Raw genomic sequence first — 461,373 nt, forward strand, 5'->3', positions numbered from 1 at the left:
ACATCATGCTGGCCGCTCCGTTCAGCGCCGGCGTCGGGATTTATGTTTTCTATGCCCTGCAGCCCTACCTGCTGGAGCTCTTCGGCGACCCGCACGCCTACTCGGTCGCCGGACTCGCCGCGGGCATTGTGGCCGGGGCGCAGGTGGTGGGCGGCTGGCTGGCACCGATGGTCCGCCGTCTGGTCCGCAAACGCACCACCGTGCTTGTGGTGAGCAGCATCATGGGCGCCTTGATCCTGGTGGCGCTCGGCATCACGCGCGTGTTCTGGGTGGCCCTGCTGCTGCTGGTGCTCTGGGCGCTCGTCTCCGCGGCGGGCACCCCGGTACGGCAGGCCTATTTGAACGACATGATCGACTCAAAACAGCGGGCAACGCTGCTCAGCTTCGATTCGCTGATGGGATCCAGCGGTGGAATCGTGGTGCAGCCGCTCATGGGCCGGGCAGCGGACGTGTACGGCTATCCCACCTCGCTTGCCATCAGCGGTGTGATCGAACTGTTCGCCGTGCCGTTCCTGCTGGCCAGCCGGCGGCGGCGCTCGCCGGCCGACACAGCAACTACCGAAGCCGGTACACCGGCCTGAAGCCATGGCACTGGCCCATGGCACTGGCACAAAAAACTGAGCCTTGAGAGTCCCTACCCGGCGGAGTATCGTGGCGCAAACCCACCTTGCGCAACACCCTGACCCGGGAGAGATCATGCCTAGTGTGCGACGTCGATTGGCGGCTGTGACGGCTGTCCTGGCCTTGAGCGTAACGGGTGGGGCGGTGACTAGTCCCGCGTTTGCAGACCCCCGTGCGACGGACAAGACCCCGACAGCCACCGGGTACGGCGGGGCGGTGAGCACCGTTGACCCGGACGCGTCCGCTGCCGCAATCGAGATCCTCCGGAACGGCGGCAATGCGGCGGATGCGGCGGTCGCCGCGGCCGCGACCCTGGGTGTGACTGAGCCCTACAGTGCGGGCATCGGAGGCGGCGGATACTTCGTGTTCTACGACGCGAAAACCGGCAAAGTAGGAACCATCGACGGCCGCGAAACGGCTCCGGCAACGATGCCGACGGACGCGTTCATCAACCCGGCGTCCAGCCTGGCCTATACATTTCCCGAGCTCGTCTCCAGCGGCGTCTCCGTCGGCACGCCGGGCACGCCAGCCACGTGGGAACGGGCCTTGGAACGGTGGGGAACGCTGGACCTTGCCGAGGCCCTCAAGCCCGCCATCAAGGTGGCCAACCGCGGCTTCGTAGTTGACGAAACCTTCCGCCAGCAGACACTCGACAATAAGGTCCGGTTCTCGGCCTTCCCCGCCACGGCGAGTCTGTTCCTTCCCGGCGGTGACGCTCCCGTCGTCGGCAGTATTCTCCACAACCAGGACCTCGCCAAGACGTACCGGCTCCTCGCGAAGGAGGGAACGGCTGCCTTCTACGGCGGAAAGCTCGCGGCCGAGATCGCGGCCACCGTGCAAGACCCGCCGAAGGACCCCGCCTGGGTGCCTCCTGTGACGGACCCGCCCACCAGCATCCCGGCACTTCCCGGCTATCTGACGACGGCGGATCTCGCCGCATACCGGACTCTGGACCGGGAGCCCACGCATGTTGAGTACCGCGGCTACGACGTTTACGGCATGGCGCCGTCCAGCAGCGGTGGCACCACAGTCGGCGAAGCCCTGAATATCCTGGCGCCTTTCAACCTCCGTGAGATGACCACGCCGGACGCGTTGCATCACTACCTTGAGGCGAGCGCACTCGCTTTCGCGGACCGTGCCAAGTACCTGGGCGACCCGGCGTTCGTCGACGTCCCTACCGAGGCCCTCACCGACCCGCTGTTTGGGAAGGAACGGGCGTGCGCCGTTGACCCCGCGACGGCGGCAACAAAGCCGGTACCGGCCGGGAACGCGTCAGACTACAGCGGCGTGTGCACGCTGGCACCTGCCGCAGCGGCGGACGAAAAAGACACCGAAAACATCTCCACGACCAACCTGACTGTGGCTGACAAGTGGGGGAACGTGGTGGAGTACACGCTCACCATCGAGCAGACCGGCGGTTCCGGCATTGTGGTTCCCGGCCGCGGGTTCCTGCTCAACAACGAGCTCACCGACTTCTCTACCGTTTATGTCCCCACCGACCCGAACCGGCTCGAACCCGGCAAGCGCCCACGGTCCTCGATGTCGCCCACCATCATCCTCAAGGACGAAAAGCCGTTCCTGGCGCTCGGTTCGCCCGGCGGTTCGACCATCATCACCACGGTGCTGCAAACCATCCTGAACAGGGTGGACCTGGATATGAGTATTTTGGATTCGCTGGCGGCCCCGCGTGCGTCCCAGCGCAACACCCCCAATGTCACCGCCGAACCGGACTTCATCACGCAGTACGGAGACGCCTTGGCAGCATACGGTCATAAGCTGGTCCCCGCAGGTGACGCCTTGACCTCAGCGGCCGAGATTGGTGCGGCGACCGCCATCGAGTTCGGGCCCGGCAAGAGCGTGACCGCCGTTGCCGAGCCCGTGCGGCGCGGTGGCGGCTCGGCGATGGTGGTCAAACCCGCGCGGTGACCAGCTTGCCACCGCCAGCTTCGAGGGGGCAGTGACCCGGGTTACTGCCCCATGCCGGGCTGGACGGGGACAAACTCGATGGTGGTTTGGACCTTTTTCTGCGGACCACGGGAAAAACCCTTGGCATCAAGCTGGTTTTGGGCGCGGTACAAGGCCAGGGCGTCGTCGTAGAGCTCGTTGAGGCGGCGGCCGGAGACGTCCTCCTGGGAGCCGTCACTGAATGTGACAGTCACGGTGGCACTGGCGGGAAAGTGCCGCTTCATACGGATGTAGCCTTCGGAGTCCTGCTGGAGATTGATCAAGGGAAATCCTGCTTTCAAGGTCGACGACCTCCAGTCTGACCTATCCAGGCGCACCTGCGCTGACGCCCGTGCGGGATTGCGGCGACAATGGACGGGTGACATTGCCAACCAACTCCACCGCCGTCCCTGCGGAGACCTCTGACGCCAGGACCTCTGCCGCGGGGACCTTTGACCTGGCGGCCATCGGTACCGGCCTGGCCTTTGCTGAATCGCTCGGGGAGTTGTCCTCCGTGCTGCGCGCCGGCGGTGCGGCGGGCACGGCCGTGGTGCAGGCCCCGCCAGGCACCGGTAAGACAACGCTGGTCCCGCCTCTTCTGGCCAACCTTGCCGCGCCCGCAGGAAAGCCCCGGCGCGTGGTAGTCACCCAGCCCCGGCGGGTGGCCGCCCGCGCAGCTGCCCGCCGCCTGGCCGCCTTGGACGGCAGCCGGATCGGAGACCGAGTGGGGTACACCGTCCGCGGTGAACGCCAGGCCGGGCCCGCCACCCTGGTGGAATTTGTCACGCCGGGGATCCTGCTGCGGCGCCTGCTCGATGATCCCGGTCTGGAGAGCATCGGCGCGGTCATCCTGGACGAGGTCCATGAACGCGGCCTCGAAACCGACCTGCTGCTGGGCATGCTCACTGAAGTGCGGCAGCTGCGCGGCGACCTCACACTGGTGGCCATGTCCGCCACACTGGACGCGCCCCGCTTCGCAGCCCTGATAGGGGGCGCAGCCTCGAATGCGGGGACAGGAGACGCCGGGACCGCGGACGACGGCGGCGGGCCGGCTCCCGTGGTCGACTGCCCCTCAGCCATGTACCCCCTCGAGGTGGAGTGGGTGCCCGCCGCCGTGCCGCGGCTTGACGACCGTGGGGTCACGCGCGGGTTCCTGGACCACATTGCCGATACGGCCGCGCAGGCCCACACTGCCGCGGTGTTGCAGGACGCGGGCACCGATGCGCTGGTGTTTGTCCCGGGCGCCTGGGAGGTGTCCTATGTGGCGGCCCGCCTCCGCGGCCGGTCTTCCCCCGGAACAGAGGTGCTGGAACTCCATGGCCAGGTCAGCCCAGCCGAGCAGGACCAGGCAGTGTCGGGGCGCCGGCCGGCCGGTCCTGCACGGATCATCGTGTCCACGGACCTGGCAGAGTCCTCCCTGACCGTCCCCGGGGTGCGTCTGGTGATCGACTCCGGGCTGACCCGCGAACCCCGCCGCGACGCAAACCGCGGCATGTCCGGGCTGGTGACTGTTTCCTGCTCCCGGGCCTCAGCGGAGCAACGGGCCGGACGCGCCGCGCGGCAGGGTCCGGGCCGGGTGGTGCGGTGTTACGACCAGAGGGCTTATGGTGCCGCGCCGGCGCATGTGACGCCCGAGATCGCCGTCGCGGATCTGACCGGTGCCGCGCTGGTTCTGGCCTGCTGGGGATCACCGGGCGCAGCCGGGCTGGCGCTTCCGGATGCACCTCCCGCCGCTGCCATGGGCGAGGCTGGAGAGGTGCTGCGCGAACTCGGAGCCGTGGCCCGCGACGGGCATGCCACACAGCTGGGGCGGACGCTGGCCAGGGTCCCCGCCGATCCCCGGCTGGCCCGGGCACTGCTCGACGGCTCAGCGGCCGTAGGCCAGCGCGCCGCAGCGGAAGCAGTGGCACTGGTGGCGGGGGACCAGCGGGCCCCGGGGGCCGATCTCACCCGGCTGCTGACAGTACTTCGCGCCGGGAAGGATCCCGCCGCGAGGCGCTGGGCGGAGGACGCCCGCCGGCTGGAGGCCATTGCGCGGAAGGAGGCCGCCGCCGTCGGCCCGTCCGCCGTCGCCTCCCTGGTGAGTACCGCGCCGGTGACTGCGACGGAAGCGGTGGGCGTCGTCGTCGCCCTGGCGTTCCCGGACCGCGTGGCCCGGCGCGTCCCGGGCCATGGCCCGGCGCGGTACCTGCTGTCGTCCGGCACGCGCGCGGGGTTGCCGGCAGGCAGTCCGCTGACCGGGCAGGAGTGGCTGGCCGTGGCGGAAGTTTCCCGTGCCGCCGGCCGGGACGCCGCCGGCACCGGCGCGGTGATCCGGTCCGCCGCGCCGCTGAGCGCCGATATCGCCGAGGCGGCCGCCGGGCAGCTCCTGACCGACACGGTGGAAGCGCAGTTCAGCCAGGGCCGCGTGAAGGCAAGGCGGGAACGCCGGTTGGGTGCCATCAGCCTGTCCTCCACCCCCGTCCGCCCGTCCGCCGAGGACGGCCGTGCCGCCGTGGCCCGCGCTCTCGCCAGGGAGGGACTGGCAACCATCGGATGGTCGACGGCGGCTGACGCCTTACGCCGCCGCCTCGCCATGCTGCGCCGCGAACTGGGTGAGCCGTGGCCCGATGTTTCCGAACCGGCCCTACTGGCACGGCTGGTCTCCTGGCTGGGACCGGAGCTCGCGGCACTGGCAGGTGGCGCCGCCACCAGCAGCATCGACCTCACAGACCCCTTGCGGCGGCTGCTGCCCTGGCCCGAGGCGGTCCGCCTGGCGGAGCTGGCACCTGAGTCGCTGAAAGTGCCGAGCGGATCGATGGTGCGGATCGACTACCCCGACGTTTCGGACAACGCGGCGTCAGGCAGTGCCGTGCCGGACATAGCAGGACCCGGGCAGGCAGGCGCGGACGACGCCGGCCGGCCGGTTGTCGCGGTCAAGCTGCAGGAGTGCTTCGGCTTGGCCGAGACACCGCGGCTGGTGGACGGCAGGGTACCGGTCCTCTTCCACCTGCTGTCACCCGCGCGGCGGCCGCTGGCTGTGACGGATGACCTGGCGTCGTTCTGGTCCGGGCCCTACGCGCAGGTGCGGTCCGAGATGCGCGGCCGCTATCCCAGGCACCCCTGGCCCGAGGATCCCTGGACGGCACAGCCGACTGCCCGGACCAAAGCCCGTATGTGACGCCGGCCCGGCCAGCGCCTTCCTTTCGCTGGTTGCACAGGTGAGATGTCCGATATGTAGCCGAAACGTTGCGTCGACGCGCTGAGACATGGCGCAGTTAGGCTCGTTCCTACTTGGACAACGTGGTCCGGACCACCATACGAAAGGACACAATAATGTTGCTTTTGAGTAGCCTGAACTTCCTCCTTGACGCCGGCCGCGGAGAGGGCCGCCATCCGCACAATGGCGGAATCGGCAAGACCGATTTCCCCACCGGCCGGCTGACGTCCACCGCCTGGGAGGGCTGGTGGCACGAGGACGCGGTGTAGCCTACACAGCTGACCCCGATCGCCTTACTGTTCGGGGATCCAGTACGGCGCCGGGACACCTGCTCCGGTGAGGTTATCGCAGCGGAGCAGCTGAGTGCTGATTCGGGTGAGTAGGCAGTTTTCAAAGCTGGGACGCTCATCAGCGGATGCGGAATCCGTCCCGGCGCTTGCGCCCGCATTGGGCCCGAGCGCAAGCAGGGCCAGGGTGAGCAGAATACCTGCCCGTTGGGAAGGCCTGGTGGGCTTGTACATGGCAAATCCTTTCAAAGAATCCTTGGTCGGACACCTTCACCTTCCGTCCCCCATGCCGGGCGGCACATCAGGCATGACCCCTTAAAAGCACGCGGAGTACCCTCAGATCTGTACGCCCCTGCCGCTGGGGTGCAAGCTGGGATGGTGGTGACACCGTGGGATGCCGGCGGCCCGGAGTTGGTAGGACGGGAAGCGGACTTGGCGCAACTGACCGAAGTCATCGGCGGTGTCTGCGCCGGGACAGCGATGACGTTCATCGTTGCCGGGGACGCCGGAGTCGGGAAGACCGCGCTCGTCAGCCGGGCGTGCGCGTCCGCTCCGCCGGAAGCGCTCATGCTGATCGGCGGCGCTCTACCGCTGGCGTCCGTGGACGTCCCGTTCCTTGCCTTAAGATCAGCATTCCGTGCGGCCCCGGCCAGCGGAGGCCAGGCACTGCGGCCGCCTGACTTGTCCGGCGATGCGCGTCCGGATTTGCTGGTCCAGATCGATGAGTGGCTCACGGCGCAAAGCCGTTTGCGGCCGGTGTTCCTGGTACTCGACGATCTCCACTGGGCGGACCAGAGCACCCTCGATGTGCTGATGTACGTTCTGGCGGGCCCGGGCGACAGGCCGCTGGGTGTGATCGGGACTGTGCGGAGCAACGAAGTCCGCGCGGGAGGGGCACTTCACCAGTGGCTCACCGACATCCGGCGGCTGCCCCGGGTCCGCGTGCACCCATTGGGACCACTGGACCGGCCTGACACGGAGGCGCAGCTGAGCGGGCTCCTGGGCGTTCCAGCGCATCAGTCCCTTGTGAATGAAGTTTTCACCCGCTCGGCCGGAAACCCATATCTGAACCTGCTGCTCGTCACGGGGCTAAAGGCCGAGGCCCGGCATTTACCCCCCGGCTTCCCGCCCGATCTGAAGTCGGCGGTCCTGCGCTCATGGCGTGGGCTGTCGGCCGGAGCCCGCGAGTTGACGCAGATCATGGCGCTTGGCGGCCGGGCGGCCGGCGCGATGGAACTGAGCGCGGTGGCTGGCTCCGCCGTCGAGCCCGATCGCGTGCGGCTGCTGCTGCGCTTGGCAATGGAGTCGGGCCTGGTGGACCTTGCTCCGGACGGGACCTACTGGTTCCACCATCCGATCATCGCCGAAGTGCTGGAACAGGGGCTGGATGCAGGTGAGCGACGGCGGTGGCATTCGGCGTTCGCGGCCTTTTACGAGCGGCAGTTCGATGACGGTGCACCGCCCGACGTCGGCGTAGCCGTATCCCTCGCCGATCACTATTATGCGGCGGGTAGAACTGCTGATGCCTACCGGTGGTCGCTTAGGGCGGCAGATCTGGCATCCGCTAACGGTGCTCTCAGTGATGCCCTGCGGCTCCTGCGGCGTGCCGTGCAACTGAGGGACACCTTGCCTAGCGAATTGGAACGGCCGCGTGAGCTTTGGAACAGGCTCCGTGCCGCAGCCCGGGAAGCCGGGGCATTACTCACGGAGCTTGAGGCCATCGAGGCGTTGTTGGCGTACGTTGACGCCTTGGCCGAGCCGCTGGAAGTGTCCCACCTGATGGTGCGCCGTATGCATCTCCAGTTCTCCACGGGGCAAACCTTCCTTCCGATGGCCGACATCCGGGAAGCAGTCCGGCTGTCCGCCACGGCACCGGACAGCTGGGAGCACGCCTTCGCGTTAGCGGAACTGGTCCACGCGAGTATGTGGCATGATGAGCCTGGCCAGGAGGCCTCGTCACGGCAGGCGCTCGCCCTTGCCCGTGAGACAGGCAATCACCTGGCACTTTCATACGCGCTGACCGCGGCGGCCATCGTGGCGAACCTGGCCAGCCGGTCCGCCGAATCACGCAACCTGGCGGCCGAAGGAGCCCTGGAAGCGGTCCAGGCCCATGATTTCTGGGCGTACGTGCATGCCACATACTGGACGGCCAACGCCCAGGGCCCTTGGACCAGCGAGGAGTACGCGGTCCTCCTGCGTCGGGCTCGGCAGGAAATGATGGAACAGGGGGCACCCCATACGTACATCGCCAAGATCGCGGCCGACGAGGCGGCCAGCTACCTGGCTGTCGGCGAATGGCGGGAGTGCCGGGCGGCCCTGCGGATCGCACTGAGCTTTGATCCCGGCCCGATGGGCGAAGTGAGCGTGCGGCTCACCGCTGCGCGGCTGGCACAGCTCCAAGGTAGGAACGACGACGCCGGCATCCACCTCGACCGGGCGGACGAGCTGAACCACTTAAACCAGGAAAACTCCGCACGCCTCAATCTGGACTTTGACGCCGTCCGTGCCGAAGTACTTGTGGCCGCGGGTCGGCCGAAACTAGCCTTCGCAGCGGCCATGGCAGGCGCCACCGCCCCGGGGCCGCCACCCACCATGTGCGAGTGGCTGCTGCCGTTGGCTGCCCGTGCGCTCGCCGACCAGGCGCAGCTGGCCAGAGACCTGGGCGGCCCCACTGTGGAACTGCTGGTTGCTGCCAAGGAACTCGAGGAACGCTTTCCCGGCGTCCTTCACGAGCCTCCGGGCCAATCGGCGTTCTACTTCCGGCAAGTGGCGGCTTTCGAACTCCTTTACAGCACCGAACTGGGCAGGGTCCGGAACGAGCCAGGCAGCGCGGCGGCATGGGCACGAACAACGGATGCCTTTCGTGCGGCGCACCTGCCGTGGGAAGAGGCCTACGCCTGCAGGCGGGCCGTGGAAGCGCTGCTCCTCCAAAAGCACCATCGGAACCCCCAAGCCGGTGGACTCCTCCGCCGGGGGCTGACTCTGGCGGCGGACCTTGAGTCGGTCCCCATCAGGGTGGCCCTGGAGCGCCTTGCCGCCCAGGCGAGGATTTCGGTGGCGCCGGTGACGCCGTGGCCGCAGCCCCACGAAGCCAGATTGCCGGGACTGACGCCCAGGGAGCAGGAAATCCTGGAACATGTGATGGCCGGCAGGACCTACAGCGAAATTGCACGGGGGTTGATGATAAGCGAGAAAACCGTCAGCTCGCACATCTCGAACCTTCTCCGGAAGACGGGCGCAGCCAACCGGGTGGACCTTGCGCGGCTGGCATCGGGGGCGAAATCAGTCAGCCATGGACGCATCACCCGCGGCTCCGCATGAACTCGGCAACCGTCGGCGCCAGCGACGCTCCGATCTCTACAGCATCGCGCTTCTTTCCTGCGACGGCGAAGGAGTGGTCACCGCCGTCGATCCAGACAAGGACAGCGGATGGGCCGATCCGGGAGACCACACCCTCAAGCAGATCCGGCGTCGCGAAGGTGTCGCGGGTGCCCTGCAGGAACAACATGGGGAGGGTTAGCCCGTAGAGGTGCTCGTCGCGGAGCTTTTCCGGCTTGCCGGGCGGATGGAGGGGATAGCCAAGATAGACGAGTCCGGCAGTATCCATTCCCTCGGCAACGGCCATGGACGCCATCCGGCCGCCGAACGATTTACCGGCGGCCCACACCGGTCCGGTATCACCGTGCTCGGTTCCTCGCCGCGTTGCTTCATGCATGGCGGCGCGCCAGGCGGCGATGGCTGCGGGCGGCCGGTCCGGGAATTTCCGGCCGGCCTCGCGGTAGGGGAAGTTGAAGCGCAAGGTGGCGACGCCGCCGTCGTTTAATGCCCGGGTGAACCCGCTCAGGAAAGGGTGCTCCATGCCCGCCCCGGCCCCGTGCGCCACCACCAGAGTCCCCACGGGGCTGTCCGGGCGGGCGTACACGCCGGAGACCTCAAGATCGCCGACGGGGAAGGTGACAGGGAATTCAGCTACGGCCATAGGTCCATGATGCCGGATCACCGGCAGCCCTGGGCGCCGACGTGCTGACGCCATGCGCGGCTCAGGGTAGGTTGTCCCCATGGCGAGCGAACAGACCACCCTCACTGTCCCGGGACCGCACGGCGAGCGCGAAATGCGCGTTTCCAGCCCCAGCAGGGTGCTCTGGCCGGAACTCGGCCTGACCAAGCTGGACCTCGCACGCTACATGGTGGATGTGGGGGAGGCGTTCATTGCCGCGAACGGTGACCGGCCGGTGGCACTGCAGAGGTTCTCCGAAAACGTCGAGGGGGACCAGTTCTTTTCCAAAAACCCGCCCAAGGGAACACCTGACTTCATCCGCTCAGTGAATGTGACGTTTCCGAGCGCACGCTCGCACCCCATGCTGGCCCTGGACGAACCCGCCGCGGCTGTATGGGCGGTGCAGATGAATACGGTGGTGTTCCACCCATGGCCCTCGCATACCGAAAACACCGACAATCCTGACCAGCTGCGCATCGATCTTGACCCCCAGCCGGGCACGGACTTCGGCGACGCCGTCCCGGCCGCCCTGGCGCTGAAGGAGGTGCTGGCGGAGGCCGGGTTGGAAACGTTCATCAAGACATCGGGGAACCGCGGCCTGCACGTCTACGCACCCATCGAGCCCACCCACGAATTCCTGGACGTCCGCCACGCCGTGATCGCCGCGGCCCGCGAGCTGGAGCGGCGGATGCCGGACAAGGTGACCACGGCCTGGTGGAAGGAGGAACGGGGCGTGAAGGTGTTCCTGGACTTCAACCAGGCGAACCGGGACCGAACCATCGCCGGCGCGTACAGCCCCCGCGCGCTGGCCCATGCGCCGGTCTCCTGCCCAATCAGCTGGGACGAACTGGGCAACGCGGATCCCAAGAACTACACCATCCTGACGGTCCCGGAACGGGTGAGGACCGTGGGAGATCCCTGGGCAGACATGAAGGCGCATCCGGGCACCATGGACGTGCTGTTGGAGTGGTGGGAACGGGACCTGAAAGCCGGCCTCGGCGAACTGCCCTTCCCGCCCGACTACCCGAAGATGCCCGGTGAGCCCCCGCGGGTGCAGCCGAGCCGGGCCCGCAAGGTGGGCTGAGACCGTTGGAGCCGGCCCCGTATGCGGGGAAGGGTTTACTCGAACCGGGACGGGTCCCCGGTGCCCCGGCGCACCACCTCGGCCACGCCGCTGGAATAGTCGATCACGGTGGTGGGCTCGGCCCCGCAGTCGCCGGAATCGATGACAGCGTCCACCTCGTGTTCGAGCCGTTCCTTGATTTCCCAGCCCTGGGTCAGCGGGTCTTCCTCATCCGGGAGCAGCAGGGTGCTGGAGAGCAGCGGCTCACCAAGCTCAGCCAGCAGTGCCTGGACCACCCGGTTGTCCGGGATCCGAACGCCTACTGTCTTTTTCTTGGGGTGCAGCAGCCGGCGCGGAACTTCCTTGGTGGCAGGCAGGATAAACGTGTAGCTGCCGGGAGTGACGGCCTTGATGGCGCGGAAAACGTCGTTGCCGATGTTTACGAACTGGCCCAGCTGGGCGAAGTCCTTGCACACCAGCGTGAAGTGGTGCTTGTCATCGAGTTTGCGGATATTCCGGATCCGGTCCAGCGCGTCCTTGTTGCCCAGTTGGGCCCCGAGGGCGTAGCAGGAGTCTGTGGGGTAGGCGATCAGCCCGCCGTCGAGCACGATTTTCACGGCCTGGGTGATGGCGCGGGGCTGGGGATCCTGGGGGTGAACGTCAAAGTATCTTGCCATGCTCCTGAGCCTACGACAATTGCCGTCCCGGCCAGAAGACCGGCACGGCTCCGTGCGTACGACGCCGGTGCCGTATAGGTTCAGGGCGTAAAGGTTCAGTCAGGGCGCTAAGTACTGGGCGGGCGAAGGAAAGGTGGCGGCATGCCGGTGTGGCTTCAGGCGTTATTGTGGGGAACCGTGGCCGGTGCTGCGCTGGTGTTGGGGGCGGCCGCGTCGTGGAAATGGTCTATTCCGTCCAAACTTGTCTCCACGATCATGTCCTTCGGGGCGGGCGTGCTGATTTCGGCCCTGGCGTTCGAGCTCGTCGCTGAGGCGGTTGAGGGAGGAGGCCTGTGGCCCACGGTGACCGGATTCCTGTCCGGTTCCGTGGCTTACGTAGGGGCGAACATGCTCCTGGCCCGGGCCGGCGCGAAACACCGCAAACGCTCAGGCGGCCAGCAACCGTCGGAGCAGGAGAGCCCCGGCAGCGGCACGGCCATCGCCTTCGGCGCCCTGCTCGACGGGGTCCCGGAGTCCATAGTGCTCGGTGTCGGACTCATCACCGCAGGATCGGTCAGTCCGGCCATGCTTGCGGCTGTGTTCATCTCCAACGTTCCCGAGGGTCTGTCCGGTACTGCGGGGATGAAAAAGGCAGGCCGCAGTACCGGATACATTTTTGGGGTGTGGGGAGGCATTGCTGTGTTGTCCGGGCTCGCCTCGCTGATCGGGTTCGTGGCGCTGGAGAACGCGCCGGACGCCGTCGTCGCCTTCATTACCGCGATCGCGGCAGGCGGGATCCTGGCGATGCTCGCCGACACCATGATCCCCGAGGCGTTCGAGGAGCATCACAACCTCACGGGACTGACCGCTTCCGTCGGGTTCCTGACGGCCTTCACAGTCCACCAGCTCGGGGGGTGACCTACCGCCGTCGGACGGTCATCCCAAGCACCCACGGCCGCTTGGTGACATCCGGTTCGGCTTCGCGCAGGATCTCGCGCGTCACTGGAGCGATCTCGCCTTCGCCCAGCACCAGGAAGCGCAGGAGGTTCACGGCAGGATTTCCTTCGGTCCAGCGGAAGTAGACGTGCGGCATCAGCCCGGTCACATCACGGATATGAAGGAGCACCGAAGCGTTGGTGTTGGGGACGCCCGGTCCGTGCACCTCCAGGACGGCAAACCCGTGCCGCACTACGCCCCGGACCTCCAGGGCCGTCTCGAAGTCGGACGAATCATCCACAATGACTTCCAGGAACAGTGTCCGGTAGTCGGCGGGGAAGTGGCTTGCTTCGGTGGCGGACGCCAGTTTCTGCCGGTAGGCGTCCGCTGACTGGCGCAGGGGTTCATGGGCGATGATCCCGATGGGCCCGGCCAGGTTCTCCGCCATGAACTCCAGGGCCTGGGTGTCCAGACGGACGTGCGTGGCGTGCAGTTCGAACGAGCGCAGCACCCTGGAGAGCAGGGAGATGCTGATGATTCCCAAAATGAAGAAACCGGCAATCCGGATTCCTTCGGGACGTTCAAAGATATTGGTGACCGTGGTGTAGAGAAAAAGCACTGTGATGATGCCAAAGCCGACCGTGCGCTTACGCTGCTGCAGCCGGCGGCACCGTGGAAGCCCGGGTGGTCCGTGGTGCGGGGGACGTAGATGTCCAGGTGGTTCCCCGCGTCCCCTCCCAACAGAACGCACCGTGCCCGCGGCCTGACCTTGGCCGGACGAGAGTTGGTATTGGCTTTGCGCTCGCAGCAGCCCTGCCGGTACTGCTGCAGCTGCTGCTCGCAACCTTCGACCACAGCGTTGCCACCGCCGTCTTGACCCAGCTTGCGGGCGCCGTTGCAGTGGCGCTGATGGGCGGGTTGTGGCCGGGCGGTCGTCGGCGCGCTGTGGAGCAGCGTGCTGGTGAACTACTTTTCCACGCCGCCCTTGGGGGACCTAGCAATCAGTGATCCGCAGGATTTCCTCTCCCTGGGCGTTTTCGTGGGGGTTTCAGTGGCTGTCGCCGGCGTCGTGGACCGGTCTGCCCGCCGGTCCAAGGAGGCTGCCCGCGCCCAGGCGGAGGCGGCTACGCTGGGCGACCTGGCGCTGGGCGCCTCCCGCTCGGAGGACACCCTGGACGGGATCCTGGCGGAGGCCCTGGACGTTTTTGGGGCCGCCGGTGCCGGCGTGTTCAGCTGCCGGGACGGCGCGGTGGAAGGTTCCGGCCCGGCGGTGGAAACCTCCGGAGTCCGCGGCGGGGACGGCCGGGTCTGGCGACTGGTGGCAGGGACGGGGGAAACCACCGGGTGGGAGCGTGGCGTCACCGGCCTGCCGGGCAGCACTGCAGAACCGGTCGACGACGACACCCTGCTGGTGCTGTTCGGCCGGAAGGTGCCGGCGGCGGAAAGCAGGCTCCTGGGCGCGCTTGCGGTCCACCTGAAAGCCCAGCTGGAACGCCGCCAGCTGGCCGTCAGCCGGCGCGAGGTGCTGCGGCTGGCCGAAGGGAACACCATGCGTACGGCAATCCTGCGTGCGGTGTCCCATGACCTGCGGACCCCGCTGGCCGGGATCAAACTCGCCGCCGGCGGCCTGCTGCAGCGGACCGTCACCTACACCCCGGCGGAGGAAAGGGAGCTGCTGGAAACCATTGACGAATGCACGGACCGGCTGGACCAGCTGGTGGGAAACCTCCTGGACATGTCAAGGATCACCGCCGATTCCGTCCGGCCACTGCTCGGACCCGCACGGTGGAGCGAGGTTGTTGCCCCGGCACTGCGCGGGCTCCCGGACGGTACGGTCCGGGTGGAGTTGCCGGCCAACATGCCCACAGTCGAGGCCGATCCGGTGCTGCTGGAGCGCAGTATCGCGAATATTGTGGAAAACGCCGTCAAATAAGCGCCGGGTTCGGGGATCACCATCACCGGCGCTTCCGAGCGCATGGGCGCCGCCACCCTGGACGGCTATCCGTCCGGCTAACTGCGGATCATCGATCACGGCGCAGGTGTGCCCGCCGGGAAGGTGCTGGAGATGTTCCGGCCGTTCCAGCGGCTCCACGACCGGCCCCAGACTACCGGGGTGGGACTGGGCCTGTCCGTAGCTGACGGTTTCGTCAAAGCCATGGGCGGCACGCTGACCGCACAGGAGACGCCCGGCGGCGGACTCACCATGGTGATCGGGCTGGCCCTGTCGACCGGCTCACCGGGCGCGCGCCATGCGGCGGGGCGGCCGCGTGGCGCGGAGGCCACATGAACACGGAACACAGGGGGTCTCCCGGCACGCAGGGCGGCCGCCGCACTGGTGTCCTCGTGGTCGACGACGATCCGCACCTGCTGAAAGCGCTCCGGATCACGCTCCAGGCCCACGGCTACGCCGTGGACACAGCGTCCGACGGCGGCACCGCCTTGCGTGCCGCATCCCACCGTCCGCCTGACGTGCTGATCCTGGACCTGGGACTGCCGGACCTGGATGGAGCGGAAGTCCTGCGGGAACTCCGCCGGTGGAGCACCCTGCCGGTGCTGGTGCTGTCCGCACGCCACGGCTCGTCGGACAAGGTCGACGCCCTGGACGCCGGTGCGGACGATTACATCACGAAGCCGTTCGGACTGGAGGAGCTGTTGGCCCGCCTGCGTGCGCTCCTCCGCCGCGTTCCGGAACGTGCATCGGTGCCCACGGTGGCCGCATCCTCCTTCACCGTGGACTTGGCCCGGCGGCAGGTCACGAGGGAGGGGAACGTTGTCCGGCTGACGCCGACCGAATGGAACATCCTGGAACTCCTGGTCCGGAACCCTTCGCGGTTGGTGACCCAGCAGCAGCTCCTTCTGGACGTCTGGGGACCGGCTTACGAAACGGAAGCCAACTACCTGCGCGTGTATATGGCGCAGTTGCGGCGGAAGCTGGAGGTCGACCCCGCGAAGCCCCGCCACCTGCTGACCGAACCCGGCGTGGGGTACCGGTTTTTGCCCTGAACCCGACAGGAAATCGGGGTCCCATAAGCCTATGAACGCGGATGTAAGTGCGGCAGGATGTTGACTGTTTCCGAATCCGTTTCACGTCCGCACCACAAGGAGAATCGGCCATGCCAATGACGCTCAACCCCTACCTTGGCTTCCGCGAGAACGCCCGGGAGGCGATGACCTTCTATCAGTCCGTGTTCGGCGGCGACCTGGCCCTCAGCACTTTCGGGGAGTTCCACGCCAGCGAAGATCCGGCGGAAGCCGACAAGATCATGCACGGCATGCTGACGGCCAGCAACGGCCTGGTTCTAATGGGGGCTGACACGCCCAATGGCATGGACCTCCCGACCGGCAGCTCCATTTCGGTTTCCCTCAGCGGCGACGACGAAGCTGAACTGCGCGGCTACTGGGACAAGCTGTCCGCCGACGGCGGCACTGTCACCGTTCCGCTCGAACCGGCGCCCTGGGGTGACATCTTCGGCATGTGCACCGACCGGTTCGGAACTGCCTGGTTGGTCAATGTCAACAACCCGCAGGCGGCTCCCGCGTCATAGGTGCTGCTGCCAGCCAAACCTACAAGAACGGAACAGCGGCGGGTTAGCCCGCCGCTGTTCCGTTTTCCTGACTGTTGGTGCTGCTTCTGCTACACGAAGGTCAGGTTCAGATCCACTGGGGGGCCGCTGGCACGTTTTCCAGCGGGACGCCATTCTGGGTGGCGGTGACGGCGTGGGTGCCGCGTCCGGTGGCCCATCCGACGACGGCGGGCAGGGTTCCGGTGATTACTGTCGGGTTCTCCGCGGCGGTGTCACCGTAGGTGAGGTCCGTGCCGGTGACGGTGATGAGCAGGCCGGTGTCGGTGCCGCGGGTTTTCCAGGCGCTGGTGATATCTTGCAGGAGTCGTTCGAGGACTGGGGCCGGTATGTCACTAAAGGTGGCGCCGTTGTTCAGGTCCACGGCGTGGGTCCAGACTTCGCGGGTCCGCATCCACACGGTTTCACTGGCGGGGACGGTCCGTCCTTGGGCGGTTTTCACCCGCTCGTGCCAGGCCTGTTCGGGGAGGTCGCGCCATTCGACGTTCAGGTGAACTGCGGAGTGGTCAAAGAGGTTCCGCAGCGCGATGGGGGACAGGGTAGCGCCGAAGTTGATTTCGTGGTCCCGGGCCTCGGGGGAGGCGTACATGGGTGTTTCGATCCCTGTTGCGGCCCATTCGATGAGTCGGGCGATGGCGCGGGCGTTGTAACCGATGTGTGCCACCAGGTGTCGGCGGGTCCAGCCGTGAAGGAGGGTGGCGCCGTCGAGTTCGGTATCGGTGAGCTCGTTGAGTTTGCGGGCGAAGAACGCGGTGCCCCGGCGCGCCTGCAGCAAGGACTGCAGGAGCGCCGGGTCGGTGGTTTGGTCGGTGCGGGCACCCATCAGGCTTCCTTGATGACGCGGTTCTTCAGCTGGCCCAGGCCTTCGATGGTGGTGACCAGGAGCTGGCCTTCCTGCAGGTAGCATTTGGGGTCCTGGGCGTGGCCCACACCTCCCGGGGTGCCGGTGGCGATCACGTCGCCCGGGTTCAGCGTGATGATGGTGGAGATGTAGGAGACCAGGAATTCGGGGGTGAACACCACGTCGCCGGTGGGGGTGCTCTGCTGGATCTCGCCGTCCACGGCGCTGGTCATGAGCGGTCCGGCGCTGAACTCGTCCGTGGTGACCAGGGCGGGGCCGAACGGGGTGGATTTTTCCCAGGTTTTGCCTTGGAGCCACTGGATGGTGCGGAACTGGTAGTCGCGCATGGACACGTCGTTCAGGACGGCGTAGCCGGCGATGTGGTCCTTGGCGTCGGCTTCGCTGATGCGGCGGCCGGTCTTGCCGATGATCACGGCGAGTTCGGCTTCCCAGTCCACGGTGTCGGATTCCTGCGGTAACGCGAGGTCGTCGTTGGGTCCGATGAGGGATTCGGCGTACTTGGCGAACAGGGTGGGGTACTCCGGGACGTCCCTCCCCATTTCCTTGATGTGGTTGCGGTAGTTATGGCCCACGCAGATGATCTTGCCCGGGACGGGAACGACCGGGGCGAGGTCGGCGCCCTCCAGCGGGTGGGTTGCGCCGTTGGCTGCCTTGGCGATCGTCTCCCAGGCGGGGTCCTTCAGGAGGGCCCCGACGTCAGCGAACCCGGGAATCTCGGTGAGGGTGTCGCCGTCCTGGCGGACCGCCGTCGTGCCTTCAGAAGTGCGGAGGGTGAGGAGTCTCATGCGTTCTTGCGTCCTTCGGTGTAGGTGCGGGTAAAGTTCAGGCGCTCAAAAATGGGGGCGTCGCTGAAGCGGAACAGATCAAACCCGGCGTCGTCGGCCTGCAGGGACCATTCCTGCCAGGAGGGGACCACGAACAGGTCGCCCTTGGCCAGGGGCCTGGTTTCGCCTTTCAGGGTCACGGTCCCGGAGCCTTCGAAGACCTGCCAGACACTGGAGCCGACTTCACGCAAGGGCTCCGTGGTGGCGCCGGGGCGGAGGCGGTGGAATTCGGCGCGGATGGTGGGCATGACGTCCCCGCCGGTGGTCGGGTTCGTATACCGGACCGCGGCGTGGCCCTGGGAGACAGTGGCGGGGTGGCCTTCGTCCTCCAGGAGCAGCTGCTCGGTCAGGGCGGCGTCGGTGTGTTCCCACCGGTACGCCGCGATGGGGGAATTGACCGTGTCCTGGAGCCCGGAGAGGGGGCGAAGGCCCGGGTGGGCCCAGAGCCGCTCGGACCGGGAAATATCCGGGGTCGCTTCGTCGGTGACGCGTTCGGTGCCGAACTCGAAGAACCCGGCGTCGGCGTAGTGCACAAACGGGATGTCAAGCCCGTCGATCCAGGCCATCGGCTGATCGGTGTCGTTGTGGTGGCCGTGGAAGTTCCAGCCCGGGGTCAGCAGGAAATCCCCGCGGCGCATCGCCACCGGATCCCCGTTCACCACGGTCCAGACGCCTTCGCCCTCGACAACGAACCGGAACGCGTTCTGGGAGTGCCGGTGTTCGGGGGCCGTCTCGTGCGCGCCCAGGTACTGGATCGCGGCCCACAGCGTCGGGGTGGCGTACGGGGTGCCGGCCAGGCCAGGGTTCGCCAACGCGATCGCACGGCGTTCCCCACCACGGCCCACAGGGACCAGCTCCCCGGCACGCGCAGCCAGCGGATACAAATCATCCCATCGCCACACATGCGGCACCGCCTTAGGAGAAGGAACCATCGGCATCAGGTCACCGATCTCCGTCCACAACGGAACCAGGTTCTCCGTCTCGAAGTCCGCATACAGCTGCTCCAACTGCGCCGCCTCTTCAGGTGTCGGCTCCGGCAACGCATGGCTGGCTGCAACAGACTCATGGGTGATGTTCTCTGCGCTGACGGACACGATGGGCTCCTCGATGAGTAACGGATAAGGCTTGGGCGTGGTTCAACACTAGGGAGGGCGCCCTGTGACGCCCAGCATATTCTGACAGGCAGAATTATCATGGCGGGCGGTGTCAGCTCGACGGACCCGACTCGGCTGGATTGGCCGCAATATCGATTTCCAGCTGGCGGCGCGTTTCCATCATTACCTGGACCAGTCCGGCGTCGAAGAGTTTCCGGAACCTTCCCACCGGGGTGGCAACGCTGAGCGCCCCCACCACCGCGCCCCGCCCATTGTGGATGGCCATCCCGAAGGCGCTGATTCCTTCTTCGGTGCCCTCGAAATTTGCCGCAAAGCCGTTGCTGCGGACTGCTTCCAGCTCGCGGAGGAACCCCGGATACTCGACGTCCGGGATGCTGTCTCCGCCGATCTCGGCATTGGGGCTCCGGAACAGCTGCTCGATCATGGCGGATTCCAGCTCGGCCAACATCGCCTTGCCGCCCGAAGCCTTGTTAGCGGGCATGACCGTACCTTGGCGGTCTCCTACCCGCAGGGCGTTGGTCCCTTCCACAGTGTCCAGGAAACGGACCTTTGTGCCCACGCGAATCATCAGATTTACCGTCTCGCTGGTGCGGAAGCACAGCAGTTCCATATGCGGCCTCGAAATTTCCCGCAGCTGCCGCGTCCAGCTCACGCCGGCCGGACCTTCCCCCATGGCCGGTCCCGGAACATAGCGGCGCGTCTCATCCTGGACCGCAAAACCGCGGTAAACCAGCATCGCAAGCAGTCGGTGCGCGGTGGAGGGGGCCACTTCAAGTTCCTGCGCCGCATCCTTGAGCCGCAGGCTTCCGACATCCCGCAACAGCTGAAGAAGCTGTAGCGCGTTGTCCACGGCTTCGATGGGATAGGTGGGCACCCGGCGGACGGGAAGATTCTGCATAACAGAATTCTATTGGTGTTCATTCGGGGTGACCAGCACAGTAGTGGCATGAATCACACACTTTCCCCTGCAGCGCAGCCGGGCCCCGCCGCCGGACCGGAGCGGTCAGGACTCTCCGGATTTCCCAGGCGTTCGGTCCTTGCCGTCCTGGTCTGCTGGCTGTTGGTCGTCTTTGACGGCTATGACCTGATTGTCTACGGTACTGTCCAGGCATCCCTGATCAACGACACGGGCTGGGGCCTGACCAAGGCCACGGCGGGCACCGTCGGCTCCATGGCCTTCATCGGCATGATGATCGGCGCGATTTTCGCCGGCCGCATGTCCGATGCGTGGGGCCGCCGCCGAACCATCATTGGCTGCGCGGTCGTCTTTTCGGTGTTCACCATCCTGTGCGCCTTCGCCCCGAACGCCCCGGTGTTCGGGGGATTGAGGCTGCTTGCCGGCATTGGACTGGGCGGCCTGGTGCCTTCCGCGAATGCCTTGGTAGCTGAGCTGGTGCCTACCAAGTGGCGGTCAACCATTGCCACCCTGATGATGTCCGGGGTGCCGATCGGTGGCTCCATTGCGGCGCTGGTCGGCATCCCGCTCATTCCGGCCTTCGGCTGGCCCATGATGTTCCTGATAGCCGTGCTGGCGTTGGTGGTGGTGATTCCGCTGGGTATCCGCTACCTGCCGGAGACGCTGCCCTCTGGTGCGGCCGGGACGGCGGAGAAGGAACCGGGCGGCTTCGGCTCCCTGCTCCGGGCACCGTTCTTCGGTATGAGCGTGCTGTACGCCATCGCCACCCTCGTGACCCTCTTCGCTTGGTATGGCTTGGGTACCTGGCTGCCCAACCTGATGCAGCTGGCTGGCTACAACCTCGGCTCTGCACTCACGTTTGCCCTCGCCCTGAACATGGGAGCCGTAGCGGGGTCGGTCATCACCGCGTGGGCGGGAACCCGGTTCGGCCCGATCCCCACGGCGATCGCCGCTGCGGCTGTGGCTGCCGCAGCACTGCTGGTGCTGGTGACCGGCCCAGCGGTCACCGTCGTTTACATCATGTTGGTCCTGGCCGGTGTGGGGACCCACGGCACCCAGTGCCTCATCATTGCCGCCGTCGCCAGCCACTATCCGGCGCATCTGCGCGGGACGGCATTGGGCTGGGTCCTCGGCGTTGGCCGGATCGGTGCCGTAGCGGCCCCGCAGGTCGGCGGGCTGCTGCTGGCCGCCGGACTCGGCGTCAACTCCAACTTCCTGGCCTTCGCCGGCGCCGCCGCGGTCGCTGCCGTGCTCCTCGGAGCCATCGCCGTCAAGATCAAATCTTCTACCTCTACCCCCATCCCAGAAGGAGCCAGCAATGTCTGACCTGAAAACGTCCACTGAAGTCCTCGTTATTGGTGGCGGAATGGCAGGCCTCGCCGGCGCCCTGGCGCTGCGTGAGAACGGCGCGGACGTCACCCTGGTGGAACGGGCTCCGGAATTCGGCGAAGTGGGCGCAGGCCTGCAGATGGCCCCAAACGCTTCCCGCGTCCTCCAGCGCTGGGGCCTCCTGGAAAAGGCCCTGGAAATCGGTGTCCAACCCAAGCACCTGGTCTTCCGCGACGCCATCACCGGCGAGGAACTCACGCGCCAGACGCTCGGCGGGGAATTCGCGGAGCGCTACGGCGCACCGTACGTCGTCATCCACCGCAGCGACCTGCACCGCGTTCTGCTCGAGGGCTGTGAGGCCGCTGGCGTCAAGCTCGTCAACGATGTCATGGTTGAAAGCGTTGAAACCGTCAACGGCCGGGGCGTGGCCCACACTGCCACGGGCGTCGAGTATCATGCCGATGTCATCATCGGTGCCGACGGACTGAAGTCCAATCTCCGTCCGCTCGTGGCCAACGACGAGCCGGTTTCCTCAGCCTATGTCGCGTACCGGGGCACCGTGCCGATTACCGAAAGCACGCCCAAGGCCGACCTTGAAGACGTCATTGTGTACCTCGGACCGGACTGCCACCTTGTGCAGTACCCACTGCGCAAGGGTGAGCTGTTGAACACCGTAGCCGTCTTCAAATCGCCCTCCTTCGAACGCGGCGAAGAACAGTACGGCGGCGTCGATGAGCTCGAGGACGCCTACAGGAACTGCGTCCCGGCCGTTCAGGAAGCGCTGAAGAACCTGGCAACGGGAATCCGCTGGCCCATGTATGACCGCGACCCTGTCGAGAACTGGGTTGCCGGTCGTATGGTGCTGATGGGCGACGCCGCACACCCCATGCTTCAGTACCTGGCCCAGGGCGCCTGCCAGGCCCTTGAAGATGCGGCCGTGCTGCAGGACGTCAGCAACGGCACCGTCTTCACGGCAGAAGGCATCAACCCCGAAGCCTGGGACGATGCGATCAAGGAATTCACCAGCGTCCGCGCAGGCCGTACCGCCCGCGTCCAGCGCACCGCCCGCGTCTGGGGTGAATCCTGGCACGTCTCAGGACTGGCGCGCACGCTCCGGAACCTTTTGTTCAAAAGCCGAAAGGACGGGGACTTCCAGTACAACGACTGGCTTTACGGCCAGGATCAGCCCGGAACTCCGGAACTCCGGGCAGCAGCCCAGCCGGAAGCGCTCTCTGTCTGAGTCCCTGACTGGCTGAGCCGGCTACACGGTCAGAAGGCCTTGAGAAGGGGCTGCACGCAATGCAACCATTGATGCGTGCAGCCCTTCATTTGCATACCGACCAGTCCCGGTCTGCCGACGTAACGGAGAGCGCTATGCGGAACGTCACCCTGTATCTGGACGTCGACGGCGTGGTGTGCCCGTTCGGAGCAACGGGTCGGACGCCGTGGGGTTCCGGCTGGCGCCTCGCGAACGCCGCGGTGCTCGAAGTGGCTTATGCTGGCCAGCTCGTTGACGGGCTGAACCAACTTTCCCGTGCGCCGGGAGTCCGCTTTGTGTGGCTCACCAGCTGGGAGGACATGGCCGCGGAGTACCTGTGCCCGGCTATCGGCCTGGCCGGCGGCCGCTGGCCCTGCCTGACGGCGGAGGGCGGCGGAACGGGGGAGGGCTGGTGGAAGCTCGCCGCACTCCAGGAGGACCTGGCGGCCAACACCCCTGACGGCGTCGTGTGGATTGACGACCAGCTCCGGTATGAACAGGAAGCACTTGCCTGGGCCGGGTTCCTGGGCGAGCGCATCCTCACGGTGTCGCCCGATCCCCGGCGGGGAATTTCTCCCGCCGAACTGGCCGCCGTCAGGGCGTTTGCCACCAGGCAGCTGTTTTGACCTGATGCCATGGACGCGTACGATCGATAAGGTTTCAAGCCGGTTCTGTTAACACCGCAGGTCATTCCACGTGAACTGCAGGTGAATTATGCTGCAGGGCAGGCGGGGGTAAAGGAACTGCTGAACGTCGTCTCTGCAGATTGGGCAACAGGTGGACATCACCTTTATGGTGGCGCTGGTCATCGGACTGGCACTATTTTTCGACTTCACTAACGGCTTCCATGACACCGCAAATGCGATGGCTACACCCATCGCCACCGGTGCCATCAAACCAAAGACCGCTGTGACGCTCGCCGCAATCCTGAACCTGGTCGGTGCCTTCCTCTCAACGGAAGTGGCCAAAACAGTCTCCGGCGGCATCATCCGGGAAGGCTCCGATGGTGTCCAGATCACTCCGGACATCATCTTCGCCGGGCTGATGGGCGCCATCCTCTGGAACATGATCACCTGGCTCAAAGGGCTGCCGTCCAGTTCATCCCATGCCCTCTTCGGCGGGCTGATCGGCGCAGCAATCGCCGGCATCGGTTTCAATTCCGTGAACCTGGAAACCCTGCTCCAGAAGGTCATCCTGCCCGCCATCTTCGCCCCGCTTATTGCCGGCCTTGTGGCGTACCTCTGCACCCGGCTCGCCTATGCGCTGACATCCCGGCACGATCCTGACACAGGCAGCAAGCTGACGCAGAAACGCGGCGGGTTCCGCACCGGCCAGATTTTCACATCCAGCCTTGTGGCACTGGCGCACGGAACGAACGACGCCCAGAAGACCATGGGCATCATCACCCTGGTGCTGATTTCCGCCGGCACCCAGGCCCCGGGCTCGGGCCCGCAATTCTGGGTCATCACGGCGTGCGCGGTGGCCATCGCCGTCGGTACATACGCCGGTGGCTGGCGCATCATCCGGACCATGGGCTCCGGGCTCACCGAGGTCAAGCCCGCCCAGGGCTTCGCGGCCGAGACCAGCACCGCCTCGGCCATCCTTGCGTCCTCCCACCTGGGTTTCGCCCTCTCCACGACGCAGGTGGCGTCCGGCTCGGTGATCGGGTCCGGCATGGGCCGTAAGGGCACCACTGTGCGCTGGAACATGGTGGGCAAGATCGCACTGGGCTGGCTGTTCACGCTTCCCGCGGCCGGCATTGTGGGCGCGTTGACCGCGCTGCTCGTGAAGACGGGTGTGGTGGGTGTGGTGATTGCCGCCGTGGCCGGCACCGCCGCGGTGCTGCTTATGTTCTTCTATTCCCGCAAGTCGTCGGTGGGCCACCACAATGCCGTTGAAGTCGAAGAAGCGGGCCAGACCGTCCGCTTCACCAAGAAGAAAGCCCTCGCCCGGGCCCGCGCCGAGGCGAACCAGCAGAAGGATGCCGCCAAGGCGGACCAGCAGAAGGACGCTCAGCTATGAAGTGGTTGGAACTCTTGACTGTGGCCGGCACCACCCTGGTGTCCGCGGTAACGGTGGTGGTCCTGTATTCGCTGGGCGTGCGGCTGACGGCCATCGCCGGCGACGCCGAGCAGGCCTCACCCCGCGCCAAACGCTACTTCGCCTACACCTGCTTTGGCCTCTGCGGCATAGCCGTGCTGTTCGGGCTGTACCTGATCATTCCCTACTTCAGCAAGTAGCCCTTCAGCCCGTCAACACCGCAGCGCTACTCTGGTTCCATGTCCAGGATCCAGTATTTTGTCGCGGCCTCCATCGACGGCTTCATTGCCACCACCAAGGATGACCTCGCCTGGCTCCTTGAGTTCGACGGCTTCGAAGGCGGCCAGGAAAGCTACGAAACCTTCATGGCCGGCGTCGGCTGCATCGTGATGGGCGGCGAGACGTACGCCTGGCTGATGGAGCACGAACCCGGCAACTGGCCGTACCCTTCCACACCCTGTTACGTGTTTACCCGGCACGAGCACGTTGCCCCGGCCGGCACAGACATCACCTTCGTCCGCGGACCCGTCGAGGAGTTCATCCAGGACTTCAAGTACCACGCCGGCGGCATGAACGTCTGGGTGGTCGGCGGCGGCAACCTTGCTGCACAATTCGCCGACGCCGGCCAGCTGGACGAACTCATCCTGTCGGTCATCCCCGTGGTGCTGGGCGAGGGCAAGCGGCTGCTCCCGCTGGCAGGCCCGACGACGCCACTTGAGCTAACGGCGTCCCGCACCTTGGGCCGGGGGATCGTGGAGTTACGCTACACCCTCACGGCCCCGGAACCGGCCCGTTAGCCAACTCCGCCTGAGGCTGTCAGGCCTCCCCCTGGTCGTTGTCCCGCAGCATGTTGGTGATGCGGGCGGTGGAGAGGCGGCGGCCTTTTTCGTCGGTCATGACGATTTCGTGCGTTGTCAGGGTCCGGCCCAGGTGGATCGCGGTGCAGGTCCCTGTCACGGTGCCCGCGGCGATCGCACGGTGGTGCGTGGCGCTCACTTCGATGCCCAGGGCGTGGCGGCCGGCGCCGGCGTGCATCCCGGCAGCGAAGGACCCCAGGGTCTCGGCCAGCACCACATGGGCGCCGCCGTGCAGGATGCCCGCCACCTGGGTGTTTCCTTCCACCGGCATGCTGGCCACCGTCCGTTCCGGGCTCATCTCCAGGAAGTGGATCCCCATCTTCACGACGAGGGCACCGATGCCCATGTGGCCGAGCCAGTCGTGGAGGTGCGCCGGTATGCCTGCTGTGACCAATTCCTCAGTGAAGGGCCCGGGCGTGAAATTGTCCATCATGGGAACTAGGCTGGCACCTGTGAGTGAAACTACCAAACCGGCCCCCTTCCCGACCGAAACTACTGCGCTTGACGCTGCTGATGCCGTACAGGACATCAGCGTCCTGCCGGTCGGAGGCCAGGTTTCCGCTACGGAGGCACCCGTGGTTCCCGTCACCGGCCAGCCGCGGCTTCTGGTGCTGGACGGCCACTCGATGGCGTTCCGCGCCTTCTTCGCCCTGCCGGCGGACAAATTCTCCACCGCCAACGGACAGCACACCAACGCCATCCACGGCTTCACCTCCATGCTCATCAACCTGATCAAGGAACAGAAGCCCACGCACATTTGCGTCGCCTTCGACGTCTCGGATGACACCACGCACCGCAAGGCGGAGTACAGCGAGTACAAGGGTGGCCGCAACGAAACGCCCCGTGAGATGAGCGGCCAGATCGACCTTATCGACAAGGTTATGGAAGCCTGGGGCATCAAGACCATCAAACTGCCCGGCTATGAGGCGGATGACATCCTGGCCACCCTCGCGGCCATGGGGGAAAAGGCAGGCTTTGAAGTCCTGCTCGTCTCGGGCGACCGCGACGCCTTCCAGCTGATCACGGACAACGTTTTTGTGCTCTACCCGAGGAAGGGCGTCAGCGACATCCCCCGGATGGACGCGGCCGCCATCCAGGAGAAGTATTTTGTGACGCCCGCCCAGTATTCGGACCTTGCCGCGTTGGTGGGGGAGACCGCGGACAACCTCCCGGGTGTTCCGGGCGTCGGCCCCAAGACTGCGGCAAAGTGGATCAACCTTTACGGCGGTCTCGAGGGCGTCCTCGAGCACCTGGACGCCATCGGTGGAAAAGTAGGGGACTCCCTGCGCGCCAACGTCGAGGACGTCAGGCGTAACCGGCGGTTGAACAGGCTCCACACCGACCTCGATCTCCCGCTCACGCTGGACGACCTCGCCGAACCGCGCCCGGACGAGGCCGCCCTGGAGACGCTGTTCGACGAGCTCGAATTCAAGACCATCCGTACCCGCCTCTTTGCCCTGTACGGCAGCGAGCAAGTGGAATCCGCGGAGCGCGAAAGCATCGCCACTCCGGACTTCGTGACTCCGGCCGGGGCAGCCGAGCTGGGCGCTTTCCTGGCGGCTGGCGCTGGCAAGTCATCGGCAGTCGCCGTCGACCTGGTGCCAGGGAGAATCGGTGAGGACGCCTCCGCACTGGCCATCGTCCGTGACGACGCCGCCGTCTACATCGACCTCGCCAGCCAGGACGCCGCCGCCGAAAATGTCCTCGCGGACTGGCTGCGCGATGAAAACTCCCCGAAGGTCATGCACGGCTACAAGGCCGCGCTGAAGGCCCTGTCCACCCGTGGCCTGGGCCTGGAGGGAGTGGTGGATGACACCTCAATCTCCGGCTACCTCATCCAGCCGGACCGCCGCACCTATGAACTCGCGGAGCTGGCCCAGCACCACCTCAACGTCAGTGTGCCGTCGGAGACCTCAAAGGCGGGCCAGCTGGAGCTGGCGTTCGACGGCGACGACGCCGCCGCTGCCGGTGCCCTGGTCCAGGTGGCGGCCGTGGTCCAGGCCCTGAGCCGACACTTCGAATCAGAACTCACCGAACGCAAGGCCGGGGACCTGCTGACCACCCTCGAGCTGCCCGTCAGCCGCGTGCTGGCCGACATGGAAACCGCAGGCATCGCCATCGACCTGCCGCGCATGGACGAGCAGATCGCCGATCTGGCCAAGGTGATCGACAACGCGCAGGAACTTGCCTTCGCCGCGATCGGCCACGAGGTTAATCTCGGATCGCCGAAGCAGCTGCAGACCGTACTCTTTGATGAACTCGAGCTGCCGAAAACCAAGAAGATCAAGTCCGGCTACACCACCGATGCCGCGTCGTTGAAGAACCTCCTTGAAAAGACCGGGCATGAATTCCTGGTCCAGCTGATGGCGCACCGGGAGTCCTCGAAGCTGCGCCAGATGCTGGAGTCACTCAAGAAGTCCGTGACCGAAGACGGCCGGATCCACACCACCTATGCGCAGAATGTGGCAGCGACGGGCCGCATCTCCTCGAACAACCCGAACCTGCAGAACATCCCCATCCGCAGCGAGGAAGGCCGGCGTGTCCGTGGCATCTTTGTCGTCAGTGACGGCTACGAATGCCTGCTGTCCGCGGACTACTCGCAGATCGAAATGCGGATCATGGCGCACCTTTCGGGAGATGCAGGCCTGATCCAGGCGTACCAGGACGGCGAAGACCTCCACCGGTTTGTGGGCTCGAACATCTTCCACGTGCCGACGGAGGAAGTCACCAGCGCCATGCGTTCCAAGGTCAAGGCCATGTCGTACGGACTCGCCTATGGCCTGACCTCGTTCGGCCTGTCCAAGCAGTTGGAAATTTCCGTGGACGAGGCCCGCACCCTGATGAAGGACTACTTCGACCGGTTCGGCGCCGTCCGCGACTACCTTCGCGGCGTGGTGGACCAGGCCCGGGTGGACGGATACACGGCCACCATCGAGGGTCGTCGCCGTTACCTGCCGGACCTCACCAGCACGGACCGGCAGCTGCGCGAAAACGCGGAGCGCATCGCCCTGAACTCACCCATCCAGGGATCGGCCGCGGACATCATCAAGCGCGCCATGCTGGGCGTGCACGCTGAACTGGCGGCCCAGGGACTGAAGTCGCGCATGCTGCTGCAGGTCCACGACGAACTGGTGCTGGAAGTCGCCGCCGGTGAGCGGGAAGCGGTGGAGAAGCTCGTCACAGAGCAGATGGGCTCTGCCGCGGACCTCACCGTCCCGCTGGATGTCCAGATCGGCGTGGGCCCCAGCTGGTACGACGCCGGCCACTAGGAACGGGCTGCTGGGACGGGACGGCTGGAAACGAACTGGGCGGGGCACGATGGACAAGTACGACGTCAAGAAACAGTTCAAGGATCTGTACGCGCCCCGGGCCCGGGACTTCGAAGTGGTCACCGTCCCGCCAATGAACTACCTGGGGTGGCTTGTGAAAAAGTGAAATATCCGACGCTAAGGTTTTTTCGGGCGGCGTAGTGGCCTGTATTTGCCGGTTTTGATGTGGTTCGCGCGGGGCCAGGTGTAGTCGCCGGTGAGGTTGATGTGTTCCCAGCCCAGGGGTGAGTGGAACCGCAGGAGGTCGGGATCGACGTGGCCGCCGTTGCTGGTCAGGGTGGTGATGGTGCGGTTGAGGTAGACGGTGTTCCAGAGGACGATGGCTGCGGTGAGAAGGTTCAGCCCGCTGGCGCGGTAGCGCTGCTGTTCGAAGGAGCGGTCGCGGATTTCGCCGAGCCGGTTGAAGAACACGGCGCGGGCGAGGGTGTTTCGGGCTTCGCCCTTGTTCAGGCCGGCGGTGACTTTGCGGCGCAGGCCGGGGTCCTGGAGCCAGTCGAGCAGGAAGAGGGTCCGCTCCATTCTGCCAAGTTCCCGTAGTGCGAGGGCGAGCCCGTTTTGGCGGGGGTAGGCGCCGAGTTTGCGCATCATCAGGGACGCGGTCACGGTGCCGGTTTTGATGGACGCCGCGAGGCGGAGGATTTCATCCCAATGCAGAGCAATTGTTCTTGTGTTGATGGTCCCGCCGATCAGCGGCGCCAGGGCCGGGAGTCCTGGATCGTTGGTGGGGGTGTAGAGGCGGGTGTCGCCGATGTTGCGTTGTGTCTGCAGCCCCACCAGCAGGGGCCGGCAAGCGCCAGTCATTCCAGAAGCACCCTGATGGGACCCGGACGGGACGGCGCATCAGACCTGGTCGTCACGGCGTCTGCTGTGCAAGCCCCGCCGGTAGCCTGCTGTTATCAGGAGGATAGTCCACCTGCGGTGACCGCTTTCGGCCGTTCGTTGTCCTCGCCTGAGGCCCTGGCCCTGACCGCTGGCGTGGAGACTTTCTGCGGCGCCGCGGTCCCGCTGCCTGGGGTGCGCTGACAAAGCAATCTTGTATCAGTGGCTGACGATGGTCAGCCACCAATTGTGATGAGGAGAAATTTGATGACCCACCATGTGAAGTCCATGCTCGAGGCCTACCCGAAGGATCTGCCAGGAGTGGACCTGGAGAAGCTTGCCGAGCGCATCGGGGCGTGCTTTGAATGCGCCCAGACCTGTACGGCGTGCGCGGATGCCTGTCTCGGCGAGGACATGGCCGCTGAACTGACCAAGTGCATCCGGACCAACCTGAACTGCGCTGACATTTGCGCCGCGACCGGCAAGATCCTGTCCCGGCGCACCGGGTATGACCCGGACATCACCCGGACTGTCCTGGCAGCCTGCGCGGCCGCGTGCAAGGCCTGCGCCGGCGAATGCGAACAGCACGCCGGCATGCATGAGCATTGCAGGATCTGCGCAGAGGCGTGCCGCTGCTGCTAGGCGGCCTGCACGGAACTCCTGTCAGCGTTGGGCTGATATGTAGGCCCCGTTGTCAAGAGGCAGAGGTGAGCGGCTCCTGGCTTTTTGGTTCCAGGGGCCGCTCATTATGTGCCGGCCGGTTGTGGTTTCGGTGTTGGCGAGTCTTTTTCTCGACTGCAGTGTCAGGCTGATATTCGCGGGTTGGTTACCGCATGACGATGTGTTCGGCTGGAGCGTATCGGTGGTCTAGTTTCGAGCGTCGACAGTTGAGGCCCGTCTGCTCATAGCCCAGTCTCGGGTTAGCTCCGCGTGCTGCCGAATCGCGTTGACTCATCCACCCCTGGCCCAGCGGGTCGCCGTTAAAGGCTCAGCAAATCACCCGGCAGGATCCCAGCCGGGGACACTAAAGACATCGTGAACGCCCACCGGGGTTAAGGGAATGCAGCAGCTGCTGAACACCCTTTAAACTCCGCATTGCGGGCTGCTGACCGCACTACAAGGCCGGTCAGCAGCCCGCGGCATGCCATCGGTGACACTCTACCTAGCCTTGGTGACGGCGGACGGCGCCTGAGGGGGTCGGTTACCGTGGTACTGCGCAACGACTCCGGAAAGGAATCTCTCATGGGTAAGAGCTCCACGCCACAGAAGCTGTCTCTGACCGGATCCGTGGCCCTTGGGACGGGAGTGATGCTCGGGGCGGGGATTTTCGCTCTCGTGGGGCAGGTCGCCGAGCTGGCCGGTGGCTGGGTGCCGTGGGCGTTCTTCGCCGGTGCCGTGGTCGTGGCTTTCAGCTCTTATTCGTACATCCGGTATTCTGCAGCGGACCCGTCCTCGGGCGGGATTGCGATGCTGCTTAAGGCCGCCTACGGGCCAGGAGTGGTCGCTGGGTCCTTTTCGCTGTTCATGTATGTGTCCATGATCCTGGCTGAGTCCTTGCTGGGCCGCACCTTCGCCACCTATCTGCTGCGGCCCTTTGGTTTGCAGGGCTCGGTCCTGTGGGTTCCGGTCCTGGCGGTGGCCGCGATCGCGGTCGCTGCCCTGGTGAATCTGGTGGGCAACCGGTGGGTTGAGGGATCGGCCACGGTAACGGCGGCGATCAAGATTATTGGTATCGCCGTGCTGGCCATCGCGGGTATCCTCGCGGCCGGCGTGTCGTCCCTGGGCCGGTTGTTTACCGTGGCGGACCGCACGCCGCCGGATCAGGGGTGGCTGGGCTTCCTGGCCGGGGTCACGCTGTGCATCCTGGCGTACAAGGGCTTTACCACGATCACCAACCAGGGCGCTGACCTGCGCAACCCTGAGCGCAACATCGGCCGGTCCATCATGATTGCCATCGGCCTGTGTACCGCGCTCTACCTGCTGATCACCGTAGCGGTCACCGGCAGCCTCTCGGTCGAGCAGATCCTCGGGGCCCGGGACTATGCCCTGGCCGAGGCCGCCGTGCCGACCTTCGGCTCCTGGGGCGTGACGCTGACTGTGGCGATCGCTGTGGTCGCCACGCTCTCCGGACTGGTGGCCAGTCTGTTCTCGGTCTCGAAGCTCTATGACATGCTTCGAGACATGGGGCAGGTCCCCGGGCTGCCCGGGCAGGAGGGTCACCAGTCGCTGTACATCACCGCGGGACTGGCCATGGTGATGGCCGCGTTCTTCGACCTGTCCCAGATTGCCTCTCTCGGAGCGATCCTGTACCTCGCTATGGACATCGCCATCCACGTTGGTGTAATCCGCCACCTCAGAAGGGACATCGAGGCCAAGGTCTGGATCCCGTGGACGGCCATCGTGCTCGACACCGCCGTGCTCGTGCCGTTCGTGCTCATCAAGGCCCAGTCGGATCCGGTCACCATAGTCATCACCGTTGTCGTGGCCGCAGTGATCACTCTTGCCCAGTGGCTTGTGGTGCGCCACCGGCGTCGGGACGGCGCACCCTCACAGCAGACCTCCACCCAGGACCACCCTCACTGACGTGTACGCTCACACGGATGGCAGGGGCAAACTCGCGGACAGCGTCGTTTCACAGGATGGTACTGGTTCCTCTTCCTGTTGGCTCGACCGGGAACGGGGCCTGTCTACCGTGCGGGTCCGGGTGTGACTGGTCCGTTTCTGTGGCTCAAGGGTCTCAGTCATTGTTTGGTGGGCACGTGTCGATCGTCGAATTGGCGGGCAATCAGGACATCGGTGCTGGAGTGGGCAAGGATCGACAGGACGATGACCAGGGCGATCAGGTGGAAGACCTGGTCGGCCAGGCCAATACCGGATTCAAGGACAATGAGGCCGTAGACGACGGAAGCGAAACCTTTGGGCCCGAACCACATGGCCGCTAGTTGCTCTCGCCTGCCCAGCTTGGAGCCGAGGAATGAGACAAACAGAGCTGCGGGGCGGGCAGCGACAATGGCCAGGACCGCGAAGATCCATCCGGCCAGCGGGATCTCCCCGAACAGGAACGCCGGTGTGATCAGGGCGCCGAAGACCATGATCGCGGCGAGCTTGATCAATTCCGTGATCAGTTCTCCGAACTGTTCAAATTCGTGCCGGAGCCCCCTGCCCGCGGTAGCGACAGTGACACCGGCGGTGAAAGCGGCGAGGAAGAGGTTCGCGTGGGTGGCATAGCAGATGGCCAGCACCAGCAGGCCGATGGAAACCGCGAGCAGCGGCTGAAGTGACCTGGTGGCCTGCAGGAAGGGAAGCCGCTCCAGCAGCAGGACACCATACGGAACCAGGATTCCGACAACGATGCCCAGGCCGAGTTCCTCCGCCAGTTGCCACCCGTGAGCGTCCGTGCCCCCGGTCAATGCCAGAAGCACCAGGACGATGGGAAGTGCAATGCCGTCATTGAGGCCTGATTCGACGTTCAGCAGGTGACGGAGCCGGGCCGGGACTTCCTCGCGTCCCACGATCGCAGCCGCAAAAACGGGATCGGTAGGGGCGAGGACGGCACCTAAGAGGAATGATTCCAGCCAGGGCAGCCCGGCCACGAAATGGGCCAGGAGGGCCGTAAGCACCAGAGTAATGGGCAGGCCAAGCAGCAGCGCTCTGCCGGGCAGCCGCCACGCACGCCGAAGGTCGGAGACCCCCGCCCTCATGCCGTCGGTGAAAAGGACCGAAAACAGTGCGAGCTCTGCCAGGCCACCCACGATAGGGTCGCCGGGTCCAATGTGAAGAACGCCCAGCACGCCGCCGCCCAGGACAAAGCCACCGAGCAGGAAAAGGACAGCCGTGGACAGCACCGTCCGGTGCGCGCGCTCGGAGACCAGCACAGCGATCATCAGGAGCACGGCAAAGACCAGGACAAGCGATGCCGACATCATCACCTCCTACGAGCCGCCCTCGGGTGGCGGCCGAACACTCACCGGCAGCGGCCAGTGCGCTGAACGTTCCGATTCTCAGACCGGCTTCCGGCCAGCCTAACGGGAAGACTGGGCGAACGGTCATGGCGTCTTCTGGCCGTGGCGCCGTTCAAAAGACCAGCAGGCTCTTTTCCAAGCCCGGTCGGGGCGTCAGAGGTCACGCAGCCGGCAGCGTCCGACTGCAGTTTTGTTTCCCGGGCCGGACAGGCACGGGGCCGGTGGGCGGACTTCCTGCGCCATGCCAGCCGGGCGGGGTCGTGTTCGCTGAGATCACTGGGTTGTGCGGAAAGGGCGCCTCAAGCGCCGCTAACGACCGTCGCGGGTGATGATTCCTGTAGGCAGGTCGCTTCAAATTAGGGGTGTGCACGCCGGGAAGAACCTCTCGGAGATGACGTCATCGCTTCGGCAACAATCGACAGACTCATCCACCACGCCAGACGTCATCGCTCTCAAAGGCGCCAGCTGCCGCGGACGCCACCACACCAAACGCACGCCTACCCCACAACCCACCCACTGGCAGCCTCCGGACCTGGCGCGGGTGACCCTCACCGCGACCCTGCAGCCTGGGCAGCGGCCGAGGCTCGTCACGTTCGTCGCTTAGGGCTGGTCGGAGGTCCGCTCGCAACCGGCAGTCGCTGAACATATCACCGTCGCCCTCACGGCAGCGGGGCAGAGCGGGTGGGAGGGGCTGGCGATTCCGGCCAAGGGCTTGACCGCCCCAGCTATTATGGGCACGCGTTCTGGGACACAGAGGCCTACACGTGCTGCAGGCGCTCACCTACACCGCACCCCAGGCTGCGCGCGACGCACTGGCGTGGCGGCACTCGATCCTGCCCCAGGCGCGTGAGCGGGCGGCCCAGCTCGGGCTGGCCGAGGCGTTGTTTCCCTGGCGTACGATTGCCGGGCGTGAATGTTCTGGCTATTGGCCGGCCGGACGGGCTTCCTCCCATCGACGACCCAGCCGATGATGCCCGCGACCATGGAGCCTATCGTTCGAGGAGCCTCGGACAAGGCGTCCGGCTACCGGTCTATTCGTACACCGGAAGACCGCCCCGTGTTCTTTCCTTAGGAGGTCTTGGGCCGGACGACCAGGACAGGACATGGCGCGTGGTCGATGACCTGGGTGCTGACCGAGCCCAGGTGCAACCCGGGAAATCCCCCATGCCCTCGGGAGCCAACGACCACAAGATCCGCGTCCTGGGCCGCGTCGAGTATTGCCGATGCCGGTGAATCACTGTTAACGACCTGCCCGGTGGCGGTCACCCCCTCATCTGCAGCAGACTTCAGCGCCTCAGCCTGAAGCGTCCCTGCGATCTGCTCCGGGGACTCTTCATCGGCGATTCCACCCGCCGCCGTTTCCAGCACAGCCGGATACCAGGCCATCGGCGCCCTGTTCCATGCCGTGATCAGGCGGAGCTGACCGTCGCGCTGCCGGGCCTCGTCCACCGCCCAGCTCAGCGCTGTCTGAGAATGTTCGGAACCGTCAAACCCCACCACAATCGTGAACGCGCTGTCACTGCTCATTTGTCTTCCTTTCCCTAGCCACAAAGTGCATCCTAGCCCCAACGTGCCCGCACCGTTCAGAATCGGAAGTGCGACGGTCGGCGCAGGCACTACAGCCGCTCGACACTGCCGGAGAGATTGGGTGCATGATATGAATTCCGGACCTCCGATGCCGAAGGCGGCGTTCCATCCCAGGACCGCCGCTCACCGGGACAAGGGACGGGGTAAGCTCCGCCTGCGTGATGCGGTGGCGATGGCAGTCGGAGGTGTCAATTTTCACTCGGCGTTGACACTCGGCCCTGAAAAGCTGCCCGGCCGGCAGCGCCACGGGGTTCAGCGATGCCGCTGCTCTCCTCCCGAGTCCTGCGCCGTCTCAGGCCGTTCACGGTCACCCATTGGGGCAGTTTGGTCATCGCGGTTCTTTGTTGGTGACTCCTTCCGGAGGGCTTTCCAGCGTGGAGGCGTCGGTGTTCGCTCCGCAGACGATCACCGCTATGCGTTCGCCGTCGCGGGGGACGTAGGCTCCGGAGGTGACCGCAGCGGATGCCGCCGCTGCACCGTACTCGGCGGGGATCCGATAGTCGCTCCACAACTGGGAGCGGGCGGAGACGATGGCTGTGTCGTCCACTAGTACCGAGACCGGCGGAACGCGGGACGCCATATCAAATGCGATCTGGCCTACCCGTCTGGCACCCAGGGAGTCCGCTGCGATTCCGGAAACGGGCACGTCGACCGGGTGTCCTGCGCCCGGGTGTAGCCTGAGGTCTGGAACACGGTTCTTGCCTGGATCTGGGGAACAGCTCATCAGCCGGGTCGAAGCTCTCCTAGAGAAGGAGCCCGTCAGTGTCGACCATCTCCCATGCCCATCGGCCCGGTAACTCCCCACGGCCCTCCGGACGACAGCTTTGGTGCAGCGGGTGCCGAACCGACCTGCGCCTGGTCATCGATTCCATCGAGCCGGGTCCCGCTCTTGATGAAGGATTCGTTTAGGTTGCCTACACCTGCCTGGACTGCGAGTTCTTCTACGCCCACCCCGCCACGGTTGCCCAGGTCTGTGGTCAACCCATGCACACGGCTGGCTCCGAAACACGCAGCGTCTATGCCCCGGTGACCACGGAACAGTCCGGCGAGCCCGTCCTGGACGTCTATCTCCGCACCCGGGTTCTGAAATGTGCGTGTAAATTCCAGATGGAAATACCGGACTGAACCTCCACCCCCGTCCACACAACAACCACCGATGGAAGGTGCCGCCCATTAATCAACGGTGCCGTCGGTGGCAGCAGGTCAGCCGTAGACCGCCTGAGCAGTCAGGGCACATTCCGGTGTCCGGGATTGACGCTGTGCGGCGGCGGTCCGGTATGAGACGATTCCCGAATGAACCAGAACAGCTCCGGTAAAGCAGGGCGCCACCCGGTCCGGGGTTACGCCGACAGCACCGGACATCGTCACCATCACGAAGTCCTGACCAGAGAGCAACTGCAGGCGCTCGGGCAACGGCGGAAGGACGCCGAACAAAAACTCGAACGCCACCAGCTGGAGGCACGGAGTAAGGAAAGTCTTCACGAAACAGCCCCGAACCCTGAAGGCCCGGCGGACAGCCGCAGCTGACCGTGGAAGGGTTAGCCCGGGATCACTTCTCGTGGGCAGGTTCAACGGCGTAGCATGAGCCGTGGGGCCGCGAACTGTTCAGCGGTGAACCGCCGCGGGGTTGTTGACCGGAACAGTGGCCCGGTAAGGCCTTGGAGGCGCCCATGCACGTCATTATCAATTCAGACCACAACGTTTCTCTTTCCGAGACGTCCAGTAGCGAGATGTCCTCGACGGTGGAAGCCTCGCTCGGACGATTCGATTCGTACTTGACGCGGGTGGAAGTTCACTTGAGCGATGAGAGCACCGGCGATGACATCCGCTGTCTGCTCGAGGCCCGGCCGGAGGGCCTGAATCCGGAAGTCGTGACCAACAATGCGTCCTCGGTGGACGATGCGTTGAACGGGGCGCTCCGAAAGATGGTGAGCGTGCTCGACACCACCTTTGGGCGGCGTGACCACCGCAAAGGCGGCACTCCGATGGGCGGGGTCGAACCCGGCTAAGCCGGCGAACCATGGGCACCAGTAATCACGACGACGCGCCTTTGCACCGACCTGGACGCAATCAGCGGCGAATCCAAAGATGGATATCCAGGCTGGCCCGGGTGACGCAGGACCGCGGCGCGCAGGAGCGGAAACGGATCGGACGGTGGGAGAACGAGGGCGGATCCCTGACCACACCGGAGACAAAGGATCAGCAGAAAAGCACCGGCGAGGAAGGTGGAGATCCGGCTTCGGGCGCCGGGAGAGGTTCAGGTTGATCATGATCCGGTCGATCATGGCGCAGTCTGCCACGCAGAAAGGCGTCTGATAAACCGGGTACTGCCGGGCCGCTCGATGGCTACGCAGCACTTCTTGAACATCGGCTTCTTCGGCCAGCAGTCCAACGCCGTTGCCCGGTCCGGCCAGGACATGGCGGCGGGTGACGGAACGCATCGGTCCCGCCGATCTCCCGAAGAAGGATGTCCGCCACGGCAGCGTTAGTCCGATCTACGTGGGGGACTCACCACCATGGACGAGAATTCTTCTACCGCTCCGTCACGGTTCACAGTCTTTGGTCGCGGCAGTTACACCGAAGCGCTGCGGATCGGTGCGATTCTCCGCAAGGAAACACTGCTCTCATCGCACTCATCTGGGCCAACTCCCCGGCGTCCGAGAGCTACTTTGCGGTACGGATTTTAGGTGCGGTTATGCGCCCTGGCACCTTGAACTCAGCCTTGGTGCCTGGGTTGCGGACGGACTGTTGGCGGTCTTTTTCTTCCTGGTGGGTCTTGAGCTCAAGAGGGAGTGTGTGGCCGGGGACCTTCGGCAGCTGGACAAGGCGAGTGTTCCAGTCACAGCCGCGGCAGGCGGAGTGATGGTTCCGGCCCTCATCTACGCTGCGGTCAACTTCGCCAGCCCCGAGACTTTGCGGGCTCCTCGGCCCTGCTGCGGGGAACCGCCAACGAACCTGACCTGACGATGAAGGTCACGGTCAACGATCGGGCCGACGTCCGGGAGCTGCTGCGCCGGCTGGAGACCTCCACGCTACCGGACCTGGCCACCGCCCTCGAAGCGCCCTTGACACGGAGCCGGGTGCAGATCGATGTCACCGGACGATCCCAAAGCACCGGGACCGTGGTCCGCTCCACCGGCACCGTCCTGCAGTAAGCAGCGTCATGGTTGCACTCCCTCGACGGCGGGGACGCCGGCAAGGCACGCCGTGTACGGCTCTGGACGTGCGGGTAGGGGCTGCCGTTGAACATGGCGGCGAAGTCCGGCGACTTTCTCGGTGACGGTGGCCTGGTCACCGTTGACGGTGACCAGGCAACACCAACCCTGCCAACCAGTCCCAGACCAGCCACACCAAGACTCACAGCCGGATATTACGACGAATTCACAAGCTGCCCCCTTGGCGATCGGGTGCTCATTCTCGTGCGTGCCGGTCAACTCCGGCGCGGCCAGCGTAGGTAGACACCACTCTCGCGGTCCCCTTCACCGGTGCCTCATAGATGTGGATGGCGGAGTCCGGTGCTTCCATCGCGTGCACGACGGTTCTCACCGGGCAGGGCTGGCGCGCGGTCAGGGCGCGATGGTGGATCTCGGTCAGGTAGATGTCGGTGGTATTCGCGGAGGGCAGGACGGCTTTGCCGGATATGACGGGCGGCGATCAGGAAGAGCACCGGGAGGAAGGCATTGCCCCCGAAGATGTCGCTGTCATGGCGAGGTTGTCATCGGCCTGCTTGATGGACACGCTCCGGTCTTTCCGGCGCTCATCTTCGCTCCGCCGGCGCTTCCGCTTGCCCTTCCGCCGCCTTCAGGCTTCGCAGGCTATGGGCCGGACCATGGGCGGTATTTGCCTGCGGGTATCAGAGGTTTGGGCTGTTTTCGACAGCGTCTGCGAGGTCCTTGAGCCGGCTCCGTTCGGCCGGGAGGTATGTGCTGGCGTCGATGGCTCCGCGCAGCCGTTCCAGCTGTTCACGGATCTGGTGCCTGTACAGGCCGTTTTTGTCGCACCATGACACCTCCTGTAGAAGGAACAGGAGCCTTCCGACGACGGCAGGGTCACGGATTCCGTAAAGCCTCACCTGTCCCACCGCGAGCTCCAGCAGATCCCCGAACCCCGGCTGGGCGAGGATGACCCTGACGGTTCCGTCGTCATCGGCGAGCAGGTCAGGGCCCGGGTTACGGTCGGCCAGCCGGCACAGCAGCCCGGAGAGATGGCCGAGCACGTGCATCGCCGTCGTCGGATCGTTGATGCCAGGCGAGAGGGCGCGGGCTGCGACGTCGGCGAGCTGGCGGAAGCCGTAGCCGACGTCCTGGACATTGGTGCGTTCAGAGTTCGTCTCAATCGCGGCGTTGATCTTCTCCCGGAGCTGATCCGAGACCTCGGGAGGCAAGGCCGGTTTGGGTGCCAACGGCCAGGCAGTGGCAAACGGGGTTCCCTCGATCAGGGAGCTGCCAGGCTCGCGGTCGACCCGGATCACGGCGTCCGCCTCGACCGCGGCCTGTAGCAGGGCTTTTTTGTTTGCGGCGGTGAGGAAGCCGGAGTGAGAGCAAAGGATGCGGACACCCCCGCTTTCTGCCGTTGGTTCAGGCGGAGGTGCCGGCCGGCCGGCGGGAAAGACACGGTCCATGCTGTCCCGGGTTTCGCCGGTGACGCGTCGCATCATGGTTTCGACGCGGATCTCGCGCGTCAGATGGGCCAGGAACAGCACCAGTGACATGATGCTGGCGATAGCGAGGGCGTAGGCGACGGTGACGGAGAGTTCAGGTACGAAGGACGGGCCCTGGCTGGATTCAGTCCGGACACTTCTCAGGACCGCCAGAGCGAACGCGAAGGTCGCCAGGAACAACGCCAACGTCGCGTGGACGAACCCGTCACTGGTGAAGGTCCGCAACAGGCGCGGAGAGAACTGGCCGCTGGCCAGCTGAAGGGTCACAACGGTGAGGGAGAAGGTCAGCGACGTCACTGTGATCAAGGACCCCGCGATAGTCTGCAGCACCGCCCTGGCTGCCTCCGGACCACCGGCAAAAAGCAGGACAGCGACCCCTTCAGGCAGCTGGTCGTCCACGGCGGCGTCCAGTGCAGGAAGGGCTCCGCCCAGAATCACAGCCACGACCACAGCCGCAGCAGGCAAGGGCCACAACTGCGTCCGCAGCATGTCCCATACCCGAGCCATTCTGCCGTTAGTCATAACCACCAGTTCCCCTCCTAGCGTTTGGCGGCACGCCTGGTGCTTCTGCCGGGAACGCCGGTCGCGGCCTTCTTTCTAACACATTCCTCAGCCTGCTGGCCATACATGCGAGGAGAGTTCCTCCGCCGCAGCCGCCAGGACCGGCCGGTTCGGACTCGGCATAGGTCCGCCAGCGGCCCGGCCGAGTTTCGATGACCGGGTACCCCGCCGGCCGGGCGCCGGTCAGCCGGGAAAGGCCCAACAGCCTGTTGTGCCCGTCACACTTCCTGCCTAGGCTGGCAGTGGTGGGCCTTTGGTTCCTGCGCGCGGTTCCCACGCCGTTAATAAAAGATGAAGACCCCTGCCAGCCGAACGCCGTCGAGCGCGGATCGGGCCCATCCTGGGTCAGTAAACCAAATCGAGCATTGGAGTACACCGGTGAGTGCAGATGAAGCCCGAGAATTGCTAAAGCTCAGTGATACTGAGCAGACCGTGGCACTGGGTGAGGTGGATATCCGCGGCTATCAGGTCAAATCACGTGACGGCGAAGATATCGGCAAGATCCAGGACCTTCTCATCGACCCGGTGGATAACAGGGTCCGGTTCCTGATTGTCGCCTCCGGAGGGTTCCTCGGGATCGGAAAGGAACAATCGTTCATTCCGGTGGACGCCGTCACCGGAATCAACGAAGACCAAGTCAACATTGACCAGACCCGCGAGCACATCGCCGGAGCACCCCAGTACGACCCCGAACTCAGCAGCACCCAGGCCTACCAGGAAGCGGTCTACGGCCACTACAACTACATGCCCTATTGGACTTCAGGGTACGTCCTGACCGGATATCCATTTCCCCGCTAGCACCGGCCGGTTCCAGCAATCCCGGACGAGACCGCGCCGCACATGACTCCTCCCCACGTGCAGCACGAAGCCCCAGGCAAGGACCTGGCGGCCGACCGGGCTCCGGTCCGCGCCGGTTCCTGAAAGACCTAAACGTCACCTGGTTCCAATGAGGCCTCGAACCGGACCCTGTCATATTGAGGCACCCAACCGCCCTTCCCCAACCATTGACCATGAGGCAACAGGGCAGGGGCTTTGACTTTCTCATGGGTGGGTGGTGGGTGGGTGGGCGGTGGATGGATGGCTGTCAGTCTGACTCTCCTGGCTCTGACCGGGTCCAGGACTCGTTATGATCAGTCCGGCCCCGCCTCTCGAGGCAGATCTGCAGGAAGGCTTGGTGTTTTGCTGGGTGGACCTCCAGCGCCGGGCCGGGGAACTGTTTGCGGGGGGGTGGCGCCCAGGTCGGATGGCCCTCGGCGGGGAGTGTGGCTGCCGCCGCGATAGGTGCCACGTCCAGGGAACAATGAATGACCTCGGCCGCGTGAGTATGCCATGCTTCCGTCATGCCTTACTACGTTGAGTACACCATCAAGCAGACTGCCGGCATCCGCTCCGCGGTGGATGGAGCCTCACTGGGGGAAGCCTTGGTTAGTGCCGGCGCTGCGCTGGCCGAGGCAGGGGCCAGATCGGCGGTGATCCGCTTCAGCGCAGTGGCCAGCTCTGAGTTCGGCAGCGGCAGCGTGCTCGCCCGGTATTCGCAAACCGCCGGCTGGAGCGACGGAGGGTAAAACTCCTGAGAGTCGATCCGGAGCGGATGAACGTTGGGAAGTGCGGTGGTCATCGTGTGAGCCGGTTGACGGCTCTCTGATCATTGGGTGTTGTTTCAGGTTTCCTGCCAGGGGTGCGGCAGTCGCGTATCTGTCGGTGGTCAAGTCCTTGGTACCGTAATCACATGCGACACCAAGGGACTCGCATCGGCTGTTCAGGACTGTTCACCTGGGCCAACCCGGCCCCGGCCCCGCCCCCTGGCCACCATCGCGGTCCACCCGGGACGTTCCCAGGTAGAGCCGGGCACCGAACAAATGCGAGGTGCAGCACATCGGCTACTGAGTCGGCCAGCGCTTGTCATTCGGTGGTTTGCCCGGGCCTTGAGGATGGCCCCGGGGCCCCGGATGGGTGGCGAAGTAACTTGTAGTGCCAGCAATCATCAGGAGAAAACCGATGATCCCAACGATTGCAAGCTGCGCGGCGATTCCAACGACTACCAGTGCGAAGCCGCCGATCAGAGCTAGAACGCCCAAGACCCTGCGTGCTGAGCGCCGGTGGGATGACCACCTCGATTCCAGAACGTGGGCCAGATCCGGGGCGTCGTGGAGCAGTCCTTGTTCGAGTTCCTCAAGGCGTCTGCGCTCAAAATCCGATAATGCCATTGCCGTTCCTCCTGCCCGCCGTGGTCGGCGCGTACAGCTGGATAGCCTGGCGGCCGGCAGGCCCGTTCTTTTCATTATCGGCCCGTTCACCGACCCCAGCCATATGGTCAGGGTCCCGATGCCTGAGTTTCACGGCGCCTGGCCTGGATCCCCGCAGAGACCAACGCACCCGGCCAAGGCCTTGGGCGGGACCAGGCCATGGCGCCTTGACATGCCCACCGGAGGGACCCGGAACCTGCGGCCCAAGATGCCTAGTCCGGTTGGGGTGCGGCTCGACTGCCAGCAGGGGGTGAAGCTGCAGAAATCCAGGAATCTCACGATCACTTCAAAAAGCGAAAGGTCGAGCTCGGAACTTGCGGACGGGCCTACGGGAGACCGTGCATTCCCGAGCACGCCTGCATACGGTGCCCAATGCTCCGCCCCGGTCCTTTATAACGCCCCGTCTGGAGGAATTGATCGAGGCGCTCATGCCGTCACCAGCAGGGAAACACCAGTGATTTCCGCGTTATCACCACCCTCGTGGCCCCGGACGCAGCACCGGTACAGGACCCGGCAGGTCTCTACGGCGGCGCCGGGAAATCGAGTCCTGTTTCAACGAACTCAAAACCCATCCGCGCGGCCCCGGAAACGTTCTGCGCTCCAAAACGCCGACGGAGTCCTCCAGGAAATTTACGGCTACCTCGGCGTGCACAACGCCCTGCGGTCCCTCATCGGCGAAGTCGCACTGCTTTTCGAGGAAGATCCCTAACGGTTTTCCTTCATTCGCATTTTCCGGGCCGCCCAGGGCGAACCCTCGCTGACCGCCCGGCTCCCCGGAACGCCTCAGCGCAGCCCTCGCCAACTTCAGCGGCGAGATCCTCAATAACTTTCTGCCGCCGCGCTGACAACGCACCGAACCCCGTGTAGTCAAGCGCAAGATCTCTGGCCGGCCACTCGAGGCTGCACCGTCTTTGAGTTCGGCACACACGTCCCCCGGGGTCAGTTTCCCTGAAGTTCAGTCAGCAGGAGGGATTCCATCTCGCAGTTGTTGGCGTTGACCCGGGTCCTCGGAGGACGTGCCGCATGGAAGCGAGGGCCGAACCCTGCGTCGTCCACGACCATACGAGGGCCGCCCCGCCGCAGCGGTGCCAGCACCGAGAGGAGGGGGACCGTACTGGCGCGCTTTCAGCCGTTCCCTCAGCTCCGGGACGATCCGGTTAAGCGGCAGGCCGAAAGGTTGACGAGGCCCTGATTATGCCCCGCCCTTCGCGCGTTGTCCTCAGCGCGTGGCCGTGGGTGACGGCGAGGACGTCTCGTTGTTTTCCGACTCGGTGGCCGTGGGTGATGCTGAATCCTCCGGTGAGGCGCTGCTGGTTGACGTCGGCCTGGAGGTTCCGCTTCCAGTGTGGGCCTTTTGGAGCACCTTATTGATCAGGTCTTCGAGTTCCTTTTGGTCCTGGTCCCCCAGGTTGGTCCCACCCTTGGTGGCGACGACCAGCAACCTTCCCTGGGCAGCCGAGACCTGCATCAGCTTCCCCTGGTTTCCCCCGCTGCGGGTGCTGACCGTCGCGAAGGTCATCTGGGCATCCGTGTTGGCCTGCAGTTCCTTGGACGAGACCTGGTAGGACTGGCCGAGGGCCGCCACGGAGAACTGAGCGCATTGGTCCATCTTGCCGCTGATCTGTTGCAGTACGTTCACGGCATCCGGGTCCTGGCTGCCTGACTGGGCGGACAGCGTACGCGGCTGGTCACCCCCGGAAATTGCGACGGCCACCGTACCGTTCTCCACGGTGTCCAGCAGCCCCGCCGTGGCAATGTCCTTGCAGTCCTTGGGGTCCACAGTGGCGGTGCTCATGAGCAGGTTGGCGATGTTCCCGCCCTGGTTCACCTGTTCTTTGGAGTAAAGCTTCAGTTCGTTGCCGTCGGCATCGGTCATGCCGGAGATCAGGGTCCGGAGTTCATCCTCGCTGTAGACCTTGGCTTGTGCCGATTGGGTGGCCGTAGCTGTTGCCGTCGTGGCGGATGGGTCGGAGGTCCCCCCGCCGCCGGTACATCCGGCCAAGGCAATCATCGCTGCCGTCACCAATCCAAGCGCAGGAACTTTTCTCATCACGTACAACCCCTTCGGAATAGGAACCATACCCAGTGTTCCTAGCGTAGAAGTTTTAATAGGGAGCGGGAATACCGTGCCCCGACCCATTTGGGCACGGCGGGGTCCCCTGCCGCGACATCTTCCTGCCGCCCGGTCGCTTTCGTTCCCGAAAACGAAGGATATCGAGAACGGCCTTACTTGAGAACTGCGGCCTCCGCAGCTCATAGACACCACGGCGGCCGTGGGGGTGAATGGTCGCGGCCCGGTGGCGAGGACTTCAACCGCCTGCCCCAAGAGCCCTCGCAAAACCCTTGCCACCTCGGCCTCCACGCCCGTGGGATCATGTTATGCCGGGGACGATCCCAACACCTCGGGGGAGGGACCAGCCGGATGCCGTCCCTTTCCCGATGTTTCGTGAAGCACACCTCCGCGCAAGGCGTACCGCCCCGGACGGTGTGAACATGCACCCGGAGGTCTTCCCGGAGATCCATGCCTGTGGGAGGATCTTCGGTGCGCGATGACGACGATCCACGATTTGGGGCGTGGTTCGCCAGCAGCCCGTGCGGTGTTGCTCAGCGACGAGCAGTGCTGCGTATCTGCCCCGCCGGATTCTGGACGCGGCCCAGTCCCTGCGCGAAGCCGGCCAAAGCCGCCCCTGATCCCTGTTCCGTCCTCCAATGGCCAGGGAGTCCTGGCGGATGTGCCATCGGCTCAGGCCCGGGCTCATTCAGTCGGGAATCTGGTCCCCGGAGGTCTTGGCCAGGTCGGCGGAAGCGGCGGCGATGGTGCTGGTGATGAGGCCTATTTGGACGTTGATGGTGATGGGCCCAGGGGTACCGGAGGGGCCCGTGGTGAGATGGTGGCGGATGAATCCGGCGACGCTGCGGGCCAGCTCCGGTGCTGGGCGGGAATCGTCAACGCCGATGCGGACCTGCACTCTGGTGGCGCCGCTCCGGGTGCTGAGCGGAGTGGTTGGGTCCGGCAGGCCATCCGTGCCCGCCAGTATGCCGGGGTTGCGGGGCCATTGCGGGTCCGGTGTGAAGAGGGTAGTGACGCCGGGGATGTCCAGGATCAGGCGCTTCAGGTGTTCGGGGGTGTTCATGGGTTTGCTTCTTCCGGGTGGCCTGGAAGCGTGCGCAGGTCCGTGATGGTGATGTTGATGGTGTGCAGGTTCAGTTCGGTGTGGGTGGCAAGGGCGGTGCCGATTTCATTGCGGAGCCGCTCTGCCATGGCGGGTAGCCGGTAGCCGTAGAAGGCGGAGACCCGGACGTCCAGGTCCACGGGCGCGCCGGCTACGGTGATGTCCCCGCGTAGGCGGCATCTACCGATGGTTGCCCCGCGGATGGTGTCTCCGACGTTGCGGATGAGGGCTATGACCGATCCTTCGGTCTGGGAGAGTTCGTCGCTGTGGTCTTCCGCCCTGATCGGTATGGCCCGCCCGGCCCGGGTCTCAAGGCCCAGGTTGGCCAGGATCTCCCGCAGCCAGGTCTGTTCCGGCGCCGCAGCCATGCTGAGGTCGTGGGCCAGGAGTTCGCCGGTGAGGCTGTTGAGCTGACGCAGGGCGGCCAGTCCGGCCTGGCATTGGGGGCAGGAGGAGATGTGCGCTGCGTCGGGGGAGGTACCGGTGTCGAGGTAGCTGGCGAGCGTTTCGATGCTGCGTCCGCAGCCGGTACCGCCGGTGGGGGCACTCATTTCCAGTCCTCCATGGTCTTTAGCAACGCGGCTCTGGCCCGGGCAAGTCTGCCCCGGACGCTGGTGGGGGTGATGTTCAATGCGTGGGCTATCTCCTCATAGGACATTCCGCCGATCTCTTTCATGGCCCAGCACCGGCGCTGCTCTTCGGGCAAAACAGCCAGGGCCAGGGAGATCGCGGCGACTTCGGAGTTCAGCTCGGCTGCCCCTTCCGGACCGGGTGCCGGATCGGGGGTGTCGATCAGGGCCGTGCCGGGTGGGTGGTATTTGCGGCGCCGGAGAGTATCGATGCCGCGGGTTCCGGTGATGCGCAGGAGCCAGGCCCGCACGGCGGCTTTGTCGTGGAGGGTGTCGAGGTGTTTCCATGCCTGGAGTAAGGCTTCCTGGACGACGTCGTCGGCGTCGGCCAGGGAGCCGGTGAGCCTGCGGGCGTAGGCACGCATCGCCGGGGCATGCCGGGCTGCCAGCACTTCAAAGGCCACCACGTCCCCGTCGCCGGCACGTTCAGCCAGCAATTCATCCGGGACGTGGCACAGCCGGCTCTTTCCACCAACAGGATCACTCATGGGAACACGCTACCGTCACCGAAACCGCGGGACCAGACATGCCAGGTCCTTTCGTGGGCCCTCCTGGTCTTGGCGGGACGGGTCCACAAGTGCTCACCGCATGTTCCGGTGCTCAGCGGCGTGGATTATGATCCTTCCTGGCTAAACCCGGGCCGCCTTCCGGGCTCACCTAGCCTTTACTGTCTCCGCTACCTCGCAGCCTTCACGGACCCACTGCCCCTATCGAACCAACCAAAACCCAACCATGCCTGAATGCGAACGGCCTCCCGATATGCCGCGCGGACTGACCTCCAGCGCCTTGCCAACCGGCATCCCTGTCCGGATGCACGGGATGGATCGAGGGCGTGCTGCCAGGGGCGGCTTCATTGCTGTGCTCGTGAGGAAGGGTGCTCTACCGCTGGCCACCCCCCTCCCTCCGCCCTAGGATCGAATGATCACCAATCATCAGCGAGGGCCCGCAAACAGGTACCGGGCGGATCGCCTCACCCAGTATTCGCCACTGGTCCTTCCTGTTATCGAAAGCGAGAGAAGGTGAACGCCCGTGCAAATTCAGGTCAGCACAAACAGTAGCGTCGAGGGCAGCGAACAATTAACCAGCGAGATCGAATCCACTGTCAGTAGCAGGCTGTCGCGATTCGCCGATCAGATCACCCGGGTTGAGGTACATCTGGTCGATGAAAACGCGGACAAATCCGGTGGTGGGGACAAACGCTGCACTATCGAGGCGCGGGTAGCCGGACAACAACCGGTGGCTGTCTCACACAACGCAGGCTCATTGGAGGAAGCCTTCGCGGGAGCAGCAAACAAACTCTCCAGCCTGCTCAACAGCAAGATGGGCAAACTCGATAGACGCAAAGGAAACCAGCCGATGGGAGGGCCTGGAGCCTCCTAACACTCAAGTCCTCGAATCTGCTCACCAATGAAGTGGTACCAAGCACGCTCTGTGAAAGGACCTAAATTGTTCGCCCAAACCGATCTGACTCGACTGATAGCAAGCAAATCATCTACTGCGGTCTCGATTTTCATGCCGACCCATCCCACCGGAAAAGAGGTCCGGCAGGACCCTATCCGCCTGAAGAACCTGCTCGCCGACGCCCAGTCAAGACTCACTATGGCCGGCCTGTCCGAAGCAGACGCCGTTACCATCCTGGAGCCCGCCACAGCCCTCTCGGAAGACCGCGATTTTTGGCAGCACCAGAGCACTGGACTGGCTCTATTCATCGACGAAAATCAAACGCGTGAATACAGGGTTCCGCTTAATTTCGAAGAACTCGTAGTTGTAGGCAAAAAATTCCACATCAGGCCTCTGCTGCCCATACTGGCGGCAGACGGCCATTTCTCCGTCCTGACCGTGACGGGTGATAAAGCCACCCTCTTCAGCGCGTCCCGCTACCAACTCGTTGAGGACAGAACCGTCGCCCTTCCGGAGAGAACGTCGGTGGAAAACGATTATGAAAACCCGGTGCAGGCCAGCCCTCCTGCGCGTCCCAATGTAGGGACAGCCAATATCCCGAACGCACAGGTATACGGGGACAGCCCACCTGATTTCAGGAAAACGCGCCTCCAGGAATTCGTAGCGGAGGTGGCCAAGGCTACTGAAAATATTCTTTCCGCGAGCCCCCAACCCCTGGTACTCGTCGCGGACGCTGAAATTGGTGGGCATTTCCAGCAATCGAGTGACCTTGGCCAGTTCCTGGCAGGAGTCGTGGAGGTCAACGCGAACGCCCTCGATACTTCAGGGCTTCACAGTCTCGCTTACGCAAAGGTGCAAGGGCGGTTGGATAGCGGGCGGGTGGAGGCTCTAAACAACGCAGCTGAACTTCTGGGCCGGGGCGAGCCCACAGCGACAAGCGACATCGCGGACATCGTGCGGGCGTCACACCAGGGACGGATCAGCACTTTACTCCTTCACGACGGCGAGCCGATCTGGGGACATTACGACCGCGAGGCTGACAAACTTGAGGCAGGACCCGACTTCGAATCCTCGGGAGAAGATCTTTTAGGCGTCGCTGCAATCGAGACACTGCAACACGGAGGGGACGTCCACGTAGTGTCATCGGAGGAACTCCCCACCGAAACCGAGGCAGTAGCTCTCCTGCGTTACTGAACCACAAAGCGCATCTCCACCATCCCGCGGAGCGGTTGTCAGGGAGGCCCCGCATCACTGACGCGCGTACTGCGGGGCTTTTCGCCGTCTTCACTTGCGCTGACAGCAGACAGCGGTCACGAAGATTAGTGGCTCTTCCCGTGCAGGGTCCATTGGGACGGAGCCGGGCGGTGCTCCTGGTTCAGGAACATCTCACCGGAACCGCCCCCAGATGCTTCTGTCTCTTAAACTTAGGATTGACTGGGTGCGGCATGTTGGTTTGACCGCTGGAATTCAAGGGTACGGTCAGTCGGCTTCTCCGTCTCCGGTCATTTTAAAGTTGGCGTTTACACACCAACCGCCACTGACACGGGGCTCTTGGGTGTTCTCCTTCAGCTCAGCGGCGTGTGGTGGGCCGGCGGCCCTTCACGGCACGGTAGACCAGGACCAGGACGCCTGCACCGATCACGGCCAGCAGCCAGGTCTGCGGTTCGAAGAATGTGCCCAGTCCGACTCCGAGCAAGGCCGGGTCCAGCCGGCCGCCCAGGAGCGCCCCGAGGACGCCCAGGGCGAGGCTGGTTGGCCAGCCTCCGCTGACCAGCCCGGGCATCAGGACCTTGATTAAGGGCTCCGCTGACCAGCCCGAGGATGATGAACGCGAGGATGCCCATGGCGCGTCTCCTTCCAGCGATACCGTGACCGGCGTGCGCGCCGGCTATTTCTTGCTGAAGCCTTCCTTGAGTTTCTGTGCGGCGTGCTTGATGTTCTCCCCGATGTCACCGGCCACGTCCTTGGCCTTCTCGGCGGCGTCTTTCAGGGATGTTTTCGCTTGGTCTTTCTGGCCCTCCTTCTCCAGGTCCTGGTCCCCAGTCAGTTTCCCTGCCGCGTCCCTGGCGGGCCCGTCCTTATCTTCGAATTCGTTCGGTGCCTTGTCGTTCATGCCCATGGCCGTGTGTCCTTTTCCTATTTAGTGCCTTTTCTTGTGCTGTCCCGTGTCGGTGCGCGGGTGCGCGGGTGCGCGGGTGCGGGGGTCCTGCGGCCGGTCAGTGGACCAGTTCGGGGCCGGCGAAGCGGGACCGCGGGCCGGACCCGATGTGGACCAGGACCGGGACCTGCTCGCCCAGGATGGTATCGAGTCCGGCGATGACCACCTCCATGGCGCTTTCGATGTCGGCGGGCGAGGCGCCGCGCCTGGCCTGCACGTTGATTTTCAGCGCATCGGCGCCTTTGAGTCTCCAGGCCGTGACTGTGGTGGAGAGAATCTGGTCGTTGCCTGCGGTGGCATCGGTGATGGCCTCGGCCGCGTAGGAGACGTCCACGGCCGTGGCGCCGCGGCCGGCGTCCTCGTGGTTTCCGATCCTGCGGATGTGCCCTCCGCCCTGGGAGCGGATCCAGAACACGAGCAGCACAAGGGCGAGCACCACGGCCAGCAGGGATGCCGCGGTCCACCAGCTGGTGTCCGTGCCGGGAATTGGTGCCGCGCGCAGCTGCTGCCGGGTCCAGGCCAAAGTGTGCTGCCCGATACGGGTCCATTGCCGTGCCAGCTCCGGCGCGGCCCCGGCCCAGCCGGTGAGGACGCCAGCCGCGAGCACGACGATCCCGAGGATGGCGAGCAGGAACCGGTTCAGCCCGCGGTTGGTGCTGTTCATACTCCCACCGCTCCTTGTTCGCTGACCCGCACGGCGAGCCGGGGACCGGGGTGCAGGCCGTAGCGGGCTGCTTCGGCCTCCACGAATTTTTCGATACCATCCCTGTCCAGGGCTATCCCGGAGGTGGGGCGGATCAGGATGGTGATCGTTCGGGCACTGATCGTGGTGGTGACCTGTTCGGGAACGAGGCGTCCGCGCTGACGTGCGACCTTCGACAGTGCCGCGGCGATCACCGCGTCATCGACGATGACAGTGGCCCGGTCGCGGGCCAGCTGATGGCGTGCCCTGCGCCCCGGAAGGACCCCTGCCAGGATCAACACCAGACCCGCCAGGGCCATCAGCAGGCCGGAAGTGACGAGTACCGCGGGCGCGGTGGTGGCGGCCAGTCCCGCGGCCCATTCGGCCATCTGCCACGGCGCGGCCAGCAGCGGGCGTTGCCCAAACGCGGACAGCACGGTCTCCGTGCCGACCCAGACCAGCACGATGATCAGGGTGACGGCAACGATCACGGATGCCACGGCCCGGGCTGAATGCAGTTCCCGGCGCCCGATCCGCCGGGCTTGCCGCCCTGTACTCACTGGACCCTGGCCTTCGGTGGCCGGTGGATGCCATGGACGGTGATATCCACGCGGTCCACGTCAGCGCCGGCCACCTGGCCGATGCGGTCGATGATCACCGACCGGGCCCGCGCGGCGCGCGCATAGACAGTCTCGTCTGTAGGGGACGGACCCCGGTGTGCTGCCTGCAACAGGGAGGGGACAACAACGGCTACTGCGGCGCTGATGCCCAGGCGGCCCTTCGCATCCTGGATGTCCACCGTGACCCTGTCCGGCGGGATGTCGAAGGCGTCGGCGGCGATCACCTCGATCACCTTTGTCAGGGCATGGGCAGTGACCTTGGTGTGCCCTGCCCGGGAACCCACAACATTAAAGACATGCCGCGGTGCCCGGGCCGATGCCGGGTCCGCGCTCATGAGGAGGAACTCTTGCCAAGCAGGGCGTTCATCACGCCGCCCAGATCCAGCCGGCCCTCAGCAGCCCGGCCCAGCACGGCGCCAATGGCCATGAGGAGGGCAACGAAGAGGAAACCCCAGAACCCGAAGGCCAGCCCGGAAATCGCCAACGTCGCTCCGAGGGCCATGCCGCTGACCGTTGCGGTCATGAGACCCGGACCTCCTTCGGCGTCTCTGTGGTGCTCTCATCACTGTCGTTCTGCTCACTGTGGATGTGGATGTCGGTGATGGTGACGTTGACTTCGGTGACTTCCATGCCCGCAAGATCCTCGACAGCCTGGTACACCGCATCACGGGCAGCCTCCGCGACGTCCTGGAGCGGATGCGGGTACTCCGCGACGAGGACCAGATCGACCGCCACCTGCGTCTGGCCCACCTCCACGGACACGCCCTGGGTCACGTCGGCCATGCCGACCGCTTCCCGGATGGACCCCAGCGCCCGGGCGGCGCCGCCGCCCAAGGCATAGACGCCGGGGATATCGGCGATTGCGAGGCCCGCCAATTTGGCGATCACACTGTCAACAATGGTGGTGGTGCCACGCCCGCGGTCCGGCCCCGTCGGGGTCGCGCCCGCGTCGCCGCGCCGTGAGGCATCAGGGCCCAGTTCTGGCTCCGGAGAAGGGGTCGGGGACGAGGTTCCCTGCGGTTGAGTTGTCACAACAAATCACTCCTAAGATCCGCCGGCCATCGGTAGTGATGCCCGTACCCTTAAGACGCTCCCGCCTCCGCAAACCTCACGGCACATTTGGCGTGATGTGGATCACACTGACGTCGCTGGGGATGATGCCGCGGACCGCCGTTGGCAGTGCGGTTCGCTGACTGACTGGAACCTTGGATATAAGGCCCCTGTTAGATCGTTCTATACACCAGATGCAGCTCCGGTCGGTTCGGGAAAACGGTTTTAACTACGGCAGATCAGAACCCCACCGGTCCAGTGAGGTCTGAATGAATTCCATCTGCCCCAATATCCGTGAAATCTTCCCGATCGCCGTGTCCCAGAAGTTCATACCCTCCCTCTTCGGTGGTGTGGGTGAGTGAGTCGCGCACTTCCCGGGACGGCCGTAGATGGCGCCGCCCATCATCCAGCGGCTGAACCAGCGGGCGGAGATCAAACCCGGCCAACACAGGCCACTACGCCGCCCGGCCAAACCTTAGCGTCGGATATTTCACTTTTTCACAAGCCACCCCTACCTGATGCTGGACGGGCAGGGAAATTCGGGGACGGCTCCCGCCTACGCCGCCGCCCTGGAAGCGCTGTACTCGGTGTCCTACGCTGTGAAGTTTGCCAGCAAGCACTCAGGTCGGGACTACGCCGTCGGACCGTTGGAGGGTCTCTGGACTGCGGATGATCCTGACGCCTTCACCCGTGGCGAAATGGAAGACTGGAAGTGGACCATGATGATTCCGCAGCCGGGCTGGATCCGCGCCGGCGAGGTGCAGGACGGTATCGCGAAGGCGGCGACGAGGCACGTTCCGGGGCTGGACCTGCTCCGCCTTGAGATCCTCGACGATGGCCTCTCGACGTCCGTAGGGTCGCACCGGAAAAGCTCAAAACCATCCTGCGCCAACCCGTGCGACGGCTCTGAGCGATTTCGTGCCGGCACCCGCGAGTTGCTGCTGGCCAGGCGCGGGATTCATTGGCTAGGCTCGGCGGTGTGGCTGAACTGAGTGATGACTATGAAATCCGGCGCTTCATGGCGGTAGCCAAGGGTGAGGCGGGGTATCCCGACGCCGAATCATGGGTGAAGGCGGTGGCCTTTGGCTTCCACGACCCCACACGGACGCCGGAACATGTTGCGAAGTCCTTGGAGACCTACACAGTTGACCAACGGATCTTCACTGGCGCCTACCAGACGAGGCAAGTCGCGCCGGGGTCGCTCCCCGCGGAGGTGCCGGTGGCAACCTTCGGCACCCTGCGCAAAACACTTAACATCGGCTTCGGCCGACTGCTGAAAACCCAGCTTGTCACCGCGGTGACGGTCCGGACCTCGCATCGGCGGCGCGGCCTGCTGCGCCGGATGATGTCCGAGGACCTGGCCATGGCCAAGGACGATGGCGTGGCGATGGCAGCCCTGACTGCGTCAGAGGGATCCATCTACGGACGCTTCGGCTATGGGGTGGCCAGCTTCGAACGGACCGTCAAAGTGGATACCACTGCCCGGTTTCGCCTCAATCACCAGGCCGTCGGCGCCGTGGACATCGCGGACCCGCGTGTGCTGCTCGACCTGGCCCCGGAAGTGTTCGAGCGCGTGCACCGCCTGACTCCGGGATCGATCGGCCGCCAGGAGTGGTACCGCCAGCTCGCCTCGGGATCCCTGGGCCGGGACGGCAAGGAGGATCCCGCCGTCAAGGTGGCGCTGCACTACGGACCCGGCAACACCGTGGACGGCTACGTCTCCTACAAATTCCTGGGCTGGGATACCGAGCCCTACACCGTCGAAGTGGTGGACCTCGTGGCCGCCACCAACCACGCGTACCTGGAGCTCTGGCAGTTCCTGGCCGCCATCGACCTCGTGGAACGCGTGACGTGGGCCGAGGCGCCGGTCGACGATCCACTGGCCTGGGCGCTGGCCGATCCGCGGTGCATCGAATCCGCGGACGGCAGGGACATGCTCTGGCTCCGCATCCTGGACATCCAAAAGGCACTGGAAGCCCGGCGCTATCCGGTGGACGGGCGGCTGGTCCTGGCCGTGCATGATCCGCTTGGCCTGACGACTGGGACTTACGCCCTGGAGGTCAGAGCCGGCGAGGCCGCGGTCGTACGCCTCGACGCGGAGGAACCGGCTGACCTGACCCTGGACGTCTCAGCCCTGTCATCAATTTATCTCGGTGCGGTCTGCCCGGTTACGCTGGCGGCAGCTGGGCGGATCCGCGAACACAAGCAGGGCGCGGCGCTCCAGGTTCGTGGCATGTTTGCGGTTGAGCGTGCCACGCACTGCCTGACCCACTTCTAGGGGCTCCTGCCTCATCCGAAGGACACATCCATGGGGGATACTGGCGTGCCGGGGCTGACCAGCCGCCGGGCAATGGTCTTTGGCCTGGCATCGGGCGTGCTCGCCGCGGTGTCGGCGTGTGCTGCACAGACCGCACCCGGGACCGGATGGCCGGCCGTACCGGTTGAACAACAGGACCTGGCCGGGGCAGTGTCCCCGGGGCAGGCTGCGCCGGCAGAGGATATGCCAGCAGGGGATGAGCCGGGCCCAGCCCAGCCCCTCCCGGCGACGCCGGCAGTAGTGCAGCCGCCGTCGAAAGCCCAGCTCGTGGCGGAATTTGCCGGCAGGCGGCCCACCGAGTGGGGCCTGGCGGTGACGGGAGTGGTCACCAGGTCGCCGGCCCGCCAGGCCGTCATCACCCTGGATGCCTGCGGCGGCCCCGGCGGATCCGGCGTTGACCAAGCTTTACTAGCCGTGTTGCGGCGGCTGGGTATTCCGGCCACCCTTTTTGTGAACGCGCGCTGGATCCAGGCGAACCGCACCCTCGCCGCCGAGCTGGGGCAAGATCCGCTCTTTGCACTGGCCAACCATGGCTGGCTTCACCGGCCGCTGTCGGTCTCCGGCAAATCCGCCTACGGCATCGCCGGCACCGCGGGCGTCGCCGACGCTTATGACGAGCTCACGAGGTGCCAGGATGTGCTCCTGGAAGCGGCAGGGCGGCCGTCACGCTTTTTCCGGGCAGGCACGGCCTACTACGACGACGTGGCGGCCGCGATGACCCGTCGCCTGGGCATGCTGCCAGTGAACTTCAGCATCAACGCCGACGCCGGTGCCACGCTCGCGCCGGAAGCGGTCGCGTCCGCGTTGTCTGCCGCAGGACCGGGAGACATTGTCATTGCGCACTTCAACAAGCCAGGCAGCGGCACAGCGACCGGGTTCCGGCAGGCGCTGCCGCGGCTGCAGGGCGGCGGCACCACGTTTGCCCGGCTGGCAGATGTGCTGCCTGCGCTTTGACCCCTGTTGGCCGCAGCGACTAGAATAAGTGGGCGCGTGCTACGTGCAAGTTTCTAAAATCCACAAACCAGGAAGACCCGGAAAATCCTTGTGATCGCCCGAAGACCTGCGCCTGCGTTCCATAACGCGGGCGCGGCGGTTTTCCTGACCGACTAACTATCCACAACGGAGCCCCTACTACATGACCATCACCTCCACCGAGAAGCCCGGTACCCCCGTAGTCGCCATTAACGACATCGGTACCGCTGAGGACTTCCTCGCAGCAGTCGACGCCACCATCAAGTACTTCAACGACGGAGACCTCGTCGAAGGTACCGTCGTAAAGGTCGACCGCGATGAAGTTCTGCTCGACATCGGTTACAAGACCGAAGGTGTCATCCCCTCCCGCGAGCTGTCCATCAAGCACGACGTTGATCCCGGAGACGTTGTCTCCGTTGGCGATCTCGTCGAAGCCCTGGTGCTCACCAAGGAAGACAAAGAAGGCCGCCTGATCCTCTCCAAGAAGCGTGCTCAGTACGAGCGCGCCTGGGGCGACATCGAGAAGGTCAAGGAAGAAGACGGTGTCGTCACCGGTACCGTCATCGAGGTTGTCAAGGGTGGTCTTATCCTCGACATCGGTCTGCGCGGCTTCCTGCCCGCATCCCTCGTCGAGATGCGCCGTGTGCGCGACCTCGCTCCGTACATCGGTCAGAAGATCGAAGCCAAAATCATCGAGCTGGACAAGAACCGCAACAACGTTGTGCTGTCCCGCCGTGCATGGCTCGAGCAGACCCAGTCCGAGGTTCGCTCCACGTTCCTCAACAAGCTGGAAAAGGGCCAGGTCCGTCCCGGTGTTGTTTCCTCCATCGTCAACTTCGGTGCCTTCGTGGACCTGGGCGGCGTAGACGGCCTCGTTCACGTTTCCGAGCTGTCCTGGAAGCACATCGACCACCCGTCCGAGGTTGTCGAAGTTGGCCAGGAAGTCACCGTCGAGGTTCTCGAAGTCGACCTGGACCGTGAGCGCGTTTCACTGTCGCTCAAGGCTACGCAGGAAGATCCGTGGCAGACCTTCGCCCGCACCCACGCCCTCGGGCAGGTTGTACCGGGTAAGGTCACCAAACTCGTTCCGTTCGGTGCGTTCGTTCGCGTCGAAGACGGCATCGAAGGCCTCGTGCACATCTCCGAACTGGCAGTCCGCCACGTGGAGCTGGCTGAGCAGGTTGTCTCCGTTGGTGACGAGCTGTTCGTCAAGGTTATCGACATCGACCTCGAGCGCCGCCGTATCTCCCTCTCCCTCAAGCAGGCCAACGAGGGCGTTGACGCCGAGTCCACCGAATTCGATCCGGCTCTCTACGGCATGTCCGCTGAGTACGACGAAGAAGGCAACTACAAGTACCCGGAGGGCTTCGACCCGGAGTCCAACGAGTGGCTTGAAGGCTACGAGAACCAGCGCGCCGTCTGGGAGCAGCAGTACGCTGACGCCCAGACCCGCTGGGAAGCACACAAGAAGCAGGTCGCCCAGCACGCTGCCGACGACGCTGCAGCTGCAACGTCCGGTGACAGCGATTCAGGCACCACCAGCTACTCCTCCGAGCCTGCTGCAGAGTCCAACACCGGGGCCGGTACCCTGGCTTCGGACGAGGCTCTTGCAGCTCTGCGCGAGAAGCTGACCGGCAACTAATTGCCACCTGCCCGGGCTTCCCGGGCAGGAACAACGGGCCCCTGCTTTCGCAGGGGCCCGTTGTGCTTAACCGGCCAACGGCCGGCGCCTGATCTTCCCCTACGAGCCGTTCGGTGCGCCTACCGCCAGTTGGTAGAAAGTACGACGACGGCACTCACCGTGCCATCGTCGTCGTGCGTCAGTGCCGCGCCGGCCGCGGTAAGGAGCCGCTGGGCGCCTATGTTGCCTGCCGTGGTGTGGGCCACCACCTGGTGCAGTCCGGTGCGTCGGGCTTCCGCCAATACCAGCCTCAGCGCGGCTCCACCAATACCGCGGCCACGGTAATTGCGGCCCAGCCAGATGCCTGTCTCAGCAGTTCCGGGTTGCGCCGTTCCGTCGTCAATCCCTTTGAGCCTGACCGAACCGGCCGGGCTGCCGTCGCAGAGCACCGCCCAGCTCTTTTCCGAGACCGGTCCGTCCAGGCCCGCGGCCGCAGACCGGTGGTAGGCGCCGAACCAGTCGATGCGTTCCGCGTTCCAGCCCGTCCCGTTGCCAAGTGGCGGCGTGACGTCATCCGCGGACGCGTCCCGCTGCGCCAGTTCCAGCAGCCGCTCCTGCATGGGTTCGTCGACGTCTGCCAGCCGGACCTCAGGGGAGCGGGACATCGATCCACTCCGTTCCGGCCGGTGTGAGCCCGGTTCTCCCGGCGGTAAGCGACAGCACGCGTTCGGTGGCCGCAGTGATTTGGTCAGCTTCGTCGGGCACCGCCAGGCGCAGGATCGTCTCCTGCGCTCCGTAGCTGGTTTCCGCCATCACAAACCCGGCCGCCCGAAGATCGTTCTCCAGCCGTCCAGCAGCGGCATGCGGCACCGCCGCCGAGCAGATCCTCAGCCGGCTCCGCCGGACCAGGGGTGCGCGTTCCAGGGCGGCGGACACCGATTCCGAATAGGCGCGGACCAGTCCGCCGGCGCCCAGCAGGATGCCGCCGAAATAGCGTACGACGACGGCACTCACGTCGCTGAGGTCCGTCACCCCCGGTGCTGTTTCTCTTTTGACGATGGCCTCCAGCATCGGGATGCCTGCGGTACCGGAGGGCTCGCCGTCGTCACTGGAACGCTGGATGTCCCGGTCCGGTCCCAGGACGAACGCGGAGCAGTGGTGGCGGGCGTCGTGGAACTCGCGGCGCAGGCCAGCCACCAGGTCCCGCGCAGTGTCCTCATTGTCGGCGCGGCCCAGCACGGTAATGAACCTGGAGCGCTTGATCTCGATCTCGTGCCGGAAGCCGCGACCCAAGGCGAGCGTGGTGTAGGCGGTGGTCCGGCTGTCTTGCTCTTGCACCGCCCAAGTCTAGTGCGGGCAGCGAATTCAGGGAGGCGGTGGGGATTAGGGTGGTGGGATGCTCAAGATTGGTTTGACGGGCGGCATCGCCTCAGGGAAGTCAGTGGTCGCCTCACGCCTCGCCGAGCTCGGTGCCGTGCTGGTGGACGCGGATGCGCTGGCCCGGAACGTGGTTGAGCCGGGAATGCCGGGGCTGGCCCGTGTGGTGGAAGCCTTTGGACCGGAAATGCTCGACGCCGGGGGCCGGCTGGATCGGGACAGGCTCGGTTCCGTGGTGTTCGGCAACCCCTCGCAGCTGGCCGTGCTGAACGCCATCGTCCACCCGCTGGTCCGGGCCGCGGCGGCGGGCATCACCGCCACAGCCCCGGCCGGCGCCATTGTGGTCCAGGACATTCCACTGCTGGTGGAGACGGGCCAGGGCAGCGGCTTCCATCTGGTCCTTGTGGTGGACGCACCCGATGATGTCAGGATCGGACGGATGATCGAACACCGAGGCATGACGGCCGAGGACGCACGGTCGCGGATGGCGGCCCAGGCCTCGCGTGAGGCACGGCTAGCTGTTGCTGACGTGGTCCTTGACAACTCCGGATCGCTGGCTGACGTGACCGCAGAGGTGGACCGGCTGTGGACAGAGCGGCTGGTCCCGTTTGCGGATAATATCCACCGCGGGGCCAGGGCGGCCAGGACCGGAACCGCAGTATTGTCTGCTCCGCAGGAGGATTGGCCGGCCCAAGCTGCACGGCTGGGATCCCGGGTCACCTCCGCGGCACCGGATGACATTCTGGCGGTGGACCATATTGGCTCCACGGCCGTGCCGGGCCTGGCAGCCAAGGACGTGATCGACCTCCAGGTCACGGTGCCGGATCTCAACGCCGCGGACCGGATCGCGCCGCTGCTGGCCGCCGCGGGGTTCCCAGCCGTGCCGGGGGCCGGATTCGACACACCAAAACCGGCCGATCCGGAGCCGGAGCGCTGGCAGAAACGTTTTCATGCGAGCGCGGACCCCGGCCGGGCCGTGAACCTGCACGTCCGGGCAGCCGGCTCGCCCGGGTGGCGGTACGCGCTGCTCTTCCGCGACTGGCTCAGGAGCGATCCGGAGGCCGTCAGCCTTTACGGGGACCACAAGCGCGCCTTGGCCGAACTGTTTGCGGATACCAACGGGACGCGGGCTTACGCGGAGGCGAAGGAACCGTGGTTCACGGACGAAGCGTGGCCGCGCATGGCGGGCTGGGCTGCACGCACAGGCTGGGCGCCGCCGTCGTACTTCCCCTGAACTCCTTGCCCCTGAGGCGGTTTGTTCGCCGGCAACTGATCCGGACTTTCGCTGTCGGTCCCCGGTTGTAGATTAGATGCATGAGCCTTGCCCAGGAGATCAACCGCGTTGTCGCGCCGTTTGAAGTCATCAGCGAGTTCCAGCCGGCAGGTGATCAGCCTGCTGCGATCACCGAACTGACGGAGCGGATCAGGAACGGCGAAAAGGACGTAGTCCTGCTGGGAGCCACCGGTACCGGTAAGAGCGCCACCACGGCCTGGCTGATCGAACAGGTCCAGCGGCCCACCTTGGTCATGGTGCAGAACAAGACCCTGGCCGCCCAGCTCGCCAACGAATTCCGGGAACTGCTGCCCAACAACGCGGTGGAGTACTTTGTTTCCTACTACGACTACTACCAGCCCGAGGCGTACGTAGCGCAGACGGACACCTTTATTGAGAAGGACTCCTCGGTCAACGAAGAAGTGGAACGGCTCCGCCACTCCGCGACCAACGCCCTGCTAACCCGCCGCGACGTCATTGTGGTCGCCACGGTGTCCTGCATCTACGGCCTGGGCACGCCGGAAGAGTACATTGCCGGCATGGTCACGCTCCGCAAGGGGGCACAGATGAACCGCGACGACCTGCTCCGGAAATTCGTCTCCATGCAGTACGCGCGCAACGACATGGACTTCCACCGCGGCACCTTCCGGGTCCGGGGCGACACCGTGGAAATCATCCCGATGTACGAGGAACTGGCCATCCGGATCGAATTCTTCGGGGACGAGATTGAGAACATCCACACCCTCCATCCGCTGACCGGCGAACTGATCCGGGACGAAGAGGAAATGTACGTCTTCCCGGCCTCGCACTACGTGGCCGGGCCCGAGCGGATGGGCCGGGCCATCAAGCGGATCGAGGACGAGCTCGCCGAACGCCTTGCCGTCCTGGAAGGCCAGAACAAGCTGGTGGAAGCCCAACGGCTCCGCATGCGCACCACCTACGACCTCGAAATGATGCAGCAGATGGGCTTCTGCAACGGCATCGAAAACTACTCATCACACATTGACGGACGCGCCCGCGGGACTGCTCCGCACTGCCTCATCGACTACTTCCCGGACGACTTCCTGCTGGTGATCGACGAATCCCACGTCACCGTACCGCAGATCGGCGCCATGTACGAGGGCGATATGTCCCGCAAACGGAACCTCGTGGACTTCGGTTTCCGCTTGCCGTCAGCCATGGACAACCGCCCGCTCAAGTGGGACGAATTCCTGCAGCGCGTGGGCCAGACCGTCTATCTGTCGGCCACCCCCGGCAAGTACGAACTGGGCAAGGCCGACGGCTTTGTGCAGCAGATCATCCGGCCCACCGGACTGATCGACCCCGAGGTGGTGGTCAAGCCCACCAAGGGCCAGATCGATGACCTCCTCGGCGAGATCAAGACCCGCACAGCAAAGAACGAACGCGTCCTGGTCACCACGCTCACCAAACGGATGGCGGAGGACCTCACCGACTACCTGCTGGGCCACGGCATCAAGGTCGAATACCTCCACTCGGACGTAGACACCTTGCGACGGGTTGAGCTGCTCCGGGAACTCCGGATGGGTGTCTTCGACGTCCTGGTGGGAATTAACCTGCTCCGCGAAGGCCTGGACCTGCCCGAGGTATCCCTCGTGAGCATCCTGGACGCGGACAAGGAAGGCTTCCTGCGCTCGGCAACTTCGCTGATCCAGACCATCGGCCGCGCCGCCCGCAACGTCTCCGGCGAGGTCCACATGTACGCGGACCGCATCACCGACTCCATGGCCAAGGCTATCGATGAAACCAACCGGCGCCGCGCCATCCAGGTGGCCTACAACACCGAACGGGGCATCGATCCGCAGCCGCTGCGGAAGAAGATTGCCGACATCACCGACCAGCTGGCCAAGGAAGACGCCGACACCCAGGAACTGCTCAACAACAACCGGCTGGCTAAGGGCGCCAAACGTGGCAAGTCCGCAGCAAAGGGCGCGGCACAGGTCCGCAAAGACGGCCTCGCCGCGGCACCGGCCGAAGACCTTGTGGGCCTCATCGAACAGCTGACCGAACAGATGCACGGCGCTGCCGCCGAGCTCCAGTTCGAGTTGGCCGCGCGGATCCGGGACGAGGTCAGTGACCTCAAGAAAGAGCTCCGCCAGATGCAGGCGGCCGGCCACGCCTAGGACACACCCGGGCGACGGCGGCACACAGCGTTCGGGGCATGGTCCAGCAGGCGGGAACGCCTGCTGTAGAGTTAACGTCACGTAGGGGAGTATCCCGAGCGCTACGATCGTCAACACGTTAGGCACAGTTGCCTGGCCGGGCGTAGCGGGCCGCCATTTCAGCACAAAGTGCACAAGCTGGCCGGAGAGACTTACTCCAATTCTCTGTACCCTGCGAAAGGCTACCCGTGCCCGAACTACCCTTATGGTTTGAGGTCGGCTCACTTGTCGTCCTCGGCCTGATCCTCCTCATTGACCTTCTGCTGGTCGTCCGGCGTCCCCATGAACCTTCCATGAAGGAAGCCGGCCTGTGGGTTGCGTTCTACGTCTCCCTTGCCCTACTGTTCGCCGGGGCCATGTTCTTCTTTACCGGTGCCGAATTCGGCGGCCAGTTCGTGGCCGGCTGGGTCACCGAATACAGCCTCAGCATCGACAACCTGTTTGTCTTCATCATCATCATGGCCCGCTTCTCCGTGCCTCGTAAGTACCAGCAGGAAGTCCTGATGGTGGGCATCATCATCGCCCTGATCCTGCGCGGTATCTTCATCCTCCTCGGCGCCATCGTGATTGAGCAGTTCAGCTGGGTCTTCTACATCTTCGGCGCGTTCCTGCTCTGGACCGCCTGGAAGCAGGCCCAGGATGAAGGCGAAGACGAAGAGGACAAAGAAAATCCGCTCATCGCCCGGATCCGCAAGGTCATCCCCATGTCGGAGAAGTTCGACGGCGGCAAGCTGCGCACCACGGTGGACGGCAAGAAGGTCTTCACGCCCATGCTGGTGGTGTTCGTAACTATTGGCCTGACCGACCTCCTCTTCGCGGTGGACTCGATTCCCGCGATCTTCGGCCTGACGCAGAGCCCGTTCATCGTCTTCACCGCCAACCTGTTCGCGCTGATGGGTTTGCGCCAGCTGTACTTCCTGCTGGGTGGGCTGATGAACCGTCTGATCTACCTGAAGCACGCGCTGTCCTTCATCCTGGCGTTCATTGGCGTGAAGCTGGTGCTCCACGCCATGCACGTGAACGAACTGCCGTTCATCAACGGCGGGCACCACATCGAATGGGCCCCGGAGATTCCGACCTTCGTTTCCCTGGCCGTCATTGTGGGCACCATCATCGTTGCCGTGATTGCCAGCCTTGCGAGCTCCAAGGCAAAGACCTCCCACTTGGACCCCCGCCTCGAGGAAGACGCCAAGAAGAGCCTCAGCGAAAAAGAGTAGGCTGTCCGCCCCTTTGGTCAACGCAATACCGCATTCCCACTGATCCCGGACGCACCGCGGCCGGGATCAGTGGCTTAACCTGCCCCCCTGTAGGACCTGGCCGCCGAGGACTATGCTCGGAGCATGGCCCGCATTCTGATGACGGAAAACGGAGTGCGCCAGGTGCAACGGCGCACCGTGGTGCTGCTGAGCGCGGCCCAGGTTTTCGGCGGCATCGGCACCGGAGCCACGGTTTCCATCGGTTCCATCCTGGCCGTGGAACTTTCAGGTTCCAGCGTGTGGGCAGGTGCCGTGGCAACGGTTATGACCTTGGGAGCCGCGCTGACTGCCCTGCCCCTGGCTTCGCTGGCGGACCGGCGGGGCCGCCGGGCCGGGCAGGTCACGGGGCTATCCGCTGCTCTGGCCGGCACTGTGCTGATAGTGCTCTCCATCGTGTCCGGCTTGTTCGTCCTGCTGGTGCTGGGGGCCGTGGGCATCGGGGTGGGCACCGCGGCGAGCCTGCAGGCACGCTTCGCCGCCGTCGACCTTGCGGATGCTGAACACCGCGGCAGGGCGCTGTCAGCTGTTGTGTGGGCTGTGACGGTGGGCGCCGTTGCCGGCCCCAACCTCATCCAGCCCGGCACCGTTGTGGGTCTGGCCCTCGGACTGCCGCCCGTCGCCGGACCGTTCGTGATCTCCGCAGCCGGACTCCTGCTGGCGATCGTGCTGCTCTTCGCCGGACTCAGGCCCGACCCGCTTCTGCTCGCCCGCGAAATCGCTGCCCAGGAGACAGCCGACCACACAGCTGGCGGGAAGACCCCGGGCAAGCCACCAACTCCGGCCAACCAGCGAGGCGCCACCGCGCGCACCGCAGGCGGGGGATCGCTCGTCCGCGGGCTACGTGCCATCCGGCAGTCCAGGGCTTCCTGGCTGGCGCTTGCCGCCGTCGTCGGAGCCCACGCCGTGATGGTGGGCGTAATGTCCATGACCCCGCTGCATTTGCAGGAACTTGTGGCCGGGCCGGGTTCCTCCCATGCCGGCCACGCTTCGTCCGGCGATGTCCTGGTAATCATCGGCTTCACCATCTCGCTGCATATCGCCGGCATGTTCGCGTTGTCGCCGGTCATGGGTTGGCTGACGGACAAGGCAGGCAGGACAGAGACCATCATAATCGGCTTCACCACGCTCATCGCGGCCGTCGCCGTCGCCGGATTCGGCCAGACATCAACCGTGGCGGTGGCCGTGGGACTTGTCCTGCTGGGCATGGGCTGGTCTGCAGCCACCATATCCGGCTCCACGCTGCTGGCCGAGAGCGTCCCCCAGGAGTCCCGTGTGGTGGTCCAAGGTGTATCGGACATGCTGATGGGCGCCGCCGGCGCCGTGGGCGGGGCTACCTCCGGCCTGATCCTTAGTTGGGCCGGCTACCTGGGACTGAACATGGCGGGCGGCCTGGTGGGGGCTGCAGTCCTGACCGCCGCCGTCGTTGTCCTTGTGGCGCGTCGCCGCAGCCCCACCGCCGGCACTACCACTGGTTCAGCGGCCGGCTCTGCTGCCCGCTGAGCCGGCCGCAGAGCGCACCATACCCAGCAGGCGACCGAAAATGGCCTCGCCGTCGTCGGCTATGCCGTCATGGTGGAAGTCGGCTGTCTCCCACACCTGGAGTCCGCGCACGGCAGCCGCCGTTTCCAGAGACAGATCGCGGTCCACGTAGATGTCGTCCCGGTAAACCGCGGCGGCTGCCGGCACGCCGTTCGCGGCCAGCTGTGTGTGGTCATACAACGGCTTCCAGTCCGTCTTGGCAGCCAGCAGCTGGGCCACCTGCCGCAGCGGCACCAAGGCGGCATCCTGTTCGAAATACCACGGGTACACCATTTCACCGGTCAGCAGCAACGGCTCCGCATCCGGGCGGAATGCAGGATTTTCCTGCAGCACCCGCCAGGCAGCCCAGTCGGTCGCCTGCCCCTGACCGTAGATGGACTCATGCAGCAGGGCATAGAGCGGGTTGGCCAGGCGGGACACGATGCCCTGGACCTGCTCGAGGAAGGCATCGGAGAGTCTGTTCCCGTGCGGCGTCCCGGTGAATGCGTCCTCCAGCAGGTAGTGCAGGCCGTCTACCCGCGTGTTTCCACCCAGGAAGGAGCCCACCATCTGGAACCGTTCCGGCGTGAGCCGGTGGCCGTCGGGAAGGAACTCCTCGGTCTGCGAAAGATGCGCTGCGATTGCATTCACAGTCCGGCGGTCCTCCGGATACCAGCTGAAGTATTCAGTGTTGCGTGCCGCAACCCGCGCGAACGTGGCGCGGTAGACGTTGTCGGCGTGCCCGGTGAGCGGCGCCAGCCCGCCAGTGATGAGGGCTTCCTTTAGCCCGTCCGGTGCAAAGGACAGGTACGTCAGCGCGCAGAATCCGCCGTAGCTTTGGCCGTAGATGCTCCAGGGGCCGGAGCCCAGCGCCGTCCGGATGAGCTCCGCGTCGGCCACGATGGAATCCGCGCGGAAATGCTCAAGGTACGCAGCCTGTGCCTCGGCCGCTCCACGCTCGGGCAGCGTGTTCCGGTCGAGGGGAGTCGAAAGCCCGGTGCCGCGCTGGTCCAGCATCAGGATTCGGAAGTCCCGGGCTGCCGCCTTGCTCCAGCCGCTCAGCGAAGCCAGCCGGTTGCCGCGGCCGCCCGGGCCGCCCTGGAGGAACAGCAGCCAGGGAAGCGCTTCGGCTTCAGCCTGGGTGTGGGCCGACGAGACGTACTCACGGGCGAAAACGGTGATTGTCTCTCCGGCGCCGTCGCCGCTCTCCGGCGCGAAGTGGTCCAGGGGAACGGTGAAGTAGTGCTCGGCCGTGCGCATGCCCCGGAATTCGTGCCGGGCCTTCACAAAATGCGGGACGGGGGTCCGCGTCTGAGGGGTTCGGACGGAAGCGTCGCGCTCAGCCACGGACGGACGCTGCCGTCCTGGTGCCAAAGCTCTCCAGAGCGTCGCCCGTCAGCCGGAACGTGGACCAGCCATCCAGGGGACGGGCGCCGAGGCTGCGGTAAAAGTTGATGGACGGCTCGTTCCAGTCCAGGACGCTCCACTCCACCCGGGCGTAACCGTTCTCGACGGCGGTGGCAGCCAGATGCTTCAGCAGCGCCTTGCCGTGCCCCTCGCCGCGTGCGTCCGGGCTGACGTAGAGGTCTTCCAGGTAGATCCCATGGACGCCTTCCCACGTGGAGTAGTTCAGGAACCAGAGGGCGAACCCCTGGACCTCGCCCGCGCTGTTCTCGGCCATCGTGGCAAACACGCGCGGGTTCCCGCCGAACAGGACCTCGGCCAGCATTTCTGGGGTGTTGCGGACCGCGTCCGGTTCCTTCTCGTAGATGGCCAGTTCGTGGATCATCTGCAGGATGGCGGGGACGTCTTGCCGGGTGGCGGGGCGGATTACACTCATGGCCCGAGTTTACTAGGGGGCCGTGATCCCTACTGCCAGCGAAGCTGGGATGTCCCGTAGCGGACTGGTCCCTTGCCGTATTCAAGAGGAGCACCGTCCGCCATGATGGGTGGTCCAACGTACCGGAGGCGGCCGTAGGGGCTCTCCATCACGCGGAAGTCCGGTTCCGGCAGGGAAGCACTGTGGCCGGCCAATGCGGGGAGCCGGAACAATTCTTCGGCACTGCCGGCCAGGGAAAGCCGGGCCGCGCCGCCACGTCCGCTTCGGAGCCGTTCGGCCAGCAAGGCAAGTGCTGCCGCCGCCAGGCCATATCCGGTGGCATGGTCCAGTGCCTGCACTGGCAGCGCCCCAGGCTTCCACCCGTCATCAGTCGTCCGGCCATACCGTTCGGCTATGCCGCACGCGGCCTGTACGAGGCTGTCGAAACCGCGCCGTCCCTTCCAGGGCCCGCCGCTTCCCCACGCACTGAGGGTGACTGTCACCAGGTCGGGCCGTGCCTGCAGCAGCGCTTCGGGCGCCAGCCCGAAGCGGTCCAGCCCGCCGTCGCGGTAACCCGTGACCACCACGTCGGCAGACTCAATGAGACCCCGGACTGCTTCCATCACCTCTGGCTCCCGGAAGTCCGCCTCCGCACTGCGCTTGTCAAAGCCGGAGTCAACGAATACGTCGCTCAACTCCGGAAGCTGGGGCGGGTCGATGCGCAGTACTTCCGCACCAAGGGCGCCCAGGAGGCGCGTGGCCGTGGGACCGGCAATGACGCGCGTCAGGTCCAGCACCTTGAGCCCGGTCAGGGGGTGGCGCGGAACTGCTCCTGGAACCCACCGGGGGAGCTGCCGACTTTCATTGGCGTCCGTCGGTGGACGGGAGATGCGGATCCACGGCCCGGCGCCAGGCGTCTCATACATTGGGGTCGCGGCCCACTCGTCCCGCGTGCGCACGGCAGCAGCGACGCCCTTGTTGGCCGTGATGGCGTCCTCGGCTGCCAGGGACGTCATGCTTAGCAGGGCCTGTTCCACATCCTGTGCCGTGCTGACGGAGAGTGCCGCCATCAGCCGGGCTGCGTGGTGGGGATAATTGGCGTGCAGACGGATCCAGCCGTCCGACGTGCGCCGGAAGCCGGACGTCGGAGCGAATCCTTCGGGTTTCGCGCCTGCGATCCGCAGGTGTCCGAGCGAATCGAAGGACGCTGCCGTGGCTCCGGATGCCAGCGAGTACCTGTCCGGCACACCAACTAGTGCGTTCAGCGACGTCGCTGCTGCCTGGACCGCCCCCAAGGCCAGCCCCTCGACGTCCAGCGGGCCGTTCCACCACTGCCGTGGACCGTTGGCTGGCGCGACTGGCTGGGCCTCGAGGGCCAACAAAACCCGAAGGCTGCCCGTCAGGTCGGGGACCGAGTCCACTGGGTCACAGCCTAGAGCCGGTTGACGTTGGTGACCCGGACCACTGCCGTCCCGGATTCGTCGGAAGCTGCCAGGTCCACTTCTGCGGAGATGCCCCAGTCATGGTTGCGGGCCGGATCGTCGAAAATCTGCCGGACCTTCCACAGCCCGGGCTCTTCGGTGATCATGAGCAGCCCGGGGCCGCGGGCATCCGGGCCGGTGCCGATGTCGTTGTGTTCATCGAAGTAGTCGTCCAGGACGTCTTCCCAGCGGTCGGCACCCCAGCCTGCGCCGCCGTCGAGCTCGCCCAGGGCTGCTGCGTTCTCGTCCGCGAACAGTTCCACACGGCGGAACATCTCGTTGCGGACCATCACACGGAAGGCGCGGACGTTGGACGTAAGCGACGGCGGTGGGGGAGGGGGAGCGTCGTGCGGGGTGGGCATCGCGCCGGACGCCAGCTCCTCCCATTCGTCCAGGAGGCTGGAGTCCACCTGCCGCACCAGTTCGCCAAGCCATGCGATGAGGTCCTCAAGGTCCTCCCGGAGCATGTCCTGCGGCACGGTCTGGCGCAGCGCCTTGAAGCAGTCGGCGAGGTAGCGCAGCACAATGCCCTCGGAGCGGGCCAGCCCGTAGAACTGGACGAACTCGCCGAAGTTCATGGCGCGCTCGTACATGTCGCGGACCACGGACTTGGGCGCCAGTTCAAAGTCGCCCACCCACGGCGCGGCCTTGCGGTAGACCTCGAAGGCTTCGCCCAGAAGTTCCGCGAGTGGCTGCGGATAGGTGACGTCCTCCAGCATGGCCATGCGCTGGTCATACTCGATACCATCAGCCTTCATCGAGGCAATCGCTTCCCCGCGGGCCTTTTTCTGCTGCGCGGAGAGGATCTGGCGGGGTTTTTCGAGGGTCGCCTCGATCACCGACACCACGTCCAGGGCGTACGACGGCGAATCCGGGTCAAGGAGCTCCAGCGCCGCCAGTGCAAACGGCGACAGCGGCTGGTTCAGGGCAAAATTGGCCTGCAGATGGACGGTGAGCCGGACGGTCCTGCCGTCGTGGCCCTGCTCTTCTGCCGGGATGCGCTCCACCACCTCGGCGGCAAGGAGCTCCCGGTAGATTCCCAAGGCTTTTTTCATCAGCCGCAGCTGCGAGGACCGGGACTCGTGGTTTTCGGTCAGCAGCCTGCGAGCCGCCGTGAACGGATCGCCGGGCCGTTCCATCAGGTTCATCAACATCGAATGCGTCACACTGAAACTTGAGGACAGAGGATCGGGCACGGATTCCACAAGGCGCTTGAAAGTGGGCTCGCCCCAGGAAACGAAGCCCTCCGGCGGCTTCTTCTTGACAACCTGGCGGAGCTTCTTTTGGTCATCACCAAATTTGGCGGTGGCCTTGGCCATGGCCTTCACGTTTTCGATCACGTGTTCCGGAGCCTGGACCACCACTGTCCCTGCGGTGTCATATCCCGCGCGGCCGGCCCGCCCGGCAATCTGGTGGAACTCCCGGGAGTTAAGCGGACGGGTGCGTACGCCGTCGTACTTGCTCAGTGCGGTGAGCAAAACGGTGCGGATGGGCACATTGATGCCCACGCCCAGCGTGTCCGTACCGCAGATCACCTTAAGCAGGCCCGCCTGGGCAAGCTGTTCCACGAGCCGCCTGTACTTCGGCAGCATGCCGGCGTGATGGACGCCGATACCGTGCCGGACCAGCCGGTTGAGCGTCTTACCGAAGCCTGCGGCGAAACGGAAATTCGCGATCAGATCGGCGATCTTGTCCTTCTCTTCGCGGGTGCAGACGTTGATGCTCATCAGCGTCTGGGCTCGGTCAATGGCCTCGATCTGGCTGAAGTGCACCACATAGACGGGGACCTGGCGCGTGGAGAGGAGTTCCTCGAGCGTTTCGTGGACCGGCGTCTGGTGATAGTAGTAGTGCAGCGGAATGGGACGCTCGGCTGAACTCACGGTGGTGGTGGGCCGTCCCGTGAGCTCGGTGATGCCGGCCTCGAACCGGCTGACGTCACCCAGGGTGGCGGACATCAGGAGGAACTGGGCCTGGGGCAGCTCCATCAGCGGGACCTGCCAGGCCCAACCACGCTGGGGGTCGGAGTAGAAATGGAATTCGTCCATGATGACCGCGCCGAGTTCGGCGGCGGTTCCTTCGCGGAGGGCGATGTTCGCAAGGATTTCTGCCGTGCAGCAGATGATCGGCGCGTTTTGGTTCACGCCTGAGTCACCGGTGATCATGCCAACGTTTTCTGCGCCGAAGATGTCGCACAGGGCAAAGAACTTCTCGGAAACCAGCGCCTTGATGGGCGCGGTGTAGTAACTGCGCTGGCCTCTTGCCATGGCCTGGAAGTGCGCCGCGATGGCCACCAGCGACTTGCCGGAACCGGTGGGCGTGGCGAGGATGACGTTGGCACCGGTGGCCAGCTCCATGATGGCCTCGTCCTGGGCAGTGTACAGCTCCAGGCCCCGGCTTTCGGTCCACTCCAGGAATTGGGTGTACAGGGCGTCCGGGTCGATGCCTGCACCGGAGGGGTTTGGGGCGGGCAGGACAGGCAGCTGGTCAACGAGTTTCATTGATTTCCAGCTTAGTGCCCAGCCGGTGCCTGATATCCGGGCGGGCCCGGGTTAGGCTCGCGGTACTGCCAGACAGCACTAGGCGATGGAGGTAACTGTGAAGTGGGACCCCGTAAAGTACGTCCAGTTCGGCGACTACCGCGACCGGCCCTTTTTCGACCTGACGGGGCGGATCCAGACGGACTGTCCACGGCACGTTGTGGATCTGGGCTGTGGTCCAGGGAACCTCACGGCCACCCTCGCCCGGAGATGGCCGGAAGCGAAAGTGGTGGGGCTCGATTCGTCCGGGGAGATGTTGGACAAGGCGGCCGCGCAGGCAGCCCGCCATGCGGGCCTCAGCTTCAGGCTGGCGGATATCGCGGCCTGGACGCCCCCGGCTGACACCGACGTGGTGGTCACCAACGCCGCCCTTCAGTGGGTGCCGGGCCATCAGGAAATGTTGGCGGGCTGGCTGGCGGCGCTCAAGCCCGGTGCCTGGTTCGCCATGCAGGTGCCGGGAAATTTTAACGCCCCGTCCCATGCCCTGATGCGGGACCTCGCGGGTTCCGCCCTCTGGTCTTCCCGGCTCGACGGGTTAATTCGCGGGGGGGGAATCCGTGGGGGAGCCCACAGACTACCTGCGCATCATGCTGGACGCGGGCTGCACGGCTGATGCCTGGGAAACCACGTACCAGCAGGTCCTAACGGGGACAGACCCGGTGCTGAACTGGGTACGAGGCACGGCGTTGCGCCCGGTCGTGGCGGTCCTTTCAGCCGAGGACGGCCTCGTCTTTGAAGCCGAGTATGCGGCAGCCCTGCGGGATGCGTACCCGGGAACGGTCCATGGCACGGTGTTTCCCTTCCGGAGGATCTTTGCCGTAGCGCAAAAGCAGCCCAGCACATAAACTCCATTCGTTTGATGTTCTCGACATGGTCGGTATTGCCCCATGACTAAGAAGAGAATGTGATGCTGGTTACAATGACGACAGCGGCTCCTGGGGATGGCAAAACGGCCGGACCCTCATCAGCCTCCCAAATCCCGTCCTGGAGGTGCGATGCTTTTCGGCTTAATGGCCCGGCTTCTGGCTGGCCATAAGGGTGTCGTGGCCGCAATCGTTGCTCTCCAGCTCGTCCAGACCGCAGGCAACCTGCTCCTGCCCACCGTTAACGCTGCCATCATCGACGACGGCATCGTGGCCGGGAATACTCCGGAAATCTTCCGGCTGGGCACTGTTATGGCTCTGATCGCTGCGGTGCAGGCGGCGGCGGCCATCGCCGCTGGCTACTTCGGGGCAGTGGTGGCCATGAAGGTCGGGCACCAGTTGCGCAGCGAGGTCTTCACCAGGATCCAGTCGCTTTCTTCCCAGGAAGTTGCAGCCTTCGGCACACAAAGCCTCGTCACCAGGGCCACTAACGACACCCAGCAGATCCAGTCGTTCGCCGTCCTGGTTTTCACCATGCTGGTGGCGGCGCCGGTCATGGCGGCCGGGGGCGTCCTGCTGGCATGGCAGCAGGACATAGTTCTTTCAAGCGTCGTAATCGTCATCATGCCCATCCTGCTGCTGATCATGTATCTCATCGTCCGGCGCCTGGTGCCCCTTTACCGGCAGGGCCAGGAGCTCCTGGACCGGACGGGTGAACTCCTTCGTGAGCAGATCATCGGCGCAAATGTGATCCGTTCCTTCGTCCGGCAGGGACACGAAACACGCCGGTTTGCGAAGACCAACACCAGCCTCACCGGCAATAACCTTCAGTCGTCGCTGCTCGTGGCCGGCATGCTGCCGCTGATCATGATTGTGGTCAACCTGTCATCGGTGGCCGTGGTGTGGTTCGGTGGCCATCGGGTTTATGACGGCGGGATGAACATCGGCGCCCTCACGGCTTTCATCGCCTACATCCTGCAGATCCTGCTGGCGATCATGATGGCCATGTACGTGTTTATGACGGCTCCGCGGGCCGCCGCCTGCGCAGAACGGTTGGGTGCCGTGCTCAACACAAAACCGTCAGTCCAGGACCAGCAGACGTCCCGTGGTACCGGCCATGGGAGCCCCTTGGATGGCGGCAACGTCACCTTCAGGAACGTGAGTTTCTCCTACCCCGGCGCCGAAAATCCAGTACTTGAAGACATCAGCTTCACAGCCCGGCCAGGAACCACCGTTGCCATCGTCGGCTCCACGGGCAGCGGAAAATCGACACTCTTGAGCCTGGTGCCCCGCTTCCTGGACTCCACGGCCGGAACCATCAGCATCGGCGGCCGGAACATCTGTTCCATGCCCTTGGACGTCCTCCGCCGGACCATGGCGGTTGTGCCGCAGAGGTCGCATCTTTTCTCCGGAACCATCGCCGACAACCTCCGCGTCGCAGCTCCGAAGGCATCCGACGGCCAGCTATGGGAAGCCTTGGAGACAGCCCAGGCGGCCGGCTTCGTCCGTGCGCTGCCGCGGGGTATGGACACAGAGGTCGGGCAGGGGGGAACTACCCTCTCCGGCGGCCAGCGGCAGCGCCTCTGCATTGCGCGTGCCCTCCTGCGGAGAGTTCCCGTCTATCTGTTTGACGACAGCTTTTCCGCGCTGGACTTTGCCACCGAGGCCCGGGTGCGGGATGCCCTGGAGTTGGCACTTGACGGCGCAGTGGTCATTGTCGTGGCGGAGCGGATCTCCACCGTTGCCGGCGCCGGCCAGATCCTGGTACTCGACGACGGCCGGTTGGTCGCAGAGGGGACGCACCTGCAGTTGCTGGAGACATCTGCCACCTACAGGGAAATCGCCGAGTCTCAACTGGCACTGGATGACGCGCCATGACGGCTTTGCCCGGCTCCGGGGCGGCGCCCGACGGCTTCTGGCCCACAGCACGACGTGTCCTTGCCTTGCTGCGCCCGTCGCGGGGCCGGATGCTGGGCGCCGTTGCGGCCACCTGCGCTTTTGTTGTCCTCAACGTCGCGGCGCCAAACTACCTCGGTGATGCCACCGATGTGGTGGTGGATGGGGTCTACAGTGGAGTGCTCGACGGGCAGCGGCTGGGAATTCTGCTGGCCGCCGTTGCCGCGATGTACGTCGGCGCTTCCCTGTTCAACTGGATCCAGGGAGCGTTGACAGCCAGCGCGGTACACGGCCTGATGTATGGCCTCCGGGCATCCGTCCAGGCCAAGCTGCACCGGCTTCCTTCCACCTACTTTCAGACGCAGTCCAGGGGAGACGTCCTGAGCCGCGTCACCAACGACATCGACAATATTTCGCAAGCGCTCAGCCAGGTCCTCACGCAGCTGATTATGTCCTTCCTGATGCTGTGCGGTGCCCTGGCCATGATGCTGTGGATCTCTCCGCTCCTGGCACTGATCGCTCTTGTATCAGTGCCGCTGTCCACCCTTATCACCGTTATGGTGGCCCGGAAATCCCAAGCACATTTTGCCCGCCAGTGGACCGAAACGGGTGAATTGAACGCGCACGTGGAGGAGTTTGTCACCGGGCACGAGGTCATCAAGGCTTTCGGGTACCAGGACCAGGCGGCTGCAGCCTTTAAGGCAAGCAACGACCGCCTTGCCCGGGTATCGGCACGTGCCCAATATTCATCGGGCATGGTACAGCCGTTGATGGTCCTTATTGCCAATGTGAATTACATCGCCGTGGCGGTGGTGGGGGCGCTCCAGGTCACCATGGGGGCCATGACCATCGGCGGGATCCAGGCGTTCATCCAGTTCAGTCGGCTTTTTACCCAACCTGTGGGCCAGATCGGCGGCATGCTCAACGTCATCCAGTCCTGTGTGGCATCGGCGCGCCGCGTGTTCGACCTGCTCGATGCTGAGGAGATACCTGCCGAGCGTGAAGGCGATGGCCGCAAAGCCGGTCCGGGCGGTCGGATTGTGTTCAGCGATGTCACCTTCGGCTATGTCCGGACTGACCCGGTGGTCCGTGGACTCTCGTTCACGGTGGAACCGGGGCGGACTGTGGCAATTGTCGGCCATACGGGCGCCGGTAAGACCACCATTGTTAATCTCCTCACGCGGTTCTATGAGGTCGACGCCGGCAGGATCACCATCGGCGGTACCAACATCGCTGATATCCAGAGGGACGTCCTGCGTGAAGGTTTTGGGGTGGTGCTCCAGGATGCGTGGCTGTTTTCCGGCACCATCAGGGAGAACATCGAATACGGCCGGCCTGGGGCCACAGATGCGGAGGTCACCGCGGCAGCAGAGGCGAGCCATGTGGACCACCTCATCAGGTCGCTGCCCGCCGGATACGACACGGTGCTGGGCAACGGCGGAGAGCCGCTCAGCCAGGGGCAGCGCCAGCTGATCTCCATCGCCCGGGCGCAGTTGGCGGACCGCGCTGTCCTGGTCCTGGACGAGGCAACCAGTTCGGTGGATTCCCGGACGGAGGCCCTGATCCGCCAGGCAACTCAGAGGCTGCGCCGGGGAAGAACAAGCTTTGTCATTGCCCACCGTTTGTCCACTGTCCGGGACGCTGATCTAATTCTGGTCATGGAACACGGACGCATTGCAGAGCAGGGAACCCATCGAAGCCTCCTGGCAGCCAACGGCCGCTATGCGCGGCTCTACAACGCGCAGTTCGCCGGACGTGCGGGCCGCGCCGGCACGTTGGAGGCCGGACGATGACCTCAGGCGGTCCGTTCCCCGGCACCTGGACGCCCAATCAGTCGAGCACGGTGCCACTGTTTGAACAGCTGCGCCTGCATGTAATCCGCCTGGCGGACAGTGGCGCCCTTCCGCCGGGAACCAAGCTGCCGGCAGTGCGTACGCTGGCGGGGCTGCTCGACGTCGCGCCCCACACCGTTGCACGGGCGTACAAGGAGCTGGAGGCAGCAGGTGTGGTGGCCACGAAGGGCAGGAACGGCACCCTGGTGTGCGCGCGTGATGAGCGGGAGGATGCGCTGTCCCTTGCCGCCAACTCCTATGCATCGGTGGCAAAGGCCCAAGGCGCCACCTTTGCCGAAGCAGTCAAGCTACTGGCAGCAGCCTACGACGCCGGCTAGCCGGACCCGCATGGATATTCGAAGAAGTTTTCGATTAGCATTAGTGGGTGCCTAAAGCCGTAGCTGAAGAAACAGCAGTCGAATCCGTCCCCGTCGCCGTTACCCAGGCCCCAGCCACGCCTGCCCGGCCAGACCTCTCCCGCCTTGTGGTCAAGGGCGCGCGGGAGCATAACCTGCGCAATGTGGACCTGGATCTGCCCCGTGATGCGATGATCGTTTTCACCGGGCTATCCGGCTCTGGGAAGTCATCGCTGGCATTCGACACCATCTTCGCCGAGGGCCAGCGGCGCTACGTTGAATCACTGTCGGCCTATGCCCGTCAGTTCCTCGGCCAGGTGGACAAGCCGGACGTCGATTTCATCGAAGGCCTCTCGCCTGCGGTATCGATTGACCAGAAGTCCACCAGTAAGAACCCCCGCTCCACGGTTGGCACCATAACCGAAATTTATGACTACATGCGTTTGCTGTGGGCACGCGTGGGTCGGCCGCATTGCCCCGTATGTGGCGAGGTTGTGGCCCGGCAGACGCCGCAGCAGATCGTGGACCAGCTGCTTGAGCTTGAGGAAGGCACACGCTTCCAGGTCCTGGCGCCGGTGGTACGTGGGCGCAAGGGCGAGTTCGTGGACCTCTTCAAGGAGCTGACAGCCAAGGGCTATTCGCGTGCCCGGGTGGACGGCGAGCTGATCCAGCTGAGCGAGCCCCCCAAACTCGGCAAGCAGTTCAAGCACACCATTGAAGTGGTGGTGGACCGCCTGGTGGTCAAGGAAGGCATCAGCCAGCGCCTTACGGATTCCGTTGAAACGGCGCTTGGCCTGGCCGAAGGCCGGGTACTGGCCGAGTTCGTCGATCTGGACGCAGACGCGCCGGGACGGCTGCGGGCATTTTCCGAGAACCTCGCCTGCCCCAACGAACACCCCCTGGCCATCGATGAAATCGAGCCGCGCTCCTTCTCGTTCAACAATCCCTTCGGCGCCTGTTCCGCGTGCAGCGGCATCGGTACACGGCTCGAGGTTGACGAAGAACTGATTATTCCGAACCCGGAGCTGTCGTTGTCCGAGGGCGCCATCGCGCCGTGGTCACTGGGCACCGCAACCACTGAGTATTGGAACCGCCTGCTCGAAGGGCTGGCCAATGAGCTCGGATTCTCCATGGACACACCCTGGGAGAAGCTGGGCAACGACGTCCGCCAGACTGTCCTGCATGGCAAGGACCACAAGGTGGTTGTCCAATACAAGAACCGCTTCGGACGGGAACGTAAATACAGCACCGGCTTCGAGGGTGCCATCCAGTACGTCCACCGCAAGCACGGCGAGACGGACTCCGAGTGGGCCCGCGACCGCTATGAAGAATACATGCGGCAGATCGCGTGCCCTGCGTGCAATGGCGCCCGGCTCAACCCCGCCTCGTTGTCCGTCCTGATCAACGGCAAGTCCATCGCAGAAGTAGCGGCCATGCCCATGCGGGTGTGCGCGGACTTCCTGAACAACCTGGTCCTGACCGGCCGCGAGGCCCAGATCGCCCACCAGGTGCTCAAGGAAATCCAGGCCCGGCTGACCTTCCTGCTCGACGTCGGGCTGGAATACCTGAACCTTGAGCGCCCCTCCGCCACCTTGTCCGGCGGCGAAGCGCAGCGGATCCGCCTCGCCACCCAGATCGGTTCCGGCCTGGTGGGCGTCCTTTACGTCCTGGACGAGCCCTCCATCGGCCTCCACCAGCGCGACAACCGCCGGCTCATCGACACCCTGACACGGCTCCGGGACATGGGAAACACCCTCATCGTTGTGGAACACGACGAGGACACCATCCAGGTGGCGGACTGGATCGTTGACATTGGCCCGGGCGCAGGCGAGCACGGCGGTCAGGTCGTCCACTCCGGTTCGTACCAGGACCTCCTGGCCAACACCAACTCACTGACCGGCGACTACTTGTCCGGCCGCAAGCAGATCGACATCCCCAAGAAGCGGCGCAAATATGACAAGAAGCGTGAGCTGAAGGTCGTCGGGGCCCGTGAAAACAACCTGATCAACGTTGATGCGGCCTTCCCCCTGGGACTGTTCACCGCCGTGACCGGCGTCAGCGGCTCCGGCAAGTCAACGCTGGTCAACGAGATCCTCTACAAAGTGCTGGCCAACAAGCTCAACGGCGCCAAGCAGGTAGCCGGACGCCACAAGAGCATCATGGGCCTGGAGCACCTGGACAAGGTGGTGCACGTGGACCAGAGCCCCATCGGGCGAACCCCCCGGTCCAACCCCGCCACGTACACCGGCGTCTTTGACAACATCCGAAAGCTCTTCGCCGAAACCACCGAGGCCAAAGTCCGCGGCTACCTGCCAGGCCGGTTCTCCTTCAACGTCAAAGGCGGGCGCTGCGAAGCTTGCGCCGGTGACGGCACACTGAAGATCGAAATGAACTTCCTGCCGGACGTCTACGTTCCCTGCGAGGTATGCCACGGCGCACGGTACAACCGCGAGACCCTTGAAGTGCACTACAAGGGCAAAACCATCGCGGATGTGCTCAACATGCCCATCGAAGAAGGTGCGGAGTTCTTCGCAGCCTTCTCGCCAATCGCCCGGCACCTGAACACGCTCGTGGACGTGGGCCTCGGCTACGTCCGGCTGGGACAGCCGGCAACCACCCTCTCCGGCGGCGAAGCCCAGCGCGTCAAGCTTGCCGCGGAACTGCAGAAGCGCTCCAACGGACGCAGCGTTTATGTCCTCGACGAGCCCACCACGGGCCTGCACTTCGAGGACATCCGCAAGCTCCTGATGGTCCTTCAGGGACTGGTGGACAAGGGCAACACCGTGATCACCATCGAACACAACCTGGATGTCATCAAGAGCGCCGACTGGATCGTGGATCTTGGACCGGACGGCGGTTCGGGCGGCGGGCAGATCGTGGCCACCGGCACTCCCGAGCAGGTGGCGAAATCCACCAAGAGCCACACGGCATCCTTCCTCGCGGAAATACTGAGCTAGGCAGTTGGCTTCCAAACTCGTATGCCGTGTCGGGCATGCGAGTTTCGGGCATGCTCGGTGTCGTGAGAAACTAAGCCGGTGACTCAAACAACAGTGCCCGTGATCTTTGACCTGGACGGCACTCTTGTCGATCCGGCCGGCGGTATATCCGACGGAATTGCAGCCGCCCTGGCCGCCGCAGGTCTGCCGGTTCCCGGCCAGGACGTCCTGCACTCGATGATCGGCCCGAAACTAAGCGACGCACTCCAGAGTGTCTGCAAGGTTCCGGCCGAGATGCTGGACGAGGTCATCCGGACGTACCGGCAGTACTACCTGGCCACGGGGATAGCCCAGAGCCGGCTGTACCCCGGGATCAAGGAAGTGCTGGAGACTTTTGCTGCGGAAGGCAGGCCGGTGGCCGTCGCCACGCAGAAGCCCGAAGGGCTGGCGCAGATCGTGCTGGGCCACCACGGTATCGCCGGGATGTTCCAGTCCATCAGGGGTTCGGCAGACAACGAATTGTCAACGGACGGCCCGGTGGGCAAGGCAGAGATCATCGCCGCGGCACTGACCGACCTGTCCACCCAGCATGCCGTTATGGTGGGTGACCGCGCCCAGGATGTGGCGGGAGCCATCGCCAACGGGCTTGACTGCATCGGCGTGGGCTGGGGATTCGCCCCCGACGGCGAACTCGAGGAAGCCGGGGCCGTCACCGTGGTGGACACCGCCGCGGGCATGGTCGCCGCCATCGCGCGCCTCGAAGCCATCCACACCGCCGCGATGAGTGAGGTGCGCAACGATGGCGCTGTTTGAGGCGGTCCGCTGGACATTTCGCGGGCTCGTAGCGGGCACCTGCCGGCCCACCGTCCTCGGCCTTGAAAATGTCCCAAAAGAGGGGCCCTTCATTGTGGCGCCGAACCATCTCTCCTTCTTTGACAGCGTCATTGTCCAGGCGCTGATGCCGCGGCCGGTGGCCTTCTTCGCCAAAGCCGAGTACTTCACCACGGGTGGCGTGAAGGGAAAGGTCATGAAATCCTTCTTCGAGTCCGTGGGCTCCATCCCCGTGGAGCGCGGCGAGCAGGCAGCAAGCGTCCAGGCGCTCAAAACCCTCTTGGACATCCTGGAGTCCGGCAAGGGCATCGGCATTTACCCTGAAGGCACACGGTCGCGGGACGGTATTCTCTACCGCGGCCGCACCGGTGTGGGTTGGCTTGCACTGGCAACCGGAGTTCCTGTGATCCCGGTCGGCCTGATCGGGACGGAAAACCTGCAGCCGGCCGGTGAGAAGGGCTTCAGGCCGCATCACTTCACCATGAAGGTGGGGGAGCCTCTGTATTTCGACAAGACCGGCCCGGATCATTCGCTGCCGGCGCGCCGCCAGGTGACGGACCGCATCATGGATGCAATCGCCGAACTCAGTGGCCAGGAACGCTCCACCAGCTACAACCAAAGTAAGAGCACGGATTAGTAGAATGAAGTAGTGGCAGATCCAGCAACGTACCGGCCCCAGACGGGTGAAATTCCCACGAACCCCGGGGTGTACCGGTTCCGCGATCCACACGGCCGGGTCATCTACGTCGGCAAGGCTAAAAGCCTTCGCTCGCGCCTGAACTCCTACTTCGCGAACCCGGCGGGCCTGCTGCCCAAAACCCACGCAATGGTCCACACGGCCAGCAGCGTCGAGTGGACGGTGGTGGGCAGCGAACTGGAGTCGTTGCAGCTCGAATACACCTGGATCAAGGAATTCAAGCCCCGGTTCAACGTGGTCTTCCGCGACGACAAAACCTATCCGTACCTGGCCCTTACCATGAGCGAGAAGCTCCCCAGGGTCCAGGTCATGCGGGGGGACCGCCGCAAAGGCACCCGGTACTTCGGTCCCTACACGGCCGGCGCCATCAGGGAAACCATGGACACCTTGCTGCGGGTCTTTCCCGTCCGCAGCTGCAGCGCCGGCGTTCTCAAACGGGCCCAGGCGAGCGGCCGGCCCTGCCTGCTGGGCTATATCGATAAATGCTCCGCCCCCTGTGTTGGCCGGGTCACCCCGGAAGAACACCGGGTCCTGGCGGAGGACTTCTGCGCGTTTATGGGCGGTGAGGCCAAACGCTTCATCACCAAGCTCGAAAAGCAGATGTCCGAGGCTGTCAGCACTCTCGACTACGAGCGTGCCGCGAGGCTCCGTGACGACATCACCGCGTTGCGGAAGGTCTTTGAGCGTAATGCGGTAGTGCTCGCCGACGATACCGACGCCGATGTCTTCGCGCTGCACGAGGACGAACTGGAAGCCGCCGTCCAGGTGTTCCACGTCCGGGGCGGCCGGATCCGTGGCCAGCGCGGCTGGGTGGTGGAAAAAGTGGAGGATGCCACCACCCCGGATCTGGTGGAACACCTGTTGCAGCAGGTTTACGGCGACGACGGCGACAGCCATGGGCGGCTGCCCCGCGAAGTCCTGGTGCCCGTAGAGCCCAGCAACGCGGCGGAACTGACGGAATGGCTCGGCGGCCTGCGGGGAGCCAAGGTGGATATCAGGGTGCCGCAGCGCGGCGACAAGGCTGCGCTGATGTCCACCGTCCGTGAAAACGCCGAACACGCGCTCAAAGTGCATAAGACCCGCCGCGCCGGGGACCTCACCGTGCGCTCCCAGGCACTCCAGGAGCTGCAGGAAGCCCTGGACCTGCCCGTGGCGCTCCTGCGGATCGAATGCTACGACGTCTCCCACGTCCAGGGCACCAACGTCGTGGCCTCCATGGTGGTGGTCGAGGACGGGCTGCCCAAGAAGTCCGATTACCGGAAATTCTCCGTCACCGGGGCCGCCGCTGCGGACGACACCGCCGCCATGCATGATGTCCTGACGCGGCGCTTCCGGTATTACCTGCAGGATAGGTCGGCGCAGGTCGAGGCGTCCGCCCTGCCGGGGCATCAAGCCGCCGTGGAAGCGGCTGCCGATGCCGCCATCCTGGACACCACTACTGCAGCGCCGCGGGCGAAGTTTGCCTACCCGCCCAACCTGGTGGTGGTCGATGGCGGCCAGCCCCAGGTCAACGCAGCCGCCCGGGCGCTGGCGGACCTTGGCATCGAGGATGTGTACGTGGTGGGCCTGGCCAAACGGCTTGAGGAAGTCTGGCTGCCGGACAGCGACTTCCCTGTGATCCTGCCCAGGACATCGCAGGGACTTTATCTGCTGCAGCGGATCCGTGACGAAGCCCACCGCTTCGCCATCACCTTCCACCGGCAGAAGCGCGGTAAGGCCATGACTGTCTCGGCGCTGGACGGCGTGCCAGGCCTGGGTGAGTCCAAACGCAAGGCGCTGCTCACCCACTTCGGGTCCGTCAAGGGTGTCAGAGCCGCCACCGCAGCCGAGCTCACGTCGGCGAAGGGCATTGGGCCGGCCCTTGCCAACGCCATCGTGGCCCACTTCAGCGGCGAAGATGCGGCCGGCGATGCAGTTCCGGCCGTGAATATGGCCACCGGCGAAATCATTGAAACCTAGGTAGGGTAAGGAACGCAGGTTTCCGCCATTGCGGTTGCCTGCCTTCATCTGGACAGAAACGGGGCGGAACGAATGGCAGACTCTACAGCGGAATCCGGGACAGGGCAGGACGGCATGACGCCGGTCAAGCCCGTCGAAGCGGAACTGCTGGTGGTCACCGGTATGTCAGGGGCGGGACGCAGCACCGCCGCGGACGCACTTGAGGACCATGGCTGGTATGTCGTGGAAAACCTGCCGCCGCAGATGCTCGGCACCCTGGCCGAGATTGTGTCCCACGCGCCGCAGTCCATTCCGCGGCTGGCCGTGGTGATGGATGTCCGCAGCAAAGGCCTCTTTGTCGACGTCCGTGCGGCCCTGGGGGCCCTCGCCGCCAGTGGTGTCAAGTTCCGGGTCCTTTTCCTCGACGCCAAGGACGACGTCCTGGTCCGCCGGTTCGAGCAGGGCCGCAGGCCCCATCCGCTCCAGGAAGGCGGCCGCATCCTCGACGGCATTGCCGCCGAACGGGAGGTGCTCAAGGAACTGCGCGACAGCTCCGACGTCGTACTGGATACCTCCACCTACAACGTCCACGCCCTGGCTACCGCCATCACGGAACTCTTCAGCGATTCCGGCCCGGTGGCACTGCGGCTCAACGTCATGAGCTTTGGCTTCAAGTACGGCCTGCCGGTGGATTCCAACTACGTTGCGGACGTCCGGTTCATCCCGAATCCGCACTGGGTTCCGCAGCTTCGCCCGCATACGGGCCTGGACAAGGACGTCAGTGATTATGTCCTCGAGGCGGAAGGCGTGAAAAACTTCGTAGACCGCTATGTCCTGGCCCTCGAGCCTGTCCTGGACGGCTACCGGCGCGAAAACAAGCACTACGCCACCATTGCCGTCGGCTGTACCGGCGGCAAGCACCGGTCGGTGGCGGTCGCCGTCGAACTTTCCAAGAAACTGGCACAGTATCCCCGCGTGACCGTGACCACCACTCATCGGGATCTGGGCCGCGAATAATGGGGATGTTCACCGGGCCCCTCCCGTTGGTACCGATTTCCAGCGGAACGGCAGCCGGCCAGCAGGACAAGGGCCCCAATGTTGTCGCGCTCGGCGGCGGGCATGGCCTGTCCGCTTCGCTCTCGGCGCTGCGGCTGCTCACCTCCGAGCTGACCGCCATTGTCACTGTGGCGGACGACGGCGGGTCTTCCGGGCGTCTGCGCGACGAGTACGGCGTCCTCCCGCCCGGAGACCTGCGGATGGCACTCTCCGCCTTGTGCGATGACACGGACTGGGGCCGCACGTGGCGTGACGTGATGCAGCACCGTTTCCGGCCCGGCCAAGGCCGCGGCGGATCGCTGGACGAGCACGCAATGGGCAACCTGCTCATCGTCACCCTCTGGGAGCTTCTGGGCGACACCGTGGCCGGACTGAAGTGGGCCGGCGCCTTGCTCGGCGCCCGGGGGCAGGTGCTTCCGATGTCCACCGTGCCGCTGACCATCGAAGGCGACATCCGCGTCACCGCACCTGACGGCACGTCAGCGCTCCAGACGATCCGCGGGCAGGCGCGCTGCGCCGTTGCCGGTTCGCTGGAACAGGTCCGGCTCCTGCCCGAACAGGCGCAGGCCTGCGTTGAAGCCCTGACAGCCATCGAGCTCGCCGATTGGGTCATCCTCGGGCCGGGGTCCTGGTATACGTCCGTGCTGCCGCACCTGTTGCTCCCCGAAATGCGGGCGGCACTGAGTGCCACGGCGGCAAAACGCTGCCTCACCATGAACCTGGCAACGGACACCAAAGAGACCACGGGCATGTCTGCGGCGGACCACCTGTACGCCCTCCACCGGTATGCGCCGGACTTCAGCGTCGACGTCGTCCTGGCGGATCCCGCGTCGGTGCAGGACCGGCAGGAGTTCGAGAAAGCCGCCGGGATGATCGGCGCCGAGGTTGTCTTGGGTAAAGTGGGGGCGTCGGGCCGCCGACCCGTCCATGACCCCCTGCGTCTGGCAGCGGCGTACCACGACATTTTTGGGAACAGTTAGGAAGGTGCCATGGCACTGACATCATCGGTCAAAGAAGAACTGTCCCGCCTGGACATCAAGAAATCTTCAGTCCGCAAGGCGGAGGTTTCGGCCATGCTGCGCTTTGCCGGCGGCCTGCACATCATCTCGGGCCGGATCGTGATCGAGGCCGAGGTTGACCTCGCGTCAACGGCGCGCAGGCTCCGGGCAGCCATCGCGGAGGTTTACGGGCACCAGAGCGAGATCATTGTTGTTTCCGGCGGGGGACTGCGCCGCGGCAGCCGGTACGTGGTGCGGGTAGTCCGCGACGGCGAGTCCCTGGCCCGCCAGACAGGTCTCCTGGACGGCCGTGGCCGGCCGGTGCGGGGGCTTCCCTCGGCTGTGGTCAACGGCTCGGCCGCTGACGCAGAGGCCGTCTGGCGTGGTGCTTTCCTGGCCCATGGTTCGCTCACCGAACCGGGCCGTTCGTCATCGTTGGAAGTCACGTGCCCGGGGCCCGAGTCCGCGCTTGCCCTCGTTGGCGCAGCCCGCCGTCTCGGCATCCAGGCGAAAGCCCGCGAGGTCAGGGGAGTGGACCGGGTAGTGATCCGCGACGGCGACACCATCGCCGCCCTGCTCATCCGGATGGGCGCCCACGACGCCCTGATGGTCTGGGAAGAACGCCGGATGCGCAAGGAAGTCAGGGCTACGGCCAACCGGCTCGCCAACTTCGACGACGCCAACCTTCGGCGCTCCGCGCAAGCGGCCGTGGCCGCCGGCGCCCGGGTTGACCGGGCACTTGAAATCCTGGGCGACGACGTACCGGACCACCTCAAATACGCCGGCGAACTCCGCGTGGCCCATAAACAGGCAAGCCTGGACGAGCTCGGGCGCCTGGCCGATCCGGTGATGACCAAGGACGCCATCGCCGGCCGCATCCGCCGGCTTCTGGCCATGGCGGACAAGCGGGCCATCGATCTGGGGATCCCCGGCACTGATGCCAATGTGACGCCTGAGATGCTGGATGAGTAGCGGCGCCCCTAGAATCAGAGCGTTCACCCTGATCTTCCGGATGCCAGTCATCCGGATGCACAATCCGAGAGTTACAACCCGGACAGACCGTCCACGACATTGGAGGATTTTGTGACCGAGTACGTACTGCCAGAACTCAGCTACGACTACGCAGCGCTTGAGCCGCACATTTCGGCGCGCATCATGGAGCTGCACCACAGCAAGCACCACGCCGCGTACGTTGCGGGTGCCAACAATGCCCTTGCCCAGCTGGCAGAGGCACGCGCCAAGGGCGACTTCGCCAACATCAACCGCCTGTCCAAGGACCTCGCGTTCCACACCGGCGGCCACATCAACCACTCGGTGTTCTGGAACAACCTGTCCCCGGACGGTGGCGACAAGCCCGAGGGCGAACTGGCAGCTGCCATCGATGACGCCTTCGGTTCCTTTGACGCCTTCCGTGCCCAGTTCTCCGCCGCGGCCCTAGGCCTGCAGGGATCGGGCTGGGGCTTCCTGGCCTACGAGCCGATCGGTGGCAACCTGGTCATCGAGCAGCTCTACGACCAGCAGGGCAACGTAGCACTCGGCACCACGCCGCTGCTGATGCTGGACATGTGGGAGCACGCCTTCTACCTGGACTACGTAAACGTCAAGGCTGACTACGTCAAGGCATTCTGGAACATCGTCAACTGGGCAGATGTCGCCAAGCGCTTCGATGCTGCACGCACCAACGCTACGGGCCTCATTACCCTGCCGTAGTGACCTGCAGTACATGTACGTGTAACAAACTTCACATTTCGGCGTGATTTCGGCCGGAATGCGGTTGGTCCGCCCCCGCACTTGCGGGGGCGGACCAACTTAAACGTAAGATGGATCACGGAAGGCGGTCTGCCTTCAGCAACGTGGCTGGTCGCCCTCCGATCTGTTAATCATCTCTGCCCAATGGCGTGCGGGATCTGTTAGTTGGCTTCAACGCCCGCTCAACTAATTTGTGCTTATTTAGGCACCAAGGAGACTGAACAAGTGACGACCCGTATTGGTATCAACGGCTTCGGCCGCATCGGCCGCAACTACTTCCGCGCAGCCCTCGCTCAGGGCGCGGACCTGGAGATCGTTGCCGTCAACGATCTCACCAGCCCTGAGGCGCTGGCCCACCTGCTCAAGTACGACTCCGTCGGCGGCCGTCTGAAGGAAACCGTTGAAGTCAAGGATGGCAACATTGTTGTCGACGGCAACGTCATCAAGGTTCTCGCCGAACGCGATCCCGCCAACCTGCCCTGGGGCGAGCTGGGCGTGGACATCGTCATCGAGTCCACCGGCTTCTTCACCAAGGCCGCTGCCGCGCAGAAGCACATCGATGCAGGCGCCAAGAAGGTCCTGATCTCCGCACCGGCCTCCGATGAGGACATCACTATCGTGATGGGTGTCAATGACGGCCTGTACGACAACGCGGCGCACAACATCATTTCCAACGCGTCCTGCACCACCAACTGCCTGGGCCCGCTGGCCAAGGTCCTCAACGACACTTTCGGCATCGAGCGTGGCCTGATGACCACCATCCACGCCTACACGGCTGACCAGAACCTGCAGGACGGCCCGCACAATGACCTCCGCCGTGCGCGCGCAGCCGCCATCAACATGGTCCCCACCTCCACGGGTGCGGCCAAGGCGATCGGACTGGTCCTGCCTGAGCTCAAGGGCAAGCTGGACGGCTACGCCATCCGAGTGCCTGTCCCCACCGGCTCGGCCACTGACCTCACGGTCACCGTCTCCCGCGAGACCACTGTCGAGGAAGTCAATGCAGCGCTGAAGAAGGCTTCGGAGTCCGAAGAGTTCCAGGGCATCCTCACCTACACCGACGCTCCGATCGTTTCCTCGGACATCGTCGGGGACCCGTCGTCGTCAATCTTCGACTCGGGCCTGACCAAGGTCATCGGCAACCAGGTCAAGGTTGTTTCCTGGTATGACAACGAATGGGGCTACTCCAACCGCCTCGTGGACCTCACGGAGCTCGTCGCAGCCAAGCTGGGCTAGGGTTAGACACATGACATTCCACACCCTCAACGAACTGATCGCTGAAGGTGTCCGCGGGCGGTACATTCTTGTCAGAAGTGACCTGAATGTGCCGCTCGACGGCTCTACAGTGACTGACGACGGCCGCATTAAGGCCTCTCTGCCAGTACTGGGAAAGCTCACGGACGCCGGTGCCCGCGTGCTGGTAACAGCCCACCTCGGACGCCCCAAGGGCGCTCCGGAGGAAAAGTACTCCCTCCAGCCTGCCGTAGCGCGGCTCGCCGAACTCGCCGCCTTCAAGGTCTCGCTCGCGCAGGACACGGTGGGCAGCTCAGCGAAGGAACTCGCTGCCTCGCTTCAGGACGGCGAAGTCCTCGTCCTGGAGAACGTGCGTTTCGACGCCCGGGAGACCAGCAAGGACGACGCCGAACGCGGCGCCTTCGCGGACGAACTGGTAGCCCTGACAGGGCCCAACGGTGCATACGTTGACGACGCCTTTGGTGCCGTACACCGTAAGCACGCCAGTGTGTTCGACGTCGCCACCCGGCTCCCGTCCTACCAGGGCGATCTCGTACACACCGAGGTGGAGGTTCTGCGGAAGCTGACGGCTGACACGCAGCGGCCCTACGTGGTGGTACTCGGCGGCTCCAAGGTCTCCGATAAGCTGGCGGTCATCGACAACCTCATCGGCAAAGCCGACACCATCCTGGTGGGCGGCGGCATGCTCTTCACGTTCCTGGCGGCAGAAGGCCACAGCGTGGCCGGCAGCCTCCTGGAAGAAGACCAGATCCCGGTTGTCCAGGACTACCTGAAACGGGCAGCCGGAGCCGGCACTGAATTCATCGTGCCCACCGACGTCATCGTGGCCAGTAAGTTCGCGGCCGACGCAGACTACGAGACCGTCCCCGCGGACGGCATCGAAGGCAGCAGCTTCGGCTCACAGGGCATCGGCCTTGACATCGGTCCGGACTCTGCCGCCGCCTTTGCGGACCGGATCAAGGACGCCAAAACGGTGTTCTGGAACGGGCCCATGGGCGTTTTCGAGTTCGAAGCATTCTCCGGCGGAACCCGCGCCGTAGCCAAGGCCCTCACTGAGGCCGACGCGTTCACCGTGGTGGGCGGCGGGGACTCCGCTGCCGCCGTGCGGACGCTCGGCTTCGCTGACGACCAGTTCGGCCACATTTCCACCGGCGGCGGCGCCAGCCTGGAATATCTCGAAGGCAAGGAACTCCCGGGACTCAGCGTCCTGGACCGTTAGGAACCTGGACTGCCAAGTCCTCCGGCCGGCAGGATGCCCGCGGGCACCCTGCCGGCCGCACATATATCAAGAACTTTTGGAGAACACGTGACTACGTCAACGAACGGCGCTTTTGACCGCACGCCTATCATTGCGGGCAACTGGAAGATGAACATGGACCATGTCCAGGGCATCACCCTCCTGCAGAAGCTGGCCTGGACCCTGTCTGACGCCAAGCACGACTACAGCCGGGTTGAGGTGGCTGTCTTCCCGCCATTCACCGACCTCCGCGGTGTGCAGACACTCGTCCAGGGTGATGAACTGGACATTTCTTACGGCGGCCAGGACCTCTCCCAGTTCGATTCGGGCGCTTACACCGGCGACACCTCCGGCCAGTTCCTGAACAAGCTGGGCTGCCGCTACGTCCTGGTGGGGCACAGCGAACGCCGCACCATCCACCAGGAATCAGACGACGTCCTCAACGCCAAGGTCAAGGCAGCGTTCAAGCACAGTGTCACCCCGGTCCTTTGCGTTGGCGAAGGTCTGGAAATCCGCCAGGCCGGCACCCATGTCGAGCACACCCTGACACAGCTCCGGGCGAACGTCGCCGGTCTGGCCGCCGAGCAGGCGGCAGAGCTTGTGGTGGCCTACGAGCCCGTCTGGGCCATCGGCACCGGTGAAGTGGCCGGGCCGGAGGACGCTCAGGAGATGTGCGCTGCCATCCGCGCGGAACTGGCCAACCTCTTCGGTGACGATGTTGCAGCAAAGATCCGGCTGCTCTACGGCGGCTCGGTCAAGGCAAACAATGTCGCCGCGATCCTGAAGGAGCGCGACGTCGACGGTGTCTTGGTCGGCGGGGCCAGCCTCGATCCCGCGGAGTTTGCTAATATTGTTAGGTTCGAGAGTCACCTGGTGACGGACTAGTCCGTCACGCAGTTCCAGGCTCCCGCAATTCCAATCTTCTGAAAGGCCGTCGTGGACGTTCTTCATGTCATTCTGCAGATTCTCCTGGGCATCACCAGCCTTCTGCTGACCCTGCTAATCCTCCTTCACAAGGGACGGGGCGGCGGGCTGTCGGACATGTTCGGCGGTGGTATGAGTTCCGGCCTCAGCTCCTCCGGCGTTGCCGAACGGAACCTGAACAGGTTCACCGTGATCCTGGGCGTCACCTGGGGCGTCGTGATCATTGCCCTCGGCCTGATTATGCGCTTCAGCGGCGCAGGAGACTCATAGACTCTGCAACTGATTGTCGCCCGGCACTGCCGCGATGAGGATCTCCGAACTAAACTGTGGCTGTTGGCTCCCAACAGCCACAGTTTCGTTTAATTTCGTTTAAACAGCGTCGTTTAAGCAGCCAGGAGTCCAGATGGTACATAGTGCGTCAGCGTTCCGTGGCACCCGGGTGGGTGTGACAGAAGGAGCCGGTCCCAAGAACCAGTCAGAAGCTGCCTCAGGCGAAAGAGTGCCCCGTATCCGGGTTTCTTTTTGGTGCGCCAAGGGGCATGAGACCCAGCTTGTCTTCCTGCGGCTGCCGGACGAGCAAATTCCCTCCGTCTGGGACTGCCGGCGCTGCGGGGCTCAGGCATCACGGGACGGCAAGGACGCCGACCTGCCCGACCCGCTGGACGAAGGCTTCAAGACCCATCTTGAATACGTTAAAGAACGGCGCTCCGACCAGGACGCCGAAGCAGTCCTGGCCGGAGCCCTGGAAAAACTACGCGCCGGTGGCGTCCTTGCGGACGAGTTGCTGCGGGACACGTGACGCCGCGTTTTCATCGATAAGCCACAGGGTCCGGGAGGTTCCCCGCGGGCCTGCCGCCGGAACCTGCACCGGGTTGGCGCCGGCCAGGGCCAGGCCCACCGCACCGGCCTTGTCCTCACCGGCCACCACCATCCAGACCTCGGCCGCAGTGTTGATGGCCGGAAGCGTAAGTGAGATGCGCTGCAGTGGCGGCTTCGGCGAATTCCGGACGCCAACGACTGTCAGCTCCTTCTCCCGGATTCCGCCCTGCTCGGGGAAGAGAGAGGCCACGTGGGCGTCGGGACCAACGCCCAGCAGCACCACATCCAGCCGCGGCAGTACTCCCGGCTGGTCCGGACGGTCGTCGGACATGTCCGCCGCGTGTTCGGCCTGGGCTGCTTCCCGGAGCCTGCGAGCATAGCCTTCGGCGGCTTCCTCGGGCGTGTCGAAGTCATCCGAGGAGCCCGGCTGGTGGATCCTTGCCGGATCAACCGGAATGCTCGACAGGAGTGCATCAAACGCCTGACTGGTGTTCCGGTCGGGATCGTCGGTACCGACAAACCGCTCGTCACCCCACCAAAAATTCACCCTGGACCAGTCGACGGCGGGCGCCGCCGGAGAATCCGCAACCGCCTTCAGCGTTCCGATGCCTACTGTGCCACCGGTCAGCACCACCGTGGCCTCACCGTGCTTGTCCTGCACATCCACTAGCTTGGTGATCAGGCGGGCCGCGATGGCGGCCATCAGGACGGACGAATCGGGATGGATGCTAACTCTTGGCTCAACGCTCACTGGGTCGGACGCTCCTTAGATTGGTACGTGGCAGTCCAATAGTAATCACTTCGCCGAATACTTCGTCGGGGTCGAGGCGGCGGAGTTCTTCGGCGAGGCAGTCTTTGAGGCTGCGGCGTGGCAGGGAGATGCGTTGCGCGGGCTGGCCGGGCTGGGTGAGTTCCGCGACGGAGAGTCCGGGGCGGAAGAGCTGCACGTCGCCGGTGGGGCGGGTGAGGCGGACGCGGCGGATGCCGGTCCCGGCGGGGTCCGCCACGATCGTCACGGGCGCGTCCAGGGCCAGGGTGAGCCAGGCCGCGAGCAGGATCGTGGACGGGGAGTCGGAAGCGCCTTCGACGGCGACGGCGGTGACGGGTGAGGAGTCCACCTGGTCCAGGACCGCCGCGAGCTGGATCCGCCAGTTCGTCAGCCGGGTCCAGGCGAGATCGGTGTCCCCGGCCTTATAGGTGGCCCGGATGTTTTCCAGCGCCAGTTGAGGGTCTGTTTCGTTCGCGGAGTCCGTGATCCGGCGGTGCGCGATCCGGCCCACGGAGGTTTCGCAGGCGTTCGCCGGTGCCCCGTGCGGCCACCAGGCCACGATCGGGGCGTCCGGCAGCAGCAGGGCCGCGACGAGGGATTCACTTTCATGCGCGAGTTCGCCGTAGCCGCGGAGCACGATAACCTCCGAGGCGCCGGCGTCACCACCGACCCGGATCTGCGCGTCGAGCCGGTTGGGAGCCTCAGAGCCGGCGTCAGCGAGGACGATGATCCGGCAGGGGTGTTCACGGCTGGCCTCGTTCGCGGCCTCGATCGCTTCTTCCTCGAGCCCGGACCGGGTCACGACCACCAGGGTCAGGACCCGGCCCAGGGCGATCACACCGCCCTGCTCGCGCAGGGAGGTGATCTTCTTGGAAATCTTCGAGGTGGTGGTGTCCGGCAAATCTACAATCATGGCCTTCTCCAGGTTCGTCCGTCGCGGGCAAGGAGCTCGTCCGCCGAGGCAGGGCCCCAGGACCCCGGGGCGTAGGGTTCGGGCTGTTCAGTGAGCCCGGCCCAGTAATCTTCAAAAGGATCCAGGATCTTCCAGGACAGCTCCACCTCCGCGTGCCGCGGGAACAACGGCGGCTCGCCCAGGAGCACATCGAGGATCAGCCGTTCGTAGGCTTCGGGGCTGGACTCGGTAAAGGAATGCCCGTAGCCGAAGTCCATGGTCACGTCCCGGACTTCCATCTGCGTGCCCGGGACCTTGGACCCGAACCGGATCGTCGCACCCTCATCGGGCTGGACCCGGATCACCACGGCGTTCTGGCCGAAGTCATCCTCACCATGGTCACGGAAGAGCAGGTTCGGGGCGCGTTTGAACACCACCGCGATCTCGGTCACCCGCCTCCCCAAACGCTTACCAGCACGCAAATAGAACGGCACACCGGCCCAGCGGCGGGTATGGATATCCACCCGGATCGCCGCGAACGTCTCCGTCTTCGAATCCGCCGGGATACCCTCCTCCTCCAGATAACCCTGGACCTGTTCCCCGCCCTGCCAGCCGCCGGCGAACTGCCCGCGCGCCGAATGCGTCGACAAATCCTCCGGGAGTTTCACCGCGGCAAGGACCTTTTCCTTCTCCGCCCGCAAATCATCGGCGTTAAAGGAAATCGGCTCCTCCATCGCCGTCAACGCCAACAACTGCAGCAGATGGTTCTGAATCACGTCCCGGGCCGCACCCACACCGTCGTAATACCCGGCCCGGCCGCCCGTGCCGATATCCTCAGCCATCGTGATCTGGACATGGTCCACATAATTCGCGTTCCACAACGGCTCAAACAACTGGTTCGCGAACCGCAACGCCAGAATATTCTGAACCGTTTCCTTACCCAGGTAATGATCGATCCGGAACACCGCATCCGGCGGGAACACCGACTCCACAATCTCATTGAGCGCCCGGGCCGAGTCCAGATCATGCCCGAACGGCTTCTCGATCACCACCCGCCGCCACTTATCCCCCTCAGCCTGCGCGAGCCCATGCTTGGAAAGCTGCCGGCAGACCTGCTCAAACGCCTTCGGCGGAATCGAAAGGTAAAACGCGTGATTACCCCGCGTCCCGCGGACCTCATCAAGGGCCGCGACAGTCTCCCCCAACCGCTCAAACGAATCATCGTCGTCGAACTCACCCCGGACAAAACGGATACCCTCAGCAAGCTGGTTCCACACCGCCTCATCAAAAGGCGTCCGCGAATACGCCTGCACCGACGCCTTCACCTCCGCAGCGAACTCCGCATCCGACCACGGACGCCGGCCGAACCCCACCAACGCGAAACTCGGCGGCAACAACCCCCGGTTCGCCAGGTCATACACAGCCGGCATGAGCTTCTTACGCGCAAGATCACCCGTCACCCCGAAGAGCACCAACGAGGACGGACCGGCAATCCGATTCAGGCGACGATCACGCGGATCCCGCAACGGGTTACGGCCAGTTCGTCCGGAACGCGTCGCGGAATTCCTGCCGTTTTCAGTTTCTGGCATGTTTGCTGTTGAGCCTTAGTTTTCGGTGACGGAAGCTGATCGGGTGGCAACTGCTGCGATGATCTCCTGCAGCTGTGCAACTCCGGCGGCGCGGTCGGTCAGGTGCAGTCGCAGGACGGGGCGGCCATGGCCGGCCAGGACCTGGGCATCGCCCGCGGCCTGGGCGGAAATCAGTTCTCCGAACGTGAACGGACGGTCCGGGATGGCCAGGTCCTCGGTGGGAGCGGCCGTGACCTGGAGAAAGACTCCGATGGCGGGTCCGCCCTTGTGGAACTGCCCGGTGGAGTGCAGGAACCGTGGGCCCCAGCCGAATGTGACGGGACGTCCGCTGACGCCGGCAAGCGGGTCGCGGATGTCTTCCAGCTCCGCGAAAGCCAGCCGGTTAAAGTAGGCCTGGACGCTGAGGTAGCTGTCCTCGTCGAGGGTTCCCAGCAGGGCGTTGACGGCGTCCTGGGCAGTCGCTGCGTCGCCCAGCCAGTCTCCGCCGCGGACTTCAATGACGCCGTCCACGAAGGTGGCAGGAGTCGGTTCGGGCTGGGCGTCCAGCAGGCCGCGGGCGGCAACCTTGGCCGCCTCCACGTCCGGCTGGTCATACGGGTTAATGCCGAGCAGGCGTCCGGCCACCGCAGTGGCGAACTCCCACACCATCATCTGGGTGGCCAGGCCGCCCGCGATGGCTACTTCGTTGTTACCGAGTTCGACGTCGGCATCCGCGGCTACCAGCCGCACCACCAGCACGTCCGCGGCACCGGAGGTGACCTCCGGCGACGTGGGTCCGGCCACCACCGGCAGGACGCCGGTGCCGAGCTTGCCGGTGGATTCGGCGATGAGCTGTTCGGCCCAGTCAGCGAAGCCCACAATGCCGGAGCCGTCCTCGGCGATGACAATCTTGTTGCGCAGCGGATTGGTTCCGCCCAGGGCCGCTCCGAGGGCCAGCCCGATGTTCTCGGCGGCGTCCTCGTTCAGGATCTCAGCGGCTTCCTCAGCCTCATCCAGGAAAGCCTGGATATCCACACCGGCCAGGCCCGAGGGGACCAGCCCGAATGCGGTGAGGGCGGAGTAGCGGCCCCCCACGTTCGGATCGGCGTTGAAGACGGCACGGTAGCCAGCCTCACGCGAGGCCTTATCCAGGGGGGAACCGGGATCGGTGACGATGATGATCCGGCTCTTCGCATCGATGCCGGCTTCGGTGAAGGCGTGCTCGAAGATCCGGCGCTGGGAATCGGTCTCCAGGGTTGAACCGGACTTAGACGAAACCACAATCGCGGTTTCGGCCAGCCGGTCCGCGAGGGCAGCCCGGACCTGGTCGGGGTCGGTGCTGTCCAGCACTGTCAGCTCGACGCCAGCGGTGCCGGCGATGACCTCGGGAGCCAGCGAAGATCCGCCCATGCCGCAAAGCACGATGCGGGTCACACCGTCAGCCTTGAGGGCACCACGGAGTTCGAGGATGCTGGGCACGAGGGCCTGTGAGACGGTGGCCGCCTCAACCCAACCAAGGCGGACAGCGGACTCGGCTTCGGCGTCGGGACCCCACAGGGTATGGTCCTTGGCGAAGATCCGGGTGGCAATGCGGTCCGCGACGAGGGCGGGCAGGTGCTGCTCGAGTGCCTGCTGCGCGGCACCAGTGGCGTCGTAGCTGAGAGTGCTCATAGTGGGTTAGGATGCCTTCCGTGCAGCGGCAAGGGCACCTTCGACGTCGCCCAGGAGTTCCTTCCAACTGGCCACGAACTTGTCGAGGCCTTCGGATTCGAGAAGCGCAACGACCTCGTTGTAGGAGATGCCCAGTGCGTCCAGTGCGTCCAGTGTGGCATTGGCCTCGGTGTACGTGCCGGAGACTGTGTCCCCGGTGACCACGCCGTGGTCGAACGTGGCGTCCAGGGTCTTCTCCGGCATCGTGTTCACAACGCCGGGGGCAGCCAGCTCGGTGACGTACAGGGTGTCGGGGTAGGCCGGGTCCTTGACGCCGGTGGAGGCCCACAGCGGACGCTGGGGGAGCGCGCCGGCTTCGGCCAGCAGTGCCCAGCGCTCGGTGGCGAAGAGCTGCTCGTAGACCTGGTAGGCCAGGCGGGCGTTGGCTACGCCGGCCTTGCCCTTGAGGGCCTTGGCTTCGTCGGTGCCGATGGCGTCAAGGCGCTTGTCGATTTCGGAGTCAACGCGGGAGACGAAGAACGAGGCCACGGAGTGGATCGTGGACAGGTCGTGGCCGTTGTCCTTGGCCTGCTCCAGGCCGGACTGAAAAGCATTGATGACGGCCCGGTAGCGCTCCAGGGAGAAGATCAGGGTCACGTTGACGCTGATGCCCTCGCCCAGCGTCGCAGTGATCGCTTCGAGGCCTTCAAGGGTTGCCGGGATCTTGATGTGGACGTTGTTCTTGTTGACCTTCTTGTAAAGGTGCTTTGCTTCGGCAATGGTGCCGGCCGTGTCCCAGGCCAGGCGCGGGTCAACTTCGATGGAAACGCGGCCGTCAACACCCTTGGTAGCTGCTGCCACCGGTGCGAAGAGGTCGCAGGCGTCAGCGACGTCGGTGGTGGTGATTTCGAAGATGGTCTCTTCGACGCTGGCGCCGGCTGCTGCCTGGGCCGCGATGGTGGCGTCGTAGTCGTGGCCGGCGGTGATGGCGGCGTGGAAGATGGACGGGTTGGTGGTCACACCAACGACGTTCTTCTCTTCAATCAGCTTCTGCAGCGTGCCTGTTTCAAGGCGGCTGCGGGAAAGGTCGTCGAGCCAGATGGATACTCCGGCGTCGGAGAGCTGCTGTGTAGGGGTAGTCATTTTTTGTATCTCCTGGAATCGGGTTCAGGCCTGCAGGCCAGCGAGGGAGTCCTTGGCGGCGGCGGCGACAGCCTCCGCGGTGATGCCGAACTCCTGGAAAAGGCGTTTGTAGTCAGCTGAAGCGCCGTAGTGCTCGAGCGAGATGGAACGGCCGGCATCGCCAACGAATTCCCTCCAGCCCAGGGCCAGGCCGGCCTCGACGGAAACGCGGGCCTTGACGGCAGCGGGGAGCACGGACTCGCGGTAGGCCGCATCCTGCTTGTTGAACCACTCAACACAGGGCATGGAGATGACGCGGGCAGCGATCCCTTCGGCCTGGAGGGCCTCGCGGGCCTGGACGGCCAGCTGGACCTCGGAGCCGGTGCCGATCAGCAGCACGTCAGCGGGCACGGTGGCGCCGTCCTTGGAAGCTTCTGCCAGGACGTAGCCGCCCTTGGCGACGCCGTCAACGGAACCGAACGTGTCGCCGTCGGCCACGCCTTCACCACGGGCGTAGGTGGGGATGTTCTGGCGGGTCAGGACAATGCCGGCCGGGTTCTCGTGGTTCTCCAGCATGGTCCTCCACGCCATGCCCACCTCGTTTGCGTCGCCGGGGCGGACTACGTCCAGGCCCACAATGGCGCGCAGTGTGGCGAGCTGCTCCACCGGCTGGTGGGTGGGGCCGTCTTCGCCCAGGCCGATGGAGTCGTGCGTCCAGACATACAGTGACGGAACGCCCATCAGGGCGCCGAGCCGGATGGCCGGGCGCTGGTAGTCACTGAAGATCAGGAAGGTGCCGGAAAACGCGCGGGTCCGGCCGTGCAGCGAGATACCGTTCACGATCGACGCCGCGGCGTGCTCGCGGATACCGAAGTGCAGGACCCGGCCGTAGGGGTTGCCGGACCAGGTATCGGTCTGCTTGGAAGCGGGCACAAACGAGGGCGAGCCTTCGATGGTGGTGTTGTTGGACTCGGCGAGGTCAGCCGAACCGCCCCAGAGTTCCGGCATGACCGGTCCGAGTGCGTTCAGCACCTTGCCGGAAGCCGCGCGGGTGGAGACGTCCTTGCCGGCCGGGAAGACCGGAAGAGCGGCGTCCAGGCCGTCGGGCAGCTCGCGGGCCTCGATGCGCTGCAGGAGTGCTGCGCCTTCGGGGTTGGCGGCCTGCCAGGCGTTGAAGGACTCTTCCCATTCCTTCTTGGCGGCGGCACCGCGGTCCACTACCGAGCGGGCATGCGCCAGGACTTCCTGGTCAACGTCGAAGGACTTGGCGGGATCGAAGCCCAGCACCTCCTTGAGGCCTGCGACTTCCTCGGCGCCCAGGGCTGAACCGTGGATCTTGCCGGTGTTCTGCTTCTTGGGTGCCGGGTAGCCGATGATGGTGCGCAGCGAAATAATGGACGGCTTGGACGTCTCGGCCTTCGCAGCCAGCAGTGCAGAGTACAGCTCCTGCACGTCCTCCTTGTATTCGCCGGTCTTGGTCCAGTCGACGCGCTGGGTGTGCCAGCCGTAGGCTTCGTAGCGCTTAAGGACATCCTCGGTAAAGGAGATGTCAGTGTCGTCCTCGATGGAGATGTGGTTCTCGTCGTAGACAACTACAAGGTTGCCCAGTTCCTGATGCCCGGCCAGCGAGGAAGCCTCGGAGGTCACGCCTTCCTGCAGGTCGCCGTCGGAGGCGATGACCCAGATGGTGTGGTCGAACGGGGACGTGCCCTCGGCGGCGTCAGCGTCGAACAGGCCGCGCATCCGGCGCTGTGAGTAGGCGAAGCCCACCGAGGACGCAAGGCCCTGGCCCAGCGGGCCGGTGGTGATTTCGACACCGGCAGTGTGCTTGTACTCCGGGTGGCCCGGAGTCAGGGAATCCCAGGTGCGCAGCGCCTCAAGGTCCTTCAGTTCCAGGCCGTAGCCGGACAGGAACAGCTGGATGTAAAGGGTGAGCGACGTGTGGCCGGGTGAGAGGATGAAACGGTCGCGTCCCAGCCAGTCCGGGTTGCGGGGGTCGTGGCGCATGAGCTTCTGGAAGAGAAGGTATGCGGCGGGCGCCAGGCTCATGGCCGTGCCCGGGTGGCCGTTGCCGACCTTCTCCACGGCATCCGCAGCCAGAACGCGGATGGTGTCCACCGCGCGCTGGTCCAAGCTGGTCCATGACAGTTCTTGCTCTTCCAAATGTGGCACGAAAACCGGGCCCCTCTCTGTGCTGATGGTGGGCGGTACACGGGATCCGTTCCGGGGCACGCTACGGTGCCCGCTGCGGTGTGTACCAGCCGTTCACCATCGAAACGTTGATCTATCATTCAGCAGGGCTATGGGAACGCGTTTTCCAACGCTTTTCTGCCGCGTGCTGATCTGGTGACAGCTTAGCTCCATTCCACTCTCCGGTCAGCGCAAATCTCACCTTTTGGACGCAATTTCCCCTTATGTGAATCGTCATTTCGTGAGGTTGAGTTAATCTGCTCGAATCACCCTGCGCGCAATCATCAGGGCCTAATCACGGGGCATCTGTTGCAAATACGCGCGGTATGATATTTGGAGGCCGACGCCGGTAGCCGAGCCGTTCGAAGGGCGGCGGCAGACTCCGAGCGTTGCCGGGCCCTTCTTCTGATGACCATTGGCGGGCTGCCGGCGAACGGCCTTAAGACACAGCTGCACCGACAGACAGAACTGCCAACCAGAACGGGTGACTGCCACCGTGAGCACAACTGATACGCCGCTTAATGCTTCCCGCACCAGAGGGGGAGCCGGGTTCGCCCGTAAGGCCAAGGCGTATTTCGCCCTCACCAAGCCGCGTGTCATTGAGTTGCTGCTGGTCAGCACCCTGCCCACCATGATCTACGCCGAGCGCGGCTTCCCGCCGATCGGGCTGATCCTGGCCACCCTGGTAGGCGGCGCCTTTGCTGCCGGCAGCGCCGGTGCCTTCAACTGCTACCTGGACCGCGACATCGACAAGCTGATGCACCGGACCGAGAACCGTCCCCTCGTCACCGGCGAGGTGACGCCCCGCGAGGCGCTGGTGTTCTCCTGGCTGCTCGGCGCGGCCGCCATTGTTATTCTCTGGTTCGGGGCCAACCCGCTGGCGGCGTGGCTCGGGCTGGGCGCGATCTTCTTCTACGTGGTCATCTACACCATCATCCTCAAGCGCCGCACGGCACAGAACATTGTGTGGGGTGGCGCCGCGGGCTGCTTCCCGGTGCTGATTGCCTGGGCCGCCGTGACCAACACCGTCGAGTGGCCGGCCGTCATCCTGTTTATGGTCATCTTCCTCTGGACGCCGCCGCACTACTGGCCGCTTTCCATGCGTTACGGCGAGGACTACCGCAACGCCAACGTGCCTATGCTTGGGGCCATCGCCGGCGCCAAGGTGGTTTCCGTCCAGGTAGTCCTCTATGCCTGGGCCATGGTGGCCTGCTCGCTGCTGTTGGTCCCCGCCGGTGGCGCGGGCTGGGTCTATACGGCCACCGCAGTCCTGGCAGGTGCCTGGTTCCTGAACGAGTCGCACTCCCTGTACAACCGGGCGCAGCGCGAGGACATCTCGGACAAGCGGGCCATGAAGGTCTTCCACGGCTCCATCAGCTACCTGACACTGCTGTTCATCGCCCTGGCCGTGGATCCGTTCGTCGGATCAGCGATTATCGGCTAACAGCCCCACCGGACGCTCTCTCACCTAATGTGGATTTTTTACCGACCCTCTATCAGGTAATGCCGCTTTCTAAGCGACCCTCTCTCACCACCGTGAAGGAGGGTCGCTTCTTTGTCTCCAGTTGGTCCGGGAAGATACGAAATGCCGCAAGCAGTGAGAGAGGGCCTGCCCACTCCGCGCATTAAGTGAGAGAGGGTCCTTGAACGCGGAATGCCACGGTTCCGTCGGTCACCGTGGCATTCCGTTGGGGTAAATAGTGGCGGCTACGAGAGCGGGCTTGAGCGGGCGAGGTCGGCGGTGTTTGTTGCCGCGCTCATCAGCAGTGCCGCGCCAAGCATGTGGGCGCCCACCAGCAACGCGGGGATGCCGTTGTAGTACTGGGTGAAACCGATGACTGCCTGCAGCATGGTTACAGCCAGGAGCAGCAGGACGGACGTGCGGAACGGTCCTTGGATCCGGCGGACGATCACCAGCACCACTGCGAACAGTGTTCCGGCCGTGATCACGTACGCCGGAACGGCATGGATGTGGGAGAACAGGTCCCAGTCAAGGCCGTTGCGGGGCGCGTCGGCGTCACCGGCGTGGGGGCCGGAGCCGGTCACCACAACGCCGAGCATTACGGCAAGAGCGGAGAAAAGCGCGACGGCGGCCGCCACCGGACGCAGGACGCCCGGCAATGTTGGGAGCTGGATGGCCGCGTGGCGGCCCGTCCTTCCGAACGCCCGGTTGACGAGCAGTGTGGCGATCACCACGAGGGCCATGGACACAAGGAAGTGCAGGCCCACCACCCACGGATTGAGGTTGGTCAGCACGGTGATGCCCCCGATCACCGCCTGTGCCGGAATGCTGGCCAGCAGGCCAAGCGCCAGCAGGAAGAGGTCCCGGCGCTCCTTGCGAAGGTTCCACAAGTACACAAGCATGGCCACCGCAACCGCTGCCAGCGCAAACGTCAGGAGCCGGTTGCCGAACTCAATGAAGCCGTGAATCCCCATTTCGGCAGTGTTCACCAAAGAGGTGTCCGTGCAGCGTGGCCACGTGGGGCAGCCGAGGCCGGACGCGGTCAGCCGCACCGCGCCGCCGGTCACCACCAGCAGCGTCTGGCCAACCAGGGACGCCACCGCGAGGCGGCGGACGCTGGCGTCCACGGTACGGGGAAGTCTCGCGATGAGGCGGCCGGCAATCGGGGGGAGGCGTGAAGCCGTGCTCACGGATATCTCAATTCCACTTGAACCAACGGATGGCTGCTGCCCCGGCAAGAACTGTCCAGAGCAGCAGGATAAGCGCGGCGCCGCTGTTCAGCGAGCCGTGCAGGAAAGCTTCGCGCATGGCCTCGCCGAGTGCGCCGGAGGGCAGATAGTGGACCACTTGCTGCGCCAGCGCGGGCAGCCGTTCCGCGGGAATAACGATCCCGCCGAGGGCGCCCAGCAGGATCCACAGCAGGTTGGTGATGGCAAGGGTGGCCTCGGGCCGCACGGTGCCGGCCACCAGGAGTCCCAACGCGGTGAACGCCACGGCGCCCAGGACCAGCATCGACAGGCCAGGGAGCCAGCCGGAGGCGGGCGGCTGCCAGCCCAGAGGGAGCGCCACCAGCGTCACAACTGCAACTTGGAGGCAGAGAACCGCCAGGACCGCCAGCACCTTACCCGCGATGAGGCCTTCGCGGCCCAGGGGTGTGGTGGACAGGAACCGGAGAACTCCGTACCGCCGATCGAAGCCGGTGGCGATGCCCTGCCCGGTAAATGCCGTGGACATCGCGCACAAAGCCAGGATGCCGGGGACCGCCACATTGATGCGGCTGGCTCCGAAGCCGTCAAGGAATGGGGTGACAGTGAGCCCCACCAGCACAAGCAGCGGCAGGACCACGGCGAGGATCAGCTGCTCGCCGTTCCTGAGCATGGTCAGGGATTCATACCTGCCCTGCAGCAGGACGCGGCGCAGCAGCGTGGCCGGCGCTCCCTGGGCGGCGGTGGCTGCGGGAGCCGTCATCGGAGGTCCTTTCCCGAGATGTCGAGGAAGACATCTTCCAGGCTTCGAGCCGCCAGGCTCATTGAACCGGGCATAACATTGTGGGCAGCCCACCAGGCGGTCAGCGACGCGAGATCGTGGGGTGTCAGTGCACCCATGGCAACGTAGCTTCCGGCCCGCGTTTCAGAGACGGCGATGGCTTCGGGCAGCACGCCGGTGAAATCCAGCCCGGGGCGGGCCTCGAACACCAGGGTGCGGACATGGTCCGTGCCGGCCTCCACAGCCGGATCCCGCTGCAGCAGCTGGGGAACTGTTCCTTCGGCGACGTTCCTGCCGGCGTCAATGATGTACACGTAGTCGGCCAACCGTTGGGCGTCGTCCATCAGGTGCGTTGTGAGGATGATGCCCATCCCGGTTGCCCGCAGTTCCGAGATCAGCTCGAACACCAGCTGCCGGGACTGGGGATCCAGGCCGGCGCTGGGCTCGTCCAGGAATAGGACTTCCGGATTTCCGATCAGGGCTGCGGCGAGTGCCAGCCGTTGTTTCTGCCCACCGGAGAGCCGGCGGACGGTGGTCCTGGCGAAGGAGTCAATACCAAGCCGTTCCACCAGTTCGTCAACGGAGCGGGGCCTCGCGTACATTCCGGCGATGTGCCGCAGGAGCGGGATGGGACGGGCCGACGGCGGGAGGCCGCCGTCCTGAAGCATCACGCCTACGCGGGACCGCAGGTCAGCGCCCGCTCGGCCCGGATCCTGGCCGAGCAGCGAGATGCTGCCGCCGCTGCGCTTCTGCAGGCCTTGGGCGCATTCGATGGTGGTGGTTTTTCCAGCTCCATTGGCGCCCAGGAGGGCCGTGACCTGGCCGCGTTCGGCCATAAAAGATACGCCGTTGACTACGCGGAGCATTTTTCCGTCCAGACTGGCCAGCGGACCAACATCCTTAATTAACCCGCTGATGGACAGAACCGGGGATTCGGGGGATCGCACCCCAGCATTCTACGCGATGTAGTACTGGCGGGGCCGCATGGCCCCAGCCGCAGGTCAGCCTGACCTTACTAGTACGGGGGAGTAAATTACGACATGATTGTGTTGTGTATTCCATGACCAATGCTGCTGCTGTGCCGTTTGCCGGGCACAGAGCGCCGCGTACCGCCGCTGATCGCGGCCACGTGGCCGCTGTGCCGGTAGCTGACTCCGACGAGCGTACCCGGGACCGGGTTCTTGGTGCCGTGCTTGAGCATGGCCCCATCAGCGCGGCGGAACTTGGTGACATGCTCGGTTTCACGCCAGCCGCGGTCCGGAGGCATCTTGATCATCTGGCCCGCAGCGGGGTTATTGAGGTCAAGCGTGCAGCCAAGGCCGGTGCAGGCGCGGGGCGACCCGCCCGCCGCTATGTCCTGAGCTCGCAGGGGCAGTCCACGCTTGGCAACGATTACCTCGACATCGCCGCCCTCGCGCTCAAGCAGCTCCAAGCAGTGGCGGGCGAACAGGCAGTCCGCGCGTTCGCCGTCGAACGTTTTGCCGACATGGAACGCCGTTACGCACCCGAGATCGAACTGGCCGGACCGGACATTACCGCCAGGGCACAAGCATTGTCCACGGCGCTGAGCCGGGATGGTTTCGTGGCGTCGGCCGCCTCGATCGAAGCCAGGGCCCCGCTGCCGGCAGCACTGTCCAGCGTCCAGCTGTGCCAGGGGCATTGCCCCATCCAGCAGCTCGCCGCCCAGTTCCCCGTCTTCTGCGATGTGGAGACCGAAGTGTTCTCCCGTCTCGTCGGCGTTGACGTGCGCCGCCTGTCCACGCTGGCGCGCGGCGGACACGTCTGCACTACCCACATACCCACAGGCCGGCTGGCTTCCGGGGGACCACACGTCCCGCAGGCAGCCCCCGCCAGCCTGGATGAAGTAACCAACCATCAGCAAGAAAGGCCGTGATGACGGACCAACTATCAGAGAAAGCGGTAGCCGAAGACACTGTGATCTCGGAGATTCTGGAAAAGAATCCCGAGCTCCACGGCATCGGCACGTACGAGTACGGCTGGTCTGACAAGAACGATGTCGGTGCCAACGCCCGCCGCGGTATCAATGAAGACGTCGTCCGCGACATCTCGGCCAAGAAGAGCGAGCCGAAATGGATGCTCGATCTTCGCCTCAAGGGCCTGAAGTACTTCGACCGCAAGCCCATGCCCACCTGGGGTGCAGACCTCTCGGGCATCGACTTCGACAACATCAAGTACTTTGTGCGTTCCACCGAGAAGCAGGCCACCAGCTGGGAGGACCTGCCCGAGGACATTAAGAACACGTACGACAAGCTCGGCATCCCCGAGGCCGAAAAGCAGCGCCTGGTTTCCGGCGTCGCCGCCCAGTACGAGTCCGAGGTTGTCTACCACCAACTGCGTGAAGACCTCGAAAAGCAGGGCGTCATCTTCCTGGACACCGACACCGCGCTGCGCGAACACCCGGAGATTTTCCAGGAGTACTTCGGCACCATCATTCCCGTGGGCGACAACAAGTTCGCGTCACTGAACACGGCCGTCTGGTCCGGTGGTTCCTTTGTGTACGTCCCCAAGGGCGTCCACGTGGACATTCCGCTGCAGGCATACTTCCGTATCAACACGGAAAACATGGGCCAGTTCGAGCGCACCCTGATCATCGCCGACGAGGACTCCTACGTCCACTACATCGAAGGCTGCACCGCGCCGATCTACACCTCGGACTCGCTGCACTCCGCCGTGGTGGAAATCATCGTGAAGAAGGGCGCCCGCGTCCGTTACACCACCATCCAGAACTGGTCCACCAACGTGTACAACCTGGTGACCAAGCGTGCCATCTGCGAAGAGGGCGCCACCATGGAATGGGTTGACGGCAACATCGGCTCCAAGGTCACCATGAAATACCCGGCCGTTTACCTCGTAGGCGAGCACGCCAAGGGCGAGACCCTGTCCATCGCCTTCGCCGGCGCCGGACAGCACCAGGACACCGGCTCGAAGATGGTGCACATTGCGCCGAACACCAAGAGCTCCATCATTTCCAAGTCCGTGGCCCGCGGCGGCGGGCGTGCTGCCTACCGTGGCCTGGTCCAGGTCCGTGAAGGTGCCAAGCACTCGGCGAACACCGTCCGTTGCGACGCGCTGCTGGTGGATACCATCAGCCGTTCGGACACCTACCCGTACATCGACATCCGCGAGGATGACGTGGTGATGGGCCATGAAGCAACTGTTTCCCGGGTCAGCGAAGAGCAGCTCTTCTACCTGATGTCCCGCGGCATGCGCGAAGACGAGGCCATGGCGATGATCGTCCGTGGCTTCATCGAGCCCATCGCCCGCGAACTCCCGATGGAGTACGCACTTGAGCTGAACCGCCTGATTGAACTGCAGATGGAAGGGTCCGTCGGATAACGATGACTGAAATCACTACTGAAAAGGCGCGCATCGGCGCGCCCTCGGCCCAGCCGTTTATTAACGGTTTCACGGAAGAAGGCGAAAGCCTGTCTCCGATCAACTCGAACGCCTCCAAGGCCCCGCTGGCCGGGGAAGCCGTCAAGCGCCACTCGCACGGCGGCGGCGTCGGCATTCCGGACAGCTCACGCGCTGGCCGGCTGACCTCGTACAACCTGGCGGACTTCAAGCCGCTCACCGGGCTTGAGGAAGACTGGCGCTTCACCCCGCTCAAGCGCCTGCGCGGCCTGCACAGTGAGGTCCTGGCGGGAGCGGCCCCGACCGTAACGGTCAGCGGCCCGGAGCAGATCACGGTTGAGACCGTGGCACGTGGCGACAAGCGCATCGGTTCCGCCGGCATCCCGGAGGACCGCGTGTCCGCGAACGCCTGGGAAAACTTCAGCGAAGCCACCGTCCTGACCATCCCGGCCGAGTTTGAAGCCGACACCGAGGTCACTGTCGCGATCGAGGGTACGTCGACGGCGGCAGCCGCCCAGCACCTGGTGATAGTAGCGGGGAAGTTCTCCAAGGCCATTGTGGTCCTGAACCACCAGGGTTCGGCCGTTGTGTCCGAAAACATCGAAATCGTTGTTGAAGACGGCGCCAACCTCACTGTTGTCTCGCTCCAGGAATGGAACGACGACGCCGTTCACGCCTCCTCCCAGCAGGCAAAGATCGGCCGCGACGCCAAGTTCAAGCACGTCGTGGTCAGCCTTGGCGGGGACCTGGTCCGCGTCACGCCCTCGGCCCGTTTCACCGCCCCCGGCGGCGAAGCGGAAATGTTCGGCCTGTACTTTGCCGACGCCGGCCAGCACCTGGAGCAGCGGCTCTTTGTTGACCACGCGGTGGCGAACTGCACCTCCAATGTGCTCTACAAGGGCGCGTTGCAGGGCCGCAACGCCCACGCTGTGTGGGTAGGTGACGTCCTGATCCGCAAGGAAGCCGAAGGCACGGACAGCTACGAGGCCAACCGCAACCTGCTGCTCACCGACGGCGCCCGCGCCGACTCCGTGCCGAACCTTGAGATCGAAACCGGCCTGATCAAGGGAGCCGGCCACGCCAGCGCCACCGGCCGGCTGGACGACGAGCACCTGTTCTACCTCATGGCCCGCGGCATCCCCGAGGATGTTGCCCGCCGCCTGGTGGTCCGTGGCTTCCTGCACGAGATCATCCAGCAGATCAAGGTACCGGCCCTCGAAGAGCGGCTTACCGAGGCTGTTGAGCGCGAACTCGCCGTGACGAACAACTAGACGGCGCGGAAAACAGATGACTGACCAGCCAAAGGGCGAATTTGTCTGCAAGACGGATGAAATCCAGCTCAAGCAGGCTCTTCGGATCCTGATCGATGACTACCCCGTAGCCATCGTGAAGGACTCCATGGGAGACATCCACGCCATCGGGGACACCTGCTCGCACGCGGACATCTCACTGTCCGAGGGCGAAGTGGAAGGGTGCATGATCGAATGCTGGGGCCACGGCTCCCAGTTCGACCTGCGCAGCGGTGAGCCGCTCCAACTGCCCGCCTACGATCCCGTCCCGGTGTTCGCCGTCGAGGTCGTCGGCGACGAGGTCTACGTGGACTTTACGAACGTGCTCAACGGAGCGGAAGCCCCGAACTTCAGCTAGCAGCATCAGCCGCCCGCGGCAATACCAAGCAACAGAACCAAACTTCCAGATACAGACCGCACCACCGCCGGAGGGCGCGGTGCAGAGGAGAACAAGACCTATGTCTACTCTTGAGATCAAGGACCTGCACGTCAGCATTGACACGGAGCAGGGCACCAAGGAGATCCTGAAGGGCGTCAGCCTGACCATCAAGACCGGTCAGACCCACGCCATCATGGGCCCCAACGGTTCAGGCAAGTCCACCCTGGCCTCCACCATCGCCGGGCACCCGCGCTACAAGGTCACCAACGGAACCATCACGCTCGACGGCGAAGACGTCCTCGCCATGAGCGTTGACCAGCGTGCCCGCGCCGGCATCTTCCTGGCCATGCAGTACCCCGTGGAGGTCCCCGGTGTGAGCATGACCAACTTCCTGCGCACCGCTAAGACCGCCATCGACGGAGAAGCACCCAAGCTGCGCACCTGGACCAAGGACGTCAAGGCGGCCATGGCGCAACTGCGCATCGACGCTGACTTCGCCGAGCGCAACGTCAACGAGGGCTTCTCCGGCGGCGAGAAGAAGCGCGTGGAGATCCTCCAGCTGGAACTCTTCAAGCCGAAGTTCGCCATCCTGGACGAGACCGACTCGGGCCTGGACGTTGACGCCCTGAAGGTGGTGTCCGAAGGCGTCAACCGTGCGCACGAGGCGGGCAACATGGGCACGCTGCTCATCACGCACTACACCCGCATCCTGCGTTACATCAAGCCTGACTTTGTCCACGTATTCGTGGACGGCCAGGTTGTCGAAGAGGGCGGCCCGGAGCTGGCAGACCGTCTGGAAGACGAAGGCTACGACCGTTACGCCACGGGCGCCGGCGCAGCCACCATCGCTGCTGCTCAGGCCTAGATAGGACTTGCCATGACCGAAATCAATGTGGCCCGCACGGGCCTCGAGGATGTCGAAGAGGCACTCAAGGACGTCATCGACCCTGAACTCGGTGTGAACATCGTGGACCTCGGGCTGCTGTACGGCCTGAAGTACTCCGACGAGGACGGCGCGCTGCTGATCGACATGACGCTCACCACGGCAGCTTGCCCGCTCACCGATGTCATCGAGGAGCAGGTAGGCAAGTCCCTGGACGGCGTGGTGGACGATTGGCGCCTGAACTGGGTGTGGATGCCGCCGTGGGGTCCGGAGCGGATCACCGATGACGGCAAGGACCAGATGCGGGCCCTCGGCTTCAACATCTGATCCGTCCCCACCGCCTCCCTTGTCTCGCTTCGCTCGGACAGGGAACCCTCGGCGGCGGAGGGCCCCTGAAAAGTACGACGACGGCCGGTCACCTTCCCTTCGAAGGTGACCGGCCGTCGTCGTCCCCCACCCACCGGCCCCCTTTACAGACTGGCCGCCGAGAACGTGTCGCACTGGTTGATGTCGCCGGTGGTGTACCCGGTGTAGAACCATTTCTGCCGCTGTTCGCTGGAGCCGTGCGTCCAAGCCTCGGGCGAGACCCGACCGGTGGCGGCTTCCTGAATCCGGTCATCGCCCACTGCCGAAGCAGCGGACAGGGCGTCGTTCAAATCCTGCTGGGTGACCGGTTCGAGAAACGGCAGCCCGTCGGGTCCAGGCTGCGTAGCGGCGTGCTTCACCCAGAGCCCGGCATAGCAGTCGGCCTGGAGCTCCGTTCTGACAGCACCGGACGCCGGCCCCTGCGGATCCTGCTGGGCACGGTCGAGGTACCCCAGTACGTTCTGGATATGGTGGCCGAATTCGTGAGCCACCACATACTCCTGCGCCAAAGGACCTCCCGAGGATCCGAAGCGGCTCACCAACTCCTTGAAGAACCCGGGATCGAAGTACGCAGTTGTGTCGGCCGGGCAGTAGAACGGACCCACCGCGCTGGAAGCGGTCCCGCAACCGGTGCTGACACCTGCATCGAAGATCACCGTCTCAGGCTGCGGATACTGGACGTTGTAGTCCCGGAGATAGGCCGGCCAGAACGCGTTCAGGCTGTTGACCGTGCCGGTGATTCGGCAGTCCAGACGGGCGTCAGCGTCGGCCCCCGTGGCGCAGGCCGGTGCCGTCCCTTGATTTTGGTCAGCCGTGCCAGTGCCGCCGGTCAGGCCTTCCAACATGGCTGGATTGACGCCAAGGAGGACTGCAATGAGCAGGATGATCCCGACCCCGATCCCGCCGCCGACTTTGGCACCGCGGCCCATGCCGCGCCGGTCCTGGACCTGGGAGGGGTCCAGCTGCACGTTGTCATTGAAGCTCATGAAGTCACAATAGCCTTTACCGGCAGCCCCGAAGCCGAGTCGGCCCGGTAAAGTTGGTTCGATGCCTTTTCTCGATAAAATCCAGCGCTGGGCCGAAGAACGCCCCCATGACACCGCCGTTGTGGTGGCCGGCCAGCGCCTGCGCTGGGCTGAGCTGCGGGACGCCGCCGCAGCCGCTCTTCCAGGGACAGCAGCCGTCACAGTCCTGGCGGAGGCCAACTCCGTGGACTTCGCAGTGAAGTTCACCGCAGCCGTTGCCGGCGAGCGCCAATGCGCCGTCCTGGACCCGACATGGCCAGCACAGCTGCAGCAGGAAATCCGCCTGCGGCTGGACGGCTCAGCCCGACCCGGCGACGTGGCATTGGACGACGCCCTGGCCGACGGGCCGCCGGACTCGACCTTCCTGATCGGACTCACCTCCGGCACCACCTCCGTGCCCAAGGCGTTCACCCGGTCGCGGCAGTCCTGGCGGCAGTCCTTCGACGCATCCATCGAGTTCTTCGGCCTTACCCAGGACGACGTCACGCTCGCGCCCGGACCCCTGGCCGCCAGCCTTAACCTCTACGCCCTCGCCGAGTGCCTCTACGCAGGCTCGGAATTCCAGACGATGGAGAGTTTCGACGTCGGTGATGTCCACTCCGCCATCACGCACGACGGCGTGACCCGGCTGATTCTCGTGCCCACCATGCTGCGGCTGCTGAGTGAGCGCGGCCTGACCGGCTGCGTTGATGCCGCCGGCATCCGGACCATCATCTGTGCTGGCTCAAAGCTGGACGCTCGCACCCTTGAAGCGGCAAGGCGCTGGGCGCCGAACGCCACCATCTATGAGTACTACGGCGCCTCGGAACTGAGCTTTGTCTCCGGTGTGGGACTGGCGGCCGGTAAACAACTGGACGCCGGGGGAACAGGTATAGGGTTCCCGTTCCCGGGCGTGGACGTCAGGATCCTGGACGATGACGGTTCCGAACTTCAGGACGGCGCGGCTGGCAATATCTGTGTGCGAAGCGGCATGGTCAGCAACGGCTACCTGTGGGGTGACGACGGCCGGGCGCTGCGCTCCTTCGACGGCTGGTTCACGGTGGGGGACCAGGGCTACCTCGCTGGCGGCGAGCTGCACATCCTGGGCCGGCGCGCCGACATGATCCTGACATCGGGAAAGAACGTGTATCCGCACGAAGTGGAACTTGCCCTGGCGGCCGTGCCGGGCGTGGCTGCTGCGGTGGCCGCCGGAATACCCGATGACCTCCGCGGCCAACGGGTGGTTGCAGGCGTCATTCCGTCCCACGGAGGAATCACGGCCATGCAGCTCAAGGCAGGACTCGAAAACATCCTGCCGCGGGACAAACGGCCCCACCAGTACTTCGCACTGTCCGAACTTCCCACCACGGACCGAGGCAAGATCAGTCGAAATATCCTGCTGGAATGGATCGGTTCCCACGACCCGAGGGCGCGGCATCTTGACCGCTGACCTGCAGCCCCATGGCTTGCCGGCTGGTGACTTTGTGCCCGCGGACCGGCAGCCCGTGATCATCGCGGCGCGGCGTACAGCGATCCGGCGCGCCAACGGTGCGCTGAAGGAATTGCGTGCCCACCAGCTTCTGGCGCCGGTCCTGGTCAACCTCCTGGCCGATACCCAGGTGCCGGCCGAAGCGGTCACGGATGTGGTGATCGGCAACGCCGTGGGCGGCGGCGGCAACGTGGCCCGGCTGGCCCTTCTTCAGGCGGGGCTGCCGGTGAGCGTGCCGGGGCTGACCGTTGACCGCCAGTGCGGGTCAGGCCTGGATGCGATTGTCCTGGCCGCCCGGCTGGTTGCCGCCGGCGGCAATCCGGTGTATCTCGCCGGGGGAGTGGAGAGTATCAGCACGGCTCCGCTGCGGGCCCACCGGAATGATGGCGGGGAGCCTGACTTTTACGCCCGCGCCCAGTTTGTGCCGCACAGCTTCGGCGACCCGGATATGGGGGTCGCTGCCGAGAACGTTGCTGCCCGGTTCGCGGTCAGCCGGGAGCGGCAGGATGCCTCGGCGCTGCGCAGCCATCAGCGGGCGCTGGCGGCCGCTGGAGCAGGATATTTCGCCGCCGAAATCACCACGCTGGAAACGCAGGCCGGACCCATCTGTGCCGACGACGGCCCCCGGGCCGGCCTGACTGCCGCCGTGCTGAAGCGCTTTCCGCCCGCTTTTGTGCCAGGAGGGACTGTCACCGCCGGGAACTCATGCTTCAACGCGGACGCCGCGTCCGCCGTCGTGGTTACTTCATTGCAGCGGGCCCGGGAACTCGGTGCCGTTGACGGGCTCCTGGTGCTGGGCTCGGACACTGCCGGAGTGGACCCCGACGTGCTGGGGATCGGCGCAGCGGTTGCCGCGGAGCGGCTCCTGAAGGCGAGGGGACTGTCCGCGGACGGTGTTGACCTGGTGGAGTTCAACGAAGCCTTCGCGTCCCAGACCCTGGCGTGCCTGGACCAGTTGGGCATCGATCCGGAGCGGGCCAACCTTGACGGCGGGGCGCTGGCATTGGGCCACGCCTATGGTGCGTCCGGGGCGGTACTGGTGGCCCGGCTTCTCGCCCAGGCCCGGCGCATCGGGAACCATGGCTCCCTGGCCCTGGCTCTGATCAGTATTGCCGGCGGCATGGGAACGGCGGCGCTGCTGCGCTACGAGTTGCTGGCCGGCGGGCGACAGGACCCCTGAGCCGAACAAAGCACATCCAACGGCCCCTCAGTCTTCCGCGTCGCCCAGCCCGCGTGCAGCCAGTGCTTCGCCAGTCTGGCGGGCGAAGGCCACGGTGGTTATGAAAACGGGCAGCACGAGGGCGCGCGGGTTACGCTCAAGCCCGCGGGCCCGGGCCGAATCCCTGACGTCTGCGAAGGCGCCGGCGATATACGGGATGCTGCGGAGCATGATGGCGATAGTCAGCGCAAAACGCTCGGGGTCGGCGCCGAAGCGGCGGAACGGTGTGGCCAGCGATACAACGCCGTCCAGGATCCGCTGCATAGGCGTAGTGGCTGTCAGCAGGGTCGCCGCCACCACGCAGACCAGGATGTTAAGGACAATCCGCGCGGCCGTGGGTCCACCCAGCTGCCACCACTGGAACAGGCCGATGACCACCAGCACAAGGCCAACGGGACGGACAGCACCGACCAGTCGGCGGGCTCCGGCACCCGCCAGGAGAAACAGCCCGCCGAGGGCGGCCAGCACCGCGGCGGAGACCAGCCAGTCAACCACCAGGAAGGACACCAGGCCGCAGCCCACCACCAGCAGGAACTTCACTGCCAGCGGGGTCCGGTGGATGATCGAATTCCCCGGGACGTAGTTGGCCAGCAGAAAGCCGTGCCCCCTCATGGCGCGGCCAGGCCGTTGGTGACCAGGGCCCGGTATGCGTCTACGGCCGCGGCAGGGCCGCCGTCGAACATCACGCGTCCCGCCTCAACCACCAGCACGCGGTCCATCTCCAGGGCGAGGTCGAGGTCGTGTGTGGACATCACAATCTGCTGGTCGAGGCCGGAAAGTGTGCGGCGCAGGAGTTCGCGGTTCCGGAGGTCCAGGAGGGTGGATGGTTCATCCAGCACCAGGACAGTGGGACTCACGGCCAATACAGCGGCGAGGGCCATCAGCTGACGTTCACCGCCAGATAATTCATAGATGCTCTGGTCCGCGAGGGGCAGCAGGCCGAGGCGCTCAAGGGCCGCTTCGGCCAGCCTGCGCCGCTCCGCACCGTGGCGTACCGGGCGGCGCAGCGAAAGTTCTACGTCCTCGCGCCCCGTGGGCATGACCAGCTGCGATAAGGGATCCGTAAAGACGAACCCCACCTGCCGGCGTACGGCCCGAACGGCCCGGACAGTATCGGCGCCGTCCACGGACACGCTGCCGGAACTTGGCTGCACCAGGCCGTTAATCATCCGCAGCAGTGTGGACTTGCCGGACCCGTTGGCCCCGATCACACCGATGCGCTGTTCCGTCAGTTCAAGCGTGACGTCCTGGAGCAGGGACTTCGGTTCCGGGCGGTTGTCTACAGCAACGGCAACTGAGGCCTGCCGGAAAGAAATGGTTGCCATGGCGGGACTAGTTGTTGATCCGCTTCACCCGGCGGACCAGGACGTCGGGAAATGCCCGGTGCAGTGACACTGCGATCACCGCTGCGAGGATGTTCTTAATCACGTCGCCGGGGTAGAAGACCAAGTCTGCGAGGAAGGCGTCACCCAGTGAAGCTTTGGTGTTCAGGGCGATCCCGGCGACTCCGAGCATGTGCACGATCGCGATGCTGGTGACCATCGCCGACGCGAAGAACCACAGCGCCCGGGCGCGTGTTGTCCGCCGGATCACCACGGTGGCCAGCCATCCGACAACGGCTGCAGCGATGGGGAAAGCAATGATGTAACCGGCCGAGGGGCCGGCCAGAATGGCCAGTCCGCTGCGGCCCTGGCTGAAGATCGGGAGGCCGGCCAGGCCCAGGAGTGTGTACAGGCCGACGGCGGCGAAACCTCGGCCTGGGCCCAGCATCAGTCCGGTGAGCATCACCGCAAGGGTCTGGAAAGTGATGGGGATGCCGAAGACGTTCGCCGCGATGCCAGGCACCATAGCGGAGCCGGCAACGAGCGCTGCGAAGACGGCGATCAGGCCCAGGTCGGTGGCATTCCACCGGTTCCGGAGGCGGGAAGCGGTGCCGGTGGCGGCGGTGTCTGTCTGGCTCATGGGGTTGTTCCTGTCGTGGTTGTACAAGCGAAGCATGGGGGTCATCCTGACGTTACCGGCCGCCGTCGGGCGCCATTTTGTAGGGGATCTACTAAACGGGATGCCCGGGGTTGACGGCCGGGCACAACCGTTGAGCCAACGCACGACCGCGGTGCAGCGGTTATGGGGCCAAGCTGAGGCCGGTAGACTTGGAAAGGCCGTTCTGTCGGCCATTCTGCCCGGCTGCTTCCAGACGTCATCCGATGAGCTGCGGCGTTTCCCTGTTGTGAAAGGCCTTACCTGCTGTGATTACTGTCCAGGATCTTGAACTGCGCGCCGGCGCCCGGCTCCTCATGGACCAGGTGAGCTTCCGCATCGACAAGGGCGACAAAATCGGCCTTGTAGGCCGCAACGGCGCAGGCAAGACTACCCTGACCCGGGTACTCGCGGGCGAAGGCCAGCCCGCCGGCGGCAAGGTTACCCGCAGCGGCGAGATCGGCTACCTGCCGCAGGATCCCCGCACTCCGGACATGGAACAGCTGGCCCGCGACCGCATCCTCTCCGCCCGAGGTCTGGACGTAGCCGTCAACAAGCTCAAGCAGACGCATGAGGACATGGCCAGCGAGGACACCGAGGTCCAGCGCAAGGCGATGAACCGCTATGACCGGCTGGAATCCGAGTTCCTGGCCGCCGGCGGCTACGCGGCCGAGGCCGAGGCCGCCGCGATCTGCTCCAACCTGGCCCTCCCGGACCGGCTGCTGAACCAGCCGCTCAAGACCCTGTCCGGCGGCCAGCGCCGTCGTGTGGAACTCGCCCGGATCCTGTATTCGGACGCCGAAACGATGCTCCTCGATGAGCCCACCAACCACCTCGACGCTGACTCCATCACCTGGCTCCGCGAGTTCCTGAAGAACCACCAGGGCGGCCTGATCGTGATCAGCCACGATACCGAGCTGCTCGAAGCCACCGTCAACAAAGTGTTCCTGCTGGATCCCAACCGCGCCAAGGTCGACTTCTACAATATGAACTGGAAGCGCTACCTGCTCCAGCGAGAAACGGATGAGCGCGCCCGCAAGCGTGAGCGCGCCAACGCGGAGAAGAAAGCCCAGGTCCTCATCGACCAGGCCAACAAAATGCGCGCCAAGGCCACCAAGGCCGTCGCAGCGCAGAACATGGCCAAGCGTGCCGAACGTCTGCTGGGCGGCCTCGAAGCCGTCCGCGCGACCGACCGCGTGGCGGCCCTGCGCTTCCCTGATCCGTCACCCTGCGGCAAGACTCCGCTGACAGCGGACGGACTCAGCAAGTCCTACGGTTCGCTGGAGATCTTCACCGACGTGGACCTGGCCATCGACCGCGGTTCCAAGGTGGTCATCCTAGGCCTCAACGGGGCCGGCAAGACCACCCTCCTGCGGATGCTCGCCGGCGTCGACAAGCCGGACACCGGCGAGGTCGTGGCGGGCCACGGCCTGAAGGTGGGCTACTACGCCCAGGAGCACGAGACGCTCGACGTGGACCGCACCGTCCTGCAGAACATGCGCTCCTCCGCCCCGGACATGAACGACGCGGAAGTCCGCAACATCCTGGGCTCGTTCCTTTTCTCCGGAGACGACGTCGATAAGCCCGCCGGTGTGCTCTCCGGCGGCGAGAAGACCCGGCTGGCCCTGGCCACCATCGTGGCCTCAAGCGCGAACGTGCTTCTCCTTGACGAGCCCACCAACAACCTCGACCCGGCCAGCCGCGCCGAAATCCTCGGGGCACTGAGCAACTACACCGGCGCCGTCGTCCTCGTGAGCCACGATGAAGGTGCCGTCGAAGCGCTGAACCCCGAGCGCGTTGTGCTGCTGCCCGACGGCATCGAGGACCACTGGAACGAAGACTACCTCGACCTGATTACGCTGGCTTAGCCTTCTCGGCGTCCGGTCGCCTTCCGCTTAGCACCGCCCTAGATTTGCCGCGTGCTCGCTCGTTCCTCGCTTAGACGCACGCTACACAAATCCACCGCGTCGCTGCGCTGACGGTCCAGTCACCTTGGGGGAGCTAGCGGACCGTTAGTTCCGTTGCGTGCGTGATTCGCAGCAGGTCTTCGTACGTGATGCTGAACATTGAGTTGTGGTCTCCTGCTCCGGCCCAGAGGACTTTGTGGGCCTTGAGTGAGTTGTCCAGGAGTGTTCTGATCTTTTTCGGGTGGCCTACCGGGGCTACGCCGCCTACTTCCTGGCCTGTGTGTTGCAGGACGAACGCGGCGGTGGCCCGGCGGATCTTTCCTGTTTTCACCGGACCGACAACAAGGCCGTGTCCACTTGGCAGTACTGCCCTTGCTGGTGCGCAATAAGGCACGAGCGAAGTAGCGTGGGTGATTTATGTAGCGTGCGTCAGAGGCGAGGAACGAGCCAGCACGCGGGAAATCACCCGCGTTGCGAAGCGAACGCAACTGACGAAAGCGAACGCAACCACAGGGCGCTTTTCACATTCGCCACCAGGGCGGCAACCTCCACACCATGCATGCGTCAGTAACCCTGCGCGTCCAGGAGGGCGTCTTCCTCTTCTTCGGCGGTCGCCTTCTTGCGTTTGCGGGCAACAGGCGGACGACGGCGGGCTGCCGCAGCGGCGGAATGCACGGGGCTGCCGGAATCCCGCGACCTGTCTTCACCCTCAAGCTCATCCTCGGCGTCGATCGCAGCATTCCTGGCCTGCTGCCGTGCGGCGTACCCGAAGCCCACGAACATCAGTACGCCAAACGCAAACCACTGCAGGGAATAGGACAGGTGCGTGCCTTCTTCGGTGGCCGGCTTCGGGAACGGGACGGGCGTGTCAGCGGGGGCGGGAGATTCAGACGCGAGCTGTCCGTAGGCGCCAGTCAGGACCGGGTATCCCAGTTGGTCCGCATAGGTGGGGAGATCGATGGAAGCAAGCTGGCCCTCGGGGGCACCACGGTCCAGTTGGGGCTCCCCGTGCTTGAGGCGGACGACAGCGGTCACTGGGCCGGCGGGAGGCGCCGGAATGGAATCGGGACTGCCCGGGTTCTTGTTGCCGATGGGCAGCCAGCCGCGGTCAATCACCACAGTTTCGCCGGTCTCGAGCTTGAAGGGGACAACCACCTCATACCCGGGCTGCCCGTTCAGCGGACGGTTGCGGACAATGCGCTGACCGTCGGGAGCGTAGGCGCCTTGGAGTTCCACCTGGGTCCATTCCTTCGAGGGGTCCAGTGCGGCGAACTCGTCCCGTGCTGCGTCGAAGGAGATGGGTGTGGCGGAATAGTTGGTGACGACGCGGTTGATCTCTGCGAGGGTCTCTGCGCGGCGGTCCATCTGCCAGCGGCCAAGGAAGACGCAGGCAGCCGCGAAGATGGCGGCCAGCAGGAGGTATCCCAGCCACTTGCTGGAGAAGAGGAAGCGGTACATTCAGCCGTCCTGCCCTACCGGCGCCCGGCCCGCGTCATCCCCCGAATCCAGGACCAGGGTTTCCTTCCACAGGCCGCGGGTCTGGAGGTAGTCTTCGAGCCAGTCACGGTGGTCGTTGCAGGCAAGCCAGGTTTTGCGGCGTTCCGGCGTATGGATCTTGGGGTTGTTCCAGAGCAGTTGCCAGGACGCTTCCGTACGGCACGCCTTGCGGGAGCACATGGCAGCCATGGCCGGCGGGGGACCAGCAGTCCCTGCAGCCAGGTCAAAAATGTTCATGAGGCGCGCCGTTCCTGTCCTTGCGTGGGTTCGTCGTCGTCATCAATGAGTTCGCCCTGGATGACCGCGGACGTGGTGCCGTCCTGTTCCGGCGGCCCGGCTTGGCTTTCCAGCTCGGCCAGCGGGGCCGAGTCGAGCAGTGAGTCGCTGTGGATCTCCGCCTGATCGCTGCCGTTCGCGATCACCACCGCAATCCACGGGAGAAAGACGGCGCCAGCGACCATAACGAGCTTGAACCAGCCGTCCACCACAAAAATGAGGATGAGGCAGACCATGCGGATTCCCATGGCCAGCGCGTACTTGATCATGCGCCGTCGCATGTCCTCCGAGTGGGCGTCCGCCGCGTCCGTAATGCTGTGGACCCCGGAATCCCCGGAGAACCTTTCGGGGTCTCCGGGCACGGACTGTCCAGCATGGTTTTCAAGGGTCACGGCTGATTGATCACGCTCCAAAGGCTTCCTTCAATTCTCTCACCATCGGCAGTTGCGCCCAAACGCGGGCTAAGATCGGAGGCAGCAAAAATCACACCCCGTCCTACCCGCGGCTGCACATGCCGCAGAATCCCGGAGCGTTTAATGTCTGAAGCAGCTACATCGGCCCGCAGTGTCCTGATCACCGGTGGAAACCGCGGCATCGGCCTGGCCATCGCGCAGGCTTTTGTAGCCAATGGCGACAAGGTGGCCGTGACTTACCGGAGCCCCTCGGAGCTGCCGGCCGGCATTCTGGGCGTCAAGGCCGATGTGACCGACGAGGCCTCCGTCGATGCGGCTTTCGCCGAGGTGGAAGCTGCCCACGGTCCCGTTGAGGTCTTGGTGGCAAACGCGGGAATCACCAAGGACACGCTCCTGATGCGGATGAGCGAAGACGACTTCACATCGGTGATCGACACCAACCTCACCGGAGCTTTCCGGGTCATCAAGCGCGCTTCGAAGGGCATGATTCGGATGCGCAAGGGCCGCGTGGTCCTCATTTCCTCGGTCTCGGGCCTCTATGGTGCGCCGGGCCAGATCAACTACTCCGCTTCCAAAGCCGGCCTGGTGGGCATCGCCCGCTCCCTGACGCGTGAGCTGGGCTCACGCGGGATCACAGCAAACGTGGTGGCCCCCGGATTCATCAACACGGATATGACGGCGGAACTGCCCGAGGCCACCCAGAAAAACTACCTTTCCGGCATACCTGCCGGCCGCTTTGCCGAGGCTTCGGAAGTGGCCAACGTGGTCCGCTGGATCTCCAGCGACGAGGCCGCCTACATTTCCGGTGCCGTCATCCCCGTCGACGGCGGACTCGGCATGGGCCACTGAAACGAGGGTGAACTGCCTTCTTTGTCGGGGTCACACAAGTGATTGTGGACTAGGCGCTGGCATGATTGACACCAGACCTCAACGGATTTAGACGTTTCGAACAAAGGAGCCCATATGGGACTGCTGGACAACAAAACCGCCATCGTGACCGGATCCTCACGGGGAATCGGCGCCGAAGTGGCCAAGAACCTCGCTGCCGAGGGCGCGGCCGTCGTCGTTAACTACCGCCAGAAGGCGCCGCGCGCCAACAAGGTGGTCGCAGGAATCGAAGCTGCCGGCGGCCGGGCCACCGCCGTGGGTGCGGACCTCACCACCCAGGAAGGCGTGCAGGCCCTGGCCAGTGCGGCCATGGAGAACTTCGGTTCGCTGGACGTCCTGGTACTCAACGCGTCCGGCGGCATGGAGTCCGGCATGGCAGACGACTACGCCCTTAAGCTCAACCGCGATGCGCAGGTCAACATGCTCAACGCCGCCGTGCCCCTGATGAAGGAAGGCTCCCGTGTGGTCTTCGTGACCAGCCACCAGGCCCACTTCATCAACTCCGTGCCCACCATGCCCGAATACGAGCCTGTGGCCCGCAGCAAGCGTGCCGGCGAGGACGCCCTGCGTGAGCTCCTCCCGAACCTCGCTGAGAAGGGCATCTCGCTGGTGGTTGTGTCCGGCGACATGATCGAAGGCACCGTCACGGCCACGCTGCTGGACCGCTCAAACCCGGGCGCCATCGAAGCACGCCGCGCCGAGGCCGGAAAGCTCTACTCCGTGGAGGAGTTCGCTGAAGTTGTGGCCGGCATGGCTACGGCCGACGTCGAATCCGGCCACACGGAGTACGCCGGCGGCTCCGACTACTTCGGCAAGGGCGTCGAGTAGCGCTTCCGGGCATCCCGTAAGGGCCGTGTTTCCACGCGGCAAAATCCATCACCGCGGTGAGCCCCGGGCAGTACTCCTGCCCGGGGCTTCTTGCATGGCTCAGCAACGAGAGGTTACGGGCCGTAGCTATCCGGCAGGTATTCCCTGACGGTGATCACTTCGAGGCAACCATCGATCCCAACATCAGGGTTCGCCAATGGGTCGAGCTCGTGCCCCGCGGCTTCGAGGACGCCGTCGCCTGGCTTGCCTCCGCGGCGCACGGTGAGCGGCCGCAGTGGAACGTGACGTTACGGTCGCTGACCGGGACCGGACGGCCAAGGATGCGGGGCTTCAGACCCCGGCGATGTGGCGCACCGCGTCGAGATACGGCATGTTGATCGCAGCATCCGCGACGGCCCGGACCGCAGGTTTGGCGTTGAACGCCACACCGATCCCGGCGGCCCCGAGCATATCCAGGTCGTTGGCGCCGTCGCCCACGGCAATGGTGTGTTCCATCGCGATGCCTTCGGCGGCCGCCCACTCGCGCAGGTACTTTTCCTTCGCCGCGCGGTCGATGACGGCACCAATTACGTTGCCGGTCAGGGCGCCGTCCACAATTTCAAGCTCGTTAGCCAGCCAGTAGTCCAGGCCCAGATCCTCCGCTATGGGACGCAGGATCTGGTTGAACCCGCCGGACACCACGGCCACCACATGGCCCGCAGCTTTGAAGGCCGCAACCAGCTCAGCGGCACCGTCGCTCAGCTTCACTTCCGCCCGGACGGAATCGACGACGGCGGCTGGCAGTCCTGCGAGCACGGCCACCCGCGCGTGGAGGCTCTGCGCAAAGTCCAGTTCACCGCGCATAGCGGATTCGGTGACTGCCGCCACTTCCTCCCGCTTGCCCGCATAGGCCGCCAGGAGCTCAATGACTTCCTGCTGGATCAGTGTCGAATCAACGTCCATGATCAGCAGCTTCCGCGGAGCCGCACGCAAACCTGCGGGAACGATGGCGGTGTCCAGGCCGGCCTGCGCCGCCTCGGCCACCGCTCTGCGGAGTGCGGAAATACCGGCGTCCGTGCCGTCGGCGATAGTGAGCTCGGCAGTGTGGACCTCAAACCGGTTGTCCCCGCCCCTTGATTGGGATCGGACCCTGGCGCCACTGCCCGTCAGGGCGTCGTGCACGGTATCGAGCCCGGAGGCGGTCAGTTTTGGGCCATAGCTGACCGCAGTCACGTTCGAAGTCATGGCTGCAATCTTAGTCAGCGGGGAAGAGCCACCCGAATTGATTGCGCCAGGTTGATGGCGAACCCCCGCGGGCGGGCCGGCCAGCGGGCGGGGCCGGCGACTATGGCCCGTATCGCTGTCCAAGTATCAGTTATCAGTCCGCCCCTTTTTTGTCCTAGTGTCTACTCCTATGAGTGATGTTCTTGAATTGGCCGCCGTCAGCGTTGTCCGTGGGGCTAAAACGCTCCTGAACAAGGTGGACTGGCAGGTCAAAGAGGGCGAACGCTGGGTCATCCTGGGACCCAACGGTGCAGGCAAGACCACTCTCCTGCAGATTGCTGCAGCCCGTCTTCACCCCACGAGCGGCATCGCCGGCATCCTGGAGGAAATCCTCGGCTCCGTGGACGTGTTTGAACTCCGTCCCCGCATCGGCCTGTCCTCCGCCGCCCTGGCCAACCAGATTCCCGGGCACGAAACAGTCCTCAACGTTGTTGTCACCGCAGCGTACGGCGTCACGGGCCGCTGGCGTGAAGGCTATGAAAAGGCTGACGAACGCCGGGCCTTCATGCTGCTGAATGACTGGGGCATGGGTCCGTTCCTGAACCGGGCTTTCGCGTCCCTGTCCGAGGGTGAGCGCAAGCGGGTACAGATTGCCCGCGCCCTCATGACTGATCCAGAACTCCTCCTGCTCGACGAACCCGCAGCCGGCCTGGACCTGGGTGGGCGCGAGGACCTGGTGCACCGCCTCAGCGAACTGGCCGGTGATGAGTCCGCTCCGGCCATTGTCCTGGTCACCCACCACCTCGAAGAGGTGCCCCCGGGCTTCACCCATGCGATGTTGCTCCGAGACTCCAACGTGGTGGCGGCCGGACCCCTCGCGGGCGTGCTGACGGCGGAGCACCTCAGCAAGACCTTCGGCGTGGAACTCGACGTCACCGTCAACGCTGGCCGCTACACCGCCACCGCCCGCCGCTAGGCCGCGGCGCCGCCAATCGTGGATCTTCTCAGCAGCAGCTTTGTGTTTTTTGCCGGCCTGTGGGCCGGCACCATCAACGCCGTTGTAGGCTCCGGCACCCTGGTGACGTTCCCGGTCCTGATCGCCCTCGGAGTCACTCCCGTGGTGGCTTCCATGAGCAACGCGATGGGCCTTGTGGCCGGCACCGCAGCGGGTGCGTGGGGGTACCGCCGCGAGCTCAAGGGCCGCGGCCTGCAGTTGTTGAAGCTCCTGCCGGCGTCGCTGCTGGGCGGCATCACCGGGGCCTGGTTGCTGTTGCACCTGCCGGAGAAGGTCTTCCACTACGTGGCCCCGGTTCTCCTGGTGCTTGCCCTGCTGATGGTGGTGTTCCAGCCGCGGCTGCAGGCCTGGGTCCGCAATCGCGAGGAAAACCCCGAGCACGCCATCAAGGACAAAAGGCACGGCATTCTCCTGATTGTCCTGGTGTACCTGGCCGGCGTCTATGGGGGATACTTCGTGGCCGCCCAGGGCATCCTCCTGGTGGGCATCCTGGGCGTATTCCTCACCGGCACCATCCAGAACGCCAACGCCATGAAGAACATTCTGGTCCTCGGCGTCAACCTTGTGGCCGCCGTGTCGTACCTGCTCTTCGCCTTTGACCGGATCAACTGGCTGGTGGTGCTCCTGATCGCCGTGAGCTCCACAATCGGCGGCCTTCTGGGCTCCAAAGTTGGGCGGCGGCTGTCCCCGGCTGTGCTGCGGACCGTCATCTTTGCGCTCGGCCTGATGGCGCTGGGCTTTATGACCGCCAACCTGCTGAAATAATCAGCCGGTGACAATCCACTATCTTGAATCCGCCGGGGACCCCCGCGTCTCCGACTACACGCAGCTGACGGACGTGAACTTGCGGAAGCTCCGCGAACCGGCTGAAGGAATGTACATCGCCGAATCCTCGCGGGTTCTCCGCCGGGCGTTGGCGGCCGGCCACCGGCCAAGGTCGTTCTTCCTGGCGGAGAAATGGCTGGCTGACCTGCGGGATGTCCTCACTGCCTACCCGGACGCTCCCGCCTTCATTGGCAGCGCCGCCCTGCTCGAAGAGATCACCGGGTTCCACCTGCACCGCGGCGCCATGGCGGCCATGCAGCGGCCGGAGCCGGTGCCCCTCCAGGAGCTGCTGGCTGGCGCGCACCGGGTCGCGGTCCTGGAGGACATAGTGGACCACACCAACGTGGGCGCCATCTTCCGGTCGGCCGCGGCACTGGACATCGACGCGGTCCTGATTTCGCCGCGCTGCGGCGATCCGCTCTATCGCCGCAGTGTCCGGGTCAGCATGGGAACGGTCTTCCAGGTGCCCTGGGCGCGGCTGGAGTCCTGGCCGGGGGACCTGTCGCTGCTCAAGGAAGCCGGCTTCACGGTGGCCGCGCTTGAACTCACCGAGGACGCCGTGGCTGTGGACGGGCTCGCCGCGCGCAATCCGGACAGGCTGGCCCTGGTGCTCGGCACTGAGGGTGCCGGCATGAGCGCCGGGACGCTTGCCGCCGCCGACCTCGCCGTGAAGATCCCCATGCGCGCAGGAGTGGACTCCCTCAACGTGGCGGCGGCCTCCGCTGTGGCGTTCTGGGAACTCCGGCCCCGCGGTTCGCAGGGTCCGCGTTGATCAGCTATTATTAACAGCTGGCTGTCCTGCGTTTTCTGCCTTGCGGCAGTGAAGCAGACACCAGCCATCCCATTCATACCTGGCAGCTGGCAAAATCCAGTTGTGCGAACAAAGGCCCCATTATGAAGTCTGATATCCACCCGAAGTACGAAGCTGTTGTTTTCAACGACCTGGCTTCCGGCGTCAGTTTCCTGACCAAGTCCACCGTGTCTTCCAAGAAGACCATCGAGTGGGAAGACGGAAACACCTACCCGGTTATCGACGTCGAAATCTCCTCCGAGTCCCACCCGTTCTACACGGGCAAGCAGCGAATCATGGACTCTGCAGGCCGCGTCGAGCGCTTCAACGCTCGCTTCAAGGGCTTCGGCGGCGCGAAGTAATTCACTTCACCCCCAAGGTTCTTTGGAAAGCCCGCACCGGCAACGGTGCGGGCTTTTTGCGTCCTGGGCTTTGTCGTTTCGGGGAGCCCTGATCGTGGGGCAGGATGAATGGCATGATTGCCTCGCCATTTGCCGCTGAAGACCACCCCCGCAGCCACCACGGTGAGTACAAAGTCCCCGGCGGCAAACTTGTGGTGGTGGACTTCGACGTTGTGGACGGTCTCCTCGCCGACGTCTCCCTCAGCGGCGACTTTTTCCTCGAACCCGATGAGGCGCTGCCCGCCATCAACCGGGCGCTGACAGGACTTCCGGAAAGCACGACGGCGGCGGAGCTGGCCGCGGCCGTCACCACTTCGCTGCCTCCCGGCGCCGTCCTGTTCGGCTTTTCGGCCGACGCCGTGGCCGTCACCGTACGCCGCGCCCTGTCGAAGGCAACAGCCTGGACAGACCACCACTGGAACATCATCGCCCCCACAGTGCTGCCGACGCATATCAACGTCGCCCTGGATGAGGTGCTGACCGAAGAGGTGGGCGCCGGCCGTCGCAACCCCACCCTGCGGTTCTGGGACTGGGAGGAGCCATCCGTGGTGATCGGCAGTTTCCAGTCGTTTCGGAATGAGCTGGATCCGGACGGCGTAGCCCGGCACGGCATCAGTGTGGTCCGTCGGATCAGCGGCGGCGGAGCCATGTTTATGGAGGCCGGAAACTGCATCACGTACTCCCTGTACCTGCCGCAGACGCTGGTGGACGGGATCAGCTTCGCGGATTCCTACGCGTTCCTGGACGCCTGGGTGATGGCCGCCCTCGAAAAAATCGGGGTGACGGCCTTTTACGTGCCCCTGAACGATATCGCCACGGACCAAGGCAAGATCGGCGGTGCTGCCCAGAAGCGCCTCGCCAACGGGGGGATGCTGCACCACGTCACGATGAGCTACGACATCGACGCCGACAAGATGGTCGAGGTGCTGCGCATCGGCAAGGAGAAGCTCTCGGACAAGGGCACGCGCAGCGCCAAGAAACGGGTTGATCCGCTGCGCCGGCAGACCGGACTGGCCCGTACGGAGATCATCGCCGCCATGATGGAAGTGTTCAGCGAACGGTATGCTGCCACCCCATCGGAACTCACTACCGCCGAACTCAGTGCCGCCCGGGACCGGGTGACCACCAAGTTCGGCGCCGAAGATTGGCTGCACCGGGTCCCGTAAGCCCGTGCCGGGGTGGCCTACTGCAGCTGTGCGGTGAGCCCCCGGAGCAGGTGGCTCCGCTGCTCCACAATGATCCGGCGCAGCGCCCGGGGCGCGTCAGTGTTGGCCGTCAGCCAGGCATCCGTGCGGACCACCACGGGGTGCTCCACTGGCAGGGTCCCCGCCGGCAGGTTCTGCGCCAGGGGGTACAGCCCCCGGACGATCCGGCTGGCGATTTCGATGCTCCGCTGGTCCCAGACGACGCGGAGGCACTCAAAGTAGGGCTCCACATAGGGGTCCATCAGGGCAGCGGGAGCGGTCGCAAAGCCGGCGATGGTGGCGCTGAGGAGCTGGTTCGACAGCTCCGCCCCCTCCACCGCGTCCCGCCAGGCGGCGGCCTTTACGCCAGGCTCCGGCCGGGCGGCCATCGCCGTGGCATGGCCCGCCCGGCCCGAGGCAGTGGTGTCCCGTTCGAGTTCGGCGTCCAGCTCGTCGGGGACGGCCTGCCCGTTGGCCGCCAAGGCATGCCAGAGGCTCCAGCGCAGCTCGGCGTCCACGGCCAGGCCGTCCACCACCACCGAGCCGTCCAGCAGGCCCCTGAGCCGGGGGAGGAGGGCAGCGTCGTGACGGCTGACGGCGGCCAGCGTCCGCGCCCAGGCCAGCTGGTGGTCTGAACCCGGCGCTGCCTTACCCAGCTGGGCGTCGGCCGCCGCCAGGAAGGAGCCACGCACCGCGTCGCGTTGGGCCACGGGGGTGTAGCGTTCGACGGCGGTGGAGGCGTTCTCGAGGGTGTTCAGCAGCACGCCGACTCCCGTTTCGGCCGGTCCGAACGACGTCACGGCCTCCACATAGCGCGAGGCCGGGCTTTCCCCGTCGCGGGCGGAGTTCCATAGCGCGGTCCAGCAGAGGGCCCGGGCCATGGGGTCGGTAATCCGGTCCAGCGACGCCAGGACTGTCGCCTCGGACACCGGGTCCAGCCGTACTTTGGCGTAGGTGAGGTCATCATCGTTGACGAGCAGGAGGGCGGGCCGCGGCTGCCCCGCCAGTTCCGGGATCTCCGTCCGTGCTCTGGCAACGTCCGTTTCAACACTTCCGGTGCGGACCAGGGCGCCGTCGGCGCCGAAGTTGTACGAGCCCACGCGCAGCCGGTGCGGCCGCAGTTCCTCCCGTCCGGTAACGGGGTCCACCGCATCCTGGACGATCGTGACAGCGTCCAGTACGCCGTCGTGCGTTTTCGTCTCCAGGGACAGCGTGGAAATCCCGGAGGTCTGCAGCCAGGCGGCAGCCCAGCCGGCAAGGTCGCGGCCGGAAGCAGCACTAAGGGCTTTCAGGAGGTCCGCCAGGGTGGTGTTCCCGTAGGCGTGGTCGCGGAAGTACTGCCGTGAGCCGGCGATGAACGCTTCAAACCCCACGTACGCCACCAACTGCTTGAGCACGGACGCGCCCTTGGCGTAGGTGATGCCGTCGAAGTTCTGCTTGGCGGCCTCGAGGTCGGGGATGTCGGCCACGATCGGGTGTGTGGTGGGCAGCTGGTCCTGGACATAGGCCCAGGCCTTGCGTTTGTTGGCGAAGTTCACCCACGCGGTGTCCCAGTCGGTAGCACGGTCCACGCCGAGGGTGCCCATGTAGTCCGCGAAGGACTCTTTCAGCCACAGGTCGTCCCACCACTGCATCGTGACGAGGTCCCCGAACCACATGTGCGCCATCTCGTGCATCAGCGTGTTCGCGCGGGCCTGGTACTGCGCGTCGGTGGCGCGGGACGTGAACACATAGCTTTCGGTAAAGGTGACCAAGCCCGGGTTTTCCATCGCGCCCAGGTTGTATTCCGGGACAAAGGCCTGATCGTATTTCCCCCAGGGGTATGGGTAGTCGAACAGCCGGTTGAAGAAGTCCAGCCCGTTTTTGGTCAGGCGGAAGAGCTCCGCGGCATCGAAGGATTCCGCCATCGAAGCCCGGCAGTACAGCGCCAGGGGCACCGCCAGCAGCGTGCCGTCGTCGAGTGTGGCGCTCCAGTGGTCCCGGGCCTTGAAGTAGGGCCCGGCGAGGATTGTGGTGATGTAGGTGGACATGGGGCGGGTGGTGGCGAAGTCCCAGCGGCTGGTGTCCGGATCGCTCGTCAGCTGCGTGCGGGCCGCTTCCACACCGTTTGAGGCCACCTCCCAGCCGGACGGTGCCATGACGTGGAACGTGTACTCGGCCTTGAGGTCGGGCTGTTCAAAGTTGGCGAACACGCGCCGTGCGTCGGCGGGTTCGTATTGCGTGTAGAGGTAGCACCGGCCGTCGGCGGGATCCACAAAGCGGTGCATGCCCTCGCCGGACCGGCTGTACAGGGCCATGCCGGTGACTGTGACCTGGTTCTCCGCCTGCAGGTTGTCCAGGCGGATCCGGGATCCCTCCACCACGTCGGCCACGGGTAGTCCAATGCCGTTGAGGAACACGCTGTGGACTTCGCCGGCGATGAAATCCAGAAATGTAGACCCCGCCACCACCTGCCCCTGGCCCGGCACGGCTGCCGAGAAGTTGATAACGCTGCGGCTGATGTAGCCCGCCACGTCCGGGTCCGCTGCCTGCCGCACATCCAGGGAGACGTCGTAACTGTGGGTGCTGATCAGGGCTGACCGTTGAGCGGCTTCATTGCGCTGCAGATTCTCATGTGACACTCAGCTATCTAATCACGGGATCCGGGCCTGCGGCTCACCATCCGGCCGCCGGCCTAGGCGGTCATCAGCAGGGCCGCTGCCAGGCCCAGCAGCGCGATCAGCAGCCATGCCGCCAGCGCCGCGAGCAGTGCCCTCGCTCCGGTGTGCAGCAGCGTGCGGACCCGCACGGCGGACCCGAGCCCGAACAAGGCCGCCCCCAGGAGAATGTCCTGCAGCCCGGCACCGGCGTCGAGCCAGCCGTCGGAAAGCCAGCCCGTGGACCGGAGCCCCACCAGGGCCACAAACCCCACCACGAACAGCGGAACCAGCGGCGGCAGCGCGTGTTGGCCCGACGGGCTCATGCGGTGGTGCAGGCCCGCCACGGCAACCACCGGTGCCAGCAGCAGCACGCGGGTGAGCTTAACGACGACGGCGATGCCCAGGGCCGCGGTGCCGGCAGTCTGCGCCGTGGCCACCACCTGGCCGACGTCGTGCACCGACGCACCCGTCCAGGCACCGAAAGCGAGGGGGCTCAAGTGCAGGGGATGCATTAGCAGCGGCAGGATGCCGATCGCCAGGGTGCCGCACACTGTCACCAACGCCACCGGCAGAACGGTGTCCGCATGCCGGATCCGGCGCACAGCCGCCATGGCTCCGATGGCGGACGCCCCGCAGATCGAAAAGCCGGTGGCCACCAGCAGCGCGGTCTCACGCGGAAGCCGGAACAGCCGCACCAGCAGGTACGTGCCGCCGAAACTCAGAAGCACCACGCCAGTGATGAGGACCATGGCCAGCCAGCCCAGGCCCAGGATGTCCATGATGCTCACTTTGAGGCCCAGCAGGACTATGCCTCCGCGCATCAGGTGCTTGCCCGCAAAGTCCAGGCCCGGCCTTGCCCGGCCTGCGATCCACACTGCCGTGCCGGGAAGGTTGGCGGCGAGCAGACCCAACGCAACCGCGATGGTCATGGCCGGCAGTGCCGGCACCATGGCATGTACGGCGAAGGCAACGGCAAGGGCGGGGGTGGCTGTCAGGAGGCCGGGCAGGAGCCTGCCGGAACGCATCGCCACACCGCGGAGGCGTGCCCGCAGGGCGCCTCGGCGGCCGCTGTTCCCGCCGGCTCCGGAACTCCCGGGATTACTTGTCTCTGGCACTCACTAACCTTGCCGGATAGAACACGGATTCAACGAACCGCCGTTGCCTGGCGGCAACACGCCACAATGGATGGCGGTAATGAATTCGAAACAAAAAGATGGTTGGCTAAAGGACATGTCAGACCTATTCCAGGATTACTCCGAGGCCGCCGGGCGCACGGGCGCCTACGACGAGATGTTCACTCCCGGCCAGGAAGCACGTGAGTCGTACGGCCAGGTGGCCGATGCCCTTAGCAAGCTCTCCCTGGCCGACGTCAGCGCCCGGGCGGACTCCATGGCACGGACCTTCCTGGATCGCGGCGTGACCTTCGACTTCGCGGGGGAGGAGCGGCCGTTTCCGCTCGACATCGTCCCCCGCGTTATCCCCGCTGATGAATGGACCGTGCTCGAAAAGGGCGTCGCACAGCGCGTCCGGGCACTGGAAGCCTTCCTCAACGATGTCTACGACAAAATGAATGTGGTGGCAGACGGCGTCATCCCGCGCCAGCTCGTCACCACCAGCGCCCACTTCCACCGCCAGGTGCATGGTTTCGAGCCGGCAGGCGGAGTCCGCGTCCACATCTCCGGCATCGATGTGGTCCGCGACGCAGCTGGCACCTTCCGCGTCCTGGAAGACAATGTGCGGGTGCCTTCCGGCGTCAGCTACGTCCTGGAAAACCGGCGGGCCATGGCCAAGGGCCTGCCCGAAGCATTTGGCCAGCAGCTCATCCGGCCCGTTGAAGAGTACCCCCGCCGGCTGCTGTCCGCCCTGCGCAAAACAGCGCCCGCCGGCGTCGACGATCCCACGGTAGTGGTGCTGACCCCCGGCGTCTTTAACAGCGCTTACTTTGAACACACCCTGCTGGCCGGCCTGATGGGCGTGGAGCTCGTGGAAGGCCGCGACCTCATCTGCCGCGGCAACCGCGTCTACATGCGCACCACGGCCGGTGAGCAGCGCGTGGACGTGATCTACAAACGCATCGACGACGAGTTCCTGGACCCCCTGCAGTTCCGCTCGGATTCCATGCTCGGCTGCCCGGGACTGGTCAACGCCGCCAGGGCCGGTGGCGTGACCATCGCCAACGCCGTGGGCAACGGCGTGGCCGACGACAAACTTGTCTACAGCTACGTTCCGGACCTCATCCGCTACTACCTCAGCGAGGAACCCGTCATCGCGAACGTGGACACGTTCCGGCTGGAGGAGAAGGAAGCCCGGGAATATGTCCTGGACAACCTGGCGGAGCTCGTGGTGAAGCCCGTGGACGGCTCCGGCGGCAAAGGCCTGGTCATCGGGCCGGACGCCTCCAACGACGAACTCGAGGCGTTGCGCAAACGGGTCATCGCTGACCCGCGGGGCTGGATCGCGCAGCCGGTCCTGCAGCTGTCCACAGTACCCACCCTCGGTGGGGATAAATTCGGTCCGCGGCACGTGGACCTGCGCCCCTTTGCCGTCAACGACGGCGACGATGTCTGGGTGCTTCCTGGCGGACTCACCAGGGTGGCGCTCAAGGAAGGCTCCCTCATAGTGAACTCCAGCCAGGGCGGCGGCTCCAAGGACACCTGGGTGCTGGCAAACTCACCCCAGGTGCCGGTGGAAACTCTTCCGCGGCCCACTATTTCCATCCGCGAACGGGTATCCGTCTGGCCAGTGGAGAGCAACTGGCGCGACCGCCAGTCGGAGCAGCAGCAGTGAGCCGGGCCATCGAACCGGCACAATTGTTCACGGGGTCATCCCCACAGATTTCGGACGCGCAGGAGGTCACCGCGAATGCTTAGCCGTATTGCTGAGTCCCTATTTTGGATCGGACGCTATGTGGAGCGGGCCGACGGCACCGCCCGCATCCTGGACGTGCACCTGGAGCGCCTGAACCACCTCCCCATGGACGAACGCCGCAGGGTGGCCCAGGAACTGCTCGCAGTGATGGGTGCCCGGCCGCAGAGCGAAGACTTCGGCCTGCCCGAACTCCTCCATGCCCTGGCGTACGACAAAACCAGCGCAACCTCCATCGCCGGGTCGCTGGGAGCCGCGCGCGAGAATGCCCGCCGTGCCCGCGAGACCGTGTCCTCGGGCTTGTGGGAAAGCCTCAACACCACCTACTACGGGCTGAGCCAGCACCGTAAGGACGTCGTGGGGACGTACCGCTTCTGCAACTGGACGCTGGAACGGACGGCCATGGTCAGCGGCCTGGCCGACACCACAGTGAGCCATGACGAAAGCTGGCTGTTCCTGGTACTGGGCCGGTCCCTGGAGCGCGCGGACATGACGGCGCGGATGCTTTCCACCCGGGATGTCCTTTCTGCGGGTATGTCCTGGGTCAACATGCTGCGGTGCGCGGGGGCCTATGAGTCGTTCCTGCGGACGCGCCGGGCCGCATTCGGGGACCAGCATGCAGCCGAGTTCCTCCTCCTTGACCGGTTGTTCCCGCGGTCCATCGTCTACGCCCTGCGCGATGCTGATGAGTGCCTCGCCAAGCTTGACCCGTCGGCGCAGCGCGTGGGCTTCATCAACGATGCCCGCCGGATCGTGGGCCAGGCCCGTACGTTCCTCGAGTTCCACCGGACGGACGATCTGATGTCCGAACTGCCCGAGCACATGGAACGCGTGCAGAAGGCCGTCTCGCAGGCCTCGGACGCCATTTCCCGTAAATACTTCAATCAGGCAGACGAGCTCGCCTGGGTGGGAGAAGTTTCATGACCCGGCTGAGCATCATCCACACCACGGCCTACAAGTACAACAAGCGCGTCACGCTCTCCTACAACGAAGCCCGCATGACCCCGCTGACCGACCCCCAGCAGGTGGTCCTTGAATCCGTGCTCAAGGTCTCGCCGACGCAGGCGGCCGTGGGCAACTACCGGGACTACTGGGGCACGCGGGTCACCGCCTTCGACATGCAGATGCCGCACGACCACCTGGAGGTCGTTTCCAACATCACTGTCGAAGTGCACCGGGCGGAAAAAATCCCGGCCGGCGCTGACATCGCCGGCTGGGACGTCCTGGCATCGAAGGAATCGCTGAATACGTTCAGTGACTGGCTGCCGCAGTCCCAGCTGAGCGGTCCCGGTGACGAGGTATTGGGCATCATTCCAGGTGTCGTGGAGGATAAGAACCCGCACGAGGCAGCCATGGCCATCTTCGAATGGATGCGCGGCGAGATGACATACATGTCCGGTTCCACTGCAGTCACCACCAATGCCGAGGAGGCCTGGGGACAGCGGCAGGGCGTCTGCCAGGACCTCGCGCACCTCGCCATCGGCGCGCTGCGCAGCTGCGGCATTCCCGCCCGGTACGTCTCCGGTTACCTGCACCCGAGGTCGACGGCGGCCATCGGCGAGACTGTCGCAGGCCAGTCACATGCGTGGCTGGAGTTCTGGGACGGGGAGTGGCGCAGCTGGGATCCCACGAACCACAAGCCGGCAGGCGATTACCATGTCACTGTTGCCAGGGGACGTGACTACCGGGACGTACCGCCGCTGAAGGGCATCCTGTCCGGCGGTGGAGGCTCGGCGCTGAGTGTGAGCGTGGAAATCACCCGCCTGGCTTAGGCAGCTTAGGCGGGAGACTTCACCTCGGCGTGGCCGGGTTTTCCCTGCGTTACTCGGGAGCTGCCTTGGCTGCTCCGCTGAGCTGGGTCCACCACGTCATGGGCGCGGTCACCTTGAACCGGCGCCCGGACACAGTGCCCGGGCTGACCCGGACAAATGTGTCCTTCTTCCCGGCCTGCCATGGGAAAAGATACAGGGCCGCGGAGTCCAGGATGCCCTCGGTTCCTGTAATGGCCTTAGCCGGTCCCTTGACCACCACGCTCCAGGCCAGGCCGCTATCGGCATCCACACCGTCGGCCTCCAACGCCACAGCGGCACCTCCCGAGGCGGCGGCCAGCTTGGTTCCTGCGCCGGTGCGGAAGACCAACGTTCCGCCATCCACCGTATAGTTGATGGGGAAAATATCAGGCTGGCCGTCTACCAGGACGGCCAGCCTTCCTACGGAGACCGTCCGCAACAGGGCCCAGCATTCGTGGTGCTCCAGGTTCTGGACCTGGGACGTTGACTCTGTGGAGTTGGACTCGCTGGACGTTGGCCCGTTGGACGTTGCTTTGCTGTTCATGCCGCCGAGCCTACGCCCAACACCACGGCCATGACAGTGGCCCGCTACCAGGGGCTGGGCTTGTAGTCCTTGAGGAAGACCCCGTGCTGGTCCTCGCCGTTTTCGCCCATCACGATCGGATCGTACACGCGGGCTGCGCCGTCCACCAGGTCCAGGGGCGCGTGGAAGCCCTCCTCCATGAGCCGGACCTTGGTGAAGTGCGGGCGTTCGTCGGTGATCCAGCCGGTGTCCACAGCCGTCATCAGGATCCCGTCGGCGTCCAGCATTTCCTGGGCGCTGGTCCGGGTCATCATGTTCAGGGCCGCTTTGGCCATGTTGGTGTGCGGATGCCCGGGGCCCTTGTAGGCCCGCGAGAACTGGCCTTCCATGGCGGAAACGTTGACGATGTACTTCCGGTGTGCGGTGGAGCGTTTCATGGCATCCCGGAGCCTGCTGACAAGCAGGAACGGGGCCGTGACGTTGCAGAGCTGCACTTCCAGCATTTCCAGCGGGTCAACCTCGTCCACCACCTGGGTCCAGCTGTTGATGCCGGCCAGGTCCGGGACGAGCCCGCCGGCGTCGATCGCTGTACCGGCGGCGATCCGCTCCAGCGAGGCCGAGCCGGTGGAGAGCGCCAATGACGTGATCGCGTCACCAGCGAGCACCGGGTGATCGGTGACACTGCTCGCGAGGGCGAGTGGATGTTTGTCGTGGGCGTGGCCGAACGTCACCAGTTCCGGTCCGCCGTTAGCCGGCTCCAATGCGGCGGGCAGCGGTTCGTCCTCGGCGTCAACCAGGGGCTTATAGGCGTTGCCGGACCGGCGCACGGTCTGGGCGGCGTTGTTGATGATGATGTCCAGGGGGCCCGCGGCGTTGAGCGAATCCGTCAGGGCCATCACCTGTGACGGGTCGCGCAGGTCGATGCCCACAATCCGGAGCCTGTGCAGCCAGTCGCCGCTGTCTTCCATGGCCGCGAAGCGGCGCGCCGCGTCTTTGGGGAACCGGGTGGTGATGGTGGTGTGGGCGCCGTCCCGGAGCAGGCGCAGGGCGATGTACATGCCGATTTTGGCGCGACCTCCGGTGAGCAGCGCACGCCGGCCTGTCAGATCCGTGCGGGCATCCCGTTTGCTGTGGCTGAAGGCGGCGCATTCCGGGCAGAGCTGATGGTAAAAAGCGTCCACCTGCGTGTAGTGCTTCTTACAGATATAGCAGGGGCGGGAACGGATCAGGTGCCCGGCCACCTTGCCTGTCGCCGACGTCTCCAGCTTGTTGCCGCGGGTCTCGTCGTCGATCCTGTCCGGTGCTGCCGTAGCGGTCTGTGCAATGACGGCCCGGTCGGTTTCAGAGATAAGGTCCCGCTTGGTCACGCGGCGGTGACGCTTCACGGCTTTGAACATCTTCCCGGTGGCGCGGCGCACCGTGACATAGTCAGGGTGTTCCTCGTCGTAAACGTGGATGGTGTTCAAAACCTTGAGGCAGGCCTGGATTTCTTCAGGCGTCAGATCTGGGGAGCTCATTGTACCGATTTTACAGCCTCATGAAGATCCGGCCCGACCGGACCAGCGACAAGCGGTCCTGCCGGGCCTGCCCGTTGCGTCCTACGCGCGGTGGCCGCCCGGGGCGGTCTGCAATGCCGTCTCCGCATGAATGGCCGCAACCTGTTCCACTGATTCGCGGATCTCGGGATAGTTGGCCGTGGCCGCCTGGATGGCATTAGGAACCAGGTGGAGGTTCCGGGCGGCGAGCGCCCGTTCCGCGTCGCCAGGCTCAGGCACCTGCTGTCCCTTGGCGAGTACGGTGATACCGGTCTCGGTCACCTTGAAACCGCGGGCGCGGTCCAGTTCCGGATCCAGGCCGATCGCGGCGCCGGCCGGTACCTTCACGTTTTTGTCCAGGATGGCCCGGTTGACCACGGCACCTTCGCCGATGTTCACCTTGTCCATCAGGACCGAGTCGATGACTCTGCTGCCGTTACCCACAAAGACGTCATTGGAGAGGACGGACCCCTCCACCACGCCGCCGGAGATGACCACGCCACTGGAGACGATGGAGTCCAGGGCGGTGCCCACGGTGTCATTCACTCCGCGGACAAACTTGGCGGGCGGGGAGATGCTTTGCCGAGTGTAGATGGGCCATTCAGAGTTGTAGAGGTTGAATACAGGCAACGGGGAGATGAGATCCATGTGCGCGTCGTAGAACGAATCGATAGTGCCCACGTCACGCCAGTACGTCCGGTCGCGTTCAGTGGAACCGGGGATGTCGTTGAGGGTGAAGTCGTAAACTCCAGCCTCACCCTGGCTGACGAAGTAGGGGATGATGTCCCCGCCCATGTCGTGCTTGGTATCCAGCCGTTCGGCGTCGACGTGGAGGGCATCCACCAAAGCGTCGGCGTCAAAGACGTAGTTGCCCATGGAAGCCAGGAACTGGGTGGGATCGGCGGCCAGCCCGGGAGTTGTGGCGGGTTTCTCCACGAATGCGGCGATCTTTTGCTGGTCCTCCTGGTCCACCTCAATCACGCCGAACTGGTTTGCCATGTGCAAAGGTTGGCGCACGGCGGCCACAGTGGCCTTGGCCCCGCTGAGCACATGCTGTTCCACCATCTGGGCAAAGTCCATGCGGTAGACGTGGTCGGCGCCAACCACGACGACGATGTCGGGGTTGGCGTCATGGATCAGGTTCAGGGACTGGTAGATGGCGTTGGCGCTGCCCAGGAACCAGCTCTTGCCGACCCGCTGCTGCGCCGGCACGGACGCCACGTAGTTGCCCAACTGCGTCGACATCCGCCAGGTCTCGGAAATGTGGCGGTCAAGGCTGTGGGACTTGTACTGCGTCAGCACCACAATCTGCAAGTAGCGTGAATTCACCAGGTTGGACAGCGCAAAGTCAATCAGCCGGTAACTGCCGGCAAAAGGCACGGCAGGTTTGGCCCGGTCCGCCGTCAGTGGCATCAGCCGGTTTCCCTCGCCGCCTGCGAGGACAATGGCCAGAACTCTTTTGTTCAACGGCATGGTGGTCGCTCCTGTACGCCTTCGTAACTCCCCAAACAGTCCGGCGTGCCCGGACTCCTTCACACTAGAACAGATAGTGCGGAAGGACTACCTTGGGTAACGTGCGAATAGACATTGTGACTAAAGAGTTCCCGCCCGAGATCTACGGAGGCGCCGGAGTCCACGTGGCCGAATTGAGCAGGGTGCTGAGTAAGCGAGTTGACCTGCAGGTTCGAGCCTTTGGTGCTCCCCGCGACGCCGATTACCACGGTGCCGGGGTGACCTCCTATTCCGTTCCCGAAGACCTGGGTTCTGCCAACGCCGCCGTCCAGACGCTCGGCGTGGACCTGCGCATCGTGCCGGATGTGGCAGGGGCCGATCTGGTCCACTCGCACACCTGGTACGCGAACATGGCCGGCCACCTGGCGTCCCTGCTCCACGGCATCCCGCACGTATTGAGCGCCCACAGCCTGGAACCCTTGAGGCCGTGGAAGGCCGAACAGCTCGGCGGTGGCTATGCCTTGTCCTCGTGGGTTGAGAAAACCGCCTACGAGGCCGCAGCGGCGATCATCGCCGTGTCGGAAGGCATGCGGCAGGATATCCTGCGCAGCTACCCCGACGTCGACCCCGCCAAGGTCAGGGTGGTCCACAACGGTATCGACGTTGAACTGTGGCAGCGCGATGAAAACGACGACGCTATCCGTGCGCTGGGCATCGACCCGGATAAGCCGAGCGTGGTGTTTGTTGGGCGGAACACGCGCCAAAAGGGCGTGCCGTACCTGCTGCGTGCTGCCGCGAAGCTCCCGGCCAATGTACAACTTGTGCTGTGCCTCGGGGCGGCGGATACCCCCGAGCTCGCAGCAGAAACCGCCCGCCTGATCGAGGAGCTGCAGAGCCAGCGGACAGGTGTCATCCTGATCGAACGGATGCTGCCGCGGAACGAACTCATCCAGGTCCTCAGCCATGCCACAGCGTTCGCTTGCCCTTCCATCTATGAACCGCTGGGCATCGTCAACCTCGAGGCGATGGCTTGCGGTGCAGCCGTTGTGGCCAGCGCTACGGGCGGTATTCCTGAGGTGGTCCAGCATGGCCGGACGGGCCTGCTTGTCGGTCTGGAACAGGTCACCGACGGTACCGGCACACCGCTTGACCCGGAGAAGTTCGTGACGGAATTCGCGGCCGCCCTGACAGAGGTCGTCTCCGATCCAGAACGGGCACGTGCCATGGGCCAGGCCGGCCGCCGCCGGGCGGAGGAGCACTTCTCCTGGGAATCCATCACCGAGACCACCCTTGAGGTCTACCGCTCAGTGCTTCCTGCCGGACAGCAGTAACAACAGCAGTCCTGTCCAACAGCGCACGACGGCGCCGCTTCCCACCGAGGGGGAGCGGCGCCGTCGTGCGTTACCCGCGAGTGGAACGCGGAGCGGTCAGGTCCGCTGGATGCGGCCGCCGGCGGAGGTGCGCGCCAGCAGGGCTTTTTCGTCGACGGGGGCGTCGCCGCTGGCCCGCTGTGCCCTGACGTACGCGCGGGCCTCGTCCTGCCGGACCTTCTCGGCACCCGTGGCGATGGCGGCGCGCACGTGCTCGTCGCCGTACCCGAAGGCGTCCACAAGGTCCAGGGCGTGCGGTCTGATCTTGACCAGGAGCCGGTTGATGTAATCACCAACGGTGCGTGCCCGTTGCATGGAGAGCCGGCCGTTCATGAGGTACCAGGACAGGTTCTTTTCGATCAACGACAGGCCAAACAGGTCACGCAGCCAGGTCAGGACCCGTCTGGTGCCGGGGTCCGTGACATCGTCCAGCGCCTCCGTGAACGCCTCCCATTGCAGGAGCTCGGCGTGGGCCTGGGCGGCGTCGATCAGCTCGTTCTGGTGCTGGTTGAAGAGGGCCGCCCCCTCTTCGACGGGCAGCTTGTTGGCGCCCTTCAGGGCCGCCCCGACGTCGGCCACCATGGTCTGGACGCGGTCTGTCAGGAGGGTGCGCTGGCCTTCCTCGTCCCTGAGCGCGATAGCAGCCTTTTGGACCGAGCCGGTATCGGCGACAAACTGCGCCACCTGCCGCAGGCCGGTGCGGTGGATCGCGACGCCCGTTGCCTGGGAAACCACGTAGCGTGCCAGCACGCCGAAATCGACATTTCTGAACTCCTTGGCATAGTCGGCCAGGAGGCGCTTGGCCACAAGCTGCAGCAGGACAGTATTGTCGCCCTCAAACGTGACATAGACGTCCAGGTCCGCGCGAAGGGAGGCGAAGCGGTTTTCAATCAGGAAGCCCGCGCCGCCGCACGCCTCACGGCATTCCTGCAGCGTGTCCAGGGCATGCCAGGTGCTCAGCGGCTTCAGGGCCGCGGCGAGGGTCTCCAGGTCCTGCCGGTCCTCATCGGTATCGTGGGCGCCGGAAAAGACGTCGTCGAACTTCTGGAGGAGCTGCTCGTGCGCGAAGCCCGCGGCATACGTCGTGGCCAGCCGGGTAAACAAGCGCCGCTGGTGGCGCTGGTAGTCCAGCAGGACCTCTTCGTCAGTGTGGGACGACGCGTTGAACTGGCGGCGTTCGGTGGCGTAGCGGATGGCTGCTGTCAGGGCGACCTTCGACGCCGCCACAGCGGCGCCGTCCAGGGACACGCGGCCCTGGACGAGGGTTCCCAGCATGGTGAAAAAGCGGCGGCCGGGGCTGGCAATGGACGACGTGTAGGTCCCGTCCGGTGCCACATCGCCGTAGCGGTTCAGGAGGTTCGTCCGGGGGATGCGGACGTTGTTGAAATGCAGCCGGCCGTTGTCGATCCCGTTGAGGCCGCCCTTGACGCCGTCGTCCTCGCCACCGATCCCGGGTAGGAAGTCCATTGTGTCGGGGTCTCGGAGGTCAAGGTAAAAGGCGTGCACACCATGATTAACGCCCTTTGTCACCAGCTGGGCGAACACAACAGCTGCGAGGCCGTCGATGGCTGCGTTGCCGATGTAGTCCTTCCATGCGGCACGGAACGGTGTGTGGACCACAAATTCCTGGGTTTCGGCGTTGTAGGTCGCTGTCGTGGCGATGTTGGCCACATCGGAGCCGTGGCCGGTTTCCGTCATCGCGAAGCAGCCGGGGATCTCAAGGTTCATGATGCCCGGTAGCCATTTGTTGTGGTGCTCCTGCGTGCCGAGGTGCATGACCGCCGAGCCAAAGAGGCCCCACTGGACACCGGCCTTAATCTGCAGGGACGGGTCCGCGGTGACCAGTTCCTCGAACCTGGCCACGTTGCCGCCGTGATCATCGGAACCGCCCAGTGCCGTCGGGAAAGCCCGCTGCACGGCGTTGTGCTCCACAAGGTACTTCAATTGGCCGAAGGCCCTCGTCCGGTGGTCGGTGTGCGTCTGTCCTTCGATCTTGTGCAGTGCTGGGTCGCTGGCCAGTACGCGCGATTGCCGGCGGGATTCCGCCCATTTTCCTAGGAGCTGCTCGCCGAGGGCGGCAACGTCGACGGCGGGCTGCGCAGCCGTTCCGTTGCCGGCGGTGGTGCTGGTGGCGGCTCGGCCCGCAGCGGCTGCGTTCGTTACGGCGGCGTTCGTTACGGCTGCGTTCGGGCCGGTGGGGCGGTCCACTACTTCGGTCATGTCAATGTCCTTCGTTGGTTCTGACAGGAGGGTGTGAGGTTCTTTGGGCGGAATCATGGCGCGCTGGCAGGGTTAAGCTCGGGCGCGATTCCCACGCATAGCCAGGCAGTGATTTGGCGGGCCATGGCTTCCTGGTCCGGCTTCGCCGCCGAATCAGGTGTGCTCAGCCATTGCTCGCCGGCATTTCGGACCAGGCCGATGGCCGCCGTGGGCCAGTAGCCGATCACTGCTTCCTTGCCATCGCCGAGGTGGGTTCGCATCGGTGCGGCGATCATCTCCCCGATGGAATCGAAGAAGTGGCCCAAGGCTCCTGAAATGGCCGCCGATCCGTGGGGGCCGTCCGCGTCCACCGGCGCGTAGCGGGTGACGAAGCTGTAGACGTTGGGGCTGGTTTCCGCCATCTGGAGATAGGCCGAGATCATGGCCAGGAGCCCTTCCCGGGGGGTCTGGGCACCCTGGGCCGCTTCGCGGATCTTGCGTTGCATCTGGCTCAGGACAACTTCCCCGACGGCGTGCTGCAGGCCGGCTTTGTCGCCGAAATAGCGGTAGAAGACTGACTTCGATGTTCCGGCGGCCGCAGCAATCTCCTCCATGGAGGCGTCACTGCCCAGCGCGTGGACGGCCCGCCGTGCGGACTTGATGAGCTCCCGGCGTCGCTCCTCGCGGTGGGTCTGCCAGCGGGCCGAGCGGCCGTCGGCATTTCCGCCGGCAGCCGGCATCGGGGCTTCTGAGTGGAGGTTGTTCACGATACTCAGCGTATCAGGTACGCTGGGTATCGGTAACCGTCGCAGATCAGAGGAGTCACCCATGTCCGTCAATGGACAGTCCGGCATCGGACCCCACGAATTCGCCAGCTCCACGACGTCCGGCGCGGCGCGCCCAGTCCGCCGGGCTGTGATTGTGGGTGGAAACCGGATCCCGTTTGCCCGGTCCGGCGGGGCTTACACGAAGTCGTCCAACCAGGACATGCTCACCGCCGCGCTGGACGGTCTTATTGCCAGGTTTGGCCTCCAGGATGAGCGGATCGGCGAGGTTGCGGCCGGCGCCGTGCTCAAGCACTCCAGGGACTTCAACCTCACCCGTGAGGCAGTCCTGGGTTCAGCGTTGTCGGCCGAAACCCCCGCATACGACCTGCAGCAGGCGTGCGCCACCGGCCTGGAGACAGTCCTGGGCCTGGCTAACAAGATCAGGCTGGGCCAGATCGATTCCGCGATTGCAGGCGGTGTCGACTCGGCGTCGGACGCCCCCATTGCTGTCAGCGAAGGCCTGCGCGAAGTGCTCCTGGACCTCAACCGCACCAAAACCCTTCCCCAGCGCCTCCAGGTGCTCAGCCGGCTGCGGCCCAAGGACCTGGCCCCCGATGCTCCGAGCACGGGGGAGCCGCGCACCGGCCTGTCCATGGGCGAGCACCAGGCGCTCACCACCGCGCAGTGGAACATTTCACGGGAGGCCCAGGATGAGCTGGCGTTCAACAGCCACCGCAATCTTTCCGCCGCGTACGACGCGGGTTTCTTCGATGACCTCATGACGCCCTACCGTGGACTCGCCAAGGACTCCAATCTGCGAGCGGACACCACCTTGGAGAAGTTGGCCACACTCAAGCCCGTCTTCGGGAAGAACCTGGGCGCCGAGGCCACCATGACGGCCGGAAACTCCACGCCGCTGACCGACGGGGCATCCACGGTCCTGCTCGCATCCGAAGACTGGGCCGATGCCCATGACCTGCCCAAGCTAGCCACCGTTGTTGATGGAGAGGCAGCTGCCGTGGACTTCGTCCACGGCAAAGACGGCCTGCTCATGGCCCCCGCGTTCGCGGTCCCGAGGCTGCTTGCCCGCAACGGCCTGACGCTGGACGACTTCGACTTCTTTGAGATCCATGAAGCCTTTGCCGGGACCGTCCTGAGCACACTGGCCGCCTGGGAAGATGAGGAGTTCGGCCGCACCCGGCTGGGACTCGACGGCGCCTTTGGCAGCATCGACCGCACCAAGCTGAACGTCAACGGCTCCTCCTTGGCCGCAGGCCACCCGTTCGCGGCCACCGGCGGACGCATCGTCGCGTCACTGGCGAAGATGCTGCAGGCCAAGGGCACCGTCGACGGAAGGCCGGCACGCGGTCTCATTTCCATCTGCGCCGCCGGTGGCCAGGGCGTCGTCGCAATTCTCGAAGCACTCTAGGGGCACCGGATGACGGACAAATACACCACCCTGGTCAACCAGGGGCTGGGCAGGAACATCGCCAAGCGGCTGGGCCTGCCCCAGCCTGCACTGCTGCGCCGCTACAAGCCGGGCCAGCCCTTGGTCACCGGCCCCGTCCTGGTCCAGGGCAACACCGCCGGAGCCGACGGACTGGCCGCCCAGCTGCTTTCCTGGGACCTGGACGTCCGGCGCCACGCAGTGCCCCGCGAAAAGCTGGGCGCAATCATTCTGGTCCTGGATGAGCTGTCCCGGCCAGAAGACCTCGAAAAGCCCGTGCTGTCCGCAGCGTCCTCGCTGCGTGATCTCGGACCGAGCGCCCGCATTATCACCATCTCCCGGCCTGCCGCGGAAACAAGGTTCCCTGCACAGTCGGCTGCCCGGCAAGGTGTGGATGGCTTCCTGCGGTCCCTGGCCAAGGAACTCCGGGCCGGCGCAACAGCAAACGGCATCGTCCTGGCCGGGGGAGTGCAGAGCACCAGCCCCAGTGCCCTTGCCGCGCTGCGGTTCTTCCTGTCCGGCCGGTCGGCATTTGTCGACGGCCAGTTCCTGACTGTCTCCTCCGGCGAAGGCCACCTGCCCGCTGACTTCGAGAAACCGCTCGCCGGCAAGGTTGCTGTGGTCACCGGTGCCGCCCGCGGCATCGGTGCGGCCATTGCCCGGACCCTTCACCGGGACGGGGCCACCCTGGTCCTCGTTGACATCCCCGCGGCCGGGGACCATCTGGCTGCTGTTGCCAACGAAGTCCGCGGGACGGCGCTTCAACTGGATATCAGCCGTGAAGAAGCCGGCCAGCGGATCATCGACCACGCCGTGCAGCGTCATGGCCGCTTGGACATCGTCATCCACAACGCCGGCATTACCCGGGACAAGCTGCTGGCCAACATGGACCACCCGCGCTGGAGCTCCGTGCTCAACATCAACATTGCCGCCCAGCTCAGAATCAACGAAACACTCCTGGCCTCTGAGCACTTCCGCAATTCACCACGGATTGTTTCGGTGGCATCCACCAGCGGCATAGCGGGCAACCGTGGCCAAACCAACTACGCTGCCTCCAAAGGCGGTGTGATGGGTATGGTTCGCGCTTCTGCGCCCCTTCTGGCAGAGAACGGCGGGAGCATCAACGCGGTGGCGCCCGGCTTTATCGAAACAGACATGACAGCGCGGATCCCGTTTGCCGTCCGGGAAGTGGGCCGGCGGCTGAATTCGCTGCAGCAGGGAGGCCAGCCGTCCGACGTTGCGGAGGCCATTGCCTTCCTGGCGAGCGACGCCGCCGGAGGCATCAACGGCGACGTGCTGCGGGTCTGCGGACAGAACCTGGTGGGTGCATGAGCACAGTCCAGCCGGTCATCCTGGGGGAGATGCCGTCCCTGTCCAAGCTGTACGTCAATGCCGCCGCGCAGGCGGCGCGGCGCCGCGTCCTGGGCACTCACAACGGATCCAGCCTGCCGGTCACCGGCCACGAAGTGCGCGGGGTAACGGCCGACGTCGGCAACCTCACCGCGTACCAGCACCTCATCGGGCTGACTGCCAGGGACACCCTGCCAGCCGGCTACCTCCACGCGCTGGCATTCCCGCTGGCCATGAGTGTGATGAACCGCGACGATTTCCCGCTGCCGCTCCTGGGCATGGTCCATCTCAGCAACCATGTAGAGCAGAGGTCGCCGGTGCTCTTCACGGAATCCTTGGATATCCAAGCGAGGGTTGAAAACCTCCGGGGCCACCGGGCCGGCACACAACTTGACGTGGTTGCCGAGATCCGTGGCGCCGGTACACCGGACATCAAGTGGACCGGGCGCTCGTCCTACCTGGCCAAGGGTGTGTTCCTCCCCGGCATAGACAAGCCGACGCCCCACAACGGCCAGGCCGATTTCACGCCTCCGGACCCCACCGCGATTTGGCATTTGGGGGTCGACACGGGAAGGGCGTATGCCGCCGTTTCCGGCGATTTCAACCCGATCCACCTCAGCGTCCTTTCTGCCAAGGCCCTGGGCATGCGGCGCTCCATCGCGCACGGGATGTACCTTGCCTCGAGGGCCCTCGCGGATGTCGGGCCGGCCAAGGGCGAAACGTTCACGTGGGATGTCACGTTCGAGGCGCCGGTGTTCCTGCCGGCCCGCGTTGCCTTGGATATCACCGCCCTGGATATCGCCACGGCGCAGACGCCTGGCGAAGGCTGGCAGCGGGCCGAATTTGTGGCGTGGAACCCTCGCTCCGGCCGCCGCCACTTCAGCGGCTCCGTGGCACCGTTTTAGGACGCCGGCCGCACAGCCCGGAGGATACGGTGCAGGCTCAGGAGGATGGACTCGGACGCCGTCGCGGCCGAATCTGCCTGGGCCCGCTCCGCAACCGCTGCCATACCGGCCTCCACCGCTGACTTTGAAGCAGCCAACAGCCGCCGCTGGTCTGCTTCATCCCCGCCATCGAACGAGGCAAGGAGTTCACCGGTGGCGGTCATGGCTGCGGCCAGGGGCGCACTGTCGCTGAATGGCACGGTGTAAGGTGCGTCGTCTGTCCAGATGACATCGGACAGGACTTCTGTCATGTCCTGGATGTGGAACGTCACCCGCTCCAGATCACGAAGGTTGCGGTAGTCGAGATCCACATCGCGGGGATGAAGCCGCCGGCGTGGATTGGCGCGGCGGCTCGCGTCAGCCTCCTGCACGAGATAGCGGACGTTGCTGGCTGCTTCGGCCAGCTCGCTTGACCGGCGGGACCACTCCTCGTGCTCGGGAGGCCACTTTTCAGTCAGGGCAGCACCCATGTCAGTCAGCTGCCGCCCTAGGGCCAGCCGGAGTTTACCCAGGCTGGTGGCTGCCGCCTTGAAGTGCAGGGGAGGAAACACCAGGAAGTTGACGGCAATGCCCACCGCGACGCCGACGCCCATCTGAATGAGGTAGCCAAAGGAAAAGTCGTCCCGGTTGCTTCCGCCTACCAGCAGAACCAGCAGCGCCGCCGTCGGAATCCAATCGCTGCCGGAGCCGATTCGGGGAAGGCCACCGAGCAGCACTCCGATTCCCATAAACACCGCGACCGTCAGAGGCGACGGATCACCGATACTGACCAACGCAAAGGCGAGCCCGACGCCCAGGGCGAGGCCCACCAACGCCTGGAGGCCCTGCCGCACGGATCCGGCCACGTTGCGGTACATCGACACCAGCGCCCCGAGCGGCGCGTAGTACGGATACTCGGCAGCGGATCCCGGCATCAGGGGAGCAATGGCAAATGCGAGGCCGGCGGCTACAGCTGCCTTCGCCGCCAGCTGCAGGCGCTGAACCGTGAATGCCGACGAGAGACCGGCCACCGAATTCCTCAGGAGACGGGATCCAGCGGCAGGCCGGCGCTGCGGCTGCGCTTGATTGTCACCCATCCGCCCCACACTAGGTGCAGCCGCTTGTCACGACAAGGCAGATTGTTGCGACAAGGCAGACGCGGCCCGCCGGACTTCCGCAGCGAGCCGATGCGCTTTGCCCTGGGTGCGTCCGTCCTCGGCCCGCTGCGGGATGTATCCGAAGCCGAGCCCGTACGCGGGATCGGCAAACCCCAGGGCAGCGTTTTGCTCCTTCGTGGCCGAAGGCGCGGTGGCTGCCGAAATTCCGCGAGACGTGCGGCTTCATAAAGACCACGGCAAAGGCGTTGTCCAGTCCGGACATACGGTCCAGGCCCCACACCTGCTCCTGGGACATGGCGCTGACGGTCTCAGGGGTCAACAAGGGGGCCCGGCCGTCCACACCGGTTGTGGCCGCCGTGTAGAGCCTGGCCAGGCCCTCCGCCGTGCCCACACCGCCGGCGGCACTCATTCCCTCGGCGCGCACGGTCCGTTGATTGGGAAGTTCCATGTTTGAGCTGACGGCCGCGTTGCTGTTAAGCCCGTCCAGGCTCAGTGGATCCAGCCATGGTTGAAGGGGATCGACGTCGTAGAGGACGTCCCGGTAGCGCGGTTCCAGCTCTTCGGGCAGACCCAGGAAGAAATCGATGCCGTAGGCCATGCGGATTCGCTGGTCATAGAGGCTCTGCAGGCTGGTCCCGGTGACCCGCCGGCAGAGTTCCTCCATGATGATGCCGATGGTGAGGGCGTGGCACCCAAATTCGGGCCAGTAGTGCGCCACCGTCCGGTCGAGGTCCAGCAGCCCGTCCTGGACGAGCAGCGAAATCACCAGGGCCGCCACGCCCTTGGAGACTGAATACGCCCCCGTGATGGAATCGGCCGTGATGTGGGGCCCGCCAAACAGGTCCACGATCTTCACGCCGTCCCGGTATGCGGCCAGCTGGGCGCTGTACTGCGGATCCGCGGCGAGAAGCGCCTCAAACAGATCCAAAACGCCTTCATAGCCGGGCGCTGCAAATCCAAAAGATTTCTGCATGGGCCTAGCCTAACCGGTTAGAAAGCGCTTTCCTGATGTGAGGCGCTCCGTGGCCCGGGGAAACTTCTTCGCCGGGGCGCACCGGTCCCGGGGGAGTGCCGTCTCCGAACGGCCGGCCGCCCAGCGCTTCCCTGCCGTGCGGCTCCAGCCAGCCGGCCGGATCGGGACCCTGCGGCACCATCCGGGTGGGGTTGATGTCCTCGTGGACGATGTAATAGTGCTGCTTGATCTGGACGAAGTCGATCGTGTCGCCGAAACCGGGAGTCTGGAAAAGATCCCGCGCGTAACCCCATAGGGCCGGCAGTTCGGTCAGCTTCTGCCGGTTGCACTTGAAATGCCCGTGGTAGACGGCATCGAACCTGGCCAAGGTGGTGAACAGGCGGATATCCGCTTCCGTGATGGTGTCACCCACAAGGTATCGCTGTCCGGTGAGCCGTTCCTCGAGCCAGTCGAGCGCGGTCCACAGCCTGGTGTAGGCCGCGTCGTAGACCTCCTGGGAGCCAGCAAAGCCGCAGCGGTAGACGCCGTTGTTGACCTCTGTGAAGATGCGCTTGTTGACGGCGCCAATTTCGGCGCGGTGGTGCTCCGGGTAAAGGTCAGGCGCTCCGGCCCGGTGGAAACGGGTCCATTCCGTGGCAAAGTCCAGGGTGATCTGAGGGAAGTTGTTGGTGACCACCGCGCCGCTGGCAATATCAACGATCGCCGGCACTGTGATGCCGCGCGGGTAATCCGGGAAGCGCCGGAAATAGGCGCTCTGGATGCGCTCGATGCCAAGCACAGGGTCCACCCCGCCCGGATCGAGGTCAAAAGTCCACGACCGGGCATCGTGGGTCGGGCCGGGCTGGCCCAGGGAGATGGCGTCTTCCAGCCCGAGGAGCCTCCGCACAATCACGGTCCGGTTCGCCCACGGGCATGCCCGCGCCGCAATCAGCCGGTACCGGCCAGCTTCCACTGGCCATCCCGGCTCGCCGCTGACGCCAACGCGGCCGTCGTGGGTGATCCGGTCCTCAATGTAATTGGTGTCTCGGTTGAACTCGGCACCGGCGGTCACATAGGCGCCCCGCGTGCTGTGTCCGGTGCCGGCGTCAGTGCTGCCGGCAGCGGTGGCGTTCGTGGCCTGTGGCTCGCTCGAATATTCCTGGTTCATGCGAACCAGCCTAGGCTCCGGCGGTAAGGATTGCCGAGATGGGCTGCCAGGCCACCAGCCAGGAGCCGGCAATAACGGCGACAAAGAGCGCGATCCAGATGCCGGAGGGTATGGATGTTGCGCGGTACAGGATATAGGCGTCGGAACTGGCCAGCCTGTCACGGCGCCGCAGGTGCACATTGGTGAGCTTCGCGAGGTCCCGGACGGCGGCCACGAGCAGTGCCACGCCAAGCACGATTGCAACATGGCCGGTGAAGCTGCTGGGCACAACGAGGACCAACAACCCGCCCCCGGCGACGGCAAGGCCTGTGATCAGCAGCCCTGCGAAGTTCCTGATGAACACCAGCGAAACCAGGAGGATAAGGGTTCCGGTGGCCAAGGCCGCCGGTCCCCAGCCCGCAAAGCCGGAGGTGACCAGGGCGGCGCCGGTCAGGGCCGGAACCGGGTAGCCCCAGAATCCCGACCAGATGGCGGCGGCCCGGCCCCGGCTGTAACTGGTGGTTGTGCCTGAGTGGTCCAACCGGAGCTGGATCCCGCTCAGTCTCTGGCCGCTCATGACGGCGGCGAAAGCATGGCCGAGTTCGTGCGTGGCGGTGGCCAGCAGTCCAAAGTACTTCCAGGTGGCACGGGGGATAGACAGCGCAGTTGCCAGCGCCAGCACAACAGCCAGTTCGGCCACCGTGACCTGGGGGATGGCGGCACGGCTGAAGGCTTCAATGATGCGTTGCCACAATTGCTCGGGAATCAAGGTCATTTCCGGCCGGGCCGGGAGTGGTGATTGTCAGCCATAGCCATCTACGGTACTAGAGGGATGGTTCACCACTGTCCTGCTGCCCTGCCGCTTTGGGGCGCTCAACGAATCGAGGAATGCCGTGACCACTTTGAAGGAACGCCTGCACGCTGATGTTGTGGTGCACATGAAAGAGCGGAACAAGACCGCCCTGACAACGGTGCGCAATGTCTTGGGCGAGATTGAAACACGGGAGAAGTCGGGAAAGACGCCCATTGTCCTGGACGATGCCCAGGTGACCTCGTTCTTGCAGAAAGAGGCCGCCAAGCGACGCGACACCGCAAGGATCTACACGGAAGCCGCCGAATCCGAACGAGCGGCGGCTGAAATCGCCGAGGCCGAAATCATAGAAGCGTACTTGCCGCAGCCGCTGACAGCCGCGGAAGTCGAGGCGATTGTTGACGAGACCATTGCCGGGCTGCGGAACGAAGGCGTAGAGCCCGGAATGCGCCAGCTGGGCGCCGTGATGAAGCCTGTCACGGCCAAAGTCGCCGGACGCTACGACGGCAAGGCGGTCAGCGAGATCGTCCGCAGCCGTCTCGCCTAAGCGGTCAGCTCGAGCCTGTTAACAGGAAAGGCACGCCTACTGAACGTGGGCGTGCCTTAACTTCCTGTTGGCGGAACTCGGCCGCCACGGAAGAGTATCCGGGTTTCTTGAATCAGCCTTCGCAGTCAGTGCAGTAGCTGTGTCCGTCTTTCTGGCGCGCAATCTGGGAGCGGTGCCGGACCAGGAAGCAGGAGTAGCACGTGAACTCGTCCTCAGCCTGCGGGATAACCTGCACGACCAATTCCTCGGCAACGAATTCGCCTCCGGGAACGCCGGCGCCATCCAGCCCGTCGGCCTCATCGAGCTCGAGGACGACACTGCGGGCGTCCGGTGCATTGGCGGACTGCAGTGCCTCGAGTGAGTTGTCCTGCGACTCCTTGACGTCGGAGCGAAGTTCGTCGTAATCGGTTGCCACTTAGGTGTATCTCTTTTCTTTGGTTCGTCTGTCGCGTATGCAACGTACAGCATCCGGCGGGTATTCCCCAATAGCTTGGCAGGAAAATTTCTCTGTGGAGCCTATATTTCCGTGCGGGCACCCGCTGGGATCGGCATCGGGTGACATTGGGCACCCTGGTGCGCAGCATTGAAAAGACCAGCGCACAGCCGCCGTCAGTTAAAGCTCACATGCGGTCCTTAGCCAACCTTTTGGTCTGTGGCGGGCTAACTCGCCTCAGTCGTTCATCGAGCGTCACGCGCAGCCTGGCGGCAGCCACCTGAACACGGCGCCCGGCAGGGGTTACTTTCCTTTCCGGGATCGACGCGGCGTTCGGTGGTGTTTGGACCTGCCGGTGTTCAGGGGTACCTGCGCTCACCGTTCGGTCACCACTGGCCTGGCTGGCGACGTTCTCCCAAGCCGCGTCAAACAGTTCAAGCTCCTCGGTTCGGGCCAGTTCACTGCCCGCCAGGACGTTTAAGGTCGCAAGGCCCAGGACCTTGGTTCCGTCATCGTCATCCAAGGCGCGGTCCAGCGCCCACTGGGTGCGGCGCCACCATTCCGCCCGGCTGTCCGCCTCGGTCTTCTGCCGCAGGGCCTGCTCGTCGGCTGCACGCTTCTGGTCGAGTGCTGTCTTATCGGCCGAGGTTCGCTGGGCCAGGGTGCGCCAGTTGATGTAGAAGGCCAGCAGGGCCGCAATCAAGACCGCCAAGGGTCCAAGCCCGGCAAGGATCACCCACCAGTCGGCCGGCCCGGAGTGGACGACGACTTCAAGGGGACCAGGCGGCGGGGTTGGATTCACGGGTCAAGCTTAAGCCGTGGATGGAAACAGAAAAACCCCTGAAATCCGTGGATTTCAGGGGTTTTCCCATTTGTGCGCGGAGGGGGACTTGAACCCCCACCCCCTTTCGAGGACTAGCACCTCAAGCTAGCGCGTCTGCCATTCCGCCACCCGCGCAGGTGGTAATTCGGAGATCGTTTCCGCCTTTCAGCGTTTTCGCTTTTCTCCGAAGCAGCGAGAAAGACTCTACATGAACTTTTCTGGAACATGAAATCGGGCCGGATGGGTAGGCTGAAGGCAAGCGAATCCGCCCTTGGTTCCCAGCAGCCGCCACCTTCATGAGGAGTGCCCAATGACTGAAATCCGTCCCGAAGATGAAGTTGTCCGGATCTGCCAGGAACTCATCCGGATCGACACGTCGAACTACGGTGACGGTTCCGGACCGGGGGAGCGGGTGGCCGCCGAATACACAGCCGGGCTGATCGAGGAAGTGGGCCTCTCTGCCGAGATCTTCGAGTCGGCGCCCGGCCGGGCAAGTGTTGTCACCCGGATGGCCGGTGAAGATCCGTCCGCCAGCGCGCTGGTGGTGCATGGGCACCTTGATGTTGTTCCCGCCCTGCGTGAACAGTGGTCGGTGGATCCCTTTGGTGCCGAACTCAAGGACGGACTCATCTGGGGCCGCGGAGCCGTGGACATGAAGGATATGGACGCCATGATCCTTGCCGTGATGCGGGATTTGGCCAGATCCGGGCGGAAGCCCAAGCGCGACATTATCTTTGCCTTCTTTGCCGACGAGGAAGCCGGCGGTGAGTACGGTGCCCGCTACGCAGTCGACCAACGGCCCGAGCTCTTCGAGGGCGCAACCGAAGCCATCTCAGAGGTAGGGGGGTTCTCGGCAACTATCGGCGGGCAGCGCACGTACCTCCTCCAAACGGCTGAAAAGGGCATCTCCTGGCTCCGGCTGGTGGCGCACGGCCGGGCAGGCCACGGCTCCCAGATCAACACGGGCAACGCCGTCACCCGGCTGGCTGCCGCGGTAACCCGGATCGGCGAGTACAAGTGGCCGATTGAGCTGACGCCCACCACGCGGCAGTTCCTGGACGGCGTGACAGAACTCACAGGGGTGGAATTCGATCCCGACAACCCAGACCGCCTGCTGGACCAGCTCGGCACCGTGGCGCGCTTTGTGGGTGCAACCCTGCAGAACACCACCAACCCCACGCTGCTCAAGGGCGGCTACAAGCACAACGTCATCCCGGAATCGGCTGAGGCCCTGGTGGACTGCCGGACGCTCCCGGGCCAGCAGGACCACGTCCTGGAGATCGTGCGGGAGCTTGCCGGTTCCGGTGTTGACGTGAGCTACGTACACAGCGACGTCTCACTCGAGGTGCCATTCGCCGGAAACCTGGTGGATTCCATGATTGATGCCCTCCACACCGAGGATCCTGGGGCAAAAGTACTTCCCTACACGCTCTCAGGCGGCACGGACAACAAATCATTGAGCCGGCTTGGTATCACCGGCTATGGATTCGCTCCGCTTCAGCTGCCCGACGATCTCGATTTCACCGGGATGTTCCACGGTGTGGACGAGCGGGTCCCGGTGGATTCGCTGAAGTTCGGCGCCCGGGTGCTCAACACGCTCCTCACGAACTACTGAGCCGGACAGCAGATGACGCCTGAGGAAGTTCTCCCGGAGCCGCTCCTGGAGGCTGTCCGGGGCCGTGCTGCGGGCTATGACCGGGACAACACCTTCTTCGTTGAGGACCTCGCCGAGCTAACCGCCGCCGGATACCTCAAGCTCTTTGTACCTGCGTCCGACGGCGGCCTGGGGCTTGGGCTCGAGGCGGCAGCGCAGTGCCAGCGGCGGCTGGCTACGGCTGCCCCGGCCACCGCTATGGCCATCAACATGCATCTGGTTTGGACCGGCGTCGCCCATGTCCTTGCCGCCAGGGGCGACCATTCCCTTGACTTCGTCCTGCAGGAGACTGCCCGCGGCGAGATCTATGCCTTCGGCAATTCCGAAGCCGGCAATGACTCAGTCCTCTTTGATTCAAAGACGGCAGCCTCGCCCTTGCCGGGCGGCGGGTACAGCTTCACGGGTACCAAAATCTTCACCAGCCTCTCGCCTGCCTGGACGCGGCTGGGAATCTTCGGCAAGGACACACTGGCCAGGGCAGGCGAAGGCGAACTGGTGCACGGATTCATCGAGCGCGGCGCTGCCGGCTACACCATCCTGGACGACTGGAACACGCTGGGCATGCGCGCCAGCCAGTCAAACACCACCGTCCTGGACGGGGTCGAGGTCCCGCCGGAGCGGATCTTCCGAAAACTCCCCGTGGGACCCAACGCCGATCCGCTGATTTTCGCCATCTTCGCCTGCTTCGAGTCATTGCTGGCCGCCGTTTACACCGGAATCGGCGAACGTGCGCTGAACGTTGGTGTTGAGGCTGTCAAGCGCCGGACGTCGTTGAAGAATGCCGGCCGAAGCTATGCGCAGGATCCGGACATCCGCTGGAAGGTCGCGGAGGGCGCCATGGCCATGGATATCCTCTACCCCCAGCTGCTGACCGTCACCCGCGATGTGGATGCCCTCGTTGAGCACGGGCCGCAGTGGTTTCCCAAACTTGTGGGGCTGAAGGTCAACGCAACGGAAACGTCGCGCCGCGTTGTGGACCTGGCCATCAGGGTGAGCGGCGGGTCCAGCTACTTTCGCGGGTCAGAACTTGAACGCCTGTACCGGGACGTGCTGGCGGGGATGTTCCACCCGTCAGACGACGAGTCGGCGCATCACACGGTGGCGAATGCCTGGCTGGGGCCGTTGGAGGCCTGAACGGGCCGGTAGGCCCCGGGCCCGCTGGCCTGTTAATTTCCTACACGGTCCGCTGAACCTGCATCACCCGGCGGCGGAGCCAGAAGCGCCTGCCACCGCCCAGATACAGCTTGCTGCGTTCCAGCTCCCACTTGCCGTACTCGGAATGCTCCACGAGCCGGCGCCTGGCGTCAGGCAGTGAATCGTCAGGGCTGACCGTCAGCACAAGGTACTCGTACTGCCTCAGAATGTCCCGTTCCCGCTGGACCGAGCTGGTGAGAAAATGTTCTTTCATTGCTCTCCATTTTCGTCCTTTTCCGGCTAACGTGAAGTCATGAGCATCGATCCGCGTGTCGCGCTTCAGTCCTTGACAACCGCCTTGGAAGAACACCTTATAGCAGCATCCAACCGGCGTGGCGATGGAGATCCCGCGGTGGAGGCGGCTTTTTTTGCGGTCGCGGATGCGTTCGAAGTCTACGAAGACGCACTATACGAGGCTTACAACGAAGTTACACCCCTTCAGGTCTTCGATGACGAAGAAGATGAGGACGATGTAGCCGGCATCGACGATGACGAGGACCTGGAAATTCTCGAGGACTGAGGACTCCACGCCGCCGCGGGAAGCGTCCTTACGCTGCCGGCATTGGTCGGAGTCTCAGCCCGGGGGCGGGATACTCAGCCTGGCAGGGAAACGTCCTCAAGGGCGCGGGCGATTTCCGGCGGCAGCCGGGTCAGCTGCGCGGCCACGATTTCTTTCGCCTGCAGGGGAGTCCGGGGCCCGATGATGGCCGTGGCCACACCATGCTGGGACAACAGCCAGCTCAGCGAAACATCCAGCGGCGTCCGGCCCAGGCCCTTGGCCGCCATGACCACGGCTTCCACCACGCTGGACGGCTGCGCCTCAAGATACGGCTCCACGTAGGGTGCTGAGTCTGTCCTGGCCGCCCGGGAATCGCCGGGGATGGCGCCGCGGTACTTGCCAGTCAGGACGCCGCGTCCCAGCGGCGCCCAGGCCATCAGCCCCAGGCCGGCATCTTCGACTGCGGGAATCAGTTCCGCTTCCGGCTTTCGCTGCAGGAGTGAATATTCAGCCTGCGCGGCTACGAGCGGAAACCCGGCCACCGCCGCTGCCTTGGCACTTTGCCACCCGTTGAAGTTGGAGATTCCCGCGTAGCGGGCACGTCCGCTCCGGAGCGCGAATTCAAGCGCGGACAGGGTCTCCTCCAGCGGGACGTTGCCGTCCCATGCCTGGGCAAACCAAATATCCACGTAGTCAGTCCCAAGCCTCGCCAAGCTGGCGTCCAGGCCGGAGAGCATCGCGTTGCGTGACGTGTCCGCCGTGCGACGGCCGTCCGACGTCGCCATCCCCGCTTTAGTGGAAATGCAGACTTCGGTGCGGGAGACAACGTCGCCGAGAAGGGATCCGATCATCGCCTCTGCGCGGCCATCGGCATATGACGCCGCCGTATCTATGAGTTTTCCGCCACCATCGATAAATGACCGCAATATCTCCGCGGCGTCCTGTTCGTCGGTATCGCCGGACCAGGACATGGTGCCGAGGGAAAGGGCGGAGACTCGCAATCCACTGTTGCCGACGTAACGCTGCTGCATAGCTGCAAGCTTACGGGGAATCAACGGGGTCAATGACGTAGGGTCTTAGCGTGAACTGGTTTGAGGCGGCCCTGCTGGGCCTAGTGCAGGGACTGACCGAATTTCTACCGATTTCATCGAGCGCGCACCTGCGGATTGTGGGGCAGTTCCTGCCCAACGCATCCGATCCCGGGGCCGCGTTTACCGCCATCACACAACTGGGTACTGAAACGGCGGTGGTGATCTATTTCTGGCGTGACATCGTGCGGATCGTCAGGGCGTGGGCGGGATCTCTGACCGGAAAGGTCTCACGCCAGGACCCGGACGCCCGCATGGGCTGGCTGGTGATTTTGGGCAGCCTCCCCATCATCGTCCTGGGTCTGCTGTTCCAGGACCAGATTGAGTCGGTACTGAGAAGCCTGTGGCTGGTAGCCACCATGCTGATCGTCTTTGGGCTCTTCCTGGCCGTGGCCGACGCCATCGGAAAGCAGGACCGCGACCTCACCCAGCTCACCTACAAGCACGGCATTTTGTACGGCTTCGCCCAGGCGCTGGCGCTTATTCCGGGCGTGTCGCGATCCGGCGGCACCATCACCGCGGGTCTCCTGATGGGCTACACACGCGAAGCCGCCGCGCGGTATTCGTTCCTCCTGGCGATCCCGGCGGTGTTCGGCAGCGGCCTGTACCAGCTGTACAAAGTGGTCTCCAAGGATGGCATCACCGGCCCGTATGGCCTGCCGGAGACGGCGCTGGCCACCGTCATCGCCCTGGTGGTGGGATACGTGATCATCGGATGGTTCCTCAAGTTCATTTCCACCCGCAGCTACCGGCTCTTCGTCTGGTACCGGATCTTCCTGGGACTGGCCCTGTATCTTTTGCTCGGTTTCAATGTCATCAGTGCCTAGCCGTAGGCTTAGGCTGTGAAATCCTGGACCTCCCGCCCTGTCCCTGCGCTGCCCGGCGCCATGCCTGCCATCCGGCTGTTCGACACGGCAAAGGGGAGTGAAGTCACACTCCGGGCCGGGGGAGAGCAATCCATGTACGTCTGCGGGATCACTCCCTATGACGCAACCCACATGGGCCATGCGGCCAGCTACGTGGCCTTTGACCTGTTGAACAGGGCATGGCGTGACGCCGGCCAGCAGGTTTCCTATGTCCAGAACGTCACCGACGTCGACGACCCCCTGCTGGAACGCGCGACTGCCACCGGAGTGGACTGGCGGGACCTGGCTGCGAGCCAGATTGAACTCTTCCAGACCGACATGGAAGCCCTGAATGTCCTCTCGCCGGACCACTACGTGGGTGCCGTTGAGTCAGTTGACATCATTGTTCCGGCCATCGAACGGCTGGTCCGCCTTGGGCTGGCCTACCGTGTGCCCGGAACCGCAGGGGAGCCCGACGGCGACGTGTACTACGACGTAGAAGCTGCCGGCAAGCAGACGGTCGCCCTCGACGCCTGGACCTTGGGCTCGATCTCCCACCTCGGCGAAGCCGAAATGCTTGAACTGTTCGCCGAACGCGGCGGCGACCCAGGCAGGGCCGGCAAGCGGCAGGCGCTGGACCCCCTGCTCTGGCGCGTTGCCCGCGACGGCGAGCCCAGCTGGCCCGGCGGCGAGCTGGGCCAGGGCAGGCCTGGCTGGCACATCGAGTGCACGGTCATCGCCCAGCGCTACCTGCCGGCTCCCTTCACTGTCCAGGGCGGCGGCTCGGACCTCATCTTCCCCCATCACGAGATGGGTGCCGGTCACGCATATTCCCTCGCCGAAATGCCGCTGGCCCAGCACTATGCCCACGCGGGCATGGTGGGCCTGGACGGCGAAAAGATGAGCAAGTCCAAGGGCAACCTGGTCCTGGTATCCAAACTTCGGGCCGCAGGAGAAGATCCGGCCGCCATCCGGTTGGCCATCCTGGCCCACCATTACCGTTCAGACTGGTCCTGGACCGCGGACGGCTTTAAGGCTGCGAAGGACCGGCTCGCCGCATGGCGCCGCGCACTTGCCACCGCGCCGGAAGCATCGGCGTCCGGCCTGATCGCCGAGATGCGGTCCGCCCTTGCCGCCGACCTGAACGCACCGGCCGCCCTGGAAGCTGTCGACCGCTGGGCCGCCGCGGCGGACTCCGCCTCGGCAGCGGGCAGCCAGCATGATCAGGCGCTGGTCATTGACGCGCTGGACGCCCTGCTCGGCGTCGTGCTTTAGGGCTTGTCCCGGCCACGCCGCTTGAGGTAGCGCTCGAACTCCCGCGCGATGGATTCCCCGCTTGCCTCGGGAAGATCGGCAGTATCTTTTGCCTCTTCCAGCTGCCGGACGTAGGCGGCGATCTCCGGGTCCTCAGTAGCCAGCTCATCGACGCCACGTTCCCACGCAGCGGCCTCCTCGGCCAGTTCGTGGGTGTCCAGCGGGACCTGGATCAATTCCTCGACCCGGTGCAGGAGAGCCAGCTGCGCCTTGGGTGACGGGGCCTGTGCCACGTAATGTGGGACGGCTGCCCAGAGGGAAACGGTGGGAAGGCCGGCCAGCAGCGACACTTCGGACAGCACTCCGACGATGCCGACGGGACCCTCGTACTGGGAGGCTTCAAGGTTGAGTCGCTCCCGCAACACGGCATCGTCCGAGGATGTGCTGACAGGAATCGGCCTGCTGTGCGGAACGTCTGCCAGAAGGGCGCCCACCAAGACCACGTAGTCCACCTTCAGCGCTTCTGCGTGGACCAGCAGCTCGGCCGTATACGCCCGCCACTTGTAGGACGGCTCGATGCCCTGCACGAAAATGACGTCCACATTCGAATCCGGCGCACTGGCCTTGTAGATCCGCGTGGATGGCCACTTGATCTTGCGTTCCCCCGAAGCGTTCCGGCGGACCGTGGGACGGGTGAACTGAAAATCGTAGTATTCGTCGGCATCAATGGACGCGATCTTCTTGCCGCCCCAGACCCGGTTCAGGTAGCGCAACGAGTCACTCGCGGCTTCCCCTGCATCGTTCCAGCCTTCAAATGCGGCCAGCATCACAGTAATGCGCTCCCCGTCCGCCACTGGCAGCAGGAACTGCTCCGGTTCAGGTGCGGCACCCGGTTCCGTGGTGTCTCCGTCGAAGCTATTCATCCCATCACCCTACGTCCAAGAACCGGCGGGATGCATCGAATGAAGGGCCAGAAAGTGTGCCAGGGCGCGCGTACGCCTGACGGAAATGCCAATATTCGCCGAGGGCGTATCCACCGGCTGGCGTTCAGGTGCGCCCCTTAGACTGGGATCATGCGACCCGTACCCCCCGTTTCCCCGCTCCGAGCCGTTCTTTGGGATATGGACGGCACCATAGTGGACACGGAGCGCTACTGGATTGCCGCCGAGCACGCCCTTGTGGAAGCCCACGGCGGCACCTGGTCGCATGAGCAGGCCATGCAGCTCGTGGGACAGTCACTGACGTTTTCGGCCGGAATCCTGCAGGCGGCCGGCGTCCGGCTGGAGCGCCGGGAGATTATCGACACGCTGACCGCAGAGGTCATCAGGAGCGTCCAGCGCGCGGTTCCCTGGCGTCCCGGGGCCAGGGAACTGCTGGATGACCTGCACCGCGCCGGTGTGCGGTGTGCGCTGGTGACCATGTCGGAGGAGCCGTTGGCCCGCGAAATTGTGGAAAGCCTGCCCAAGCCCTACTTCGAATTCCTGGTCACTGGGGACACGGTAACCCAGGGCAAACCGCACCCGGAAGCGTACCTGAAGGCAGTGGAGCTGCTTCAGGAAGCGGATCCGGATCTGACCGTGGATCACTGCGTCGCACTGGAGGATTCGGCGCCGGGAGTGGCTGCTGCTGTGGCCTCCGGCGTCGCCACTGTGGCCATTCCGCACATCGTCCCGATCCCCGAAGATCCCAGGCACACCATTTGGGAATCCTTGGCCGGCCGGACCGTTTCCGAGCTGGAGACCATCGCCGCGGACAGCTTGGCCGCCGCCGCGGCCGGGTCCGCCGTTCCTGTGATGGGGAGCCCGTCATGAGTTCCACGCCCGCCCCCGCCCGCCGCGAAGGAATACCGCTCGGCAGGATCGCCGGAATCCCGATCATTCTTGCCTACTCATGGTTTGTGATCGCCGCCTTTACCGTCATTGTCTACGGGCCCCTGCTGCTGGAGCAGAATCCGGTGCTGGGCATCTCCGCCTACTACATGGCGTTCGCTTACGCCCTGCTGCTCCTGATCTCCGTCCTGGTCCACGAACTGGCGCACGCCCTCACGGCCAAGATCTACGGCTGGCCCACGCAGAAGATCGTGTTGAATCTCTGGGGCGGCCACACCCAGTTTGAGAACTTCACGGCGACGCCTGCGCGCTCGGTCATCGTTGCCCTGGCAGGGCCGGCAGCCAATCTGGTCCTCGCCGGCGGTGCCTGGGTGGTCCTCTCCACCACCAGCATGGGCACGGTGGCAGAGATCCTCACGAACATCTTTATGTGGGCCAACTTTGTCATCGGCATCTTCAATGTCCTGCCCGGACTCCCGCTGGACGGCGGCAGGATCGTGGAATCGGCGGTGTGGAAAGCAACCGGGAGCCAGGCTAAAGGCACCGTCGCCGCCGGCTGGGCCGGCCGCGTCATCGTGGTGGCGCTGGGTTTCTGGTTCGTGGCCCGGCCTCTGCTGGCCGGTGAGACACCCGATTTCAGCCTCCTGATGATCACCGTCCTCGTCGGCGGCTTCCTGTGGATGGGTGCCAGCGCGTCCATCCAGCAGGGCACGCTGCGCGGAAGGATGCACCTGGTCAGCGCCGCTGCCCTGGCCGCGCCCGCCGTCGGGATTGCAACCACCGCAACCGTCGAGGACATCCGTAGGCTCTCACAGGACAGGTCCCGGGCCGTTGTGGTCTGCGGCCCGGATGGACGCCCGCAGGGTGTTGTGGACACCGGCGCCCTCGCCGCTGTTCCTGACTACGCGGCTGGCTCCACGCCTGCCACCGCCGTGTCCTATGCCCTCGCCGCGGGCGCCTACGTGCCTGAATCGTCGCAGGGGCAGGAACTTATCCAATACCTTTCCCAGCTCGACGGACACGAATACGCAGTGGTGGACCCTCATGGGACGGTCACCGGCCTTCTGGCGCAGAACGTGGTGGTGGCAGCCATCACCGGCAAGGCTGACCGGTCGAATAGGCATCCGCAGGGTCAAAGCCGGTAGAGTTACGTGCCGGCCGTGCATTGCCGCCGAGTGGCCGCCCGGAGGCCTGCGCCGCACCCGGGCGGACCTGTTTCGATGCGTGGCCCCACAGTTTTACAGGAGCGAGGAAAATCCATGAGCAGCGAATCTGTCGCCGAAGCCCCAGCACCAACCACCACCGGTGTTGCCGCCAATGGCGTCCAGCCGGTGGGAGCTGCCCGCCGCCGCGGACCTTTCCGTGAAGGGGAACGGGTCCAGCTGACTGACGAGCGCGGCCGCATGAACACCATCACCCTTGAAAGCGGCGGCGCCTTCCACACGCACCGGGGCTTCCTGAACCACGACGAGATCATCGGAAAAGCTGATGGCTCAGTCGTCGTGAACAACGTGGGCCAGCAGTACCAGACACTGCGCCCGCTCCTCTCGGATTTTGTCCTGTCCATGCCGCGTGGCGCCGCAGTGGTCTACCCGAAGGACGCCGGCCAGATCGTCACCATGGCCGATATTTTCCCGGGCGCCAGGGTTGTTGAAGCCGGCGTTGGCTCGGGCGCGCTGTCCATTTCGCTGCTCCGTGCCGTTGGCGACAACGGCTACCTGCACTCCTTCGAACGCCGTGAGGAATTTGCGGACATTGCCCGCGGGAACGTGGAAACCATCTTTGGCGGCCCGCACCCGGCCTGGAAGATCTCCCTCGGTGACTTCCAGGAGGAAGTAGTCCGCACTGAGGCGCCCGCCTCCGTGGACCGGGTAGTGCTGGACATGCTGGCACCCTGGGAATGCCTCGACGCCGTTGCCACTGTTCTCGCACCCGGCGGCGTCTGGATCAACTACGTGGCCACGGTCACCCAGCTGTCCCGGACCGCCGAGGCCATCAGGGCTGACGGCCGCTTCACCGAACCCGACGCCTGGGAGTCCATGGTCCGCGGCTGGCACCTTGAGGGCCTGGCCGTCCGTCCGGACCACCGCATGGTGGCTCACACCGGCTTCCTGCTGGTCACCCGCAGGCTTGCCGACGGCGTCACCGGCATCTCCGTCAAGCGCCGCCCCTCGAAGACCGGGTTCAACGAAGAAGACGTCAACGCCTGGACACCCGGTGCCGTCGGCGAACGCCTGGTCTCCGACAAGAAGCTCCGTCGCGCCGCGAGGGATGCCATTGCCGGCACCAACGTCAAGGACGAACCGGAGATCACGAACTAGTCCACATTTCGGGAGTCTCCAACGGTACCCGCCAACTTGGGGCTAAGGTCTTAAGAAGACGAGCATGAAGGGGCTGATGCACCATGGAGACGCCGAGTCAGGACTCCGGACGTACACCGGCGGAGCAGTCGGCCGCCAACGAACTGTCGGCTGCGGAACGGCAGGCCAATGTCCTCCGCGACAAACTCAGGCACATTGATCGGCAGCTGGCGGCCGCCACGCAGAACAACGCCAAGCTGGTCAGCATGCTCGAAGCGGCCAAAGCCGAGATTCTGCGGCTGAAAAATGCCCTGGACCAGGAGGGCCAGCCTCCGTACAGCTTCGGTACAGTGCTCCATCTCAATCCCAGACGGCTGCCGTCACTGGGCAGCAGCGGCCAGGCTGCCACCGAGGAATCGGTGGATATTTTCAACGCCGGCCGGAAGATGCGGGTGGGCATCAGCCCCCTGGTCAACATCAACCAGCTGGCGGTGGGCCAGGAAGTCCTGCTCAACGAGGCACTGCTTATTGTTGCCGGCCTCGGCTACGAACGCGCCGGTGAACTCGCCACACTGAAGGAAATGCTCGGAACGGACCGCGCGCTGGTGGTGGGGCGGGCCGACGAGGAACGCGTCATCAGGCTCTCCGGAGCCCTGCTCACCGAAAAGCTCAGGGTGGGGGACGCACTGTCCATCGATTCCCGTACTGGCTACGCACTCGAAAAAGTCCCCCGCTCCGAAGTGGAAAACCTGGTCCTCGAAGAAGTCCCCGATATCACCTACGAAGACATCGGCGGCCTTGGTCCGCAGATCGAGCAGATCCGGGATGCCGTGGAACTGCCGTTCCTGCACCCTGACCTCTACCGGGAGCATGGGCTGAAAGCCCCGAAGGGCATTCTGTTGTACGGCCCGCCAGGGTGCGGCAAGACCCTGATCGCGAAGGCTGTAGCCAACTCGCTTGCCGCCCGTGCGGCGGAGCGGTCCGGCAATGTGGACCTGAAGAGCTATTTCCTCAACATCAAGGGTCCGGAGCTTCTGGACAAGTACGTGGGCGAGACGGAGCGGCACATCCGGCTGATCTTCGCCCGGGCTCGTGAGAAGGCCTCAGACGGCAGCCCAGTGGTGGTTTTCTTTGATGAAATGGATTCGCTGTTCCGTACGCGCGGAACCGGGATCTCCTCTGACGTCGAGACCACCATCGTCCCGCAGCTGTTGAGTGAGATCGACGGCGTGGAGCGGCTGGACAACGTCATAGTGATCGGTGCATCCAACCGCGAGGACATGATCGACCCCGCCATCCTCCGTCCCGGCCGGCTGGACGTGAAAGTGAAGATCCAGCGCCCCGATGCAGAGGCCGCGGCGGACATCTTCAACAAGTACATCACCACGGACCTGCCGTTCCACGAGTCCGACCTCGCCGAACACAGTGGCGACGTGCAGGCAACGGTGGACGCCATGGTCCAGCGCACGGTTGAAGCCATGTACTCCACGGAGAAATCCAACGAGTACCTGGAAGTCACCTACGCCAACGGCGATACCGAAATGCTCTACTTCAAGGACTTCAATTCAGGTGCCGTCGTCCAGAACGTCGTGGACCGGGCCAAGAAGTACGCCATCAAGGATCTTCTGACCTTGCACCAGAAGGGTCTTCGGATCGAGCACCTGCTGCGTGCCGTGGTGGACGAGTTCCGCGAGCACGAGGACATGCCCAACACCACGAACCCGGACGACTGGGCGAGGATCTCAGGCAAGAAGGGCGAGCGGATCACCTACATCCGCACCATCGTGCAGGGTAAGGCCGGCCAGGAACCCGGCAAGTCCATCGAAACGATGCCAAACACGGGACAGTACCTGTGACGGCTTCCGCGGAACGCGCCGGCGGGGGAGGGCTCCCGGCCGGCGGGGCCATGCGCGTCATGGGGGCGGAAACGGAATACGGCATCCATGCCCCGTCGGCGCCGGGAGCGAACGCCACCATGATGTCCGCCCGTGTTGTCCAGGCTTATGCGCAGGTGACGCGGCAAAGGGCGGCCGGAGGGGCAGAGACCCGATGGGATTACACGGACGAGGAGCCCCTCCACGACGCCCGCGGTTGGACCCTGGAACGGGCCTCGGCCCACCCCAGCCAGCTGACCGACCAGCCGCCGGTCCTCGACGCGGAAGCGGTGGCGCTTGCCTACGGCCGTGAGGAATTGGAACTGGACGGCGACGACGAGTCCGGCAGTCTCCTAATGAACATGGTCCTGGGCAACGGAGCCCGCCTCTACGTGGATCATGCCCATCCGGAGTATTCCAGTGCCGAGGTGACCAACCCGCGCGCTGCGGTGATCTGGGATGCGGCCGGGGACCTCGTAGCGCTGGCCGCCGTCCGTCGCCTGGCCGCGGATCCGGAGCTGCCCCCGGTCAACCTGTACAAAAACAACACGGACAACAAGTCCGTCTCCTACGGCTCCCACGAGAACTACCTCATGCCGCGCTCGGTGCCCTTCGGGGACATCGTGCGGGGGCTGACACCGTTCTTCGTCACACGACAGATCATGTGCGGCGCGGGGCGGGTGGGCCTGGGGCAGGACAGCTCCACGCCCGGTTACCAGATCAGCCAGCGGGCGGATTTCTTCGAGGCCGAAGTCGGCCTGGAAACCACCATCCGGCGTCCCATCATCAATACCCGGGATGAACCGCACGCCACCGCCGACAAATACCGGCGCCTGCATGTGATCATCGGCGACGCCAACCTTAGCCAATCCTCGAACTACCTCAAGTTCGGCACCACGGCCATGGTCCTGAGCCTGATCGAGGCCGGTTTGGCGCCCAAGGTGGAGGTCCACGAACCCGTCGCGGCCCTGCAGGCTATCAGCCACGATACGTCGCTGACAGCCAAACTCAGGCTGCTGGACGGGCGCCGCGTGACGGCCCTGGACATGCAGTGGATGTACCACGAGGCGGCGGCGAAACTGGCTCAGGACACCGGAGTTTCGGATGCCGTGGACGGGGACGGCCATACGCATGACGTGCTGGAACGCTGGGCTTCCACACTGACCCAGCTCGATACCGACAGGAACGCGGCGGCCACATCCGTGGAATGGCTGGCCAAACTGTCCCTCCTGGACGGCTACCGGAACCGCGACAACCTTGCCTGGGGCGACGCGAGGCTCGGCCTTGTGGACCTCCAGTGGGCAGACATCAGGCCGGAGAAGGGACTGTACTACCGGTTCCTGGCCAGGAACCGCATGCAGCGGGTCGTCGACGACGGTGCCATTGCCGCAGCGATGACCGAACCGCCGTCGGACACGCGTGCTTTCTTCCGCGGACAGTGCATCAGTAGCTTCGGCAAAGACGTGGTGGGGGCCAGCTGGGACTCGGTCATCTTCGATGTGCCGGGCTACGGCCGGCTCCAGCGCGTGCCAACCCGGGAACCCCTGCGCGGAACGAAGGCCCTCACGGGGGGGCTGTTTGCGCGGCACCGGACGGCAGGTCCGTTCCTCGCCGAACTTTTAGGGCAAAACACCGCTCCGCCTGCGGCGTAAACCGCGCCGTCGGGCGGACAGCGTGGCAATATGGGCGTATCAGCAGATCCACCCGGATCCGAGGATTTTTGGAGGAGAGATCACCATGGCAGGCCAGGAGCAGCAGAAGCCACAATCACACGACAGCCAGGTCGAAGACGAGATCCCCGAGGCACCTCCGGCGGCCCCGGAAGCCCAGGCATCGGCTGCCACGCAGGGCGTCGACGACCTCCTTGATGAGATCGACGGCGTGCTGGAGTCCAACGCCGAGGAATTCGTACGCGCCTTCGTCCAAAAGGGCGGCCAGTAACCCGGAACCGGATGTGTGGCGGAAGCCGCGTCCGGCCCGAATCTGTACCGACGTTGAGGGACCACGTACAAGGAGTGCATCAGTGCAGGAAACAACCGCCAACCAGGTAGCCGGCAACGCGACATCCTCATTCACCGAGCATCTGCAGCGCGACCGGCCGGACCTGCTTCCGTACAACCGGGCCATGCCTGTTGCAGCGGGGGCAGCTCCATTGCAGGTTCCCCATGCCACCACGATCGTGGCGATGAGTTATGCCGGCGGCGTCCTGATGGCCGGTGACCGGCGGGCCACCATGGGCAACGTCATAGCCAGCCGGCACATCGAAAAAGTTTTCCCCGCCGACAGGTATTCGGTACTGGGGATCGCCGGTACAGCCGGCATCGCCATTGACCTCACGAGGCTCTTCCAGGTGGAGCTGGAGCACTACGAAAAGATCGAGGGGACACTGCTAAGCCTCGACGGCAAAGCCAACCGGCTCGGTGCCATGATCCGGGGGAACCTGCCGATGGCCCTGCAGGGACTCGCCGTGGTGCCGCTGTTCGCCGGCTTCGACACAACTGCCGGCGTGGGCCGGCTCTTCTCCTACGACGTAACCGGCGGCCGGTACGAGGAACGCGAGCATCACACTGTCGGCTCCGGCTCCGTGTTTGCGCGCGGTGCGCTGAAGAAACTCTGGCGGCCCAACCTGGCCGAAGCCGAGGCAGTCTTCGTGGCGGTCGAATCCCTTTACGACGCGGCCGACGACGACTCCGCCACTGGCGGTCCGGATCCGGTCCGCCAATTGTGGCCGGTGGTGTACACCGTGAACAGGGATGGCGCACGGCGTATCCCCGAATCCGAGCTCGCCGCAGTGGCGGGCAGGATTATCGAAGCCCGGTCCGCCGAGCGGCGGGAGGCCTGAGATGACGCAGCAGTTTTATGTCTCGCCTGAACAACTGATGAAGGACCGTGCGGACTTCGCACGGAAAGGCATCGCCCGCGGCAGGTCCGTGGTGGTCATCAGCTGCCAGGACGGCATCGCCCTGGTCGCCGAAAATCCTTCGCCCTCACTTCACAAAATCGGCGAGATTTACGACAAAATCGCCTTTGCCGCCGTAGGCAAGTACAACGAATTCGAAAGCCTGCGCCAGGCCGGGGTGCGCTACGCGGATGTCCGTGGTTACTCCTACGACCGCGAGGACGTCACAGCGCGGGGGCTCGCCAGCGTCTATGCGCAAAGCCTCGGCGCCGTTTTCACCGCCGAACAGAAACCCTTTGAAGTGGAACTCGCGGTCGCCGAAGTTGGCCCCACACCGGAACTTGACCACCTCTACCGGCTCACATTCGACGGGTCCATCGCTGACGAGCACGGCTTCATCGTCATGGGCGGCCAGGCGGAGCGTGTCTCTGCGGTCATCGCCGAGGGCTGGCGACCATCCCTGAGGTTCGCCGGTGCTGTCCGCCTGGCTACCGGCGGCCTGTCCAGCAGCGCCGACCAGGCTGCTGAGCAGGGCGAAGCGGCAGGAACCCTTCCTGCCAAGGCCGTGGAAGTTGCCGTCCTGGACAGGCAGTCGGAGACCTCCCGGGGTTTCCGCAGGGCCTTCCGGCGGCTCAACGATGCTGATATCACGGCGCTGCTTGCTGAGGAGGACTGAGATGGACAAGAGGATCTTCGGTATCGAGACCGAGTTCGGAATCTCGTATTCGAGCCCCGATTCGAGGCCGTTGGCCCCGGAAGAGGTGGCCCGGTACCTGTTCCGCAAGGTGGTCAGCTGGGGACGGTCATCCAACGTATTCCTGACCAACGGTTCCCGGCTGTACCTCGACGTCGGCTCACACCCTGAGTACGCCACGGCCGAATGCGACGACCTGGCACAGCTCATCGCACACGACCGCGCTGGCGAGCTGATCCTGGACGACCTCGTTGACGAGGCACAGGCAAGGCTGGCCGCGGAAGGTTTCAACGGAACGGTCTACCTGTTCAAGAACAACACCGATTCGGCTGGCAACTCCTACGGCAGCCATGAAAATTACCTGATCCCGCGTCGCGGCGAATTCTCCCGGCTCGCGGAGATCCTGATCCCCTTCCTGGTGACCCGCCAGCTGATCGCCGGGGCAGGAAAGATCCTGAAGACTCCGCACGGGGCCACGTATGCGTTTTCCCAACGGGCAGACCACATCTGGGAAGGCGTATCCTCGGCCACCACCCGCTCACGGCCCATCATCAATACCCGAGACGAACCCCACGCCGACGCCGAGTTCTTCCGCCGGCTCCATGTCATTGTGGGCGACTCCAACATGTCCGAAACCACAGCCTTGCTCAAGGTCGGAACCGTGGACCTCATCCTGCGCATGATCGAGGCGGGGGTGATCATGCGCGACATGAGGATGGAAAACCCCATCCGCAGCATCCGCGAGATTTCCCACGACCTCAGTGGAAGGGCACTGGTCCGCCTGGCCAACGGCCGCCAGCTCACAGCGCTGGAGATCCAGCAGGAGTACCTCACCAAGGTCACCGCCTTTGTCCAGGAACACGGGGCCCACAATCCGCACGTTCCGTTCATCCTCGATCTTTGGCAACGGACCTTGAACGCGATCGAAAGTGGTGACACCAGCACCATTGACACGGAAATCGACTGGGCCATCAAGAAAAAACTGATGGACAACTACCGGCAGCGGCACGGCCTGGGGCTCGACGCACCCAGGATCGCCCAGCTGGATCTTACGTACCATGACATTTCCCGAAGCCGCGGCCTGTACTACATCCTGCAGTCCAGGGGTGCGGTTCGCCGGGTCGTGGACGATACTTTGATCAAAGACGCCGTGGACGTTCCGCCGCAATCCACCCGGGCCAAGCTGCGGGGCGATTTCGTCCGGCGCGCCCAGGAACTGGGCAGGGACTACACGGTTGACTGGGTGCACCTGAAACTGAACGACCGCGCGCACCAGACCATCCTGTGCAAGGATCCCTTCCGGAGCGTCGATGAGCGGGTGGATGCCCTTCTGGGCTCTATGGGCTGACGTTCAGGTTCACGGGCTATCCTTGATAGGGCCGTTCCTTGGCCTTGAAGCGGTGCCGAGCGCCTGATTCCGGCACCGCGTCCACCCTGCCCCGACGAAAGTTCTCTTACGTGCGCCGACTCCTAGCAATCCTGATCCCCGGCATGCTGCTGCTTACCGCTTGTGGCGGTTCACCCGCAGCACCGGAACCCACCAGCCAGTCTGCCGGTGACACTGCCAAGTTCGACTCCCTGAAACTGACGGACAACGGGGACAAGAAGGCTCCCGGTGTCGAGTTCTCCAAGCCCCTCGAGGTCACCGAACCCACTATCAAGGTGGTCACCGAAGGCGACGGCGACCGGGTCAAAGAGAACCAGGTCGCAAACATCTCCATCCTCGCGCTCAGCGGTGCTGATGGATCCACGCTGGAGGACACTTTCCCCGGCGAGCCCGAACCGCTGGAGCTGAACGAGGAACTGAAGACCGGAAGCCCGGTCATCTACAGCGCGTTTGTTGGCTCCAAGGTCGGCTCGAGCCTTGCCTTGGCCATCCCCGGCCAGGCCGCAACCGCCGGAGGCGCCGCCGCCCAGCCAACGCAGCTTCTCCTGATCAAGGTGCTCTCCACCAAGGATGTCGCGCCGTCTGTTCCTCCGCTCGCAAAGCCCGAAGGCGAGGCGGTCACCCCGTCAGCCGGCCTGCCGACCGTAAAGGACAACGACCAGGGCGTGCCGGAGATAGCCGTTGACGGAATAGCTGCGCCGGCTGCACTCGTGTCCCAGGACCTGATCAAGGGCGCCGGCGCTGCGGTTAAGGAAACGGACACGCTGACCGTCAACTACGTTGGCGTCAACCTCGTTGGCGGCACTAAATTTGATTCAAGCTTTGACCGCGGCGAACCGGCCAGCTTCCCGTTGACCGGAGTGATTCCGGGCTGGACCCAGGGACTGGCCGGAAAGACGGTGGGCTCCCGGGTCCTCCTGGTGGTTCCCAAGGACCTCGCCTACGGTGATGCCGGCCAGGGCGAAGCCAAGGGCGACCTTGTCTTCGTTGTGGACATCCTCGGCGTCAAGTAAACAGCAACACATCACCCACCCCATTAATCAAAGGAGCAACCATGTCATTTGGTCAGCGCGATTTCGACCGCCAGAAGCCGGAAATTGACTTCCCGCAAGGCGATGTCCCCACCGAACTGGTCATTACCGACCTCATCGACGGTGACGGTGCCGAGGCCAAAAAGGGCGACACCGTTTCCACCCACTACGTCGGCGTGGCCTGGTCCACCGGCGAAGAATTTGACGCTTCCTGGGGCCGCGGCACCCCGCTTGACTTCCGCGTGGGCGTGGGCCAGGTCATCCAGGGCTGGGACCAGGGCCTGCTGGGCATGAAGGTGGGCGGCCGCCGTCGCCTGGAGATTCCTTCCGAACTGGCATACGGCTCCCGCGGCGCCGGCGGAGCCATCGGCCCCAACGAAGCGCTGATCTTCGTGGTGGACCTCGTGGGCGTCCGCTGACCGAAGCTTTGCAGGGCCGGAAGGCGCGGTAACAATCAGGGTTCTGTTTCCCGTTGTTGCCGCGCTTTCTGCTTTCCACGGAGGAGTTTAGTAACGTAGCCAGCGTGTCCGTCTCCCGTACTGAACGCCTGCTGAATCTCCTGATCGCCCTCCTGAACACAAAATACGGCCTGCGCCGTGCAGAGTTGCGGGCGAAGGTCTACCACGACACGTCCGGCAACGACGTGGCCTTCGGCAGGATGTTTGAGCGGGACAAGAATGACCTCCGTCAGTTCGGCTTCGATGTGGAAACCGTGACGGACCACGGCTGGAGCGAAGATGACCCGGCCACCACCCGCTACCGCATCGGCAAGGAATCGAACCGGCTGCCCGATGTGCAGCTCAGCCCGGGGGAATGGACCGTCCTCCTGCTGGCGTCCCAGCTGTGGGAGCGTGCCGCCCTTGGCACCGCCGCTGCCAACGCCCTCCGCAAGCTCCAGGCCTCCGGCACCCTGTCCGACGTCGAACTTCCCGTTGGCGTGCAGCCGCGGATCCGGCCGGCGGGCCAGGCCTTTGATGACGTGGTGGCGGCCATGCACGCCCAGCACCCCGTCAGCTTCCCCTACCTGGCAGGTTCCACCGGTAAGGAAGAGCAACGGATGGTGGAGCCGTGGGGTCTCGGCAGCCGCTTTGGCCAGTGGTATCTGACCGGCTACGATCGCTCACGCCAGGCACCACGCCACTTCAGGCTTTCCCGGTTCACGGGCCCCGTCACGGTGTTGGAGAAGGAATCTTACTCGGCGCCCCCGAACTTCAATGTCCGTGCAGAACTGGACCGGCTTCCGGAACTCCCGCTCCGGACCGCCGTCGTGGATGTCCGGGAGGGCCGCCTCCTTGGCCTGCGCCGGCGCACCATGCCGGTTCCCGCCGGGAGTGCGGGAACGCCCGACGCCGGCTACGAACGTCTGAAGGTCAACTTCAGGGACGTTGAGGTACTGGCCGAGGAGCTTGCCTCCTATGGCCCCGACGCTGTGGCACATGCTCCCGACGAGCTCGTGGCTGCTGTGCGTCACCGGCTGCGCAGCGCGGCCGCTTTCTGTGCCGCTCCCAGCCCTGTCTATCTGTTTACCGATGCACCGCGGGGCCGCGCCGTCCGCAAACGAACCTCTGAGGATCAGCTCAAGCGCATGCTGCAGCTGGTTCCGTTCCTGGTCCACAACCAGGGCCTCCACATCAAGGATGTGGCGGCCCGCTTTGATGTCACGCCCGGGGAGCTGGAAAGCGACCTACGGATCCTCATCTGCTCCGGACTTCCAGAGGGATACCCGGACGACCTCCTGGACATCCATTGGGAAGAGGGCCACGTTTACATCACCCAGGACCTGGATCTCAAGAGACCGGTCCGGTTTACCGTGGACGAGGCCTGTGCGCTGCTGACCGGGCTTGAGACGCTCAACGGGCTTCCCGAACTTGCCGAGGGCAGCGCACTGGAGTCCGTGACCCTCAAGCTGATGGCAGCGGCCGGCGAAGAAGGGCTCCGGGCAGGTTCGCTTGCCGGTCCGGAGGTTGGGCCCGCTGATTCGGCCGTCCTCGACGTTGTCCGTGGGGCCATCCAGGAGCGGTCGCAGCTGCGGCTCGTGTACTTTTCCGCCCAGCGCGACCAGGTTTCAGAACGTGACGTGGACCCGCTCCGTCTGTATTCCCTGGATAACACCTGGTACTTCGAGGCGTACTGCCATGCGGCCCAGGGGCTGCGGAACTTCAGGCTGGACAGGGTCCAGGCGGTCCACCCGAACGGACGTTCCGCATCCACACAGGTCCGGGCCGGGGAAAGCTTCCCGGCCAAGCTGTTCACCCCCAATGACGACGACACCACCATCCTCGTTCAGCTCACCAGGCAGGGCGCCGGCCTGGCGGACGACTATTACGCCGAACGTGTGGCACCTCTTCCCGGCGGCGGCCTTGTTGCCGAGATACGGTTCGGCAGCACGGCCTGGCTGCCCATGTTCGTGGCCCAGCACGGCGGTGCCGCCAGGATTCTTGAACCTTCCGAGCTTGGGGCGGCGGCGCTGGAGTGGATCGAGGCGGCCCTGGCCCGGTACGGCGGCTAGACTCGTCAGCATGCCTTGGTGGTCCTGGATCCTGATCTGGATTGCGCTGATTGCGCTCTCCCTGCTCTTTTATGTCCTTCTGGGCATCCGGATCTACCGCCAGTTCATGTTGGTCATGAAAGATCTGGGGGCCGTCGGAACCAAAGTGTCGCATCTGGCACCGGCAGCGACCACGGCAGATGACGGCTTACGGCCGGCAGAATCGGTTCAGCCGGGTGCGGCTGTTTTTGCCTCACCGGCGCAGATGCGTCATGATTACGACGCGTCCAAGTCATCCCGCCGGGAGGACCGCCGCCAGAGGCGGATCCAGCGGAGGCGCGACCGGGGCCAGCCCCAGTCACTTCGCGATCTCAATCTCAGTTAGACGTAGGATGTTGTAAGAGGAAAGGATTTCCCGTGGGAAGACTCTTTGATGGCCCGTGGCCAATTGTCATTATCATCGTCGTTGCGCTGCTGCTTTTCGCCGCGCCCAAACTCCCTGCCATGGCGCGCAGCCTTGGCCAGTCAATGCGGATCATCAAGTCCGAGGTCAAGGAAATGAAGAACGACGGCAAAACCGATACTACCGACATCACCGACACGGCTTCCGGCCCGGTGGAAGGCAAAATCATCAACCACCCGCCGGCGAAGCCCGGTGAGCCGACCGACGGCACTGACGTTCCGCCGTCGACCCGCGCTTAACCCGAAGTGGCTGTGACGCGGGGCCGTAAGTCCAACCCTGAGGGGCGGATGGCTCTTTGGGACCACCTCAAGGAGCTCAAGAACCGGCTGATCAAATCGGCCATCGCCGTGCTGCTCGCCGGCGTGGGTGGCTGGTTCCTTTACGACCCTGTTGTCGCCAGCCTGTCGGACCCGCTGGTTTCCATTGCCCGGGATACGGGGCGGACCGCGGTCCTGAACTTTGCGACCATCGCAGATCCTTTTGCGTTCAAGATCCAGATTGCCATCCAGATAGGGCTGGTTATCTCCAGTCCTGTCTGGATCTATCAGGTGTGGGCTTTTATCACGCCGGGTCTGACCAAGAAGGAACGCGGCTACACGCTCGGCTTTATGGCGGCCGCTGTGCCCCTGTTCCTGGCTGGTGTGTTTGTCGCCTGGCTCGTGTTCCCCACCGTGGTCAGGGCGCTCCTCCAGTTCACACCCGCGACCGGTGCCAACAACATCTCGGCCACCGACTACCTGACGTTTGCCACGCAGATGTTGCTCATACTCGGGATCTCTTTCCTGGTCCCCGTGATCCTGGTCGGCATCAACATGGCTGGCGTGGTCAGGGGCAGGACCATCCTCAAAGCCTGGCGGATTATCGTCTTCCTGGTTTTTGTCCTTGCTGCACTGGCCGCACCCGGCACGGACGCGCTGTCCATGTTCCTGCTTGCTGCGCCGCTGTTGATTCTGTTTTTCGCGGCGATCGGGCTCTGCATCTTCAACGACAATCGCCGTGACAAGCGCGTGGCGAAACAGGCTGCTGAGACGGACGCGACAGCCGACATCGCTACGCCCGGCAACGAACTGAAGAACCTGTAGCGCGCGGCGCACTAGGCTTGAGGCATGTCCTCTATCTCCGGGCCACTCTCGCCCTCTGAAAGCTACCGGGCCAGCGCGGAACGCACGGCCGAAGCGGGCACCTACCTCGGCGGGTTTGTCCGCACCCTCGATTTTGAACTTGACGAATTCCAGCGCCTCGCCTGCCGTTCCCTGCAGGAGGGCAAGGGAGTGCTGGTGGCTGCCCCCACCGGTGCCGGGAAGACCATCGTGGGCGAATTTGCCATCTACCTGGCTTTGGAACGAAACCTTAAGGCTTTCTACACAACGCCGATCAAGGCACTAAGCAATCAGAAGTTCACGGAGCTTTCGGAAAAGTACGGTGCGGAAAACGTCGGCCTCCTGACCGGGGACACGAGCATCAATGGCGACGCCCCCGTTGCGGTCATGACCACGGAAGTCCTCCGGAACATGCTCTATGCAGACTCCGAAACCCTGGATGACCTCGGCTTTGTGGTGATGGACGAAGTCCACTACCTCGCGGACCGCTTCCGTGGTGCCGTATGGGAGGAAGTCATCATTCACCTTCCCAGTGAAGTCCAGGTAGCTTCCCTCAGCGCCACAGTGTCCAACGCAGAAGAATTCGGCGCGTGGCTGGATACTGTGCGCGGCGACACCGACATCATCGTTTCCGAGCACCGGCCGGTTCCCCTCTGGCAGCACGTCATGGTGGGCCGCGATATCGTGGACCTGTTCGCCGGCGAAACCACGTTCGACGAGATCGCCCCGCCCGCAGACGCTGAGACCGGAGCTCCGATACCGGTCCAGGGACGGCTCACCGCAGCCACCAAAGACGCCGACGGACAGGGGTTCGAGGTCAATCCTGACCTGCTCAGGATGGCCCGCAGCGAGGGCCAGCAAAGCTTCACCGGACGCTTCGGCCACGGCGGCCGGAGCCAGCGCCGGCAGCACCGTCAACGGACAGAGGAGCGCCCCCGGCAAGGCGCCCAGCCCGGCGCTGTCCGGAGGGCCAGCCGGCCCCAGGTCATCGCGAGCCTGGACCGGCAGGACCTCCTGCCTGCCATCACGTTCATCTTCTCGCGGGCAGGCTGCGATGCGGCCGTTGCCCAGTGTGTCTCTTCCGGACTCTGGCTGACCACGGAGAAAGAGCAGCAGATCATTGCCCGGCGCGTTGACGAGGCCGGGCAGGACATCCCGTCCGATGACCTGGACGTCCTCGGCTTCTGGACGTGGCGGGACGGCCTCCTCCGTGGTTTCGCGGCGCATCATGCCGGCATGCTTCCCACCTTCAAGGAAGTAGTGGAGAAGCTTTTCGTTGAGGGCCTGGTCAAGGCTGTGTTCGCCACCGAAACGCTGGCACTGGGCGTCAACATGCCCGCCCGCTCCGTGGTCCTGGAAAAACTCGACAAGTTCAATGGCGAAGCCCATGTGGACATCACCGCGGGGGAGTACACACAGCTGACCGGCCGCGCGGGCCGCCGCGGCATCGATGTTGAAGGCCATGCGGTTGTCCTCTGGCAGCCGGGCACGGACCCTGCCGCCGTTGCCGGCCTCGCCTCACGGCGTACCTATCCGCTGAACTCAAGCTTCCGGCCGACGTACAACATGAGCATCAATCTGTTGGCACAGTTTGGCCGCGCCCGTGCGCGGGAAATCCTTGAATCCTCCTTCGCGCAGTTCCAGGCGGACCGGTCCGTTGTTGGACTTGCCAAGCAGGTGCGCAGCCGCGAAGAGTCCCTCGCCGGATACGCGAAGTCCATGACCTGCCACCTCGGAGACTTCACCGAGTATGCCCGGTTGCGCCGGGAACTGTCCGACGCCGAAAATATCACCTCCCGCAGCAAGACCCGCGCCCACAAGTCCCTGAATGAAGACTCGCTGGCGCGGCTGATGCCCGGAGACGTAGTGGACGTCCCGGGCGGGCGGGCTCCCGGGCCCGCGATTGTGCTCAGCTCGGACCACAGCGGCAGGGAACCACGGCCCGCCATCCTCACGCTGGACAACCAGCTCAGGCGAATCGGCACGGAGGACCTTGAAGGCCCCATCGCGCCCCTGACGCGGATCCGGATCCCGAAGTCGTTCAACGCGAAGGTCCCCAAGGCGCGGCGTGACCTCGCATCGTCGGCCCGGAATGCGCTGCGCGAGAACCGCCCGCCGGCACCCGGCCGCAGCACCGATTTTGGTCTGGGATCCGTATTGCCACATCAGGAAAAACGCATCACGGAACTTCGCAGGGCACTCCGCGCCCACCCCTGCCATGGCTGCAGCGAGCGTGAAGACCACGCACGCTGGTCCGAGCGGTGGTGGAAGCTGCGCCGGGAGACGGATGCGCTGGCCCGGCAGATCCAGGGCCGGACCAACACCATTGCCAAAACGTTCGATCGTGTCTGCGACGTCCTTTCCGCCTACGGCTACCTGGAAGCAGGAGCTGACGGTCGGCTGGCCATCAGTCCGGACGGCCAGCGGCTCCGCCGGATCTATGGCGAGAAAGACCTGCTGATTTCGCAAGCACTGCGGCTGGGCGCACTCAACGACCTCGACGCCGTCGAAGTAGCAGCCCTTGCCAGCGTCCTGGTCTACCAGGCCAAACGCGAGGACAGGGGCCTCCGCCCGCGGATGCCCAGCGTCTCGCTTGAATCGTCCGTGGATGTGGTGATCCGGGAATGGTCGGCCCTGGAGGACGTGGAAGAGGCAAATAAGCTGCCGCTGACCGCTGAACCCGAGCTGGGTCTGGTCTGGCCCATGTACAAATGGGCCAAGGGAAGGCACCTCCAGGAAGTACTGAACGGCACAGACCTGGCGGCGGGCGATTTTGTCCGCTGGGTCAAACAGGTCATCGACCTTCTCGACCAGCTCGCCAAGATTCCCGGCTTGGATCCGCGAGTTTCCAGGCTTTGTGCAGAAGCAATTTCGCTCATCCGCCGCGGCGTGGTGGCCTACTCTTCCGTACTTTGATGAACCCGCCCTGATTTACTGGCACCCCGACTTCTTCCCCCTAGCCCCAGGAGCTTTCGCCCGCATGACCACTGAACGTTCCACCACGCCCGCACCGCACGAGCAAAAGGTGGTCCTCTACCGCAACGGCTCGGTTTACACGGCTGCGGACCCCTTTGCCACCGCCATGCTGGTTGATGGCGACACCGTTGCCTGGGTTGGCTCAGAGCAGGCGGCCTCCTCCATTGCCGACAGCTCCATGGAAATCATCGACCTCCATGGAGCCCTCGTCGCGCCGGGGTTTGTCGACTCCCACGTCCACCTCACCGAAACCGGCATCGCGCTGGGTTCCCTCCAGCTGGGCGGGATCCGCTCCGCCCGGCAATTGCTCGATGCTGTGGCCGCAGCCAAGGGCGACGGCCCCCTGCTGGGTCACGGCTGGGATGAATCCACGTGGGAGGACCCTGCCCTGCCGGCGGCCGAGGAACTTGAGCTGGCGGCGGGCGGCAGGTCGGTGTTCCTGGCCAGGGTAGATGCGCATTCGGCGTTGGTTTCATCCTCGCTGGCTGCCGCCGCCGGGCTTGGCGGTCTCGACGGCTACACCACAGGTTCACAGGTGAAGCGGGCCGCCCATACGGCGGCCCGCCAGGAAGCACGGCGGCTCCCGGAAGCCAGCCTGCTGGCCTACCAGCGACGCGCCCTGACCGAAGCGGCTGAAAACGGTTACGTGGCACTGGCGGAGATGGCCGCACCGCATATCGGCGGAGTTCCCGACCTCCGCCTGGCCGCCACATGGAACACAGCCTCCGGCGAGGCCATGCCGGAGATCCTGCCGTATTGGGGCGAACTGGCCACCTCAGAGGAGCAGGCCCGGGCGCTGCTGGACGACCTGGGGGTATCCGTGCGCGGCCTGGCAGGCGACCTCAACATTGACGGTTCCATCGGCTCCAGGACAGCGGCCCTGAGGGCCGGCTACAGCGACGCGGCGGGGGAGCGGGGCAACCTGTACGTCTCGGCAGAGCAGGCCGGCGCCCACCTGGCGGCCTGTTCGCTGCTGGGCATTCAGGGCGGCTTCCACGTCATCGGCGACGCGGGACTTGATGCCGCGCTGGAGGCTCTGGAAATCGCGGCTGCCGACGTAGGGGAGCAGCGGATCCGTGCCGCCGGCCACCGTTTCGAGCATGCGGAACTGGCAGACGCCGACGCAGTTCAGCAACTGGCCCGCTACGCCGTCACCGTCAGCGCCCAGCCAGGCTTCGACGCTGCCTGGGGGAGCGACGGCGGAATGTATGCGCAGCGTCTGGGGAGCCGAAGCCGGTCCATGAACCCGTTTGCCTCGTTCTACGCTGCCGGAGTCCCGATCAGCTTCGGCAGCGACAGCCCGGTCACACCGCTCCGCCCGTGGTCCAGCGTCCGCGCCTGTCTGGAACACCACAACCACGCTGAACGGATCTCGGCCCGGGCAGCATTCCTCGGCCACACCCGCGCGGGGTGGCGGGCAGCCAAGTACCACAATCCCATGGCCGGGCAACTGGTTCCCGGCGCACCAGCAAGTTTCGCCGTCTGGGAAGTTGAGGAGCTCATGGTCCAGGTGGCGGACGGACGGGTCCAGTCCTGGAGCACAGATCCGCGGGCCCGAACGCCTCTCCTCCCGGCACTGGATACCGGCGCGGACCCGGTGTGCCTGCAGACGGTGAGGGACGGCATCGAGCTCTATTCCAGTACCGCACTGCGGTCCTGACCGCAGACACCGGCCAGCGCCCCAACAAAGCGCCCTATACTAGGTAGTTGCGCCTGACCGCCAGCTAATGCCCTGCAGTTCAGCCGCTCCGACCGCTCCCGTCCAGGAAGGCCCTTTGTGCGCGTCCTCACCATCATTCCTACTTACAACGAGCTGGAATCGCTGCCCAAGACCCTGCAACGCCTGCGTGCAGCCGTGCCGGCTTCCGACGTTCTGGTGGTGGATGACAACAGCCCGGACGGCACCGGGCAGCTTGCTGACGGCCTTGCCGCCGAGGATACACAAGTCCACGTCCTGCACCGCAAAGGCAAGGCCGGGCTGGGAGCCGCTTACATCGCCGGGTTCAAGTGGGGGCTCGAGGCAGGCTATGACGTGCTGGTGGAAATGGATGCGGACGGCTCACACCAGCCCGAACAGCTTCCCCAGCTGCTGGAAGCCGTTGAACAGGGCGCAGACCTTGCCATGGGATCCCGCTGGGTTCCAGGTGGCAGCGTGGTCAACTGGCCGCTGTACCGGCAGGCGATTTCACGCGTTGGCAGCACCTACGCCCGGCTGATGCTGGGCCTGAAGATCAAGGACGTCACCGGCGGCTACCGCGCGTTCCGGCGGACCACACTGGAAAAATTGAACCTTGACCTGGTCGATTCGGTGGGCTACGGCTTCCAGGTTGACTTGGCGTGGCGTGTAGCCAAGCTGGGCCTCCGAATCGAGGAACGCCCCATTACGTTCGTTGAGCGCGAACTCGGAGCGTCAAAGATGAGCGGCAACATTGTTGTTGAGGCCATGGTCAACGTCACCCGGTGGGGCCTGCAGGCGCGCTGGAACAAGCTCACAGGCAAGAAAGATCCGGCACAGGGCTGACCTGCAACAGCAGCTGGGACAAAAGATAAGGGCCGGCCCGGTAACGTGATCACGTTGCCGGGCCGGCCCTTTCTCAATCATTCAGCTCGCGTCAGTCCATGACGCTGTGACATCTGCCGGGGGTTGTGACCGCCGCTTGGGGTCAGGCCGTGCGCCGTTCGCCACGGCGTTCGCGCAGGATGGTCAGCCGGTCCTCGAGGATCTGCTCCAGTTCCGGAAGGGAACGGCGCTCCAGGAGCATGTCCCAGTGGGTTCGGACAGCCTTTTCGTTGCTGGTGTCCGGGCGTTCGCCGTCAACGAGGAGCGCGTCCTTGCCGGTCTTGGAAACCCACACAGGAGGAATTTCAGCCTCTGAAGAGAACGTCACGAAGACCTGCTCGCCGTCCTCGCACCGGTATTCGACACGCTGGCGCGGAGCCGGCTCAACGCCGGACTCGGTCTCCATGCTCTGCGCGCCAAGGCGCATACCCCGCAGGCTGCGATCGCTCATGTTTTCTCCCTCTGGTCGGTTCGCGGAGCAGGACTCCACGCAAGCCGGACCGGCATAACCGCCCCGGACTACTGTGTGCACTGTGCTGCATCATATGATTCAACGCATTGCGAAGCATTCTTGTTCCAGCGGATCTGGTCCGACCGGACAAATACTCAATTATACCGGCGTGGGGCCAAGCCGCAAAACGGGAGGGGAGCCGCGGCGAATCGCGGATCCCCTCCCGGCCCGTCTGAGGCAGATCCCGGTCAGGACCCAGGCTGTTTGGCAGGTTCCTCGTCGAACAGCCCGCTGCCGTCGGCGCCCGGATCAGGATTGGTGCCGCCCAGTGCCTGGCCGATGCCCTTGAGTGCCTCACCAATTTCGCTGGGAATGATCCAGAGCTTGTTCGATGAGCCTTCTGCGATCTTCGGAAGCGTCTGGAGGTACTGGTAGGCCAACAGCTTCTGGTCAGGGTTGCCCTTGTGGATGGCATCGAAGACCTTCTGGATGGCCTGTGCCTCACCGTCTGCACGAAGGATGGCCGCCTTGGCGTCGCCCTCGGCCGCAAGGATAGATGCTTGCCGCTGACCTTCGGCCGTAAGGATGGCAGACTGCTTGGTGCCTTCGGCGGTGAGGATCGCAGCGCGGCGGTCTCGCTCGGCCCGCATCTGCTTCTCCATCGAGTCCTGGATGGAGTGGGGCGGGTCAATGGCCTTGAGCTCCACGCGCGAGACGCGGATGCCCCATCGGCCGGTTGCCTCGTCCAATACACCGCGCAGCTGGCCGTTGATCTGGTCGCGGGATGTGAGCGCCTCTTCCAGGTTCAAGCCGCCCACAACGTTACGCAGGGTGGTAGTGGTGAGCTGCTCCACGGCCTGGATGTAGTTGGCAATTTCATACGTGGCGGCGCGCGGGTCAGTGACCTGGAAATACACCACGGTGTCGATGGACACCACCAGGTTGTCTTCGGTGATGACCGGCTGCGGTGGAAAGGACACAACCTGCTCCCTCAGGTCCAGGAGCGGCAAGAGCCGGTCCACAAACGGGATCAGGATGGTGAGTCCCGGGTTGAGGGTCCGCTGGTATTTGCCGAGCCGTTCAACGACGCCGGCCCTCGCCTGCGGGATGATCCGCACTGAGCGGACCAATACAATAATCACGAACACGATCAGGACCACCAGCACAATGGCCAAGGCGGCTCCTCCTGCGTTATCCATACGTCTCCTATTCCCCAATTGTTAGGCTGTACTTAGGACTGTGTGGACTGCTCCGGCGGTGCGGAGACCACTGCCGTGGCGCCGTCGATGGCGGAGACCACTGCTTTCTGACCGGCAGGCAGGACGCCGCCGGAGGACCTGGCACTCCAGACATCGCCCCCGATCTTGACGAGGCCGCCGGTGGAGCTGACCGCTTCCATCACAAGGGCCTGTTCGCCAATGAGCCGGTCTATGTTGGTGCGCTGGTCTGCGGGTCCTTTTTTCAGGTGGCTTAGTGCGACCGGGCGGACGAAAGCGATCATCAGCAGTGAGACGACGCAGAACACCACGATCTGCAGCCACAGGTCAGTGCCGGCGAAATCCGAGACGAGCGCGGCAAGTGTTCCGCCGCCGAGCATGATGAAGAACAGGTCAAGGGTGATCATTTCGATCACCGCGAACGCGAGGAAGGCTGTGAGCCACAGGGCCCACCAGTTTTCGCCGAGCCATTCAAACATTCCGTCCCCCTTGACCTTCCGGTAGCTGTCTATCTATCCTAGTCCGCCGGAATGGAGGACGGCAGGTTGCGTGCGAAGCGGCTGTTGAACGTGTTCAAGTCGTTACTGTGTGGACGGTGCCAGGCCGAAGACGGTGAGCCGGAAACGTGCCTCCACCTGGGGGGACACGTCGCCGCTGCCGATTTTGGCGGCAATGGTCAGGCGGTCCAGGTGGTGCCCGGCCGGACCCATAAAGGCCAGGTCAGCAAGCTCGCTGGGCGTAAGCATCATCTGGATATCCAGGTCCCGGGTGTACTCGGCGACGAAGTGCGGCGAGAGGGATTCTGCCAGCCGTGTGTCCTTGTCGTCCTCGATGGACAGCATCCCTGCCTGGACGGCGATGGCGGCCAGGTGTCCGGCGCGCGGCGTCACCACCACCAGTCTCCCGCCGGGGCGGAGGACTCTGGCGAATTCGGCGGCATTGCGGGGAGCGAAGATCACCGTAATGGCGTCGATGGCGGCGTCGGCCACGGGAAGAGGCTGCCACACATCGCAGGCGAGGCTGATGGCCTCGGGGTTGAGGCGCGCGGCGCGCCGGAGCGCGAACTTGGAGATGTCGAGCGCGACGGCGGTGCAACTGTTCGTAGTCCGCTGCAGCGCATCCAGCACCACCCTGAGGTAGTGGCCGGTCCCCGTGCCCGAATCGAGGACTGTGAAGGCTTCGCCAGGGGTTACCCCGGACACAACGGCGGCCGCGAGGGCGTCTGCCAGGGGACGGTAGTGCCCGCCGTCGAGGAAGGCGTAGCGCGCCGCCACCATCTCGGCGGTGTCGGATTCGAAGACTGTCCCCTTGCCCACCAGCAGGTTGTAGTAGCCCTGCTTCGCCGCATCGAAGCTGTGTCCGGATCCGCAGACCAGGGCCAAGCGGGCTGCATCAGCTGCGCCGCCCAGGGGCTTCAGTGCGGCGCCGCACAACGGGCAGCGCAGCGGAGGGCGGGGGCTTGATGGCATACGGACTATCTTAGGGCGGGGCGCGCTCCCGGGTGGCTGCCGCGCCAGCTTTCAGGCCGGGTGCTCGCTTGGGGGAAAGCCGCACGTTAGGCTCACGTGGGTGAAGCCAGAACACCTTCCGCTGCTCAATTCCGTCTCCTCGCCGGCCGTCCACCCGGACGGCAGCCGTGCCGTCGTGTCGGTGACCAGGCCCGATTTCAATGCTGATTCCTACGTGGGCCAGCTGTGGAACATCCCGTTGAACCAGGAACAGCTGCCGCGGCGAATTACCAGGGGCTTTCGGGATACGGCCCCTGCCTTCTCTCCTGACGGGCTGGTCCTTGCCTTCCTCCGGACGGGCGGACCGTCGTCGAAAACGCAGCTCGTTGTGGTGGAGGCCGGCGGCGGCGAACCCCAGGTCATAACCTGCAGGCTGCTCGGAGTGGAGTCCTTCGCGTGGTCTCCAGATTCGCACCGGATAGTTTTCAGCTCCCGCGAACCCGACGCCGGGCGTTACGGCAGCGGCGCGGCCATCACCGCGGAGGCGGAGGAACCACGGTTGATCTCGTCATACCAGTACAGGCTGAACGGCGTTGGCTACACACGCGACAAGCCGCAGCAGCTGTTCATCGTGGACGTCCCGGAACTTGGCGGTGAGCCGCAGACAGCCCCGGCCGCTCCGCCCCTGCCGGCAGCCCGTCAGCTGACATCGCTCGCCACGGACACCGGCTCCGGGGTTTTCAGTGCAGACGGATCAGCCGTCTACTTTGTGGCAGCACCGCCGGAGAACGATGACGACTTGGCCACCCTGATCTACAGCGTGCCGGTCAACGGCGGCGACCCCGTACCGGTGGATCAGGGAGCCGCCGCGCCTCAAAGCGTCACGGAGGTCCGGCAGTCGCGGGACGGCAAATGGCTGTTCTATATTGCCCGGGACCTAGGGAGCTCGGGCCGGGATTTTGTGGCACGTAACGCCGTTTTGTACTGTGTCGCGGCCGACGGCGGCGTGCCGGTTGCGTTGACCGATCCTGATCTGATGGACGTGGCAGCCCCGGGTGCCCGGATTGAGCTCCGCGGGCCGGACCGGGCGCTGGTACTGAACGTTGCGCAGGGCACTGTTGAGCTCCTCGAGCTGGGGGCGACGGGCGGGCATGCCCTGCTGGTGCACGGTGACAAGGTGGTGACGGGGGCTGCCTGGGCGGGTGGTTCGCTGCTCGTAGTGTTCAGCGATCCGTCCACCCATGGGGACGTTGCAGTGCTCGACGACGCGCAGTTGCGGCTGCTGACAGACTTTTCGGCCATCCTGCGGACGCAGGCGGACATTGTGGTTCCACAGGAACTAGCCGTTGAAGCCTCTGAGGGTTATCCCGTCCATGGCTGGCTGGTCAGGCCTGCAGGCAAGGGTCCGCACCCGGTTCTGTTGAACATCCATGGCGGGCCCTTCACCCAGTTCACTGTCGCCTTGTTCGACGAAGCCCAGGTCTACGCGGCTGCCGGGTACGCCGTACTGATGTGCAACCCACGCGGCTCTGCAGGCTACGGCCGGGAACACGGGCTGGCCATCAAGGGCCGCTTTGGCACCGATGACATGGAGGATGTCCTCGCGTTCCTGGACGGCGCCCTGGCCAAATTTCCGGCGCTGGACGCCGGCCGGTTGGGCATCATGGGCGGCTCGTACGGCGGATACCTGACCGCCTGGACCATAGCTCACCACCACAGGTTCAAGGGTGCCATTGTGGAGCGCGGATTCCTGGACCCGGTCAGCTTCGAGGGCTCTGCCGACATTGGCTGGTACTTCGGCGGCGAATATCTCGGCAGCTCGGCTGTGGACGTCGCCGCCCAAAGCCCGTTCGAACACGTAGGCAACGTGCAAACTCCGACGCTGGTTATCCACAGCGAAAACGATCTGAGGTGTCCGCTGGAGCAGGGCCAGAGGTATTTCACTGCACTGAAGCGGCACGGCGTTGAAGCCCAGCTACTGGTATTCCCGGGTGAGGATCATGAACTATCCCGGTCAGGCAGGCCACAGCACCGGCGGCAGCGGTACGAGCACATCCTGCGCTGGTGGGCCAGGATCCTCCCGACCGGCGCGAATCCGGCAGCTGCACCTCCCGAGTGAACGCGTGGGCGTTTCAGGGATTCCCGGGCAGGAATCCCAGGGCCGCACGGGCCTTTCCGATGCCCGGTTCGGCCCAGTTGGCGGCGTACTCGGCGTTGGAGCTCAAGGACCTCAACTCGGCCCGGTCAACGTACAGGGTGCCATGAAGGTGATCGGTTTCGTGCTGCACAATCCGCGCCTGCCACCCCTCGAATTCCCGTTCCGACGCCAAGCCGGCGGGGCTGTCGAATCGGAGCAACACCCGTTCAGGCCTGACCACCACTGCCTGCAGGCCGCTCAGCGAGAGGCACCCCTCGAAGAACGCGGCGGTTTCCGTTCCTGCGGCCGTATAGCGCGGGTTGATGATGGTGAGGAACTCCAACGGGCTACGGTGCCGCAGTACAGCGGCCTCCGGGTCGACGTCGTACTGGTCCTCAAGGACTGCCAGCTGCAGCGGGATTCCGAGTTGCGGGGCGGCCAGCCCCACGCCAGGGGCATCGTGCATCACTTCGCGCATGAGGGCTATCAACTGGTCCAGCTCGTTCCCGCTGATCTGGCCGTCGAAGGCCGCGGCCCGCTGGCGGAGTACGGGATTCCCGGCCTGAACGATGGGCGGCAGCGATCCCGCGGACAGGATTTCCTGCACCCGTTCCCTCAGGTGCGCAGGAGTGAATGAAGTGGGCGGTGATACGGCGGTCATGCGGAAAGCCTAGCGGCGGACGCCGCACGGCGTCGGCCGCGTCGGCTAATGTCGATGCCATGGCTGAACCGATTGCGCCCCAGACCAACGCACTGGAACTTGTCCTGGAATTTATCCGGGTCCTGGAAGCCGGCGGTGATGGCGGGGCCATAGGGCTTTTCCTCGCTGCGGACTTCGTGCTGGTCGAGGCGCCGCATCTGCTCGCGGCTGAAGGCTCCACCCGGACGCGGGACCAGGCGATGGCCGGGGTCGACCAAAGCGGCGAAGTAGTGGCGGACCAGAAGTTTGAGATCCGCCGCACCACCTGCGAAGGCGGTCGCGTGGTGGTGGAGGCAGACTGGTCGGCGAGGACGCTGATGGACCTGCGGTACTGGGATGCCGGGGAGACCATTCGGGCCCGAACGTCGTCGGTCTTTGAAGTCCGGGACGGCCTGATCATCAGCCAGGACAGTTACGACTGCTACTTCGTGAACTCCTGAACCGGTTGCCTGGCGGCCTCTTCCGGCGCGGGCTCATTGCATGGTGAAACGGCGGGCCACCATCCTGTTGACTGGCGGCATCCCCGACACGGCGCTCACTGCGGCGTTCCTCAACGCCAGGAACGGCGGCGCCAGCGGTCGCCCCAGCGTCATGTTCACTTCGGTCTGCCACCGAGCCACTAAGGCAGCCTTCCGACGCCGGGTGGAATAGGCGCGCAGGCGCTGGCCCACCGGTTTCCCCGCCAGGGAAGCACAGATGATCGGCGCCAGTTCCGCCGCGTCCAGCCAGCCAAGGTTCATGCCTTGGCCGCCGATGGGGCTTAGTTCATGGGCCGCATCACCGATCAGAACCGCCCGGCCCGCGACTGACCGGCACGCCACCGTGGACCGGGGGCTGAAGCTGCTGAGCATGCTGTTGGTGGCCGGGTCCGGCCGGATCCCCGTACGCTGGTGGACCATCCGCGCCAGTTTGACCGCGTCCAGGAACGGTGCGGGCCGGGGAATCCTGACGACCCACCGGCGCAGACCGCCCGGCAGGGGAAAGGATTCCACTATCCCTTCGCCTTCGAGGTACAGGACGGCTTGGTACAAATTTGCGCCGGAATCTGCGTAGTCACCCATCACGTAGTGGTCGGGATAACTTCGGGACGTGGCCTGGATGCCCAGCAGGCCACGCATCCGGGACCGTGAGCCGTCGGCGGCGACCACAAGGCGTGAGGTGATCCGGGCGCCGGCACCGCCCGCCTTGGTGGCCTCAGCGTGGACGGTTACCAGTCCGCCGTCGTCCGCTATTTCCATCACCCTGGCACCCCTGACCAACGCGGCGCTATCCAGTTCGTGTACGCGCTGCTCCAGCAGGTATTCCGTTGTGAACTGGGGGAGGGACAGGACAAACGGGAAGCACTCCGAGACGGATGCGAAGGACATTGACCCCACGGTCTTTCCCCCGCTGACCGCAATACCGCCGCGGATTTGCACGCCGGCACCGATCATGGTGCCGGCCACGTCCACTCTGTCCAGGGCCGCGAGGGCGGGGGGATGGATGCCGATGGCCCGCGAGTGGGATTCCCGGTGAACCCGCTGATCAAGGACACGCACCGCGACGCCTTCCTGCAGCAGCAGGGCGGCGAGGTAGAGGCCCACGGGTCCGCCGCCGACGATCACCACGTCAACCATCTGGATGGCCCGGGCGGTGGATGAGGACCTGGTGGAAAGGGGAGCGGCGAGCCACCTGCCAGCCCGGGGGAGCGGCGGCGGTGAGTTCTTGCGGGGTGTAGCTGCGCCTGATTGACGTCAGGCCATCCTTACGGATGAACGATCCGCGGAACGGGAGGGCCGCCAGGGAGAAAAGTGCATAGGCCGCGATGCTCCGGCGCAGGTCGTTGTGCAGGGAAAGCCGGCGCGCCAGGGCTTGCGAATCTGTCAGGAGCTGCGCCAGGCCCGCTGGTTGGAGGTGGTGGACAACGTGGTTCGAGATCACGACGTCGAACCGGCGGCCTTCGCGGACCAGGTCGGTGCTGTCGGCCTGGCGGAACCGGACTGAGAAATGGTGGGGGCAGCGTGACGAGTAGGTGTGTGCCCTGGCGTCCGGGTCAATGCCGGTGACGTCGAGCAGCAGTTTGTCCCGGGCGGCCCAGAATGCGAGCTGCCGTGCCAGATCGCCGCCGCCGCATCCTATGTCGAGGAGGGTCGTGGCAGAGTCGTGGGAGAGCAGAGGGCGAAGTTCATTGCAGTACAGCCGCCGCCAGCCCGAGAAGAGCAGGTTTACGAGTCCGAATTGCCGGTACGTGCGCTCGAGTTTGGTGGGGTCGCAGTCCGGCAAATCCATCATTTCCACGGCGTCCACAGCCCGTTGCCGCATCAGGGACACGGGTCAGGCCAGTGACGAGGCCGCCTCGGGCTGCACCGCCCGCTTCCCGGTGGCGGCCTGGCGGAGTTTTGTGAAGAGCCCGGTTTCCACCGTGAGGCCAGGGCCGAATGCCATGGAGCAGATGCGTTCCTCACCCTCCACTGGTGGCTGCTCCAGGATGTACCGGAGGACAAACAGCACGGTGGCGCTGCTCATGTTGCCGTAGTCCCGCAGCGTATCCCGTGCCGGAACGAGTTGCTGGTCCGTGAGGTCGAGGCGCGTCTGGACCTTGTCCAGGATGCTCCGGCCGCCCGGATGGATGGCCCAATGGCGGATGTCCCGGTAGGGGAGTCCACGCAGCGAGGGATCCCGGGCCAGCAGCGGTGTAAGGGCGCCGATGATGTGGTCGTCGATGATGTGGGGTACGTAGTTGCCCAGCACCATCTCAAAGCCATGGTCACCGATGTTCCATGCCATGGATTCTTCGCCCACAGGCGTGAGGACGGTTTCGAAGTGGTCCAGTTGCATCAGTGCAGGAGCGTCCGGATTATTCCGGGCCGTAATGATGGCTGCCGCCGCCCCGTCGGCGAAAAGCGCCGAACCCATTATGGTGTCAGGATCGTTGGACGTCCGGACGTGCAGGGAGCACAGCTCGGCACAGACCACCAGGACAACGGCCTGCGGATCTGCTTCGCAGAAGGACTTGGCGGCCCGCAGCGCCGGAAAAGCTGCGTAGCAGCCCATGAATCCGAGGTGATAACGCTGGACAGCCGGGTCCAATCCCAACGCCCGGACGATCTTATAGTCAGGGCCGGGGTTGAAGAAACCTGTGCAGGAAACGGTAATGACGTGGGTTATGTCAAGTAAGGACAGATCCGGGCAGGCGTCCACGGCAGCTCGGGCGGACTCGATGAAGAGTTTAGTGACCTCCCGGGCGAAGATCTCGTTGCGCACCTTGGTGGTGGGGTTCAGGAGCAGGCCCGTGGCGGGATCAAAGAACTGCGGATCGTCCGAGCGGAAAGCCATGGTCATTTCGTCCACCGCGGTATGGCGGGTGTCGATGGCGGCTGAATCAAAACAGGTGTTCACCAGCCGCGAGCCCAACCTGGTCAGGCCCGGCTGGGCCGCGAAAACTTCACGGGCTTCGGCCTGGACCAGCACAGTGGGCGGAACAGCAGTTTCAAGTGAACGCAGGTAGACCGTCATTGGTTCATTCTTGGCGAGCACGCGGGATTAGACAATGGCCGGGCCGGCCGGGACCGGTTTTTGTGCCGCCGCACGGTGTTTCGGACACAAAAGCGGGGGCCGGCGAACATTCGCCAGGCCCCCGCAGGCCTCCGGTTTGAATACGGGGCCAATTTGTGGCTTGCCAGCCTTCTTGGCCAGCGCAACAGGTAGTTGGCCCAAGAGAAGTGAGAGTATCTCAGCCTCGTGGACGGCGGCCTATTGCCAGCGGAGTTGGCCAAAAGTCCGCCGTGGGTTCGGTCATCACGACCGGGGCGGGAGGAATTCGATGTCGCGTAGGCTGAGCGCTGCTATCAGGGCGGCGACGACACCGTCGATGATCCGATAGCTCCCCGGGCCCGATCCGATCCATTCCAGGCGTGGCCGCAGGTGGGCGTAGAGCCGTCGTTGCTCGGGGCGTGGGTGCAGAAGCACGGCCTTTTTGCCGTGGGTGATCGGCCAGTAGAGATCGAGGTACTCGACCGCAATGGTGAGGATTCGTACGACGGCGGGATAGAGGTCGAGGCTGCCATGGAGACCGCCGCGGATGTCGTGGTGGTCGCGGCCGGTGCGGCCGTGCAGGCGGTGGCCCTGCCAGAGGCGGTCGAAGATCGACGCGCTGTTTTGGACGACGACGCCGCGGATGTCGTCGTAGAGCTGCGGCGTCACCAGTCTTGACGACATCGCGCGGCGGAAGCGGCGTTCGACGGCCAGGAGTTCGGGGTCGAGCAATTGGCGTTGGTCGGCGGCAGTCGAGCCCGCGATCCAGCGTTGGTGTTTGATGCAGATCATGAATCGCCGGTGGTCGTAGGCGGTGATCTCGCTTCCCGCGGTGCACCGGAGGCAGGCGAGTCGGCGGTTTCGTTGTCGTTGGAAGGCCTTGGCCAGTGGGGGAGATCCGCCGCCGACGGCGCGCACGTACTGCTGGTAGAAGTGTCGCGGGCCGGGTCCGCCGAGCTCAGCGATGACGTGTGCCATCTCGTCTGGCCGGCCCGATTGGCGACGGCGGCGTGCCCCGAGCCGTTCCATGTGGTCGAGGTCGATGAGGTTGGCCTCGCACAGGCGCGCCAGATACGAACCGGGCGTTTCCATCTGGTGGGGGCGTGGGCGGCGGGTCTGAAACCGCAGGGTCTGCGTCCGTTCGGTGGCAGGGCCGTCCATCACCGGCCGCGCCGAGACATGCGTAGCCCTCATGCGGCGTTGCTCTCCTTCGCCGCAGCGCGTCTCTTCGGTGTCGCGGGGGCGGTCAGGAGCGGGCCCGCGCCTGCCTGGAGGTGTTCGAGAGTCAGGACCTCCGGGGTGCTCGGCGTTCGCTTCTCCTCGAGCATGATCATCAAGGCGGTGCCGAGGATCCGTCGCAGGGCACCGATCCGGCCTGCGGTGATGGCGTGCAGGGCGTCGGCGTAGGGGGCCAGGTCGGGCGGGCCGTCGATGAGCCGCATCTGGACGCCGAAGGCTGCGACAAGGTTGGCCCAATGCTGGCGGTCGCCGTCGGTGGCGTAGTCAAAAGGGCTGTGCCGCTGGGTCTCGCCGCGGGCCATGAGTTGCTCGGCGGCGCGGCTGCCGAGTCGTTGGTCGAGGTCGATGCCGGCCAGGACGGTGACGACGCCTGTGGCGTTGATGATCGATTTGATGGTGTTGATGGCGTCGTCGCCGCGTCTGCCTTCGAGTTGAACCATCTGGAACTCGTCGACCACCAGAAGCGAGCTCTGGTGGTGGATCATGAGTTCGGCTGCGTGCCTGATCATTTTCTGGTGGGTGTCGTGGGTCCGGTAGGGCACGGCGAAGAAGTCCAGGATCGAGGCCGCGACGCCCTTGGGCGTGGCGCCTGGGGACATCTCGATGAGCACGACCGGCGCGCGGCCGTCGGCGCGGAAAGAGGGGTAGCGGCGACCGGCGTGACTCTCGACCTCCTTGGCCAGTTGCAGGAGAGTCGTGGACTTCCCGACGTTCGCAGGCCCGGTGAGCACTGTGATGCGTTGGCTTCCAACGACGTCGGGGTCGCGCATGAGGAGGTAGCCGCGCACGCTGCGCAGCAGGTGGTTGGTGGCCTTGGTGCCGAAGAGGAAGCCGGAGCCGAACCAGCGTAGGCGCGCTTCATCGTGGGCCGCGCGGTCGGCGGGGGAGAGCGCCTCGTAGGTGGCCCGGGACAGCGTCGGAGGCTCGTCCAGATCGAAGTCGATGAGGCGGCGCATCCCGGTCAGGGTGTTCTTCGAGGCAGGGGCGGCAGCCTGGTTAGTCATTCCAGAGCCTGTCGCCGGTGCGGACGAGGGCGAAGTCGTCGAGAGAACCGTTGCCCTGGTCCTCGGTGGCAGCGTGGCCAAGGGTTCTGACGGTGATGGTTGTGGGGTCGGCGGGGGCCGGATCGGGTGCCGGGACAGGTCCGGGCCTCGGATCGTCGTCGCGCCGCTGCCGGGCGAGCACCGCACGCCTCTTCTCGTCTTTGCGGCCCTTCGTCCGGTCTTTCAGGGCTGTCTGCCGGCCGAGCTCGCCGACGGCCCAGGCCTCGCCGGCGGCATCGTCGACGGGCGGGGTGCTGCGAAGCAGGCGCAGCGCGGAGGCGAACGGGTAGCTGGCGAGCCGGTAGCTCTCTGAGATGCACTCGAGCCATTGATTGGTCTTCGGGTCCTGGACCCAGACGCGGTCGCTGTCGTAGGGGTCCTTGCGGACCTCCCATTTCCCGTCTCGGGTAGGCGGGGTCAGCTTCCGGAGCCGGGGGAGGTCGTCGTGCCAGTAGGTGAGGTTGTCGACATGGATTCCGTCGTTCTGGATGGTGCGCCGTTCCACGGGCATCAGCGCGATGTAGGTCGCCTGACCGAGCGGGACCGGGATGCCGGCGCCGGCGTCGAACAAGGCGGCATACATCTGGTTGGGCGTGAACATCCTCGAGGGCACGTCGCGATCGCGCAGCTCACCGTGGGGCCGGTTCTGGTAGACACGGACCCACCACTCCTCGAAAGACTCCTGCAGCTCGCGGACCGTGCGGAGTTCGCCCAGGTCAATCTCGCCGCGGTTGGCCACGCTGTTGCCGACGTAGCCGGGCTGTTTCTGCATCCACATGGTGTCGATCGTTCCCAAGACGCGTTCGACGTGTCCTTTGAACGTCGGGGAGTGCGGCGGTGCCTGGACGACGCTGATCCCGAAATGCCGGCAGGCCGACACGAAGGTCTCCGAGAGGTAGTCCTTGCCGCGGTCCGTGGTGATCGTTTCGGGAACGATATAGGGCAGCGCGAGGGCGCCGCGCTGCCGTTCGTCGGCGGCGATCATCGCTGCTGAGGGGAGTGTCTGCGACTTGTCCAGACGCAGGTAATCCGGGGCTCCGGGGCGGCACTGCCGCGGGCGCAGGATCCGCGCCAGCAGATCCGCGTGCTCGACCCCACTGGTGGAGACCGGGATGATGTCGAAGGCCAGGATGCTGCGGGTGGCCACGTCCACGGCCACCGTGAGGTGGACCCGGCCCGGCTTGCCGTCGGACATCAGAGCCCATACGTTCACCGGAGTGGAGTCGATCTCGACCACCTGCCCGGGGGTCACGGCGGCAACCGGTCGGGGCCCCCGGTCGTGGCGGTTGGCCTCGCTTCGCCGGGACGTTGCCTTGCCGGTGGCCAGGCCGCGGTGGTCATAGGCGGCGAAGACGCGCCGCATCGTGCGCGCCGAGGGGAATTCCACCTCTTGGCCCCGGTAGCGCTGGGCGACATAGGCGCGGGCCTTGTCGATCAATGTCGTCACCGACACCGTCGAGGTGCCGTTGGTCGCGGCAAGCACCGCCAGGACCGCTTCTCGGATGCGGTCATCGACAGAGGGGATCGCTTGGGGCGCGACCAGGGCGCGTCGGTCCACGAGCCCGTGGACGCCGTGAAGCAGGTACTGACGCTCCTTTCGGCGCAGGCTCCGTGCGCTCACCTTGTGCCCGGCTGCGTTCAGCTCGAGTACCTTCAGCGCACGACGGTCAGTCTTTCTTCCGGTTTCATACCCGGAGCGGGGCAGCAGGCTCGCATCGTCCGGGTCGGGGACGCCGGAGATGACCTCGTTGAGGTGGGACACCCACCAACGGGCCGCAGCAAGCTCCTCGCCCGTGAGCGTGCCCAGCACAGCCAGGCAGTCACCGTCCTCGTTGGCCGGCTGGCCTGTCCCGTGCGGATCGGTCACTGGAGGAGCCACAGGATCGGTGACGATCAGTTCGTCGGCCAGTGCCACGATGTCGATCCAGACCGTGTCGTTGCCCGCGATCCGGCGCAGCATCGCCGTGTGAGGCCTCGCGGCGGCCACAACGTATTCTTCTCCCCGCCAGGTGAGCAGATCTCCCAGGTTCAGACGCAGCACGATGCCTCCTCGGGCGAACGGATCGCGTCGATCTCAGTCGCCGCAATGGAATCGAAGTCAAGCCGCCGGGTCAGGTCGACCTCGAGGAACCGGTGCCAGATCAGGTGCTTTATCGAGGGCATCGCCAGCGCCGGGAAGCGGCGGTTGACCATTTCTCTGCCTTCCCCGATCGCGCGTCCGCCCTCGAAGACGTTCAGGATCTGACCGAAGACCGCCTCACCCGGATGGTTCCGGGTATGCCGGGCACCCCGCAGGAAGTCGAGATTGGCCGCGAGGACCGGATCAGGCTCGTGCAGGACCGCATGCCGCCAGCCCACCAACGTGCAGACACGGGAGGATTCCTCGAACTGGTCAGAGACCCGGGAGCTCATACGCGCCCGCGGCTTCACGTCGTAGACGACCTGGTCGCCGTTGCGGTGGACCGCGAAGAAGTCCGGGTCGTGGCGAACGGACTTTGCCCCGGCGCGGAAGAGCATCCGGAACGGCTGCGACGCGATTCCCTGGACCGAGCCCTCGAAGTCCAGCCCGAGCAGACACGCCAGCTCCAGCGCGCTCTCGTACCAAAGATGCCGTCCCGTGCGCTCCCAGAAATACAGTCCATGCCGGTTGGGGCGGTTCTGCCATTGCCCTCCGACCCGGATCGGCAGGGCCTCTATGACCGGCTGTGTGAGCAGCCCGCGCGTGGCAGGTGCCGTGAAGATCCTCTTATCAGGACCGCGCCACTGGATGGCATCCAGCCCGTTCTCCGACCGTGTCAGCAACACTCGGGCGCCAGGGGCCGTGCCCATCATTGCGCCCGCCCGTTCCTCCGGTTCAGGGAAACGGGACGTATTGAGAGCACCATCGCGAACCATTCCCGCGGCGCCTCAAATGACGCATGCACCCACCCCAGACAATCGAACATGTGTTCGATGCTAGTGGATACGTGGGTGGCAAACCCAACCGGCTGCGCTTGAGTTGCCTGCGAGACCGACGGGGCCTACCAAGCGAGCCTGGCGTGAGACGCTCGAACACGTCTTCGATGAGCGATGTTGACCGAGCCTCTAGACACCGCCGCCAGATCGCCGCATCCTGCGGCCCGCAGGGCCTGTGCTGGCCAGACCCTTGGCAAGTTTGGCCAACTAGCGTGTCAATTGGCCAACTGTCTTGGCAAACGACACAATTTCCTTTTAACGCGGGCCGCCCTCCACTCTTAGAAAACGCCGATAATCTACATTATGTAAAGTAGAAGTGATCCGATTGCAGATTTTGCAGAATAGGACCCGCTGATACGCACTCCCCGGTTTCGGCTGCCTGGACGTAGAAGTCCGCGCCGTTACAGGGATCCGGGACCGTCCGGAGGCGCGTTGGGCAACAGCCGGGGCGTGGAAGGGTCGACGGGTCTGAGGTGCCCACTAGGCGAATAATTCCGCGGATTTTCGGGGTTTCCTTGACATGGGTTCGCATTTTATGCACTCTGGGAGCATTATTTGCAGACGCATCGGAGGCCGTGATGGACCCCGTGGAGGGCCAGCTGATCAGGCTTCCGCTGCGTCAGGGAGCGCTCTCCGCGGACGCCGTATTCGAAGACATGCTCACCGGATGGAAACAGCAGCAGCTGGCACGGAACTTCACGGCCGGCACGATCCGGGGACGTGAGAGCCTGGTCCGCCGGTTCGTGGATCACACCGGGCATTTTCCCTGGGACTGGACCGTCGGTGACGCCGATGAGTTCTTTGCCCATGAGCGCTCCATCCTGAATCTGGCGTTCGCCACTATCCGTGCCTACCAGACCCATCTGAAGGTGTTCTGCGACTTCCTGACCGATCCGGTCTATGAATGGGACCGTGTCTGCCTTCAGGGGTTCGGCCGCTCTCCCGCCCAGATCATCACCGAATTCAACCGGGCCCGGCACGCCCAGAACAACGAACAGGCACCCACTAAACGGCCCTTCACCCGGGCCGAGCTGCAGGGCTTCTTCGATCTGGCCGACCTCGAGGTCGAACGGGTTCTGGCTTCCGGGCGTAAGGGCGCCGTCGCCGCCTACCGGGACGCCACAGTGTTCAAAACCGCCTACGCGTGGGGTCTGCGGGCCAACGAGGTCACGCACCTGCAGACCGTGGACTTTTCCCGGAACCGCCGGGCCCCGCAGTTCGGCGAGTTCGGTGTCCTGCAGGTCCGATACGGCAAGGCACAGCGCGGCTCACCGCCCAAGAGACGCTCCGTGCTGACGGTCTTTGACTGGTCCCCCGCCGTCCTGGACACCTGGATCCGGAACGGACTCCCCTGGCTCGCCCCGGCGGTATCGGAAATTTTCCCCACCGCCAACGGACTGCCGGTGCCCAAGTCCAACCTGCACCGCCGCTTCCGCGACTACATCGACGAACTCGGCTATCCGCCGGGCCTGGACATCCATTCCCTGCGCCGGTCCTACGTCACCCACCTCTTCGAGCACTTCGGCTTCGACCACACCTTCGTCCAAAGGCAGGTCGGCCACGAACACGCCTCTACCACCTCCCTCTACACATCAGTCTCCAGCGACTACCAAACCAGCGAGCTCAACCGCGTGCTCGAAGACATGATCGAGAAGGCCGTCAGGCCGAAGGAGGAACGAGAATGAAACGGGACATCGAATACCGGTGGCGGGCCCGGGAACTCATGGCACGGAACGGCATGCGCAACACCCGCGAACTCGTCGAACCCCTACGGGAACGCGGCATCACCCTCTCCGAGTCACAGATCTACCGCATGGTCAGCCAGAATCCCGAACGGATCTCCTTCCAGCTCCTGGCCGCTCTCTGCGATATTTTCGGCGTCGAAGCGAACGAACTCTTCACCTTCACCGCCGCCGACGCCAGGTCCAAACGCCAAAAGCAGGCCGCCGCCTCCGGGGAGAACGTTGTCCGGTTCGCTGACGCCTACAAACCCGTCAGGGCCAGGATCCTTGACGACGAATAAGGCCCGGACCCGCGGCCGGCCCCGGTCCGAAGGCGACCACCGGTGCGACCGATGCGGGCGGATGGCCGCGAAGATCCGCGTGACCTGGCCCGACGGGGCCATCTGCGGGATCTGCTTCACCACAGCACTGCGCACCCGCGGATCCTGCCCCGGCTGCGGGAAAGAAAGGCTGCTCCCAGGCAGGACCACCGACGGCACCAGCATCTGCCGGGACTGCGCGGGCATCACCACCAACATGACCTGCGAGGGCTGCGGCACCGAAACCGAACGTTTCCGCGCCGGCCACTGCATCCGCTGCGTCCTCGGGACCGACCTGGAGGGACTGCTCCACCCCCACACTCCCCCGGACCTGAGCCTCAAACGCCTCATCGGAGTGCTCGCCGCCGCGGGCAGGCCCGAGAGCGTCTACACCTGGATGCGCGGGGCCAACACCAAGGAACTCCTCACCGGGCTCGGCACCCGCACCATCGCGCTCACCCATGAGTCCTTTGACGCTCTTCCTGCGTCACGATCAGTGGAATACCTCCGGGAAATGCTCATCCATCACGGCATGCTCCCGGACCGGGACCGTCAACTCGCCGCCTTCGAACAATGGCTGGCCGTCCGCATCCATGACCTCGCCGAAACACCTCACATCCAGACGCCCATCGAACGGTTCGCCCGCTGGCACCACCTCAAACGCCTCCGCCAAATGGCCGGCCCGGGAAAGTCGCTGAACACGGCCGTCCGCTCGGCCAAACAGGAAATCACCGAGTCCGGGAAGTTCCTTGCTTGGCTCGGCGCCGACCATGGACTCGCCGTCGCCGCTACGAGGCAGGCCCATGTGAACGAGTACCTAGCGGCCGGACCGTCGACCCGATACGCCATCCGCACCTTCATCGTCTGGCTGATCAAGAACAAGGAGATCGGCAGGCTCGAGATGCCGCGCCGCTACGCCGCCACGAAGCCGCTCATCACCCAACAACAACGCGTCGCCCTGATCCGGCATTGCATCGACTCCACGGCATCGCCCTTGGGATTCCGGGTCGCTGCCCTGATCCTGCTGCTCTTTGGCCAGCCGGTCGGCAAGATTGCCGCCTTGAAATGCGCGGACCTGCAGGCTCTGCCCGAGGGGCTGCACCTGGGCCTCGGGAACATACCCGTCCTGGTTCCTGCCCAGATCGCCCCGATGTTCTGGGACTACCTGCACGACCGGCCCAACCAGCAGACCGGAAACGGCGGGAGCCAGTGGCTCTTCCCCGGCACCCTGCCGGGCCAGCACATCCACGCCGACGCGATGATGGGCCAACTCCGGGCGCTTGGGATCGATCTCGGCGGCGCAAGGAACACCGCCCTGCGCAGCCTCGTTCAGGAACTGCCGCCAACCCTGGTCGCGAACGCCCTCGGCTACAGCTACCAGGTCATCCACAAACACGCCGCCGACGCCGGCGTCCCCATGGCAGGCTACGCAGGGAAAGCCATGCACCCCCGGCTGAAACCGCTCAGAATACGGCCCCCGAACCAACCGCCGGAACCGGAACGGCCGGAATAGGACTCCGAGCGATAAGTGCAGTTCCCGCTTGAATCCGGCGAATCGCATCTGGTGCGAATTCGACGGACTTTTATACCGCTGCCCCGCCGACAACCGGCGACCACCCGGGATTCCTTATGTTTTCGGCTCTTAGCGGGTCGACGGCAACACGTTACCGGAGCTAGATCAGCGTGACGTGGCGGAATGGCGAATGAAAAATCCCTGCCGTTACAGGCCGTTTTGCCATGGACTCGCATAATATGCGAAAGTATCGCGTGTTATGCGAGGACAAAATGTGACCAGACAGCCAGGGCCGGCGGGAACGGCCGGGCAGCAGATCGCCCGGGATGTGGCACTGTTTAACCCTGCCGAGCAGGTGTTCCAGGCGATGCTGGACGGGTGGCGCAATCAGCAGTTGAGCCGGAACCTTGCCTTCACGACGATCGCCCGGCGCGAGCAGGTCATCCAGCGTTTCCGCTCGTTTACCGGTGAGGATCCGTGGTCCTGGACCGTGGGCGATGTCGATGAGTTCTTCATGGAGCTGCGTGCCGTCCGCTCCGCGAGCCATTCGACGCTGCTGGCGTACCAGAACGCGCTTCGCCTGTTCCTGGGCTATCTGACCGATCCGGCCTACGGCTGGGAGCAGGAATGCATGGAGCGGTTCGGCACCCACCCGGTTCAGGTCTGCCATGAGTGGAACACTGCCGCGCATGTTCAGGAAGCATCCGCCCGCCCGCGCAAGCGACCGCTGACCCGGGACGAGCTTCAGGACCTTTTCGACTACGCCGATGACCGGGTCGATCACGCCCGCAAGCAGGGACGCAAGGGCTGGATCTCGGCGTTCCGCATCGCCACGGCCATCAAAGTCGCCTACGCCTGGGGCCTTCGGCGCAATGAAGTCCGCATGCTCGAACTGACCGACTTCGGAACCAACCCGCACGCAGCAGAGTTCGGCAGATACGGCGTTCTTTACGTCCGGCACGGCAAGGCGATGCGCGGTTCACCTCCCAAGCGCCGCAGCGTCCTGACAGTCCCCCACACCGGCTGGGCCGTGGATTGCCTGAAGCAATGGATCGAGGAGGTCCGGCCGACCGGAACCGGTGAGGAACACGCATCCCTTTGGCCCACCGAGCGCAGCGGTCGGGTCAGCGCCGACTCACTGACCAGGGAATTCACTCTGCTGCGGACCGGGCTCGGGCTCGCGGACGGCATTGATTCCATTCCCTGCGCCGCTCCTACGTCACCCACCTGATCGAGGACGGCTACGATGCTCTGTTCGTCCAGCAACAGGTCGGACACGAACACTCCTCCACCACCGCCCTCTACACCGGCGTCTCCTCCGATTACCGCACCCGCACCCTGCGGGCGGCGATGACCAAGATGGCGGCAGAAGCCACCGGCACCGACCCGAGGAACACGCCATGAAAAAGCACATCGAATACTCCTGGCGGCTGCGCGAAATCATGGCCGCACGCGGACTGTTCAACATCTCCGACCTCATCCCCCTGCTCATTGAACGCGGCATCGACCTCTCCCCCTCACAGATCTACCGGCTCGTGGGACAAAAACCGGAACGGATTTCCATGACCCTGCTCGGCGCCCTCTGCGATGCCCTCAACTGCACGGTCGAGGACCTGTGCCAGTTCCACGCCGTTGCAACAGCCCAGCGGAAAAACGCCGTGAACGCTCCCGCATCGAACGGCACGAAAGTCGTTGACCTGAACACGACGATCCGGCCCAAACGCGCCCGGGTCCGCCCCGCAGAATAATGCTTACTGCAGAAGAGAAGCTCTGCATCCGCTGCCGGAAACCGGCCGCCAGGCTCGGGGCGAAATGGCCCGAGGGCCGGGTCTGTCGGCTCTGCTACCAGCGCGCCGCCCGGACTCATGGCACCTGTCCCGGCTGCGGCACTGACCGGCTCCTGCCCGGCCTGGACGGCACCGGATCCCCGGTCTGTGTCGACTGCGCCGGCATCCCGGCCGATTTCCACTGCATCCAATGTTCGGCCGAGGAAGAACCCTACCGGGCCCGGCGCTGCGCCCGCTGCTGCCTGCAAGATCACCTGGCGGAACTCCTCGACGATGGCACTGGCACGGTGTCTGAACCCCTCAAGCCCCTGCACGAAGGAGTCAGCGCCCAGCCCCATTCCCGCAGCGCGCTGACTTGGCTGCGCAACCCGGACGTCCGCGATCTGCTGTCCTCCATCGCCACGGGCGCCCGGCCGCTGGCCCACGCCACCTTCGATGACCACGAGTCGCCGCGGACGGCGATGCACCTGCGGGAACTCTTCATCGAGCATGGACTTCTTGAGCCGATCGACCGGAACCTGCTGCACTTCGAGGCCTGGCTGGACCGGATCCTGGCCGAGCTCACGGACCCGGACCACCGCCACCTCATCAAACAGTTCGCCACCTGGCACCACCTGCGCCGGATGCGCCAACTCTCCGCAGGCGGAGAACTGAACTGGGGCACAGCCCGGGCAGCCAAGCAGGATATCTCCGTGGCCAGGGACTTCCTCCGGCATCTTTCAGACCGAGGAAAACCGCCGTCCCAATGCCGGCAGTCGGACATCGACCACTGGCTCGCGACAGGACCGACAACGCGCAGCACGGCCAGGACCTTCGTGCGCTGGGCCGTCCGGAGCCAGCATCTTCCCCGCGTCGAGTTCCCCTACCGAAAAGCTGAAACCCGGCCCGTCTTGGATCAGAACGAACGGCTCAGGCTGCTCCGCAAAACTCTCGAGAACCAGGATATTGCGCTCCACCACCGCGCCGCCGCCGTTATGTTGCTCCTCTACGCCCAGCCGCTGACACGCATTGCCGGCATGCGAAGCGAGCAAATCAGCCGCACCGACGACGGCGAAACCGTCGTCGTCTTCGAGAACCAGCCAGTCCCGGTTCCCCACCCCTTCGACGAAATCCTTCAACAACACCTCGCCGACCGGCCGAACATGAACACCGCAGCAAACCGCGCCTCAGCGTGGCTCTTTCCCGGATACCGGCCCGGCCAGCATCTTCATCCCGGCCATCTCATGAAGAAGTTGCGCGAAAGCGGCATCCACCTCCTGGGAGCCAGGAACGCCACGCTCCGCGCTCTCGTCCTGACGATGCCTCCACCGGTTGCGGCCCAGGCTCTTGGCTACAGCACCCAAATCACCGAACAGCACGCCAAGCAAGCCGACAACACCTGGGCCACCTACGCCTCTTACCGGCGATAGTACAGCGGATACCGCGAGCCCGGTCAGCGGCCTCGCCCAAACACTGGGGCTGGCAGGATAGTGCTGTGACGATACGAGATCCAGATCCAGATCCAGATTCCGGTGCGATGTTGCTGCGGATGAAAGTCTCGATCGTGGGCAGTGAGCCGGCCATCTGGCGGCTCCTCGAGATCGACCCTTCCGTGACCATGGACAGGGTGCATGAGGTCCTGCAAACGGCCGTTGGCTGGCGCGATTCCCACCTGCATTCCTTCACGGACACCGATCCCTATGTTCGTCTGCGCGCCGTCAACGGGATCGTGCGCGAACCACGGCGCTGGGTCCCCCTGGACCTGATGGAAGACTCTGACGAGGACCTGCCCGAGAGGGCCTGGACCCTGGGCCAGATCCTCACGGCTGAATCCGGTCCCCTGTTCTATGAATATGACTTCGGAGACGGCTGGATCCACCGCCTCGAACTCACCGGAAACCTCCCCATGCCGGCCAACACCCCACGGGCACGGCTCCTGGACGGCGCACGGCGGGCGCCGCTGGAAGATTCCGGCGGCATCGGTGGCTACCACGACCTGCTCGACGCCCTCGCGGACCCCGGCCACGAAGACCACAAAGGGCTGAAGGCATGGGTCGCCTGGACAGCCGGGCCATGGCAGGAATTCGACCCGGAACAACTGGACATCAATGCCGTGAACAGCGAGCTCGCCCTGCTGTTCCCTGCTCCGTCTGCCAACGAGCACGGCCCCGGAAGCGTGTCGCTGACCCAGGAACTCACGAACCGGATGCCTCCCGGGCTACGACGCGAATTCCGTTCATACCTGCACGCCGCCGGCCTCGACGGCCCCTCAACGGTCGAAGCAGACGTCGCCGAGGCGATGACCGCCCCCTATCTCTGGCTCACCCGCCGAATTGGGATTGACGGTCTATCCCTCACCGCTGCCGGCTGGCTGCCGCCGGCCGTGGTCCGCGAGGCAATGACCGAGCTCGGCTGGGCCAAGGACTGGATCGGCGAAGCCAACCGCGAGGACCAGACCCTGCCCGTCCTTCAGCTGCGCGAAAGCGCTCAACGACTCGGCCTGATCCGCAAAGTCAAAGGCAAACTCGTCCTCACATCCGCCGCCAAGCGGCTGCTCGATGATCCCGCAGGCCTTTGGCTTTTCCTGGCACGAGCCATTGCGCACCGGCACCGTCATGACTCCGAGCGCGACGCGGCGCTGTTACTCCTGCTCGAAGTCGCGGCAGGGAAAAGAACCAGCTGGGCCGATTACCTTGAAGCCGTCTCCTTCGGTCTCGGTGCGCTCGGTTGGAGCACCCGCACCGGAGCCGAACTGGAACCGAACACCGTCCAAGCACTCCTCGTCGATGCCCACGAGGTCCTGCTGAACCTCGGCATCTTCGACGACCGTTTCGGGCTCAAAGCAAACACCGTCAAGGCGCCAGGGCAAGCCTTCGCCCGAACAGCACTTCGCTCATAACCACTCACAACCAGCAAACCACCGACCCCGCGGCGACCCACATCCTCCGAGGCTAAATCCGCCATCGACGCAATGGCATTCGCCGGTTCCGAATACGCCGGCTCACCAGCAGAACCGCTATTTCGGACCTGATCCTAGTAGGCCAAGTGGAACTAAGCGTCTGTCGCTGGAGCCGCCACGCTATTGCGCCTCCTGGCGCAGGCGGGTCAAAAGTTCAGGTCCGGAAGGGAATGGCCAGCTTTCGGGAGCAGAAGCCGGCCGTCCATTCGGGCAAGTAGCCATCCCGAAAAAATCAACTGTGTTCCCTTCCGAGTCGCGGATGAAGGCCATCCATTCATCGGTTCCTGCCGGGCCCAGAGCAGCGTCGCCATGGTGAAAGATCACATGCGGCAGCGCAATTACCTCCACTCCCCTGCCCTGCAGGACGCTGATGCTCAACCGGACGTCCTCCACCTCCAAATAGAGAACCGACGACGGCGCGCCGCGCTCCAGCAAGAGCCGAACGCCCTCCGGATCGAAAAACACCAGCCCGGCGGGCCGTAGATCGCCGCTGGTTGCACCCCAGCAGTTGTGAATAGAACTCAGCGGCCCGCTGCGGGTCATGTGCCTGCTGGGCCACCTGCATCAGACGCACTGTGCCTCCCGCGTGATGAGCGCCGGTGTCCCACCCATCTTCCATAATCCCCCGCGCCCCGGCAAGCATCAGGACCGGGCCGCCGCCCTCTCCGGGTTAGGCTCGAAGCCATGAATTCCGAGACCCAACAGTCCATGCGAGCTTCCCGGCAGGCCCTTATTGCCGCCGCCCTGTCAGATGCCTTCCTGATTTTGGTTTTCGCGGCGATCGGCAGGGATGCCCACCAGCGCGGCGACATCGTCACCGGAGTTTTCCTCACGGCATGGCCGTTCCTGGCTGGGGCCGCCATCGCCTGGTTTGCGGGACGGGCCCGGCGGCGTCCGCTGTCCATGGCAACCGGCGTCATGGTCTGGCTTGGCGCCGTAGCCGGCGGCATGATCCTGAGGGCGCTGACGGGACAAAGCGTAGTACTGGCCTTCGTGGTTGTTGCGCTCTTGAGCCTGGGGCTTTTCCTGGTGGGTTACCGGGCACTTCTTGCACTGGCGCGCAGGCTTCGAAAGTCGTGACACCGCTGCCGGCCCTGCGCCCGGGCCGCAACTGATGGACACCGCCCATGTAATAGGCTGGCATCACCATAGAGTCTTGCCGGGCACAGCTACGGCCAACAGATCCGGAAGGATTGAACAGTGATCACCGCATTCGTTCTGATCAAGACCGACGCCGCCCGCATCCCGGAAACCGCCGAGGAAATTTCCGCGATCCCAGGCATCAGCGAGGTCTATTCCGTAACCGGCGAATGGGACCTTATCGCCGTTGCCCGCGTCGCCCGGCACGAGGATCTGGCTGACGTCATTGCCGACAAGCTGTCAAAGGTACCCGCGGTGGTTCACACCACCACGCACATTGCGTTCCGTGCCTACTCCCAGCACGATCTCGACGCGGCATTCGCGCTCGGCTTCGAACAGTAGGAGCACTTCCCCCAAAAAAGAAACGGTCCCGGCATCACAGCCGGCCCGCGCCTTTTATGTAGACGGGTCAAGGCCGCGTCAGCGAAACCCACTTATCGAGGACCGCAGCCGCGGCTCCGGTATCAATCGATTCCGCGGCCCGGGCAAGCGCCGAACGCATACGCTCCAGGAACGGGCCCTCGGACGATTCATCGAAGGCCACCAGTCCAGCGGCCGCGTTGAGCAGCACAGCATCCCGCGCTGCGCCGGTTTTGCCGGCAAGGACATCACGTACGACGGCGGCGTTCGCCTGGGCGTCCCCGCCACGGAGTTCCGCCACAGTCGCGGGACGGATGCCCAGCTCGGCCGGCTCGAAATTCAGCTCAGCGACAGCGCCATCGCGGATTTCCCAGACCGTGGAGGGGCCCGTCGTGGTCAGTTCGTCCAGGCCGTCATTGCCACGGAAAACCAGGCCCCGGCTGCCCCGTTTCGCCAGGACGCCTGCCACGAGCGGAGCCATCCGGGCATTCGCCACTCCCACGGCTGAAGCCTGTACCCGGGCAGGGTTGGTCAGCGGGCCCAGGAAATTGAAGGCGGTGGGGATCGCGAGCTCCCGGCGGGGCACGGCGGTGTGGCGGAACGACGGGTGGAATACCTGCGCGAAGCAGAAAGTGATGCCAGCCTCCCCCGCGTTGCGTGCCACCTGGGCCACCGGGAGGTCGAGCCTGACGCCCAGCGCTTCAAGCACGTCGGCCGATCCGGAGGACGAAGACGCTGCCCGGTTGCCGTGCTTTACGACCTTCGCTCCAGCGCCTGCAGCGACGAGGGCAGCCATGGTGGAAATGTTGACGGTGTTGAGCTGGTCACCGCCGGTACCAACGATGTCCAGCTTCTCACCGGGGATATCGATGGGTGTTGCATGGCGCAGCATGGCGTCCACGAGGCCTGTTATTTCGTCCACGGTTTCACCCTTGGCCCTGAGGGCAACCAGGAATCCGGCGATCTGGGACGGCGTCGCCTCCCCGGACATGATTCTGTCCATCGCCCAAGCGGTATTGCCCGCCGTGAGGTCAGCACCGTTGATAAGAGCCGTTATGAGCCGCGGCCAGGTGTTGCTGTCCGCCGGCGCGGTTGCCTGAGAAGTCACCTTCTGATGCTAGCGAGCCACCCCGTACCTGACCAATATGAACGCCGCCGGGAACTTTTCGCAGTGATTTCGCGTCTTTGTAGAAAAAGTCCCCCGAAAAGGCGGTTCGCGTTGGGAACTACGGACTTTTATAGACATAATGTCTATGTGACATCTGCGACCCATGCCCCCAGTACCCCGGCGCACCCCACGCTGAACCGCCCCAATATGGTTTCTGTCGGAACCGTAGTCTGGCTGTCCAGTGAGTTGATGTTCTTCGCCGGTCTCTTTGCCATGTACTTCACACTGCGCTCCACGAGCGGACAGATGTGGGCGGAAGAGACAGCAAAGCTCAACTTCCCCTTTGCGCTCGTCAACACGATCGTCCTCGTGGCCAGTTCCTTTACTTGCCAGATGGGCGTCTTCGCCGCCGAACGGCTGCAGCCTCGAAAAACAGGCGGCCCGTTCCAGCTCTCCCGCTGGGGCATGAACGAATGGTTCACGCTGACCTTCATCATGGGTGCATTCTTCGTCGCTGGCCAGGCAACTGAATACGCGATGCTTGTTTCAGAACACGTTTCGCTCTCATCCAACGCCTACGGCTCAGCGTTCTACATGACCACCGGCTTCCACGGCCTGCACGTCATCGGAGGCCTCATAGCCTTCCTCTTCATCATCGGACGCTCGTTCGCAGCAAAGAAGTTCGGCCACTTCGAAGCAACCTCCGCGATCGTCACGTCTTACTACTGGCACTTTGTGGACGTCGTCTGGATCGGCCTCTTCCTGGTCATCTACGTACTGAAGTAGTCAAGCTTTGATTCCTTTTCTACAAGAGGCAGAATTTCAAGAAGCGGCTCACGGAGCCGGCGCACGATCGAATAAAGGAACCACCACGTGAAGGCTCTCTCGCAAAAGCGGCGTCACCCACTTGCAGTAATCGCGCTGCTACTGATGGGACTCCTCGTCACTGGTGGGCTATATGCCGTTGCCACCACCGTCAACGAGGCCAAGGCATCCACCACCAGCTTCAGCGCCAATGACACCGCCGAGGGCGAAAAGCTCTTTGAGGCCAACTGCGCCACCTGCCACGGCATGGGTGCGAGTGGCAGCCAGGATGGCCCCGCGCTCGTCGGCGTCGGTGCTGCGGCCGTTGATTTCCAGGTCGGTACCGGCCGGATGCCCATGCAGATGAACGGTCCCCAGGCGTACAAGAAGCCAGCCCAGTTCAACGATGACCAGACCCACCAGCTTTCAGCCTACGTAGCTTCCCTGGGAGCCGGCCCGGCAATTCCTGAAGAACACCTGCTTGATGAGCAGGGCGACGCCGCCAAGGGTGGCGAGCTCTTCCGCGTGAACTGCGCGATGTGCCACAACGCGGCAGCCGCCGGCGGCGCACTCACCCGTGGCAAGTTCGCTCCCGCCCTTGCCGATGTCTCCGGCAAGCACATCTACGAGGCGATGGTCACCGGACCGCAGAATATGCCCGTCTTCAGTGACGCAAACGTTACCCCCGAGGGCAAGCGCGACATCGTCACGTTCCTGAAGCAGATCGAAGCAAACGGCTCTCCCGGCGGCGCTGACCTCGGCGCCCTGGGCCCGGTCGCTGAAGGACTCTTTGTCTGGGTTGCAGGCCTGGGTGTCATCATCGCGTTCACCATCTGGCTTACTTCCCGGACGTCTTAGGCGCAACGGGAAACTTAAGAACTTCTGCTGCCCAGTCAGCAGTTTGAAATTGAAAACTAACCCGGCGGACGCCGGGACGAGAGAAGGATGAGGCGAATTATGGGCAACCATAGTGACGGCAGTCCGAACCACTCGGGCACCGTAGCTACGGCTGGTCAGAATGAGGTGGAGAAGTTCCAGGATCCTGGAATTCCCCCGCACCGTTTGCGCCTGGCCGACACGGACCCGAAGGCCGCAAAGCGTGCAGAACGGCAGGTCGCCGTACTTTTCGGCGCGTCAGTCGTCGGCACCCTGATCTTCCTGGTGGCGTACTTCGCCATCGACTTGGGCGAAGGAACAAGCATCGCCACTATCCGGCTGCAGAACGCTTTGCTGGGCGTTGGCACCGCTTTTGCGATGCTCGGCATCGGCACCGGCATTGTGCACTGGGCCAAGGCCCTCATGCCGGACCATGAAGTCTCCGAAGAACGCCATCCCATCCGCACCGAAGAAGACCGCCTGGCGGCCGTCCGGATCGTGGATGACATCGTTGAAGAGACCGGCATTAAGCGCCGCCCGCTCATCCGCAACACGCTGCTCGGTGCTATGGCCCTGGCCCCACTTCCCGCAATTGCGGTTTTTGGTGACCTTGGCCCCCGCCCCGACCGGGCGCTGGCCCACACCATGTGGGCGCCGCAGGAGGGCAAGCTCAAGCGCCTCACCCGCGACCCCGACGGCACACCTATCAAGGCCTCTGACGTCACCATCGGCTCGGCTTTCCACGTAATTCCCGAGGGCCTGAACGAGCTGCATGAAGGCAAGCTCAACGAAAAGGCCAAGGCAGTCGTCCTGCTGATGCGTCTGGACCCCGCGTCGCTGAACCCCTCCGAGGGCCGCGAAGACTGGAGCTACAACGGAATCGTTGCGTACTCCAAGATCTGCACCCACGTCGGTTGCCCCGTTGCCCTGTATGAGCAGCAGACGCACCACTTGCTGTGCCCGTGCCACCAGTCCACCTTTGACCTCACGAACGAGTGCAAAGTGATCTTTGGCCCGGCCAGCCGGCCCCTCCCGCAACTGCCGATCGCAGTGGACGCCGAGGGCTACCTGGTCGCAACCAGCGACTTCAATGAACCTGTAGGACCGAGTTACTGGGAGCGTGATGAGCATGAGCGCAGCATCGAGAGCTGAAGCCCCCGCCTTCGTCGCCAAGACTAAAGCCGGACGCATCACTGATTTTGTTGACGCGCGAGTTGGCGGATCAGGAATCCTGCGCGAATTCGGACGCAAGGTATTTCCCGATCACTGGTCATTCATGTTCGGTGAAGTGGCCCTTTATTCCTTCGTCATCCTCCTGCTTTCGGGCACCTTCCTGACGTTCTTCTTTGACCCGTCCATGGCGGAGACCCACTACGACGGTTCATACCTGCCGTTGAAAAACGTCGAGATGTCCGTGGCGTACAGTTCCTCGCTGGACATTTCCTTCGACATCCGTGGCGGTCTGTTTATGCGCCAGGTCCACCACTGGGCCGCACTGCTCTTCGTTGCCTCGATCGCCGTGCACATGCTGCGTGTTTTCTTCACGGGTGCTTTCCGCAAACCGCGTGAAATGAACTGGGTTGTCGGCAGCGTCCTGCTGATCCTCGCCATGGCAGCCGGCTTTACTGGCTACTCCCTCCCCGATGACCTGCTCTCCGGCAACGGCCTGCGGATCATCGACGGTGTTATGAAGGCAATCCCGGTTGTCGGGACGTACATTTCCTTCTTCTTCTTCGGCGGAGAGTTCCCGGGAACGGCTGTTATTGGCCGCCTCTACATGCTGCACATCCTGCTTGTGCCGGCGCTGATCCTGTTGATGATCGTCCTGCACCTCTTTATGGTGGTTGTGCACAAGCACACCCAGTACCCCGGTCCGGGCCGCAATGACGGTAACGTTGTTGGCTACCCGCTCGGCCCTGTGTATGCAGCCAAGGCTGGCGGCTTCTTCTTCATTGTCTTCGGTGTCATTGCCCTCATGGCGGCCTTCTTCACGATCAACCCGATCTGGAACTACGGCCCGTATGACCCCTCACCGGTGTCGGCCGGTACACAACCTGACTGGTACATCGGATTTGTTGACGGCGCCCTGCGCCTGATGCCGGGCACCTTCGGCGACTGGCATGTCGAGCAGGTCTGGTTCGGCCACGTGTTCACGTTCAACGTCCTGCTGCCCGCCTTGGTGCCTGCGGGCATTCTGTTCACTGTGATGTTCATGTACCCGTGGATCGAAAGCTGGATCACCAAGGACACCCGCGAGCACCATGTCCTGGACCGTCCGCGGAACGCCCCCACCCGCACCGCCATCGGGGTCGCCGGCTTCGTCTGGTACTGCGTGATGTGGGCAGCTGCTGGTTCGGACCTCATCGCAACACACTTCCACGTGTCCCTGAACGATGTGACGTACTGGCTCCGCGCCTTGTTCTTCGTCGGCCCGGTCATCGCGTTTGTGGTTGCAAAGCGGGTAGCCCTCGCACTCCAGCGCAAGGACCGCGAGATCGCGCTCCACGGCCGGGAAACAGGACGTATTGTCCGTCTTCCGCATGGTGAATTCATCGAAGTGCATGCGCCCCTGGACGAGTACAAGCGCTACAAGCTCGTTGGCTTCGAATCGCCCTCGCCGCTGCCGGCGGTCCCCAACGACCACGGCATTGTGACGCGCAAGGAAAAGCAGCGCGCTTTCCTGTCCAAGTGGTTCTTTGAAGACCGTGTGGCACCGGCCACGCCTGCAGAGCTGGAGGCCGCCCACGGCCACCACGCCCCTGCGGTCGAGGCTGGCGAGGAAACCAAGAGCCTCAGCCACTAACACTCATAGCAGTAACGGGAAAGGCCCGGTCCATTTGGACCGGGCCTTTCCCGTTACTGGCGGCCGCCGCTGTTGGCTATGGCCGGCCGGCTACTAGTGGTTTCGGTAGCCCAGCGATTGGTTGCGGGCAGGCCTCGCACCTGGCCGCTGGAGCGGTACCCATAGCTTGTAGCGGTCGGCACGGTAATACGAAACCGAGTAGTCAACCATCGCCCGGGCAACAAAGGCGTGCCTCTGGATTTTCAGCAAGGGGGCGCCGACGTCAACATTGAGCAAGCGTGCCGTCGAAGGCGATGCAGCCGTCGCTTCGATCATGTCTTCTCCCCACTCCATGACGAGGCCGAACTGCTCACTGAGCACGTTGTAGAGCGAGGTTGGGGGCTCGCCGTCGAGGAGTCCCGGGACTCGCTGCGCCGGGATGAAGTTCTCGTCCACGCTCATGGGCTCTCCGTCCGCCAGCAGCAGCCGACGGAAACGGACAAGTGGCGTCCCCTCCTCGACCTGCAGCTCACGGGCCAGGAAGGCACTGGCGCCTATCTGTTCAAAGCTCAGGACTTTAGCGGCCGGAATCATGCCGCGGCGTTGCATCTCCTCGCTGTACGAGGTGAGTTTTACCTGAAGGTCGAGTTTGGGCTTCCGTACGAACGTGCCAAGGCCGACGACCCGTTCGAGGACTTCCTCGCCTACTAGGGCATCGATGGCCTGCCGAACTGTCATCCGGGCCAGACCGAACCGCAGTGCAAGGTCACGTTCCGAGGGCAGAGCGGATCCGGGCGGACAGGAATCGCCGATGTAGGCCCGAAGGATCTCCCTGAGTTGGATGTAGATGGCAATCCCGCTGCCGCGGTCTATCTCACCGGCAACGCCGCGGGCATTAGCCACGGAGGTAGGCCCTAGCTTCAGTTTTCACTATCCAAGCTTAAGGCAATCAGCACTGCTGGACTAGACCACTTCCAGCGCCGGATCATCCGCTCTCATCGGTTTGGTCGCGAGGCCATCCAGCCGGATATATTTGGACAGGAAATTCAGCGATGAAAGTTTGGGGGCCGTCAGGAAATGGGAGAACCCTTGCCAGTGCATAAGGCCATAGTGTCAGCGTCAGTCGGCTTGCATGCCCGTCCCGCTGCGGTGTTCGTTAGGGCAGTGACCGAAACAGGACTTCCTGTCAGCATCCGCAAGGCCGGTATCCAGGGTGTCGACGCCCGTTCCCTGCTGGAAGTGATGACTGCCGATTTCCCGTTCGGCTGCGAAGTAGAACTTTCAGTTCCCGACAGTGCCCTCAGCGGCCCTGTCACTCACCGCGACGCAGAGGCGGCCCTCCGTATGCTGGCTGAGCTTCTGGAGTCACAGGGCGCCAGGTAGTCGCTCCCAGGGGGCATTGGCCTGTGACTCCCCGCGTCAAAAGCTAAGGAACAAGGACGACGTCGGGCCCCACCAGAAAGTAGGGCCCGACGTCGTAAGTTTTGCAAATATCTGCTGAAGTCCAGCGGCTTCTAGTGGGCGTGGTCCCCACGGCTGTACTCGAAGACCCACCCCACAAGGGCTACGACTGCGAGGCCGGCCGCGATGAACAGGATCCACCAACCGACGGCGAGGCCCAGGAATCCGCCCGCACACGCGAGACCCAGAACCAGCGGCCACCAGCTCCAGGGGCTGAAGTGGCCTTGTTCACCGGCGCCCTCGTGGATCTCGGCATCGTTGCGGTCCTCGGGACGCATCCCGATGCGCTTGCCGGTGAAGCCAAGGTAGCCGCCGATCATTCCGGAGAGTCCTCCCACCAGGAGAATCCCGAGGGTTCCGACCCATTCACTCCAGTTGGTCAGGAAACCGTAGACCAGGGAAACCGGTACGAAGAAGAAGACTCCGGCTCCAAATATCCATGATTCGATTTTCACTTGGCGGTGTCCTTCTGGTCGGCGTTACCGAGCACCGCTGCTGCGGCTGCAGGCGATTCAACGGTATGTACCTGCGAGAGCTCCGGGTGGTGGAGGTCCAGGGCTGGACGCTCTGAACGGATCCGGGGCAGCGAGGTGAAGTTGTGGCGCGGCGGCGGGCAAGAGGTAGCCCACTCAAGCGACGCTCCGAAGCCCCACGGGTCATCAACCTCAACGCGTTCGGAGCTCCGTGACGTGATGTAAACGTTCCAGAAGAACGGAATCATTGAGGCGCCGAGCAGGAAGGAGCCGATGGTGGAGAACTGGTTCATCCAGGCGAAGTTGTCCTCCACCAGGTAGTCGGCGTAGCGGCGGGGCATGCCCATAACCCCGAGCCAGTGCTGGATGAGGAACGTGCCGTGGAAGCCAAGGAACAGCATCCAGAAGTGGATCTTTCCGAGGCGCTCGTTGAGCATCTTGCCGGTGAATTTTGGCCACCAGAAGTAGAAGCCTGCGAACATCGCGAACACCACCGTGCCGAAGACCACGTAGTGGAAGTGCGCCACCACAAAGTAGGAGTCAGACACGTGGAAGTCCAGCGGCGGCGACGCCAGGATGATGCCGGTCAGGCCGCCGAAGAGGAAGGTGATGAGGAAGCCGATGCTCCACAGCATGGGGGTCTCGAATGTAATGGACCCCCGCCACATGGTGCCGATCCAGTTGAAGAACTTCACGCCGGTGGGGACCGCGATCAGCATGGTCATGAAAGCGAAGAACGGCAGCAGGACCGAGCCGGTCACGTACATGTGGTGGGCCCACACGGTCACGGACAGGGCTGCAATGGCGATGGTCGCGTAGACCAGGCCCTTGTAGCCGAAGATCGGCTTACGGCTGAAGACCGGGAAGATCTCGGACACAATGCCGAAGAACGGCAGCGCGATGATGTACACCTCGGGGTGTCCGAAGAACCAGAAGAGGTGCTGCCACAGCACCGCGCCGCCGTTCTCCGGATCGAAGATGTGTGCACCGAAGCGGCGGTCGGCGCCGAGCGCGAACAATGCGGCAGCCAGCGGCGGGAAGGCCATCAGCACGAGGATGGATGTCACCAGGGCGTTCCAGGTGAAGATGGGCATCCGCCACATGGTCATGCCCGGAGCGCGCATGCAGATGATGGTGGTGATGAAGTTGACGGCACCCAGGATGGTGCCGAAGCCGGACAGCGCCAGGCCGAAGACCCACAGGTCACCGCCGATGCCTGGGCTGAACGTGGTGTTGGACAGCGGCGCGTACGCGAACCAGCCGAACGACGCCGCACCCTGGGGGGTGATGAAGCCGGACACCGCGATGGTGGAGCCGAAGAGGAAGAACCAGAAGGCCAGGGCGTTCAGCCGCGGGAACGCGACATCGGGGGCACCGATCTGCAGCGGCATGATGACGTTGGTGAAGCCGGCGAACAGCGGCGTCGCGAACATCAGCAGCATGACGGTGCCGTGCATCGTGAACAGCTGGTTGTACTGCTCCTTAGTCTGCAGGATCTGCATGCCAGGTTCGAACAGCTCGGCCCGGATGAGCAGAGCCATGACGCCACCGAGGCAGAAGAACACAAACGACGCGATCAGGTACATGTACCCGATGGTCTTGTGGTCCGTGGAGGTGATCCAGTTGACGACGATGCGTCCCTTGGACTTAGGAACTACGGGAGCCTCTAGGGTTCCGGCAGGTGCGGTCTGGGTATAAGTTGCCACGTCGCTCCCCTTACTTAATTTCGTTCAGGTTCGGGTTGCGGTCATACTCTTCGCCGAGGAGTCCCGTGTTGCCGTCTGCCTTGAGCTTGTCCAGGTGAGCCTGGAATTCGGCTTCGGAGACAACCTTGACGCGGAACAGCATTTCGGAGTGGTACTCACCACAGAGCTCGGCGCACTTGCCGTCGTAGGTTCCCTCTTTAGTGGGCGTGAACCTGATGTAGTTGGTCTTGCCGGGGATCATGTCGCGCTTCTGGAGGAAGGCGGGAACCCAGAAAGAGTGGATGACATCGCGCGAGTTCAGTTCGAGGTCAACTGACTTTCCAACCGGCAGGTAAAGCGTCGGCAGCGCTTCCTTATTGATGGTGTTACCAGTCAGGTGTGCCTGAACTCCAGCCTCGTAGACATCCTCGGTGACGACGTCCCCGGACTTGTAGTTGAAGTCCCAGGCCCACTGCTTGCCGCGGACATCAACAACGACGTCGGCCGGCTTGGAGCGGTCATCGATGGCCTGCTGGTCGCGGTCGGTGAAGTAGAAGAACACCAGGACCATGAACAGCGGGATGGTCAGGTAAAAGACCTCCAGCGGAAGATTAAAGCTGGTCTGCCGCGGGAAACCCGTGGTGCCCTTGCGGCGGCGGTAGGCGACAAGGCACCAAACGATCAAGCCCCACGTGATGATGCCCACAACGAGGGCTGCAATCCATGAGTTGACCCAGAGGTCCATGATCCGGTCAGTGTGATTGGTGGTGCCACGCTCGGTGGGCAGCCACCCCTTCTCTACCTCTGGCGAACATCCAGTCAAAACCAACGCGCCGGCAACTGCCAAGCCTGAGATCGTAGTGATCGTTTTGCGTCGGCTGCCGGTTCGGTTCTGCGAACTCACAGACGGCCCTTCCTACTTGTTGCTGTTGCCCGGCCACCCAAGGGGCCGTCCGGGCACACTAAAAGTTTTACTACTCGGTGTAGAGCTTACCGCTCTGCCGGGCGTTTCGCCCACATGTCGGCGCCGTGCCTCCGTGCCGTTTTCGGCGGACGGAATGCAGGCGCCGGCATCGGGCGAAATAACCGGGTCAGTGGAACGAATCACCACAGGCGCAGGAGCCACCGGCATTGGGGTTGTCGATGGTGAAGCCCTGCTTGGAGATTGTGTCCTCGAAGTCGATGCTGGCTCCACTGAGGTACGGCACGCTCATCTTGTCCACCACAACTTCGACGCCGTCATAGTCGCGGACGGCATCTCCATCGAGGAGGCGCTCGTCGAAGTAAAGCTGGTAAATGAGGCCGGAGCAGCCGCCGGGCTGGACGGCAACGCGGAGGCGGAGATCGGTCCGGCCTTCCTGCTCCAGGAGGCTGCGCACCTTGCCTGCTGCGACGTCGGTCAGTTTGACCTCATGTGCGGCCAGTTCATCGCTGGCAGCGCTGGTGGTCTCGGTGATGTTCTCGTTGGTTGCAGTGCTCATTTGGCCTACCTTAGGACGGTCCTGGCGGCCCCGCGTCAGCGGTGCCTGCCCCTACGGATACGGTACGGGCTATAGCTACATGCTACTTCGGTCAGCCCTGTAGCTCTAACTCCTGACGTAACCAAGCCGGTCCGCTGATTGTTCCCAATGGTGAAGGAATGCCGGCATCAGGGGCCCCGGATCAGGCCAGGCCTTCTGTGTTCAGCCGGGCGAGCAGCAGCGCCTCGGCCACCACGGCGTTCTGGAAATCACCAATGTGGAGGGACTCGTTGGCACTGTGGGCGCGGGAATCGGGATCCTCGACACCGGTCACGAGGATCTGGACTTCCGGATAAACGTCCATCAGGTCCGCGATAAACGGAATTGACCCGCCGATTCCAGTCTCCACCGCCGGAACACCCCAGGCCTCCCCCAGCGCCCACATTGCGAACTTCGCCGCCTTTGAGGATGTATCAGCGAGGAACGACTTTCCGCTTTCTCCCGGAGTGAACACCACCTTTGCCCCAAAGGGTGCATTGGCCTGGACGTGGGCTTGAACGGCTTCCATCGCTGCCGCCGGATCCTGGCGGGGCGCCAGGCGCAGGCTGAACTTGGCACGCGCCCGCGGCAGGAGCGTATTTGAGGCCACGTCCACGGCGGGAGCATCGAAGCCGATGATGGACAGCGCGGGCTTGGTCCACAGCCGGGCGGCGATGCTGCCTGTGCCTGCGAGCCGGACGCCATCGAGAACGGAGGAATCGGCACGGTACTCCGCTTCGGTGAGCTCCACGCCGACGTTGTCATTCGATACGAGGCCTTCGATCGCCACGTTGCCGTCTGCATCGTGCAGGGTGGCAATCAAACGGGACAGCAGGGTTGGCGCATCCAGTACGGGGCCGCCGAACATGCCCGAGTGGACAGCATGATCCAGCACCTGAACTTCAATGGTTCCGTCCACAAGGCCGCGCAGGCTGGTGGTAAGGGCGGGAATGCCCACCTTCCAGTTGCTGGAGTCGGCCACCACGATCACATCGGCCTTCAGCAGTTCCCGGTGCGTTTCCAGGAACGAACGGAAGGTGGGAGAACCAGCTTCCTCCTCCCCTTCGAAGAAAAACGTCACACCAAGCCCGAATTCCGCGCCCAGCACTTCGGTCGCTGCGGCATAGGCGGCCACATGGGCCATGATCCCGGCCTTGTCGTCAGCAGCGCCGCGTCCGTACAGCCTGCCGTCCCGTTCGACGGCGGCAAAAGGCTCTGTTTCCCACAGCGCCCGGTCTCCGGGCGGCTGGACATCGTGGTGGGCGTACAGCAGGATGGTCGGCTTCCCTTCTGCCGCCTGGCGACGTGCGACGACGGCAGGACCGCCGGGAGTGCCGTCGTCCTTGCTACTGCGCAGGACCTGGACATCCTCCACGCCGGCGGTGCGCAAAAGTTCCGCTACGGCCTGCGCGCTGGCTTCCAAGGGGGCGGGATCGAAACTCGGCCAGGCGATGCCGGGAATGGCCACAAGTTCCTTGAGCCGGTCGAGGGTGGTATCGAAGGAAACTGCGACGGATAGCCTGAGTTGGTCCGAGTCGATGGTCCGTGCAGGGTGACCGGAGCCGGGGGTGTTGGCGTCGGACGGGTTGGCTGCTGGAGTGGGAGTCATGGCGAACACAATACCCGCGCCGAATCTCCTTGGGCCGCAAGGTATTCTGTTCACGTGTTCGGACGTAAAAAGGAAGCGCCAACGGCGCAGCAATCAATAGACCAGCAGGCCGCTGAAGCGGCAGCCCGGCAGGATGCCGCGTTGGGCAAGGGTGCGCCCACGCCCAAGCGCAAAGCCCAGGAGGCCGCCCGCAAACGGCCCCTGGTGCCGGAGGACCGCAAGGCGTCCAAGGCCGTTGAGCGCCAGGCCATCCAGGACCAGCGGACCAAAATGCGCCAGGCGCTCGATACAGGTGATGAGAAATTCCTGCCCTTGCGCGACAAGGGACCGCAGAAGCGTTATGCCCGCGACTACGTGGATGCGCGCTTCAGCCTGGGCGAATACCTGATGTTCGGTGCCCTCGTATTTGTCATCATTTCCCTGATCGTGCCGGCTTCGAGCGAGCAGATGGTTTATGTCCTGGGCGGTTTCTGGGTCATGTTCCTGGCCGTCTTTGTGGATGTGTTCATTCTGTCCCGGCAACTCCGCAAGAAGCTAACCGAGAAGTTCGGCGAGGTTGAGCGTGGCACGGTCTGGTATGGCTCCATGCGCTCCCTGCAGTTCCGCAAACTGCGCCTGCCCAAACCGCTTGTGAAGCGCGGGCAATACCCGTCCTGATATGCATGCCGGACCAAGCGCCGGCAGCGCATTTCTTCTTAGACAGCAAAACCCCGGCAGTCAGGCTGCCGGGGTTTTGTTGCTTAATCAGCTGTTGCGCCGAGCTTTCGCCAGGCCGCGGTTGATCCGGGACGCCCAGAAGGGCCCCTCGTACAGGAAGGCCGTGTAGCCCTGGACCAGCGTGGCGCCGGCATCCAGGCGGTCCTGGACGTCTTTGGCCGTCTCGACGCCGCCGACGGCCACCAGCGTGATTGCACCCCCGGTGGCCTCCTTGAGGCGGCGAAGGACTTCCAAGGAACGCTGCTTCAGCGGTGCCCCGGATAGGCCCCCGGCACCACATTCCTCCACTTTCGCAGCCGGAGACGCCAGCCCCTCACGCCCGATCGTCGTATTCGTGGCAATAATGCCGTCCAGCTTGAGGTCCAGGGCCAGCTTGGCGACGTCGTCGATGTCCTCATCGCTCAGGTCCGGTGCAATCTTCACCAGCAGCGGGACGTGCCGGCCAGCCGCCTTGTCCGCCTCGTGCCCCACGGCGGTCAGCAGCGGACGGAGCGTCTGGACATCCTGCAGGAGACGCAGCCCGGGCGTGTTCGGTGAGCTGACGTTGACCACCAGATAGTCTGCGGCCGGCGCCAGGCTCCTTGCACTGATCAGGTAATCGGCCACGGCGTCGTCGAGTTCCACAACTTTGCTCTTGCCAATGTTCACCCCGATCACGGGGCGCACGGTGGGATGCCGGCGCTGCAGCGCCGCGCGTGCCGCTTTGAGGCGCGGTTCGACGGCGGCAGCGCCATCGTTGTTGAACCCCATCCGGTTAATAACAGCCCGGTCCTCGATGAGCCTGAAAAGGCGCGGCTTCTCGTTGCCCGGCTGCGCCTGCCCGGTGATGGTTCCTACTTCTACATGGCCAAAACCAAGTTCGGCGAGGGCCTCGATGCCGAATCCCTCCTTGTCGAACCCGGCTGCGAGGCCGAACGGGGACGGGAAGATCAGCCCAAAGGCAGAAGTCTGCAAGGAGGCCGCAGGCGCCGTGAACCGGTGCAGCAGCCTTCCTGCGCCGGAAGTATGGGCAAGTTTGATTCCCTTGAATCCGATCTTGTGGGCGCGTTCCGCGTCCATCCACGAAAAGGCCAGCCTGAAGAATGTCGGATATACGCGCATGGCTCTAGTTTTCCGTCTCGGACGGTCCAGACCAAACCGGGCCGCCATACATGCGGCTCCGGCTAGCATAAAGCCATGAGGTGGCAGCCAGATATCCTCGGTGCTGGCTTCGAAGCCTGCACCTTCGAGGCCGGGGGCGAAGACGGCGTCCAGCGCACCGCCACGCTGGTGCGCTTCCGTCCGGCGAAGGAACCGGCAGCCACCCGCCGGCGCCGGACAGTGCTGTTCCTCCATGGTTGGAGCGACTACTTCTTCAATGTGGACCTGGCGCAGTTTTGGACACACAGCGGCTACGAGTTCTACGCCCTCGACATGCATAACCACGGCCGCAGCCTGCGCCCGGAAACGCCGGGCGGCTACGTGGCGAACCTGGCGGACTATGACACCGAGATCGAAGCGGCCATCGCCATCATTCGGGCCGACACGCACAGGCCGGAACTGGAAGCCAAGGCCTCCCTCACGCTGATGGGCCACTCCACCGGCGGCCTGGTGGCCGCCCTCTGGGTCAGCAACCACCCCGGAGCGGCCTCCCAGCTGGTGTTAAACAGTCCCTGGCTGGAGATGCACGGCAGCTCGCTGGTCCGCCGTGCTGCGTCCACGATGGTGGGACCCGTGGCGCGGTTCCGGCCGGAGGCTGTCCTGCGGCTGCCCGAGCGGGGGTTCTATTGGCGGACCATCAGCAGTTCAGCCGACGGCGAGTGGCCGCTTGACGACAGGTTCCGTCCGCCCATGGCATTTCCGCTCCGCGCGGGCTGGCTCAGCGCCATCCTGGCCGGCCACACCAAGGTGGCCCGTGGCCTGGACATCGACATACCCATCCTGGTGCTGCTGTCCCGGGGAAGCGCCACCGGGCCGTTCTGGTCCGAGGAAATGCGGCGCACCGACGCGGTACTGGACGTCAACATCATCGCCCTCCGCGCCCTGACACTGGGGCGCAGCGTCACGGTGGAACGGATCGACGGCGCGCTCCACGACGTCTTCCTCTCCCCTGCCAAAGTGCGGGCAGACGCCTATGCGCGGCTCGCCCGCTGGCTCCGGGGTTACGGTACGGCTGAACCCGGTGCGGCGTCGACGGCGCCGCCGTAGCGACGGTCCCGCTGGGCGTAGATTTCGACGGCGTCCCACAGGGTCCGCCGGTCGACGTCGGGCCACAGCGTGTCCATAAAGACGAACTCCGCGTAGGCCGACTGCCACAGCAGGAAGTTGGAGAGCCGCTGCTCCCCCGAGCTCCGCAGGAAAAGGTCCACGTCCGGCAGGTCCGGCTCGTCGAGGAACTTCTGGATGGTTTTCTCGGTGATGGCACCGGGCTTGAGCCGGCCTGCGGCAACCTCGGCGGCAATTGCCGATACTGCGTCTGTGATTTCCGCCCGGCCGCCGTAATTAACACACATTGTCAACGTGCAGGTGCTGTTGCCCGCGGTAAATTCCTCGGCCTCTTCGAGTTCGCGGATCACCGAGCCCCACAGCCTGGGACGCCGGCCGGACCACCGCACGCGGACACCCCACTCGTCCAGCTGGTTTCGCTGCCTTCGTAGCACGTCCTTGTTAAAACCCATCAGGAAGCGGACCTCTTCAGGTGAGCGGCGCCAGTTTTCGGTGGAGAATGCATAGACGCTCACGAACTCGATGCCCAACTCGATGGCGCCCGCCACGACATCCAGGAGGGCAGGCTCGCCCGCCTTGTGACCCTCGATCCGCGGCAGGCCCCGCTGGTTGGCCCAACGGCCGTTTCCGTCCATCACAATAGCCACATGGCGGGGGACGAATTCGGCGGGGATCGCCGGGGCAACCGCGCCTGAAGGGTGCGGATACGGTGCCACCACAGGGGTGGTCCGTTGCCGCGAAGGACTTTTCTTTTTTCCCAGGGCCACTGTCAGCCACGCTCCACATGTTTGAGGGATTTCAGGACACGCTCAAGGTGCCATTGCAGGTATACGGCCACCAGCCCCGCAGCCTCCCGGCGGTGCGGCACCTGCGAACCGTCCGTCGTCGTCCAGTCCCCCGTCAGCAAGGCACCCAGCAGTACGACGGTCTCTGCCGCCGGCGCAGGCGAACCCGGTGGCCTGCAGTCGGCGCAGACCATGCCGCCGAGCGGAGCTGAAAACGCCGTATGGGGGCCGGGCCGGCCGCAGCGGGCGCAGTTAGTGAAACTCGGCGCCCAGCCGCCGGTGGCAAGAGCGCGCAGGAGATAGGAATCGAGGATCAGTCCGGGCGCATGTTCGGCCCGGCTCAGCGATGCCAGCGCACCCACCAGCAGGTTGTACTGGGCGGTGCCGGCTTCGCCGTCGACATCCGTCAGTTTCTCCGCAGTTTCGGTCATGGCAGCGGCAACGGTGTAGCGGCCATAGTCTGCGGCGATGTTGCTGCCGTAGGCGCCCTTGGCAACCGCCTGGGTGACGATGTCCAGTGTCTTTCCGGAGACCAGTTGCAGGTCTGCAACCATGAAGGGCTCCAGCCGCGCCCCAAACTTGCTGCTGGTCCGCCGTACTCCCTTGGCGACGGCGCGGATTTGACCGTGGTGCTTGGTCAGCAGGGTGATGATGCGGTCGGCCTCGCCCAGCTTGTGGGTACGAAGCACCACGGCGTCATCCCGGTAAGACCGGGCAGCAAAGGATTGTTGGACCACGGTTAATCTTCGCACTGAGTTCCGGAAAGCCGGCGATGCCGGCGCGTTGCGCGCCGGTATTCCCGGCGCGCAACGCATTCCGAATCAGGCGCGGGAATCCCGGATGGCCCGGTTGACTGCGGAAATGACGGCCTTGAGCGAGGACATGCTGGTGTTGGCATCAATGCCGACACCCCACAGGACCCGCTCCCCCACGGCGCACTCGACGTAGGCTGCGGCCATGGCGCTGCCGCCTTCCGAAAGGGCATGCTCGCTGTAGTCCAGCACCCGGACATCCACGCCGTCCTCGCGCAGGATGCTCAACAGCGCCGCAATGGGCCCGTTTCCGGTGCCCGTCCGTCGGGCCTGGACACCGTCAACAGTGAGCGAGGCGTGCAGGGTCATCCCGCCGTCGTCATCGGTTTCGGTGCTGACGGAACCGAGCGAGTAGCGGCCCCACTGGCCGTCCGTTTCGCTGGAGGGCAGGTACTCGTCCTGGAAATGCTGCCATAACTGGGCGCCGCTGACTTCGCCGCCCACGGTATCGGTCTTCTTCTGGATGACGCCCGAAAATTCCATCTGGGCGCGGCGCGGCAGGTCCAGGCTGTGTTCGTTCTTGAGCAGGTAGGCCACGCCACCCTTGCCGGACTGCGAGTTGACCCGGATGACGGCCTCGTAGCTGCGGCCCAGGTCCTTGGGGTCAACGGGCAGGTACGGGACTTGCCAGGTGAAGTCCGCGACGTCCTTGCCGGCGGCTGCGGCGTCCTTCTCCAGCGCCTCGAAGCCCTTCTTGATGGCGTCCTGGTGCGAGCCTGAGAATGCGGTAAACACGAGGTCGCCGCCGTAGGGGGAACGCTCTGCGACGGGGAGCTGGTTGCAGTACTCCACCGTGCGCCGGATCTCGTCGATGTCGGAGAAGTCGATCATGGGATCGATACCCTGCACGAACATGTTCAGGCCCAGGGTGACGAGGTCCACGTTGCCGGTCCGCTCGCCGTTGCCGAACAGGCAGCCCTCGATCCGATCCGCGCCGGCCAGGTACCCCAGCTCGGCGGCGGCCACGCCGGTGCCCCGGTCATTGTGCGGGTGCAGGGACAGGATGATGCCTTCGCGCGGGTGCAGGTTCCGGCTCATCCATTCGATGGAATCGGCGTAAACGTTCGGAGTGGCCATTTCCACCGTGGCGGGCAGGTTGATGATGACCTGGCTGTCGGCGGATGCTTCGAAGACGTCGGCGATGGCGTTGCAGACCCGGACGGCGTAGTCCAGTTCGGTTCCGGTGAACGACTCCGGCGAGTATTCATAGGTGATGTGCGTGTCCACGAGGGTTTCCTCGTACTTCTTGCACAGCCGGGCGCCCTGGAGCGCGATGTCCAGAATGCCGTCCTGATCCTGGTTGAACACCACTCGGCGCTGCAGGACGGACGTTGAGTTGTACAGGTGGACGATGGCCTGCTTCGCGCCAACCAAGGACTCATAGGTCCGTTCGATCAGGTGCTCGCGTGCCTGGGTGAGGACCTGGATGGTGACGTCGTCCGGGATGTGGTTTCCGACGATGAGCTGACGGACAAAGTCGAAATCGGTCTGCGAAGCAGACGGGAAGCCGACTTCAATTTCCTTGTAGCCCATGCGGACCAGCAGATCGAACATCTTCATCTTGCGGGCGGGGCTCATCGGGTCGATCAGCGCCTGGTTGCCGTCACGCAGGTCCACGGCGCACCAGCGCGGGGCCTTCTTGATGACCTTGTCCGGCCACGTGCGGTCAGGCAGTTCAACGGTGATCAGATCCTGGAACGGCGCGTAGCGGTGGACGGGCATTCCGGAGGGCTTCTGTGCGTTTCGCATTACTATCGGGGCCTTTTCTGTGGTTCAAATCTGAAAGGGTGGCCGGGCAACACAAACTCCGCGACGAGGATGGGCCTTGCGCTAGATCGCGTCTGAGGCCTCGCCGCGGCAGCTAAGAAGGAGCAGTTCTGCGCGCACCATTTCACAGTAACACGGGTGCGTAAGATGAAGGAGCAACACCTCCAGCACCGTCCACAATGCAGACGCCGCGCCGGTGCAACCGACGGCCGCGGCTCGTCACACGAAGGAGCTCTTGTGCCCATCTCGGGGATCGATCTGTCCAACATTGACCACACCGTCAGGCCGCAGGACGACCTGTACCAGCACGTGAACGGGTCCTGGCTCAAGGCCACGGAAATTCCGGATGACCGGCCCCTCGAGGGAACATTCACCGCACTGCGCGACGGAGCGGAAATCGCGGTCCGGGACATCATCGAGGAAGCAGCCGCCAAAGGCGAGGCCGCCAGCGGGATTGAACGGAAGGTCGGCGAGCTCTACAACAGCTTTATGGATGAAGCCACCGTGGAGGCCAAGGGAATGGAGCCGATCCGCGGTCGCCTTGCCGACGTGTTCGCCACCACCACCGTTGCCGACCTTGTAGCCCTGGCCGGGCGCCTGTTCCGGTCAGACGTTTCCGGGCTCTTCTACATTTACCCGGCTCCGGACGCGGGCAACCCGGACCGCATCCTGCTCTATACCGGCCAGGGCGGCCTCGGACTGCCGGACGAGTCCTACTACCGGGAAGAAAAGTTCGCCCCGATGGTCAAGGCCTATGGCGAGCATGTCCGGACCATGTTCACCCTGGCAGGGGTGGCCGATCCGGAGACGGCGGCCGCGCGCGTCGTTGCGCTCGAAACCAAACTTGCTTCCCATCACTGGGACAACGTCACCCTGCGCGACCCGCAGAAGACCTACAACCTTAAATCCGCCGAGGAAGCAGCCACGCTGTTCCCGCTGCTAAATACCTGGTTCGAAGCTGCCGGGATCGACCCCGACAAAAGCAGCGAAATCGTCGTGAGCACTCCGGACTTCTTCAGCGGGGCCGCTGGCCTGCTGGAGTCCGAACCGCTCCCTGTGTGGCAGGAGTGGCTCGCCCTGCGCGTCGTCAACGGCGCGGCGCCCTATCTGTCCGCCGAGTTCGTTGATGCCAACTTCTCCTTCTACGGAACAACCATCAGCGGCACCCCCCGGAACAAGGACCGCTGGAAGCGGGCCGTCGCCGTCGTGGAAGCGGCGCTCGGTGAGGCCGTCGGGCAGATTTACGTCTCGAAGCACTTCCCCGAATCTCACAAAGCCCGCATGCAGACCTTGGTGTCCAACCTGATCGAGGCCTACCGGCAGTCCATCACCGGCCTTGCGTGGATGGGTGCGGAAACCAAGGCTGAGGCGCTGCGGAAACTGGAGGCCTTCCGCGCCAAGATCGGCTACCCCGACAAGTGGATCGATTACTCCGCTGTGGAGATCGACCCCGCGGACCTTCTGGGCAACGTCGAGCGGGCCCACAACGCCGACGTCAACCGCCACTTGGATGAGGTGGGCAAACCGGTGGACCTCAACAAGTGGCTTATGACACCGCAGACGGTGAACGCGTACTACCACCCGATGCTCAACGAGATCGTGTTCCCGGCGGCCATCCTGCAGCCACCGTTCTTCACGGCCGACGCCGATGACGCCGTCAACTACGGCGGCATCGGAGCGGTGATCGGCCACGAGATTGGCCACGGTTTTGATGACCAGGGGTCGCAGTTCGACGGCGGCGGCGCGCTGCGGAACTGGTGGACCGAGGATGACAGGACGGCCTTTGAGGAGCTCACGGCGAAGCTCGTGGCACAGTTCGACGCGTTGTCGCCGTATGCCGCGCCAGGGCACAACGTCAACGGCAAGCTGACGCTCGGGGAAAACATCGGCGACCTCGGTGGCCTGACCATCGCCTACAAGGCTTATCTCCTCAGCCTCGATGGCAGGGAACCCGAGGTGCTGGACGGACTGACGGGGCAGCAGCGGTTCTTCGCGTCCTGGGCGGCCGGCTGGCGGCAGGTGATCCGGTCTGAAGAGGCCATCAGGAGGCTCGCCACGGATCCCCACTCCCCCAACGAGTTCAGGACCAACGCCATTGCCAAGAACCTCGACGCCTTCCACGAGGCCTTTGGCGTGACCGGGCAGGACGGCATGTGGATGCCTCAGGAAGCCCGCGTCAGCATCTGGTAATCATCCCGGCAGAGACACCGGGAGGCGGGGCCTCCTGGCCCCGCCTCCGGTGTCTACTGGGTTCTGCCGTCAGTCCTGGACGATCAGCACCGGGTTGGCCTGCTGGCACACAGTATCGCCGGCCGTCTGGTTGACGATGTCCTCGGGCAGGGCGGCGCCCGCGCTGGCGCCGTAGGTTGCCCCGGCAGTGAAGTCAGTTCCAAGGTAGACCTGGACTCCGGCGACGCGGGGTGCCAGCTGGACCTGGGCGGCCGGGATCCCGAGCAGCGCAGCCACATCGGCTGCGACGTCGGCGAATTCAGTACCATAGTAGACAACGCTCTGCGCGACAGGTGCGGCTTGTAGCGGCCCGGATTGGGTGAAACCGCCGGTGATCAAGGCCTGCACGATTTCCTGGGCGCGCCCCGGGATGCCGCTGCCGTTGGCCACGGTGACTGGCTGCAGCGCCTTGTCATACGTGGGCACAGCCGGGGCTGTTTCTGTGGGCAGGGCTGTCGTTTCTGTCGGCGCCGGGGTAGGAGTGGTGGGCGCAGTTGGATCCGTGAGGTCCACGTCCTCGCGGAGTGCCGCAAACAGCTGTGACCCTGCGGGCTCCGCAATCTGCAGGCGGTTGATATCCGTGGCCGCCGGCGTGTTGGGCACGGCCACAAACGCCACCTTGCTGATGTCGATGTCCTTCAGCCGGCTACCTATACTCACGAGCGACGGCACGGAGGCCAGCCCCTCATCCACGGTGAGGTTCTTGGTCACAACATCGGCGATGTTCAGCATTTTAGAGGGGTCGGACAGTGTGCCGTCGTCCTTGATCTTGCGCGTAAGGGAGGACAGGAATCCCTGCTGTGCCCTGATCCGGCCGAGATCGCCGCCATCGGCGAAGGCGTGCCTGGTCCGCAGGAAGGCAAGGGCCATTTCACCCTTGACCGAGGATGTGCCCTTCGGCAGGCGCAGCCGGGAGTCCGGATCGTAGACGGCGTCACTGATGCACACGTCAACGCCGCCCACCGTGTTGGAGAGTTCCTTCACAGCGGTAAAGTCCGCCATCATGAAGTGATCGATCTCCAGGCCAGTCAGTTTGTTGACCGTGTCTACGGCGCAGCCGATGCCGGCTTCATTCATGGCCTCGTTGATCATGGCACCGCTGCGGGCAGGATACGTCCGTTTGGTCTTCTGGTCGGTGCACTCCGGAATATCGACCAGCAGGTCCCGGGGGAAGCTGATGACGCTGACGCGCTTATTGTCCGCCGATACGTCCATCAGCATCATGACGTCGGACTTGCCGTAACCGGTTGAGGCGTCCGCAGAGCCGTACTCCGCGTTTGCGCCGTCCCTGGTATCCGAGCCCAGGATCAGAATCTGCATCCGCTCCGATTTGTCGGCCCCGGGGTTCGCGGTGCCGCCGGCGTTCAGCGGCGCAGTCGTGATGTTGGATTGAAGCCGAAAATACCAATACCCGGCAAAACCAAGACCGCCGACCACCAGGACGGTCACCACTGCGGTAGTCACCTTCAGCCACGCCCGCATCCGGCTGCGGGAGCCGAGATGCCGGGCGACGCCGACGGCGGTGGCATCAGCGTGGCGGGAGACCGGACCGGTCCCGGCTGACGCGTCAGCTCCGTACTCGCGATTGTCGCGGCCTCGCCCCATGTGTGGTGTACCTTCCTTGAAAAAATTGAATCCGGCCTATTTTAGTTGCCCAGTCTGGGAACTTCCCGACGACCGGCAGGGGCATGGTGTAAGGGCCGCGTCAGAAGCCCAGCTTGACCAGCTGCTTCGGGTCACGCTGCCAGTCCTTTGCCACCTTCACATGCAGGTCAAGGTAGATTCGGGCGCCGAGCAGCGCCTCGATCCCCTTGCGGGCGGTGGTACCGACTTCGCGGAGCCGTGCGCCGCCTTTGCCGATGATGATGGCCTTCTGCGACGGACGCTCCACATAAAGGTTGACCCGGACGTCGAGGAAGGGCCTGTCCTCGGGCCGGCCTTCACGCGGAACAATCTCATCAACGACGACCGCCAGTGAGTGCGGCAGTTCGTCCCGTACGCCCTCGAGGGCCGCTTCCCGGATGAGTTCCGCGATCATCACAGCTTCCGGTTCGTCCGTCAGGTGGCCATCCGGATACAGGGGCGGCGATGCTGGCATGTGGCTGATCAGGACGTCTGCGAGGGTGTCGACCTGGAACCCGTCGGTGGCGGAAACGGGCACGATGTCTTTCCAGCCGTCCTCGCCGATGACATCCCGGCCCAATGCAGCGACGGCGAGCAACTGCTCCGTGAGCGCCTGCCGGTCCACGGTGTCCGCCTTGGTGACGACCGCGATGACCGGCTTGTTGCCGATGGCGGCGAGCTGTGCGGCGATGTACTTGTCGCCCGGGCCGATCTTCTCGTTGGCGGGAAGGCAGAAGCCGATCGCGTCCACCTCGGCGAGGGTGTCGGCGACGAGTTCGTTCAACCGTTTTCCCAGCAGGGTTCGGGGGCGGTGCAGGCCAGGCGTATCAACCAGGATCAACTGGGCGTCATCGCGGTGCACGATCCCTCGGATGGTGTGCCGCGTGGTCTGCGGCTTGGCGGAAGTGATCGCCACCTTCTGGCCCACCAGGGCGTTCGTCAGGGTTGATTTGCCCGCGTTCGGCCGCCCCACGAGGACCGCAAAGCCCGCCCTGTATCCGCCGAACTCTGTTGCGGCTGAATCCGGGCTTGCCGGACGACTATTTTTCTTGCTCACGTGGAACTCCCTGCTGGGTTGCTTCCGCCTCGTCGAGGACGTCTTCAAGGTCAGTGTCTGTCTTTGGTGCTGCTGCGGCAATGATGTGGCTGACGCGGTTGCGGCGGCCCTCGAGCCGTTCGGCGAGCAGTGAGATGCCATCCACCTCCACGCGGCTGCCCACAATGGGAACGCGGCCCAGGGCCTTGGCCAGCAGCCCGCCCACGGTGTCAACTTCGTCGTCGTCGAGCTCTATGTCGAACAGTTCTCCGAGGTCATCGATGCTCATCCGGGCGCTCACGCGGTACGAACCACTGCCCAGGGCCACGGCCTCGGCGCTTTCCGTGTCATATTCGTCCACGATTTCGCCGACGATTTCCTCGATGAGGTCTTCGAGGGTGACAAGGCCGGCCGTGCCACCGTATTCGTCGATCACGATGGCCACGTGGGTTGACTCCTTCTGCAGCTCCCGGAGGAGGTCGCTCACCGGCTTGGACTCCGGGACGTACCGCACCCCGCGGGCCAAGGCTTCGACCGGGGGCGGCTCGTCGTCGGGCCCCAGCTCATGAAGCGTCGCCGCAACGTCCTTGAGGTAGACAATTCCGAGAATCTGGTCCGTATTGTCTCGGATCACGGGGATCCGAGAGTAGCCCGACCGCAGGAACATCGACATGGCCCGCCTGAGGCTGGAACCGGCGTCGATGCTGAGGATATCGGTCCTGGGCACCATTACGGCGCGCACCAGGGTATCGCCGAAGTCAAAGACTGATTGGATCATTTCCGCTTCGGTGTCTTCGATCATGTCCGATTCAGAGGCCCGGTCCACGAGTTCGCGGAATTCCTGTTCGCTGAAGAACGCGTCATCACCGGCAGGGGCGCCGGGAGCGGCGGCACTGCCCAGCGCCACGAGCCACCCGGGAATGGGACCGAGGACCCAGGTCAGGAACCTGATCAGCGATGCCGTATACCGGACCACCGCGGCCGAATGGAGCCTGCCGATCTGCCGCGGGGAAACTCCCACGATGACGAAGCCGAGCAAGGCCATGATCCCGGTTGCGGCAAGCCCGGCCAGCCAGACGTTGTCCAGCAGGCTGTGGAGCAGCACAGCCACCGCCACGGCTGAAGCCATCTCGAACCAGACCCGCCAGAACCTCAACGCCCGGATGTGGGCCACCGGCTGGGCCAGGATGCGCTGCATGGCGTTTCCGCGGCTTTTCAGCAGCGCGTCTTCGGCGTCATGCCGGGAAAGAAACGTGAACGCGGCCTCGGCTGCGGTCAGGAGTGCTGCGGTGCTGAGGAAGGCCAGGGCCATGCCGACAAGGAGCAGGGGCGTCACTGCGTGGTCTCGGCGGGTGCTTCTTTGCCGGTGAAGCCGGAAAGCAGCTGGCGCTGGAGGCCGAACATCTCTTCCTTTTCCTCGGGCTCTGCGTGGTCATAGCCGAGCAGGTGGAGGATCCCGTGGGTGGTCAGCAGCATCATCTCATCCTGCAGGGAATGCCCGGCGTTGGCTGCCTGCACCTGCGCCACCTGGGGGCACACGGCAATGTCACCCAGCATCCCTTGTGGAGTGGGCCGGTCCGGCGTACCGGGGGTCAGTTCGTCCATGGGAACCGAGAGCACGTCTGTGGATCCGGGCTCGTCCATCAGTTCGATGTGGAGCTTTTCCATGGCTGGTTCATCCACCAGGAGAATGGAGAGTTCAGCCTGCGGGTGGATAAACAACTGCTCGAAAACGTACCGGGACAGTGCCACGAGCTCGGCTTCGTCAACCTGGATGCCGGATTCGTTGTTAACCTCAATGCTCACGCGTTTTCCCCCCGCTTTTCCCGGCTCACCGAGTGTTTTACTTTGCTCCGCTGGACGTCATCCCAGAGACTGTAGGCACGCACGATGTCACCCACAAGACGGTGGCGGACCACGTCAGTGGAGTCCAGGACGGTGAAGTTCACGTCCTCGATTCCCTGCAGGATCTCCTCTACGATCCGCAGGCCCGACCGGGTGCCAAAGGGAAGGTCCACCTGGGTGACGTCGCCGGTGACCACCATTTTGGACCCGAAGCCCAAGCGCGTCAGAAACATCTTCATCTGTTCCGGTGTGGTGTTCTGCGCTTCGTCCAGAATGATGAAGGCGTCATTGAGCGTGCGCCCCCGCATGTAGGCCAGCGGCGCCACTTCGATGGTTCCCGCCGCCATCAGCCGCGGGATGGACTCAGGGTCCATCATGTCGTGCAGTGCGTCGTACAGCGGGCGCAGGTAGGGATCGATCTTGTCGCTCAGGGTGCCCGGCAGGAATCCCAGCCGTTCGCCGGCCTCGACTGCGGGCCTGGTCAGGATAATGCGGCTGACTTCCTTCTGCTGGAGGGCCTGAACAGCCTTGGCCATCGCGAGGTACGTCTTACCCGTGCCTGCAGGGCCAATCCCGAAAATCACTGTGTTCGCGTCAATTGCGTCCACGTAGTTCTTCTGGTTCAGGGTTTTGGGCCGGATGGTCTTCCCCCGGCTGGAGAGGATGTCATGAGTGAGGACATCCACAGGGTTCTGCAATGACTGGCTGCGGAGCAGCGCAACGAGCTGGTGCAGCACCGCGGGGCTGATGACGGTGCCGCGGGCCACGAGGCCGCGCACTTCATGCAGGAGCCGCATAATGCGCGGAACTTCGTTGGCAGGGCCGCTGATGGACAGCTCGTTTCCACGGACGTGGAAGTTCACCGACGGGAACTGCTCTTCGATGTAACGCAAGGCCTCGTCATGGCTGCCGAGCGATTGGACCATCTGGTCGGAGTTGTCAAAGAGAACCACCTCCGTCCGGACACCAGGAAGTGAATGGGGGAATTCTGCGGCGGCGCGGTCAGTATTGAGCCGGCGCTTTCCGTTCGCTGATTCAGTCATGGTGCTGGCCCGCGGGCCTGTGGTCTCCTCCAGTTCGAAACTTAAAGTGCCGCCGGCTGCTGTGTGGACGGGGCTGTTGCCGAGCACGCAGGAGCCAGCGGAGTCCTACCATCTTACGCCAGGAGGCACCTCCCGGCAGCGCCCGGCGGTCGCCGGGAAAGGTACCCGTCACCAGCGTGCTGCGGGACGGTTGCCGTCATTAGGTATCAACTTCATATCAGGCGCATATCGTTCCCGTTGCAGTTGCACCGGCAGCCGGGATCTGGTCCTTTTGGCAGAACCGGTTATGCCATGCTGGAAATCACAGCCGTCCGGGGACCGGCTCACGGGGCCAAGGCCTCACCATTTCACAGCCGGGAAAGGACAGGCCACGAGAGTGCCGCAAACAGCGACCCCCCTTACTGCCAGACGCGCCGAGCCGCGCTTCCGTCCGCAACGCCTCCTGGGTCTACTGCCAGCATTCCTCCTTCTCACCGGTTGCATCGCGGACCCCAACCCCGGGCCCAACCCGACGGCAAACTCCAGCCAGGCTGCCACCGGCTCACCCGGGGGCCCCTCCACCAGCGCGCCCTTGGAAACCACACAGTCTTCCAACAAGGCACCCGTCTACTGGATTGGCCGAAGCAACAACAACGTGTTCCTGTACCGGGAGTTCCGGGACGTGCCGGAGCAGGAGAATCCTGTGACACGTGCCCTCCGGGCCATGATGTCGGAGAAGCCGCTGGACCCGGATTTCTTCACGCCCTGGCAGAATCCGGAGAAACTTGCCTCGTCCATCTCCGGCAAGAACGTCATCACGGTCGACATCTCCGAAGATGCCTTTAACAGCAATCTCGACGCCGACATGGCTGGCCGCGCCATCCAGCAGCTGGTCTTTACCGCTACGGCGGCGGCTGCGAGTTCCGGCCTGATCGATTCCGGCCAGCAGATCCAGGTCAGGATCCTGGTGGATAGCCACACCGACTACGTTGCCTTCAACCACATCCAGCTTGGCGACCCAATGTCCCGGGCTGCCGGAATGGTGGCGCCTGTCTGGATCATCGATCCGCAGGAAGGGACGGACCTGGCAGGCGGAAGCGTCAAGATCACCGGCCGCAGCACGGTTCCTGGCGGCAAGCTCCGCTGGCAGATCCTGCGGGCCGAAGCGAACGGGAACAAGGCGCCCTACCTCACCGGGGAGACCACTGCAGCGGCCGAAGCGGCCCAGGCCGGAGTGTTCACGCTTGCGCTGAGCCTGTCCGCCGGGAACTATGAGCTCCGTGTTTCGCAGGTGGAGACAGCCGGCAGCAGCCAGGAGCTGAATGTGGATACGCGGAACTTCAAAATCCGGTAGCAGGCCGCGTCAGGACACTGGCGCTGTCCAGCGTCCCAGTACATCGCTCGCCAGGACAACAGCTGCCGGTCCGGCCGTGGATGACCTGAGGACGTGCTGGCCCAAGAGGGCCGTCACGGCCCCGGCGTCGCAAAGCCGGGTGACTTCGCGGGGACTGATTCCGCCTTCCGGGCCAACGATGAGCAGAATTTCCAGGGGTCCGGTGTCAGCCTGGGCGCCCTGCCATAATTCCAGGACGGACCGGAGCGGCCGAACCGCGTCTTCGTGCAGGATTACGGCCAGATCCGCTGCCGCCACTGCCGCCGCAAGGCCTGGCGTTTCGACGGCGGCGCGCACCTCGGGGATCCAGGCGCGGCGTGCCTGCTTGGCGGCGGCAGTGACCACGGACTGCCATTTTGCGTGGGCCTTGGCCGCGCGCTCACCCTTCCAGCGGACGATTGAGCGCTCGGCCTGCCAGGGAATTACGGCATCAATCCCGAGTTCGGTTGCCGTTTCCACGGCCAGTTCGTCGCGGTCCCCCTTGGCGAGGGCCTGCACCAGCACCAGCCGGATGTCGGGCCGGTCCTCCACGGCGACGGCGGAGCATTCCACGGTAAGCTCTGCCGGCGACGCCGAGACAACAGTTCCCGTCAGCCGTTTTCCGGCGCCGTCGGCAATGTCCACGGCCTCTCCAGGAGATAGCCGTTTCACGGTCACGGCGTGGCGTGCCTCCGGCCCTTGAAGGATAAATCGGGCACCTGGCACCAGCTCGTCGAGCGCCCCGGCACTGCTGAAGAAAACGGGATTGCTCACCGCTACAGGTTACCGAACCGGTCCCGCAGCTTGGCAAAGACGCCGCCGCTGGCTGCCAGTTTGCCTTCCGTGAACTGCTCGCCCCGAAGCTTCGCCAGCTGCCGCAGGAGGTCCTCCTGCGCCGCATCCAGCTTGGCTGGCGTCTCAACCTGCAGATGGACCATCAGATCCCCGCGGCCGTAACCGCGCAGGTGCGTCACGCCGAGTCCGCGGAGCGTGATGATCTCCCCTGACTGCGTGCCCGCCTTGACGTCGATCTCCTGCAGTCCGTCAAAGGTTTCCAGTGACAGCTCGGTGCCCAGGGCGGCGGCTGTCATCGGAATGTGAAGTGTCGCGTGCAGGTCGTCGCCGTCGCGGGCGTAGGTGGCGTCGTTGTTGACCCGCAGTTCCACATAGAGGTCCCCGGATGGTCCTCCGGCCGGGCCCGCTTCGCCTTGCCCGGAAAGCTGGATCCGCGTGCCCGTGGCAACACCGGCGGGCACCTTGATGGTGAGGGACCGCCGGCTGCGAATGCGGCCCTGTCCGCTGCATTCGTTGCAAGGGTCCTTGATGACCGTCCCGAAACCATCGCAGCTGCCGCACGGGGCCGCCGTCATGACCTGGCCCAGGATGGAGCGCACGGCACGCTGAACCTGGCCGCTGCCGCCGCAGATATCGCAGCGGACAGGGTGGCTGCCTTCGCGGCAGCATGACCCGTTGCAGGTGGGGCAGGTGACCGCGGTGTCCACTTCGAGTTTCCGGTTGACGCCGAACACGGCATCGCGCAGTTCGATTCGGACACTGATCAGTGCGTCCTGGCCGCGGCGGACCCGGGACGCGGGGCCGGAGGAGCCGCCCGCGCCGAAGAACGTGTCGAAGATATCCTGGAACGCGAAGCCCTGGCCGGAGTATCCGCCGCCGCCGAACCCGTTGTCGGTGCCGTTCTCGTTGCCGGTGGTGTCATAGATCCGTCGCTTCTGCGGGTCCGAAAGTACCTCGTAGGCGTGGGTCACGGCCTTGAAGCGGTCCGAAGCATCCTCCCCGGGGTTTACATCCGGGTGAAGAGTGCGGGCCAGCTTGCGGTAGGCCTTCTTGATCTCTTCCCCGGTGGCTTCCGGCGAGACTCCGAGGACGTCGTAGTGGCTGCTCAAAGTTCGTATCTCTTCCTTGTTGTACTGCCGGCAGGCGGGCTGCCGGCACTGCTCTTCGTGCCTGGACCGTAGTGCTGTTACGGACCCAGAATTCTTGAAAGGTAACGGGCTACTGCCCTGACGGCGGCCATGGTGGTGGGATAGTCCATCCGGGTGGGGCCCAGCACACCGATCTTGGCGGTGCTGTCTGGTCCGTAGCCCGTGGCCACCACGGAGGCTTCCGCGAGCCCGTCGTACGGGTTTTCACGCCCGATGCTGACTGCCACACCCCTCGGATCCTGCGCCATGTCGCTTAGGAGGCGCAACAGGACAACCTGCTCCTCGAGGGCTTCCAGGACCGGTCCGATACTGAGCGGAAAATCCACATTGGAGCGGGCGAGGTTCGCTGTTCCGGCCATGACCATGCGTTCCTCGCGGCTGTTGTGGGCGAGCGTTTCCAGCCCGTGGGCCAATGCCTGGGCCGCCGCACGCTGGCCCGGGCTGACGGACGAAACGACCCCCGGCAGCGACGGCGTCAGGCGGCTCAGCGAGATGCCCGCGAGGGACCCGAGGAAGTGTGCCCGCAACGACGCGACGGCGTCGTCGCCGAGGTTCTGGCCGACGTCGATTACGCGCTGTTCTACCTTGCCGGTGGTGGCGATGAGGACCACGAGGACCTGCCGCGGCGCAAGCAGGACGAATTCGATGTGGCGGATGGTGGCGCGGCTCAGATGCGGATACTGCACGACGGCGACCTGGTTGGTTAGCTGCGACAGCATCCTGACGGTCCTGTCCAGGACGTCGTCCAGATCGTCTGCGCCCTCCAGCAGCGCCTGGATCGCCCGCCGTTCCGCCTGGGAAAGCGGCTTTACCGCTGAAATCTGGTCCACAAACAGCCGGTAGCCTTTGTCTGTGGGGATCCGTCCGGCGCTGGTGTGCGGGGCAGTGATCAGGCCGTCGTCTTCCAAGGCCGCCATGTCGTTGCGGATAGTGGCGCTGGACACGCCGAGGTGGTGGCGTTCCACGAGCGCTTTGGAACCCACCGGCTCGCGGGAGTGCACATAGTCCTCCACGATGGCGCGCAGTACTTCGAGTTTGCGCGGCTCGCTCATACTCCACCTCCATCCGTGGTCACTGCGGGGTTAGCACTCGACATGCCTAAGTGCTAACAGTCTAATATGAGTCACCCCGTTGTTAGCATTGGTACCGCTCCGGGCGAAATTCCGGGCCAGGATCTAGCGGCAAGGCGGAATCAATCCATGCAATACCAGAACTGGGGTCCGCAGGAGATCACCGCGCCCGTCAGGAGCGAACTTCCTGAGGTTCCCGTGGAACGCGGCATGGTCCTTGAAGATGCCCAGTCCGGCTGGGTGGGAGCGGTGACCCGGGTGGAGAAGTCCGGCGGCATGCATGTCGTGGCCCTCGAAGACCGGCGAGGCAAGTCCCGGTCCTTCCGGCTCGGTTTCGGGTTCCTCCTGGAGGGGCAGCCCATCCGGCTCGTTCCCCCGGCGCCCAGGCAGGCCGCCCCCGTGGCGGCCGGCCGGACGGCGTCCGGCTCAGTCCGCGTGGCCGGCCAGCGTGCCCAGGTGGCCAAGGCGAGCAGAATCTGGGTGGAAGGCAAACACGACGCCGAACTGGTGGAGAAGGTCTGGGGTGACGATCTCCGCGTTGAGGGCATCGTCGTCGAACCTTTGCATGGCATTGATGACCTCACCGGGGCGGTGGCCGCGTTCGGTCCGGGTCCCGGCCGCCGGCTGGGGGTCCTGGTGGACCACCTGGTGCCGGACTCAAAGGAGTCTCGCATCGCTGCCGCCGTAATGGATTCCCCCGGCGCTGCCGGCAATGTCCTGATCGTCGGTCACCCTTACGTTGACGTGTGGCAGGCCATCCGGCCCGCTGTCCTGGGCATCGAACAGTGGCCTGTGGTGCCCCGCGGGCAGGACTGGAAGACGGGCATTCTGACAGCGTTCGGCTGGCCGCACTCCACCAAGGAAGATATTGGGCTTGGCTGGCAAAGGCTGCTGGGCGCTGTCCGCAGCTACGCGGATCTGGAGGCATCACTGCTCGGACGGGTGGAGGAAGTCATCGACTTCCTGACAGTGCATTAACGCCGGATCCGGCTCGGGGCGGCGGCATTTGGTGGCTGAACCAGTATTCTTGGTACTGCGGAGGCTGCAGTTGCTTTCAGTCCGGCATTCTCCAACCCAGCACCATTGCACTTTCGAAGGAAGAAAACCGTGGCACAAAACGCACGCGAGCACCGGGACGACCACGGCGGCCAGGGCCGTTCAGAGTACCAGGGCGTTCCGGCAAATGCGCTGCCGCTGACGGCCAGCGAAGACCGCCAGTGGGCCACGCTGGCGCATTTCGGCGGGATTCTCGGCTGTGTTCCGTCCCTGCTGATCTACCTGATTTTCCGTGAGCGCGGGCCGTTTACCGCCCAGGAATCCAAGGAAGCACTCAACTTCAGCCTGCCGCCCACCATTGCTGCGCTGGTGGCCAACGTCCTGGTGTTTATTCCGGTGGTGGGAAACATTTTCGCTGTCATCGCCACCCTGATCTGGATTGCCCTGACCTGCTTCTCGGTGGCCGCAGGTATCCATGTCAACAAGGGCCAGCCGCACCGTTACCAGTACAACCTGCGCTGGATCAAGTAGTCCCCACCCGCTAAGCGGCGTCCCGAGGGCCCCGACGCGAGCTTGCGAGAGTTGGGAAGGGACCGCCGCGCTAACCTCGCAGGCTCGGCCAGGGAACCCTGCGGGCGTGGGCCCACCACCGTTAGTCCGGCAGGATCCTGCGGACCACGGCATCGGCCAGCAGGCGCCCCTTCAGGGTCAAAACCAGCGTGCCGTGGAAGGCTGCCGGCGGCTCCACCAGGCCGTCCGCAATGAGCCCGGCCACGGCGTGCTGACCGTGTTCGCCCAGCGTTGACGTTGCCAGCCCCGACACGAGCCGGGCCTCAAGCATCACGCGCTCCACGTCGCGGGTTTCGGCGTCGAGCGTTTCCCGCCCGGCGGCCGGTGACAGGCCCTGGGCGAGCCGTCCGGCGTAGGCCGTAGGGTGCTTGACGTTCCACCACCGGACTCCGCCGACGTGTGAGTGCGCACCTGGTCCGATGCCCCACCAGTCGTCCCCCCGCCAGTACGCCAGATTATGCCGGCATGCCTGCTCCGGCGTCCGGGACCAGTTGCTAACCTCGTACCAGCTGAGGCCCGCCGCGCCGATCAGTTGGTCGGCGAGTTCGTACTTGTCGGCGTGGTCGTCGTCGTCGATCCCCGGGACTTCACCACGGCGGATCTGGGCGGCCAGCTTGGTGCCGTCCTCCACGATCAGCGCGTAGGCACTGATGTGGTCAGGCTGGTAGGACAGGGCCGTCTCCAGGGAGAACCGCCAGTCCGCCAGGGACTCCCCCGGCGTCCCGTAGATAAGATCCAGGCTCACGGCCAGTCCGGCGTCCCGCGCCCACTGGACCACCTGCGGCACGCGACTGGGCGTGTGCGTGCGGTCCAAGACCTTTAGGACATGGGGAACCGCGGACTGCATGCCAAAGGAAACCCGGGTGAACCCGGAGTCGGCCAGCACCTGCAGTGATGCAGGGGTGACCGAGTCCGGGTTTGCTTCGGTGGTCACTTCGGCGCCGGGTTCCAAGCCCCAGTTCCCGACGGCGGCTGTCAGGATTCGGGCGAGGTCTTCCGCAGGGAGCAGCGTGGGGGTGCCGCCGCCAAAGAAGACTGTACTCAGCGGCCGGTCCGGAACACCCGAGTCCCGCAGGGCGGTGGCGGCAAAGTCAACTTCGGACACGGCCGTGCTGGCGTAGGCGTCCTGCGACGCGCCGCCGCCCAGCTCGGTGGCCGTGTACGTGTTGAAGTCGCAGTATCCGCAGCGCACCGCGCAGAACGGAATGTGCACGTACAGTCCGAAGGCCCGGTCCGCAGCACCGTCCACTGCCTGGGCGGGCAGCAGACCGTCCGACGGAGCCGGGTCGCCGAGCGGAAGAGTGCTAGGCATTACAGGGGCCTCCGGTGTTGCCGGCCACTTTCATCACTACTTCTTGGCCTTGTCCTTGGACTCGTCAGTGGTCAACGCAGCGATGAAGGCTTCCTGGGGAACCTCAACACGGCCCACCATCTTCATCCGCTTTTTGCCTTCCTTCTGCTTCTCCAGCAGCTTGCGCTTACGGGAAATGTCGCCGCCGTAGCACTTGGCCAGAACGTCCTTGCGGATGGCGCGGATGCTTTCCCGGGCGATGATCCTGGAGCCGATGGCAGCCTGGATGGGCACTTCGAACTGCTGGCGGGGAATAAGCTCGCGCAGTTTGCCGGTCATCATCACACCGTAGGCATAAGCCTTCTCGCGGTGCGTGATGGCGGAGAAGGCATCCACCTGTTCACCCTGGAGCATGATGTCCACCTTGACCAGGTCGGCCACCTGCTCGCCGTCGGCCTTCCAGTCGAGCGAGCCGTAGCCCCGGGTCTTGGATTTGAGGATGTCAAAGAAATCGAACACGATCTCAGCAAGCGGCAACCGGTACCGGATTTCGACCCTGTCCTCGGACAGGTAGTCCATGCCGCCGATAACACCGCGGCGGCTCTGGCAAAGTTCCATGATGGCGCCCACGAACTCATTCGGAGCAAGGATGGTGGCAGCCACCATCGGCTCGCGGACCTCGGCGATCTTGCCGGAGGGGTATTCGCTGGGGTTGGTCACGTGGACCACCTTCTTGTCCTCCAGCGTTACCTCGTACTCCACGTTGGGGGCAGTGGAGATCAGGTCCAGATTGTATTCGCGTTCGAGCCGCTCCCTGGTGATTTCCAGGTGGAGCAGGCCGAGGAAGCCCACCCGGAAGCCGAATCCCAGCGCGGCGGACGTTTCCGGCTCATAGACCAGTGCCGCGTCGTTCAGCATCAGTTTCTCCAGCGCATCGCGGAGCACCGGATAGTCCGTGCCGTCCAGCGGATACAGGCCTGAGAAGACCATCGGCTTGGCATCGGCGTAGCCTGGAAGAGAGGCAGTGGCAGGCTTGGCCAGGTTGGTGACGGTGTCGCCCACCTTGGACAGGCGGACGTCCTTCACACCGGTGATGAGGTAGCCCACTTCGCCCACGCCGAGGCCTTTGGAGGGGGTGGGCTCCGGGGAGCTCACCCCGATCTCCAGGAGTTCGTGGGTGGCCCGGGTGGACATCATCTGGATGCGTTCACGGGGGTGCAGCATGCCGTCAACCACACGGACGTAGGTGACCACACCGCGGTAGGTATCGTAGACGGAGTCGAAGATCATGGCGCGCGCTGGGGCTGCCGGGTCCCCCACAGGGGCCGGCAGGTCGCGGACGATCTTGTCCAGCAGGACCTCGACGCCCATACCGGTCTTGCCGGAAACGCGGAGCACGTCGTCGGGGTCGCCGCCGATCAGACTGGCCAGTTCGGCCGCGTACTTCTCGGGCTGGGCTGCCGGGAGGTCGATCTTGTTCAGCACCGGGATGATGGTGAGGTTGTTTTCCATGGCCAGGTAGAGGTTCGCGAGAGTCTGCGCCTCGATGCCCTGCGCCGCGTCAACGAGCAGCACTGCCCCTTCGCAGGCGGCCAGCGAACGGGACACCTCGTAGGTGAAGTCCACGTGACCGGGCGTATCGATCATATTCAGCGCATAGCTGGTCCCATCGAGCTCCCAGGGCATGCGAACCGCCTGGGACTTGATAGTGATGCCGCGTTCGCGCTCAATGTCCATGCGATCCAGGTACTGGGCCTTCATGTCGCGGGACTTAACCACCCCGGTGAACTGCAGCATGCGGTCAGCCAGGGTGGATTTACCGTGGTCAATGTGCGCGATGATGCAGAAATTCCGAATGATGGCCGGATCAGTCGCGGCGGGCACCGGGGCGGTGCGGGCCATGGGAGACACGCAGGGTCCTTACTGTTGACATTCGTGCGACCGCCGCCAGGACGCACCGAAGGCACCCTGCGGCTGGACCGCACATTTGGAACCTCCAGTCTCCCACGTCCGGGCGCATCGTATTGCATCCAGGTCAAACCGGCCCTGGGGTCCGGCGATAGTGTTGGCCCATGACTTTCAACCTCCGCTCCTTGGCCAACGCCGTCCGGATCTCCGTCAGGGTCCTGCAGAACTTCCGTCCCGGCCCAACCCGACCTGCGGGACCGGACACGCCCGGCATCTATCCTGGCGACTTTGACGGCACGGCTGCCATAGAGTACGCCCCGCAGCCCGACGGCAGTCCCGACCCCGGCGAGATCGTGTGGACCTGGGTACCGTATGAAGAGGACCACAGCCGGGGCAAAGACCGTCCTGTTCTGCTGGTGGGCATGAGCGGCCGGTATCTGCTGGGAGTGATGCTCACCAGCAAGGACCACGACCATACCGGCAACGGCTCCGGAGACTACGTGGACATCGGGACCGGCAGTTGGGACCGCCAGCAGCGGCCCAGCGAGGCCAACCTGGGACGGATCCTGCAGATCAGACCGGACTCCATCCGGCGCGAAGGTGCTGTTCTGGACCGGAAACGCTTCGATCTGGTGGCTGCAGGCATCCGGCGCCGACACGGCTGGAAATAGCCCGCCAAATGGCCAGCCTGCGGGGGGTCTGCTATTCTGTATAGCTGTGTGTCCGTGCAGGTCGACGGCCACTCATGGTTGGTCGCCATAGGTATCCCCACGCCGCTCAGTCAATGGCCAATCTGAAAGCCCTCTAGACCATTTCCGCATTAAAAAGAGAGTTCACACGTGGCTAATATCAAGTCCCAGAAGAAGCGCATCCTTACCAACGAGAAGGCCCGCCTGCGCAACAACGCAGTCAAGTCTGAGCTGAAGACGGCCATCCGCGCCGTCAACACCGCCGTTGAGTCCACCGACAAGGATGCAGCTGCCGCTGCCCTGCTTGTTGCCGGCCGCAAGCTGGACAAGGCTGTCAGCAAGGGTGTTCTGCACAAGAACAACGCAGCAAACCGCAAGTCGGCCATCTCCAAGAAGGTCAACGCGCTGTAAAGTTTCCAGTTCGCCTGAACTGATGATTGTGGCCGGCACCCGATGGGTGCCGGCCACACATCTTTAAGTCGCCAGCCTCTACGTCAGCGTTACCTACGTAGCCCCGCAGTCAACTGGATTCAGTGCCCGCGCACAGAGGTTGCAATGACGGTCACGGCATGTTCAACGGCATAGACGGGATCACGCGAAAGGCCTTTGACCTGGGCATCGGCCTCGGCGGTCGCCTGGATGGAGCGGACCAGGCCTTCCGGGGTCCACCGGCGCACATCGCGCTGAGCCTGCTCGACGAGCCACGGCTGCATGCCCAAGTCCCGGGCGATCTGTGCCGGGGACCCCTGGGCGCCGGCAACTTTAGCCACCGTCCGCAGCTTGGCCGCCAGCGCCGCCACCAGCGGAACCGGATCGGCTCCGGTGGCAAGCGCGTGGCGAAGGATGGAGAGAGCTATTGGCCCGTTTCCGGCCATGGCAGCGTCCGCGACCTTGAACGCCGTGGCCTCAATCCGGCCGCCATAGTAGCGGTCCACCATGTCCGGGGTCACTGCCCCCGTGGCATCCGCGATCAGCTGGCTGCACGCCGCCGCGAGTTCCGAAAGATTGGCGCCAACGGCGTTCACCAGCGTCTGTACGGCATCCGAGCTGATCTTGCGTCCGGCTGCCCTGAATTCAGTCGACACGAAGGTGGCCTTATCCGCATCCTTCTTCAGGGGCTGGCAGTCCACCACCGGCCAACCGCCCGCTTTGATAGCGTCGAGGAGCTTCTTGCCGCGGACTCCCCCGGCGTGGCGCAGGACGAGCACCGCGTCCGGTTCCGGGCGGGCCAGGTAGGTCAGCGCGTCGGCCAGGAAAGCATCGTTCATGCCTTCTACGCCTTCGACTACGATCAGCTTGCGCTCACCGAAGAGTGAGGGGCTGACATTCATCGCGAGGGTTCCGGCTTCGTAGGCGCCGGCTGTCAGGCGGCTGACTTCCACGTCGGGGAATGCCCTGCGCACCTGGGCGCGGAGATGGTCCATGGCACGGATGCCGAGGTATTCCTCCGGTCCGCCCACGAGGACGATTTCGGCTGGCGTCACGTCCCGCCAGGTGGCCGTGTTGGACGCCGGAGTCCTGGTTCGAGTGGTCTGGGCTGCGGCCATGGTGGATTCCTCCCGGAAATTCTGGTGCGGTGTCTAAGCCTGCCACGGTGGGCCGTCGCCGCCAAGCCGGGGGCACGCTGGCTTGGCCAACGTCGGCCTGGCCGGCACCGGGACACCGCGGCCCCCAGATGCCCTTCCAGTAGGTCCAACACGGATTCGGTCCGGGCGTGCAGTACCCGGACCCCCCGGAACACCTGCCGCGGCCTGACGGATAGCCACACAATGGCAAACGTCAGCCCGGAGAGCAGCACCATGGTCAGGAGTCCGGATGGTCCTTCGGGCCAGGGCAGCGCAGCCCCCGGCAATCCGGCCGTGATCCGCGCGGTTCCTGCCACGCCGGCGCTGAAAGTACCTGCCAAGGCGATCAGGACGGTGGCCAGCCACGGCGCAGCAACCACCACTGGGACCGCTGCCGTTCCCAGCAACGTCACCGGTGCTACCAGCGGGGCTGCCATCAGGTTCGCGAGCAGGGAGTATGTGGAGAACTGGGGCTGCAGGAGCACAATCACCGGGCCGCACAGCAACTGCGCGGAGAGCGGAACGGCGCAGGCCGCGGCTGCCCAGCGTGGAATAACTGCCGGGGTCCAGTCGATCATCCGTCGGCCCAGGACGATGATGCCCAGGGTCGCGAGTACGGACAGGAGGAACCCAAAGCTGGTACCGAGGCCGGGGTCCATCAGGAGCAGGCCCATTACGGCGAGGCAGAGGAAACTGAGGCCGCGGCCCGTCCGGCCGCCTGCCAACGCGGCCACTGCGATTGAACCCATCAGCGCGGCACGCAGCACGCTCGCGTCCGGGCCCACGAGCACCACAAACATGGCCAGGCCGGTCAGTGCCAGTCCCCCGGCAGGGAGCCGGGGCAGGCGAAGGCTGCGTGCAGCGATCAGCAGCGCACCCAGGACCAGGCTGCAGTTTGCTCCGCTGACCGCGGTCAGGTGGGTCATGCCCACAGTTTTCATCGCCGCATTGAGCCCTTCGTCCAGGGCGCTGGTATCTCCGGTGACCATGCCCGGGAGGAGACCGGCCGGATCTGCGGCAAGAAAAGCCGCAGCGGAGACATAGCGGACGCGCAGGTCCTTGGCGACAAGCTGCCAGGCGGGGGCATCGGCATCATCAACTGCGGCGCTGCCGACGGTCCCGGAACCGGCACGGGGTGGCAGGGAAGCCGACAGGACAGCGGTTTCCTGCTGGCCTGCGTCGGGCGCCTTCAGCTTGCCGGCCGTCCGGACCACCTGCCCGGGCACCAGGTCCCCCCAGCCCTTGCCGCCCATGACCACCAATGGGGCACGCGTGCGGATGACCTGGCTGCTGACGGTAATCTCCGCTGTCTGCGCCGTTACCGACCACCGTGCGGGCGGCCCAGAAGTTCCCGGGACGGTCATGGCACGCGGGGATCCAGTGACTTCCAGGATGGCCACCACCGAGTTCCCGGCCGCGACAGCTTCGGCAAACGGCCCGTCGTGGCGTTGGGACGAGGAGACAGCCGAATGGGCAGCTGCGGTCGCGGCCAGTAACAAGGCAACCGCGGTGGTCATCAAAAAGCTCCGCCGGCCCGCCACCAGCGCCCTGCCTCGCAACGCCCGGATCAACAGACAGGCGGCCGACAGCACCAACCCGCAGCAGAGCCCTACCAGCGCCCCTGGGGCAAGCCAAACGCCGGCGACAGCGGCACTCCAGACGAGGAGGGCGGGCAGCGCCAGCCTGACGTCCGTGCGCCGGCGCGGCGCACCCGCTGATGAAATCGACGGCTCCTTGCCTCGAAGTTTTGTCCCAACGCGTTCACCCAGCCTGCGGAGGTTCAGCCCCACGGCTCGAACCCCGGAGGGCGGAGTTACAGCCGGCCTACCCACGGAAGCCGGGAACGCTCCGGGAGCCCGCTGGCCCTGCACGGCTGAGTCAACAAAGCGGCTCCACCGGCTGCGCCCGGCCACCTCAGACCCTTACCAGGGGAAGAAGCGTTTCGAGCATCTTGGGGCCCACCCCGTCCACGGCGTCAAGTTCCTCGACCGAGGTGAAGGGGCCGTGTTCCTTGCGCCAGTCCACGATCCGCTGAGCCAGCACTGGCCCAACTTTCGGCAGCGCGTCCAACTCTTCGACGCTTGCCGTGTTGAGGTTGACCTTTCCTCCTGCTGACGCGGTCCCACTATTGCCAGGCTCCTCGCCAGCTTCCCCGGGTGGGCCGGACGATCCGGCGGGGATTTCTTCGCCGGCCTGGGGAACGTAGAGTTTTTGTCCGTCCGTCAGTACGGCAGCAAGGTTGAGCCGGTTCAGGTCTGCAGCGGGCGTGCCGCCACCTGCCGCGGCGATTGCCTGGTGAACCCGGCTGCCCGCGGGCAACTGCACAACCCCGGGCACGGCGACGGCCCCGGCCACGTGGATGACGACGGTGCCGGCCTGTGGACTTTCCGGCGCCAGTTCAGGCTGCCCGGCCCCGCGCGGCTCCGGGCCTTGGGTGACCGCCCCCGCAGGCATGCTGCCCTGGGCGGAGCTGTCACTCAGTGGCCTGACTTCGGGCTGGCCGGCGGCTACCTGAACCCAGAACCAGAAGCTACCAAGTACCGCGAGGGCAGCAATGAGCAGGGCGACCCGCAGGCCCACCCGCCATCTCAGGGCCGGACCCGTCCTGTCTGTACCGGCAGGGGACTCATCAGCGGCCCCCGAAGCGGCGTCGTCAGACGAACCGTGAGCGCCGCCGTCGTACTCAAACACCCTTTCGCCGCCGTCGGTGAGCAGTAGCCCCGGGCCGGCTCCGAGCGTGGACCGCAGCCGGTCCCGGGCATGCCGGGCCCCCTGGCGTGCTGCTGCTCCAGCGTCCCGGCGTGACATGCACCCAACGCTAGGGAAGCATCGCCGCCGGGGACAGCCCCGGCGGCACCTATGTGGAAACCGCTGGGTGGAAGCTACTATGTCGAAGCTGCCGGGAGCTCCGACTCTGGGTTCCGCACAGTTGGGCCGTTCTCCCCCACGATCACCGCGAGCACGCCAAGCCCGGCGTGGGCTGCCAGGACGGCGGGCAGGGAGCTGATCTGGGCCGGCGGGCAGCTGGGCAGGGCGGCGGACAGCCTGGCTGCCAAAGCTTCTGCCTCAGCCGGATTCCCGAAGTGGTGGACGGCGAGGCGGGCCTGGCCGCGAGGGCGCGACGCGGCGTCCGCGGCGGCCAGCTCCTCGAGCCGGGCGACAGCTTTTGCTGCCGATCTGACCTTTTCCAGCGGTATGATCTTGCCGTCGTCGACGGCCAGGATGGGTTTGATGGCGAACATGGTCCCCAGCAGCGACGCGGCCGCGCCGATCCGCCCGCCCCGGCGGAGCTGTTCAAGGCTGGGCACGTAGAAATAGACCTTGGTGCGCGCGAACTGCGCCGCCGCCGCGGCGACTACGGCTGTGGTGTCGCTGCCTGCCGCGGCTGCTGCCACCGCGGCCTGGACACCCATACCCAGAGCCATGCCCACGGTGGAGGAGTCGAGGACTTCCACCGGGATTGTCACCCGGGTGGCCGCGAGCCTCGCCGCATCCGCGGTGCCGGACAAGCCTCCGGAGATGTGAATGGAGACCACGCTTTTGTAGCCCAGGCGTTCAGCGGCCAGGAAGACCTGTTCAAACTGTCCCGGTGACGGGCGGGACGTCTTGACCGATGTGCCGCTGGCGAGTGCCAGCGCAATGGTTTCGGTGATGTCGTCTTCGCCCTCGCCGTAGATTTCCGCGCCCACCATAACGGGCATTGGGATGACAGTCAGGCGTCCGTCACCGGCGCACGAACGCACCCAGTCGGGCGGCAGTGCGGAGGCAGAGTCGGTAACCACTGCGGTACGGACGACGACGGCGGGCGCCACCGGGGCTGGCGACGGTTGCGTGCCAGGGCGCGGTGCGGGACGGAGGGCAGCCAGACGCTCCCGGAGCCAAAGCCAGGCAGCGGCGTCACGGTCGGGCAAGAGCGCCTCCTGGTCTAGGACCGGCCGCCGGTTGGAACCGGCGGCCGGTGTCCCGGGCTAGGCCGGGACGATGTTGACCAGTTTAGGCGCTCGCACGATCACCGTGCGGATGCCGCGGCCGTCAAGCGCGCGCTGGACGTTTTCGCTGGCCAGGGCCAGTTCCCGCAGTTCGTCTTCGCCGATTCCCGGCGAGACTTCGACGCGGTCACGGACTTTGCCCTGGACCTGGACCACCGCGGTGACGGTCTCCTGGACCAGCAGCGCTTCGTCGTGTACCGGCCAGCCGGCGTTGGCCACGGACGCGGGATGGCCCAGGACGTTCCACATGTCTTCCGCCGTGTACGGCGCGAAGAGGCTCAGGATGACGGCAACGGCTTCCGCCGCCTCCCGGACAGCGGGATCCGCGCCACCGGCGCCGCCGGCTGCATCTATGGCCTTGCGTGTTGCGTTGACCAGCTCCATCAGCTTGGCCACCACCACGTTGAACTTGTTGGTGTCCAGCAGCGCGGCGGCGTCAGCGATGGTGCGGTGCGTGACGGAACGCAAAGCACGGTCACCGGCGGCCACATCGGCACCAGGCTCGCTGGTGACGTCCTGCGCCAGGCGCCAGGCACGGGCCAGGAACTTGGCGGAGCCCGACGGCGAAACGTCCGCCCAGTCGACGTCGTCCTCCGGCGGGGACGCGAAGATCATGGTCAGGCGGACAGCGTCCACGCCGTACTTGTCCAGCTGCTCGCTGAGGTCAACGCCGTTGCCCAGCGATTTGCTCATGGCCTTGCCCCCGTTGAGGACCTGGCCCTGGTTCAGCAGCGCGCTGAAGGGCTCGTCGGCGTCGATCATGCCGAGGTCGTGGATGACCTTGGTAAAGAACCGGGCGTACAGCAGGTGCAGGATGGCATGCTCCACGCCACCCACATACTGGCCCACGGGCATCCACTCGTTGATCTTCGCCGGATCGAACGGGCCCTCGGTGTACTGCGGCGAGACGAACCGCAGGAAGTACCAGGACGAGTCCACGAAGGTGTCCATGGTGTCGGTGTCGCGCTTTGCCGGCCCGTGGCAATTGGGACAGTCGACGTTGACCCAGGCTTCGGCGGCGGCCAGCGGTGACGTGCCCTTCGGGGACAGGTCCTCGCCGCGCAGGTCCGCCGGCAGCCTGACAGGCAGCTGTTCGTCAGGAACCGGAACCTCGCCGCAGGCAGGGCAGTGGATGATCGGGATGGGCGTGCCCCAGAACCGCTGACGGCTCAGCAGCCAGTCACGCAGGCGGAAGTTGACGAACTTCTCGCCGGTGCCCTGCTTTTCGAGGATGTCGATGGCAGCGGGGATGGCTTCTGCCTTGGGCAGCCCATCGAGGATGCCTGAGTTGATCAGGGTGCCCTCGCCGGAGGTGGCTTTGCCGGAAACGGCGGGGTCCTCCTCACCTGTGTCCAACACGGCCCGGACGGGCAGGTCGAACGTCGTGGCAAAGTCGAGGTCGCGCTGGTCGTGGGCCGGGACGGCCATGATGGCGCCGGTGCCGTAGTCGGCCAGGACGTAGTCAGCAGCCCAGACCGGCAGCCTTTCACCGTTCAGGGGGTTGACGGCGTAGCGGCCGGTGAAGACACCCGTCTTTTCACGGTCGGTGGACTGGCGTTCGATTTCGGTCAGCGCCTTGACCTGTTCGCGGTAGGCGTCCAGAGCGGCGGCGTACTCTTCGGTGACGAGTTCGACGGCGATCGGGGCGTCGGCGGCCACAACAAAGAACGTGGCACCGTACAGGGTGTCCGGGCGGGTGGTGAAGACGGTGACGTCCTTGGCGGGCTTGCCGCCGGCGGCTTCGATCACAAAGGTGACGTGGGCACCTTCGGAGCGGCCGATCCAGTTCTTCTGCATCGCCAGAACCCGCTCGGGCCAGTGGCCGCGCAGCCCGTCCATGTCATCGAGCAGCCGGTCAGCGTACTCGGTGATTTTGAAGTACCACTGGTTCAGGGATTTCTTGGTGACGGGGGTGCCGCAGCGTTCGCAGGCACCATTGACCACCTGTTCATTGGCCAGGACGGTCTGGTCCTTGGGGCACCAGTTAACCGGGGAGTCCTTGCGGTATGCCAGGCCCCGCTCGTAGAAGCGCTTGAACAGCCACTGGGTCCAGCGGTAGTACTCGGGGTCCGAGGTGTGCACCCGCCGGGACCAGTCCGCGGATATCGCGTAACGCTTGAACGACGCCGCCTGGGTGTCGATGTTGGCGTAGGTCCACTCGCTCGGGTGGGCATTGCGCTTGATGGCGGCGTTTTCCGCCGGCAGGCCGAAGGAGTCCCAGCCGATCGGGTGCAGGACGTCGAAGCCCTTTTGCCGCAGGTACCGGGCCACGACATCGCCCATGGCAAAAGCCTCGGCGTGGCCCATGTGCAGGTCACCCGAGGGGTACGGGAACATGTCCAGCACGTAGCGGCGCTCGCGGGAACCATCATCCACCGGGGTGAAAACCTTAAGGTCTTCCCACACCTGCGGCCACTTGGCCTCCATCGCCGCGAAGCTGTAGGCACCCTCTTCGGGTGTTTCCGCCGCCACTGCTGCTGTTCCGGTCTCTGTCTCCGGCTGAACGCTCACTGCTGCCCTCTTCTGTTCTGTTGTGGCATCGGTACTGCCGCAACGGTCTGATCCCCTCTGCTGCCGGCCCGTCAAACGTGCCCGGACACACAAAAGCCCCTCTCCATGGAGGGGCAGCCGCGCGGCATTCCGGTTGATTCCGGACACCGGGCGGCTAGCTAAGCAGAAGGATCGCACGCATAGGACTACTTTAGCCTACCCAATGCAGGTGGGCGGGCCCGGGCAAGTGCCCCGTGCCCGGCCGGAGTCCTGCTCCTCGCGCCGGCCCCCGGACCCGCGCCATCGGTGGTGCCCTGACCAAGCAAGAGCGACGGCGATCGCCGCAGGACGGCGCCGGCCTCGGAACTTCCGAGACCATTAGATAGCCTTGATCGCTTCGCCACTGAGAACCCCCTAACGGGATGGGTGAACGCGGGGTTGCATACCCCCTTGCCAAACGAGTCGAATCAGTCCACAGTATTGTCAAGTCTGTGGGGAAACAAGACGGTCTCAGGTCGAGGAGCCTGAAATGTATTCTTGGCGTTTATGTCCCGCACAACGTTGTGATGGGCTGCAATCGTCCTTTCACGCCTGCAAAGAACCGGCGAGACTCTAGCCATGTTTGGCTGGGTTACCCGGTTCAGCATGCAGTTCCGAATCTTGGTTCTCGCCCTCGCGGCGGGCCTTATTACTTTTGGCATCGTGAACGTTCCACATATGGCTGTGGACACAATGCCGGAGTTCGCCCCCGCACAAGTAGAGATCCAAACTGAGGCCCTAGGGCTCTCCGCTGTTGAAGTTGAACAGCTCATCACCTCACCCATGGAGGCAGACCTCCTCAACGGGGTTGCATGGCTGGACGAGATCCGATCCAAATCAGTCCCGGGCCTGTCGTCCATCGAACTTGTCTTCGAACCAGGCACGGACCTCCTGCGCGCCCGCCAGTTGGTCGCCGAAAGAATGACCCAGGCACACGCACTGCCTAACGTCTCATCGCCGCCGCTCATCATGCAACCCGTGTCCTCCACCAGCCGCGTGCTGATGGTGAGGATCGACTCCAAGGAGCTCTCCGGCATTGAGCTGTCGGTCCTTGCCAGATGGAAGATCAAGCCGCGGCTGATCGGTATCCCGGGTGTGGCGAACGTGTCCATCTGGGGCCAACGCGAGCAACAGCTGCAGGTTGAAGTCACTCCGACGCAGCTGCGTGACAAGGGCATTACCCTTGAGCAGCTCATCAAGACCACAGGGAACGCCGTCTGGGTTTCGCCGTTGAGCTTCCTTGAGGCTTCAACGCCCGGAACCGGCGGGTTCGTGGAGTCGCCGAGCCAGCGTCTCGGCATCCAGCACGTCCTTCCCATTCGCAGCCCGGCAGACCTGGCCAAGGTGAGCGTGGAGGATACAAACCCGGCATTGCTGCTGGGCGACATCGCCAAGATCAAAGAAGACCACCAGCCGCTGATCGGCGACGTCGTTCTCGGGGCCGACGCCGGCCTGATGCTGGTCATCGAAAAGTTCCCTGGCACCAGCGCTCTGGAGGTCACCCGGAACGTTGAGGCGGCGCTGAAGGATATGGAGCCCGGCCTGACAGGGGTCCAGATCGATACGTCTGTTTTCCGGCCGGCAACCGGCGTTCAGGACTCAGTCAACAGTCTCGGCCTGGCCCTGCTGATCAGCCTGCTGATAGCGGTAACGCTGTTCTGGCTGCTCTTCCGTTCCTGGCGGGTGGCCGTGATTGCACTCCTGTCCATCTGCACTACGGTGATGACGGCGGCGGTAGTGCTGTTCACCCAAAACGCAACGCTGAACATCACTATCCTGATGGGCGTTCTGCTCGGCACGTCCGTGATCGTGGGCGACATCATCGAAGACGTCCAGGCCTACCGGCGACAGGCCAAAGTTCAGGATGAGATGGGGCGCGAAGCTCCTCCCAGGTCACGGACCAGCTACATAGTCCGGGGGGTCCGCACACCGCTCTTCCACGCATCCCTCATCATGGTGGCTGTCCTCATTCCAACGCTTTTCGTGACCGGAGTAGGCGGCTCTTTCCTTTCGCCGCTTTTCTGGTCATTGGCTCTGACTCTTACAGCCTCCCTGCTAGTAGGCCTGTCCGTAACGCCCGTGCTGGCGCATTTCCTGCTTCCGCCGAGGGCGATAAGGGAAAAGGAACTCCCCGCCGTCGGTCATGTGAAGGCGCAATACCAGCGCGCACTGGGCAGAGTCAACTCCCGGAGACCTCTGGCAGTTCTGGCGGTGGTGGTCGTGGGGATCCTTGGCGTAGCTGCAGGCTCGCAACTGGGAGGAAGCCGGCCGCCCGTTCCCACCATGCCCGACCGGACCCTGCTGGTGCAGTGGGACACCATCGCCGGGACGTCCAATGACGAAGTCCGGCGCATCGCGGCTAGGGCCTCCGATGAGCTCAGGGCCATCCCTGGCGTTTCAGGAGTCGGCGGGCACGTCGGGCGCGCCATCTCCGCGGATCAAGTGGTTGGCAACAGCTCTGCTGAGCTGTGGGTATCGATCGCACGGGACGCCGACTTCGACCAAGCGGAGCAAGCGGTACGGGACGTTGTCCAGGGTTACCCCGGCATCGCGCACAACGTGTTGAACTACTCCCAACAGACAGTCGGAGACATGCGCGCCAGCCTCGAGCCGGGCTTCGCGGTCCGGGTCTACGGAACGGAACTGCCGGTGCTGCGTGAAAAAGCAGAAGAGGTCCGCCAGGCCCTTCAGAAGATTGACGGTGTGAACAACCCGACTATCGACGCGACGGACATGACCCCGATCGTAGAGGTCCAGGTCAATCTCGAAGCCGCTCAAAAGTTCGGCATCAAACCTGGTGACGCCAGGCGTGCTGCGGCGACGCTTATGCAGGGCATCGTTGTGGGCAACCTATTTGAACAGCAGAAGGTGTTTGAAGTAGTTGTGCGAGGCGCGGTTGGCGTCCGGGATGATCTGACCAGCATCCGTGAGCTGCTCCTGGATGCTCCGAACGGCGGCCACGTCCAACTGGGCCAGATCGCCGAGGTCCGCATGGTCCCTAGCGAAGTTGTCATCCAGCACGACGCCACTTCACGTCGGATTGACGTTGTGGCTGACGTAAGCGGACGCCCACTGGCAGATATCCAGCGGGATATTGAGGCGGCTCTCCAACAGATCCAGTTCCCTGTCGAGTACCACGCTGAGATCCCCACCAAATTCAGCCAGCTGCAGGCTGCAGACACCCTGGTTCATGGACTCGGAATCGCAGCGATCCTGGCTGTGCTGCTTCTGCTTCAAACCGCGGTGCGGAGCTGGAAACTTGCCCTCGCTGTCTTGCTGACGCTTCCGGCTGCGATGGCGGGAGCAGCGATCGCCGCGTGGATCGGGGCGGCGTCTCTGTCCTGGCTGTCACTGACGGCGTTTGCTGCCGTCCTGGCGATCGCTGCACGGAACGCGGCGCTCCTGTCCGCGCGTGTCGACGAAATATGGATGGACTCCGACGAGCTTTCTCGAACTGATGTGGTCATGACGGCGGCCCGGGACCGCATATCGCCGATCCTCAAATCGGCCCTCATTACGCTCCTCGTACTGATACCGCCAGCCGTCCTCGGCGGCACGGTAGGCGAGGCCTTGATCGTACCGATGCTGCTAATCATTGCCAGCGGCCTCGTGACCACAACGCTCGTGGGGCTCTTTGTGCTCCCGCTGCTCACGCTCTGGTTCGGTCCCCGCACCGAACCGGAAGAGTGGTCGGAAGTCTACGAATCGGAAGTACCAGTCATGCCCGTTATGCCGGAAAAGGTGGAAGTATCATGACCAGCAACAAGCTCCTGCGACGCCGGCCAATGGCGGTCCTCCTCTGTGCAGGACTGATATTTTCACTGCCCGCCTGCGCACAACCCTCGGCCGTGGCACAATCTGCATCTGAAGCGCCAGCCACGGTGGAAAAGAATGCCACCACGGGCATTGCCCGCATTACGCTGAGTCAGCGGGCTATCGACCGGCTGGAACTGCTCACCGACACGGTCAAACCGGCGCCGGGGGGCGCAGGCCTCCTCTTCCCCTACGCTGCGCTGCTATACGACGCGCAGGGTATGACCTGGGTCTACATCAACCCCGAGCCGCGGGTGTACGAACGCCAGGCCGTCACGGTGACCAAAGTCGAAGCGGGCGCGGTCACAGCCAGTGTCGGCCCAGCCGTAGGAACGCCAGTGGTGACCGTAGCCGCAGCTGAGCTGTTCGGCGCTGAGTTCGTCACAGGCAAATGACATGCGCCGGATAGTCGCTGCCAGCCTTCGGTTCAGATCGATCGTCATCGCGATGGCGGCGGCGCTGATGATGGTGGGCGGCGCCCAGCTCAGCAGTGCCTCCGTGGATGTGTTCCCTGAGTTCGCGCCGCCTAAGGTCGAGGTCCAGACTGCATGCCTGGGTCTCACTGCCGCCGAGGTGGAAGAACTGGTATCGGTTCCCATGGAAGAGGCCTTCAACGGCATCGTCGGCCTCGACCACATGCGGTCCAAGTCGGTACCGCAGCTGTCCTCGATTGTGATGGAATTCGAGAACGGCACGGATCTGCTGACCGCACGTCAGCTTGTGTCCGAGCGGATGGCGACGGTTATCCCGACGTTGCCTACCTGGGCAGCGCCGCCGGTCATGCTCCAACCGCTGTCTTCCACCAGCCGGGTCATGAAGATCGGGCTGTCCTCCGATACGCGGTCCCTGATCGAGATGTCAATGATTTCCTACTGGAATATCAGGGCTCATCTGCTCCGGGTTCCTGGTGTAGCCAACGTAGCCATCTGGGGCGAACGCCTCCAGATGCTTCAGGTCCAGGCCGATCCGGCCAAGCTGGCAGCAAACAATGTCAGCCTGGAAACCGTCATGAATTCCACCGCGAACGCCCTGGACGCTGGCCTGCTCCAATATTCCTCTGGTGCGATGATCGGCACCGGAGGTTCCCTGGACACACCCAGCCAGACAATCGGGATCCGGCACGTACAGGCCATCACCGGCCCTGAAGACCTCGCGAAGGTGTCATTGGAAGATCGTGAGGGTCGGGCTCCTCTCCGGTTGGGCGACGTGGCTAATGTGGTCGAGGACCATCAGCAGCTGATCGGTGACGCCGTCATTAACGGGGGTCCGGGCCTGATGCTGATTGTGGAAAAACTGCCATGGGGCAACACCCTCGAAGTGACGCGGGGGGTCGAAGAGGCAATGAAGCAGCTTGAACCCGGCTTGACCGGAATCGCTGTGGACACAGCCATCTTCCGGCCGGCGACATTCATTGAAGAATCCCTCGACAACCTGAGCGTAGCTCTACTGCTGGGATGCCTGCTGGTAATTCTGGTGTTAAGTGTCTTCCTCTTCCAGTGGCGGACGGCCCTGGTCAGCGTGCTGGCCATCCCCTTGTCACTGGTGGCGGCGGCCCTCGTGTTGTATTGGACCGGCGGCACGATCAATACCATGGTTCTTGCGGGATTGGTGATTGCGGTCGGGGTGGTGGTGGACGATGCCATCATCGACGTCGAAAATATCGTCAGGCGTCTTCGGTACCACCGGGCGACCGGCGGGGTCGGAAGCACTGCCAGGGTAGTGGTCAACGCTTCGCTTGAGGTACGTGGACCAATCGTTTACGCTACCCTGATCATCGTCGCCGCAACGGTTCCGATCTTCTTCCTGGATGGGCTCACGGGCGCCTTCTTCCGGCCGCTGGCCACGGCCTACACCCTCGCGGTGATCGCATCCATGCTCGTGGCGCTGACGGTCACTCCCGCAATGGCGTACATCTTCCTGCGAAATGCAAAGCTGGATGACCGGGATCCGCCCGTGGTCAGGGTTCTCAAGCGCTGGTACGCGAATGCGCTCCGGCCCATCGTTCGCCGTCCCGTTCCCGGTTACCTGACCTTGGCCGCCGTCGGCGTGATCGGCATCGTGGCGGCCCCGCTGCTAGGCCAATCGTTGCTCCCGTCTTTCAAGGAGCGTGACTTCCTAATGCACTGGCTAACCCAGCCTGGCACGTCCAACGCCGAAGAAGTACGCGTCAGCCAGTTAGCCTGCACGGAACTCATTACCATTCCGGGTGTGAACAATTGCGGATCCCACACGGGACAGGCGTTCAACGCCGATGAGGTGGTGGGCGTCTACTTCGGCGAAAACTGGATCAGCGTCGACCCCGGGGTGGACTATGACGACACCCTGGCAGCAGTCGCGGAGGTAGTGGACGGTTACCCCGGAATCACACGGGATGTGCAGACGTATCTTAAGGAACGCATCCGTGAGGTACTCACCGGAACCGGCTATGCCGTCGTCGTTCGCGTATATGGGGACGACCTTGCAACGCTGCGCCAGGAAGCCGGCAAGATCAAGTCAATCCTGGGAGGCATTGAGGGAGCCATAGGCGCGAAGGTTGCCCTCCAGGCCAGCGTGCCACAGATCGATGTGGAGGTGAACCTGGAGGCGGCGAACCGCTACGGGCTGAAGCCGGGGGATGTGCGGCGTGCCGCTGCAACCCTTATTGCCGGCGAAGAAGTGGGCGACATCTACCGGGACGGCAAGGCGTATGACGTTCAGGTCTGGAGCCCACCTGAGGCCCGGACGAGTGTCACGAGTATTGAAAACCTCCCGCTTGATACGCCGAGCGGAAAAAAGATCCGGATGGCAGATGTCGCCTCGATTTCGGTCAAGCCCACACCCAATGTGATTGGGCGTTCGGAGGGATCGAGGCGAATCGATGTCAGTGCCAACGTCAAGGAGGGCGATCTCGCGAAGGTAGTGGAGACGCTGAAGTCCGATATGGAATCTCTTCGGTTTCCGGTCGGCTACAGTGCGGTTGTCCTTGGCGAATACGCCGAACGCCAGGCCGCATCTCAACGGCTGCTGCTTTACTCCATCGGCGCCGTCATAGTGGTCTACCTGCTCCTCCAGGCCGCCTTCAAAAGCTGGAGGCTGGCCACCCTGGCAATCCTGACCCTGCCGGTGGCACTCGTGGGCGGAGTGATCGCCGCTCACCTCAGCGGAGGAATCCTGTCGCTCGGTTCGCTGGTTGGCTTCCTGACACTCATGGGGATCGCGGCACGCAATGGCATCCTGCTCATTAACCACTGCCAGCACTTGGAGCAGTTCGAGGGCATGCCCTTCGGACCCGCGCTGGTGCTGCGCGGGGCTGCAGAGCGCTTATCGCCGATCCTCATGACCACACTCGCCACGGCCCTGGCCTTGGTGCCGCTGGTGGTGATGGGCAACATCCCGGGCCACGAGATCGAACATCCCATGGCGGTGGTGATCCTTGGCGGGCTTGTCACTTCGACGCTGGTCAACCTCTTCATCGTCCCCTCGCTTTACCTGCGTTTCGCCAAAGGCGACCACGGTCGCCGGCACGGGTCACACAAGTTGCAGCCCGCCCCTGCCGTTTAGGCAGATCCTTCCCACGCGTATGAAAGGCAACTCAGATGGCTGTTCGAGCACACAGGTTCTCGGCCTACGGTTCCGCATTACTGCTGGCCGTCGGATCGCTGACAGTGATGTCGGCAGGGACAGCGGATGCCGCACCTCCGTCCCCGGAACTCTGCGGGCCAGGGTCCGCGATCAATTTCGACCGTTCGGATTTCCAGGCTACGCCGCGGATCGATAACAAGTGGTTCCCGCTCAAGCCCGGTATGCAGTTCACAACAACAGGCACGGTGACCTCGGCGGATGGGGTTTACGAGCGCACTGTCGTCCACTCAGTGACCGGTTTGACGAAGGTGATAGACGGCATCACGACCCGGGTGATGTGGGACCGTGATTACGCCGACGGCAAATTGGTCGAATCCGAACTGGCGTTTTTCGCGCAGACCAGGCAAGGCGCCGTGTGGTTGTTCGGCGAATATCCGGAAGAATACGAAAACGGCGAATTCATTGGCGCACCCAGCACATTCATTAGCGGGATCGCAAAAGCGCAGGCCGGCATCGCCATGCAGGCCAAGCCCCGGACCGGCACACCAGACTATGTCCAGGCCTACGCCCCTAAGGTTGACTTCCTTGACTGCGGAACTGTCCTCAAAAAAGACCAGCATGTTTGCGTCCGGACCGGATGCTACAACGATGTGCTGGTGATAGATGAATACAACCCGCTGGAACCGCCTGAGGCAGGACACCAGCGGAAGTTCTACTCAGCCGGGACGGGGCTCGTGAAAGTCACTGCCGTCGGCGGTACTAACCAGGAATTCATGGACCTCGTGAAAGTGCAGAAGTTGGGCGCCGCGCAGTTTGCGGCTATCAACGCAGCGGCGTTGGATCAGGACGAGCGGGGTTACACCGTCAGCAGGAGCGTCTACGCCAAGACGCCGAGGGCCCAACTCGACGGACCATGACCGTTGTGCTGATGGAGGGTGGGTGACCGAGGGCTCCCGACCCGGACAAGAGCAGGGAGGGCGGTTCCTCGGCCGCCCTCCCCCTTCTGTGTTGTCCGGCGCCCCGTGCGGGCTACCTAGCGCACGTCCTCGTCGACCCAGTCCATGGACTTCGTCACGGCCTTCTTCCAGAGACGCAACTGCCGGTCCTGCTCGGCCTGGTCCATTTGCGGCTCCCACCGCTTGTCCTCGGCCCAGTTGGCCGAGCACTCGCCAAGGTCCTTCCAGAATCCGACTGCCAGGCCCGCAGCGTAGGCGGCGCCCAGCGCGGTAGTCTCCACCACTTTCGGACGGATCACCGGCACGCCCAGGATGTCCGCCTGGAACTGCATCAGAGCGTCGTTGGCCACCATGCCGCCGTCGACCTTCAACTCAGTGAGCGGAACGCCGGAGTCAGCATTGACTGCGTCCAGTACCTCGCGGGTCTGGAACGCCGTGGCCTCCAGCGCCGCCCGGGCGATGTGGTTCTTGTTGACGAACCGGGTCAGGCCCACAATGGCGCCGCGGGCATCCGAACGCCAGTACGGGGCAAAGAGCCCCGAGAACGCCGGCACGATGTAGACGCCGCCGTTGTCCTCAACGGCCGCCGCCAGCGTTTCCACTTCCGGCGCGCTGCTGATCATGCCGAGGTTGTCCCGGAGCCACTGGATCAGCGAACCGGTGACCGCAATGGAGCCTTCCAGCGCATAGTGCGTGGGGGCGTCTCCGAGCTTGTACCCGACCGTGGTGAGCAGTCCGTTTTTCGAGTGAACGATCTCCTCGCCGGTGTTGAAGATCAGGAAGCAGCCGGTGCCGTACGTGTTTTTGGCTTCACCTGCTTCGAATGCCGCCTGGCCGAACGTGGCCGCCTGCTGATCACCGAGAATGCCGGCGACAGGCACTTCGCGCAGGAGTTGCGACGTATGCACGGTGCCGTAGACCTCGGAGGAGGACTTGATCGCCGGCATCATGGAGGCCGGAACGCCGAAGGCAGCCAGAATGTCCTGGTCCCAGGCGAGGGTCTCAAGATCCATAAACAGGGTCCGCGAAGCATTGGTCACATCGGTGACGTGGACACCGCCGTCGACGCCGCCGGTCAAATTCCAGAGCACCCAGCAGTCAGTGTTGCCGAACACGAGGTCGCCTGCTTCGGCCTTTTCCCGCGCTCCTTCGACGTTGTCCAGGATCCACTTGATCTTCGTACCCGAGAAGTAGGTGGCCAGCGGCAGCCCCACCTTGTCCTTAAAGCGCTCCACTCCACCGTCTTTTGCCAGCTCATCCACGATCGGCTGGGTGCGCGTGTCCTGCCAGACGATGGCGTTGTAGACGGCCTTGCCGGTGGTTTTGTCCCAGACAACCGCCGTTTCACGCTGGTTGGTGATGCCGACGGCGGCGATGTCGTGGCGGGTCAGGTTTGCCTTCGACAGTGCGGTGCCGATGACTTCGCGGGTGTTATTCCAGATCTCAGCGGGATCGTGCTCCACCCAGCCGGCCTGCGGAAATATCTGCTCGTGTTCCAGCTGGCCGCTGGAGACGATGCTGCCACTGTGGTCGAAGACGATGGCGCGGCTGCTGGTGGTGCCCTGGTCGATGGCGATTACGTACTGGTTCATGATGACGTCCTTGTCTGTTTGATTGGCAGGCTGAAGGTGTGCTGCGGGGTGGAACGGTTAGCTGGCCGCGGTGACTATGATCGGCAGGACAGCGGCGACAAGCCCAGCGAGTCCACCACCCACCAGCGGTCCTACAACCGGGATCCAGGAATAGCTCCAGTCGCTGGAACCCTTGCCCTTGATGGGAAGCAGCGCGTGGGCGATCCGGGGGCCAAGGTCACGGGCCGGATTGATTGCATAGCCCGTCGGGCCGCCGAGTGAGACGCCGATGCCCACCACTAGAAGGGCGACCGCCAGCGGCCCCAGGCCCGAGGGCGTCCCGCCAAATGCCAGAATGACAAAAACGAGGACAAACGTACCGATGATCTCGGTTACCAGGTTCCACGGGGCCGAGCGGATGGCGGGGCCGGTGGAGAACACGGCCAGCTTGCTGGCGGGCTCGGGCTCGGCATCGAAGTGCTGTTTGTGGGCCAGCCACATCACCACCGCGCCGAGGAATGCCCCCACGAGTTCACCGCCGAAGTAGGTGAATGTCGACGCGAAGTCGACCGGAACACCGGGAGCGTACTCGCTTTTGCCGTTGAGCAGCAGGCCAAAAGTTACGGCCGGATTGATGTGCGCCCCTGACTTCACGGCGACGAAGACACCCGCGAAAACGGCAATGCCCCACCCCCAAGTGACCATCAGGAACCCGCCGTTGTTGCCTTTCGTGCCTTTGAGCGCAACGTTGGCCACAACACCACAACCCAGCAGGGTAAGCATTGCGGTGCCGAACACTTCGGACAGGAAAACTATTCCAAGAGACATCTTTGACTCCTCTATTTTCTGTTGTCAGCCCTTCGCGGGTTTGAAGGGCCGTTGGGCCGGGTGCGTTATGGACGCCCCCAGCCAGCCGCTGCGCCGGCCGCCGGAGCGGACCGCGCAGTGCTTGCCTCCGGGCTTCCCTGCCCGGATGCGCAAGTCAGGTCACGAGACGAGGCTGTCGACCGTGACGCCGTGGAACCGTTGCAGCACCTCCTGGGCGTAGGTGATTTCCGCGGCACGGCGTGCCGCGTCCCAGCCGAGCGGACCGGAAAGGACATCGGCTACCTCGACGAGGAGTTCACCGGTCACCAGCCCCCGGAAGGCCAGCGACGTACGCCGGACCAGGACATCGATGAGATGCCCGATCTGCTCATTCCGGGCCATGAACTCCAGCTCCCGGACACTGAGTTCACGGGTGGAACGGAGCAGCCTGTCCGGGCCGGCATCAAGGTAGCGGATCACGTCGTCTGCACGCGTGCCGTAACGCGTCAACAGGACGGCGGAGCGGTCAGCATCCCGCCCGGTACCCATGTGCGCCTTGATCCATTTCTGGATGCCGGCCTCATCCTCGGGGAAGCCGGCACCGCCTCCGATGGCGAGCTTCGCCGTGGAGACCTTCCGTTCCATTCCCAGCTCGGCAAGCACATCATTTGCCATGTGCTCGGCCAACGCCCGGAATGTGGTCCACTTGCCGCCCACCAGGCTGAGTACGACCGCGGTTCCTGCGCCGGGCGCCGCGGCATCCGGGGTGCGCCGTTCGATGCTGTAATCGCGCGAGACAAACCCGGGCTGGGCGGCGTCGTGGCGTGGCAGCGGGCGGACGCCGGAGAACGTGTAGACGATCTGGTCACGCTGCACGCTGATGTCCGGGAAGACGTGGCCGATCAGGTTGAAGAAGTAGTCGATCTCCTCATCCGTGCACACGGCGTCCTTCGTCATGTCCGCGTTGATGTCAGTAGTTCCCACCAGGACCCGGTCGCCCATGGGGTAGATGAGGACGATCCGGCCGTCCGTGTGTTCAAAGAAGATCTCCCGGCCTTTGCAGGCCTCGAGCAGGACCGGGTGGTCCAGTACGATGTGCGACCCTTTTGTGCCGCCCATAAAGGCCGACGCCGCCCCCATGGCTTCGTTGGTCAGGTCCACCCAGGCGCCGGTTGTGTTGACGATGACGTCCGCGGTGAAATCGAAGAACTCGCCCGTCAGTTCGTCGCGGAGCTGGACCGTGGTGCCGGACTGTGTGGCCGGCCCGCCGAGAGAACGAAGTGCGAGGTAGTTGCTTGCCCGGGCTGTTGAGCTTTCCGGTCCGCCATTGCCCTTGCCTGCTTTTTCGCCGTCCTGGAGCACATCGAGCGTGAGCCGCTCGGGGTTATGCACCGAAGCGTCGAAGTATGTTGCAGCGTATTTGATGCCGGGGTGCAGCTGCGGCAGCTCGGCGAGGGCCCGCTTCCGTCCGCGGAACTGGTGGCGCGGCACGGCACCGCCGTCGCGGGAAAACGAGTCATACATGCTCAGACCCAGTTTGATCAGGAACGCGCCGCGCTCCTTGGGCTTGCCCTGCTGTTTGTGCGTGAGGAACCGCAGGGGTGCGGACAGGACGCCGGAAAAGGTGCTGAAAATGGGGATGGTGGTCTGGAGGGGCTTCACATAATGCGGTGCGATCCGCAGGAGCCGGTTGCGTTCCACTACAGATTCCCGGACGAGGCGGAATTCTCCGTTTTCGAGGTAACGGATGCCGCCATGAATCATGTGCGAGGACGCACCGCTGGCACCCTGGCAGTAGTCGCCACGCTCCACCAGGGCCACATCCACTCCCTGCAGGGCGAGGTCCCGGAACGTTCCCACGCCGTTGATGCCACCGCCGATGATCAATACCTTGGCGTGCGGACGATCTCGCAGACCCTGCACCGATGCGCGCGGCACCGGGCTGTGGGCGGGCGTGGCTCCGCTGTGGCTGAATGAATCTTTGATTCCCAAAACTGCTCCCTGGGTTTATTGGCCTGCGGGCATCCGCCGGACGAACCGTCGTTCTTCAACTATTGTTTGGAGTATTGGAAAATGGAGTCAAGCACTATGCACAAACGTGCAGATTGGAGTCCGAATGACGCCTTCACGGCACTCAGATGCGCTCAGGGCTGCACAGATGTATTACCTCCAGGACCTGACCATGGACGCGATCGCGCGGGAACTGCGGACGTCCCGGTCCACTGTTTCCAGGCTCCTCTCGGCGGCGAGGGACACGGGTTTGGTCCAGATCCAGATCCGCAATCCAATGGATACCGGCCCCGAACTCGAAAGCATGATCCGGCGCGAGTACAGCGTTGACGTGCACGTGGTTCCGGTTGTGGAGTCTCTGAACGAGGCGGAAACCCTGGACCGGGTGGCCATCCAGGCAGCACGAACCATCGGCCCCCTGGTGGATTCCAATGCGATCATCGGCGTCGCGTGGGGATCAACGCTCAGTGCCGTCAGCAGGCACCTCACCCGCAAGGTCACGCACGATACCGTGGTGGTCCAGCTGAACGGCGCCGGCAACATGCACACCACCGGCATCACGTACGCGAGCGACATCATGCGCCGCTTCGGAAGTGCCTACGGCGCCCGCGTGGAGCAGTTCCCTGTTCCCGCATTCTTTGACCATGCAGCCACCAAAACCGCCATGTGGAATGAGCGCAGCGTACAGCGCATCCTGGACCTGCAGGCCCGGATGAGCATCGCCATCTTCGGCGTTGGATCCGTGCACGCAGACTACCCAAGCCACGTTTACGCGGGTGGCTACCTGGACGAAAGCGATCTCAAGGTGCTTGCCCATTCTGACGTTGTGGGTGACGTCGCCACGGTGTTTTTCCGGCGTGACGGATCCTCCGACGGCATCGTCCTCAATGAACGCTCCACGGGTCCGTCCCTCTCCCAGTTGCGCCAGGTCCGGCGTCGGATCTGCGTGGTCTCCGGGGCATCGAAGATCAATGGCCTGCGGGGCGCCCTGTCCGCCGGCCTCGCCACCGACCTGATCGTGGATGAAGCCACCGCGCGCCGTCTGGTGGGCTTTGGCGGTGTCGCCTGGCCCAATGGGTAGAGTCAATGCTATGAAAACCTCACCCCGGCTCAGCCTTAACAACGGTGTGCTGATCGACCAGTTGGGCTTCGGGCTCTACAAAGTTCCGGCAGCGGAAGCCTCCGGCCTGGTGGCCACGGCCCTGGGCACCGGATACCGCCACTTTGACACGGCAGCCATGTACGGCAACGAAACCGGCGTGGCGCGCGGACTGGGCCCCGCCATGGATTCCGAAGGCAGAAGCGGCGGCTCCGGGGAGTCCTCGCCTGGCCTGCGGCGCGAGGACGTATTTGTCACCACGAAGGTGTGGAACGATGACCAGGGGTACGAAGCGACCCTCCGTGCCTTCGATACCTCCATGGTTAACCTCGGCTTGGACTACGTGGACATGTACCTGATCCACTGGCCCTGCGCCAAGCGGGATCTGTTCAGCGACACGTACCGCGCCCTCGAAACGCTGTACCGCGAAGGGAAGGTCCGGGCCATCGGTGTCTGCAACTTCCAGCCGGCGCACCTGGACCGCCTGCTCGAGAGTGCCGAAGTGGTGCCGGCTGTGAACCAGATTGAACTGCACCCGTGGCTTCAGCAGGCGGAGCTCAGGGAGAAGCACCACACCCTGGGCATCCGGACTGAAGCCTGGAGCCCCCTGGGGCGCGGACAGGTACTGTCGGATTCCGTGGTCCTGGCCCTGGCGGCCGAGCACGGCCGCACAGCAGCCCAGATCATTCTTCGGTGGCATATCCAGTTGGGGAACATCGCCATCCCGAAGGCAAGCTCCGAGGCACGGATCCGGGAAAACCTGGACGTCTTCGGCTTTGAACTTTCAGACCGCGACATGGCAGCCTTGGCTGAGCTTGACCGCGGGCAGCGCACCGGGTCGCACCCCGACAACGTCAACTAGGACCGAGGGTCATGAAAACCGCCGATCAACAGCCATCCCCCGTGCCGTCGTTCTTCAGCGCGTGGCTGGCGGCCCGCACCCGTGCCGCAGACATCGTGATCGACGGCACCGCCGTGGCGTATTGGACCTACGAACCCATCCAGGCCACGCCGGCCACCCGCACCATCCTGGTGATCCACGGCTTCCGCGGCGATCACCACGGCCTCCTCCGGGTGGCAGACCAATTGCCGGAAATGCGCATCATTATGCCGGACCTGCCAGGGTTCGGCAGCTCCGCCGCGTTCGCCTCCGGTAAACACTCGGTGGAACAGTACGGCACCTTTGTCACCGACTTTATGGCGGCGCTCGGCCTTGGTCCGGACACGGTGATGCTGGGGCACTCCTTCGGCTCGATCGTCGCCGCCCATTTTGTGGCGACTCATCCGGGCACCGTCACACCGCTGATCCTGATCAATCCCATCGCCGCGCCTGCCCTGGAAGGCCCCAAGGGGATCATGACCAGGCTGGCCGTCCTCTACTACCGGCTGGCGGCCCGGCTCCCCCGCCCGCTGGGACTGGCACTGCTGCGCAGTCCGCTAATTGTCAGGGTCATGAGCGAGGCCATGGCCAAGACACCTGACAAAGAGCTGCGCCGCTTCATCCACGGCCAGCACCATGCTTACTTCAGTGCGTTCGCGAACCGGGAGAGCCTCCTCGAATCGTTCACTGCGTCGGTCAGCAGCCATGTGGCCGAGATTGCCGGAAAACTGGACCTGCCGGTGCTCCTGGTCGCCGGCGAAAAGGACGAGATTGCCACCCTGCCCGACCAGCACCGCCTCGCCGGGCTCCTCCCCGACGGTGTTCTCAAAGTCATTCCCGGCGTCGGCCACCTGATCCACTATGAAACGCCCGGCCCCGCCGCAGGTTTCATCCGCAGCTTCCTTAAGGACCACCCCGCGTGAAGATTGTCATCGATGCACGATTCACCCGGACCGACCACCACGACGGCATCAGCCGCTACGGGGCCAGCCTCATCGCCGCCACCGCGAAGGTTGCAGACGTTTCCATGCTCATCAGCGACCCCCGTCAACTGGCGCTGCTTCCGGATGTTCCGTACACGCTGATCAACAGTCCGCTGTCCCCGCTGGAGCTGTTCGTGGCCCGCAGGGTCAACCCGCTGGGGGCCGACGTTGTGGTGTGCCCCATGCAGACCATGGGCAGCTGGGGGCGCAAGTACGGCCTGGTCCTGACCCTGCACGACCTTATCTACTACGAGCACCCTGCTCCCCCGGGATTCCTGCCGGCACCCGTCCGCGTGCTGTGGCGCCTGTACCACAAGGCGTTCTGGCCCCAGCGCGTCCTCCTCAACCGGGCGGACACCGTGGCCACGATCAGCCGGACCACTGAAGCCCTGATGGCCAAGTACCGGCTCACCCAGAGGCCGGTGCGGATCATCAGCAACGCCCCGCAGCCCGCGCAGGACCCGCGCGATCCCGCCGCCGGTGCAGAACATTCGCTCGTGTACATGGGCTCGTTTATGCCCTACAAAAACGTTGAAACGATGGTGGCCGGAATGTCCTGGCTGCCCGATTTCACCTTGCACCTGCTGAGCAGGATCACCGCGGATCGCCGGGCCGAGCTGGAGATCATGGTTCCGCCTGGCGCCAAGGTGGTCTTCCACAACGGGGTCACCGACGACGAATACACCGTCCTGCTCAAGCGGGCCACCGCACTGGTGAGCCTCTCCCGCGCCGAAGGATACGGTCTCCCGCTGGTGGAGGCAATGGCCCTCGGCACGCCGGTCATCGCCAGCGACATCCCGATTTTCCGGGAAGTGGGCGGTGACGCGGCAGCCTACGTTGATCCCGCGTCCCCGGCAGAGTTTGCCGCGGCCGTGCAGAAACTGCGCGACGACGCCCACTGGCAGCAGGTGTCCCGCCATTCGGTGGCGCGTGCCCGGGAATTCAGCTGGGACGAATCCGCCCAGCAACTGGTGGACGTGGCCCACGACATCATGTCGCGCCGCGGACGCTGACGCCGCGAGTCCGCCGAGGGACATTTACTAAGGGACGTCTACTAAAGGACGTCCACGCCGTCAAGCCTGACCTGGACCGGTTCCGTGCTCCTCTTCGCGGCGGCCGCAGCCTTTGTTGCACGCAGCACCCGGGTGACGGTGGCTGCCTGCCCGTACGCAAAGAACAGCAGGGTCCGGGCGTCCTCCCCTGCTCCCGCGGCACTCCCGGCTCCTCCGGTGGCGGGACCGGTGAGCACCAGCGGGGCCGGCCCTGCGGTCCGCAACGCCACACCGGCGGTGGCCAGCTCCTTCTCGACGGTCCCGGAAAAATGTACGACGGCGGCCCGGGGGCCGGTGATCGAGGCAATCCTGACTGCCGGCGGTAGCTGGAGTTCCATCCGGAGTTCGAGCTCACGCCGGGCGTACCCGGCCGGGTCCCACCGCAGCAACGCGCCAACAGCTACGCTTTCCGTCGCGGTGATGACCACCAGTCCGCCGTCGGCCGCCGGACGCACCAAAGCTGCGGCATTGAACCAGCGGCGCACGGTGTCTTCCCCGGCGCGGAGATTCTCCCGGCGCAGCAGGGAGTCCCCGTCGAGGAGCAGGGCCGCAGCATAACCGCCCTCCGCTACGGGCTCGGCCCCGACGGTGGCCACCACCAGCGCCTTGGCGCCGCCAACTCCGGCTTTGATGTTGCCGCCCGAGGACGTAATAACGGGTTTTCCGGGAAATGCCCGGCCCAGCTCTTCAGCAGTCCGCAGGACTCCGGTGGCGCCCTTGCGGAGCTTGTGCCCCGCGCAGTGGGCACACTGCCACTCCGGAGCCGGCATGGAACACCAGCGGCACTGCGGGATCGCAGAGCTGCCGCTGGCTCCGGCCAAGGCCAGGGGGCCCTGGCAGGCCCGGCACCGGGCAGCTTCACGGCAGGTCTCACAGACGAGCGACGGGGCGTAGCCGGCGCGGGCCACCTGCACCAGGACAGGCCCACGTTCCAGCCCGTCCTTGGCGGCACGCCACGCGGCACCGGGAAGCCGCGCAACCAGGGCGAGGGGGTCGCGCTCCTGTTCGAAGCTGTCCGCCGTGTTCAGCACCCGGGGCACAGTCCGTCGTGCGAACGCCCGATCGGCCTCGACTGGCATGGCCCAGCCAGCCTCCACCAGCCGCTGGAGTTCCGTACTCCTGGAATGACCCGCCATCAAGCAGGCGGCGCCTTCCTGGTCCGCTCGCAGCAAGAGGACGTCGCGGCTATGGGCGTACGGGGCGCGCTGTTCGATGTGAAGGTCATCGCCGTCGTCCCAGCAGGCAATAAGACCCAGATCCCGGACGGGGGCAAATGCTGCAGAACGCGTACCGATGGCAACGCGTGCGGACCCGGCCAGGAGGCGCAGGAAACTCCTGTAGCGGGGCGTGGGCCCGTCATCGGCCGTCAGCCGCGCTATATCATCGGCGGGCAGCACGGCCAGGAGCGCCTTTTCCAGCTGGTCCAGGTCCCTGTAGTCCGGAACCACCACCACGGCGCCGCGGCCGGAGGCACGGACTGCTGCCACGGCCGTTGCCAGCAGGTGCGGCCATGCGGCCGGGCCGAATCCCTGGAGAGGGTTGAAGACCGCCCGTGGAGATCCGCCGTCCCGCAGGTGGCGGACAAATGCCGGCCCGTTACGGTACCCGACCCAGTCGGCCTCCGTCCCGGAAGTGACGTCAGGGCCAGTAGCGGCCCCGACGTCGGCAAGCGGACCCGGTGCCGCGGGCTCTGCCGCAGGGGCGGTGAGGAACTCCTTCTCGAGCCTCGCCATGCGCGCAGGCACCGCAACGCGCAGGACGTCGCTGACCGTGCCCGCGTACCTGGCCGCGACGGCGGACACCAGATCCCGGACAGGCGGCGTCAGGACAACGACCGGGGAGACGACCTTCTGGAGGGGCACCAGGGTGTGGCCGGCGTCGGATTCTGCCGTCCGTTCAATGATGAACCCGGACAGGTCCTGGCCGTTGAAACTGACTTTGACCCGGACGCCGGCCTGCGCGGCCTCATCCAGTTCAGCCGGCACGCTGTAGTCGAAGGGCCGGTCCAGATGCGGCAGCGACGTCTCCACGAATACCCTGGCCACCGGAAGGTGCGCGGCCAGCGGAGGTCCGGACGGCCTGGCCTTCGCCGGGAAGCCCTGCAGCAGCGACAACTGGACTGCGCCGGGAGGGACAGACTCGTCAGAGGCCATGGCAGGCTGGCCTACGCGTTGAAGAAGGCCTTCAGGTCCTCCACCCGGTCCAGGCGCTCCCAGGTGAAGTCGGGATCGTCACGGCCGAAGTGTCCGTGCGCGGCGGTCTTGGCGTAAATGGGACGCTTGAGGTCCAGGGCATCGATGATGGCACGCGGGCGGAGGTCGAAGATCTCCGCGATGGCGGCGCTGATCCGGGCCGGATCCACTGTTTCCGTGCCGAAGGTTTCCACGTACGTGCCCACGGGGCGGGCTTGTCCGATGGCGTAGGCAATCTGGATCTCGGCGCGCTTCGCCAGTCCGGCCGCCACAACGTTCTTGGCAACCCAGCGCATCGCGTAGGCAGCGGAACGGTCTACCTTGGACGGGTCCTTGCCCGAGAAGGCGCCGCCGCCGTGGCGCGCCATGCCGCCGTAGGTGTCCACAATGATCTTGCGTCCAGTCAGGCCGGCGTCACCAACCGGCCCGCCGATGACAAACTCGCCGGCCGGGTTCAGGATGTTGACGGCCCCGGAAATGTCCAGGTTGGCTGCTGCCAACACCGGCTCAATCACAAAGGAGGCGAGGTCCGCGCGCAGGCGGTCCAGGCTGGTTCCCTCGGCGTGCTGGCTGGAGATGACGACGGTTTCCACGGAAACCGGCACGTCCTTGTCGTAGCCGATGGTGACCTGGGTCTTGCCGTCAGGGCGGAGGTAGGAGAGCTCGCCGGACTTGCGCACCTCGGTGAGGCGTTCGGACAGGCGGTGCGCAATCCAGATCGGGACCGGCATGTAGGACGGGGTTTCGTCGCTCGCGTACCCGAACATCAGGCCCTGGTCGCCGGCGCCCTGGAGGTCGTAGTCGTCCTCCTGGCGCCCCTCGCGGGCTTCGAGGGAGTTGAAGACACCGCCGGCGATGTCGTTCGACTGCTGGCCGATAGAGACGGACACACCGCAGCGGGCGCCGTCAAAGCCGTTGGCCGAGGAGTCGTAGCCGATGCCCAGGATGGTCTCCCGGACGATCTGCGGGATTTCAACGTAGGCGTCGGTGGTGACCTCACCGGCAACGTGGACCAGGCCGGTGGTGGCCATGGTCTCCACCGCGACGCGGGACTCGGGATCCGCGGCGAGCAGTGCATCCAGGATGGCGTCACTGATCTGGTCGCAGATCTTGTCCGGGTGGCCTTCAGTGACCGACTCGGACGTGAAGAGCCGGAGGGCGGTGGGCGTAGCCCCGTGCGTGTGGGGAATGTGCAGCGGTAAAGTCACTCAACTACCTTACTGGTTGGGAATCGGACCTCCGGCGGCATGTGTCCCCGTGCTAAGGAAACGGTGCGTGGCTTTCGGTCAGGCGCGTGGCGAAACATGGTTCAGCTCATAGCCGACCCGCGTGATGACGGCCACCGAAACCTCTGTTTTGGATCCGGCGGCCAGTTGTGGTTCGGCACCGGAGCGGGCAAGGATGACTACCGAGTTGCTGTCCTGGCCAAAAACTTTGTCCGCTCCCACATGATTGACCACCAGGAGATCGCAGCCCTTGCGCCTGAGCTTTGCTTCCGCATAAAGGAGGACGTCGCCCTGGCCGTCACCGGTTTCGGCTGCGAAGCCGACAATCAGCTGGCTGCGGCCAATGGCCTGGTGTTCGGGAGCATGGTCACGGAGTTCGACCAGTTCCTGGAGGATGTCCGGATTCCGGACCAGGGAAATGACGGGGTCAGCGGTGTCATCACGTTTTTTGATTTTGGTGCCGGAGATCTGTGCGGGGCGGAAGTCCGCAACGGCCGCCGCCATAATCACGACGTCGGAATCCGCCGCGGCTGCCAGCATCGCCTCCCGCAATTCCAGCGCAGTCTCAACCGTGACGATGTCGACTCCGGCCGGCGCCGGTACGTCCATGTGGGCGGCGACCAGCCGCACCGTGGCCCCGGCATTGCGGGCAGCAACAGCCAGCGCCACACCCTGCTTTCCGGAGGACCGGTTGCCCAGGAAACGGACGGGGTCCAGCGGTTCCCGGGTTCCGCCTGCGCTGACGGTGACGGTACGGCCGGCCAGCGGAAGCTGGTAATCGGACTGACCCTGGGCAAGCGCCATGGCGGCGTCGAAGATGGCTTCGGGCTCAGGCAGGCGGCCGGGACCGGAGTCCGTGCCGGTGAGCCGGCCGCTGGCCGGTTCCAGGACGGCCACTCCCCTGCTTCGCAGCGTTTCAACGTTGGCGCGGGTGGCGGCGTGCTGCCACATTTCCGTGTGCATGGCCGGGGCGAAAAGCACCGGGCCGCTGGCCATCAGCAACGTGTTGGTGAGGAGGTCATTGGCCTGACCGGTGGCAGCGCGCGCCAGCAGGTCCGCCGTCGCCGGTGCCACCACGATCAGGTCCGCCTCATGGCCGAGCCTGACGTGGTTGACCTGGTGCACGTCGTCGAAGACGCTGTTGCTGACCGGGTTCCCGGACAGGGCCTCCCACGTGGCGACACCCACGAATCGGGTAGCCGCTTCGGTGGGAATCACCGTGACATTATGGCCGGCTTCAGTAAAAAGCCGGAGGAGCGATGCGACCTTGTAGGCCGCAATCCCTCCCCCGACTCCGAGGACTATGCGCACGTGACCTCCGTCAACAGGCAGTCTGAACTTACTCTGCGGCCACGATCGGCGTAGAAACGAGCTTGCCTTCGTTGATTTCGCGCAGGGCGATCGACAGCGACTTCTCGTTCAGCTTGGTGTCGACCAGCGGGCCGACGTACTCGAACAGGCCCTCGTGCAGCTGGGCGTAGTAAGCGTTGATCTGACGTGCACGCTTGGCACCGAAGATCACCAGGCCGTACTTGGAATCAGCTGCCTTCAGCAGCTCGTCGATCGGAGGGTTGATGATGCCTTCAAGGTTCGTGGACACGAATTCTCCAAATTCTAACGGGCCGATCCGACCCTGCGTCTAGTGCGGGTGCGGGGTCAGCCCCATGAGTGAAACAAGCTCGTCCGCTGCGCGTCGAACGTCATCATTGATGACGGTGTGGTCAAACTCCGGCTCAGCGGCAAGTTCCAGTTTAGCGGTTTCCAGACGGCGCTGCTGTTCCTGCGCTGTTTCCGTGCCGCGACCCACCAGCCGGCGGACCATTTCTTCCCAGGTGGGCGGTGCCAGGAACACAAACTGGGCGTCCGGAACGGCCTCTTTGATCTGTCGTGCACCCTGGAGATCGATCTCCAGGAGGACCGACCTGCCGGCGGCGATGGCCTGGTCCACGGAACTCCGGAGCGTGCCGTAGGTGTTTTGGCCGTGGACTACTGCCCACTCCAGGAACTCGTCGGCCGCAATGAGCGACTCAAACTCTTCCTTGGACTTGAAGAAGTAATGGACGCCATCCTGCTCACCGGGCCGCGGAGCGCGGGTAGTGGCAGATACGGAAAGCCAGACTTCGGGGTAGTTATCCCGGATGTAGGTGGACACGGTGCCTTTGCCAACAGCCGTCGGACCAGCGAGGACTGTCAGTCCCGGTTTCTTGCTCACGTATTCCTTTGGGCGGAGTTTGGGTGCGGGCGCCTCTACGAACGCCCTATTTCTCGTCTATAAAATCTACCAGCGCCTGGCGCTGGTGAATGCCCAGGCCGCGGAGCCGGCGGGACGCCGCGATGCCCAGCTGCTCCATAATGGCGGCAGCCCTGACTTTTCCAATGCCCGGCAGGGCCTCCAGCAGCTCCACCACCCGCATCCGGGCCAAGGCGTCGTCCGCCGCGGAGGCGTCAAGGAGGTCCGCGGCCGATGACTTGCCGTTCTTGAGGCGATCTTTCGCGGCCGCCCGGGCGGCCCGGGCGGCGGCCGCCTTGTTCAGGGCGGCCGCGCGTTCCGAAGCGGATAAGGGTCGCAGGCTCATGGAGGACACCCCCGGATTCATCGGCTGAGTCCAAGGCGACCGCCATTGGACTTGTCCTGAAACCTACCCCTTGGCGGGCGGTGAATCAATGGATGCCGCCATTAGGCACCTATTCGCCCAGGAGTCCAACAAGCGTGCGCAACGCAGCATTGCGGAGGCCCTGGACCCCTGGACCGGCAGCCAGGATATCCCGGCTGGACGTCCCCAGGACCTGCGGGTACGCGGCCCCGAACGTCCGGCGCAGGTCCGCAGGGGTAGCCCCCTGCGCGCCCAGTCCCGGGGCGAGGATCGGTCCGCGGACCGACGGCAGGTCCAGGTGCAGGTCAGTCAGCGCCGACCCAACGGTGGCGCCGACGACGAGTCCAACGGACCCCAGGCTGCCGGCGTACCGGCTGTTTTCTGCCGCTGCCGCCTCGACGATCCGCCGGGCCACGGAGTCGGCTCCGCCCACATGCTGCACGGATGCCCCTTCCGGATTGGAGGTCAGCGCCAGGACAAAAATGCCGCGGCCGTTGTCCGCTGCCAGGTCAAGGGCCGGGCGGAGCGACTCAAACCCCAGGTACGGGCTGAGGGTCACGGAGTCAGCCGCCAGGGACGAGCCGTCCCGCAGCCAGGCGTCCGCGTAGGCAGCCATCGTGGAGCCGATATCCCCCCGCTTGGCGTCGGCAATGGTGAGGACCTGCGCCTGCGCTGCCGCGGCCAGGACGTCTTCAAGGACTGCCATCCCGGCCGAGCCGTGGCGCTCGTAAAGCGCCACCTGCGGCTTAACCGCGGCAGCGAGGGAACTGACGGCCTCCAGGACAGTCAGCGAGAACCGCCGCAGCCCTGCGGCGTCGTCGGCCAGTCCCCAGTCCTTCAGGAGTGCCGGGTGCGGGTCAATGCCCACGCACAGCGGCCCGCGGGACGCCATGGCCGCTCCGAGCCGGGAGCCGAAGGACTCCCGGCCGGCCGGGCTTGCCGAGGTGGAACCGGCCTCAGGCATGCTGCGAAACCGCAGACTCGGCCGCCGCATTCTCCGCGGCTGCCTTCTGGGACGCCACCAGGGCTGCTGCGTGCTCCTGCAGGCTGGTCACCGACCACTCGTAGGTGCGCATGGCTTCGATGGCCTGCACCGCGGCGTTGAACTCGGCCACCGTGGTGATGCAGGGGATGCCGATGGAGGTCGCGGCGGCACGCAGGGCGTAGCCGTCGCTGCGGGCTTCGCCGCCGGAGGGCGTGTTGAAGACCATGTCGATCTCGCCGGCGATGACGAGGTCTGCGATGGTGCCCTCACCTTCGGCGCTGCTGCCCTCGGCGACCTTGCGGACCGTGCTGGCCTGGATGCCGTTGCGGCGCAGGACGTCAGCGGTGCCCCCAGTGGAGACGATCTCAAAGCCGAGGTCCGAAAGGCGCTTCACAGCCATGATGACCGCACGCTTGTCCCGGTTGGCCACGGAGACGAAGATCTTGCCTTCCGTGGGCAGGGCGTTGTTCGCAGCTGCCTGGCTCTTGGCAAAGGCGGTGTCGAAGTGCTTGTCGATGCCCATGACTTCGCCGGTGGAGCGCATCTCCGGGCCGAGCAGCGAGTCCACAACCTTGCCTTCGGGGGTACGGAAGCGGCTGAACGGAAGCACGGCTTCCTTGACCGATACGGGAGCGTCGAGCGGCAGCGTGGAGCCGTCGCCGGTTTCCGGCAGCATTTTGTAGGCGGTCCGGAGCTGGTGGATGGTCACGCCAGTGCCGATCAGCGCGGCGGCCTTGGCCATCTGGACTCCAGTGGCCTTGGAGACGAACGGCACGGTGCGCGACGCACGCGGGTTCGCTTCGAGCACGTAGAGAACATCTGAAGCCAGCGCGAACTGGATGTTGATCAAGCCGCGGACGCCCACACCCTCGGCGATGGCGCGGGTTGCTGTGCGGACACGTTCAATCACGTTGTTGCCCAGGGTGATGGGAGGCAGGACACACGCGGAGTCGCCAGAGTGGATTCCGGCCTCCTCGATGTGTTCCATGATGCCGCCGAGGTACATGTCGGTGCCGTCGAAGAGCGCATCCACGTCGATTTCGACGGCGTCCTCCAGGAACCGGTCGATCAGCACCGGGTGGTCCGGGGTGATTTCCGTGGCGTTGGCGATGTACCGGGAGAGGTTCGGCTCGTCATAGACGATTTCCATGCCACGGCCGCCGAGCACGTAGGACGGGCGGACCAGGACGGGGTAGCCGATCTCGTCGGCGATCTTCTTGGCGTCGTCGAAGGACACCGCCGTGCCGTTCTTCGGGGCGATCAGCCCGGCGTTGTCGAGCACGCGGGAGAACTCGCCGCGGTGCTCGGCAAGGTCGATCGCTTCCGGGGATGTGCCAAGGATGGGGACACCGGCGTCGGCCAGCTGCTGTGCCAGCTTCAGCGGAGTCTGGCCACCCAGCTGCACAAAGACGCCCATCACGCCGCCGGTGCGTTCCTCAGCGGCGATGACCTCGAGGACGTCCTCAAGGGTCAGCGGCTCGAAGTACAGGCGGGTGGAGACATCGTAGTCGGTGGATACCGTCTCAGGGTTGCAGTTGACCATCACGGTCTCGTAGCCGGCCTTGCGCAGCGCCATGGAGGCGTGGACGCAGGAGTAATCGAATTCGATGCCTTGACCGATGCGGTTGGGGCCGGAGCCGAGGATCAGGATGGATGGCTTGGAGTGCAGCGCAATCTCGTCCTCCTCGTCGTAAGACGAGTAGTGGTACGGGGTGTAGGCGGCGAACTCGGCGGCGCAGGTATCCACGGTCTTGTAGACCGGACGGATCCCGAGGGCCTGCCGAACACCGCGGACCACGGCTTCGGAGTTGTGCGTCAGGGAACCGATCTGCTCGTCCGAGAAGCCGTGGCGCTTGGCGCGCTTGAGCATCTCCACGGTCAGGGATCCGGCTTTGCGAATCTCGTGGGAGATCTCGTTGAGCAGCTGGAGCTGGTCCAGGTACCAGGGATCGATCTTGGTGGCTTCGAACAGCTGTTCCACGGTGGCGCCGCCGAGCAGGGCGCGCTGGACCTGGTGCAGGCGTTCCGTGGTAGGCCGCTTGGCCTTTTCGATCAGCTCCGGGACTTCCCATTCGGGGACGGAGGTGAAGTCCAACTGCGAGCCCTTCTGCTCCAGGGAGCGGAGGGCCTTCTGCAGCGCTTCGGTGAAGTTGCGGCCCATGGCCATGGCTTCGCCCACGGACTTCATGGTGGTGGTGAGGGTGTCGTCAGCGGCCGGGAACTTCTCGAAGGCGAAGCGCGGAACCTTGACCACCACGTAGTCCAGGGTGGGTTCGAACGACGCCGGGGTCTTCTGCGTGATGTCGTTCGGGATCTCGTCCAGGGTGTAGCCGAGGGAGAGCTTGGTGGCGATCTTGGCGATGGCGAAGCCCGTTGCCTTGGACGCCAGGGCGGAGGAGCGGGACACACGCGGGTTCATCTCGATGACCACAACCCGGCCGGTGTCCGGCTCGATGGCGAACTGGATGTTGCAGCCGCCGGTATCCACGCCCACCTCACGGATGACGGCAATGGAGATATCGCGCAGCCGCTGGTATTCGCGGTCGGTCAGGGTCAGTGCCGGTGCCACGGTGATGGAGTCGCCGGTGTGCACGCCCACGGGATCGAAGTTCTCGATGGAGCAGACCACCACGACGTTGTCGTTTTTGTCGCGCATCATCTCAAGCTCGTATTCCTTCCAGCCGAGGATGCTTTCTTCGAGCAGCACTTCGGTGGTGGGGCTGTACTGCAGGCCCTGGCCGACGATGCGGCGGAGGTCATTTTCGTTGTAGGCCAAGCCGGAGCCGAGGCCGCCCATGGTGAAGGAGGGCCTGACCACCATGGGGTACCCGAGATCCTCGGCGGCTGTGAACGCCTCGTCCAAGGAGTGGATGATGTGGCTGCGGGCCGATTCGGCGCCGCAGCGTGCCACCACGCCCTTGAACTTTTCGCGGTCCTCGCCGAGTTCGATGGCGGCGATGTTCGCGCCGATGAGCTCTACGTTGTACTTTGCCAGCACACCGTTCTTGTCCAGCGCGATGGCCGTGTTCAGCGCAGTCTGCCCGCCAAGGGTGGGCAGGATGGCGTCCGGGCGTTCCTTGGCGATGATCTTCTCCACCACCTCGGGGGTGATGGGCTCGATGTAGGTGGCATCGGCGAACTCGGGGTCCGTCATGATGGTGGCCGGGTTCGAGTTCACCAGGATGACCCGCAGGCCCTCCTCCTTGAGGACACGCAGTGCCTGGGTGCCGGAGTAATCGAACTCCGCGGCCTGGCCGATGACGATCGGGCCGGAACCGATGACCAGGACGCTCTTAAGGTCAGTTCTCTTGGGCATTACTTCTTGTCCTCAGTCTTGGAATCGGTGGTGTTCTTGGTGCCGGCTGACTTGGTGTCCGCCATCAGATCGATGAAACGGTCAAACAGGTAATCGGCGTCGTGCGGGCCGGCTGCGGCTTCCGGGTGGTACTGCACCGAGAAGGCGGGGATGTCCAGGCACGCGAGGCCTTCGACGACGTCGTCATTGAGGCTGATGTGGCTGACCTCGACCCGGCCGTAGCGCTTCTCGGGAGCCTGGGTGGCGCCGTCGAGCGGTGCGTCCACGGCGAAGCCGTGGTTCTGCGAGGTAATCTCCACCTTGCCGGTGCGGCGGTCCAGGACGGGCTGGTTGATGCCGCGGTGGCCGTAGCGGAGCTTGTAGGTGCCGAAGCCCAGTGCGCGGCCCAGGATCTGGTTGCCGAAGCAGATGCCGAAGTACGGCAGCTTCTCGTCCAGGACGGAGCGGAGCAGCTTGACCTGGACGTCGGCTGTGGCGGGGTCGCCCGGGCCGTTGGACATAAAAAAGCCGTCCGGATTGACGGCTTTGACGTCCGCGAGGGTGGAGGTTGCCGGCAGGACATGCACCCGGACGCCGCGCTCGGCGAAGCGGATGGGGGTCATGGCCTTGATGCCGAGGTCTATCGCGGCAATGCTGAAGCGCGGCTCGCCGTCCCAACCGTGGTCCTGGGGGTCCACCACGTAAGCCTCGCTGACGCTGACTTCCTCGGCCAGGCGGGCGCCTTCCATCGGGGCGCTGGCCAGGACCGCGTCAAGGAGTTCCTTGTCCGTAGCCTTCGCGGCCGCACCCGAGAAGATGCCGGCGCGCATGGTCTTGTGCTCGCGCAGGTGGCGGGTGATGGCGCGGGTGTCCACGCCCTGGATGCCCACGATCCCCTGCTCGATGAGTTCCTCGTCCAGGGATCGTTCGGAGCGCCAGTTGGAGGGGCGGCGGGCGGCGTCGCGGACGATGTAGCCGGCCACCCAGATGCGCCGGGATTCGGCGTCCTCGCTGTTCACGCCTGTGTTGCCGATGTGCGGCGCGGTCTGCACCACCAGCTGGCGGGCGTAGGAGGGGTCGGTGATGGTTTCCTGGTAGCCGGTCATGCCGGTGGCAAACACAGCCTCGCCCAGGGCAGTGCCCTGCGCGCCGTAGCTGGTGCCGCGGAACATGCGGCCGTCCTCCAGCACGAATACCGCCGGGGTGGGAACTGTGGCGGAAAGGGCTGCTGGTGCCGCAGTCTCTGCTTTTGCTGTAGCTGTTTCTGTCACTGTTTTACTTTCCACTCTGGGGATCCTGGGAATGTTCCTGGGGGGCTGCGGCGATCAATTGCTGAAGGGAGTCATAGAGGGCGTCTTTGTCGGCGGCCCGGCGGGTCCGGAAGCCGGTGTCGAGTTCGTGCGTTCCGAGGTCCCAGGTGAGGACCAGGAGGCCGTCCTTTTCCACGAACTTGCCGGCCATTCCGCTTTCCTGCCGGATGGCGGTGAGGCTTCCTGCCGGGATGTAGAGCGCCGGGGCACCGGTTCTGTCGAAGAGGACGCCGTGCGGGTACACGCTGAGCACAGCATTGGTCCGGATGCCAAGCCTGTGCACCGCGATCCGGTCCAGCCAGTCTCCAGCGGTGGTGGACGCAACGTACTGGCCGTCGGCCCCGGCGAGCGGCACGCCCGGCGCCTCTGGCACGTCGGGCAACCGGCCGACGTCGGCCTGCCGCCTGAGTCGGTTACGCCAGCCTGCCCAGATCATCAGCAGGACGACGGCGATGAGCACCGTTGTGATGAGGCCGGTGAGTAGTTTGGTGTCCATCAGGAGGCGCCTGCCGCGGACGCCGCCGATTCGCAGTACGGCGTGTTGAGCTTGCCGTCCAGGACGGTGGGGTGGCCCTTGTAGAAGGTGGCCACTACCTTGCCCGGCAGCTCCAGGCCGGCGAACGGGGAGTTGCGGCCCATGGTTGCCATCTTGGCTGGGTCAACGGTCCAACGGGCAGCCGGGTCCACCAAAACAATGTTGGCGGGTTCGCCGGCGTCCAATGGGCGGCCCTGGTCCGTCATCCGGCCGATCTGCGCCGCTGCGGTGGAGGTCACGCGGGCGAAATCGGCCCAGGTCATGAGGCCGGTTTCGATCATGGTGTGCTGGACCACGGACAGGGCGGTTTCCAGCCCGGTCATGCCCATCGCGGCCTGCGCCCACTCGCATTCCTTGTGCTCGCTCGGGTGCGGGGCGTGGTCGGTGCCCACCACGTCAATGGTGCCGTCCGCCAGGCCGGCGCGCAGTGCCTGCACATCAGCATCCGTCCGCAGCGGCGGGTTGACCTTGTACACAGGGTTGTAGCTGCGGACCAGGTCGTCGGTGAGTAGGAGGTGGTGCGGGGTGACTTCGGCGGTGACGTTGATTCCGCGTTCCTTGGCCCAGCGGATGATCTCCACGGAGCCGGCGGTGGAGACGTGGCAGACGTGCAGACGTGAGTCCACGTGCTGCGCCAGCAGGACGTCACGGGCGATGATGCTCTCCTCGGCCACCGCCGGCCAGCCGGTGAGTCCCAGGACGGCGGAGACGGCGCCCTCGTTCATCTGGGCTCCGGCGGTAAGGCGGGGTTCCTGCGCGTGCTGGGCCACCACGCCGTCGAACGCTTTGACATACTCCAGAGCGCGGCGCATCAGCACGGGGTCGTGGACGCAGATGCCGTCGTCGGAGAACATGCGGACCTGGGCGCGGGAATCTGCCATGGCGCCGAGTTCGGCTAGCTGCTCGCCGGCCAGGCCGACGGTCACGGCGCCGACGGGACGGACGTCCACCCAGCCGGCCGCGCGGCCCAGGCTGTGGACCTGTTCCACCACACCGGCGGTATCTGCCACCGGGTTGCTGTTGGCCATGGCATGGACCGCTGTGAAGCCGCCCAGGGCGGCGGCGCGGGTGCCGGTCTCTACGGTTTCGGCATCTTCGCGGCCGGGTTCGCGCAGGTGTGTGTGCACGTCCACCATGCCGGGCAGTGCCACCAGGCCGGCGGCTTCGATGACGGTGGCACCGTTTGCGTCCTTGTGCGTGCCAGCGGCTGCGCCCCGGGCGGCGATGACGCCGTCACTGATGAGTAGGTCCTCGGCCCCGGCGCCCAGGATCGATGCACCGCGGATCAGGTAAGTTCCGTTGTTCTCTGCCATCAGTTGCTCTCCTTGGTGGAATGGGCGGCGTTTGAACGCGCTGCATTGGTGTGGGCTGCATTGGTGTGGGCTGCGCCAGCTGTGACGGCTGGTTCGCGGGTATCCCCGGAGAGCAGCAGATAGAGGGTGGCCATCCGGACCGAGACGCCGTTGCGCACCTGTGCAAGCACAGTGGAGCGGGGCGAGTCGGCGGCAGCGGAAGAAATCTCCAGGCCACGGTTCATGGGTCCGGGATGCATGATGATGGTGTCCTTCAGTCCCAGGCTGTCCAGGGCCCGGAGCCGGTTGTCGTCAAAGCCCCAGCGGCGCGAGTATTCGCGGGTGGAGGGGAAGAACGAGGCATTCATCCGCTCGCCCTGCACACGCAGCATCATCACGGCGTCCACACCCTGCGCCAGGGTGTCATCCATGTTGTAGCTGACCTTGCACGGCCAGTGTTCGACGCCGATGGGCAGCAGGGTGGGTGGTGCCACGAGGGTGACGTCGGCGCCGAGGGTGCGGAGCAGCCAAACGTTGGAGCGGGCCACGCGGGAGTGCAGGACATCCCCGGCGATGGCTACGCGCATGCCTTTGAGGTCTGCCCCGATGGACGAGGAGCCCGCCAGTTTTGACCAGTGCCGGCGCATGGTGAAGGCGTCCAGGAGGGCCTGCGTGGGGTGTTCGTGGGTGCCGTCGCCGGCATTGATGACGGCGGCGTCGATCCAGTCGGTCGCGGCGAGACGGTGCGGCGCGCCCGAGGCCCAGTGCCGGATCACGACGGCGTCCGCGCCCATGGCTGCCAGCGTCTGGGCTGTGTCCTTGAGTGATTCGCCCTTGGAGACTGAGGAGCCCTTCGCGGCGAAGTTGATGACGTCGGCGGACAGCCTCTTGGCGGCCGCTTCGAAGGAGATCCGCGTGCGGGTTGAGTCTTCGAAGAAGAGGTTCACCACGGTGCGGCCGCGGAGGGCCGGGAGCTTCTTGACTTCGCGGTCCCCGACGGCAGCCATTTCTTCTGCGGTGTCGAGGATACGGATGGCGTTGGCCAGGCTGAGGTCTTCAGTGGAGAGGAGGTGTTTCACGCGCCACCCTCGATAACCACTTCGTTGACTACGGAGCCGTCGGCGGCGGTGTCGGTTTCCTCAAGGCGGACCCGGACTTTCTCGGCGGACGACGTGGGCAGGTTCTTGCCCACGTGGTCCGCCCTGATGGGCAGCTCACGGTGCCCGCGGTCAATCAGTACAGCGAGCCGGACGATCCGGGGACGGCCAAGATCGATGATGGCGTCAAGGGCGGCACGGATGGTGCGGCCGGAGTACAGGACATCATCGATGAGCACCACAACCTTGTTATCGATTCCCGTCCGCGGGAGCTGGGTGGGGTACGGCGGCCTGGTGGGCTGGTGGGAGAGGTCATCGCGGAACATGGTGACGTCCAGCTGACCGACAATGGCGGTGGCGTCCACGGTGGGATCGGCGGCGGCAATCTTGTGTGCAAGGCGGACGGCCAGCGGGTAACCGCGGCGCGGGATGCCCAGCAGGACCAGGTCCTTCGACCCTTTGTTGGCCTCAAGGATCTCATGGGCGATTCGAGTGAGTGCACGGTCAATGTCCGCCTGGTTGAGGACAACCCTGGCTGGAACCGGTGCGTTTGTGACAGAAGTCAAACTCTCGTCTCCCCTTTCCCCGCCTCACGGGACGGAATTAAAAAAGGATCATTTGCGTTTCAAAATTACCACATCGGCAGGGGCATCATAGGCTTCCAATATGTCCATGCACCCTCATCAGCCGGGTTCCGGCCAGGCCGGCGGGCCGGCTGGCACACGGGATCCCTTCCCCAGCCAGGCCAACCCCAGTTGGATGGGCCGGGTGGAACCGGAATACTACCGCCCGGCGCCCGGAGCCAACGCAGCTCCCCTGCCGCCCCTGGGGCCTCCGCCGGCAGGTCTGGCGGGCAGGCGGTCCACCGGCCTCCTGGCACTGACTGTGGGGGGCGCCGCCCTCGTCTTTCTCAGCCTGTTCCTGGTGGTGCCCTTCCTTCTCGCCAACACCGGCGTGGGCGGATTCATGGTGGGGCTTGTGCTGTCACTGATTCCGCTGTCCGCAGTGCTCCTGGCTGTCTACCTGATCGACCGGTGGGAACCTGAACCCAAGCGGCTCCTGCTCTTCGCGTTTACCTGGGGCGCGGCCGTGTCCATCGCCGTCACACTGCTGATCCAGCCGTTCTTTGCCCTGACCTTCCAGTTCAGCGACGTGGCGGACTTCCGGACGTTTATGGCCACCGTCCAGGCGCCCGTTTTGGAGGAGTTCGCCAAGTCACTGGGCCTGCTCCTGATCCTGCTGCTGGCGCGCAAACACTTCGACGGGCCGGTGGACGGTGTGGTGTTCGCCTTCACCATCGCCGGCGGCTTCGCGTTCACCGAAAACATCCTTTACTTTGGCCGGGCCATCGCCGAATCCGCCAACCCCGGAACGGACCTGGCCCAGGTCTTCCTGCTCCGTGGGGTGATGTCCCCGTTCGCGCATGCCATCTTCACCGGAACCACCGGGCTCATCATGGGTTTCGCCGCCCGCCGCTGGCACTCGGGAGCCTCCGTGCTGGCCTTTGCCATCGGACTGATCCCGGCCATGCTGCTGCACAACCGGTGGAACAGCATGGGCACGGGGTTCCTGGCGGAGTACATCCTGATCCAGGTGCCCATCTTTGTGCTGGCCGTTGTGGGGATCATCCTGCTCCGTGTGGCCGAGAACCGGCTGACGCGCCAACGGCTGATGGAATATTCAGCGGCCGGATGGTTCAGCCCCGCCGAGGTGGAACTGTTGGCCACACCACGCGGCAGGCGTACCGCGCTGCAGCGGGCCGCCGGCTACAACCGCCGTCCACAGATGAAGGCCTTCCTGCACTCCGCCACCCGGCTCGCCTTCACCAGGCAGCGTATCCTCAGTGGCCGCGATGTCCGGCTTCACCAGCTGGAGGAACAGCAGCAGCTGCAACGGATTCTGGCCCTGCGCGGCGCCGTCGCCGGCTGACCCTGGCGCAACGCGGTTAGGCCGGCCACGTCCCCTGGTGTGCCTTCGACAGTGCGGTCATGGACAGTGCCTCATCGAGGACTTTGCCGAAGTTCGCTGCATCGTGGGCGAACCGGCCCAGGAAAAGTCCGGAGACGCCGTCGAGCGCGGGCAGCAGCCCTGGCTTGGCCGACCCGCCATACATGACCGGCAGCTCCCCCAATGCGCTGCCTGCCTCGTGCGAATGGGCAGCCAGCAGCGTTCGGAGTGAACGCACGACGGCGGCGACATAGCCTGCGCCGGCGGGCTCGGCTTCGCCAATGGCCCAGACCGGTTCGTAGGCAATCACCAGACGGGTCGCCAGGGCCCAGTCACCGCCGACGGCGTCGCTGATCTGCTGATGGAGAAACGCAGCCGCCTGATCGGTTACGTTCCCGGTTGTTCCATGGCGTGTGTCCTCACCCACGCACAGCAGCGGGGTGATGCCGGCGTCGTCGGCTGCCCTGACCTTCCGGGCGATCATGGCGCTGTCCTCGCCGAAATGCCGCCGCCGTTCGGCGTGGCCGATCTCCACGATGGCTACCCCCAGCTCCGCCAGTTGTGACGGCGACACCTCACCCGTCCACGGCCCGTCCGCCCAGCCGCAGTTCTGGGCGCCCAGCAGCAGCGGTGATCCTGCGAGGACGCTGCCGGCGGCCGGAATCACCGGGAACGATGGGATCACAAACGGGACTACCCGCCCGGCCGCAAGGGCCGGACGGGAGTCCACTTCGTGCAGTATGCGGTCCAACCAGTCCAGGCAGTCCCGGTAGCCCATATACATTTTGGTGCTGACGCCGACGTAGCGGATCTCCGGGATGCCGCCTTGGTCGGCGCTGCTGCGTTCAGTCATGGTGTCCGGTCACTTGTTGTCGAGCAGATCGTCCGCCTTGTTGCGGAACCTCTTCGTGGCGTACATCATGATGGCCGCCACGAACGGAAGCACACCCAGGGCGTACACGCCCATGGTGCCGGTGTCCGACGCGGTGGCCTGGTTGACCGTGGTCCGCAGGATGGGGGCCACGAAGCCGCCCAGGTTACCCAGCGAGTTGATCAGGCCGATGCCCGCTGCGGCCGCCGTTCCGGTGAGGAACGCCGTCGGGTACGACCAGGCGATGGGACCGATCGAGAGGAAACTGCACACCGCGAGGGTGATGAAGATGATGCCCAGCACCGGGAGGTGGTTGGAGCCCGCCCACGCCGAGCCGAAGATGCACAGGCCGGTGGAGATAAAGAGGCCTGTGCCCCAAACGCGGCGGCGGACGATGGTGTTGGCCGCTTTGCCGATGAAGTAGCACGCGAAGATGCCGAAGAACCATGGGATGGCCGCCAGCAGGCCCACTTCGATGCCCACCTTCTGCCCGGTGAGCTGCGCCACCTGCTGCGGCAGGTAGAACGTCACGCCGTACACGGCGATCTGGAGGCAGAAGTAGATGGCGGTGAAGTACCAGACCTTGCGGTTCTTCATGGCGGCGAGGACACCGCGGGGGCCGTCCTTTTCCTTGACCCCGTCTTCGAGGGCCATAACGTCCAGAAGAGCCTTCTTCTCGTCCTTGGCCAGGAATTTCGCGTCCTGCGGGGAGTTGATGAGGAAGAAGTAGGCGGCAATACCGGCGAGTACCGCCAGCATCCCTTCAATGAAGAACATGACCTGCCAACCGGCAACGCCGGGAACCTGGTCGCCGATGTTGATGAGCCACCCGGACAGCGGGGCGCCCATCATCTGGGAGAACGGCTGGGCCAGGTAGAAGATGGCGAACATCCTGACGCGGACCTTGTTGGGGAACCAGGCGGCCAGGAACATGATGACGCCCGGGAACAGGCCGGCCTCAGTGACGCCAAGCAGGAAGCGCAGGATGATGAAGGACGTCTCGCCCTGGACGAAAGCGAAGCAGGCGGAGACGATGCCCCACGTGATGGCGATGCGGGCCAGCCACATCTTGGCACCGAACTTGGTCAGCAGCAGGTTGGAAGGGATCTCGAACAATGCGTAGCCGATGAAGAAGATACCGGCGCCGAGGGCATATGCGCCGGCGGTGATGCTCCTGTCCACTTCCAGCGCTGCCTCGGCGAAGCCCACGTTGGTGCGGTCCAGGAATGCCACGACGTACAGGATGACGAGCATCGGCATCAGCCGGAAGGATGCTTTGGAGATCGCCGATTTGAGGACTGGCGAATCCAGTAACTCCTTGGTGGCGTTTGTTCCAGTGGTGACAGTCATTCAAACTCCTCGTTGAGTAAGCAGGTGAGCAAATCAGGGGAAGGTGGAGCGATTAGAGCGGGAATGCGATGAGTATTGCGCCGACCAGGCAGGCGAACACGCCCACGGCCAGGTAGATTCGGCGTTCCTTGGTCCAGGGGCCCATGGTGGTCCTTCCTAGTGCATGTAGAGCCCGCCATCCACGTTCAGCGTCTGGCCGGAGATGTATCCGGCGTCCTCGCTGATGAGGAAGGCGATGGCTGCTGCGATGTCGCGGGTGGAACCGACGCGGTTGACCACGAGGTCCTTGGTGAGTTCGTCCTTGCGTTCCTGGCTGAGGGTGCCGCCCATGATGTCCGTGTCGATGGGGCCGGGGGAAATCGCGTTGACCGTGATGTCGTACTCCCCCAGTTCGCGGGCGGTGGCACGGGTCAGGCCGATGACCCCTGCCTTCGCCGCGGAGTACGGCGTCTTGGAGAAAGTGCCGCCGCCACGCTGCGCGGAGACGGATGAGATGTTCACGATGCGTCCAATCCGGTTCTTCGCCATGGATTCGGCGACGCGGCGGGTGGCGTAATGGACTCCGTTGAGGTTGATGCTCATGACGCGGTCCCATTCCGCGGCGTCCAGTTCAAGGTACGGAACAGGTGAGCTGACACCGGCCACGTTGGCCAGTGCGACGACCTGCGGCAACTGTGCTTCGATCGAGTCGACGGCTGCACGGACTGAGGCTTCGTCGCCGATGTTGGCACCGACGCCGTGGGTTTTCACGCCGTATTGGGTGGCGATTTCCTTGGCGGTGGCCTGGGACTGGGCGTCATCCAGGTCGATGATGCCGATGTTCCAGCCCTGGGCGGCAAGGTAGCCGGCCGTGGCGCGGCCGATACCGCGCTCGGAGACGGCCCCGGTGATGATGGCGGTGCGTTCGGTGGGGAAAGTCATGGAAATGCTCCTTAGTTGATGGGGGCCGGTCCGAGCTCGTCGATGAGCTTCTGCATGGCCACGTAGGCCCTGTTGCGGTAGGCGATGAGTTCCGGCGTGCGTTCGGCTGGGACGTTGAGGAAGCCCGCGCCGGACTTGGTGCCGAGTTTGCCTGCCTCCACCAGGTCACTCAGGATCTTGGGCGTGGCGAAGCGTTCAGGGAATTCGGTCTGCAGGGACTTGTAGCAGAAGTTGTAGACGTCCAGGCCGGCCATGTCTGCGATGGCAAAGGGACCGAAGAACGGCAGGCGGAAGCCGAAGGTGGTGCGGACCAGGGTGTCCACGTCCTCGGCGGTGGCGATTCCCTGCTCCACGAGCTGTGCGGCCTCGTGGAAGAGGGCGTACTGCAGGCGGTTCAGGACGAACCCGGTGACGTCCTTGACCACCGCGGTCTGCTTGTTGGCGGCATGGACCAGATCACGGACGGCACCGATGGTGGCAGCCGAAGTGCCTGCATGCGGGATGATCTCCACGCCAGGGATAAAAGGGGACGGGTTCGAGAAGTGCACGCCCAGGAACCGCCCCGGGTGGGCGACCGGCCCGGACAGCTCCGCGATGGAGATCGTTGACGTGTTGGAGCCGATGATGGCATCGGCCCTGGCAGCGGCACTGATCCGTGCCAGCGTCTGGTGCTTGATGGCGATGACTTCGGGCACGGCTTCCTCGATGAAGTCGGCATCCGCCACAGCTTCCTCGATGTCCTTGGCCGCCCACAGATTCTGCTTCAGGATTTCCGTGGAACCGGCGGGGAACAGTCCGTCGGCCACGAACTGGTCCGATTCGGACAGCAGCCGCTCATAGTTGTTCTGCGCCACCTCGGCGGAGACATCAGCCAAGGCAACGCGGGCACCGCCCAGTGCCAGGACCTGGGCGATACCGCCGCCCATGTAGCCTGATCCGACGACGGCGATCTTGCGTGAGCTGTTGGAAGTTGTGGTCATGATCAGACTGCCTTCGTGTATTCGGGCTCATAGGAGCAGATGGCGTCAACCTTGCCGGCGGACGCGGAGTTTTCATCAAAGCGGTACTCGAGCCACTCGGCCACAAGCTTCTTGGCGAGCTCCAGGCCGATGACCCGCTGGCCAAGAGTGAGGACCTGGGCGTTGTTGCTGAGGACAGAGCGCTCCACGGAATAGCCGTCGTGAGCCGTCACCGCCCGGATTCCGGGGACCTTGTTGGCCGCGATGGCCACACCCAATCCCGTTCCACAGATCAGGAGTGCGCGGTCCGCTTCCCCGTCGGCCACCTTTCGGGCGGCCTTGACCGCGACGTGCGGGTAAGCGGTGGCATCGTTGGCCCCAACACCGATGTCCAGTACCGAAGCGACACGGCTGTCTGCCGTGAGCAGCGCCTTCAGGGCGTCCTTGTATTCGACGCCGGCCTCATCGTTGCCGATGACGATGCGCCAACCTGCGTGGCTGTTCATGTCGTTGCTCCTTTTCCGGCCGCGGAGGCCAGTTCAGAATGTGCCAGCCCTGTGGAGCGGGGCTCGGCAAGCCCGGTGTGGATGTATGCGGCAATCCGTTCGGCGATCAGTCCAAAGGAGACCGCGCCGGGGTCGGGGTGCCCCAGGCTTTTTTCGGCCAGCGGACGGGCGCGGCCCTTCAGCGGGCGCAGTTCCGCTGTTTTCGCGGCCGCCGCCCGGGCAGCGGAGGCGCCAACGGCGAGGGCCCCTGCCAGGGAGGTGCCGCCGTCGAACGCCCGGAGGAAGGCATCCCTGAACGGCAGGAGCGCGTCCACCATGGTCTTGTCGCCCGGCTCGGCCTTGCCGAGCTCCGTAATGGCGCCCACAAACGCGGTCACGGTGGCGGCCGCGTCGTCGTCGCCGTAGGTTTCCCGGTTGCCCAGTGCCAGTCCGGATGCGATGACCGCAGATCCCCACAGTGCGCCTGAGGTTCCGCCGGCCCGTTCGCTCCAGGCTTCCCCGGCCGCTTCAAGTACCCACCCCGCCGACGCACCGGCCGCTGCGGCCTGCGCGGCGGCGTCGACAGCCGCCTCCACGCCCCGGCGCATGCCGATGCCGTGGTCGCCGTCGCCAGCTATGGCGTCCAGGTTGCCCAGTTCCTCTTCGTGTTCGACGACGACGTCCCGAACCTGCGCGAGGACGGCGGCCGACTTACGGCCCAGGTCAGCTGCCGCCGCCGTCGTTTCCTCCGAAGAGCTGGCCACGGCGGCCTCCGGTCCGGTTATCTCGCGGCGGGCGCGCGTTGCCAGGTTGCCCTTGCGGTAGGCCGGTGAATCTGCGGGGGCGGCCCAGTAGTGTTCGAGTTCCTCATCCAGCCAAAGCAGGGTGAGGGAAAGCCCGGACATGTCCAGGCTCGTGACCAACTCGCCGCACTCCGGTTCAACCACGGTCAGCCCGGCGTTGACGAGGAGTTTGTCGATCTTGCCGAACAGGAGGAATAGTTCGTCGTACTTGACGGTACCGAGACCGTTGACGATGGCCACCACGCGGCTCCCCCGGTGACCCGGGGTGTCCGCGAGGAGCCGGGACACCAGCAGTTCGGCGAGTTCCGAGGCGGTGGGCATCGGGTGTTCCGAGATGCCCGGTTCCCCGTGGATGCCCAGGCCCAGGGACATCTGGCCGGCTGGCACGTGGAAGAGCGGTTCGCCGGCGCCCGGCAGGGTGCAGCCGTCGAACGCCACGCCCAGGGAGCGTGTGCGGTCATTGGCCTTGAGGGCGAGCCGTTCCACCTCGTCCAGGCTCAGGCCTGCCTCGGCCGCGGCACCGGCAATCTTGAACACTGTGAGGTCTCCGGCGATCCCGCGGCGCTTCCCGAGCTGGTCCGCCGGTGCACTGGCGATGTCGTCGGTGACCACCACGGTGCGGGTTTCGATGCCCTCGGCATTCAAGCGCAGCTGCGCCTGGCCGAAGTGAAGGACGTCGCCCGCGTAGTTTCCATAGCTCAGCAGCACTCCCCCGTCGGCGTTTGCCTCTTTGGCCACGCGGTAGATCTGCCCGGCGGCCGGTGAAGCGAACATGTTTCCGCAGGCGGAGGCGGTTGCCAGCCCCGGCCCTACCAGCCCGGCGAAGGCCGGGTAGTGTCCGGAGCCGCCGCCGACGACGAGTGCGACCTGGCCGGCGGGCACCTCAGTCGAGCGGACTACACCGCCGTTGACGCGGGCAACGTAGCCGCGGTTGGCAGCGACAAAGCCGTCCAGGGCCTCATCTGCAAAATTAGCGGGATTGTCGAAGATCCGGGTCATGGCTGTACCTACACTCCTGCGAGTTCCGCGGCGGGCTGTTGCCGTCCCTGGGACACCTGGCTCTGGCCCAGGGCGTAGCCGTCCTTCTTTGGCAGGACATGCCGGCGGAGGTATTCCTGGTTGCGGGCCGTGACGCTGAGGCCGTCTCCACCGTAGTGCTCGGCACAGATGATGCCTTGGTAGCCGGCGGCGAGTGCAACCTTGAAGGCTTCGCGGTAGTTGATGAGGCCGCTCTCCATCGGGGCGGGCATGGTGATGTAGCTGTCGCGCGCCACATCCTCATCCCGGATGTAGTTCTTCATGTGCCAGTAGTTGGCGTACGGCACGGTCTTGGCTACCATTTCGCGCCAGTCCTCGATGGGCCGGTGCAGCCGGATCAGGTTGCCGAGGTCCGGGTTGAGCCCAACATTGGCCAGGCCGATGTCCTGCACCAGCTGCACGGAGGAGTCCGCCGTGCCGAGGTAGGTGTCCTCGTACATCTCCAGGGACAGCAGGACGCCGGCGTCTGCTGCGTGCTTGCCCAGTTCACGGATGCGGGAGACTGCTTTGCCCCACACTTCCTTGTCCCCTACCGGGTCCTTATGGCCCTCAACGGTCCAGAACCACAGCTGCTTCTGCTGCTCCGGGGTAATGGCCTGGTGCAGTCCGAAGGAGACCACTTCGCAGCCGAGTTCGGCGGCGGCGTCGATGGTCCGATGGCTGTAGGCGAGATTGTCTGCCCATTCTGTCCCGTGGATCACGCTGCGGCGGATGGCGGAAATGACCGGGATCCCGATGCCCACATTCTCGGCGGTCTGCTTGAACTCGGCGAGCCGCTCCTTGCTCAGATCGCCGGGACGGACCCAGCTGTCCGTCAGGTCGGCGTTGCCAAACCCGGCTTCCTTGACCTCAGTCAGGACTTCCGCCCAGCTGGCCGCGTCAGCGTCGTTGTTCTGCGTGCCCTTGGCGTCTGTTCCCGGAAACTGCAGCAGTGCTGCGGTGATGGGCCAATTCTCAGCTGTGTAAGCCACGATGCTTCACTCCTTCGTAATCCTCTTTCCTATAGGATCTACTATCAAAAAGAAGTTGTCAAGATCACATCCCCCTGCCGCTACCTACATTGGGCCGGGATTAGCCTTCCGGGGCGTCGGCAATGGCCCGGGAACGGACCCTGCGGACATGGTCCGCCATGGCTGCCGCCGCCTTGTCCGGGTCCCCGGCGGTAACGGCGTCCAGGACTGCCTGGTGTTCCGCGATGGCGTGCTCGGCATCCGTAATGCCCACGCCGCCGAAAAGGCGGAACCGTTGGACCTGTCCCCCGAGGGCCGAGTATGCGGCCTCCATAAACTGGTTTCCGGTCTGCTGTGCAATCAGCTGGTGGAACCGCTCGTCCGCTTCGAGGTAGTCCTTGAAGTCGGCAAACGAAGGCCCCCGCGGTGCGGATTTCAAGTCCTCGACGGCCTGTTCGAGCTCGGCGAGGCCACGCTGGTTGATGCGTTCACAGGCCAGTCGGGCGTTGACAGGCTCGATTGCCAGCCGGGCCTCCATCAGCTCTGCAAAATCCTCCCGGGTGAAAACGGGAGCCACGCGGTAGCCTTTCAGCGCCACCCTCCGGACCATCCCGGTGTGCTCAAGCCGCGCCAGGGCCTCGCGGACCGGGGTGGGCGAAACGTCCAACTCGCGGGCCGTCCCGTCAATGCTGACCACGGCACCGGGCGTCAGCCGGCCATCCATAAGGGAGGCCAGGAGCTCCGCATAAACGTGGTCCGCCAGCACCTCGCGGCTCACCGCCCGGCCAGTCCTGCGGGGGCCGGTCTGGTCATCTGGCCTGCTGCCGGCGCGGGGGCCTTTGGACGCTTTTTGCATATTCAGATCCTATAGGAAGCGTCGGCCATCGATCGCTTCCGGGACGCCAAGAGCCCCGGCCAGGCGGACCTGGTCGGGGCTCTTTATGACGCTGTGCACGGACTCGTGGCCCGGGCCGAAGCAGCTCAGGCGAGCAGGGAGGGCTTCAGCTGTTGCAACCGGCCGAGGAGGCCGTTAATGAACGACGGCGATTCATCCGTTGAGAGCGTCTTGGACAGCGCCACTGCCTCACTGACGGCGACGCCGTCGGGAACGTCATCGTTGTACAACAGTTCCCAGGTGCCGATCCGCAGGATAATGCGGTCCACCGAAGGCATACGTTCCAACGTCCAACCCTGGGAATAGGTCTCGAGAAATTCGTCGATGGCGCTCTGCTGTGAGACGACGCCCTCCACGATTTCCAGGGTGTACGGGTTCACGATCTGGTCCGTCAGTTCGCGCCGGGACCTGAGTACATCAAAAGCGGAAACCGAGCGCTGCTCAGCTTCGAAGAGAACGTCCAGCGCCCTGTTACGGGCCTTACCGCGTGCGCTCACTACTCGCTGACCCGGCCAAGGTAGCTGCCGTCGCGAGTATCGACCTTGACCTTGGTGTTGTTCTCGACGAACAGCGGAACCTGGATCTCGTAGCCCGTTTCCAGCGTTGCGGGCTTGGTGCCGGCGGACGAGCGGTCGCCCTGCAGGCCAGGCTCGGTGTACGTGATTTCCAGGACAACGCTGGGCGGAAGCTCAATGTACAGCGGGTTGCCTTCGTGGATGGCGATGTTCACCATCTGGTTCTCCAGCATGAAGTTCGTGGCGTCGCCAACAGTGGCGCCGGAGACCGTGAGCTGGTCGAAGTCCGAGGTGTCCATAAACACGAAGTCGGCGCCGTCCTGGTACAGGTACTGGTAGTCGCGGCGGTCAACCGTGGCGGTCTCGATCTTAAGGCCGGCGTTGAACGTCTTGTCTACAACTTTGCCGGACATCACGTTCCGCATCTTGGTCCGCACAAACGCGCCACCTTTGCCGGGCTTGACGTGCTGGAATTCGATGATGTTCCAGAGCTGGCCCTCGAGCTTAAGGACCGTTCCGTTCTTGATGTCGTTAGTGGTTGCCACTGGTATCCTCTGGTTTCTATCTGTCTGGTCAGTTGTCAGACGTTCTATGCCGGCCAGGCATGCCGAACGGCCCGCCAGCGCGTGTTTATCAAAAATCCAAGAACCATTCTACCGGTAAAACCAGGGCGGCTCGTGTCCGGTCTTTCCCGGCCACCTGCCCCCGGAACGTGACAGGTCTCTCAGCAGGCAAGATCCAGCACATCGCGCGCCCGCTGAAGCGCCACGGTGGACGAGTAAATCTGTGCCGCATCAGCCGATTGCGCGACCCGAAGATCCAGTGCACGGGAAAAGGCTTCCACCGCTGCGGACGTGTGTCCGGCGGCGTACTGGGTCTTGCCCAGATGTTGCAGGACCGCGGCTTCACGGTCAGTTCCGTGGAACTCCGCGAGCAGCTGGCGGAACAGGTCAAGGGCGCGGTCCGTGCGGTGAGTGACGCGCAGCACCTCGGCTTCGAACGTGCGAAGGCGGAAGGACTCTGGGTCTTTGAAGCGGGCCTCCGCAAGCAGCTCGGCCGCCTCCGCCGCATGTCCCTCCACGATCAGGACGAAGATCTGGTCCGACGGGTCCGTGGATGCCGCCAGGGCCTCGCGGCAGGCATCCTCGTTGACGATCTCCGGCAGCAGGGACTCCGGGCTGATCCTGATTCCGGGGAAGCCAGCCTCGGGCCAGTCGCTGGTGCCCTCCACGTTGCCCTGCATCAGGACGCGATTTCCTGGTAGGCCGCGAAGAGCAGGGATGTGTCCGGGACATCCAGGATGCCCGGCTTGGCGATCCCGTCCAGAACCACAAAGCGCAGGAGGTCCCCGCGTGATTTCTTGTCCCGCCGCATGCCGTCCAGCAGTCCCTGCCAGCGGTCGCGGCGGTACGTGACGGGGAGGCCCAGGGTTTCCAGGATGCTGCGGTGGCGATCGGCGTCGGCGTCGCTGAGCCGGCCGACGCTGCGGGCAAGTTCAGCGGCGAACATCATGCCCACCGATACTGCCGCGCCGTGGCGCCAGGAGTACCGCTCCACGAGTTCAATGGCGTGGGCCAGCGTGTGGCCGTAGTTCAGGATTTCGCGCAGCCCGGATTCCTTGAGGTCTTCCGAGACGACTTTGGCCTTGACCGCAATGGCGCGTTCAATGAGTTCCCGCAGGGCGTCCGAGCCGGGGTCGGTGGCCGCCGCGGGGTCCTTTTCGATCAGGTCAAGGATGGTCGGATCTGCGATGAAGCCGCATTTAATGACTTCAGCCATACCGGAAATGATTTCGTTCCTGGGCAACGTGTTCAGCGTGTCCAGGTCCACCAGCACGCCGGCCGGCGGGTGGAAGGAGCCCACGAGGTTCTTGCCCTCTGCGGTGTTGATGCCGGTCTTGCCACCCACGGAAGCATCCACCATGCCCAGCAGGCTGGTGGGCATGTGGATGACCTTGACGCCGCGGAGCCAGGTAGCCGCCACAAAACCCGCCAGGTCGGTGACCGCCCCACCGCCCACTGCCACGATGGCGTCGGAGCGCGTGAAGTCGTTTTGGCCCAGGACCTGCCAACAGAAAGCAGCAACCTGGACGTGCTTGCCCTCCTCGGCGTCCGGGATTTCCGCCGTCAGCGAGGTGAAACCAGCTGCAGCGAGTTCGTCGCGGACAGTGTCACCCGTGAGCCGCAGAGCACGGGGATGGATGACCAGCACACGCCGGACCCGCTCCCCCAGCAACGCCGGAAGGTTCCCCAGCAGACCGCGGCCAACTACGACGTCGTAATTCTGCCCGGCGGATTCGCCGGTGACCTTGATGACTGTTGAATCAACGCTCAATTTTCAACTTCCTGTTTGGCGGCCGCGTAGTCACGCAGCGCAACTTCGAGCCGGTGTCCCAGCTCGCTGACCGAGCCATGGCGGACATCCACCACGAGGTCGGCCAGCCGTTCGTAAACGGGTTTCCTGGTAAGAAAGAGTGCGGACCATCGGGCCATGGCATCGCCGGCGAGCAGCGGCCGGCCCGAGTTCCGGGCAATGCGGACGGCCACAGTTTCCTCATCACATTCGAGGTACACCACTGTGCAGCGCCCCAGGAGCTGCTGCGTGCCGGAATCCAGCACTGCACCGCCACCCAGCGAAATCACGCTGGCTGAGCCTTCTGCATGTTCCACAGCGCTGGCCACGGTCCGGGCCTCAATCTCCCGGAACGCGTGCTCGCCGCGGCCTGCAAAAATGGAGGCGATACTGCCATGGGCGTCCACGATCAGATTGTCAGTATCGACAAACGGCACGTCCAGCAGCTTGGCCAGCTCGTGGCCGATCGCGGACTTTCCCACCGCCATGGGTCCGATGAGGACAATGGGCCGGTTGCCAGGCACACCGGCCTTACGGCTCCCGGGCACTAGTGGCCGATCGAGTCCAGGGATGCCGGAATGTTGTCCAGGTAACCCTTGATGTTGCGGGCGGTCTCCGCCACGGAGTCACCGCCAAACTTTTCGGTGACGGCTTCGGCCAGCACCAGCGCCACCATCGCCTCAGCTACAACACCGGCGGCTGGCACGGCACAGACGTCCGAGCGCTGGTGGTGCGCCTTTGCAGGCTCGCCCGTGCTGACGTCGACCGTGCGGAGGGCGCGGGGCACCGTGGCGATGGGCTTCATTGCTGCACGCACGCGCAGGACGTCGCCGATGCTCATGCCACCTTCAATGCCACCTGCCCGGTTGCTGGTACGGATGATCTTGCCGTCCGCGTCCTTGACGATTTCGTCGTGGGCTGCGGAACCGCGGCGCGCAGCTGTCAGGAAGCCGTCGCCGACTTCCACGCCCTTGATGGCCTGGATGCCCATCAGGGCGGCGGCGAGCCGGGAGTCGAGCCTCCGGTCCCAGTGAACGTAGCTGCCCAGTCCCGGCGGCAGCCCATACGCGAGGACTTCCACTACGCCGCCCAGGGTTTCGCCTTCTTTGTGTGCGGCGTCAACCTCGGCCACCATGGCGTTGGACGTCTCGCGGTCAAAGCAGCGCAAGGGATCAGCGTCGAGTGCGATCACGTTCGCGGGAACGGGCAGCGGGCGGCCCTCGGGCACCGTCACGCTGGCGATCGAGACTGTATGACTGACCAGTTCGATGCCGAGCGCCTTAAGGAACTGGGACGCGACCGTGCCCATGGCAACACGGGTGGCGGTCTCCCGGGCGCTGGCGCGCTCCAGGACTGGTCGGGCTTCGGAGAACCCGTACTTCTGCATGCCCGTGAAATCTGCGTGTCCCGGACGGGGCCGGGTCAGGGGCGCGTTGCGGGCCTGGTCCGCCAGGATTTCCGGATCCACCGGATCGGCAGCCATGATCTGCTCCCACTTGGGCCATTCGGTGTTGGCTACCTGGACGGCCACCGGACCGCCCTGGGTCAGGCCATGGCGGACGCCGCCGAGAATGGTGACGACGTCCTGCTCGAACTTCATTCGTGCGCCCCGGCCGTAACCTAGGCGGCGGCGAGCCAGTGAGTCGGCGATCTGCCCGCTGGTGAGTTCAACACCGGCGGGGACGCCTTCAATAATTCCCATCAGGGCCGGTCCATGGGATTCACCGGCAGTCAACCAACGCAACATAATTTCCATCCTGCCACGTATGGCGGTCAGAACGCCCGTCGGGGAAGGCCGACTGCGTCACACATCACATCTATGACAGCTGCATTCACGTCATCACCGCGGCCGGTGAACAGGCGTACCTGTTCCACCGCCTGGTACATCAACATCTCGAGTCCGGGCACCACCGCACCCCCGCCGGACTGCCACGCCGACGCAATCTGGCTGGGCCACGGATCATAGGCCACGTCCAGGAGAACCCCGGGTGTTCCGGTTCCCAAGGCGGCGATTTCCGCCGCCAGCCCGTCCGCTGCGCGCGGCGGGAGCGTGGAGATTACGACGTCGGCACTTGCGGTCGGAACGGCGGCTTCGGTCAGCGGCCGGACGACGATGGAAAGACCCACTCCGGCCGCGGCGGCGCGTGCTTCCCCTGCCCGGGAGGTATCCCGGACGAACACCTGCGCGTGCTGCGTGCCCAGGTCCTTGAGCGCGGCCACTGCGGCTGCGGCGGTACCGCCTCCGCCCAGGACCACGGCAGCGGGGCTGGCTGCCACCCCGGCGTTAAGGACAGCGTTGACGATGCCGGCCACGTCGGTGTTGTAGCCGATGCGCCTGACGGAGCCGAGGTTTTCCTCGAAGGCGACGGTGTTGACCACGCCCAGTGTCTGTGCCACGCCGCGGACTTCGTCCACTTCGGCAAACATGCCTGATTTCAGGGGCATGGTCACGGACAGTCCACGCCAGCCCTGCTGCGTCCTGATCTGTTCCATAAACGCCGGCAGCGACTGCTCGGTCAGGTCCAGGGCCGTGTAGCCGATGTCCATCCCGAGTTTGCCGTAGGCCGCAAGGTGCAGGGCCGGGGACTTGGAGTGGCTGATCGGATGGCCCAGGACGGCGGCCCGGAGACTCATGCGCAGCGGCCCACGTTGGCCTGGCACCAGGTGTTGTACTGGTTGACGTAGATATTGTGTTCGTCGAGCGTCTTGGAGAACCTAGTCTCCTTCGTGTCCAGGTTGATGGTTACCCAGTACAGGTAGTCGTTCGTTTTGGGCTTCGCCGCCGCATCGATGGCGGTCCTGCCCGGGGAGCCGATGGGCCCCGGCGGCAGGCCCGGGTTGGCGTATGTGTTGTACACGTTGGATTTGTCCTGGCGCTCTTCATCGGTGAAGTTGAAGCTCTTGGTGCCCAGCCCGTACGTCACAGCAGAATCCACCTGCAAATATCCGGAGGTCTGGTCATTCGGCTTGAGGCGGTTGTAGATGGCCCCGGCAACGTCGCCGTACTCAGCCTGTCCGCCTTCGGCCTGGACAATGCTGGCCACGATCACAGCTTCATACTGCTTCCCCGGATCAGTGATGCCCTGTGCCACAAGTTCGTCCGTGGTTACTTTCACCAGCGATTGGAGGATTTCCTTGGCCGGTGTGCCAAGCGGGAAGCGGTACTCCCCCGGGGCGAGGAAACCCTCAAGGTTTTTGGCGTTGGCTGGGAGCCCAAACTGTGCGGGAGCGTTGCTGAACTCCTTCAGTTGCTGCAGCGACACACCGGAGCCCTCGGAGATGGCCTGAAGCGACTCCCCGACCCTGAGACCGGCACTCAAGGCGAAGTAGATGACCTTGCTCTTGTCGGTGCCGAGCAGGAGGCTGACGGCGTCGGAGTTCTTCATTTCCATCTTGAACGTGTAGTCCCCGGGCGACAGGGTTCCGCCGGAGGAAGCAAATGCCTGCAGGAAAGTGTCAGCGTTGGCCACGACTTTTCCGTTTTCCAGTTTGGTGGCCACGGAGCGCGTACCTTCACCTGGCTGGACCGAAACTATGACTTCGCCTGTACCGGGGCCGGGGTAGTCGGCTGCCTTATCGTTTCCCAGCAGGGGCTTCAGGAACTGCGCGCCCACGGCGATCGCTGCCACGAAGACCACGAGAGTCAGGAACAGTGCCAGGAGGCGGCGCCGGCGGCGCACCTTCTTGGAGGGCTTTGCCACTACGGAACCCGCGGCTGCGCCGGCGAACAGGCCGGAGTCGGCATGATCATCATCTGGATAGTGGTCATCCACAAGGTGATCATCAAGGTGGCCTGCATCATGGTGTTGCCCGTCCGGATACTGGTGTCCGGCGTCATGGAGCGCTTCGCCAGGGTTGTGGTGCCCGGCGTCGTGGGCTTCATGAAAGTGCTGGTCTTCAGGGTGGTAATCCTGATCCGGGGCGTCATCCGGATGGTGGTCTGCGATGGGTCCGGCGTCCTGGATGGAGGGCGGCACATCCGGAGCTGTGGGAATAATCGGCTGCAGCTCAGTCTCGGGCGCATGGACCGGTTCGGGTGCGTGGACCGGTTCCGGCTGGGGCTCGGGGGCAGGCTCAGGAGCGGGTGCAGCTTCGGGACCGGGAGCCGTGGCAGGTGCAGGCGCATCCTGCCCCGTTTCGTAGGCCTGTTCGGGAACCACATCGCTGCTTCCCGTGTGCTTCTCCAGGGCGCGGAGCTCTTTTCGGGTCAGCGGCCTGGCGCCATCGTTGCTCGTGGCGCCTGAGGCGTCGTCGTTATTGGACGGGCTCACTGTAGCCTTCCGTGTTCTGGGATCGGGTCGTGCCTTCAGGGGCCGCATGTTCGGGCTGAACCGCCGAACCTGCTCCGGATGGCCGAGTACGGGGCGGCGCAGTCACGCGGCTGCCAACGTCCGTTCCCCTGGCTTTCTGCATGTCGATGGCGTGCTGGAGGATGCCTGCCGCCGCGACCTGATCCACCACTTTACGGTGGTTCCGGCTGCTCATGCCAGCTTCGTGCAGGTTACGGTGCGCCGTAACACTGCTCAGGCGCTCGTCCACCAGGTTGACGGAAACATCCATTTCGCGGGCAACGAACTCCGCAACCAGCAGTTCGGCGTAGACGGTGGCCATCCTGGCAGAGGCGTGTTCCTCGCCCTTCATGGTGCGTGGCAGCCCGACGAAGACCTGGACGGCGCCGAGCTCCGCAGCGAGCGACACGATGACACGCACGTCGGAATTCCTCTTGACGTTGCGGTCCAGGGTCTTGTGGGGGGTGGCGAGGATTTCGTCCCGGTCGCAGATGGCGACACCCACGCGCACGGTGCCGACGTCTACCCCCAGTTTAATGCCCTGCGGATAGACGGCGGCGCCAACGGATTCTGTCACAGCTTCCCTAGCGCCGGGAGATGGCGTCCACAACGGCGGCCAGCGCCGGTGCGATGTTGGCGGCGTCCGTGCCGCCACCCTGGGCAACGTCGTCCTTGCCGCCGCCGCCGCCGCCGAGGATTCCGGCCGCGATCCGGACCAGGGCACCGGCTTTCACCCCGGCTTCCCGGGCTGCTTCGTTGGTGGCCACAAGAATCATGGGCCGGTCATTGCTGACACCGGCCACTGCCACGGTGGATGCTCCCGAACCGAGGCGGTTGCGCAGGTCGAGGGCGAGGTTGCGGATGTCGTCTGCCCCGCCGATCTGGCCGGCGTCGTGTGCGATGACCTGGATGCCGGCTGCGTCCCGTGCTGTGCCCACGAGGTTTCCGGCCGCCGCGGCGATTTGTTCCTTCCGCAGGCGGTCGAGTTCCTTCTCCGTGGCCTTGAGCTTGTTCAGCGTGCTGGCGATCCTGTCGGCGAGCTGGCCGGAAGGCACTTTGAGCATCTCGGTCAGTTCAGTCACCAGGGCGCGCTCGGCGGCCAGATGGCGGAAAGCATCCATGCCCACGAAAGCCTCAACCCGGCGGTTGCCTGAACCGACTGACTGCTCGCCGAGCAACGACAGGCTGCCGATCAGGGACGTGTTTGCCACGTGCGTGCCGCCGCAGAGTTCCCGGGACCACGCGCCGTCGATCTCCACAACACGGACTTCACTGCCGTAGTTTTCGCCGAAGAGCGCCATGGCGCCCAGGGCCTTGGCCTCTGCCAGGCCCATGACCTTGGTCTCCACGCGGAAGTTGTTGCGGATGGCGAGGTTGGAAACTTCCTCTATTTCCGAACGCGCGGCGGTGCTGAGGCCTTCGCCCCAGGCGAAGTCGAAGCGCAGGTAGCCGGCCTTGTTGTAGGAACCGCGCTGGGTTGCTTCGGGGCCGAGGATCTGGTGCAGGGCGGCGTGCACAATGTGCGTGCCGGTGTGGGCCTGCTCGGCCGCGTGGCGCCGCTCGCGGTCCACGGCGGCGCGGACCAGCGAGTCGGTGCCGATCTCGCCTTCGCGGACGATTGCCTTGTGGACGCTCAGGCCCTTGAGGGGCCGTTGGACGTCCAGGACCTCGACGACGAATCCGTCACCGGTGATGAGGCCGGTGTCGGCCGATTGGCCGCCTGCCTCAGCGTAGAACGGGGTCTCCGCCAGGACGAGTTCAATTTCGTCGCCGGTGGCGGCGTGCCCCACGTTCTGTCCGCGGCTCAGGATGCCCCGGACCCGGGACTCACCATCCAGCTCGGTGTACCCGGTGAAGACAGTCTCGCCCTGCGCCAGCAGCTCCTGGAAGGCGCTGAGATCGGCGTGGCCGCCCTTCTTGCCCTTCGCGTCGGCCTGCGCACGGTGGCGCTGTTCGAGCATCAGGCGGCGGAATTCCGGCTCATCGACCTTGAGGCCGGCTTCCTCAGCCATCTCCAGCGTGAGGTCGATCGGGAATCCGTAGGTGTCGTGCAGGGCGAAGGCATCGGCGCCGGACAGCGCCGTTCCGGCGGCTTTGGACTCCGTCACGGCGTCTTCGAGGCGGGCGGTGCCTGAAGCGATGGTGCGAAGGAAGGCCCGCTCTTCGGCATAGGCGATCCGGCTGATGCGGTCAAAGTCGGTTGCCACGATGGGGTAGACGCCCTTCATGGCATCACGTGAGGCGGGGAGCAGGTCCGGCAGGCAGGCCTTTTCGACGCCGAGCAGACGCATGGAACGCACGGCGCGGCGGATCAGGCGGCGCAGGACGTAGCCGCGGCCCTCGTTGGACGGGGTCACGCCGTCGGCGATCAGCATGAGGGCCGAACGGATGTGGTCGCCCACCACCCGCATGCGGACGTCGTCCGTGTGGTGCGGATCCTCGGGTGTTTCGGCCGACGTGTACTCCCGGCCCGACAGTTCGGCTGCCTTGTCGATCACAGGCCGGACCTGGTCGGTCTCGTACATGTTCTCGACGCCCTGCAGGATCATCGCGAGGCGCTCCATGCCGAGGCCGGTGTCGATGTTCTTTTTGGGCAGCTCCCCGACGACGTCGAAGTCGTCTTTGGAGCGCACGTTGTCAATCTGGTACTGCATGAACACCAGGTTCCAGATTTCAACGTAGCGGTTTTCGTCCGCAATGGGACCGCCCTCGACGCCGTAGGCAGGGCCCCGGTCGTAGTAGATCTCCGAGCAGGGGCCTGCGGGGCCCGGCTGGCCAGTGTGCCAGTAGTTGTCGGCCTTACCCATACGCTGGATACGCTCGGACGGAACGCCGGTGTTTGTCAGCCACAGCTCCTTGGCTTCGTCGTCCTCTTCGTAAACCGTCACCCACAGCAGTTCCGGCGGAAGGCCGTAGCCGCCGTCGTCCACGCTCTTGGTGAGCAACTCCCAGGCGTACTTGATGGCGTCTTCCTTGAAGTAATCGCCGAAGGAGAAGTTGCCGCACATCTGGAAGAACGTGCCGTGGCGGGCGGTTTTGCCCACCTCTTCGATGTCACCGGTTCGGATGCACTTTTGAACGCTGGTGGCCCGGTCGAACGGTGCCTCTTCACGGGCAGTCAGGTAAGGGATGAACGGGACCATTCCGGCCACGGTGAACAGGAGGGAGGGGTCGCTGGAGACCAGCGAGGCGGAGGGAACCGCGGTGTGCCCTTTGCTGACAAAAAAGTCCACCCAGCGCTTTGTGATCTCCTGCGACTTCATGAGCTGATTACATACCCTTCTCGGTTCACGCGTTGTGCCACGCATGACTTATTGATTCAGACGGCAGCGCCGGCAAACGGCGGCTGCTGGTTTAATTCCGGCGCGATTTTCCCGTGCGTTCAGCGCCGGGCTGGATCCCGCGATGGGACGGCCGGGGAATCGATCCCGAGGGCGGCCCGGAGGTCCGTCTCGCGCTCATGCATTCCGGCACGCACGGCATCGGCAAAGTCGTACACGCCGTCGGCCAGCCTGCCTACGGCGCGGTTCAGGCCCTCGGGCCCCAGGTTGGACTGGGCTTCGCTGATCTTACGGAAAGCGATGACACCGATGGCCACGCCGATTCCCATCCAGACAAATCGCTTCATTTCAGTTCTCCGGTGGCTTAGCGGCTACGACGGCCGGGGGAAGGCTTCTTGCGGTTGGCGAGGGCCGAGCGCACGCCGTAGCTGAAGGCCGCCACCTTGATCAGCGGTGAACCCACGGTCGCTGCAACGAGCGATGACAGTGCCGAAAGGTTTGCCGACGCATCCGAAACGTTGGAGGCGATGCCATCCACCTTCCTGAGCTGCTGGTTGGTGGTGGAGACCGTCGCCGTGACTTCGTCCATCAGGGGCGTGGCGCCATCGCTGAGGGACCGGATGGACGTCCGAATTTCTTCCAGCACACTGCCGAGCTTCAGGATGGGCACGGCGAGCAGCAGCACCAGGAGTGCGAACACTCCGGCCGCGATCAGGCCGGCAATATCGCCACCAGACATAGACGTTCAACTCCTTGAAACTGACATGGATCTTTTATCTCCGCGTACGCTGCCTTGATGCGTTCCGCAGATGTCCCCCAAGTACCTTACATACAAAGAAGCCCGTGGCGCTTGCCACGGGCTTCTTTGGATACGCTGCTGGGATTTAGCGTGCGTAGAATTCGACGACGAGCTGCTCTTCGCAGGTTACGGGAACCTCGGAGCGCTTCGGGCGACGGACCAGGCGGGCCTGCAGGGCGTCAAGCTTGACGTCCAGGTAGGCCGGAACCTGGGGCAGGACGTCGCGGTGTGCGCCGGCTGCTGCAACCTGGAGCGGAACCATGGTTTCGCTGCGGGTGTGGACGTGGACAAGCTGGCCTTCGCTGACGCGGAAGGACGGGCGGTCAACACGGATGCCGTCAACCATGATGTGGCGGTGCACAACGAGCTGGCGGGCCTGGGCGATGGTGCGGGCGAAGCCGGCACGCAGCACGAGGGCGTCAAGACGCATTTCGAGCAGTTCGATCAGGTTTTCACCGGTCAGGCCCTTGGTGCGGCGGGCTTCTTCGAAGGCGCGGGTCATCTGGGCTTCGCGGATGCCGTACTGGGCGCGCAGACGCTGCTTTTCGCGCAGACGTACGGCGTAGTCGGAGTCCTGCTTCTTGCGGGCACGGCCATGCTCACCGGGGCCGTACGGGCGGCGCTCCATGTACTTGGCGGCCTTGGGGGTCAGAGCAATGCCGAGTGCACGCGAGAGGCGTGCTGTACGGCGAGCACGAGTGTTGTTAGCCACTTGTGTCCTTCCAATATCTGCGGTGTGTCAGTGTTACTGGCCTCCATAATGGAGAGCATCGGCCAACCGCTGCCTTTTGCTACTGGGCACAGGGCTACTCCAACGAACCAGCAGGAAATACTGAAGGATGAGGAGATTGCGTCCGCGCCTTGCCAGACAACGAACAATCTTAGCAGGATTCGACTGCAATCCCACACTCCGGCCGCCGCTCACCCGCGTCACTCCGGTGGCAGCACTGCCGGTGCACTCCATAGCGCACGCCGGTCAGGAACCGCGGATGATCTTCCGCAGCCGTTCGAGGCGCACGGCGATGTCCCGTTCCGCGCCGTTGCCGGTGGGCTCGTAGTAGTCCCGGCCCACCAGGTCATCCGGCGGGTACTGCTGGCTGGCCACGGAATGGGGGGCATCGTGGGCGTACTTGTAGCCGAGCCCGTGGCCCAGCTGTTTGGAGCCCGGGTAGTGCGCATCACGCAGGTGCGCCGGGATCCCGTTGCCCAGGCCGGCACGGACATCCGCGACTGCCTTGTTGATCCCCATGTATGCGGCATTGGATTTCGGCGCGGTGGCCAGGTGCACCACGGCCTCGGCCAGGACGATCCGCCCTTCGGGCATGCCGATCAGCTGCACCGCCTGGGCGGCGGCAACGGCCGTCTGCAGCGCCGTGGGGTCCGCCATTCCCACGTCTTCCGCCGCCGAAATCACAATGCGCCGGGCGATGAATCTCGGGTCCTCCCCCGCCTCCAGCATCCTGGCGAGGTAGTGCAGTGCGGCGTCCACGTCGGACCCGCGGACGGATTTGATGAAGGCGCTGGCGACGTCGTAGTGCTGGTCCCCGGCGCGGTCGTACCGCACGGCGGCCACATCCAGGGCACGTTCGGTGTGCTTGAGCTCGACGGTGACCAGCGACTCGGCATCGGCGTCGTCCGCATCCCCGAATGCCACGCCCGCCGCCGCTTCGAGGGCTGTCAGTGCACGGCGCGCGTCGCCGCCGGCGAGCCTGACGAGGTGGGCCAAGGCCTCAGCACCGAGCTCCACCTTCCCGTTCAGGCCGCGATCGTCGGACACGGCGCGCTGCAGGAGCCCTTCGATGTCCGCCTCCGTCAGTGGTTTCAGGGTGAGCAGGAGGGAACGGGACAGCAGCGGCGAGACCACCGAAAAGGACGGGTTTTCGGTGGTTGCCGCCACGAGCACCACCCAGCGGTTCTCCACCCCGGGCAGCAGGGCATCCTGCTGTGCCTTGTTGAAGCGGTGGATCTCGTCGAGGAAAAGCACCGTGGTGGTTTTGTACAGATCCCGCGCTGTGAGGGCTTCGTCCATGACGCGCCGAACGTCCTTGACGCCCGCGGTGATGGCCGACAGCTCCACGAACTTCCGCCCCTTGCCCTTGGCGATCACGTGGGCGAGCGTGGTTTTTCCGGTCCCGGGCGGTCCCCAGAGGATCAGGGAGCTGGGGCCCGCCGGACCCAGGGCGTCCGTGCCGGCCGCCAGCTGCCGCAATGGCGATCCTTGCCCCAGCAGGTGCTGCTGGCCCACCACATCATCGAGCGTGCGTGGCCGCATCCGGACGGCCAAGGGGCTGCGCGGCGCGGCGGTACGGCCGGACGACGGCGGTTCGTCACTGTCGTCGTCGTCATTGCCATGCCCTTGGGCGAAGAGATCATCCACATAGATAGGCTACTCATTAGTTCACCGCCCCATTTCCGCCCGCCATTTTCTGCCCGCCACCTAAGGGATCCCGCCATGAGCGCACGCAGCACCACCGGCGCCGGCCGTCCGGGGTCCGTCAGGACCGCGTTTGTGTCCGGCGAACGCCTGCCCGGATGGGCGGAGCGTTTCGGGGCCGCGCACGGCGGCTTCCGGATCAGCGATGACGACGCCGGCGTGCGGCTGCTGGCGGCCGACGGCACCACAGCGCTGCTCCAGGCGCCCTGGCCACCGGACGGACGCCCTGGACGGGGAGCCGATCCGCTGGCGCGCCTGGCCTCCGTCGCCGCCCAGCCCCGGACGGCCGGACTGGTCCTGGTGCGGCGCGGCGGCTACGCGGCGGCCGTGGCCAGGGAAGGCATCCTGCTCGCGTCCAAAACGGGCACCCGCTACGTACAGTCCCGGACTGCGGCCGGTGGCCAGTCCCAGCAGCGGTTCGCACGCCGCCGGGCCAACCAGGCGGATGAGCTGGTGGAGAAAGTGGCAGCACATGCAGCAGCAGTCTTCGGCGGCCAGCCTTTGGAGTATCTTGCTCCCGGCGGGGACCGGACCCTTGCTGGGCTGGTCATGGGCCACCCTGCCCTGAGGCCCTATGCCTCACTCCCCCGGCTGGACTTCCTGGATGTGCCCGATCCCAGCGGCTCGGTGCTGCGGAAGGCCGCCGCGGATGTCTGCGCCGTCAGGATCCAGGTCGCAGACGCACCGGCGACCAACCGGACGACCAACCCGAATTTCCCGGCCGCTTAGCAGCCGGTCAGATGGCGCTTGGGCCGTTCCTGCCGGTAGAGGTAGCGGCCGGTTTCCCGGAATCCCGCCTTGGCGTAGAGCTGCTGGGCGCCGGAATTCGCTACAGTGACCAGCAACCAGTAGCCGGCTAAGTTCCGGGCGCCGCCTTCGTGCAGGAGTGCCCGCATAATCCGCAGGGCATGGCCGCGCCGCCGGGCGTCCGGGCGGGTGGCCATGCAGTAAAGCCCGCCCCAATCCCCTGTCGACTCCGCGTCAGGAACAGCCAGCCGTCCGACAGCGGCGGGGGCACCGTCGTCGGACCTCACCAGGGCATACACCGACGGGCAGCCTGCCAGGATGCGGCGTGCTGTCTCCCGCCCGCCCGGGCCGCCACGGCCATCGACGCTCCACCACAGCGCAAGCCACTCATCGCTGGCGTCCGTGGAGATCTCGACGCCGGGATCGGCCACCGCGGGGTGGGTCACCGCTGGTCGAGCCGCAGGTTGGTCCGCGCCGTTGGCGCCGCTGCTCCGGCACATCACCAGTGTTTCGGCTTGCCGGGTGAAGCCTTCCCCGTCGAGGACGGTATTCAGTCCGGTGGAGCGGGGATCATCAAAGACCTGCAAAATCAGGGGCAGGCGCCGGCTGCGGTACCACAGCCGCGCCGCACGCAGAGCCTCGTGCTGCTCGTGGGTCTCGCCTTCCGGCTCGCGCGGCCAGACCGAATTCGCGCGTTGGGTCACGCCGGAGGCCGCGCGAAGCACCCAGCCGTCGGACTCCTCGCGCTCCGGGGCCGGCCAGGCCGCATCCATCATCGCCTCAAGCCCCGGCATGGACGGTGCTGGGACTGAAATTGTCATGGCATACCACCCTTCAGAATGCGAAAGACCCCCCGGTTTCCCGGGGAGCCTCTCGAGCGCCGTATTCAGATTACTCGGCCTTTTTGGGCTCTTCCGGCCTCGTTTGGGGCTTGAAGTCCACGCCCGCTTCCTTACGCTGCTGCGCCGTGATTGGTGCGGGTGCCTGCGTCAGTGGGTCGTAGCCGTTGCCGGTCTTCGGGAAGGCGATGACGTCGCGGATGGACTCCACCCCTGCCAGCAGTGCAACCACACGGTCCCAGCCGAACGCGATGCCGCCGTGCGGAGGAGCGCCGAACTTGAAGCCTTCGAGCAGGAAGCCGAACTTAGTCTGGGCATCTGCCTTGTCCAGCCCCATCAGTTCGAAGACCCGCTCCTGGACATCACGCTCGTGGATACGGATAGAGCCGCCACCGATTTCGTTGCCGTTGCAGACAATGTCGTACGCGTAGGACAGGGCCGATTCCGGATCCTTGTCGAACGTGTCCATGAACTCGGGCTTGGGCGAGGTGAAGGCGTGGTGGACGGCCGTCCACTTTCCGGCACCAACAGCCACATCGCCGGACGCCACCGCTGCGGCGGCCGGTTCGAACATGGGGGCGTCAACAACCCAGCAGAAGGCCCAGGCGCCGGGATCGATCAGGCCGGTGCGGTGGCCGATCTCCACGCGGGCAGCACCCAGGAGGGCTCGGGCCGCTGACTTCTCACCGGCGGCGAAGAAGATGCAGTCGCCCGGCTTGGCGCCCACGGCGTCGGCGAGGCCTGCACGCTCGGTTTCGTTCAGGTTCTTGGCAACCGGGCCAGCCAGTTCGCCGTCTTCCTTGAAGAGGACGTATGCCAGGCCCTTGTGGCCGCGCTGCTTGGCGAATTCCTGCCAGCCGTCCAGGGTGCGTCGCGGCTGGGAAGCGCCGCCGGGCATCACCACGGCGCCGACATACGGGGCCTTGAAGACGCCGAAGCCGGTGTCCTTGAAGAATTCGGTGAGCTCAGTCAGTTCCACGCCGAAACGGAGATCGGGTTTGTCCGAGCCATAGCGCGCCATCGCATCTGCGTAGGTGATGCGCTGGATGGGGGTGGGGATCTCGATGTCGATCAGCTTCCACAGCGCCTTGACGATGTTTTCGCCGAGCGCGATGATGTCGTCCTGGTCGACGAAGCTTGCTTCGATGTCCAGCTGGGTGAATTCGGGCTGGCGGTCGGCGCGGAAGTCCTCGTCGCGGTAGCAGCGCGCGATCTGGTAGTACTTCTCGAAGCCACCCACCTGCAGGAGTTGCTTGAAAAGCTGTGGGGACTGCGGCAGCGCGTACCAGGAACCCGGCGCCAGGCGGGCGGGCACCACAAAGTCGCGGGCGCCTTCCGGCGTCGAACGTGTCAGCGTGGGGGTTTCGATCTCGACAAAACCGTCCTGGTGGAGCAGTTCGCGCGCAATCCGGTTGGCTTCGGAGCGCAGCCGGAGGTTGCGGGCGGGGCCGGGGCGGCGCAGGTCAAGGTAGCGGTGCTTCAGCCGTGCTTCCTCACCGACTTCCACGTGCTCATCGATCTGGAACGGAAGCGGATCGGAGGTGTTGAGGATAACCACCTTGTCCGCGATGACCTCGATGGCGCCGCTGGCAAGGTTGGGGTTTTCGTTGCCCTCGGGGCGCTTGGAGACGGTGCCGGTGATCTGCAGGACGTACTCGTTGCGCAGGCCGTGGAAGACCTCTTCCTCACGGACCACAACCTGGGCCACGCCGGACGCATCGCGCAGATCCACGAATGCAACACCACCGTGATCACGACGGCGGCCCACCCAGCCGGCCAGGGTTACGGTTTGTCCAATGTGCTCGGAGCGAAGGGATCCGAGGTCATGTGTGCGCAGCACAGCACGCCTTTCTGAAGACGACAGCAGGAAAACAAAAGATAAAAACTGCATAGGATCGTTCCGGGAACAATCCCGTCTGAGTTTACCCGCTGGAAAGGCCCGCCTACCCCATGTCCGAACACCAGCAGCTGCAACGGAGGCTCGGCGTGTTTGACGCCACGTCCATCGGCCTCGGCTCCATGCTCGGGGCCGGCGTTTTTGTGGTCTTCGCCCCGGCCGCGGGACTGGCCGGACATTTCCTGGTCCTCTCCGTCCTGATCGCGGGTGCCGTGGCCTACTGCAACGCGGTGGCTTCCGCGGAGTTGGCCGCACGGTATCCGGCGAGCGGCGGAACGTACGTATACGGACGCAAACGTTTGGGGGAATGGCCTGGTTTCCTGGCCGGCTGGGGATTTGTCAGCGGCAAGACGGCCTCCTGCGCCGCCATGGCCCTCACCTTCGGCCACTATGTCTCCCCGGGCTACGCAGTGCCGGTGGCCATCGCTGCGGTCGTGGCGCTGACCGCTGTGAACCTGTTTGGGATTACCCGCACAGCGCTGCTGACCAGGATCCTGTTGTGCGTTGTCCTGGCCACGCTGGTGTTTGTCGCCGTTGCCGCGATCGTGGGGCCGCATCCGTCCGGCTTTTCGACAGGCGGCACGGCCGACGGCGGAGCTGCCGCTGGCATTAGCGGCGTCCTGCCGGCCGCCGGCCTGATGTTCTTCGCCTTCGCCGGCTATGCGCGCATCGCCACCTTGGGCGAGGAAGTCAAGGACCCGGCCAGGACCATTCCGCGCGCGATCCTGGCGGCCCTCGCCGGAGCCTTCGTTATCTACCTGGCGATGGCGCTGCTGCTCCAGAACCACTTGACCGAAGGCCGGTTGGCCGCCGCTTCGGCCCCGCTGCTGGACGCAGTGGTTAAGTCGCAGCTGGCCGCCGGCGCACCGGTCGTCCAGGCCGGCGCGGCAGCGGCCTGCCTGGGCGCGTTGCTGGCCCTCATCACCGGGGTGGGCCGCACCACCCTGGCCATGGCGCGGGAACGCGATCTGCCGGCGCCCCTGGCACGTGTGGGCGGCAGGCACACGGTGCCGTTCGTGGCAGAACTGGCGGTGGCCGCCGTCGTGATTCTCCTGATCCTGACCACTGACGTGATGACGGTGGTGGGGTTCTCCAGCTTCGGCGTGCTCATCTACTACGCGGTGACCAACGCCGCGGCGTACACCCTGGAGGAGCATCCGGCCCACGGCCCACGGTGGCTCAATGTGGCCGGCTTCATCAGCTGCCTGCTGCTGGCCTTCACATTGCCGCCCGCCTCAGTGCTGGGGATGGCCGCTGTCCTGGCCGCAGGAGCGGCCGTCCGCTTCGGGGTGCTTCGACTGCGCCGCTAGCCGGCGCCAAACTGCGCCGGTCAGGCCGGCTGGCCGGCTGCTGCCTCGAGCGCTGTTCTGACCTGGACCTTGAGGTCTTCCGACGGCGGCGCCCAGGTTGCGGGATCGGCGTCGGCCTGCTGGCCGGACCGGATGTCCTTGACCTGGTGCTTGCCGTCGTCGTCGGTGAACCAGACGAACGGGATGCCGCGGCGGTCCGCGAATTTGATCTGCTTGCCGAACTTCTCCGCCTTGGCAGCCACTTCCGTGGCAATGCCCCGGCTGCGGAGCTGGGCAGCGACATCCTGCGCCGCATCCCAGCTGTCGTCAGTGCTGAGCGCCACCAGCACGGCGGTGGGGACCGACCGTGAGGCCTTGGCCAGGTCCTGGCTCAGGATGCGCGACACCAGCCGGGTCACACCGATGGAGAGGCCGACGCCTGGGAACTTGCGGTTGCCCTTGCTCGCCAACGCGTCGTAGCGGCCACCGGAGCAGATGGAACCGAGCTGTTCGTGGCCCACCAGGACCGTCTCCACCACCGTGCCGGTGTAGTAGTCCAGGCCGCGGGCGATGCTGAGGTCGGCAATGACCTTGCCAGGCGCGCGCTGCACGGCGGCCGCGATCACCTGTTCCAGTTCATTGAGGCCCTCCTCGAGGAGGTCATTCGACACGCCGAGCGCCCGGACCCGGGCCACAAACGAGGTGTCCTCGGTGCGGATTCCTGCCAGCTTCAGCGCCGCCTGCGCCTGCTCATCGGAAGCACCCAGTTCAGTCCTGAGCAGCTCTGCGACCTTGGTTGCGCCAACCTTTTCCAGCTTGTCGATGCTGCGGAGCACGCCGGCGGTGTCGTCAAGGCCGATGCCCCGGTAGAAGCCCTCGGCAAGCTTGCGGTTGTTGATCCGCAGGCGGAAGTCCGGAATCGGCAGGGCGCTCAAGGCTTCCGCGATGACCAGGGCAATCTCCACGTCATAGCGAAACGGCAACTCCCCGTCGCCCACAACATCGATGTCTGCCTGGGTGAATTCGCGGGCCCGGCCTTCCTGCGGGCGTTCCCCGCGCCAGACTTTCTGGATCTGGTAGCGCCGGAACGGGAACGCGAGGTATCCCGCGTTCTCGACGACGTACCGCGCAAAAGGCACCGTGAGGTCGAAGTGGAGGGCGAGGGCGTTGGGGTCAGATTTGCCAGCCTTCCCCGCGTCGGAGGTATCGGCGTCGTCGTCCTGAAGGCGGCTAAGGCCGTAGACCTCCTTATCAATCTCACCCTTTCGCAAGAGCTGGCCGACGGTTTCCACGGCACGCGTCTCGATGGACCCGAAACCGTGCAGCTCAAAAACCTTGCGAAGGGTGTCCAACACGTGCAGCTCCACCAGCCGCTCCTCGGGAAGCCACTCGGGGAATCCGGACAGGGAGGCGGTGCGTGCCATGGTGGATGTTCTCCTCTTGATGAAGGGTGCCTGAGACTTTGCCCGGCATTCCACCCGAAACGGGCGGGGAACGGCGGCAGTCCGGCAACTCATGCATAAACTATGTGCGGCAGTCAGTTTATGCGTCATCCGCCGGCATCTCTAATACGGCGGCCGGCAGCGCAGAGGGCGGCCGGCAGACACCCGCGTTCGGATTCAGTATTGACCGGACACGGCCCGACATACAGGAGGACCATTGGCGGCCAGTTCACGCAGCGCCCGCGAAGCCAAACGGCGCATCCAGCAGATGGAGGCAAAGCGCGAGCTGCGGCGGGACCAGGAAAAACGGCGCAAGCGCGACAACCTCATCGCCGCCGGCGCCGGCACCGCCGCCGTCCTGCTCGCCGTCGTGCTCCAGCTGACTGCCTTTGCCGGCAACCCCACGGAGGACGAATACGCCGCCGGTGTGGCCGGCCTGACCAACCCAAGGGACTCCCCCGCGCCTTCCGCGCCCGCCACGAACGGCGCCAACATCCCGGCCGCGGACACCGCCGCTGGCAAGGTGTTCACCGGTGAAATGGCACTGAACGGAAACGTGCTCGGCGTCGAAATCGACGGCACCAAGGCACCCCAGGCTGCCGCGGTCTTCAAAGCACTGACGGACGAGGGCTTCTACAACGGCAGCGCGTGCCACCGGCTGACTACGGGTGAAACCTTCGGACTCCTGCAGTGCGGTGGGGCCACCGCTGCCGCCGACCCCGGGTACACCTGGGGACCTCTCGAAAACACTCCGGCAGACAACGCCTACCCTGCAGGCACGATTGCAATAGCCCGGTCCGGCGACAACGCCTACGGCAACGGCAAACAGTTCTTTGTGGTCTACAAAGACACAGTGATTCCCGCCGACTCGGCCGGGGGCTATACGGTGGTGGGCAAGGTGACCTCCGGAATGGAAGCAGTGAACGCCATTGCCGCCGCCGGAATCACCCCCGGCTCCAGCGCATCAGACGGAGCACCTGTGCAACCAGTCACGATAGACTCGGTTTCTCTGAAGTAGGAAGCCAGGCCTCATGGCCGCGGTGCAGTACGTGAGTATTTCCCTCCAAGCGAAAGACTTTTAGCGGTGACAGACAGTCAGAAATCCGACGAAACAACAGCAGACCTGACCGAGGTAGCAGCCCCCGTGGCTGACCAGGCAGACGCTGTCCAGGCAACCGCCGAGCAGGCCACGGTTGAAACCGAGGCTCCAGCGGACGTGGATCAAGACGGCGTGGCCGCCCCGTTTGAGGGTGACGAGGCCGGTACGCCCCCCGCTGAAGAGCCTGCGGCCGTTGACGACAGCGCGGCTGTTCAGGCTCCCGCTGAGGAAGCCCCGGCACCGGCGCCTGCTCCGGCAGCTCGACCCGCTCCGTCACCGGCAGCCTTCGCCGCCCGGCCCAAGCCGGCAGCAGCCGCACCTGTGGCAGCACCGGCATCCGTCGCCTCCGCGACCTCGCTGGCGGAAGCCGCAAAGTGGGGCCGTGTCGAGGGTGACGGCCACGTATTCCTGACGATCGACGGCGATGAGCACCCGGTGGGCCAGTACCCCGGAGTCAGCAACGACGAAGCCCTTGCCTACTTCGCACGGAAGTATGACGACATTGTTGCGCAGGTCCTGCTCCTGGAGCAGCGCATCAGCTCCAAGGCGCCCAGCACGGATATGCAGAAGACCGTCACACACCTGCGCGAGCAGCTCGCGGAGCGGAACATGGTGGGAGACATTCGTTCCACCGAAGCACGGCTGGATGCTGTTTCCGTGCAGATCGCCGAACTCGAAAAGGCAGAGAAGGCGGAACACGACGCCGTTCGCTCTGCCGAGCTCGCGGCCCGTGAGGCCATCGTGGCGGAAGCCGAAGAGATCTCGGGCCAGGATCCTGCACAGATCCAGTGGAAGACCTCCAGCGCCCGGATGAACGATCTTTTTGAAAGCTGGAAAACAGCCCAGAAGGGCGGCATCCGGCTCGGCCGCAGCAACGAGGACGCCTTGTGGAAGCGGTTCCGTGCCGCCCGTACCGTCTTCGACCGTCACCGCCGCGCCTACTTCTCCCAGCTGGACAGCACCAACTCGGCCGCCAAATCGGCCAAGGAAAAGCTCATCACCGAAGCCGAGGCCTTGTCTTCGTCCACCGACTGGGGCTTCGCCGCGGGCGAATACCGCCGGCTCATGGATGAGTGGAAAGCCTCACCTCGCGCCAGCCGCAAGGACGACGACGCCCTCTGGGCACGTTTCCGTGCCGCCCAGGACGTGTTCTTCACACACAGGCAGGCTGCCAACGAGGAGATCGACCAGGAATACGCCGCCAACCTCACGGTGAAGGAAGCGCTCCTCATCGAAGCGAACACCATCCTGCCGGTCAAGGACCTGGCCGCTGCCAAAAAGGCGCTTCAGTCTGTCCGCGACCGCTGGGAAGAAGCCGGCAAGGTCCCCCGCGCCGACATGGGACGCATCGAAGCCGGCCTCCGCAAAGTGGAGGACGCTGTCCGCCACGCCGAAGAGGAAAACTGGCAGCGTTCCAACCCCGAGACGAAGGCCCGCACCAACAGCGCCCTGTCCCAGCTGGAAGCAGCCATTTCCGGTCTGCAGGACGATCTCGCCAGGGCCGAAAAAGCCGGCGACCAGCGCAAGATCAAGGGGGCCCGCGAGGCCCTCGAGGCGAGGCAGGCCTGGTTGGACCAGATCCAGCGCTCGGCCAGCGAACTCTCCTAGTCAGTAGTTTGTAGGACGCCTTTCGTTAGGCGGCTGTCGCAGGACCCCCAGGCCCGGCCCCGGTTATCCACATAACCGGGACCGGGCCTGTGCGGGTTAAGGACGACGCGGCAAGATGGAGGGATGGCCACTTCCTCACCGCCCCAATACCCGGACCTGTATTCGCCGGGGAAGCCCTTCGCGTGGCCCGAACTCCAGTCGCTGGCAGCGGACGGCGTCCTGGCGCAGTTCCACCAGCACGGATTCACGTTGCCGGACGCTGCCGCGTCTCCCCAGATTCGGGCCAGAACGGTGGCGAGCGCGGTGCCGGCGGCGGTCAGGCAACGCGTGGTGGCCGGGCGGATGACGGCGGCGTGGATCTATGGCTGTGCTGCTGAACCGGACCGCCTCGCGTTACTTGTGGATGCGAAGCGGCGGATTTCGAGCCTCCGCAACACCCGGGGGTGCACGCTCCATGAAGTCCGGCTGGGCCCGTTCGACGTTGTAAGCATGGGCGGGCTGATGGTATCCAGTCCGCTGCGTACCGCCGTGGATATTGCGCTGCACGTCGACGCCCACCGGGCCTTGCCCGCGCTGGCGGGGTTGCTGGCCCGCCCGGAGCAGGACGTGCGGTTGCGCTTGCTGATCCTGGCCATCGAAGCCAGCCCCCGGGTCCCGCACAAACGGGCTGCATTGGAAAAGCTGGCCCTGCTAGCTCCGGCGCTTGTTGCCGGTGGTCCGGTAGACGTCGAACACGCCATCGATGCGCCGCACGGCACTGAGGACGTGGCTGAGGTACTTGGGGTCGCCCATCTCGAAGGCGAACCTGGAGATGGCCACCCTGTCGGTGGAGGTGTTCACGCTGGCCGCCAGAATGTTGACGTGGTTCTCGGACAGGATGCGGGTGACGTCCGAGAGCAGGGACTTCCGGTCCAGCGCCTCAACCTGGATCTCCACCAGGAAAACACTTGACTGGGTGGGTGCCCAGTCCACTTCGACGATCCTGTCGGGCTGGTCCCGGAGATCCGAAATGTTGGTGCAGTCCGTACGGTGCACCGAAACACCGGAACCGCGGGTGACAAAGCCGAGAATCGGGTCCGGCGGAACGGGCGTGCAACAGCGCGCGAGCTTCACCCACACATCGCCAACGCCGCGCACCACCACGCCCGAATCGGAGAACTTGGTTTTGGCCACCTGCGTAGGGATGCTGACTTCAGTGATGTCGTCGTCGGTGCTCTCGTTGCCGCCCAGGCTTTCAACGAGTTTCTCCATGACCGACTGCGCTGACGTATGGCCGTCGCCTACGCCGGCGTAGAGGCCGGAGATGTCAACGTACTTGAACTCTGCGGCCACCGCCGCCAAAGCCTCGTGCGTCATCAGTCGCTGCAGGGGCAGGTTTTGCTTCCGCATGGCCCGTGTCAGCAGTTCCTTGCCGCGGTCGATTGCTTCTTCGCGCCGTTCCTTGCTGAACCACTGACGGATCTTGTTCCGGGCACGGGCACTCTTGACGAAGTGCTGCCAATCCTGGCTCGGTCCGGCGCCTTCGGCCTTCGAGGTGAAGATCTCAACCCAGTCGCCGTGGTTCAGCTCGCTGTTCAAGGGAACGAGCTTGCCGTTGACCCGCGCGCCTATGGTGCGGTGCCCCACTTCGGTGTGGACCGAGTAGGCAAAATCCACCGGCGTCGATCCGGCAGGCAGGGCCATGACCTCGCCCTTGGGGGTAAAGACAAAGACTTCCCTGGCGTTGATCTCAAACCGCAGCGAGTCCAGGAACTCCCCCGGATCGGAGGTCTCCTGCTGCCAGTCAACCAGGGACCGCAGCCAGCCCATGTCCCCGTCGCGGGGGCTGCCCGGCCCCACTGCGGTACGGTTGGGCTGATCCTTGTACTTCCAATGGGCTGCCACACCGTACTCGGCCCGGCGGTGCATTTCGTGGGTCCTGATTTGGATCTCCACGGGCTTGCCGCCGGGGCCGATCACCGTGGTGTGCAGTGACTGGTACATGTTGAACTTGGGCATGGCGATATAGTCTTTGAAACGCCCCGGCAACGGGTTCCAGCGCGAATGCATGGTGCCCAGGGCGGCGTAGCAGTCCCGGACCGAATCAACGAGCACCCGGACGCCCATGAGGTCGTTGATGTCGTCGAAATCCTTGTCCCGAACGATCATCTTCTGGTAAATCGAGTAATAGTGTTTCGGCCTGCCCGTAATGGTGGCCTTGATCCGGGCGGTACGGAGGTCGTCGGTGATCTGATCCCGGATGACGCCCAGGCTCTTCTCCCGTTCCGGCGTGCGGTCGCCGACCATCCGGACGATTTCTTCATAGACCTTGGGGTAGAGGGCCGCGAAGGACAGATCCTCCAACTCCCACTTGATGGTGTTCATGCCCAGCCGGTGGGCCAGGGGCGCGAATATTTCCAGGGTTTCGCGGGCTTTTCGTGCCGATGACTCCGCGGAAACAAACCGCCAGGTCCGGGCGTTGTGGAGCCTGTCCGCGAGCTTGATCATAAGGACCCGGATGTCCTTGGCCATGGCCACAACCATCTTGCGGACGGTCTCGGACTGCGCGGCCTCACCAAAGCTGACTTTGTCCAGCTTGGTGACGCCGTCCACCAGCATGGCAACCTCAGGACCGAAGTCCTTCTTGAGGTCAGCCAGCGTGTAAGGAGTGTCCTCCACCGTGTCGTGCAGCAGGGCCGCGGCCAACGTGGTTCCGCTAAGGCCCAGCTCAGCGAGGATGGTGGCTACGGCGACGGGGTGGGTGATGTACGGGTCACCGCTCTTGCGCTTCTGCCCGCGGTGGCTCTGCTCGGCCACCTCAAAAGCGCGCTGGATAAGATCAAAGTCTTCTTTGGGGTTGTTCGCGCGGACGGTACGCAGCAGCGGCTCAAGAATGGGTGAATAGGGTGCCGTGCCGCGCCCGGTCAGCCGGGCCAGCCGGGAGCGCGTCCGCTCGCGTCGGCCGGGAAATGTAGGGCGTGCGCCCGAATTGTCTACAGGTACACCCGGCGCCGGGCGTGCGGAAGCGGTCAGCCCGGTCTGAATTCCGTGGCCCGGGCTGTTATCCCCGCCTGCCGTTGGCGCCGACGCCGAACGTTCTTCCAATGAAGCACCCCTCACGACTGTTTAATTACCTCAGTCTATTCCCCCGCCAGTTCACTTATGTAACCGGCGCTGAATGCGAAATGGGCCGGGCGCCGTCGGTATTCCGACGCCGCCCGGCCCGTTGTGGTGCGATGGGTCAGGCCCCTGCGGGCGCAGCCGATCCTTCGGCCTTGTCGTTGTTAGCGGACCTGCGTTGTTCCACGCGTTTCGCCTGCTTCACCAGGTCAGGTTCGTTCTGGCGCAGCCAGGCATACATCGGGGCAGCGATAAATATGGTCGCAGCCGTACCGATCAGGATTCCGACGAACAGTGCCAGCGACAGGTCCCGCAACGTGCCTGCCCCCAAAAGGCCGGCACCGATGAACAGGATGGCGCCGACTGGCAGGATGGCCACCATCATGGTGTTGATGGAACGCACCAGGGTCTGGTTGACGGCGAGGTTGACTTCCTCACCAAAAGTGCGGCGGGTGGACGCATCAATATCAGCGGTGTTTTCACGGATCTTGTCGAAGACCACCACCGTGTCATACAGCGAGTAGCTGAGCACCGTCAGGAACCCAATGATGGCAGACGGCGTTACCTCGAAGTCGCTGAGGGCATACACGCCTGCGGTGACGAACATCGTCACCAGCATTCCAGCCATCGCGGACAGCGACATCTTCCAGGTCCGGAAGTAGAGCGCCATCAGCACCGCGGCCAGCGCCACAAAGACGATCAGGCCGATCAGCGCCTGCTTGGTGACATCCGCACCCCAGGTGGGTCCGATAAAGGTTGAGGTCACCTCGTTGTCAGTGACGCCGTAGGCCGAAGTGAGGCCTTCCTTGATCCTGAGCGTCTCGTCGTCCGTGAGCTTGTCCGTCTGGATCCGCATGGTGGTACCGGCCACATTGGCCACACGCGGAACGCTGCCAGCCACAACGTCTTCCACAACCTGTTCGCCAAGGGTCGAGTCGGTGCTCTGCACGTTGGAGACAGTGAACTCTGATCCGCCGCGGAATTCGATGCCAAGGTTAAACCCGCCCTTGGCAACCGGAATGAGGATTGACAGTGCGACCGCCACCGCCGCGATGATGAACCACAGTTTCTTGGCACTGACGAAGTTGTAGGAGCGCTTCCCGCTGTAGAGCTCGTTGCCGAAATTGGCGAAGCTGCTGGACATTACTTGTTCTCCTTGGCTGCGCTCTTGGAGGAGCTGGTGAGCTGCTCCTGCTTTTCCGCAAGGCGGCGTTCTGCGATGGTCATGCGTCGTTCAGCCTCCGCGACCGCTCCGGTGTTCTTGGCCCGGACTACAGAAGGCTTGGCCTCAGGCGCGCGCAGGCGTCCGGCGCCACGGTAGAGCGGCAAAACACCGAGTCGCTTGGGGTCAAGGCCGGAGAGCCGGTGGCCCTCCCCGAAGAACTTGGTGCGCGCCAGGAGCTGCAGGGTGGGGTGCGTGAACATAAAGACCACGATGAGGTCGGCAATAGCCGTCAGACCCAGCGTGAATGCGAACCCGCGGACGTTGCCGACAGCCACGAAGTAAAGCACCAGCGCGGCCAGCAGGTTCACGGCCTTGGATGCCAGGACAGTGCGCTTGGCCCGCTTCCAGCCGTTCTCCACCGCGGAGACGAGTCCACGGCCTTCGCGGAGTTCATCGCGGATACGTTCAAAGTAAACGATGAACGAGTCTGCGGTCTGGCCGATGGCGACGATGAGGCCGGCCACGCCGGCGAGGGAAAGCCGGTAGTTTTCAGTCCATCCCAAGATGGCAATGGCCAGATAGGTGAGGGCGCCGGCCACCACCAGCGATGCAATGGTCACCAGGCCCAGGGCCCGGTACTGGAAGAGTGAGTAGACCACCACGAGGAGCAACCCGATGATGCCCGCAAGGAGGCCCATGCGTAGCTGTTCGGCACCCAGAGTTGCGGAGATCTGCTGGTCGCTCTGGATTTCGAAGCTGATCGGAAGCGCGCCGAAGCGGAGCTGGTCCGAGAGCGCCTTGGCTGACTTTTCAGTGAACCCGCCGGTGATCTGCGGACGACCGTCAGTGATGACGGCCTGCGAACGCGGGGCGGAAATGACCTGGTCGTCCAGAACGATGGCGAACTGCGACTTGGGGTCGCTGCCGGTCTCGCCGCCTGCTGCGACGTAGAACTGGTTCAGCCGTTCGGTGACCGTCTTGAACTTGGCGGTGCCTTCGTTGTCGAACTGGATATTGACGGCCCAGTCGTTCGTCACAGCGCCCTGGGCACCCTGTTGCAGCTGGAAGGAAGACGTGACAATATTGCCGCCCTTGACCTCCACGGGCCCCAGGATGTATTTAATGGCAGGTCTGGTGTCCGTTGCCGGTTCACAGGTGACGAGGGGCCTGGCGGGATCGGAGGCTTCGGGGCTCTCCGGCGCAGGATTGTTGCAGTCCATGGTTTCAAACTGGCGGTAGATGTCCGCGGTGATCCAGTTTATGTCGCTGCCGTTGGCGGGTTCCGCCGTGGGCTTCGGAAGCTGGTCTTCGGGGGTCAGGGATTCCGTGGGAACGGGCGCGCCGTCTCCGTTGAGCAGTACGGGGCGGAAGTTCATGTCCGCGGAGGCCTGGATCAGGTCGCGGGTTTCCTTCGTAGGTGTGCCCGGAAGGCTCACCACGACGTTGCGGCCGGACTGCGTGCTGATTTCCGCTTCGGCAACACCTGAACCATCCACGCGCTGGCGGATGATGGCTACGGCCTGGTTGAGCTGCTCTTCATTGATGTCCGAACCGCCCTCAACCTTGGGCGCCAGGATCATCTGGGTGCCACCCTCGAGGTCCAGTGCCAGCTTGGGTGCCCAGCTCGCCTGTCCGGCAAGGGTGCCGCCGGCCAGGACGGCGGTCAGCACGGCGAGGACTACACCGAGCCACACCAGTACCCTCAGGCCTGAGTTGTTGGGGCCAGTTCGTGCCATTGTGAATCTTTCTCTTATTTACGGAGGAACCACCGGCGGGAGCTATCAGTCCCACCGGCGGTTGTCCCCAGCCGTAGAGGTGTTGTAACGCGGGCTGCCGTGCGGCGAGGACTAGATGTCCTTCTTGCCCTCGTCGTTAAGGCGCTTCAGGGTCTCATCCGGAGTTTCGGCGGACACAGCCGGGGTACCGGCTTCTTCGCTGGTCAGGGATGATTCGCTGGTCAGCGACGAAGCGTCATCCGGGACGGCCGGAGCATCTGCTTCGACAGCCGGTTCCACAATCTTGGTCACGGCCTGGCGGTGCACGGTGGCCAGGTTCCCGGGCGAGAGTTCCAGGACAACCTTGTTCTCGGCGTCGTCCATGGAGACAATCCGGCCGAAGAGTCCGAAGCTCGTCATGACCTCGACACCGGGCTCGAACCGGGACTGCAGCGTTGCCTGCTGTTCCTTGGTCTTCTTGTTGCGGCGGAACATCATGAAGATAAAGATTCCGAGCATTGCGAACAAGACGATGTTCATTGGATCCACAGGGAAGATTCCGTTCTGTACTGGCGTATCGGGTGTTTGGCAGCGTCCGCGTCGTTCCCCGTTGCAGAAAATCGCGCCTGGCAGGCAACGGCTCCTCGGAGCCGCCGCGGGAACACAGACCCGAACGTGCCGGGTGTCATACCAGTCTAAAGGGAAAAGCTGGGAGAACAGTGCTATTGACCGTTCGGCGCCCATTCGGCCGCGGACTCGGCGCTGTCCGGGTCCGGTTCGAACAAATCCAGCGGCTCCTGCCCGAAAACCCCGGCCGGTATGGCAAAGCCGAGGTGCGTCCAGGCCGGAGCCATGGCGATGCGGCCCCGGGGCGTCCGGCCCAGCAAACCTTCGCGCACAAGGAACGGTTCCGCCACCGTTTCAACGGTCTCGGTCTCCTCCCCCACCGCAATGGCCAGGGTGGAAAGTCCCACGGGTCCGCCGCCGAACTTCGTAATGAGTGCTTCCAGGACGGCCCGGTCCAGCCGGTCCAGGCCCCGCTTGTCCACTTCGTACATGTCCAGGGCCGCGGAAGCAGCGCGGGCGTCAATCTGCTCAATCCCATGCACAAGAGCCCAGTCCCGGACGCGGCGGAGCAGGCGGTTGGCAATACGCGGGGTACCGCGGGACCGGCCGGCAATCTCGCTGAAACCCGCGGAGTTGACCTTGAGGTCCAGCAGGCCGGCAGAGCGCCTGAGCACCAGTTCCAGCTCGGCCACGCTATAAAACTCCAGGTGCCCGGTGAACCCGAACCTGTCCCTGAGCGGGCCGGGCAGCAGACCGGCGCGTGTGGTGGCGCCTACCAGAGTGAAAGGCGGAAGCTCCAACGGGATAGCGGTGGCCCCGGCGCCCTTGCCCACCACGATGTCCACACGGAAATCCTCCATGGCCATGTAGAGCATTTCCTCTGCCGGCCGTGACATCCGGTGGATCTCGTCCAGGAAGAGGACCTCCCCTTCGGAAAGCGAGGAAAGGATGGCGGCGAGGTCCCCGGCGTGCTGGATGGCCGGACCGCTGCTGATCCGCAGAGGCGCGTTCATTTCAGCAGCCACGATCATGGCCAGGGTGGTTTTGCCCAGGCCGGGAGGGCCGGAAAACAGTACGTGGTCCGCGCTGCGTCCCCGCATCCGGGAGGCCTGCAGGACCAGGGAGAGTTGCCTGCGGACCCGGTGCTGGCCCACGAAGTCATCCAGGTTCTTCGGCCGGAGGGCAGCTTCGATCACCCGTTCCTCGGGTTCCTCCCCGGCCGCCACCACCGAAGGCTCAGCCACGGCTGCCTACGCGGTTGCCGGCCCGCGCGCCGTCCTGGCCCAGCCAGCGCAGCGTGGTCCGAAGGATTTCGGCCACATTGCCACGGAATTCAACCTCGGGATCGTCCACAAGGGCCTTCCCGATGCTGGCAGCGGCATCCTTTTCCGACCAGCCGAGGCTGGTCATGGCCGCCACCACCTGGGGCTTCCAGGCTGCTTCGGCCGGAGTGGACGCACCGGCGACACCAGCCGTACCGTGCGGCACCAGCTTGCCGGCCAGTTCCAGCACGATCCGCCCGGCCACCTTGGGGCCGATGCCTGGCACCTTCGTGAACGTTTTGCTGTCACCCGTGTGGGCAGCAACCCGGATCGCTTCAGGCTCGTGCACGGCGAGCACCGCCAGTGCGAGCCGCGGGCCCACGCCGCTCACACTCAGCAGGACGTCAAAGACTTCGCGTTCGTCGTCGGAGGCAAAACCGAACAGGGTCAGCGAATCCTCGCGCACGATCAGCGAGGTGAAGAGCTTGCCTTCCTCGCCGGTGCGGAGGCGGCTGAGGGTCTGCGGCGTGGCGTTGACACTCATACCGGCACCGTTTAGGTCGATTACGGCAGAGGAAAGGCCAACGTGCGCTACTGTCCCGCGAAGGAAACTGATCAAAGCCGGGCTCCTGGTGTACTGCCGGACTCCTGGGAGCAGGACCGGCTATCCGAACATATCTACGAATACCCTAGCAAGCGCCGCAGACATTCAGCGCCCGCGGCGCGCTTTCGCCTCGGCGTCGGCCCAGGCGCGCTGGGCCGGCGTCAGCGACAGGCTGCCGGGGCCGGTCGTGGCCACGGCGGCGCCGCTGCCGGCCCGCCAGGCGTGGGTGATGGCAAGTGCCAGGGCGTCTGCAGCGTCCGCCGGCCGCGGCGGCGCGTCCAGCCGGAGGATTTTCGTGACAAGTTTGGTCACGGCTTCCTTGTTGGAGGTGCCGCTGCCGGTCACGGCTGCTTTCACCTCCGACGGCGTGTGCAGAGCCACCGGGATCCCGCGCCGGGCCGCGGCGGCAATCACCACACCGGAGGCCTGCGCGACGCCCATCACCGTACTGACGTTGAGCTGGGAAAAAACGCGTTCGACGGCGAGCACGTGGGGTTCGTAGCGGTCCAGCCACTCGTCGATGGCCAAGGCAATCACCAGCAGGCGCTGGTCCAGGGTCTCCTCGGGAGAGGTACCCACCACCCCGACGGCCACCATCGTGGCCCGCCGGTTCCGTTCGACGTCGACAACGCCGATGCCGCAGCGGGTGAGGCCCGGGTCAACGCCCAATACGCGCAGGGTCACCCTGGGACATCCGCCCTAGGCCACAAAGCGGAAGGTCACTCAGCTTCCAGGGCGGCCTGGACTTCGTCGCTGAGGTTGGCGTTGCTGTAGACGTTCTGGACGTCGTCGAGTTCTTCCAGGGCGTCAACCAGCTTCATGAACTTCTTGGCGGCGTCGAGGTCCAGCGGCACCTGCATGGACGGCACAAACTCGGCTTCATCGGTCTCGTACTCCATGCCGGCCTCCTTGAGGGCATCCCGGATGGCCTGGAGGTCGGTCGGCTCGGAGTGGATCTCGAAGCTGTCGCCGTTGTCCTTGACTTCTTCGGCTCCGGCGTCGAGGACGGCCATCAGGACGTCGTCCTCACTCAGGCCGTTCTTCGGCATCGAAACGACGCCCTTGCGGCTGAAGAGGTAGCTCACCGAACCCGGGTCGGCGATGGTGCCGCCGTTGCGGGAAATGGCCAGGCGAACCTCGGAAGCTGCGCGGTTCTTGTTGTCCGTCAGGCACTCGATCAGCAGCGCCGAACCCTGCGGGCCGCGGCATTCGTACATGATCTCCGTGTAGTCAACCACTTCACCGGTGAGGCCAGCGCCTCGCTTGATGGCGCGGTCGATGTTGTCGGCGGGCACCGACGTCTTCTTGGCCTTGGTGACGGCGAGTTCCAGGCCCGGGTTGCCGGCGAGGTCTGGTCCGCCCATACGTGCAGCGACTTCGATGTTCTTGATCAGCTTGGCGAACGATTTTGCGCGGCGGCTATCGAGGATGGCCTTCTTGTGCTTGGTCGTTGCCCATTTGGAGTGTCCTGACATGCTTACGCGTCTCCTCTGATCATGCGGATAAAAAGTTCATGTACGCGTTTCTCCCCAGTCACTTCCGGGTGGAAGGAGGTGGCCAACAGGTGGCCGGAACGCACTGCAACAATTCTAGCTGTCCCCGGCAGGCTGGCCGCATGGGAGGCGTGCTCCGGGTCGGCAGGCTCAACCTGCGCCAGGATCTGCACGCCGGCTCCGACGCGTTCCACCCAAGGGCCGCGGATGAACACAGCATGCACTGGGGCAACGCCGAATTCCGTGGCGCTGAAGTCCAGGCCCTTGAAGTCCAGGTCCGTTTCGAACGACTCGCGCTGGCGGCCGAAGGCGTTGCGCCGCACCGTGATGTCCAGGCCGCCGAAAGTTTGCTGCGGGTTGCCGGCTAGGTCCGTGGCCGGATCGGCGATCCCGTCTGCGAGGAGGATCATGCCGGCGCAGGAACCGTAGACCGGCAGTCCGTCGCGGATCCGGTCCTTCAACGGTCCGGCCAGCTCAAAGGCGCGGGCCAGCTTGTCGATGGCTGTTGATTCGCCGCCGGGAATGATGAGGCCGTCCAGGCCATCCAGTTCCGAAGGCCTGCGGATTCCGACGCCGGCGGCACCGGCGGCTTCCACAGCCCGGAGGTGCTCGCGGAAGTCGCCCTGGAGCGCCAGGACGCCGATCCGCAGACCCGAGCCCACGCGTGCAGAAGCAGCCGAAAGGGGGTTTGTCATCCAATCAGCATAATGTGCGCGGCTCCCTGGGCATCGCCGGAAGCGCTTCCCGGGAAGGGTTCTATGCCGTTGCTGGGATATATTACAGAGCATGCTTTACATCAGTGTTCCGCTCGGCAAGCTCGTCCGCCGGGTCTCCCGGCTCAGGGGCGGCGGGTCCGCCCTGCCCGGGCTGGTGGTCGAGAAAATCGATCCCGGTTTTATGCAGCGGACGCTCGCCACGCTCCCCCACGGCGTTGCCGTGGTGAGCGGGACCAACGGCAAGACCACCACCACAAAGATGGTGGTGGAACTGCTGGAGAGCCAGGGCCTGAAGGTCTTCACCAACCGCACCGGCAGCAACTTCACCCGTGGTGTGGCGGCTGCCCTGCTGGGCGAAGTGGACTGGCGCGGCAGGCTCACGGCCGACGTCGCCGTCCTGGAGCTCGACGAAGCCCACGCCGTGCATTTTGTGAACCGCGTTCCGCCCCGGTACAGCCTCCTGCTCAACGTCCTGCGCGATCAGCTGGACCGGTTCGGCGAGATCGACAAGACGGCCCAGCTGCTGCAGCACATCGCTGACAAAACCTCCGGAACAGTGGTCCTCAACCGGGAAGATCCCCGGGTGGCCCGCATCGCGGACACCCTCACGGGCCAGGGTGTCCAGTACTTCGGACTGGACGATTCCCTCCTCAGCACCTTCCCCAACGACGACGACATGCGGGCAGCGCCCGGCAGCCCCGCCCCCACGGTGCTCCCCCACAAGCCGCCAGCCGACGTCGTACTCCGCAAAGTGGGGCCGGACACCGCCGATTTTGAGTACGACGGCGTCACTGTCACCACCGCGATGAAGCTCCGCGGCGTCTACAACATCTTTAATGCGGCCGCGGCGCTGACCCTGGCCCGCAGTATCTGTGGCGGGGGTGCCGCCACAGCCGACCACGCCACCCTGCTCACCGCACTGTCCCAGGTGGAGCCGGCGTTTGGCCGCGGCGAAAGCCTCACGGTGGACGGCCAGCCACTGGACCTCGTGCTCGTCAAAAACCCCAGCGGTTTCCGGCTCGGACTGAAGTCCTTCCCCGCGGCCGGCTACGCCACCATGATCGCCATCAATGACAACTACGCCGACGGCCGGGACATGTCCTGGCTGTGGGACGTGGAATTCGATTCGCTCCGCGACGGCGGCGTGGACCAGCTGACCGGTTCCCGTGCCTACGACATGGCGCTGCGGCTGCAGTATGACGACGTCCGGATCGGCGGGGTCCAGCCGGAGATCGCGCCCGCACTGGCCGAGTTCATCCGTGAGGCCAAGGGCAAACCGAAGCGGATCTTCTGCACCTACACAGCCATGCTGGCCATACGCCGCGAGCTGTCCAAAATCACCACAGTGGAGGTGGTCTCATGACCGCTGAATCAACCGGCATCGGGCCGGACGGCGTCGATCAGAATTCCAAGGGCACCATCCGCGTCCTGCAGCTCTACCCGCGGGACATGAACATCTACGGCGACTGGGGCAACGCCCTGGTGATCAAGCAGCGGATCGGCTGGCACGGCTACACCCCGGAGCTGCTGGAGTACAACGTCGGCGACGAATTTCCGGCCGATGTGGACCTCATCGTGGGCGGCGGCGGGCAAGACAGCGGCCAGCTGGTCATTCAGGATGACCTGCACTCACGCGCCGGCGTCCTGACCGGGCTGGCGGAGGACGGCGCGCCCATGCTGGTGATCTGCGGGCTGTATCAGCTGTTCGGACGCTTCTTCAAGACCCGCTTGGGTACGGTCATCCCGGGGATCGGCATCCTGGACGTGGAAACACACGGCACCGACGAACGCCTGATCGGCAACGTCAAGGTGGCCACACCGGAGTTCGGAGAGGTCCTGGGCTACGAGAACCACAGCGGGCAGACCACCCTGGGTGCCGGCGTCCGGCCGCTCGGCACCGTGGCCAAGGGCACCGGCAACAACAGCAGCGACGGCCACGAGGGTGCCCGCTACAAAAATGTGGTGGCCAGCTACCTGCACGGTTCCCTGCTGCCCAAGAACCCTGCCATCGCAGACTTCCTCATCAGTACCGCCGCCGAGCGTAAATACGGCGCCTTCACGGCCGGCGCCCCGGACGACCGCTACGCAGTGCTGGCCCGGGAGCATGCGACGCGCCGTCCGCGCTGAGTGGCATTGCGATGGGTAGCACCACGCTGACGGTTTCCCCCGGCGAAAGGCCTCAGGGGTCCTTGGTGATCAGCAGTTCGTGCGCTCCCGCAGCAGCCGCGCCCATCGATTCCACCACGGTGGCGGTCCTCAGCCGGGTGGCGGCGTCGGCCTCGGGAGTCGCGCAGACGCCCTGCGGCGCGTCGGTTGCCACCGAACACCAGCGGTACGGGTCGCGGACAATCACTGAAGGGGCCCAGGCGAGATCCGATGCCGTCCACTTCCCGGCAGCGTCCTGGCTGAACTGCGCCCGCACCAGCAGGCCCTCGTTGTTCACCACATACCAGGGCGACAGTTCGGTGACGCCGTTGCCCAGCCCGTAGACGATCCATGTTCCCTTGTAGTTTTCGACGGGCAGCACCGAATGGGTGTGGTGGCCGTAGATCATGGTGAACTGGCCGCTGTCCACCAGGGCATGCGCCACTTCCTGCTGTTGGGCGTTGGCTTCGCTGGAATACTCATCACCGGCATGCATGGCCCCGAGCACAATGTCCGCACCAAGAGCCCGTGCCTTGACGGCCTTGGCGATCATGGTGGGCGCATCCAGCATGTCCACCTGCCAGTCATATTCAGGGTATTGGCCGTTGAGGCCGTAGGCCCCCTGAATGATGGCGATCTTGGCGGCGTTGGTCTGCAGGATCAGGATTCCCTGCGACTCGGTCTGCGTGCGGTAGGAACCGGTGTGCTTCAGCCCCGCGGCATCCAGTGCATCCAGGGTGCGCAGCACTCCGTCCGTGCTCCGGTCGATCGTGTGGTTACTCGCGGTGGTGCACGCCACGTACCCCACCGCCTTGGACGCTGTAATGATCTGAGGCGGGACGTTGAACGACGGGTACGCCGAGAACGGTCCGTCGGGCCCGGCCACAGGGGTTTCCTGATGGCAGATGGCGAGGTCGCTGGCGTGGATGTACTTGCGCTGGCCTTCGAGGAGTGGGGTGAAGTCCAGGCCTGTTTTCCCCGCCGCGGCGGCGTCGTCGCGAGCCTGCTGCCAGAGCTGGGTATGGATCAGCATGTCGCCGGTCACCAGCACGGACGTGCAGCGCAGGGTGGGGCAGGCCGGCCCCGCGCCGGGGGTGGGAGTGGGCGTTGGGGTGGGGGTCGCCGTCGGGCTTGGCTGCCTTGTCCCGGCGCCGGTAGTCGCGGCTGCACCGGAGGACGGAGCGGTCTGTTCGGCAACCAGGCCGCATCCAGCCAGCAGGGCAGCGGCCAGGATGCCGGCGGAAACCGCAGCAGCGGAACGAACAGCAACAGCGCGCACCGAAGCAGCGCCCAACCTTTTCCCCATGCGTCATTGTAGGTCTGACCGTCGCACAAATGCCGCAAAGCCGCGCGTTGAGAAGCATACGGCAGTATGAAAGGTTAGCGAGATGACGAATCCCTTCCTTAGTAACAGCACCCTGCCTTATGGGTTGCCGCCTTTTGCCCACATCAGAGCATCCGATTACGCCGAGGCCATCGAGGCTGGCCTGGCGGAACATCTGGTGGAAATCCAGGCGGTCGTGGACAACCCGGCGCCGGCGAACTTCGAGAATACAGCTGTGGCCATGGAAAAAGCCGGCCAACTGCTCGAGCGGGCCACGGCCTCCTTCTTCACCCTCGCCTCCGCCGACGCGACAGACGAAATCCGTGACCTGGAGACCGAACTCTCACCCCGCATTTCGGCCCATCAGGACGAGATCTACCTCAATCGGGCACTGTTCGACAGGTTCGCGGCGATTGACACCTCCGGGCTTGACCCTGAGTCCGTCCGGCTCGTGGAGGAGTATGTGAAGGAGTTCCGCCAGTCCGGGATCCGGCTCGACAAACCGGGCCAGGAACGGCTGAAGGAAATCAACGCGGAGCTGTCCACACTGGGCACGGAATATGGCCAGCGGGTCAAGGCGGCCATGAAATCGGCCGCACTGCTGCTGGACACGGCAGCAGAGTTGGCCGGCTTGCCGGCCGACGATGTCGCCAGCGCCGCTGAGGCGGCCCGCGCCGTTGGCCACGACGGAAAATTCCTGCTGACGCTGATCCAGCCCAGCAACCAGCCCGCCCTGGCTGCCCTGGAAAACCGGGACGTCCGCCGTCGGCTGTTTGAGGCCTCCACCGGCCGGGGCAGTGACGGCGGTGGCCTCGACGTCCTGGAACTGGTCAGGTCGACGGCCCGCCTGCGCGCTGAAAAGGCAGCCCTTTTGGGTTTCGCCAACTATGCCGAACTCGTGGTGGACCGCCAGACGGCCCGCAACTTTGAGGCGGTCCAGTCCATGCTGAACAGGCTGGCCCCCGCCGCCGTACGCAATGCCGACGCCGAGGCTTCGGCGCTGGCCGAGGCGGCAGGGCATCCGCTGGAGGCCTGGGACTGGGCGTTTTACTCAGCCAAGGTGCGGCGGGATAAGTACGCAGTGGACGAGCAGGCGCTCCGCCCCTACTTCGAGCTGGACCGCGTTCTCCGGGACGGCGTCTTCTTCGCCGCCACATCCCTGTACGGCATCACCTTCCACGAACGGAAGGACCTCGCAGGTTACCACCCGGACGTCCGCGTCTGGGAAGTGCGGGACCAGGACGGCAGCGGGCTGGGGTTGTTCCTGGGCGACTACTACACCCGCGAATCCAAACGGGGCGGCGCCTGGATGAACTCGCTGGTGGAACAGTCGGGCCTGCTCGGCACCCGGCCCGTGGTGATCAACAACCTCAATATCTCCAAGCCGCCGGCAGGCGAGCCCACTCTACTGACGCTGGACGAGCTGCGCACCACTTTCCACGAGTTCGGACACGCGCTCCACGGCCTGTTATCGGACGTGGCGTATCCCCGGTTCGCCGGGACTGCTGTACCCCGCGACTTTGTGGAGTACCCGTCGCAGGTCAACGAGATGTGGATCCTGTGGCCGGAGGTGCTTGCAAATTATGCCCGGCACCACGCCACCGGCGCACCTCTTCCGCAACAGGTTGTGGACAAGCTGAACGACGCTCAGCTCTGGGGCGAAGGCTTCGGGACGACGGAATACCTCGGCGCTGCGTTACTGGATCTGGCCTGGCATGTGCTGGACGAAACCGGAATCCCCGACGATGTCCCCGCGTTTGAGGCGAAGTCCCTCGCGGCCGCGGGCGTGGCGCATGCCCTGATCCCGCCGCGTTACCGAACCGGATATTTCCAGCACATCTTCGCGGGAGCCGGCTATGCGGCCGGTTATTACTCGTACATCTGGAGTGAGGTGCTGGACGCCGAAACCGTGGACTGGTTCACCGAGAACGGCGGCATAACACGCGCCAACGGCGAACGCTTCCGCCAGGAATTGCTCTCCCGCGGCAACAGCAGGGACCCGCTGGAATCCTTCCACGCACTCCGCGGCCGCGACGCCGAACTCGAACCCCTGCTGAAACGCCGCGGCCTGGGCTGACCACCGACGACGGCGGCGGGCCACCTTCGTAAGGTGACCCGCCGCCGTCGTACTGCTTTAGAGCTGTTACCAGCCGCGCTCGGCGAGGCGGTGCGGCTGCGGGATGTCAGCGACGTTGATGCCCACCATGGCCTCGCCGAGGCCGCGGGAGGCCTTGGCGATGACGTCCGGGTCATCGAAGAACGTGGTGGCCTTGACCACGGCAGCGGCACGCTGGGCCGGGTTGCCGGACTTGAAGATACCGGAACCGACAAATACACCGTCAGCGCCGAGCTGCATCATCATCGCAGCGTCGGCCGGGGTGGCAATGCCGCCGGCGGTGAACAGCACCACGGGGAGCTTGCCGGCAGCGGCAACTTCCTTGACCAGTTCGTACGGAGCCTGCAGTTCCTTGGCCGCGACGTAGAGCTCGTCCTCGGGCAGGGCGGCGAGCTTGGCGATCTCGGCGCGGATCTGGCGCATGTGCCCGGTGGCGTTGGAGACATCGCCGGTGCCGGCCTCGCCCTTGGAGCGGATCATGGCCGCGCCTTCGTTGATGCGGCGCAGCGCCTCACCGAGGTTCGTGGCGCCACAGACGAACGGAACCTTGAAGTTCCACTTATCGATGTGGTGGACGTAGTCGGCCGGGGTCAGGACCTCGGACTCGTCAATGTAGTCCACGCCCAGCGACTGCAGGACCTGCGCCTCCACGAAGTGGCCGATCCGGGCCTTGGCCATCACCGGTACGGAGACGGCGTCGATGATCTTGTCGATCATGTCCGGATCGGACATGCGGGACACGCCGCCCTGGGCACGGATATCGGCCGGAACACGTTCGAGCGCCATGACTGCAACGGCACCGGCGTCTTCGGCGATGCGGGCCTGTTCAACGTTGACGACGTCCATGATGACGCCGCCCTTGAGCATCTCAGCCATGCCCCGCTTGACGCGGTTGCTGCCCGTGACGCTGTTCGCGGACGAACCGGCTTCGCTGCTTACATCAGGTGTAGACACAAAAACCCCTATGGGTAGATAGATGATCTTCGCCGGGCGTGAGGGCGGCAAGAAGCCGAAAGTACACGCACCGGGTTGCCGGATACATTGACCGGGCAGTCACAATACTAGTCCCACGCCAGGCGGCAGGCTTAATCAGCCTTAATCCGAAGCCGCGGACTCCGCAAACGCCTGGCGATGGACGGTGGCTACGCGCTGGATGATCGTGATAAGGCTGGCCAGGGCCAGTAGTCCGAGCGTCGCCAGAAGAACCACCGGGGGCAATCCCAGACCGGTAAATCCGGTGACCACCAGCACCGACACCAGTCTCTCGGCGCGCTCGGCGATGCCCACATTCGCCGTGAAGCCGAGGGATTCGGCCTTGGACCGCGCATACGAGACCACCATGCCCAGAACCAGGCAGAGCATGGCTGCGACGGCGATGGCGTGATCGGCGCCCCCCGTGAAGAACCAGATGGCCACGCCCGCGAACAGTGCGCCGTCGGCGATCCTGTCCAAGGTGGAGTCCAGGAAGTTTCCCCAGCGGCCGCCGGTGTCCCGCAGCCGGGCCATAATGCCGTCGAGCACGTCCGAGAAGATGAATGCGGTAATGAACAGGGTGCCCCACCAGAGCTGGCCGAGGGGGTAGAAAACCAACGCACCGACCACCACGCCGGCGGTTCCGATGACCGTCACTGCATCAGGGGAAACACCGATTTTCAGGAGCCAACGCGCAAGCGGAGTGAACAGCGCGGTGAAAAACCCGCGCGCATGCCTATTCAGCATCCGTCTCCCCGGGCCAGGCCTCTGCAACCTGCTGGCGGACTTCATCCAGGGTCTGCGTGATGGCCTTGGTCTGGGCAATGATGGGGAAGAAGTTACCGTCCCCGCCCCAGCGCGGAACGATGTGCTGGTGCAGGTGCGCAGCGATTCCTGCCCCACCCACTACACCCTGGTTCATGCCGAGGTTGAACCCGCCCGGGTTCGCCACCTTGCGCAGGACCCGCATGGCTGTCTGGGTGATCTCCGCAAATTCCGCCGTCTCTTCCACCGTGAGGTCCGTATAGTCCGGGACATGCCGGTAGGGGCAGACCAGGAGATGGCCCGGATTATAGGGAAACAGGTTCAGGACCACGTAACAGGTCTTTCCGCGATAGACGATCAGGGCTTCCTCGTCAGTCCGGCCCGGACCCACGCAGAAGGGGCAGTCGTTCTCGTTCTTGAACTGGTGCTGGCCGCCCTTGATGTAGGCCATCCGGTGCGGAGTCCACAGGCGCTGGAAAGCATCCGGCACGCCCGCGAGATCAAAGTCATCTGTCACGCCGGCATCCCCTGGATATCCTGCGCCTGTGTTCTCCTGCACCGTGTTCTTATCCGTTTCCGCTAGCTGGTCCGGTTACGGACGGCTTCTGTGATCCGCTTGACGGCCTCGGCCACCGGCACGCCGTTGTCCTGGCTCCCGTCACGGAAGCGGAAGGACACCGCGCCGGCCTCGGCGTCGTCGCCGCCGGCGATCAGGACAAACGGGATCTTGTCCTTGCTGGCGGTGCGGATCTTCTTGGGGAACCTGTCCGAGGACGTGTCCACCTCGGCGCGGATGCCCGCCGCCTTGAGCTGGTCAACGACGTCGAACATGTACTCGTTGAACGTTTCGGCCACCGGGATGCCCACCACCTGGACAGGGGAAAGCCACGCCGGGAATGCGCCGGCGTAGTGCTCGGTGAGCACGCCCATGAACCGCTCGATGGAACCGAAGAGTGCACGGTGGATCATCACGGGACGCTGGCGGGTGCCGTCGGCTGCCTGGAACTCCAGCTCGAAGCGTTCCGGGAGGTTGAAGTCCAGCTGGATGGTGGACATCTGCCAGGTGCGGCCCAGCGCGTCCTTGGCCTGGACGGAGATCTTCGGTCCGTAGAAGGCTGCGCCGCCCGGATCCGCAACGAGTTCCAGGCCGGATTCCTCGGCCACCTCGGCGAGTGTCCGGGTGGCTTCTTCCCAGGCTGCGTCCTCGCCGACGTACTTCTCCGGGTCCTTGGTGGACAGCTCCAGGTAGAAGTCGTTCAGACCGTAGTCCTTGAGCAGGTCGAGCACGAACTTCAGGGTCTTGGTGAGCTCGTCCTTCATCTGCTCGCGGGTGCAGTAGATGTGGGCGTCGTCCTGAGTCATGCCACGGACCCGGGTCAGGCCGTGGACCACGCCGGACTTTTCGTACCGGTACACCGAACCGAATTCGAACAGACGCAGGGGCAGCTCACGGTAGGACCGTCCACGCGAGCGGAAGATCAGGTTGTGCATAGGGCAGTTCATCGGCTTCAGGTAGTAGTCCTGGCCGGGCTTGCGCACGGTGCCGTCCTCGTTGAGTTCGGCATCCACGTGCATGGCCGGGAACATGCCCTCCTTGTACCAGTCCAGGTGGCCCGAGACTTCGTACAGGTGGCCCTTGGTGATGTGCGGGGTGTAGACGAACTCGTAGCCGGCATCGACGTGGCGCTGGCGGGAGTAGTCCTCCATCTCCTTGCGGATGATGCCGCCCTTGGGGTGGAACACCGGCAGGCCGGAGCCCAGCTCGTCAGGGAAGGAGAACAGGTCAAGTTCGACGCCGAGCTTGCGGTGGTCGCGCCGCTCAGCCTCCGCGATGCGCTCCTGGTAGGCCTTCAGCGCGTCCTTGGTGGGCCAGGCGGTGCCGTAGATGCGCTGCAGCTGCTGGTTTTTCTGGTTGCCCAGCCAGTACGCCGAGGAGGACCGGGTCAGGGCGAAGGCGTTGGAGATGAGCTTGGTGTTGGGCAGGTGCGGGCCGCGGCAGAGGTCGCACCAGACGGTGGTGCCCTCTTTGCGCTCAACATTGTCGTAGATAGTGATGTCGCCGGCGCCGACCTCGACGTTGACGCCCTCGCCGGCTTCGGCGGCGTTGTTCTTCTTGCCCAGGAGTTCGAGCTTGTAGGGCTCGTTCTTCATGGCCTCGCGGGCCTCGTCCTCGCTGACCACGCGACGGACGAACTTCTGGTTCTGGTTGACGATCTTGAGCATCATCTTCTCAAGGGTCTTGAGGTCCTCGGGGGTGAACGGTTCGGCGACGTCGAAGTCGAAGTAGAAGCCGTCGGTGATGTACGGTCCGATGCCCAGCTTGGCGTCCGGGCGCAGCTGCTGCACTGCCTGGGCCATCACGTGGGCGGTGGAGTGGCGGAGGACGTCCAGGCCGTCAGGGGAAGCGATGGTGACGCCCTCGATCTCGGCGCCCTCGGGCAGCTCCTGGTCCAGGTCCTTCAGCTCGCCGTTGACGCGGGCAACAACAACATCGCGGCGCTCAAAGAAGAGTTCCGCACCGGTTGTCCCGGTAGTCACCTTGGTCTCTTCGCCATCGACGATAAGGGTGATCTGCTGGGCATCTGACACGGGTGTCTCCTATTCAAAGTTTTAGGCTTCATAGCTTGTGGCATACGGGGACCACAGCCAGCCACCGTCAATGCTATCGGTTTCCCGGGAGGCCGACCAACGGGACCCGCGGCCCCTCAGCCGCCCATTCCGGTAATCGCAAGGCTTCGGCTGATCCCGTCCAGGGGATGCGGTACATCGGTGCTCTCCACGCGATCCGCCGCGAACGGCAAGGATTCCATCCGGCTCAGGTCCCAGGCCATGCTGGCGCTCAGGCTGATTCCCCGGGGACCTGTCCGCCGCGTGGTGCCCCGGATCAGCAGCAGCCTGGTGCCGAACAGCAACAGCCCCGCCTGCTCCTGGGCTTCATGGAAGAACACGGAATCGACGCAGCCGGTGCCGTCATCGATGCTGATGAACACCACCCGCCGGCCGCCACGCATGGGCGGGGTCTGGGTGGCGATCCGCACCCCGGCCACCAGCACCTCGGTGTTGTTGCGCAGGCTCAACAGTTTGTCTGCAGTGGTGACCCCCAGCCGGTCCAGCATGGGCCGGTGGCTGTCCATCAGGTGCCCGCTGACGTCTATGGCCATCAGGTCCAGTTCTGCCCGGACGTTTTCCACCAGGGTGGGCGCGGGAAGCCCGGGTTTGACGTTCCGCAGTTCCACATCCCCCAGCGGCAGGGACAGCTGCCCTTCCATGATGTCGATGCCCTTCCGGGTACCGCCCGCGGCCTGGAGCTGTTGCAGGTGCTGGACGAGGTCCGCGCGGTTGGCGGCGCCGCCCGATTCACGGTGCAGGGAATCAAAGGCACCCAGCTGGGCTAGCCTTTTGATACTTGGCTTGCTCAGCCTGGACCGGGCCCGGAGGTCAGCCAGGGAGTCGTAGGGCTGGCCGGCGACAATCCGCTTGAGCTCGGTCCCGGACAGGCCGTAGATGCCGTTAAGGCTCAGCCTGATCCCCAGCTTGCCGGCATCCGGCCCTGCCGCCACCCGTTCCACCCTGTAGTCGGCATGGCTGCGGTTGATGTCCAGCGGCAGGATGGGAATGCCCAGCCTGCGGGCTTCGGCCACCAGCAGCCGTTTGGGGTACATGCCGGGATCGTGTTCCCACAGCCCCGCCAGGAAAGCCTCGGGGTGGTGCGTCTTGAGCCAGGCGGACTGGTAGGTGGGAACGGCAAATGCCGCACCGTGCGCCTTGCAGAAGCCGAAGCTGCCAAAGGCTTTCAGGGTCCCCCAGACCTTGTCCACCACTTCCGGGGCGTACCCCTTGACCCGGGCCTCCCTGCGGAAGAACTCCTCCACCTTCAGCTCGTGGACCTCGTCGCCGAGCGCCCGGCGAAACTCGTCTGCGCGCGCCAGGCCGCACCCGGTCATCACGTGGAAGGTTTTCAGGATCTGTTCATGGAAGACAGTGACCCCATGCGTTTCCTGCAGCACGGGTTTCAGGTCAGGGTGCGGGTATACCTCCGGCGCGAAGCCGTGCCTGTGCTCCAGGAAAGGCCGCACCATGTCCGATTTCATCGGGCCCGGCCGGAACAGCGAAATGTCGATGATGAGGTCGTTGAACTCACGCGGCGCCAGCTTACCGATCAGCTCCCGCTGCCCGGGCGACTCGATCTGGAAGCAGCCCAGGGTGTGGGTACTGCGGATCAGTTCGTAGGTTGCTTCATCATCCAGCGGCACGGCGTTGAGGTCGATGTGCCCGTTCTCGGCGATGTAGTCCGGCCCGGTCCCGTCAGGACCTGCAGGGTGGGCCCCGGCCGCCACCACTTCCGCCTTGGAAGGATGGATCCGGATGACTTCGCGGACGGCAAACGCCATGGCGCTCTGCATCCTGACCCCCAGGACATCAAGCTTGAGCATGCCCATGGGATCCATGTCGTGTTTATCGAACTGGCTCATGGGCAGCCCCAGTCCGCTGGGCTGCACCGGGGTCCGGTCCAGCAGCGTGGCGTCGCCCAGGATCACCCCGCAGGGATGCATGGAGATATGGCGGGGCAGCCGGTCCAGCCGTTCGGTGAGGTCCACCAGCAGGTCAAGCTGCTGGTTTTCGGCGAAGTCCCGCTGTTCCACCCGCCCGGCGAACTCCCGCAGCTCAGGTTTTTCAACCAGTGCCTCACGGAATTTCCTGGCCGAAAAGCGCCACAGCTGCTTGGCGATCTCGCCGACGTCGTCATCGTCCATGCCCAGGGCCATCCCGGCGTCGCGGACGGCACCGCGGGCGCGGTACCCGTTCTGCATGCTCATCAGCGTGACGCGCTCGGAACCGAAGCGGTCAAAGATCCGCCGGTATACGTTGTGCCGTACGGCGCTTTCGACGTCGATGTCGATGTCCGGCAACGTGGCCCGGTCCCGGGACAGGAAGCGTTCGAAGATCAGGTCGTGTTGCAGGGGGTCCACCTGGCTGACATCAATGAGGTAGTTGACCAGGCTTGAAGCCCCGGAACCGCGGGCGGCGGCCCTGACCCCCATGTCCTGGATCATCCGGGAGACCTCCGCGACCGTGAGGAAGTAGGAGGAAAACCCCAGGTTCCTGATGATCCCCAGCTCGTGCTCCAGCCGCGAGCGCATGTCCTTGTGGGCTGAGCCTGATATCCCAGGGAACCGCCTGCTGATCCCGGCCTCACAGCGCTGCACCAGTTCATCGTGCGGGTCCTGGCTGATGCCTATGACCGATGCCTCGGGGACTACCGGCTGCTTCCAGCCCATGTCAGTCACCGGGTCGATCCGGCAGAAGTCGGCGAGCGCCTCGGTCTGTGCCATCAGCTGTTTGAGGTCCGCTGCGCCATACCCTGCGGCGCGGATGATTTCCTTGCCGAGCTGAAGCATCTGCGCAGAGGATTTGAGCCAGGCCTGCCCGTTGGGCTGGAGCAGCGGTTCGGCCGCGAGTTCGGGAAGGGACTTCAGGGTCCGGGCGGAGTCGAGCACGTCTGCCGTGGCGGCACCGTCCTCTGCGCAGTAGCGGACCGCGTTGGTGAGCACGGCCGGTACATGGTGTTCTTCCGCGAGCTTGAGCATACGTACCGCATGGGCGGTGCTCAGGTGCGCCCCGGGGGCAGTGAGCTGGGAAACGACTTCCGCCACCAGGGTTTTTGCGGGCATGGCGTCCAGCCAGCCTTTGAAAAGGGTGCGCGGACGGAGGTAGCGCCGGCCGCTCATGGCCCGTCCGACGTCGGAATCCGGGCCGATCAGTACTGTCAGGACCGGTTTCAGGGTTTTGGGGTCGAGCGTGCGGGAGGCGAGTTCGGCGCGGGTGACCGCCACCGGTACCGCTCCCCCGGCTTTGCCGGAGGTGCGGGCATGGGCATCGGACACCAGCCGGCACAGGGCCCGGTAGCCCGCCCCGTTGTTGTTGCCCCGGGCGAGCACCACCACCCTGCCGGCGAGCTGGGTGCGGTGGTCGCCGTCGTCGTCGAAGACCGCAAGGTCCACACCCACGATGGGGTCGATGCCGGCGGCCATGCAGGCTTTGAGGTGTTTGATGGTGCCGTACAGGCCGTCCCGGTCCGTGCAGGCGAGCGCGGTTGCGCCGTCCGCGGCGACAACCTGGGCCAGTTCGTCGGGCCACGCCACGCCATAGTGTGCGCTGAAGGCCGTGGAAACGTGAAGGTGGGAGAAGCTCATGCCGTTTGGGGCCGGAGTGCGTCGTGGATCCGCAGGATCCTCCAGCGGCCGCTGCCGACATGCCTGCTCAGGTCCAGGGTGAGCGGCTCTCCTGCATCCCGGGGGCCGGCACTCTGCGGGTCCGCCTGTACTTGGACGCGCCAGATTTCGTGGTCCACCAGCCCCGGCCCGCTGCCGAGGGGCGCACGGCGTTCCTCGGCCCACCACTGCCGGCGTTCGTACCACCGGACAGGCTCGGCGCACACGGTGTAGTGCCGCCCGGCCCACTGGAGTTTCAGCGGCTGGCCCGCGGGGGTGCAGACGACGTCCACGGACTCGCTGAACATACCCATGGGCGCCTCCCGGAACTGAACGGAGCTGATGCAAGATGCTGATGCAACAGCAATTATTCGAACACATATTCGAATAAATCCAGTCTACGACGGCGCTTCGACAAAACCTAGACAGGGGTGGACGGACGGGCAGCAGGAGGGCAGGATTGTGGCATGAGCACCCATGACGCACTCCTCAAGCACGTAAGCATCAAGGCCCAGGACGAAAAGCTCGTGGCAACCTTCGATATCGACGGCAACATACCGGGGGCAGGTGCGTACGTAGTGGGACTGGTGGCGGCAAGCCCTGATTACTCATCACAAAGACGGTTGGGCATTGAGTTCATGAACGGGGAGGCCATTGCCTTCTACTCGTTCAGCCATGACCAGAGCGCCGAGGAAAACTATGATCTTGCCGGTGTGACACACTCGGGCAACACCATCACGGGCAACTTCCCCGTCGCGGCCGTCCATGGCCTGGGCAAGGGACACGTCATGTCGGCCTTCAGCGAGGCGGACGGCCGGGAATTCCAGTCGGGCGTCGCCGTCGACGAAGCGCTCTAGGAAGCACGGCACTCCAGGAAACACCGGGCAGGTGCTGCCGGACCCGTGTCCGGACAGCACCTGCGGCGGCGTCAGTTGGTCTCTTTGTGGACCTTCATTTCGAGTTCGATAAACCCTGAGATCATGGCCCGGTAGGTTGATTCCACGATGTCCGGATCGATGTCCTTCTTTTCCGCGGCGGACCGGACATGCTCAATCACCCGTTCCACCCGGCCGGGGGCACGGACTTCAGCGTCGTCCCCCTTCAGGGTTCCGGCGATCCGTATCAGGCGTTCCCGCCGCGCAATGAGCGTGACAATCTGCTCATCAACTTCGTCGACCGCAATCCGAACGGCTGCGAGCTGTTCCTTGTCGGCCAAAGCATCCCGATCGTTTCCTTGAATTGTTGCCATCTTCTGACAGTATCGAAGCATGCAGCCCAGAGTCGACTTCATCTCACTAGGCGTTCGCAGTGTTGACGCCTCCCGCCGGTTCTACGCCGAAGGCCTCGGCTGGCCTGTCCACCGCGAGTTCCCCGGCGATGTGGTGTTCATCCAGGTCAACCACGGCCTCATCCTTTCCCTGTGGGATGCCGCGCAGATGCACGCCGAGGCCGGCGTAGGCGCTCCTGGCCCGGTCCCCTGCATCACACTCAGCCACAACCTGCCCAGCACCGAGGCGGTGGACCGGGTCATGGCGGAGGCGGCCTCGGCCGGGGCCACCATCGTCGCCGCGCCGGTCACCCAGCCCTGGGGCGGGTACAGCGGCTATTTCGCCGATCCGGACGGCTTCCGCTGGGAAATTGCCTATAACCCGACCTGGACAGTGGACGACGGCGGCCAGGTCAGCGTTTAGGGGCCGGGCACCTCTGCCGTCAGCCGGGTCAGCGAACGGACCACCTCAGAACAGCGCCTCCACCGGCCGGATGAGCTCCGGGGAGTTGTTGCGCACGTTGCCCACCTCGGTGCCCACGGAATCCACGTGCCAGTCTGCGGCGACGTCCTTCACGTGGGCCCGGACCAGGTCCACGAGGAAGGCGGCGTCGTCGATCTGCGGATCAAGCCAGGACGCCATCGTGGCCCGGTCCATCGGCAGCGGCACGCGGTCATGCAAGGCAGTCAGCTTGCCGAAGATTGTCGACTCAGCACCGGGCGGCGGGGTGTCTGCCGTCAGGATGGATGTGGAGAGCATCCACCGGCCGGGGTCACCCTCGGCCGTGGACGGATCCTTCCACCACTCGTACAGGCCCGCGAACACCAGCCCGCTGCCTTTGCCCGGATGGACGTAGTAGGGCTGCTTGGCTTTGCCGGTGCCCTGCTTCCATTCGTAGTACCCGTCCGCCGGGACAGCGCAGCGACGTGACTTCACGGCTTTGCGGAAGGCCGGCTTCTCGAGCACAGTCTCGCTGCGCGCGTTAATCATCTTGGGGCCGATGCCCGGATCCTTCGCCCAGGACGGCACCAGGCCCCAGCGGGCCACGTGGAGCTGCCTCACGGGGCCGTCGTCGATCAGCCGTTCCAGGACGATCGGGACAGCGTCGGTTGGCGCCACGTTCCATGACGGGGGAAGGTGCACCTCCTCCTCCAGCTGGGCATCAAAGTCGGCCAGCAAATCGCCCACGGCCCGTGCCATCACATAGCGTCCACACATGGCTCCAGCATGCCATCAGCGTTATCTACTGTCATCCGGCACGGTGTTCGCCGGGCCGGCTCGGGGAATAGCCCGCCCCGGGATACCGTTGACGGGAAAGAACCCCCTCAACGATTTCAGGAGAGCTCCGTGGACTTTACCCCCGAGAACGGCACCATCACCATGTTTTCCACCACCTGGTGTGGCTACTGCAACCGGCTGAAGAAGCAGCTGGACGCGCAGGGCATTGGCTACACGGAAATCAACATCGAAGAGGTGGAGGGCACCGCCGAACTCGTGGAGCAGCTCAACGGCGGCAACCAGACCGTCCCCACCGTGCTCTTCCCCGACGGCACCGCCGCCACCAACCCCTCAGTTGCCGAGGTAAAGAGCCGTCTCGCAGCCTGAGTCCGGCAGCTCATGTGGTAGACAGAACGGGACCAACTTCAGGGTTGGTCCCGTTTTTGTCTATCTGCATTGAGGGAGCCTTCCGTGGTCCATAAAGTCAAAGGTGTCGTAGCCCGCTCCAAGGGCGCCCCGGTCACTCTGGAGACCGTCCTGGTCCCGGATCCGGGTCCGGGCGAGGCCCTGGTGGACATCATCACCAGCGGTGTTTGCCATACCGATCTGCACTACAAACTGGGCGGCATCAGCGATGACTTCCCGTTCCTCCTGGGCCACGAGGCCACCGGCGTGGTCAGCGCCGTGGGCCCCGACGTCACCAACGTCGTCCCGGGCGACCGCGTGGTCCTGAACTGGCGGGCCGTCTGCGGCAACTGCCGTGCGTGCAACCGCGGCCAGGCCCAGTACTGCTTCAACACCCATAACGCCACCCAGAAGATGACGCTCGAGGACGGCACGGAACTGTCCGCCGCCCTGGGCATCGGCGCGTTCATCGAAAAGACCCTGGTGGCGGCCGGCCAGTGCACCAAGGTGGATCCCGACGCCGATGCTGCCGCCATCGGCCTGCTCGGCTGCGGCGTGATGGCCGGGCTGGGCGCCGCGATCAACACCGGCGGCGTCAAGCGCGGTGACACCGTCGCCGTCATCGGCTGCGGCGGTGTGGGCGTGGCTGCCATCGCAGGCGCGGCGCTCGCCGGAGCCACTGCCATCATCGCCGTCGACATCGACGCGAAAAAGCTGGAGCGCGCGAAGGAACTCGGTGCCACCCACACCGTGGACTCCTCGGATTCCGACCCGGTGGAGAAGATCCGGGAACTCACCGGCGGCTTCGGCGCAGACGTGGTGATTGACGCCGTCGGCCGTCCTGAAACGTACAAGCAGGCGTTCTACGCCCGCGACCTCGCCGGCACCGTGGTACTGGTCGGCGTCCCGACGCCGGAGATGACACTGGAGCTGCCACTCCTGGACGTTTTCGGCCGCGGTGGGTCGCTGAAGTCCTCCTGGTACGGCGACTGCCTGCCGTCCCGGGACTTCCCCATGCTGATCAGCCTCTACAAGCAGGGCAAGCTGGATCTGGATGCCTTTGTGACCGAGCGGATCACCATCGACCAGGTGGAGGAAGCGTTCGAGAAGATGCACTCCGGTTCCGTGCTGCGTTCTGTGGTGGAACTGTGAGCGTCAGGATCGAGCACCTCGTCACATCCGGAACGTTCTCGCTCGACGGCGGCACCTGGGATGTGGACAACAACGTCTGGATAGTGGGTAACGGGGAGGAATGCGTGGTCATCGATCCCGCGCACGACGCCAAGGCCGTAGCCGCCGCCGTCGGTGGCCGGAAGCTCAAGGCGATCCTGCTGACCCATGGCCACGACGACCACATCCGGTCGGTAGCTGACTTCTGGGACCTCGTCCAGGCACCGATCCACCTTCACCAGGACGACTGGATGCTGTGGCGGAACGTCTACCCGGATGTGGAACCCGATGTCGCCATCAAGCACGGCGACGTCATCGAGGTGGCGGGGGCCAGCCTGACGGCCCTGCACACCCCCGGGCACTCGCCCGGCTCGGTGTCCTTCCACCTCGCTGACGGGCCCGACGGCGAGGGCTCACTCTTCAGCGGCGACACCCTGTTCCAGGGTGGCCCGGGCGCCACGGGAAGGTCCTACAGCGACTTCCCCACCATCATCGAGTCGATCCGGACGTGGCTGCTTCCCCTGCCGGCCGAGACGGTGGTCCGGACCGGGCACGGTGACAGCACCACCATCGGAGCCGAAGCCCCGCATCTGGACGAGTGGATCGCACGGGGTCACTAGGGGCCCTGAGACGGACCGCCCCGCCCCGCCCCGCAAGCGCGGGCTACGTCTCCCTGGTGTCCAAACCTGCATAGCTGCTGAAGTCGGCGTGCCGGAGGGAAGCGTGGCCCGCGTACGCGGCTATAACGGCGTCCTGGACATCCTGGACCGTCAGCCCGGGCACGAGGTCGTTGGCCGCGCCGGCGGTGGTCGGGTCCCAGTCCAGGCCCAAGGCGGCATAGCTGTCCGTCAGGACGCTGCGGATGGGGGCGGAGTTTTCCACCACGATCACGGAACTGAACAGCCACCCGCCGCTCACCACGCGTTGGGCTGTTCCGACGAGTTTGATCCGGCGCGCCGGATCGGCCGGGTCGGTTCCGTGAACGCTGAACTCGCCCGGGCAGTACTCCCCCGGAATTTCGCCGACTGCGGCCTGCACACCGGCGTTCCGTAAGGACTGCGCCAGCAGCTCACCAAAGAATCCGAACCGGGCCTTGGAGCCGGCAATGGCATCGGTGTGGGGCATCACGTGGTCCACCACCAGCGTGCCCTCGTGGTAAGCGGCGGCGCGGCCGCCGGCCTTCCGCACCAGGGGTTCAAATCCGTGCTCCCGGCACGCCTGGGCGGCCGCGTCGAAGCCGGGCAGGCGGGTATCCCGCTGTCCGAACGCAACAGTGGGTGCGGGCCGGTACAGCCGGAGTGTGGGACCGATCCTGCCGGTCTTGGCCTGGGTCAGCAGTTCGAGGCCGAATTCCAGGTCACGTGCGGCGCCGAGGGAATGATCCTGCCGCACCACGGTGAGGGTCCGGAGTCCCGCTTCGGCGTCCTGCATGTTGCTAAGCTCCTTTATGGTCATATTGCAATTCCTTGTTGTCGCTGCTGCGTTCGCTGTCATCGACGCCGTCTGGCTCAAGCTCATGAACCCGTTTTACCGCAGCCACATCGGTGACCTGCTCGCGGACAAGCCACACTTAGGTTACGCCGTGGCTTTCTATGTCATGTACATAGCGGGGATTGTCTTCTTTGCGCTGCGGCCGGCGCTCGACGGCGGCAGCTGGCTGACCGCCGTCGGCTACGGGGCCGCGTTGGGCGCCTTTGCCTACGCGACGTACGACCTCACGAATGCCGCCACGCTTAAGACGTGGCCACTGCAGCTTATTGTCGTGGACATCCTGTGGGGTGCCGCCCTGACGGGGCTGTCCACCCTCGCCGGCTGGCTGGTGTTCCGTTCCACCTGACATCCAGCGGATTAATACTGCACCGTCCCGCATCGGTGGCTAAACTCAGGAACTGGGCCCACCCGCTACTCCTCAGAAGAGGTAATCCACTGATACGCGTCATTAGCTACAACTTACGTAAGCACAAGGCCAGCGGGGAGCTGGTCGCCTTGGCACAGGACTTCGGCGTTGATGCCCTGTGCCTGCAGGAATGTGACACCACTGACCTGCCGGACACGCTGGGTCAACTGCAACTGGCCGATTCCACGAAAGGCAACCGGCTGGGGCTGGCCATCTACTACCGGCCGGACCGGTTCACCGCACACGGCACCAAGACCTTCGCGCTCAAGAAGTCCCTTCACGACATGGTTCTGGCGCCCGCCCATGAGCGCCTCATCGGCACTCGCGTGCGGGACAACGAGACCGATCACGAACTGGTCATCGCGTCTTTCCACGCTGCACCGCTGACCGCCACCAACTCGCTGCGGCGCAACCAGATCCATGCTGCCCACGCGGAACTGCTGGGTATGGGCACCGGCCTGATGACCCTGATGGTAGGGGACTTCAACTACCCCTTCTTCACGAAGAACCTCAACGAACACATGAAGAACACGGGGTACGAACTATCCCTCAGTGATCGCCGGACCTACACGCGCTACAAGGTGTTCAAGGGCCACTTCGACTTTGCCACGTCCCTGGGCCTGAACATCGAGAACGTGGAAACCCTGCCCCGCGGCGCCTCCGACCACCTGCCCATCCTGGTGACCGCCGAATACGGTCAGGACTCGACGCCGTTCCAGGAGCCCCCGGCGTCCTGAGGCCCGCCGGGAAGCGGCCAGCAGAAATCAACGCCTGGGAACTGTGCATCAGGTCCTGCGAAGCGTGAGGATCTGTTCGGCGCGGCCGAAGGGGCCCTGGAGATCGTGCAGGACGGTGGACGTGAGGCCAATACCGTCAGTTCCGAAGGAGACGGCGTTGTCCAGGCCCAGCCATTCGCCCCCGGGCCTGCGGTACATGTGGATCTGCAGGTCCAGGTTGGGGAAGGCATAGCTGTCTTTACCCGGCGGGACCCTGGCCGCGATTCCGTTGGCTGTGTCAACGAGGCCCATCAGGCGGGCCAGGTCGCCACTGTCGGCCTTGTCGGTGAGAGGGTGCAGGGTGCGGAGCCAGACGATCCCCGCGCCGGGCCGGTGGCCCTCTGCCACACGCATCTCCAGGGACCGGATGTAGCCGCCGGGCCAGATGGCAGGGCCGTCGAGCGGTTTGCATTCATCGGGCGCCGGAATGGCGGTGTCCTCGACGGCGGCAACCGCGGCTGTGTCGCTGGTGATCATCCGCCATGCGGTGGCACGGATGGCCACGCGGCCGTTGGCAATCAGTTCGGCCTGCAGGAGCTCGATGGTCCGGCCGGGGCGCAGGGTGGTGGTTTCGATGTGGAAACCGCCCCCGGGGATCAGGCCCAGGATCTCGTAGCTCAGCCGGGCCATCCGCATGTCGTCGCGGGATTCGTGGCGCTCCAGGCTGTCCGCCATCAGCCCGGAAGCCGGCGCCATGTGCTGTTCGTGCTCGTTCCAGGCCCCCTGGGCGTGGATGGTGGAGCGGAATCGGCCCCCGCCGAGCGACAGATAATAGAAATCGCCATCGGCCAGTTCCGGGAGTGCAGCAGTCAACATTGACCCTTTCGCTTGTCCTTGTGGGGCTCAGCCCACCCTATCCGCTGGGCAGAAAGCTCCAGCATGCGCGTCCGCAGATCCGGCCATGATGCTGCGAAACCGGGATGGAGCTCCTTCAGGCCCACCGCATCCACCGGAACCCACTGGAGTTCGAGACTTTCAGGATCGCTGATCACGGGCTCGAAAGGCGCGGTCACCAGCACTATGACGGTGGTGTAGGACCAGTAGCCAATGTCCAGCACGGAGGTGAAGAGGACGCTCACATCCGCGGCCGGCACCGCAGCTTCCTCGTGCGCCTCGCGGAGGGCCCCGGTGACGGCGTCCTCACCCTCGTGCAATGCTCCGCCTGGCAGTCCCCAGGTACCACCGTTGTGGCTCCACAGCGCGCGGTGCTGCAGCAGGACGCCCTTGCCGGGGTCATAGGCCAGGACGCCGGCGGCACCGAACCTGCCCCAGAACTTGCCGCGGCCGCCCTCCACCCAGGCGTCACCCGGGTCCCGCGGTCCGGTCCGGACCGGCGGAAACGTGAGGTTCGCGTCAGGGGACGTGGCAGCCAAGGAGTGATCCATTCCACCAGTCTGACAGGTGCCCGCTGGCCCGGACGCGCAGCCCCCGGCGCGTCAGCCTGTTTGTCCCCCGTGACCGCGCTCGACGGCGAAATCACCGCCGGGGTACATAACCGTTTCGTGTCCGTCGTCGAAGCGGACCAGATAGGGCGGATGACCGTCCTGACCGCGGACTTCAACGATTACCCCGTGCCGGTCCGACGATCCGACGGTCCTCCCCCGGACGATGATCCTGTCACCCTGCGCTGCCTCCATGGCAATCACCTCCAAGGCCTAGAGTACGGCTGATGGGGATCAGGGAACAGTGGTCAGCCCCGTGCCCGGTTGCGCTTCCCGGAAATGGACGGCAGGTCAGTTCCCTGGGAAGCGATGAGTCGGGCTGCGCGACGGAGTGCGTCGTCGGGGTCCTGGTGCCAGCGGGTGATGACGACGTCGGCGCGCTGTCGGTCGCTTCCGCCCAGACCCTGCAGCAACGGACCCACAACGTCGGCAATCAGGGCGTCCACCAGTTCACCGTTCTGCGCGGTTCTGATGAAGCCCTCCAGCCGGGTCAGGTCAGAGTGGCGAAGGAGGGAAACCCGGGACTGCAGCAACACAACGGCGGCGAGCCGCCGCTCATAGATCGGCAGCCTGCCTGGACCGGGCCGGCCCCAGAGCAGTGACGCTAAAGCGGTCACGTCGTCATGGCCAAGGTCCTTGAACTTTGTGCCGGCGTCGCGGACAGTGCCGCGGACGGCTCCCACGGACGATCCGTAGGACCCCAACGCCCCACCCACCCGGGACTCCACGTCCTCAGCCCGGTACCAGGCGCCCTCGTTCTGCAGGGTGGCGTCGATGAAGCCGGCAGCCTCCGGCACGCGCTCGTTCACGGCGCCGCTACCGTCCATGCCAGCCGGTCGCGGCGTGGAGTATGCAAAATGGCGTCGACGGGCGGGCTTCGAGCCGTCCCTCGGCGATGGGGTCCCCGCACACGGCGCACGTCCCGTAGGTGCCGGCCGCAATCCGCGCCAGCGCCGCATCCACCTGCTCAAGGCCAGAGCTGCTCTGCTGCAGGAGCGCCGATGCCTGCGAGAGCTCGAACGCAATGGTGGCGCCCTCGGGGTCGTGCTCGTCGTCCACGTTGGAATCCTGGCGGGCGGCGTTGGCGGAGGAGATATCGGCGCGGAGGGCGGGAAGAAGCACGAGCTTCCGGGTGCGCTCTTCTTCCAGCAGGGCCCTGAACCGTTCAAAATCGGGCATGGGAAAAGCCTAATGGTTTAGGTCTCGACAAGCGCGGCCCGCCGGAGGATGCTGGCAATCGTAAGCGCCTCAGATGCCGTCTGGCAGCCAGGGACAGACAGCTGATGGACACAAACTCCACAGAGAAAGTCTGCGCGTCATGCCTACAAACATCGTCACCAAGCTGGCCGTCAAGTCCCACAACACTCCGGACGAGAAGCGCCGTCCGGACAAAACCGAAGTGGACGTCGTCAACCTGGGCGACTACACCGTTGGCCGGATGACGTTCAGTCCCGGCTGGCGCTGGTCGGACTGCATCAAGCCGGTGGTACAGACCGAGACCTGCCAGAACAACCACATCGGATTCTGCATTTCCGGCTCCATCCACGTCGAGACCACCGATGGCAACCGGATCACCATCAGCGCCGGTGACTCATATACCATTCCGCCAGGGCATGACGCATGGGTGGACGGCGATGAACCCTTCGTCGGCATTGAATTCCTCAGCGCCGCGGAATACGCCAAAGCCCCGGAAACGTGACGCGGCTGCCGACCCGGACCAGGTCAGTACCAGTTCTTGGCCACGGAATGGTTCCACGCGCCGCAAGGTGACCCGTAGCGGTCCGCGATGTAGGACAGCCCCCAATTGACCTGGGTCCGGTAACTGGTCAGCCAGTCGCTGCCGGCCGTACCGTACTTACTGGCCGGCAGTGCCTGGGCGATCCCGTATGCCCCCGAGTAGGGGTTGGTGGCGGTCGTCAGCCAGTTGGACTCCTTGGTCCACAGCAACGCCAGGCATTGAAACTGGTCCTGGCCCCAGTCGTAAGCTCCCAGCTGACCGGACGCGTAGTTCTTCGCGCCGGCGGGGTCGTTCACAGCGCCGCCCGGCACGGAAGGCACGACGACGACGGGCGGTGGGGGCGGACTCGGCACAGGGGCGGGGGCGGGCACTCCCGGTACAGCAGGCGGGGCCGGAGCCGGTTTCTGCGCAGCGGCGAGGGCCGCCGCCTTGGCTGCCGCCTCCGCCTGTTGGCGTGCCTGTTCCTTCGCCGCGGCCCGTTTGGCGGCCTGCGCCGTTTCGTATGCGGCCAAGGCCGCCTGGCCCTGCCGGAACTCACCCTCCACCGTAGCGGTGGTGCCCTTGAGGGAGGCCAGCTGCGCTGTCAGTTCCTGGCCGTGCTCTTGCTGCTCCGCAATCTGCCGGGACATGGCCTGCTGGGCCGACTGCGCGGCGTCGAGCTTGGTTCTGGCCTCCCCCGACAGGCGCTCGCGTTCGGCCCTGGCTGCCTGCTCCTGATCGGCCAGTGCGCGGGAAATGCGTTCTGCGGCTGCGGATTTGTTCACCAGGGCGGCTGTCTTATCACTGACGATCTGGACGATGTTCAGGCCTTGGATGCTGTTGTTCTGCACGGCGTCGAGGGCAACAAAGAAACCCATGTTGGTGCCACCGGTCTTGTACGACTGGGCCGCCAGTGCACCGATTTCCTTTTTGTACTGTCCCAGTTCGGCCGCGGCGCGTGCGGTCTGGGCGGTGAGGGCATCCACTGTGGAAGTGGCAGCCTGAAGCGCCGCTTCGGCCAACGCGTACTCCGCGGCGGACGTTACGGCCGTGTTGCCCAGTGCCTCGGCTTCGGCCTGGAGCCCGCCCAGAAGCGTGTCGATCCTGGTGACTTCTGCCGCCTTGCCGGCCTCGCTTTGCTTGGCGTTCTGCACGTCCTGCCATGAGGGATAGCCGCCCGGCGGCGCGTCGTCGGCGGCATGTGACGGAAGCAGCGCAGCCGACCCCACCAGGGCGACCGCCAGCATGCACGCGAGGGCGGGCAGCCGCATTCTTTGAACAATCCGGGACATAGTTGGTGAGCTTACCGGGCATATAGGGCTTGCGGGGACTGACCTGCCACATCGTTACCGAGGCGACAGTCCGCAGGAAGGCCGATCCGGCCGCGTATGTCTTCAGGTCCCGCAGAAGGTCCGGTAGTTCCCGAAGTCTTCAGGGGCGGGGCCGGCGTAGCGTTCCAGCCCGGGGCGCTGCGTGTACGGTTCAGCCACGACGGCCACCAGGCGGTTGAAGACGGCCAGGTCGCCGGCGGTAGCAGCGTCAAGAGCTTCTTCGACCAGGTGGTTCCTGGGGATGTAGACGGGGTTGACGCGGCCCATCAGGTCCGCGTCCGGCGCCAGGGCCAGCCACCGCTCGGCCCAGGCGTCGAAGGCTTCGGGGTCCGCAAACATGGCCCGGGGAGTTTCGGGGGTGCCGCGGGCTGCCGAGACGAGGCTCCGGAAGAAGGAGGTGTAGTCCACTTCGGCTTCCTGAAGCAGCGCCAGCACGCCGTCCACCAGCGGCGACGCCACGTCGCCGGGCGTGTCCGCGCGCAGCCCAAGCTTGGATTTCATGCCGGCTGACCAGGCCGCGCTGTACAGCGTACGGAAGGCACCGAGGGACTCCACGGCGAGCGCCACGGCCTGGTCCTGGTCTTCATGGAGCAGGGGCAGGAGTGCTTCGGCGAGCCGGGTGAGGTTCCATTCGGCAATGATCGGCTGGTTGCCGTAGGCGTAGCGTCCGTCCGCGTCGATGGAGCTGTAGACCGCGCCGGGATTGAAGGCGTCCATAAATGCACACGGACCGTAGTCGATGGTCTCACCGGAGATGGTCATGTTGTCGGTGTTCATCACGCCGTGGACGAAGCCTACCAGCATCCATTGCGCCACAAGGGATGCCTGGGCGGCTATGACGGCGTCAAAGAACGCGAGATACGGCTTATCGGCGAGCGCGGCGTCCGGGTAATGGCGGCTGATGGCATGATCGGCCAGGCGGCGGAGGAGGCCGGTGTCGCCGTTGACGCGGGCGAACTGGAAGCTGCCGACGCGAAGGTGGCTGCTCGCCACCCGGGTAAGTACAGCCCCGGGCAGTATGCTTTCGCGGCGGACGGGCCGGCCCGTGGCCACCACGGCGAGGGATCTCGTGGTGCGGATGCCCATCGCGTGCATGGCTTCGCTGACGATGTACTCGCGCAGCATGGGACCGACGACGGCGAGTCCGTCACCTGCGCGGGCGAACGGTGTCCGGCCGGAGCCCTTGAGGTGGATGTCCCTGAGCTGCCCGTGGATGTCCGTGACCTCGCCAAGCAGGAGCGCTCGCCCGTCGCCGAGCTGCGGTGAGTAGCCGCCGAACTGGTGCCCCGCGTAGGCCTGGGCCACCGGTGTGGCACCGTCAGGGACCCGGTTACCGATCAGCAGCAGCGTCCCCTCATCCGATCGCAGCGCGGACGGGTCCAGGCCCAGCTCGCTGGCCAACGGCTCGTTCAGGACCAGCAGCTGCGGATCAGGTGCTTCGTCCGCCTGCCACGGAACCGCCAACTCCCCGAGTTCGCGGGCGAACCGTCCATCGAAGGTGACCGTTTGTGGGATTGCGGTGCTCATCTTTCAAGACTACCCGCGGCAGCACCGCCCACACCGCGGCGGATAAAAACGTCCCGTCTCAAATGTCCCGTCTCAAATGTCCCGTCTCAAATGTCCCGTCTCAGACGTGCTGTCCGAACCAGGCGAGGGTGTCGTTCCAGGCAGCGGTGGCCTGGGTTTCGTTGTAGCGCTCGCCGGTGTCATTGTGGAAGGCATGGTCCACGCCGGGGTAAACGGTGAGCTGATGCGTCACGGTGGTGGCGTCCAGGGCGTCACGGAGGCCCGGCATCGAGCCGGTGATCCGCTGGTCGAGTTCGGCATAGACCCCGAATGCCGCTGCCTTGATGGCCGTCACCTTGTTCAGGTCCGGGGCCGGCCCGTAGAAAGCGGCGGTGGCCTTCAGCCCGGCCAGCTCGGTTGCCGCCGGCCAGGTGATGCCGCCGCCGAAACAGTACCCGTTCATGGCGATCAGCGCCCCCGAGACCGCGTCAGAGTCGAGGCTGGCGGTGCCACCTTCCCTGCTCAGCAGATCAACGGCCAACGCCGCATAACCGGCCCGATTCGGGCCTGGCGAGGTAACCGTTGATATCGGTTCCGTCGGCAGCGAAGCGGACGGTCGCCGTCGTAAGCCCCGCGGCGCCCGCCGGGACGGAGAGCGGACTCTTGGCCCCCGGAACAGCACCGGCAGAAGCGGTGCCGGCGCCCGCCGTCGACGATGACGGGGTGGGCGTGGGCACAGGGTCGGTGCTGCTTGGGACTTCCTCGGGCGTGCATCCCACGAGCAGCATCGCTCCAGACACCCCCGCCATGCTTCCCATGATGAATGCGACCCGGCGGGTAAAGGTGCGGTGCGTCATGGCGCCGGCGCGGTAGTCGTCGAAGAATTCCTCGATCAGGTACCGTTCAAACTTTCCAAGCTGGCCAATGGTTGGCCTCATCGAGTGAGGCTCATATCCTTCTCCGAAGCCGGCCGTCCTGCAAGGGGTCCCGCACCCCTGGTTAGAATTGCTCCGCCGGAATGGAAAACCCGAGGTCCAAAAGTCCTCGTCCTGCCTGTTCCAGGATCGGATCCATGGTCAGCGAGGCATGGTTGAGCAGGACGTTGACATCGCGCTGGATCCGCTGCAGGGGGTGCGTCAGCCGGTGCACACTGCCGCCGGAGCCCGTGAGGATGAGGCGGACGGCCTCGGCCGACGCTGCGCCGCTGAGACCCAGCGAAAGCCGGTACCGGGCCCGCTCGTCATCAGTGAAAGACACGGGCCGGCGACCGTAGGAATCGGCCACCACCCGGACGGCTTCCTGCCAGTGCAGCCGCGCAGTCGCCACCTGTCCGTAGGCCTGGGAGAACCGGGCCTGTGCGAGCGGTGAATCCGCCTGCCGCGCCTGCGTTGTCTGCTTGACCTTGCGCACCATCATCAGGTCCTGGAACACCCCTAGGGCGTGCTCTGCGGCCCCCAGGGCGGAGGCAGGAGCAACCATGTTCAGGAACGTGGCCATGGGGATGTGGATGTTCGGATCCGGGTGGATGCGACTGCCGGGATTGTCCGCGGCGGCCAGGAGGTTCCACTCGAGGGCGCGGTGCGCCGGGACAAAGAGGTTTTCCGCCGCGAGGTCGTTGCTTCCCGTCCCACGCAGGCCGGCCGTGTGCCAGACGTCCAGCAGTTCAAGATCGGAGACCGGAACCAGGCACTGCAGGCGGACGTCAGCGTGCTGCACCGCCAAAAGCGCCCATTCGGAGTGCATAACGCCGGAGGCGAAGCTCCAGCGGCCGGAGATGGTGACCCCGCCGGGAACCTTGTCGGCTCTACCGGGAGGGGCGCCGGTGGCGGCAGCCAAGGGGGCCGGCCCGCTGGCGAAGACTTCATCCTGGGCTTCCTGCGGCCAGCGTGCCAGCATCCAGACATGTTCCACCAGGTGCCCTGCGGTCCAGGCCGTGGAGACACATCCCTGGGCGAGGCGGCGAACCACCTCCACGTAGGTTTCCAGCCCCATGCCGAAGCCGCCCACGGCCTTGGGTGCAAGCATTTGAATCACGCCCGCTGCCTTCAGTTCAGCCATGGTGGCTTCCGGGACGCGGCGGATCTCCTCGGTTTCCGCGGCGCGCTCCCGCAGCCGGGGAATGAGTGCATCCACCCGGGCCAGCAGCTCGTCGTGGGTGGGAATGATCTCGGCTGGCATGAACCCGGCTGTCTGGACTTCGGCGGGCGGAACTTCCGTGGGCAGTTCGATGGTGTGGGCCGTATGGCTGCGTTTCGCGGCCAGGTAGCGGTGATTGGCCGCCGAGAGGTGCACCCCGGTGGGGACTTGCTCCGCGACGTCAACGCCGAGGGCCGTCAGCTGCGCTACTTTGTCGGGGTTGTTGGTGAGGAGGCGGATTCGGCCGGCGCCAAGCGCGCCGAGCATTTGGGCGGCGGAACTATAGTCCCGCTCGTCCTCGCCGCGCCCCAGGGCCACGTTGGCTTCGTAGGTATCCAGGCCGGTGTCCTGCAGGGCATAGGCGTCGAGCTTGGAGTACAGGCCAATGCCTCGACCTTCCTGCCGGAGGTACAGCAGGAAGCCCCCGACGGCGGCAATCTCCTCCACTGCCTCGCGCAGCTGGGGTCCGCAGTCGCAGCGCTCGCTGCCGAACACGTCGCCCGTGAGGCACTCGCTGTGCAGCCGAACCAGGGGCGCCGTACCTTCCGGGCCCTGGTCCAGCAGCGTCTGCTCCCAGGCGCCGATGGCAAGCAGCAGGTGCTCCTTACCGTCGGCCAGTCCATGGAACGTCATGATCTCGGCTGTGGCCGCGAAGCCATCAGTGAAGCGCAGCGGGACGGTGACCTGGCTGCGGACGGCGGCCGGTAGCTCGAATGGCCGTGCGACGGTCTCGGACATGACGGTCATCTGGGCTCCTCAGGAAGGCTGGTGTGGGAAGTACTTGAATGTTGAAGTAAATAATACTGACTATTAGTTCACGACGCAAGTGATTTGCGGGACATAAAACTTCATTCATGAAGTAAATGCCTTAGACTTGCCCTATGGAAAATCCCGTAGCGCCGCGCTGGCTGAGCCTCGATGAACGCGAGGTGTGGCTCACCCTCGTGGGCGTGATGATGAAGTTGCCCGCCGCCCTGGACTCCCAGCTGCAGCAGGACGCGGGCATAAGCCACTTTGAGTACATGGTTCTGGCCGGCCTGTCAGAAGCTCCGGAACGAACCCGCCGGATGAGTGACCTGGCGGGCTTTACCGAGTCAGGACTCCCCCGCCTGTCCCAGGTTGTCAGCCGGCTGGAAAAGCGGGGCTGGGTGCACCGCTCCACGGATCCTTCCGACGGACGCATCACACTGGCCACGCTCACCGGCGAGGGCTGGACCAAGGTCGCCCAAACCGCCCCCGGCCATGTTGAAGCCGTCCGAGCACTCGTGTTCGATCCCCTCACGAAGGCACAGTCGCGCCAGCTGGGCAGCATCGGCAAACGCATCATGGGTGTCATTGACCCCAATGACCGCTGCCTGCGTGAAAGCGCCCCACTCTGAAATGGGCAGGGCGCTTTCGGAGGGCTACGCGTAGACAGCCTTTCAACCTTCTGATCGGCAGCAGCCACTTGATCCGGAGCCTGAGCGGCCTCAGTACAAGAAGATTGGCAGCCAGTCGCGGTTGTGCGCATGCACCAGCGCCAGGAACAGCACAAAATCGAAGACCAGGTGCACTGTCACCACATAGGTGAACGATTTTGTCAGCTTGAACGTGTAGCCCTGCAGCAGCGCGAACGGGAACGTCAGAAGCGGACCCCAGGCCATGTAGCCAATCTCCCAGAGGAATGACGAGAAGACGACGGCCTGGAGGATGTTGGCGAGCCAGTCCGGGAAGTGCCGCCGCAGCAGCGTGAAGGCGGTGCAGATGAAGAACAGCTCGTCCCAAATTCCAACAGCATTTACGCCGAGAAACAGCCGCCAGAAGATCGTGGGGTCTGAGGCGTCCGGCCAGTTCTGATACACACCTGTCCGTATCAGGTACACCGGCAGAATCAAGTAACCGAGGGCCACAACAGCGATCAGGTATAGTTTGGCGCTCAACGGCCATTTGCGGCCGGTGTTGACCGGAAATTTGATGATGTTCTCGCGGTAGACGAAACGGGACACCAGCCATGGCACCAGCACGGCCAACGCCAGGGCACCACCCATCCAGGTCATGTGCGGGATGCTCAAATCCGCGTTCAGCGGAACCAGGCTGATGATCCCCATTCCCGCCGCAATTACCGCGAGGTGCCGCGCGAGTTCGCGGTCGATCAGTGCTGCCGTAACCACGCTAGAGGCCAGCACACTGTAGCCCATGAGATCATTCTCTACGCCGAAGAGCAGCACCCCCGACGCCGAGAGCAACACCGCGGGCACCAGCTTCCAGGTGAGCACAGTGCGGGGTGGCTGCGTCGAGGTCGATGTCACCCCACCAGCATGCCAGCGACGGTGACTTCTGGAAAAGATGGCCACGGCGGGTCAATGCCTGGGCGAAGCCCCAGGCATTGGGTTCCCCTGCCCACACGCGGTTTTCAGGAGTACGACGTGGGCGTCCTGCGACTCCTTGCTTCACGCCCGGCCCAGCACCACGTGATGGGGTTGACGGTTCACAACACCGCCATCGGTATTGGTGCGGTTTTCCTGCTGGTTGGAGTCCTCGGCCCGGACAAACCCGATGGCCCGCTGGTTCCAGCTCGGCGGCGGCATTGTGTACCTTGTTTTGTGGATCTACGGCCTGGTCATCGACATGGACGGCGCTGACAACTGGCTGCACCTGGTTCTGGGCCGCGGTATGGTCGGCCTGGGCCTCTGGCTGGCAGGGATGCCATGGAGAAGGCGAAGGGACGCACCTCATAGCGCCATGGTTCGTGGAAACCGACGACGGCGGCCGCCCCCGGGCACGAATCCTCGGGACGGTCGCCGTCAGTTCCTCTGCGTCGGCGGCTGCTGACGCAGCCCTGACAAAGCCGAGCAGTACCGGGTGATCCTGAGGTGACGCAGTGAATGACGCATCGAACAGTGGACGGCCGGAAGGTGAACCTCGTTCTCTCTGGATCGCCACGCCGGAACCACCGAATATCCGGTCCAGCGCGGGGATCTGGAGGTGGACGTCGCGGTCATCGGGGCCGGCATCGCCGGGCCTACACGGACCTTGCACGCCGACATAGCGACGACACCGCCCGCACCGACGGGCAGGCCAACCAGTCCGCGGTCGAATACGTCGCGCAATTAGTGGCCGAGGAAGCCATCGACTGTGACTTCCGCCGGGTCGCGGACGGGCAGGTCCACGCAGTCTCCGCCACCTGCACGCATCTGGGCTGCACCGTGGGCTTCAACCACTATCTGCTGCCGGACCGGCACTGGGGGCGGTCCACACCACGCTCACAGCGGCCGACGGCGGTGCTGCCGCGGTGGCCGCAGCCGTGACCCACCAAGGTTCCGGACTTGGCCAGGTAAACCGCGCAGGTCAAAAATGTCAGTGCCCGCAGATAGGTTCAGTGGAAATGACCGCCACGAAGGGACCGCTCCACCACATGTCGACACCAGCATCGTTTGAATCAGCGCCCACCGCATCCAGCATGCCGGACTGGTACCCGGATTTGCTGGCCGCCGTCACGGGCAAAGTCAAGGCTGGCCGGTCCAAGGCGATCGCCGCTGCGAACCAGGAAATGCTGCGCAGTTACCTGGCGATCGGGCGGGACATTCTGGAACGCCAGAGTCTCGAAGGCTGGGGCGCCCGTATCGTCGACCGGCTCTCGGTGGATCTCAAACGGCAGTTTCCCGACGCAACCGGATTCTCACCTCGGAACCTGAAGTACATGCGGGCCTTCGCTGAAAACTGGTCAAGCGAGGCAATTGTGCAAGCGCCGCTTGCACAATTGCCCTGGTACCACCACCTCGCGCTGATCCAAAAGCTCAACGCCCCCGAAACCCGGCTCTGGTATGCAGCTGCCGCCGTCGAGAATGGCTGGTCTCGCAACGTACTCGCACACCATATCGAGACGAATCTCCACGAACGCACCGGCAAGGCGATCACGAACTTCAAAGCGACGTTGCCGCCGTCGGATTCGGATCTTGCCCAGCAATCATTCAAGGACCCGTACGTCTTCGACTTTGTGTCCATGACTGGCCAGCGGAATGAGCGCGAGCTTGAGGGACAGCTCGTGGTGCATGTCGAAAAGTTCCTGCTGGAACTCGGCCAGGGGTTCGCCTTCGTCGGCAGGCAAGTCCGGCTGACTATCGGCGACGACGAGTTTTTCGCCGATCTGCTCTTCTATAACTTCAAGCTCCGGTGCTTTGTAGTGGTGGAGTTGAAAGCCACCGCCTTCAAGCCGGAGTATCTCGGCCAGATCAACATGTACATGTCTGCCGTTGACGACCTCCTGGGTCATACCGACGACGAGCCGACCATCGGACTGCTCCTGTGCAAAACCAAGAACAACGTCGTGGCCGAGTACTCCCTGCGGGGCCTTTCGAAACCGATCGGTATCGCCGAATGGGAATCCGCGATTGTAGCGTCCTTGCCGGAGGAATTCGCTGCCACGCTACCCAGCATCAGCGAAATCGAAGCCGAACTTTCGCAAGATTTTTCACCAGGAGATCCGGTGAATTAGCCGGAATCATCATGAAAGGCTCCACGTCAGCCCGGGTGGGACGCAGAACTGGATGCCCTCCGGGTCGGCGAGGCACACCCACGGCACATTGCCCTGGCCGACGTCGGCGTCAGTGGCGCCCAGAGCCAGCAGCCTGGCCACGTCTGCCGCTTGATCATCACCCGGGTACGGCATCAGGTCGAGATGAACACGGTTCCACACGGTCTCCTCGCCAGAGGTGCGCAGCAATTTCAGATACGGCCCGACGCCCTTGGCCGAACGCAGCCTCGCATGATCGTCGTTCACCTCGTGCAGGGTCCGATCCGTAGCCTCGCCCCAGAACCGGGCCATGGCCCGCAGGTCCGCGCAGTTGACCACCACAGCGGCGATCCGCCCCGTGTCCCGGTAGATCGGTCGCGGCCACAGCACACAGCACACATTTCCCTCCAGGTCGGCCAGGACCGTCCACGGCACATCACCCTGGCCCACGTCTGCAGACGTCGCACCGAGTTCCAACAGGCGCGCGACCAGCTCCGCCTCATGGGCCGCAGAGGGTGGCGGGATCGAGGTGCGCGCGGTACTTCACTGTCTCGGGGTCCGGACGACGACGACATCTACGCAGACCGCGACGGGTCCGGCCAGACGAAGCCCACGGGCCCAACATTGGTCACTCCGGTTCCCTCGTTGGAAACACCCCAGCCGAGGGCCTCCGCCCAAAACCGGCCGAGAGCCGAGTCACCCCGAGCCTTGAAATTCACCTGAACAAGTAGGAGCGCCATACCGCCCGGCCCTATACCGAAGACCCAGTCTGTGCCGTGCGCTTCGTTTTCCGCCAAGGGGAAGCGGCGGAGTCAGGACCTGAGCGTGATGGCGCAGAAGATTGCCCCGTCGCCGCCTACGTGGACGCGGTGACCGCTGTCCGAACGGCACGCAGGGCTACCGGTGCGAACAGGATCACGATGGCACCCCTCTATCGGCACTCACGATCACGGCCTGGTGTCGGGAAGGAGCCCTCCTATGAGTCCCGCCAGGGCTACCGGCAGGGCGATAAGACCGGTGATCTGTGGAATCAGAGACGGGGGCGTCATGATCATGGTAGCCATGCCCACCAGCACTGCCGGCGAGGCAACGCAGATCGTCACCCACAGCGGGTTACCGCGGACCCGCGACCATATTGCTGCTGCAAGCGATATGGCAGACCCGGCGAGCATTAACAGCCTGCCAATGCGCAACCGCTCTATGAACTCCGGGACCGGCGTGTAGATGAAGAATGCCGTCCGTTCCAGGGCAATCCCTGTGACGACGATGGAGACGACGACCAAGGCCGCCCAAGGCAGTGATCTTGCCCTCCACCACGGGCGGACGACGTAGCGTTCGTTGCCGTTCTGCGAACTCGTCACAGGGCGAGCCTAGCGGGCCTCTCAGTTTCACGCAGCACCCAGTGCATTCTCCTCGCCCGCCAGGCCGCCCACCAGCCACGGGAGTCGACGTGACTCATCTCCAAGAATGCGCCGAGAGGTCAGGTCTGGGGTAGCAATCAGCACTCCGGGAATCAGCCTCGCCGCCACACCCAGTGGAACATGGTGTCTGGAGTGCCTCAGCGGTGACGGCCCAGGATGGTGGCTACATCTTCGCCGATGTGCCCAATGCGGGCCAATCCGGCCACATCGGATGCTGCGATTCATCACCCACACAGCACGCCAGTGCCCACGCGCGCACCGTCGGTCACCCCGTCATGAGGTCCATTGAACCTGGGGAGGACTGGTTCTACGAGCACACCACGAGGAAGCTATTCCGCGGCCCGCGGCTTCCGGATCCTCAGTCCAGACCATCGGAGCAGCCGCAACCTGCACCGGCAGACAAGGTACCGGCAGACTGGCGAGAGCGCATACACCGGCAACCGCGGATCCAGAACCAACCGCACTGACGGCGGGATCCGGCGAAGGATGAAGGGCGCGCCTGGTTCCGTGCAACAGCAAATTTCCAAAGTGTGGGTAAACACAGCCGTCGAGCGGATGGTTAGGCTATGTGGATGGCGACAGTTATTCTCGTGCGGCACGGCCGCACCACAGCCAATGCCACTGGACTGCTGGCCGGTCGGGCCGCCGGTGTCAGCCTGGACCAGATCGGGCGTGAGCAGGCGGCTTTGACCGGAGAGCGGCTCGCGGCCGTGCCTGTAGTTGGGGTGGTATCGAGCCCTCTCGAACGTTGTCAGCAGACCGCCCAGCTCATCCTTGATCGCCAGGCTGGCGCTCCGTACGCGCCGTTGGAATCCGATCTTACCGAGTGCGATTACGGCCAGTGGCAGGGCCGCACGCTCAGTGATCTCGCAACCGAAGATCTGTGGTCGGCCGTGCAATCGCAGCCGTCCGCCGTCATCTTTCCCGGCGGTGAATCCATGGCCGCGATGCAGGCTCGGTCGGTGGCAGCGATTCGACGCCACGATGCAACCTTTGAGGCCGAGTACGGGACGGGGGCCGTGTGGGTGGCGGTGAGTCACGGTGACATCATCAAGTCAATCCTCGCCGACGCGCTAGGCATGCACCTCGACCTGTTCCAGCGTATTAACGTGGGCCCTGCCTCCGTATCGATCGTGCACTACGGCGCGCGCCGGCCGAGCGTCCACGCGACCAACACCGACGCGGGGGATCTGTCATGGCTGTCGAACGGCCTCAACCCTGGCGATGCGCCGGTGGGCGGCGGTGCAGGGCAGAAGGCCCCATGAACCTCATGTGCCTAGAATACTCATATGCCTACACGTGTTCACGAGTTTGCCTGGCCTGATCGGGTCGTCGTTGGCACCATTGGCCTTCCGGGGGCGCGTACGTTCTACCTGCAGGTGCGCGCAGGGACGCAGATCGCAAGTATTGCCCTTGAGAAGCAGCAGTCGGCTCTGCTCGCAGAGAAGGTCGACGAATTGCTCGACCAGCTTCTCGCCGTCGAGGGCAACCCCTACAGCATTCCCACGAGTACTCCGATCGAACTCGTCGACAATGACCAGCTCGAGGCCGTTACGGAGCAGTTTCGGACCGGCGCCATGAGCCTGGGTTGGGACCCCGCGACGGCGCAGGTCGTAATAGAGGCATACCCGATCACCGATGTCGACGCTGATGACAACGTCAAATCGCTTGATGAGGACGACGCTGACGTGCCAGAAATGCTGCTGGTGCGGATGCCGGTCGGCTCCGCGCGCGCATTCGCCAAGCGCACCCGTGAGGTCGTGGGCGCCGGGCGTCCCGCATGCCCGCTCTGCGGCTACCCCGTAGACGCCGACGGGCACGTCTGCACCCTGCCCGAGGTCTGATGCCGGCGTCCGACCTGCTGACTGCCGAGCTGACGCTCACTGGGCGCATCACGACGGCGTCGAACGCCACCTTCCTGGGCAGCATCGGGGACACGAAAGTCGTCTATAAGCCGATAGCCGGGGAGAAACCGCTGTGGGATTTTCCCGACGGCTTCCTTGCCCACCGGGAGGTTGCCGCCTACCTGGTTTCGGAGGTCCTCGGCTGGAACGTTGTGCCACGCACCTGGCTGCGCGATGGTCCGTTCGGCGAAGGGATGGTGCAGCTGTGGCAGGAGAAAGACCCCGACCAGAACGGGGTGGACCTCGTTGCGGCGGACGACGTACCGGAGATCGGCTGGAAACACGTCCTCGAGGGCCAGGATGAGAACGGACGGATGGTCGCCCTCATACACGAGGACTCTCCGGCGCTCAGACGCATGGCGGTGTTCGACGTCGTCGTGAACAACGCCGACCGTAAAGGCGATCACATCCTTGCCATGACGGACGGACACCGGCACGGCGTGGACCACGGGCTTACCTTTCACCGTGACCACAAGCTGCGCACGGTGCTGTGGGGGTGGCTGGGAGACGCTCTGACCGTCAACGAAATTGAGGGCATCAATCGTGTCAGCGACGGACTGGACGGTGAGCTGGGCCGAAACCTGGCGGACCTGCTCAACGCCGAAGAAATTGCGTCGGTCGCCGCGCGCTGCGCCCGGTTGCGCTTGGCGCGTCGGTTCCCAGCTCCGAGCGGTGAGATGTCGGCGGTGCCCTGGCCGCTGTTCTAAGGGAATTACGGCTACGGGCTTCGCAGCATGCTAGCGCTGTGCGTCGGCGGCTACATTGCCGAGGACCGCTGAGTTCATACCGGCACCAATGAGGATGCCCACGAACGGCACCACACCTGAGATTTGATTTCGCCTGTGATCACCGTTCGAGTTTAGTGGGTGTTCGATGATCGGCCGGCAGCCTCGCGGGCCATGCCTCAAACGTCAGGAAGCAGGTGGCTTGCTGCCCAGGAAGCATCAGCAAGAGACCCATGCGCAGGATACCTGTTGAGCGCGCTCCAGCCGCTGCACAGGTCCACGGGGTCGTGAATTACGCGGCGGGCCCGCCGAGGTCAACGTTGCCAATCGACTAGAGCTGGCCACGATAGTTGGCGCCGCGCCATCCCGGTTGTCACGGCGCCAACTAAGTTGTCAGTCACGCCAACTAAGTCCTCAACTCATAGTTTCGCCAACTATCGGCCAAACCGCCAACCAGCCTCACTCACACGTGTCGTCGTGTAGATGGACAGGCTACTTGGTCCCGAGGACCATTCCCCTCCCCTGCGTTTAGGCAGGGCCATGGGCTCGTTCGAGTCTTCCCGTAGTCAAACTAGTTGGTCCTTTTTACACCAAGATTCTTCCCGAATAGTCCCTACTGGACGGCATGTGCCTCAGGCAGCGGCAGCCCGGGCAACAAAGCCACAATGCGGGATGGTGTCCCGAACCCCTGCCTTGGTTGCTTGCTTACCGAATCTCAGAGCAAGCCAACCTTCTTTAGAGCAGGCAGTTCCTGTTCATCCATGACTGTGTGCCCGTTCTCAATGCTCTTGAGGCGAACCGTCCCGTTGGTCACTGCGTCCACCTGAAAAGTTGAGATGGTTCGGCACTGGGGACAATGCCGTACTACGACGAAGGGCCGCATCAAGTGCCGCTTGCCGTCGGGGTCGAGTATGTAAAGGCTGTCGGTTTCGATGTCATTTGACTGCACCTGATCCGTTTGGGATTTACAACCCAATGGTCACCAATCATTTCCCGGTAGGACACCGTGGCCTCCCGGGCGAACGTGTCCCATGATGTTGCAGTCACGTGTCTCAACGGCATATCTGCCAGAAATACCGCTGCCTGAGTCAGTGTCCGAAGGTCAGTTCATTGCCAACTTGGTCGCTTCGGCAAGATCTGCGGCATCTACCCGCCGGTTGTGCGATTCAACATTTCTACGGGTGCTGAGCCGTACACGGGCCACCTCTACATCAGCCGTACGGAACATGCGGATGATGTCAGCGAGGCCGGCTTGGGTCGATGCTGCCGCAAAGTGCTTTGCAGTGGTTTCCTGAAGTACAGCCGCCCCTTCCCCTATCCCGGGCCGGATCCGCCCTCAACTTTCCGGCGGATACCTTCTACCGCTTTCACTTCTTCCGGATGGCGAACGTAGGACCTTCCCTCATCAAAAAGCCTCGCCCAACACCGCCGAAGTACCAACCACTACGACACACAACTTTGATGAGCCGCTTCCCTGCAGGCCCTGCCAGATGACACTACGATTCGAGGTTGTGAACACCTTTACCCCCTCGGAGAAGTTCGACGGTCCTGCCTCTCGTCCCGCTTGCCCTGATCGGCATCGGGGTCATCAGCGGCGCGGCCTTTGGACTCAAAGGCGGTCATAACATCAAGAGCGCCAACGAGGTGAGCGGAGGGCGGGGTATGGAGATTATGGGTCGGAACTGCGCTCGATCCCCAATCGCTTGACTGCCCGTGTGACACGCTGCTGGCTCGCGCCCAGGTGTTGCCTTGCGGGTCAATCACGCTTCCGCCGGTTGACTTCACTTAAAGCACTTAATTACAGTTATTTCAGTTAGCTTCGTTTGTTTCAGTTGGAGGTCAATATGTCGGGGATCCTTCCCACTGACATCCAAGCTCTGCGTGACGCGCTGGACGCGTCGCCGGATGAGGTGACGGTGACGCTCAACCTGACGCGTCGGAGCGCCGAGAAGGTGCTGGAACTGCTCGAGGCCGAGCACTCGACCGGAGCCGTCGTGCTCCCCGCCAAGGACCTCTTCACCAGCACCGAGGCCGCGACCATGCTCAGCATGTCTCGACCCACACTGATGAAGCTCGTCGATGCGGGCACGGTGGAGCATGTCCGCGTCGGAAGCCATCGGCGTATTCCGATGCGTGCGATCGCGAAGTATCAGCGAGAGCGCCAACTGGATCACGAAGACGCCGCTGCGGCACTTGAGGAGTTCCGCAGCAACATCTCGTTCGGCGATGCGCAATGAGCACACGTTTGGCACGGATGACTGGTCCTGCGAAGATGAAACCGACGACTGGGTCGACGCAGATGAAGCCGATGACCGGGTCGGGGAATCGCGCGGAAGCTGCGTTCCCGACGAAGGGCATGTTGTGACCGGGGTTGTGGCGTACGTACACCACGAGGAAATCGGCATCGATCTCGGCCTCGGTTTCGGGATGCATGGGCGCATCCCATTGGACGAGCTGCCCCCGAGATCGAGGGGAAGCCGCGCCAGGACGTGTCCGTGGGTGACGAGATCGAGGCGCTCGTCGTCGACTCTCGGTACGGGATGGAGCCGATCCTCTCTGTCGCACTGCTTCAGGAGACACTCGCCTGGTCGAAGTTCCCGGCCGAGGATGGCACAACCATCGGCACCCCTCATCAACGCACCCCTGGAAGGGGCGCTCGACACGGTCGACCGTCAGGGCTCCTACAGTCACACAAGTCTGATCCCAAAGCTCCGGACATTCAGAAACATGGAGAACGTATAGTGCTCAATGCGCTCGAGTACCAGCTCATCGACCCCGTCGAGTTCCTCCAGCCGAACCGACGGCTGTTCATCGACACCAACGTCTTCATGGACACAGACGCGCGCCGCGCTGGTGGGCTGAAGCGTCTCTTCGAGCGCGGGCAGAGTGCGATCATCGCGAATGGAAACCCTGTCGTCGTACCGACCAAGGTCGTTGGCGAACTCACAAAGCAGAGCCGGATCCACCCCTCCGGGGAGACAATGGAGCGCGCCGAGGCGATCAAGAAGGCCGGTGCTGCGCTGACCTTCCTTGAAAGCGCGAGCAAAGCCGGGCTCGTGCGTAAGGACCTCGGTGATGACACCAACCCCTACGCTGACGACCTCTTTCTGCGGCTCTTCGAGCGATTTGCCGGCACTTATGAGATGTGCCTGCTCACCCATGACATCACCATCAAGCTGCGGATTCGCCTCCTCGCGCACCGGCTCGCCAAGCGCCTTCTCGTCGGGGTCCTCACAAAGGATGGCGATCTCGAGGTCGAGTCCGACGAATCGCTCTTCGAGCGCGGGTTCCGCAAGTACAAGCGCCACGCAACCTGCATTGCGGAGGGAAGCGGCAGCTTCAAGGACGAGTCCGAGGTCGCGGTGCTTAAGCCGCTTCTGGACGACTTTGGCAAGGCGTTCGGTTTAAAGGAGCACGCCAACAACCTGGGCCCGAGGGCGGTGAAGTCGCCGTCATCGTCGGCACCGCGATGCTGGGCCGTTGCTTCGACGCCGACCAACTCGTTCTCTGCGCAGGCAAGGCTCAAGCCCAGCGACACGCCAGTGGCCTTCTCTGCACTCCCGAAGCAGGGAGACCACGTCACGTGGGCATCCGCGGACCGGAGCGGCTCGCTTGTGCTGGGCGCGCCGCTTGGCGAAGGCGGCGAGGGGACCGTATACGAAGCCGATCTAAGCACAGTGGTCAAGATCTTCGATAAGGACCACCTCACGCGACACCGCAAAGAAAAGATCGAACTGCTTGTCGATCGAAACCTCCGCGCGAAGGGCCTCTGCATCCCCTCTGCGGTTGTCCGCAACGGTAACGGCGAGTTCGTTGGATACGTGATGCCGAAGGCCAGCGGGCGCGAGTTTCAACGTACGGTCTTCAACAAGCGAAAGTTCGAGCGCGAGTTTCCAAGCTGGAAGAAGGCCGACCTCGTTGACATCTGCATCTCGTTCCTGGAGAAGGTTCAGTACCTGCACTCCATGAACGTGATCCTCGGCGACATCAACCCCAAGAACCTCATGGTTGATGAGAAGAAGAACGTCTTCATCATCGACGCAGATTCCTGGCAGTTGGAGGGCTACCCCTGCCCTGTCGGGACGCCGATGTTCACCTCACCCGCGATGCTCGGGAAGACCTATTCCGACGTTCTGCGGACGATGGAAGACGAGCTCTTCGCCGTCGCGACGATGCTGTTCATGATCGTCATGACCGGACAGTTCCCATACATCCGAACGGGGACTGACGGCGACATGGTTCAACTGATCAAGGAGGGCAACTTCGCCTTCCAGTACGAGAACCGCAACAACAAGGACCAGCCGGACGGTGACTGGAAGTACATGTGGAGCCACATCCACAAGCCGGTGAAGGACCTCTTCTGGCACACCTTCCATCGCGAAGGCAAGCACTACAAGAAGCGTCCAACTGCCGCAGAGTGGCTTGAAGCCTTCAAGGCGTACAAGAGCTATCTGGGCAACAAGCGTTTGAACTTCGACCCCATGTCGAACGATGTGTACCCGATCCGCAACAAGGCGTTCAAGCAGGACACCCCCATCCAGGACTGCCCCACCTGCGGACGTCAGAACGCAATCGCTGGCATCTGGATCGACGACACCCAGGAGCACTCTCTCCCACGGCAATGCAACAAGTGCCGTGATCAGCAGCCAGGCCGAGCCGCTGCCGCTCCAACGATCACTGTGCCATGCCGCGATTGCAGCCGGCCCTTCCCGAAAAGCCAGCTGAAGTACGGTCGGTGCCCTTCCTGCGCGCAGAAGCACGACGAACGGTGGGCTCGCGCCAACACCCTCGACCCTTCTCGTCTCTGCGTCCGGTGCCAGAAGCCCTTCATCACATACGGAAACGTTGAGTGGCACCAGCGGAACGGTCGATCGGTCCCCACAACTCACAGGGCTGGCTCCGGCGGGCGCTACCCCGCCGGCTGCGTTCCAACACTGCCACGCACGCCCCGGACCGGCCCCACTGCCTCCACTACCAAGCCAAGTGCACAAACCAAGGTGGGCTTCTGGGCACGCCTCCGCAAGTGGTTCACAGGCAACTAGCAACAACAGCTTCAACGAAAGGAAAGCACTATGGCGCGACTCAACATCGGGGCCGACGACCTCGTCGACAACCCGACCCCGCGCGTACCCGTCTCGCTCTGCCTCGATACCAGCAGCTCGATGAGCGGCCCGCCGATCCAGGAACTCGTCCGCGGCGTCAACCTCTTCTACGACGCGATCGACGAAGACGACGACGCTCATGACTCAGCCGAGATCAACATCGTCGAGTTCAACTCGTCCGCGGGCCTCGTCCATGACTTCGCGAGCATCGAGCGGCTGCGGCGGATCTCGGCCTTGACCGCGAGCGGCACCACCGCGATGGGGGCCGGTGTTAACCTCGCCCTGGACACGCTCGAGAACAGGAAAGCGACCTACTCCGGCAGTGGCGTCCTCTACTACCAGCCGTGGCTGGTGCTCATGACCGACGGCGCGCCGACGGACAACATCGACTCCGCCGTCAGGCGAGTGGTCGACCTGGTCGAGGCCAAGAAGCTCACGGTGTTTCCGATCGGCATCGGCGGCGGTGCCGACATGAAGACGCTCGCCCGGTTCAGCCCCAACCGTCCTCCCCTGCGCCTCGACGGCCTGAAGTTCAAGGAATTCTTCGAGTGGCTATCTCGGTCGGTCGCACGAGTCTCGCGGTCGACTCCCGGCGACACCGTCAAGCTCGACCTCGAAGGGCTCGCCGGCTGGGCGGAACTGTAGGTGTTCAAGGAATTCCACTACCAGGCCAGGGGGCACCGCCACCTGCGGGATGGCACGCCGGTCCAAGACCGGACGAATTACCTCTCTCGCGGCGGCGTCCAAGTCCTCTGCCTGGCCGACGGCGCAGGCTCTGCGACTCACTCTCAGTTCGGCGCCCAAGCGGTCGTCGATGAAGGATGCGTTGTACTCGTCGAACAGTTCGCGGAGTACGCGGCATCCAACGACGGCATCCAGGTGAAGGTGGATCTCCTTGGCCGACTTGCAGCCAAGGTGGCAGCCGTAGCGGAACGGCATAATGTACCGCCCGACGATCTCGCTTCGACGTTCCTTTGCGTGGCCGTATCAGGCGACAAGTTCCTCGGCGCCCATGTCGGCGACGGGGTCGTCGGGTACCTGAAGCATGGCGACCTGAGGGTCATCTCAGGCCCCGATAACGCCGAGTTCGCGAATCAGACGACGTTCGTCACCTCGGCACGTGCACTCGAATCCATGCGACTCTTCCGCGGATCGCTGGACGGCGTCAGCGGATTCATACTCATGAGTGATGGCTCAGGAGACAGCTTGTACGACCCGCGCACTGGCGAGCTAGCGGGCGCATGCTCCAAACTCATCGACGCCGTCGGCACGGCACCTAGTCGCCAGAGCAAGAACTCCGATTACAAGAAGCGACTGCGGCGGCTCGTGAATGTCACCATCCGGAATGCGACGAAGGACGACTGCTCAATCGGAATCCTCGGCCGGCAGGCCGCGCAGTGACGTCCAGCGCCGAAGAGGTTCTTTGAAGGGGTCGAAGGTGAGGCAACGGTGGACTTGGCCATCCTGCTCAGGTGTCGTCCTGGGCTGGCGCGTCTTCCTCGTGTCGCAGCTCTAGGGTGAGTTGATCGGCAGCGGCGAACTCGCGTACTCGGAGTTGAACTGTCCGCTTGCGTATGACGTCTTCCGACTTTGATGAGGCAAGTGTGCCGAATGGGTCTTGAACGGCTCTCACGAAGGGTGGGGCGTTTTCCAGATCGGCGCGAAGATTGCCGACGAGGCAGAGCCAAAAGCGACTTCTCAGTTCACCGCCGGCCGTTTTCCACTCGTTCCAACTCATGGCTTGTGCTTGCGCGTCGACTCCGGACGACTTCAGTTCAATCATTCGATCGATTGAACCGCCTTGGATAGTTAGCACGTCGAAGCCGGGGTAGAGCTGGCTGATGCCTTGCTCAGCGAGCTGGTCAAACACTTCCTCGACTACGGTGGACTGTTCGATAGCGGTTGCGATCATCTCTGGCGAGCTGACGTCGACGATGAGCACGTCCGCATTCTCAGGGGGCGTTTCTCCTGGGAGTACGACGGTCTTCCGCCCGATGAATCGTCGCTCCTCAAATGCGAAGGTTATACGCATGCCAAGTCGGTCAAGTTCGTTCAGGTCGGTGCCGGCGGCTGCCCTTGGCGCGCCTGAAGAATCACCCGCTTGGTCGCCATGTCCGTCACCTGCGGCCCCAGGTTGACCGTTGCTTCCTGTGGTCTCGTGTTGGGGACCTGATCCCTCGATGCGGATGACTTCTCCGTCTATCAGGAGGTCCTCATAGCGGTGCAGCGGGATACGCGGAGCGGCACGGGTCGCAGCGGGAGGGATTCGGTCTGCGCGCCCGGTGGCCGCTTCTGTTGACTCGCCGTCTGTCGTGTCGAGCTCGTTGCCTTCAGTGCGGTTTGCCAGTTGTTCGGCCTGATAAGCGTCACCTCCGAGATCGGCAAGGTCTTGCTGCACCTCCTCCAACTTCTCCGCGGCGCCGGCCAGATCGAGAAGTTGCTGTCGCTGCGCGGGGTTCGCGTTGATGAACGACAAGAAGGTCTCGACAGTGTTGACCTCCAAGGTCTCTGCGAGTGCCATAGCCAAGGTATGGGCGTCCTCCGCTATCGGAGGCCACGCATGGCCGGCCCACACGGCGAAGCCTTGGCATCCAGAGTCCTCGGAGCGCCGCACATGGTACGTCCGCTGCGGAATCTGCCCGAGGTTCTGCCCGCGGAATGAACAGCTCAGACTGAGCGACTCCACGGGTTCCAACTTCTCAGCAAATTCAGTCAAGGCCCGTTGGTCGGCCCTACTCCGGTCAGCTCGATCGGCACTGAGTCGGGCGAGTAGCGGTGGGATCAGGTCTCGGAGTCCTTGGCGGAAACTGCCGAGGCCGGATGCTTCAAGAGCAGTCTCGCCCGGCATCGCCGACCACTCCAACGCGCTCTCAAGGAGTGGGGTTCCGAAGAGCTCGCGGAGCGGTCGAAGTGCTCCCGGCTCGGCCTCAAGAACGAACAACGGTACCTTGTCCTGCACACCGCTCCGTTCTCGGCTGCCTGACACCGACGCGTACACGACGTCTCGGGCGGCGAGGAACTCGTACCCGCTCGCCGTGCGCGCGGCGAGCGGGGTGCCACTGAGTGGCACCCCTTTGTTCACCGTGCTGCCGGCCAGGAGTTCGAACATCTGGCGGTAGATTGGCCGCAGTTCCGAGCGCAGTGCCTGGTCGGTGATACCCGACGGGTAGATGTGCGAGATGCGTACGCAGAGATCGTGTGCATCCTCGACAGTGAACGCGGCCGGAGTGAGCTCGCCGCGGACTTGCAGTTCGTCGAGGCAAGCGCGGAGTGTCGACGTCGGCACCCCCGTCGGTTGTTTGAGGACAGGAAGGTAATCGTCGGCGTCGCGCCCACTGCGGCCCAGACGACGAACGAGCTCCTCGGATCGACGCCAACTTTGGTTTGGACGCCGCGGGCCATGGCTGGTGGGGCAAATCGCGTGGTTACGAAGTCGGTAGAGCCATAGATCTGGGCCAGCATTGACGAGTTCTTCCGACGTTGCTCGCGGTGGAGCCGTGCGCGACGACGGCCATTTGCCGGCTCCGACGAAAGCCAACTGGGCTTGGGTGTGGCGGGCGTAGGTGTCCCAGTTGCGAACGAGGTGGTCGAGCAGCTTCTCGGCTACGTCGTTGTCCCTGCGGAGGGCGACCCTGGCGATCTCATCGAGCCGATCAAGATTGTGAACCTGGTAGAGATAGTGATCCGTCTGCTTCCACCGTGGATCGGACGAGAGTGCCCCGACGAGATCCGCTTGGTATTCGGACCAGACCTTGTCCAGGCCTGAGAATGCCCAACCACCAGGGAGACCGAGACCCTTCGTGTTTGTCCACCCGGTCCCGGTGTCGTCGACGTCGTGAAAGTGAATCAGTCTCAAACCGCGACTGACTCCGAGCCAAGGGAAAAAGTTGCGCCACCGATCATCGAGGGTCGTCTCAAGTGCTTCGTCGGTGTCGTCATCGAGGTCGACTTCTCCCTCGTCCGGATCGATTGCCGCTGGACTCGCGTCGTCTTGCTCGTTGACCCCGATGGTGGACGAGAACTCGGCGAATACGTCGGGCGATGCAAGGAATCAGACTTGCATGACCACGCCCGCAGCGGCCATCGCTTCAACGATCGCCTCGACCGAGTCATCTCCAACCCAGTCGCTTCCGAAGTAGACCTGATGGGCCGGTGCCCAGGTCAGCTCGCCGGTGGCATCGGCACGACACGGAACGTCAAGGCGGCTGAGATTGAAGAACGCTCGGTCCGAACCCAGTCGACCCATGGGGAGGGGCTGGTCGGGTTTGGTGGTTTTTCCGGCCAACCGACAGATCGTGGCGAGTGCTTCGATGGTGCGGTTTGACTCCCGCAACTCGGCATCGGCCGCGGCGGTGCGCTTGAGACCTGGGAGGACTGCGGCGCGCATGACCTCCTCGAAGCGAAACTCTTTGATGTCGAAGAGCGCGTCCCAGGCCTTCATCTGGCGCTCCAGGACCGACCTCTGTTCGGTCCTGCCGAGGCTGCCCCAGCAAACCGCATGTGCGAGGAACTGCAACTTACGAAGGGGAAGTTTCTCTGCGGAAGAGCGCGGCGGGTAAAACGCACTTTCACTTTCCAGAGTTATCCGCCTGACGGTGCCATCGTCGTTCTCGCCGACAGGGAAGACCGGTTCCAGCCGGCGCTTTTCTCCAAGGCCTGTCGGTCCGCCGCGCCAGATCGTTCCCAGAGGAGCGCGCAGAGATCAAGTACAGGGTCAACCCGATAACGAGAGTCGGGGCCTGGTCTTAACGCCGTCTTCCCTGTGTCGAGGTTCTGCGCGAGGGCGCGTAGTGAGTCAATCGGGCTGAGTGCCACTGACCCGTAGGCCGCACACACCCTGGCAAGCGATCCTTCACAGAGCTCGGGATCAGGGAATTGTCTGCCGTTCACAACGCAGTCCGCCTTGAGCAGGTCAGTGAAGTCGGACCCCTCCGCGTCGAGAGCGGGCGATGGAAAAACCGCCTCATTGAGGGCGAGTTCATTCGGTCCTGATGGCAGGAAGCGGGCACCTGTCATTGCGCTAGCAATGGCCTCGGCGAGGAGTCCGCCGGCCGACCCGGCGTCGCTTTCGTCTCGATCCAGAACTCGCAGGACGTAACGTGGGCCACCCTCGGCAAGGAGGTGAGGCATGAGCGTCTGCACGAATGTCTCGGCTGCGCGGCGTACGAGATACCCGTTGTAGTTCGACGCGGTGTGCGTAACTTTGACGTGCTGGCGGGAAAGATCGGTCGTGAAGGCGCCGTTGACCAGTAGCGAGCAGGATAAAGGCTCCTGTGTAGGCAGGAAGACGTGAAACCGGCGATCGTCCGTCTTGATCTGGGGGTCCTCGGCATCCCGGACTGCGACTGACACTTCGGTGACGTCCACGCCGTCCCATGCGGGCCCGGTCAAGCCATCGCGGTGGTCGCCGATTCGCACGTTGCCGTCGTGAGCGACCCAGTAGCGGTCACCCGCACCTTCCCGGTTGAACAAGTCGACTCTAAAGAGGCCCGATTCGGTCAGGCCGACACACCGCTCGACGCCAGCGGAGGTCACTCGGTGCCTCTCCAAGAGCCACTGACGGTCTGACTTCTCGCTGGACGTCGCAACGTCAATGACCACTTCTTCAAGGTGCTTGAGAAAGAGCACGCTGGTCATCGGAAAATTCAATAATTGCTGCGCGAGTGCTGCCTTCTGTTCGGAGCTGACGCGCTCGTGGAACGGGAATCGAAAGGCGCTGTGATAGCCGGCTGCACGGAGCTCGTCCCAAGTTTTGTGCACCTCGGCGATCGCCCACGGGAACCGCATCGCCGGCACCCCGCGGACCTTGCCTCGGTCAGACTCCTTCCAGAGCAGAGACACCTGCGCTTCCGCTTGCTCCCGTCCCAGTCGGAAACTCACCGTCTCGGAGTAGGCCTCAGGGCGGTTCCATTCTGAGAAAAGACTACCGACTGCGGGTGACAACGTGGACTTTTCCGGGCTTCGGGCTTACCTCCGCAGCGTCACGGGAAAGTCAGCCCCCATTCGAGCGGATCAATCGGCTGGGACGGCCTCGTCAAGGATCCCCGCAGAGTGGATGTCAAACGTCGTAGCCGGCCTCTCGTAGATCCTCGCAGAGCACGTTCACCATTGCACGGTCGTGCTGGCGAATTGCCGTCTTGTCCCATATCGTTCCGCTCTTGACCAGCTCTGCGATCAGTTGAAGCTTTGTGCTCTGTCGGACGATCTCTGTCTTGTTCGCCTTATACGGGGGCAGATTGTTACTGAACTTGGAATTCGTGCTGACACTAACAAGCGCGAGATTTCCAAACATGTGGAGCTCCTCGTCATCAGGCGTCACTAAGTCCCAACCGTCATCATCTCGGTTGGCGTCCTGAGGAAAGAAGTGCTCGACCGAGTTACGGTACACGAATGTGAAGTTGGGATCGGCCGGTAAGGCGGGGGCGGCACCCTTCGCTGCGAGAAGATAGTCAAGGTAGGTGAAAACGATTCGCTCGATGTCGAACCCACTCGGTTGGGCTCCCACAAAGAATGCCTGCTGCACCTTCTGGCGTGCGTGCGTCCGCAGAACGCGGAGAATCGCATGAGCGGCCTCCTGCTGTGGCAGGCCAATAAGCGGTTCGCGCAGGACTTTCGTGATCCAGTGCATCGTCCGCGGCGAGGTGTAGGTGACTCGCAACATTGACTGGAGCAGGAGCACCTCACGTGTTGCGTCATCAACGGTGGTGTCCTCCCGCTCCCCCTTGCCGGGTGAGAAGGCGTTGGGGAAGCGCGCGCTGGTCTTCTTAGTCCGTTTGCCTGGTTGAGGCTCTGACTCGCCGCGGGTCAAGCGCTTGAGAGACCATGCGCCATCGTCAGCGTTGGTTCCCGTGAACTCACGCTTGAGGACGTAATTGTCTAGCACGAACTTGCATTGCAGAAGAACCTCAACGAAGTGCTTAGCCCGGTCCGACCGTTGCGTCTCGGAGAGCGGTTTGAAATCGCTTTCGAAGAGTTTAATCAGCTTGCTGTCGTCGAGGTGGCCGTCGACGTCGTCCTCGCCGCCCGTTCCCCGCAGAATCTTCAGAGCGTGAAGGAGCAAGGTCGAAAACCTGATCGGTGATTCAAAGCGGCGTCGTTCGAAGTCATCCTCAGCCGGCTCCTCAGGGGTCATGGCGTAAAGCCGGAGCGCCTCCCGCAGGCTAACACCCGTGCTCCGGCTCACACCACTCCGGGCGTGGACCTGAGGCCTTTTGGGGCGCAAGTCGTCGAAGCTGGAAACCTCAAGACGGTCCCATGTCGAGCTGAAAATGTCGCTACGTAAGGCCGTCTCGCCTGGAGTCAATGCCATCTGGATATATGAGTCCATCTCGGCGCATGCGTCCCAGACCCACGCGAGGCAGGCTCTGTCGTCTTCGACTTTTCCCGCCTCACTGCGTAGGTAACTCATGAGTCGCGCCTTAACGATGTCTACCTGCTCCAGTTGCTGGCCACGGGTGTTCATGATCTCGAAGTACTTGTTCAAATCGGTTCGTACAGGAAGGATCGCTCGCACAAGCTGCACGTTATCCTCTAGGAACTTCCGAAACTTGTCCCGATCTTCGGACGTCTTGAACTTCCCCATGCGCGACGCGATCACCTTGAAGCCCACGTGGATGCCCACACCCTCGTCATCGTCCGAGGTTGTGAGGCGCGTGAGCGCGAGAGTTGCGTTCCTCCGTGATTGATACGTGAGCCGCGCCCTTGGCTCGACCTGGAGATACTTCAAGAGCATGAACAAGGTTGTCAATCGTTGTTGACCATCAACGACCTCGAAGGTCACAACACTCGTCCCGGCCTCAGCAGGCTTCTGAGCCACGATCAGGTTGCCCAGAAAGTAATCGTCGGCACCCCCCTGCGCTGCCGCCCACACATCGTCGATGAGTTGCTCGATCTGCTCAACGCCCCAGGCGTAGTTGCGTTGATAGATGGGGATCTCGAAATGCGTATCTACCTTGCCAAAGAGCTTGCCAACCGTGAACAGATTTGCATCTAGCGTTGTGATCATTAACCGGCCAATCTGTCCAATAGGCGGAGTAGATCCTGCTCGTGCTTCAGGTTGTCATCTCGCCCTCGGACCTCGACGCGTAGCCGCCGGAGTTCCGTGGCGGTCTCCGCGCTTCGAAGAAGAACAAAAGCGGATTCGTTGTCGTCCAACGAACTTGCGTACTTGTTCACGGTTACTAGCTGAAGCCGCTGATACCGTGTCCGGAGGTGGTAGGCCCACGTGAACAACCGGCGCCTAGACTCGCGAATCTCGACGTCGCCGAACCGGTTCGTGTAGTAGAGCAGCGATGCCAAGTAAAGCTCGGAAACGTACCGGTACCTTGCCCGCGACGGGAGCTCACGGAAGTCATCGTCCGTGGAGGCGAAGTTGCCCCAAGACTTCTCCTGGCCTTCGTCCCCGTACTGTTCGTCGAAGCCCTCATTGCGGAGTCTCTGTAGTTCCCCCAACATGAACGTAGCCATTTCGAAGAAGGGCCTGCCTGCAACCACGGGAGCGTCAATTTGAAAGCGGGTTCGGTTGGCCATTCGGTCCGTTTCATCGGAGTGCTCAGCCCAGGCCGCGAGCATGGGAACGGCTGTTTGAGCGGCGAGGTGGTAGCGCGCGGCGGGAGTGCTTGCCGATTTGGGCGTCAATCCCTTAAAGGAGCCGATGTGTCGCACGGCAAACCTCGGTGCGGAAAGTCCGCGCGTCCACCGCTTGATACGCCAGAGGTACGTCGAGAACAGCCGGTCAAGCTCTGCATCCGGGACGTTCTGCCAGACCTCGACGAGGGCTTCTCGCATAGCGTCAGACTCGCCGCTCATCTCGCGCAGGTGGTATGCCTTCAGCAGATCGTGTGGAAGCAGGGGCTTGCCCCGATAGTTCTGCGAGTCGAAGACCCGGAAAGCTTCGTCGGGGTCGTCCGTTTCCACACGAATGATTTCGCAGTTGTTACGGATGAAGTCAGCGAATGCCTGACTCGGCTCCTCCATGTGTTGCACCCGACGGGCCAGCTCCGTACGGACCCGAACTACGGGAGCGTCCTGGTCCTCGTGCTCTACCGGCAGGACATCGGCGGGGAACTCGCTCCCTCCGTCGAGTAGATCTAAGAGCATCGTGAGCGTCAAGAGACGCTGCTGTCCGTCGACGACATGGGTTTGGACTTCCTCAATGTCCCTGTGGAGGATGACGGCGCCGAGCACATACGAAGGCTCATGAGCCTGCTCCGCATCTGGCAATGCGTTCGGCGCAACGTTCTCTGGCCGAAATGCATTTCGGATGTCGTCGAAGAGTTGAAGCGCGGTGGCAGGCTCCCAACTGTAGGACCGCTGATAAGGCGGGATCGTCAGCCCTTCGTCCAATAGTTCGCCAACAGTGACGACTCTGACGCCCTTCTCACAATCAATAGCCACACGAACACCCCTTCTACTGATTGGGCAACCAACCAGCAGCCCGTCATCAAGACTCTAAGAGACTAGCTGCCCTACACAGTGCTTCGTGTCGATCTACCGCGAGTGTCCCATAGGAAACCCAACGGATACGTTGACATGGTTGGAAACAATAGGATCTGAGGAGATCGCATGCCAGCTACCCGACAGTCTGGCCTTGGGTTGATAGCTGCTGCCTGCCAAACCGGACTGCCGACTTCCCATGTAGCTTCCACTAAGTCAGCGGGTCGTTCTTGCGGCCGCGGTGGCCGTACAGATGCTTTTGGATGTGGCGACGGCACTAGCCGTGGGCGTGGCCGGCGAGGCGGACCAAGTACAAGGGATCCATGTCCGCAACCGCTTGCCGAGCTAAGTCAAAAGGTGAAATTACCTCGACGACAAGTAAGTAGGTGCTTGAGGGCGAGCTTGGCCGCAATATAGTTCGCCAGGAACGACTAATTTCGCCTTGCGCTTGTCCCAACCCTGACGTCCTCGAGCGAACTTTTGCTTCGACTGGGCTACCCGATCCTCCGGTGGGCAGTCGGTGCACCCGCCGGCGCGGCGGCGATTCGCGACAGTTGCACGTTGAGTGTGCCCAAACCGGCAGGTCCAGTTCCATACGTGGTTGGTCGGGACTGTCTGGGACGGTGGCATGCCGTTTCGGGGTCCGTCCCAGTCAAGGACCAGTGCAGGTTCCTTCGTTGCCAGGTCGTTTACGCCCGTCAAAAGTAATCGACCTGTGTCCACGGGACATGTTGCCTTTTCCTGTCTACACCGATAGTCGACGTTCGCAGGAAATTCATGTCCGTCAGGACAGATCCACCACACTTCGATTTCGCTGCCAGGCTTCACCATGGTTGGCGAAAGGTTTCCGTTCTTAGTTGGGTGCCACCATGCTGCGATCTCCGGGCGGGCGGTAGCTAGGTCGTTGACTCCAAGGATCAGGATGCGGCCGTTGCAAGTCTGGCAGCGGCCACCGGATTCGATGAGTTTGGCAGGGGTCCGGACGAAGGGGTGGCCCATGACACAGCGAAAATGGACTCTAGTTTTCGAGTTTCCGGCTGACACATCCGTCGGCTTCAGGTCTGGGTTGGCATCATGGTCCCACAATGCGGCGAGTTCGGGGTGACTGGTTTCCAGGTCGTTGAAGCCTGGCAGGACAGCTTTGGCGGCGCAGGCTGGGCAGCCTGTGCCGCGCTGGGTTCTGTTGATGATGTACGCCTCATAATGGTGACCCCTCTCGTCTATCCAGCCGACCTTGCGATTTGATCCTGGAGAAACCATGAATGGGGTCAATACACCGTTGGCGCTTTGATCCCATTCAGGGACGAACTTGGGCATAAGATCTCCCAGTGAATTAAGTCCGGCAATAACGCGTTGTCCGGAGCAGACGGCGCAGTGGAAGTCTTCAGTCCCGGCCCTGCGTGCATGTCCCTTTGCGGTCCGCTGAATGTGTCCGTTGTCGCAAATCAGAAGAAATTCCTTGTGCGGCGATGACGGCTGGCGGATCATGTAACGGTCCTCCCACCACTTTTCACTATCCTGTCCCACGGTTCGAAGGCAGTCCATCGACCGGTCGAATGGTTCCAGCGGGTATCCGGGCTCCGACGGATTCACAGCGGGCGCCGGGATGATGAACGGCTCGAACCTGTCCACCGGAGCCTCACCCAAAAGTGTGGTTCGAACCCAAACGGCCGAGGGCCTCAGGAGTAGCCACACTTCGTCACATAGTTCCGGGGTGCAGCCGGTAACTCTGGTTTCCAGGATTGCGGACATCTTGGAGTAACGAATGGCGAACGTTACCGTTTCGTCCAAGGTCGCGGTCTGAATGTCGGGATCCGTAACGGCGTCCAGCACGTCCGCGATCGCGGGAAGGTCACTTGGATGGGGGACGCCGAGATGTTCGTTGCTGCGGGCAGAATCGATCCGGCAAACCACCTCGTCGAGCAGTGTCTTGGAGGCTCGTCCTGTGGATAGGAGAGCGTGGATCCTCAAGTCCGCATCTACTACGTCGCTGCCGATGCGTTCCAGTGCGTGGGTTCCAGCTGGGTGGGGAGCAAATTTTGACGGCCGCTTGGGTGAGGGGCACGGCGCGACCCACCGGCGATGAATGTGGCAGGTATACCTTCCTCCGCTCCATAGGTACTCAATCCCGGGCTCGCCGAAACACTCTTGGCACAGATGCGAGGAGAGCGCCAAATTTCCCGCCGGCGAGGTCAGCGTCCCTCTCGGCAGTCTGCAGAGCGCCTCACAGATATCGACCATGCGTTCTGAGGTCTGGCCCACGGTCGCACGCCTGCCACTGACTCGGGTGGCATCGCAGTAAGCAAGGTGGCTGATGACTCGTTTGGTGGCCTGTAGTTTGCGTTCCAGGCGGCTGGCGAAACTGTAAACGGTCTCCCCCGGCCATCCCTTGATGCGCAGTGGAACAGGCAGGGGAACTGTCCGTGACCAACCCGCGTCAGACTGAAGTGCGGAAGACTTTCGCACGCTTAGCTGCACCCCTTAACGGCGCTGACGGATAGACGCGTGTGTCACCGAGCTCGGCCGAGTAGTCCCGTATCGAGCTTTCTAAACAAGCCCTGGTGAGGCACTCGTTCCTAGGTTCATCCTGGAGGATTAGGGAGGCGGCGGCGTCGAATAGCACGGCTTTGAGCGTCCCGATAGATCCGCCGGTGTAATCGTGGAGCCACTCGGCCTCGGCCCGCAGGGTCTCCGGGTTCGTTGCATAAAGCGGCAGCGCCTTGGCGAATGCGCCAACGACCTTTACCCACTCATCCGCTTTCTGGGCCGTCATCTTCCCAGTGAAATCGCTGACGTTGACGTTGAAAACCCGCCTTTTCAGCTGCAAACCGGCGTCTCCGAGCAGGAGTCCTGACTCCCCCAGGTTCACCCCCGAGTACACGATGGTTCCCTCAAAGTAGTTCGTAAGGTCCTTCAAGTTATTGACTGCTGGTCGGGACGTGGACTCGGCTCCCCTGAGCATCTGAACTTCGTCCAAAACGATCAGTTTCGTGCCAACTGCCGGCAGGACATGCTGCAACATGGCGGCCAAATCCGTTTCGGTGTCGCTAGTTTTGAACGGCACTGCAAGGAACCTCGCGATCCGTTGAAGTGTGCCCTTGATGGTACGGGTCGCCGGGATGGAGACGTAGATGACCGGCACAGTCCCTTCCGCTATTGCGCCCGGGTTCTCCTTTTCGTAGCTGGCCAAATAGTACTGCATCAAAGCCACACAGGCAGTGGACTTGCCGGACGATGCAGGCGCCGAGAGTATGACGCCACGCCGCCCCACCAGCGAACCGTCATTCATTAAAGAGGCCTTCGTGAACAGACGGATGAGGCCGCTGATGGTGTCGGTCTTGACGATCATTCCGCCGGCCATGAACTTGACACGCGCCTCGTTGAATCGCGCCCGCCGGTCGAGGTCCATTGCCTCGTAAGCGAGCAAGTCCGCTGGGGTGAAGTGCTCACGACCAGGACCCAACACACGGCTCAGGGAGATCCAGTTCATCAAGGAACTGTCATTCTCGGGCTTGCGGAGCTGTTGGAACAGGTCCTCGGTCATGATGACCTGGCTGCGTCAGTCATTGTCATCCTCGTAGGATTCCGGATCGAATATCTCATAGGCGCCCGTATGCCCAGCATCCGCCCAAACCTCGGACGGGCCCCTCGGCTCCTCTACAATCCTTGGCCGTGCGTGGGCAACTCCCTGTTGGGCGTCAAGCCTCTCTTTGGCTTCCCGCTCCTGAGCCTCGCGGAATTCCTTTTCCGCCGCGGCAGAGACGCTCTTCACGAAGAGCCTGGAGGCTTCGCCGCGCTCCTTCTCCGGGATTTGGAACCCGTACTGTCTGGCGGCCTCCGCCATCTCACGAATAGCCCGAGAGAAAGGCGAATCGAAGGCATCGGAGTTTACCCATGGACATTCGATATATGATCCTGCGTCCGGGAATCTATCCAGGGTCGGAATGCGCACCCACACAACAGCCGGGTTATTCGGGTCGTAGCGGACCCGCCACAGGTCACCGGTCAGCTTGTCGCCGGATGGCTGGCCCCGGTACGGGCCCAGCATCCGGCTGTCATACCACCTGTTGCCGATCGTGATTCCCATTGGGCCGATCACCCGGTCGACCACGGAAAGCAGACTCACGTAAGTGTCCGGGTGGATGGGGACAAAGAGGCAACCGGTCCGATAAGTGAGCGCCTCGTACATGGTGTTGGGGCTGTAAAGGATCGCCGGATGTTCCGGGTTTCTCAAGGCCCGGGTCTCTAGATTCTGCCACACGTGTCTGAGCCACAGATCCAGCACCCAAGCGACTGTGAAGATGCTTAGCAGGCCTGCCTGCTGTTCGATTTTGCGGCCTCGGGTGTCAGGGGATCCACCGGTGAAACCGGGGAGGTTTCGAGCAAATAGGTCCTTGATGGTCCGGTTGAGCCGTTCCACGATGGCCTTGTCTGATCCGGTGCCCGGAGCGGCGTTGGTGACGTCGATGCAGAACCCCCGGCATGCGAGAAGGAATGCATCTGACTGGTAATCCAGTCCGTTGTCCATGATGAGGCGCCGGGGCACGATGATGGGCCTGCCCGTGTCCTTGCCCTCGAGTTCCTGGTCGACGAGCGCTTCAGCCCAGGGCAGGGTCCGGACTTCATTTAGGTTATACGGCAGTTTAGGGCCCGGCCTTGTCTCCGGGATCGACAGTGACTTCGCCAGTAAATATGCCAGGTCGACGCCCTTAACTCTCTTCGTCAGCATGGCTGCCGTCACGGTATGCGTCGCTTTATCGATGAACGTGGTCAGGTTAGGACGGAATAGTTCGCCTTTATCACCGCGAACGAGCAAGTCCAGCACTGTGGAGTCGATTTGGATTTCTTCGCCGGGGGCGAATGCTGGGCGTCCGGCCATCTGGCGTTTCGGTGCGCTTTCGTGGCTGCGGCGGTTTTTCGCGCTGCCGGTGGTGTCGCGGTGCTCGGTAAGGACATGGAACTTCCGGCGAAGAGTCCTGTTGGATGGCAGAACTGACAGTTCGCGCGGGTACGTCTGGATCCAGTCGACCCGGACCTCGGTGATCAGCTGCTCGGTCGTGGGCGTGGACTCATTCCTGGCCCTATCGATGCGGCGGATCATCATCTTGTACAGCCGCGGGTCAATGTTAGCGAACGGGTCCACGACGCGGTGGGAGCGTCCATCCACCAGTCCGGTCGAGTCCCGCCTTTTCAGCTTGCAAACGAGCTTCTTAAGGTTGGACCGGGAGGTGCCAGGCATGTTCGAGCCAGCCAAATCAGAGGCCTTCCTGTCAAGTCGTTCCTTTTGATTAGTTGTATTCGGGTCGTACTCCGGCCGGTACGTCATCGCGCCGTGCGGCTTGCCATATGCCACCTCCTCGATGTGGTCCTTGAACGTCATCCTCCACTTCGAAAGCTCTACAGGTTTCGCGCCGGCGGCACGGACGGCATCGATGTTGTCCAACGGAATCTCGGACAGTCCGATCCTGCGCATGACAGCCGAGTATGTCATCGTCAACGTCTCACCGGTGAGCGTGTTGAACAGAGAGAGGTTAGAGCCTTGGCGCCCTTCAACCATGTAACCGATGCCGTCCATTATGACGAGCCTCGCCAAGTCCAACTCGAGCGGACTCCTATCCATTGCATTCTCCCTTCGCGGATCGTCTGTCAGACCTACTTCGGCTTCTGATGCTCGCCAGGCTTCGCGTCGGCAGTGCGGACGCCATCGACGATGTCCCTCGGAGGATCGAGCAGTCCGCTCCGGCGCATGACCTCCGCATAGGTGGTCACGAGCGGCTTGCCGGTAACTGGGCTGCAAAGTACGAAATCGGAACCTGGGACCCCTTCGACCACGTACGCGATGCCGTCCATGATGACAGGCCGTGCAATGTCCAGTCCGAGCGGCCCCCCTCCGGGCAGGGCTCTCGCTCGGCTGACCGCCTTTTGTTTTCCGTGCCCGCCGGTCCCTATGGTTCATCATGGCCGTTCAATGAAGAGCCCGTTCAAGTCCCTGGATCTTGCCGAGGGGCGTGGTTCAACAGTGCATGGGCCAACAAGGACGCGGTGTATACACCCTTTGCACCCTTCGTGGCCTTGTCCTCCATGATGAAACGGGCAGCCTGGTCAATGACAAAGGCCACTTCAGGACGGTAAAGCGCCCCCTTACAGCCGCACACAAACGCGTCCAACCCCTATGGTGTAGATCTCCACGATTGGCTGCTTGTTCAACATTCTCCTCACGCCTTCCAGATAAGGGTGTCGTCGTCTAGTGGTCGGGACCCGTCATAGCTCAGGACCCGCTTGAACATTAGGTGGAAAATGGCCGGCAGATGCCGCCATCCAAGGTTGGCATCCAACTCGCGCGCCAGATCCATCAGCGCGGTGGGGTCGGCCGCTAGCTTAATGATCCGGCCTGCCAGGTCGGCATCGGGTGCCGCATACCAGTGGCGGTAGCCGGCGAGCCAGACCAGGTTGTGACGCTCGTATCCGAACAGCGGCTCGATGACCGCGTAGCCCCATCCGAGCTGTTTACAGAGATTTCCAGTCCGATTGAACTTCGCTATATCTCGCAGAGTCGTGAAGTGCATGTCGCGGACGTCGATGACAATGATGCCGCCGGCGGTCCGGACCGCATAGTCAGGATAATGAGCCATCTCACCGCGAAGTAGGCAACAGCACGGCTGCGATGCTATCGAGGCGACCGACATAGAGTGCTCGATCTGCATAAGCGCCACATATTCTGTCATGGATTCATACCAGACCTGCTCGCACGTTTGTCCAACGACGTAGTAGCCGTCGTGGTTTATGCGCTGTGGGTACTTGTATCCCGCACGGCTGGGAATGGCCCGGGTGATGTCGCCAGTGAATGGCGTCCCGTCTACGACATGCATTTCCCCGAGTGCCGCAGATTCGGGGTAGCGCCAGCGAACTTCTTCAAACCCGTCCTTGATACTGATATTCCGGTAGGGGTGCGAGGATTTTGCCCGATTCCTGCGAAGGTATTGGAATTCTTGGGTCGGATCGGTCGTGGTATTTTCTCCGCTTATATCGTCCATGGTGGCCTACTTCCGCGTATCTACTACTGGAGATTCTCCGCCGTGGTCCTGCAAGGCACAGTTCGACGGCGCGCCAATTCCGCCTCCCACAGTTATATTCACCTGTGGTTCTTCCGGCACACCCCGCCCCTCAAGCGTCCAGCAGGGCCAATCTGCTCGTATCTGCCGACCTGCCCCATGGCCGCGCGCCTCCTGACCTGAACCTGACTCATCAGAGGGCTATGCTGCTTCTTCACGGTCAAGTTGGCCTGGCTTCCTGTCTCGTCCCGCCCCGTCATGACCGACCTGGCATGACGCCGCAGATTACGCTGGTCACGGATTACGAGGCAGCCACGACACGGGTGTGCACTTCTGTTCGACAGTTACCGAATTAGGTATATCGGAGTCATTTAATCATCTCCGTGATGAACTAATCTTCAGTGAGTTTCAATGCAATTGTCTCACTTAACTACGCGCAGAGCAAGAATCTAGGACGGCTGGATTAATTTTCCAAAACGCCATAAGTACACATCTTGACGGCTTCCATCAAATGCTGCGCGCCTGCAATTGCTACACAAATTGGTATTTACGTCAAAAGAATCAATTATCTCTTGTGGGCATACTGAAGCATCGGACGAGCGCCCTAAGGATGATCGACTAGTTTCGAACCCTACTCATAGTTGGCCCGAAGGCATGTGGGACGAGGTCGCTACCAAACAACCAGTTCTGGAGCCGACCAGACCAAAGCAAGGGACGAGTAGGCTCCCACCTCCGACCGGTAAAATGATGTCCTCCCCCGCTCCACCTATGCGAAGGATCATCCGCGCAATGACTCACGACGAACCAGGGCTCTTCGACTTGCCCGAGGCCGCACCCCCACCTCCGGTCATCGAGGACCCTCTGATCTCGCCCGAGCAGATCGCGAGCATTCGCAACGCCTTTGACACCGCGCGAATCGCCGACATGGTCGAGCGTCAGGAGGTCATTCAGAGCGGCGTGATTCGGAGGATCTCCAACATCCGGGAACTGTATTCACGCGAAGTGCGCCAGGTGCTGGTGCGCATCGAACGGTGGGGGAAAAAGTCAGAGGCCAGCTCCGGCTCAGCTTGGGACAACCGCGAAGAAGACACCTGGATCGACAAGCTCTAGAGTCCGCCCGACGGAAACCCCACAGCTCGCCGGGCAAGACGCGTGGCATGACCCCAAACACGCATCGCAACATTGGTAATGTAGACCAGTGGTGTCTCAAAGTTTGGTTGCAAGCCTCATGGGGGAACTGGTGTGGAGCAAGACCGCTGGATCGAAGTAAGCGATTCACAGTTCCCGCATGAGATCGAGGGACTCGCCTACCTAAAGAGCAAGATCCCGGCTCAGAGCCCCTACCGGGTATGGAGCAACTTCGAGTTCCGGGACGGCCGCGGTGGCTGGCACGAAGTCGACGCCCTGTTACTCGGCCGTGGCGGCCTGCACCTGTTGGAGCTCAAGTACTATTCCGGCCGGCTGACCGGCAATGACACGCAGTGGCTCCGTGACGGAAGACGCGCGGAACCGTCACCGCTGCTGCTGGCGCGACGAAAGGCCCAGTACCTGGCCTCGAAGCTCAAGGAAGCACTCCGTGAGTGGGCGCGCGAAAAGGGCATCCAAATTGAGGACGAGCGAAGCGTCATTCCCTTCGTAAGCCAGGCTGTCTTCCTCCACCACCCAACGTTTGTCAGCGAACTCCCGGCTTCGTCAGCGCTCGGTCTCTATGGACTCGATGAAGCGGAAGCTGTCAGTCATCTTCCCGGCATCAGCGACCTCATCGGCCAGGAACCACGTGCCAATTCCGCCATCGGCCAGAACCAGGAAGCCATCCTCGTAGACCTCATGGCCCGCATCGGCCTAGTCCAGCGCCGCGAACGGGAGGCCGGGTCGTGGATCATCGAAGATGGGGCCCTCGACGAGGGCCCGGGCTGGCAGGACTGGAGCGGGTACCACAAGGTCTCCAAGCAGGAAACGGTCCGGATCCGTTTCCAGATCACGCCCCCAGGAACATCGCAGTCCGTAGCCGGCCGCAACTACAAGATCGCCGAACACGAGTTTCGGCTCATGAGCCGACTCTCACACGATGGACTGTTGAGACCCCGCGATCTGGTCGATTCCGAACTCGGCGTCGGACTGGTTTACGACTATTCCGATGGCATGCAACGGCTGGACCTCTGGCTCGCCGGGCAGCCAAACGGGCTGCCCCTTGATCAGCGCTTGTCCATCATCCGTCAGCTGGCCGAAGCCCTCGACTACGCGCACCGCAACCAGGTGGTCCACCGCGGCCTGAATCCGAAGGCCGTCTGGATTACGACAATTCACGGCCAGCCCAAGGTCCTTATCGGCGACTGGCAAAGCGCCGGCCTGGCCTCCGGACAGGTACTGACCGGGTTCGCCGGTGAAGGTGTCACCGCGTTGCTGGACAGCAGGCCGGACCCAAACCAGGCAGACGCGTGGCTTACCGAAGCCTTCGAAGCCCCTGAGGGACGCTGGCAACCGGAATCAGCAGACCGTATCCGGGTGGACGTCTTTTCCCTTGGCGCCCTGGCGTACTTCATCCTCGCGGCGCAACGTCCCGCTGATTCTTCCCTGGCCCTCGCGGAGCGGCTGCGGAACCAGCGGGGCCTGGACCTGTCCCTCGAGCTGCCCTCGATCTCCCCAAGCATCCGCGAAGCCGTGCTGGGTGCCACAAGGCCCGCCCCCGGTGCACGGTTCGACGGCGTCGGTAGGTTCCTGGATGCCTTGTTCGATTCCCCCGTTCCTGTCTCCGTGGCGAGCGAGGACATCGACGCAGTCGACGCTGCTCCCGGCGCCGTCTTGGCTGACGGGCGCTTTACTGTCCTTCGTCGGCTCGGACGCGGCTCGACTGCCGTCGGGCTGCTGGTTACAGACGCTGACGACGCCGGGGCCCAGCGGGTACTGAAAGTGGCGGTGGACTCCAAGGCGGCCCAGCGGTTGCACGAAGAAGCCGCGGTGTTGCGCGCGCTCTCGGGCCCACGCCTGGTCAAGATCCTCGACGGGCCACTTACCCTGGGTGACCGCTCCGCGCTGTTGTTGGAGAGCGCCGGTGATCAAACGCTCAGCGAGCTGTTGCGCGAACGTAAACGCCTTTCCCTGGACCTGCTGGAAAGACTCGGCCGGGACCTCCTGGAAGCACTGGTCCAGCTGGACAAGGACGGTGTTGACCACAGGGACATCAAGCCGGGTAATTTGGGCGTTCGTGCGGAGCGCAGTAAAAAACACCTGGTGCTCTTCGACTTCTCCCTGTCCCGGGCCGCAGCATCGGACATCGCCGCCGGGACCCCTCCCTACCTGGATCCGTTCCTCGGCGGCCTCCGGAGCCGTTTTGATTCCGCCGCGGAACGGTACTCGGCCGCCGTCGTGCTGTTCGAAATGGCGACCGGCCACACCCCGTTCTACGGGGACCCCCTGGCTAACCCCGCATCCGTTCCGGACGAAGCCAGCATCGAACCCCACGACTTCGATCGGGCAGTTGCCCCACGCCTGGCCTCGTTCTTCCGGACCGCGCTGGCCCGCGATGCCAAGCAACGCTATGACACTGCCGCGGAGATGTTGGAAAATTGGCGCGCGGCGTTCCCTGCGGATGCCACCACGGCCCCGGAGAATTCGGACGAGCTCGCGGCCGAGGCAACACCGGCCACCCCACTGGAGCAATCCGGGCTTTCGGCGCGCGCCCTCTCCGCTCTGGAACCGCTGGGCGTCAGCACCGTCGGGGAACTCACGGCCGTTGACCCGGTCCGGCTGAACGCCTTGCGTGGGGTAGCGCATGCCACCAAACGCGAGGTGTCCACCCGGGCGGTCGCCTGGCGGGAAAAGTTCGCCGACAAGGCCAAGCAAGGAACGGCCGGCGCTGCACCGCTCCCCTCGGTGCTGGCCCTTGCCGAACGTCTCGTTGAGGCCGCCGGGACACGGAAGGCCGTGCAGTCCCGCGCTGCCGCCGGCCTGATCCTCGGCACGTACGGCGGCCTGGACGCCTTTGCCACCCAGGCACAACTGGGGGCGAATCTGCCGAACCCGGTCACGGCCGCCGGCGCCAACCAGCTCGTCGGGAAGCTCCAGACTGCCTGGGCCGAGGACAAGCCGGTGCTGGGCTTCCTGCGCCACCTTGCAGCCGTGGTGCACCAGCGACTGAATGCGCTCGGTGGGGCCGCCACCATTGACGAACTCGCCGCGGAAGTGCTGGCCCAGACCACGGTCGAGTCCGAGCGCACCGGCGAAAACGAACGCATCGCCCGCGGCCTGCTGCGGATTGTCGTGGACCGCCAGCGCGCCCTCAAGCGCGCGGACTCTAACGACGACCCTCTCGAGCTGCGCCGCAGGGACGGCAACGCACTCCTGATCGCCCGGAAAACACCGCTACTGGACGCGGCGGAACGCTTGGGCCGTGAAGCCGATTCACTGCTTGCCGAATCGACGGCGCAGCCCGCTGTGGTTCCTGCCGAACGCGTCCACCAGCGGCTGTCCGCGGTCCTCGACGTCGTAGCCATCGAGGACCCGTTGTTGCGCGACCGGGCCCGGCTGGCGCGGCTGGCCGCCGGGTTATCCCACCATGCCGCGGCTTCCGGCAGCGGCGAACTCCACGACCGGGACCTCACCCAGGTCGAGGCACTGCAGCTGGCACTCCAAGGCGTAACGGGCCCACAGCGCCTCTCGCCGCGGGAAATCGTTGACCGCGTCCGCGTCCGATTCCCCGCTGTGCCGGCTCTTCCGACGTCGGGTCGCCTGGCCGAGCTGCTCCGTGAGGCCGGTCTGGACCTCGTCCACGACCCCGCATCCGGGACCTACGGCGCCCCCACCATCATGGAGCCCTCCCAAGGCGGCACTTCTCGCCTCGCCACCGGAACGCACGTCGGTGGGCTATTCACCAGCGAATCGACGCCGGAGTTGAGGCTGCGCGAAAGCCTTACCCAGCGGTCCTTCCTGGCCCTAGGCGCCCGCGCGGACCGATGCGATGCGCTGGCCGCCCGGCTGGAAGCGGCATTCAACGCACAGCGGATCAATGTTACTGCCCTGCTGCTCGACGAGCTGAAGTCCCTAAGCCTCCGGGAAGGCTTCCCCTCCTGGGAGGCGTTGGTGCGCGCCGATGCACAGCCCGAGAACGACCGAGCCACGCGTGGTGTAGCCGCCGCAGTGAAGCTAGCTGTGCCCGTTATTGAGGCAGCCATCGCGCAGGCCACTGCTGACACCCCCGGACAGAGTGCGCGGCCCGTTGTCATCGTCGAGGCCTCCCCACTCGCACGTTATGGACATGCAGACCTCATCCGGCGTTGGAGCGACCTGGCCACGCCACGCGGGCAGGCGGTGTGGGTAATCCTGCCGCAGGTCGGCGCGAACCAGGGCCCACTTCTCGATGGCGTCTCGGTCCAGACCTCCCCCAACCAGTACCTCCGCGTCGACACCGCCTGGATCGACGCCCAGACCAACCTCATCCCGGCAGCCGTCGAAGGAGCCACCGTATGACCATTGGCAAGGACCTCACCCCCAAGCTGCAAAAGCTGGTGCTCCGGGTCGAGGATGACCTGCGCATCCGGCTGGACGAAGATCCGGAGCTCAAGGTCCGCTGGCAGTCCGAGCACGCGGCCGCGCTGCGCGCGGAACGCACCTCCTCTGCATGGGTCAGCTGGCGCGACGACCGCATCACACAGGCCGCCGTTGGGTGGGTCCTGACCACGGTGTTCCTGCGCTTCTGCGAGGACAACGCACTGCTCTCCAAGGTCTGGATCGCCGGTCCCGGCGCCCGGCGGCAGGAAGCGTTTGACGCCGAAAACGCCTACTTCCGCGCCCACCCGGAAAACACCTGGCGCGAATGGATCCTGGAAGGCATCACCCACCTGCAGTCCTTCCCCGCCACCACCGGCTTGGTCGACGACCACGCGGCCCTCTGGCAAGTGTCCCCCTCCGGTGCCATGGCCAAGGAAATCCTGGACTTCTGGCGTGCCACCGACGAAGCCGGCGTCCCCCTCTACGACTTCCAGGACAGCGAACTCTCCACCCGCTTCCTCGGAGACCTCTACCAGGACCTCTCCGAATACGCGAAGAAAACCTTCGCCCTGCTTCAGACCCCCGACTTTGTCGAAGAATTCATCCTCGACCAGACCCTCACCCCGGCACTGGCAGAGCGCCCCTTGGAAGGGTTCAAGCTCATCGACCCCACCTGCGGGTCCGGGCACTTCCTGCTGGGCGGATTCCAGCGGTTGCTGGATGCGTGGAGCACCAAGGCCCCCAACATGGAAACCCGCGAACGCGTGCAAAAGGCCCTCAACGCGATCCACGGCGTGGACCTCAACCCCTTCGCCGTCGCTATCGCCCGCTTCCGGCTCACCATCGCCGCCCTGCGGGCCACGGGTGAGCTCAACCTGGAACGCGCCCCCGACTTCAGCTTCCACCTGGTCGCTGGCGACTCGTTGCTCTACGGACGGGCGGACCGGCCGTTCGAGCAGGAAGGCTTTGACCTCGACGCGCAGATGAGCGGCTTTGCCTATTCCGTCGAGGACCGCGAACTTCTCGAGACGATCCTCGCCGAAAATCAGTACGACGTCGTCGTCGGTAACCCGCCCTACATCACCGTCAAGGACAAAACCCTCAACGAGCGCTACCGGAAGCTCTATAAGACCTGCAAGGGACAGTATGCACTCTCTATCCCGTTCATGGAACGTTTCTTCCGGCTTGCCAAGTTCGGTTCCGAGAAACAGATAGCAGGCTGGACGGGGCAAATCACTTCTAACTCGTTCATGAAGCGCGAGTTCGGTTCGAAGATCATCGAGGACTACCTCACGCGGCAAGACCTGCGCCTCGTCGCAGACACGTCCGGAGCCTACATTCCCGGCCACGGAACCCCCACGGTCATCCTCGTCGGCAAACACCAGCACCCCGTCAGCCAGACACTTCGGGCAGTACTTGGCGTTCAGGGCGAGCCTGGCCGGCCGGAAGACCCCACCGCTGGACTCGTTTGGCGGGCCATCACTGAACACATCGACATGCCCGGTCACGATGACCAGTGGGTTTCAGTCGCCGATCTCCCCCGCCGACGATTGGCGACTCATCCCTGGAGCTTGACCGGTGGCGGAGCCGTTACGCTTCTTCAAGAAATCGAAGTCGGTTCGGTTGAGCCATTGTCGTCAGTAGTCGCTGATATTGGTTTCATGACGGTCACCCGAGAGGACGAAGCGTATCTTCTTGGCGCACCGAAGTTGGCGCGTCGCGGTGTCTCCCCGCGGCTCAGGAAACGCATCGCTGCAGGCAGCGATATTCGTGACTGGGCTAACCGGTCCGAACAAACTGCGCTATGTACCTATGATGAAGAGGGACACCCAGTCATTGATTCTGCGAGCTCCCGCATCCTCTGGCCAATGAAACAACACTTGATGAACCGACGGGCCCTAAGTGGCACTCAGGCCGAGCAAGGGCTCGAATGGTGGGAATACTCGCAACTAAGCAAGAAGCGTTACACTGCCGATCAACTCCTCGTATTCGCTTTCGTAGCCACGCATAACCATTTCACGCTGACAGATCGTGGAACTCTTTTCATCAGGTCCGCCCCTGTTATCAGGCTGCCGGAGGGAGCATCCGAGGACGAGCACCTCGCGCTGCTCGGCGTGCTCAATTCCTCAACGGCCTGCTTCTGGCTTAAACAGAACAGCTATCCAAAGGGCGGGGATCCTATTGGAAATGATGGTGCCCGCGTCTCACAGCAACCTTGGTCGGACCGTTACGAGTTCACAGGCACAACGTTGCAAGACTTCCCGCTGCCTTCAGTGCTGCCGCTGGGCCGGGGCAGGTACCTCGATGCGCTCGCACAATCTGTAGCAGCGGCGTCTCCCTCCTTAGTGGTGGAGAGCGCGCCACCGACAGTTGCTGTGCTGTCGGATGCGCAAAAGCTGACCCAGAGCCTGCTTGGCCAGATGGTGGCGGCCCAGGAGGAACTCGATTGGGAGACGTACCGCCTCTACGGTCTGGTTGATGAGGATCTCACCTACACGGGCACATCACTACCGGAAATCACCCCTGGACAGCGCGCCTTCGAAATAATGCTTGCCCGGAGAATCGCCAATGGCACTTCAGACTCCACTTGGTTCACCCGTCATAGCTCTACGCCCCTCGTCGAGATCCCGGTTGAATGGCCAGCGGAGTACCGGGCGCTTGTCCAGCGTCGGATCGATGCCATCGAGTCTAATCCGAGCATCCGTCTGCTGGAGAAGCCTGAATTCAAGCGGCGCTGGGCCACCGAGCCGTGGAAAACCCAGCAGGAAAAGGCGCTGCGCGGCTGGCTGCTGGACCGGCTGGAGGACCGCTCGCTCTGGTTCGACGCTCAGGACCGTCCAGTTGCGCGGAGCATCTCGCAGCTGGCCGATATGGTTTCCCGCGATGCCGATTTGGTGAGCGTCCTTGCCCTCTGGGAAAGCACCGTCGACGTCGACGTTACTAAGGCACTCACCAAACTGCTGACCGACGAGGCTGTCCCCTATCTAGCCGCCCAGCGGCTCAAGGACTCTGGCCTCCGCAAGCGCGAAGCGTGGGAGGAAACGTGGGAGCTGCAACGCCGTGAAGACGCGGGCGAGGACGTGGGTAAGATCCCAGTGCCCCCCAAGTACGCCACCGCCGATTTCCGCAAGGCCTCCTGGTGGCAGGCCCGCGGCAAACTGGACGTGCCCAAGGAACGCTTCATCCTGTACCCGGACGCCGGGCGTTCCACCGACCCGACGCTGCTCTTGGGTTGGGCAGGCTGGGACCACGTCCAGCAGTTCCTCGTGCTCGCGACCGTCATGGACGAGCGTATCGCCGAAGGCGCCGATGACAGCCAGCTGGTTCCACTTGTTGCCGGCATGGCAGAAGTGCTGCCCTGGGTCAAACAATGGCATGCCGATCTGGATCCGACCTTTGGCATGAGCATGGCTGATTTCTGTTCCGCCCAGTCGGAGGAACGGATGATCCAACTCAACGTTTCAACCACCGATCTGAAGGCCTGGCGTCCCGCCACGATCACCCGCGGCCGCCGTGCCGTCAAGGAGAACGCATGACCATCCTGCTTCGCGACGTCTTCGACATCCCTGAACGCGCCGGAGTGGAAGACTATGTCCTCCGCCTCACCGACGCTGTCAGCGGCGACGGTGCCCGGCATGCCCTCGACGACTATGTGGTCACGCCGTCCTTGGTCGAGGCATTCGAGTCGGCGTTGGGGCTCGTTTCCAATGCGCTCACCACAGGCATCAACCGCGGGTCGTTCCTGACCGGGTCCTTCGGTTCCGGTAAGTCCCACTTCATGGCAGTCCTCCACGCCCTGCTGCGCCATGATCCAAAGGCGCGTTCGGTGGCGGAGCTGCAGGAAACCGTGGCCCGGCACGACGCTGTCCTCTCCGGCAGGAACATCCTGCCGCTGGCCTTCCATTTCCTGGACGGCAAGTCGATGGAACAGGTGATCTTCGACTCCTATGTCCGCCATATTCAGGCTGCGCACCCGGGGGCATCCTTGCCTGCGCTCTTCGCCTCCGATGCGCTCCTTGAGGATGCGGAGCACTTGCGCGAGAAGATTGGCGATAGCTCCTTCCTCCAGGGTCTCGGCGGCGGAACCACCGACGATGAATTCGACGAGTTCTCCGGATTGTTGGGGTCAAGCGGCTGGGGCCTCGACCGCTACAAGGCCGCCCTTACCGCGCCGGCCCAGAGTGTAGAGCGTCAGTCGCTGGTCAGCGCCCTGGTGGGGACATATTTTACGGCCGTAGTACGCTCCGGCCAGTACGTGGACCTGGACACCGGTCTGGCAGCAATGTCGTCGCATGCCAAGTCACTGGGGTACGACGCCGTCGTCCTGTTCCTCGACGAACTGGTCCTTTGGCTCGCCTTCGGCATGCACGAACCGGAGTTTTTCCGCCGCGAATCCCAAAAACTGACCAAACTGGTAGAGGGTTCCTACGGCAGCCTCGAGGCCCCGCTGGTCTCCTTCGTAGCCCGGCAGATGGACCTGCGGAAGTGGTTTGCCGACGCCGGCGCCAATGGCGCCCAGCAGGAGGCCCTCGAGTCCGCGTTCCGGCACCAGGAGGGACGCTTCATGAAAATCGAACTGGGGGATGACAATCTCCCGTTCGTTGCCAGTAAACGCCTCCTAAAGCCGAAGGATGACGCCGCCAGGCAGTCCGTTGACGATGCCTTCACCCGGCTGGACCGCAACCCCAAGGTCTGGGACGTGCTGCTGGACGGGGCCAATTCCGATGACCAGCACCGGGGCTCGGATGAGAAGGCCTTCCGGCTCACCTACCCCTTCGCCCCTGCGCTGGTCTCCACCCTGAGATCGTTGGCAAGCGTCATGCAGCGCGACCGGACCGCGCTGAAGGTCATGCAACAGATGATGGTTGACCGCCGGAGCGCCATGAGCATAGACGAGGTTATCCCGGTCGGGGACAGCTTTGATTACATCGTCAAAGGCCAGGCCGGGGCTGCCCTTGACGCGCAGGCTGCAGCGCTTTTCCGCTCTGCCACCCAGCTGTACCAGGACAAGCTGCTGCCCAAAATTCTCTCCACCCATCATCTGGCCGCATCCGATCTACAGGATCCGTCCCGGCTGACCACTGCTTTCCGTGCGGATGACCGGCTCGCCAAGACGCTGTTGCTCTCCGCTGTCGCCCCCAATGTCCCCGCCCTGAAGGCACTCACCGCGGCCCGGCTCGCCTCCCTGAACCATGGATCGATCGCGTCCCCGCTGCCCGGCGGCGAGGCCAACATCGTGCTGGCCAAGGTAAAGAGCTGGGCCCGTGAGGTGCCGGAAATCCATGTGGGGTCGGAACCGCTGAATCCCATCATCCGGGTCCAGCTGTCCAACGTGGACTACGAGTCCATCGTGGAGAAAGCCAAGGGCGAGGACAACCCCGGGCGCCAGCGCGAACTGATCCGCAAGCTGGTCGCCGAAGGGCTCGGCCTGGAACTGGGCGACCCCGATGCCTGGAACGTCTACCGGCACCCCGTCGTGTGGCGTGGCTCCAAGCGCGAGGTCGAACTGGTCTTCGGCAACGTGCGCGATGCAGGCTGGTTAACGGATGAGCATTTCCGCGCCGGGGCCGGGGCATGGCGCTTCGTCATCGACCACCCCTTCGATGACCAACAGCACACCGCCACCGAAGACATCGAGCGGATTGAAAATCTGCGCGCCCGCAATTTCACCTCACGTACCGTCGTCTGGCTACCACGCTTCCTCTCGGCAGAGTCCATGCGGGACCTGCGCCGGCTCGTGGTGCTCGACTGGTTACTGGAAGGCACCGGGGACCGGTGGAACAGCCATGCCAACCACCTCAGTGAAGTGGACCGCCAACAGGCCCGCGGCATCTTGGAGTCCCAGCAGGCGGCACTGCGTGAGGGATTGTTGCGTGTCACCCAGCAGGCCTACGGAGCAGCGACTCCCGCGCCTGGAGCCCTGCTGGAGGATCCCGCGCATGTGGAGGTCCTGTATTCGCTGGATCCGGAATATGTGCCTCAGCCTCCCGTCGGGGCCACCCTGGGGGCCGGCTTCAGGCAGCTGGTGAACCGTGCGTTTGAATCTTCCTATCCCGGCCATCCGCGCTTCGAACCGGAGGACACCGAGGTCAGGATCGCCGACCTCAAAGCCGTCGCCTCCGCGATTGAGGCCGCAGCCGCAGACCCTGAGGGCCGCGCCCCCTACTCCGGCGATGCCCGGACCGTCCGCCGGATCGCCAACCCCCTTGAAGTGGGACTCGCAGGGGAAACTCATTTCCTCCTCGGCGACGGACGTTTCGGTCCATGGGGTGCCGCGATTGAGCGAGGGCTCTCGCGGGCCGGTATCGGCAACGACGATACCGTCACGGTTTCAAAGTTGCGCGAGATCATCGACGGCGTCGAACCGGCCCACGGGCTGCGCAGCGAGGTCTCCGACCTGATCGTGATTGCGTGGGGCCTGCTGCGCCAGCGTGCCTGGTTCAACCATGGCGGTGCCTTGCCCGCCGCTCCTTCGCCCGGCTCGCTCCAGCCCAGCATGGAACTGCGGCCGCAGCCCATGCCAACGGAACAGGAGTGGGCGGCCGCACGTGCCACCGCTGGCCGCGTGTTCGCAATCGAGGCCACCAAGTACCGCACCCCTGCCACGGTGGCCACCCTGGCCGACGCAACCCGAACGTTTGCACGCACGCGCGTTGTCGACGCGGACGCGCTAGTCAATGCGCTGGAGTCTGCCGCCACGCGGCTCAAAACAGATGGGGGTGCCCGTCTGGTGCTCGCCGGCGGGATGGCGAAGGCCCTTGGCGCCTTGCAGCACCAAAATGGGGTGACACTGATCCAAACCTTGGCCGGACTCGACCTCCCGGCCACGCCGGAGGAAGCCTCGGCCTCCCTGACCCGCGCCAAGATCGTTGCCGCGGCCCTGTCGGACTTCGCATGGAACCGGTTGATGCCCGTCCGCGAAGCCGCCGCCGGCGACGGCGAACGCGCGGATGCGGCGCAAGCCATCCTCGACCGTCTCATCACCGCCCTGAACAGCCATGAGCACGCTTACCCCTGCGCGGCGGCACTGAAGACCGCCGAAGATGGGATATTCGACTGGTTCGCCAGCGCTCCTGTGCCGCCAACGCGCCCGGTGATTGATCCCGATCCCGGATTGACGCCTCCGGCAGTCGTTCCAGATCCGATGAAACCTGATGATGTCCCGCTGCCGAAGGCAGACCCGCCCGTAGATAGCCAGCCGGGCGGAGCTTGGCGCACCGCCGATGCCGGTACCGTGGGTGAGCTCCAAAAGTTCCTGCGGGAAAACCCTGGAAAACGCGTCGAAGTGCAGTGGAGGATCGTCGAGTGAGCGCACAGGCGACTGTTGCCGGAACGGTGAGCACCGCCGTCGTCCGTTCCCTGATTTCCGCCGCCCGCAAGCATGGCAGCCAGCGGGTCATCGGCCTCCGTGCGGTCCCGGATCCCGGCGCCGAACGACGCTTCGCGGATTCCGGGGAACCCGTACACATCCTGCCCTGCGTCTCTTCGCTCGCCATCCGGGATGCCTTGCGCAACCGGGCCAGTGAGGAATGGCTCGTAATCCTGACCGATCGGCCGGAGGAAGACCTGGGTGCCGGTATCCTGGGGCATTTCGCGAACCAGCGACTCCAGACGCCGGGGGCATGGGAGGCACTCAAGGAGCGTTTTGGTGCCGATCGGCTCGACCGTACGTTATCCACGCTGAAGCGGGGGTTGCCGGTGGCGCAGGGCCTGCTGCGCATCACTCCCGACGAAGGGTGGCCCGTCGCCCCGGGCGCCGTGTTGAGCATCGATCATGCCTTCGGTTCCGTTGCGGAGCGGCAGTTGGCACTGCAGCGCGGTCCGGTGGACGCCCTCAGCGTCCTGGACTGGACCACGAGATCCGATGCCGCGGACCGCATGGCGGACCTGCGGGAATTCGGCGGAAATGAACTCGCCGACGCCGTCCTCCAGTGGCTGGCCGACTGTGCCGGGCGTGCAAGCAAACCACTGCTGCGGTTGCTCCTCTCCGGCCGGACCGCCGATGCCATCCCGATCGGGATTGCGCTCCATGTACTGACTGGCACGGCCGGCCGGACTCCCCAGGACCAGCAGCTCACCCAGCTGGCACTGGCCAGGCTCGAACACCTGTGGGCCGGTTCCGGCGAAGCAGTTACCCCGGCCATGGTGGCGACGTTGGGCACGGTCTCGCGCAGCGTCGTCGAAGCCCTGCTGGATGATTCGGCGCGCTGGCAAGAAGGCCATGGCGCGTTGCAGGCCGCCGACAGGTTGCTGGGCAAGATCCAGGCTTCCAGCCTGGGCCGCGACTCGCCGCTGCTGCCCACCGGCCTCACTGCGTTGCTGCACCGGCTCAGTGACACGCTTCGTTCCTTCCCTTCGTCGGGGATCGCCGCTGTGGAGGAGGCCTGGGCGCGGGTCGAAGCCCATCGCTTGGCCTATCCGCCAGGAGGAAACCCCCAGGATCCGCGGGTGGGCCCGTTCCGTGCCGCTGTCCGCTTGGCCCGCTGGCTCAACGGCGACGACCGGCTTCCTGAGAGTTTCGCCGCTGCAGTGAAACTCCACGCCCACGAACATGCCTGGGTTGATGCCGCTTATAACGACGCGGCGGGCGGCGTCAGCGACCAGCTTCTGGGTGAAGGTCTCGGTGCCATCCTGCGGCTCACGCAGCAACGGCGCCATGGCCACGACCGTGCGTTCGCGCGGCTGCTGGCCGCTTCAACCGCTTCGGATGAGGGCCGGACGACAGGCCGTTTGGACGGTGCCGGAGACCGGGTCTGGCACTTGGAGCGCTTGCTGCCCTCGGTGGTGTTGCCGTTGGCCCGGGCGAAGAACACGCTACTCCTTGTCCTCGACGGCATGAGCGCCGCCAGCGCCGCGGAACTCGCCTCCACCGTGCTGCACGGGAACGAAGGCTGGGCAGAGGTCATCCCCGCTGCCGCCGAACGTCGCGGTTCCGCCGTGGCCGTGCTGCCGACACTCACGAACCTCAGCCGCACGTCCCTGTTTAGCGGCGAGTTGACCTCGGGAGGGCAGTCCCGCGAATTGTCAGGCTTCGCCGCGGTGGCGAAGGCCGGCGGGATCGCCCACTCGGTGCTCTTCCACAAGGCTCCCCTGGACTCCTCGCGCCCAGGCTTGGCCTTGCAGGACGACATTGCCGTTGCCATCGCTGACCAGCAAACGCAACTGGTGGCCTGTGTTTTGAACACCATCGACGATGCGCTCGATAAGAGCGACCCGGCCGGCACCACGTGGACGCCTGAAACCATCAGGCACCTGCGGCCATTGCTGTCCGCCGCGATGGCCGCCGGACGCACGGTGGTTATGACGTCCGACCACGGGCACATCGTGGAGCGTCGCAGAGGGGAACTACGCGCGTTCGGTGAAACGAGCAGCGCACGGTCCCGGACGCCGGAACCTGCCGCCGGTGACGACGAGGTGCTTGTCCAGGGCCGCCGCGTCCTGGCCGAAGGCGGCCGTGCGGTACTTGCCGTTGATGAAACCCTGCGCTACGGGCCGGTCAAGGCTGGCTACCACGGAGGCGCTTCCCCTGCTGAGGTGGTGGTTCCCGTCGTTACCTTGGTTCCCGGCGACAACGTCCCCGACGGGTGGAAGCTGGCGCCCTCGCAGGAACCGCTCTGGTGGTCGGTCGCTGCCAGCGGCGCCGCCGTGCGCCCGGCAAGCCCGGCTGCCGGGCTGACGAAGGCAGCCAAGGACAACACCCCATCGATGCTCGACAACTTCGACTCCCCCGATCCGGTCCCGGCCGCGCCAGGGATCGGCGCCGCTGTCGTATCTTCTGGCACGTTCAAGGCGCAGAAGGCCATTGCCGGCCGGCTTGCGGTCGCCGATAACCACGTGGTTGCCCTGCTGGATGCCTTGGCTGCTGTGCCGGGGACCCGGCTGGTCAAGGAGACGGCCGCCGTCGTCCTCCAGGTCGCGCCCGCGCGCATGGACGGGGCGGTGGCCCAGCTGCAGAAACTGCTCAACGTCGAAGGCTACGGGGTGTTGCGCGTCGATGGTTCCATGCTGGTCCTGGACGCGCGGCTGCTCCGGGAACAGTTCGGGGTGACGGACCGTGGCTGACGTCTCGCCGCGCAGGCGCCGCGAGGTAGTCGACGCCCTGCGGCGCGGCACGGTGCCCTGCAACGGGCTCGACCTGCTGGCTGTCGGTCTGGACCGGTTCCAGCGTGCGGTCGATGAGGAACTCGAGACCGTCGCCGGCGGTGGCGCGGTGGTCAAGGCAGTCCGTGGTGAGTACGGCACGGGCAAGACGTTCTACACCCGCCACCTTGCGGAGAAGGCCCTCAGAAAAGGCTTTGCCGCCGCCGAAGTGCAGATTTCCGAAACCGAGACCCCGCTGCACAAGCTTGAAACCGTTTACCGGCGGATCACCGAGTCGCTGCGTACCGCCTCGGTGGCACCCAGTGCGTTCCGTTCCGTTCTGGATGCCTGGCTGTTCACCCTCGAGGATGACGCCATCGCCGCGGATCCTTCGCTGGCTACCGCTTCGGCGGGTGACTTGGCGGCTGCCGCGGACGAGCTTCTGGACCGTCGATTGGCCGAGGTGAGCGCTAAGACACCTGCCTTCGCCCAGGCTCTCCGCGGTTACCGGGCAGCCGTAGCTGCCGGTGATGCTGGCGTTGCGGACGGGCTCGCTGCATGGCTTGGGGGCCAGCCCCATGTGGGAGCTGCGGCCAAGCGCGGGGCCGGCATCCGTGGCGATCTGGACCACTTCGGTGCCTTGGGATTCTTGCAGGGTCTGCTGCTGATCCTGCGCGACGCCGGACATCCCGGCCTTTTGGTGGTGCTGGACGAGGTCGAAACCCTGCAACGGATGCGTTCGGATGTACGGGACAAGGCACTCAACGCGCTGCGCCAACTCATGGACGAAGTGGATTCCGGGCGCTTCCCCGGGCTGTACCTGGTCCTGACCGGAACACCGGCTTTCTTCACCGGCCCATCAGGGGTGCCACGGCTGGCGCCCCTGGCTCAGCGGCTGGCCACGGACTTCGGCACCGATGCCCGCTTCGATAACCCCCGGGCGGTGCAGATCCGTTTGGCCGGCTTCGACCGTGAAGCGCTCGAAGCGTTGGGCACCAAAGTACGGGACCTCTACCTTCTCGGTGCCGACGCTCCTGACCGCATCCGCCAACTCGTCGACGATCCCTATATCTCGGATCTGGCCGCCGCCGTGACCGGCGGTCTGGGCGGAAAGGTGGGCATCGCTCCAAGGATTTTCCTGAAGAAACTGATCGGTGACGTACTGGACCGGGTTGACCAGTTCGCTGACTTCGACCCACGCCAGCACTACGCCTTGACCTTGGCCCGCGAGGAACTAAGCCCCGAGGAACGCAGCGCCGTCGGCGGTACCGTCGGAATGGCCGGCGGCTATGCGGCGACCGCGGACGACGTCGAACTCAACCTGTGACCCAGCCTGTGGGGTTCGACGCGCTCAATACGGTGGTCCAGCACCACATCGCCAACACCTTGGGCTGGGGCGGCCTGCGGCCACTGCAATCCGAGTCCATCGGCCCCGTACTGGGCGGCAACGATTGCCTGCTCTTGGCTCCCACAGCCGGCGGTAAAACCGAGGCAGCACTGTTCCCGTTGCTGACGCGTATGGCCGAGGAGTCCTGGACGGGGACCTCCGTGCTCTACGTGTGTCCCCTGCGCGCGTTGCTGAACAACCTGGAACCGCGGGTTGCTTCCTACGCCGGCTGGCTTGGGCGCACCGCAGCGGTCCGGCACGGTGATACCACTGCGGGTGCCCGGAAGCGTCAGGTCTTTGAGCGTCCCGACATCCTGCTGACCACACCGGAATCGCTCGAATCCATGCTCGTGTCCACGCTGGCGGATCCCCGGGCATTGTTCGCGGATGTGCGCGCCATCGTCGTCGACGAGGTTCATGCCTTCGCCGGGGACGATCGGGGCTGGCACCTGCTGGGAGTCCTGGAACGCATCTCTAAGCTGGCTGGCCGTCCGCTGCAACGGATTGGCCTCTCCGCAACGGTAGGCAACGCCCCGGAGCTGTTGACGTGGCTGCAAGGCAGCAATCGGGTCTCGGAGATACCGGCCTCCGTTGTCGCTCCGGACGGCGGCTCTGCGTCCCTGCCGGAGATGCAGCTAGATTTCGTGGGGAGCGACTTGAATGCCGCCAAAGTGATCGCTGCCCTGCATCGCGGCGAAAAGCGGCTCGTCTTTGCCGATTCGCGACGGACGGTGGAAAAGGTGTCGCTGGGGCTGCGGGATCTTGAGGTGGAGACTTTCGTTTCGCATTCCTCCTTGTCCGTCGATGCCCGCAGGCAGGCCGAAACCGCGTTCTCCCAGGCCCGCAGCTGCGTCATCGTGTCCACCTCGACCCTGGAACTCGGCATCGACGTGGGTGACCTCGACAGGGTCGTCCAGATCGGCGCACCGCGCACCGTCGCCTCGGTACTGCAGCGGCTGGGCCGGACCGGCCGCAGGCCGGGAACCGAGCGGAACATGCTTTTTCTGTCCACGGACGACGCGCAGTTCCTCCGGGCCTGCGGCCTGCTGTTGCTCTGGTCTGAGGGCTACGTGGAGCCTGTCATTCCCCCGCCGACTCCGTTGCACGTGGCAGCACAACAGCTCCTAGGCGTGACGCTGCAGGAACGACGAATCGGGGCCAATACCTGGCACGAGTGGTTCTCTGGGCTCGGGCTCGCCGCGGCCGGTGATTGGCAAGAGATCGCCGACTGGCTCGCGGAAACGCGCCATCTGGATTCGGACCAGGGGATGCTTTTCATGGGGCCCGAAGCCGAACGAAAGTACGGTGGAATTCATTACCGCGACCTCATGGCCGTGTTTACCGCGGACCCGCAGGTGGTAATTCTGCACGGGCGCGAGGAAATCGGCTCCGTTGACCCAATGGTGCTGCAACGCAAGGTCGACGGTCCTCGACTCCTTACCCTCGGAGGCAAAGCATGGCAGGTGAACTACGTCGACTGGAAGCGTCACCGCGCCTACGTTGAACCGTCTGCAAACGCCGCAGACTCCAAATGGTCAAGCATGCCGCAGCCGGAGTCCTATGCCCTAAGCGATGCAACACGGCGGGTGCTTCTCGGGGCCACTCCCGCCGGCGTGCTGCTGTCCAAGCGTGCTCTGACCAAGCTGAACGAACTCCGGGAGGAGTATTCGCAGCGGGTACTGGATGGTTCCACAGTCCTGGTCCGTGAGCCGAACGGGAGACTTCGCTGGTGGACCTGGGCTGGTGCCCGCGCGAACGCCGTCCTGGTCGCGGGGCTGCTTGACTTGGCACCTGAGTTGCTGGACGAGTCCCGGGCCTACAACAACTGGCAAATCGGCTTGCGGGGCGACACCACGACTCCGGCTCTGGCTCAGGCCTTGCGCGAGATCCGGGGTGTGCTTCAGGACGAGCCGCAACGGCTCCTGCCGCAGGTTGATGAGCGGGCGCTCAGAACACTGAAGTTCGCAGAACTCTTACCGGCTTCGTTGGCCGTGAGCACCCTCGCCGAGCGAAACAGCGATCACGCAGGTGCGGCGGTGGTCGCCGTTAGACCCGTCGCGTCCATTTAGTTAGCGAGGCGGCGTGCTGGCCGCCAAGGCAAACCCCTGCGGCTCCCCATAGGGTCGTCGTATGCTGCGATCAATCTCCAACGACGACGCCGGCGTTTCCAAGCGACGAAAGCTACGGGCAGCGAGTATTTCGTCAATCTAGACGACCGAACCACCTCGTGAAAGATGGCGGCGACCGTAGCGTTGGTTGACCGACTGAAGCTTCTGCAGCCTAGCGCTCCTACTCCCGGGCTCTCCGCGCTTTCTCCCTTTCCTCCGCATAATACGCTTCTTGCGTCTCGATCTGACTCGCCCACATCTCTTCGGCGTCCGCATATGCGTTCCGGTAGTCCGCAAGGAAATCCGGTCGCTGCGGCATAGTTTGACTCATGATGTGAGCTTGGACCATTGGGCCCAGCCAACCCTCCAGGTCGTAAACGACTCCTGGCACGGACTTTCCCAATACTTCTTCGAAATAGGGTGGGGGCCGAAGAAAACTTACGGCCTCCACCACTGCATCCTGCAGTCCGTTATCGCTAATGTACCTGGCATGTTGTGCCATTGCGGAGCAACAGTCCCAGAGCTCAGCTTGGCCCTGCTCGGTCAGATCAAGAGAATTGTGATCGCGGTGCTTTCGGGCAACCCCGCTCAGCGTGGCCAGTTGAGCAGTAATCTCCCGAGCGGAGTCATGCGATAACTTCCGCCGTTCAGTTTCCCTGGTTGCTTTCTCCGTCCGCTTCCCCTGGATGAAACCACCAAGGAGTGCCAATCCACCACCAATGATGGGGCCAAGAAAGGGCTGTAGAGAAGTAAGAATGTCCACGAAGGGGGTCTCCTAAAAGGCACGGGGCAAGGCGCAACATGGTTTGTCCACGCCGGACGTTCTTCGCTTGGCCGATTGGGTACGGCATGGGCCGCACCCATCACTCGTTCACTACCTAAACGGAAGGCCAGTGAGCCGAATGACAACTGGTTCCAAAAGACAGCGCCAGCAATCTGCCAACTCAGTCCCTTGTGCAAAGCCACTTGGTACGTGCGATGCCACGCAACGTGTCACCTCTTACCTGGGTGTGACATTCGGAGCAAGTTCAATCAGGGTCAAGTTGCCCTGAATCAGCTCAACTTGCTCCGAAAGAGCTCAACTGGTTCAACATCTCACGTCCCCTCGTAGCGTCCCGAGGACAGCCCGGCGAGTTTTTGCCAGTCGTGTGCGGGCAGCGTCCCGCGAAGTACAAAAGGTATAAAGAAATACAAAAACAGCAGGCTCCCCAGTTCGGCGCGCGGAGGCGCCTGAAGGTCGGCAAAAACATCCGATTCGGTGGCAAGGGTGCGCGCCGATCGTCCGGGCGTTTTCAACAAGCTCGAGGAGGGCCTCGTGTGTTGGGTGCCTCGCGCGCCAAGATCGCCGATGGCAGCTGTCCGGCAAACTGTAGACGCCGCCGTCGTTACCGCGACTCCAGCGAGGCCCCACGCGTTTGCTTAGACGCGCGGGGCCAACCCCTCGTTGACAGCCGAAGGACCATAGGACCAATTACGTTGACCGTGGACCAACTAGGTTGTCAAAAGGACCAAGTTGGTTGGCAATGAGCACGTCGACTAGAAGTCCCAGTCATCATCCTCAGTATTGACGGCCTTGCCGATCACATATGACGAACCGGACCCGGAGAAGAAGTCGTGGTTTTCGTCCGCGTTCGGTGACAGCGCCGAGAGGATGGCCGGGTTCACGTCGGTGACGGAAGCCGGGAACATGGCCTCGTAGCCCAGGTTCATCAGCGCCTTGTTGGCGTTGTAGTGCAGGAACTTCTTGACGTCCTCGGCGAGGCCAACGGAGTCGTAAAGGTCGTGCGTGTACTGGACTTCGTTCTCGTACAGCTCGAAGAGCAGTTCGAACGTGTAGTCCTTGATCTCCTGCTTGCGCTCCTCGGAGAGACCTTCCAGGCCCTTCTGGAACTTGTAGCCGATGTAGTAGCCGTGCACGGCCTCGTCGCGGATGATCAGGCGGATCAGGTCGGCCGTGTTCGTCAGCTTGGCGCGTGAAGACCAGTACATCGGCAGGTAGAAGCCCGAGTAGAACAGGAAGGACTCCAGCAGCGTGGAGGCCACCTTGCGCTTCAGGGGGTCATCGCCCTGGTAGTAGTCCATAACGATCTGGGCCTTCTTCTGAAGGTTCACGTTCTCTGTGGACCAGCGGAAGGCCTCGTCGATCTCCTTGGTGGAGGCCAGCGTGGAGAAGATGGAGGAGTAGCTCTTGGCGTGTACGGACTCCATGAACGCGATGTTCGTGTAAACGGCTTCCTCGTGCGGGGTGATCGCGTCCGGAATCAGAGAGACGGCGCCGACGGTGCCCTGGATGGTGTCCAGCAGCGTCAGGCCCGTGAACACGCGCATGGTGAGCTGCTGCTCGTCCGGGGTCAGCGTGGCCCACGACTGCACGTCGTTGGAGAGCGGGATCTTTTCGGGCAGCCAGAAGTTGTTGACCAGACGGTTCCAGACGTCTACGTCCTTATCGTCCTGGATGCGGTTCCAGTTGATCGCTTCGACGTGGCTAAGCAGCTTGACCTTCTCGGTCATGTCATCCCCTAAAAGTTGGGTCGTTCTTTGAAGTTAAGCGTACGACGGCGGGCGGGCGCCCGCCGTCGTACTGTCCAGATTTAGTTGAAGATTAAAGCATGCAGCTGACGCAGCCGTCCACCTCGGTTCCCTCCAGCGCGAGCTGGCGGAGACGGATGTAGTAGATGGTCTTGATGCCCTTCTTCCAGGCGTAGATCTGGGCCCGGTTGATGTCGCGCGTGGTGGCCGTGTCCTTGAAGAACAGCGTCAGGGACAGGCCCTGGTCCACGTGCTGGGTGGCTGCGGCGTAGGTGTCGATGACCTTCTCGTAGCCGAGCTCGTACGCGTCCTGGTAGTACTCCAGGTTGTCGTTCGTCAGGTACGGGGCCGGGTAGTACACGCGGCCCAACTTGCCTTCCTTGCGGATCTCGATCTTGGACGCCACCGGGTGGATCGAGGAGGTGGAGTTGTTGATGTAGGAGATCGAGCCCGTCGGCGGGACGGCCTGCAGGTTCTGGTTGTAGATGCCGTGCTCCATGACGGAAGCCTTCAGCTCGCGCCAGTCATCCTGCGTGGGGATGTGGATGTTCTTGAACAGTTCCGCAACCTTGGCGGTCTGCGGCACCCACTCCTGGTCCGTGTACTTGTCGAAGAACTCGCCCGAGGCGTACTTGGACTTCTCGAAGCCGCCGAAGGTCTGCCCGGTTTGGATGGACAGCAGGTTCGAGGCGCGGACCGCGTGGTACACCACCGAGTAGAAGTAGATGTTGGTGAAGTCCAGGCCCTCTTCGGAACCGTAGTGGACCCGCTCGCGTGCAAGGTAGCCGTGCAGGTTCATCTGGCCCAGGCCGATGGCGTGGGACTGGTCGTTGCCGCGGGCGATGGACGGCACGGAGGTGATATTGGACATGTCCGAGACCGCCGAGAGGGACCGGATGGCCGTCTCGATGGTCAGGCCGAAGTCCGGGCTGTCCATGGCCTTGGCGATGTTCAGCGAACCCAGGTTGCAGGAGATATCCTTGCCGGTCTGGTCGTAGGACAGGTCATCGTGGTACGTGGTGGGCTGCGAAACCTGGAGGATCTCCGAGCACAGGTTGGACATGATGATCTTGCCGTCGATCGGGTTTTCCCGGTTCACGGTGTCCTCGAACATGATGTACGGGTAGCCGGATTCGAACTGGATCTCGGCGAGGGTCTGGAAGAACTCGCGCGCCTTGATCTTGGTCTTCTTGATCCGGGAATCGTCCACCATCTCGTAGTACTTCTCGGTGACCGAGACGTCGGAAAACGGCATGCCGTAGACCCGTTCGACGTCGTACGGGGAGAACAGGTACATGTCCTCGTCCTTCTTGGCCAGCTCGAACGTGATGTCCGGGATGACAACGCCCAGCGAGAGGGTCTTGATGCGGATCTTCTCATCCGCGTTCTCGCGCTTGGTGTCCAGGAAGCGGTAGATGTCCGGGTGGTGCGCGTGCAGGTACACGGCGCCGGCACCCTGGCGGGCACCGAGCTGGTTGGCGTAGGAGAAACTGTCCTCGAGGAGCTTCATCACGGGGATAACGCCGGAGGACTGGTTCTCGATCTGCTTGATCGGGGCGCCGACTTCGCGGATGTTGGTCAGCGCGAACGCCACACCGCCACCGCGCTTGGACAGCTGCAGCGCCGAGTTGATGGACCGGCCGATCGACTCCATGTTGTCTTCGATGCGGAGCAGGAAGCAGGAGACCAGCTCGCCACGCTGGCGCTTGCCGGCGTTCAGGAACGTGGGTGTAGCCGGCTGGAAGCGGCCTTCGATGATCTCGTCCACCATCTGCAGGGCGAGCTGTTCGTCGCCGCGGGCCAGGTGCAGGGCCACCATGCAGACGCGGTCCTCGTAGCGCTCCAGGAATCGATTGCCGTCGAACGTCTTCAGTGTGTAGGACGTGTAGAACTTGAACGCGCCCAGGAAGGTTTCGAAGCGGAACTTCTTCTTGTACGCGCGGTTGTAGAGCTCGCGGATGAAGTTCATCGTGTACTGGTCAAGGGTTTCGCGCTCGTAGTACTGGTTCTTCACCAGGTAGTCGAGCTTCTCTTCCAGGTCATGGAAAAAGACGGTGTTGTTGTTCACGTGCTGCAGGAAGTACTGGTGTGCAGCCTCGCGGTCGGCCTCGAACTGGATCTCTCCGTTGGGGCCGTACAGGTTCAGCATGGCGTTGAGCTCGTGATAGCCCAGCCCCTTATAGGCGGCCGGCATCTCGGGCTTTTCGACGGCGGCACTCCGCTTTTCGGCAGCGGCGGTGCCCTGGCCTTCGGCCCTGGTTACTTCTGTTTCTGCGACAGTCGTGTCCAAAACGTGTCCAATCCATTGTGTACGCGGGCGACGTCTTCTGGCGTGCCCATAAGTTCAAATCTGTAAAGCCGGAGGACGTTGCATTTGGCGGCAATGATGTCCGCGGCCATGCAGTAGTTGTCCCCGAAGTTTGTGTTGCCGGCACCGATAACCCCACAGATCAGTTGCCTGTTCTGCGGGTCGTTCAGAAAGCGAATCACCTGCTTGGGCACTGAGCCCTCTCCCCCGGTGCCCCCGTAGGTCGGCACTACCAGCACGTAAGGCCGGGTGGCGAGAAGGGGTGCATCCTTTGCATGGAGCGGGATCCGTGCCAGCTCACGTCCGAGCTTCGCGACAAAGCGGCTGGTGTTCTCGGAGGTGGAGGAAAAGTAGATGAGCTGACTCTGTGTGGTGTCAGGCTGCAACGGGGCCACCTGGGCCCTGGCTACTGCCAGTGCTGACACGGGAGTCACCTCATGTGTGTGAATTGAAAGTTGCCTGCTGGCGAAAGTTTAAGGCCTTAGGCCACGGAGGAAACGGCAGACAGTGCCAGTTCCTCGATCTTGTCCGGGCGGAAGCCTGACCAGTGGTCCTGGTCCGTGACTACAACAGGTGCCTGCATGTAGCCCAGCGCCTTCAGGCGCTCGAGGGCATCGGCGTCCTGGGAGATGTCAACGCTCTGGTAAGTGATGCCCTTTTTGTCCAGCGCACGGTAGGTTGCGTTGCACTGTACACACGCAGGTTTGGTGTAAACCGTAACGGTCATTGTCCCTGTCCCCTTTATCGAAATCTTCGCTCGTCTTAGTCCTGCCCAAGCTGTACGTCGATACTACATGTAGTGCAGACGGCTCTTCGGAACCCCAAGATGATGTATTACAAGTATGTCATTTAATGCACTTTTAATCCACAGGCAAGCGCCTGCAAAATGTCCGGAATCCCGCCATTTTTGCGGACGAAATCCACACCCTGTGGAGTACTTAGCCACAATTAACCCCCAGCGTGTCGCATACGGGGCGGCGTGTCGCGCCCTGTGGCCGAGGGCGCGGAATGCCTCCCGGGGCACTACATGTAGTGGCCCTCCGGCTAGAGAATGAGAGCAACGGCATACGGATGCTGTAGCTCCTTTCAACCCATCGCTGCGAGGCTGTCCCGGATCTCCCGGCGCAGGACTTTGCCGATGAGCGAACGCGGGAGGGAATCGAGCACCACCACCCGGCGGGGCACCTTGTAGGCAGTCAGCTGTGCCCGGGCATAGGCCAGGAGAGCGGCAGGATCGATGGTGGTCCCCGGGGTGGGGACCACGGCGGCTACCACGTCCTCGCCCCCGCCGGGCCGGGGCAACCCCACCACGGAGACTTCCGAAATGCCCGGGAAGGTGGCCATGACGACCTCCACCTCACTGGGTGAAACGTTGAAGCCGCCGGTGATGATCAGTTCCTTGATCCTGTCCCGGATGGTGACGAAGTAGTCATCATCTACCGAAACGATGTCTCCGGTGCGGAACCAGCCGCCGTCGAGCAGTGAATCTTCCGTCTCCTCCGGCCGGTTCCAGTAGCCGGAAAACACCTGCGGGCCGCGGATCAGGAGTTCGCCCTCCTCCCCCGGGGCACGGTCCAGGGCCACGTTCTTCGGATCCACCACCCGGATGTCTGTCAGCGGAAACGGCACACCCACGGTGCCGGGCTTCCTGCTCGGTCCGAAGGGGTTCCCAATGGCGATAGGGGAAGTTTCGGTCAGCCCGTAGCCTTCGATAAGGTAGCCACCCGTCACTTTCTCCCAGGTCTCCACCGTCTCAGTGGGCAGGTTCATGGCCCCGGAGATGGAGAAGCGGATGCTTTCCAGCCCTATGCCGCGTTGCGCCGCCGCGGCCGCAATGCGGTCATAGATCGGCGGTACGGCAGGCAAAAACGTGGCGGGAGACTTCTTCAGCGCCTTCAACACGAGGTCAACGTCGAACTTGGGGAACAGAACCAGCTTCGCGCCGATGCTGAGGGCGAACGTCATGCACAGGGTGAGGCCATAAGCGTGGAACATCGGCAGCACCGCATAGACGGTCTCCTTACCCTCCTTCAGCCCGGGCACCCACGCACGGCCCTGCGCGGCATTGGCCTGCAGATTGGCGTGGGTGAGCATGGCGCCCTTAGGCAAGCCGGTGGTGCCGGACGTGTACTGGAGGACGGCAAGGTCCTGGGCACCGGGACTCGGATGTTTCTTCTTGAGCTCCCCAGCTTCGAGGAGCTGCCTCCATGGCAGCACCGGGCGCGGGCCGGGCGCGGGCCGGCCCTTGGGCTCGTCCTTGCCGACGGTGAGGGCAGCACGGGCCTTGCGGGCGGCAGGTACCGGAAGCCGCAGCGCCAGGCGCTGCGGCAGCGGCATCGCAGAGATGAGCTCCACCGAGACAATAGTGCGGAGCCCGACGTCGGCCGGCAATTGGCGGACCCGCTCCACAGCCTTGTCCCAAACGATCGCGACGGCGGACTCATGGTCCTCGAACAGGTGCCGCAGTTCGCGGTCCGTGTAGAGCGGGTTGTGTTCGACCACCACGGCTCCGAGGCGCAGCACGGCATGGAAGGCGACCACGTGCTGCGGGCAGTTCGGCATCACGAGGGCCACCCTGTCGCCGGATTTGACACCCAGTTTCTTCAGGCCCGCGGCGGCCCGGTTGATCAGTCTTCCGAGCTCACGGTAGGTAGTGCCGGCGCCGAAAAACTCCAAAGCGGTCTTGGACCCGTAGCGGCGCACGGACGTGTCCATGAGGTCCACCAGCGAACCCTTCGGCAGCACCAGGTCCGCCGGGACACCCGGCCCGTAGGAGCTCGTCCACGGGCGCTCACTCCATGGCCGCCCCGGCGCGCCCTGCCCCGTACCGCCGTCGGGCGCCTGCCGCGTGGTCTTTTTCATCATCAGTCCTTGCCGCCGGAATTTGCCGAGTGTGCGCGCTGACCTGCACGCCGCAAGAATCCTACCGGTGCGCAGACGGATGAGCGGGCCTTTAATTGCGGTCTCGCTTGAATGTCAGACCCCCTTGTCATGATGGATACATGAGGAACCCGGCAGTGGCAAAGGCGTATGCGGACATCACCGCGGCCGTTGCCACGCTCACCGGCGTCGTGAACGAACACGGTTCCGGTGGACTTTCAGCGGAGGGCGATCCGTTACGGGGATTGTCCGAGGATTGCCTCGATATTCTGATTGGGGCTGCGGCAGTGGATGCACAGATGGCGGGCGTGAAGGCCGGGGCTGCCGTGCAGTACGCAGATATTGCCCGGGCGGTGGCTCCTCCGGATGCTTCGGTCCAGGCGCAGGAAATGGCAGTCACTGCGGAGGTTGGGTGTGCCCTGACTATCGGTGACCGGGCGGCCGGTTCGTTCCTGGGGGTCTCCCACGCCCTGACCAATACATTGCCGTTGACCATGGCCGGCCTGCAGTCCGGAACCATCTCCTGGCAGCACGCCCGGGTCATGGCCGACGAAGCTGCCACCCTTGACCAGACCGGTGCCGCCGCGCTTGAGGCCCACTTCCTGGACCCGGACGCGCCGGGCTCGGCAAGTGGATGTCCTGCCGGCGAAATGCCGGCATCCCGGTTCCGACACAAGGCCCGTACCTGGCGCGAACGCCACAACACCGAAAGCATCGAAAAGCGCCACGCGAAAGGTGTCCTCGACCGTCGCGTCGAGTACGCACCGGACCATGACGGGATGGCCTGGCTTTCGGCTTACCTCCCGGCGAACCAGGCGGTCGCAATCTGGAACCGGACCACCGCCATCGCACGCGGTTTGCAGGGCCCCGACGAGCCCCGCACCCTCACCCAACTCCGCGCCGACGTATTCGCCGCCGCCCTCCTTGGCAACGGAAACCAGGGCCGCAACGGCAGCGCGGAAGGAAGCGACCCCGGGCAGGTTCCGCCGTCGCGGGCCGAAGTCCTGGTGACGGTCCCGGTGTTCTCCCTGCTCGGCGCCACCGATGAGCCAGCGATGCTGGACGGCTACGGCCCCATCCCGGCATCGATGGCCCGGGATCTCGTGGCGAACGGTGCCGGCTCGTTCTACCGGGTCCTGATTGACCCCCGGGACGGGGCTCCGCTGGAGATCGGGCGGTCCAGTTACCGGCTGAGCAAGGCCATGCGGCAGTGGTTGCGACTGCGGGACGGCAAGTGTCCCTTCCCGGGCTGCAGCAACAACTCACTGGACAACGAGGCCGACCATATCCTCGCCTGGGCCAAGGGCGGCACCACAGGGGTCTCGAATCTGGGACAGCCATGCCCCAAACACCACAAACTCCGGCACAACGGAGGCTGGCAACCCACACCAGCCTCCAAAACCAAACCACCAGGCTGGATTTCCCCCTCGGGCAGGCGCTATACAAGCGAACATCAAGACTGGGAACCACCGCACTGGCCCAACCAACTCAAACCCCAGGAAACTCTTACGGACGGCTACCCGGACCTTGTCCACATCGGACTTTCGCTTGGGGAAGAGGGATTGGAGAGGCTCTTCCACGCCCGGGCTTAAGAAGGGCCGATCGGCGGGACCGCTGCTACAGCTGGGCCTCCCGGCGGTCCAGGACAATCTGCTGCACGTCCAGGTAGCCGGACTGGAAACCTGCCCGTGAGTAGCAGAGGTAGAACAGCCACATCCGCTGGAACACTGCGTCAAAGCCGAGCCCACCGACTTCCTCCGAGCGCGCGAGGAACTGCTCCTCCCAGAGGCGGAGGGTCGCGGCGTAGTGATCGCCCAGGCCCATCCGCTCCCGAACCCGCAATGTGGTGTGCTGCTGGGTCACGCTTTCGATGGCCCGCACGGACGGCAGGAAGCCGCCGGGGAAGATGTACTTGTGCACCCAGGTGTAGGCGTTGCGCGTGGCCAGCATGCGGCCGTGCGGCATGGTGATGGCCTGGATGGCCACCTTCCCACCCGGGGCCAGTACGCGGTCGATGGTCTGGAAGTAAATGGGCCAGTACTCATAACCAACCGCCTCGATCATCTCCACGGACACAATGGCGTCGAACTCGCCTTCCACGGCCCGGTAGTCCTGCAGCGCCACGGTCACCAGGTCTGCGTAGCCGGCGGCGGCAATGCGTTCCTGCGCCAGCGCCCGCTGTTCACTGGAGAGCGTCACACTGTAGACAGTGGCACCGCGGGCTGCTGCCCGGAGGGCCAATTCACCCCAGCCGGTGCCGATCTCCAGCAGCCGCGTGCCCGATCCGACGCCTGCTTTGTCCAGCAGCCTGTCGATCTTGGCCTGTTGGGCCTCCGCCAATGCGTCCCACGGGACCGAATCCAGTGCACCGTCACTCAGCGGGAAAAGCGCCGAGGAGTAGCTCATGGTGGTGTCCAGGAAGTTGGAGAAGAGCTCGTTGGAGAGGTCGTAGTGCCGCGAGATGTTGCTGCGGGTGTTGTGTTCTTCATTGCGTTCCTGCCGCGGCGTCCGCGGCAGGTACAGCGTCCGCAGCCTCTGCAGCGGTGCGGGGATCAGCGTGTCCACGGACGCGGCGAAGACCTCCAGCACCCCCGCGAGGTCCGACGCCTCCCAATCCCCGGCCATAAATGATTCGCCCAGCCCGATCAGGCCGTTGTCCCCGATCCGCACTTCGAACACTGCCGGCCTGACCATGGTCATCACCGGAGCGTCCGGGCCGCCGGTGCCCAGCACTGAACCGTCCGGGTAGGCAACGCGAAGGGGGAGCCGTCGTACGGCCGCCTTGAACAGCAGGCCGGCGGCTTTGCCTGCCACCAGCGCTTTAGTGCCCGACGGCGCGTGGGCAACACCGGGCCACACGTCCGGATCAATGGTGGCCGGCGACGCCGGTACCCCGCCAGCAGCCTGCCCTGTCACCAGGTGCCGTGCGGCTGGCTTCGCGGCGGAAACCTCCGCAGTCGCGGCTGTTCCGTTTTCATCGGTCATGGTCATTGGACTGCCTCCTGTGAGGGGTGATGTGGTTTTTTGATGACTGGCAGGCGTCGTGCCCAGAGTTTGATGCCCTGAATCCGGATCAGCGCCGATACCAGCAGCGGCGCGGCCGGGACTGCAACGGCCGCTGCCAGGATGTTCCTGACGGTGGCCGGGCGCCGGTCCCCGTCCATGGTCGCGGCGAACGGCCGCTGCCCCTCCCGCTCCAGGACAATGGAGACGGACAGCCGCTGCTCCGGCGCGGGCAGCTTCATCCTGTACTGCCCGTCAACGTCATTGAACGGTGAAACGTAGAAGGCCTTCGGCACGCTGGCCCGGCCGGAAGGATCCGTTTCCAGGAGGTAGCAGTGGCGTTCGCCGTAGGTGTTGTGAACCTCGGCAATGACGCACCGCAGCTCCCCGGACATCCCATAGCACCAGAAGAGCGTGAGCGGGTTGAAGACGTGCCCGAAAACCCGGGCACTGGTCAGCATCCGGATGGACCCGCCGTCGGGCTCCATCCCCCGGGTCCGCAGGTACCGTTCCACGTTGCTGCGGATGGTGGCCCCGGGATCGCCCAGGTGGTCGGCGGCCCGGAAGACAGCCAGCGGCCGCATGAACCGGGGCAGAACGGGGAGCCGGTCCACGTCCACAAACCAGCTGTAGCTCCGGTACGTGAACGCGTTCTTCAGCGGACTCTGGCGCACGTGGGAAATGGACGTGCGGTAGATGGCTGCGGTTGAGCTCATGCGCCCTCCGAGGCAGAAAGCAGCTCAGGCTTGTGCGCCTTCATCCTGGGCGTATCCCAGGTGCGCCCCAGGCTCGCTGCGGCACGGACACCGGCCAGGGCGCCATCTTCATGGAAGCCCCAGCCCAAGTAGGCGCCGGCGTAGGCGATGCGGTCATCGCTCAGGGCCGCAATACGCTGCTGTGCCCGCAGTGATTCGGGCGTGTACTGGGGGTGTTCGTAGACCAAATGTTCCAGCACCCGGTCCTCCGCGATGAGCTCGGACTCCCCCAGGCTCACCAGGTACGGCTGGCCATCCGCCGGCCGCAGGCGCTGCAGCCGGGTGAGATCGTAGCTGACCAGTACCTTGTCCGGACGGGCTTCGCAGTCCGGGAGCCGGTAGTTCCAGGACGCCCTGGCATTGTCCGCGGCGGGCAGGACGGCCGGGTCCCGGTGGAAAACGGTGTGGTTGACGGAGTACGGCATCTGCCCGAGGGCTTCCTTCTCGGCCGGCGTGGCGTCCGCGAGGAAGCCCAGGACCTGGGCCGGGTGCGTGGCTATGACCACTGCCTCGAAATCTTCAATTCCCTGCTCGGTGGTCAGTTCCACACCGAGCGCGTGGCGCCGGATGCCGGTGACAGGACTGTTAAGCCGGATATCCGGCAACGTGGCGGCCAGCTTCGCCACGTACTGCCCCGAACCGCCGGTGACCGTCCGCCACTGCGGCGAACCCTTGACGCCCAGCATGCCGTGGTGTCCCAGGAAGGTGAAAAGGTACCGCGCCGGGTAGGACAGCGCTGTGGTGGGATCGCACGACCAGACCGCGCTGACCACCGGCGTCATGAAATGCGAGATGAAGTACTTGCTGAAGCGTTCCTTTGCCAGGAATTCACCGAGGGTGGGCTCCGCGCCGCCCGCACCAGGACCGGCGTCGGACGTTGGGGCCGCCTCAATCATCGCCCGGGCCCTGCGGTAGAAGCGCATGACCTCCAGCAGCATCAGCAGGTAGCGCCCGCGCAGGAGACTGGACGGGCGCGCGATGATCCCGCGGCCGCCCCCACGGGCCCCGGCGTACTCCAGACCGCAGCCGTCACAGCGGACGGACATGCTCATTTCGGAGTCCTGCGTCTCTACACCCAGCTCCGCGAACAGCCGCAGCAGGGTGGGATAGGTCCGCTCGTTGTGGACAATGAAGCCGGTATCGATGCCGAGGGTGGATCCATCCGGCTGCGGAACGTTATGGGTGTGCGCGTGGCCGCCCAGCCTGCTGTCCGCCTCAAAGAGGGTGACGTTGTCGTGACGGTTCAGGACATACGCGGCCGTCAGGCCCGCCACACCACTGCCCACAACAGCAATGCGCCGTCCCTGCGGCTTGAAGGTCGAGTTCCCTGCCAAAAACACTGTTCTGCTCCCCTGCTCGGACTTCGTGGTGCACTTGCTCGGTGCAAACTCTCTAGGGGCAGTTCGACGCCGTGGGGCCGGTGGATGACTGAGTTTGAAGTTATTCTTTGTGCCAGAATAAAGCGGGCCTTCCAGAACCGGTACCACACGGTGCTCAGGCGGCCCCGACCGAAGGACTGCCTTGGTAAATCCCGTTCATCTGAAGACTCTCCTCGAAGTTACCCGGCTGGGCTCGTTTGCGGCCGCAGCGGCACGCCTGGGATACACGGCGTCGGCGGTGTCGCAGCAGATGTCCGCCCTGGAACGCGAGACGGATGTGGTCCTGTTCCAGCGTTCGGCCCGCAGCGTGGTCCCCACCGAAGCCGCGGTGGTGATGACCCGGCACGCCGCGAAGGTCCTGACGGACATCGAAGCCCTGATGGCGGCAGCCTCGAAGACACACAGCAGCTCCAGCCAGGAGCTGCGGCTGGGAATCTTTCCCAGCCTGGCCACCTACGTCCTCCCCCGCATCTTGAAGAATCCGGCGTGGAAAGACCTGGGCATCGACCTCAAGGTGTCCGTGGCCGAGCCGGCCCAGACCATCCAGGGACTGCGCACCGGCGGGGAGCTGGATGTGGCGTTGGTCTTCCAGGTGGGCCAGTCGGGGCTCGCCTGGCCGCACACTATCAACCGGCAGTGGATCGGCGACGACAACTTCCGCGTGGTGCTGCCCGCGGCCTGGGGGTTCCGCACGGACGCCAAGGTGGCGGCGGACCATTTGTCCGAACTGCCCTGGATCATGCACCACCCCGGGAGCCCCGATGCCGTGGTGATCGATCGGCTCTTTGCCAGCTGCAACCTGTATCCGCGCGTGGTGGCCCACAGCGACGATTTCCATGCCAGCCTCGAAATGGCGGCCGCCGGACTGGGCGCCGCACTGGTGCCCGAGCTCGCATTGCGGCACCGGCCGGCTGGCGTTGTGGTGCTGGACGTTCCCGAGATCCGGCTGGCCCGGAACGTGTTTGCCCTGCTCATCAACGAGAAGAAGACCGCCCGGGTGCAGCTGTTTGTGGACCTGCTCGCCGATACCATGAACCAGGCCCCTGCCCGAGGTTAGCGTCCCGGTTATCGGTTCCAGCCGGCCCGCAGCCAGGCAACTGAAGCTTCAGGTCGGCGCAGGATGACCCCGGGGGTTAGCCTAGAAGGATGTCTGAAACCCCAAAACCACGAATAGTTGAGCGCTGGGTCTTCTGGCCCGCCGCAGTGCTGGTGACCGTTTTCGCGTCATTTGCCCTGTTGGCTCCAAAGGCCGCGGAGGCGATGTTCAGCACCATCCAGTCGAACATCGTTAACTCCTTCAACTGGTACTACGTCCTCATCACCAGCTTCTTCGTCGTCTTCAGCCTGTTCCTGGGCTTCAGCCGCTTTGGTGATATCAAGCTCGGGCACGACGACGACGAACCTGAATTCTCGCTGATGGCGTGGTTCGCACTGCTGTTCGCCGCCGGCATGGGAATCGGCCTGGTGTTCTACGGTGTCACCGAGCCGCTGAGCCACTTCGCGAATCCTCGCCCCGGCGTGAGCGGGACGCCGTCCGAGCTTGCGCAGCAGGCCCTCAGCCAGACGTTCCTGCACTGGGGTGTGCATGCCTGGTCCATCTATGTGGTGATCGGCCTCGCCCTGGCCTACGCCATCCACCGGCGTAAGCGCCCGGTCTCGATCCGCTGGGCCCTTGAGCCGCTCCTGGGCAAACGCGTCCAGGGCGCCTGGGGCAACGTCATTGACGTCGTCGCATTGGTCGGCACCCTCTTCGGTGTGGCGACCTCGCTGGGCCTCGGGGTGCTGCAGATCAGTGCCGGGCTGGAAAGCATCAACCTGGTACCGGCGACCCGCGGGTCAGAAATCGTTATTATCATCATCATTTCCTTCTTTGTGCTGCTCTCTGTCCTCTCTGGACTGACCAAGGGCATGAAGTGGCTTTCCAGCATCAACCTTGTGCTGGCCGGCCTGCTGGTCGTCTACCTGTTGTTCTTCGGTCCGTCGACGTTCCTGCTGCGCGAATTTGTGCAGTCGATCGGCGCCTACGTCCAGAACTTCGCGGCCCTGTCCTTTAACGTCAACGCCTTCTCCGGCGAAGCCGGCGCCTCCTGGCAGGCCTCCTGGACCTCCTTCTACTGGGGCTGGTGGATCTCGTGGGCCCCCTTCGTTGGAATCTTCATTGCCCGTATTTCGCGGGGCCGGACCGTCCGCCAGTTCGTGGCCGGGGTCATCCTGGTACCGACCGTCATCGGTATGCTCTGGTTCAGCGTCCTCGGCGGCACGGCCCTTGCCGTTGAGTTAAGCGGCAGCGGAACCCTGATCGGCGCCGACGGCAGCGTTAGTGCTTCCAGCGCCCTGTTCAGCATGCTCTCCTACGTTCCGGGCACCCCGGTCCTGACTGTCGGCGTTATCCTGCTGATCGCCATTTTCTTCATCACGTCCTCAGACTCCGGCGCGCTCGTGATGGGCATGATCGCCACTGGCGGGCAGGTCAATCCCAAGAAGCGTATCCGTACCTTTTTTGTCCTCATTACAGCGGTCCTGGCCATCTCGCTGCTGATCTCGGGAGGCCTCGTGGCGCTCCAGACTGCGGCGATCATCATTGCCCTGCCGTTCAGTGTGGTTATGCTGCTGATCTGCTGGTCCACCTACATCGCCTTCAGCCGGGAACGCCGGGCCTACGAGCGTGCACGCCGTGCACAACTTGTGGACCACATCGGTGACTTCTACGGCCTGGAGGTTGAAGAGCTCGCCGAGCACGGCATCCTGGGCAGCAGCCCGCGCTGGATGCAGATGTTGCGCCGCCGCAACGCACCCACAGGGGCAGCAGTGCCTGAGGAGATCCTGCCGAGCCCCGAACCCTCCACCGCAGCGGTGGATACCATCATGGCGGCGGAACCGGAACCGCGGCACGCCTCGGAGCATGCACTGCAGGTCGAGAACGCCGAGCCTGACGGCGTCCTGATCTCGGACGTTGACAACGTAGTGGATCACGATCCGTCGGCGACCCGCGATGTCAAGGACGTCCCGAACCGGGGCGACCAGGAACCCTCCCGCTGGTAAGCCAGGGTTGAAAGACCGGGTCAACGCTGGAATGGACTGCCAGAGAGGACTATGTTGAAGATATGAACAGGGTAGCGAGCCGGCACTTTGGCGAATTCGAACTCAACCACGGCCGGGATCACAACGTCGCCGCCAAGCACGAACTCGGCGGCCATACGCTGGAACTCGACCTCAACATCAACGCGCACGACCATTTTGACGAAGCGGCCATGCACAAAGTGGACTACCGGCTTCGGTTCCTTCCCGAACTTGTGGACGAGGTCCGGCAGATGATCGCCGAGGAACTCGACCAGGAAGGAACCAGCCCGCAGGAATACCTTCACTTCCACTGCAGCGCGCTGAAGGACGAACACCTGCAGAAAGTCTTTGGTGTTGAAGAGCGCAGCCAGCTCACCAATGATGTGTTCCTCAAGGCCCTCAAGCTCGGCCACGTGGGCATCTTCCCCGGCCAGCCGGAGCGCTACTTTGTCATGGACTTCACCTTGGGCGCCCACTTCACGGACGAGGTGCTGGTGGTAGCCGCTGACGAAGACGGCGTGGTGGACGACGAAATCCTCTGGGAGTCCTGAACACACTTAACGCACGACGGCGGCCGGTCACCTTTTGGTGACCGGCCGCCCGTTCGCTCGCTTCTCAAGGGCCAGCGCGGCAGGCCGCACTAGCCCTTGAGCCTCTGCGAGTTCTCTTAGTGAGACCGTTGTTACTTGGCGGACTGCAACAGGCCGGCGCGGACCGTCTTGGTGGCCTTAACCAGGTTGCGCAGGGACTCTTCGGTCTCGGCGTAGCCGCGGGTCTTCAGGCCGCAGTCCGGGTTGACCCAGAGCTGGCGGGACGGGACGTGCTTGACGGCGGTCGCCAGGAGCTCGGTGACCTCTGCTTCGCCTGGAACACGCGGCGAGTGGATGTCGTAGACGCCCGGACCAACGCCGCGGCCGAAGCCGTGGGACTCGAGGTCGTGGACAACCTCCATGCGGGACCGTGCCGCTTCGATGGAGGTGACGTCTGCATCGAGGCCGTCGATGGCGTCGATGATCACGCCGAACTCCGAGTAGCAGAGGTGGGTGTGGATCTGCGTGGCGTCAGCGGCACCGGCGGTGGCCAGACGGAAGGAATCCACTGACCACTTCAGGTAGGCGGCGTGATCGGCCTTGCGCAGCGGCAGGAGTTCGCGAAGAGCGGGCTCATCCACCTGGATGACCTTGATGCCGGCAGCCTCGAGGTCCGCGATTTCGTCGCGCAAGGCCAGGCCAACCTGGTTGGCGGTCTCGCCGAGGGGCTGGTCATCGCGCACGAAGGACCAGGCCAGGATGGTGACCGGACCCGTGAGCATGCCCTTCATGGGCTTGCTGGTCAGCGACTGGGCGTACTCGGCCCAGGCCACCGTGATAGGGGCGCTGCGGGTGACGTCGCCCCAGAGGATGGACGGACGTGTGCAGCGTGAGCCGTAGGACTGGACCCAGCCGTGAACCGTCACATCGAAGCCTTCGAGGTTCTCGGCGAAGTACTGGACCATGTCATTGCGCTCGGGCTCGCCGTGCACCAGGACGTCGTAGCCAAGCTCTTCCTGCAGCTCAACGACGCGCTTGATCTCGTCCTTCATGAGCTGCCCGTACTGCTCGTTGGTGAGGTCGCCCTTGTTGTTGCGGGCACGCGCCGAGCGGATCTCGGACGTCTGCGGGAAGGAGCCGATGGTGGTGGTGGGCAGCGGCGGGAGGTGCAGGGCCTCTTCCTGGGCGGCTTCGCGGACCGTGTAAGCGGAGCGGCTGAAGTCCGCTGCGGTCAGGGCCTCGGTGCGGGCCCGGACGTCGTCGCGGCGGACGCCTTCGGCGATGGCGCGGGCTGCGATGACGGCGGACGCCTCGTCGATGGCTGCCTGTGCGGAGGCCGGGTCGGCCAGGTAGGACGCGAGCGTCTTGACTTCTACGGCCTTCTGGTCGGCAAACGCGAGCCAGCTGCGCAGCTCTTCGGAGAGCTGGCCCTCTTCGGTGACGTCGTGCGGGACGTGCTGGGTGGAGGTGGAGGTGCTGACGGCGATCCGGCCGGCGGCAGACTTCAGTTCATCCAGCTTGGCGGCAGCGACTGCGAGGTCGTTGCGCCAGATGTTGTGGCCGTCGACGACGCCGGCAACCAGGGTCTTGTTGCCAAGGCCGGCCAGCGCAGCTGCGGACGGGGCTGCACCCTTGAAGGCGTCAATGTGCAGGGCGTCGATGTTCGTGGCGGCAAGTGTGCCCAGCTGGCCGTCGAGGGCACCGTAAGGGGTGGAGACGAGGATCTGGGGGCGCTTGGCTGCCGCGGAGAGAACTTCGTAGGTGCGGGCAACGGCTGCTTCGATTTCTGCGGCCGGGGTGTCCTGGTCAACCACCAGTGCTGGCTCGTCCAGCTGAATCCAGCTGGCGCCTGCGGCGGCGAGCTTCCCGAGCAGCTGCACGTAGACCGGCAGGACGTCCTTGAGGCGGGACAGCGGAGCGAAGCCGGCGGGGGCCTCATCCGAAGCCTTGGAAAGCAGCAGGTAGGTGACCGGGCCGACGATGTACGGGCGGGTCTCGACGCCGTTGGCCAAGGCAAACTCGAATTCCTCAACAATGCGGTTGGAGGCCAGGGTGAATTCGGTCTCCGGGCCGATCTCCGGAACGAGGTAGTGATAGTTCGTGTCGAACCACTTGGTCATTTCCAGTGGCTGCTGGTCTTTGGTGCCACGGGCCAGGGTGAAGTAGCCGTCGATGTCGAGCTGGCCTTCGGCGTTGAGGAGCTTGCCGAAGCGGGCCGGGACAGCGCCGAGGTGGGCGGTGGCGTCCAGGACCTGGTCGTAGTAGGAGAAGGTGCCCGGAACGGCGGCAGCTTCGGTGAGGCCCAGTTCCTGCAGGCGCTTGGCGATGGTCAGCTGGATGCCCTTGGCGGCAGCGTCCAGTGCAGCGGCGTCGATTTTGCCGGCCCAGTAGGCTTCGATGGCCTTCTTGAGCTCGCGGCGGCGGCCGATGCGCGGGTAGCCGAGGAGTGACGCGGCCGGAAACGGGGTGGCAGTCTGTTCAGTCATGGGAGATTCCTTGAGAGTCAGTGGAAACTGTGAATGGTCTGGCGGATGTTGGAAGGTCAGCTGGCGAGCTGGCGCCGGAGGGTGGCGCTGCGACGGCCAACTGAACGGGACTGGCGCGGGAGTGCCAGTTTGTCCAGCACCTCCAACGCGCTCTGATGTTCGTTGAACGTGTAGATGTGGATACCGGGCGCGCCGGCCTCGAGGGCCGCGTTGGCCAGGTCCACCGTGGCCCGGACACCGATCCGGAGGCGTTCGGAATCAGTGTCCGCGGCTGCCAGCCGGGCCAGGAGTTCCGGGTCCGGCTCAACACCTGTCAGTTCCCCGAGCCGTGTGACCCGGCGCAGGCTGGTGAACGGCATAACGCCCGGGATGATAGGGATGGTAACCCCTGCCCGCCGTGCGCGGCTGATGAGGTTCGCGTACTGCTCGGTGTGGAAGAAGACCTGGGTGATGGCAAAGTCGGCGCCGGAGCGCTGCTTGGCGAGCAGCACCTCGACGTCGTGGGCTTCACTGGGTGATTCCGGGTGCCGGGTGGGGTAGGCGGCGACGCCCACGGCGATCTTGCCTGCACACAGCAGGGCCGACCGACGCTGTTCAACCCGCCGGATGAGTTCGATCAGGTCCTGCGCATACCGCAGAGACCCTGCGGCAAGCGGCGCACCGTCCTTGGGCTGGTCGCCCCGGAGGGCCAGGATGCCCCGGACCCCTGTGTCCAGGAGGTCGCCGATGATTTCGGCCAGTTCCTCCGGCGTGTTGCCAACGCAGGTGAGGTGGGCCAGCGGTCGGAGCGTGGTTTCCAGCAGGAGCCGGTTGATGAGTTCGACCGCGGTGTCCCGGTTCGAGCCACTGGCACCATACGTGACGGAGACGTAGTCCGGTTCGGTGGTTTCCAGTTCCCGGATGGTGGTCCAGAGCGACTCGGCCGCAGCCGGCGAGCGGGGCGGGAACAGCTCGTACGAGAGCGCCACGGGAGCAGTCTCGGAGAGATTCGGATGCGTTTCGATAAGGCTTGGCGGTGACATTTGCGTCCTTGGCTTTGGGCCATTGCCGGATACCGGTCAGCAATTGTGACGGTGGTGCCGGGAATGAATTTGAGTTTGGGAACACGGAAAACTCCACAGGGACGCAGCCGCGACTGTTACGCCTGTAATGAAGTTGTCCGTGAGCAAATGTCAGGCCCACATGGGGGCACCCACACCCTCCACAATCGGAGGATCGCTGACACGTTACCTCGGTAACTTGTATAGAACTCTAGGAGCCGGCGGGTCACCCTTCAAGTCGGCCGCCGAATTAAGACGCAGTTTTACGGCGTGTTTCGTTCTGGCGCAGAATTTTGTTCGCTGGTTTGGTCAGAGAATTCACCGGGGCATACTGCGGAGCCCGGCTGCTTTGGCCTGCTACCAGGGCCGGCCGACGCCCGGTCCGAAGTCATCGTCCCGGAGGTACTCGTCCCGCTCCTGCCCGGAGTTCCGCTCTCTTTGGGCTTTCTTGGCACTGTCCCGGAGCTGCTCAAGCTGGCTCTGCTGGCCCGGATCCGCGGGAACCTCGTCCTGCCCAGGCTGTTCCGACGGTTGCGGACTGGCCTTATCGGCCGCCGCTGCATCGGCCTTTTGCTGCAGCCGTTCCGCCGCCTGATGCAGCTTCTCCCCTGCGCCGTTCTCCGGGCCGGCTTCCTCGCCCGCTTCTTCGGCAGTTTCGAAGCAACCCTCCGGCGCAGCCTCCACCACGGCAACACCTTCGGCGAAGAGCCGGGCCGCCGCCGTCGGATCTCCCGCTTTGGCCTGGGCGTCACCGAGGCGTTCGATGGTAAGCGCCAGGTTGACCCGGACGACGCACTCGTCGGCCGTGCCCGCCAGGGACAGTGCCTCCTCGAAGCGTTGGCGGGCGGCAGCGAAGTCGCCCGCGAGGAACAGCCCATCACCCTCGGTGAACGGCGCCTTGTGCAGTTCAACGAAGTTGACGATCCGCAGTCCGGCCGCCGCTTCCGCCACGGCGCCGGCGTCTCCGGCCGCGAAAGACCGGGCAGCAGTGTCGGCGAGAATGCCCACACTGATCACTTTGGCCGACAGGCAGAGGACCAGGAGCGCGGGCAGTGCCGACCACCACAACAGCCGACGCCGGCGCTCCAGCCGGGCCCGGGAGTTCACCGGCGCTGCCCGTCTGGGCGATGCGGGCTCGCGTGCGAGCGACGTCGGTAAGGGCGGCGCCGGTGTGGGCGCTGGAGGTGTGGGCGCTGGACGTGTGGGCGCTGGACGCATCATGTTCGGACTCCCTGTACCGGTCGGAGCTGCCGCCACTGGCTCAGTACCAGAAAACCCTCTCGGAGGGCCAGCAGGAACGCGCCGGCGGCCAGGAGCCAGTACAGCTCAGTCCGGCCGGCAACGTCACCATCCGCCGCTGCCCGTTCGAGGTCCCCGGGATCAGCGGCCTGCATCATCGGCGCCACCGGATCTCCGGCCGAACGGTGGACGTAGGGAATCCCCAGCTGACCGGAAATCCCCTGCAGCCGGACCTCATCGATGACCGACAACGCATCCCCGCCCATTCCGGACGACCGGTCCTGGATGTAGCCGGCAGCCACGTCCTGCCCCGGACCCTGCCCCGTGTTTTCCTTCATCCGCCCACCCCCCGCCGTGCCATAGCCGAGCACCGCACCGCCGTCCACCAGGCCGCCGCCGACCCGAAGAGGTTCCGGTGCCCGGGCGCTGGTCTGTTCACCGTCGCCCAGGTAGTAGACCAGCCGTGGCCGTTCGGGATGGCTGTCGCGGGCGGCCCGCAGCCGTTCCGCCAGCAAGGTTCCGGCAGCCGTGACGCTGCTGCCTTTGGAGAATGCGGTGACCTGGGGCTTTAGGACGGACACGCTGGTGTCCAGGGCGGTGGTGTCGGTAGTCAGGGGCATCCGGACCACGGCGTTGCTGTCGAAGGTCAGGAGCGAAAAGCGGGCTCCGGCCAGTTCACTCGCGATGGCCATGATGTCCTCCCGCACCCTTTCAAGCCGGGGTGAACCGTCGCCGTAGTCTTCGGCTGCGATGCTGCTGCTGGTGTCCACCACAAAGAAGACGTTGACGTCCGCCGTCGCGGCTTGGGAACTTCCACCGGGAACACCCGGCCGGAGCGCCGCCGAAAGGAGCAGCAGCACCAGGGTGCCCCTGAACAGCCAGTCGCGGCGTGCACCGGCAGAGCGCGCCCGCGAAGCCTGGACCAGGCGCCAGACCAGAAACAGCACGGTCGCGGCGATGAGCGGGGCCATAACCCACCAGGGCAGGATCAGTTGCAGTGTCATGGCCGCAACCTCCACGATGCGCCGGCCAGCACCAGGCCGGACAGGACCGCCAAGGTGAGCGGCAGCTCGGGCCGGTCCGAGACCACTGCCTGGGGTGCGCCTTTCATGGCAGTGGCTTCGGTTTCCTGCACGGACCGGACGATGTCCGCCACGGCTTCCTGGCTGTCCAGCCGGTAGTACGCTCCGCCGCTGGTTTCTGCCACCGCGCGCAGCCTGGCTCCGGGCTGGCCGGGGCCGGGTCCATAGTCGAAGTCGCCGGGGTTCAAGGCATACACGGGCACGTCGCGCTTCTTGGCCAGCGCGGTCGCCTGCTCGAGAGTGAAGATGGGATCGCCGGACAGGTAATTGTCCGTTGCCAGGACGATGGACCGCGAGCGCCGCCTGCCTGCATCTGCTTCCCCCGCCTCAGCGGCGTGTGTGTCCGGGAATCCGTTGACGCAGGACGCCAGGCCGTCGCCGATCAGTGACGATCCGCGGCCGTTCCAGGTGCCGTCCAGGAATCCGGCGCTGCCGGGGTTACCCTCGAAGGCGTCCTTGGCCAGCGTCAGCTGCTCCTGGACATATGCGTAGTCGTCGGTCAGTGGGAAGACCTGGACGGCGCTGCTGTCGAAAACCGTCAGGCCGATCCGTTCACCATCGAACTCCTTCGCCAGGTGGGCAAACATCTGCACCACAGCCGAGTCGGCGCTGCTCATCGAGCCCGACGTGTCCAGGCAGAGCATGATGTCCCGGTTGCGCTGCTCCGGCGCGATGGTGGTCAGCTCCACCGGGCGCGCTGCCGCTGCGACCGCAGAGACCACCAGGGTTATGGCCGCGAGGGTGGCCACCCCCAGCCAGCGGCGGTGCCGGCGGAGGGCGGCCTGGTATTCGGGCAGGGCGGTGAGGCGGTCCGCATTGGCGACCGGCCGCCGTCGTGCGTTGGCTTGACGGTCCGGGCGGAGGGCGCGCCATCCGGCCAGGCCCGCGATGACCAGTGCCGCCGGGATCAGCCACCAGAACATCAGTTCCATTGCCACACCGCCTGGCGGGCAGTCTCAGCTGATTGAGCCACCGGCGGCAGCGGCTCCAGGCCGAACTCGCCCGGGTAGATCCTGCGGACGGCCTCGGCCACTGGCGGCAAAGGGTGACCGTGCAGCTCCGCCAGGGTCATCCGGGGCGCGTCAATCCCGGTGACAGCGCGGGCGAACCGGCGGACCAGGAGGCTCAGTTCCTGGTGCGATTCGCGTGCGGTCAGGAGCCCTGCGGCAGCGTTGGCGGTGACGGCGTCGATCCTCTGCAGGTAGGCCTCCTTGAGGCCGGCAAGGTCCGGCCGCGGCGTGAACCGGGGCGCCTGCTCCGGAACCCTTGGTTTGCGCGTGCCCAGGAAGACGAACGTGTACCAGCCCAGGACAACGGCCAGGAGTGCGAGCCCGGACCACAGCCACGGCTGGCTGTACTGAAGGGGTGCGTAAATGCCCGGGTCAGCCTGCACGCCGGTGCCTTTCCAGGAGGGCGAAGAGTTCCGTCATGACCGCGCTGCTGCCGGCCACGTGGCCTTGGGTGATGCCCGTACTGCGGAGCAAAGCGTGCCGGGCGGCATCCCGCTCCCCGGCTGCCTTGGCGTAGGCCGCCGCGATGGCCGGGGATGCCGCCAGGTGTGCTGGCAGCACCGAGGAGTCAGCCACGCTGAAGGCGTCCTGGCCGGTAAGGCCTTCCCCGGCCAGGTCGGCGTCCCTGATGGTGAGCCAGAGGATCTCGTGCTGGGCACGGAGCCTGCGGAGCAGCTGTTCGGTGTCAGGACCGGCAGCATGTTCGTCGGAGACCACAAACAGCAGGAACCGGCCCTTGACGTTGCGGGCCACGTATCCCAGCTGGTCCTCGATCCTGCTGGGGCCGGAGTGCAAGGAGGTGGACGAGTCAACCCCGCGCAGGAGCCGCTCCAGATGCGGCTCGCCCGCCTTGGCTGGGATGGACCGCGTCCCGTTGCCGTCTCCGCAGACCAGACCCACCACGTCGCCGTGCCGGTGCGCCAGGTAGCCCACCACACCGAGTGCCATCACGGCGATGTCCTTCTTGGTTTCGCCGTCGCGGGACTCGGCAGCCATGCCCCGGCCGGTGTCGGCAATGAGCAGGACGGTCTGGCGCCGCACGGCCATGTACCGTTTGATGAGCGGCGAGCCGAACCGGGCGGTGGCCTTCCAGTCGATGTCGCGGACGTCGTCGCCGGGGATATAGGCGCGCAGGTCTTCAAAGTCGAGGCTGCGGCCGCGGAAGACTGAACCATATTCGCCGTCGAGCATGCCACGGGCTTTCCGGTGGGCGAAGATGGCCATCTTCGCCTTCACGCGCGGCAGGAGGCTGGTCACTGCGGCCTCAGGGAGTCTGGACGGAGGCTACGACTGCGTCGATGATCGTCTCCACCGGCATCTGCTCCGCAACGGCGTCGAATCCCAGGATGAGGCGGTGCCGCAGCACGCGATGGGCGAGGGAGTTCACGTCCTCCGGGATCACATGGTCCCTGCCGTTAAGCAGGGCCACTGCCCGGGCGGCCTGACTGAAGGCAATGCTGGCCCGCGGGCTCGCGCCGAATTCGATGAAGCCGGCGAGCCTCGGGTCGATGTACTGCCCGGCGTTCCGGGTGACGAACACGAGGCCCACGATGTAGTTGATGATGGCCGGGTCAATGTAGATCCGCTTCACCAGCTCCTGCACGCCGATGACGGCGTCCAGCGAGGCAGTGGCCGCCGGCTTCTGCTCCGGGCTGAAGACCCCGGCGTCGATCCGCCGGATGATTTCTGTTTCCTCGGCCGGCGTGGGGTAGTCCAGCACGTCCTTGAGCATAAAACGGTCCATCTGCGCCTCCGGCAGCTGGTACGTGCCTTCCTGCTCGATGGGGTTCTGGGTGGCCAGGACCATAAACGGGGAGGGCAGCCGGTATTCCTGGCCCCCGATGGAGGTCTGCCGCTCCTGCATGGCCTCCAGCATGGCGCTCTGGGTCTTGGCGCTGGACCGGTTGATCTCATCGAGCAGGACGATGTTGGCGTGCACCGGCCCCAACTGGGTGATGAAGGTGCCCTTGGCGGCGTCGTAGATCTGGGTGCCCACGATGTCGCTGGGCAGCAGGTCCGGCGTGCACTGGATCCGGCGGAACTCTGCGCTCACTGCTTCGGCCACGGCCTGCGCGGCGGTGGTCTTCGCCAGCCCCGGAACGCTTTCCAGCAGGATGTGCCCGCCGGTCATCAGGCCCACCAGCAGGGATTCACGCAGCCGCGCCTGGCCCACTACCTTGGCATTGAAACTGCGCGAAATGTTCGCCACCACCTGCTGTGCCCGGGCCAGTTCCGCCGGGTCGATTCGTGCGGGCGCACTGGTCTGAAGCAATGGATTTCCCCCTGAAGGATGGCGGTTTGAGAGCGATGGGCCGTGGTGCTGCCGGGCGGCGGCACACCGCCCGCCATCCTATCCAAGCCACCTGCAGGTCAGGCGGCAATGGGGACCCCTCCCCATCGCGGCTCTGCAGGTCTATTCTTTTGCCATGAGTGAGCTTCCAGCCAGCTACAAAGAGTTTCTCGCCGACAAGAGCGAGCGGTTCATCCTTGCCGTCAAGCCGGTTCTGCAGCAGTCCGCTGCGGACCGGTCCCATGGCGTCCGGGTCACCTACAACGCGGGTCCCACCGGACACCAGGCCCACCTCGACGACAGCATCCCTTTCGGAGTGGTGGTCGAGGACATCGACTGAGGGCTCCGGTCGGCGTCGTCAGACCCGCGCCCCTAGCCCTTCACCGCACCCGAGAGTGCGAAGGAATTGCCCGCGCCCTTGGCCACGATGACGTACAGGGCCAGCACCGGGACTGAATACAGGATGGAGAAGGCGGCCAGCTGGCCGTACGCCACTGCGCCGTGCTGTCCGAAGAAACTGAAGATCGACACTGCCGCCGGCTGCCGGGCTTCGGACAGCAGCAGGATGAACGGGACGAAGAAGTTCCCCCAGGCCTGGATGAACACAAAAATGAACACCACGCCCAGCCCCTGCCGCATCAGGGGCAGGACGATGGTCCTCAGCGCCGTCAGCCCCGACGCCCCATCCACCCAGGCTGCTTCCTCCAGCGACACCGGGACGGCGTCCATAAAGTTCTTGGTCATCCAGATGGCCATGGGCAACGTGGTGGTGGCCATAAAAAAGACCGTGGCAGGCATCGAATCCAGCAAGTCAAGCTGCACAAACAACCCGTATACCGGCACCATGATCGCGGTAATGGGAAGGCAGGTTCCGAACAGGATAGTGTACATAAACGGCCTGTTGAACCTGGACTGGTAGCGGGACAGCGGATAGGCCGCGAGCACCGCAGCCACGAGGTTCACGGCGGCCGTGCCGGCGGACAGCACCATGCTGTTCCAGAGCGGCTGGAACAGCAGCCCCGGCGTCATGATGGCGGCAAAGTTGTCCAGGGAGACTTGAGCCGGGAGCCGCGTCTCATGCCCGGCGGAGACATCGAGGGACGCAAACACTAGCCACAGCAGTGGCAGGACAAAGCAAGCGCCGATCAGGATCAGCGCCACGTCCGCCGGATTCCGGGCACGCCGCTGGGCTCGGGAAACTGCGCCCGTCCCGGACCGTAACTGTCCCCGGGCGGAGGTCCCCGCCGTCGTGGTCATGGTTTGGCCTCCCGCAGAAGCCGGACGTAGGCGGCGCCGAACACCACGCCAATGAGGATCAGCACTGACGCCACCGCCGTGCCGTAGCCGATGTCGCCGAACTTGAAGGCCTCCAGGTACGCCAGCACCGGAAGCGTGGTGCTGGTATTGGCGGGGCCGCCCGCTGTCATGACCCAGATGAGGGTGAACACCGCCAGCGTCTGCAGGGTGATGAGCATCAGGTTCGTGGCGATGCTGCCGCGGATCATGGGGATGGTGATGAAGGCGAGCCGCTGCCAGCCGCCGGCACCGTCCATCAGCGCGGCCTCCGTGACCTCACCGGGGATATCATTGAGCGCGGCGCGGTACACCAGCAGGGAGAACGCCGTGCCCCGCCAGATGTTGGCAAGCAGGATGGCCACCATGGGGAACGAATACAGCCAGTCGGCCTGTCCGAACCCCAATCCGCCCAGCACCTGGTTCAGGGTCCCGTCCCGGCTGAAATAGGCGTAGGCGGCGAAGGCTGCCACGATCTCGGGGAGCACCCACGCAGCTACCACCGCAGTACCAACGACGGCGGCCACCGGGCGGCGGGCCCGCCGCATCAGCACCGCGAGGGTGAGCCCCAGCAGGTTCTGGCCCAAGATGGCAGAGCCGCCCACAAACAGGACCGTCAAGCCGAGCGAAAGAGGCAGCATCGGATCGGACAGGAGCCTCGCGTAATTGTCGAACCCGATCCAGCCGGGATTGCGGGCGTTGCGGCCGGTCAGGGCAGCGTTGGTGAATGACGCGTGGAAGGCCCACAGCACGGGGCCGGCCAAAAACACAAGCAGCAGAACCACGGCCGGGAGAACCGGGAGCAGCCGTGACCGGCGCCGGAGTCCGGGGCGACGCCGCCGGTGGCCGGCCTGGTCACGCGTTAGGGAAACCGCCACGGGCTACCTGGCGACGGTCTTGGCCTCACCCACGATGCCCTTCACCGCCGTGTCATAGTCGTCGGCAGCCTGCTCCGGGGATTTCGCCCCGGTGATCACGGTTTCCGTAGCCTCCTGGACGGCCGCGGAGATCCGGGGGTAGTCGGCGGTCGCGGGACGGTAGTGCGTAACGGCCACAAGCTCGGACACGTCCTTCACAAACGGGTTGGCCGCCTGGTAGCCGGCGTCGGCGGCGACGTCTTTCCGCACGGCGATCTGGGAGCTGGCGGTGTTGAAAGCCAGGGAGTTCTTCTTGTTCAGCGCCGTGGAGAGGAACTCAAACGCGAGATCCGGGTTTTTGGTCTCCGCCCCTACCGCCAGGGTCCAACCGCCCGACATACTAACGCCGCCGGGCGCCTGCCCGTTCTGGGTGGGGAACGCTGTCACGCCCATGTCCTGCCCGTACTCGGCCCATTCGTAGCTGCCACCCTTCTGCCAGAACGACGGTGTGTAGGACCCTTCCACAATGGCGCCCATCCTGCCCTGCGGCAGCCATTCGCCGAAGACCTTCTTCCACACATTCGCGTCGAGGGCCTCCGCCGGGGAGACGGCCAGTTTTTCGTCGTAGAGGGTCTTGATGAACCGCAGTGAGTCGGTGAACCCCGGCGAACCGACCACCCATTTCCTGGCGTCGGCGTCGTACAGCTGTGACCCGGTTCCGTAGAGCAGCTCGTAAAAGCCTTGCATCACGGTGCCTTCACCGGTGGCCTTTCCGGCGTACATGTTGAACGGCACCACGGTGGGATCGCTGGCCTTGATCTTCCGGGCAGCGTCCAGGATGTCCTGCCAGGTGCGGGGCTCCCACGGAACGCTGACGCCGGCAGCGGTAAGCACCTTTTTGTTGTACCAGATACCGCGGGTGTCGGTGCCGAGCGGAACGGCGTAGGTGCCGCCGTCGTCCCCCAGACCGGCCGCCTTGGCGCCGTCATCGAACGTATCCCAGTCCTCCCAGCCCGCGAGGTGGCTGTCCAGCTTCAGGAGGTAACCGGCGTCGACGTCGGAACGCACCTTGAAGGTGTCCTCATAGAACACGTCCGGAGCCGTGGAGGGCGAACGGAGGGCGAGGGCCAGCTTGGTGCCGTAGTCGTCGTCGTTCGCCTGGATGGGCTCCAGGGCGACCGTGACGCCCTGGTTGGCAGCCTCAAACTCCTGCTTCGCCGCCTGGAAGAGCGTGTCCAGGGCAAGGAACGAATCGGTCTTTTGGTAGACCACCTTAATCGTTTTTGTCTCCGCCTCGGGAGCGGCAGGGGAACACGCAGACAGCACACAGCCCGCTGCAGCGAAGAGTGAAATGATTTTGAGGGCACGGCGCATGGCGCTCCATTCAGTCAATGGCTGCGTCCCCTGTATCTGCGGGCCCCAGCCGCGGCGATATCCACATGCTAGATGGGGCTCCTGCCACTGGCAAGGAGACCCCGGTCAGACGTCCGGTTCAGACCTCCAGGAGAAGCCGCTGCGCCCGGGGCGCCAGGGTATGCTCCAGGACCAGGCAGGCTGCTCCAATGGCGCCCACGTCCTCACCGACTCCCGTGCCGACAACCTCGATGGTGTGGATCAGGCGGGCCGCGCTGTTGGCGTCAACCAGTGCCGGGATCTTGTCCAGGTAACGGTCAGCGATCCGGCTCCAGAACGGCCCGCCGAACACCACCCGTTCCACATCCAGCGTGTTGGTGACCACGGAGACGGCCCGGGCCACCAGCGCGGCTGACCTGTCGATGATCGCAAGGGCCGTGGGGTCGCCGGCATCGGCGAGGTCGCACAGCTGGGCGAAGCCCTGCTGCACTTCGGCGCCGCTGGTGTGCTTTCCGGCGCCGTCCAGGATACCGGCGGCAACGGCCTCGGCAACGAGCACCTGTGGGATGGCCGAGGACTTCACACAGCCGCGGAGGCCGCAGTCGCAGAGCGGGCCATCGGGATCCACCACAATGTGGCCGATCTCGCCCGCATTCCCCGATGTTCCGCGGACCACTTCATCGTTGAGGACGATGCCACAGCCGATCCCGGTGCCCATGTACATAAAGATGAAACTGCCTGAGCCGCTGGGCCCGCCGGCCCATGTTTCGGCGACGGCCGCGCTGGTGACGTCCTTATCCACGAGGACGGAATAGCCCGTGGCCTTGGCCAGGGCGTCCCGGAGTTCCACGCGGTCCCAGCCCGGCAGCAGCGGCGGATCCACCACGGTGCCATTGTCCAGGTCGATGGGTCCCGGCGCGGCCAGGCCCAGGCCGGCGATCCTGCTGGTGTCCACGCCCGACTCGGCAACCAGCTGGTCGATCTCGGTGGCCATGGTGGACATGACGGCGACAGGATCATTCCCGCCCGGTGTTTTGATCCGTGAATGCTGTACAACGGCGCCCACGAGATCGAGGACCACGAACGTGGTGACGGCGGGGTCCAGGTGGACGCCGATGGCGTACATGCCGCCCGGGTTGAGGCGTAGCATGGTGCGCGGTTTGCCAGGACCGCTGCCTTCTTTGCCGGCCTCGACGATGAGGTGCTGGTCCAGCAGGCGGCGGGAGATGTTGGAGATAGTCTGCGGCGAGAGGCCCACAATCTGGGCAAGCTCCACGCGGCTCAGACCCCCGGATGACCGGCGGATGGCATCGAGGATGACCGTGAGGTTAAAGTCCCCCATGCGCGGAAGATTAGTCCCGCGCCGTGGCGCCGAGGACTGGCGGATTTCTGGCACGGTCTCCCCTAGGTTTTCGGCCGCGTGTTCATGATGTCTGAATGGTACGTTACCTCCTGTTCAACGCCCAGACCCGGAGGTCGGGCCGCGTCGCGGCCGGGGCGCCACGTTGTCATGCTGGCACGCCTACGGCCGTCGGGTGCTGACCGCCACCGTGAACTTTGGATTGCCGCCCTTCACAGTGGTGGGACCAACCAGCCGCTCCAGCGCCGGGAGGTACTGCAGGTGCCGGTTGAAGACCGTCCACAGCTCGCCGCCCGGAGCCAGGACCCTGGCTGCCGCCTCAAACAGTTTGATGCCCGCACCGGCATGCACACTGGCGCCCAGGTGAAAGGGCGGATTCAACAGGACCAGCTCGGCGCTTCCGGCGGGGAAGGTGCTCATTGCGTCATCCTGGAGGGCGGTAATCCGGTCCTCGAGGCCGTTGGCCAGCGCCGTGGCCCTGGCGGAGGCGACGGCGGCTGCGGACCGGTCCGTTGCCGTGACCCTGGACGCCGGGTTCTGGCGGGCGTATATGGCGGCGAGGATACCGGTGCCGCAGCCCAGGTCGATGGCGTGCCTGGCCTGTGGCATCTCGGGCAGGAACGTCAGGAGAAACCGGGTCCCGATGTCCAGTTTCGCTCCGGCAAAGACGGCACCGTGCGCAGCAACGTCCAGGTCCAGTTCGGCAAGACGTTCGACGGCGGGACGCCACTCGTGCGTCTCAGCTGGCCGGGCGCCGCTGGCCAGGATGAAGCGCGACTTCTGCCGAGCCAGCTGCGGCTGGACGGTCTCGAAGTGGCGTTCCAGGATTGCGTTCATTCCCAGGGACATGTGCTTGATCCGCCCGCCGGCGAGCAGCACCACGCCACGGGCGGCATAGCGCGCCACGGCGGCTGCGATTTCTTCAAGCTCCGCCAGCGTCCGCGGCATTTGAAGCAGCACCAGTTCCGCGCCGGAGAGCAGTTCCTCCCCCAGCGGCAATTGTTCGAACCCCGTGGCGTCAACGGCTCCGGGAGCTGCGGCTTCGAAGCCCAACTCGGCGGCGTTGTTCCGCAGGGCGCGCTCCCCGGTGATGAGATCCTCGTGAACACGGACCCGCCGGACCCCTAGGGCACCCAGTGCACCGAGGGTGAGGGCACCGTAGCGGTCTCCGATCACTGCCAGCCGTGCACCGGGTTCCGTGCGCGCTGCGGCGGCTTCCAACAGGAGTCGGTCTGTGGCGTCCCAGGCCCGGAGGTTCGGGGCTTCGACGTCCGGGTGGCGCCGGAGCGCGCCGAAAATGTCCTCAAGAGCGTTCTGTGCCACTGGTTCCTGCGATCTGGTCATGTAATGGTGGTTGATGCGGTTGTTGCAAGCGCGGACAGTTTGAGGACGGCCGTGACGGCCGCCCGGCCCGCCCTGTTTGCTCCGATGGTGGACGACGACGGCCCGTAACCCACCAGATGGACGCGCGGCTCAATTGCCACCTGGGTCCCTTCCATGGCAATGCCGCCGCCGGGTCCCCTGAGGTGCAGCGGCGTGGCCGGTTTCTGCTAGACCTTCTTCACCACGGAGGATTTGAGCTGCATGGGACCCACACCGTCCACTTTGCAGTCGATGTCGTGATCGCCCACACCGTCCAACAGCCGGATGCCCCGGACCTTGGTGCCTACCTTGATGACACCGGAGCTGCCCTTGATTTTCAGGTCCTTGACCACTGTGACGGTGTCGCCGTCGGCGAGGATGTTGCCCACTGCGTCCTTGATGACCCGCGGCCCGGCCTCTGCCGTGGCCTCCGCTGCCTCGGCGGTCCACTCGTGGCCGCATTCCGGGCAGACCAGGAGCGCACCCATCTCGTAGGTGAAGGCACTGGAACATTCGGGGCATGGCGGCAACGTCTCATTCACTCCCCCATGATAAACGCGCCGCTGCGCTGACAGGCGCGCGCCGCCGTCGTACTGTTGGCCCTAGGCAGACGAAAGGCGAGGACCATGACAACCGAAAAAGGGGCAGCGTCGCTGCTGGCCAACGCACTGTGCATCGTCCTGGGCACGGCGGAGATACCCCTGCGCCTCCGGGCATGGGACGGTTCCGAGGCGGGGCCGCCCGACGCCCCGGTCCTCGAGTTCAGGTCACGCCGGGCCCTGCGCCGGATCCTGTGGTCACCCGGGCAGCTCGGGCTCAGCCGTGCTTACGTGGCCGGGGACATCGACGCCCCCGGCGACATCTTTGCGGCCTTCACAGCGCTCAGCTCGGTGGGAAAGTTTTCCGAGCCCGGCCCCTTCCGGCCCTTGACTCCGCGTGAACTCGCCACGCTGTTCGGGGCGGCCGTCCGGCTTGGCGCGGTGGGCGTCAACCCTGCTCCGCCGCCGGAGGAAGCAAAGGTCACGCGGAAGGGCCGGCTCCACACCCGGCAGCGCGACGCCGCGGCCATCTCGCACCATTACGACGTCGGCAACGACTTTTACGCCCTCGTGCTGGGACCGTCGATGGTCTACTCCTGCGCCGTGTGGGCGGACGGACTCGCCGGCCGCGGCCTTCCGGCCGGACTGGATGAGGCACAACAGGCCAAGCTGGACCTTGTCTGCCGGAAGCTGGGGCTGAGGCCCGGGATGAGGGTGCTGGATGTGGGCTGCGGCTGGGGCAGCTTCGCGTTGCACGCGGCGCAGCACTACGGCGTCACGGTGGTGGGGGTGACGCTCTCCACGGAGCAGGCCGTGCTGGCGCGCAAACGTGCGGCCCACGCCGGCCTGACTGAAAACATCGATATCCGGGTGCAGGATTACCGGGATATCTCCGACGGGCCGTTCGACGCCATCAGCTCCATCGGTATGTCCGAACACGTGGGCCGGGAACAGACACCCCACTACGTCGACGTGCTGCACGGCCTGCTCCGTCCCGGCGGCCGGCTGCTCAACCACGCCATCTCGTGGAACGCCGGCCGCACCAAGCCTGATCCGGATTCTTTCATACCGCGCTACGTCTTTCCGGACGGCGAGATGATCAGCCTGGGCGAGATGGTCAGCTCGCTGGAGACCGGCGGGTTTGAGGTGCTGGACGTGGAGGCCCTGCGCCAGCACTATGCGCTGACCCTGCGGGCGTGGGTGCGCAGGCTCGAAGCGAACTGGGACGAAGCCGTCCGGCTCACCAGCCTGGGCCAGGCACGCGTGTGGCGGCTCTATATGGCCTCAAGTGCCCTGGGCTTTGAAACCGGGATCACGGGCGTCAACCAGGTGCTGGTCCAGCGCGCCGGCGTGGACAGGCCGCCGCTGCGTCGGATTGAGTGGATCTGAGCTTTCACTACCCGGGCGCCTACCGCTCCGGGCTCGCTCAGGAAACAAAAAGGAGCCACCCGGCCGGGTGGCTCCTTTTTGCGGACCAAGGTCCTGTTTGGTGGAGCTGAGGGGACTCGAACCCCTGACCCCCTGCATGCCATGCAGGTGCGCTACCAGCTGCGCCACAGCCCCAAACTTCTGTTCCACAAGCGGTGCAGACCGCCCGAAGCAACCTGATCAGCTTAATAGAAATCTGCGCGGTGCGCCAATCGGGAGCGCCGGCCGCAAATTCCTAGGTTTGTTCGCATGCGTGCTGGGAACAGATGCCAGACGACGGGATTCCGGCGGCAATCCGCGGCAAGCAGGGAGTTCGGCGGCACAAAAAAATCCGCCGGAATCTTTCGATTCCGGCGGATTATCCGGTGGAGCTGAGGGGACTCGAACCCCTGACCCCCTGCATGCCATGCAGGTGCGCTACCAGCTGCGCCACAGCCCCGGACCTTCGTTACTCCGCGGTCTCCCCGGAGCAACTCAAATATCTTAGACCAGCTTTTCCGAAAATTCCAAATCGGGCATATTCGGGCCCGCAAGGCCTGCTATTCGGAGTCGGAAGCCGCCGTCGTCTTGGCTGAAGTGTCTTCGCCAAGCTGCAGGTCAACTACAGGGCAGTCCTTCCACAGACGCTCCAGGGCGTAGAAAACGCGGTCCTCTTCATGCTGGACATGGATGACGATGTCCGAGTAATCCAGCAGTACCCAGCGCCCCCCGGAGCGGCCTTCGCGGCGTACCGGACGGAGGTCCTGCTTGGAAAGTTCTTCTTCGATGCCGTCAACGATGGCGTTGACCTGGCGCTCGCTCGGCGCGGATGCGATGAGGAAAACGTCTGCCAGTGCCAGGCGTTCGCTGACATCGAGGGCCACGATGTCGTGGGCAATCTTGTCCGCGGCGGCCTTGGCGGCCTGGCGGGCAATGGCGATGGATGAATCTGTTGCAGTCATGGGACTCCTTGTAGTTTTTCTAAAGCTTCGTAAAAGGGCGTTACCCGGTCAGCTGGAGATGCCGCTGACGATGAGGATGACGCCGGAAATTAGGGCCACGATTCCAAAAGCCAGAACGAGGACCTGCATGAGCCGGAGCCGTTTCGCGCGGGCCAGGCCTGCCGTTGCCGCATCCAGCGGCTCCAGCCCGTGTGCTGACCGTGCCGGGATGCGCGGCCGGTCATCGAACAGGTCGTCCGGCTCCCCCGCCGGCGTATCAGCTATGACGGACTGGACGGGGAGGATACGCTTCGGTGCCGCGGCCGCTCTGGCAGCAGCTTCCGCACGGGCGATCACCCTGGAACGGCCGGAAGCGGCTGCCGGTACAGAACCCGCGGCCGGCGCCTGTGAAGCAGTGGCCGGCCGGCGGCTCTTTCCGCCGGCCCGGACCTTCGGTCCGGGCTGGGTCAACAGTGGCACGTAGGAGGTCGCGGGGGGTTTCATCACAGGACGGTCGACGCCGGGTACCTGCACAAATTCCAGCGGCGTCACCATGGCCAGGTTGTCGGCGGTGGCCGGGCCAGTCTGGGGAACGGATTGGGTGGCCGCGGCCCGCGTGGTGGCAGCCTGCGTGGGCGCTGATGCCGGCTGCACAGGGGCAGCCTGCTCGGCCAGCTTCTGCTTGGCCATCGCCCGGCGGTTGAGCACCGCCGCACGCTCGGCCAAGGCGATCTGTTCCGCAAGGATGTCCGGATCCACTGCTTCGGGGTCCAGCGAGGCGATGTGTTCCATCTTGGCCAGTTGGTTCCTGGCCTGCTCGGCGATGAGTGTGCGGGCCGCGAGTGCCTGTTCCACGCTCATGCCAGCCGGAACACCTGAATCCTTGGCCGGCGCGGCGGGCCCGGCCTTTTCTGCGGATACAGCGGCGCCGTGACCCGGCTTCGACGGGCCTGGCTTGGCTTGACCCGGCTGGGCCTGCCCTGGCTTAGGTTGGCTCGGCGCAGGTTGGCTTGGCAGTGGCTGCCCCATGGGAGCTGGAATGATGGGATTGGCCGAGGTGACGGCCTGTTCCTTCAGTTGCTGGAGCCGCAGCTGCCTGCGGGTCGGAGGGCCGCCAGCGGAAAGCTGGCCCTCTTTCTCCTCAAGTTCCTTAATGGCACGAAGGGCCGCGCGGTCGCGGGCCCTTATCTGCGAGGACCGCTGCGCCTGGGTCTGCTCGGGGACGGAGTCCACCGGGGCGTCAGCCGCGCGCCGTTGTTTTGAGGCAGGCGAAACCTGGCCCGGGCCGTTGGACCCGGGAGCCGTGTTCTCATCTCTGGCCTGCCGCAGTTCGCGGCGGCTGCGGACGGGGGGCTTTTCCTGACTCATTGAGGACTCATTCAGTACTGGCTGGCTCATCTGTTTCGGTAGTTCGGACGTCCTCGGGATCTGATCCCGCGGCGTACAGACCATATTTGGCGATGTATTGGACCACTCCGTCCGGCACGAGGTACCAAACGGGGTTGTTCCCGGCTACACGGACACGGCAGTCCGTGGACGAGATGGCCATGGCGGGCACCTCCAGAAGGCTCACGTCTTTGCGGCCCATGCCATCAAGCACATGTCCTGGCCGTGTCACGCCGACAAAATGCGCCAGGGACCACAGCTCGTCAATGTCCTTCCAGGACAGGATCTGCGCCAGCGCATCCGCGCCGGTAATGAAGAACAGATCCGCATCCGGACGCTGGGTCCGGAGATCCCGCAAGGTATCAATGGTATACGTGGGACCGGGCCGGTCAACATCCACCCTGCTGACGGTGAACCGGGGGTTTGATGCCGTGGCGATCACCGTCATAAGGTAGCGGTGCTCAGGCTCACTGACCTGCTTGTGCGACTTCTGCCACGGCTGCCCCGTGGGGACAAAGACCACTTCATCCAGGCCGAACTTGGCGGCCACCTCGCTGGCTGCAACAAGGTGGCCGTGGTGGATAGGATCAAACGTCCCGCCCATCACGCCCAGCCGCAGCCGCCCCTGCGCACCGTCACGGTGCAGAACACGCGAAATGTCAGTGGCCTTGGCCGTGATCGTGCTTGTTGGGGTGCTGGCGGTGCGGATCAGCGTGCTCGTCCGTTACCGCGTGCCGGTTGCCCAGGTTGGAGTAGGACAGAGTGACGAACATCAACACCAGCAGGATGGCGAAAATGGATACGCCGAAGACCCACGGCTCAGCCCAGATCGGAGCGGGTGCGTGTTCTCCGCCTTCGGCAACGGTCATGGCAATCTGCTGGAGCAGCATTTTCTCCCCTAAGGTTCAAGGATGTGGCAGCGGATTGTCCCGCCGGTCCGGACTTCTGTCTATATTACCGCGTTGCTACGCGCGGACCTGGCCCTCGCCTTGAACGATCCACTTAGTGGTGGTGAGCTCAGTCAGTCCCATGGGGCCGCGCGCGTGCAGCTTCTGCGTGGAGATGCCAACCTCGGCACCAAGGCCCAGCTCGCCGCCGTCGGTAAACCGCGTGGATGCGTTGACGATCACCGCCGCCGAATCAACCTCGGCGATAAACCGTTCCGCGTTGGCGAGGTTGTTGGTAAGGATGGCTTCGGTGTGGCCCGTGGTCCAGGTCCGGATGTGCTTCACGGCGTCATCCAGGCTGTCCACCATGGCCACGGCGAGGTCCAGGTCCATGTACTCGGTTGCCCAGTCCTCATCAGTTGCCGGCTCGGACTCAATTGAGGACGGCAGGGCCGCCCGGATGCGCTCGTCGGCATGGAGCGTGACGCCGGCACCGCGCAGCGCGGCAGCCACAGCGGGCAACACAGTGGACTTCGAATGGACCAGCAGGGTCTCCACGGTGTTGCAGACACTGGGCCGCTGGGTCTTGGAGTTCAGCACGATCTCCACCGCCATGTCCTCGCTGGCGGATTCGTCGATGAAGATATGCACATTGCCCTCACCGGTCTCGATGACCGGCACGGCGGCGTTCAGCACCACGGACTGGATCAGGTCCCGGCCGCCGCGCGGGATCAGGACATCAACGCGGCCACGGGCACGCATCAGCGCATTCGCACCTTCACGGCCGTACTGGTCCACAGTCTGAACGGCGTCCGCCGGCAGCCCGACGGAGTGCAGGGCTTCGCGGAGGATCTGGACCAGTGCTTCGTTGGTGAAAGCGGCAGCAGTTCCGCCGCGGAGGATGACGGCGTTCCCGCTCTTGAGGCCAAGTCCGGCAATGTCTACCGTGACGTTGGGGCGGGCCTCGTAAATGGCGGCCACCACTCCCATGGGCACGTTGATCTGGCGCAGCCGCAGCCCATTGGGCAGGGTCTGGCCGCGGACGACGTTTCCTACCGGATCCGGCAGGCTGGCCAGGTTCTCCAGGGAAGCGACGAGCCCGTCGATCCGGCTGTCAGTCAGGGTGAGTCGGTCCAGCAGGGCCGCCGACGTGCCGTTGGCTTTGCCGGCCGCAACATCCTTGGCGTTGGCGGACAGGATCAAGTCCTTCCGGTCCAGCAGGGCAGCACCGATGGCCCGGAGGCCACTGTCCTTCAAGGCGCGGTTGGCCCCGGACATCTGGCGGGCAGCCTGCCGCGAGCGGTCAGCGATGATGTGGACCGCTGTCTCGACCTCCGCAGGAGTGGGGGTACTCCCCCGTTCCGGCCCGGAAGGAACCGCGTTCGAATCGTTGAAATTGCCAGGGGCTTGGGAAATCAGTGCCTCAGTCATCCTTCAAGTCTAGGCGAGCGGACCGGTCAGACCAGAACCAGGTCGTCGATATGGACAACCTCACGGTCGAATCCGCGGCCCAGGGACTCGCCCAGTTCCACTGTGGAACGGCCCAGCATCTGAGGCAGCTCTTCGGAAGAGTAATTAACCAAACCGCGCGCGATGACGGTACCGTCGCCGGCCACCATCTCGACGGCGTCGCCGGCTTCGAAGTTGCCGTCCACCGATGAAATTCCGGCGGGGAGCAGCGAGTAGCGATTGTCCCGCACAGCATGCACGGCGCCGTCGTCAAGAAAGAGCCGGCCCTGGACATGCGCCAGGTGGGCGAGCCACATCATCCGCACGGACTTCCGGCCGCTGTTGACGGTGAACCAGGTCCCCACGTCCTCACCGGACAGGGCGGCTGCGGCGTTCGCGGTGGAGGTGACCAGCGCCGGGATGCCGGAATCGGCGGCCATGATGGCAGCCTCGACTTTAGTCTGCATTCCGCCGGTGCCTACGCCTGCCTTGCCCGGCTTCCCGATGGTCACTGCCTCAAGATCTTCGGGGCCGTCCACCTGGGAGATGCGCTTGGCACCCTTGGCGGGCGGGCCATCGTATATCGAGTCGACGTCGGACAGCAGGATCAGGGCGTCAGCACGGACCAGATGGGCCACGAGCGCTGAGAGCCTGTCGTTGTCACCGAAACGGATCTTGTGCGTGGCAACAGTGTCGTTTTCGTTGACCACCGGCACCACGCCGAGGTTGAGGAGGCGGTTCAGTGCACGGAACGCGTTCGCGTGGTGGCTGCGACGCATGAGGTCATCTGCAGTCAGAAGTACCTGGCTGACGGTGACGCCGTGGGCGCCGAATGCGTGCGTGTAGCGCGCCATGAGCAGGCCCTGACCCACGCTGGCGGCGGCCTGCTGGGTGGCGAGGTCACGCGGGCGCTTCACCAGACCGAGGGGCGCAAGCCCTGCGGAAATGGCTCCCGAGGAAACCAGGATAATTTCCGTGCCGGCGTTATGTTTGGCGGCCAAGACATCTGCGAGGGCGGTCAGGGACTCTTCCGAAATGCCGCCCTTGATGCTGGTCAGCGACGACGACCCTACTTTGACAACGATCCGGCGGGCCCGGGCGAGCACACTGCGGTCGTCTTTGGGTTCCTCGATGATTACGGCCGAATTTTCGCTCATTTCAGTGGCCTCACTCGTCATCTTCAACGCCCAGTCCACTTTCAGTGACCGGCTTCGCAGTGCGGCGGCCGCTGACCGATTCGGTCCAGATCCCGGCCTTGCGCTCTGCCTCGAGTTCGGCGCGGGCGGCGGCTTTGGCTTCACGGCGTTCGACCTGCTCGTCCCGCTTCTGCCCGCGGGTAGGCCTGTCGCCAATGTCGGCGAAGCGGACGTCGGTGCCACGCGGCGCCGCCAGCAGTTCCGCGCCGGCCATCATGGTGGGTTCCCAGTCGAAGACAACGCCGTCGTCCTCGCCGATTACCACGGTGTCGCCCGGAGTGGCGCCCTGCTTGAACAGTTCGTTTTCGACGCCGAGCTTGGCCAGGCGGTCGGCGAGGTAACCGATGGCTTCCTCGTTGGTGAAGTCGGTCTGCTTGACCCAGCGGACGGGCTTGTCGCCCAGTACGCGGAAGAGCGGCTCGAGGTTCTTTTCCTCGCGGCGGATCTTGAAACCGGATTCGTTGACGGCCCGGGGCCGCAGAATGGGCGGCTGGACCTTGGGCGGGGCGGCCGCGAGGGCGGCACGGGCGGCCTGAACGATTTCGGCCATGGCGAAGCCCAGCTGGCGGAGACCCTCGTGGCTGGTAGCCGAGATCTCGAAGACCCGGTAGCCGCGTGACTCGAGTTCCGGGCGGACAAATTCAGCCATGTCCTTGCCGTCCGGAAGATCTACCTTGTTCAAGGCGACCAGGCGCGGGCGGTGGTTCAGCGGAACCACTTCGCCGTCGGCACCCGCGAAGCTCATGTCTACGGAGTACTTTTCCAGCTCGGCCTCGATAATGGCCAGGTCTGCCAACGGGTCACGGTCCGATTCAAGCGTGCCGCAGTCCAGTACGTGTACCAGGGCGGCGCAGCGCTCCACATGGCGCAGGAAGTGGTGGCCAAGGCCCTTGCCTTCGCTGGCGCCCTCGATCAGGCCCGGGACGTCGGCAATGGTGAATCGGACATCGCCGGACTGGACAACACCCAGGTTCGGGATCAGCGTGGTAAAGGGGTAATCAGCGATCTTGGGGCGCGCGGCGGACATGGCCGCGATCAGGCTGGATTTGCCGGCAGAGGGGAAACCCACCAGTGCGATATCCGCGATGGACTTCAGTTCCAGCACAATGTCACGGGCGTCCCCCTCGATGCCCAGCAGGGCGAAGCCCGGGGCACGGCGCTTCTGCGAGGACAGCGAGGCATTGCCGAGGCCGCCCAGACCACCGGCAGCCGCCACATACTCGGCGCCTTCGCCGACGAGGTCCGCCAGGACGGTGCCGTCCTTGGCCTTGACTACGGTGCCGTCCGGTACGGGCAGGATGAGGGTCTCCCCGCTCTTGCCGCCGCGCCAGTCACCCATGCCGGGGCCACCGTTGGTTGCGTGGCGGTGCGGGGCGTGGTGGTAGTCCAGCAGCGTGGTGGTCTGGTGATCAACGCGCAGGATGACGTCACCGCCATCGCCGCCGTTGCCGCCGTCGGGACCGCCCAGGGGTTTGAACTTCTCCCGGTGAACAGAGACACAGCCGTGGCCGCCGGTACCGCCGGATACGTGCAGTACTACCCGGTCTACAAAGCTCGCCACGTGGATCTCCTCAGTGCTGTTTCCTGACGCCCAAGGGCGCCAAGACGATTGTAATGCGGTTAAAAGAATAGTGGAGCGGACCAAATGGCCCGCTCCACCGTTTCAGAACTATTTGTTACTCTGCAGCTGCAGCGGCAACGATGTTGACTACGCGGCGACCGCGGCGGGTGCCGAACTGGACGGCTCCCGGGGCCAGTGCGAACAGTGTGTCGTCGCCGCCACGGCCAACGCCGGCGCCCGGGTGGAAGTGGGTGCCACGCTGGCGGACGATGATCTCGCCTGCGGAAACTACCTGACCACCGAAGCGCTTGACGCCGAGGTACTGGGCGTTGGAGTCACGACCGTTGCGAGTGGAACTCGCGCCTTTTTTATGTGCCATTTGAAATGCCTGCCTTTAAATTCTGGGGAATCTGCTGAAGAACCTGAACAGTAACGAAGAGTTACTTGATACCCGTGATCTTGACCTTGGTCAATTCCTGACGGTGACCCTGGCGCTTCTTGTAACCGGTCTTGTTCTTGAACTTCTGGATGACGATCTTCGGACCACGGAGGTCTTCGAGGATCTCAGCCGTAACCGTTACCTTGGCCAGGTCCGCAGCAGCAGAGGTGACTTTGTCACCGTCTACCAGGAGCAGTGCGGGCAACTCAAAAGTGCTGCCGGCTCCACCGGGGACGCGGTTCAGGGTAACGAAGTCTCCAACGGAAACCTTCTCTTGGCGGCCGCCTGCGCGGACAATCGCGTACACCACTTGGGAACTCACTTCTCTCGACGTTTATTACTAAATTTGCGTGCTGAACCCGATTCCATAATCGGCTGGGTTCTCGCTGTGCCTCAACGCCGTGGGGTCGTAACCCAAGTGTTGGCGTAAGCACCGAAGATCTAGAATACGCTAATTTTGCCTTCGGCCGCAAATGAGGCTGGTTACGGTCGGTTGTCTGTGATAGGACCCATAAGCAGGAACTGCACTGACAATCCAAAACCGTGCCTGACTATCGTACAGGCCACGCGGGCCCCGGACTGTCAGGAATGAATTCGCGGCGCGTCGAAGAACTCCACTTCGAACCGGCACGACTGCCTGAACGCCACCAGCATCGCCGCACGTTCATCCGCGGAAGCGCTCCGGCCCGCGTCATCAGCCAAGGCGATGGCGTCCCGGGTGGCCTGCGCGAAGTCCTCGTCAGCGTAGGCCCGCAACCAGTCGGCATAGGGATGCGCCTTCGGTGCACCGGCGGCCAAGAACTCCGCGTGGAGGGTCTGTCCCACCTCGGCGTACAGCCAGAAGCACGGCAGCACCGCAGCGACGAGGACCGCGTAGCTGCCGGAGGCCGAGGCTGCCAGCAGGTGGTCCACATAGGACTTGGTGACGGGGCCAAGTGCGGAGTCCACCGTCCTGGTGCTCAGCCACGTGCGGTGCAGCTCGGATTCGACCTCAAGGCATTGCCGGGCAGAGTTTGCCCAGAACGTCTGAGCGGCTTCCGTGGGCGCCAGTGCACTGGCGCGGGCAAGGACCCGCGAATAGCCATTCAGGTAGATGGCGTCCTGCGCCAGGTAGTAGCCGAACTGTTCCTCAGCCAACGTGCCGCCCGCCAGGCCGCGGATGAAATCCAGCCCGTAGATGGCCGCAAGATCCGGCGCCGACGCCCGCTGGAGCGTCTGGGCGAATTCGCCGGCTGCCGGAACTTGTTGCAGGTGGTGAAAGTGGTTGATGGGACCGTGGCCCCCGCCCACCTCCAGCTGATCAGCGGCCTGCAGTGCGCCGACCAGCCAAGGCTTCACTTGCCGTAGTGCGGATTCCCAGTTCCCCAGCCTGGCCCGGGCCGTAGCCATGGCCGACGACAGCGAGCAGCCGGTGCCGTGGCTGTTGCGGGTGGGGATCCTGTCGCCGCTCACTTCCACTACCTCCTGGGCGAGCAGCCCGGCGGCGTTGACCAGGGCATCCGGGCAGGCGCCGCCGTCGAGATGGCCGCCCTTGACCAGGACCGTGGCACCGGTCGCGGCGGACAACCGCTGCCCCTGTCCGAGCGCATCAGGCCAGTCCCGTGCCTGCGGCTCCCCCACCAGGATGGCCAATTCGGCCAGGTTGGGGGTGATCAGGTCCGCGAGCGGGAGCAGCTCCCGCAGGGCTGCCTCGGCAGACTCCTGCAGCAGCCGGTCACCGCTCGTGGCCACCATCACCGGATCGAGAACGACGACGGCGGGACGCGCTTTTACCAGCCAGTCCCGGACCACGCCAATCACCGCAGCATCGCCGAGCATGCCGATCTTGACCGCATCGATGGTGATGTCGTCGCTGATGGCATCCAGCTGCTGGCCCAGGAAGGATGCCGGCGGCACGTGAACCGCCTGCACCCCCTGGGTGTTCTGGACTGTCAGTGCAGTGATGGCCGCCATGCCGTAGCCGCCAAGAGCCGCAATGCTTTTGAGGTCGGCCTGGACGCCCGCGCCGCCTGACGGGTCCGATCCGGCAATGGAAAGCACCCGCGGGACGTCACGCAGCACCTGGACGCTGCCAGACCGGCCTGGCGCCGGCCGGACCTCACCCTGGTTTGCTGAGATATCCGGCAGAACCGCCGCGGGCGTTGCGGGAGGAAGGACAGAAGTTGAAGCCAAAGGAGACATCCCTTCGCCGGTGCTAGCCGGACAGGTTCAACGGGTGTGGATCTCAGCCGGCTCTCTGCGCGGCACCCCGTGTCAGTCACCAGCCTAGCGTCCCTCGGGACTTAACGCCGGACGCCCGGACGCAGCCTGTGATTCACAGACACGTCCGGGCGCCGTTGTAGAGGCTTGCCCTGCTGCTTCGTTAGAGTTCCGAGGCCGGAACCCCAACACCCAGGATGATAGGCGAGTTGGTGGCCGCAGGCTTGTCAGCCACCGGAGCCTTGACGGACTCCGGGGCCTTGGTGGCGTGGGTGTGTCCAGCGGCAGCCGCCGGAGCGGCTTCGTGATGCTCCACAGACGTGGCGTTGGCTGCGCCCTGGGCACGGCTGGCGCTCCGGTTCCGCCGGGGACGGCGGGCGCGGGGCTCCTCGGTGTGGTCGGAGTAATCCTTCTCCGCCGCTGCCGGCTGCTGCTGACGGGCAGGTTCGCCCGGTTGGCTTGCAGCTGCCTGGACTGCGGACGGCTCGTTTTCCACTACAGGGGCCGGCTCGCCAAGGCGGGCGAAGGCCTCCGCGAGGCGGTCAAGCGTCAGGGCCGGTGCGTGCGGCTGGTCCTCGTGGTGGGCCACGAACGGCAGCACCACCTGCTCGCCGCCGAACGTCAGCACAGCGGCCGGGCGGCCATTGGAGTCCATCTCGGGCCGCGCAGCCGGCACCGGCGCAGCGGGCACTGGCGCAGCCGGAGATTGTCCCGCCGCGGCTGATGCGCGAGCCACTTCGTCGTCGTGCACGTGCGCAGCGTGGGCTGCAGCCGCAATGTTCGCAAGCGCGGCCCGCGTGGCCTCGGCCTTGGCATGGCGCTCGGCGTCACTGGGTTCCGGGTGGACCGTGTGGATCTGCACCGGCGCTGCCGGTGCCGTTTCCAGTGGCTGGCCGCCACGTCCGCGGCGGCGCTTCCGGTCAGTGCGGCCACCCGGCTGGCTGTCCGGGCGCTGACTGTCCGTGCGCATGCTGTCGGCGCGCTGATCGTTGATGCGGGGTTCCTGCCGGCTGTCCACCCGCTGCACGTGGTGCTCAGCGGCTACGGTATTGGCGCGGCGGTGCTCCACGGGGTCGTCGTGGGTGACAATTCCGCGGCCTGCACAGGTTTCACACTGCTCCCCGAAGACTTCCAGGAGTCCGGTACCCATGCGCTTTCGCGTCATCTGCACGAGGCCCAGCGATGTCACTTCTGCAACCTGGTGCTTGGTCCGGTCGCGGCCCAGGCACTCCACCATGCGGCGAAGGACCAGGTCCCGGTTGGATTCGAGGACCATGTCGATAAAGTCGATGACGATGATGCCGCCGATGTCGCGGAGCCGGAGCTGCCGGACCACTTCTTCGGCTGCCTCGAGGTTGTTCTTGGTGACGGTTTCTTCGAGGTTGCCACCGCTGCCGGTGAACTTGCCGGTGTTGACGTCTACCACGGTCATGGCTTCGGTGCGGTCAATGACCAGCGAGCCGCCCGAAGGCAGGAAGACCTTACGTTCCAGGGCCTTGTGGATCTGCTCGTCGATCCGCCACGCGGCGAAGATGTCCTGGTCCTTGGTCCACTTTTCCAGGCGGCCCACGAGGTCCGGGGCAACGTACGTGACGTAGGCCTCGATGGTGTCCCAGGCCTCTTCACCCGAGACGATCAGCTTGGAGAAGTCCTCGTTGAAGACGTCACGGACCACCTTGATGGTGAGGTCCGGTTCGCCGTAGAGGAGCTCCGGGGCGAGGATCTTGGTCGACGTGGACTGGCTTTCGATGCCCTCCCACTGCGCGCGCAGCCTGTTGATGTCGTGCGTGAGCTCCTCTTCCGAGGCGCCTTCGGCAGCGGTGCGGACAATGACCCCGGCGTGCTCCGGGAGGCGGTCCTTGAGGATGCGCTTGAGGCGGTTGCGCTCGACGTCGGGCAGTTTGCGGGAGATGCCGGTCATGGAGCCGCCGGGCACGTAGACGAGGTAGCGGCCGGGCAGCGAGATCTGGCTGGTCAGGCGTGCACCCTTGTGGCCCACGGGATCCTTGGTGACCTGGACCAGGACGGTGTCGCCGGACTTGAGCGCGTTTTCGATCCGGCGCTGCTTGCCTTCGAGGTTAACGGCTTCCCAGTTCACTTCACCGGCATAGAGGACGGCGTTGCGGCCGCGTCCGATGTCGACAAACGCCGCTTCCATGGACGGCAGCACGTTCTGCACCTTGCCGAGGTAGACGTTGCCGATCAGGGAGTCCTGCTGGGTCTTGGAGACAAAGTGCTCGGCCAGCACACCGTCTTCGAGGACGCCGATCTGGATTCTGTCGTCGCGCTGGCGGACGATCATCTGCCGGTCCACTGATTCGCGGCGGGCCAGGAACTCGGCCTCGGTGATGACGGTGCGGCGGCGGCCGGTATCACGGGATTCGCGGCGGCGCTGTTTCTTGGCTTCGAGGCGGGTGGAACCCTTGACGGATGTGACGCGGTTGTTGACTGGCGCTTCCGTGGCCGCACGCGGCGCGCGGACGCGGGTCACCGTGTTGGGCGGGTCGTCGCCTTCTCCGCCGGTCAGTTCCAGATCCTGGTCGCCACGGCGGCGACGGCGACGGCGACGGGACGTCACGCCTTCGTCGGCCTGCCCGGCGGATTCCTCATCAGTTTCTTCGGCTGCGCCGTCCTCACCTTCGTTGTCGCTGTCAGCATCACTTTCGCCGGTGCGGCTGCGTCCCCGCCGACCACGGCTGCGGCGCCTGCGGCGGCCGTTGGCGTCGTCCGTTTCACCGTCTTCGGCGTCGTCCTCTTCCGGCTCTTCAACCACGGCGGCGGCCGGTGCCGGACGGACCACGGTGCTCAGGTCAGGGGCCTGGAAAAGCACCGACGTGGTGGACGCCGGCTCAAGGAACAGTGAACTGAACGGGCTGGCAGACTCGGCAGCAGCCGGTTCTCCAGCCGGCGCGGCGGCAGCGTTGACGGCGGCGGTTGTTGGGGGCGCGACGGCGGCGGTGGCTGGGGGCGCGGCGGCCTCCGCAGCTACGGCTTCCTCTGCGTCCGGGGCCGGAATTACTGTTGCTTCGGCGGCTGCCGGCTCTTCGGGAGCTGTTTGTTCTACGGCAGTAGGAGCGACGTCGGGGGCCGACGTTTTGCGGGTGGCCACGCGGCGGCGGCGGACAGGCTTGGTCTCCGCTGCAGCTTCAGGGGCCGCGGCTTCGGCCGCCGGTTCGACGGCGGCAGCGGTCTCTACGGCGCTCTCGGCATCAACGGCGGCAGGTGCTTCCAAAACCTCGGCAGCGAAGGCAGGCAATGGTTCGGCGGTGACTACCGTTTTACGTGCGCGGGTCCGGCGCACCGGCGCCTTAGGCTCCGGCGCGGCGTCTGCCGCAGGCTCAGTCTGGGCGGCGGCGTCAGTCACGGGTGCGGGCTCTGCGGCCTTCGGCGCTGCCTTCCGACGCGTCCGGGTGACCTTCTTGGGCGCTTCCGCAGCCTCGGCGACGGCTTCATCATTAACGGCTGGTGCTTGTTCGTTTTCCATATGTGGCAACACTCCTGCCCCTGACGTACCGCCACATCCGGCACCCATTGGGGCGCATATTGTCAAAACCCGCAGGCGTTGACAGAAGTCAAGTGGATACTCCCAGGTTCGCACCGGCAGAGGGGTGCGGCAGCCCGTGGGAGCCGTCGGCTGTGTCCTGAAACCCGTTGTTCTACACGCCACAACCAGGTGCCGACCAATGGAATTGCGGGAAGCCGGATCAGAGAATCCGAAGCCTGCCCTGCTCATCATTGGCGGTCTTGAAACAAGCCACCGGACCGGAGTCCGAATGTGGGTCGGCCTCCAGCCAAGTTCATTCTCTCACACCCGGGCTGGAAGACGGCGGCACCACGGGCAACGGATCAGGACGTGAGGGCGGTGACTGAACGCTGCTTCCAGTCACCGGCGTTACAATCGGGGCAAGGAGCACCCGAAGCAAAGGACGCCACACACCATGCCCAGCATTTCCTCCCACGGCACTGAAACGCCGGCTGCCTCCCCTGCGGCGGAGCCGTTGCCCGTCACGCCCGGGACTGTGCCGCCGATGGCACGTAACCGGCCCTTCGGTTGGCTGATGGTCATCACCGGCGTCGTCGGCTGGCTGGCCTCGGGGGCGTTGGTCCTGGAAAAGCTCGCCGTCCTCGAGGATCCGAATCACGTAACGGCCTGCGACGTTAATCCGTGGATCTCCTGCGGCCAGGTCATGCAGACGTGGCAGAGCTCGGCGTTCGGGTTCCCCAACATGTTTATCGGCATCGTCGCGTTCGCCGTCATCATCACAGTGGGCATGGCCCTACTGTCCGGCGCCACCTTCGCCCGCTGGTACTGGACAGGGCTCCAGGCCGGCGTCACGCTCGGCTTCGCGTTTGTGGTGTGGCTCTGGTCCCAGGCCCTCTACGACATCCGCATCCTGTGCCCGTTCTGCATGATCGTCTGGGCCGCTATGATACCGCTCTTCGTCTGGGTAACCATCCGCAACCTCGTCCACGGCATCATCCCCGTCCCCTCAGGTGCAGCACGTGTGCTGGGCGAGTCAGGCTGGATCATCACGGCGTTGCTGTACGTGGCCGTCATCGCCACCATCTTCTTCGCGTTCATCCAGGTGTTTGCCGGAACGTCGGGCTTCTAACGCCGCCCCCAGACGAGTCGCAGAAACCGCACGCAAAAGGCGCGAACTGGCATGCCAGTTCGCGCCTCTATTGGTAGGTGCAGGACTTAGTCCTGGAACCAGATCTTGATTTCGCGCTCGGCCGAGTCAACGGAGTCGGAGCCGTGCACCAGGTTCTGCTGGACCTTCAGGCCCCAGTCGCGGCCGAAGTCGCCACGGATGGTACCGGGGGCGGCAGTGGTGGGATCGGTGGTGCCGGCCAGGGACCGGAAGCCTTCAATGACGCGGTGGCCTTCGAAGATCGCGGCCACAACCGGTCCGCTGAGCATAAATTCCACGAGTGGCTCGTAGAACGGCTTGCCCACGTGCTCTTCGTAGTGCTGCTCCAATAGTTCCCGGCTGGCGTCAACCTTCTTCAGTTCAGCCAGGGTGTAGCCCTTGGCCTCAATGCGGCCCAGGATGGCGCCGCTGAGGTTGCGGGCAACGCCGTCCGGCTTGATCAGTACCAGGGTGCGCTCAATGGTCATGGCTGCTCCAATGCGTAAGGGGTGGGTTTCGGGACAATTCTACGAGGCTTCCGGGGCGTTCCCGTGCGAGGCGTTCCACTCAGCCTGTTCGCGTTCGCGCTTTGCGGCCTCGGAATCAATCCTGATGCCGGTGCGGATTCCATACCACCAGGCCAGGCCGAACAGCGCGCCAACAAGGAACATCATGGGCTCAATAATGCCCGTCAGGATCAGCACAATCTGCAGGATCCAACCCAGCCCCACGCCCCACGGCCTGGACAGCACAGCGCAGGCAAGGACCATCACGACGCTCAAAGCGATGCCGATCCCCAGGATCAGCGCCGGCGGAAACTCACCGCGCTTGAGTCCGAAGACGGCCAGTGTCGCGAAGAACACCACAAACGCCTCAAGGACCAGGACGGTGGAGGCAAACATCACCTTAGTGGACCGGCGCTTCCTGGGCATTCCCGGGCGCCATTCACGCTGGGCTTTGGTCAGCTTGGCCATGCCTAGGCCTCCGTCTTTCCGAGCAGGATCCTGGCTTCCGCCACCAGGGTAATGGACCCTGTGACCAGGACGCCGCCGGAGAGGTCGTCGTTGGCTTCGGCGCGTTCCACGGCCCATTCGAGGGCGTCGTCGAGTTTCTCCGCGATGTGGATGTTGTCTTCGCCGAAGCCCATTTCCACGGCCAGTTCGGCCAGCTCGGCCGCGGGCACTGCCCTCGGCGAGTTGGACTGGGTGAAGCAGTATTCCTGGGCGATGTCGCCCAGGGATTCCTTGAGCTGGCGCAGGATCTCTTCGGCGTCCTTCTCCTTCAGGACACCAACCACCGGCACCAGCCGGGTGAAAGTGAAGGCCTCCTGGATGGCCTCGGCCGAGACCCTGATGCCGTCCGGGTTGTGGGCCGCGTCCACGATGATGGTAGGCGCAGTACGGACAACCTCAAGGCGGCCCGGGGATGTGACTGACGCGAAGGCTTCCTGGAGCACCTCGGCGTCGAGTTCCTTTTCGCCCCCGAAGAAGGCCTCGAGGGCCGCCACCGCCACTGCTGCGTTCTGGGCCTGGTGGGCGCCGTGCAGCGGTAGCAGCAATTCCGGGTATCGGCCGGCGATGCCTTGAATGCTCACCACTTGGCCGCCCACGGCAACCGTGCGCGATTCGACGCCGAACTCCACGCCTTCAAACCGGAACGGAACTGCAACTTCCTTGGCTTTCTCGAGCAGCACCTGCGCCGCATCAACGGGCTGCGAGGCACTGATGAGGTAGCCACCGGGCTTAATGATGCCGGCCTTCTCGTAGGCAATGTCCTCGGTGGTATCGCCCAGCAGGTCGGTGTGGTCCAGCGAGATGGGGGTAACCACCGAAACCAGGCCGTCGCCCACATTGGTGGCATCGGTGATGCCGCCCAGGCCCACTTCGATCACGGCCACGTTGACGGGCTGGTCCGCGAAGACCGCGAACCCCAGGATGGTCAGGCACTCGAAGTACGTGAGCCGGGGCTCCTCCGCTGCGGTCAGTTCGTCGTCGACGATCTGCAGGTACGGGCGGATCTCGTCCCAGATCCGGACGAACGTTTCGTCGGAGACGGGGTGGCCGTCGATGCTGATCCGTTCAGTGACCTTGGACAGATGCGGGCTGGTGTAGCGGCCGGTGCTGAGGCCGTGCGCACGCAGCCCGGCCTCAATCATCCGGGCCGTGGAGGTCTTGCCGTTGGTGCCGGTCACATGGATGATCGGGAACGCCTTGTTGGGCTCCCCCAGCACATCCATCGCCCGGAACAGCGGCGCAAGACGAGGTTCCATCTTGTTTTCCGGTGCACGCCCCAGCAGCTCGGCGTAGACACTTTCCACGGAGAATTCGTCAGTCATGGCTCAGGCCTCTGCTTTTTCGACGGCAATGCGTGATTCGCCTGACTCAGCCGGAACTGTGGCCAGCTCCAGGGTCAGGGTTTCGGTCTTGACCAGCTCGGCGTTGGCCAGGAGGGCCTCCAGCACGGTGGCAACGGCGGTGACAGTGGTCCGAATCCGGTCGCTCACGTTCAGTCCGGCATCCTTGCGTGCCTGCTGGATGGCGCGGACCATGTCGCGTGCAGTCCCTTCGGCCTCAAGTTCTGGAGTGACTTCGGTGTTCAGGACCACGAAGCCACCGCCCGGAAGGACAGCTACTGATGCTGAACCGCCGTCGGACTCCGCCACTACTGTCTCCAGCGTGTATTCCTGGGGTTCCAGCTTCAGGCCGCCGGAAACAACGACTTCGTCGGCACCGTCGATTGTTTGGACCGACCAGTCACCGGACTTGGCGCCCTTGATGGCCTGCTGAACGTTCTTGCCCAGGCGCGGTCCCGCGGCCCGGGCGTTGACCACGAGCTTCTGCTCGATGCCGAACTCCTCCGGGGTGGCCCTCTCGGCGTCCAGCAGGCGCACGGAGCGCAGGTTCAGTTCATCGGCGATGACGGCGGCGAAGCCTTCCAGCGCATCCGCGCCGGGAGCCACAACGGTCAGTTCCTGCAGCGGCAGCCGCACGCGCAGGTTCGCGGCCTTGCGCAGCGAGGATCCGGTGGAGCAGATCTGCTGCACGCGGTCCATCGCTTCCACCAGCGAAGCGTTGGCCGGGAACAGGTCCGCGTCGGGCCAATCGGCCAGGTGCACGGAGCGGCCGCCGGTGAGGCCGCGCCAGATCTCCTCGGAGACCAGCGGCAGCAGCGAAGCGGCCACGCGGGACACGGTTTCGAGCGCCGTGTAGAGCGCGTCGAACGCGTCAGCGCTCTCGTCAAAGAAGCGCTGGCGGCTGCGGCGGACGTACCAGTTGGTGAGCATGTCCAGGTAGCTGCGCAGTTCGTCGCAGGCGCCGGAGATGTCGTAGCTGTCCAGCTGGGCGGTCATGTTCCGGACCAGGTCGCCGGTGTTGGCCAGCAGGTACTGGTCCAGGGTGTCGGCGTACCCGTCGTAGCGGAGCTTCGCGTCGTAGCCCTGCGCTGTTCCACCGGCTGCGCCCGCGGCGTTCGTGTACAGCGTGAAGAAGCTGTAGACGTTCCACAGCGGCAGGATGACCTGGCGGACGCCGTCGCGGATTCCCTGTTCGGTGACCACCAGGTTGCCGCCGCGCAGGATGGGGCTGGACATCAGGAACCAGCGCATGGCGTCGGAGCCGTCGCGGTCCAGGACCTCGGAGACGTCCGGGTAGTTGCGCAGGCTCTTGGACATCTTCTGCCCGTCCGAGCCGAGCACGATGCCGTGGCTGATGACGTTCCGGAAAGCCGGCCGGTCAAACAGTGCGGTGGACAGGATGTGCAGCATGTAAAACCAGCCGCGGGTCTGCCCGATGTACTCCACGATGAAGTCCGCCGGGTTGTGCGTGTCGAACCAGGCTTCGTTCTGGAACGGGTAGTGCACCTGTCCGTAGGGCATGGAGCCGGAGTCGAACCAGACGTCCAGGACGTCCTCGACGCGGCGCATCACGGACTGGCCTTCTTCGGGGGTCCGGGGGTCGTCCGGGTTGGGGCGGGTCAGTTCGTCGATGAACGGCCGGTGCAGGTCAACCTGGCCGGCCTTATTCAGCGGCAGGCGGCCGAAGTCGGCCTCGATTTCGGCCAGGGAGCCGTAGACATCGGTACGCGGGAATTCGGAGTCGGTGGACTGCCACACCGGAATGGGGCTGCCCCAGTAGCGGTTGCGGCTAATGGACCAGTCGCGGGCGTTGGCCAGCCACTTGCCGAACTGGCCGTCCTTGACGTTCCCGGGGATCCAGTTGATGTCCTGGTTCAGTTCGGACATCCGGTCCTTGAACTTGGTGACTTCCACGTACCAGGAGGACACGGCGCGGTAGATCAGGGGGTTGCGGCAGCGCCAGCAGTGCGGGTAGCTGTGCTCATAGCTGGCCTGGCGGACCAGCCGGCCCTGGGCGCGGAGCACCTGGGTGATGGGCTTGTTGGCCTCAAAGACCTGAAGGCCCACGATGTCGTGCAGGTCGCCGTGGCTGAACAGCGGCAGGAACTTGGCGCCTTCATCCACGGACAGGACCACCGGTATGCCGGCCTCTTCACAGACTTTCTGGTCGTCCTCACCGTAGGCGGGCGCCTGGTGGACAATGCCGGTGCCGTCGGTGGTAGTAACGTAGTCGGCCACGAGGAAGCGCCATGCGTTCTGCGTCCCATACTTTTCGTCGTCGCGGAAGTCGTTCCACAGCGGCTCGTAGGACAGGCCTGCAAGTTCAGCGCCGGTGTGGGTTGACGTCACGGCGGCCTCGGCGGAATCCACATCCTCATAGCCCAGGTCCTTGGCGTAGGCCGCCAGCAGGTCGGCGGCCAGGAGGAAGCTTCCGGTAACCGGCGCGTCCGGCGAGGCGGCCTTGACTCCATTGGGCCCGACGGGCAGCACGACGTAGGTGATGGAGGGCCCGACGGCGAGCGCCAGGTTGGTGGGCAGCGTCCAGGGCGTGGTGGTCCAGGCGAGCGCCTGCACGCCGGCGAGCTGCTTCGACAGCTCCGTCTCCCCTGCTGAGATGGGGAACGTCACCGTAACTGTCTGATCCTGGCGGTTCTTGTAGACGTCGTCGTCCATGCGCAGTTCATGGTTGGACAGCGGCGTTTCGTCCTTCCAGCAGTACGGCAGCACACGGTAGCCGTTGTATGTCAGGCCTTTTTCGTGCAGCTGCTTGAAGGCCCACAGGACTGATTCCATGTATTCGACGTTGAGCGTCTTGTAGTCGTTGTCGAAGTCCACCCAGCGGGCCTGGCGGGTGACGTAGCTCTTCCATTCATCGGCATACTTCATCACGGAGGCACGGCAGGCGTCGTTGAACTTGTCGATGCCCATGGTCTCGATCTGGGTCTTGTCCGTCATGCCCAGCTGCTTCATGGCCTCCAGCTCAGCCGGCAGGCCGTGGGTGTCCCAGCCAAAGCGGCGTTCCACGCGGCGGCCCCGCTGGGTCTGGTAGCGGCCCACAAGATCCTTCGCGTACCCGGTCAGGAGGTGGCCGTAGTGCGGCAGGCCGTTGGCGAAGGGAGGACCGTCATAGAAGACGAATTCGTTGCTGCCGGGCTTCCCGCCGGGGGCGTCGGCGCTGCGCTGGTCGATGCTGGCCTGGAAGGTGCCGTCCTGATCCCAGTACTTCAGGATGCGCTCTTCGATCTCCGGGAACTTCACGGAGTGGGAGACACCAGCGGCAGCGCCGCTCGAAACGGCAGCCGAAGGGGAGGCTGAGGCTTTGGGGTAATACGTCATTCTCGACATCCTGGGTTGAGCTGGTGAACCATTCAGCCGCTGCTGACTGGTTCCGTTCAGGATGCGAGGACGGCTCGTGTGCTGTCCTGGGACTGCACGCTGACCGCGGTACCACCTCACTAACCGGCACTCCACCACGCTCCGTGGAGAGCTGTTGTTGCGCCGGCCGCTCATTACTGCTGTGACGGGCTTACCCGTCCGGTTCTAGTAACACCGGCGCCAGATCCCTGGTGGTCAGTGCGTTCTTCCGGAAGCTCACCGGTGATCGCCGGGTCGAAGCCATGTCTGAGTGTACTATCGCCTGCCCGTCTACCGCCATTCTCCGGAGCGCGGGGACCCGCACCGGGACCCCGCGCAGCTTCCTTGCCGCACTGGTAACCGCCGTACTGCTGCTGCAGCTGGTTGCGGTCGCACCCGCGTTTATGTCCACCTACGTAGCCGCAACGGCACTTCAGGCGGTGGGGACCCCTGTCGACCCTGGCCGAACGGTAACGTTGGTGGCCCACAACGTGGGCTCAATGATCCAGCATCCCGCCGTTCGTCGCATTGGACCATGTCCTGGTCACCCCGGACATCGAGGTCTGGGCCTCCGCGACCATCACGGTTCCCGGCCCCGACCACGCCGCCGTCGTGGCGGACCCACGCTTCCTGGATAGCAGCTTGGCTCCCGCCGACGGCACGACTGTGCCTAGACTCAGAGCCATGACTTCCGCCCACGGCTTGCCCGGCATGGCCTGCCGCTGGCTGGCGCTCTTGGCTGCCCTGCCTGTCCTGGTACTGTCCGTGTTCCGTGCGATTCCGGCGGACTGGCCGGTGCTGGCGGTGCAACTGCTGTCCTTCACCCCGTGGCTTGCCGTGCCCGCTGCACTGGCCACGATCCTGGCCGTTGCGGGCCGGAGCAGGTGGCTTCAGGTGTGCGCCGGAGCGCTTCTGCTGTGCCAGATCTTCTGGCTCTTCCCCTTCGATACGGCGCGCCCTGCCGCCGCTGCTGGTGCTGTTGTCAGTGCTGGAGCGACGGTGGAACTACACGCGATGAACATCAACTCGGAGTTCGGCCAGGCGGATGCGTCCCGCATCGTGCAGCTGGTCAAGGACAACCGCGTAGGTCTGCTGACAGTGCAGGAGCATTCGCAGGCCTTGGAGGACCGGTTGAGCGCCGAAGGCCTGGATAGGCTCCTGCCCCATCGGATCAGCGATCCCACGGACGACGGCGCCGGCAGCGCTGTGTACTCCGCGTACCCCCTCGAACAGGTGGGCATCCTCCCGGACACACCGTTCCGGATGCCAACGGTCCGGCTGACGGTCAGGGACGGCGGATCTGCAGCTGTCCTGGAGGTGACCAATGTCCATACGCTGCCGCCGGTGGATGTCAGGGTTGACCAATGGCGCAGCGATCTTGCCGCCGTGGGTCGGCTGGCGGAGCTTCCCGGCAACAGGCTGCTGATCGGTGACTTCAATGCCACCTACGACCACACCGAGTTCCGCGCACTCCTTGGCGCGGCCCCGGACGGTCCGGGCCTGATTGATGTGGGGACGGCGTCAGGATCCCGGCTCACACCCACGTGGCCCATGCGAGGTCCGCGGCTGCCGGGTATCGCCATCGACCACCTGGTGACCACGCCGCATGTGGGGAGCAGCGGATACCAGGTCCAGCGGGTGCCGGGCACGGACCACGCGGCTATCCTGGCCACGCTCGCCGTCCCGGCTGCCTAGTCGCCCGTAACGTTGCGGATCAGCTTGTGGTTGGCCGCCTGGGCAACGGGCCGGATCACAATCTGGTCCAGATTGACGTGATGCGGCGCACTGACCGCGTAGCGCACCACGTCGGCCACGTCGGCCGCAGTCAGGGGCTTCTCCACGCCCTGGTAAACCTTTGCCGCGGCGCCCTCGTCACCCAAGCGGTTGAGCGCGAACTCTTCGGTGTGGACAAGGCCGGGGGCTACCTCGATGACGCGGACGTTGTGCTCCGCCTCTTCCAGCCGGAGGGCGCCTGTAAGTGCGTGCTGGGCAAACTTGGCGGCGTTATATCCGCCACCACCCTCGTAGGCCACCAGTCCGGCAGTCGATGTCAAGTTCAGGACAGTTCCCTCGCCGTTCGCGCGGAGCATCGGCAGGAACGCCCGGGTGAGCTTCATGGTGCCGATGACGTTGACCCGGAACATCCATTCCCAGTCCTCGGTGTTGGCAGCGCCCACCAGGTCAGCGCCGCGGGCCCCGCCGGCGATGTTGATAAGTGTCCCCACACCCCCCGCCTCGGTGACGCGGGCAAGCAGCCGGGCGACGTCGTCGTCCTCGGCGATGTCAGCGGGAATTCCGACGGCGCCTGTTTCAGCTTCCAGTACGGCCAGCCGTTCGGCGCGGCGCGCCACAGCGAACACCGTCCAGCCTTCCGCCCGCAATGCCCGCACTGTCGCCTCGCCGATGCCGGTGCTGGCGCCGGTAACGACGGCCGCCTTGTTCTCGAGTGATTCGTTTGGTGATGCGTGGCCAGGTGCTGTCGCGTTGCGTGAATCCTCAGTCATGGCACCACCCTAACGGCAGCGCAGCTACCGGTGCTTGAGTATGAACTCGAGTATCACCAAGGCGTGGTTCGCCCGTGCGTCATAGCTGCGCTTGGTCCCAAAAATGTCCGCGTTTGTGCCTATCTCCCGCATGCTACGGCAGGCTCCCGTGCCGCGGGAGGAACAGACCATGAAACAATTGCCAGATGGCTGAAGACACTCAGGGTACAGACACGCCCTCCACCGCCCCTATCAACGTTCCGGACAAGCCCGCCCTCGAGGGGCTCGAAGCTGCCCTCACGCAGCGCTGGCTTGCCGAAGGGACCTACAAGTTCAACCCGGACACCACCCGGGAGCAGGTCTACTCGATCGACACTCCCCCGCCCACAGCGTCCGGTTCCCTGCACGTGGGGCACATGTTCTCCTTCACGCAGACGGACGTGCTGGCCCGCTACCAGCGCATGATCGGCAAGAACGTGTTCTACCCGATGGGTTGGGATGACAACGGCCTGCCCACCGAGCGCCGCGTGCAGAACTACTACGGCGTGCGCTGCGATCCGGCCATCCCGTACGATGCCGGCTACCGTGCTCCGGCCGAGCCCGCCAAGAACCAGCGCGATTTCGACGTCGTCTCGCGCCGGAACTTCATCGAGCTGTGCGAGGAACTGGCCGTGGAGGACGAGAAGGTGTTCGAAAGCCTGTTCCAGCAGCTCGGGCTTTCCGTGGACTGGCAGTTGACGTACCGGACCATTGACGACGCTTCCCGCGAAGTCTCCCAGCGCGCCTTCCTGGCCAACCTGGCAGCCGGCGACGCCTACATGGCCGAGGCGCCAACCCTTTGGGACATCACCTTCCGCACGGCCGTGGCCCAGGCAGAACTCGAAGACCGCGAAGTCGCCGGCGCGTACTACCGGTACCCGTTCTTCACCGAAGACGGCGAAAAGATCTACGTCGAGACCACCCGTCCCGAACTGCTGGCAGCCTGCGCCGCCCTGGTGGCAAACCCCGACGACGAGCGCTACCAGCCGCTGTTCGGCAAGAAGGTCACGTCCCCGGTCTTTGGTGTTGAGGTTGAGGTCAGGGCCCATGCGCTGGCCAAGGCGGACAAGGGCTCCGGCATCGCCATGGTGTGCACCTTCGGTGACCTCACCGACGTCACCTGGTGGCGGGAACTGCAGCTGCCCACCCGCGCCATCGTTGGCCGGGACGGACGGATCATCGGCGAAACACCGGACTGGATCTCCACCGACGCCGGCCGCACCGCCTACGAAGCCATCGCGGGCAAGACCGTCTTCAGCGCCAAGGAAGCAGTGGTGGAGCTCCTGGCCGCCGAAGATCTGATCGACGGCGAACCGAAGAAGATCATGCACCCCGTGAACTTCTACGAAAAGGGAGACAAGCCCCTTGAAGTTGTTACCTCACGCCAGTGGTACTACCGCAACGGCGGCCGCGACGAAGAGCGCCGCGCACGCCTGATCGCGCGCGGCCACGAGATAGACTTCCACCCGGCCTTTATGCGGTCCCGGTACGAGAACTGGATCTCCGGGCTGAACGGCGACTGGCTTGTCTCCCGGCAGCGCTTCTTCGGTGTGCCCATCCCCGTCTGGTACCCGCTGGATGCCGAGGGCAACCCGCAGTACGACGCCCCGATCGTGCCCCTGGATGAGCAGCTGCCCGTTGACCCCGCGGCCGATGCCGCACCGGGTTACAACGAAGCCCAGCGCGGTGTTCCCGGTGGCTTCGCCGGCGACGCCGACATCCTGGATACGTGGGCCACATCTTCGCTGACGCCGCAGATTGTGGGCGGCTGGAGCCGGGACAAGGACCTCTTTGCAAAGGTGTTCCCGTTTGACCTGCGCCCCCAGGGACACGACATCATCCGTACCTGGCTGTTCTCCTCGGTGGTCCAGGCTGATGCACTGCAGCAAGCAGCGCCGTGGAAGCATGCCGCCATCTCCGGCTGGATCCTGGACCCGGACCGGAAGAAAATGTCCAAGTCCAAGGGCAACGTGGTGGTTCCCAGCGATGTGCTGGAAGAGTTCGGCTCCGACGCAGTCCGGTACTGGGCCACGTCCGCCAAGCTCGGCGCGGACACGGCCTACGAGATCGCGCAGATGAAGATCGGCCGCCGCCTGGCCATCAAGCTGCTGAACGCCTCAAAGTTCGTCCTGAACCTGGGTGCGACGGAGAATTCCGTGGTGTCCACTGACCTCTCGGTCCTGACCAACCCCTTGGACCGTGCGGTGCTGGCCCAGCTGGCCGAGGTGGTACGCCAGTCCACCAAGGCGTTCGAGAACTACGACTATGCCCGGGCCCTGCAGATCACCGAGAGCTTCTTCTGGCAGTTCACGGACGATTACGTGGAGCTCATCAAGGACCGCGCCTACGGTGCCGCCGGCGACGCTGAGCAGGCCTCCGTGCTGGCCGCACTTGCCACCAGCCTGGACACACTGCTCCGCCTTTTCGCCCCGTTCCTGCCCTTCGCCACCGAAGAGGTCTGGGGCTGGTGGCGCAACGGCTCCGTGCACCGCGCCCAGTGGCCCACCGCAGTGGACGTGGACGGCGACACCACCCTGCTTGCCACCGTTGGCACGGCCCTGAGCGGTGTCCGCAAGGCGAAGTCCGAAGCCAAGGTCAAGCAGCGGACCGAGGTCCTCTCCGCCACCATCACGGCGTCGGAATCCCTAACCACGCAGCTGAAGGCAGGACTTGGCGACCTGAAGGCTGCCTCGAACGCCCGCGAGCTGACCCTCGTGGCGGGCGACGGCGAACTGACCGTCAGCGACGTTGTGTTGGCCGCTCCGGAGGAACAGCCCAAGGCCTGACCGGTCTAGGCCTGGTTCGGAGCAGCAGCCCTGTTTTTGGGCCGGCCTGATTTTGGGCAAAGGGGAAGCCCCATCAGCGTTTTGCCGTTGGTGGGGCTTCGACTTTTCGGCCATCCTGGTGACGTCTTTGATGGTCTGGCAGGATCCTTGGATCTTCAGGTCTTCCTACCTCGTCACTGGTAGCTTGTATCTGACTTTGCCGATGGCTGCGTCGGGTACATATCACTGAATCTTTGGTTCCTGCGTCTCACTTCTTTCGAAGTGGGTAAGAACCATTGTTGTCCCGCCTGTTTGGATGCGCAAGAGCCCCGGACGAATTACATCAGAGTAGTTCGTCCGGGGCTCTTAGCTGACTGCGTCAGTTGAATTCGGGGCGTTCGCCGCGGCTGCGCTTGATCTCGAAAAAATGCGGGTACGAGGCAAGCGTGACGGTGGCATCCCACAGCTTGCCCGCCTGTTCGCCGCGCGGGATGCGGGTCAGTACGGGGCCGAAGAAAGCAGTTCCGTTGAAGGCAACAACGGGCGTGCCCACGTCCTGGCCCACCAGCGAGATGCCCTCCTCGTGGCTGGCCCGCAGCTGGGTATCGAAGGCGTCCGTGGTGGCGATGTCTGCCAGGCCGGCCGGCAGTCCGCACTCGGCCAATGCCTTGCTGATGACAATGCCGTAGTCCTTCTCCCCGCCGACGTGGATCAGTGTGCCCATGGCGTCGTAGAGCGGCTTTACCACGTGGTGGCCGTGCTGCTCCTGGGCCGCGATGATGACCCGGACCGGGCCCCATGCCTTGTCCATGAGCTCCAGATAGCCGGCGTCGAGTTCGCGCCCCTCGTTGAGGACGGCCAGGCTCATCACATGCCACACGGTCTCGATGTCGCGGACGGCCTCAACCTCGCCGATCCAGCGCGACGTGATCCAGGCGAACGGGCACAGCGGATCGAACCAGAAGTCGGCCTGGTTGATGGTTGTTTCAGTCATGCGTGAGTCCTCTGGTTCCTGGGCGTGCGGGAATGGCTGCGGGAAAGGTCAGACGGGGTGGCGGACGCGTCAGGCGGATTTCCGCCGCTTGGTCACGTGCGGAATGAGGGTGGGCTCGGCCTTGCTGAGGACAACGTCAGCGGTGATGACCACGCTGGCCACGTCTTCGCGGCTGGGGAGGTCGAACATAACCGGGAGCAGCACTTCCTCCATGATGGCGCGGAGGCCCCGTGCCCCGGTGCCACGCTCAAGTGCCTGGTCGGCGATGGCGTTGAGGGCGTCCTCATCAAAGACGAGTTCCACACCGTCGATCTGGAACATCTTCTGGTACTGCTTGACCAGAGCGTTCTTCGGCGTGGAGAGGATTTGGATGAGGGCATCGCGGTCCAGGCTGGAGACCGTGGTGATCACGGGCAGGCGGCCGATGAATTCCGGGATGAGGCCGAATTTCAGCAGGTCCTCGGGCATCACTTCGCCGTAGGAGTCCACCTTGTTGCTGGCGTCGTTGAGCGGGGCGCCGAAGCCGATGCCCTTACGTCCGGAACGCGAACCGATGATCTCTTCCAGCCCGGCAAAGGCGCCGGCCACGATAAAGAGCACGTTGGTGGTGTCGATCTGGATGAATTCCTGGTGGGGGTGCTTGCGTCCGCCCTGGGGTGGGACGGAGGCCACCGTTCCTTCGAGGATCTTCAGGAGGGCCTGCTGCACGCCCTCACCGGAGACATCCCGGGTGATGGACGGGTTCTCGCTCTTGCGCGAAATCTTGTCGATTTCGTCAATGTAAATGATGCCCTGTTCGGCCTTTTTGACATCGTAATCCGCTGACTGGATGAGCTTGAGGAGGATGTTCTCCACGTCCTCACCCACATAGCCGGCTTCGGTAAGCGCGGTGGCGTCGGCAACCGCAAACGGAACATTCAGCCGCCGCGCCAGTGTCTGGGCCAGGTAGGTTTTACCGCAGCCCGTCGGGCCGATCAGGAGGATGTTTGACTTGGCAATTTCAACATCGTCGTGGTGGCCGCCCTCGGCGAGGCTGCCGCTCTTGGGGGCGTGGCCCGCCTGGATCCGCTTGTAGTGGTTGTAGACGGCGACGGCGAGGGAACGCTTGGCAGGTTCCTGGCCGATGACGTATTCCTGCAGGAAGTCGAAGATCTCGCGGGGCTTGGGCAGTTCGAAGCTGCCCAGATCGGCGACTTCCGCGAGTTCTTCTTCAATGATCTCGTTGCAGAGTTCAATGCATTCGTCGCAGATATAAACACCGGGCCCGGCAATGAGCTTGCGTACCTGCTTCTGGCTCTTTCCGCAGAAAGAACACTTCAGCAGATCCGTGCTCTCGCCAATCCGAGCCATATGTGAACCCCTTTAGTATCTTGCTGCCAGGCAGCTATGCACCGTTGCTGGAATCGTGGCGGGACTGGGAGGACCGGCCGTGACATCTTCCACTCTAGGTCACAATTGCGTCCAAGGGTGGAAAGCGAAGGCCGGTGCGGCCCAAATAGCTGGACCGCACCGGCCTTCGAAGATCCTTACTACCTGGTAATTGCCTGTGGCTTGATCTTGCGGGAATCAAGGACCTGGTCGATAAGACCGTACTCCAGGGCGTCGGCCGCGGTCAGGATCTTGTCGCGCTCGATGTCGTTGTTGACCTGCTCGGACGTGCGGCCTGAGTGGTGCGCGAGGGTGTCCTCGAGCCAAGACCGCATCCGCATGACTTCCGCGGCCTGGATCTCAAGGTCCGAAGCCTGGCCGCCCTGGCCGCCGGACAGTGCCGGCTGGTGGATGAGGACACGCGCGTTGGGCAGCGCCAAACGCTTGCCGGGGGTGCCTGCGGCGAGCAGAACCGCGGCGGCGCTGGCCGCCTGGCCAAGGCAGACGGTCTGGATTTCAGGCCGGATGTACTGCATGGTGTCGTAAATCGCCGTCATGGCGGTAAAAGAGCCACCCGGGGAGTTGATGTACAGGGTGATGTCACGGTCCGGGTCGGTGGACTCGAGGACCAGCAGCTGGGCCATGACGTCATCGGCCGAGGCATCATCCACCTGAACGCCGAGGAAGATGATGCGGTCCTCGAACAGCTTGGTGTAGGGGTCCTGGCGCTTAAAGCCATAAGGCGTGCGCTCTTCGAACTGGGGAAGGAC

404 protein-coding genes, 3 tRNA genes, 10 pseudogenes and 1 riboswitch (2 of these 418 running past the window's edge) are annotated in these 461,373 nt (G+C 64.6%); of the genes and pseudogenes, 180 read left to right on the forward strand and 237 right to left on the reverse strand.

Annotated features, from left to right (window positions below):
- Window positions 1-581, forward strand: partial view of an MFS transporter gene (locus tag FYJ92_RS08925; protein ID WP_185263745.1) — the final stretch only. Its footprint begins 676 nt before the window's first position; 581 of the gene's 1,257 nt are visible here — the last part of the coding sequence; its start codon lies off the left edge, out of view; its stop codon occupies window positions 579-581.
- A 115-nt stretch (window positions 582-696) separates the two neighbouring features.
- The gene (locus FYJ92_RS08930) at window positions 697-2,547 is read left to right on the forward strand and encodes a gamma-glutamyltransferase family protein (protein WP_185263514.1); all 1,851 of its coding nucleotides are present in this window, start codon (window positions 697-699) and stop codon (window positions 2,545-2,547) included.
- Between the two features lie 41 nt (window positions 2,548-2,588).
- On the opposite strand, the gene FYJ92_RS08935 is transcribed toward FYJ92_RS08930, so the two are convergent.
- Window positions 2,589-2,849: a hypothetical protein gene (locus FYJ92_RS08935; protein WP_185263515.1), complete on the reverse strand. Its 261-nt coding sequence runs from the start codon at window positions 2,847-2,849 to the stop codon at window positions 2,589-2,591.
- A gap of 101 nt (window positions 2,850-2,950) precedes the next feature.
- On the opposite strand from FYJ92_RS08935, the gene hrpB reads away from it, so the two are divergent.
- Together hrpB and FYJ92_RS08945 are read left to right on the forward strand one after the other, a co-directional pair.
- Complete coding sequence (hrpB, locus tag FYJ92_RS08940; RefSeq protein WP_185263746.1) at window positions 2,951-5,725, forward strand: ATP-dependent helicase HrpB; 2,775 nt, start codon at window positions 2,951-2,953, stop codon at window positions 5,723-5,725.
- A gap of 155 nt (window positions 5,726-5,880) precedes the next feature.
- A complete protein-coding gene (locus FYJ92_RS08945) occupies window positions 5,881-6,033 on the forward strand; it encodes a hypothetical protein (protein ID WP_185263516.1) in 153 nt (50 codons plus the stop codon).
- A gap of 24 nt (window positions 6,034-6,057) precedes the next feature.
- Here FYJ92_RS08945 and FYJ92_RS08950 read toward each other — a convergent pair whose 3' ends face one another.
- Window positions 6,058-6,285, reverse strand: a complete 228-nt coding sequence (locus tag FYJ92_RS08950; protein WP_185263517.1) for a hypothetical protein — start codon at window positions 6,283-6,285, stop codon at window positions 6,058-6,060.
- Window positions 6,286-6,483: 198 nt separating this feature from the next.
- Here FYJ92_RS08950 and FYJ92_RS19245 point away from each other — a divergent pair, with 198 nt between their 5' ends.
- Entirely contained in the window at window positions 6,484-9,372 is a 2,889-nt protein-coding gene (locus FYJ92_RS19245; RefSeq protein WP_219729699.1) for a LuxR family transcriptional regulator, read from the forward strand.
- Here FYJ92_RS19245 and FYJ92_RS08960 read toward each other — a convergent pair.
- Window positions 9,353-10,030, reverse strand: a complete 678-nt coding sequence (locus FYJ92_RS08960) for an alpha/beta family hydrolase (RefSeq protein WP_185263519.1) — start codon at window positions 10,028-10,030, stop codon at window positions 9,353-9,355. The two genes, FYJ92_RS19245 and FYJ92_RS08960, sit on opposite strands and share 20 nt — an antisense overlap.
- Before the next feature lie 79 nt (window positions 10,031-10,109).
- On the opposite strand from FYJ92_RS08960, the gene ligD reads away from it, so the two are divergent.
- Window positions 10,110-11,132: a non-homologous end-joining DNA ligase gene (ligD, locus tag FYJ92_RS08965; RefSeq protein WP_185263520.1), complete on the forward strand. Its 1,023-nt coding sequence runs from the start codon at window positions 10,110-10,112 to the stop codon at window positions 11,130-11,132.
- A 35-nt stretch (window positions 11,133-11,167) separates the two neighbouring features.
- On the opposite strand, the gene FYJ92_RS08970 is transcribed toward ligD, so the two are convergent.
- Window positions 11,168-11,788 (reverse strand): L-threonylcarbamoyladenylate synthase, encoded by a 621-nt coding sequence (locus FYJ92_RS08970; RefSeq protein ID WP_058932553.1) that lies wholly within the window; start codon window positions 11,786-11,788, stop codon window positions 11,168-11,170.
- Between the two features lie 141 nt (window positions 11,789-11,929).
- Between FYJ92_RS08970 and FYJ92_RS08975 the strand changes: the two genes are divergently transcribed.
- On the forward strand, window positions 11,930-12,685 hold the full coding sequence (locus tag FYJ92_RS08975) for a ZIP family metal transporter (RefSeq protein ID WP_185263521.1): 756 nt from the start codon (window positions 11,930-11,932) through the stop codon (window positions 12,683-12,685).
- Window position 12,686: 1 nt separating this feature from the next.
- On the opposite strand, the pseudogene FYJ92_RS08980 reads toward FYJ92_RS08975, so the two are convergent.
- Window positions 12,687-13,370 (reverse strand): annotated as a pseudogene (locus FYJ92_RS08980) (amino acid transporter); the annotation flags it as partial.
- Window positions 13,371-13,664: 294 nt separating this feature from the next.
- On the opposite strand from FYJ92_RS08980, the gene FYJ92_RS19000 reads away from it, so the two are divergent.
- The 4 genes from FYJ92_RS19000 to FYJ92_RS08995 all read left to right on the forward strand — a co-directional run bounded on the left by FYJ92_RS19000 (window position 13,665) and on the right by FYJ92_RS08995 (window position 16,248).
- Window positions 13,665-14,636 (forward strand): histidine kinase dimerization/phospho-acceptor domain-containing protein, encoded by a 972-nt coding sequence (locus tag FYJ92_RS19000; protein ID WP_255482364.1) that lies wholly within the window; start codon window positions 13,665-13,667, stop codon window positions 14,634-14,636.
- Between the two features lie 132 nt (window positions 14,637-14,768).
- Complete coding sequence (locus FYJ92_RS19005) at window positions 14,769-14,990, forward strand: ATP-binding protein (RefSeq protein WP_255482365.1); 222 nt, start codon at window positions 14,769-14,771, stop codon at window positions 14,988-14,990.
- Window positions 14,987-15,706, forward strand: coding sequence for a response regulator (locus FYJ92_RS08990; protein ID WP_185263522.1), 720 nt, complete (start codon window positions 14,987-14,989; stop codon window positions 15,704-15,706). Before FYJ92_RS19005 ends, FYJ92_RS08990 begins: the two co-directional genes overlap by 4 nt.
- 110 nt (window positions 15,707-15,816) lie before the next feature.
- Entirely contained in the window at window positions 15,817-16,248 is a 432-nt protein-coding gene (locus tag FYJ92_RS08995) for a VOC family protein (RefSeq protein WP_185263523.1), read from the forward strand.
- A 106-nt stretch (window positions 16,249-16,354) separates the two neighbouring features.
- Here the strand turns inward: FYJ92_RS08995 and FYJ92_RS09000 are convergent, their stop codons facing one another.
- The 4 genes from FYJ92_RS09000 to FYJ92_RS09015 form a co-directional block, all read right to left on the reverse strand.
- On the reverse strand, window positions 16,355-17,107 hold the full coding sequence (locus FYJ92_RS09000) for a maleylpyruvate isomerase family mycothiol-dependent enzyme (protein ID WP_185263524.1): 753 nt from the start codon (window positions 17,105-17,107) through the stop codon (window positions 16,355-16,357).
- Complete coding sequence (locus tag FYJ92_RS09005) at window positions 17,107-17,931, reverse strand: fumarylacetoacetate hydrolase family protein (protein ID WP_185263525.1); 825 nt, start codon at window positions 17,929-17,931, stop codon at window positions 17,107-17,109. Before FYJ92_RS09005 ends, FYJ92_RS09000 begins: the two co-directional genes overlap by 1 nt.
- A complete protein-coding gene (locus FYJ92_RS09010) occupies window positions 17,928-19,064 on the reverse strand; it encodes a cupin domain-containing protein (RefSeq protein WP_185263526.1) in 1,137 nt (378 codons plus the stop codon). The genes FYJ92_RS09005 and FYJ92_RS09010 overlap by 4 nt, the downstream gene beginning before the upstream one ends.
- A gap of 112 nt (window positions 19,065-19,176) precedes the next feature.
- Entirely contained in the window at window positions 19,177-19,983 is an 807-nt protein-coding gene (locus FYJ92_RS09015; protein ID WP_185263527.1) for an IclR family transcriptional regulator, read from the reverse strand.
- 48 nt (window positions 19,984-20,031) lie between these two features.
- On the opposite strand from FYJ92_RS09015, the gene FYJ92_RS09020 reads away from it, so the two are divergent.
- From FYJ92_RS09020 to FYJ92_RS09045, 6 genes are all read left to right on the forward strand, one after another.
- Complete coding sequence (locus FYJ92_RS09020) at window positions 20,032-21,327, forward strand: aromatic acid/H+ symport family MFS transporter (protein ID WP_185263528.1); 1,296 nt, start codon at window positions 20,032-20,034, stop codon at window positions 21,325-21,327.
- Window positions 21,320-22,570 (forward strand): FAD-dependent oxidoreductase, encoded by a 1,251-nt coding sequence (locus FYJ92_RS09025; RefSeq protein WP_185263529.1) that lies wholly within the window; start codon window positions 21,320-21,322, stop codon window positions 22,568-22,570. Before FYJ92_RS09020 ends, FYJ92_RS09025 begins: the two co-directional genes overlap by 8 nt.
- A 134-nt stretch (window positions 22,571-22,704) precedes the next feature.
- Window positions 22,705-23,214: an HAD domain-containing protein gene (locus FYJ92_RS09030; protein WP_185263530.1), complete on the forward strand. Its 510-nt coding sequence runs from the start codon at window positions 22,705-22,707 to the stop codon at window positions 23,212-23,214.
- A 151-nt stretch (window positions 23,215-23,365) separates the two neighbouring features.
- Window positions 23,366-24,610, forward strand: a complete 1,245-nt coding sequence (locus tag FYJ92_RS09035) for an inorganic phosphate transporter (protein WP_185263531.1) — start codon at window positions 23,366-23,368, stop codon at window positions 24,608-24,610.
- A complete protein-coding gene (locus FYJ92_RS09040; RefSeq protein WP_160670737.1) occupies window positions 24,607-24,828 on the forward strand; it encodes a hypothetical protein in 222 nt (73 codons plus the stop codon). Before FYJ92_RS09035 ends, FYJ92_RS09040 begins: the two co-directional genes overlap by 4 nt.
- A gap of 39 nt (window positions 24,829-24,867) precedes the next feature.
- On the forward strand, window positions 24,868-25,425 hold the full coding sequence (locus FYJ92_RS09045; protein WP_185263532.1) for a dihydrofolate reductase family protein: 558 nt from the start codon (window positions 24,868-24,870) through the stop codon (window positions 25,423-25,425).
- Window positions 25,426-25,444: 19 nt separating this feature from the next.
- Here FYJ92_RS09045 and FYJ92_RS09050 read toward each other — a convergent pair whose 3' ends face one another.
- Complete coding sequence (locus FYJ92_RS09050) at window positions 25,445-25,918, reverse strand: hotdog fold thioesterase (protein ID WP_185263533.1); 474 nt, start codon at window positions 25,916-25,918, stop codon at window positions 25,445-25,447.
- Window positions 25,919-26,111: 193 nt separating this feature from the next.
- Between FYJ92_RS09050 and polA the strand changes: the two genes are divergently transcribed.
- The gene (gene polA / locus FYJ92_RS09055) at window positions 26,112-28,754 is read left to right on the forward strand and encodes a DNA polymerase I (RefSeq protein ID WP_255482394.1); all 2,643 of its coding nucleotides are present in this window, start codon (window positions 26,112-26,114) and stop codon (window positions 28,752-28,754) included.
- A 177-nt stretch (window positions 28,755-28,931) separates the two neighbouring features.
- On the opposite strand, the pseudogene FYJ92_RS09060 reads toward polA, so the two are convergent.
- Window positions 28,932-29,570 (reverse strand): annotated as a pseudogene (locus FYJ92_RS09060) (Tn3 family transposase); the annotation flags it as partial.
- Window positions 29,571-29,900: 330 nt separating this feature from the next.
- Between FYJ92_RS09060 and FYJ92_RS09065 the strand changes: the two are divergent.
- Entirely contained in the window at window positions 29,901-30,275 is a 375-nt protein-coding gene (locus FYJ92_RS09065; RefSeq protein ID WP_185263535.1) for a four-helix bundle copper-binding protein, read from the forward strand.
- A 600-nt stretch (window positions 30,276-30,875) separates the two neighbouring features.
- A complete protein-coding gene (locus FYJ92_RS09070; RefSeq protein ID WP_185263536.1) occupies window positions 30,876-32,216 on the forward strand; it encodes an APC family permease in 1,341 nt (446 codons plus the stop codon).
- A gap of 158 nt (window positions 32,217-32,374) precedes the next feature.
- On the opposite strand, the gene FYJ92_RS09075 is transcribed toward FYJ92_RS09070, so the two are convergent.
- Window positions 32,375-33,556, reverse strand: a complete 1,182-nt coding sequence (locus FYJ92_RS09075) for a sodium:proton antiporter (protein ID WP_185263537.1) — start codon at window positions 33,554-33,556, stop codon at window positions 32,375-32,377.
- 803 nt (window positions 33,557-34,359) lie between these two features.
- Here FYJ92_RS09075 and FYJ92_RS18815 point away from each other — a divergent pair.
- On the forward strand, window positions 34,360-34,566 hold the full coding sequence (locus tag FYJ92_RS18815) for a hypothetical protein (RefSeq protein ID WP_255482366.1): 207 nt from the start codon (window positions 34,360-34,362) through the stop codon (window positions 34,564-34,566).
- 97 nt (window positions 34,567-34,663) lie between these two features.
- On the opposite strand, the gene FYJ92_RS09085 is transcribed toward FYJ92_RS18815, so the two are convergent.
- The 3 genes and pseudogenes from FYJ92_RS09085 to FYJ92_RS09095 form a co-directional block, all read right to left on the reverse strand.
- A complete protein-coding gene (locus FYJ92_RS09085; RefSeq protein ID WP_185263538.1) occupies window positions 34,664-35,122 on the reverse strand; it encodes a universal stress protein in 459 nt (152 codons plus the stop codon).
- A gap of 388 nt (window positions 35,123-35,510) precedes the next feature.
- Window positions 35,511-35,846, reverse strand: a pseudogene (locus FYJ92_RS09090) (threonine/serine dehydratase); the annotation flags it as partial.
- 539 nt (window positions 35,847-36,385) lie between these two features.
- Window positions 36,386-36,664 carry a hypothetical protein gene (locus tag FYJ92_RS09095; RefSeq protein ID WP_185263539.1) on the reverse strand — a complete coding sequence of 93 codons (279 nt, stop codon included), beginning with the start codon at window positions 36,662-36,664 and terminating at the stop codon, window positions 36,386-36,388.
- Between the two features lie 188 nt (window positions 36,665-36,852).
- On the opposite strand from FYJ92_RS09095, the gene FYJ92_RS09100 reads away from it, so the two are divergent.
- From FYJ92_RS09100 to FYJ92_RS09110, 3 genes and pseudogenes are all read left to right on the forward strand, one after another.
- Window positions 36,853-37,191: a hypothetical protein gene (locus FYJ92_RS09100; RefSeq protein WP_185263540.1), complete on the forward strand. Its 339-nt coding sequence runs from the start codon at window positions 36,853-36,855 to the stop codon at window positions 37,189-37,191.
- Between the two features lie 507 nt (window positions 37,192-37,698).
- Window positions 37,699-38,101, forward strand: a pseudogene (locus FYJ92_RS09105) (Na+/H+ antiporter NhaA); the annotation flags it as partial.
- Window positions 38,102-38,148: 47 nt separating this feature from the next.
- Window positions 38,149-38,337, forward strand: coding sequence for a hypothetical protein (locus tag FYJ92_RS09110; RefSeq protein ID WP_185263541.1), 189 nt, complete (start codon window positions 38,149-38,151; stop codon window positions 38,335-38,337).
- Between the two features lie 698 nt (window positions 38,338-39,035).
- Here FYJ92_RS09110 and FYJ92_RS09115 read toward each other — a convergent pair.
- Complete coding sequence (locus FYJ92_RS09115; protein ID WP_185263542.1) at window positions 39,036-40,364, reverse strand: DUF2254 domain-containing protein; 1,329 nt, start codon at window positions 40,362-40,364, stop codon at window positions 39,036-39,038.
- Window positions 40,365-40,781: 417 nt separating this feature from the next.
- Between FYJ92_RS09115 and FYJ92_RS09120 the strand changes: the two genes are divergently transcribed.
- Together FYJ92_RS09120 and FYJ92_RS09125 are read left to right on the forward strand one after the other, a co-directional pair.
- Window positions 40,782-41,201, forward strand: a complete 420-nt coding sequence (locus FYJ92_RS09120; RefSeq protein WP_255482367.1) for a PRC-barrel domain-containing protein — start codon at window positions 40,782-40,784, stop codon at window positions 41,199-41,201.
- A 542-nt stretch (window positions 41,202-41,743) separates the two neighbouring features.
- A complete protein-coding gene (locus FYJ92_RS09125) occupies window positions 41,744-41,968 on the forward strand; it encodes a hypothetical protein (RefSeq protein WP_185263544.1) in 225 nt (74 codons plus the stop codon).
- Between the two features lie 315 nt (window positions 41,969-42,283).
- Here the strand turns inward: FYJ92_RS09125 and FYJ92_RS19305 are convergent, their stop codons facing one another.
- Window positions 42,284-42,685 carry a DUF3040 domain-containing protein gene (locus tag FYJ92_RS19305; RefSeq protein WP_370526255.1) on the reverse strand — a complete coding sequence of 134 codons (402 nt, stop codon included), beginning with the start codon at window positions 42,683-42,685 and terminating at the stop codon, window positions 42,284-42,286.
- A gap of 414 nt (window positions 42,686-43,099) precedes the next feature.
- On the opposite strand from FYJ92_RS19305, the pseudogene FYJ92_RS19010 reads away from it, so the two are divergent.
- A pseudogene (locus FYJ92_RS19010) lies at window positions 43,100-43,355 on the forward strand (IS4 family transposase); the annotation flags it as partial.
- Window positions 43,356-43,868: 513 nt separating this feature from the next.
- Here the strand turns inward: FYJ92_RS19010 and FYJ92_RS09135 are convergent.
- From FYJ92_RS09135 to FYJ92_RS09150, 4 genes are all read right to left on the reverse strand, one after another.
- Window positions 43,869-44,699: a hypothetical protein gene (locus FYJ92_RS09135; protein WP_255482368.1), complete on the reverse strand. Its 831-nt coding sequence runs from the start codon at window positions 44,697-44,699 to the stop codon at window positions 43,869-43,871.
- Window positions 44,700-45,408: 709 nt separating this feature from the next.
- Complete coding sequence (locus FYJ92_RS09140) at window positions 45,409-45,783, reverse strand: hypothetical protein (RefSeq protein WP_185263546.1); 375 nt, start codon at window positions 45,781-45,783, stop codon at window positions 45,409-45,411.
- Window positions 45,780-46,373 carry an Asp23/Gls24 family envelope stress response protein gene (locus tag FYJ92_RS09145; RefSeq protein WP_185263547.1) on the reverse strand — a complete coding sequence of 198 codons (594 nt, stop codon included), beginning with the start codon at window positions 46,371-46,373 and terminating at the stop codon, window positions 45,780-45,782. The genes FYJ92_RS09140 and FYJ92_RS09145 overlap by 4 nt, the downstream gene beginning before the upstream one ends.
- On the reverse strand, window positions 46,370-46,939 hold the full coding sequence (locus FYJ92_RS09150) for an RNA polymerase sigma factor (RefSeq protein WP_185263548.1): 570 nt from the start codon (window positions 46,937-46,939) through the stop codon (window positions 46,370-46,372). Before FYJ92_RS09150 ends, FYJ92_RS09145 begins: the two co-directional genes overlap by 4 nt.
- A gap of 541 nt (window positions 46,940-47,480) precedes the next feature.
- On the opposite strand from FYJ92_RS09150, the gene FYJ92_RS09155 reads away from it, so the two are divergent.
- On the forward strand, window positions 47,481-47,831 hold the full coding sequence (locus FYJ92_RS09155) for an HPF/RaiA family ribosome-associated protein (protein ID WP_185263549.1): 351 nt from the start codon (window positions 47,481-47,483) through the stop codon (window positions 47,829-47,831).
- A gap of 66 nt (window positions 47,832-47,897) precedes the next feature.
- Window positions 47,898-49,046, forward strand: coding sequence for a hypothetical protein (locus tag FYJ92_RS09160; RefSeq protein ID WP_219729700.1), 1,149 nt, complete (start codon window positions 47,898-47,900; stop codon window positions 49,044-49,046).
- 376 nt (window positions 49,047-49,422) lie between these two features.
- Here FYJ92_RS09160 and FYJ92_RS09165 read toward each other — a convergent pair whose 3' ends face one another.
- The 7 genes from FYJ92_RS09165 to FYJ92_RS09195 all read right to left on the reverse strand — a co-directional run bounded on the left by FYJ92_RS09165 (window position 49,423) and on the right by FYJ92_RS09195 (window position 52,290).
- Window positions 49,423-49,635, reverse strand: coding sequence for a GlsB/YeaQ/YmgE family stress response membrane protein (locus tag FYJ92_RS09165; RefSeq protein WP_255482369.1), 213 nt, complete (start codon window positions 49,633-49,635; stop codon window positions 49,423-49,425).
- A 105-nt stretch (window positions 49,636-49,740) separates the two neighbouring features.
- Entirely contained in the window at window positions 49,741-49,971 is a 231-nt protein-coding gene (locus FYJ92_RS09170) for a CsbD family protein (RefSeq protein ID WP_185263551.1), read from the reverse strand.
- A 97-nt stretch (window positions 49,972-50,068) separates the two neighbouring features.
- Window positions 50,069-50,674 (reverse strand): hypothetical protein, encoded by a 606-nt coding sequence (locus tag FYJ92_RS09175; RefSeq protein ID WP_185263552.1) that lies wholly within the window; start codon window positions 50,672-50,674, stop codon window positions 50,069-50,071.
- Window positions 50,671-51,252: a hypothetical protein gene (locus FYJ92_RS09180; RefSeq protein ID WP_185263553.1), complete on the reverse strand. Its 582-nt coding sequence runs from the start codon at window positions 51,250-51,252 to the stop codon at window positions 50,671-50,673. The genes FYJ92_RS09175 and FYJ92_RS09180 overlap by 4 nt, the downstream gene beginning before the upstream one ends.
- Window positions 51,249-51,647, reverse strand: a complete 399-nt coding sequence (locus FYJ92_RS09185; protein ID WP_185263554.1) for a hypothetical protein — start codon at window positions 51,645-51,647, stop codon at window positions 51,249-51,251. The genes FYJ92_RS09180 and FYJ92_RS09185 overlap by 4 nt, the downstream gene beginning before the upstream one ends.
- Window positions 51,644-51,835, reverse strand: coding sequence for a DUF2273 domain-containing protein (locus tag FYJ92_RS09190; protein ID WP_185263555.1), 192 nt, complete (start codon window positions 51,833-51,835; stop codon window positions 51,644-51,646). Before FYJ92_RS09190 ends, FYJ92_RS09185 begins: the two co-directional genes overlap by 4 nt.
- Window positions 51,832-52,290 carry an Asp23/Gls24 family envelope stress response protein gene (locus FYJ92_RS09195; protein WP_185263748.1) on the reverse strand — a complete coding sequence of 153 codons (459 nt, stop codon included), beginning with the start codon at window positions 52,288-52,290 and terminating at the stop codon, window positions 51,832-51,834. Before FYJ92_RS09195 ends, FYJ92_RS09190 begins: the two co-directional genes overlap by 4 nt.
- Before the next feature lie 590 nt (window positions 52,291-52,880).
- Here FYJ92_RS09195 and FYJ92_RS09200 point away from each other — a divergent pair.
- The 4 genes from FYJ92_RS09200 (at window position 52,881) to rpsA (ending at window position 57,293) form a co-directional block, all read left to right on the forward strand.
- Window positions 52,881-53,354, forward strand: a complete 474-nt coding sequence (locus FYJ92_RS09200; protein WP_185263556.1) for a hypothetical protein — start codon at window positions 52,881-52,883, stop codon at window positions 53,352-53,354.
- Entirely contained in the window at window positions 53,351-54,640 is a 1,290-nt protein-coding gene (locus FYJ92_RS09205; RefSeq protein ID WP_370526257.1) for a GNAT family N-acetyltransferase, read from the forward strand. Before FYJ92_RS09200 ends, FYJ92_RS09205 begins: the two co-directional genes overlap by 4 nt.
- A 30-nt stretch (window positions 54,641-54,670) precedes the next feature.
- Window positions 54,671-55,633 (forward strand): polysaccharide deacetylase family protein, encoded by a 963-nt coding sequence (locus FYJ92_RS09210; RefSeq protein WP_185263558.1) that lies wholly within the window; start codon window positions 54,671-54,673, stop codon window positions 55,631-55,633.
- Between the two features lie 181 nt (window positions 55,634-55,814).
- Window positions 55,815-57,293 (forward strand): 30S ribosomal protein S1, encoded by a 1,479-nt coding sequence (gene rpsA / locus FYJ92_RS09215; RefSeq protein WP_185263559.1) that lies wholly within the window; start codon window positions 55,815-55,817, stop codon window positions 57,291-57,293.
- A 119-nt stretch (window positions 57,294-57,412) separates the two neighbouring features.
- Here the strand turns inward: rpsA and FYJ92_RS09220 are convergent, their stop codons facing one another.
- Together FYJ92_RS09220 and FYJ92_RS09225 are read right to left on the reverse strand one after the other, a co-directional pair.
- Window positions 57,413-57,937 (reverse strand): GNAT family N-acetyltransferase, encoded by a 525-nt coding sequence (locus FYJ92_RS09220; protein ID WP_185263560.1) that lies wholly within the window; start codon window positions 57,935-57,937, stop codon window positions 57,413-57,415.
- Complete coding sequence (locus FYJ92_RS09225) at window positions 57,921-58,610, reverse strand: YigZ family protein (protein ID WP_185263561.1); 690 nt, start codon at window positions 58,608-58,610, stop codon at window positions 57,921-57,923. The genes FYJ92_RS09220 and FYJ92_RS09225 overlap by 17 nt, the downstream gene beginning before the upstream one ends.
- 58 nt (window positions 58,611-58,668) lie before the next feature.
- Between FYJ92_RS09225 and coaE the strand changes: the two genes are divergently transcribed.
- The 4 genes from coaE (at window position 58,669) to FYJ92_RS09245 (ending at window position 64,858) form a co-directional block, all read left to right on the forward strand.
- Window positions 58,669-59,883 carry a dephospho-CoA kinase gene (coaE, locus tag FYJ92_RS09230; protein WP_185263562.1) on the forward strand — a complete coding sequence of 405 codons (1,215 nt, stop codon included), beginning with the start codon at window positions 58,669-58,671 and terminating at the stop codon, window positions 59,881-59,883.
- An 80-nt stretch (window positions 59,884-59,963) separates the two neighbouring features.
- The gene (gene uvrB / locus FYJ92_RS09235; RefSeq protein ID WP_185263563.1) at window positions 59,964-62,063 is read left to right on the forward strand and encodes an excinuclease ABC subunit UvrB; all 2,100 of its coding nucleotides are present in this window, start codon (window positions 59,964-59,966) and stop codon (window positions 62,061-62,063) included.
- 227 nt (window positions 62,064-62,290) lie between these two features.
- On the forward strand, window positions 62,291-63,319 hold the full coding sequence (locus FYJ92_RS09240) for a TerC family protein (RefSeq protein WP_185263564.1): 1,029 nt from the start codon (window positions 62,291-62,293) through the stop codon (window positions 63,317-63,319).
- 123 nt (window positions 63,320-63,442) lie between these two features.
- Entirely contained in the window at window positions 63,443-64,858 is a 1,416-nt protein-coding gene (locus FYJ92_RS09245) for an MFS transporter (protein ID WP_185263565.1), read from the forward strand.
- Here the strand turns inward: FYJ92_RS09245 and FYJ92_RS09250 are convergent.
- The 4 genes from FYJ92_RS09250 to FYJ92_RS09265 all read right to left on the reverse strand — a co-directional run bounded on the left by FYJ92_RS09250 (window position 64,832) and on the right by FYJ92_RS09265 (window position 70,674).
- The gene (locus tag FYJ92_RS09250; RefSeq protein ID WP_185263749.1) at window positions 64,832-66,136 is read right to left on the reverse strand and encodes an alpha/beta fold hydrolase; all 1,305 of its coding nucleotides are present in this window, start codon (window positions 66,134-66,136) and stop codon (window positions 64,832-64,834) included. The genes FYJ92_RS09245 and FYJ92_RS09250 overlap by 27 nt on opposite strands.
- A 79-nt stretch (window positions 66,137-66,215) precedes the next feature.
- On the reverse strand, window positions 66,216-66,716 hold the full coding sequence (locus FYJ92_RS09255; protein ID WP_185263566.1) for a GNAT family N-acetyltransferase: 501 nt from the start codon (window positions 66,714-66,716) through the stop codon (window positions 66,216-66,218).
- Window positions 66,717-66,745: 29 nt separating this feature from the next.
- Window positions 66,746-68,116 carry a CoA transferase gene (locus tag FYJ92_RS09260; RefSeq protein ID WP_185263567.1) on the reverse strand — a complete coding sequence of 457 codons (1,371 nt, stop codon included), beginning with the start codon at window positions 68,114-68,116 and terminating at the stop codon, window positions 66,746-66,748.
- 11 nt (window positions 68,117-68,127) lie between these two features.
- Window positions 68,128-70,674: an RNA helicase gene (locus tag FYJ92_RS09265; RefSeq protein ID WP_185263568.1), complete on the reverse strand. Its 2,547-nt coding sequence runs from the start codon at window positions 70,672-70,674 to the stop codon at window positions 68,128-68,130.
- Between the two features lie 97 nt (window positions 70,675-70,771).
- Here FYJ92_RS09265 and FYJ92_RS09270 point away from each other — a divergent pair.
- The 17 genes and pseudogenes from FYJ92_RS09270 to FYJ92_RS09350 all read left to right on the forward strand — a co-directional run bounded on the left by FYJ92_RS09270 (window position 70,772) and on the right by FYJ92_RS09350 (window position 90,079).
- Window positions 70,772-71,558 (forward strand): annotated as a pseudogene (locus tag FYJ92_RS09270) (trans-aconitate 2-methyltransferase).
- 150 nt (window positions 71,559-71,708) lie between these two features.
- Window positions 71,709-73,454: an ABC transporter ATP-binding protein gene (locus tag FYJ92_RS09275; protein WP_185263569.1), complete on the forward strand. Its 1,746-nt coding sequence runs from the start codon at window positions 71,709-71,711 to the stop codon at window positions 73,452-73,454.
- Complete coding sequence (locus tag FYJ92_RS09280) at window positions 73,451-75,265, forward strand: ABC transporter ATP-binding protein (protein ID WP_185263570.1); 1,815 nt, start codon at window positions 73,451-73,453, stop codon at window positions 75,263-75,265. Before FYJ92_RS09275 ends, FYJ92_RS09280 begins: the two co-directional genes overlap by 4 nt.
- Window positions 75,262-75,642, forward strand: a complete 381-nt coding sequence (locus FYJ92_RS09285) for a GntR family transcriptional regulator (RefSeq protein WP_185263571.1) — start codon at window positions 75,262-75,264, stop codon at window positions 75,640-75,642. Before FYJ92_RS09280 ends, FYJ92_RS09285 begins: the two co-directional genes overlap by 4 nt.
- Before the next feature lie 47 nt (window positions 75,643-75,689).
- Window positions 75,690-78,617, forward strand: coding sequence for an excinuclease ABC subunit UvrA (gene uvrA, locus FYJ92_RS09290; protein WP_185263572.1), 2,928 nt, complete (start codon window positions 75,690-75,692; stop codon window positions 78,615-78,617).
- 78 nt (window positions 78,618-78,695) lie between these two features.
- Window positions 78,696-79,409 carry an HAD hydrolase-like protein gene (locus tag FYJ92_RS09295; protein ID WP_185263573.1) on the forward strand — a complete coding sequence of 238 codons (714 nt, stop codon included), beginning with the start codon at window positions 78,696-78,698 and terminating at the stop codon, window positions 79,407-79,409.
- Window positions 79,396-80,064: a 1-acyl-sn-glycerol-3-phosphate acyltransferase gene (locus FYJ92_RS09300; protein ID WP_185263574.1), complete on the forward strand. Its 669-nt coding sequence runs from the start codon at window positions 79,396-79,398 to the stop codon at window positions 80,062-80,064. Before FYJ92_RS09295 ends, FYJ92_RS09300 begins: the two co-directional genes overlap by 14 nt.
- Before the next feature lie 12 nt (window positions 80,065-80,076).
- Window positions 80,077-82,083, forward strand: coding sequence for an excinuclease ABC subunit UvrC (uvrC, locus tag FYJ92_RS09305; protein ID WP_185263575.1), 2,007 nt, complete (start codon window positions 80,077-80,079; stop codon window positions 82,081-82,083).
- A 72-nt stretch (window positions 82,084-82,155) separates the two neighbouring features.
- Window positions 82,156-83,079: an RNase adapter RapZ gene (gene rapZ, locus FYJ92_RS09310; protein WP_185263576.1), complete on the forward strand. Its 924-nt coding sequence runs from the start codon at window positions 82,156-82,158 to the stop codon at window positions 83,077-83,079.
- Window positions 83,079-84,098: a uridine diphosphate-N-acetylglucosamine-binding protein YvcK gene (gene yvcK / locus FYJ92_RS09315; protein WP_185263577.1), complete on the forward strand. Its 1,020-nt coding sequence runs from the start codon at window positions 83,079-83,081 to the stop codon at window positions 84,096-84,098. The genes rapZ and yvcK overlap by 1 nt, the downstream gene beginning before the upstream one ends.
- Before the next feature lie 9 nt (window positions 84,099-84,107).
- Window positions 84,108-85,088, forward strand: coding sequence for a DNA-binding protein WhiA (gene whiA / locus FYJ92_RS09320; protein WP_056339766.1), 981 nt, complete (start codon window positions 84,108-84,110; stop codon window positions 85,086-85,088).
- Between the two features lie 111 nt (window positions 85,089-85,199).
- The gene (locus tag FYJ92_RS09325) at window positions 85,200-85,826 is read left to right on the forward strand and encodes a superoxide dismutase (RefSeq protein ID WP_185263578.1); all 627 of its coding nucleotides are present in this window, start codon (window positions 85,200-85,202) and stop codon (window positions 85,824-85,826) included.
- 264 nt (window positions 85,827-86,090) lie between these two features.
- The gene (gene gap, locus FYJ92_RS09330) at window positions 86,091-87,101 is read left to right on the forward strand and encodes a type I glyceraldehyde-3-phosphate dehydrogenase (RefSeq protein ID WP_185263579.1); all 1,011 of its coding nucleotides are present in this window, start codon (window positions 86,091-86,093) and stop codon (window positions 87,099-87,101) included.
- A 10-nt stretch (window positions 87,102-87,111) separates the two neighbouring features.
- Window positions 87,112-88,338: a phosphoglycerate kinase gene (gene pgk, locus FYJ92_RS09335; RefSeq protein ID WP_185263580.1), complete on the forward strand. Its 1,227-nt coding sequence runs from the start codon at window positions 87,112-87,114 to the stop codon at window positions 88,336-88,338.
- 87 nt (window positions 88,339-88,425) lie between these two features.
- On the forward strand, window positions 88,426-89,241 hold the full coding sequence (gene tpiA, locus FYJ92_RS09340; protein WP_185260492.1) for a triose-phosphate isomerase: 816 nt from the start codon (window positions 88,426-88,428) through the stop codon (window positions 89,239-89,241).
- 51 nt (window positions 89,242-89,292) lie between these two features.
- Complete coding sequence (gene secG, locus FYJ92_RS09345; RefSeq protein WP_160670806.1) at window positions 89,293-89,550, forward strand: preprotein translocase subunit SecG; 258 nt, start codon at window positions 89,293-89,295, stop codon at window positions 89,548-89,550.
- Window positions 89,551-89,683: 133 nt separating this feature from the next.
- Complete coding sequence (locus tag FYJ92_RS09350) at window positions 89,684-90,079, forward strand: RNA polymerase-binding protein RbpA (protein WP_185260493.1); 396 nt, start codon at window positions 89,684-89,686, stop codon at window positions 90,077-90,079.
- Here the strand turns inward: FYJ92_RS09350 and pgl are convergent.
- From pgl to tkt, 6 genes are read right to left on the reverse strand one after another with little or no spacing between them, the layout of a single operon-like run.
- Window positions 90,032-90,802: a 6-phosphogluconolactonase gene (gene pgl, locus FYJ92_RS09355; RefSeq protein WP_255482395.1), complete on the reverse strand. Its 771-nt coding sequence runs from the start codon at window positions 90,800-90,802 to the stop codon at window positions 90,032-90,034. The genes FYJ92_RS09350 and pgl overlap by 48 nt on opposite strands.
- Window positions 90,803-90,839: 37 nt before the next feature.
- Window positions 90,840-91,781, reverse strand: a complete 942-nt coding sequence (locus FYJ92_RS09360; RefSeq protein WP_185260495.1) for a glucose-6-phosphate dehydrogenase assembly protein OpcA — start codon at window positions 91,779-91,781, stop codon at window positions 90,840-90,842.
- Window positions 91,778-93,349 (reverse strand): glucose-6-phosphate dehydrogenase, encoded by a 1,572-nt coding sequence (zwf, locus tag FYJ92_RS09365; protein WP_185260496.1) that lies wholly within the window; start codon window positions 93,347-93,349, stop codon window positions 91,778-91,780. The genes FYJ92_RS09360 and zwf overlap by 4 nt, the downstream gene beginning before the upstream one ends.
- 15 nt (window positions 93,350-93,364) lie before the next feature.
- A complete protein-coding gene (locus FYJ92_RS09370) occupies window positions 93,365-94,999 on the reverse strand; it encodes a glucose-6-phosphate isomerase (protein WP_185260497.1) in 1,635 nt (544 codons plus the stop codon).
- Window positions 95,000-95,005: 6 nt separating this feature from the next.
- Window positions 95,006-96,121, reverse strand: coding sequence for a transaldolase (gene tal / locus FYJ92_RS09375; protein ID WP_185260498.1), 1,116 nt, complete (start codon window positions 96,119-96,121; stop codon window positions 95,006-95,008).
- 24 nt (window positions 96,122-96,145) lie between these two features.
- Complete coding sequence (tkt, locus tag FYJ92_RS09380) at window positions 96,146-98,263, reverse strand: transketolase (protein WP_185260499.1); 2,118 nt, start codon at window positions 98,261-98,263, stop codon at window positions 96,146-96,148.
- A 511-nt stretch (window positions 98,264-98,774) separates the two neighbouring features.
- On the opposite strand from tkt, the gene FYJ92_RS09385 reads away from it, so the two are divergent.
- Entirely contained in the window at window positions 98,775-99,734 is a 960-nt protein-coding gene (locus FYJ92_RS09385) for a heme o synthase (RefSeq protein WP_185260500.1), read from the forward strand.
- Between the two features lie 263 nt (window positions 99,735-99,997).
- Here FYJ92_RS09385 and FYJ92_RS09390 read toward each other — a convergent pair whose 3' ends face one another.
- Genes FYJ92_RS09390 through FYJ92_RS09400 form a run of 3 tightly spaced genes read right to left on the reverse strand, consistent with a single transcriptional unit; the run spans window position 99,998 to window position 102,685 of the window.
- Window positions 99,998-100,942 (reverse strand): heme A synthase, encoded by a 945-nt coding sequence (locus FYJ92_RS09390; RefSeq protein ID WP_185260501.1) that lies wholly within the window; start codon window positions 100,940-100,942, stop codon window positions 99,998-100,000.
- A gap of 7 nt (window positions 100,943-100,949) precedes the next feature.
- Window positions 100,950-101,720 (reverse strand): ABC transporter permease, encoded by a 771-nt coding sequence (locus FYJ92_RS09395; protein WP_185260502.1) that lies wholly within the window; start codon window positions 101,718-101,720, stop codon window positions 100,950-100,952.
- A complete protein-coding gene (locus tag FYJ92_RS09400; protein ID WP_185260503.1) occupies window positions 101,717-102,685 on the reverse strand; it encodes an ABC transporter ATP-binding protein in 969 nt (322 codons plus the stop codon). The genes FYJ92_RS09395 and FYJ92_RS09400 overlap by 4 nt, the downstream gene beginning before the upstream one ends.
- A 104-nt stretch (window positions 102,686-102,789) precedes the next feature.
- Here FYJ92_RS09400 and FYJ92_RS09405 point away from each other — a divergent pair, with 104 nt between their 5' ends.
- The 6 genes from FYJ92_RS09405 to FYJ92_RS09430 all read left to right on the forward strand — a co-directional run bounded on the left by FYJ92_RS09405 (window position 102,790) and on the right by FYJ92_RS09430 (window position 107,991).
- On the forward strand, window positions 102,790-103,632 hold the full coding sequence (locus FYJ92_RS09405) for a metalloregulator ArsR/SmtB family transcription factor (protein ID WP_255482002.1): 843 nt from the start codon (window positions 102,790-102,792) through the stop codon (window positions 103,630-103,632).
- The gene (gene sufB, locus FYJ92_RS09410) at window positions 103,632-105,095 is read left to right on the forward strand and encodes a Fe-S cluster assembly protein SufB (protein WP_185260505.1); all 1,464 of its coding nucleotides are present in this window, start codon (window positions 103,632-103,634) and stop codon (window positions 105,093-105,095) included. Before FYJ92_RS09405 ends, sufB begins: the two co-directional genes overlap by 1 nt.
- Before the next feature lie 2 nt (window positions 105,096-105,097).
- Window positions 105,098-106,384 (forward strand): Fe-S cluster assembly protein SufD, encoded by a 1,287-nt coding sequence (sufD, locus tag FYJ92_RS09415; protein WP_185260506.1) that lies wholly within the window; start codon window positions 105,098-105,100, stop codon window positions 106,382-106,384.
- 16 nt (window positions 106,385-106,400) lie between these two features.
- A complete protein-coding gene (locus FYJ92_RS09420) occupies window positions 106,401-106,760 on the forward strand; it encodes a non-heme iron oxygenase ferredoxin subunit (RefSeq protein ID WP_185260507.1) in 360 nt (119 codons plus the stop codon).
- Window positions 106,761-106,860: 100 nt separating this feature from the next.
- Window positions 106,861-107,646 carry a Fe-S cluster assembly ATPase SufC gene (gene sufC, locus FYJ92_RS09425; protein WP_185260508.1) on the forward strand — a complete coding sequence of 262 codons (786 nt, stop codon included), beginning with the start codon at window positions 106,861-106,863 and terminating at the stop codon, window positions 107,644-107,646.
- 12 nt (window positions 107,647-107,658) lie between these two features.
- Window positions 107,659-107,991, forward strand: a complete 333-nt coding sequence (locus tag FYJ92_RS09430; protein ID WP_185260509.1) for a metal-sulfur cluster assembly factor — start codon at window positions 107,659-107,661, stop codon at window positions 107,989-107,991.
- Window positions 107,992-108,134: 143 nt separating this feature from the next.
- Here the strand turns inward: FYJ92_RS09430 and FYJ92_RS09435 are convergent, their stop codons facing one another.
- A complete protein-coding gene (locus FYJ92_RS09435) occupies window positions 108,135-109,016 on the reverse strand; it encodes a neutral zinc metallopeptidase (RefSeq protein ID WP_185260510.1) in 882 nt (293 codons plus the stop codon).
- A 61-nt stretch (window positions 109,017-109,077) separates the two neighbouring features.
- On the opposite strand from FYJ92_RS09435, the gene FYJ92_RS09440 reads away from it, so the two are divergent.
- Both FYJ92_RS09440 and FYJ92_RS09445 read left to right on the forward strand, forming a co-directional pair.
- Window positions 109,078-110,484 carry a class I adenylate-forming enzyme family protein gene (locus tag FYJ92_RS09440; RefSeq protein ID WP_185260511.1) on the forward strand — a complete coding sequence of 469 codons (1,407 nt, stop codon included), beginning with the start codon at window positions 109,078-109,080 and terminating at the stop codon, window positions 110,482-110,484.
- Complete coding sequence (locus FYJ92_RS09445) at window positions 110,474-111,703, forward strand: thiolase family protein (RefSeq protein WP_255482003.1); 1,230 nt, start codon at window positions 110,474-110,476, stop codon at window positions 111,701-111,703. Before FYJ92_RS09440 ends, FYJ92_RS09445 begins: the two co-directional genes overlap by 11 nt.
- 27 nt (window positions 111,704-111,730) lie before the next feature.
- On the opposite strand, the gene FYJ92_RS09450 is transcribed toward FYJ92_RS09445, so the two are convergent.
- The 3 genes from FYJ92_RS09450 to FYJ92_RS09460 are packed head-to-tail and all read right to left on the reverse strand — an operon-like array spanning window position 111,731 to window position 113,704.
- Complete coding sequence (locus FYJ92_RS09450) at window positions 111,731-112,354, reverse strand: energy-coupling factor transporter transmembrane protein EcfT (RefSeq protein ID WP_185260512.1); 624 nt, start codon at window positions 112,352-112,354, stop codon at window positions 111,731-111,733.
- Window positions 112,351-113,067: an energy-coupling factor ABC transporter ATP-binding protein gene (locus tag FYJ92_RS09455; RefSeq protein WP_185260513.1), complete on the reverse strand. Its 717-nt coding sequence runs from the start codon at window positions 113,065-113,067 to the stop codon at window positions 112,351-112,353. Before FYJ92_RS09455 ends, FYJ92_RS09450 begins: the two co-directional genes overlap by 4 nt.
- Before the next feature lie 7 nt (window positions 113,068-113,074).
- Window positions 113,075-113,704: a biotin transporter BioY gene (locus FYJ92_RS09460; RefSeq protein ID WP_185260514.1), complete on the reverse strand. Its 630-nt coding sequence runs from the start codon at window positions 113,702-113,704 to the stop codon at window positions 113,075-113,077.
- Window positions 113,705-113,988: 284 nt separating this feature from the next.
- On the opposite strand from FYJ92_RS09460, the gene FYJ92_RS09465 reads away from it, so the two are divergent.
- The gene (locus FYJ92_RS09465; protein WP_185260515.1) at window positions 113,989-115,587 is read left to right on the forward strand and encodes an ABC-F family ATP-binding cassette domain-containing protein; all 1,599 of its coding nucleotides are present in this window, start codon (window positions 113,989-113,991) and stop codon (window positions 115,585-115,587) included.
- A 133-nt stretch (window positions 115,588-115,720) separates the two neighbouring features.
- Here the strand turns inward: FYJ92_RS09465 and FYJ92_RS09470 are convergent.
- From FYJ92_RS09470 to FYJ92_RS09485, 4 genes and pseudogenes are all read right to left on the reverse strand, one after another.
- Window positions 115,721-115,951, reverse strand: a pseudogene (locus FYJ92_RS09470) (YbaK/EbsC family protein); the annotation flags it as partial.
- Between the two features lie 239 nt (window positions 115,952-116,190).
- Entirely contained in the window at window positions 116,191-117,084 is an 894-nt protein-coding gene (locus tag FYJ92_RS09475) for an SURF1 family protein (RefSeq protein ID WP_185260516.1), read from the reverse strand.
- On the reverse strand, window positions 117,085-117,360 hold the full coding sequence (locus tag FYJ92_RS09480; protein WP_185260517.1) for a hypothetical protein: 276 nt from the start codon (window positions 117,358-117,360) through the stop codon (window positions 117,085-117,087).
- On the reverse strand, window positions 117,357-117,791 hold the full coding sequence (locus tag FYJ92_RS09485; RefSeq protein WP_185260518.1) for a DUF3099 domain-containing protein: 435 nt from the start codon (window positions 117,789-117,791) through the stop codon (window positions 117,357-117,359). The genes FYJ92_RS09480 and FYJ92_RS09485 overlap by 4 nt, the downstream gene beginning before the upstream one ends.
- A gap of 144 nt (window positions 117,792-117,935) precedes the next feature.
- Between FYJ92_RS09485 and FYJ92_RS09490 the strand changes: the two genes are divergently transcribed.
- Both FYJ92_RS09490 and FYJ92_RS09495 read left to right on the forward strand, forming a co-directional pair.
- Window positions 117,936-118,661 carry a beta-ketoacyl-ACP reductase gene (locus FYJ92_RS09490; protein WP_185260519.1) on the forward strand — a complete coding sequence of 242 codons (726 nt, stop codon included), beginning with the start codon at window positions 117,936-117,938 and terminating at the stop codon, window positions 118,659-118,661.
- Between the two features lie 114 nt (window positions 118,662-118,775).
- A complete protein-coding gene (locus FYJ92_RS09495; protein WP_185260520.1) occupies window positions 118,776-119,528 on the forward strand; it encodes an SDR family oxidoreductase in 753 nt (250 codons plus the stop codon).
- Between the two features lie 330 nt (window positions 119,529-119,858).
- Here the strand turns inward: FYJ92_RS09495 and serB are convergent, their stop codons facing one another.
- Window positions 119,859-120,752, reverse strand: a complete 894-nt coding sequence (gene serB, locus FYJ92_RS09500; RefSeq protein ID WP_185260521.1) for a phosphoserine phosphatase SerB — start codon at window positions 120,750-120,752, stop codon at window positions 119,859-119,861.
- Between the two features lie 169 nt (window positions 120,753-120,921).
- On the opposite strand from serB, the gene FYJ92_RS09505 reads away from it, so the two are divergent.
- The 5 genes from FYJ92_RS09505 (at window position 120,922) to FYJ92_RS09525 (ending at window position 124,928) form a co-directional block, all read left to right on the forward strand.
- Window positions 120,922-121,707 carry an ABC transporter ATP-binding protein gene (locus FYJ92_RS09505; protein ID WP_185260522.1) on the forward strand — a complete coding sequence of 262 codons (786 nt, stop codon included), beginning with the start codon at window positions 120,922-120,924 and terminating at the stop codon, window positions 121,705-121,707.
- A gap of 18 nt (window positions 121,708-121,725) precedes the next feature.
- Window positions 121,726-122,511, forward strand: coding sequence for a sulfite exporter TauE/SafE family protein (locus tag FYJ92_RS09510; protein WP_185260523.1), 786 nt, complete (start codon window positions 121,726-121,728; stop codon window positions 122,509-122,511).
- 7 nt (window positions 122,512-122,518) lie between these two features.
- Window positions 122,519-123,343: an RNA methyltransferase gene (locus tag FYJ92_RS09515; protein ID WP_185260524.1), complete on the forward strand. Its 825-nt coding sequence runs from the start codon at window positions 122,519-122,521 to the stop codon at window positions 123,341-123,343.
- Between the two features lie 122 nt (window positions 123,344-123,465).
- Window positions 123,466-123,723, forward strand: coding sequence for a type B 50S ribosomal protein L31 (locus FYJ92_RS09520; RefSeq protein ID WP_111909496.1), 258 nt, complete (start codon window positions 123,466-123,468; stop codon window positions 123,721-123,723).
- Window positions 123,724-123,827: 104 nt separating this feature from the next.
- Complete coding sequence (locus FYJ92_RS09525; protein ID WP_370525917.1) at window positions 123,828-124,928, forward strand: biotin/lipoate A/B protein ligase family protein; 1,101 nt, start codon at window positions 123,828-123,830, stop codon at window positions 124,926-124,928.
- A gap of 17 nt (window positions 124,929-124,945) precedes the next feature.
- Here the strand turns inward: FYJ92_RS09525 and pepN are convergent, their stop codons facing one another.
- Window positions 124,946-127,567 carry an aminopeptidase N gene (pepN, locus tag FYJ92_RS09530; RefSeq protein WP_185260526.1) on the reverse strand — a complete coding sequence of 874 codons (2,622 nt, stop codon included), beginning with the start codon at window positions 127,565-127,567 and terminating at the stop codon, window positions 124,946-124,948.
- 53 nt (window positions 127,568-127,620) lie between these two features.
- On the reverse strand, window positions 127,621-128,610 hold the full coding sequence (locus FYJ92_RS09535; protein WP_185263751.1) for a YeiH family protein: 990 nt from the start codon (window positions 128,608-128,610) through the stop codon (window positions 127,621-127,623).
- Between the two features lie 205 nt (window positions 128,611-128,815).
- Between FYJ92_RS09535 and FYJ92_RS09540 the strand changes: the two genes are divergently transcribed.
- From FYJ92_RS09540 to FYJ92_RS09550, 3 genes are all read left to right on the forward strand, one after another.
- Window positions 128,816-130,372, forward strand: a complete 1,557-nt coding sequence (locus tag FYJ92_RS09540) for a circularly permuted type 2 ATP-grasp protein (RefSeq protein WP_185260527.1) — start codon at window positions 128,816-128,818, stop codon at window positions 130,370-130,372.
- 75 nt (window positions 130,373-130,447) lie between these two features.
- Window positions 130,448-131,374 carry an alpha-E domain-containing protein gene (locus tag FYJ92_RS09545; protein ID WP_056339904.1) on the forward strand — a complete coding sequence of 309 codons (927 nt, stop codon included), beginning with the start codon at window positions 130,448-130,450 and terminating at the stop codon, window positions 131,372-131,374.
- Window positions 131,371-132,222, forward strand: coding sequence for a transglutaminase family protein (locus tag FYJ92_RS09550; protein ID WP_185260528.1), 852 nt, complete (start codon window positions 131,371-131,373; stop codon window positions 132,220-132,222). The genes FYJ92_RS09545 and FYJ92_RS09550 overlap by 4 nt, the downstream gene beginning before the upstream one ends.
- A gap of 49 nt (window positions 132,223-132,271) precedes the next feature.
- Here FYJ92_RS09550 and FYJ92_RS09555 read toward each other — a convergent pair whose 3' ends face one another.
- The 3 genes from FYJ92_RS09555 to glgC form a co-directional block, all read right to left on the reverse strand.
- On the reverse strand, window positions 132,272-132,784 hold the full coding sequence (locus FYJ92_RS09555; RefSeq protein WP_185260529.1) for a pyridoxamine 5'-phosphate oxidase family protein: 513 nt from the start codon (window positions 132,782-132,784) through the stop codon (window positions 132,272-132,274).
- A 44-nt stretch (window positions 132,785-132,828) separates the two neighbouring features.
- Entirely contained in the window at window positions 132,829-134,280 is a 1,452-nt protein-coding gene (locus tag FYJ92_RS09560; protein ID WP_185260530.1) for an SDR family NAD(P)-dependent oxidoreductase, read from the reverse strand.
- Window positions 134,281-134,361: 81 nt separating this feature from the next.
- Entirely contained in the window at window positions 134,362-135,771 is a 1,410-nt protein-coding gene (glgC, locus tag FYJ92_RS09565; protein WP_185260531.1) for a glucose-1-phosphate adenylyltransferase, read from the reverse strand.
- Window positions 135,772-135,872: 101 nt separating this feature from the next.
- Here glgC and glgA point away from each other — a divergent pair, with 101 nt between their 5' ends.
- On the forward strand, window positions 135,873-137,081 hold the full coding sequence (gene glgA, locus FYJ92_RS09570) for a glycogen synthase (RefSeq protein WP_195808710.1): 1,209 nt from the start codon (window positions 135,873-135,875) through the stop codon (window positions 137,079-137,081).
- A 96-nt stretch (window positions 137,082-137,177) separates the two neighbouring features.
- On the opposite strand, the gene FYJ92_RS09575 is transcribed toward glgA, so the two are convergent.
- Complete coding sequence (locus tag FYJ92_RS09575) at window positions 137,178-139,340, reverse strand: acyl-CoA dehydrogenase (RefSeq protein ID WP_185260533.1); 2,163 nt, start codon at window positions 139,338-139,340, stop codon at window positions 137,178-137,180.
- A gap of 53 nt (window positions 139,341-139,393) precedes the next feature.
- A complete protein-coding gene (locus tag FYJ92_RS09580; protein WP_255482396.1) occupies window positions 139,394-140,059 on the reverse strand; it encodes a TetR/AcrR family transcriptional regulator in 666 nt (221 codons plus the stop codon).
- Window positions 140,060-140,147: 88 nt separating this feature from the next.
- Here FYJ92_RS09580 and FYJ92_RS09585 point away from each other — a divergent pair, with 88 nt between their 5' ends.
- Genes FYJ92_RS09585 through FYJ92_RS09595 form a run of 3 tightly spaced genes read left to right on the forward strand, consistent with a single transcriptional unit; the run spans window position 140,148 to window position 143,788 of the window.
- Window positions 140,148-141,515 (forward strand): acetyl-CoA C-acetyltransferase, encoded by a 1,368-nt coding sequence (locus FYJ92_RS09585; protein ID WP_185260535.1) that lies wholly within the window; start codon window positions 140,148-140,150, stop codon window positions 141,513-141,515.
- Window positions 141,516-141,524: 9 nt separating this feature from the next.
- Window positions 141,525-142,865: a 3-oxoacyl-ACP reductase gene (locus FYJ92_RS09590; protein ID WP_185260536.1), complete on the forward strand. Its 1,341-nt coding sequence runs from the start codon at window positions 141,525-141,527 to the stop codon at window positions 142,863-142,865.
- Complete coding sequence (locus FYJ92_RS09595; RefSeq protein WP_185260537.1) at window positions 142,862-143,788, forward strand: MaoC/PaaZ C-terminal domain-containing protein; 927 nt, start codon at window positions 142,862-142,864, stop codon at window positions 143,786-143,788. The genes FYJ92_RS09590 and FYJ92_RS09595 overlap by 4 nt, the downstream gene beginning before the upstream one ends.
- On the opposite strand, the gene FYJ92_RS09600 is transcribed toward FYJ92_RS09595, so the two are convergent.
- The 4 genes from FYJ92_RS09600 to FYJ92_RS09615 all read right to left on the reverse strand — a co-directional run bounded on the left by FYJ92_RS09600 (window position 143,785) and on the right by FYJ92_RS09615 (window position 147,798).
- Window positions 143,785-144,837, reverse strand: a complete 1,053-nt coding sequence (locus FYJ92_RS09600; protein WP_255482397.1) for an aromatic acid exporter family protein — start codon at window positions 144,835-144,837, stop codon at window positions 143,785-143,787. The two genes, FYJ92_RS09595 and FYJ92_RS09600, sit on opposite strands and share 4 nt — an antisense overlap.
- A 76-nt stretch (window positions 144,838-144,913) precedes the next feature.
- Window positions 144,914-145,897, reverse strand: a complete 984-nt coding sequence (locus FYJ92_RS09605; protein WP_370525918.1) for a serine hydrolase domain-containing protein — start codon at window positions 145,895-145,897, stop codon at window positions 144,914-144,916.
- A gap of 4 nt (window positions 145,898-145,901) precedes the next feature.
- On the reverse strand, window positions 145,902-147,044 hold the full coding sequence (locus tag FYJ92_RS09610) for a glutathione S-transferase family protein (protein WP_185260539.1): 1,143 nt from the start codon (window positions 147,042-147,044) through the stop codon (window positions 145,902-145,904).
- A gap of 10 nt (window positions 147,045-147,054) precedes the next feature.
- The gene (locus FYJ92_RS09615; protein WP_185260540.1) at window positions 147,055-147,798 is read right to left on the reverse strand and encodes a M50 family metallopeptidase; all 744 of its coding nucleotides are present in this window, start codon (window positions 147,796-147,798) and stop codon (window positions 147,055-147,057) included.
- 118 nt (window positions 147,799-147,916) lie between these two features.
- Here FYJ92_RS09615 and FYJ92_RS09620 point away from each other — a divergent pair, with 118 nt between their 5' ends.
- Entirely contained in the window at window positions 147,917-148,381 is a 465-nt protein-coding gene (locus FYJ92_RS09620; protein WP_185260541.1) for a GatB/YqeY domain-containing protein, read from the forward strand.
- Between the two features lie 112 nt (window positions 148,382-148,493).
- On the opposite strand, the gene FYJ92_RS09625 is transcribed toward FYJ92_RS09620, so the two are convergent.
- From FYJ92_RS09625 to FYJ92_RS09640, 3 genes are all read right to left on the reverse strand, one after another.
- Window positions 148,494-148,796: a DUF4193 domain-containing protein gene (locus tag FYJ92_RS09625; protein WP_056339942.1), complete on the reverse strand. Its 303-nt coding sequence runs from the start codon at window positions 148,794-148,796 to the stop codon at window positions 148,494-148,496.
- A 205-nt stretch (window positions 148,797-149,001) separates the two neighbouring features.
- Window positions 149,002-149,616 carry a hypothetical protein gene (locus FYJ92_RS19015; RefSeq protein ID WP_255482004.1) on the reverse strand — a complete coding sequence of 205 codons (615 nt, stop codon included), beginning with the start codon at window positions 149,614-149,616 and terminating at the stop codon, window positions 149,002-149,004.
- Window positions 149,617-149,689: 73 nt separating this feature from the next.
- Window positions 149,690-149,772 (reverse strand) — tRNA-Leu (locus FYJ92_RS09640).
- Between the two features lie 175 nt (window positions 149,773-149,947).
- Here FYJ92_RS09640 and FYJ92_RS09645 point away from each other — a divergent pair.
- Together FYJ92_RS09645 and FYJ92_RS09650 are read left to right on the forward strand one after the other, a co-directional pair.
- Complete coding sequence (locus FYJ92_RS09645) at window positions 149,948-151,252, forward strand: M20/M25/M40 family metallo-hydrolase (protein ID WP_185260542.1); 1,305 nt, start codon at window positions 149,948-149,950, stop codon at window positions 151,250-151,252.
- 12 nt (window positions 151,253-151,264) lie between these two features.
- Complete coding sequence (locus FYJ92_RS09650) at window positions 151,265-152,425, forward strand: acyl-CoA dehydrogenase family protein (protein WP_185260543.1); 1,161 nt, start codon at window positions 151,265-151,267, stop codon at window positions 152,423-152,425.
- 40 nt (window positions 152,426-152,465) lie between these two features.
- Here FYJ92_RS09650 and FYJ92_RS09655 read toward each other — a convergent pair whose 3' ends face one another.
- Window positions 152,466-152,699: a DUF5703 family protein gene (locus FYJ92_RS09655; RefSeq protein WP_056339951.1), complete on the reverse strand. Its 234-nt coding sequence runs from the start codon at window positions 152,697-152,699 to the stop codon at window positions 152,466-152,468.
- Between the two features lie 39 nt (window positions 152,700-152,738).
- Between FYJ92_RS09655 and FYJ92_RS09660 the strand changes: the two genes are divergently transcribed.
- The gene (locus tag FYJ92_RS09660) at window positions 152,739-153,005 is read left to right on the forward strand and encodes a hypothetical protein (RefSeq protein ID WP_185260544.1); all 267 of its coding nucleotides are present in this window, start codon (window positions 152,739-152,741) and stop codon (window positions 153,003-153,005) included.
- 74 nt (window positions 153,006-153,079) lie between these two features.
- On the opposite strand, the gene FYJ92_RS09665 is transcribed toward FYJ92_RS09660, so the two are convergent.
- The gene (locus FYJ92_RS09665) at window positions 153,080-154,015 is read right to left on the reverse strand and encodes an aldo/keto reductase (RefSeq protein ID WP_185260545.1); all 936 of its coding nucleotides are present in this window, start codon (window positions 154,013-154,015) and stop codon (window positions 153,080-153,082) included.
- A gap of 50 nt (window positions 154,016-154,065) precedes the next feature.
- Between FYJ92_RS09665 and FYJ92_RS09670 the strand changes: the two genes are divergently transcribed.
- Window positions 154,066-154,899 carry an undecaprenyl-diphosphate phosphatase gene (locus FYJ92_RS09670; RefSeq protein WP_185260546.1) on the forward strand — a complete coding sequence of 278 codons (834 nt, stop codon included), beginning with the start codon at window positions 154,066-154,068 and terminating at the stop codon, window positions 154,897-154,899.
- Between the two features lie 15 nt (window positions 154,900-154,914).
- On the forward strand, window positions 154,915-156,192 hold the full coding sequence (gene mshC, locus FYJ92_RS09675) for a cysteine--1-D-myo-inosityl 2-amino-2-deoxy-alpha-D-glucopyranoside ligase (protein ID WP_185260547.1): 1,278 nt from the start codon (window positions 154,915-154,917) through the stop codon (window positions 156,190-156,192).
- Here mshC and FYJ92_RS09680 read toward each other — a convergent pair.
- The gene (locus FYJ92_RS09680) at window positions 156,189-157,094 is read right to left on the reverse strand and encodes a PAC2 family protein (RefSeq protein ID WP_185260548.1); all 906 of its coding nucleotides are present in this window, start codon (window positions 157,092-157,094) and stop codon (window positions 156,189-156,191) included. The genes mshC and FYJ92_RS09680 overlap by 4 nt on opposite strands.
- A gap of 150 nt (window positions 157,095-157,244) precedes the next feature.
- On the opposite strand from FYJ92_RS09680, the gene FYJ92_RS09685 reads away from it, so the two are divergent.
- From FYJ92_RS09685 to FYJ92_RS09770, 18 genes are all read left to right on the forward strand, one after another.
- Complete coding sequence (locus FYJ92_RS09685) at window positions 157,245-157,982, forward strand: HAD family phosphatase (RefSeq protein WP_185260549.1); 738 nt, start codon at window positions 157,245-157,247, stop codon at window positions 157,980-157,982.
- Window positions 157,979-159,145, forward strand: coding sequence for a site-2 protease family protein (locus FYJ92_RS09690; protein ID WP_185260550.1), 1,167 nt, complete (start codon window positions 157,979-157,981; stop codon window positions 159,143-159,145). Before FYJ92_RS09685 ends, FYJ92_RS09690 begins: the two co-directional genes overlap by 4 nt.
- Window positions 159,146-159,259: 114 nt before the next feature.
- Window positions 159,260-160,321, forward strand: a complete 1,062-nt coding sequence (locus FYJ92_RS09695; protein WP_255482005.1) for a tRNA (adenine-N1)-methyltransferase — start codon at window positions 159,260-159,262, stop codon at window positions 160,319-160,321.
- An 83-nt stretch (window positions 160,322-160,404) separates the two neighbouring features.
- Complete coding sequence (gene arc / locus FYJ92_RS09700; protein ID WP_185260551.1) at window positions 160,405-162,156, forward strand: proteasome ATPase; 1,752 nt, start codon at window positions 160,405-160,407, stop codon at window positions 162,154-162,156.
- A 50-nt stretch (window positions 162,157-162,206) separates the two neighbouring features.
- Entirely contained in the window at window positions 162,207-163,826 is a 1,620-nt protein-coding gene (gene dop / locus FYJ92_RS09705; RefSeq protein WP_185263754.1) for a depupylase/deamidase Dop, read from the forward strand.
- Window positions 163,827-163,911: 85 nt separating this feature from the next.
- Window positions 163,912-164,115, forward strand: a complete 204-nt coding sequence (locus FYJ92_RS09710; protein WP_056339984.1) for a ubiquitin-like protein Pup — start codon at window positions 163,912-163,914, stop codon at window positions 164,113-164,115.
- Between the two features lie 82 nt (window positions 164,116-164,197).
- Window positions 164,198-165,016, forward strand: coding sequence for a proteasome subunit beta (gene prcB / locus FYJ92_RS09715; protein ID WP_185260552.1), 819 nt, complete (start codon window positions 164,198-164,200; stop codon window positions 165,014-165,016).
- Window position 165,017: 1 nt separating this feature from the next.
- A complete protein-coding gene (prcA, locus tag FYJ92_RS09720; protein WP_185260553.1) occupies window positions 165,018-165,749 on the forward strand; it encodes a proteasome subunit alpha in 732 nt (243 codons plus the stop codon).
- Window position 165,750: 1 nt separating this feature from the next.
- On the forward strand, window positions 165,751-167,115 hold the full coding sequence (gene pafA / locus FYJ92_RS09725) for a Pup--protein ligase (protein ID WP_185260554.1): 1,365 nt from the start codon (window positions 165,751-165,753) through the stop codon (window positions 167,113-167,115).
- 110 nt (window positions 167,116-167,225) lie between these two features.
- Window positions 167,226-168,167, forward strand: coding sequence for an FKBP-type peptidyl-prolyl cis-trans isomerase (locus FYJ92_RS09730; RefSeq protein WP_185260555.1), 942 nt, complete (start codon window positions 167,226-167,228; stop codon window positions 168,165-168,167).
- 41 nt (window positions 168,168-168,208) lie between these two features.
- Window positions 168,209-168,604, forward strand: coding sequence for an FKBP-type peptidyl-prolyl cis-trans isomerase (locus FYJ92_RS09735; protein ID WP_185260556.1), 396 nt, complete (start codon window positions 168,209-168,211; stop codon window positions 168,602-168,604).
- A gap of 104 nt (window positions 168,605-168,708) precedes the next feature.
- Entirely contained in the window at window positions 168,709-170,694 is a 1,986-nt protein-coding gene (locus tag FYJ92_RS09740; protein ID WP_185260557.1) for a YafY family protein, read from the forward strand.
- A gap of 10 nt (window positions 170,695-170,704) precedes the next feature.
- On the forward strand, window positions 170,705-171,058 hold the full coding sequence (locus FYJ92_RS09745) for a hypothetical protein (RefSeq protein ID WP_185260558.1): 354 nt from the start codon (window positions 170,705-170,707) through the stop codon (window positions 171,056-171,058).
- 32 nt (window positions 171,059-171,090) lie between these two features.
- Window positions 171,091-171,375: a Sec-independent protein translocase subunit TatA gene (gene tatA, locus FYJ92_RS09750; protein ID WP_185260559.1), complete on the forward strand. Its 285-nt coding sequence runs from the start codon at window positions 171,091-171,093 to the stop codon at window positions 171,373-171,375.
- A gap of 48 nt (window positions 171,376-171,423) precedes the next feature.
- On the forward strand, window positions 171,424-172,218 hold the full coding sequence (tatC, locus tag FYJ92_RS09755) for a twin-arginine translocase subunit TatC (protein ID WP_185260560.1): 795 nt from the start codon (window positions 171,424-171,426) through the stop codon (window positions 172,216-172,218).
- A gap of 24 nt (window positions 172,219-172,242) precedes the next feature.
- Window positions 172,243-175,152 (forward strand): RNA helicase, encoded by a 2,910-nt coding sequence (locus FYJ92_RS09760; protein WP_185260561.1) that lies wholly within the window; start codon window positions 172,243-172,245, stop codon window positions 175,150-175,152.
- 64 nt (window positions 175,153-175,216) lie between these two features.
- Window positions 175,217-176,872, forward strand: a complete 1,656-nt coding sequence (locus FYJ92_RS09765; RefSeq protein WP_185260562.1) for an amidohydrolase — start codon at window positions 175,217-175,219, stop codon at window positions 176,870-176,872.
- Window positions 176,873-176,989: 117 nt separating this feature from the next.
- Entirely contained in the window at window positions 176,990-177,733 is a 744-nt protein-coding gene (locus FYJ92_RS09770) for a polyprenol monophosphomannose synthase (RefSeq protein ID WP_185260563.1), read from the forward strand.
- Between the two features lie 142 nt (window positions 177,734-177,875).
- On the opposite strand, the gene FYJ92_RS09775 is transcribed toward FYJ92_RS09770, so the two are convergent.
- The 4 genes from FYJ92_RS09775 to FYJ92_RS09790 form a co-directional block, all read right to left on the reverse strand.
- Window positions 177,876-178,223: an RNA polymerase-binding protein RbpA gene (locus tag FYJ92_RS09775; protein WP_185260564.1), complete on the reverse strand. Its 348-nt coding sequence runs from the start codon at window positions 178,221-178,223 to the stop codon at window positions 177,876-177,878.
- A 248-nt stretch (window positions 178,224-178,471) separates the two neighbouring features.
- Window positions 178,472-179,422, reverse strand: coding sequence for an SPFH domain-containing protein (locus FYJ92_RS09780; RefSeq protein WP_185260565.1), 951 nt, complete (start codon window positions 179,420-179,422; stop codon window positions 178,472-178,474).
- A gap of 32 nt (window positions 179,423-179,454) precedes the next feature.
- The gene (locus tag FYJ92_RS09785; protein WP_185260566.1) at window positions 179,455-179,919 is read right to left on the reverse strand and encodes an NfeD family protein; all 465 of its coding nucleotides are present in this window, start codon (window positions 179,917-179,919) and stop codon (window positions 179,455-179,457) included.
- A 102-nt stretch (window positions 179,920-180,021) separates the two neighbouring features.
- Window positions 180,022-180,909, reverse strand: a complete 888-nt coding sequence (locus FYJ92_RS09790; RefSeq protein WP_185260567.1) for a methyltransferase domain-containing protein — start codon at window positions 180,907-180,909, stop codon at window positions 180,022-180,024.
- Between the two features lie 100 nt (window positions 180,910-181,009).
- Between FYJ92_RS09790 and FYJ92_RS09795 the strand changes: the two genes are divergently transcribed.
- Window positions 181,010-183,007 carry a S9 family peptidase gene (locus FYJ92_RS09795; RefSeq protein WP_185260568.1) on the forward strand — a complete coding sequence of 666 codons (1,998 nt, stop codon included), beginning with the start codon at window positions 181,010-181,012 and terminating at the stop codon, window positions 183,005-183,007.
- Between the two features lie 13 nt (window positions 183,008-183,020).
- Here the strand turns inward: FYJ92_RS09795 and FYJ92_RS09800 are convergent, their stop codons facing one another.
- On the reverse strand, window positions 183,021-183,686 hold the full coding sequence (locus tag FYJ92_RS09800) for a peptide deformylase (protein WP_185260569.1): 666 nt from the start codon (window positions 183,684-183,686) through the stop codon (window positions 183,021-183,023).
- A gap of 59 nt (window positions 183,687-183,745) precedes the next feature.
- Between FYJ92_RS09800 and FYJ92_RS09805 the strand changes: the two genes are divergently transcribed.
- A complete protein-coding gene (locus tag FYJ92_RS09805; RefSeq protein ID WP_185260570.1) occupies window positions 183,746-184,165 on the forward strand; it encodes a nuclear transport factor 2 family protein in 420 nt (139 codons plus the stop codon).
- 33 nt (window positions 184,166-184,198) lie between these two features.
- Here FYJ92_RS09805 and FYJ92_RS09810 read toward each other — a convergent pair whose 3' ends face one another.
- From FYJ92_RS09810 to FYJ92_RS09840, 7 genes are all read right to left on the reverse strand, one after another.
- The gene (locus FYJ92_RS09810) at window positions 184,199-185,341 is read right to left on the reverse strand and encodes an NAD(P)/FAD-dependent oxidoreductase (protein ID WP_185260571.1); all 1,143 of its coding nucleotides are present in this window, start codon (window positions 185,339-185,341) and stop codon (window positions 184,199-184,201) included.
- Entirely contained in the window at window positions 185,334-186,026 is a 693-nt protein-coding gene (locus FYJ92_RS09815) for a class I SAM-dependent methyltransferase (protein ID WP_185260572.1), read from the reverse strand. The genes FYJ92_RS09810 and FYJ92_RS09815 overlap by 8 nt, the downstream gene beginning before the upstream one ends.
- Before the next feature lie 12 nt (window positions 186,027-186,038).
- Window positions 186,039-187,220, reverse strand: a complete 1,182-nt coding sequence (locus tag FYJ92_RS09820) for a type III polyketide synthase (protein ID WP_185260573.1) — start codon at window positions 187,218-187,220, stop codon at window positions 186,039-186,041.
- A 282-nt stretch (window positions 187,221-187,502) separates the two neighbouring features.
- Window positions 187,503-188,432: a hypothetical protein gene (locus tag FYJ92_RS09825; RefSeq protein ID WP_185260574.1), complete on the reverse strand. Its 930-nt coding sequence runs from the start codon at window positions 188,430-188,432 to the stop codon at window positions 187,503-187,505.
- A complete protein-coding gene (locus FYJ92_RS09830; RefSeq protein ID WP_185260575.1) occupies window positions 188,429-189,481 on the reverse strand; it encodes an ATP-binding protein in 1,053 nt (350 codons plus the stop codon). Before FYJ92_RS09830 ends, FYJ92_RS09825 begins: the two co-directional genes overlap by 4 nt.
- Window positions 189,474-191,561: a Mu transposase C-terminal domain-containing protein gene (locus tag FYJ92_RS09835; RefSeq protein WP_185260576.1), complete on the reverse strand. Its 2,088-nt coding sequence runs from the start codon at window positions 191,559-191,561 to the stop codon at window positions 189,474-189,476. Before FYJ92_RS09835 ends, FYJ92_RS09830 begins: the two co-directional genes overlap by 8 nt.
- A complete protein-coding gene (locus FYJ92_RS09840) occupies window positions 191,549-192,325 on the reverse strand; it encodes a TnsA-like heteromeric transposase endonuclease subunit (RefSeq protein WP_185260577.1) in 777 nt (258 codons plus the stop codon). Before FYJ92_RS09840 ends, FYJ92_RS09835 begins: the two co-directional genes overlap by 13 nt.
- A gap of 728 nt (window positions 192,326-193,053) precedes the next feature.
- Here FYJ92_RS09840 and FYJ92_RS09845 point away from each other — a divergent pair.
- From FYJ92_RS09845 to FYJ92_RS09875, 8 genes are all read left to right on the forward strand, one after another.
- Window positions 193,054-194,160 (forward strand): site-specific integrase, encoded by a 1,107-nt coding sequence (locus FYJ92_RS09845; protein ID WP_185260578.1) that lies wholly within the window; start codon window positions 193,054-193,056, stop codon window positions 194,158-194,160.
- Complete coding sequence (locus FYJ92_RS09850; RefSeq protein WP_185260579.1) at window positions 194,157-194,498, forward strand: helix-turn-helix transcriptional regulator; 342 nt, start codon at window positions 194,157-194,159, stop codon at window positions 194,496-194,498. The genes FYJ92_RS09845 and FYJ92_RS09850 overlap by 4 nt, the downstream gene beginning before the upstream one ends.
- Complete coding sequence (locus FYJ92_RS09855) at window positions 194,485-196,029, forward strand: site-specific recombinase (RefSeq protein ID WP_227008266.1); 1,545 nt, start codon at window positions 194,485-194,487, stop codon at window positions 196,027-196,029. Before FYJ92_RS09850 ends, FYJ92_RS09855 begins: the two co-directional genes overlap by 14 nt.
- Before the next feature lie 274 nt (window positions 196,030-196,303).
- Window positions 196,304-197,260 carry a site-specific integrase gene (locus tag FYJ92_RS09860; RefSeq protein ID WP_255482008.1) on the forward strand — a complete coding sequence of 319 codons (957 nt, stop codon included), beginning with the start codon at window positions 196,304-196,306 and terminating at the stop codon, window positions 197,258-197,260.
- A 20-nt stretch (window positions 197,261-197,280) separates the two neighbouring features.
- Complete coding sequence (locus FYJ92_RS19020; protein ID WP_255482399.1) at window positions 197,281-197,433, forward strand: hypothetical protein; 153 nt, start codon at window positions 197,281-197,283, stop codon at window positions 197,431-197,433.
- Window positions 197,430-197,777 carry a helix-turn-helix transcriptional regulator gene (locus FYJ92_RS09865; protein WP_185260580.1) on the forward strand — a complete coding sequence of 116 codons (348 nt, stop codon included), beginning with the start codon at window positions 197,430-197,432 and terminating at the stop codon, window positions 197,775-197,777. Before FYJ92_RS19020 ends, FYJ92_RS09865 begins: the two co-directional genes overlap by 4 nt.
- Window positions 197,777-199,225 carry a recombinase XerD gene (locus FYJ92_RS09870; protein ID WP_185260581.1) on the forward strand — a complete coding sequence of 483 codons (1,449 nt, stop codon included), beginning with the start codon at window positions 197,777-197,779 and terminating at the stop codon, window positions 199,223-199,225. The genes FYJ92_RS09865 and FYJ92_RS09870 overlap by 1 nt, the downstream gene beginning before the upstream one ends.
- A gap of 119 nt (window positions 199,226-199,344) precedes the next feature.
- Window positions 199,345-200,694 (forward strand): plasmid pRiA4b ORF-3 family protein, encoded by a 1,350-nt coding sequence (locus FYJ92_RS09875; RefSeq protein WP_255482009.1) that lies wholly within the window; start codon window positions 199,345-199,347, stop codon window positions 200,692-200,694.
- Between the two features lie 180 nt (window positions 200,695-200,874).
- Here the strand turns inward: FYJ92_RS09875 and FYJ92_RS09880 are convergent, their stop codons facing one another.
- Window positions 200,875-201,297 (reverse strand): VOC family protein, encoded by a 423-nt coding sequence (locus FYJ92_RS09880; RefSeq protein ID WP_370525920.1) that lies wholly within the window; start codon window positions 201,295-201,297, stop codon window positions 200,875-200,877.
- A gap of 141 nt (window positions 201,298-201,438) precedes the next feature.
- Here FYJ92_RS09880 and FYJ92_RS09885 point away from each other — a divergent pair, with 141 nt between their 5' ends.
- Both FYJ92_RS09885 and FYJ92_RS09890 read left to right on the forward strand, forming a co-directional pair.
- Complete coding sequence (locus FYJ92_RS09885) at window positions 201,439-201,834, forward strand: DUF3054 domain-containing protein (RefSeq protein WP_185260582.1); 396 nt, start codon at window positions 201,439-201,441, stop codon at window positions 201,832-201,834.
- Between the two features lie 120 nt (window positions 201,835-201,954).
- On the forward strand, window positions 201,955-202,236 hold the full coding sequence (locus FYJ92_RS09890; RefSeq protein WP_056340053.1) for an Lrp/AsnC family transcriptional regulator: 282 nt from the start codon (window positions 201,955-201,957) through the stop codon (window positions 202,234-202,236).
- Window positions 202,237-202,303: 67 nt separating this feature from the next.
- On the opposite strand, the gene trpD is transcribed toward FYJ92_RS09890, so the two are convergent.
- Window positions 202,304-203,362 (reverse strand): anthranilate phosphoribosyltransferase, encoded by a 1,059-nt coding sequence (trpD, locus tag FYJ92_RS09895; protein WP_185260583.1) that lies wholly within the window; start codon window positions 203,360-203,362, stop codon window positions 202,304-202,306.
- Window positions 203,363-203,473: 111 nt separating this feature from the next.
- Between trpD and FYJ92_RS09900 the strand changes: the two genes are divergently transcribed.
- The 4 genes from FYJ92_RS09900 (at window position 203,474) to FYJ92_RS09915 (ending at window position 207,845) form a co-directional block, all read left to right on the forward strand.
- The gene (locus FYJ92_RS09900) at window positions 203,474-204,148 is read left to right on the forward strand and encodes a heme-copper oxidase subunit III (RefSeq protein WP_370525921.1); all 675 of its coding nucleotides are present in this window, start codon (window positions 203,474-203,476) and stop codon (window positions 204,146-204,148) included.
- An 87-nt stretch (window positions 204,149-204,235) separates the two neighbouring features.
- A complete protein-coding gene (locus FYJ92_RS09905) occupies window positions 204,236-205,024 on the forward strand; it encodes a c-type cytochrome (protein ID WP_185260585.1) in 789 nt (262 codons plus the stop codon).
- Window positions 205,025-205,123: 99 nt separating this feature from the next.
- Window positions 205,124-206,194 carry a ubiquinol-cytochrome c reductase iron-sulfur subunit gene (locus tag FYJ92_RS09910; protein WP_185260586.1) on the forward strand — a complete coding sequence of 357 codons (1,071 nt, stop codon included), beginning with the start codon at window positions 205,124-205,126 and terminating at the stop codon, window positions 206,192-206,194.
- Window positions 206,172-207,845 (forward strand): cytochrome bc complex cytochrome b subunit, encoded by a 1,674-nt coding sequence (locus FYJ92_RS09915; RefSeq protein WP_185260587.1) that lies wholly within the window; start codon window positions 206,172-206,174, stop codon window positions 207,843-207,845. Before FYJ92_RS09910 ends, FYJ92_RS09915 begins: the two co-directional genes overlap by 23 nt.
- Before the next feature lie 93 nt (window positions 207,846-207,938).
- Here the strand turns inward: FYJ92_RS09915 and FYJ92_RS09920 are convergent, their stop codons facing one another.
- Window positions 207,939-208,727, reverse strand: coding sequence for a GntR family transcriptional regulator (locus tag FYJ92_RS09920; protein WP_185260588.1), 789 nt, complete (start codon window positions 208,725-208,727; stop codon window positions 207,939-207,941).
- A 186-nt stretch (window positions 208,728-208,913) separates the two neighbouring features.
- On the opposite strand from FYJ92_RS09920, the gene FYJ92_RS09925 reads away from it, so the two are divergent.
- The gene (locus FYJ92_RS09925; protein ID WP_185260589.1) at window positions 208,914-209,207 is read left to right on the forward strand and encodes an HPr family phosphocarrier protein; all 294 of its coding nucleotides are present in this window, start codon (window positions 208,914-208,916) and stop codon (window positions 209,205-209,207) included.
- 131 nt (window positions 209,208-209,338) lie between these two features.
- Here FYJ92_RS09925 and FYJ92_RS09930 read toward each other — a convergent pair whose 3' ends face one another.
- From FYJ92_RS09930 to FYJ92_RS09950, 5 genes are all read right to left on the reverse strand, one after another.
- Window positions 209,339-209,740 (reverse strand): cytochrome c oxidase subunit 4, encoded by a 402-nt coding sequence (locus FYJ92_RS09930; RefSeq protein WP_185260590.1) that lies wholly within the window; start codon window positions 209,738-209,740, stop codon window positions 209,339-209,341.
- Window positions 209,737-211,464: a cytochrome c oxidase subunit I gene (ctaD, locus tag FYJ92_RS09935; RefSeq protein ID WP_185260591.1), complete on the reverse strand. Its 1,728-nt coding sequence runs from the start codon at window positions 211,462-211,464 to the stop codon at window positions 209,737-209,739. Before ctaD ends, FYJ92_RS09930 begins: the two co-directional genes overlap by 4 nt.
- A gap of 10 nt (window positions 211,465-211,474) precedes the next feature.
- On the reverse strand, window positions 211,475-212,347 hold the full coding sequence (coxB, locus tag FYJ92_RS09940; protein WP_185260592.1) for a cytochrome c oxidase subunit II: 873 nt from the start codon (window positions 212,345-212,347) through the stop codon (window positions 211,475-211,477).
- A 187-nt stretch (window positions 212,348-212,534) separates the two neighbouring features.
- The gene (locus FYJ92_RS09945; RefSeq protein ID WP_056340087.1) at window positions 212,535-212,924 is read right to left on the reverse strand and encodes an iron-sulfur cluster assembly accessory protein; all 390 of its coding nucleotides are present in this window, start codon (window positions 212,922-212,924) and stop codon (window positions 212,535-212,537) included.
- A gap of 181 nt (window positions 212,925-213,105) precedes the next feature.
- Window positions 213,106-214,551 (reverse strand): dipeptidase, encoded by a 1,446-nt coding sequence (locus tag FYJ92_RS09950; RefSeq protein ID WP_185260593.1) that lies wholly within the window; start codon window positions 214,549-214,551, stop codon window positions 213,106-213,108.
- Window positions 214,552-214,605: 54 nt separating this feature from the next.
- Here FYJ92_RS09950 and FYJ92_RS09955 point away from each other — a divergent pair, with 54 nt between their 5' ends.
- The gene (locus FYJ92_RS09955) at window positions 214,606-215,208 is read left to right on the forward strand and encodes a DUF3043 domain-containing protein (RefSeq protein ID WP_185260594.1); all 603 of its coding nucleotides are present in this window, start codon (window positions 214,606-214,608) and stop codon (window positions 215,206-215,208) included.
- 87 nt (window positions 215,209-215,295) lie between these two features.
- Here the strand turns inward: FYJ92_RS09955 and FYJ92_RS09960 are convergent, their stop codons facing one another.
- Entirely contained in the window at window positions 215,296-216,369 is a 1,074-nt protein-coding gene (locus tag FYJ92_RS09960; RefSeq protein WP_185260595.1) for a quinone-dependent dihydroorotate dehydrogenase, read from the reverse strand.
- Between the two features lie 75 nt (window positions 216,370-216,444).
- Here FYJ92_RS09960 and FYJ92_RS09965 point away from each other — a divergent pair, with 75 nt between their 5' ends.
- Window positions 216,445-217,455 carry an alpha/beta hydrolase gene (locus FYJ92_RS09965; protein ID WP_185260596.1) on the forward strand — a complete coding sequence of 337 codons (1,011 nt, stop codon included), beginning with the start codon at window positions 216,445-216,447 and terminating at the stop codon, window positions 217,453-217,455.
- Here FYJ92_RS09965 and FYJ92_RS09970 read toward each other — a convergent pair.
- From FYJ92_RS09970 to leuA, 3 genes are all read right to left on the reverse strand, one after another.
- Window positions 217,410-218,240: an isoprenyl transferase gene (locus tag FYJ92_RS09970; RefSeq protein WP_185260597.1), complete on the reverse strand. Its 831-nt coding sequence runs from the start codon at window positions 218,238-218,240 to the stop codon at window positions 217,410-217,412. The two genes, FYJ92_RS09965 and FYJ92_RS09970, sit on opposite strands and share 46 nt — an antisense overlap.
- 2 nt (window positions 218,241-218,242) lie before the next feature.
- Window positions 218,243-218,995, reverse strand: a complete 753-nt coding sequence (gene recO, locus FYJ92_RS09975) for a DNA repair protein RecO (RefSeq protein ID WP_185260598.1) — start codon at window positions 218,993-218,995, stop codon at window positions 218,243-218,245.
- Window positions 218,996-219,079: 84 nt separating this feature from the next.
- Window positions 219,080-220,819: a 2-isopropylmalate synthase gene (leuA, locus tag FYJ92_RS09980; protein WP_185260599.1), complete on the reverse strand. Its 1,740-nt coding sequence runs from the start codon at window positions 220,817-220,819 to the stop codon at window positions 219,080-219,082.
- Between the two features lie 255 nt (window positions 220,820-221,074).
- Here leuA and FYJ92_RS09985 point away from each other — a divergent pair, with 255 nt between their 5' ends.
- Window positions 221,075-223,027 (forward strand): M13 family metallopeptidase, encoded by a 1,953-nt coding sequence (locus tag FYJ92_RS09985; RefSeq protein WP_255482012.1) that lies wholly within the window; start codon window positions 221,075-221,077, stop codon window positions 223,025-223,027.
- A gap of 69 nt (window positions 223,028-223,096) precedes the next feature.
- Here the strand turns inward: FYJ92_RS09985 and FYJ92_RS09990 are convergent, their stop codons facing one another.
- From FYJ92_RS09990 to FYJ92_RS10010, 5 genes are all read right to left on the reverse strand, one after another.
- Window positions 223,097-224,671 (reverse strand): LCP family protein, encoded by a 1,575-nt coding sequence (locus FYJ92_RS09990; protein ID WP_185260601.1) that lies wholly within the window; start codon window positions 224,669-224,671, stop codon window positions 223,097-223,099.
- A 100-nt stretch (window positions 224,672-224,771) separates the two neighbouring features.
- Entirely contained in the window at window positions 224,772-225,746 is a 975-nt protein-coding gene (gene era / locus FYJ92_RS09995) for a GTPase Era (RefSeq protein WP_185260602.1), read from the reverse strand.
- A complete protein-coding gene (locus tag FYJ92_RS10000) occupies window positions 225,730-227,061 on the reverse strand; it encodes a hemolysin family protein (protein ID WP_185260603.1) in 1,332 nt (443 codons plus the stop codon). Before FYJ92_RS10000 ends, era begins: the two co-directional genes overlap by 17 nt.
- On the reverse strand, window positions 227,058-227,531 hold the full coding sequence (ybeY, locus tag FYJ92_RS10005) for an rRNA maturation RNase YbeY (protein ID WP_185260604.1): 474 nt from the start codon (window positions 227,529-227,531) through the stop codon (window positions 227,058-227,060). The genes FYJ92_RS10000 and ybeY overlap by 4 nt, the downstream gene beginning before the upstream one ends.
- Window positions 227,528-228,613, reverse strand: coding sequence for a PhoH family protein (locus tag FYJ92_RS10010; RefSeq protein WP_185260605.1), 1,086 nt, complete (start codon window positions 228,611-228,613; stop codon window positions 227,528-227,530). Before FYJ92_RS10010 ends, ybeY begins: the two co-directional genes overlap by 4 nt.
- A gap of 376 nt (window positions 228,614-228,989) precedes the next feature.
- On the opposite strand from FYJ92_RS10010, the gene FYJ92_RS10015 reads away from it, so the two are divergent.
- Window positions 228,990-229,946, forward strand: a complete 957-nt coding sequence (locus FYJ92_RS10015; protein ID WP_370525922.1) for a GerMN domain-containing protein — start codon at window positions 228,990-228,992, stop codon at window positions 229,944-229,946.
- 9 nt (window positions 229,947-229,955) lie between these two features.
- Here the strand turns inward: FYJ92_RS10015 and FYJ92_RS10020 are convergent, their stop codons facing one another.
- The 3 genes from FYJ92_RS10020 to hrcA form a co-directional block, all read right to left on the reverse strand.
- Window positions 229,956-230,738 (reverse strand): 16S rRNA (uracil(1498)-N(3))-methyltransferase, encoded by a 783-nt coding sequence (locus FYJ92_RS10020; RefSeq protein WP_185260607.1) that lies wholly within the window; start codon window positions 230,736-230,738, stop codon window positions 229,956-229,958.
- Window positions 230,739-230,740: 2 nt separating this feature from the next.
- On the reverse strand, window positions 230,741-231,868 hold the full coding sequence (gene dnaJ / locus FYJ92_RS10025; protein ID WP_185260608.1) for a molecular chaperone DnaJ: 1,128 nt from the start codon (window positions 231,866-231,868) through the stop codon (window positions 230,741-230,743).
- 77 nt (window positions 231,869-231,945) lie between these two features.
- A complete protein-coding gene (hrcA, locus tag FYJ92_RS10030; protein WP_185260609.1) occupies window positions 231,946-232,959 on the reverse strand; it encodes a heat-inducible transcriptional repressor HrcA in 1,014 nt (337 codons plus the stop codon).
- A 147-nt stretch (window positions 232,960-233,106) separates the two neighbouring features.
- Between hrcA and FYJ92_RS10035 the strand changes: the two genes are divergently transcribed.
- Together FYJ92_RS10035 and FYJ92_RS10040 are read left to right on the forward strand one after the other, a co-directional pair.
- Window positions 233,107-233,955 carry a DUF3097 domain-containing protein gene (locus tag FYJ92_RS10035; protein ID WP_185260610.1) on the forward strand — a complete coding sequence of 283 codons (849 nt, stop codon included), beginning with the start codon at window positions 233,107-233,109 and terminating at the stop codon, window positions 233,953-233,955.
- A 129-nt stretch (window positions 233,956-234,084) separates the two neighbouring features.
- On the forward strand, window positions 234,085-234,504 hold the full coding sequence (locus FYJ92_RS10040; protein ID WP_185260611.1) for a DUF4870 domain-containing protein: 420 nt from the start codon (window positions 234,085-234,087) through the stop codon (window positions 234,502-234,504).
- Window positions 234,505-234,625: 121 nt separating this feature from the next.
- On the opposite strand, the gene hemW is transcribed toward FYJ92_RS10040, so the two are convergent.
- Both hemW and lepA read right to left on the reverse strand, forming a co-directional pair.
- Window positions 234,626-235,855 carry a radical SAM family heme chaperone HemW gene (gene hemW, locus FYJ92_RS10045; protein ID WP_185260612.1) on the reverse strand — a complete coding sequence of 410 codons (1,230 nt, stop codon included), beginning with the start codon at window positions 235,853-235,855 and terminating at the stop codon, window positions 234,626-234,628.
- A gap of 36 nt (window positions 235,856-235,891) precedes the next feature.
- The gene (lepA, locus tag FYJ92_RS10050) at window positions 235,892-237,745 is read right to left on the reverse strand and encodes a translation elongation factor 4 (protein ID WP_185260613.1); all 1,854 of its coding nucleotides are present in this window, start codon (window positions 237,743-237,745) and stop codon (window positions 235,892-235,894) included.
- A 161-nt stretch (window positions 237,746-237,906) separates the two neighbouring features.
- Between lepA and FYJ92_RS10055 the strand changes: the two genes are divergently transcribed.
- Window positions 237,907-238,413 carry a type II toxin-antitoxin system PemK/MazF family toxin gene (locus tag FYJ92_RS10055; protein ID WP_185260614.1) on the forward strand — a complete coding sequence of 169 codons (507 nt, stop codon included), beginning with the start codon at window positions 237,907-237,909 and terminating at the stop codon, window positions 238,411-238,413.
- A 168-nt stretch (window positions 238,414-238,581) separates the two neighbouring features.
- Entirely contained in the window at window positions 238,582-238,842 is a 261-nt protein-coding gene (gene rpsT / locus FYJ92_RS10060) for a 30S ribosomal protein S20 (RefSeq protein ID WP_056340153.1), read from the forward strand.
- Window positions 238,843-238,961: 119 nt separating this feature from the next.
- On the opposite strand, the gene holA is transcribed toward rpsT, so the two are convergent.
- The 5 genes from holA to leuS all read right to left on the reverse strand — a co-directional run bounded on the left by holA (window position 238,962) and on the right by leuS (window position 246,496).
- Entirely contained in the window at window positions 238,962-239,978 is a 1,017-nt protein-coding gene (gene holA, locus FYJ92_RS10065; protein ID WP_185260615.1) for a DNA polymerase III subunit delta, read from the reverse strand.
- Complete coding sequence (locus tag FYJ92_RS10070) at window positions 239,912-241,513, reverse strand: ComEC/Rec2 family competence protein (RefSeq protein WP_255482017.1); 1,602 nt, start codon at window positions 241,511-241,513, stop codon at window positions 239,912-239,914. Before FYJ92_RS10070 ends, holA begins: the two co-directional genes overlap by 67 nt.
- A 397-nt stretch (window positions 241,514-241,910) precedes the next feature.
- Window positions 241,911-242,804, reverse strand: a complete 894-nt coding sequence (locus FYJ92_RS10075) for a ComEA family DNA-binding protein (RefSeq protein WP_185260617.1) — start codon at window positions 242,802-242,804, stop codon at window positions 241,911-241,913.
- A 77-nt stretch (window positions 242,805-242,881) separates the two neighbouring features.
- Window positions 242,882-243,907 (reverse strand): DegV family protein, encoded by a 1,026-nt coding sequence (locus tag FYJ92_RS10080; RefSeq protein WP_185260618.1) that lies wholly within the window; start codon window positions 243,905-243,907, stop codon window positions 242,882-242,884.
- Between the two features lie 57 nt (window positions 243,908-243,964).
- On the reverse strand, window positions 243,965-246,496 hold the full coding sequence (gene leuS / locus FYJ92_RS10085; RefSeq protein ID WP_185260619.1) for a leucine--tRNA ligase: 2,532 nt from the start codon (window positions 246,494-246,496) through the stop codon (window positions 243,965-243,967).
- Window positions 246,497-247,120: 624 nt separating this feature from the next.
- On the opposite strand from leuS, the gene FYJ92_RS10090 reads away from it, so the two are divergent.
- From FYJ92_RS10090 to FYJ92_RS10105, 4 genes are all read left to right on the forward strand, one after another.
- A complete protein-coding gene (locus FYJ92_RS10090; RefSeq protein ID WP_255482018.1) occupies window positions 247,121-250,270 on the forward strand; it encodes an efflux RND transporter permease subunit in 3,150 nt (1,049 codons plus the stop codon).
- 92 nt (window positions 250,271-250,362) lie between these two features.
- On the forward strand, window positions 250,363-250,722 hold the full coding sequence (locus tag FYJ92_RS10095; protein WP_185260621.1) for a hypothetical protein: 360 nt from the start codon (window positions 250,363-250,365) through the stop codon (window positions 250,720-250,722).
- 1 nt (window position 250,723) lies between these two features.
- Window positions 250,724-253,867, forward strand: coding sequence for an efflux RND transporter permease subunit (locus FYJ92_RS10100; protein WP_185260622.1), 3,144 nt, complete (start codon window positions 250,724-250,726; stop codon window positions 253,865-253,867).
- 35 nt (window positions 253,868-253,902) lie between these two features.
- Entirely contained in the window at window positions 253,903-254,805 is a 903-nt protein-coding gene (locus tag FYJ92_RS10105) for a hypothetical protein (RefSeq protein ID WP_185260623.1), read from the forward strand.
- A 116-nt stretch (window positions 254,806-254,921) separates the two neighbouring features.
- Here the strand turns inward: FYJ92_RS10105 and glpK are convergent, their stop codons facing one another.
- The 3 genes from glpK to FYJ92_RS10120 all read right to left on the reverse strand — a co-directional run bounded on the left by glpK (window position 254,922) and on the right by FYJ92_RS10120 (window position 259,214).
- Window positions 254,922-256,436: a glycerol kinase GlpK gene (gene glpK / locus FYJ92_RS10110; protein WP_185260624.1), complete on the reverse strand. Its 1,515-nt coding sequence runs from the start codon at window positions 256,434-256,436 to the stop codon at window positions 254,922-254,924.
- 57 nt (window positions 256,437-256,493) lie between these two features.
- On the reverse strand, window positions 256,494-257,243 hold the full coding sequence (locus tag FYJ92_RS10115; protein ID WP_185260625.1) for an MIP/aquaporin family protein: 750 nt from the start codon (window positions 257,241-257,243) through the stop codon (window positions 256,494-256,496).
- Between the two features lie 159 nt (window positions 257,244-257,402).
- Window positions 257,403-259,214 (reverse strand): glycerol-3-phosphate dehydrogenase/oxidase, encoded by a 1,812-nt coding sequence (locus tag FYJ92_RS10120; protein ID WP_185260626.1) that lies wholly within the window; start codon window positions 259,212-259,214, stop codon window positions 257,403-257,405.
- A 124-nt stretch (window positions 259,215-259,338) separates the two neighbouring features.
- On the opposite strand from FYJ92_RS10120, the gene FYJ92_RS10125 reads away from it, so the two are divergent.
- Genes FYJ92_RS10125 through FYJ92_RS10140 form a run of 4 tightly spaced genes read left to right on the forward strand, consistent with a single transcriptional unit; the run spans window position 259,339 to window position 263,207 of the window.
- Window positions 259,339-260,313, forward strand: coding sequence for a sugar-binding transcriptional regulator (locus FYJ92_RS10125; protein WP_185260627.1), 975 nt, complete (start codon window positions 259,339-259,341; stop codon window positions 260,311-260,313).
- Window positions 260,314-260,323: 10 nt separating this feature from the next.
- Window positions 260,324-261,193 carry an aldo/keto reductase gene (locus FYJ92_RS10130; RefSeq protein ID WP_185260628.1) on the forward strand — a complete coding sequence of 290 codons (870 nt, stop codon included), beginning with the start codon at window positions 260,324-260,326 and terminating at the stop codon, window positions 261,191-261,193.
- Between the two features lie 11 nt (window positions 261,194-261,204).
- On the forward strand, window positions 261,205-262,134 hold the full coding sequence (locus FYJ92_RS10135) for an alpha/beta fold hydrolase (protein ID WP_185260629.1): 930 nt from the start codon (window positions 261,205-261,207) through the stop codon (window positions 262,132-262,134).
- Entirely contained in the window at window positions 262,131-263,207 is a 1,077-nt protein-coding gene (locus FYJ92_RS10140; RefSeq protein WP_185260630.1) for a glycosyltransferase family 1 protein, read from the forward strand. Before FYJ92_RS10135 ends, FYJ92_RS10140 begins: the two co-directional genes overlap by 4 nt.
- 41 nt (window positions 263,208-263,248) lie before the next feature.
- On the opposite strand, the gene FYJ92_RS10145 is transcribed toward FYJ92_RS10140, so the two are convergent.
- The 13 genes from FYJ92_RS10145 to pyrR all read right to left on the reverse strand — a co-directional run bounded on the left by FYJ92_RS10145 (window position 263,249) and on the right by pyrR (window position 278,338).
- Window positions 263,249-265,399 carry a primosomal protein N' gene (locus tag FYJ92_RS10145; RefSeq protein WP_185260631.1) on the reverse strand — a complete coding sequence of 717 codons (2,151 nt, stop codon included), beginning with the start codon at window positions 265,397-265,399 and terminating at the stop codon, window positions 263,249-263,251.
- A gap of 11 nt (window positions 265,400-265,410) precedes the next feature.
- Window positions 265,411-266,646 carry a methionine adenosyltransferase gene (gene metK / locus FYJ92_RS10150; protein ID WP_185260632.1) on the reverse strand — a complete coding sequence of 412 codons (1,236 nt, stop codon included), beginning with the start codon at window positions 266,644-266,646 and terminating at the stop codon, window positions 265,411-265,413.
- A 78-nt stretch (window positions 266,647-266,724) separates the two neighbouring features.
- Window positions 266,725-267,975 carry a bifunctional phosphopantothenoylcysteine decarboxylase/phosphopantothenate--cysteine ligase CoaBC gene (gene coaBC, locus FYJ92_RS10155; RefSeq protein WP_185260633.1) on the reverse strand — a complete coding sequence of 417 codons (1,251 nt, stop codon included), beginning with the start codon at window positions 267,973-267,975 and terminating at the stop codon, window positions 266,725-266,727.
- 28 nt (window positions 267,976-268,003) lie between these two features.
- Entirely contained in the window at window positions 268,004-268,264 is a 261-nt protein-coding gene (gene rpoZ, locus FYJ92_RS10160; protein WP_185260634.1) for a DNA-directed RNA polymerase subunit omega, read from the reverse strand.
- Window positions 268,265-268,303: 39 nt separating this feature from the next.
- The gene (gene gmk / locus FYJ92_RS10165; protein ID WP_185260635.1) at window positions 268,304-268,876 is read right to left on the reverse strand and encodes a guanylate kinase; all 573 of its coding nucleotides are present in this window, start codon (window positions 268,874-268,876) and stop codon (window positions 268,304-268,306) included.
- A 46-nt stretch (window positions 268,877-268,922) separates the two neighbouring features.
- On the reverse strand, window positions 268,923-269,240 hold the full coding sequence (gene mihF, locus FYJ92_RS10170) for an integration host factor, actinobacterial type (protein ID WP_185260636.1): 318 nt from the start codon (window positions 269,238-269,240) through the stop codon (window positions 268,923-268,925).
- Window positions 269,241-269,349: 109 nt separating this feature from the next.
- Complete coding sequence (pyrF, locus tag FYJ92_RS10175; protein ID WP_185260637.1) at window positions 269,350-270,222, reverse strand: orotidine-5'-phosphate decarboxylase; 873 nt, start codon at window positions 270,220-270,222, stop codon at window positions 269,350-269,352.
- Complete coding sequence (gene carB / locus FYJ92_RS10180; RefSeq protein ID WP_185260638.1) at window positions 270,215-273,559, reverse strand: carbamoyl-phosphate synthase large subunit; 3,345 nt, start codon at window positions 273,557-273,559, stop codon at window positions 270,215-270,217. Before carB ends, pyrF begins: the two co-directional genes overlap by 8 nt.
- Window positions 273,559-274,833: a glutamine-hydrolyzing carbamoyl-phosphate synthase small subunit gene (carA, locus tag FYJ92_RS10185; protein ID WP_370526258.1), complete on the reverse strand. Its 1,275-nt coding sequence runs from the start codon at window positions 274,831-274,833 to the stop codon at window positions 273,559-273,561. Before carA ends, carB begins: the two co-directional genes overlap by 1 nt.
- Complete coding sequence (locus FYJ92_RS10190) at window positions 274,814-275,344, reverse strand: hypothetical protein (RefSeq protein WP_185260640.1); 531 nt, start codon at window positions 275,342-275,344, stop codon at window positions 274,814-274,816. Before FYJ92_RS10190 ends, carA begins: the two co-directional genes overlap by 20 nt.
- Window positions 275,344-276,696 (reverse strand): dihydroorotase, encoded by a 1,353-nt coding sequence (locus FYJ92_RS10195; RefSeq protein WP_185260641.1) that lies wholly within the window; start codon window positions 276,694-276,696, stop codon window positions 275,344-275,346. Before FYJ92_RS10195 ends, FYJ92_RS10190 begins: the two co-directional genes overlap by 1 nt.
- Window positions 276,696-277,754 carry an aspartate carbamoyltransferase catalytic subunit gene (locus tag FYJ92_RS10200; protein ID WP_185260642.1) on the reverse strand — a complete coding sequence of 353 codons (1,059 nt, stop codon included), beginning with the start codon at window positions 277,752-277,754 and terminating at the stop codon, window positions 276,696-276,698. The genes FYJ92_RS10195 and FYJ92_RS10200 overlap by 1 nt, the downstream gene beginning before the upstream one ends.
- The gene (gene pyrR / locus FYJ92_RS10205) at window positions 277,751-278,338 is read right to left on the reverse strand and encodes a bifunctional pyr operon transcriptional regulator/uracil phosphoribosyltransferase PyrR (protein WP_056340241.1); all 588 of its coding nucleotides are present in this window, start codon (window positions 278,336-278,338) and stop codon (window positions 277,751-277,753) included. Before pyrR ends, FYJ92_RS10200 begins: the two co-directional genes overlap by 4 nt.
- 100 nt (window positions 278,339-278,438) lie before the next feature.
- Between pyrR and FYJ92_RS10210 the strand changes: the two genes are divergently transcribed.
- Window positions 278,439-279,701, forward strand: coding sequence for a PrsW family intramembrane metalloprotease (locus FYJ92_RS10210; RefSeq protein WP_185260643.1), 1,263 nt, complete (start codon window positions 278,439-278,441; stop codon window positions 279,699-279,701).
- A 16-nt stretch (window positions 279,702-279,717) separates the two neighbouring features.
- Here FYJ92_RS10210 and FYJ92_RS10215 read toward each other — a convergent pair whose 3' ends face one another.
- From FYJ92_RS10215 to FYJ92_RS10320, 22 genes are all read right to left on the reverse strand, one after another.
- On the reverse strand, window positions 279,718-280,572 hold the full coding sequence (locus tag FYJ92_RS10215) for a triose-phosphate isomerase family protein (protein ID WP_185260644.1): 855 nt from the start codon (window positions 280,570-280,572) through the stop codon (window positions 279,718-279,720).
- A 9-nt stretch (window positions 280,573-280,581) separates the two neighbouring features.
- Window positions 280,582-281,940 carry an MFS transporter gene (locus tag FYJ92_RS10220; protein ID WP_185260645.1) on the reverse strand — a complete coding sequence of 453 codons (1,359 nt, stop codon included), beginning with the start codon at window positions 281,938-281,940 and terminating at the stop codon, window positions 280,582-280,584.
- Between the two features lie 156 nt (window positions 281,941-282,096).
- Window positions 282,097-282,861 (reverse strand): SDR family NAD(P)-dependent oxidoreductase, encoded by a 765-nt coding sequence (locus FYJ92_RS10225; protein ID WP_185260646.1) that lies wholly within the window; start codon window positions 282,859-282,861, stop codon window positions 282,097-282,099.
- 11 nt (window positions 282,862-282,872) lie between these two features.
- Window positions 282,873-283,841, reverse strand: a complete 969-nt coding sequence (locus FYJ92_RS10230; RefSeq protein WP_185260647.1) for a 3-hydroxyacyl-CoA dehydrogenase family protein — start codon at window positions 283,839-283,841, stop codon at window positions 282,873-282,875.
- A 2-nt stretch (window positions 283,842-283,843) separates the two neighbouring features.
- Window positions 283,844-284,326 carry a ribose-5-phosphate isomerase gene (locus tag FYJ92_RS10235; protein WP_185260648.1) on the reverse strand — a complete coding sequence of 161 codons (483 nt, stop codon included), beginning with the start codon at window positions 284,324-284,326 and terminating at the stop codon, window positions 283,844-283,846.
- Window positions 284,323-286,107 carry a dihydroxyacetone kinase family protein gene (locus tag FYJ92_RS10240; RefSeq protein ID WP_185260649.1) on the reverse strand — a complete coding sequence of 595 codons (1,785 nt, stop codon included), beginning with the start codon at window positions 286,105-286,107 and terminating at the stop codon, window positions 284,323-284,325. Before FYJ92_RS10240 ends, FYJ92_RS10235 begins: the two co-directional genes overlap by 4 nt.
- An 8-nt stretch (window positions 286,108-286,115) precedes the next feature.
- Window positions 286,116-287,117, reverse strand: a complete 1,002-nt coding sequence (locus tag FYJ92_RS10245; RefSeq protein WP_185260650.1) for a sugar phosphate isomerase/epimerase — start codon at window positions 287,115-287,117, stop codon at window positions 286,116-286,118.
- A 100-nt stretch (window positions 287,118-287,217) separates the two neighbouring features.
- Window positions 287,218-287,952, reverse strand: coding sequence for a GntR family transcriptional regulator (locus FYJ92_RS10250; RefSeq protein WP_185260651.1), 735 nt, complete (start codon window positions 287,950-287,952; stop codon window positions 287,218-287,220).
- A gap of 125 nt (window positions 287,953-288,077) precedes the next feature.
- A complete protein-coding gene (gene nusB, locus FYJ92_RS10255) occupies window positions 288,078-288,488 on the reverse strand; it encodes a transcription antitermination factor NusB (RefSeq protein WP_185260652.1) in 411 nt (136 codons plus the stop codon).
- Window positions 288,488-289,051, reverse strand: coding sequence for an elongation factor P (efp, locus tag FYJ92_RS10260; RefSeq protein ID WP_056340266.1), 564 nt, complete (start codon window positions 289,049-289,051; stop codon window positions 288,488-288,490). The genes nusB and efp overlap by 1 nt, the downstream gene beginning before the upstream one ends.
- Before the next feature lie 179 nt (window positions 289,052-289,230).
- Entirely contained in the window at window positions 289,231-289,749 is a 519-nt protein-coding gene (locus tag FYJ92_RS10265) for a tetratricopeptide repeat protein (RefSeq protein WP_185260653.1), read from the reverse strand.
- Window positions 289,749-290,840: a 3-dehydroquinate synthase gene (gene aroB, locus FYJ92_RS10270; protein WP_185260654.1), complete on the reverse strand. Its 1,092-nt coding sequence runs from the start codon at window positions 290,838-290,840 to the stop codon at window positions 289,749-289,751. The genes FYJ92_RS10265 and aroB overlap by 1 nt, the downstream gene beginning before the upstream one ends.
- Window positions 290,837-291,346 (reverse strand): shikimate kinase, encoded by a 510-nt coding sequence (locus tag FYJ92_RS10275; RefSeq protein WP_227008214.1) that lies wholly within the window; start codon window positions 291,344-291,346, stop codon window positions 290,837-290,839. The genes aroB and FYJ92_RS10275 overlap by 4 nt, the downstream gene beginning before the upstream one ends.
- A 59-nt stretch (window positions 291,347-291,405) precedes the next feature.
- Complete coding sequence (gene aroC, locus FYJ92_RS10280) at window positions 291,406-292,605, reverse strand: chorismate synthase (RefSeq protein WP_185260656.1); 1,200 nt, start codon at window positions 292,603-292,605, stop codon at window positions 291,406-291,408.
- 26 nt (window positions 292,606-292,631) lie between these two features.
- The gene (locus FYJ92_RS10285; protein ID WP_185260657.1) at window positions 292,632-293,492 is read right to left on the reverse strand and encodes a shikimate dehydrogenase; all 861 of its coding nucleotides are present in this window, start codon (window positions 293,490-293,492) and stop codon (window positions 292,632-292,634) included.
- Window positions 293,489-295,129 carry an endolytic transglycosylase MltG gene (mltG, locus tag FYJ92_RS10290; protein WP_185260658.1) on the reverse strand — a complete coding sequence of 547 codons (1,641 nt, stop codon included), beginning with the start codon at window positions 295,127-295,129 and terminating at the stop codon, window positions 293,489-293,491. Before mltG ends, FYJ92_RS10285 begins: the two co-directional genes overlap by 4 nt.
- Window positions 295,113-295,724, reverse strand: a complete 612-nt coding sequence (gene ruvX / locus FYJ92_RS10295; protein ID WP_185260659.1) for a Holliday junction resolvase RuvX — start codon at window positions 295,722-295,724, stop codon at window positions 295,113-295,115. Before ruvX ends, mltG begins: the two co-directional genes overlap by 17 nt.
- A 7-nt stretch (window positions 295,725-295,731) precedes the next feature.
- Window positions 295,732-298,410, reverse strand: a complete 2,679-nt coding sequence (gene alaS / locus FYJ92_RS10300; RefSeq protein WP_185260660.1) for an alanine--tRNA ligase — start codon at window positions 298,408-298,410, stop codon at window positions 295,732-295,734.
- 119 nt (window positions 298,411-298,529) lie between these two features.
- Window positions 298,530-298,775, reverse strand: coding sequence for a DUF6167 family protein (locus FYJ92_RS10305; RefSeq protein WP_219729655.1), 246 nt, complete (start codon window positions 298,773-298,775; stop codon window positions 298,530-298,532).
- 17 nt (window positions 298,776-298,792) lie between these two features.
- Window positions 298,793-299,167 carry a DUF948 domain-containing protein gene (locus FYJ92_RS10310; RefSeq protein WP_185260661.1) on the reverse strand — a complete coding sequence of 125 codons (375 nt, stop codon included), beginning with the start codon at window positions 299,165-299,167 and terminating at the stop codon, window positions 298,793-298,795.
- Window positions 299,168-299,312: 145 nt separating this feature from the next.
- Window positions 299,313-299,939: a 30S ribosomal protein S4 gene (gene rpsD, locus FYJ92_RS10315; protein ID WP_058932352.1), complete on the reverse strand. Its 627-nt coding sequence runs from the start codon at window positions 299,937-299,939 to the stop codon at window positions 299,313-299,315.
- Window positions 299,940-300,203: 264 nt separating this feature from the next.
- Window positions 300,204-301,604 (reverse strand): replication-associated recombination protein A, encoded by a 1,401-nt coding sequence (locus FYJ92_RS10320; protein WP_185260662.1) that lies wholly within the window; start codon window positions 301,602-301,604, stop codon window positions 300,204-300,206.
- A gap of 75 nt (window positions 301,605-301,679) precedes the next feature.
- On the opposite strand from FYJ92_RS10320, the gene FYJ92_RS10325 reads away from it, so the two are divergent.
- Window positions 301,680-302,390: an acVLRF1 family peptidyl-tRNA hydrolase gene (locus FYJ92_RS10325; protein ID WP_185260663.1), complete on the forward strand. Its 711-nt coding sequence runs from the start codon at window positions 301,680-301,682 to the stop codon at window positions 302,388-302,390.
- Here the strand turns inward: FYJ92_RS10325 and FYJ92_RS10330 are convergent.
- Entirely contained in the window at window positions 302,387-303,229 is an 843-nt protein-coding gene (locus tag FYJ92_RS10330) for an N-acetyltransferase (RefSeq protein ID WP_185260664.1), read from the reverse strand. The genes FYJ92_RS10325 and FYJ92_RS10330 overlap by 4 nt on opposite strands.
- Before the next feature lie 70 nt (window positions 303,230-303,299).
- Complete coding sequence (aspS, locus tag FYJ92_RS10335; RefSeq protein ID WP_185260665.1) at window positions 303,300-305,087, reverse strand: aspartate--tRNA ligase; 1,788 nt, start codon at window positions 305,085-305,087, stop codon at window positions 303,300-303,302.
- A 110-nt stretch (window positions 305,088-305,197) separates the two neighbouring features.
- Here aspS and FYJ92_RS10340 point away from each other — a divergent pair, with 110 nt between their 5' ends.
- Window positions 305,198-306,454: an APC family permease gene (locus FYJ92_RS10340; protein WP_185260666.1), complete on the forward strand. Its 1,257-nt coding sequence runs from the start codon at window positions 305,198-305,200 to the stop codon at window positions 306,452-306,454.
- Between the two features lie 20 nt (window positions 306,455-306,474).
- Here the strand turns inward: FYJ92_RS10340 and hisS are convergent, their stop codons facing one another.
- Window positions 306,475-307,857: a histidine--tRNA ligase gene (gene hisS / locus FYJ92_RS10345; RefSeq protein WP_185260667.1), complete on the reverse strand. Its 1,383-nt coding sequence runs from the start codon at window positions 307,855-307,857 to the stop codon at window positions 306,475-306,477.
- 235 nt (window positions 307,858-308,092) lie between these two features.
- Here hisS and FYJ92_RS10350 point away from each other — a divergent pair, with 235 nt between their 5' ends.
- The 3 genes and pseudogenes from FYJ92_RS10350 to FYJ92_RS19025 form a co-directional block, all read left to right on the forward strand.
- The gene (locus FYJ92_RS10350) at window positions 308,093-308,893 is read left to right on the forward strand and encodes a peptidylprolyl isomerase (RefSeq protein ID WP_185260668.1); all 801 of its coding nucleotides are present in this window, start codon (window positions 308,093-308,095) and stop codon (window positions 308,891-308,893) included.
- Window positions 308,894-308,959: 66 nt separating this feature from the next.
- Complete coding sequence (locus FYJ92_RS10355) at window positions 308,960-310,582, forward strand: DUF349 domain-containing protein (RefSeq protein ID WP_185260669.1); 1,623 nt, start codon at window positions 308,960-308,962, stop codon at window positions 310,580-310,582.
- A 342-nt stretch (window positions 310,583-310,924) separates the two neighbouring features.
- Window positions 310,925-311,110 (forward strand): annotated as a pseudogene (locus tag FYJ92_RS19025) (hypothetical protein); the annotation flags it as partial.
- Window positions 311,111-311,272: 162 nt separating this feature from the next.
- Here FYJ92_RS19025 and FYJ92_RS10365 read toward each other — a convergent pair.
- The 9 genes from FYJ92_RS10365 to pdxT form a co-directional block, all read right to left on the reverse strand.
- Complete coding sequence (locus FYJ92_RS10365) at window positions 311,273-313,666, reverse strand: bifunctional (p)ppGpp synthetase/guanosine-3',5'-bis(diphosphate) 3'-pyrophosphohydrolase (protein ID WP_185260670.1); 2,394 nt, start codon at window positions 313,664-313,666, stop codon at window positions 311,273-311,275.
- Between the two features lie 136 nt (window positions 313,667-313,802).
- On the reverse strand, window positions 313,803-314,825 hold the full coding sequence (secF, locus tag FYJ92_RS10370; RefSeq protein WP_185260671.1) for a protein translocase subunit SecF: 1,023 nt from the start codon (window positions 314,823-314,825) through the stop codon (window positions 313,803-313,805).
- Window positions 314,825-316,582, reverse strand: coding sequence for a protein translocase subunit SecD (gene secD, locus FYJ92_RS10375; protein WP_185260672.1), 1,758 nt, complete (start codon window positions 316,580-316,582; stop codon window positions 314,825-314,827). The genes secF and secD overlap by 1 nt, the downstream gene beginning before the upstream one ends.
- 111 nt (window positions 316,583-316,693) lie before the next feature.
- The gene (gene yajC, locus FYJ92_RS10380) at window positions 316,694-317,101 is read right to left on the reverse strand and encodes a preprotein translocase subunit YajC (RefSeq protein WP_185260673.1); all 408 of its coding nucleotides are present in this window, start codon (window positions 317,099-317,101) and stop codon (window positions 316,694-316,696) included.
- 182 nt (window positions 317,102-317,283) lie between these two features.
- A complete protein-coding gene (ruvB, locus tag FYJ92_RS10385) occupies window positions 317,284-318,372 on the reverse strand; it encodes a Holliday junction branch migration DNA helicase RuvB (RefSeq protein ID WP_185260674.1) in 1,089 nt (362 codons plus the stop codon).
- On the reverse strand, window positions 318,365-319,009 hold the full coding sequence (gene ruvA, locus FYJ92_RS10390) for a Holliday junction branch migration protein RuvA (RefSeq protein WP_185260675.1): 645 nt from the start codon (window positions 319,007-319,009) through the stop codon (window positions 318,365-318,367). Before ruvA ends, ruvB begins: the two co-directional genes overlap by 8 nt.
- Before the next feature lie 90 nt (window positions 319,010-319,099).
- Window positions 319,100-319,678, reverse strand: coding sequence for a crossover junction endodeoxyribonuclease RuvC (gene ruvC, locus FYJ92_RS10395; RefSeq protein WP_185260676.1), 579 nt, complete (start codon window positions 319,676-319,678; stop codon window positions 319,100-319,102).
- Window positions 319,679-319,713: 35 nt separating this feature from the next.
- The gene (locus FYJ92_RS10400; RefSeq protein WP_185260677.1) at window positions 319,714-320,469 is read right to left on the reverse strand and encodes a YebC/PmpR family DNA-binding transcriptional regulator; all 756 of its coding nucleotides are present in this window, start codon (window positions 320,467-320,469) and stop codon (window positions 319,714-319,716) included.
- A gap of 2 nt (window positions 320,470-320,471) precedes the next feature.
- Window positions 320,472-321,182: a pyridoxal 5'-phosphate synthase glutaminase subunit PdxT gene (gene pdxT, locus FYJ92_RS10405; RefSeq protein WP_185260678.1), complete on the reverse strand. Its 711-nt coding sequence runs from the start codon at window positions 321,180-321,182 to the stop codon at window positions 320,472-320,474.
- A 91-nt stretch (window positions 321,183-321,273) separates the two neighbouring features.
- Between pdxT and FYJ92_RS10410 the strand changes: the two genes are divergently transcribed.
- Window positions 321,274-322,566, forward strand: coding sequence for a Mur ligase family protein (locus FYJ92_RS10410; RefSeq protein ID WP_185260679.1), 1,293 nt, complete (start codon window positions 321,274-321,276; stop codon window positions 322,564-322,566).
- Window positions 322,563-323,330, forward strand: coding sequence for a type 1 glutamine amidotransferase (locus tag FYJ92_RS10415; protein ID WP_185260680.1), 768 nt, complete (start codon window positions 322,563-322,565; stop codon window positions 323,328-323,330). Before FYJ92_RS10410 ends, FYJ92_RS10415 begins: the two co-directional genes overlap by 4 nt.
- Window positions 323,331-323,382: 52 nt before the next feature.
- Here FYJ92_RS10415 and FYJ92_RS10420 read toward each other — a convergent pair whose 3' ends face one another.
- Window positions 323,383-324,654, reverse strand: a complete 1,272-nt coding sequence (locus tag FYJ92_RS10420; RefSeq protein WP_185260681.1) for a CapA family protein — start codon at window positions 324,652-324,654, stop codon at window positions 323,383-323,385.
- Window positions 324,655-324,736: 82 nt separating this feature from the next.
- On the opposite strand from FYJ92_RS10420, the gene FYJ92_RS10425 reads away from it, so the two are divergent.
- The gene (locus FYJ92_RS10425) at window positions 324,737-326,749 is read left to right on the forward strand and encodes a M3 family metallopeptidase (protein ID WP_185260682.1); all 2,013 of its coding nucleotides are present in this window, start codon (window positions 324,737-324,739) and stop codon (window positions 326,747-326,749) included.
- Window positions 326,750-326,815: 66 nt separating this feature from the next.
- On the opposite strand, the gene pdxS is transcribed toward FYJ92_RS10425, so the two are convergent.
- The 6 genes from pdxS to FYJ92_RS10455 all read right to left on the reverse strand — a co-directional run bounded on the left by pdxS (window position 326,816) and on the right by FYJ92_RS10455 (window position 335,051).
- Window positions 326,816-327,742: a pyridoxal 5'-phosphate synthase lyase subunit PdxS gene (pdxS, locus tag FYJ92_RS10430; RefSeq protein ID WP_185260683.1), complete on the reverse strand. Its 927-nt coding sequence runs from the start codon at window positions 327,740-327,742 to the stop codon at window positions 326,816-326,818.
- 141 nt (window positions 327,743-327,883) lie between these two features.
- On the reverse strand, window positions 327,884-328,507 hold the full coding sequence (gene pgsA, locus FYJ92_RS10435) for a phosphatidylinositol phosphate synthase (RefSeq protein ID WP_185260684.1): 624 nt from the start codon (window positions 328,505-328,507) through the stop codon (window positions 327,884-327,886).
- Entirely contained in the window at window positions 328,497-329,084 is a 588-nt protein-coding gene (locus tag FYJ92_RS10440) for an HIT domain-containing protein (RefSeq protein ID WP_185260685.1), read from the reverse strand. The genes pgsA and FYJ92_RS10440 overlap by 11 nt, the downstream gene beginning before the upstream one ends.
- A 20-nt stretch (window positions 329,085-329,104) precedes the next feature.
- On the reverse strand, window positions 329,105-331,114 hold the full coding sequence (gene thrS / locus FYJ92_RS10445) for a threonine--tRNA ligase (RefSeq protein ID WP_185260686.1): 2,010 nt from the start codon (window positions 331,112-331,114) through the stop codon (window positions 329,105-329,107).
- 116 nt (window positions 331,115-331,230) lie between these two features.
- The gene (locus tag FYJ92_RS10450) at window positions 331,231-334,719 is read right to left on the reverse strand and encodes a DNA polymerase III subunit alpha (RefSeq protein WP_185260687.1); all 3,489 of its coding nucleotides are present in this window, start codon (window positions 334,717-334,719) and stop codon (window positions 331,231-331,233) included.
- Entirely contained in the window at window positions 334,716-335,051 is a 336-nt protein-coding gene (locus FYJ92_RS10455; RefSeq protein ID WP_185260688.1) for a DUF6504 family protein, read from the reverse strand. The genes FYJ92_RS10450 and FYJ92_RS10455 overlap by 4 nt, the downstream gene beginning before the upstream one ends.
- 153 nt (window positions 335,052-335,204) lie before the next feature.
- On the opposite strand from FYJ92_RS10455, the gene FYJ92_RS10460 reads away from it, so the two are divergent.
- Window positions 335,205-335,594, forward strand: coding sequence for a hypothetical protein (locus tag FYJ92_RS10460; protein WP_185260689.1), 390 nt, complete (start codon window positions 335,205-335,207; stop codon window positions 335,592-335,594).
- A 71-nt stretch (window positions 335,595-335,665) separates the two neighbouring features.
- Here the strand turns inward: FYJ92_RS10460 and FYJ92_RS10465 are convergent, their stop codons facing one another.
- Window positions 335,666-335,986: a chorismate mutase gene (locus FYJ92_RS10465; RefSeq protein ID WP_185260690.1), complete on the reverse strand. Its 321-nt coding sequence runs from the start codon at window positions 335,984-335,986 to the stop codon at window positions 335,666-335,668.
- Between the two features lie 19 nt (window positions 335,987-336,005).
- Here FYJ92_RS10465 and FYJ92_RS10470 point away from each other — a divergent pair, with 19 nt between their 5' ends.
- Entirely contained in the window at window positions 336,006-336,428 is a 423-nt protein-coding gene (locus tag FYJ92_RS10470) for a VOC family protein (RefSeq protein WP_185260691.1), read from the forward strand.
- Window positions 336,429-336,473: 45 nt separating this feature from the next.
- On the opposite strand, the gene FYJ92_RS10475 is transcribed toward FYJ92_RS10470, so the two are convergent.
- Window positions 336,474-337,205, reverse strand: a complete 732-nt coding sequence (locus FYJ92_RS10475) for an SOS response-associated peptidase (RefSeq protein ID WP_255482023.1) — start codon at window positions 337,203-337,205, stop codon at window positions 336,474-336,476.
- 147 nt (window positions 337,206-337,352) lie between these two features.
- Here FYJ92_RS10475 and FYJ92_RS10480 point away from each other — a divergent pair, with 147 nt between their 5' ends.
- From FYJ92_RS10480 to FYJ92_RS10490, 3 genes are all read left to right on the forward strand, one after another.
- On the forward strand, window positions 337,353-337,610 hold the full coding sequence (locus FYJ92_RS10480; protein WP_131133128.1) for a mycoredoxin: 258 nt from the start codon (window positions 337,353-337,355) through the stop codon (window positions 337,608-337,610).
- A gap of 84 nt (window positions 337,611-337,694) precedes the next feature.
- Window positions 337,695-338,780, forward strand: coding sequence for an S-(hydroxymethyl)mycothiol dehydrogenase (locus tag FYJ92_RS10485; protein WP_185260693.1), 1,086 nt, complete (start codon window positions 337,695-337,697; stop codon window positions 338,778-338,780).
- Window positions 338,777-339,418: an MBL fold metallo-hydrolase gene (locus FYJ92_RS10490; RefSeq protein ID WP_185260694.1), complete on the forward strand. Its 642-nt coding sequence runs from the start codon at window positions 338,777-338,779 to the stop codon at window positions 339,416-339,418. Before FYJ92_RS10485 ends, FYJ92_RS10490 begins: the two co-directional genes overlap by 4 nt.
- Window positions 339,419-339,461: 43 nt before the next feature.
- Here FYJ92_RS10490 and FYJ92_RS10495 read toward each other — a convergent pair whose 3' ends face one another.
- Window positions 339,462-340,229 carry a lipoate--protein ligase family protein gene (locus FYJ92_RS10495; RefSeq protein ID WP_185263757.1) on the reverse strand — a complete coding sequence of 256 codons (768 nt, stop codon included), beginning with the start codon at window positions 340,227-340,229 and terminating at the stop codon, window positions 339,462-339,464.
- Window positions 340,230-340,245: 16 nt separating this feature from the next.
- Between FYJ92_RS10495 and FYJ92_RS10500 the strand changes: the two genes are divergently transcribed.
- Window positions 340,246-340,635: a DUF2177 family protein gene (locus tag FYJ92_RS10500; RefSeq protein ID WP_111907731.1), complete on the forward strand. Its 390-nt coding sequence runs from the start codon at window positions 340,246-340,248 to the stop codon at window positions 340,633-340,635.
- Between the two features lie 92 nt (window positions 340,636-340,727).
- Window positions 340,728-341,432, forward strand: coding sequence for an endonuclease/exonuclease/phosphatase family protein (locus tag FYJ92_RS10505; RefSeq protein ID WP_185263758.1), 705 nt, complete (start codon window positions 340,728-340,730; stop codon window positions 341,430-341,432).
- 48 nt (window positions 341,433-341,480) lie between these two features.
- Here the strand turns inward: FYJ92_RS10505 and FYJ92_RS10510 are convergent, their stop codons facing one another.
- Genes FYJ92_RS10510 through FYJ92_RS10530 form a run of 5 tightly spaced genes read right to left on the reverse strand, consistent with a single transcriptional unit; the run spans window position 341,481 to window position 344,092 of the window.
- Window positions 341,481-342,284: a thioesterase family protein gene (locus FYJ92_RS10510; protein WP_185260695.1), complete on the reverse strand. Its 804-nt coding sequence runs from the start codon at window positions 342,282-342,284 to the stop codon at window positions 341,481-341,483.
- Window positions 342,281-342,856, reverse strand: a complete 576-nt coding sequence (locus FYJ92_RS10515; protein ID WP_185260696.1) for an NUDIX domain-containing protein — start codon at window positions 342,854-342,856, stop codon at window positions 342,281-342,283. The genes FYJ92_RS10510 and FYJ92_RS10515 overlap by 4 nt, the downstream gene beginning before the upstream one ends.
- 51 nt (window positions 342,857-342,907) lie before the next feature.
- Complete coding sequence (locus FYJ92_RS10520) at window positions 342,908-343,108, reverse strand: DUF1918 domain-containing protein (RefSeq protein WP_185260697.1); 201 nt, start codon at window positions 343,106-343,108, stop codon at window positions 342,908-342,910.
- A 53-nt stretch (window positions 343,109-343,161) separates the two neighbouring features.
- Window positions 343,162-343,740: a DNA alkylation repair protein gene (locus FYJ92_RS10525; protein WP_185260698.1), complete on the reverse strand. Its 579-nt coding sequence runs from the start codon at window positions 343,738-343,740 to the stop codon at window positions 343,162-343,164.
- Entirely contained in the window at window positions 343,730-344,092 is a 363-nt protein-coding gene (locus tag FYJ92_RS10530) for a TraR/DksA C4-type zinc finger protein (RefSeq protein WP_185260699.1), read from the reverse strand. Before FYJ92_RS10530 ends, FYJ92_RS10525 begins: the two co-directional genes overlap by 11 nt.
- Window positions 344,093-344,231: 139 nt before the next feature.
- Between FYJ92_RS10530 and FYJ92_RS10535 the strand changes: the two genes are divergently transcribed.
- On the forward strand, window positions 344,232-344,612 hold the full coding sequence (locus FYJ92_RS10535) for a cupin domain-containing protein (RefSeq protein ID WP_185260700.1): 381 nt from the start codon (window positions 344,232-344,234) through the stop codon (window positions 344,610-344,612).
- A gap of 23 nt (window positions 344,613-344,635) precedes the next feature.
- On the opposite strand, the gene FYJ92_RS10540 is transcribed toward FYJ92_RS10535, so the two are convergent.
- From FYJ92_RS10540 to ribA, 5 genes are all read right to left on the reverse strand, one after another.
- Window positions 344,636-345,922: a lytic transglycosylase domain-containing protein gene (locus FYJ92_RS10540; protein WP_185260701.1), complete on the reverse strand. Its 1,287-nt coding sequence runs from the start codon at window positions 345,920-345,922 to the stop codon at window positions 344,636-344,638.
- Window positions 345,923-346,024: 102 nt separating this feature from the next.
- Window positions 346,025-347,488 (reverse strand): YdiU family protein, encoded by a 1,464-nt coding sequence (locus FYJ92_RS10545; RefSeq protein WP_185260702.1) that lies wholly within the window; start codon window positions 347,486-347,488, stop codon window positions 346,025-346,027.
- Between the two features lie 100 nt (window positions 347,489-347,588).
- Window positions 347,589-348,008 carry a dienelactone hydrolase family protein gene (locus tag FYJ92_RS19030; protein ID WP_255482024.1) on the reverse strand — a complete coding sequence of 140 codons (420 nt, stop codon included), beginning with the start codon at window positions 348,006-348,008 and terminating at the stop codon, window positions 347,589-347,591.
- Entirely contained in the window at window positions 347,998-348,405 is a 408-nt protein-coding gene (locus FYJ92_RS19035; protein WP_255482025.1) for a hypothetical protein, read from the reverse strand. The genes FYJ92_RS19030 and FYJ92_RS19035 overlap by 11 nt, the downstream gene beginning before the upstream one ends.
- A gap of 61 nt (window positions 348,406-348,466) precedes the next feature.
- Window positions 348,467-350,350 (reverse strand): GTP cyclohydrolase II RibA, encoded by a 1,884-nt coding sequence (gene ribA, locus FYJ92_RS19250; protein ID WP_185260703.1) that lies wholly within the window; start codon window positions 350,348-350,350, stop codon window positions 348,467-348,469.
- A gap of 134 nt (window positions 350,351-350,484) precedes the next feature.
- Between ribA and FYJ92_RS10560 the strand changes: the two genes are divergently transcribed.
- The gene (locus FYJ92_RS10560) at window positions 350,485-350,982 is read left to right on the forward strand and encodes a MarR family winged helix-turn-helix transcriptional regulator (protein WP_185260704.1); all 498 of its coding nucleotides are present in this window, start codon (window positions 350,485-350,487) and stop codon (window positions 350,980-350,982) included.
- A gap of 90 nt (window positions 350,983-351,072) precedes the next feature.
- On the opposite strand, the gene FYJ92_RS10565 is transcribed toward FYJ92_RS10560, so the two are convergent.
- Window positions 351,073-351,891 (reverse strand): CPBP family intramembrane glutamic endopeptidase, encoded by an 819-nt coding sequence (locus FYJ92_RS10565; RefSeq protein WP_185263759.1) that lies wholly within the window; start codon window positions 351,889-351,891, stop codon window positions 351,073-351,075.
- A gap of 141 nt (window positions 351,892-352,032) precedes the next feature.
- Window positions 352,033-352,170, reverse strand: coding sequence for a hypothetical protein (locus FYJ92_RS19050; protein ID WP_185263880.1), 138 nt, complete (start codon window positions 352,168-352,170; stop codon window positions 352,033-352,035).
- Between FYJ92_RS19050 and FYJ92_RS10575 the strand changes: the two genes are divergently transcribed.
- From FYJ92_RS10575 to FYJ92_RS10585, 3 genes are all read left to right on the forward strand, one after another.
- Window positions 352,139-352,414, forward strand: coding sequence for a DUF4383 domain-containing protein (locus tag FYJ92_RS10575; RefSeq protein ID WP_185260705.1), 276 nt, complete (start codon window positions 352,139-352,141; stop codon window positions 352,412-352,414). The genes FYJ92_RS19050 and FYJ92_RS10575 overlap by 32 nt on opposite strands.
- 53 nt (window positions 352,415-352,467) lie before the next feature.
- Window positions 352,468-352,890, forward strand: coding sequence for a hypothetical protein (locus FYJ92_RS10580; protein WP_185260706.1), 423 nt, complete (start codon window positions 352,468-352,470; stop codon window positions 352,888-352,890).
- A gap of 77 nt (window positions 352,891-352,967) precedes the next feature.
- Window positions 352,968-354,077, forward strand: a complete 1,110-nt coding sequence (locus tag FYJ92_RS10585; RefSeq protein WP_219729656.1) for a YhcG family protein — start codon at window positions 352,968-352,970, stop codon at window positions 354,075-354,077.
- 9 nt (window positions 354,078-354,086) lie between these two features.
- Here FYJ92_RS10585 and FYJ92_RS19055 read toward each other — a convergent pair whose 3' ends face one another.
- Both FYJ92_RS19055 and FYJ92_RS10595 read right to left on the reverse strand, forming a co-directional pair.
- Window positions 354,087-354,485, reverse strand: a complete 399-nt coding sequence (locus FYJ92_RS19055) for a VOC family protein (RefSeq protein WP_255482026.1) — start codon at window positions 354,483-354,485, stop codon at window positions 354,087-354,089.
- A gap of 557 nt (window positions 354,486-355,042) precedes the next feature.
- Entirely contained in the window at window positions 355,043-355,456 is a 414-nt protein-coding gene (locus FYJ92_RS10595; RefSeq protein WP_185260707.1) for a hypothetical protein, read from the reverse strand.
- A gap of 106 nt (window positions 355,457-355,562) precedes the next feature.
- Here FYJ92_RS10595 and FYJ92_RS10600 point away from each other — a divergent pair.
- The 8 genes and pseudogenes from FYJ92_RS10600 to FYJ92_RS10635 all read left to right on the forward strand — a co-directional run bounded on the left by FYJ92_RS10600 (window position 355,563) and on the right by FYJ92_RS10635 (window position 364,648).
- Window positions 355,563-355,983: pseudogene (locus FYJ92_RS10600) on the forward strand (UBP-type zinc finger domain-containing protein).
- Window positions 355,984-356,088: 105 nt separating this feature from the next.
- Window positions 356,089-356,781 carry an MSMEG_4193 family putative phosphomutase gene (locus FYJ92_RS10605; protein ID WP_185260708.1) on the forward strand — a complete coding sequence of 231 codons (693 nt, stop codon included), beginning with the start codon at window positions 356,089-356,091 and terminating at the stop codon, window positions 356,779-356,781.
- A gap of 24 nt (window positions 356,782-356,805) precedes the next feature.
- The gene (locus FYJ92_RS10610; RefSeq protein ID WP_185260709.1) at window positions 356,806-357,360 is read left to right on the forward strand and encodes a DUF3090 domain-containing protein; all 555 of its coding nucleotides are present in this window, start codon (window positions 356,806-356,808) and stop codon (window positions 357,358-357,360) included.
- Window positions 357,360-358,127 carry an SCO1664 family protein gene (locus FYJ92_RS10615; RefSeq protein ID WP_185260710.1) on the forward strand — a complete coding sequence of 256 codons (768 nt, stop codon included), beginning with the start codon at window positions 357,360-357,362 and terminating at the stop codon, window positions 358,125-358,127. The genes FYJ92_RS10610 and FYJ92_RS10615 overlap by 1 nt, the downstream gene beginning before the upstream one ends.
- A 1,862-nt stretch (window positions 358,128-359,989) precedes the next feature.
- On the forward strand, window positions 359,990-360,382 hold the full coding sequence (locus FYJ92_RS10620) for a helix-turn-helix domain-containing protein (RefSeq protein WP_185260711.1): 393 nt from the start codon (window positions 359,990-359,992) through the stop codon (window positions 360,380-360,382).
- Window positions 360,383-360,640: 258 nt separating this feature from the next.
- Window positions 360,641-363,187 (forward strand): hypothetical protein, encoded by a 2,547-nt coding sequence (locus FYJ92_RS10625; RefSeq protein WP_185260712.1) that lies wholly within the window; start codon window positions 360,641-360,643, stop codon window positions 363,185-363,187.
- Window positions 363,188-363,217: 30 nt separating this feature from the next.
- A complete protein-coding gene (locus FYJ92_RS10630) occupies window positions 363,218-363,892 on the forward strand; it encodes a VWA domain-containing protein (RefSeq protein ID WP_185260713.1) in 675 nt (224 codons plus the stop codon).
- On the forward strand, window positions 363,893-364,648 hold the full coding sequence (locus FYJ92_RS10635; RefSeq protein ID WP_185260714.1) for a PP2C family serine/threonine-protein phosphatase: 756 nt from the start codon (window positions 363,893-363,895) through the stop codon (window positions 364,646-364,648). It abuts the gene before it with no gap.
- Between the two features lie 67 nt (window positions 364,649-364,715).
- Here the strand turns inward: FYJ92_RS10635 and FYJ92_RS10640 are convergent, their stop codons facing one another.
- The 10 genes from FYJ92_RS10640 to FYJ92_RS10685 all read right to left on the reverse strand — a co-directional run bounded on the left by FYJ92_RS10640 (window position 364,716) and on the right by FYJ92_RS10685 (window position 379,716).
- Window positions 364,716-367,103, reverse strand: coding sequence for a hypothetical protein (locus tag FYJ92_RS10640; RefSeq protein WP_185260715.1), 2,388 nt, complete (start codon window positions 367,101-367,103; stop codon window positions 364,716-364,718).
- Between the two features lie 195 nt (window positions 367,104-367,298).
- The gene (locus FYJ92_RS10645; protein ID WP_185260716.1) at window positions 367,299-367,688 is read right to left on the reverse strand and encodes a hypothetical protein; all 390 of its coding nucleotides are present in this window, start codon (window positions 367,686-367,688) and stop codon (window positions 367,299-367,301) included.
- A 140-nt stretch (window positions 367,689-367,828) separates the two neighbouring features.
- Window positions 367,829-369,088 carry a hypothetical protein gene (locus tag FYJ92_RS10650; protein ID WP_185260717.1) on the reverse strand — a complete coding sequence of 420 codons (1,260 nt, stop codon included), beginning with the start codon at window positions 369,086-369,088 and terminating at the stop codon, window positions 367,829-367,831.
- Window positions 369,089-369,305: 217 nt separating this feature from the next.
- Window positions 369,306-371,252, reverse strand: a complete 1,947-nt coding sequence (locus FYJ92_RS10655; RefSeq protein WP_185260718.1) for a DUF262 domain-containing protein — start codon at window positions 371,250-371,252, stop codon at window positions 369,306-369,308.
- Complete coding sequence (locus tag FYJ92_RS10660) at window positions 371,252-372,643, reverse strand: DUF262 domain-containing protein (protein ID WP_185260719.1); 1,392 nt, start codon at window positions 372,641-372,643, stop codon at window positions 371,252-371,254. The genes FYJ92_RS10655 and FYJ92_RS10660 overlap by 1 nt, the downstream gene beginning before the upstream one ends.
- Before the next feature lie 402 nt (window positions 372,644-373,045).
- Window positions 373,046-374,653 (reverse strand): zinc-ribbon domain-containing protein, encoded by a 1,608-nt coding sequence (locus FYJ92_RS10665; protein ID WP_185260720.1) that lies wholly within the window; start codon window positions 374,651-374,653, stop codon window positions 373,046-373,048.
- Window positions 374,654-375,119: 466 nt separating this feature from the next.
- Window positions 375,120-376,226, reverse strand: coding sequence for a TniB family NTP-binding protein (locus FYJ92_RS10670; RefSeq protein WP_185260721.1), 1,107 nt, complete (start codon window positions 376,224-376,226; stop codon window positions 375,120-375,122).
- A 15-nt stretch (window positions 376,227-376,241) separates the two neighbouring features.
- On the reverse strand, window positions 376,242-378,302 hold the full coding sequence (locus FYJ92_RS10675) for a Mu transposase C-terminal domain-containing protein (protein ID WP_185260722.1): 2,061 nt from the start codon (window positions 378,300-378,302) through the stop codon (window positions 376,242-376,244).
- Between the two features lie 32 nt (window positions 378,303-378,334).
- A complete protein-coding gene (locus FYJ92_RS10680) occupies window positions 378,335-378,532 on the reverse strand; it encodes a hypothetical protein (protein ID WP_185260723.1) in 198 nt (65 codons plus the stop codon).
- Window positions 378,533-378,897: 365 nt separating this feature from the next.
- Window positions 378,898-379,716 (reverse strand): TnsA-like heteromeric transposase endonuclease subunit, encoded by an 819-nt coding sequence (locus FYJ92_RS10685; protein WP_185260724.1) that lies wholly within the window; start codon window positions 379,714-379,716, stop codon window positions 378,898-378,900.
- An 807-nt stretch (window positions 379,717-380,523) separates the two neighbouring features.
- On the opposite strand from FYJ92_RS10685, the gene FYJ92_RS10690 reads away from it, so the two are divergent.
- From FYJ92_RS10690 to FYJ92_RS10720, 7 genes are all read left to right on the forward strand, one after another.
- Complete coding sequence (locus FYJ92_RS10690) at window positions 380,524-380,844, forward strand: hypothetical protein (protein WP_185260725.1); 321 nt, start codon at window positions 380,524-380,526, stop codon at window positions 380,842-380,844.
- Window positions 380,845-380,976: 132 nt separating this feature from the next.
- On the forward strand, window positions 380,977-385,200 hold the full coding sequence (pglW, locus tag FYJ92_RS10695) for a BREX system serine/threonine kinase PglW (RefSeq protein ID WP_185260726.1): 4,224 nt from the start codon (window positions 380,977-380,979) through the stop codon (window positions 385,198-385,200).
- Window positions 385,197-388,757, forward strand: a complete 3,561-nt coding sequence (gene pglX / locus FYJ92_RS10700; protein ID WP_185260727.1) for a BREX-2 system adenine-specific DNA-methyltransferase PglX — start codon at window positions 385,197-385,199, stop codon at window positions 388,755-388,757. The genes pglW and pglX overlap by 4 nt, the downstream gene beginning before the upstream one ends.
- The gene (locus FYJ92_RS10705) at window positions 388,754-392,530 is read left to right on the forward strand and encodes a DUF6079 family protein (protein WP_185260728.1); all 3,777 of its coding nucleotides are present in this window, start codon (window positions 388,754-388,756) and stop codon (window positions 392,528-392,530) included. Before pglX ends, FYJ92_RS10705 begins: the two co-directional genes overlap by 4 nt.
- Complete coding sequence (pglZ, locus tag FYJ92_RS10710; RefSeq protein WP_185260729.1) at window positions 392,527-395,283, forward strand: BREX-2 system phosphatase PglZ; 2,757 nt, start codon at window positions 392,527-392,529, stop codon at window positions 395,281-395,283. Before FYJ92_RS10705 ends, pglZ begins: the two co-directional genes overlap by 4 nt.
- Window positions 395,276-396,628, forward strand: a complete 1,353-nt coding sequence (gene brxD / locus FYJ92_RS10715; RefSeq protein ID WP_185260730.1) for a BREX system ATP-binding protein BrxD — start codon at window positions 395,276-395,278, stop codon at window positions 396,626-396,628. Before pglZ ends, brxD begins: the two co-directional genes overlap by 8 nt.
- Window positions 396,625-398,757 carry a DEAD/DEAH box helicase gene (locus FYJ92_RS10720; RefSeq protein WP_219729657.1) on the forward strand — a complete coding sequence of 711 codons (2,133 nt, stop codon included), beginning with the start codon at window positions 396,625-396,627 and terminating at the stop codon, window positions 398,755-398,757. The genes brxD and FYJ92_RS10720 overlap by 4 nt, the downstream gene beginning before the upstream one ends.
- A gap of 220 nt (window positions 398,758-398,977) precedes the next feature.
- Here the strand turns inward: FYJ92_RS10720 and FYJ92_RS10725 are convergent, their stop codons facing one another.
- The 6 genes from FYJ92_RS10725 to FYJ92_RS10750 all read right to left on the reverse strand — a co-directional run bounded on the left by FYJ92_RS10725 (window position 398,978) and on the right by FYJ92_RS10750 (window position 406,495).
- Complete coding sequence (locus tag FYJ92_RS10725) at window positions 398,978-399,559, reverse strand: hypothetical protein (protein ID WP_185260731.1); 582 nt, start codon at window positions 399,557-399,559, stop codon at window positions 398,978-398,980.
- 773 nt (window positions 399,560-400,332) lie between these two features.
- Entirely contained in the window at window positions 400,333-401,307 is a 975-nt protein-coding gene (nrdF, locus tag FYJ92_RS10730; protein ID WP_024368367.1) for a class 1b ribonucleoside-diphosphate reductase subunit beta, read from the reverse strand.
- 91 nt (window positions 401,308-401,398) lie between these two features.
- Window positions 401,399-403,519 (reverse strand): class 1b ribonucleoside-diphosphate reductase subunit alpha, encoded by a 2,121-nt coding sequence (nrdE, locus tag FYJ92_RS10735; RefSeq protein ID WP_185263762.1) that lies wholly within the window; start codon window positions 403,517-403,519, stop codon window positions 401,399-401,401.
- A gap of 65 nt (window positions 403,520-403,584) precedes the next feature.
- Complete coding sequence (gene nrdI, locus FYJ92_RS10740; RefSeq protein WP_185260732.1) at window positions 403,585-404,058, reverse strand: class Ib ribonucleoside-diphosphate reductase assembly flavoprotein NrdI; 474 nt, start codon at window positions 404,056-404,058, stop codon at window positions 403,585-403,587.
- Window positions 404,059-404,114: 56 nt separating this feature from the next.
- Complete coding sequence (nrdH, locus tag FYJ92_RS10745) at window positions 404,115-404,360, reverse strand: glutaredoxin-like protein NrdH (RefSeq protein WP_009356333.1); 246 nt, start codon at window positions 404,358-404,360, stop codon at window positions 404,115-404,117.
- 359 nt (window positions 404,361-404,719) lie between these two features.
- Complete coding sequence (locus tag FYJ92_RS10750; protein ID WP_185260733.1) at window positions 404,720-406,495, reverse strand: long-chain-fatty-acid--CoA ligase; 1,776 nt, start codon at window positions 406,493-406,495, stop codon at window positions 404,720-404,722.
- Window positions 406,496-406,635: 140 nt separating this feature from the next.
- On the opposite strand from FYJ92_RS10750, the gene FYJ92_RS10755 reads away from it, so the two are divergent.
- Complete coding sequence (locus tag FYJ92_RS10755) at window positions 406,636-408,105, forward strand: HNH endonuclease signature motif containing protein (RefSeq protein ID WP_185260734.1); 1,470 nt, start codon at window positions 406,636-406,638, stop codon at window positions 408,103-408,105.
- Window positions 408,106-408,130: 25 nt separating this feature from the next.
- Here FYJ92_RS10755 and FYJ92_RS10760 read toward each other — a convergent pair whose 3' ends face one another.
- From FYJ92_RS10760 to FYJ92_RS10770, 3 genes are read right to left on the reverse strand one after another with little or no spacing between them, the layout of a single operon-like run.
- Window positions 408,131-409,504: a class I SAM-dependent methyltransferase gene (locus tag FYJ92_RS10760; protein ID WP_185260735.1), complete on the reverse strand. Its 1,374-nt coding sequence runs from the start codon at window positions 409,502-409,504 to the stop codon at window positions 408,131-408,133.
- On the reverse strand, window positions 409,501-410,232 hold the full coding sequence (locus FYJ92_RS10765) for a DUF1365 domain-containing protein (RefSeq protein ID WP_185260736.1): 732 nt from the start codon (window positions 410,230-410,232) through the stop codon (window positions 409,501-409,503). Before FYJ92_RS10765 ends, FYJ92_RS10760 begins: the two co-directional genes overlap by 4 nt.
- Window positions 410,229-411,605, reverse strand: coding sequence for an NAD(P)/FAD-dependent oxidoreductase (locus FYJ92_RS10770; protein ID WP_185260737.1), 1,377 nt, complete (start codon window positions 411,603-411,605; stop codon window positions 410,229-410,231). Before FYJ92_RS10770 ends, FYJ92_RS10765 begins: the two co-directional genes overlap by 4 nt.
- A gap of 187 nt (window positions 411,606-411,792) precedes the next feature.
- Between FYJ92_RS10770 and FYJ92_RS10775 the strand changes: the two genes are divergently transcribed.
- The 3 genes from FYJ92_RS10775 (at window position 411,793) to FYJ92_RS10785 (ending at window position 415,261) form a co-directional block, all read left to right on the forward strand.
- A complete protein-coding gene (locus FYJ92_RS10775) occupies window positions 411,793-412,707 on the forward strand; it encodes a LysR family transcriptional regulator (protein WP_185260738.1) in 915 nt (304 codons plus the stop codon).
- A gap of 89 nt (window positions 412,708-412,796) precedes the next feature.
- Window positions 412,797-414,692 carry a BCCT family transporter gene (locus FYJ92_RS10780; protein ID WP_185260739.1) on the forward strand — a complete coding sequence of 632 codons (1,896 nt, stop codon included), beginning with the start codon at window positions 412,797-412,799 and terminating at the stop codon, window positions 414,690-414,692.
- Window positions 414,693-414,754: 62 nt separating this feature from the next.
- Window positions 414,755-415,261, forward strand: coding sequence for a DUF2004 domain-containing protein (locus tag FYJ92_RS10785; protein ID WP_185260740.1), 507 nt, complete (start codon window positions 414,755-414,757; stop codon window positions 415,259-415,261).
- A 131-nt stretch (window positions 415,262-415,392) separates the two neighbouring features.
- On the opposite strand, the gene metE is transcribed toward FYJ92_RS10785, so the two are convergent.
- The 8 genes from metE to FYJ92_RS10825 all read right to left on the reverse strand — a co-directional run bounded on the left by metE (window position 415,393) and on the right by FYJ92_RS10825 (window position 424,369).
- Window positions 415,393-417,726, reverse strand: a complete 2,334-nt coding sequence (gene metE / locus FYJ92_RS10790) for a 5-methyltetrahydropteroyltriglutamate--homocysteine S-methyltransferase (RefSeq protein ID WP_185260741.1) — start codon at window positions 417,724-417,726, stop codon at window positions 415,393-415,395.
- Between the two features lie 56 nt (window positions 417,727-417,782).
- Window positions 417,783-418,748, reverse strand: coding sequence for a methylenetetrahydrofolate reductase (locus FYJ92_RS10795; RefSeq protein WP_185260742.1), 966 nt, complete (start codon window positions 418,746-418,748; stop codon window positions 417,783-417,785).
- Between the two features lie 375 nt (window positions 418,749-419,123).
- Window positions 419,124-419,873, reverse strand: coding sequence for a hypothetical protein (locus FYJ92_RS10800; protein WP_185260743.1), 750 nt, complete (start codon window positions 419,871-419,873; stop codon window positions 419,124-419,126).
- Window positions 419,874-419,983: 110 nt separating this feature from the next.
- Window positions 419,984-421,009 (reverse strand): VWA domain-containing protein, encoded by a 1,026-nt coding sequence (locus FYJ92_RS10805; RefSeq protein ID WP_185260744.1) that lies wholly within the window; start codon window positions 421,007-421,009, stop codon window positions 419,984-419,986.
- Window positions 421,006-422,019: a VWA domain-containing protein gene (locus FYJ92_RS10810; protein WP_185260745.1), complete on the reverse strand. Its 1,014-nt coding sequence runs from the start codon at window positions 422,017-422,019 to the stop codon at window positions 421,006-421,008. The genes FYJ92_RS10805 and FYJ92_RS10810 overlap by 4 nt, the downstream gene beginning before the upstream one ends.
- Window positions 422,010-422,480, reverse strand: coding sequence for a hypothetical protein (locus FYJ92_RS10815; protein ID WP_185260746.1), 471 nt, complete (start codon window positions 422,478-422,480; stop codon window positions 422,010-422,012). The genes FYJ92_RS10810 and FYJ92_RS10815 overlap by 10 nt, the downstream gene beginning before the upstream one ends.
- A complete protein-coding gene (locus FYJ92_RS10820; RefSeq protein WP_185260747.1) occupies window positions 422,470-423,354 on the reverse strand; it encodes a DUF58 domain-containing protein in 885 nt (294 codons plus the stop codon). Before FYJ92_RS10820 ends, FYJ92_RS10815 begins: the two co-directional genes overlap by 11 nt.
- A 7-nt stretch (window positions 423,355-423,361) precedes the next feature.
- On the reverse strand, window positions 423,362-424,369 hold the full coding sequence (locus FYJ92_RS10825) for a MoxR family ATPase (RefSeq protein ID WP_185260748.1): 1,008 nt from the start codon (window positions 424,367-424,369) through the stop codon (window positions 423,362-423,364).
- Window positions 424,370-424,523: 154 nt separating this feature from the next.
- Between FYJ92_RS10825 and FYJ92_RS10830 the strand changes: the two genes are divergently transcribed.
- Window positions 424,524-424,727 (forward strand): hypothetical protein, encoded by a 204-nt coding sequence (locus FYJ92_RS10830; RefSeq protein ID WP_185260749.1) that lies wholly within the window; start codon window positions 424,524-424,526, stop codon window positions 424,725-424,727.
- A 32-nt stretch (window positions 424,728-424,759) separates the two neighbouring features.
- Here the strand turns inward: FYJ92_RS10830 and FYJ92_RS10835 are convergent, their stop codons facing one another.
- The 7 genes and pseudogenes from FYJ92_RS10835 to FYJ92_RS10865 form a co-directional block, all read right to left on the reverse strand.
- Complete coding sequence (locus FYJ92_RS10835) at window positions 424,760-425,644, reverse strand: carbohydrate ABC transporter permease (protein ID WP_185260750.1); 885 nt, start codon at window positions 425,642-425,644, stop codon at window positions 424,760-424,762.
- On the reverse strand, window positions 425,641-426,558 hold the full coding sequence (locus tag FYJ92_RS10840; RefSeq protein ID WP_185260751.1) for a carbohydrate ABC transporter permease: 918 nt from the start codon (window positions 426,556-426,558) through the stop codon (window positions 425,641-425,643). Before FYJ92_RS10840 ends, FYJ92_RS10835 begins: the two co-directional genes overlap by 4 nt.
- A 3-nt stretch (window positions 426,559-426,561) precedes the next feature.
- The gene (locus tag FYJ92_RS10845) at window positions 426,562-427,911 is read right to left on the reverse strand and encodes an extracellular solute-binding protein (RefSeq protein ID WP_185263763.1); all 1,350 of its coding nucleotides are present in this window, start codon (window positions 427,909-427,911) and stop codon (window positions 426,562-426,564) included.
- Window positions 427,912-428,029: 118 nt separating this feature from the next.
- Complete coding sequence (locus FYJ92_RS10850; protein WP_185260752.1) at window positions 428,030-429,232, reverse strand: ROK family transcriptional regulator; 1,203 nt, start codon at window positions 429,230-429,232, stop codon at window positions 428,030-428,032.
- A 180-nt stretch (window positions 429,233-429,412) separates the two neighbouring features.
- Window positions 429,413-430,573 (reverse strand): class I SAM-dependent methyltransferase, encoded by a 1,161-nt coding sequence (locus FYJ92_RS10855; protein WP_255482029.1) that lies wholly within the window; start codon window positions 430,571-430,573, stop codon window positions 429,413-429,415.
- Window positions 430,574-430,590: 17 nt separating this feature from the next.
- A pseudogene (locus FYJ92_RS10860) lies at window positions 430,591-430,785 on the reverse strand (pyridine nucleotide-disulfide oxidoreductase); the annotation flags it as partial.
- Window positions 430,786-430,800: 15 nt separating this feature from the next.
- Entirely contained in the window at window positions 430,801-431,154 is a 354-nt protein-coding gene (locus FYJ92_RS10865; protein ID WP_185260754.1) for a zinc ribbon domain-containing protein YjdM, read from the reverse strand.
- 84 nt (window positions 431,155-431,238) lie between these two features.
- Between FYJ92_RS10865 and FYJ92_RS10870 the strand changes: the two genes are divergently transcribed.
- Window positions 431,239-432,540 carry a cyclopropane-fatty-acyl-phospholipid synthase family protein gene (locus FYJ92_RS10870; protein WP_185260755.1) on the forward strand — a complete coding sequence of 434 codons (1,302 nt, stop codon included), beginning with the start codon at window positions 431,239-431,241 and terminating at the stop codon, window positions 432,538-432,540.
- A gap of 98 nt (window positions 432,541-432,638) precedes the next feature.
- Here FYJ92_RS10870 and FYJ92_RS10875 read toward each other — a convergent pair.
- The 13 genes from FYJ92_RS10875 to FYJ92_RS10935 form a co-directional block, all read right to left on the reverse strand.
- Window positions 432,639-432,714: transfer RNA gene (locus FYJ92_RS10875), tRNA-Ala, on the reverse strand.
- Between the two features lie 231 nt (window positions 432,715-432,945).
- Window positions 432,946-433,018, reverse strand: a tRNA-Ala gene (locus FYJ92_RS10880).
- A 100-nt stretch (window positions 433,019-433,118) separates the two neighbouring features.
- Entirely contained in the window at window positions 433,119-433,520 is a 402-nt protein-coding gene (gene rsfS, locus FYJ92_RS10885; protein WP_185260756.1) for a ribosome silencing factor, read from the reverse strand.
- A gap of 48 nt (window positions 433,521-433,568) precedes the next feature.
- Window positions 433,569-434,867 carry a hypothetical protein gene (locus tag FYJ92_RS10890; RefSeq protein WP_185260757.1) on the reverse strand — a complete coding sequence of 433 codons (1,299 nt, stop codon included), beginning with the start codon at window positions 434,865-434,867 and terminating at the stop codon, window positions 433,569-433,571.
- A gap of 7 nt (window positions 434,868-434,874) precedes the next feature.
- Window positions 434,875-435,489: a nicotinate-nucleotide adenylyltransferase gene (nadD, locus tag FYJ92_RS10895; RefSeq protein ID WP_255482030.1), complete on the reverse strand. Its 615-nt coding sequence runs from the start codon at window positions 435,487-435,489 to the stop codon at window positions 434,875-434,877.
- A 55-nt stretch (window positions 435,490-435,544) separates the two neighbouring features.
- The gene (locus FYJ92_RS10900; RefSeq protein WP_185260759.1) at window positions 435,545-435,775 is read right to left on the reverse strand and encodes a hypothetical protein; all 231 of its coding nucleotides are present in this window, start codon (window positions 435,773-435,775) and stop codon (window positions 435,545-435,547) included.
- 75 nt (window positions 435,776-435,850) lie between these two features.
- A complete protein-coding gene (locus FYJ92_RS10905) occupies window positions 435,851-437,203 on the reverse strand; it encodes a glutamate-5-semialdehyde dehydrogenase (RefSeq protein ID WP_185260760.1) in 1,353 nt (450 codons plus the stop codon).
- A gap of 26 nt (window positions 437,204-437,229) precedes the next feature.
- Window positions 437,230-438,378 carry a glutamate 5-kinase gene (gene proB / locus FYJ92_RS10910; protein WP_185260761.1) on the reverse strand — a complete coding sequence of 383 codons (1,149 nt, stop codon included), beginning with the start codon at window positions 438,376-438,378 and terminating at the stop codon, window positions 437,230-437,232.
- Between the two features lie 10 nt (window positions 438,379-438,388).
- The gene (gene obgE / locus FYJ92_RS10915) at window positions 438,389-439,978 is read right to left on the reverse strand and encodes a GTPase ObgE (RefSeq protein WP_185260762.1); all 1,590 of its coding nucleotides are present in this window, start codon (window positions 439,976-439,978) and stop codon (window positions 438,389-438,391) included.
- 115 nt (window positions 439,979-440,093) lie between these two features.
- The gene (rpmA, locus tag FYJ92_RS10920; protein ID WP_056340543.1) at window positions 440,094-440,357 is read right to left on the reverse strand and encodes a 50S ribosomal protein L27; all 264 of its coding nucleotides are present in this window, start codon (window positions 440,355-440,357) and stop codon (window positions 440,094-440,096) included.
- 61 nt (window positions 440,358-440,418) lie between these two features.
- Window positions 440,419-440,727 carry a 50S ribosomal protein L21 gene (gene rplU, locus FYJ92_RS10925; protein WP_018773353.1) on the reverse strand — a complete coding sequence of 103 codons (309 nt, stop codon included), beginning with the start codon at window positions 440,725-440,727 and terminating at the stop codon, window positions 440,419-440,421.
- Between the two features lie 272 nt (window positions 440,728-440,999).
- Complete coding sequence (gene thiD, locus FYJ92_RS10930) at window positions 441,000-442,598, reverse strand: bifunctional hydroxymethylpyrimidine kinase/phosphomethylpyrimidine kinase (RefSeq protein WP_185260763.1); 1,599 nt, start codon at window positions 442,596-442,598, stop codon at window positions 441,000-441,002.
- A riboswitch (TPP riboswitch) is annotated at window positions 442,581-442,678 on the reverse strand. Its footprint overlaps the gene before it by 18 nt.
- 101 nt (window positions 442,679-442,779) lie before the next feature.
- Window positions 442,780-446,100, reverse strand: coding sequence for an Rne/Rng family ribonuclease (locus tag FYJ92_RS10935; RefSeq protein WP_185260764.1), 3,321 nt, complete (start codon window positions 446,098-446,100; stop codon window positions 442,780-442,782).
- Between the two features lie 454 nt (window positions 446,101-446,554).
- On the opposite strand from FYJ92_RS10935, the gene FYJ92_RS10940 reads away from it, so the two are divergent.
- Complete coding sequence (locus tag FYJ92_RS10940) at window positions 446,555-447,229, forward strand: vitamin K epoxide reductase family protein (RefSeq protein WP_185260765.1); 675 nt, start codon at window positions 446,555-446,557, stop codon at window positions 447,227-447,229.
- Between the two features lie 86 nt (window positions 447,230-447,315).
- Here the strand turns inward: FYJ92_RS10940 and ndk are convergent, their stop codons facing one another.
- The 4 genes from ndk to ileS are packed head-to-tail and all read right to left on the reverse strand — an operon-like array spanning window position 447,316 to window position 452,936.
- Complete coding sequence (ndk, locus tag FYJ92_RS10945; protein ID WP_058932211.1) at window positions 447,316-447,735, reverse strand: nucleoside-diphosphate kinase; 420 nt, start codon at window positions 447,733-447,735, stop codon at window positions 447,316-447,318.
- Between the two features lie 39 nt (window positions 447,736-447,774).
- Window positions 447,775-448,221: a DUF4233 domain-containing protein gene (locus tag FYJ92_RS10950; protein ID WP_185260766.1), complete on the reverse strand. Its 447-nt coding sequence runs from the start codon at window positions 448,219-448,221 to the stop codon at window positions 447,775-447,777.
- 2 nt (window positions 448,222-448,223) lie between these two features.
- Complete coding sequence (locus FYJ92_RS10955) at window positions 448,224-449,582, reverse strand: folylpolyglutamate synthase/dihydrofolate synthase family protein (RefSeq protein WP_185260767.1); 1,359 nt, start codon at window positions 449,580-449,582, stop codon at window positions 448,224-448,226.
- 3 nt (window positions 449,583-449,585) lie between these two features.
- Window positions 449,586-452,936, reverse strand: a complete 3,351-nt coding sequence (gene ileS / locus FYJ92_RS10960; RefSeq protein ID WP_185260768.1) for an isoleucine--tRNA ligase — start codon at window positions 452,934-452,936, stop codon at window positions 449,586-449,588.
- Between the two features lie 702 nt (window positions 452,937-453,638).
- Here ileS and FYJ92_RS10965 point away from each other — a divergent pair.
- A complete protein-coding gene (locus FYJ92_RS10965) occupies window positions 453,639-454,649 on the forward strand; it encodes an endonuclease/exonuclease/phosphatase family protein (RefSeq protein ID WP_185260769.1) in 1,011 nt (336 codons plus the stop codon).
- Here the strand turns inward: FYJ92_RS10965 and FYJ92_RS10970 are convergent.
- Entirely contained in the window at window positions 454,646-455,458 is an 813-nt protein-coding gene (locus tag FYJ92_RS10970) for an SDR family oxidoreductase (protein WP_185260770.1), read from the reverse strand. The two genes, FYJ92_RS10965 and FYJ92_RS10970, sit on opposite strands and share 4 nt — an antisense overlap.
- Window positions 455,459-455,643: 185 nt before the next feature.
- On the opposite strand from FYJ92_RS10970, the gene valS reads away from it, so the two are divergent.
- Window positions 455,644-458,262, forward strand: coding sequence for a valine--tRNA ligase (valS, locus tag FYJ92_RS10975; protein WP_185260771.1), 2,619 nt, complete (start codon window positions 455,644-455,646; stop codon window positions 458,260-458,262).
- A gap of 358 nt (window positions 458,263-458,620) precedes the next feature.
- Here valS and FYJ92_RS10980 read toward each other — a convergent pair whose 3' ends face one another.
- The 3 genes from FYJ92_RS10980 to FYJ92_RS10990 form a co-directional block, all read right to left on the reverse strand.
- Entirely contained in the window at window positions 458,621-459,235 is a 615-nt protein-coding gene (locus tag FYJ92_RS10980; RefSeq protein WP_185260772.1) for a disulfide bond formation protein DsbA, read from the reverse strand.
- A 69-nt stretch (window positions 459,236-459,304) separates the two neighbouring features.
- Complete coding sequence (clpX, locus tag FYJ92_RS10985) at window positions 459,305-460,585, reverse strand: ATP-dependent Clp protease ATP-binding subunit ClpX (RefSeq protein WP_185260773.1); 1,281 nt, start codon at window positions 460,583-460,585, stop codon at window positions 459,305-459,307.
- Between the two features lie 179 nt (window positions 460,586-460,764).
- Window positions 460,765-461,373, reverse strand: partial view of an ATP-dependent Clp protease proteolytic subunit gene (locus FYJ92_RS10990; RefSeq protein ID WP_185260774.1) — the 3' portion only. It continues 51 nt past the right edge of the window; 609 of the gene's 660 nt are visible here — the last part of the coding sequence; its start codon lies off the right edge, out of view; the stop codon is at window positions 460,765-460,767.

Origin of the sequence: Pseudarthrobacter sp. NBSH8 (assembly GCF_014217545.1) — a bacterium.
In the GTDB taxonomy this organism is placed as follows: domain Bacteria; phylum Actinomycetota; class Actinomycetes; order Actinomycetales; family Micrococcaceae; genus Arthrobacter.

Excerpts from the sequence above, each read along its gene's own strand:
- FYJ92_RS08930 (WP_185263514.1), top strand. The coding sequence starts at position 697 with ATGCCTAGTGTGCGACGTCGATTGGCGGCTGTGACGGCTGTCCTGGCC.
- FYJ92_RS08945 (WP_185263516.1), top strand. The coding sequence starts at position 5,881 with ATGTTGCTTTTGAGTAGCCTGAACTTCCTCCTTGACGCCGGCCGCGGA.
- FYJ92_RS08950 (WP_185263517.1), bottom strand. The coding sequence starts at position 6,285 with ATGTACAAGCCCACCAGGCCTTCCCAACGGGCAGGTATTCTGCTCACC.
- FYJ92_RS08960 (WP_185263519.1), bottom strand. The coding sequence starts at position 10,030 with ATGGCCGTAGCTGAATTCCCTGTCACCTTCCCCGTCGGCGATCTTGAG.
- ligD (WP_185263520.1), top strand. The coding sequence starts at position 10,110 with ATGGCGAGCGAACAGACCACCCTCACTGTCCCGGGACCGCACGGCGAG.
- FYJ92_RS08970 (WP_058932553.1), bottom strand. The coding sequence starts at position 11,788 with ATGGCAAGATACTTTGACGTTCACCCCCAGGATCCCCAGCCCCGCGCC.
- FYJ92_RS08975 (WP_185263521.1), top strand. The coding sequence starts at position 11,930 with ATGCCGGTGTGGCTTCAGGCGTTATTGTGGGGAACCGTGGCCGGTGCT.
- FYJ92_RS19005 (WP_255482365.1), top strand. The coding sequence starts at position 14,769 with ATGTTCCGGCCGTTCCAGCGGCTCCACGACCGGCCCCAGACTACCGGG.
- FYJ92_RS08990 (WP_185263522.1), top strand. The coding sequence starts at position 14,987 with ATGAACACGGAACACAGGGGGTCTCCCGGCACGCAGGGCGGCCGCCGC.
- FYJ92_RS08995 (WP_185263523.1), top strand. The coding sequence starts at position 15,817 with ATGCCAATGACGCTCAACCCCTACCTTGGCTTCCGCGAGAACGCCCGG.
- FYJ92_RS09000 (WP_185263524.1), bottom strand. The coding sequence starts at position 17,107 with ATGGGTGCCCGCACCGACCAAACCACCGACCCGGCGCTCCTGCAGTCC.
- FYJ92_RS09005 (WP_185263525.1), bottom strand. The coding sequence starts at position 17,931 with ATGAGACTCCTCACCCTCCGCACTTCTGAAGGCACGACGGCGGTCCGC.
- FYJ92_RS09015 (WP_185263527.1), bottom strand. The coding sequence starts at position 19,983 with ATGCAGAATCTTCCCGTCCGCCGGGTGCCCACCTATCCCATCGAAGCC.
- FYJ92_RS09020 (WP_185263528.1), top strand. The coding sequence starts at position 20,032 with ATGAATCACACACTTTCCCCTGCAGCGCAGCCGGGCCCCGCCGCCGGA.
- FYJ92_RS09025 (WP_185263529.1), top strand. The coding sequence starts at position 21,320 with ATGTCTGACCTGAAAACGTCCACTGAAGTCCTCGTTATTGGTGGCGGA.
- FYJ92_RS09030 (WP_185263530.1), top strand. The coding sequence starts at position 22,705 with ATGCGGAACGTCACCCTGTATCTGGACGTCGACGGCGTGGTGTGCCCG.
- FYJ92_RS09040 (WP_160670737.1), top strand. The coding sequence starts at position 24,607 with ATGAAGTGGTTGGAACTCTTGACTGTGGCCGGCACCACCCTGGTGTCC.
- FYJ92_RS09045 (WP_185263532.1), top strand. The coding sequence starts at position 24,868 with ATGTCCAGGATCCAGTATTTTGTCGCGGCCTCCATCGACGGCTTCATT.
- FYJ92_RS09050 (WP_185263533.1), bottom strand. The coding sequence starts at position 25,918 with ATGATGGACAATTTCACGCCCGGGCCCTTCACTGAGGAATTGGTCACA.
- polA (WP_255482394.1), top strand. The coding sequence starts at position 26,112 with ATGGCGTTCCGCGCCTTCTTCGCCCTGCCGGCGGACAAATTCTCCACC.
- FYJ92_RS09065 (WP_185263535.1), top strand. The coding sequence starts at position 29,901 with ATGACCCACCATGTGAAGTCCATGCTCGAGGCCTACCCGAAGGATCTG.
- FYJ92_RS09070 (WP_185263536.1), top strand. The coding sequence starts at position 30,876 with ATGGGTAAGAGCTCCACGCCACAGAAGCTGTCTCTGACCGGATCCGTG.
- FYJ92_RS09075 (WP_185263537.1), bottom strand. The coding sequence starts at position 33,556 with ATGTCGGCATCGCTTGTCCTGGTCTTTGCCGTGCTCCTGATGATCGCT.
- FYJ92_RS09085 (WP_185263538.1), bottom strand. The coding sequence starts at position 35,122 with ATGAGCAGTGACAGCGCGTTCACGATTGTGGTGGGGTTTGACGGTTCC.
- FYJ92_RS09100 (WP_185263540.1), top strand. The coding sequence starts at position 36,853 with ATGCACGTCATTATCAATTCAGACCACAACGTTTCTCTTTCCGAGACG.
- FYJ92_RS09110 (WP_185263541.1), top strand. The coding sequence starts at position 38,149 with ATGAAGGTCACGGTCAACGATCGGGCCGACGTCCGGGAGCTGCTGCGC.
- FYJ92_RS09115 (WP_185263542.1), bottom strand. The coding sequence starts at position 40,364 with ATGACTAACGGCAGAATGGCTCGGGTATGGGACATGCTGCGGACGCAG.
- FYJ92_RS09125 (WP_185263544.1), top strand. The coding sequence starts at position 41,744 with ATGCCTTACTACGTTGAGTACACCATCAAGCAGACTGCCGGCATCCGC.
- FYJ92_RS19305 (WP_370526255.1), bottom strand. The coding sequence starts at position 42,685 with ATGAAAAGAACGGGCCTGCCGGCCGCCAGGCTATCCAGCTGTACGCGC.
- FYJ92_RS09135 (WP_255482368.1), bottom strand. The coding sequence starts at position 44,699 with ATGAGAAAAGTTCCTGCGCTTGGATTGGTGACGGCAGCGATGATTGCC.
- FYJ92_RS09140 (WP_185263546.1), bottom strand. The coding sequence starts at position 45,783 with ATGAACACCCCCGAACACCTGAAGCGCCTGATCCTGGACATCCCCGGC.
- FYJ92_RS09145 (WP_185263547.1), bottom strand. The coding sequence starts at position 46,373 with ATGAGTGCCCCCACCGGCGGTACCGGCTGCGGACGCAGCATCGAAACG.
- FYJ92_RS09150 (WP_185263548.1), bottom strand. The coding sequence starts at position 46,939 with ATGAGTGATCCTGTTGGTGGAAAGAGCCGGCTGTGCCACGTCCCGGAT.
- FYJ92_RS09165 (WP_255482369.1), bottom strand. The coding sequence starts at position 49,635 with ATGCCCGGGCTGGTCAGCGGAGGCTGGCCAACCAGCCTCGCCCTGGGC.
- FYJ92_RS09170 (WP_185263551.1), bottom strand. The coding sequence starts at position 49,971 with ATGGGCATGAACGACAAGGCACCGAACGAATTCGAAGATAAGGACGGG.
- FYJ92_RS09175 (WP_185263552.1), bottom strand. The coding sequence starts at position 50,674 with ATGAACAGCACCAACCGCGGGCTGAACCGGTTCCTGCTCGCCATCCTC.
- FYJ92_RS09185 (WP_185263554.1), bottom strand. The coding sequence starts at position 51,647 with ATGAGCGCGGACCCGGCATCGGCCCGGGCACCGCGGCATGTCTTTAAT.
- FYJ92_RS09190 (WP_185263555.1), bottom strand. The coding sequence starts at position 51,835 with ATGACCGCAACGGTCAGCGGCATGGCCCTCGGAGCGACGTTGGCGATT.
- FYJ92_RS09200 (WP_185263556.1), top strand. The coding sequence starts at position 52,881 with ATGCTGGACGGGCAGGGAAATTCGGGGACGGCTCCCGCCTACGCCGCC.
- FYJ92_RS09210 (WP_185263558.1), top strand. The coding sequence starts at position 54,671 with ATGGGGGATACTGGCGTGCCGGGGCTGACCAGCCGCCGGGCAATGGTC.
- rpsA (WP_185263559.1), top strand. The coding sequence starts at position 55,815 with ATGACCATCACCTCCACCGAGAAGCCCGGTACCCCCGTAGTCGCCATT.
- FYJ92_RS09220 (WP_185263560.1), bottom strand. The coding sequence starts at position 57,937 with ATGTCCCGCTCCCCTGAGGTCCGGCTGGCAGACGTCGACGAACCCATG.
- coaE (WP_185263562.1), top strand. The coding sequence starts at position 58,669 with ATGCTCAAGATTGGTTTGACGGGCGGCATCGCCTCAGGGAAGTCAGTG.
- uvrB (WP_185263563.1), top strand. The coding sequence starts at position 59,964 with ATGAGCCTTGCCCAGGAGATCAACCGCGTTGTCGCGCCGTTTGAAGTC.
- FYJ92_RS09245 (WP_185263565.1), top strand. The coding sequence starts at position 63,443 with ATGGCCCGCATTCTGATGACGGAAAACGGAGTGCGCCAGGTGCAACGG.
- FYJ92_RS09250 (WP_185263749.1), bottom strand. The coding sequence starts at position 66,136 with ATGCGCACGGCCGAGCACTACTTCACCGTTCCCCTGGACCACTTCGCG.
- FYJ92_RS09255 (WP_185263566.1), bottom strand. The coding sequence starts at position 66,716 with ATGAGTGTAATCCGCCCCGCCACCCGGCAAGACGTCCCCGCCATCCTG.
- FYJ92_RS09265 (WP_185263568.1), bottom strand. The coding sequence starts at position 70,674 with ATGAAACTCGTTGACCAGCTGCCTGTCCTGCCCGCCCCAAACCCCTCC.
- FYJ92_RS09275 (WP_185263569.1), top strand. The coding sequence starts at position 71,709 with ATGCTTTTCGGCTTAATGGCCCGGCTTCTGGCTGGCCATAAGGGTGTC.
- FYJ92_RS09280 (WP_185263570.1), top strand. The coding sequence starts at position 73,451 with ATGACGGCTTTGCCCGGCTCCGGGGCGGCGCCCGACGGCTTCTGGCCC.
- FYJ92_RS09285 (WP_185263571.1), top strand. The coding sequence starts at position 75,262 with ATGACCTCAGGCGGTCCGTTCCCCGGCACCTGGACGCCCAATCAGTCG.
- FYJ92_RS09300 (WP_185263574.1), top strand. The coding sequence starts at position 79,396 with ATGGCGCTGTTTGAGGCGGTCCGCTGGACATTTCGCGGGCTCGTAGCG.
- rapZ (WP_185263576.1), top strand. The coding sequence starts at position 82,156 with ATGGCAGACTCTACAGCGGAATCCGGGACAGGGCAGGACGGCATGACG.
- yvcK (WP_185263577.1), top strand. The coding sequence starts at position 83,079 with ATGGGGATGTTCACCGGGCCCCTCCCGTTGGTACCGATTTCCAGCGGA.
- whiA (WP_056339766.1), top strand. The coding sequence starts at position 84,108 with ATGGCACTGACATCATCGGTCAAAGAAGAACTGTCCCGCCTGGACATC.
- pgk (WP_185263580.1), top strand. The coding sequence starts at position 87,112 with ATGACATTCCACACCCTCAACGAACTGATCGCTGAAGGTGTCCGCGGG.
- FYJ92_RS09350 (WP_185260493.1), top strand. The coding sequence starts at position 89,684 with ATGGTACATAGTGCGTCAGCGTTCCGTGGCACCCGGGTGGGTGTGACA.
- pgl (WP_255482395.1), bottom strand. The coding sequence starts at position 90,802 with ATGGCCGCCATCGCGGCCCGCCTGATCACCAAGCTAGTGGATGTGCAG.
- FYJ92_RS09360 (WP_185260495.1), bottom strand. The coding sequence starts at position 91,781 with ATGATTGTAGATTTGCCGGACACCACCACCTCGAAGATTTCCAAGAAG.
- zwf (WP_185260496.1), bottom strand. The coding sequence starts at position 93,349 with ATGCCAGAAACTGAAAACGGCAGGAATTCCGCGACGCGTTCCGGACGA.
- FYJ92_RS09370 (WP_185260497.1), bottom strand. The coding sequence starts at position 94,999 with ATGAGCACTCTCAGCTACGACGCCACTGGTGCCGCGCAGCAGGCACTC.
- tal (WP_185260498.1), bottom strand. The coding sequence starts at position 96,121 with ATGACTACCCCTACACAGCAGCTCTCCGACGCCGGAGTATCCATCTGG.
- FYJ92_RS09395 (WP_185260502.1), bottom strand. The coding sequence starts at position 101,720 with ATGACGGCTCCCGCAGCCACCGCCGCCCAGGGAGCGCCGGCCACGCTG.
- sufB (WP_185260505.1), top strand. The coding sequence starts at position 103,632 with ATGACGGACCAACTATCAGAGAAAGCGGTAGCCGAAGACACTGTGATC.
- sufD (WP_185260506.1), top strand. The coding sequence starts at position 105,098 with ATGACTGAAATCACTACTGAAAAGGCGCGCATCGGCGCGCCCTCGGCC.
- FYJ92_RS09420 (WP_185260507.1), top strand. The coding sequence starts at position 106,401 with ATGACTGACCAGCCAAAGGGCGAATTTGTCTGCAAGACGGATGAAATC.
- sufC (WP_185260508.1), top strand. The coding sequence starts at position 106,861 with ATGTCTACTCTTGAGATCAAGGACCTGCACGTCAGCATTGACACGGAG.
- FYJ92_RS09430 (WP_185260509.1), top strand. The coding sequence starts at position 107,659 with ATGACCGAAATCAATGTGGCCCGCACGGGCCTCGAGGATGTCGAAGAG.
- FYJ92_RS09435 (WP_185260510.1), bottom strand. The coding sequence starts at position 109,016 with ATGAGCTTCAATGACAACGTGCAGCTGGACCCCTCCCAGGTCCAGGAC.
- FYJ92_RS09440 (WP_185260511.1), top strand. The coding sequence starts at position 109,078 with ATGCCTTTTCTCGATAAAATCCAGCGCTGGGCCGAAGAACGCCCCCAT.
- FYJ92_RS09450 (WP_185260512.1), bottom strand. The coding sequence starts at position 112,354 with ATGAGGGGGCACGGCTTTCTGCTGGCCAACTACGTCCCGGGGAATTCG.
- FYJ92_RS09455 (WP_185260513.1), bottom strand. The coding sequence starts at position 113,067 with ATGGCAACCATTTCTTTCCGGCAGGCCTCAGTTGCCGTTGCTGTAGAC.
- FYJ92_RS09460 (WP_185260514.1), bottom strand. The coding sequence starts at position 113,704 with ATGAGCCAGACAGACACCGCCGCCACCGGCACCGCTTCCCGCCTCCGG.
- FYJ92_RS09475 (WP_185260516.1), bottom strand. The coding sequence starts at position 117,084 with ATGTACCGCTTCCTCTTCTCCAGCAAGTGGCTGGGATACCTCCTGCTG.
- FYJ92_RS09480 (WP_185260517.1), bottom strand. The coding sequence starts at position 117,360 with ATGAACATTTTTGACCTGGCTGCAGGGACTGCTGGTCCCCCGCCGGCC.
- FYJ92_RS09490 (WP_185260519.1), top strand. The coding sequence starts at position 117,936 with ATGTCTGAAGCAGCTACATCGGCCCGCAGTGTCCTGATCACCGGTGGA.
- FYJ92_RS09495 (WP_185260520.1), top strand. The coding sequence starts at position 118,776 with ATGGGACTGCTGGACAACAAAACCGCCATCGTGACCGGATCCTCACGG.
- serB (WP_185260521.1), bottom strand. The coding sequence starts at position 120,752 with ATGACTTCGAACGTGACTGCGGTCAGCTATGGCCCAAAACTGACCGCC.
- FYJ92_RS09505 (WP_185260522.1), top strand. The coding sequence starts at position 120,922 with ATGAGTGATGTTCTTGAATTGGCCGCCGTCAGCGTTGTCCGTGGGGCT.
- FYJ92_RS09520 (WP_111909496.1), top strand. The coding sequence starts at position 123,466 with ATGAAGTCTGATATCCACCCGAAGTACGAAGCTGTTGTTTTCAACGAC.
- FYJ92_RS09525 (WP_370525917.1), top strand. The coding sequence starts at position 123,828 with ATGAATGGCATGATTGCCTCGCCATTTGCCGCTGAAGACCACCCCCGC.
- FYJ92_RS09535 (WP_185263751.1), bottom strand. The coding sequence starts at position 128,610 with ATGCGTTCCGGCAGGCTCCTGCCCGGCCTCCTGACAGCCACCCCCGCC.
- FYJ92_RS09540 (WP_185260527.1), top strand. The coding sequence starts at position 128,816 with ATGTCAGACCTATTCCAGGATTACTCCGAGGCCGCCGGGCGCACGGGC.
- FYJ92_RS09545 (WP_056339904.1), top strand. The coding sequence starts at position 130,448 with ATGCTTAGCCGTATTGCTGAGTCCCTATTTTGGATCGGACGCTATGTG.
- FYJ92_RS09550 (WP_185260528.1), top strand. The coding sequence starts at position 131,371 with ATGACCCGGCTGAGCATCATCCACACCACGGCCTACAAGTACAACAAG.
- FYJ92_RS09555 (WP_185260529.1), bottom strand. The coding sequence starts at position 132,784 with ATGAACAGCAAAGCAACGTCCAACGGGCCAACGTCCAGCGAGTCCAAC.
- FYJ92_RS09560 (WP_185260530.1), bottom strand. The coding sequence starts at position 134,280 with ATGAGCTCCCCAGATCTGACGCCTGAAGAAATCCAGGCCTGCCTCAAG.
- glgC (WP_185260531.1), bottom strand. The coding sequence starts at position 135,771 with ATGCCGTTGAACAAAAGAGTTCTGGCCATTGTCCTCGCAGGCGGCGAG.
- FYJ92_RS09575 (WP_185260533.1), bottom strand. The coding sequence starts at position 139,340 with ATGACCGAAGTAGTGGACCGCCCCACCGGCCCGAACGCAGCCGTAACG.
- FYJ92_RS09580 (WP_255482396.1), bottom strand. The coding sequence starts at position 140,059 with ATGCCGGCTGCCGGCGGAAATGCCGACGGCCGCTCGGCCCGCTGGCAG.
- FYJ92_RS09585 (WP_185260535.1), top strand. The coding sequence starts at position 140,148 with ATGTCCGTCAATGGACAGTCCGGCATCGGACCCCACGAATTCGCCAGC.
- FYJ92_RS09590 (WP_185260536.1), top strand. The coding sequence starts at position 141,525 with ATGACGGACAAATACACCACCCTGGTCAACCAGGGGCTGGGCAGGAAC.
- FYJ92_RS09595 (WP_185260537.1), top strand. The coding sequence starts at position 142,862 with ATGAGCACAGTCCAGCCGGTCATCCTGGGGGAGATGCCGTCCCTGTCC.
- FYJ92_RS09605 (WP_370525918.1), bottom strand. The coding sequence starts at position 145,897 with ATGCAGAAATCTTTTGGATTTGCAGCGCCCGGCTATGAAGGCGTTTTG.
- FYJ92_RS09610 (WP_185260539.1), bottom strand. The coding sequence starts at position 147,044 with ATGAACCAGGAATATTCGAGCGAGCCACAGGCCACGAACGCCACCGCT.
- FYJ92_RS09615 (WP_185260540.1), bottom strand. The coding sequence starts at position 147,798 with ATGACCTTGATTCCCGAGCAATTGTGGCAACGCATCATTGAAGCCTTC.
- FYJ92_RS09645 (WP_185260542.1), top strand. The coding sequence starts at position 149,948 with ATGACTGAAATCCGTCCCGAAGATGAAGTTGTCCGGATCTGCCAGGAA.
- FYJ92_RS09650 (WP_185260543.1), top strand. The coding sequence starts at position 151,265 with ATGACGCCTGAGGAAGTTCTCCCGGAGCCGCTCCTGGAGGCTGTCCGG.
- FYJ92_RS09655 (WP_056339951.1), bottom strand. The coding sequence starts at position 152,699 with ATGAAAGAACATTTTCTCACCAGCTCGGTCCAGCGGGAACGGGACATT.
- FYJ92_RS09660 (WP_185260544.1), top strand. The coding sequence starts at position 152,739 with ATGAGCATCGATCCGCGTGTCGCGCTTCAGTCCTTGACAACCGCCTTG.
- FYJ92_RS09665 (WP_185260545.1), bottom strand. The coding sequence starts at position 154,015 with ATGCAGCAGCGTTACGTCGGCAACAGTGGATTGCGAGTCTCCGCCCTT.
- FYJ92_RS09680 (WP_185260548.1), bottom strand. The coding sequence starts at position 157,094 with ATGAATAGCTTCGACGGAGACACCACGGAACCGGGTGCCGCACCTGAA.
- FYJ92_RS09685 (WP_185260549.1), top strand. The coding sequence starts at position 157,245 with ATGCGACCCGTACCCCCCGTTTCCCCGCTCCGAGCCGTTCTTTGGGAT.
- FYJ92_RS09690 (WP_185260550.1), top strand. The coding sequence starts at position 157,979 with ATGAGTTCCACGCCCGCCCCCGCCCGCCGCGAAGGAATACCGCTCGGC.
- FYJ92_RS09695 (WP_255482005.1), top strand. The coding sequence starts at position 159,260 with ATGAGCAGCGAATCTGTCGCCGAAGCCCCAGCACCAACCACCACCGGT.
- arc (WP_185260551.1), top strand. The coding sequence starts at position 160,405 with ATGGAGACGCCGAGTCAGGACTCCGGACGTACACCGGCGGAGCAGTCG.
- dop (WP_185263754.1), top strand. The coding sequence starts at position 162,207 with ATGCGCGTCATGGGGGCGGAAACGGAATACGGCATCCATGCCCCGTCG.
- FYJ92_RS09710 (WP_056339984.1), top strand. The coding sequence starts at position 163,912 with ATGGCAGGCCAGGAGCAGCAGAAGCCACAATCACACGACAGCCAGGTC.
- prcA (WP_185260553.1), top strand. The coding sequence starts at position 165,018 with ATGACGCAGCAGTTTTATGTCTCGCCTGAACAACTGATGAAGGACCGT.
- pafA (WP_185260554.1), top strand. The coding sequence starts at position 165,751 with ATGGACAAGAGGATCTTCGGTATCGAGACCGAGTTCGGAATCTCGTAT.
- FYJ92_RS09735 (WP_185260556.1), top strand. The coding sequence starts at position 168,209 with ATGTCATTTGGTCAGCGCGATTTCGACCGCCAGAAGCCGGAAATTGAC.
- FYJ92_RS09745 (WP_185260558.1), top strand. The coding sequence starts at position 170,705 with ATGCCTTGGTGGTCCTGGATCCTGATCTGGATTGCGCTGATTGCGCTC.
- tatC (WP_185260560.1), top strand. The coding sequence starts at position 171,424 with ATGGCTCTTTGGGACCACCTCAAGGAGCTCAAGAACCGGCTGATCAAA.
- FYJ92_RS09760 (WP_185260561.1), top strand. The coding sequence starts at position 172,243 with ATGTCCTCTATCTCCGGGCCACTCTCGCCCTCTGAAAGCTACCGGGCC.
- FYJ92_RS09765 (WP_185260562.1), top strand. The coding sequence starts at position 175,217 with ATGACCACTGAACGTTCCACCACGCCCGCACCGCACGAGCAAAAGGTG.
- FYJ92_RS09775 (WP_185260564.1), bottom strand. The coding sequence starts at position 178,223 with ATGAGCGATCGCAGCCTGCGGGGTATGCGCCTTGGCGCGCAGAGCATG.
- FYJ92_RS09780 (WP_185260565.1), bottom strand. The coding sequence starts at position 179,422 with ATGGATAACGCAGGAGGAGCCGCCTTGGCCATTGTGCTGGTGGTCCTG.
- FYJ92_RS09785 (WP_185260566.1), bottom strand. The coding sequence starts at position 179,919 with ATGTTTGAATGGCTCGGCGAAAACTGGTGGGCCCTGTGGCTCACAGCC.
- FYJ92_RS09790 (WP_185260567.1), bottom strand. The coding sequence starts at position 180,909 with ATGCCATCAAGCCCCCGCCCTCCGCTGCGCTGCCCGTTGTGCGGCGCC.
- FYJ92_RS09800 (WP_185260569.1), bottom strand. The coding sequence starts at position 183,686 with ATGACCGCCGTATCACCGCCCACTTCATTCACTCCTGCGCACCTGAGG.
- FYJ92_RS09805 (WP_185260570.1), top strand. The coding sequence starts at position 183,746 with ATGGCTGAACCGATTGCGCCCCAGACCAACGCACTGGAACTTGTCCTG.
- FYJ92_RS09810 (WP_185260571.1), bottom strand. The coding sequence starts at position 185,341 with ATGGTTGACGTGGTGATCGTCGGCGGCGGACCCGTGGGCCTCTACCTC.
- FYJ92_RS09815 (WP_185260572.1), bottom strand. The coding sequence starts at position 186,026 with ATGCGGCAACGGGCTGTGGACGCCGTGGAAATGATGGATTTGCCGGAC.
- FYJ92_RS09820 (WP_185260573.1), bottom strand. The coding sequence starts at position 187,220 with ATGACGGTCTACCTGCGTTCACTTGAAACTGCTGTTCCGCCCACTGTG.
- FYJ92_RS09825 (WP_185260574.1), bottom strand. The coding sequence starts at position 188,432 with ATGAGGGCTACGCATGTCTCGGCGCGGCCGGTGATGGACGGCCCTGCC.
- FYJ92_RS09830 (WP_185260575.1), bottom strand. The coding sequence starts at position 189,481 with ATGACTAACCAGGCTGCCGCCCCTGCCTCGAAGAACACCCTGACCGGG.
- FYJ92_RS09845 (WP_185260578.1), top strand. The coding sequence starts at position 193,054 with ATGGACCCCGTGGAGGGCCAGCTGATCAGGCTTCCGCTGCGTCAGGGA.
- FYJ92_RS09850 (WP_185260579.1), top strand. The coding sequence starts at position 194,157 with ATGAAACGGGACATCGAATACCGGTGGCGGGCCCGGGAACTCATGGCA.
- FYJ92_RS09865 (WP_185260580.1), top strand. The coding sequence starts at position 197,430 with ATGAAAAAGCACATCGAATACTCCTGGCGGCTGCGCGAAATCATGGCC.
- FYJ92_RS09870 (WP_185260581.1), top strand. The coding sequence starts at position 197,777 with ATGCTTACTGCAGAAGAGAAGCTCTGCATCCGCTGCCGGAAACCGGCC.
- FYJ92_RS09875 (WP_255482009.1), top strand. The coding sequence starts at position 199,345 with ATGAAAGTCTCGATCGTGGGCAGTGAGCCGGCCATCTGGCGGCTCCTC.
- FYJ92_RS09880 (WP_370525920.1), bottom strand. The coding sequence starts at position 201,297 with ATGACCCGCAGCGGGCCGCTGAGTTCTATTCACAACTGCTGGGGTGCA.
- FYJ92_RS09885 (WP_185260582.1), top strand. The coding sequence starts at position 201,439 with ATGAATTCCGAGACCCAACAGTCCATGCGAGCTTCCCGGCAGGCCCTT.
- FYJ92_RS09910 (WP_185260586.1), top strand. The coding sequence starts at position 205,124 with ATGGGCAACCATAGTGACGGCAGTCCGAACCACTCGGGCACCGTAGCT.
- FYJ92_RS09915 (WP_185260587.1), top strand. The coding sequence starts at position 206,172 with ATGAGCGCAGCATCGAGAGCTGAAGCCCCCGCCTTCGTCGCCAAGACT.
- FYJ92_RS09945 (WP_056340087.1), bottom strand. The coding sequence starts at position 212,924 with ATGAGCACTGCAACCAACGAGAACATCACCGAGACCACCAGCGCTGCC.
- FYJ92_RS09950 (WP_185260593.1), bottom strand. The coding sequence starts at position 214,551 with ATGACTCCCACTCCAGCAGCCAACCCGTCCGACGCCAACACCCCCGGC.
- FYJ92_RS09960 (WP_185260595.1), bottom strand. The coding sequence starts at position 216,369 with ATGCGCGTATATCCGACATTCTTCAGGCTGGCCTTTTCGTGGATGGAC.
- FYJ92_RS09965 (WP_185260596.1), top strand. The coding sequence starts at position 216,445 with ATGAGGTGGCAGCCAGATATCCTCGGTGCTGGCTTCGAAGCCTGCACC.
- leuA (WP_185260599.1), bottom strand. The coding sequence starts at position 220,819 with ATGCGAAACGCACAGAAGCCCTCCGGAATGCCCGTCCACCGCTACGCG.
- FYJ92_RS09990 (WP_185260601.1), bottom strand. The coding sequence starts at position 224,671 with ATGGGGCGAGGCCGCGACAATCGCGAGTACGGAGCTGACGCGTCAGCC.
- FYJ92_RS10010 (WP_185260605.1), bottom strand. The coding sequence starts at position 228,613 with ATGACTGAATCAGCGAACGGAAAGCGCCGGCTCAATACTGACCGCGCC.
- hrcA (WP_185260609.1), bottom strand. The coding sequence starts at position 232,959 with ATGAGCGAGCCGCGCAAACTCGAAGTACTGCGCGCCATCGTGGAGGAC.
- FYJ92_RS10035 (WP_185260610.1), top strand. The coding sequence starts at position 233,107 with ATGCAATACCAGAACTGGGGTCCGCAGGAGATCACCGCGCCCGTCAGG.
- hemW (WP_185260612.1), bottom strand. The coding sequence starts at position 235,855 with ATGCCTAGCACTCTTCCGCTCGGCGACCCGGCTCCGTCGGACGGTCTG.
- FYJ92_RS10055 (WP_185260614.1), top strand. The coding sequence starts at position 237,907 with ATGACTTTCAACCTCCGCTCCTTGGCCAACGCCGTCCGGATCTCCGTC.
- holA (WP_185260615.1), bottom strand. The coding sequence starts at position 239,978 with ATGGCCGCAGCCCAGACCACTCGAACCAGGACTCCGGCGTCCAACACG.
- FYJ92_RS10070 (WP_255482017.1), bottom strand. The coding sequence starts at position 241,513 with ATGACCACCGCGGTTGCCTTGTTACTGGCCGCGACCGCAGCTGCCCAT.
- FYJ92_RS10075 (WP_185260617.1), bottom strand. The coding sequence starts at position 242,804 with ATGTCACGCCGGGACGCTGGAGCAGCAGCACGCCAGGGGGCCCGGCAT.
- FYJ92_RS10090 (WP_255482018.1), top strand. The coding sequence starts at position 247,121 with ATGCAGTTCCGAATCTTGGTTCTCGCCCTCGCGGCGGGCCTTATTACT.
- FYJ92_RS10100 (WP_185260622.1), top strand. The coding sequence starts at position 250,724 with ATGCGCCGGATAGTCGCTGCCAGCCTTCGGTTCAGATCGATCGTCATC.
- FYJ92_RS10105 (WP_185260623.1), top strand. The coding sequence starts at position 253,903 with ATGGCTGTTCGAGCACACAGGTTCTCGGCCTACGGTTCCGCATTACTG.
- glpK (WP_185260624.1), bottom strand. The coding sequence starts at position 256,436 with ATGAACCAGTACGTAATCGCCATCGACCAGGGCACCACCAGCAGCCGC.
- FYJ92_RS10115 (WP_185260625.1), bottom strand. The coding sequence starts at position 257,243 with ATGTCTCTTGGAATAGTTTTCCTGTCCGAAGTGTTCGGCACCGCAATG.
- FYJ92_RS10125 (WP_185260627.1), top strand. The coding sequence starts at position 259,339 with ATGACGCCTTCACGGCACTCAGATGCGCTCAGGGCTGCACAGATGTAT.
- FYJ92_RS10130 (WP_185260628.1), top strand. The coding sequence starts at position 260,324 with ATGAAAACCTCACCCCGGCTCAGCCTTAACAACGGTGTGCTGATCGAC.
- FYJ92_RS10135 (WP_185260629.1), top strand. The coding sequence starts at position 261,205 with ATGAAAACCGCCGATCAACAGCCATCCCCCGTGCCGTCGTTCTTCAGC.
- FYJ92_RS10145 (WP_185260631.1), bottom strand. The coding sequence starts at position 265,399 with ATGGCCTCTGACGAGTCTGTCCCTCCCGGCGCAGTCCAGTTGTCGCTG.
- mihF (WP_185260636.1), bottom strand. The coding sequence starts at position 269,240 with ATGAGCCTGCGACCCTTATCCGCTTCGGAACGCGCGGCCGCCCTGAAC.
- pyrF (WP_185260637.1), bottom strand. The coding sequence starts at position 270,222 with ATGCCTGAGGCCGGTTCCACCTCGGCAAGCCCGGCCGGCCGGGAGTCC.
- carB (WP_185260638.1), bottom strand. The coding sequence starts at position 273,559 with ATGCCCAAGAGAACTGACCTTAAGAGCGTCCTGGTCATCGGTTCCGGC.
- FYJ92_RS10190 (WP_185260640.1), bottom strand. The coding sequence starts at position 275,344 with ATGGACACCAAACTACTCACCGGCCTCATCACAACGGTGCTCATCGCC.
- FYJ92_RS10195 (WP_185260641.1), bottom strand. The coding sequence starts at position 276,696 with ATGGCAGAGAACAACGGAACTTACCTGATCCGCGGTGCATCGATCCTG.
- FYJ92_RS10210 (WP_185260643.1), top strand. The coding sequence starts at position 278,439 with ATGTCCATGCACCCTCATCAGCCGGGTTCCGGCCAGGCCGGCGGGCCG.
- FYJ92_RS10215 (WP_185260644.1), bottom strand. The coding sequence starts at position 280,572 with ATGACTGAACGCAGCAGCGCCGACCAAGGCGGCATCCCGGAGATCCGC.
- FYJ92_RS10220 (WP_185260645.1), bottom strand. The coding sequence starts at position 281,940 with ATGACTGTCACCACTGGAACAAACGCCACCAAGGAGTTACTGGATTCG.
- FYJ92_RS10225 (WP_185260646.1), bottom strand. The coding sequence starts at position 282,861 with ATGACTTTCCCCACCGAACGCACCGCCATCATCACCGGGGCCGTCTCC.
- FYJ92_RS10230 (WP_185260647.1), bottom strand. The coding sequence starts at position 283,841 with ATGACCACAACTTCCAACAGCTCACGCAAGATCGCCGTCGTCGGATCA.
- FYJ92_RS10235 (WP_185260648.1), bottom strand. The coding sequence starts at position 284,326 with ATGAACAGCCACGCAGGTTGGCGCATCGTCATCGGCAACGATGAGGCC.
- FYJ92_RS10240 (WP_185260649.1), bottom strand. The coding sequence starts at position 286,107 with ATGACCCGGATCTTCGACAATCCCGCTAATTTTGCAGATGAGGCCCTG.
- FYJ92_RS10250 (WP_185260651.1), bottom strand. The coding sequence starts at position 287,952 with ATGCAAAAAGCGTCCAAAGGCCCCCGCGCCGGCAGCAGGCCAGATGAC.
- FYJ92_RS10265 (WP_185260653.1), bottom strand. The coding sequence starts at position 289,749 with ATGCAGGGCAACGTGGAGGGCACCAGCGACTGGCCCGAGGCTGGCTTC.
- FYJ92_RS10275 (WP_227008214.1), bottom strand. The coding sequence starts at position 291,346 with ATGGCGGTGGGAAAGTCCGCGATCGGCCACGAGCTGGCCAAGCTGCTG.
- aroC (WP_185260656.1), bottom strand. The coding sequence starts at position 292,605 with ATGTTGCGTTGGTTGACTGCCGGTGAATCCCATGGACCGGCCCTGATG.
- FYJ92_RS10285 (WP_185260657.1), bottom strand. The coding sequence starts at position 293,492 with ATGAGTCTCCGGGCCGCCGTCCTGGGCCATCCGATCAGCCACTCCAAG.
- alaS (WP_185260660.1), bottom strand. The coding sequence starts at position 298,410 with ATGAAGTCGCAGGAGATCACAAAGCGCTGGGTGGACTTTTTTGTCAGC.
- FYJ92_RS10305 (WP_219729655.1), bottom strand. The coding sequence starts at position 298,775 with ATGAAGCGATTTGTCTGGATGGGAATCGGCGTGGCCATCGGTGTCATC.
- FYJ92_RS10310 (WP_185260661.1), bottom strand. The coding sequence starts at position 299,167 with ATGTCTGGTGGCGATATTGCCGGCCTGATCGCGGCCGGAGTGTTCGCA.
- FYJ92_RS10325 (WP_185260663.1), top strand. The coding sequence starts at position 301,680 with ATGAGCGCACGCAGCACCACCGGCGCCGGCCGTCCGGGGTCCGTCAGG.
- FYJ92_RS10330 (WP_185260664.1), bottom strand. The coding sequence starts at position 303,229 with ATGACAATTTCAGTCCCAGCACCGTCCATGCCGGGGCTTGAGGCGATG.
- FYJ92_RS10340 (WP_185260666.1), top strand. The coding sequence starts at position 305,198 with ATGTCCGAACACCAGCAGCTGCAACGGAGGCTCGGCGTGTTTGACGCC.
- hisS (WP_185260667.1), bottom strand. The coding sequence starts at position 307,857 with ATGGCACGCACCGCCTCCCTGTCCGGATTCCCCGAGTGGCTTCCCGAG.
- secF (WP_185260671.1), bottom strand. The coding sequence starts at position 314,825 with ATGTCCAGCAGCTTCGCCAATTTCGGCAACGAGCTCTACAGCGGGAAG.
- secD (WP_185260672.1), bottom strand. The coding sequence starts at position 316,582 with ATGGCACGAACTGGCCCCAACAACTCAGGCCTGAGGGTACTGGTGTGG.
- yajC (WP_185260673.1), bottom strand. The coding sequence starts at position 317,101 with ATGAACATCGTCTTGTTCGCAATGCTCGGAATCTTTATCTTCATGATG.
- FYJ92_RS10400 (WP_185260677.1), bottom strand. The coding sequence starts at position 320,469 with ATGTCAGGACACTCCAAATGGGCAACGACCAAGCACAAGAAGGCCATC.
- pdxT (WP_185260678.1), bottom strand. The coding sequence starts at position 321,182 with ATGACAAACCCCCTTTCGGCTGCTTCTGCACGCGTGGGCTCGGGTCTG.
- FYJ92_RS10410 (WP_185260679.1), top strand. The coding sequence starts at position 321,274 with ATGCTTTACATCAGTGTTCCGCTCGGCAAGCTCGTCCGCCGGGTCTCC.
- FYJ92_RS10415 (WP_185260680.1), top strand. The coding sequence starts at position 322,563 with ATGACCGCTGAATCAACCGGCATCGGGCCGGACGGCGTCGATCAGAAT.
- FYJ92_RS10420 (WP_185260681.1), bottom strand. The coding sequence starts at position 324,654 with ATGGGGAAAAGGTTGGGCGCTGCTTCGGTGCGCGCTGTTGCTGTTCGT.
- FYJ92_RS10425 (WP_185260682.1), top strand. The coding sequence starts at position 324,737 with ATGACGAATCCCTTCCTTAGTAACAGCACCCTGCCTTATGGGTTGCCG.
- pgsA (WP_185260684.1), bottom strand. The coding sequence starts at position 328,507 with ATGCTGAATAGGCATGCGCGCGGGTTTTTCACCGCGCTGTTCACTCCG.
- FYJ92_RS10450 (WP_185260687.1), bottom strand. The coding sequence starts at position 334,719 with ATGAGCTTCTCCCACCTTCACGTTTCCACGGCCTTCAGCGCACACTAT.
- FYJ92_RS10455 (WP_185260688.1), bottom strand. The coding sequence starts at position 335,051 with ATGGGTATGTTCAGCGAGTCCGTGGACGTCGTCTGCACCCCCGCGGGC.
- FYJ92_RS10460 (WP_185260689.1), top strand. The coding sequence starts at position 335,205 with ATGAGCACCCATGACGCACTCCTCAAGCACGTAAGCATCAAGGCCCAG.
- FYJ92_RS10465 (WP_185260690.1), bottom strand. The coding sequence starts at position 335,986 with ATGGCAACAATTCAAGGAAACGATCGGGATGCTTTGGCCGACAAGGAA.
- FYJ92_RS10470 (WP_185260691.1), top strand. The coding sequence starts at position 336,006 with ATGCAGCCCAGAGTCGACTTCATCTCACTAGGCGTTCGCAGTGTTGAC.
- FYJ92_RS10475 (WP_255482023.1), bottom strand. The coding sequence starts at position 337,205 with ATGGCACGGGCCGTGGGCGATTTGCTGGCCGACTTTGATGCCCAGCTG.
- FYJ92_RS10495 (WP_185263757.1), bottom strand. The coding sequence starts at position 340,229 with ATGCAGGACGCCGAAGCGGGACTCCGGACCCTCACCGTGGTGCGGCAG.
- FYJ92_RS10500 (WP_111907731.1), top strand. The coding sequence starts at position 340,246 with ATGGTCATATTGCAATTCCTTGTTGTCGCTGCTGCGTTCGCTGTCATC.
- FYJ92_RS10515 (WP_185260696.1), bottom strand. The coding sequence starts at position 342,856 with ATGGATCACTCCTTGGCTGCCACGTCCCCTGACGCGAACCTCACGTTT.
- FYJ92_RS10520 (WP_185260697.1), bottom strand. The coding sequence starts at position 343,108 with ATGGAGGCAGCGCAGGGTGACAGGATCATCGTCCGGGGGAGGACCGTC.
- FYJ92_RS10525 (WP_185260698.1), bottom strand. The coding sequence starts at position 343,740 with ATGGACGGTAGCGGCGCCGTGAACGAGCGCGTGCCGGAGGCTGCCGGC.
- FYJ92_RS10530 (WP_185260699.1), bottom strand. The coding sequence starts at position 344,092 with ATGCCCGATTTTGAACGGTTCAGGGCCCTGCTGGAAGAAGAGCGCACC.
- FYJ92_RS10535 (WP_185260700.1), top strand. The coding sequence starts at position 344,232 with ATGCCTACAAACATCGTCACCAAGCTGGCCGTCAAGTCCCACAACACT.
- FYJ92_RS10540 (WP_185260701.1), bottom strand. The coding sequence starts at position 345,922 with ATGTCCCGGATTGTTCAAAGAATGCGGCTGCCCGCCCTCGCGTGCATG.
- FYJ92_RS10545 (WP_185260702.1), bottom strand. The coding sequence starts at position 347,488 with ATGAGCACCGCAATCCCACAAACGGTCACCTTCGATGGACGGTTCGCC.
- FYJ92_RS19035 (WP_255482025.1), bottom strand. The coding sequence starts at position 348,405 with ATGAGGCCAACCATTGGCCAGCTTGGAAAGTTTGAACGGTACCTGATC.
- ribA (WP_185260703.1), bottom strand. The coding sequence starts at position 350,350 with ATGACCGTCATGTCCGAGACCGTCGCACGGCCATTCGAGCTACCGGCC.
- FYJ92_RS10560 (WP_185260704.1), top strand. The coding sequence starts at position 350,485 with ATGGAAAATCCCGTAGCGCCGCGCTGGCTGAGCCTCGATGAACGCGAG.
- FYJ92_RS10575 (WP_185260705.1), top strand. The coding sequence starts at position 352,139 with ATGGCCCGCTGGTTCCAGCTCGGCGGCGGCATTGTGTACCTTGTTTTG.
- FYJ92_RS19050 (WP_185263880.1), bottom strand. The coding sequence starts at position 352,170 with ATGCCGCCGCCGAGCTGGAACCAGCGGGCCATCGGGTTTGTCCGGGCC.
- FYJ92_RS10580 (WP_185260706.1), top strand. The coding sequence starts at position 352,468 with ATGACGCATCGAACAGTGGACGGCCGGAAGGTGAACCTCGTTCTCTCT.
- FYJ92_RS10585 (WP_219729656.1), top strand. The coding sequence starts at position 352,968 with ATGACCGCCACGAAGGGACCGCTCCACCACATGTCGACACCAGCATCG.
- FYJ92_RS10605 (WP_185260708.1), top strand. The coding sequence starts at position 356,089 with ATGGCGACAGTTATTCTCGTGCGGCACGGCCGCACCACAGCCAATGCC.
- FYJ92_RS10610 (WP_185260709.1), top strand. The coding sequence starts at position 356,806 with ATGCCTACACGTGTTCACGAGTTTGCCTGGCCTGATCGGGTCGTCGTT.
- FYJ92_RS10615 (WP_185260710.1), top strand. The coding sequence starts at position 357,360 with ATGCCGGCGTCCGACCTGCTGACTGCCGAGCTGACGCTCACTGGGCGC.
- FYJ92_RS10620 (WP_185260711.1), top strand. The coding sequence starts at position 359,990 with ATGTCGGGGATCCTTCCCACTGACATCCAAGCTCTGCGTGACGCGCTG.
- FYJ92_RS10630 (WP_185260713.1), top strand. The coding sequence starts at position 363,218 with ATGGCGCGACTCAACATCGGGGCCGACGACCTCGTCGACAACCCGACC.
- FYJ92_RS10645 (WP_185260716.1), bottom strand. The coding sequence starts at position 367,688 with ATGAAGGCCTGGGACGCGCTCTTCGACATCAAAGAGTTTCGCTTCGAG.
- FYJ92_RS10655 (WP_185260718.1), bottom strand. The coding sequence starts at position 371,252 with ATGATCACAACGCTAGATGCAAATCTGTTCACGGTTGGCAAGCTCTTT.
- FYJ92_RS10670 (WP_185260721.1), bottom strand. The coding sequence starts at position 376,226 with ATGACCGAGGACCTGTTCCAACAGCTCCGCAAGCCCGAGAATGACAGT.
- FYJ92_RS10675 (WP_185260722.1), bottom strand. The coding sequence starts at position 378,302 with ATGGATAGGAGTCCGCTCGAGTTGGACTTGGCGAGGCTCGTCATAATG.
- FYJ92_RS10680 (WP_185260723.1), bottom strand. The coding sequence starts at position 378,532 with ATGGACGGCATCGCGTACGTGGTCGAAGGGGTCCCAGGTTCCGATTTC.
- FYJ92_RS10685 (WP_185260724.1), bottom strand. The coding sequence starts at position 379,716 with ATGGACGATATAAGCGGAGAAAATACCACGACCGATCCGACCCAAGAA.
- FYJ92_RS10690 (WP_185260725.1), top strand. The coding sequence starts at position 380,524 with ATGACTCACGACGAACCAGGGCTCTTCGACTTGCCCGAGGCCGCACCC.
- pglX (WP_185260727.1), top strand. The coding sequence starts at position 385,197 with ATGACCATTGGCAAGGACCTCACCCCCAAGCTGCAAAAGCTGGTGCTC.
- FYJ92_RS10705 (WP_185260728.1), top strand. The coding sequence starts at position 388,754 with ATGACCATCCTGCTTCGCGACGTCTTCGACATCCCTGAACGCGCCGGA.
- nrdF (WP_024368367.1), bottom strand. The coding sequence starts at position 401,307 with ATGACCGAGAAGGTCAAGCTGCTTAGCCACGTCGAAGCGATCAACTGG.
- nrdE (WP_185263762.1), bottom strand. The coding sequence starts at position 403,519 with ATGCCGGCCGCCTATAAGGGGCTGGGCTATCACGAGCTCAACGCCATG.
- nrdH (WP_009356333.1), bottom strand. The coding sequence starts at position 404,360 with ATGACCGTTACGGTTTACACCAAACCTGCGTGTGTACAGTGCAACGCA.
- FYJ92_RS10750 (WP_185260733.1), bottom strand. The coding sequence starts at position 406,495 with ATGAAAAAGACCACGCGGCAGGCGCCCGACGGCGGTACGGGGCAGGGC.
- FYJ92_RS10755 (WP_185260734.1), top strand. The coding sequence starts at position 406,636 with ATGAGGAACCCGGCAGTGGCAAAGGCGTATGCGGACATCACCGCGGCC.
- FYJ92_RS10760 (WP_185260735.1), bottom strand. The coding sequence starts at position 409,504 with ATGACCATGACCGATGAAAACGGAACAGCCGCGACTGCGGAGGTTTCC.
- FYJ92_RS10765 (WP_185260736.1), bottom strand. The coding sequence starts at position 410,232 with ATGAGCTCAACCGCAGCCATCTACCGCACGTCCATTTCCCACGTGCGC.
- FYJ92_RS10780 (WP_185260739.1), top strand. The coding sequence starts at position 412,797 with ATGTCTGAAACCCCAAAACCACGAATAGTTGAGCGCTGGGTCTTCTGG.
- FYJ92_RS10785 (WP_185260740.1), top strand. The coding sequence starts at position 414,755 with ATGAACAGGGTAGCGAGCCGGCACTTTGGCGAATTCGAACTCAACCAC.
- metE (WP_185260741.1), bottom strand. The coding sequence starts at position 417,726 with ATGACTGAACAGACTGCCACCCCGTTTCCGGCCGCGTCACTCCTCGGC.
- FYJ92_RS10795 (WP_185260742.1), bottom strand. The coding sequence starts at position 418,748 with ATGTCACCGCCAAGCCTTATCGAAACGCATCCGAATCTCTCCGAGACT.
- FYJ92_RS10805 (WP_185260744.1), bottom strand. The coding sequence starts at position 421,009 with ATGACACTGCAACTGATCCTGCCCTGGTGGGTTATGGCCCCGCTCATC.
- FYJ92_RS10810 (WP_185260745.1), bottom strand. The coding sequence starts at position 422,019 with ATGGAACTGATGTTCTGGTGGCTGATCCCGGCGGCACTGGTCATCGCG.
- FYJ92_RS10830 (WP_185260749.1), top strand. The coding sequence starts at position 424,524 with ATGAGTGAGCTTCCAGCCAGCTACAAAGAGTTTCTCGCCGACAAGAGC.
- FYJ92_RS10835 (WP_185260750.1), bottom strand. The coding sequence starts at position 425,644 with ATGACCACGACGGCGGGGACCTCCGCCCGGGGACAGTTACGGTCCGGG.
- FYJ92_RS10845 (WP_185263763.1), bottom strand. The coding sequence starts at position 427,911 with ATGCGCCGTGCCCTCAAAATCATTTCACTCTTCGCTGCAGCGGGCTGT.
- FYJ92_RS10850 (WP_185260752.1), bottom strand. The coding sequence starts at position 429,232 with ATGGGGGACTTTAACCTCACGGTCATCCTCGATGCCATCCGCCGGTCA.
- FYJ92_RS10870 (WP_185260755.1), top strand. The coding sequence starts at position 431,239 with ATGACAACCGAAAAAGGGGCAGCGTCGCTGCTGGCCAACGCACTGTGC.
- rsfS (WP_185260756.1), bottom strand. The coding sequence starts at position 433,520 with ATGACTGCAACAGATTCATCCATCGCCATTGCCCGCCAGGCCGCCAAG.
- FYJ92_RS10890 (WP_185260757.1), bottom strand. The coding sequence starts at position 434,867 with ATGAGTCAGGAAAAGCCCCCCGTCCGCAGCCGCCGCGAACTGCGGCAG.
- nadD (WP_255482030.1), bottom strand. The coding sequence starts at position 435,489 with ATGGGCGGGACGTTTGATCCTATCCACCACGGCCACCTTGTTGCAGCC.
- FYJ92_RS10900 (WP_185260759.1), bottom strand. The coding sequence starts at position 435,775 with ATGCTGCTCCAGCAGATTGCCATGACCGTTGCCGAAGGCGGAGAACAC.
- FYJ92_RS10905 (WP_185260760.1), bottom strand. The coding sequence starts at position 437,203 with ATGACTGAGGCACTGATTTCCCAAGCCCCTGGCAATTTCAACGATTCG.
- proB (WP_185260761.1), bottom strand. The coding sequence starts at position 438,378 with ATGAGCGAAAATTCGGCCGTAATCATCGAGGAACCCAAAGACGACCGC.
- rpmA (WP_056340543.1), bottom strand. The coding sequence starts at position 440,357 with ATGGCACATAAAAAAGGCGCGAGTTCCACTCGCAACGGTCGTGACTCC.
- thiD (WP_185260763.1), bottom strand. The coding sequence starts at position 442,598 with ATGTCTCCTTTGGCTTCAACTTCTGTCCTTCCTCCCGCAACGCCCGCG.
- FYJ92_RS10935 (WP_185260764.1), bottom strand. The coding sequence starts at position 446,100 with ATGGAAAACGAACAAGCACCAGCCGTTAATGATGAAGCCGTCGCCGAG.
- FYJ92_RS10940 (WP_185260765.1), top strand. The coding sequence starts at position 446,555 with ATGCCCAGCATTTCCTCCCACGGCACTGAAACGCCGGCTGCCTCCCCT.
- ndk (WP_058932211.1), bottom strand. The coding sequence starts at position 447,735 with ATGACCATTGAGCGCACCCTGGTACTGATCAAGCCGGACGGCGTTGCC.
- FYJ92_RS10950 (WP_185260766.1), bottom strand. The coding sequence starts at position 448,221 with ATGGCCAAGCTGACCAAAGCCCAGCGTGAATGGCGCCCGGGAATGCCC.
- FYJ92_RS10955 (WP_185260767.1), bottom strand. The coding sequence starts at position 449,582 with ATGACTGACGAATTCTCCGTGGAAAGTGTCTACGCCGAGCTGCTGGGG.
- ileS (WP_185260768.1), bottom strand. The coding sequence starts at position 452,936 with ATGACGTATTACCCCAAAGCCTCAGCCTCCCCTTCGGCTGCCGTTTCG.
- FYJ92_RS10965 (WP_185260769.1), top strand. The coding sequence starts at position 453,639 with ATGACTTCCGCCCACGGCTTGCCCGGCATGGCCTGCCGCTGGCTGGCG.
- FYJ92_RS10970 (WP_185260770.1), bottom strand. The coding sequence starts at position 455,458 with ATGACTGAGGATTCACGCAACGCGACAGCACCTGGCCACGCATCACCA.
- valS (WP_185260771.1), top strand. The coding sequence starts at position 455,644 with ATGGCTGAAGACACTCAGGGTACAGACACGCCCTCCACCGCCCCTATC.
- FYJ92_RS10980 (WP_185260772.1), bottom strand. The coding sequence starts at position 459,235 with ATGACTGAAACAACCATCAACCAGGCCGACTTCTGGTTCGATCCGCTG.
- clpX (WP_185260773.1), bottom strand. The coding sequence starts at position 460,585 with ATGGCTCGGATTGGCGAGAGCACGGATCTGCTGAAGTGTTCTTTCTGC.